423 protein-coding genes, 9 pseudogenes, 1 riboswitch and 1 other annotated feature (2 of these 434 running past the window's edge) are annotated in these 461,373 nt (G+C 39.6%); of the genes and pseudogenes, 314 read left to right on the plus strand and 118 right to left on the minus strand.

Annotated features, from left to right (window positions below; all coding sequences use genetic code 11):
* The 15 genes from LC455_RS05175 to LC455_RS05245 all read left to right on the plus strand — a co-directional run.
* Positions 1-1,791, plus strand: partial view of a sensor histidine kinase gene (locus LC455_RS05175; protein ID WP_223588789.1) — the 3' portion only. It extends 12 nt beyond the left edge of the window; the window shows 1,791 of its 1,803 coding nt (coding positions 13-1,803); the start codon falls outside the window, past its left edge; its stop codon occupies positions 1,789-1,791.
* On the plus strand, positions 1,778-3,334 hold the full coding sequence (locus LC455_RS05180; RefSeq protein ID WP_223588791.1) for a response regulator: 1,557 nt from the start codon (positions 1,778-1,780) through the stop codon (positions 3,332-3,334). The genes LC455_RS05175 and LC455_RS05180 overlap by 14 nt, the downstream gene beginning before the upstream one ends.
* 225 nt (positions 3,335-3,559) lie before the next feature.
* Positions 3,560-4,207 carry a bifunctional 4-hydroxy-2-oxoglutarate aldolase/2-dehydro-3-deoxy-phosphogluconate aldolase gene (locus tag LC455_RS05185; RefSeq protein ID WP_223588792.1) on the plus strand — a complete coding sequence of 216 codons (648 nt, stop codon included), beginning with the start codon at positions 3,560-3,562 and terminating at the stop codon, positions 4,205-4,207.
* 3 nt (positions 4,208-4,210) lie between these two features.
* Complete coding sequence (locus LC455_RS05190; RefSeq protein WP_223588794.1) at positions 4,211-5,224, plus strand: sugar kinase; 1,014 nt, start codon at positions 4,211-4,213, stop codon at positions 5,222-5,224.
* 24 nt (positions 5,225-5,248) lie between these two features.
* Positions 5,249-6,079, plus strand: coding sequence for a 5-dehydro-4-deoxy-D-glucuronate isomerase (gene kduI, locus LC455_RS05195; protein WP_223588795.1), 831 nt, complete (start codon positions 5,249-5,251; stop codon positions 6,077-6,079).
* Positions 6,080-6,120: 41 nt separating this feature from the next.
* Positions 6,121-6,897 carry a 2-dehydro-3-deoxy-D-gluconate 5-dehydrogenase KduD gene (kduD, locus tag LC455_RS05200; RefSeq protein WP_223589816.1) on the plus strand — a complete coding sequence of 259 codons (777 nt, stop codon included), beginning with the start codon at positions 6,121-6,123 and terminating at the stop codon, positions 6,895-6,897.
* Between the two features lie 260 nt (positions 6,898-7,157).
* A complete protein-coding gene (locus LC455_RS05205) occupies positions 7,158-8,000 on the plus strand; it encodes a sugar phosphate isomerase/epimerase family protein (protein WP_223588797.1) in 843 nt (280 codons plus the stop codon).
* A gap of 25 nt (positions 8,001-8,025) precedes the next feature.
* Entirely contained in the window at positions 8,026-9,426 is a 1,401-nt protein-coding gene (uxaC, locus tag LC455_RS05210; protein WP_223588798.1) for a glucuronate isomerase, read from the plus strand.
* Between the two features lie 26 nt (positions 9,427-9,452).
* Entirely contained in the window at positions 9,453-10,922 is a 1,470-nt protein-coding gene (locus tag LC455_RS05215) for a tagaturonate reductase (protein ID WP_223588800.1), read from the plus strand.
* A 14-nt stretch (positions 10,923-10,936) separates the two neighbouring features.
* Positions 10,937-12,424 (plus strand): UxaA family hydrolase, encoded by a 1,488-nt coding sequence (locus tag LC455_RS05220; protein ID WP_223588802.1) that lies wholly within the window; start codon positions 10,937-10,939, stop codon positions 12,422-12,424.
* Positions 12,425-12,497: 73 nt separating this feature from the next.
* Complete coding sequence (locus LC455_RS05225) at positions 12,498-12,656, plus strand: hypothetical protein (RefSeq protein WP_223588803.1); 159 nt, start codon at positions 12,498-12,500, stop codon at positions 12,654-12,656.
* 273 nt (positions 12,657-12,929) lie between these two features.
* Positions 12,930-13,694, plus strand: coding sequence for an SDR family NAD(P)-dependent oxidoreductase (locus LC455_RS05230; RefSeq protein ID WP_223588805.1), 765 nt, complete (start codon positions 12,930-12,932; stop codon positions 13,692-13,694).
* A gap of 24 nt (positions 13,695-13,718) precedes the next feature.
* Positions 13,719-14,024 (plus strand): ArsR/SmtB family transcription factor, encoded by a 306-nt coding sequence (locus LC455_RS05235; RefSeq protein WP_223588807.1) that lies wholly within the window; start codon positions 13,719-13,721, stop codon positions 14,022-14,024.
* Positions 14,025-14,074: 50 nt separating this feature from the next.
* Entirely contained in the window at positions 14,075-14,641 is a 567-nt protein-coding gene (locus LC455_RS05240; RefSeq protein ID WP_223588810.1) for an MOSC domain-containing protein, read from the plus strand.
* 132 nt (positions 14,642-14,773) lie between these two features.
* Positions 14,774-16,207, plus strand: a complete 1,434-nt coding sequence (locus tag LC455_RS05245) for an alkaline phosphatase PhoX (RefSeq protein ID WP_223588812.1) — start codon at positions 14,774-14,776, stop codon at positions 16,205-16,207.
* 144 nt (positions 16,208-16,351) lie between these two features.
* On the opposite strand, the gene tatC is transcribed toward LC455_RS05245, so the two are convergent.
* The 4 genes from tatC to LC455_RS05265 form a co-directional block, all read right to left on the minus strand.
* A complete protein-coding gene (gene tatC / locus LC455_RS05250; protein WP_223588813.1) occupies positions 16,352-17,074 on the minus strand; it encodes a twin-arginine translocase subunit TatC in 723 nt (240 codons plus the stop codon).
* A 61-nt stretch (positions 17,075-17,135) separates the two neighbouring features.
* Positions 17,136-17,333, minus strand: coding sequence for a twin-arginine translocase TatA/TatE family subunit (gene tatA, locus LC455_RS05255; RefSeq protein ID WP_223588815.1), 198 nt, complete (start codon positions 17,331-17,333; stop codon positions 17,136-17,138).
* 121 nt (positions 17,334-17,454) lie between these two features.
* The gene (locus LC455_RS05260; RefSeq protein ID WP_223588817.1) at positions 17,455-18,318 is read right to left on the minus strand and encodes an RNA polymerase sigma-70 factor; all 864 of its coding nucleotides are present in this window, start codon (positions 18,316-18,318) and stop codon (positions 17,455-17,457) included.
* Positions 18,284-19,603, minus strand: a complete 1,320-nt coding sequence (locus LC455_RS05265) for a phytoene desaturase family protein (RefSeq protein ID WP_223588819.1) — start codon at positions 19,601-19,603, stop codon at positions 18,284-18,286. Before LC455_RS05265 ends, LC455_RS05260 begins: the two co-directional genes overlap by 35 nt.
* Before the next feature lie 143 nt (positions 19,604-19,746).
* On the opposite strand from LC455_RS05265, the gene LC455_RS05270 reads away from it, so the two are divergent.
* On the plus strand, positions 19,747-20,541 hold the full coding sequence (locus LC455_RS05270) for a carbon-nitrogen hydrolase family protein (protein WP_223588821.1): 795 nt from the start codon (positions 19,747-19,749) through the stop codon (positions 20,539-20,541).
* Positions 20,542-20,858: 317 nt separating this feature from the next.
* Here LC455_RS05270 and LC455_RS05275 read toward each other — a convergent pair whose 3' ends face one another.
* Positions 20,859-21,752 (minus strand): PhzF family phenazine biosynthesis isomerase, encoded by an 894-nt coding sequence (locus LC455_RS05275; protein WP_223588823.1) that lies wholly within the window; start codon positions 21,750-21,752, stop codon positions 20,859-20,861.
* 171 nt (positions 21,753-21,923) lie between these two features.
* Here LC455_RS05275 and fabF point away from each other — a divergent pair, with 171 nt between their 5' ends.
* Positions 21,924-23,165: a beta-ketoacyl-ACP synthase II gene (gene fabF, locus LC455_RS05280; RefSeq protein WP_223588824.1), complete on the plus strand. Its 1,242-nt coding sequence runs from the start codon at positions 21,924-21,926 to the stop codon at positions 23,163-23,165.
* Positions 23,166-23,396: 231 nt separating this feature from the next.
* Here the strand turns inward: fabF and LC455_RS05285 are convergent, their stop codons facing one another.
* The 3 genes from LC455_RS05285 to LC455_RS05295 form a co-directional block, all read right to left on the minus strand.
* Entirely contained in the window at positions 23,397-23,996 is a 600-nt protein-coding gene (locus tag LC455_RS05285; protein ID WP_223588826.1) for a pyridoxamine 5'-phosphate oxidase family protein, read from the minus strand.
* 796 nt (positions 23,997-24,792) lie between these two features.
* Positions 24,793-25,749, minus strand: coding sequence for a TRM11 family SAM-dependent methyltransferase (locus LC455_RS05290; protein ID WP_223588828.1), 957 nt, complete (start codon positions 25,747-25,749; stop codon positions 24,793-24,795).
* A 607-nt stretch (positions 25,750-26,356) separates the two neighbouring features.
* Entirely contained in the window at positions 26,357-26,680 is a 324-nt protein-coding gene (locus tag LC455_RS05295) for a thioredoxin family protein (RefSeq protein ID WP_223588829.1), read from the minus strand.
* Between the two features lie 119 nt (positions 26,681-26,799).
* On the opposite strand from LC455_RS05295, the gene LC455_RS05300 reads away from it, so the two are divergent.
* From LC455_RS05300 to LC455_RS05350, 11 genes are all read left to right on the plus strand, one after another.
* On the plus strand, positions 26,800-27,717 hold the full coding sequence (locus LC455_RS05300) for a LysR family transcriptional regulator (protein ID WP_223588831.1): 918 nt from the start codon (positions 26,800-26,802) through the stop codon (positions 27,715-27,717).
* A 252-nt stretch (positions 27,718-27,969) separates the two neighbouring features.
* A complete protein-coding gene (locus tag LC455_RS05305) occupies positions 27,970-29,073 on the plus strand; it encodes an amidohydrolase/deacetylase family metallohydrolase (protein ID WP_223588833.1) in 1,104 nt (367 codons plus the stop codon).
* Positions 29,051-30,160 (plus strand): DgaE family pyridoxal phosphate-dependent ammonia lyase, encoded by a 1,110-nt coding sequence (locus tag LC455_RS05310; RefSeq protein ID WP_223588835.1) that lies wholly within the window; start codon positions 29,051-29,053, stop codon positions 30,158-30,160. The genes LC455_RS05305 and LC455_RS05310 overlap by 23 nt, the downstream gene beginning before the upstream one ends.
* Positions 30,157-30,912, plus strand: a complete 756-nt coding sequence (dagF, locus tag LC455_RS05315; RefSeq protein WP_223588838.1) for a 2-dehydro-3-deoxy-phosphogluconate aldolase — start codon at positions 30,157-30,159, stop codon at positions 30,910-30,912. Before LC455_RS05310 ends, dagF begins: the two co-directional genes overlap by 4 nt.
* Positions 30,905-31,918, plus strand: a complete 1,014-nt coding sequence (locus LC455_RS05320; protein WP_223588840.1) for a sugar kinase — start codon at positions 30,905-30,907, stop codon at positions 31,916-31,918. The genes dagF and LC455_RS05320 overlap by 8 nt, the downstream gene beginning before the upstream one ends.
* A 16-nt stretch (positions 31,919-31,934) precedes the next feature.
* Positions 31,935-32,657 carry a GntR family transcriptional regulator gene (locus LC455_RS05325; RefSeq protein WP_223588841.1) on the plus strand — a complete coding sequence of 241 codons (723 nt, stop codon included), beginning with the start codon at positions 31,935-31,937 and terminating at the stop codon, positions 32,655-32,657.
* 50 nt (positions 32,658-32,707) lie between these two features.
* The gene (locus tag LC455_RS05330) at positions 32,708-34,033 is read left to right on the plus strand and encodes a GntT/GntP/DsdX family permease (protein WP_223588843.1); all 1,326 of its coding nucleotides are present in this window, start codon (positions 32,708-32,710) and stop codon (positions 34,031-34,033) included.
* Positions 34,034-34,196: 163 nt separating this feature from the next.
* Positions 34,197-34,425, plus strand: a binding site (T-box leader).
* A 52-nt stretch (positions 34,426-34,477) separates the two neighbouring features.
* Complete coding sequence (locus tag LC455_RS05335) at positions 34,478-35,806, plus strand: amino acid permease (RefSeq protein WP_223589818.1); 1,329 nt, start codon at positions 34,478-34,480, stop codon at positions 35,804-35,806.
* A 166-nt stretch (positions 35,807-35,972) separates the two neighbouring features.
* Entirely contained in the window at positions 35,973-36,617 is a 645-nt protein-coding gene (locus LC455_RS05340; protein WP_223588845.1) for a hypothetical protein, read from the plus strand.
* A complete protein-coding gene (locus tag LC455_RS05345; RefSeq protein ID WP_223588846.1) occupies positions 36,617-38,320 on the plus strand; it encodes a GMC family oxidoreductase N-terminal domain-containing protein in 1,704 nt (567 codons plus the stop codon). Before LC455_RS05340 ends, LC455_RS05345 begins: the two co-directional genes overlap by 1 nt.
* Positions 38,321-38,386: 66 nt before the next feature.
* Positions 38,387-38,914: a DUF3231 family protein gene (locus LC455_RS05350; RefSeq protein WP_223588848.1), complete on the plus strand. Its 528-nt coding sequence runs from the start codon at positions 38,387-38,389 to the stop codon at positions 38,912-38,914.
* 169 nt (positions 38,915-39,083) lie between these two features.
* On the opposite strand, the gene LC455_RS05355 is transcribed toward LC455_RS05350, so the two are convergent.
* Positions 39,084-39,626, minus strand: a complete 543-nt coding sequence (locus tag LC455_RS05355) for a chromate transporter (protein ID WP_223588850.1) — start codon at positions 39,624-39,626, stop codon at positions 39,084-39,086.
* Between the two features lie 16 nt (positions 39,627-39,642).
* The gene (locus LC455_RS05360; RefSeq protein ID WP_223588852.1) at positions 39,643-40,269 is read right to left on the minus strand and encodes a chromate transporter; all 627 of its coding nucleotides are present in this window, start codon (positions 40,267-40,269) and stop codon (positions 39,643-39,645) included.
* A 220-nt stretch (positions 40,270-40,489) separates the two neighbouring features.
* Here LC455_RS05360 and LC455_RS05365 point away from each other — a divergent pair, with 220 nt between their 5' ends.
* Complete coding sequence (locus tag LC455_RS05365) at positions 40,490-41,398, plus strand: LysR family transcriptional regulator (protein ID WP_223588853.1); 909 nt, start codon at positions 40,490-40,492, stop codon at positions 41,396-41,398.
* Between the two features lie 161 nt (positions 41,399-41,559).
* On the opposite strand, the gene LC455_RS05370 is transcribed toward LC455_RS05365, so the two are convergent.
* Positions 41,560-42,456: a PhzF family phenazine biosynthesis protein gene (locus tag LC455_RS05370; RefSeq protein WP_223588855.1), complete on the minus strand. Its 897-nt coding sequence runs from the start codon at positions 42,454-42,456 to the stop codon at positions 41,560-41,562.
* Between the two features lie 175 nt (positions 42,457-42,631).
* On the opposite strand from LC455_RS05370, the gene LC455_RS05375 reads away from it, so the two are divergent.
* Positions 42,632-43,495: a LysR family transcriptional regulator gene (locus tag LC455_RS05375; protein WP_223588857.1), complete on the plus strand. Its 864-nt coding sequence runs from the start codon at positions 42,632-42,634 to the stop codon at positions 43,493-43,495.
* Positions 43,496-43,594: 99 nt separating this feature from the next.
* On the opposite strand, the gene LC455_RS05380 is transcribed toward LC455_RS05375, so the two are convergent.
* The 4 genes from LC455_RS05380 to LC455_RS05395 form a co-directional block, all read right to left on the minus strand.
* Positions 43,595-43,735, minus strand: a complete 141-nt coding sequence (locus LC455_RS05380) for a hypothetical protein (RefSeq protein ID WP_223588858.1) — start codon at positions 43,733-43,735, stop codon at positions 43,595-43,597.
* A gap of 151 nt (positions 43,736-43,886) precedes the next feature.
* Positions 43,887-44,138 carry a DUF2535 family protein gene (locus LC455_RS05385; protein WP_223588859.1) on the minus strand — a complete coding sequence of 84 codons (252 nt, stop codon included), beginning with the start codon at positions 44,136-44,138 and terminating at the stop codon, positions 43,887-43,889.
* Positions 44,139-44,271: 133 nt separating this feature from the next.
* Positions 44,272-45,399, minus strand: a complete 1,128-nt coding sequence (gene nspC, locus LC455_RS05390) for a carboxynorspermidine decarboxylase (RefSeq protein WP_223588861.1) — start codon at positions 45,397-45,399, stop codon at positions 44,272-44,274.
* Position 45,400: 1 nt separating this feature from the next.
* Complete coding sequence (locus LC455_RS05395) at positions 45,401-46,645, minus strand: saccharopine dehydrogenase family protein (protein ID WP_223588863.1); 1,245 nt, start codon at positions 46,643-46,645, stop codon at positions 45,401-45,403.
* Positions 46,646-47,308: 663 nt separating this feature from the next.
* Between LC455_RS05395 and LC455_RS05400 the strand changes: the two genes are divergently transcribed.
* Positions 47,309-48,952, plus strand: a complete 1,644-nt coding sequence (locus LC455_RS05400) for an Ig domain protein group 2 domain protein (RefSeq protein ID WP_223588865.1) — start codon at positions 47,309-47,311, stop codon at positions 48,950-48,952.
* A 60-nt stretch (positions 48,953-49,012) separates the two neighbouring features.
* Here LC455_RS05400 and LC455_RS05405 read toward each other — a convergent pair whose 3' ends face one another.
* Together LC455_RS05405 and LC455_RS05410 are read right to left on the minus strand one after the other, a co-directional pair.
* Positions 49,013-50,422, minus strand: a complete 1,410-nt coding sequence (locus tag LC455_RS05405; RefSeq protein ID WP_223588866.1) for an FMN-binding glutamate synthase family protein — start codon at positions 50,420-50,422, stop codon at positions 49,013-49,015.
* 58 nt (positions 50,423-50,480) lie between these two features.
* Entirely contained in the window at positions 50,481-51,893 is a 1,413-nt protein-coding gene (locus LC455_RS05410; RefSeq protein WP_223588868.1) for an FMN-binding glutamate synthase family protein, read from the minus strand.
* Between the two features lie 170 nt (positions 51,894-52,063).
* On the opposite strand from LC455_RS05410, the gene LC455_RS05415 reads away from it, so the two are divergent.
* Together LC455_RS05415 and LC455_RS05420 are read left to right on the plus strand one after the other, a co-directional pair.
* Entirely contained in the window at positions 52,064-52,813 is a 750-nt protein-coding gene (locus LC455_RS05415) for a YqjF family protein (protein WP_223588869.1), read from the plus strand.
* 67 nt (positions 52,814-52,880) lie between these two features.
* Positions 52,881-53,393 carry a hypothetical protein gene (locus LC455_RS05420; RefSeq protein ID WP_223588871.1) on the plus strand — a complete coding sequence of 171 codons (513 nt, stop codon included), beginning with the start codon at positions 52,881-52,883 and terminating at the stop codon, positions 53,391-53,393.
* A gap of 114 nt (positions 53,394-53,507) precedes the next feature.
* Here the strand turns inward: LC455_RS05420 and LC455_RS05425 are convergent, their stop codons facing one another.
* Positions 53,508-55,982, minus strand: coding sequence for an Ig-like domain-containing protein (locus LC455_RS05425; protein ID WP_223588872.1), 2,475 nt, complete (start codon positions 55,980-55,982; stop codon positions 53,508-53,510).
* A gap of 400 nt (positions 55,983-56,382) precedes the next feature.
* Between LC455_RS05425 and LC455_RS05430 the strand changes: the two genes are divergently transcribed.
* Positions 56,383-56,943: a hypothetical protein gene (locus LC455_RS05430; protein ID WP_223588874.1), complete on the plus strand. Its 561-nt coding sequence runs from the start codon at positions 56,383-56,385 to the stop codon at positions 56,941-56,943.
* Between the two features lie 101 nt (positions 56,944-57,044).
* On the opposite strand, the gene LC455_RS05435 is transcribed toward LC455_RS05430, so the two are convergent.
* The gene (locus LC455_RS05435) at positions 57,045-60,404 is read right to left on the minus strand and encodes a polysaccharide deacetylase family protein (RefSeq protein WP_440446383.1); all 3,360 of its coding nucleotides are present in this window, start codon (positions 60,402-60,404) and stop codon (positions 57,045-57,047) included.
* 645 nt (positions 60,405-61,049) lie between these two features.
* Here LC455_RS05435 and glsA point away from each other — a divergent pair.
* Positions 61,050-61,976 (plus strand): glutaminase A, encoded by a 927-nt coding sequence (gene glsA, locus LC455_RS05440; RefSeq protein ID WP_223588878.1) that lies wholly within the window; start codon positions 61,050-61,052, stop codon positions 61,974-61,976.
* A 101-nt stretch (positions 61,977-62,077) separates the two neighbouring features.
* Here glsA and LC455_RS05445 read toward each other — a convergent pair whose 3' ends face one another.
* Together LC455_RS05445 and LC455_RS05450 are read right to left on the minus strand one after the other, a co-directional pair.
* On the minus strand, positions 62,078-62,983 hold the full coding sequence (locus LC455_RS05445) for a DNA-3-methyladenine glycosylase family protein (RefSeq protein ID WP_223588879.1): 906 nt from the start codon (positions 62,981-62,983) through the stop codon (positions 62,078-62,080).
* Between the two features lie 2 nt (positions 62,984-62,985).
* Positions 62,986-63,549: a bifunctional transcriptional activator/DNA repair enzyme AdaA gene (locus tag LC455_RS05450; RefSeq protein ID WP_223588881.1), complete on the minus strand. Its 564-nt coding sequence runs from the start codon at positions 63,547-63,549 to the stop codon at positions 62,986-62,988.
* 301 nt (positions 63,550-63,850) lie between these two features.
* A riboswitch (glycine riboswitch) is annotated at positions 63,851-63,931 on the plus strand.
* A gap of 163 nt (positions 63,932-64,094) precedes the next feature.
* Here LC455_RS05450 and LC455_RS05455 point away from each other — a divergent pair.
* The 16 genes and pseudogenes from LC455_RS05455 (at position 64,095) to LC455_RS05530 (ending at position 82,037) form a co-directional block, all read left to right on the plus strand.
* Positions 64,095-65,459 carry an amino acid permease gene (locus LC455_RS05455; protein WP_223588883.1) on the plus strand — a complete coding sequence of 455 codons (1,365 nt, stop codon included), beginning with the start codon at positions 64,095-64,097 and terminating at the stop codon, positions 65,457-65,459.
* Between the two features lie 152 nt (positions 65,460-65,611).
* Complete coding sequence (locus LC455_RS05460) at positions 65,612-66,073, plus strand: NUDIX hydrolase (RefSeq protein WP_223588885.1); 462 nt, start codon at positions 65,612-65,614, stop codon at positions 66,071-66,073.
* Positions 66,074-66,144: 71 nt separating this feature from the next.
* Positions 66,145-67,527 carry a M14 family zinc carboxypeptidase gene (locus tag LC455_RS05465; protein ID WP_223588887.1) on the plus strand — a complete coding sequence of 461 codons (1,383 nt, stop codon included), beginning with the start codon at positions 66,145-66,147 and terminating at the stop codon, positions 67,525-67,527.
* A gap of 26 nt (positions 67,528-67,553) precedes the next feature.
* On the plus strand, positions 67,554-68,195 hold the full coding sequence (locus LC455_RS05470) for a pyridoxamine 5'-phosphate oxidase family protein (RefSeq protein ID WP_223588889.1): 642 nt from the start codon (positions 67,554-67,556) through the stop codon (positions 68,193-68,195).
* A gap of 255 nt (positions 68,196-68,450) precedes the next feature.
* Positions 68,451-69,365, plus strand: a complete 915-nt coding sequence (locus LC455_RS05475; RefSeq protein WP_317851407.1) for a proline dehydrogenase — start codon at positions 68,451-68,453, stop codon at positions 69,363-69,365.
* A gap of 28 nt (positions 69,366-69,393) precedes the next feature.
* Positions 69,394-70,962 carry an L-glutamate gamma-semialdehyde dehydrogenase gene (gene pruA / locus LC455_RS05480; RefSeq protein ID WP_223588891.1) on the plus strand — a complete coding sequence of 523 codons (1,569 nt, stop codon included), beginning with the start codon at positions 69,394-69,396 and terminating at the stop codon, positions 70,960-70,962.
* Positions 70,963-71,068: 106 nt separating this feature from the next.
* Positions 71,069-72,532 (plus strand): sodium/proline symporter PutP, encoded by a 1,464-nt coding sequence (gene putP / locus LC455_RS05485; RefSeq protein ID WP_223588892.1) that lies wholly within the window; start codon positions 71,069-71,071, stop codon positions 72,530-72,532.
* A 324-nt stretch (positions 72,533-72,856) separates the two neighbouring features.
* Entirely contained in the window at positions 72,857-74,551 is a 1,695-nt protein-coding gene (locus LC455_RS05490; RefSeq protein ID WP_223588894.1) for a sigma-54 interaction domain-containing protein, read from the plus strand.
* 516 nt (positions 74,552-75,067) lie between these two features.
* Positions 75,068-75,940: an AraC family transcriptional regulator gene (locus tag LC455_RS05495; RefSeq protein WP_223588895.1), complete on the plus strand. Its 873-nt coding sequence runs from the start codon at positions 75,068-75,070 to the stop codon at positions 75,938-75,940.
* A 143-nt stretch (positions 75,941-76,083) separates the two neighbouring features.
* Complete coding sequence (locus tag LC455_RS05500) at positions 76,084-77,583, plus strand: alpha-glucosidase/alpha-galactosidase (RefSeq protein ID WP_223588897.1); 1,500 nt, start codon at positions 76,084-76,086, stop codon at positions 77,581-77,583.
* 128 nt (positions 77,584-77,711) lie between these two features.
* Entirely contained in the window at positions 77,712-78,773 is a 1,062-nt protein-coding gene (locus tag LC455_RS05505; protein WP_223588898.1) for a Gfo/Idh/MocA family protein, read from the plus strand.
* A gap of 99 nt (positions 78,774-78,872) precedes the next feature.
* Positions 78,873-79,646: a phytanoyl-CoA dioxygenase family protein gene (locus tag LC455_RS05510; RefSeq protein WP_223588900.1), complete on the plus strand. Its 774-nt coding sequence runs from the start codon at positions 78,873-78,875 to the stop codon at positions 79,644-79,646.
* Positions 79,647-79,840: 194 nt separating this feature from the next.
* A pseudogene (locus LC455_RS05515) lies at positions 79,841-80,006 on the plus strand (amino acid permease); the annotation flags it as partial.
* A 92-nt stretch (positions 80,007-80,098) separates the two neighbouring features.
* Positions 80,099-80,365 (plus strand): hypothetical protein, encoded by a 267-nt coding sequence (locus LC455_RS05520; RefSeq protein ID WP_223589875.1) that lies wholly within the window; start codon positions 80,099-80,101, stop codon positions 80,363-80,365.
* A 290-nt stretch (positions 80,366-80,655) separates the two neighbouring features.
* Positions 80,656-80,712 (plus strand): annotated as a pseudogene (locus LC455_RS31305) (hypothetical protein); the annotation flags it as partial.
* Positions 80,713-80,945: 233 nt separating this feature from the next.
* On the plus strand, positions 80,946-82,037 hold the full coding sequence (locus LC455_RS05530; RefSeq protein WP_223588902.1) for a low temperature requirement protein A: 1,092 nt from the start codon (positions 80,946-80,948) through the stop codon (positions 82,035-82,037).
* Between the two features lie 406 nt (positions 82,038-82,443).
* Here LC455_RS05530 and LC455_RS05535 read toward each other — a convergent pair whose 3' ends face one another.
* Positions 82,444-84,441, minus strand: coding sequence for a S9 family peptidase (locus tag LC455_RS05535; RefSeq protein WP_223588904.1), 1,998 nt, complete (start codon positions 84,439-84,441; stop codon positions 82,444-82,446).
* 257 nt (positions 84,442-84,698) lie between these two features.
* Between LC455_RS05535 and LC455_RS05540 the strand changes: the two genes are divergently transcribed.
* Positions 84,699-85,334 (plus strand): DUF2306 domain-containing protein, encoded by a 636-nt coding sequence (locus LC455_RS05540; RefSeq protein ID WP_223588906.1) that lies wholly within the window; start codon positions 84,699-84,701, stop codon positions 85,332-85,334.
* Positions 85,335-85,412: 78 nt separating this feature from the next.
* Here LC455_RS05540 and LC455_RS05545 read toward each other — a convergent pair whose 3' ends face one another.
* Positions 85,413-86,954, minus strand: a complete 1,542-nt coding sequence (locus tag LC455_RS05545) for a class I adenylate-forming enzyme family protein (protein WP_223588908.1) — start codon at positions 86,952-86,954, stop codon at positions 85,413-85,415.
* Positions 86,955-87,153: 199 nt separating this feature from the next.
* Between LC455_RS05545 and hprK the strand changes: the two genes are divergently transcribed.
* Together hprK and LC455_RS31310 are read left to right on the plus strand one after the other, a co-directional pair.
* A complete protein-coding gene (gene hprK / locus LC455_RS05550) occupies positions 87,154-88,089 on the plus strand; it encodes an HPr(Ser) kinase/phosphatase (RefSeq protein WP_223588909.1) in 936 nt (311 codons plus the stop codon).
* A gap of 240 nt (positions 88,090-88,329) precedes the next feature.
* Positions 88,330-88,461: a hypothetical protein gene (locus LC455_RS31310; RefSeq protein ID WP_263297691.1), complete on the plus strand. Its 132-nt coding sequence runs from the start codon at positions 88,330-88,332 to the stop codon at positions 88,459-88,461.
* A gap of 531 nt (positions 88,462-88,992) precedes the next feature.
* Here the strand turns inward: LC455_RS31310 and LC455_RS05555 are convergent.
* On the minus strand, positions 88,993-89,814 hold the full coding sequence (locus LC455_RS05555; protein WP_223588911.1) for a helix-turn-helix domain-containing protein: 822 nt from the start codon (positions 89,812-89,814) through the stop codon (positions 88,993-88,995).
* Between the two features lie 276 nt (positions 89,815-90,090).
* On the opposite strand from LC455_RS05555, the gene LC455_RS05560 reads away from it, so the two are divergent.
* The 3 genes from LC455_RS05560 to LC455_RS05570 are packed head-to-tail and all read left to right on the plus strand — an operon-like array spanning position 90,091 to position 93,140.
* Entirely contained in the window at positions 90,091-91,251 is a 1,161-nt protein-coding gene (locus LC455_RS05560) for a Gfo/Idh/MocA family protein (RefSeq protein ID WP_223588912.1), read from the plus strand.
* A 23-nt stretch (positions 91,252-91,274) separates the two neighbouring features.
* Positions 91,275-92,012 (plus strand): ThuA domain-containing protein, encoded by a 738-nt coding sequence (locus LC455_RS05565; protein WP_223588913.1) that lies wholly within the window; start codon positions 91,275-91,277, stop codon positions 92,010-92,012.
* A gap of 36 nt (positions 92,013-92,048) precedes the next feature.
* Complete coding sequence (locus LC455_RS05570; protein WP_223588914.1) at positions 92,049-93,140, plus strand: Gfo/Idh/MocA family protein; 1,092 nt, start codon at positions 92,049-92,051, stop codon at positions 93,138-93,140.
* 612 nt (positions 93,141-93,752) lie between these two features.
* Here LC455_RS05570 and LC455_RS05575 read toward each other — a convergent pair.
* Positions 93,753-94,208 carry a CBS domain-containing protein gene (locus LC455_RS05575; RefSeq protein ID WP_223588916.1) on the minus strand — a complete coding sequence of 152 codons (456 nt, stop codon included), beginning with the start codon at positions 94,206-94,208 and terminating at the stop codon, positions 93,753-93,755.
* A gap of 140 nt (positions 94,209-94,348) precedes the next feature.
* A complete protein-coding gene (locus LC455_RS05580; protein WP_223588918.1) occupies positions 94,349-94,969 on the minus strand; it encodes a TetR/AcrR family transcriptional regulator in 621 nt (206 codons plus the stop codon).
* 270 nt (positions 94,970-95,239) lie between these two features.
* Between LC455_RS05580 and LC455_RS05585 the strand changes: the two genes are divergently transcribed.
* The 7 genes from LC455_RS05585 (at position 95,240) to LC455_RS05615 (ending at position 104,086) form a co-directional block, all read left to right on the plus strand.
* Entirely contained in the window at positions 95,240-95,893 is a 654-nt protein-coding gene (locus LC455_RS05585; protein ID WP_223588920.1) for an HlyD family secretion protein, read from the plus strand.
* 8 nt (positions 95,894-95,901) lie between these two features.
* Positions 95,902-97,758: a DHA2 family efflux MFS transporter permease subunit gene (locus LC455_RS05590; RefSeq protein ID WP_223588921.1), complete on the plus strand. Its 1,857-nt coding sequence runs from the start codon at positions 95,902-95,904 to the stop codon at positions 97,756-97,758.
* Positions 97,759-97,837: 79 nt separating this feature from the next.
* On the plus strand, positions 97,838-98,236 hold the full coding sequence (locus tag LC455_RS05595; RefSeq protein ID WP_223588923.1) for a DoxX family protein: 399 nt from the start codon (positions 97,838-97,840) through the stop codon (positions 98,234-98,236).
* Positions 98,237-98,571: 335 nt separating this feature from the next.
* Positions 98,572-99,480, plus strand: coding sequence for a LysR family transcriptional regulator (locus LC455_RS05600; RefSeq protein WP_223588925.1), 909 nt, complete (start codon positions 98,572-98,574; stop codon positions 99,478-99,480).
* A 209-nt stretch (positions 99,481-99,689) separates the two neighbouring features.
* On the plus strand, positions 99,690-100,883 hold the full coding sequence (locus LC455_RS05605; RefSeq protein WP_223588927.1) for a M20 family metallopeptidase: 1,194 nt from the start codon (positions 99,690-99,692) through the stop codon (positions 100,881-100,883).
* Positions 100,884-100,934: 51 nt separating this feature from the next.
* Complete coding sequence (locus LC455_RS05610; protein ID WP_223588929.1) at positions 100,935-102,365, plus strand: YfcC family protein; 1,431 nt, start codon at positions 100,935-100,937, stop codon at positions 102,363-102,365.
* A 17-nt stretch (positions 102,366-102,382) separates the two neighbouring features.
* Positions 102,383-104,086, plus strand: coding sequence for a M28 family peptidase (locus tag LC455_RS05615; protein ID WP_223588931.1), 1,704 nt, complete (start codon positions 102,383-102,385; stop codon positions 104,084-104,086).
* Between the two features lie 189 nt (positions 104,087-104,275).
* Here LC455_RS05615 and LC455_RS05620 read toward each other — a convergent pair whose 3' ends face one another.
* The 3 genes from LC455_RS05620 to LC455_RS05630 all read right to left on the minus strand — a co-directional run bounded on the left by LC455_RS05620 (position 104,276) and on the right by LC455_RS05630 (position 108,983).
* Positions 104,276-105,805 (minus strand): APC family permease, encoded by a 1,530-nt coding sequence (locus tag LC455_RS05620; protein WP_223588933.1) that lies wholly within the window; start codon positions 105,803-105,805, stop codon positions 104,276-104,278.
* 668 nt (positions 105,806-106,473) lie between these two features.
* Positions 106,474-107,376 carry a DMT family transporter gene (locus LC455_RS05625; RefSeq protein ID WP_223588935.1) on the minus strand — a complete coding sequence of 301 codons (903 nt, stop codon included), beginning with the start codon at positions 107,374-107,376 and terminating at the stop codon, positions 106,474-106,476.
* Between the two features lie 227 nt (positions 107,377-107,603).
* Positions 107,604-108,983 carry a M28 family peptidase gene (locus LC455_RS05630; protein WP_223588936.1) on the minus strand — a complete coding sequence of 460 codons (1,380 nt, stop codon included), beginning with the start codon at positions 108,981-108,983 and terminating at the stop codon, positions 107,604-107,606.
* Positions 108,984-109,137: 154 nt separating this feature from the next.
* On the opposite strand from LC455_RS05630, the gene LC455_RS05635 reads away from it, so the two are divergent.
* The 8 genes from LC455_RS05635 to LC455_RS05670 all read left to right on the plus strand — a co-directional run bounded on the left by LC455_RS05635 (position 109,138) and on the right by LC455_RS05670 (position 118,281).
* Entirely contained in the window at positions 109,138-109,374 is a 237-nt protein-coding gene (locus LC455_RS05635) for a hypothetical protein (RefSeq protein ID WP_223588938.1), read from the plus strand.
* Between the two features lie 222 nt (positions 109,375-109,596).
* Positions 109,597-110,697 carry a glycerophosphodiester phosphodiesterase family protein gene (locus tag LC455_RS05640; protein ID WP_223588939.1) on the plus strand — a complete coding sequence of 367 codons (1,101 nt, stop codon included), beginning with the start codon at positions 109,597-109,599 and terminating at the stop codon, positions 110,695-110,697.
* 725 nt (positions 110,698-111,422) lie between these two features.
* On the plus strand, positions 111,423-111,950 hold the full coding sequence (locus tag LC455_RS05645) for a hypothetical protein (RefSeq protein ID WP_223588940.1): 528 nt from the start codon (positions 111,423-111,425) through the stop codon (positions 111,948-111,950).
* Between the two features lie 509 nt (positions 111,951-112,459).
* On the plus strand, positions 112,460-113,239 hold the full coding sequence (locus LC455_RS05650) for a DeoR/GlpR family DNA-binding transcription regulator (RefSeq protein ID WP_223588942.1): 780 nt from the start codon (positions 112,460-112,462) through the stop codon (positions 113,237-113,239).
* A gap of 392 nt (positions 113,240-113,631) precedes the next feature.
* Positions 113,632-114,600, plus strand: coding sequence for an ABC transporter substrate-binding protein (locus tag LC455_RS05655; protein ID WP_223588943.1), 969 nt, complete (start codon positions 113,632-113,634; stop codon positions 114,598-114,600).
* Between the two features lie 104 nt (positions 114,601-114,704).
* A complete protein-coding gene (locus LC455_RS05660; protein ID WP_223588944.1) occupies positions 114,705-116,264 on the plus strand; it encodes a sugar ABC transporter ATP-binding protein in 1,560 nt (519 codons plus the stop codon).
* Entirely contained in the window at positions 116,264-117,241 is a 978-nt protein-coding gene (locus LC455_RS05665; RefSeq protein WP_223588946.1) for an ABC transporter permease, read from the plus strand. Before LC455_RS05660 ends, LC455_RS05665 begins: the two co-directional genes overlap by 1 nt.
* Before the next feature lie 77 nt (positions 117,242-117,318).
* Positions 117,319-118,281: a carbohydrate kinase family protein gene (locus LC455_RS05670; RefSeq protein WP_223588947.1), complete on the plus strand. Its 963-nt coding sequence runs from the start codon at positions 117,319-117,321 to the stop codon at positions 118,279-118,281.
* Between the two features lie 447 nt (positions 118,282-118,728).
* On the opposite strand, the gene LC455_RS05675 is transcribed toward LC455_RS05670, so the two are convergent.
* The gene (locus LC455_RS05675; protein ID WP_223588948.1) at positions 118,729-119,142 is read right to left on the minus strand and encodes a PD-(D/E)XK nuclease family protein; all 414 of its coding nucleotides are present in this window, start codon (positions 119,140-119,142) and stop codon (positions 118,729-118,731) included.
* Between the two features lie 529 nt (positions 119,143-119,671).
* On the opposite strand from LC455_RS05675, the gene LC455_RS05680 reads away from it, so the two are divergent.
* Complete coding sequence (locus LC455_RS05680; protein WP_223588950.1) at positions 119,672-120,661, plus strand: DnaD domain protein; 990 nt, start codon at positions 119,672-119,674, stop codon at positions 120,659-120,661.
* Positions 120,662-120,959: 298 nt separating this feature from the next.
* The gene (locus LC455_RS05685) at positions 120,960-122,270 is read left to right on the plus strand and encodes a M14 family zinc carboxypeptidase (protein WP_223588951.1); all 1,311 of its coding nucleotides are present in this window, start codon (positions 120,960-120,962) and stop codon (positions 122,268-122,270) included.
* Positions 122,271-122,645: 375 nt separating this feature from the next.
* On the opposite strand, the gene LC455_RS05690 is transcribed toward LC455_RS05685, so the two are convergent.
* Entirely contained in the window at positions 122,646-124,199 is a 1,554-nt protein-coding gene (locus LC455_RS05690; RefSeq protein WP_223588952.1) for an ABC-F family ATP-binding cassette domain-containing protein, read from the minus strand.
* 616 nt (positions 124,200-124,815) lie between these two features.
* On the opposite strand from LC455_RS05690, the gene LC455_RS05695 reads away from it, so the two are divergent.
* From LC455_RS05695 to LC455_RS05720, 6 genes are all read left to right on the plus strand, one after another.
* Positions 124,816-126,150, plus strand: coding sequence for an ABC transporter substrate-binding protein (locus tag LC455_RS05695; RefSeq protein ID WP_223588953.1), 1,335 nt, complete (start codon positions 124,816-124,818; stop codon positions 126,148-126,150).
* A 90-nt stretch (positions 126,151-126,240) separates the two neighbouring features.
* Complete coding sequence (locus LC455_RS05700; protein ID WP_223588955.1) at positions 126,241-127,131, plus strand: carbohydrate ABC transporter permease; 891 nt, start codon at positions 126,241-126,243, stop codon at positions 127,129-127,131.
* A gap of 18 nt (positions 127,132-127,149) precedes the next feature.
* Positions 127,150-128,037, plus strand: coding sequence for a carbohydrate ABC transporter permease (locus LC455_RS05705; protein WP_223588956.1), 888 nt, complete (start codon positions 127,150-127,152; stop codon positions 128,035-128,037).
* A gap of 19 nt (positions 128,038-128,056) precedes the next feature.
* On the plus strand, positions 128,057-129,400 hold the full coding sequence (locus LC455_RS05710; protein ID WP_223588958.1) for a NosD domain-containing protein: 1,344 nt from the start codon (positions 128,057-128,059) through the stop codon (positions 129,398-129,400).
* 153 nt (positions 129,401-129,553) lie between these two features.
* Positions 129,554-131,302, plus strand: coding sequence for a sensor histidine kinase (locus tag LC455_RS05715; RefSeq protein ID WP_223588959.1), 1,749 nt, complete (start codon positions 129,554-129,556; stop codon positions 131,300-131,302).
* 13 nt (positions 131,303-131,315) lie between these two features.
* On the plus strand, positions 131,316-132,860 hold the full coding sequence (locus LC455_RS05720) for a response regulator (RefSeq protein WP_223588960.1): 1,545 nt from the start codon (positions 131,316-131,318) through the stop codon (positions 132,858-132,860).
* A 344-nt stretch (positions 132,861-133,204) separates the two neighbouring features.
* On the opposite strand, the gene LC455_RS31655 is transcribed toward LC455_RS05720, so the two are convergent.
* Entirely contained in the window at positions 133,205-134,584 is a 1,380-nt protein-coding gene (locus LC455_RS31655; protein WP_317851408.1) for a M28 family peptidase, read from the minus strand.
* A 636-nt stretch (positions 134,585-135,220) separates the two neighbouring features.
* On the opposite strand from LC455_RS31655, the gene LC455_RS05735 reads away from it, so the two are divergent.
* From LC455_RS05735 to LC455_RS05755, 5 genes are all read left to right on the plus strand, one after another.
* The gene (locus LC455_RS05735; protein ID WP_223588961.1) at positions 135,221-136,525 is read left to right on the plus strand and encodes a hypothetical protein; all 1,305 of its coding nucleotides are present in this window, start codon (positions 135,221-135,223) and stop codon (positions 136,523-136,525) included.
* Entirely contained in the window at positions 136,488-137,720 is a 1,233-nt protein-coding gene (locus LC455_RS05740; RefSeq protein WP_223588963.1) for an SIR2 family protein, read from the plus strand. Before LC455_RS05735 ends, LC455_RS05740 begins: the two co-directional genes overlap by 38 nt.
* Before the next feature lie 238 nt (positions 137,721-137,958).
* Entirely contained in the window at positions 137,959-138,606 is a 648-nt protein-coding gene (locus LC455_RS05745; RefSeq protein WP_223588964.1) for a hypothetical protein, read from the plus strand.
* Positions 138,607-138,743: 137 nt separating this feature from the next.
* A complete protein-coding gene (locus LC455_RS05750; RefSeq protein ID WP_223588966.1) occupies positions 138,744-139,604 on the plus strand; it encodes a lipase family protein in 861 nt (286 codons plus the stop codon).
* Positions 139,605-139,859: 255 nt separating this feature from the next.
* Positions 139,860-143,012, plus strand: a complete 3,153-nt coding sequence (locus LC455_RS05755; protein WP_223588967.1) for a DUF3427 domain-containing protein — start codon at positions 139,860-139,862, stop codon at positions 143,010-143,012.
* A 52-nt stretch (positions 143,013-143,064) separates the two neighbouring features.
* Here LC455_RS05755 and LC455_RS05760 read toward each other — a convergent pair whose 3' ends face one another.
* Entirely contained in the window at positions 143,065-143,463 is a 399-nt protein-coding gene (locus tag LC455_RS05760) for a (deoxy)nucleoside triphosphate pyrophosphohydrolase (protein ID WP_223588968.1), read from the minus strand.
* Between the two features lie 222 nt (positions 143,464-143,685).
* Here LC455_RS05760 and LC455_RS05765 point away from each other — a divergent pair, with 222 nt between their 5' ends.
* Positions 143,686-144,240, plus strand: coding sequence for a hypothetical protein (locus LC455_RS05765; protein ID WP_223588970.1), 555 nt, complete (start codon positions 143,686-143,688; stop codon positions 144,238-144,240).
* Positions 144,241-144,345: 105 nt separating this feature from the next.
* Here the strand turns inward: LC455_RS05765 and lspA are convergent, their stop codons facing one another.
* Complete coding sequence (lspA, locus tag LC455_RS05770) at positions 144,346-144,783, minus strand: signal peptidase II (RefSeq protein ID WP_223588971.1); 438 nt, start codon at positions 144,781-144,783, stop codon at positions 144,346-144,348.
* A 105-nt stretch (positions 144,784-144,888) separates the two neighbouring features.
* On the minus strand, positions 144,889-145,497 hold the full coding sequence (locus LC455_RS05775) for a TetR/AcrR family transcriptional regulator (RefSeq protein WP_223588972.1): 609 nt from the start codon (positions 145,495-145,497) through the stop codon (positions 144,889-144,891).
* Positions 145,498-145,692: 195 nt separating this feature from the next.
* Between LC455_RS05775 and LC455_RS05780 the strand changes: the two genes are divergently transcribed.
* The 3 genes from LC455_RS05780 (at position 145,693) to LC455_RS05790 (ending at position 148,093) form a co-directional block, all read left to right on the plus strand.
* Positions 145,693-146,430: an SDR family NAD(P)-dependent oxidoreductase gene (locus LC455_RS05780; RefSeq protein WP_223588974.1), complete on the plus strand. Its 738-nt coding sequence runs from the start codon at positions 145,693-145,695 to the stop codon at positions 146,428-146,430.
* Positions 146,431-146,563: 133 nt separating this feature from the next.
* A complete protein-coding gene (locus tag LC455_RS05785; RefSeq protein WP_223588975.1) occupies positions 146,564-147,349 on the plus strand; it encodes an SDR family oxidoreductase in 786 nt (261 codons plus the stop codon).
* Between the two features lie 297 nt (positions 147,350-147,646).
* The gene (locus LC455_RS05790) at positions 147,647-148,093 is read left to right on the plus strand and encodes a carboxymuconolactone decarboxylase family protein (RefSeq protein WP_223588977.1); all 447 of its coding nucleotides are present in this window, start codon (positions 147,647-147,649) and stop codon (positions 148,091-148,093) included.
* 183 nt (positions 148,094-148,276) lie between these two features.
* Here LC455_RS05790 and LC455_RS05795 read toward each other — a convergent pair whose 3' ends face one another.
* From LC455_RS05795 to LC455_RS05820, 6 genes are all read right to left on the minus strand, one after another.
* Positions 148,277-148,780, minus strand: coding sequence for an RrF2 family transcriptional regulator (locus LC455_RS05795; RefSeq protein ID WP_223589823.1), 504 nt, complete (start codon positions 148,778-148,780; stop codon positions 148,277-148,279).
* Between the two features lie 401 nt (positions 148,781-149,181).
* Positions 149,182-150,180: an NADP-dependent oxidoreductase gene (locus LC455_RS05800; protein ID WP_223588978.1), complete on the minus strand. Its 999-nt coding sequence runs from the start codon at positions 150,178-150,180 to the stop codon at positions 149,182-149,184.
* A gap of 41 nt (positions 150,181-150,221) precedes the next feature.
* Positions 150,222-150,557: an ArsR/SmtB family transcription factor gene (locus LC455_RS05805; protein ID WP_223588980.1), complete on the minus strand. Its 336-nt coding sequence runs from the start codon at positions 150,555-150,557 to the stop codon at positions 150,222-150,224.
* A 356-nt stretch (positions 150,558-150,913) separates the two neighbouring features.
* Positions 150,914-152,275, minus strand: coding sequence for an MFS transporter (locus tag LC455_RS05810; protein WP_223588981.1), 1,362 nt, complete (start codon positions 152,273-152,275; stop codon positions 150,914-150,916).
* 35 nt (positions 152,276-152,310) lie between these two features.
* Positions 152,311-153,840 carry an FGGY-family carbohydrate kinase gene (locus LC455_RS05815; RefSeq protein WP_223588982.1) on the minus strand — a complete coding sequence of 510 codons (1,530 nt, stop codon included), beginning with the start codon at positions 153,838-153,840 and terminating at the stop codon, positions 152,311-152,313.
* Between the two features lie 30 nt (positions 153,841-153,870).
* On the minus strand, positions 153,871-154,647 hold the full coding sequence (locus tag LC455_RS05820) for an SDR family oxidoreductase (protein ID WP_223588983.1): 777 nt from the start codon (positions 154,645-154,647) through the stop codon (positions 153,871-153,873).
* Positions 154,648-154,867: 220 nt separating this feature from the next.
* On the opposite strand from LC455_RS05820, the gene LC455_RS05825 reads away from it, so the two are divergent.
* From LC455_RS05825 to LC455_RS05885, 13 genes and pseudogenes are all read left to right on the plus strand, one after another.
* A complete protein-coding gene (locus LC455_RS05825) occupies positions 154,868-155,992 on the plus strand; it encodes an ROK family transcriptional regulator (protein ID WP_223588985.1) in 1,125 nt (374 codons plus the stop codon).
* A 105-nt stretch (positions 155,993-156,097) separates the two neighbouring features.
* The gene (locus tag LC455_RS05830) at positions 156,098-156,337 is read left to right on the plus strand and encodes a hypothetical protein (RefSeq protein WP_223588986.1); all 240 of its coding nucleotides are present in this window, start codon (positions 156,098-156,100) and stop codon (positions 156,335-156,337) included.
* Positions 156,338-156,548: 211 nt separating this feature from the next.
* Positions 156,549-159,224 (plus strand): phosphoenolpyruvate synthase, encoded by a 2,676-nt coding sequence (locus tag LC455_RS05835; protein ID WP_223588987.1) that lies wholly within the window; start codon positions 156,549-156,551, stop codon positions 159,222-159,224.
* Between the two features lie 265 nt (positions 159,225-159,489).
* Positions 159,490-160,497 (plus strand): ketoacyl-ACP synthase III, encoded by a 1,008-nt coding sequence (locus tag LC455_RS05840; RefSeq protein WP_223588989.1) that lies wholly within the window; start codon positions 159,490-159,492, stop codon positions 160,495-160,497.
* 442 nt (positions 160,498-160,939) lie between these two features.
* A complete protein-coding gene (locus LC455_RS05845) occupies positions 160,940-162,940 on the plus strand; it encodes an IucA/IucC family protein (RefSeq protein WP_223588990.1) in 2,001 nt (666 codons plus the stop codon).
* Positions 162,937-165,054, plus strand: coding sequence for an IucA/IucC family protein (locus tag LC455_RS05850; protein WP_223588991.1), 2,118 nt, complete (start codon positions 162,937-162,939; stop codon positions 165,052-165,054). Before LC455_RS05845 ends, LC455_RS05850 begins: the two co-directional genes overlap by 4 nt.
* A gap of 5 nt (positions 165,055-165,059) precedes the next feature.
* A complete protein-coding gene (locus tag LC455_RS05855) occupies positions 165,060-166,283 on the plus strand; it encodes an MFS transporter (protein ID WP_223588993.1) in 1,224 nt (407 codons plus the stop codon).
* A gap of 23 nt (positions 166,284-166,306) precedes the next feature.
* Positions 166,307-167,551 carry a type III PLP-dependent enzyme gene (locus LC455_RS05860; protein WP_223588994.1) on the plus strand — a complete coding sequence of 415 codons (1,245 nt, stop codon included), beginning with the start codon at positions 166,307-166,309 and terminating at the stop codon, positions 167,549-167,551.
* Positions 167,552-167,909: 358 nt separating this feature from the next.
* Positions 167,910-168,803 (plus strand): hypothetical protein, encoded by an 894-nt coding sequence (locus LC455_RS05865; protein WP_223588996.1) that lies wholly within the window; start codon positions 167,910-167,912, stop codon positions 168,801-168,803.
* Positions 168,804-168,841: 38 nt separating this feature from the next.
* A complete protein-coding gene (locus LC455_RS05870) occupies positions 168,842-169,873 on the plus strand; it encodes a hypothetical protein (RefSeq protein ID WP_223588998.1) in 1,032 nt (343 codons plus the stop codon).
* A 69-nt stretch (positions 169,874-169,942) separates the two neighbouring features.
* Positions 169,943-170,266: pseudogene (locus LC455_RS05875) on the plus strand (aminopeptidase); the annotation flags it as partial.
* Positions 170,267-170,468: 202 nt separating this feature from the next.
* Positions 170,469-171,143, plus strand: coding sequence for a response regulator transcription factor (locus LC455_RS05880; RefSeq protein WP_223588999.1), 675 nt, complete (start codon positions 170,469-170,471; stop codon positions 171,141-171,143).
* Entirely contained in the window at positions 171,140-172,132 is a 993-nt protein-coding gene (locus LC455_RS05885) for a sensor histidine kinase (RefSeq protein WP_223589001.1), read from the plus strand. The genes LC455_RS05880 and LC455_RS05885 overlap by 4 nt, the downstream gene beginning before the upstream one ends.
* Positions 172,133-172,702: 570 nt before the next feature.
* Here the strand turns inward: LC455_RS05885 and LC455_RS05890 are convergent.
* The 3 genes from LC455_RS05890 to LC455_RS05900 all read right to left on the minus strand — a co-directional run bounded on the left by LC455_RS05890 (position 172,703) and on the right by LC455_RS05900 (position 179,988).
* Positions 172,703-176,869 carry a S8 family serine peptidase gene (locus LC455_RS05890; protein WP_223589003.1) on the minus strand — a complete coding sequence of 1,389 codons (4,167 nt, stop codon included), beginning with the start codon at positions 176,867-176,869 and terminating at the stop codon, positions 172,703-172,705.
* 417 nt (positions 176,870-177,286) lie between these two features.
* Complete coding sequence (locus LC455_RS05895; protein ID WP_223589005.1) at positions 177,287-179,245, minus strand: FtsX-like permease family protein; 1,959 nt, start codon at positions 179,243-179,245, stop codon at positions 177,287-177,289.
* Positions 179,242-179,988, minus strand: a complete 747-nt coding sequence (locus LC455_RS05900) for an ABC transporter ATP-binding protein (RefSeq protein ID WP_223589007.1) — start codon at positions 179,986-179,988, stop codon at positions 179,242-179,244. The genes LC455_RS05895 and LC455_RS05900 overlap by 4 nt, the downstream gene beginning before the upstream one ends.
* A 230-nt stretch (positions 179,989-180,218) precedes the next feature.
* Between LC455_RS05900 and LC455_RS05905 the strand changes: the two genes are divergently transcribed.
* The 3 genes from LC455_RS05905 to LC455_RS05915 all read left to right on the plus strand — a co-directional run bounded on the left by LC455_RS05905 (position 180,219) and on the right by LC455_RS05915 (position 183,166).
* Complete coding sequence (locus tag LC455_RS05905; protein ID WP_223589008.1) at positions 180,219-180,788, plus strand: sigma-70 family RNA polymerase sigma factor; 570 nt, start codon at positions 180,219-180,221, stop codon at positions 180,786-180,788.
* Positions 180,778-181,857, plus strand: a complete 1,080-nt coding sequence (locus LC455_RS05910; RefSeq protein ID WP_223589010.1) for a DUF4030 domain-containing protein — start codon at positions 180,778-180,780, stop codon at positions 181,855-181,857. Before LC455_RS05905 ends, LC455_RS05910 begins: the two co-directional genes overlap by 11 nt.
* Before the next feature lie 76 nt (positions 181,858-181,933).
* Positions 181,934-183,166 carry an aminopeptidase gene (locus LC455_RS05915; protein WP_223589012.1) on the plus strand — a complete coding sequence of 411 codons (1,233 nt, stop codon included), beginning with the start codon at positions 181,934-181,936 and terminating at the stop codon, positions 183,164-183,166.
* Between the two features lie 75 nt (positions 183,167-183,241).
* On the opposite strand, the gene LC455_RS05920 is transcribed toward LC455_RS05915, so the two are convergent.
* A complete protein-coding gene (locus tag LC455_RS05920) occupies positions 183,242-184,057 on the minus strand; it encodes a murein transglycosylase (protein ID WP_223589014.1) in 816 nt (271 codons plus the stop codon).
* 350 nt (positions 184,058-184,407) lie between these two features.
* Between LC455_RS05920 and LC455_RS05925 the strand changes: the two genes are divergently transcribed.
* Positions 184,408-185,253 carry a metallophosphoesterase gene (locus LC455_RS05925; RefSeq protein WP_223589015.1) on the plus strand — a complete coding sequence of 282 codons (846 nt, stop codon included), beginning with the start codon at positions 184,408-184,410 and terminating at the stop codon, positions 185,251-185,253.
* 85 nt (positions 185,254-185,338) lie between these two features.
* On the opposite strand, the gene LC455_RS05930 is transcribed toward LC455_RS05925, so the two are convergent.
* Entirely contained in the window at positions 185,339-185,896 is a 558-nt protein-coding gene (locus LC455_RS05930; protein WP_223589017.1) for a YkoP family protein, read from the minus strand.
* A 387-nt stretch (positions 185,897-186,283) separates the two neighbouring features.
* Here LC455_RS05930 and LC455_RS05935 point away from each other — a divergent pair, with 387 nt between their 5' ends.
* Entirely contained in the window at positions 186,284-186,580 is a 297-nt protein-coding gene (locus LC455_RS05935) for a hypothetical protein (protein WP_263297692.1), read from the plus strand.
* A 97-nt stretch (positions 186,581-186,677) separates the two neighbouring features.
* Here LC455_RS05935 and LC455_RS05940 read toward each other — a convergent pair whose 3' ends face one another.
* Positions 186,678-187,688, minus strand: coding sequence for a DUF3231 family protein (locus tag LC455_RS05940; protein ID WP_223589019.1), 1,011 nt, complete (start codon positions 187,686-187,688; stop codon positions 186,678-186,680).
* Between the two features lie 174 nt (positions 187,689-187,862).
* Between LC455_RS05940 and LC455_RS31660 the strand changes: the two genes are divergently transcribed.
* From LC455_RS31660 to LC455_RS05980, 8 genes and pseudogenes are all read left to right on the plus strand, one after another.
* Entirely contained in the window at positions 187,863-188,462 is a 600-nt protein-coding gene (locus LC455_RS31660; protein WP_317851409.1) for an excalibur calcium-binding domain-containing protein, read from the plus strand.
* Positions 188,463-188,868: 406 nt separating this feature from the next.
* A pseudogene (locus tag LC455_RS05950) lies at positions 188,869-189,069 on the plus strand (Lrp/AsnC family transcriptional regulator); the annotation flags it as partial.
* 233 nt (positions 189,070-189,302) lie between these two features.
* Positions 189,303-189,653, plus strand: a complete 351-nt coding sequence (locus LC455_RS05955; protein WP_263297712.1) for a hypothetical protein — start codon at positions 189,303-189,305, stop codon at positions 189,651-189,653.
* A 174-nt stretch (positions 189,654-189,827) separates the two neighbouring features.
* Positions 189,828-191,789, plus strand: coding sequence for a putative thiazole-containing bacteriocin maturation protein (locus LC455_RS05960; RefSeq protein WP_223589022.1), 1,962 nt, complete (start codon positions 189,828-189,830; stop codon positions 191,787-191,789).
* Positions 191,786-193,738, plus strand: a complete 1,953-nt coding sequence (locus tag LC455_RS05965) for a TOMM precursor leader peptide-binding protein (RefSeq protein WP_223589024.1) — start codon at positions 191,786-191,788, stop codon at positions 193,736-193,738. The genes LC455_RS05960 and LC455_RS05965 overlap by 4 nt, the downstream gene beginning before the upstream one ends.
* A gap of 198 nt (positions 193,739-193,936) precedes the next feature.
* The gene (locus LC455_RS05970) at positions 193,937-194,359 is read left to right on the plus strand and encodes a DUF1801 domain-containing protein (RefSeq protein ID WP_223589026.1); all 423 of its coding nucleotides are present in this window, start codon (positions 193,937-193,939) and stop codon (positions 194,357-194,359) included.
* A 50-nt stretch (positions 194,360-194,409) separates the two neighbouring features.
* Positions 194,410-194,604 carry a YwbE family protein gene (locus LC455_RS05975; protein WP_223589028.1) on the plus strand — a complete coding sequence of 65 codons (195 nt, stop codon included), beginning with the start codon at positions 194,410-194,412 and terminating at the stop codon, positions 194,602-194,604.
* 33 nt (positions 194,605-194,637) lie between these two features.
* Positions 194,638-195,297 (plus strand): DUF429 domain-containing protein, encoded by a 660-nt coding sequence (locus LC455_RS05980; protein WP_223589030.1) that lies wholly within the window; start codon positions 194,638-194,640, stop codon positions 195,295-195,297.
* Positions 195,298-195,421: 124 nt separating this feature from the next.
* On the opposite strand, the gene LC455_RS05985 is transcribed toward LC455_RS05980, so the two are convergent.
* From LC455_RS05985 to LC455_RS05995, 3 genes are all read right to left on the minus strand, one after another.
* Entirely contained in the window at positions 195,422-195,934 is a 513-nt protein-coding gene (locus LC455_RS05985; protein WP_223589032.1) for a DoxX family protein, read from the minus strand.
* A 199-nt stretch (positions 195,935-196,133) separates the two neighbouring features.
* Positions 196,134-196,277: a hypothetical protein gene (locus tag LC455_RS05990; protein WP_223589034.1), complete on the minus strand. Its 144-nt coding sequence runs from the start codon at positions 196,275-196,277 to the stop codon at positions 196,134-196,136.
* A 229-nt stretch (positions 196,278-196,506) separates the two neighbouring features.
* Positions 196,507-198,117: a bifunctional metallophosphatase/5'-nucleotidase gene (locus LC455_RS05995; RefSeq protein WP_223589825.1), complete on the minus strand. Its 1,611-nt coding sequence runs from the start codon at positions 198,115-198,117 to the stop codon at positions 196,507-196,509.
* 229 nt (positions 198,118-198,346) lie between these two features.
* On the opposite strand from LC455_RS05995, the gene LC455_RS06000 reads away from it, so the two are divergent.
* The 3 genes from LC455_RS06000 (at position 198,347) to LC455_RS06005 (ending at position 200,619) form a co-directional block, all read left to right on the plus strand.
* Positions 198,347-199,123, plus strand: a complete 777-nt coding sequence (locus LC455_RS06000) for a class I SAM-dependent methyltransferase (protein ID WP_223589036.1) — start codon at positions 198,347-198,349, stop codon at positions 199,121-199,123.
* 79 nt (positions 199,124-199,202) lie between these two features.
* Positions 199,203-199,328 carry a hypothetical protein gene (locus LC455_RS31320; protein WP_263297693.1) on the plus strand — a complete coding sequence of 42 codons (126 nt, stop codon included), beginning with the start codon at positions 199,203-199,205 and terminating at the stop codon, positions 199,326-199,328.
* Between the two features lie 115 nt (positions 199,329-199,443).
* Positions 199,444-200,619 carry a GNAT family N-acetyltransferase gene (locus LC455_RS06005; RefSeq protein WP_223589037.1) on the plus strand — a complete coding sequence of 392 codons (1,176 nt, stop codon included), beginning with the start codon at positions 199,444-199,446 and terminating at the stop codon, positions 200,617-200,619.
* Positions 200,620-200,695: 76 nt separating this feature from the next.
* On the opposite strand, the gene LC455_RS06010 is transcribed toward LC455_RS06005, so the two are convergent.
* Both LC455_RS06010 and LC455_RS06015 read right to left on the minus strand, forming a co-directional pair.
* The gene (locus LC455_RS06010) at positions 200,696-201,685 is read right to left on the minus strand and encodes a glycoside hydrolase family 43 protein (protein WP_223589039.1); all 990 of its coding nucleotides are present in this window, start codon (positions 201,683-201,685) and stop codon (positions 200,696-200,698) included.
* 398 nt (positions 201,686-202,083) lie between these two features.
* Positions 202,084-203,235, minus strand: a complete 1,152-nt coding sequence (locus tag LC455_RS06015) for an ROK family protein (protein WP_223589827.1) — start codon at positions 203,233-203,235, stop codon at positions 202,084-202,086.
* A 140-nt stretch (positions 203,236-203,375) separates the two neighbouring features.
* Between LC455_RS06015 and LC455_RS06020 the strand changes: the two genes are divergently transcribed.
* The 9 genes from LC455_RS06020 to LC455_RS06060 all read left to right on the plus strand — a co-directional run bounded on the left by LC455_RS06020 (position 203,376) and on the right by LC455_RS06060 (position 214,500).
* Positions 203,376-204,368, plus strand: coding sequence for a Gfo/Idh/MocA family protein (locus LC455_RS06020; RefSeq protein ID WP_317851410.1), 993 nt, complete (start codon positions 203,376-203,378; stop codon positions 204,366-204,368).
* 41 nt (positions 204,369-204,409) lie between these two features.
* Complete coding sequence (locus LC455_RS06025; RefSeq protein WP_223589043.1) at positions 204,410-206,560, plus strand: glycoside hydrolase family 52 protein; 2,151 nt, start codon at positions 204,410-204,412, stop codon at positions 206,558-206,560.
* A gap of 200 nt (positions 206,561-206,760) precedes the next feature.
* On the plus strand, positions 206,761-208,092 hold the full coding sequence (xylA, locus tag LC455_RS06030) for a xylose isomerase (RefSeq protein WP_223589044.1): 1,332 nt from the start codon (positions 206,761-206,763) through the stop codon (positions 208,090-208,092).
* 67 nt (positions 208,093-208,159) lie between these two features.
* Positions 208,160-209,659 carry a xylulokinase gene (xylB, locus tag LC455_RS06035; protein ID WP_223589046.1) on the plus strand — a complete coding sequence of 500 codons (1,500 nt, stop codon included), beginning with the start codon at positions 208,160-208,162 and terminating at the stop codon, positions 209,657-209,659.
* Between the two features lie 85 nt (positions 209,660-209,744).
* Positions 209,745-211,115 (plus strand): MATE family efflux transporter, encoded by a 1,371-nt coding sequence (locus tag LC455_RS06040; RefSeq protein ID WP_223589047.1) that lies wholly within the window; start codon positions 209,745-209,747, stop codon positions 211,113-211,115.
* A gap of 34 nt (positions 211,116-211,149) precedes the next feature.
* Entirely contained in the window at positions 211,150-211,806 is a 657-nt protein-coding gene (locus LC455_RS06045) for an SGNH/GDSL hydrolase family protein (protein WP_223589049.1), read from the plus strand.
* Positions 211,807-211,833: 27 nt separating this feature from the next.
* On the plus strand, positions 211,834-212,874 hold the full coding sequence (locus LC455_RS06050) for an aldose epimerase family protein (protein WP_223589050.1): 1,041 nt from the start codon (positions 211,834-211,836) through the stop codon (positions 212,872-212,874).
* Positions 212,875-212,890: 16 nt separating this feature from the next.
* The gene (locus LC455_RS06055; protein ID WP_223589052.1) at positions 212,891-213,874 is read left to right on the plus strand and encodes an aldo/keto reductase; all 984 of its coding nucleotides are present in this window, start codon (positions 212,891-212,893) and stop codon (positions 213,872-213,874) included.
* A gap of 20 nt (positions 213,875-213,894) precedes the next feature.
* Positions 213,895-214,500, plus strand: coding sequence for a polysaccharide deacetylase family protein (locus LC455_RS06060; protein WP_223589053.1), 606 nt, complete (start codon positions 213,895-213,897; stop codon positions 214,498-214,500).
* Between the two features lie 18 nt (positions 214,501-214,518).
* On the opposite strand, the gene LC455_RS06065 is transcribed toward LC455_RS06060, so the two are convergent.
* Entirely contained in the window at positions 214,519-215,151 is a 633-nt protein-coding gene (locus LC455_RS06065) for a YesL family protein (protein ID WP_223589055.1), read from the minus strand.
* A gap of 183 nt (positions 215,152-215,334) precedes the next feature.
* Here LC455_RS06065 and LC455_RS06070 point away from each other — a divergent pair, with 183 nt between their 5' ends.
* From LC455_RS06070 to LC455_RS06115, 10 genes are all read left to right on the plus strand, one after another.
* A complete protein-coding gene (locus LC455_RS06070) occupies positions 215,335-217,086 on the plus strand; it encodes a sensor histidine kinase (RefSeq protein WP_223589057.1) in 1,752 nt (583 codons plus the stop codon).
* Positions 217,086-217,871 (plus strand): response regulator transcription factor, encoded by a 786-nt coding sequence (locus LC455_RS06075; protein ID WP_223589059.1) that lies wholly within the window; start codon positions 217,086-217,088, stop codon positions 217,869-217,871. The genes LC455_RS06070 and LC455_RS06075 overlap by 1 nt, the downstream gene beginning before the upstream one ends.
* 130 nt (positions 217,872-218,001) lie before the next feature.
* Positions 218,002-219,300, plus strand: coding sequence for an extracellular solute-binding protein (locus LC455_RS06080; protein WP_223589829.1), 1,299 nt, complete (start codon positions 218,002-218,004; stop codon positions 219,298-219,300).
* 81 nt (positions 219,301-219,381) lie between these two features.
* Complete coding sequence (locus LC455_RS06085; protein WP_223589061.1) at positions 219,382-220,257, plus strand: carbohydrate ABC transporter permease; 876 nt, start codon at positions 219,382-219,384, stop codon at positions 220,255-220,257.
* A gap of 18 nt (positions 220,258-220,275) precedes the next feature.
* Positions 220,276-221,172 (plus strand): carbohydrate ABC transporter permease, encoded by an 897-nt coding sequence (locus LC455_RS06090; protein WP_223589063.1) that lies wholly within the window; start codon positions 220,276-220,278, stop codon positions 221,170-221,172.
* 186 nt (positions 221,173-221,358) lie between these two features.
* Positions 221,359-222,942, plus strand: a complete 1,584-nt coding sequence (locus tag LC455_RS06095; protein ID WP_223589065.1) for a response regulator transcription factor — start codon at positions 221,359-221,361, stop codon at positions 222,940-222,942.
* 2 nt (positions 222,943-222,944) lie between these two features.
* The gene (locus LC455_RS06100; RefSeq protein ID WP_223589067.1) at positions 222,945-224,699 is read left to right on the plus strand and encodes a sensor histidine kinase; all 1,755 of its coding nucleotides are present in this window, start codon (positions 222,945-222,947) and stop codon (positions 224,697-224,699) included.
* A gap of 20 nt (positions 224,700-224,719) precedes the next feature.
* The gene (locus tag LC455_RS06105) at positions 224,720-226,381 is read left to right on the plus strand and encodes an ABC transporter substrate-binding protein (RefSeq protein WP_223589069.1); all 1,662 of its coding nucleotides are present in this window, start codon (positions 224,720-224,722) and stop codon (positions 226,379-226,381) included.
* A 347-nt stretch (positions 226,382-226,728) separates the two neighbouring features.
* Entirely contained in the window at positions 226,729-227,490 is a 762-nt protein-coding gene (locus tag LC455_RS06110) for a polysaccharide deacetylase family protein (RefSeq protein ID WP_223589071.1), read from the plus strand.
* Between the two features lie 76 nt (positions 227,491-227,566).
* Positions 227,567-228,817, plus strand: coding sequence for an endo-1,4-beta-xylanase (locus tag LC455_RS06115; RefSeq protein WP_223589073.1), 1,251 nt, complete (start codon positions 227,567-227,569; stop codon positions 228,815-228,817).
* 323 nt (positions 228,818-229,140) lie between these two features.
* On the opposite strand, the gene LC455_RS06120 is transcribed toward LC455_RS06115, so the two are convergent.
* Positions 229,141-229,296, minus strand: coding sequence for a hypothetical protein (locus LC455_RS06120; RefSeq protein WP_223589074.1), 156 nt, complete (start codon positions 229,294-229,296; stop codon positions 229,141-229,143).
* 158 nt (positions 229,297-229,454) lie between these two features.
* On the opposite strand from LC455_RS06120, the gene LC455_RS06125 reads away from it, so the two are divergent.
* On the plus strand, positions 229,455-230,717 hold the full coding sequence (locus tag LC455_RS06125) for an MFS transporter (protein WP_223589076.1): 1,263 nt from the start codon (positions 229,455-229,457) through the stop codon (positions 230,715-230,717).
* Positions 230,718-230,759: 42 nt separating this feature from the next.
* Here LC455_RS06125 and LC455_RS06130 read toward each other — a convergent pair whose 3' ends face one another.
* Complete coding sequence (locus tag LC455_RS06130; protein ID WP_223589078.1) at positions 230,760-231,332, minus strand: cysteine hydrolase family protein; 573 nt, start codon at positions 231,330-231,332, stop codon at positions 230,760-230,762.
* A 117-nt stretch (positions 231,333-231,449) separates the two neighbouring features.
* Here LC455_RS06130 and LC455_RS06135 point away from each other — a divergent pair, with 117 nt between their 5' ends.
* Positions 231,450-231,896, plus strand: a complete 447-nt coding sequence (locus LC455_RS06135; protein WP_223589080.1) for an Lrp/AsnC family transcriptional regulator — start codon at positions 231,450-231,452, stop codon at positions 231,894-231,896.
* 450 nt (positions 231,897-232,346) lie between these two features.
* On the opposite strand, the gene LC455_RS06140 is transcribed toward LC455_RS06135, so the two are convergent.
* Complete coding sequence (locus LC455_RS06140; protein WP_223589082.1) at positions 232,347-233,795, minus strand: L,D-transpeptidase family protein; 1,449 nt, start codon at positions 233,793-233,795, stop codon at positions 232,347-232,349.
* Positions 233,796-234,055: 260 nt separating this feature from the next.
* A complete protein-coding gene (locus LC455_RS06145) occupies positions 234,056-235,279 on the minus strand; it encodes an MFS transporter (protein WP_223589084.1) in 1,224 nt (407 codons plus the stop codon).
* 571 nt (positions 235,280-235,850) lie between these two features.
* Here LC455_RS06145 and LC455_RS06150 point away from each other — a divergent pair.
* A pseudogene (locus tag LC455_RS06150) lies at positions 235,851-237,224 on the plus strand (MFS transporter).
* Positions 237,225-237,385: 161 nt separating this feature from the next.
* Here LC455_RS06150 and LC455_RS06155 read toward each other — a convergent pair.
* Entirely contained in the window at positions 237,386-237,844 is a 459-nt protein-coding gene (locus LC455_RS06155; protein ID WP_223589086.1) for a DUF3574 domain-containing protein, read from the minus strand.
* A 138-nt stretch (positions 237,845-237,982) separates the two neighbouring features.
* Positions 237,983-238,894, minus strand: coding sequence for an EamA family transporter (locus tag LC455_RS06160; protein WP_223589088.1), 912 nt, complete (start codon positions 238,892-238,894; stop codon positions 237,983-237,985).
* Between the two features lie 424 nt (positions 238,895-239,318).
* Here LC455_RS06160 and LC455_RS06165 point away from each other — a divergent pair, with 424 nt between their 5' ends.
* From LC455_RS06165 to LC455_RS06195, 7 genes are all read left to right on the plus strand, one after another.
* Positions 239,319-240,425 carry an ABC transporter substrate-binding protein gene (locus tag LC455_RS06165; RefSeq protein ID WP_223589090.1) on the plus strand — a complete coding sequence of 369 codons (1,107 nt, stop codon included), beginning with the start codon at positions 239,319-239,321 and terminating at the stop codon, positions 240,423-240,425.
* Positions 240,415-241,248, plus strand: a complete 834-nt coding sequence (locus LC455_RS06170; RefSeq protein ID WP_223589092.1) for an alkaline phosphatase family protein — start codon at positions 240,415-240,417, stop codon at positions 241,246-241,248. Before LC455_RS06165 ends, LC455_RS06170 begins: the two co-directional genes overlap by 11 nt.
* Before the next feature lie 94 nt (positions 241,249-241,342).
* Positions 241,343-242,197, plus strand: a complete 855-nt coding sequence (locus LC455_RS06175) for an ABC transporter permease (protein WP_223589094.1) — start codon at positions 241,343-241,345, stop codon at positions 242,195-242,197.
* Positions 242,194-243,069, plus strand: a complete 876-nt coding sequence (locus LC455_RS06180; protein WP_223589096.1) for an ABC transporter permease — start codon at positions 242,194-242,196, stop codon at positions 243,067-243,069. The genes LC455_RS06175 and LC455_RS06180 overlap by 4 nt, the downstream gene beginning before the upstream one ends.
* Positions 243,066-244,079 carry an ABC transporter ATP-binding protein gene (locus LC455_RS06185; RefSeq protein WP_223589098.1) on the plus strand — a complete coding sequence of 338 codons (1,014 nt, stop codon included), beginning with the start codon at positions 243,066-243,068 and terminating at the stop codon, positions 244,077-244,079. Before LC455_RS06180 ends, LC455_RS06185 begins: the two co-directional genes overlap by 4 nt.
* A gap of 27 nt (positions 244,080-244,106) precedes the next feature.
* Positions 244,107-244,889, plus strand: a complete 783-nt coding sequence (locus LC455_RS06190) for a DeoR/GlpR family DNA-binding transcription regulator (RefSeq protein WP_223589100.1) — start codon at positions 244,107-244,109, stop codon at positions 244,887-244,889.
* Positions 244,890-244,978: 89 nt separating this feature from the next.
* Positions 244,979-245,851: a Cof-type HAD-IIB family hydrolase gene (locus LC455_RS06195; protein ID WP_223589101.1), complete on the plus strand. Its 873-nt coding sequence runs from the start codon at positions 244,979-244,981 to the stop codon at positions 245,849-245,851.
* A gap of 306 nt (positions 245,852-246,157) precedes the next feature.
* Here LC455_RS06195 and LC455_RS06200 read toward each other — a convergent pair whose 3' ends face one another.
* Positions 246,158-246,841 carry a helix-turn-helix transcriptional regulator gene (locus tag LC455_RS06200; protein WP_223589103.1) on the minus strand — a complete coding sequence of 228 codons (684 nt, stop codon included), beginning with the start codon at positions 246,839-246,841 and terminating at the stop codon, positions 246,158-246,160.
* A gap of 155 nt (positions 246,842-246,996) precedes the next feature.
* Here LC455_RS06200 and LC455_RS06205 point away from each other — a divergent pair, with 155 nt between their 5' ends.
* From LC455_RS06205 to LC455_RS06225, 5 genes are all read left to right on the plus strand, one after another.
* Entirely contained in the window at positions 246,997-247,380 is a 384-nt protein-coding gene (locus tag LC455_RS06205) for a RidA family protein (RefSeq protein WP_223589104.1), read from the plus strand.
* 172 nt (positions 247,381-247,552) lie between these two features.
* Positions 247,553-248,851, plus strand: a complete 1,299-nt coding sequence (locus LC455_RS06210; protein ID WP_223589106.1) for an MFS transporter — start codon at positions 247,553-247,555, stop codon at positions 248,849-248,851.
* A 42-nt stretch (positions 248,852-248,893) separates the two neighbouring features.
* Entirely contained in the window at positions 248,894-249,844 is a 951-nt protein-coding gene (locus tag LC455_RS06215) for a sugar phosphate isomerase/epimerase family protein (protein ID WP_223589108.1), read from the plus strand.
* Between the two features lie 204 nt (positions 249,845-250,048).
* Positions 250,049-250,327, plus strand: coding sequence for an autorepressor SdpR family transcription factor (locus tag LC455_RS06220; RefSeq protein WP_223589110.1), 279 nt, complete (start codon positions 250,049-250,051; stop codon positions 250,325-250,327).
* A complete protein-coding gene (locus tag LC455_RS06225) occupies positions 250,324-250,950 on the plus strand; it encodes an SdpI family protein (protein WP_223589112.1) in 627 nt (208 codons plus the stop codon). Before LC455_RS06220 ends, LC455_RS06225 begins: the two co-directional genes overlap by 4 nt.
* Before the next feature lie 53 nt (positions 250,951-251,003).
* On the opposite strand, the gene LC455_RS06230 is transcribed toward LC455_RS06225, so the two are convergent.
* From LC455_RS06230 to LC455_RS06245, 4 genes are all read right to left on the minus strand, one after another.
* On the minus strand, positions 251,004-251,891 hold the full coding sequence (locus tag LC455_RS06230) for a DMT family transporter (RefSeq protein ID WP_223589113.1): 888 nt from the start codon (positions 251,889-251,891) through the stop codon (positions 251,004-251,006).
* 111 nt (positions 251,892-252,002) lie between these two features.
* Positions 252,003-253,007 (minus strand): peptidoglycan recognition protein family protein, encoded by a 1,005-nt coding sequence (locus LC455_RS06235; RefSeq protein ID WP_223589115.1) that lies wholly within the window; start codon positions 253,005-253,007, stop codon positions 252,003-252,005.
* A 146-nt stretch (positions 253,008-253,153) separates the two neighbouring features.
* Positions 253,154-254,365, minus strand: coding sequence for a CynX/NimT family MFS transporter (locus LC455_RS06240; protein ID WP_223589116.1), 1,212 nt, complete (start codon positions 254,363-254,365; stop codon positions 253,154-253,156).
* Between the two features lie 114 nt (positions 254,366-254,479).
* Positions 254,480-254,824, minus strand: coding sequence for a YggT family protein (locus tag LC455_RS06245; protein ID WP_223589118.1), 345 nt, complete (start codon positions 254,822-254,824; stop codon positions 254,480-254,482).
* A gap of 258 nt (positions 254,825-255,082) precedes the next feature.
* On the opposite strand from LC455_RS06245, the gene nirB reads away from it, so the two are divergent.
* The 3 genes from nirB to LC455_RS06260 all read left to right on the plus strand — a co-directional run bounded on the left by nirB (position 255,083) and on the right by LC455_RS06260 (position 258,853).
* The gene (gene nirB, locus LC455_RS06250) at positions 255,083-257,491 is read left to right on the plus strand and encodes a nitrite reductase large subunit NirB (protein WP_223589120.1); all 2,409 of its coding nucleotides are present in this window, start codon (positions 255,083-255,085) and stop codon (positions 257,489-257,491) included.
* Between the two features lie 23 nt (positions 257,492-257,514).
* Entirely contained in the window at positions 257,515-257,835 is a 321-nt protein-coding gene (gene nirD, locus LC455_RS06255; protein ID WP_223589121.1) for a nitrite reductase small subunit NirD, read from the plus strand.
* Between the two features lie 169 nt (positions 257,836-258,004).
* On the plus strand, positions 258,005-258,853 hold the full coding sequence (locus tag LC455_RS06260) for a formate/nitrite transporter family protein (RefSeq protein WP_223589123.1): 849 nt from the start codon (positions 258,005-258,007) through the stop codon (positions 258,851-258,853).
* 37 nt (positions 258,854-258,890) lie between these two features.
* On the opposite strand, the gene LC455_RS06265 is transcribed toward LC455_RS06260, so the two are convergent.
* Both LC455_RS06265 and LC455_RS06270 read right to left on the minus strand, forming a co-directional pair.
* A complete protein-coding gene (locus tag LC455_RS06265; RefSeq protein ID WP_223589125.1) occupies positions 258,891-259,502 on the minus strand; it encodes an HAD-IA family hydrolase in 612 nt (203 codons plus the stop codon).
* A 67-nt stretch (positions 259,503-259,569) separates the two neighbouring features.
* The gene (locus tag LC455_RS06270) at positions 259,570-259,983 is read right to left on the minus strand and encodes a hypothetical protein (RefSeq protein ID WP_223589127.1); all 414 of its coding nucleotides are present in this window, start codon (positions 259,981-259,983) and stop codon (positions 259,570-259,572) included.
* 355 nt (positions 259,984-260,338) lie between these two features.
* Here LC455_RS06270 and deoD point away from each other — a divergent pair, with 355 nt between their 5' ends.
* Positions 260,339-261,058 (plus strand): purine-nucleoside phosphorylase, encoded by a 720-nt coding sequence (gene deoD / locus LC455_RS06275; protein ID WP_223589129.1) that lies wholly within the window; start codon positions 260,339-260,341, stop codon positions 261,056-261,058.
* 26 nt (positions 261,059-261,084) lie between these two features.
* Here the strand turns inward: deoD and LC455_RS06280 are convergent, their stop codons facing one another.
* Complete coding sequence (locus LC455_RS06280; RefSeq protein ID WP_223589131.1) at positions 261,085-261,573, minus strand: M15 family metallopeptidase; 489 nt, start codon at positions 261,571-261,573, stop codon at positions 261,085-261,087.
* 545 nt (positions 261,574-262,118) lie between these two features.
* A complete protein-coding gene (locus tag LC455_RS06285; RefSeq protein ID WP_223589133.1) occupies positions 262,119-263,351 on the minus strand; it encodes a helix-turn-helix domain-containing protein in 1,233 nt (410 codons plus the stop codon).
* A gap of 124 nt (positions 263,352-263,475) precedes the next feature.
* Here LC455_RS06285 and LC455_RS06290 point away from each other — a divergent pair, with 124 nt between their 5' ends.
* The 4 genes from LC455_RS06290 (at position 263,476) to LC455_RS06310 (ending at position 268,873) form a co-directional block, all read left to right on the plus strand.
* Complete coding sequence (locus tag LC455_RS06290; RefSeq protein ID WP_317851411.1) at positions 263,476-264,774, plus strand: MFS transporter; 1,299 nt, start codon at positions 263,476-263,478, stop codon at positions 264,772-264,774.
* Positions 264,775-264,922: 148 nt separating this feature from the next.
* Positions 264,923-265,975 carry a hypothetical protein gene (locus LC455_RS06295; RefSeq protein ID WP_223589135.1) on the plus strand — a complete coding sequence of 351 codons (1,053 nt, stop codon included), beginning with the start codon at positions 264,923-264,925 and terminating at the stop codon, positions 265,973-265,975.
* Positions 265,972-267,513 (plus strand): LuxR C-terminal-related transcriptional regulator, encoded by a 1,542-nt coding sequence (locus LC455_RS31665; RefSeq protein WP_317851412.1) that lies wholly within the window; start codon positions 265,972-265,974, stop codon positions 267,511-267,513. Before LC455_RS06295 ends, LC455_RS31665 begins: the two co-directional genes overlap by 4 nt.
* A 127-nt stretch (positions 267,514-267,640) precedes the next feature.
* On the plus strand, positions 267,641-268,873 hold the full coding sequence (locus tag LC455_RS06310; RefSeq protein ID WP_223589136.1) for an NAD(P)/FAD-dependent oxidoreductase: 1,233 nt from the start codon (positions 267,641-267,643) through the stop codon (positions 268,871-268,873).
* A 72-nt stretch (positions 268,874-268,945) separates the two neighbouring features.
* Here LC455_RS06310 and guaC read toward each other — a convergent pair whose 3' ends face one another.
* Positions 268,946-269,935, minus strand: a complete 990-nt coding sequence (guaC, locus tag LC455_RS06315) for a GMP reductase (protein WP_223589137.1) — start codon at positions 269,933-269,935, stop codon at positions 268,946-268,948.
* Between the two features lie 118 nt (positions 269,936-270,053).
* Between guaC and LC455_RS06320 the strand changes: the two genes are divergently transcribed.
* From LC455_RS06320 to LC455_RS06350, 7 genes are all read left to right on the plus strand, one after another.
* Positions 270,054-271,940 (plus strand): bifunctional 2',3'-cyclic-nucleotide 2'-phosphodiesterase/3'-nucleotidase, encoded by a 1,887-nt coding sequence (locus LC455_RS06320; RefSeq protein ID WP_223589139.1) that lies wholly within the window; start codon positions 270,054-270,056, stop codon positions 271,938-271,940.
* 103 nt (positions 271,941-272,043) lie between these two features.
* Positions 272,044-272,517: a hypothetical protein gene (locus LC455_RS06325; protein WP_223589140.1), complete on the plus strand. Its 474-nt coding sequence runs from the start codon at positions 272,044-272,046 to the stop codon at positions 272,515-272,517.
* Complete coding sequence (locus LC455_RS06330) at positions 272,514-273,017, plus strand: hypothetical protein (RefSeq protein ID WP_223589142.1); 504 nt, start codon at positions 272,514-272,516, stop codon at positions 273,015-273,017. Before LC455_RS06325 ends, LC455_RS06330 begins: the two co-directional genes overlap by 4 nt.
* A 281-nt stretch (positions 273,018-273,298) precedes the next feature.
* Positions 273,299-274,840, plus strand: coding sequence for a spore germination protein (locus LC455_RS06335; RefSeq protein ID WP_223589143.1), 1,542 nt, complete (start codon positions 273,299-273,301; stop codon positions 274,838-274,840).
* An 8-nt stretch (positions 274,841-274,848) separates the two neighbouring features.
* Positions 274,849-275,958, plus strand: coding sequence for a GerAB/ArcD/ProY family transporter (locus LC455_RS06340; RefSeq protein ID WP_223589145.1), 1,110 nt, complete (start codon positions 274,849-274,851; stop codon positions 275,956-275,958).
* Positions 275,933-277,165, plus strand: a complete 1,233-nt coding sequence (locus LC455_RS06345; protein ID WP_223589146.1) for a Ger(x)C family spore germination protein — start codon at positions 275,933-275,935, stop codon at positions 277,163-277,165. The genes LC455_RS06340 and LC455_RS06345 overlap by 26 nt, the downstream gene beginning before the upstream one ends.
* A 14-nt stretch (positions 277,166-277,179) precedes the next feature.
* The gene (locus LC455_RS06350) at positions 277,180-277,335 is read left to right on the plus strand and encodes a hypothetical protein (protein WP_223589148.1); all 156 of its coding nucleotides are present in this window, start codon (positions 277,180-277,182) and stop codon (positions 277,333-277,335) included.
* Between the two features lie 45 nt (positions 277,336-277,380).
* Here LC455_RS06350 and LC455_RS06355 read toward each other — a convergent pair whose 3' ends face one another.
* Positions 277,381-277,761, minus strand: coding sequence for a VOC family protein (locus LC455_RS06355; protein WP_223589150.1), 381 nt, complete (start codon positions 277,759-277,761; stop codon positions 277,381-277,383).
* A 479-nt stretch (positions 277,762-278,240) separates the two neighbouring features.
* Between LC455_RS06355 and LC455_RS06360 the strand changes: the two genes are divergently transcribed.
* Together LC455_RS06360 and LC455_RS06365 are read left to right on the plus strand one after the other, a co-directional pair.
* Positions 278,241-278,444, plus strand: a complete 204-nt coding sequence (locus LC455_RS06360) for a 2-phosphosulfolactate phosphatase (protein ID WP_223589152.1) — start codon at positions 278,241-278,243, stop codon at positions 278,442-278,444.
* Positions 278,431-279,054, plus strand: coding sequence for an FMN-binding negative transcriptional regulator (locus LC455_RS06365; protein WP_223589154.1), 624 nt, complete (start codon positions 278,431-278,433; stop codon positions 279,052-279,054). The genes LC455_RS06360 and LC455_RS06365 overlap by 14 nt, the downstream gene beginning before the upstream one ends.
* 2 nt (positions 279,055-279,056) lie before the next feature.
* Here the strand turns inward: LC455_RS06365 and LC455_RS06370 are convergent, their stop codons facing one another.
* From LC455_RS06370 to LC455_RS06380, 3 genes are all read right to left on the minus strand, one after another.
* On the minus strand, positions 279,057-279,713 hold the full coding sequence (locus LC455_RS06370; RefSeq protein ID WP_223589155.1) for a FusB/FusC family EF-G-binding protein: 657 nt from the start codon (positions 279,711-279,713) through the stop codon (positions 279,057-279,059).
* A 100-nt stretch (positions 279,714-279,813) separates the two neighbouring features.
* Positions 279,814-280,086: a CD3324 family protein gene (locus LC455_RS06375; RefSeq protein WP_223589157.1), complete on the minus strand. Its 273-nt coding sequence runs from the start codon at positions 280,084-280,086 to the stop codon at positions 279,814-279,816.
* 245 nt (positions 280,087-280,331) lie between these two features.
* Positions 280,332-281,432, minus strand: coding sequence for a CdaR family transcriptional regulator (locus LC455_RS06380; RefSeq protein ID WP_223589158.1), 1,101 nt, complete (start codon positions 281,430-281,432; stop codon positions 280,332-280,334).
* Positions 281,433-281,584: 152 nt separating this feature from the next.
* On the opposite strand from LC455_RS06380, the gene LC455_RS06385 reads away from it, so the two are divergent.
* The 12 genes from LC455_RS06385 to LC455_RS06440 all read left to right on the plus strand — a co-directional run bounded on the left by LC455_RS06385 (position 281,585) and on the right by LC455_RS06440 (position 293,823).
* Positions 281,585-282,724 (plus strand): glycerate kinase, encoded by a 1,140-nt coding sequence (locus LC455_RS06385; RefSeq protein ID WP_223589160.1) that lies wholly within the window; start codon positions 281,585-281,587, stop codon positions 282,722-282,724.
* Positions 282,725-282,890: 166 nt separating this feature from the next.
* Entirely contained in the window at positions 282,891-284,750 is a 1,860-nt protein-coding gene (locus tag LC455_RS06390; RefSeq protein WP_223589162.1) for a XylR N-terminal domain-containing protein, read from the plus strand.
* Between the two features lie 244 nt (positions 284,751-284,994).
* Positions 284,995-286,179 carry an acyl-CoA dehydrogenase family protein gene (locus tag LC455_RS06395; RefSeq protein WP_223589164.1) on the plus strand — a complete coding sequence of 395 codons (1,185 nt, stop codon included), beginning with the start codon at positions 284,995-284,997 and terminating at the stop codon, positions 286,177-286,179.
* A gap of 25 nt (positions 286,180-286,204) precedes the next feature.
* Positions 286,205-286,684, plus strand: a complete 480-nt coding sequence (locus LC455_RS06400) for a flavin reductase family protein (protein WP_223589165.1) — start codon at positions 286,205-286,207, stop codon at positions 286,682-286,684.
* Between the two features lie 21 nt (positions 286,685-286,705).
* The gene (locus LC455_RS06405) at positions 286,706-287,518 is read left to right on the plus strand and encodes an FAD synthetase family protein (protein WP_223589167.1); all 813 of its coding nucleotides are present in this window, start codon (positions 286,706-286,708) and stop codon (positions 287,516-287,518) included.
* A 23-nt stretch (positions 287,519-287,541) separates the two neighbouring features.
* Positions 287,542-288,522: a hypothetical protein gene (locus LC455_RS06410; protein WP_223589169.1), complete on the plus strand. Its 981-nt coding sequence runs from the start codon at positions 287,542-287,544 to the stop codon at positions 288,520-288,522.
* A gap of 15 nt (positions 288,523-288,537) precedes the next feature.
* On the plus strand, positions 288,538-289,425 hold the full coding sequence (locus LC455_RS06415; RefSeq protein ID WP_223589171.1) for an alpha/beta fold hydrolase: 888 nt from the start codon (positions 288,538-288,540) through the stop codon (positions 289,423-289,425).
* A gap of 146 nt (positions 289,426-289,571) precedes the next feature.
* Positions 289,572-290,363, plus strand: a complete 792-nt coding sequence (locus LC455_RS06420; RefSeq protein WP_223589173.1) for a 2-keto-4-pentenoate hydratase — start codon at positions 289,572-289,574, stop codon at positions 290,361-290,363.
* Positions 290,364-290,376: 13 nt separating this feature from the next.
* Entirely contained in the window at positions 290,377-291,687 is a 1,311-nt protein-coding gene (locus tag LC455_RS06425) for an MFS transporter (protein ID WP_223589175.1), read from the plus strand.
* Between the two features lie 116 nt (positions 291,688-291,803).
* A complete protein-coding gene (locus LC455_RS06430) occupies positions 291,804-292,244 on the plus strand; it encodes a hypothetical protein (protein WP_223589177.1) in 441 nt (146 codons plus the stop codon).
* 106 nt (positions 292,245-292,350) lie between these two features.
* Entirely contained in the window at positions 292,351-293,220 is an 870-nt protein-coding gene (locus tag LC455_RS06435) for an NAD-dependent epimerase/dehydratase family protein (RefSeq protein ID WP_223589178.1), read from the plus strand.
* Positions 293,221-293,232: 12 nt separating this feature from the next.
* Positions 293,233-293,823, plus strand: a complete 591-nt coding sequence (locus LC455_RS06440; protein ID WP_223589180.1) for a VanZ family protein — start codon at positions 293,233-293,235, stop codon at positions 293,821-293,823.
* A 57-nt stretch (positions 293,824-293,880) separates the two neighbouring features.
* On the opposite strand, the gene LC455_RS06445 is transcribed toward LC455_RS06440, so the two are convergent.
* The gene (locus tag LC455_RS06445) at positions 293,881-293,967 is read right to left on the minus strand and encodes a YjcZ family sporulation protein (protein WP_223589833.1); all 87 of its coding nucleotides are present in this window, start codon (positions 293,965-293,967) and stop codon (positions 293,881-293,883) included.
* A gap of 105 nt (positions 293,968-294,072) precedes the next feature.
* Between LC455_RS06445 and LC455_RS06450 the strand changes: the two genes are divergently transcribed.
* Complete coding sequence (locus LC455_RS06450) at positions 294,073-294,915, plus strand: alpha/beta hydrolase (RefSeq protein ID WP_223589181.1); 843 nt, start codon at positions 294,073-294,075, stop codon at positions 294,913-294,915.
* 104 nt (positions 294,916-295,019) lie between these two features.
* Here the strand turns inward: LC455_RS06450 and LC455_RS06455 are convergent, their stop codons facing one another.
* The 3 genes from LC455_RS06455 to LC455_RS06465 form a co-directional block, all read right to left on the minus strand.
* The gene (locus tag LC455_RS06455) at positions 295,020-296,147 is read right to left on the minus strand and encodes an acetyl-CoA C-acyltransferase (RefSeq protein ID WP_223589834.1); all 1,128 of its coding nucleotides are present in this window, start codon (positions 296,145-296,147) and stop codon (positions 295,020-295,022) included.
* Entirely contained in the window at positions 296,143-297,615 is a 1,473-nt protein-coding gene (locus LC455_RS06460) for an AMP-binding protein (protein WP_223589183.1), read from the minus strand. The genes LC455_RS06455 and LC455_RS06460 overlap by 5 nt, the downstream gene beginning before the upstream one ends.
* A 288-nt stretch (positions 297,616-297,903) precedes the next feature.
* Complete coding sequence (locus tag LC455_RS06465; RefSeq protein WP_223589184.1) at positions 297,904-298,467, minus strand: biotin transporter BioY; 564 nt, start codon at positions 298,465-298,467, stop codon at positions 297,904-297,906.
* 177 nt (positions 298,468-298,644) lie between these two features.
* On the opposite strand from LC455_RS06465, the gene bioB reads away from it, so the two are divergent.
* Positions 298,645-299,664 (plus strand): biotin synthase BioB, encoded by a 1,020-nt coding sequence (gene bioB / locus LC455_RS06470; protein ID WP_223589186.1) that lies wholly within the window; start codon positions 298,645-298,647, stop codon positions 299,662-299,664.
* A 33-nt stretch (positions 299,665-299,697) separates the two neighbouring features.
* Here bioB and LC455_RS06475 read toward each other — a convergent pair whose 3' ends face one another.
* Positions 299,698-300,984 carry an NCS2 family permease gene (locus LC455_RS06475; protein WP_223589188.1) on the minus strand — a complete coding sequence of 429 codons (1,287 nt, stop codon included), beginning with the start codon at positions 300,982-300,984 and terminating at the stop codon, positions 299,698-299,700.
* Between the two features lie 340 nt (positions 300,985-301,324).
* Here LC455_RS06475 and LC455_RS06480 point away from each other — a divergent pair, with 340 nt between their 5' ends.
* Positions 301,325-302,572, plus strand: coding sequence for a cation:dicarboxylate symporter family transporter (locus LC455_RS06480; protein WP_223589190.1), 1,248 nt, complete (start codon positions 301,325-301,327; stop codon positions 302,570-302,572).
* Between the two features lie 117 nt (positions 302,573-302,689).
* The gene (locus LC455_RS06485; RefSeq protein ID WP_223589192.1) at positions 302,690-303,682 is read left to right on the plus strand and encodes a DUF3231 family protein; all 993 of its coding nucleotides are present in this window, start codon (positions 302,690-302,692) and stop codon (positions 303,680-303,682) included.
* A gap of 29 nt (positions 303,683-303,711) precedes the next feature.
* On the opposite strand, the gene LC455_RS06490 is transcribed toward LC455_RS06485, so the two are convergent.
* A complete protein-coding gene (locus tag LC455_RS06490; protein ID WP_223589193.1) occupies positions 303,712-303,978 on the minus strand; it encodes a sensor histidine kinase in 267 nt (88 codons plus the stop codon).
* A 508-nt stretch (positions 303,979-304,486) separates the two neighbouring features.
* Here LC455_RS06490 and LC455_RS06495 point away from each other — a divergent pair.
* Positions 304,487-305,188 carry a CAP domain-containing protein gene (locus LC455_RS06495; protein WP_223589195.1) on the plus strand — a complete coding sequence of 234 codons (702 nt, stop codon included), beginning with the start codon at positions 304,487-304,489 and terminating at the stop codon, positions 305,186-305,188.
* 24 nt (positions 305,189-305,212) lie between these two features.
* Here the strand turns inward: LC455_RS06495 and LC455_RS06500 are convergent, their stop codons facing one another.
* The gene (locus LC455_RS06500; protein ID WP_223589197.1) at positions 305,213-306,031 is read right to left on the minus strand and encodes a GDSL-type esterase/lipase family protein; all 819 of its coding nucleotides are present in this window, start codon (positions 306,029-306,031) and stop codon (positions 305,213-305,215) included.
* A gap of 129 nt (positions 306,032-306,160) precedes the next feature.
* Between LC455_RS06500 and LC455_RS06505 the strand changes: the two genes are divergently transcribed.
* From LC455_RS06505 to LC455_RS06515, 3 genes are all read left to right on the plus strand, one after another.
* Positions 306,161-306,463, plus strand: coding sequence for an antibiotic biosynthesis monooxygenase family protein (locus tag LC455_RS06505; RefSeq protein ID WP_223589199.1), 303 nt, complete (start codon positions 306,161-306,163; stop codon positions 306,461-306,463).
* Positions 306,464-306,599: 136 nt separating this feature from the next.
* Positions 306,600-307,199: an alpha/beta family hydrolase gene (locus LC455_RS06510; RefSeq protein ID WP_223589201.1), complete on the plus strand. Its 600-nt coding sequence runs from the start codon at positions 306,600-306,602 to the stop codon at positions 307,197-307,199.
* A 24-nt stretch (positions 307,200-307,223) separates the two neighbouring features.
* Positions 307,224-308,006, plus strand: a complete 783-nt coding sequence (locus LC455_RS06515) for an AAA family ATPase (RefSeq protein WP_223589203.1) — start codon at positions 307,224-307,226, stop codon at positions 308,004-308,006.
* Positions 308,007-308,067: 61 nt separating this feature from the next.
* Here the strand turns inward: LC455_RS06515 and LC455_RS06520 are convergent, their stop codons facing one another.
* The 4 genes from LC455_RS06520 to LC455_RS31325 all read right to left on the minus strand — a co-directional run bounded on the left by LC455_RS06520 (position 308,068) and on the right by LC455_RS31325 (position 309,535).
* Entirely contained in the window at positions 308,068-308,391 is a 324-nt protein-coding gene (locus LC455_RS06520) for a BC1872 family protein (RefSeq protein ID WP_223589205.1), read from the minus strand.
* A 157-nt stretch (positions 308,392-308,548) separates the two neighbouring features.
* On the minus strand, positions 308,549-308,944 hold the full coding sequence (locus LC455_RS06525; protein WP_223589207.1) for a secondary thiamine-phosphate synthase enzyme YjbQ: 396 nt from the start codon (positions 308,942-308,944) through the stop codon (positions 308,549-308,551).
* Between the two features lies 1 nt (position 308,945).
* Complete coding sequence (locus LC455_RS06530; RefSeq protein WP_223589208.1) at positions 308,946-309,287, minus strand: DUF3889 domain-containing protein; 342 nt, start codon at positions 309,285-309,287, stop codon at positions 308,946-308,948.
* Positions 309,288-309,400: 113 nt separating this feature from the next.
* On the minus strand, positions 309,401-309,535 hold the full coding sequence (locus LC455_RS31325) for a hypothetical protein (RefSeq protein ID WP_263297695.1): 135 nt from the start codon (positions 309,533-309,535) through the stop codon (positions 309,401-309,403).
* A gap of 126 nt (positions 309,536-309,661) precedes the next feature.
* Here LC455_RS31325 and LC455_RS06535 point away from each other — a divergent pair, with 126 nt between their 5' ends.
* The 31 genes from LC455_RS06535 to LC455_RS06685 all read left to right on the plus strand — a co-directional run bounded on the left by LC455_RS06535 (position 309,662) and on the right by LC455_RS06685 (position 336,698).
* Positions 309,662-310,042 (plus strand): MazG nucleotide pyrophosphohydrolase domain-containing protein, encoded by a 381-nt coding sequence (locus LC455_RS06535; protein ID WP_223589210.1) that lies wholly within the window; start codon positions 309,662-309,664, stop codon positions 310,040-310,042.
* A gap of 56 nt (positions 310,043-310,098) precedes the next feature.
* Positions 310,099-310,326 carry a hypothetical protein gene (locus tag LC455_RS06540; protein WP_223589211.1) on the plus strand — a complete coding sequence of 76 codons (228 nt, stop codon included), beginning with the start codon at positions 310,099-310,101 and terminating at the stop codon, positions 310,324-310,326.
* A 240-nt stretch (positions 310,327-310,566) separates the two neighbouring features.
* Positions 310,567-310,935: a Gp49 family protein gene (locus LC455_RS06545; RefSeq protein ID WP_223589212.1), complete on the plus strand. Its 369-nt coding sequence runs from the start codon at positions 310,567-310,569 to the stop codon at positions 310,933-310,935.
* A 66-nt stretch (positions 310,936-311,001) separates the two neighbouring features.
* Positions 311,002-311,541, plus strand: a complete 540-nt coding sequence (locus tag LC455_RS06550; protein WP_223589214.1) for a GNAT family N-acetyltransferase — start codon at positions 311,002-311,004, stop codon at positions 311,539-311,541.
* Positions 311,542-311,650: 109 nt separating this feature from the next.
* Positions 311,651-312,184: a sigma-70 family RNA polymerase sigma factor gene (locus LC455_RS06555; RefSeq protein ID WP_223589215.1), complete on the plus strand. Its 534-nt coding sequence runs from the start codon at positions 311,651-311,653 to the stop codon at positions 312,182-312,184.
* A 3-nt stretch (positions 312,185-312,187) separates the two neighbouring features.
* A complete protein-coding gene (locus tag LC455_RS06560) occupies positions 312,188-312,598 on the plus strand; it encodes a PadR family transcriptional regulator (protein ID WP_223589217.1) in 411 nt (136 codons plus the stop codon).
* A gap of 7 nt (positions 312,599-312,605) precedes the next feature.
* Positions 312,606-313,883: an FtsW/RodA/SpoVE family cell cycle protein gene (locus LC455_RS06565; RefSeq protein ID WP_223589218.1), complete on the plus strand. Its 1,278-nt coding sequence runs from the start codon at positions 312,606-312,608 to the stop codon at positions 313,881-313,883.
* 176 nt (positions 313,884-314,059) lie between these two features.
* Positions 314,060-314,860, plus strand: coding sequence for an alpha/beta fold hydrolase (locus LC455_RS06570; protein ID WP_223589220.1), 801 nt, complete (start codon positions 314,060-314,062; stop codon positions 314,858-314,860).
* 77 nt (positions 314,861-314,937) lie between these two features.
* Positions 314,938-315,729 (plus strand): IclR family transcriptional regulator, encoded by a 792-nt coding sequence (locus tag LC455_RS06575; RefSeq protein ID WP_223589221.1) that lies wholly within the window; start codon positions 314,938-314,940, stop codon positions 315,727-315,729.
* A gap of 296 nt (positions 315,730-316,025) precedes the next feature.
* Positions 316,026-317,303 (plus strand): MFS transporter, encoded by a 1,278-nt coding sequence (locus LC455_RS06580; protein WP_223589223.1) that lies wholly within the window; start codon positions 316,026-316,028, stop codon positions 317,301-317,303.
* 156 nt (positions 317,304-317,459) lie between these two features.
* On the plus strand, positions 317,460-317,996 hold the full coding sequence (locus LC455_RS06585) for a cupin domain-containing protein (RefSeq protein ID WP_223589224.1): 537 nt from the start codon (positions 317,460-317,462) through the stop codon (positions 317,994-317,996).
* Between the two features lie 128 nt (positions 317,997-318,124).
* Positions 318,125-319,039 (plus strand): VOC family protein, encoded by a 915-nt coding sequence (locus LC455_RS06590; RefSeq protein WP_223589226.1) that lies wholly within the window; start codon positions 318,125-318,127, stop codon positions 319,037-319,039.
* A 15-nt stretch (positions 319,040-319,054) separates the two neighbouring features.
* Complete coding sequence (locus tag LC455_RS06595) at positions 319,055-319,846, plus strand: SDR family oxidoreductase (RefSeq protein ID WP_223589227.1); 792 nt, start codon at positions 319,055-319,057, stop codon at positions 319,844-319,846.
* Positions 319,847-319,871: 25 nt separating this feature from the next.
* Positions 319,872-321,560, plus strand: a complete 1,689-nt coding sequence (locus LC455_RS06600; protein ID WP_440446384.1) for a thiamine pyrophosphate-binding protein — start codon at positions 319,872-319,874, stop codon at positions 321,558-321,560.
* A 6-nt stretch (positions 321,561-321,566) separates the two neighbouring features.
* Positions 321,567-323,018, plus strand: coding sequence for an aldehyde dehydrogenase family protein (locus tag LC455_RS06605; protein WP_223589230.1), 1,452 nt, complete (start codon positions 321,567-321,569; stop codon positions 323,016-323,018).
* Between the two features lie 14 nt (positions 323,019-323,032).
* On the plus strand, positions 323,033-323,818 hold the full coding sequence (nadX, locus tag LC455_RS06610) for an aspartate dehydrogenase (protein ID WP_223589232.1): 786 nt from the start codon (positions 323,033-323,035) through the stop codon (positions 323,816-323,818).
* A 126-nt stretch (positions 323,819-323,944) separates the two neighbouring features.
* A complete protein-coding gene (locus LC455_RS06615; protein ID WP_223589233.1) occupies positions 323,945-325,249 on the plus strand; it encodes an aromatic ring-hydroxylating oxygenase subunit alpha in 1,305 nt (434 codons plus the stop codon).
* Between the two features lie 49 nt (positions 325,250-325,298).
* Positions 325,299-325,808 carry an aromatic-ring-hydroxylating dioxygenase subunit beta gene (locus tag LC455_RS06620; protein WP_223589235.1) on the plus strand — a complete coding sequence of 170 codons (510 nt, stop codon included), beginning with the start codon at positions 325,299-325,301 and terminating at the stop codon, positions 325,806-325,808.
* A gap of 363 nt (positions 325,809-326,171) precedes the next feature.
* Positions 326,172-326,957 carry an SDR family NAD(P)-dependent oxidoreductase gene (locus LC455_RS06625; RefSeq protein WP_223589237.1) on the plus strand — a complete coding sequence of 262 codons (786 nt, stop codon included), beginning with the start codon at positions 326,172-326,174 and terminating at the stop codon, positions 326,955-326,957.
* 59 nt (positions 326,958-327,016) lie between these two features.
* Complete coding sequence (locus LC455_RS06630; protein WP_223589238.1) at positions 327,017-327,979, plus strand: VOC family protein; 963 nt, start codon at positions 327,017-327,019, stop codon at positions 327,977-327,979.
* A 190-nt stretch (positions 327,980-328,169) separates the two neighbouring features.
* The gene (locus LC455_RS06635) at positions 328,170-328,304 is read left to right on the plus strand and encodes a YjcZ family sporulation protein (RefSeq protein ID WP_263297696.1); all 135 of its coding nucleotides are present in this window, start codon (positions 328,170-328,172) and stop codon (positions 328,302-328,304) included.
* A 307-nt stretch (positions 328,305-328,611) separates the two neighbouring features.
* Positions 328,612-329,595, plus strand: coding sequence for a glutathione S-transferase family protein (locus LC455_RS06640; RefSeq protein ID WP_223589240.1), 984 nt, complete (start codon positions 328,612-328,614; stop codon positions 329,593-329,595).
* A 15-nt stretch (positions 329,596-329,610) separates the two neighbouring features.
* Complete coding sequence (locus LC455_RS06645) at positions 329,611-330,141, plus strand: GNAT family N-acetyltransferase (protein WP_223589241.1); 531 nt, start codon at positions 329,611-329,613, stop codon at positions 330,139-330,141.
* Positions 330,142-330,400: 259 nt separating this feature from the next.
* Positions 330,401-330,568 (plus strand): YezD family protein, encoded by a 168-nt coding sequence (locus LC455_RS06650; protein WP_223589243.1) that lies wholly within the window; start codon positions 330,401-330,403, stop codon positions 330,566-330,568.
* A gap of 171 nt (positions 330,569-330,739) precedes the next feature.
* Positions 330,740-331,813, plus strand: a complete 1,074-nt coding sequence (locus LC455_RS06655; protein ID WP_223589245.1) for a sulfate ABC transporter substrate-binding protein — start codon at positions 330,740-330,742, stop codon at positions 331,811-331,813.
* Positions 331,814-331,994: 181 nt separating this feature from the next.
* Positions 331,995-332,816, plus strand: coding sequence for a sulfate ABC transporter permease subunit CysT (gene cysT / locus LC455_RS06660; RefSeq protein ID WP_223589246.1), 822 nt, complete (start codon positions 331,995-331,997; stop codon positions 332,814-332,816).
* A 262-nt stretch (positions 332,817-333,078) separates the two neighbouring features.
* Entirely contained in the window at positions 333,079-333,951 is an 873-nt protein-coding gene (gene cysW / locus LC455_RS06665) for a sulfate ABC transporter permease subunit CysW (protein WP_223589248.1), read from the plus strand.
* A 1-nt stretch (position 333,952) separates the two neighbouring features.
* The gene (locus LC455_RS06670) at positions 333,953-335,026 is read left to right on the plus strand and encodes a sulfate/molybdate ABC transporter ATP-binding protein (protein WP_223589250.1); all 1,074 of its coding nucleotides are present in this window, start codon (positions 333,953-333,955) and stop codon (positions 335,024-335,026) included.
* Positions 335,027-335,102: 76 nt separating this feature from the next.
* Positions 335,103-335,663 (plus strand): HD domain-containing protein, encoded by a 561-nt coding sequence (locus tag LC455_RS06675; RefSeq protein WP_223589251.1) that lies wholly within the window; start codon positions 335,103-335,105, stop codon positions 335,661-335,663.
* Complete coding sequence (locus LC455_RS06680) at positions 335,654-336,157, plus strand: GNAT family N-acetyltransferase (RefSeq protein ID WP_223589253.1); 504 nt, start codon at positions 335,654-335,656, stop codon at positions 336,155-336,157. The genes LC455_RS06675 and LC455_RS06680 overlap by 10 nt, the downstream gene beginning before the upstream one ends.
* A gap of 85 nt (positions 336,158-336,242) precedes the next feature.
* Positions 336,243-336,698, plus strand: a complete 456-nt coding sequence (locus LC455_RS06685; protein WP_223589255.1) for a DUF2269 family protein — start codon at positions 336,243-336,245, stop codon at positions 336,696-336,698.
* Between the two features lie 17 nt (positions 336,699-336,715).
* On the opposite strand, the gene LC455_RS06690 is transcribed toward LC455_RS06685, so the two are convergent.
* Positions 336,716-337,513 carry an alpha/beta hydrolase gene (locus LC455_RS06690; RefSeq protein WP_223589256.1) on the minus strand — a complete coding sequence of 266 codons (798 nt, stop codon included), beginning with the start codon at positions 337,511-337,513 and terminating at the stop codon, positions 336,716-336,718.
* Between the two features lie 114 nt (positions 337,514-337,627).
* Here LC455_RS06690 and LC455_RS06695 point away from each other — a divergent pair, with 114 nt between their 5' ends.
* Positions 337,628-338,017, plus strand: a complete 390-nt coding sequence (locus LC455_RS06695) for a VOC family protein (RefSeq protein WP_223589258.1) — start codon at positions 337,628-337,630, stop codon at positions 338,015-338,017.
* 51 nt (positions 338,018-338,068) lie between these two features.
* Here the strand turns inward: LC455_RS06695 and LC455_RS06700 are convergent, their stop codons facing one another.
* Complete coding sequence (locus LC455_RS06700) at positions 338,069-338,584, minus strand: YbaK/EbsC family protein (protein WP_223589260.1); 516 nt, start codon at positions 338,582-338,584, stop codon at positions 338,069-338,071.
* A 130-nt stretch (positions 338,585-338,714) separates the two neighbouring features.
* Here LC455_RS06700 and LC455_RS06705 point away from each other — a divergent pair, with 130 nt between their 5' ends.
* The 3 genes from LC455_RS06705 to LC455_RS06715 all read left to right on the plus strand — a co-directional run bounded on the left by LC455_RS06705 (position 338,715) and on the right by LC455_RS06715 (position 341,609).
* Positions 338,715-339,464 carry an SAM-dependent methyltransferase gene (locus LC455_RS06705; protein ID WP_223589261.1) on the plus strand — a complete coding sequence of 250 codons (750 nt, stop codon included), beginning with the start codon at positions 338,715-338,717 and terminating at the stop codon, positions 339,462-339,464.
* Positions 339,465-339,664: 200 nt separating this feature from the next.
* On the plus strand, positions 339,665-340,087 hold the full coding sequence (locus LC455_RS06710) for a Gp49 family protein (RefSeq protein ID WP_223589262.1): 423 nt from the start codon (positions 339,665-339,667) through the stop codon (positions 340,085-340,087).
* Positions 340,088-340,361: 274 nt separating this feature from the next.
* A complete protein-coding gene (locus LC455_RS06715) occupies positions 340,362-341,609 on the plus strand; it encodes an MFS transporter (protein WP_223589264.1) in 1,248 nt (415 codons plus the stop codon).
* Between the two features lie 49 nt (positions 341,610-341,658).
* Here LC455_RS06715 and LC455_RS06720 read toward each other — a convergent pair whose 3' ends face one another.
* Together LC455_RS06720 and LC455_RS06725 are read right to left on the minus strand one after the other, a co-directional pair.
* Complete coding sequence (locus tag LC455_RS06720) at positions 341,659-342,183, minus strand: DinB family protein (RefSeq protein WP_223589266.1); 525 nt, start codon at positions 342,181-342,183, stop codon at positions 341,659-341,661.
* A 95-nt stretch (positions 342,184-342,278) separates the two neighbouring features.
* Positions 342,279-343,796: an ATP-binding protein gene (locus tag LC455_RS06725; protein ID WP_223589267.1), complete on the minus strand. Its 1,518-nt coding sequence runs from the start codon at positions 343,794-343,796 to the stop codon at positions 342,279-342,281.
* Between the two features lie 150 nt (positions 343,797-343,946).
* Here LC455_RS06725 and LC455_RS06730 point away from each other — a divergent pair, with 150 nt between their 5' ends.
* The 6 genes from LC455_RS06730 (at position 343,947) to LC455_RS06755 (ending at position 347,858) form a co-directional block, all read left to right on the plus strand.
* Complete coding sequence (locus LC455_RS06730; RefSeq protein WP_223589269.1) at positions 343,947-344,246, plus strand: phospholipase; 300 nt, start codon at positions 343,947-343,949, stop codon at positions 344,244-344,246.
* A 194-nt stretch (positions 344,247-344,440) separates the two neighbouring features.
* Positions 344,441-344,941, plus strand: a complete 501-nt coding sequence (locus LC455_RS06735; RefSeq protein WP_223589270.1) for a GNAT family N-acetyltransferase — start codon at positions 344,441-344,443, stop codon at positions 344,939-344,941.
* A gap of 16 nt (positions 344,942-344,957) precedes the next feature.
* A complete protein-coding gene (locus LC455_RS06740; protein WP_223589272.1) occupies positions 344,958-345,188 on the plus strand; it encodes a hypothetical protein in 231 nt (76 codons plus the stop codon).
* Positions 345,189-345,206: 18 nt separating this feature from the next.
* Positions 345,207-345,968 carry an SDR family oxidoreductase gene (locus LC455_RS06745; RefSeq protein ID WP_223589274.1) on the plus strand — a complete coding sequence of 254 codons (762 nt, stop codon included), beginning with the start codon at positions 345,207-345,209 and terminating at the stop codon, positions 345,966-345,968.
* Between the two features lie 230 nt (positions 345,969-346,198).
* Complete coding sequence (locus LC455_RS06750; RefSeq protein ID WP_223589276.1) at positions 346,199-347,182, plus strand: quinone oxidoreductase family protein; 984 nt, start codon at positions 346,199-346,201, stop codon at positions 347,180-347,182.
* Positions 347,183-347,447: 265 nt separating this feature from the next.
* Positions 347,448-347,858: a VWA-like domain-containing protein gene (locus LC455_RS06755; RefSeq protein ID WP_223589278.1), complete on the plus strand. Its 411-nt coding sequence runs from the start codon at positions 347,448-347,450 to the stop codon at positions 347,856-347,858.
* A 37-nt stretch (positions 347,859-347,895) separates the two neighbouring features.
* Here the strand turns inward: LC455_RS06755 and LC455_RS06760 are convergent, their stop codons facing one another.
* Complete coding sequence (locus LC455_RS06760) at positions 347,896-348,075, minus strand: hypothetical protein (RefSeq protein WP_223589280.1); 180 nt, start codon at positions 348,073-348,075, stop codon at positions 347,896-347,898.
* A gap of 168 nt (positions 348,076-348,243) precedes the next feature.
* Here LC455_RS06760 and LC455_RS06765 point away from each other — a divergent pair, with 168 nt between their 5' ends.
* The 3 genes from LC455_RS06765 to LC455_RS06775 are packed head-to-tail and all read left to right on the plus strand — an operon-like array spanning position 348,244 to position 349,362.
* On the plus strand, positions 348,244-348,759 hold the full coding sequence (locus LC455_RS06765; RefSeq protein ID WP_223589282.1) for a GrpB family protein: 516 nt from the start codon (positions 348,244-348,246) through the stop codon (positions 348,757-348,759).
* Between the two features lie 5 nt (positions 348,760-348,764).
* The gene (locus tag LC455_RS06770) at positions 348,765-349,022 is read left to right on the plus strand and encodes a hypothetical protein (RefSeq protein WP_223589284.1); all 258 of its coding nucleotides are present in this window, start codon (positions 348,765-348,767) and stop codon (positions 349,020-349,022) included.
* Positions 348,997-349,362: a DUF2085 domain-containing protein gene (locus LC455_RS06775; protein WP_223589286.1), complete on the plus strand. Its 366-nt coding sequence runs from the start codon at positions 348,997-348,999 to the stop codon at positions 349,360-349,362. Before LC455_RS06770 ends, LC455_RS06775 begins: the two co-directional genes overlap by 26 nt.
* A 50-nt stretch (positions 349,363-349,412) precedes the next feature.
* Here the strand turns inward: LC455_RS06775 and kynB are convergent, their stop codons facing one another.
* Genes kynB through LC455_RS06790 form a run of 3 tightly spaced genes read right to left on the minus strand, consistent with a single transcriptional unit; the run spans position 349,413 to position 352,372 of the window.
* A complete protein-coding gene (gene kynB / locus LC455_RS06780) occupies positions 349,413-350,039 on the minus strand; it encodes an arylformamidase (protein WP_223589288.1) in 627 nt (208 codons plus the stop codon).
* Positions 350,040-350,081: 42 nt separating this feature from the next.
* Positions 350,082-350,939 carry a tryptophan 2,3-dioxygenase gene (gene kynA / locus LC455_RS06785; protein ID WP_223589290.1) on the minus strand — a complete coding sequence of 286 codons (858 nt, stop codon included), beginning with the start codon at positions 350,937-350,939 and terminating at the stop codon, positions 350,082-350,084.
* A 26-nt stretch (positions 350,940-350,965) separates the two neighbouring features.
* Positions 350,966-352,372 (minus strand): amino acid permease, encoded by a 1,407-nt coding sequence (locus LC455_RS06790; RefSeq protein WP_223589292.1) that lies wholly within the window; start codon positions 352,370-352,372, stop codon positions 350,966-350,968.
* 334 nt (positions 352,373-352,706) lie between these two features.
* Here LC455_RS06790 and LC455_RS06795 point away from each other — a divergent pair, with 334 nt between their 5' ends.
* Both LC455_RS06795 and LC455_RS06800 read left to right on the plus strand, forming a co-directional pair.
* Positions 352,707-353,321 carry a TetR/AcrR family transcriptional regulator gene (locus tag LC455_RS06795; protein WP_223589294.1) on the plus strand — a complete coding sequence of 205 codons (615 nt, stop codon included), beginning with the start codon at positions 352,707-352,709 and terminating at the stop codon, positions 353,319-353,321.
* Between the two features lie 20 nt (positions 353,322-353,341).
* Positions 353,342-353,953, plus strand: coding sequence for a Crp/Fnr family transcriptional regulator (locus LC455_RS06800; protein WP_223589295.1), 612 nt, complete (start codon positions 353,342-353,344; stop codon positions 353,951-353,953).
* Between the two features lie 7 nt (positions 353,954-353,960).
* Here the strand turns inward: LC455_RS06800 and LC455_RS06805 are convergent, their stop codons facing one another.
* Positions 353,961-354,584 (minus strand): Crp/Fnr family transcriptional regulator, encoded by a 624-nt coding sequence (locus LC455_RS06805; RefSeq protein ID WP_223589298.1) that lies wholly within the window; start codon positions 354,582-354,584, stop codon positions 353,961-353,963.
* 220 nt (positions 354,585-354,804) lie between these two features.
* Between LC455_RS06805 and LC455_RS06810 the strand changes: the two genes are divergently transcribed.
* The 9 genes from LC455_RS06810 (at position 354,805) to LC455_RS06850 (ending at position 364,687) form a co-directional block, all read left to right on the plus strand.
* On the plus strand, positions 354,805-356,286 hold the full coding sequence (locus LC455_RS06810) for a 4-hydroxyphenylacetate 3-hydroxylase family protein (RefSeq protein WP_223589300.1): 1,482 nt from the start codon (positions 354,805-354,807) through the stop codon (positions 356,284-356,286).
* Positions 356,283-356,840 carry an NADPH-dependent FMN reductase gene (locus tag LC455_RS06815; protein ID WP_223589302.1) on the plus strand — a complete coding sequence of 186 codons (558 nt, stop codon included), beginning with the start codon at positions 356,283-356,285 and terminating at the stop codon, positions 356,838-356,840. Before LC455_RS06810 ends, LC455_RS06815 begins: the two co-directional genes overlap by 4 nt.
* Positions 356,841-356,855: 15 nt before the next feature.
* Complete coding sequence (locus LC455_RS06820) at positions 356,856-357,398, plus strand: 3-hydroxyanthranilate 3,4-dioxygenase (RefSeq protein WP_223589304.1); 543 nt, start codon at positions 356,856-356,858, stop codon at positions 357,396-357,398.
* Positions 357,383-358,393: an amidohydrolase family protein gene (locus tag LC455_RS06825; protein WP_223589306.1), complete on the plus strand. Its 1,011-nt coding sequence runs from the start codon at positions 357,383-357,385 to the stop codon at positions 358,391-358,393. The genes LC455_RS06820 and LC455_RS06825 overlap by 16 nt, the downstream gene beginning before the upstream one ends.
* A gap of 4 nt (positions 358,394-358,397) precedes the next feature.
* The gene (locus tag LC455_RS06830) at positions 358,398-358,856 is read left to right on the plus strand and encodes a RidA family protein (protein ID WP_223589838.1); all 459 of its coding nucleotides are present in this window, start codon (positions 358,398-358,400) and stop codon (positions 358,854-358,856) included.
* A gap of 15 nt (positions 358,857-358,871) precedes the next feature.
* Positions 358,872-360,332 (plus strand): aldehyde dehydrogenase, encoded by a 1,461-nt coding sequence (locus tag LC455_RS06835; RefSeq protein ID WP_223589307.1) that lies wholly within the window; start codon positions 358,872-358,874, stop codon positions 360,330-360,332.
* A 61-nt stretch (positions 360,333-360,393) separates the two neighbouring features.
* The gene (locus LC455_RS06840) at positions 360,394-361,173 is read left to right on the plus strand and encodes a 2-keto-4-pentenoate hydratase (RefSeq protein ID WP_223589309.1); all 780 of its coding nucleotides are present in this window, start codon (positions 360,394-360,396) and stop codon (positions 361,171-361,173) included.
* A 655-nt stretch (positions 361,174-361,828) separates the two neighbouring features.
* Positions 361,829-362,617 (plus strand): 2-keto-4-pentenoate hydratase, encoded by a 789-nt coding sequence (locus tag LC455_RS06845; RefSeq protein ID WP_223589310.1) that lies wholly within the window; start codon positions 361,829-361,831, stop codon positions 362,615-362,617.
* Between the two features lie 417 nt (positions 362,618-363,034).
* Entirely contained in the window at positions 363,035-364,687 is a 1,653-nt protein-coding gene (locus tag LC455_RS06850) for a M4 family metallopeptidase (protein WP_223589312.1), read from the plus strand.
* Between the two features lie 48 nt (positions 364,688-364,735).
* Here LC455_RS06850 and LC455_RS32060 read toward each other — a convergent pair.
* A pseudogene (locus LC455_RS32060) lies at positions 364,736-364,837 on the minus strand (DUF3231 family protein); the annotation flags it as partial.
* Positions 364,838-365,226: 389 nt separating this feature from the next.
* Between LC455_RS32060 and LC455_RS06855 the strand changes: the two are divergent.
* The 4 genes and pseudogenes from LC455_RS06855 (at position 365,227) to LC455_RS06870 (ending at position 367,474) form a co-directional block, all read left to right on the plus strand.
* Entirely contained in the window at positions 365,227-365,613 is a 387-nt protein-coding gene (locus LC455_RS06855) for a sporulation protein (protein ID WP_223589313.1), read from the plus strand.
* Positions 365,614-365,732: 119 nt separating this feature from the next.
* Positions 365,733-366,242, plus strand: coding sequence for a GNAT family N-acetyltransferase (locus LC455_RS06860; RefSeq protein ID WP_223589839.1), 510 nt, complete (start codon positions 365,733-365,735; stop codon positions 366,240-366,242).
* Positions 366,243-366,331: 89 nt separating this feature from the next.
* Positions 366,332-366,970 (plus strand): annotated as a pseudogene (locus LC455_RS06865) (HAD family hydrolase); the annotation flags it as partial.
* Positions 366,971-367,036: 66 nt separating this feature from the next.
* A complete protein-coding gene (locus tag LC455_RS06870) occupies positions 367,037-367,474 on the plus strand; it encodes a GNAT family N-acetyltransferase (protein ID WP_223589841.1) in 438 nt (145 codons plus the stop codon).
* A 65-nt stretch (positions 367,475-367,539) separates the two neighbouring features.
* Here LC455_RS06870 and LC455_RS06875 read toward each other — a convergent pair whose 3' ends face one another.
* The 4 genes from LC455_RS06875 to LC455_RS06890 all read right to left on the minus strand — a co-directional run bounded on the left by LC455_RS06875 (position 367,540) and on the right by LC455_RS06890 (position 369,962).
* On the minus strand, positions 367,540-368,196 hold the full coding sequence (locus LC455_RS06875; RefSeq protein WP_223589314.1) for a hypothetical protein: 657 nt from the start codon (positions 368,194-368,196) through the stop codon (positions 367,540-367,542).
* 113 nt (positions 368,197-368,309) lie between these two features.
* Positions 368,310-368,780: a DMT family transporter gene (locus LC455_RS06880; RefSeq protein ID WP_223589316.1), complete on the minus strand. Its 471-nt coding sequence runs from the start codon at positions 368,778-368,780 to the stop codon at positions 368,310-368,312.
* 42 nt (positions 368,781-368,822) lie between these two features.
* Positions 368,823-369,518 (minus strand): Crp/Fnr family transcriptional regulator, encoded by a 696-nt coding sequence (locus LC455_RS06885; RefSeq protein WP_223589317.1) that lies wholly within the window; start codon positions 369,516-369,518, stop codon positions 368,823-368,825.
* An 18-nt stretch (positions 369,519-369,536) separates the two neighbouring features.
* Positions 369,537-369,962, minus strand: coding sequence for a DMT family transporter (locus LC455_RS06890; RefSeq protein ID WP_223589318.1), 426 nt, complete (start codon positions 369,960-369,962; stop codon positions 369,537-369,539).
* A 174-nt stretch (positions 369,963-370,136) separates the two neighbouring features.
* Between LC455_RS06890 and LC455_RS06895 the strand changes: the two genes are divergently transcribed.
* From LC455_RS06895 to LC455_RS06900, 3 genes are all read left to right on the plus strand, one after another.
* Positions 370,137-370,397, plus strand: a complete 261-nt coding sequence (locus LC455_RS06895) for a hypothetical protein (protein WP_223589320.1) — start codon at positions 370,137-370,139, stop codon at positions 370,395-370,397.
* A 194-nt stretch (positions 370,398-370,591) separates the two neighbouring features.
* Positions 370,592-370,723, plus strand: coding sequence for a hypothetical protein (locus tag LC455_RS31330; protein WP_263297697.1), 132 nt, complete (start codon positions 370,592-370,594; stop codon positions 370,721-370,723).
* A 210-nt stretch (positions 370,724-370,933) separates the two neighbouring features.
* A complete protein-coding gene (locus LC455_RS06900; RefSeq protein WP_223589321.1) occupies positions 370,934-371,260 on the plus strand; it encodes a hypothetical protein in 327 nt (108 codons plus the stop codon).
* Between the two features lie 90 nt (positions 371,261-371,350).
* Here LC455_RS06900 and LC455_RS06905 read toward each other — a convergent pair whose 3' ends face one another.
* Both LC455_RS06905 and LC455_RS06910 read right to left on the minus strand, forming a co-directional pair.
* The gene (locus LC455_RS06905) at positions 371,351-371,536 is read right to left on the minus strand and encodes a hypothetical protein (RefSeq protein ID WP_223589323.1); all 186 of its coding nucleotides are present in this window, start codon (positions 371,534-371,536) and stop codon (positions 371,351-371,353) included.
* A gap of 127 nt (positions 371,537-371,663) precedes the next feature.
* On the minus strand, positions 371,664-371,981 hold the full coding sequence (locus LC455_RS06910; RefSeq protein ID WP_223589324.1) for a hypothetical protein: 318 nt from the start codon (positions 371,979-371,981) through the stop codon (positions 371,664-371,666).
* A 322-nt stretch (positions 371,982-372,303) separates the two neighbouring features.
* Between LC455_RS06910 and LC455_RS06915 the strand changes: the two genes are divergently transcribed.
* From LC455_RS06915 to LC455_RS06935, 5 genes are all read left to right on the plus strand, one after another.
* Positions 372,304-372,846 (plus strand): GNAT family N-acetyltransferase, encoded by a 543-nt coding sequence (locus LC455_RS06915; protein WP_223589326.1) that lies wholly within the window; start codon positions 372,304-372,306, stop codon positions 372,844-372,846.
* A 175-nt stretch (positions 372,847-373,021) separates the two neighbouring features.
* A complete protein-coding gene (locus LC455_RS06920) occupies positions 373,022-373,456 on the plus strand; it encodes an SRPBCC family protein (RefSeq protein WP_223589328.1) in 435 nt (144 codons plus the stop codon).
* Positions 373,457-373,567: 111 nt separating this feature from the next.
* Entirely contained in the window at positions 373,568-374,389 is an 822-nt protein-coding gene (locus LC455_RS06925; RefSeq protein ID WP_223589330.1) for a pentapeptide repeat-containing protein, read from the plus strand.
* A gap of 109 nt (positions 374,390-374,498) precedes the next feature.
* Positions 374,499-374,699 carry a hypothetical protein gene (locus LC455_RS06930; protein WP_223589332.1) on the plus strand — a complete coding sequence of 67 codons (201 nt, stop codon included), beginning with the start codon at positions 374,499-374,501 and terminating at the stop codon, positions 374,697-374,699.
* Between the two features lie 168 nt (positions 374,700-374,867).
* Positions 374,868-375,092, plus strand: a complete 225-nt coding sequence (locus tag LC455_RS06935) for a hypothetical protein (protein ID WP_223589333.1) — start codon at positions 374,868-374,870, stop codon at positions 375,090-375,092.
* Positions 375,093-375,146: 54 nt separating this feature from the next.
* On the opposite strand, the gene LC455_RS06940 is transcribed toward LC455_RS06935, so the two are convergent.
* Positions 375,147-375,656: a DoxX family protein gene (locus tag LC455_RS06940; protein WP_223589335.1), complete on the minus strand. Its 510-nt coding sequence runs from the start codon at positions 375,654-375,656 to the stop codon at positions 375,147-375,149.
* Between the two features lie 190 nt (positions 375,657-375,846).
* Here LC455_RS06940 and LC455_RS06945 point away from each other — a divergent pair, with 190 nt between their 5' ends.
* The 3 genes from LC455_RS06945 to LC455_RS06955 are packed head-to-tail and all read left to right on the plus strand — an operon-like array spanning position 375,847 to position 378,213.
* On the plus strand, positions 375,847-376,803 hold the full coding sequence (locus LC455_RS06945; protein ID WP_223589336.1) for a heme-dependent oxidative N-demethylase family protein: 957 nt from the start codon (positions 375,847-375,849) through the stop codon (positions 376,801-376,803).
* Complete coding sequence (locus LC455_RS06950) at positions 376,803-377,246, plus strand: dimethylamine monooxygenase subunit DmmA family protein (protein WP_223589338.1); 444 nt, start codon at positions 376,803-376,805, stop codon at positions 377,244-377,246. The genes LC455_RS06945 and LC455_RS06950 overlap by 1 nt, the downstream gene beginning before the upstream one ends.
* 13 nt (positions 377,247-377,259) lie before the next feature.
* The gene (locus tag LC455_RS06955) at positions 377,260-378,213 is read left to right on the plus strand and encodes a PDR/VanB family oxidoreductase (protein WP_223589339.1); all 954 of its coding nucleotides are present in this window, start codon (positions 377,260-377,262) and stop codon (positions 378,211-378,213) included.
* A gap of 48 nt (positions 378,214-378,261) precedes the next feature.
* Here the strand turns inward: LC455_RS06955 and LC455_RS06960 are convergent, their stop codons facing one another.
* Genes LC455_RS06960 through LC455_RS06970 form a run of 3 tightly spaced genes read right to left on the minus strand, consistent with a single transcriptional unit; the run spans position 378,262 to position 379,445 of the window.
* Entirely contained in the window at positions 378,262-378,651 is a 390-nt protein-coding gene (locus LC455_RS06960; protein ID WP_223589340.1) for an SRPBCC family protein, read from the minus strand.
* A 31-nt stretch (positions 378,652-378,682) separates the two neighbouring features.
* A complete protein-coding gene (locus LC455_RS06965) occupies positions 378,683-379,138 on the minus strand; it encodes an SRPBCC family protein (protein ID WP_223589342.1) in 456 nt (151 codons plus the stop codon).
* The gene (locus tag LC455_RS06970; RefSeq protein WP_223589343.1) at positions 379,119-379,445 is read right to left on the minus strand and encodes an ArsR/SmtB family transcription factor; all 327 of its coding nucleotides are present in this window, start codon (positions 379,443-379,445) and stop codon (positions 379,119-379,121) included. Before LC455_RS06970 ends, LC455_RS06965 begins: the two co-directional genes overlap by 20 nt.
* Positions 379,446-379,625: 180 nt before the next feature.
* On the opposite strand from LC455_RS06970, the gene LC455_RS06975 reads away from it, so the two are divergent.
* The 3 genes from LC455_RS06975 (at position 379,626) to LC455_RS06985 (ending at position 381,617) form a co-directional block, all read left to right on the plus strand.
* Positions 379,626-380,333, plus strand: a complete 708-nt coding sequence (locus tag LC455_RS06975; RefSeq protein WP_223589344.1) for an MBL fold metallo-hydrolase — start codon at positions 379,626-379,628, stop codon at positions 380,331-380,333.
* 13 nt (positions 380,334-380,346) lie between these two features.
* Positions 380,347-380,913, plus strand: a complete 567-nt coding sequence (locus LC455_RS06980; RefSeq protein ID WP_223589346.1) for a TetR/AcrR family transcriptional regulator — start codon at positions 380,347-380,349, stop codon at positions 380,911-380,913.
* A gap of 95 nt (positions 380,914-381,008) precedes the next feature.
* Positions 381,009-381,617: an exonuclease domain-containing protein gene (locus tag LC455_RS06985; protein ID WP_440446381.1), complete on the plus strand. Its 609-nt coding sequence runs from the start codon at positions 381,009-381,011 to the stop codon at positions 381,615-381,617.
* A gap of 275 nt (positions 381,618-381,892) precedes the next feature.
* Here LC455_RS06985 and LC455_RS06990 read toward each other — a convergent pair whose 3' ends face one another.
* Positions 381,893-382,984 (minus strand): citrate synthase/methylcitrate synthase, encoded by a 1,092-nt coding sequence (locus LC455_RS06990; RefSeq protein WP_223589348.1) that lies wholly within the window; start codon positions 382,982-382,984, stop codon positions 381,893-381,895.
* 108 nt (positions 382,985-383,092) lie between these two features.
* Here LC455_RS06990 and LC455_RS06995 point away from each other — a divergent pair, with 108 nt between their 5' ends.
* Positions 383,093-383,971 (plus strand): LysR family transcriptional regulator, encoded by an 879-nt coding sequence (locus tag LC455_RS06995; RefSeq protein ID WP_223589350.1) that lies wholly within the window; start codon positions 383,093-383,095, stop codon positions 383,969-383,971.
* 46 nt (positions 383,972-384,017) lie between these two features.
* Here LC455_RS06995 and LC455_RS07000 read toward each other — a convergent pair whose 3' ends face one another.
* Positions 384,018-384,446: a VOC family protein gene (locus LC455_RS07000; RefSeq protein ID WP_223589351.1), complete on the minus strand. Its 429-nt coding sequence runs from the start codon at positions 384,444-384,446 to the stop codon at positions 384,018-384,020.
* Positions 384,447-384,669: 223 nt separating this feature from the next.
* A complete protein-coding gene (locus tag LC455_RS07005) occupies positions 384,670-385,191 on the minus strand; it encodes a DinB family protein (protein WP_223589352.1) in 522 nt (173 codons plus the stop codon).
* Between the two features lie 114 nt (positions 385,192-385,305).
* Here LC455_RS07005 and LC455_RS07010 point away from each other — a divergent pair, with 114 nt between their 5' ends.
* The 4 genes from LC455_RS07010 to LC455_RS07025 all read left to right on the plus strand — a co-directional run bounded on the left by LC455_RS07010 (position 385,306) and on the right by LC455_RS07025 (position 388,710).
* Complete coding sequence (locus LC455_RS07010; RefSeq protein WP_223589354.1) at positions 385,306-386,073, plus strand: GNAT family N-acetyltransferase; 768 nt, start codon at positions 385,306-385,308, stop codon at positions 386,071-386,073.
* Positions 386,074-386,234: 161 nt separating this feature from the next.
* A complete protein-coding gene (locus LC455_RS07015) occupies positions 386,235-386,723 on the plus strand; it encodes a hypothetical protein (protein WP_223589355.1) in 489 nt (162 codons plus the stop codon).
* A gap of 112 nt (positions 386,724-386,835) precedes the next feature.
* Entirely contained in the window at positions 386,836-387,063 is a 228-nt protein-coding gene (locus tag LC455_RS07020; RefSeq protein ID WP_223589357.1) for a hypothetical protein, read from the plus strand.
* Positions 387,064-387,273: 210 nt separating this feature from the next.
* On the plus strand, positions 387,274-388,710 hold the full coding sequence (locus LC455_RS07025) for a glycoside hydrolase family 1 protein (RefSeq protein WP_223589358.1): 1,437 nt from the start codon (positions 387,274-387,276) through the stop codon (positions 388,708-388,710).
* 57 nt (positions 388,711-388,767) lie between these two features.
* Here the strand turns inward: LC455_RS07025 and LC455_RS07030 are convergent, their stop codons facing one another.
* Together LC455_RS07030 and LC455_RS07035 are read right to left on the minus strand one after the other, a co-directional pair.
* Positions 388,768-389,082 (minus strand): DMT family transporter, encoded by a 315-nt coding sequence (locus LC455_RS07030; RefSeq protein WP_223589359.1) that lies wholly within the window; start codon positions 389,080-389,082, stop codon positions 388,768-388,770.
* Position 389,083: 1 nt separating this feature from the next.
* Entirely contained in the window at positions 389,084-389,464 is a 381-nt protein-coding gene (locus tag LC455_RS07035; protein WP_223589361.1) for a DMT family transporter, read from the minus strand.
* 146 nt (positions 389,465-389,610) lie between these two features.
* On the opposite strand from LC455_RS07035, the gene LC455_RS07040 reads away from it, so the two are divergent.
* The 6 genes from LC455_RS07040 to LC455_RS07065 all read left to right on the plus strand — a co-directional run bounded on the left by LC455_RS07040 (position 389,611) and on the right by LC455_RS07065 (position 395,563).
* Positions 389,611-390,012: a globin domain-containing protein gene (locus tag LC455_RS07040; protein ID WP_440446382.1), complete on the plus strand. Its 402-nt coding sequence runs from the start codon at positions 389,611-389,613 to the stop codon at positions 390,010-390,012.
* A 388-nt stretch (positions 390,013-390,400) separates the two neighbouring features.
* Complete coding sequence (locus tag LC455_RS07045; protein WP_223589363.1) at positions 390,401-391,837, plus strand: GntP family permease; 1,437 nt, start codon at positions 390,401-390,403, stop codon at positions 391,835-391,837.
* Positions 391,838-391,905: 68 nt separating this feature from the next.
* Complete coding sequence (locus tag LC455_RS07050; protein WP_223589365.1) at positions 391,906-392,607, plus strand: CoA transferase subunit A; 702 nt, start codon at positions 391,906-391,908, stop codon at positions 392,605-392,607.
* Positions 392,608-392,622: 15 nt separating this feature from the next.
* A complete protein-coding gene (locus LC455_RS07055) occupies positions 392,623-393,276 on the plus strand; it encodes a 3-oxoacid CoA-transferase subunit B (protein ID WP_223589366.1) in 654 nt (217 codons plus the stop codon).
* An 18-nt stretch (positions 393,277-393,294) separates the two neighbouring features.
* On the plus strand, positions 393,295-394,080 hold the full coding sequence (locus LC455_RS07060) for a 3-hydroxybutyrate dehydrogenase (RefSeq protein ID WP_223589367.1): 786 nt from the start codon (positions 393,295-393,297) through the stop codon (positions 394,078-394,080).
* 97 nt (positions 394,081-394,177) lie between these two features.
* Entirely contained in the window at positions 394,178-395,563 is a 1,386-nt protein-coding gene (locus tag LC455_RS07065) for a sigma-54 interaction domain-containing protein (RefSeq protein ID WP_223589369.1), read from the plus strand.
* A 43-nt stretch (positions 395,564-395,606) separates the two neighbouring features.
* Here LC455_RS07065 and LC455_RS07070 read toward each other — a convergent pair whose 3' ends face one another.
* From LC455_RS07070 to LC455_RS07080, 3 genes are all read right to left on the minus strand, one after another.
* Positions 395,607-396,905 (minus strand): ABC transporter substrate-binding protein, encoded by a 1,299-nt coding sequence (locus LC455_RS07070; RefSeq protein WP_223589370.1) that lies wholly within the window; start codon positions 396,903-396,905, stop codon positions 395,607-395,609.
* A gap of 132 nt (positions 396,906-397,037) precedes the next feature.
* Positions 397,038-397,865 carry a carbohydrate ABC transporter permease gene (locus LC455_RS07075; protein ID WP_223589372.1) on the minus strand — a complete coding sequence of 276 codons (828 nt, stop codon included), beginning with the start codon at positions 397,863-397,865 and terminating at the stop codon, positions 397,038-397,040.
* Positions 397,865-398,833 (minus strand): carbohydrate ABC transporter permease, encoded by a 969-nt coding sequence (locus LC455_RS07080; RefSeq protein WP_223589373.1) that lies wholly within the window; start codon positions 398,831-398,833, stop codon positions 397,865-397,867. Before LC455_RS07080 ends, LC455_RS07075 begins: the two co-directional genes overlap by 1 nt.
* Positions 398,834-399,037: 204 nt before the next feature.
* On the opposite strand from LC455_RS07080, the gene LC455_RS07085 reads away from it, so the two are divergent.
* The 17 genes from LC455_RS07085 to LC455_RS07165 all read left to right on the plus strand — a co-directional run bounded on the left by LC455_RS07085 (position 399,038) and on the right by LC455_RS07165 (position 426,790).
* Positions 399,038-400,858: a sensor histidine kinase gene (locus LC455_RS07085; RefSeq protein WP_223589374.1), complete on the plus strand. Its 1,821-nt coding sequence runs from the start codon at positions 399,038-399,040 to the stop codon at positions 400,856-400,858.
* Positions 400,855-402,435 (plus strand): response regulator transcription factor, encoded by a 1,581-nt coding sequence (locus LC455_RS07090; RefSeq protein WP_223589376.1) that lies wholly within the window; start codon positions 400,855-400,857, stop codon positions 402,433-402,435. The genes LC455_RS07085 and LC455_RS07090 overlap by 4 nt, the downstream gene beginning before the upstream one ends.
* Positions 402,436-402,541: 106 nt before the next feature.
* Positions 402,542-403,234 (plus strand): hypothetical protein, encoded by a 693-nt coding sequence (locus LC455_RS07095; protein ID WP_223589377.1) that lies wholly within the window; start codon positions 402,542-402,544, stop codon positions 403,232-403,234.
* A 284-nt stretch (positions 403,235-403,518) separates the two neighbouring features.
* On the plus strand, positions 403,519-404,493 hold the full coding sequence (locus tag LC455_RS07100) for a LacI family DNA-binding transcriptional regulator (RefSeq protein ID WP_317851421.1): 975 nt from the start codon (positions 403,519-403,521) through the stop codon (positions 404,491-404,493).
* 239 nt (positions 404,494-404,732) lie between these two features.
* On the plus strand, positions 404,733-405,689 hold the full coding sequence (locus LC455_RS07105) for an ABC transporter permease (RefSeq protein ID WP_223589380.1): 957 nt from the start codon (positions 404,733-404,735) through the stop codon (positions 405,687-405,689).
* Positions 405,690-405,707: 18 nt separating this feature from the next.
* On the plus strand, positions 405,708-406,622 hold the full coding sequence (locus LC455_RS07110) for a carbohydrate ABC transporter permease (RefSeq protein WP_223589382.1): 915 nt from the start codon (positions 405,708-405,710) through the stop codon (positions 406,620-406,622).
* A 91-nt stretch (positions 406,623-406,713) separates the two neighbouring features.
* Positions 406,714-408,306, plus strand: coding sequence for an ABC transporter substrate-binding protein (locus tag LC455_RS07115; protein ID WP_223589843.1), 1,593 nt, complete (start codon positions 406,714-406,716; stop codon positions 408,304-408,306).
* Positions 408,307-408,564: 258 nt separating this feature from the next.
* Positions 408,565-409,542 (plus strand): PfkB family carbohydrate kinase, encoded by a 978-nt coding sequence (locus LC455_RS07120; RefSeq protein ID WP_223589383.1) that lies wholly within the window; start codon positions 408,565-408,567, stop codon positions 409,540-409,542.
* The gene (locus LC455_RS07125; RefSeq protein ID WP_317851413.1) at positions 409,543-411,036 is read left to right on the plus strand and encodes a glycoside hydrolase family 32 protein; all 1,494 of its coding nucleotides are present in this window, start codon (positions 409,543-409,545) and stop codon (positions 411,034-411,036) included.
* Between the two features lie 32 nt (positions 411,037-411,068).
* On the plus strand, positions 411,069-411,677 hold the full coding sequence (locus tag LC455_RS07130) for a YesL family protein (protein WP_223589385.1): 609 nt from the start codon (positions 411,069-411,071) through the stop codon (positions 411,675-411,677).
* Between the two features lie 118 nt (positions 411,678-411,795).
* Positions 411,796-417,141 (plus strand): GH32 C-terminal domain-containing protein, encoded by a 5,346-nt coding sequence (locus tag LC455_RS07135; RefSeq protein ID WP_223589386.1) that lies wholly within the window; start codon positions 411,796-411,798, stop codon positions 417,139-417,141.
* Positions 417,142-417,409: 268 nt separating this feature from the next.
* Positions 417,410-419,806, plus strand: coding sequence for a GH32 C-terminal domain-containing protein (locus LC455_RS07140; protein ID WP_223589388.1), 2,397 nt, complete (start codon positions 417,410-417,412; stop codon positions 419,804-419,806).
* 335 nt (positions 419,807-420,141) lie between these two features.
* Positions 420,142-421,473 (plus strand): glycoside hydrolase family 68 protein, encoded by a 1,332-nt coding sequence (locus LC455_RS07145; protein ID WP_223589390.1) that lies wholly within the window; start codon positions 420,142-420,144, stop codon positions 421,471-421,473.
* A gap of 26 nt (positions 421,474-421,499) precedes the next feature.
* Complete coding sequence (locus tag LC455_RS07150) at positions 421,500-422,840, plus strand: glycoside hydrolase family 68 protein (protein ID WP_223589392.1); 1,341 nt, start codon at positions 421,500-421,502, stop codon at positions 422,838-422,840.
* Between the two features lie 165 nt (positions 422,841-423,005).
* Complete coding sequence (locus LC455_RS07155) at positions 423,006-424,352, plus strand: glycoside hydrolase family 68 protein (RefSeq protein ID WP_223589394.1); 1,347 nt, start codon at positions 423,006-423,008, stop codon at positions 424,350-424,352.
* A gap of 129 nt (positions 424,353-424,481) precedes the next feature.
* The gene (locus tag LC455_RS07160) at positions 424,482-425,888 is read left to right on the plus strand and encodes a sucrose-specific PTS transporter subunit IIBC (RefSeq protein ID WP_223589396.1); all 1,407 of its coding nucleotides are present in this window, start codon (positions 424,482-424,484) and stop codon (positions 425,886-425,888) included.
* A gap of 41 nt (positions 425,889-425,929) precedes the next feature.
* Entirely contained in the window at positions 425,930-426,790 is an 861-nt protein-coding gene (locus tag LC455_RS07165; protein ID WP_223589398.1) for a PRD domain-containing protein, read from the plus strand.
* Positions 426,791-426,868: 78 nt separating this feature from the next.
* On the opposite strand, the gene LC455_RS07170 is transcribed toward LC455_RS07165, so the two are convergent.
* The gene (locus tag LC455_RS07170) at positions 426,869-431,293 is read right to left on the minus strand and encodes a pullulanase X25 domain-containing protein (RefSeq protein ID WP_223589400.1); all 4,425 of its coding nucleotides are present in this window, start codon (positions 431,291-431,293) and stop codon (positions 426,869-426,871) included.
* 354 nt (positions 431,294-431,647) lie between these two features.
* Between LC455_RS07170 and LC455_RS07175 the strand changes: the two genes are divergently transcribed.
* The gene (locus LC455_RS07175; protein WP_223589402.1) at positions 431,648-432,685 is read left to right on the plus strand and encodes a LacI family DNA-binding transcriptional regulator; all 1,038 of its coding nucleotides are present in this window, start codon (positions 431,648-431,650) and stop codon (positions 432,683-432,685) included.
* Between the two features lie 139 nt (positions 432,686-432,824).
* Here LC455_RS07175 and LC455_RS07180 read toward each other — a convergent pair whose 3' ends face one another.
* Complete coding sequence (locus LC455_RS07180; RefSeq protein WP_223589404.1) at positions 432,825-433,598, minus strand: helix-turn-helix domain-containing protein; 774 nt, start codon at positions 433,596-433,598, stop codon at positions 432,825-432,827.
* 124 nt (positions 433,599-433,722) lie between these two features.
* Here LC455_RS07180 and LC455_RS07185 point away from each other — a divergent pair, with 124 nt between their 5' ends.
* The 10 genes from LC455_RS07185 (at position 433,723) to LC455_RS07230 (ending at position 445,421) form a co-directional block, all read left to right on the plus strand.
* On the plus strand, positions 433,723-434,484 hold the full coding sequence (locus LC455_RS07185; RefSeq protein ID WP_223589406.1) for a sugar phosphate isomerase/epimerase family protein: 762 nt from the start codon (positions 433,723-433,725) through the stop codon (positions 434,482-434,484).
* 99 nt (positions 434,485-434,583) lie between these two features.
* A complete protein-coding gene (locus LC455_RS07190) occupies positions 434,584-435,309 on the plus strand; it encodes a ThuA domain-containing protein (RefSeq protein WP_223589408.1) in 726 nt (241 codons plus the stop codon).
* 2 nt (positions 435,310-435,311) lie between these two features.
* Complete coding sequence (locus tag LC455_RS07195) at positions 435,312-436,346, plus strand: Gfo/Idh/MocA family protein (RefSeq protein ID WP_223589409.1); 1,035 nt, start codon at positions 435,312-435,314, stop codon at positions 436,344-436,346.
* Positions 436,343-437,362 (plus strand): Gfo/Idh/MocA family protein, encoded by a 1,020-nt coding sequence (locus LC455_RS07200; protein WP_223589411.1) that lies wholly within the window; start codon positions 436,343-436,345, stop codon positions 437,360-437,362. The genes LC455_RS07195 and LC455_RS07200 overlap by 4 nt, the downstream gene beginning before the upstream one ends.
* The gene (locus LC455_RS07205; RefSeq protein ID WP_223589413.1) at positions 437,359-438,327 is read left to right on the plus strand and encodes a sugar phosphate isomerase/epimerase family protein; all 969 of its coding nucleotides are present in this window, start codon (positions 437,359-437,361) and stop codon (positions 438,325-438,327) included. The genes LC455_RS07200 and LC455_RS07205 overlap by 4 nt, the downstream gene beginning before the upstream one ends.
* A gap of 196 nt (positions 438,328-438,523) precedes the next feature.
* On the plus strand, positions 438,524-440,194 hold the full coding sequence (locus LC455_RS07210) for a glycoside hydrolase family 13 protein (RefSeq protein WP_223589415.1): 1,671 nt from the start codon (positions 438,524-438,526) through the stop codon (positions 440,192-440,194).
* 86 nt (positions 440,195-440,280) lie between these two features.
* Positions 440,281-441,267 carry a LacI family DNA-binding transcriptional regulator gene (locus LC455_RS07215; protein WP_223589417.1) on the plus strand — a complete coding sequence of 329 codons (987 nt, stop codon included), beginning with the start codon at positions 440,281-440,283 and terminating at the stop codon, positions 441,265-441,267.
* A 162-nt stretch (positions 441,268-441,429) separates the two neighbouring features.
* Positions 441,430-442,878, plus strand: a complete 1,449-nt coding sequence (locus LC455_RS07220) for a sucrose-specific PTS transporter subunit IIBC (RefSeq protein ID WP_223589419.1) — start codon at positions 441,430-441,432, stop codon at positions 442,876-442,878.
* Positions 442,879-442,945: 67 nt separating this feature from the next.
* Complete coding sequence (locus tag LC455_RS07225) at positions 442,946-444,418, plus strand: glycoside hydrolase family 32 protein (RefSeq protein ID WP_223589421.1); 1,473 nt, start codon at positions 442,946-442,948, stop codon at positions 444,416-444,418.
* 25 nt (positions 444,419-444,443) lie between these two features.
* On the plus strand, positions 444,444-445,421 hold the full coding sequence (locus LC455_RS07230; RefSeq protein WP_223589423.1) for a carbohydrate kinase family protein: 978 nt from the start codon (positions 444,444-444,446) through the stop codon (positions 445,419-445,421).
* A 41-nt stretch (positions 445,422-445,462) separates the two neighbouring features.
* On the opposite strand, the gene LC455_RS07235 is transcribed toward LC455_RS07230, so the two are convergent.
* Positions 445,463-445,981: a DoxX family protein gene (locus tag LC455_RS07235; RefSeq protein ID WP_223589424.1), complete on the minus strand. Its 519-nt coding sequence runs from the start codon at positions 445,979-445,981 to the stop codon at positions 445,463-445,465.
* 296 nt (positions 445,982-446,277) lie between these two features.
* Here LC455_RS07235 and LC455_RS07240 point away from each other — a divergent pair, with 296 nt between their 5' ends.
* The 3 genes and pseudogenes from LC455_RS07240 to LC455_RS31875 all read left to right on the plus strand — a co-directional run.
* Positions 446,278-446,568 carry a hypothetical protein gene (locus LC455_RS07240; RefSeq protein ID WP_223589426.1) on the plus strand — a complete coding sequence of 97 codons (291 nt, stop codon included), beginning with the start codon at positions 446,278-446,280 and terminating at the stop codon, positions 446,566-446,568.
* A 20-nt stretch (positions 446,569-446,588) separates the two neighbouring features.
* Positions 446,589-447,149 (plus strand): annotated as a pseudogene (locus LC455_RS31870) (PAS domain-containing protein); the annotation flags it as partial.
* Positions 447,145-448,512, plus strand: a pseudogene (locus LC455_RS31875) (diguanylate cyclase domain-containing protein); the annotation flags it as partial. The pseudogenes LC455_RS31870 and LC455_RS31875, both read left to right, overlap by 5 nt.
* Before the next feature lie 87 nt (positions 448,513-448,599).
* Here LC455_RS31875 and ade read toward each other — a convergent pair.
* The 3 genes from ade to liaG form a co-directional block, all read right to left on the minus strand.
* A complete protein-coding gene (gene ade / locus LC455_RS07255) occupies positions 448,600-450,348 on the minus strand; it encodes an adenine deaminase (RefSeq protein WP_223589427.1) in 1,749 nt (582 codons plus the stop codon).
* Positions 450,349-450,501: 153 nt separating this feature from the next.
* Positions 450,502-450,891: a hypothetical protein gene (locus LC455_RS07260; RefSeq protein WP_223589428.1), complete on the minus strand. Its 390-nt coding sequence runs from the start codon at positions 450,889-450,891 to the stop codon at positions 450,502-450,504.
* Positions 450,892-451,024: 133 nt separating this feature from the next.
* On the minus strand, positions 451,025-451,891 hold the full coding sequence (gene liaG / locus LC455_RS07265) for a LiaG family protein (RefSeq protein WP_223589430.1): 867 nt from the start codon (positions 451,889-451,891) through the stop codon (positions 451,025-451,027).
* A gap of 185 nt (positions 451,892-452,076) precedes the next feature.
* Between liaG and LC455_RS07270 the strand changes: the two genes are divergently transcribed.
* The 10 genes from LC455_RS07270 to LC455_RS07315 all read left to right on the plus strand — a co-directional run.
* A complete protein-coding gene (locus tag LC455_RS07270; RefSeq protein ID WP_223589847.1) occupies positions 452,077-452,433 on the plus strand; it encodes a rhodanese-like domain-containing protein in 357 nt (118 codons plus the stop codon).
* 16 nt (positions 452,434-452,449) lie between these two features.
* Entirely contained in the window at positions 452,450-453,418 is a 969-nt protein-coding gene (locus LC455_RS07275; protein ID WP_223589432.1) for a bile acid:sodium symporter family protein, read from the plus strand.
* A gap of 378 nt (positions 453,419-453,796) precedes the next feature.
* On the plus strand, positions 453,797-454,336 hold the full coding sequence (gene uraD / locus LC455_RS07280; protein ID WP_223589434.1) for a 2-oxo-4-hydroxy-4-carboxy-5-ureidoimidazoline decarboxylase: 540 nt from the start codon (positions 453,797-453,799) through the stop codon (positions 454,334-454,336).
* Positions 454,337-454,349: 13 nt separating this feature from the next.
* Positions 454,350-455,303 (plus strand): factor-independent urate hydroxylase, encoded by a 954-nt coding sequence (pucL, locus tag LC455_RS07285; RefSeq protein WP_223589436.1) that lies wholly within the window; start codon positions 454,350-454,352, stop codon positions 455,301-455,303.
* Complete coding sequence (uraH, locus tag LC455_RS07290) at positions 455,300-455,659, plus strand: hydroxyisourate hydrolase (protein ID WP_223589438.1); 360 nt, start codon at positions 455,300-455,302, stop codon at positions 455,657-455,659. Before pucL ends, uraH begins: the two co-directional genes overlap by 4 nt.
* 10 nt (positions 455,660-455,669) lie before the next feature.
* Positions 455,670-457,013, plus strand: coding sequence for an allantoinase AllB (allB, locus tag LC455_RS07295; protein WP_223589440.1), 1,344 nt, complete (start codon positions 455,670-455,672; stop codon positions 457,011-457,013).
* Positions 457,014-457,029: 16 nt separating this feature from the next.
* Positions 457,030-458,259 (plus strand): allantoate deiminase, encoded by a 1,230-nt coding sequence (gene allC / locus LC455_RS07300; RefSeq protein ID WP_223589442.1) that lies wholly within the window; start codon positions 457,030-457,032, stop codon positions 458,257-458,259.
* 16 nt (positions 458,260-458,275) lie between these two features.
* Positions 458,276-459,532 carry an ArgE/DapE family deacylase gene (locus LC455_RS07305; protein ID WP_223589444.1) on the plus strand — a complete coding sequence of 419 codons (1,257 nt, stop codon included), beginning with the start codon at positions 458,276-458,278 and terminating at the stop codon, positions 459,530-459,532.
* A 118-nt stretch (positions 459,533-459,650) separates the two neighbouring features.
* Positions 459,651-460,586 (plus strand): dipeptidase, encoded by a 936-nt coding sequence (locus LC455_RS07310; RefSeq protein ID WP_223589446.1) that lies wholly within the window; start codon positions 459,651-459,653, stop codon positions 460,584-460,586.
* Positions 460,583-461,373, plus strand: partial view of a DmpA family aminopeptidase gene (locus tag LC455_RS07315; protein ID WP_223589448.1) — the 5' portion only. It continues 238 nt past the right edge of the window; the window shows 791 of its 1,029 coding nt (coding positions 1-791); the start codon lies at positions 460,583-460,585; its stop codon lies beyond the right edge, outside the window. Before LC455_RS07310 ends, LC455_RS07315 begins: the two co-directional genes overlap by 4 nt.

Here is a 461,373-nt window from a genome sequence, read left to right on the forward strand (position 1 = left end):
ATAAATAACTTTATTCGCAAATATTTTTTCTATTCCTTTAAGTCGACCATAATGACTCTCTATTTACCTATCATTGTTATTTTTATTTTCATTACTGGATGGGTGTCTACTCAGCTGGCAACGGCTCAAATTGAAGAGAATGCCTATAAAAATGTAAATGATACGATTTTCCAGACAAAGAATTACCTCGATAATATGCTATCAGATGTGTTTCAGCAATTCGTCTCTTTATCGAATGATCCAAGGATTCTATCATTAGTAGATAAGGAGAAATCAGAGATAAAGCCAGAGTCGTATGTAGAGATTGATAATAATCTGAAGTTTATTTATTCAAGATACAATGTAATCCTTGACTCCGTTCTAGTGAATCTTAATCAAAATGATTTTTTACTTTATCATAGCAGCTATAATTCCAATCCAACGATAAATTATAATGACTATTTTGCCAATTTTAACGGAAACAAGGAAGGCTTTTATTGGAGAAATATTCATTATGATCAGGAATTTAATCAAAATAATCGAGTCCTGTCGATTTTTAGATTACTGGAAAAGCAGCATTCACCAGCAAAAGGGATTGTATTATTTAATTTACGAGCAGAATTTTTTGAGCAAGTATTGAATAAATCATTAATCGGAGATAATGGATATCTGACTTTGATTAGTCCTGATGGAATCTATGAATCTAAAACAGTAAAAAAGGATTACAAATTGGATCCATCCACTCTTCACTCTTTACAACATTTACAAAAGGAAAAGGGTAAATTCTCTTATGAAAATGCTGCTGGAGAAGATATGATTGTGATTTACGATACATTAAGTGCGAATAACTGGAAAATAGCCGCTGTTATTCCTCAAGATGAAATTTTAAAAAAAGTGAATTACATTAAAGACTTTACGATTTTATTAATTGTATTGATGATCATGGGTGCCACATTTCTCACCAACATTGTTGGAAAATATATTTCGAAGCCTTTTAATAAAATGGCCAAACAAATGGGAATGATTGATAAACAACATCTCGATTTTGAGTTTGAAATGTCTGGCCCGGAAGAAATGAAGATTCTTCATACAGGATTTAAAGAGTTAATTGTTCGGATCAATACCTTATTGGAACAGATTCGGTTAGAACAAGAAGAGAAACGACAATTAGAATTTGCGATTATGCACGCCCAAATTAATCCACATTTTCTCTATAACACGATGTATTCGATTAAAGGATTGTGTGATATGGGGCTGAATAAGGATGCAAGCCAAATGATAACTGCCCTTTCGAGTTTTTTTCGAATTGGAATTAGCAAAGGGAAGGAAATCATTTCTATTCGCGAAGAAATGGAACATATTCAGCATTATCTGTTTATTCAGGAAATGCGCTACGGGGACGATTTTTCCTATGAAATAGCTGTGGATGAAGATATTTTATCCTATAATATTATTAAACTTTCTTTACAGCCGCTGATTGAAAATGCGATCTATCACGGGGTGAAGCGAAAACGGGGATTGGGTAAAATTACCATAAAGGGATATCAGAGGGAGGATACGATCCATTTAGAGGTGATCGATAATGGTAATGGGATTGAATCGGATAAATTACAAGAAATTTTGCAAGAAATAGAAGCCTCTTACCAAGAGAAGAAGAAATACCTTGGTATTGGCTTAAAAAGTGTTAATGAACGGATTAAAATTCACTTCGGAAACAATTTTGGTCTTACGATTGCAAGTGAACCTGGCAGTGGAACTGTAGTTAGCATTACGATTCCCAAAACAAAAGGGGAGATTAATGAGCATGCATAAAGTGATCGTTGTAGAAGATGATAGAATTATTCGCAGGGGCATATGTCAGTCCATTCCTTGGGAAGAACATGGTTTTGTGATTGCAGGCGAAGCAGGAGACGGTGAAATCGCACTGGAATTAATTGAAAAGGAACAGCCGCAGGTGGTCGTTTCCGATATCAATATGCCGTTCATGAGTGGTTTAGAAATGGCGAAACACATTAAAGAGAAAAGTCCAGATACGAGAATTATTTTTCTGACAGGATATGAAGATTTTAAATATGCGCAAGAAGCGATCAAATTAAAAGCGTATGACTATCTCTTAAAGCCAGTGGATTCAGAATATTTGCTTAAAAAGGCAAAGGAAGCTGCTGCTGATTGGGAAAAGGAGACCGTAGTCGAAAAAAGAATGATAGAATCATTACCGTTGCTTCAACAGCAATTTTTTCAAAGGTTGACCAAAGAGGATGAATCCCGGATTGATGTAGAGAAGGAACTATTCGAGCTGGGGGTCCAAATGGATGGGCCGTTTTTCGCAGTTATTCTTGTTAAGCATACGTCGATGTGGGATATGGACATTCATCTTTTACAAAAAAAGCTGAATTCAACGGTTTTTAATGAAATGAACAGTAGGGTGATGAAGGCAGATACAGATGAATTAGCCGTCCTGCTTTCCCTTGAAAACGAAAATGATGCAAGAAAGGGGCAGTTGGCTCAAGAATTGTTCCATATACTCAGTCATCAAACAGAGGAGACCATTACCATTACGTTTGGCAGGACATATCCTAATATGTTCGAAGTGGGAAAATCCTTTCTAGAAGCCAGGCTGGCTATGGATATGAGGCATATTATGGGAACCGGCCGAGTGTTTTCTCTAGATGAAACCGTTTCTACATGTGAACAAAAAGAAGATTACGTCAAAGAATTAGAATGGAAATTAGAAAATCAAATAAAATTAGGACTGCCTGATAAAGCTGATGACGTACTGAGCGAGTTAGGTAAAGCGATTGTCGAGAGAAAAACAGTTCCATTATCTGATTTAAAGGTTCTTGCGTTAAAATTTAGTACAATGCTCTTTTTTGAAATTGAAAAATGGAAAAAGGAAGATACCAATAGCTTTAACGCATCCGATATTTATAAGGATATTATGGAATTGCGGACGCTGACGGAAATGACCGAGATTCTGCATGGACTAATCGAGCAATGGTGGAATGCGATGTTTAAAAAGAAGGAAAAGAATTATTTAAGCCATGTCGACCAGGCGATCGAGTATATGAAGAACCATTTCCATGATAGTAGTTTAACCCTTCAAAAGGTAGCCGAGATCATTCATGTCAGCACCCCTTATTTAAGTAACCTCTTTAAATTGGAGAAAGGGTTTAATTTTGGAGATTACTTGTTGGAATTACGAATGAAGAAGGCGATGGAACTATTAGGCGGTGGAAATATAAAAACCTATGAAGTTTGTGAAAAAGTAGGCTATAGCAACCCTCAATATTTTGGTATTTGTTTCAAAAAGTATACAAGCTTTACACCGGCTGAGTTTAAGAAAAAGTTTAAATAGGCTGGAGCAATAGGATAAATAGACATCCGAATGGAATCCACCTTGATAAGGAGGATTCCATCCGGATGTTTTTTTATTGTTGAAATTTTTAAGATAATCGTTTGAGATTTTAAGGACTTTGCCTAGATGAATTGTAACCCCTTTCATTGCTTTATATAATCAACGTGTGAGTTGTTGTTAATCATGTAAATTTCCGAATCAGACACAATAGTGGGAGTGGAATTTATGAATAAATATACTATTTTATCAAAAATTACGGATTGCGGTGTAGTCGCGGTTGTTCGAGCAGACTCCTCCGAAGAGGCCGTAAAAATCTCAGAAGCCTGTGTGAGCGGAGGGATATCCGGGATTGAAGTGACCTTTACAGTTAAAGGTGCCGATGATGTGATTAAAGAGTTAGCGTCTGTTTATCAAAATAATTCGGATGTCGTCATTGGGGCGGGCACCGTTCTTGATGCTGCCACTGCAAGGATTGCCATTTTAGCTGGGGCACAGTTCATTGTCAGTCCATGTTTTGATGCAGATACAGCTAAATTATGTAATCTCTATCAAATTCCCTATATGCCTGGCTGTATGACGATCACAGAAATAAAGCACGCACTGGAATTTGGTTGTGACATTGTGAAGCTCTTCCCTGGAAGTGCCTATGGACCGGACTTTATCAAGGCAGTTAAAGGACCGCTTCCGCAGGCAAATATTATGCCTACAGGCGGCGTGGACTTAGAGAATGTAGGTCAATGGATTAAAAATGGCTGTGCAGCTGTAGGCGTAGGCGGTAACTTATCTGCCCCAGCCAAAACAGGCCATTTTGAAAAAATTACGGAATACGCAAGAGAATACGTAAAAAAAGTCCAGATTGCTAGAGAGGCGTAAACGATGAAAAAGATTATTACTCTAGGGGAAATCATGCTTAGGTTCTCTACGAATATTGGGGAGAGGCTCTTTAAAGCAGATCAGGTTCAGATGCACTATGGCGGAGCCGAAGCAAATGTGGCCGTTTCATTAGCTCGTTTCGGACATCATGTTCAATTTGTCAGTAAGGTGCCAGAAAACATGCTCGGAATGGCTGTCGACAGACATTTGCAGGCAAATGGAGTCCAAACTGATTTTTTACTAAAGGGTGGAGAAAGGCTGGGAACCTATTATGTAGAGTCAGGGGTCGGCCCTAGAAGTGCCCAAGTAACCTATGACCGGAAATACTCTAGTTTTTCACAATTAACGATAGAAGAAATCGACTTTGATGAAATTTTTCAAGATGCTTCCCTTTTTCATGTTACCGGGATTACTGCTGCCCTTTCTCCAAGTTTGCGAGAGCTTGTTTTACACTCCTTGAAAAAAGCAAAGGAACATGGAGTTACCACAAGCTTTGATTTTAACTATCGCGCTAAATTATGGAGACAGGAAGAAGCTTCAGACACAATCAAGACATTCCTTCCATACGTGGATGGCTGCTTTTGCGGAGAACTCGATGCGATTTATTTATTAGGAATTGAAAAAGCGGCGCCAGCATTAGAAGGCAGAGCCAAGCTCAAATATTATTATCAAAAAATAAAACAATTGTACCCAAACATCCGATTTATGAGCTCTACTTTCCGTCAGGTCATTTCAGCCTCGACTAATACACTTCAAGGGAATTATTATCTCGATGGAGAGTTATACCAGTCAAAGGTTCATCAAATCGATCATATTGTAGAGCGGATTGGCGGCGGTGATGCCTTTGCTGCTGGAATCCTATATGGGATCGTTGAGGGAATGGCTCCCGAGGAGCTAGTAGAATTTGCCGCGGCTGCATCGGTATTGAAGCATACCGTACATGGAGACTGCAATATCTTCTCACCGAATGAGATAAAAGAATTTGCCAGCAATAAACCAGGGAAAATTGTTCGCTAACTATATTGAAGGAGGGATTCCAATATGGAAACTCGTTACGCAAATCACCCAGAAGAGATCAAACGTTACAATACAGACGAATTAAGGAAGCATTTCCTTGTGGAAACACTTTTTGAACCAGGGAAGGTTCATCTAACTTATACACACGTGGACCGGATGATTTTTGGCGGGGTCACTCCTGCAGAAAAGGAATTGACGATTAAGCTTGATAAGCAGCTCGGTGTCAACTATTTCCTAGAGCGCCGTGAATTAGGAATCATTAATATTGGCGGTGACGGTTCCGTTATTCTTGATGGAGTCGAATATGAAATGCAGCGCCGTGATGGTCTTTATGTAGGCAAAGGCACAGAGGAAGTTCTGTTCCGTTCAAAGGATGCCAATAATCCTGCGAAGTTTTATATCAATTCTACTCCTGCTCATCATAAGTATCCAACCGTCAAAATCGATATCAACAAAATTAAGCCGCTTGAGGCTGGTGAGCCAGGCACATTGAATGAAAGAAAAATCTATCAGTATGTTCATCCTAATGTTTGTGAAAGCTGCCAGCTGCAAATGGGACTAACGATGTTGTCACCAGGAAGTGTCTGGAACACGATGCCATGCCATACCCATGAGCGCCGGATGGAAGTGTACTTGTACTTTGATATGGAACCTGAAACTCGTGTTTTTCATTTCATGGGACAACCGAATGAAACAAGACATCTAGTTATTAAAAACGAGCAGGCTGCCATTTCTCCAAGCTGGTCCATCCATACAGGAACAGCCACCAGCAATTACACATTCATTTGGGGAATGTGCGGCGAAAATATTACCTATGATGATATGGATCATGTAAAAATGGAAGATTTGAGATAGAACGTAATAGATTAACAGATTAGGAGGTATAACGGATGACCATCCAATTAAATAATTTCTCACTAGACTTTTTCTCCCTGACCGGTAAGGTTGCGATGGTTACGGGAGGTAATACAGGATTAGGCCAAGGCTATGCCGTGGCACTTGCCAAGGCCGGTGCTGACCTATTTATAGTGACTCATGGGAACAATTGGGATGAAACCAGAGGGCTAATCGAGCAAGAAGGGCGTCGCGTTGAGTTTTTCCAAGCGGATTTATCGAATCGCGAAATCTTAAAAGATGTGGCAGCCGCATGTGTTAGTGCTTATGGAAGAATTGATATATTAGTAAACAATGCCGGCACCATTCGCCGTGCACCGTTGCTTGAGTATACACCAGAAGATTGGGATGCTGTAATGGAGCTCAACTTAAACTCTCTATATTTCTTAAGTCAAGAAGTAGCCAAAGTCATGGTGGAACAGAAGAGCGGCAAGATTATTAATGTTGCCTCCATGCTTTCTTTCCAAGGTGGAAAATTCGTACCGCCATATACTGCAAGCAAGCACGGGGTTGCAGGGGTAACCAAAGCATTTGCAAATGAATTAGCACAATATGGCGTTCAAATCAATGCGATTGCACCTGGATATGTGGAGACAGCCAATACAGCTCCAATTCTAGAAGATCAAGTCCGTAAAGCGGAAATCACCTCACGAATTCCGGCTGGACGCTGGGCAACTCCTGCCGATTTAATGGGCGTGGTGGTGTTCTTAGCGAGCAGAGCATCTGACTATATGAACGGACATATTTTAGCAGTTGACGGCGGTTGGCTGGCTAGATAATTAAAAAAAAGCCGTATCACATCATGAAGTGATACGGCTTTTACCAAAATGGCTATGTTAAAGGGCATTGTTGATTTTTAACACTGTTGATTGGAGCGGAAGGCGCGAAGACTCCTGCGGGAGTACGGGGCAGGGGAGACCCCGGAGGCGCCACCAAAGCTCCGAGGAGGCTTCCCGGCACGCCCGCGGAAAGCGAAGCGCCTGGAGAGTAAATCAACAATTTAGTTTAACAAAGCTACCAAAATAAACGGGGGATCAATATGGTTGTAAATTTAGGAATCCGGGCCCATGATTTTGAAAACCTTTCCATAGAGGAGATAGCAAATGAGGCAGCAGCAAAAGGATTAACCTCTGTTCAGCTAGCACTGAGCAAAACCTTAAAAAATACTAATACGGGATTAGGAAGTTTAAGTCCTGGTTTTGCTCATACGATTAGATCTGTTTTTCATAAACGAGATATTCAAATTGCCGTACTAGGCTGCTATATCAACATGATCCATCCTGACCAAACGGAAAGAAGAAAAGAATTGGAACGTTTCAAAGAGCATCTTCGCTTTGCGAGGGATTTCGGCTGCAGCATTGTCGGAACGGAGACAGGAAATGTTCAGGCCGAAATATCGTATACAGAGGAAAACTTTAAGGAACGGCCGTTTCATGAAGTAGCCGAAAGTGTCAAAGAACTAGTTTACGAGGCTGAACGATTTGGGGTGATTGTGGGGATCGAAGGAGGAATCAATCACCCGATTCATACCCCTGGCCGGATGAAACGATTACTTGATGCTGTTCCTTCTAATAATCTTCAAGTTATCTATGACCCGGCCAACTTTATCTCACTCGATAATTATCAAAATCAGGAAGCAGTTATGAAAGAAGCGTTTGAACTGTTTGGAGACAGGATGGTGATTCTGCATGCAAAGGATTTTATCATCGAGAATCAGCAGGTCAAAATCGTCCCAGTGGGTCATGGTATGTTAAATTATGACGCGTTATTCAAATTATTAAAAAACAAGAAGCCCTATATGACAATGTTAATGGAAAGTACGAAGGAACCATTTATTGATGGAAGCATTGCCTACTTAAGGGAAAAATACGAAAAAGCCTAATTTTAAAGAAAGACGGGGTGCCATCATGCGAAACTTCATGGGTGAGAATTTTTTATTAAATAATGAAACATCGGTTCGTTTGTATCATGAATATGCAAAGGATATGCCAATCATTGACTATCATTGCCATTTAAGTCCAAAGGAAATCTATGAAAATAAGAAATTCAAAAACATTACGGATATCTGGTTATACGGCGATCACTATAAATGGCGGTTAATGAGAAGTAATGGAATCGAAGAAGAGTACATTACCGGAAGTGCCAGTGATTATGATAAGTTCCTGGCTTGGGCAAAAACGGTTCCCATGACGATTGGGAATCCTTTGTTTAATTGGACCCATTTAGAACTGCAGCGATTCTTTGGGATTGATCAGCTGTTAAACGAAGAAAGCGCCCCAGTTATTTGGGAGAAAGTGAATGCCTTACTAAATAGTGAAGGCTTTGGGGCAAGAGAGTTTATTAAAAAGTCTAATGTCCAGGTAGTTTGCACAACGGATGACCCTGTTGACAGCCTCGAATATCACAAACTACTAAAAGAAGAAAACGATTTTGATGTAAAGGTACTTCCTAGCTTTCGTCCAGATAAGGGGCTCGAAATTAATCGGGCTGGCTATCTAGATTGGGTGAAGAAGCTTGAAGAGGTGTCCGGTATTGAAATCGATTCGTATGACCGCTTTTTACAGGCACTTGAAGCAAGAGTCCGGTTTTTCCACTCTGTTGGGGGAAGAGTGTCGGATCATGCCATTGATGTCATGATGTATGCCGATTCAACCAAGGAAGAAGCAGAAAAGATTTTTAAAGATGCTTTAGATGGTAAGAACATCTCTATTGAAGCTGAAAAGAAATATAAAGCGAATACCTTAACCTTCCTTGGAAAGCTGTACTCCGAGTTAGGATGGGCCATGCAGTTTCATATTAATGCCTTAAGAAATAATAATGCCCGGATGTATGAGCAATTGGGACCTGATACAGGATATGATTCGATCAATGACCAAGAAATTGCCAAGCCGTTGGTCCAGTTACTAAATGCGATGGAGCAGGAAAACGCCCTGCCGAAAACCATTATTTATTCGTTAAACCCAAATGATAATGCTGTTATTGCTGCGATAATCGGCAGCTTCCAAGGAGGAGGCATTCCTGGAAAAATCCAATTTGGGACCGCTTGGTGGTTTAATGATAATAAGTCCGGAATGCTTGATCAAATGCAAACCTTAGCCAATGTTGGTCTTTTCAGCAGGTTTATCGGGATGCTGACAGATTCACGAAGCTTTCTATCGTATACAAGACATGAATATTTTAGAAGATTATACTGCTATCTCATTGGTGAATGGGTAGAAAATGGTGAAGTACCGAATAATACGGAGTATTTGGGTGAAATCGTCCAAGGAATCGCCTACAACAATGCAAAAGAGTATTTTCAATTTTAATTGCCCGATTGTCGGGGAGGTGCGCAATGGAACAATTAAATAAAGGCTTAGTCAAAGATTTGCAAACATATCCGGAAAAAGTTCTGCAATTTGGCGAGGGTAATTTCCTCAGGGCATTTGTAGATTGGCAAATTGATGTCATGAATAAGAAAAATCTTTTTAACGGCAGTGTTGTGGTAGTACAGCCGCGCGGCCAGGAAAAGGTCGAAAAGCTTAATCAACAGGATGGCCTCTATACCCTCTATTTACAAGGGCTGAAGGAAGGAAAAGCGGTTAAGGAGCATTCCATCATCACCAGTATTAGCAGAGGTATCAATCTGTTTAATCAGTATGATCAATATCTTGAACTGGCTTCGAATCCGGAAATCCGGTTTATTTTTTCCAATACGACAGAAGCAGGCATTGCCTTTAATGTAAATGATCGGTTAGAAGACCGGCCGCAAAAGAGCTTTCCGGGAAAATTAACAGCATTTTTATATCAACGATACAATGCATTTCAAGGGAATAGAGAAAAAGGCTTTATCATCATCCCATGTGAATTGATTGATCACGGTGGTGAAAAATTAAAGCAAATCATCTTGAAATATGCAGAACAATGGAATCTTGGTGAAGAGTTCATTCAGTGGATTCATGATGCGAATACCTTCTGCTCGAGCCTTGTCGATCGGATTGTCCCAGGCTACCCGCGGGATACGATTGAAGAAATCACAGAAGAGCTGGGCTATCAAGATGATCTAGTGGCAGTGGGTGAACAATACCATCTTTGGGTCATTGAAGGACCGCAATGGATTCGCGAGGAATTTCCAGCCCATCTAGCAGGGCTAAATACCTTAGTTGTCGATGACCTTACCCCTTATCGGACGAGAAAAGTCCGGATTTTAAATGGTGTCCATACAGCGATGACACCCGTTTCCTACTTATATGGAATTGATACGGTTGCAGAAGCAGTTGGCCATGAAGTGGTCGGGCAATTTGTAAAAGAACTTTTATATGACGAAATTATTCCAGTCTTGGACCAGCCAAGCGATGAATTACATGCCTTTGCAGATGCGGTATTAGATCGATTCAAGAATCCATTTATCCAACATTTCGTATTAAGCATTTCACTTAATTCAATGTCTAAATTTAAGACACGAGATTTACCAACATTACTAGACTATTATCATCAAAAACAGGAACTGCCGAGAAATCTCGTTTTCTCTTTTGCTGCAATTCTTTCCTTCTATAAAGGAAAGAGAGGAGAGGAATCAATTGCACTATCAGACGACCAGGATGTATTGGAATTATTCCAGGAGCAATGGGGCCAATATAATGGCAGCTTTGAAAGTCTCAGGGCTATCGCTCGGAGTGTGTTAGGGTACGAAAAAGTGTGGGAGCAGGATTTAAATCAAGTGCCTGGATTAACGGCTGCGATTGCCAATGACCTTTACGAGATTGAATCATTGGGAATGAAAAAGGCGGTAGAATCCCTTATAGGTCAAAAGACAGCCAAATAGTGGGGGGGAAGCAAATGTTGGATATCATTCAGATCCATGATATAGACAATGTGGTTGTGGCATTAAAGGATTTAGCTGCCGGTCAAACATTTACTGTGGATGAAGTCATCATTGAACTGAAGGACGATGTACCAAGGGGACATAAAATAGCGATTAAAGATATTGCTGCCGATGAACATGTGGTGAAGTATGGCTATCCGATTGGGCATGCCGTTAAAGCAATTACTGTGGGGGAACATGTTCATACCCATAATACAAAAACGAACTTAGATGGGATTCGGGAGTATCAATATAATCAAAAGCTTAATACGGTCCAATATGAAAAGGAGAACCTAACATTCCAGGGATTCAGAAGGAGTAATGGCGATGTTGGGATAAGAAATGAACTTTGGATTGTTCCAACGGTAGGCTGTGTCAATGGCGTGGCCGAAAGAATGATTAAGCTGTTTGAAAAAGAAGTGGGTGATATAAGCCCTTTTGAAAATGTTCTGGTCTTGAAACATAATTATGGCTGCTCCCAATTAGGGGATGACCATGACAATACGAAGAAAATCCTAAGAGATGCCGTACTGCACCCGAATGCCGGCGCTGTTCTGGTTCTTGGACTTGGCTGTGAAAACAATAATTTATATGAATTTAAAGAAAGCCTGGGAGAATACGATGAAACCCGAGTGAAGTTTCTCGTTTCCCAGGAAGTGACCGATGAAATTGAAGCGGGCGTTGCGTTACTAAAGGAAATCTATGAAAATGCGAAGGGAGATAAGCGAGAGACCGTCCCGCTATCAGAATTAAAGGTTGGCCTGAAATGCGGTGGTTCTGATGGATTTTCAGGGATCACGGCCAATCCGCTTTTAGGAAGATTCTCGGATTTCTTGGTTGCCCAAGGTGGAACAACGGTGTTGACAGAGGTCCCTGAAATGTTCGGTGCCGAAACGATTCTAATGGAGCGGGCGGCTGACAAGGAAGTCTTTGAAAAAACAGTGGACCTAATTAATGAATTCAAAGAATACTTTATTGAAAATAAACAGCCGGTCTATGAAAATCCTTCACCTGGGAATAAAGCAGGTGGTATTACTACTTTGGAGGATAAATCTCTCGGCTGCACTCAAAAAGCAGGTACATCGATTGTAACCGACGTCCTTAAATATGGTGAAAGATTAACACAAAAAGGTCTAAACCTGTTAAGCGCTCCTGGGAATGATCTTGTTGCTTCTTCTGCCTTAGCGGCTGCAGGCTGTCAATTAGTTCTATTTACGACCGGCCGCGGCACACCGTTTGGAGCCTTTGTGCCAACGATGAAGATTTCAACCAATACACCCATTTACGAAGCCAAACCGCATTGGATTGACTTTAATGCCGGAGTGCTATTTGAGAAGGAGTCAGATGTGGTGTTACGTAAGTTTATTCAATACATCATTTCAGTGGCTAGCGGTGAATGGGTAAATAACGAAAAAAATGATTTTCGAGAGATTGCTATTTTTAAAACCGGAGTAACGTTGTAGCTAGTATTTTTATTTGAGAAATGCTGGTACCCTACAAATATTCATGAACAAACAGGGTGTCGTTTAGGCGTTCATGAAGACAAAGCACAGGCAGGGAAAGCGAAATCTGTCCTCATGGAGCTTTCATGAGGACAAAACACAGGCAGGGGAGGCGAAACCTGTCTCATGGAGCGTTCATGAGGACAAAACACAGGCAGGGGAAGCGAAACCTGTCCTCATGGAGCGTTCATGAAGACAAAACACAGGCAGGAGAAGCAAAAATCTGTCCTCATGGGGCGTTCATGAAGACAAAACCCAGGCTGGAAAAGCAAAACCTGTCCTCATAAATCGGATATTAATAGACTGGGTGCCAAAATAAGTCAAGGCACCCAGTTTTGTATGCCAAAATCAAAATCCTGTACGATAACAGTCGATAAATATTATTGACGCTTGGTGTATTTTTAATTATTATATGTTTAAACACTTAAACATATGAACATTTAAAAATATTGGAGGACCATATACGATGAAGAAGACTGCATTAATTACAGGAGCAACAAGCGGTTTAGGATATGAATTTGTTAAACTGTTTGCCAACGATGGCTACAATTTAGTTCTAGTGGCTAGAGACGAAGAGAAACTAAAAGAAATCAAACAATCCTATTCCCAATTAGAAGTAACCGTTATCCCGAAGGACTTGAGTGTCATTGGGGCATCAAAAGAAGTATTTACAGAAATCGAAAATCGTGGAATCGACATAGATGTTCTCGTTAATAATGCTGGTTTCGGGTTAATGGGTACATTTGATGAACTGGATATCCAAAAACAGCTAAATATGATTCAATTAAATATAACCGCACTAACGGAATTAACCTATTACTGTCTGCAAAAAATGAAACAAAGGAATGTTGGCAGAATCTTAAATGTAGCAAGTACTGCGGCATTTCAGCCTGGCCCGCAAATGGCAGTTTACTATGCAACCAAAGCCTATGTGCTTTCATTTTCTGAAGCACTGGTAGAAGAGCTATCTGGCAGTTCGGTTACCGTGACAACCCTCTGCCCTGGACCAACGAAAACCAATTTTGGAGCGGTGGCCAATGTTGAGGGCACCAAAATGTTCAGTCGCGCGATGGCATCTGATCAGGTGGCAAAGAGCGGATATAAAGCATTGATGAGCGGGAAGCGCGTGGTGGTTACGGGAGGATTCAATAAGGCTGGTGCAGTTGGAGCTAAATTTATGCCAAGAAGTCTAGCCGCTAAAGTTGCCAAGTATGTTGCAGAGGAAAAGTAAAGATATTTGGAGGAATTTCTTAATATGGCACAGCAAGCTATTGATGTTTTCAGGTCATGTATCCCATTATTTAACGCCTTAAGCGATCCGGCAAGACAGGACATTATCCTAATGCTTGCAGAACAGGAGCCGTTAAGTGTAAACGAAATTGCTGAGCAATCGAACCTCTCACGCCCGGCCATTTCCCATCATTTAAAAATCATGCGCGACAATCACCTTGTTAAACTAGAACAGAAAGGGACACAGCGCTATTATTCGCTTTCTTTAGATCAAAGTGTCCAACAATTGAAGCAGCTCATTGAAATCGTTGAGAGTGAGTGTATTCTTTAGCTCTCTCCGGTATTCAACCTAATACATAAACGGAAAGGTGAGATTTACTTTTGGAAAAAGTTTGGGCAAACGTAAATGCCATATTAATAGCAGATGAACCAGAGACATTTGTTACCAGAAGGATTAAAGAAGTGAATCTAGAATTCGGCGGAATTCGCGGGGATCGGCATTTTGGCGTAACGAGCAAGGCGGATTCGAGACAGCCGATGTATCCAAGAGGGACAGAGATTCTGAACCGCCGCCAATTAACGATTGTGTCAGAAGAAGAATTAGACAGGATTGCAGAAGAATTAAAGGTCGAATCGGTGCTGCCGGAGTGGCTGGGGGCTAATCTTTTTATAAAAGGATTTCCGGATCTAACGAAACTAACGATGGGCTCGCGCATCCTATTTCCAAGTGGTGCAGGACTAATTTGTATGGGAGAAAATATGCCTTGTACTTTGCCTGGTGATGAAATCCAAAAGCATTACGAAGACCACGAGAAGTTGTCCTTCCGTTTTGTACGCGCAGGCTATAAGCGTCGGGGAATCGTTTGTGCAGTAGAAAGGCCCGGAAAAATTTATGAAAATGATGAAGTTCAGATTTTGATTAATGATTTTACCAATCCGATGCAATAAATTGATTCAGAGTATTTTTACATTTCTTTAACCTTATTTACCTAATCCATACAGTATTTCCATTAATGCTTAATGTTTTCCAGTTAAACTAGCAATAGATTGAAAACCATTAATGAGGAGGAATATTACTTTATGGAAAATCAAAACGGCATGAATCGACGCGATTTCTTAAAAGCGGGAGGTATGAGCACACTTGCACTTACACTTGGAACAACAGGGGTCTTAACACTCGGTTCAAAAGCATTTGCGGATACTGCTAGTAATCCAACCAGCGGCTTTGGCGGATATGGTCCACTAGTTCCTGATCCAAATGGAATTCTCGATCTTCCAAAAGGGTTCCATTACAAAATTATCTCCGAAGAGGGCGGTCAACTGACAAACGGCGGAAAAATCCCAGGTGCCTTTGATGGAATGGCTGCGTTTGAAGGTCCTAATAATACGACGATTCTTGTTCGAAATCATGAATTGAGTCCAGGTGCCGCAAATCCAGTAGTCGGAACCAAGCCTTTTGATGCGGCTGCAGCAGGGGGTACAACGGCTTTGGTTGTAGCTCCAAATCGTGAAGTTATCAAAGAATATGTAACCTCTTCAGGTACAATCCGAAATTGTGCTGGCGGGGCTACACCATGGGGGACCTGGCTGACTTGTGAAGAAACACGTTCCGAAACACACGGTTATGTATTCGAAGTGGATCCGACAATGCCGGAGAACGAAATGTCCAGAACCCCTATCAAGGACATGGGACGCTTTTCACACGAAGCATGTGCCATCGACCCGGCGACAGGATATGTATACCTGACTGAGGATGCATCTCCAAGTTATTTCTACCGTTTTATCCCGAATGACACCAGCCAAAAACCAGGTGCTCTGCAAAAAGGCGGCAAGCTTTATGCGGCAGCGATTGAAGAAGTAACGGACCCATCAGCAAGCACATTTAAAACTGGACAAACGTTTAAGATTGTTTGGAAGGAACTAAATCCTCATTTATGCCGCGAGGATGCCGCTGCACAAAACTGCATAAAGTTTAAAAAGCTAGAAGGAGCGTTCTTCCAAGCGGGTGTGTTCTGGTTTGATGACAGTTCTGCAGGCGCAAAAAATCTTGGACGCATTTACCGCTACATTCCTGCTACCAATACCTTGGAGCTTTTTTATGAGGCTACTGATGCTAAAGACATGGAATCGCCGGATAATATTGCCATGACTCCTTGGGGCGATCTTTGGTTCGTAGAAGATGGAGCAGGAGACGATCGCCTTATGGGGATTACTCCTGAAGGCAAAATCTATCCTTTTGCCCACAATCGTCTAAATGCATCGGAAATGACAGGCCCTACCTTCTCGCCTGACGGAAACACACTTTTTGTCAATATTCAAAGCCCGGGCAAAACCTTTGCCATCTGGGGTCCATTCCAGCGCCATAACGCTGCACGTGCTAGGGAAATGTCCTACGCTGCTCCTTCAAAGCAATTTGCACCACAAGTTTCAGACAAGGTAGCTGCTTTTGCTGAGCGTAACGGGATGTCCATTCTTGAAGCGGCTGCATTTGAGCGCCACGGACTTAAGATTTAATCATTATATGAATCTATTAAAAGATGTAAACCCGTACCGTACCGGGTTTACATCTTTTTTCTTTTTCACTTATGTTTTAAAATCGATTACAATTGTTTCTAAAAAAAGAAGTCTTAGCACAGGAGCTAAGACTTCTTTCTTCATTTAGACAGCCAGACTCGTTTCTTGCTTTCGCCGATAAACCACTTTGGATAATAGAACGCTGCACTCATATAGGAAGATCAGCGGAATGACTACCAAAATGTCAGATAGAAAATCTGGAGGAGTGATGAAGATTGCGATTAAAACTAGTATAAAGTAGGCGTATTTTCGAATCTTTTGCAATCGATAAGGGTTCAAAACTCCGACGCTGGTCAAGAACATGATAACCACCGGAAGTTCAAACAAAAAACCAAATGGGAGCGTCATATTAATTAAAAATTTAAAGTACTTTTCCGTTGTAAAAAAGGTCATAAACATGTCCTCTGACATGGAGAGGAGGAAGTGAAATACCATTGGAAAAATGACAAAATATCCGAAGCAAACTCCCGTAAAAAATAGAAGGAATAGGGCTGGAATATAAGCCAGCGTTATTTTACGTTCCTTTTCTTTCAATGCCGGCCGGACAAATAGCCAAGTTTGATAGGCGGCCATTGGAATCGTTCCAGCAATGGCAGCGACACTTGAAAGGATCATATAGACCCACAAAATATCACTCGGTCCTAAAATGGCAAGCTTTACTTCCAGGTCCTTCACTAGCCAATGATAAAGGTCTTGTGCATAGATAAAGGAAACGATGAAGAGCAGGATAAAGGTTCCTAATACGAAAATGAGACGTTTGCGCAGTTCTTCAAAATGACCAATAAGGTCCATATCGTGGGTTTTCATTGGGCCTCCTTATAAAAAAGAAGATGCAAGCCTCTTACATCCTCTTAAAAAATGATATGTTTTAAATGGCTTTTTCCTCTTTTTTGGGCTGTGTTTTTGCCGGCTCTTCATCAGAAACTAAATCTCTTGTAGATTTTTTGAATTCCTTTAATGTTGAGCCAACGGCTTTTCCTAATTCCGGCAGTTTGGAAGGGCCGAAAATGATTAAGGCAATTACTAGAATAAGAATCAATCCCGGAATCCCAATATTTTGAAGCATGTAAAATTCCTCCTCATATATGGCTTTTTTTTCTTTTCCTTAACTATGATTATAGGTAACTACCTTCACTATGTTAATTAAGGGAATGTAAAGAATTGTTAAAAAACTATTAACTTATTTTTTAGCGAATAGGTAATTTCTCAGGATTCATTGTGATATAGATTTCATTTATTTTTTCATTAGAAATATAAAAACTAAGGATACTTTGAATCTTATTATTCATGTATGTCACGATTGCTGGTTGGCGATTGATATTTTTAACTTCAAAATAAGTGTCTTCAGGGGCCTTTTTTATGACACCGTATAATAAGGCAAGAACGTTGGATACAGATACTACTGGACGTACAGCAGCCGTGACTTTTCCTCCGCCGTCTGAAAATAGTGTGACGTTATCCGAAAGTAGTTCTAATAAGACAGCTGTATTTTGGATTTGAAACGCTGCTATAAAGCGATTAATGATTGACTTATTCCTTTCATAGCTTAAGCTTTCACCTTCCACATGTAAGACCTTTTGCTTAGCCCTGCTAAAAATTTTCCTGCAGTTTTCTTCTTTCTTTTCAACGATGTTAGCAATCTCAGAGTATGAGAAATTAAATGCTTCTCTTAAAAGGAGAACTGCTCGTTCATCTGGTGCCAAATGCTCCATCATTCGTAAATAGGCAATACTCAATCCTTCTTTTTGGATAATAATTTCAGATGGATCAAAGGCATGTAATTTCTCTAGTAATAATGGCTCTGGATTCCAAGGTCCCACATACTGCTCTCGTCTGGATCTGGCAGACTTTAATACATCAAGACAGCGGTTCGTTAACATTTTGCAGAGATACGCTTTCTTATTCGTAATGTTCTCCTCACTGATTTGATAAGCTTTTAGAAAAGTATCATGGACAATATCTTCTGCTTCCGCTACTGAACCTAACATCCGATACCCTAATGAAAAGAGTAATGGTTTATAATGTTGGTAATCTTCGTTCGATATTTGCACTATTTCTCCTCATTTCTTTTAAAATAATTTCTTCAGCTGCTTGTTTTCCACTGCTGACAGCTCCGTCTGCCAAAATGGAGTCGGGAGAAGCCCAGTCACCAGCTATATATAATCCCGGAATAGCTGTTTTAGAACGCTGCAGCTTGAGCTCATCTCCTATTTGCGGTAAGCGTTGGTTCACCGTAATGTTAGGGATAAAGCGACTTGAAATCACATATTGCTGCCACCCCGGCTGCAGCTTATCTAAAAATTGTTCCAGCTCGTCTTTAATACTTGTTCCATCAATTTGATCATCTGGGTGTAAATATTTAAATACATGAAGAACGGCACTCTTATTATCATCAGAGAGACGTGCATAATTTGAATGGACTGAATAATAAAGGGGATCAGTGATGCCCATGGCGAACAATTGCTTTGGGTTAGGAAGCTGTGTTAGAGCAACATCTAACGTTGCCCCTCTTATTGGGGTAATTTGAGCCAAAAAATTATTTTGATCGAGATTAAGATTTTCAACTAACATTTCGTGAAGTTCATGAGGGCCAGAGGTACAAATTACATACTTTCCGAGAATTTCTTTATCATTAGATAGAACTAATTTAAATTGGTTTTGTGGGGCGGGGGCTATTTGTTTAACACGAGTATGTGATTGAATTTGAACACCTGAGAGGATGGCTTTATTGTGAAGCTGATCAATGATTGTCTGCCAGCCGCCATCTAGATAAAGTACGCCTCCCATCGCATTTTTCATATTCGACACCATCACTTTTGCGCTCACCATTTCAGGAGCATGACAATAGGTTGCTAGTCTTCCAAGTGAATAAAGTAGTGATTTAACTATTTTAGAGCGGGCTGTTTGCTGAACCCATTGTTGGAAGGTTTGCTCTGCCAATTTTTTCGGATTTGCACTCATTAATTTCAACAAAACCGAGACCCATTCCATCCGTTCTTTCCTATTTAAAAGATTTGTTGTAAACAGTTCTAAAGGAGAAAATGGAGCAGCATACTCGATATTGTTTTCAATTAAAATGCCGCCTAATATGGGTGGTTTGCCATTCAGATTTATCTTTAATTCTTCGAGAATAGACTTGGCTTTTCCTTTTTTATAAAGGGCATGCGGGCCCAGATTTAAAAACTGTTGATTTATCCTGTTCGTTTTAGCCCTCCCGCCAGTATTTTTTCCTTTTTCTAATATTAATATAGATAAATTGGTTTTAGCTAAATAATTAGCGGCTACATACCCAGCTAATCCGCCGCCAACAATGACAATATCCCATTTTTGAGTCATAAGATAACCTCCTAAAGTAATTTCATTACTCAAGACGACTAAGGGGGTATGGATGTGACAGGGATTTAATAATAAAAAGTTCGTCAGACCATGCCAAAATATATTAAAATAAATGAAAATGTGAAATTTAGGAGGTACCAGCCTTGAAAGTAGCTATTGCACAATTATCTACGAGCGTTGATAAAGCCTCTAATTTAGAGAAGGCGATCCAATACATTGCGAAGGCAAAAGGGATGGGCGCAGATTTAGTGGTTTTACCGGAATTTTATATGGTACTGGCAACTCCGAAGACTGGCGTGCTGCCGGCTGAAGCAGCGGAACCATTGGATGGCCCTTTTGTTTCCGCTCTTAAAGAGGCCGCCCGCAAAAACGAGATATATGTTGTTTGTGGAATGTATGAATCGAAAGCGGGTGATGACGGTCGAGCCTATAATACAACTGTATTTATTGATCGTTCAGGGCAACTCTTACATTCCTATCGAAAGACACATTTATATGATGCTTTCAGCTTTAAAGAGTCTGATACCATTATCCCTGGTGAAAATAAATATAAAGTTGTAGAAACAGAGTTTGGAAAAATTGGTTTAATGGTCTGCTACGAATTGAGGTTTCCAGAAATCGCAAGACAATTTGCGCTTCAGGAGGCGGATGTACTGCTTGTTCCGGCAGGATGGATGGCGGGTCCTATGAAAGAGGATCACTGGCAGACGCTTATTCGCGCAAGAGCGATTGAAAACACGATGTTCGTCCTTGGAGCGGATCTAGTTGGTCCTGAGTTTGCCGGCCGGAGTCTGGTCGTGGACCCGATGGGGGTTGTTATTGCAAGCGGAGGAGAGGAAGAAACCCTTATTCTCGCCGATTTGGACTTAGAGCGGATTCAACGTGTCCGAGAAAAGCTGCCTAGTGTAAAACACAGAAAGCCGGAGTTTTACCAGTGATAGGCAACATCTGAAATTTGTCTGAAATACGTGGAACAGGAAAACTGTTTTTTGGAGCGTCCATGAGGACAAAAAAGTATGGTGGAAACACAGAACCTGTCCTCATGGAGCGTTTATGAGGACAAAAAATCCGGGTAGAGACATAGAACCTGTCCTCATGAAGTGTTCATGAGGACAAAAAATCCGGGTGGAGACATAGAACCTGTCCTCATGGAGTGTTCATGAGGACAAAAAATCAGTTGGAAACAAGGAAACTGTCTACATGAGGGGCCCATAAAGAAAAGTATCCATAAGAAAAAACGTAAAAGTATCCCAATCTATAAGACCACTTCAAATTCTTTAACGAATACGGCACTTCCAGTAATTTCAATATCAAATTGATCTTTATTTTTCGTAATATGCACCATTACCCGGCCATCCTTTTCCATTTCCTGCCCCTGTTCTACTAAGAGATTTAACGTTTTTTCAAAATGGCTGTTTATGTAAGAGGCAAAATAAGCTCCCATCACTCCTGAAGCAGTGCCAGTTACAGGGTCCTCGATTGTTCCGGAATATGGGGAGGAAAAGTGCCGGGCGTGCATATGGGCATTATCATCATACGTTTCTAAGCAAAAGGGATGAAGAGATGCTTTGGGCCGTTCCTTTAAAAGGGAAGGAAATAACTCATTATTCGGTTTCATTTTTTTAAAAGTCTCAAGTTTTTTTATTGGAAGCAATAAAGTCCAGATACCCGTACTGCCATATAGGATGGGCAAAGTGTCATCAATATCCTCTTTAACCAGCCCAATAGAGTCAGCTAAAGCTTCTACTGATCCTGTAAATTCCGCAAATTGTGGTGAAGCCTGCTTCATTGTAATCAGAATGTCAGCATCTGAAAGGGCACCAATCTTTATAGGCAAAATACCTGCAAGTGTCTCGATAGTTAAGGTATCTTTTTGCTTTAGTAATCCCTTCTTTTTTAAAGCATAGATGGCCGCCATTGTCCCATGGCCGCAAAGGTTCATCTCATGGCCGGGTGTAAAATAACGGATTCTAAGATCAGCTGCATCCGAATTCATGATAAAAGCTGTTTCATTAAAGCCTGCTTTAAAGGCTATTTCTTGCATTTCGTTATCTGTCAGCTTGTCACCGTTTAAAACTACTCCCGCTGGATTCCCTTTATTGGGCTCTGTACTAAAGGCATCATAATGATAAACTGTCACTGATTTCATGTTTCATTTCCCCCTATTCCATTAGTTAACCAAACACTATCGAACTATTAGATTTTTTGTCAACAAATTTAATACATAATGTCTGTCAAAACTAATCAATTTGTCCAACAACCATAAATTAGGTAAAATATAGAGACTATACTTCGAATAATTAGTGGGAGAGAGCATTAAATGAATAAAAGAGTAGTGATTACAGGTGTTGGAGCAGTCACTCCTTTGGGGAATGATGCTCATTCAACATGGGAAAAGATTAAAAGTGGTGTGTCAGGTATTGGTCCTGCCACTATATTTGATGTGGAAAAAGTAGATATCAAAATTGCGGCGGAAGTAAAAGACTTTGCACCAGAAGAGTTTATGGATAAAAAGGAAGCAAGAAGAATGGGCAGATATAGCCAATTCGCTGTTGCCGCAAGTAAAATGGCTGTAAAGGATGCAGGCATTCAAATCGGTGTCGATGTTCAACCTGAACGGGTCGGAGTTTGGATTGGATCAGGAATCGGCGGTTTAGGTGAGTTCGAGGAACAGCATCAAAAATTTATTGAAAAAGGTCAAAGAAGGGTCAACCCGTTTACGATCCCGATGTTTATCCCGGACATGGCAGCAGGACAAGTATCTATTGAACTTGGAGCAAAAGGAATCAACAATTGTTCCGTTACGGCCTGTGCGTCCGGAGCGAATTCCATCGGGGATGCATTCCGCGTTATTCAAAAAGGGGATCTGGACATGATGATTGCCGGCGGTACAGAAGCAACGATTACAGCAATGACCGTCGCAGGATTTTCGAACATGACGGCTCTTTCAAAAAATCCAGACCCGAAAACTGCCAGCCGGCCATTTGATAAGAATCGTGATGGATTTGTCATTGGAGAAGGTGCTGGTATTGTCATTCTGGAAGAATTAGAACATGCTCTAGCCCGTGGAGCGACCATCTATGGTGAATTAATAGGCTATGGGGCTACAGGTGATGCCCATCATATTACAACACCCGCACCAGACGGAGCAGGTGCCCAGCGAGCAATGCAATTAGCATTAGATGATGCGGACATTTCCCCTGAACAAGTTGACTACATCAATGCACATGGGACGTCCACTTATTATAATGATTTGTATGAAACAGTAGCGATAAAAGAAGTTTTTAAAGAACATGCTTATACGCTATCTGTAAGCTCCACGAAGTCGATGACAGGCCATTTATTGGGCGCAACAGGTGCTCTTGAGGCTATTTTTTCACTTTTAGCTATCAAGGAAGGGATTATTCCCCCTACCATCAACTATGAAACACCTGATGAAGAGCTGGATTTAGATTATGTTCCCAACATGGCAAAGAAGAAGGATGTTCAAGTGGTTCTATCAAACTCATTAGGTTTTGGCGGTCATAATGCCACATTGATTTTTAGAAAGTTTACCGAATAACATTTGCCAGCACATAAGATATGAGGAAAGTATAAAAGAGGGTTCTTTTTATAACAGGTTCCGTTTCCTATCGCAAAAACCCGAAAATGTAACCAAATTTGCACATTTGTATCTGATTTTGTAATTGAAAATAAAATGGCTCAGTTCACTACTGAGCTATTTTTAATATCCATTTTTGATAGCTTGTAGAACTAACAAAGCCTTTAGTTTAAGTGCATTTCTTCACAAGTTTTACTGTTTCATACTTTGTTTTGTCTTGAAGAAATCCCCACCCTTTTGTTTTTCATCATCAGTTCCCCAATTTATTTTTTTGTTCATTTGTTGTAGTCTTGGGATATGTTTTGAACAGTGAATATACGCTTCATCAACTTTTACCATAACCCAACGTTCAGGTTTGTTTCCTTCTTTTTCTTCAATATCATTTATTATCTCTTCAGGAATATTAAATGAGCTTAATTGGTTATTTTCTATAATCCCTACCTTACCATTAACATGTAACCCTATGTTATTCTCAAAAAAATCAATAAACATTAGTCCTATATGGGGATTTTCTATGATGTTACCTAAACTTGCCATAACACCATTCCCTTTATATTCGGGATATATTATTGTTTTATCATCAATAACACGTACAAAACCTGGTGAGCCAGCCCTAAAAGAGGAGTCACAGTTTCCATTAGAATCAGCCGTTGCTATGAACATCATACCTTGTTTCGATATAAACTTTGTCATCTTAATGTTTAGGTAGTTAAGCATTTGATTTTCATAAAAAGAGGATGCTCTCTTGGTTGTTCCATATTGTTCTTGAAGTAAATGTTCTCCTCTTGACATCGTCCAACATCCTTTTTAATAATTTGTCTATTATTTTAACACATAGTTTAACGAAATTTAGATATTGTTAAATTTCAAAGTATTGTGCTTATTGAAGTAATCTGCTTGGTTAGCGTAAGTACAATTTTTTACAAACTTTATTCCATCTTAAGATAAAAATCCAATTAGTTTAGACTTAATATCAAACATCTCTTTTTAAGACGATTTGTATATCAAAGTGCGGGTAAAATTGTAAGGGTACAATAGCTGTTGACCCTTACAAAATGGGGGGGCATTTTTCCATACGAATTTTAGCGTAATTTTAGTACAAATCGCTTTACGCCAATAAAAAATGAGTGCCAAATTCATATACAATTTGGCACTCATTTTAAGTTGCATTTTCAATGTTTGGGATAGGTATCGGAACCCGTTAGTCTTTTTAGATACCTTTTTTTTTTGTGATTTTTAAGTGTTTAATTTTTACATGCATCGACTTTTTCCACCTATAAAAAAACTAATTAAACGTTTGATTAAATAGCCATGGCAACCTATAAATAAAGGTTTTCAACATTATAATGAAACAAAACTTTGTCGACATAGTAATGTTTCTCTTCTATTAAATTAAAAAAATAAGTCGATAAAAGGATTTTCTTCGGTAATTATTCGCCATTCGACAAGTACCGCCAGCATTCCTTACTAATCAAATGTTTAATTAGAAACTGAAAAAATCCTTTTATCAAAAGGATTTTTCCCGGGAAATGGAGAAAAGAATGTCGAAATCCGTATCGACAAAATTATTAGTTTTCTTTTGTCCTAATCAGTTACATACAATTACTTCTCGAATAAATGATTGTTTTTTAACAAAAGCTCGATCCTTTATCGTAAAACCTGCTGTTAAAAGAATTTCATCGATCGGTTCGACAGTAACCACTACTACTTTGTTTGAAAACCTCCGGGCACTTTGGAGCATTTCCAGCTGTTCTTCTGGGTTTATCACGGAACACAAATTATATGGCAGATCAATAATCGCTACATCGTAATGATCATTGATGTCACGAATATCGGCTCGATTGATTTCTGCACTAAGTCCAAAGTGTGCCAAGTTTTCTCGTGCTCCAGGGAGAATCAGTGGATTTCGGTCGCTTCCGACAATATCAATTCCCATTGAGCGTGCTTCCACAAGGACGGTCCCAATTCCGCAGCAAGGATCGATGGCCGTAACTCCGATTGGATTGGGGATGGCGATATTTACGACCGCTCTGGCAACACGTGTACTTAGAGCAGTAGAGTAATCATTTGGTTTCTGTTGATGTCGAAACCATACGGACTCACTTTTCACATACTCTCCGAATATCCATCTACCGTTAATATTCATGATGCCAAGCAATTGATCGGGATTACGAAGGTCTGCTGTCCCATTTATGTGTAATCCAATCTCTCTCTCAATGGCCCGTCGTTTCTCGAAGCTTTCTTGTTCACTTTTTACTTGACCATTGTTTTTCACATATGTAACTTTAAACGTTGCTCCTCTTAGTTGAAAAGATCCAACCTGCTTCAATAGGTCCTCAAGGTTTTCTGCTTCATACATCGCCGTAATTCTTTCCTTAATAAAAGGGCTGCGACTTGGATCTATTTTTACGGAGCTTTCTAAGACGTTAGAGTCTGAATCCTGACTGAATAATGAGCGCATTTCTAACGCACATAGAGATCGTTCATCCTCATAGTGCGCGTATGTATAAATATAGGTCGTGCCTTTTTGTGGAGTGATATCCAATACGTTATCATCCTTTAATCTTTTTATTTTATCTTCGACTCAAATGTTAACTGAAAAACACTATTTCATTATATCAAGAAAATAAGTTGTTACGTAAATGGTGTTTCCGGTGATTTCTGATCATCTTAATGCATGTCCGGTTGTAAATTAAGAGAGGTTTCTAATGCCCATCCGGCAATAAAAAGGGAGAAGAAGGGAATTAAGAGAGGTTTCTAATGCCCGTCCGGTTGTAAAAGTGGAGTAGAGGGGAATTAGGATAGGTTTCTAATGCCCATCCTGTCTCAAAAGTGGAGGAGAGGGGAATTAGGATAGGTTTCTAATGCCCGTCCGGCAATAAAAAGGGAGAAGAAGGGAATTAAGAGAGGTTTCTAATGCCCGTCCGGTTGTAAAAGTGAAGGAGAGGGGAATAGGAGAGGTTTCTAATGCCCGTCCCTCCTCAAAAGTGGAGGAGAGGGGAATTAGGAGAGGTTTCTAATGCCCGTCCCGTCTCAAAAGTGGAGGAGAAGGGCGTTAGGAGAGTGTTCAAATGCCCGCCCTACCGAAAAAACGATAGTGACGGGCATTTAAAAAAAATTTTCTTGGTCTTAACCATCTTATTCAGAAGCACTCATGACTCTATTAATCCATAATCCTTTAAGGTCTCAACAAGCGTATCTTTAGGTCGAAAACCCGTTATTCTCCCCACAAGCTCGCCATCTTGAAAAAGCAATAAGGTTGGTAATCCCAATACCTGAAACTCGCTGATAAACTCGGGATTTTCATCCGCATTCACTTTGACAATTTTCAAATCAAAATCTAGATCGATTTCCTCCAAAACGGCTCCGATCAATCTGCATGGCGGACACCACGGGGCCCAGCAATCAACTAGCACAGACTTGCTTGTTTGAATTTCCTTCAGAATGTCCTGTCCCTCAGCCTGTAAAATACTCATGAACTTCATCACCTTTCTTATCGTTTGATTGTAGTATATGACGGGTTGTGGTATAAGTAAAATTAATACTTTCAATATTAAGTATTAGTAAAAACTAATACATCTTAAAGAGGTGCCACATGACCTTATTTCAATTAGAGGTTTTCTTAAAGGTAGTCGAAACGAAAAGTTTTACAAAAGCTGGCGAGCAAATCGGTCTGTCGCAATCGGCTGTCAGTCAAGCCGTAGCAGCGTTGGAATCAGAGCTGAACATCAAATTATTGAACCGGCACAGGAACGGAGTCAGCTTAACAAAAGTAGGCGAACGTATCACGAGCCTGATCAGGGATTTAATTACGATTAAAACAAAAATTATCAATGAAGCAACCGGAATCACAGAACTTGAAACAGGGACGATTAGAATCGGGAGTATTTCAGGCATGTCCGCTAAACTATTGCCAGGGATGATTAGCTCTTTTAAAAAACGGTTTCCCGGTGTAGAAGTTGTTTTATATGAAGGGAGTTATGAAGAAGTAAAAAATTGGCTTAAATTATCAGCCGTAGATGTTGGCGTGGTCACAGAAGAGAAGAGTGAATTCGAATTTATTCCTTTGCTGCAGGATAAGATGGTGGTTTTTGTACCGGAAAACCACCCGTTGAGTCACCAATCCTATATTGAGGTAAAGGCTATCGCTGGTGAACCCTTCATCATGCCAAAAGAATGCAGTCATATCATTCGAGACATTTTTAAAGAACAAGGGTTATCTCCTAATACTCATTTCGAAGTAAGTGACATCGCCACAATCATGGCTATGGTTCAAGTAGGGGTTGGAAATACAATTCTTCCGGAGTTGGCCATTCCTTCAACCCTATCCAAAGTCACTGCTTCCTATTTAAATCCGCAAGTGTATCAAAACTTAGGGCTTGAGGTGCGTTCAACAGAATATACGAACCCAGCCATAACTGCGTTTATTCATGAAGCACAAGAATTCACCAAGAATTTGTCATTAAAATTGTTTAATAGCTATCATTCTGTGATTTTAAAAAAAGGAAAATAATGGTTAGGAATTGCGAATATAAAATGCCCCAAAATTAACTTTTTGGGGCATTTTTGTGCTTGCATTGTTTTTTTCGAGAAGTAATAAATTAGAAAAGATCCTTAAAGAGTTACAATATAATCTACAAACATTATAACGTTATATTGACCAAAGTAAAAATACGTGGTAACCTAATCGTGTAAGAAAAAAAGAGGTAGATGAAACCGAATACAAGTACCCATTTTATTAGGTTTACCGAAAAGGATGAGGGAAATGCAAGAATGTTACGTATTACAAAATGTAAAACTAGTTGATGGCAATTCTGTTGACATCATCGTAGAAAATAAAAAAATCCAAAATATTGTTCCAGCGGGAACTGGAAGCAGCGGGAATGTTATTGACTTTAAGCATAAAGTAATAGTTTCCAGCGGCTGGATTGATATGCATGTCCATGCCTTTCCAGAGTTTGATCCGTATGGTGATGATGTTGATGAGATTGGCTATAAAACAGGAGTAACAACAATTGTGGATGCTGGAAGCACCGGCGCTGATCAGTTGCCTGAACTAATTAACAGCTGTAAAAAGTCGAAGACGAATGTTTTTGCCTTTTTAAATATTTCACGAATTGGCCTAAAGCGAATCGATGAACTATCCAACCTTACTTGGCTGGATGAAGAGGCGCTAAAAAAGGCGATAGCAGAACACAAAGAATTTATTGTTGGACTAAAAGCGAGGATTAGTAAAAGTGTCGTCGGTCCAAATGGAGTGGAACCATTAAAAGTGGCCAGGAAGTTTTCAAAGGACACTGGGCTGCCGCTGATGGTTCATATTGGTTCCGGACCACCGGATATTAATGAAGTCCTCGATTTGCTTGAAAAAAAGGACATTATCACCCATTTCTTAAATGGGAAGGCTAACAATTTATTCGATAAAGCGGGAAAACCTCTTCCGAAATTGCTGGATGCAATTAAACGAGGAGTACATTTAGATGTTGGCCATGGGAATGCCAGCTTCTCTTTCAAAACGGCAGAGCAGGCGAAAGCGCATGATATTCACTTCGATACCATCAGCACGGATATCTATCGCAAAAATCGCTTGCACGGTCCTGTGTATAATATGGCCAGTGTACTTACTAAATTTTTGTATCTCGGCTATCCCTTAAAAGAGGTCATTGATGCCGTTACGGTTAAGGCAGCAGAGTGGTTAAACAAGCCTGAACTTGGAAGAATTTCTCCGGGAGGTCTAGCAAACCTCACACTGTTTTCAATAGAGGATTCCGAAACAAAGCTAATGGATTCTGAAGGAGAAGAACGTACGGCGGAACAGAAAATTGTCGTAAAAGGAGTGGTCATCAATGGAGAATACATTGAATGCTAAATATGGCTTAAAGAGGGTTATCAATGCAAGCGGCCGGATGAGTATTTTAGGTGTTTCAGCTCCAACAGATACCGTAATGGAAGCCATGAAAATAGGCGGGCAGAATTATGTTGAAATCGCTGATTTAGTCGATAAAGCAGGACAGCATATCGCTGGGCTCCTTCATTCGGAGGCAGCCGTTGTCGTGAACTCGGCATCGAGTGGAATCGCTCTTTCGGTTGCGGCAATCGTGACAGAAGGAAATCGAAGAAGAAGTGAAAGGCTTCACCAAGAAACAATTCAAAAAAATGAGATCATCATGCTGAAGGGCCATAACGTTCAATACGGTGCTCCAGTGGAAACGATGGTTTTCCTCGGCAGCGGAAAATTAGTGGAAGTCGGTTATGCCAATGAGGGCAAAGCGGAGCACATTGCGGATGCCATTACGGAAAATACGGCAGCAATTCTTTACGTCAAATCCCACCACACTGTTCAAAAAAATATGATTTCGGTGGAAGAAGCATGGGAAGTGGCGCAAGCGAACAATGTCCCATTGATTGTCGATGCAGCTGCAGAGGAAGATGTAAAGAAATATGTTCAAGTTTCTGATTTAGCGATTTACAGCGGCTCGAAAGCCATTGAAGGTCCGACGTCTGGAATCGTGGCCGGAAAACAAAAATATATCGATTGGGTAAAGGTCCAACTGCACTGCATCGGACGAAGCATGAAGGTCGGCAAAGAAACAACCTTTGGTTTATTGCAGGCATTGGATGAGTATTTTGTTAAAACCGACAATAGCGAAAAGGAAAAAGCCAGCCTGGAAGTTCTTAAATCACTTGAATCCATTGACGGTGTAAGAGTAACAATTGTACAGGACGAAGCCGGCCGTGCCATTTTCAGAGCTCGCATTCAAATCGATCCGGCTGTGACGAAAACTACGGCGAAGGAAGTAAATGACAAACTAAGAAATGGTGAAATTGCAATTTATACCCGTGATTACGGAATTCGCCAAGGCTTTTTCGATCTTGATCCACGACCATTACAGGGTGACGACATTTACGTAATTGAAGCGCAATTAAGAGCGATTTTAGGAGGAAGCAAACAATGACAAACATTGAAAAACGTTTTTATCAGAACCGTGTCGCCTTAAATGTTCTAGCGAATAGCATTGAAAATGCTGTTGAAGTTTTTGAAGCGGCGGAAGGGCATGTACTAGTTGGGGTGCTTTCCAAGGATTACCCTACTGTAGAGGCTGCCGTTACAGCAATGAAGGAATACGGTTTAGTGATTGATGAAGCCGTATCAATTGGCCTTGGCGCTGGGGATAATAAACAAGCGGCAGTCGTAGCGGAAATCGCCAAATACTATCCGGGAAGCCATATCAATCAGGTGTTTCCTGCGGTTGGTGCAACTCGTGCCAATTTAGGAGAGAAAGATAGCTGGATTAACTCTTTAGTATCTCCAACAGGAAAAGTAGGGTATGTAAATATTTCTACCGGTCCTGTAAGTGCGGCAGCAGATGAAACGGCGATTGTTCCCATCAAAGCGGCAATTGCGTTAGTCCGGGATATGGGTGGACAAGCCTTGAAATACTTCCCAATGAAAGGCTTAAAGCATGAGGAAGAGTTCCGTGCCGTTGCGAAGGCCTGTGGTGAAGAAGGGTTTGCGTTAGAGCCGACTGGCGGAATTGATTTAGATAATTTTGAGACCATTTTAGATATTGCCTTGGAAGCAAAAGTGCCTAAAATTATCCCTCACGTTTATTCTTCTATTATCAATAAAGAAACTGGAAAAACAAATCCGGAAGATGTGAGGACCTTATTAGCGATTACCAAAAAATTGGTTGAAAAGCATGCCTAAACAAATTGTTGCTTTCGGGGAAGTCATGATGCGTTTGCAGGTGCCAGGATACGAATTGCTGACTCAGGCTAACACATTACAATACTCTTTTTCAGGCACGGGAGTAAACGTTGCTTCTGCGATGACCAAGCTAGGCTATGATGGTTATCTTGTAACCAAATTGCCAGAAAACCCATTAGGTGAGGCAGCCATTTCCTTCTTACAGCGATTGGGAATCAATCGGAGATTCATCTCCAGAGGTGGAAAATATCTGGGCTTATATTTTTTAGAAAATGGTTTTGGACAGCGGGCAAGCAGGGTTACTTATACGAATCGACTAGAAAGCAGCTTTAATACCGCTCACATTTCGGATTATGATCTCGATTTGATTGCAGAACAGGCAGATATCATTCACTTTTGCGGTATTACGCTTGCCATGACCGATGGTGTCCGTGATAGTATGAAAGTGCTGGCTAAAAAGGTAAAAGAAAAAGGCGGATTGGTTTGTTTCGACTGTAATTACCGCCCTTCCTTATGGGAGGGGGGTTACGGTGAAGCGAAACCCCATTATGAAGACATGCTTGCTTTGGCTGATATCGTTATGATGAACGAGAAAGATGCGATGTATATTTTAGGAATGGAGACAGCGGAAAACTCTAGGGAGGAACAGCTGAAGGACCTCATTCCTAAGGTGGCAAATCGATTTGATATTCAAACAATTACGGGAACACACAGAGGGATTAATCCTGATAATACCCATTCTTTACGGGGATATTTGTATAAAGATGGGCAGTTACACTTCTCAGAAAAGATTTCTTTTTCCGTATATGATCGAATTGGAGCCGGAGATGCGTATACAAGCGGGATTCTACATGGCGAGCTGGCTGGATTTTCACCAGAGAAAACAGTCCAATTTGCAGCAGCAGCAGGAATGCTTGCCTGCACCATCGTTGGCGATACCCCGATGTCGACGGAGGCAGAGATCCTATCCGCCATGGCCGGAACCATTGATGATATAAAGAGATGAAGGAGCGAATTAGGGAATGAATGTGAATCGAAAAAAAGGACCTATGTACTTACAAATAAAAGAAATATTGAAGGATCGTATTTTACATGGTGTTTATGCGATTCACACGAACATTCCCTCTGAGCCTCAATTAGAAGAAGAATTTAATGTGAGCAAAATTACGATACGCAATGCCATTAAAGAATTAGTTCAAGAGGGATATCTGGAGAAGAAAAGCGGTAAAGGAACAAAGGTTATCGCGAATGTTTCGACTGCCAAACTTTCAAAAGGGAAGCGCTTTACAGAATTATTAGTAGAAGAAGGCCACCACATCACTAAAAAAGTGTTAAGTATTAAGAGGCTTGTATTGTCTCCGGAATCCGAACTTTATTCTTTATTTGGGGAACATTGTATTCAAATTGAACGACTCTACTTATTGGACAACGAGCCCTATATTCATTTCACTCATTACATCCTATTGGACTTGACTGAGGAAGAAGTAGAAGATGTCCGTATCGGATCGTTGTACCGTTTTTTAGAAGAGCAAAATATTCGACTGGAATCATTCCGCGATGAGTTTGCGGTTTCGATTGCACCAAGTCACGTTAATGATAAATTGCATTTGGCAAAAGATACAGCAGTTTTAAAAAGGATTCGTCGTTCCAGTGATGATGAAGGAAATGTATTGGAGTATAGCGAGGGTTACTATAATACAGGTAAGCAAAATTATATTGTTACTTATAATGATTCCATTCAGTGACCAGCTTTTTTGAAAATAATGTAAGCGATTACCTAGGGAGTGTGAAAAAGATGAGTTTATATTTAATAGGTATTACGTTAGTAGCCATTGTGATTGTTATTTTAGGAGTATCATGGTGGAAATGGCATGCATTCATCAGTTTAACAGTTGCCGGCTTATTCCTAGCGATTTTTTCTGGCGTGCCAATGGACAAAATTGTCACAGCCTATGAAACGGGAGTGGGCGCAGTCCTTGGACATTTGATTGGAATTTTAGCGCTGGGAACGATTTTAGGTAAAATGATGTCCGACTCAGGTGCGGGCATGCAAGTAGCTGATTTCTTTATCAAAAAATTCGGTGTGAAATACCTGCCATGGGCGATGCTTCTATCTGGCTTTATTATTGGGATTCCTGTCTTTTTTGAGGTTGGTCTAGTAATCTTGCTGCCTTTAGTTATTTCGATTCGCAAATCTACGAAACAAAACATTTTGTTAATTGGTATCCCGGTGCTTGCCGGATTGTCGATTGTTCATGGATTAGTTCCTCCGCATCCGGGTGCGATGACGGCCATTGGCATTTATAATGCAAATCTAGGACATGTACTGCTTTATTCCTTAATTATTGCTTTTCCTACGGCCGTTATTGCCGGACCTTTATTTGCAAAATTTATTCATAAACGAGTTACTCCTGAGGGGGAACCAGAGTTAATTCGTGTGGCGACTAAGTCAAGCGGATTGCCAAGTACAGGGATTTCGTTTTTCATTATCTTGCTGCCTGTTTTATTAATGTTGTTAACTGTTATTGCTCCCTATCTTTCACTGCCAGGTGCAATTGAAAAATTCCTGGTGTTTATTGGAAGTCCAGTTATTGCCCTTCTAATCTCATGTTTTGCAGCGTATTACTTCTTGGGCTACCGCCAGGGCATGGACAAGATGTTACTTAAAAAATTAACGGAAGAGTGTTTGCTGCCATTAGCATCTATCATTCTCATTATTGGAGCAGGTGGTGCCTTCAAGCAAATTTTAATTGAAAGCGGTGTCGGAAATGCTATTGCAGCAATGTCCGAGCAATTGTCTTTGTCACCGATTGTCCTTGCCTTCTTAGTTGCGGGATTAATCCGTGTCGCCACTGGTTCAGCAACTGTTGCATTAACAACAGCGGCCGGCATTGTTTCTCCAGTAGTGGCGCATATGTCAGGTGTTAACCTGGAATTATTAGTTATTGCTACCGGTGCAGGTTCATTAATGCTTTCCCATGTAAATGATGCCGGTTTCTGGCTGGTAAAAGAATATATGGGATTGACGGTTAAAGAAACATTCAAGACCTGGACGGTCATGGAAACGCTCCTTTCTTTTGTCGCCTTTATTCTGGTTTTAATCTTAGATGTGTTTGTTTAAGCATCATATTATTGATTACTGAATTTAAGAGGCACCCAAACTTAATGTTGGGTGCCTCTTTTCATAAATATTTCTAAAATCATTGACAGAATATTAATACAGCCTCTATAATACAAAGCATGCTTACTGTAGAGCGTAAATTCTTCATATGAATTGAAAAATAATTTGAGCAATGAAGGGAATATAAGTAATGCTTATCTCACTGTTTTAGAGAGCTGATGGAAGGTGAAAATCAGTACAAAGATAAGGATGAATTTCGGTCCCGGAGCATTTTTTTCGAAGTAAAGGGCGACCTTTATGAAGGGAAAGACGGTCAAACATGATCGTTAACAAAGTCGAGAGGCAGACTGAGTCTGCAACTAGGGTGGTACCGCGATATAATCGTCCCTACTGATACAATCAGTAGGGGCTTTTTTATGGAAAAAAATAAAGGAGCAAATCATGATGAAATTACAAAAAAGTTTATTGCCTCGTCATATACGTTTGATGGCACTCGGGGGAGCTATCGGAACAGGTATCTTTAAAGGGACAGCTGAAACAGTATCAATAGCGGGGCCCGCCGTCATTTTTTCTTATCTGTTTGCAGGTTTATTGCTTCTTGTTGTGATGGGGGCAATCGCGGAGATGGCCATAGCTTATCCTGGACTAAATATGAAAGGTTTTATTCATAAAGCATTTGGAACGAACGTGTCTTTTGTGATCGGGTGGCTGTACTGTTTTATGTGGTTAGTTGTATGTGTCATTGAAGTGATTGCAGCGGGGAGCTTTCTGCAGTATTGGTTCCCTTCTTTGTCTTTATGGTCCTTAAGCTTTATTAGTGCTCTTTTCATAGTGGCTATTAATCTAATGAATGTAAAGCGTTACGGAGAGATTGAATTTTGGTTTGCCGGTATCAAAATTACCATGATTGTTTTGTTCGTTGTTTTAGGCGCTGGTATTTTGTTAGGTTTTATCCCGAGCAGTGAAACTGACTATATGCAAAATTATGTACAGCATAAAGGATTTTTCCCGCATGGGTGGTCAGGAGTGTTTTCCGCACTGCTAATCGTCATTTTTTCATATGGCGGTACCGAACTTATCGGATTGACATTAACCGAAACGAAAGATGCAGAGAAGATATTGCCAAAAGTGATTAAAGGAGTAATATGGAGAATCGTGATATTCTATACGCTCCCAATCCTTATCATTTGCGGATTAATTCCTTGGGATGAAATCGGCAGTCAAGCAAGCCCGTTTGTGCAAGTGTTATCCGCTGTCGGCTTTGGTGGATCAGCTCACATTATGAACTTCGTCCTTATTACAGCAGTTTTGTCTGCTGCAAACTCAGGGATTTATGGCTGTACACGAATGCTGTATTCATTAGCTGCAGAAGGGGAAGCACCGAAACAGTTTTCATTTGTTTCTAAAAACGGTGTTCCATTATATAGTGTTATCTTTAGCGCTATTATTCTTATTGGAGGGACATTTGTTGCGTACTTTTCACCTGACCGTGTTTTTGGGTATTTGATGGCCATTCCGGGGTTTACGGTATCATTGGTGTGGATCAGCATATGTTTAGCACAACTGAAGCTTCGGAAAACTTATACAAAGCTGCCGCATTTTAAAGTATGGGGCTTTCCATATGTAACCTCATTTACTGCATTAGCGTTAAGTATAAGTTGTGTGGTATTTGCTTTCGGCGAGCAGAATCGAGTGAGTATTTTTGTTTGTTTAGGTATTCTGTTTATCTTAATGCTATGTTCTGTATTTAGAGACAAAAAGCAGAATAGTTAAAGATAGGTAAAAATGCGGCTGGTGGTTGATCCCCAGCCGCTTATTTTCTGTCAAATTTCATTACCTTCAAGGTTAACAAATGAGTAAATTTTCTTACTTCCTAACATAGAAAAACAAACCCCAAAATATGATTAGGATGTGCAAAGGTATTTAAATCATTTGGGGGGTGCTAAAAATAACGAGAGCAAGCAATAGGCATACCAGGTCTACTTTTCAGGCACTTGTTCAAGCTATTATTCCAGCAGCTCCAAAATCAAATGTGGACATTTTAATGGCGGGTGCTTTGGAATTTAATGTTTATGAGTATGTCATTTGGATATTGGATCATTCGATTGCCTATCCAATAAAAAAACAGTTGAATTTAGTGAATGGCTCCATGTCTAAATCGACGGCTGAATTGCTGGACAAAGGGGCTGAACAATTAATCCTGACAGGGCAAATTCAGTATCCCCTTAATCAATATGCATTTCCTGGAGGCGGTCACTTCACAATGTTATCTCCAATTGACCGGTTAAGAGCTATTACTTTAATAGAGCAGCTTGAAATAAATCTTGACGCCTTGAATCTTCCCTATAAAAATAACCCAGGACTTATTCGGAATATGATGGATGTTCTTAATCAACTTACCCAGAATGGTCATTATTCTGAATGGCCGGCATATGAAACCACACGTTTGTTTTCACCTGAATATAGAAGAGTAGAATACTTTCCGCCTGGATGGATCCAGACCCAATATCCAGGTACATCAAAAGCGTATCGTGATTTTCGTGGATTCTTAACAATCATGCCTCATAAGAAGGTGAAAGACTAATGGAGAATCAAGACGTGATTGTTATAGGAGCAGGCGGTGGAGGGGCCGTTATCGCGAAGGAACTGGGGAGTATGGGAATAAAGGTTTTGGTTCTTGAAGCAGGCCCTTGGTACGGAAACAAAAAATGGCCCAATCCTAATCAAAAGCCCGGAGCTTCATTCAGTTCGTCACCACAAGATTTGGATGTATTTCTCCATAAAAGATTACTTAATAAGTTTGAAACGAACATGAATGATTTGGTCTCCGGCAGATTTCGATGGGGACCGGCGGACCGCAGCCGTCCCCAATGGTTTCGGAACATCAAGCAAAAGGGGTTGATTTGGCAATGCGCCGGTGTTGGTGGAACAACACAAGTGTATACGGCTAATTGCCCCCGAGCTTATCCTGAGGCAATTGATCAAGTGTGGCCTATTTCCTATCGAGAACTGCTTCCCTATTATGAAAAGGTTGAAGCTGAATTGCCGGTGAACTTTGCCGCGACGACAGCCAAGGAAGAATTATTTTATTATGGAGCAAAGAAAGCAGGATGGCCGATGGTTCAAACACTGGATGTCACAAAACCGGGATACCGGCCGCAGCCAAATGCAATTTTGCCTCCTAATGAAAACATCATGAACCCCTATATCTCCGATGAACAACTATCCTGGATGGAAGGGTGCACGCTTTCGGGGCATTGCATCAACGGATGCCCTCATGGCCCATCTGTCGATAAAATTGCCAAACGCTCTACCAATGTCAGCTATGTACCGCTAGCTTTACAAACCGGAAATGTCAGAATAAGGCCCAATACCTTTGCCTTAAAAATACTTACAGAAAAGAGCGGTGCCAAAAATATGCAGGCCATTGGGGTCATGATTAGGGATACATGGACTGGCCAAGAGGAAGAGCTAAGAGCAGAAACAATTATTATGTCTGCAGGAAGCATTGAAAGTCCACGGCTGTGGTTAAATTCAGGGCTCCCTGAAAATCCATGGGTAGGAAAAGGCCTGGTTAACCATTATATGGACTGGGTCACCGGGTTATTTGATGAAAAAGATCTGCTTCATATATTAGGAAATTCAGAAATTAATCCCTTTGTTGGGAATACTTGCGGGGCAAGGCTTGATATTCCCGGACTTGGGGCATTACAGACGGTTGGGATGAGCCCCGGATTAACCGCATCCTTTTATGGGGTGAGTGAATCTGGCTATTCTTTCTTAAACCAGCCTGGTGTGAACGACCCATGGGATGTAAAGGGGCGTCTGTTCGGGTATGAATTAAAGGAAGTGATGGATGCCTATCGGAAAACATTAAGTATTTTAGTCTGTACCGACGATGAAGTAGACCAACGTAACGGGGTTAGGCTGGATCCATTTTTGAGTGATGAACATGGACCTGTCCCTGATATAGTTTATAAACCCGTCAAAAACTCCTGTAAAAAGCGGAACGAGCTCGTGAAAATCGCTGTTAACTTGCTGCGAAAAGCGAGAGCCAAGAAAGTCATTTGGTCTGATTGGCCGGCAGGAATGATGATTCATATCGAGAGTACGATGCGTATGGGCTTTGTCGTGGATGAGAATTGTGAATCCATTCAAGTAGGACGGTTATATATCGCTGACAACAGCGTCCATTATAATGGCCTTGGCGGCGTAAATCCAACCCTTACTACACAGGCACTAGCTGTGCGTACAGCTGAAAAGTTATATAAAAAGTATTTCAATTAGCATGCTTTTAGCTATAAATGGTAAAAATACCACCATAAATCTAAAGTTGGGTGGGTTATTTCAAACATGAAAGTATTTGACCTTATTCATGATGTGTTTCAACCATTTATGGATGGCGATAAAAGACCTTTAAATGTAATGGAGGTTTCTAACCTATGGTTTTTTCTTTTAGGTACGGTAACGACCATGCGGAATGAAGAAATCGGTTACAACATTGCCCAAGATCCGGAATTAAAACAACTATTGAAGGACATAAGGGAAACCGTTCATGTCCCGATCAGGGACGAACTTAAAGAGTTCCTCACAAATGAAGGCATACCTTTACCTGCATCCACCCCTGTAAAGCCGGTCGGTGACTATCGGGATATACCAGAGGGAGCCAAATTAAATGATGAGGAACTGGCTAATTTAATGTCCTATAATCTCGCGATGGGGGTCAATTATGCTGCCAAAGGAATGACCGAATCAATCCGGGCAGATATCGGATTACTTTTTTCAAAAATCATTATGAGAAAAACGGCTGCAAGTTTAAGGGTGAAACAATATTTAGACCGGCATGAATGGCTTCGCATCCCGCCTTATTACAAATCATAGAAGTAGCGGACAGCGTGCTCCAATTGTCTGATAGGCAGCCGCAATTATCGGATAACATTCTCTAATCGTCAAAATTGCAGTTAAGAAACACCTCTACCAGACTTAGGAGGGGTGTTTTCTTTTTGAAAAGAGATATTAGAGTATAATATACTGCTTAGCTTTTTATATATTAACTATAGAGGGCCACACCCACTAATCCTGAAAGGATAATGACATAAAGAGGATGCCAACGGTATTTAATTAAAACAAATAAGGATAGTCCAAAAATGACCAGCAGACTTACCATACGATATGAGATATTGAAAGTAAGCAAGTCATTTGATAGTGCAAAACTTATAGAGGCATAAATGACTAAACTAGTAACAATAGGCTTTAATCCGTAGAACATGGATTGAACATATTGATTATCATGCATCCTTTTAAAAAATGAAGCGATTAGAATAACCAATATAATTGAGGGAATTAAAATAGCAATAGCCGATATGATGGCACCAGCTATTCCGGATGTTGAATACCCAACTAAAATGGCGCTATTGGTTGCAATTGGACCAGGTGACATCCCTGAAATGGCAATTAAATTGGTAAATTGTTCTGCCGGAATCCATCCGAAGCGGGTGACTTCCGAGCTTATAATCGGAATCATTGCATATCCCCCGCCGAAAGAAACTAAACCGATCCAAAAAAATGTTTTAAACAGCTGCCACAAAACCATTTAGTTCTCCCCCCATTTATATTCCGTCTCCGATAAAATAATCATTGCTGGTATAGGCTGTAACTTTTTCCTTGTCTTTTCCTTTCGTTATTTTATAGCCAAGTTTTCTTTTAATAAAAATTGAAATCGTTCCAGATAAAGCTCCAAGGAAAATGGCTAAGACTGGATGAATGAAGAATAATGCCGGCACGCCAATAAGCATGATAAAAAACGTCGTTTTATCAACAATGGATGTTTTGATCGTTTTAATAGCTGCATAAACAATGATGGCTAAAATAGTCGCTCTGATTGAAACAAAAGCAGCTTCAATCTTCGGATTATCATGAATGAATAGATAAGAAATTCCCAGAGTTAATACAATTAAAAAGGTAGGCAGCGAAACACCGATCATAGCTGCAATTGCCCCTTTGACTCCGCCTACTTTATGTCCGATAAAGGATGCTGAATTGATGGCGACTGCTCCTGGAACAGATTGTGCTAAGGCAAACAAATCAGTGACGTCTTCGCTATCTATCCATTTTTTCTTTTCTACTATTTCCCGCTCTATTAATGGAATCATCGCAAAACCACCGCCAAATGTAGCGGGGCCAATTTTAAAAAAGGTCCAAAAAAGTTGGAACAGCTTGACCCATTCTTCTTTCATATCTATCCTTCTCCCTTAGTACGATCTTTTTATATTAAAATAATATTTTATAGAATCTATCATACATCTATTATGTTATCAGATACGTCAAGGGGAATAAATTGCAACAAAATTATAGGGTATAATAAATTGTTATACCCCAGTAATAGCATCTGATTTTTACACTTTATGTGTTACCATAATTTATATTGACCCCCAAATACTAGGAGGAGAATGTTTCGTGAACATAGAAAGTTTGAAAATGTTTTGTTTGGTAGTGGATGAAGGAAGCATCAGTCAAGCCGCCAGATTAAGTTATGTCACACAGCCAGCTGTAACGAGACAAATCCACCAACTGGAAAATTATTATGGGACATTGTTATTCGACCGAACGGAAGGGAAGATGAGGGTTACAGAGGCCGGAAAACTGCTCTATCCATTTGCCAAATCGATCGTGAACGATTTTTATCGTTCCAGTGAAGTGATTAAACAGTCAACAGGAGAGCAAAATACCACCCTCCATGTTGGGGCTTCCTTTACCATCGGGGAATACTTATTACCCAGCCTGCTAGGGCGTTTCAAGAAGGAAATGCCTGAAATAAAAGTGACCTTGACGATTAAAAATACTCCTGGCATTTTAGAGGATTTAACCAATGATGTCATTGACTTGGCCATGGTGGAGGGAATCGTGGACAACGGTAATCTGACGGTCGAGAAATATGCCGTTGACGAGCTTATTCTCGTTTGTTCGCCTGACCATACATGGGGAGAGCAAATTGACATCGAAGAAATGGCAAATGAAAGGGTTATCTGGCGTGAATCCATATCTGGTACGCGTTTGATTGTAGAAAATATGCTAAGGGAAAAGGGAATTTTGGATAAAATCGAAAGTTATATGGAGTTAGGGAGTACCCAAGCGATAAAAAGCGCTGTAGAGGCTGGCCTTGGGATAAGCATCTTGCCGCGTTTAACGGTTGCCAAAGAATTGGAACAAGGGACATTACGAGAAGTGGTTATCATCGGAGTAAAGATTATGAGGGATTTATGGCTGGTTAAAAAACAACACCGCTTCAACAAATTGGGCGTTTCTAAATTTTTGGATTTTATCCATCAAAAAGAAAGCCAGAGGGACGGTTCTCATGGATTTTGATGTGAAGACCGGACGCAGGTTGTCGTTACGGCACTTCCCAACGATATGGTATAGTAATAATAGAGGAGACAGTCACTTTTTTTAAGACTCAATTGTGAGGGTCTCCTCAGAATTAGAATATGGGTGAATAAGTTGTATCTAAAGTTTAGATAGGATCCATATTAAATGTTGATTTTCCCTTCAATTGTTATGACCGCTGATCCAGCCACCTTAATCACTGGTTCATTTTTTTTCGAACCAATCGTTACATATAATATACCCGGCCTGCCGATGGCATGCCCCTGACCTATTTTAAGCTGATGAGGTTCCTTATTCGAAAGAATTCCTTCTAAAACCAAATATCCGGCTAAAGCACCGTTGGCCGCACCAGTTACAGGGTCCTCATCTATTCCAATGCCAGGAGCGAAATCCCTCGTATAAATATCAAACTCTCCATTTGTATCAAAGGTAAATAAATGTGTGGTTGAAATATGATGCTCCCGATTCATGCTGCCTAACTTTTTAAGTTGCGGCTCTGCTAAATCAATAGCTCTACGTGTTTTAACGGGAACCAGGAGATGCCGGTTTCCAGTATAACCTAGTTTAATTGGATACCTTTCATCTAAATCAGTAGATTGAATCCCAACCAGTTGGGCGAGGGTATCTTTATTAATTTCAATTTCTTCGACCTTTGGAGTGACTTGGGTCATAGAAACACTCATCAATTGATTGTTTTCTTTTATCCATGTTACAGGAATCAACCCTACGTTGGTTTCAAAAACAATCTGATCGGCTTTGTTTAACCAATTGTATTTGGTTGCAAGTAACCATGAAAGACCTATTGTTGCATGGCCGCAAAAATTAATTTCCTCAAGCGGTGTAAAATATTTTACTTTAAAATCAGCATTAGGATGGGAAGAAGGCAATAAAAATGCTGACTCTGGAAGATTTAATTCATTTGCAATTTTTTGCATTTCCTCCTCAGTTAAGGCCTCTGCATTGGGAATAACCCCAGCGGGATTTCCGCCAAACGATACATTCGTAAAAGCATCAATATGATATACCGGAATTTGTTTCATGATTCTCCTCCTCGAATATGATTTGTTCTACTTTAATCATATGCACTACTTATGTATAAGTAAAATGAATATTATGAATTGAATACATGAGAAATTCTCATGCAAATCTATCTTGAAGATCAATCAGTGCCCATTAGTTCAACAAAATTTTGTATTTTTAGAGGAGGGACCTCCAATGACACTTTTTCAATATGAAGTTTTTGTGAAAGTTGTAGACACAGGTAATTTTACTAAGGCAGGTGACATTTTAGGACTCACTCAATCTGGTGTCAGTCATAATATCTCGGCTTTGGAGTCAGAGCTGGGGATTATTCTTTTAAATAGAGGAAGAAATGGAGTTTCATTGACGGATGCAGGAATGCGGATTATAGAACATATGAGAAATATTCTTTCACAGTCGGAACAAATTAAACAAAAGACGGCCGCGATTCTTGGTATAGAAATGGGTAAAATCAAAATAGGAAGTTTTCCAAGCGCTTCAGCAAAATTATTGCCTGGCATCATCTCTTATTTCAAAAACAGGTATGAAGGAATTGATTTGGAACTTGTTGAGGGAAGTTATGACGAAATTACTGCATGGGTAGAAAATGGAGTGATTGACATTGGCTTTGTTTCGCTGCCAGTTAAAGGGGTGGAGACGATTCCTCTTTTAAAAGATAAATTGGTTGTGCTATTACCAAGCGGTCACACTTTGCATGAATATAAGACCATAACAATAGAACAGCTATCCGATGAACCCTTTATTATGCCTAAGGCAGGCTGTGAGGTGTTGATCAAGGAGAGGTTTCAATCCCATGGATTAAAGCCTAATATTGTATTTGAGGTAGAGGATAATCAAACCATTATTTCAATGGTCCAAGAAGGACTTGGACTAACGGTGATTCCGGAGTTAACATTACCCAATTGGTTTATGCATGTTTCTACTGTTGAACTTGTGCCTGAAACCTTTCGTAATATCGGATTAGCTGTAAAGTCTATGAAGGATTGTACACCTGCTGTTAAAGAATTCATCAAAGTCTCGCAAAAGTTTGTGAAATGAGAGAAAAATTGTACGGTTTTATTTGGGAGGATGAACTGGAAAAAAGCAAAAAGTGGATGTTTAAAGGGATGCCTAAAAAATAAGGAGCATCCCTATTTCTTAAGTAGTTTTATTATAAGTTTCCTGCGATTGTTCTGATTTACTTTCCGTAATGACGCGGTCAATATCAAGATAGGGTTTGCCCCGTACAGCTTCATTCGAAACAATATTCACGGTATTTTTCCGATGATCTTTCATCATCACTACCTCCAAAGGAAAATTTCAATACATGCTGATAGTTTTCTCTAACTAATGATCTTTCATTACCGTTTTTCAGAAAATAACTCATCTTATTGCCTGATAGGAAATGGAAAAAGAAAAATCCAGCAAGGACCGCTGGATATAATGAATATTAAGCGTTATTTTTAAACTCATGAAGGCTGAATAACTTTTTGAAATCAGGCCATCTCATTTTTGGCTTCAAGTAATCACGGAAGGAATAACAGCTTTTTTCTTGAGGATTCTTATTAAGGGATAAAATAAAGGATTCCAGGCGAACTTCCATCATGAAAAAATAGGGATTATTTTTATCCACAACAGGGATATCAACGATTTTAATCTTTTGTCCAGTTGAATTTTTGAATTCGAGGCTCTTAAATAACAAAATATCATCTTCTTTTTACCAGTTTTATATATTATAGCGCATTAGAAGACTAAAGCGTCAAAATATTGTTAAAATTCTATGGACAAAATTTTATAAAAAAACCAGATTCTATAACTAGAATCTGGTTTTACACTTAAGCAAGTCTTACCTTAAAATCTTGATAGCCAAACTCGCGAACAACCTTACAATCGCCATCTTTATCTTGTACCGCAATCGCTGGTAATGGCATGCCGTTAAACGTGGTGTTTTTCACCATGGAGTAAATCGCCATATCTCCAAAAACCAATCTGTCGCCGCTCTTTAATGGCTGGTCAAACGAATAATCGCCGATCACATCGCCTGTAAGACAGGTTTGGCCGCCAAGGCGATAAGTAAATGGCTTCTCTCCTGCTTCCCCTGATCCAAATAAAGGAGGACGATAAGGCATTTCCAGCACATCCGGCATATGACAGGTTGCGGAGGTGTCAAGAATGGCAATATCGATTCCGTTTTTATGGAGATCAAGTACAGAAGTGATTAGATATCCTGCATTGAGAGCAATGGCTTCTCCTGGCTCAAGATAAACTTCTAATCCGTATTTATCCTGCATTCTCTTAATGCATGCTTCAAGTCTCGGGATATCATAATCTTCCCTCGTAATATGGTGGCCGCCGCCAAAGTTGATCCATTCCATTTGCGTAAGCCATTGGCCAAACTTTTCTTCCACTGCATTTAGAGTCGTCTCTAAATCGTCAGAATTTTGCTGGCAAAGAGTGTGGAAATGCAGTCCTGAAACACCATCAAGTAATTCTGGACGAAAATCTTCCTGTTTTACACCAAATCTGGAACCTGGTGAACATGGGTCATAGATTTCATGGCCAACTTGTGTTGAACACTCAGGATTGATGCGCAAGCCCACTTTCCTGCCAGCTTGAAGAGCTTTATCTTTAAATTTTTCCAACTGTGAGAAGGAATTAAAGATAATATGATCGCAAATCGAGATGATTTCATCGATTTCATCTTCACGGTAGGCAGGGGCAAAGACATGATTTTCTTTGCCCATTTCCTCGTATCCCAAACGTGCCTCAAACAGGCCGCTTGCTGTTGTACCGCTCAAATATTCTCCAATGAGGGGATACATGGTTGTCATAGAAAATGCTTTTTGTGCCAAAACAATCTTAGCTCCTGTACGCTGCATTACGCCATTCAGGATTTTTAGATTTTTTTCTATAAGACCTTCATCAACTACATAACAAGGCGTTGGTAATTCTTCAAACCGCATCTTATCGAACTAGCTCCAGCTCTTTTTCTTCTGCTTCTTCTGGCAATGCATCCACAAGTACAGGATTAAAGTCTTCTACCCATGGAAGACCCCATTTATTTAACTCTTCCATGAATGGATCTGGATCAAACTCTTCAATATTGAATACGCCTGGCTTATTCCATTTGCCAGTCATGATCATCGCTGCACCAATCATCGCAGGTACGCCTGTTGTATAGGAAATAGCTTGAGAGCCAACTTCTCTATAGCACTCTTGGTGGTCACAAACGTTGTATACATAATAGGTTTTATCTTTTCCATCCTTTTTCCCTTTGAAGATACAGCCGATATTTGTTTTTCCGACTGTACGTGGTCCAAGGGAAGCTGGATCTGGTAATACTGCCTTCAAGAACTGAAGTGGAATGATTTGTTTTCCTTCAAATTCGATTGGCTCGATAGAAGTCATTCCAACGTTTTCAAGGGCCTTAAGGTGTGTAATATAGCTTTGGCCAAATGTCATGAAGAAACGGATACGCTTAAGTCCAGGAATGTTTTGTGCAAGGGATTCAAGCTCTTCATGGTAAAGCAAGTACATATCTTTTTCGCCCACTTCAGCGAAGTCATAAACTCGTTTGATTTCCATTGGCTCAGTTTCAATCCATTCACCGTTTTCCCAATAACGTCCGTTAGCAGAAACTTCACGGATATTGATTTCCGGGTTGAAATTCGTAGCGAACGGATAGCCGTGGTCGCCGCCATTACAGTCAAGAATGTCGATATATTCAATTTCATCAAAATAATGTTTTAGCGCGTAAGCAGAGAATACACCTGTTACACCTGGGTCGAAACCGCTGCCTAAAAGAGCTGTAATGCCAGCTTTTTCAAAGCGCTCACGGTATTCCCACTGCCATTTGTATTCGAATTTTGCTGTATCTTCTGGCTCATAGTTAGCCGTATCCATGTAGTGAGTCTTTGTTGCAAGACAAGCATCCATGATAGTTAAGTCTTGGTATGGTAATGCTAAGTTCATAACGATATCTGGTTTTACTTCATTAATTAATGCGATTAACTCATCCACGTTATCTGCATCAACTTGTGCAGTTGTAATTTTAGTTTTGCCGCCGTCAAGTTTCGCTTTTAATTCATCACATTTTGATTTTGTACGGCTTGCAATACAAATCTCTTCAAATACCTCACTGTTTTGAACACATTTATGAATAGCTACTGATGCCACGCCGCCGGCGCCAATAATAAGTGCTTTTCCCATTCTCCTATCTCCTAACTTAATAGATTTTGATTTTGCAACAACAACAAAAAAAGCAAGTGAAAAACGCATACCTGCGCACAACACTTGCTTTAGATATAATCAATATTAATACCATGACAAAAAGTCATAGAAATCCGTCTATCACAAAAGTCCTAGGACCATTGGGCAGAAAGCATTTTAATATTCAAAATATATCTTAATAGGATCAGAGTCTATATAGCAAATAATTACTTTTACCACTCTTATTGACCGTTTCACAAGTTGTGTGCATATGCACTGGTTGTAAAGTAACCAACTTATAAAATTTGAGCTTTTAACTCAATCAATAAGGCAACCAAAGTTGCCAATCGGCATTTGACCCGGCTGTCCGTATGGCCTTGACTTCCAAAAGGAGGTGGTCAAAATTATCTGCTTGGAAAGACTCAAGATTTTGAATATCAGCTTTCCAATTTCATGCTATTACATATTATCACATTTAAAAATAATAGCAATACTAAATACTAAAAAAAATATCAATAAATGTCGAACTATTTTATTTGAATAGCATTTTTATCTGGGTTAAAAGAGATATATTGGGAAAATTTCTAATTTTATCAATTGTTAACATTCCACTAACATTAGTGTGTTATTTTAGGGAGGAATCCACAAAAGGGAGTGAAAAGAATGAGACGTCAAAAGGTTTCAGCTTTTTCGTTTGTGCTACTGCTTTTGTTTTCATCTTTCTTTTTTATGACAGCGTGTGTTTCAGCTGAAAATGCCCTCGATCCTGCGCCACAGCTTCAGCCAGTGGGGACTGAAAATGGCAAGATGGTTTTGTTTGATAATACTCATGGACAAACAGCGGGAGCAGCGGATTGGGTTTTGGACGGGGGATTCTCTGATTTTGCGAATGCCTTAGCCAACAAAGGCTATTATGCCAAAGAGCTGCGAAAAAGCACCCCCATTACCTATCAAGATTTACAAGGCTACGATGTGTTCGTTATCGGGGAAGCTAATATCCCTTACAAAACTACTGAACAGGCCGCCATGATTCAATATGTACAAAACGGCGGCAGTATCTTTTTTATTGGCGATCATTATAATGCGGATCGCAACAAAAACCGCTGGGATGCATCTGAGGTTTTTAACGGTTATCGCAGGGGAGCTTTTTCCAATCCAGCAAAAGGAATGGGAACAGAGGAAGCTGCTTCTGCAGCCATGCAAGGTGTAACAGGATCTGACTGGCTGTCAGCCAACTTCGGCATCCGATTCCGCTACAATGCGATTGGAGATGTAACGGCTAATGATATTGTGGCTCCGAGTCAGGCTTTTGGTATTACCTCAGGCGTTTCGACAGTTGCTATGCATGCCGGTTCAACATTAGCGGTAACCGACCCCAACAAAGCAAAGGGTATTGTTTATCTTCCACCAACCTCAACAGCCTGGGGCAGCGCCGTTGACCAAGGTGTATATAATGGGGGAGGGAGAGCAGAGGGACCATATGCAGCGGTCTCCAAGCTTGGATTAGGAAAAGCGGCGTTTATTGGCGACTCCTCGCCAGTAGAAGATGCGACTCCAAAATATTTGCGAGAGGAAACAGGAGCAAAGAAAACTACGTACGATGGATTTAAAGAACAGAACGATGGTACTTTGCTGGTGAATATCATTGATTGGCTATCAAAGCAGGAAAGCTATACAGCCTTATCACAGGTTAGCGGATTACAGCTGGATCAGCCAACCGCCTTGCTATCAATGGAAAACCCGCAAACATCGACTGAACCGGTGGCAGAACCATGGGCTGCACCTGCAACAGGGTATAAATGGTATGATCCATCTACTTTCAAATCTGGGTCATATGGCTATGGCTCCAGTGGATCCGGTGGAACTGGAACGACAACATTGAATGAAAAGTTTGAGTCCGGAATCAAAACCGCCTATACTGCAGGCAATGTGACGCTTGCGAGTGGATCTTGGTATTTTGATAACGCCCTCATGGGTAATTTATCTACTGATAAGAAAACAGGTTCACAGTCAGCGCGTGTCCGTGCATCTGGATCCATCAAGATGAATTTCGATGTGAGCGGGGCAAAAAGCATTCAAATTTCCCATGCCAATTTCGGTACCGACAGCGGAGCGAATTGGCAGCTGCAAATGTCCACGAATGGCGGCTCGACATGGACAAACGTTGGAAGTACAAATACTAGTACATCCACTTTAACTGTTAAAACCTTTACCCTTACTCAAACAGCACCTGTCCGATTCCGATTAGTCGTTTCAGGGACTTCGGGGATGAGGATTAATTTTGATGATATAGTGATTAGTAATTAATTAATAGAGGATGCCTCATTAGGGGAGAACTATACATTGTTCTCTCCTGAAGATGGACCCTTACACTTGTTTGTCTTCCCATGGTTCAAAGGAAAACGGAATTCCAATCATTTTAGCGGTCAATTCATCATAGGACACTAAATCCTTTCTTGACAACTCTTTTAAAGATCGTTTTCCCATTGCTCTTAACGCCATTTTTATTTCTTCAGTACTTGCTGTTAAGAATTTTTCCGCTGCTTTTACCCCTTCTTCAACCTTAAATTGATCCTTGAACTTCCCGTCATACCAAATAGCCTGAGTAGGCGGTTCAAATGGAAGTGCATTCAACACTTGATCATGTGAAAGAGCAAACAACATGGAAGAGCCTAAATAGACAGCGTCAGCTCCGAGGGCAAGCACTTTTAAAAAATGACCGGGGACCAAAAGCCCTCCTGAAACGATTAAACTAATCTTTCCCTTCATCTTTCTTTTTTCTAGATGATTAGCAGCTCTAACTACCGCATGCAATGTCGGTATCCCAAAGTCATCAAATAAAATAGGCGGTGCCCCGTGCATGGCAGCCTGTCCACCATCAATGGCAATAAAATCAACCCCCATAAAGAGTAAATGATCAATATCTTCTTCAATTTTTCCGCCTGCACCAATTTTGACACCGATTGGAACACCACCTGATATGACGCGAAGTTCCTCCAGAAGCAGCTTTAAATCTACTAGTGTTTGATTTTCACAAAAATGTTCATAAATGATCGCTTCCTCATTTTCCTTAAGCCCCATCACTTCACGGGCACGACCTGTTAAACTTTGCGGGGGGATTTTTTTGCCCATTCCCGCTAAGGCGCCCTGACCTAATTTAATTTCAATCATGTCAGCACGTTTAATCACATTTTCGTCCTTTGCCCATTCTGTTTTTGAAAACTGTAAAATATACTTTCCGGCGGCGTTTAATTCGTCAGGCAGTATTCCACCTTCCCCAGAGTTTATTGCAGTTCCTGTTTTTTGGGCTGCTTCTGCCAATGAAAGTCTTGCTTGTTCACTAAGTGCAATCCCAAATCCCATTGCACTAATTATAAGTGGAATTTTTATTTCCATTGGTTTTTTTGCATTTGGCCCAATGGTAACGACAACATCTACCTCTTCTTCACCATCAACTGGAAATGGAGAAGTTTGTGCGGGGATAAAAGTAATGGGATCTAAATGCGGCCATTTTTTTGAAGAGCCTCCAAGCGGGCGAAAAAGAACTGCTCCTGTTTCAGCACGCAAGCTATTTTCTAGCATATTTTGAATGCCCATATGCCGAAGTCCAGGCATCAATTCGATAATATTTTCTTGATAACTGTCAGTTAAAATGATTTTCCCAGCCTTTTTCACTATTAGTTTCATAATCCAACGCCAACCAACGAGCATGAATATAAGCACGACAAATAGAAAGGACATCATTGCAAAAGTCAAATAAAATATTATGTTTGCCATAGTCAGTTTTCTCCATTATTACAGAAAATGAGAAAAGTCGATTCAAAGTGATGAAGAATTATGTCTCCATTTGTTTGTTTTCCCAAGGTTCAAACGAAAACGGAATTCCGGTCATTTTGGCGGTCAATTCATCATAAGAAACGAGATCTTTCTTTGATAACTCTTTTAAAGAGCGTTTTCCCATTGCCCTTAATGCCATTTTTATTTCTTCCGTACTTGCTGTTAAGAATTTCTCCGCTGATTTTACCCCATCTTCAATCTTAAATTGATCCTTGTATTTCCCTTGATTCCATACAACTTGTGTAGGAGGTTCAAACGGCATAGCATTCAATGATTGAGGATGCGAGACGGCAAATAACATAGCGGAACCTACATATACTGCATCGGCTCCGAGGGCGAGCACTTTTAAAAAATGCCCAGGTACTAGAAGGCCTCCACAGGCAATTAAACTTATTTTACCCTTCATGTTTCTCTTTTCTAGATGATTGACAGCTCTGACAATCGCATGCAGAGTTGGGATTCCAATATCGTCAGATAAAATCGGCGGGGCACCAAGTGTGGCTGCTTGACCTCCATCAATGGCAATAAAATCAACACCCATATAAATTAAATGATCAATATCTTCTTCAATTTTTCCGCCAGCTCCCATTTTTACTCCAATGGGAACACCACCTGTCAGGCTCCGCAGCTCATCAACTAGTTCTTTCAAATCATCCAGCGTTTGATCTTCAAAAAAATTATCATAAATTACGGCATCCTCATTTTCCTTAAGCCCCATCACTTCACGGGCACGACCTGTTAAATTTTTAGGAGAAATTTTCCCACCGGTCCCGAATAATGCGCCTTGTCCTAACTTAACTTCTATCATATCTGCCCGCTTAAATAATTCTTCTTCCTTTGCCCATTCTGTTTTGGAGAACTGCAAAATATACTTTCCGGCTGCATTTAGTTCCTCAGGTAAGACTCCCCCTTCACCAGAATTAATGGCGGTTCCTGCATTATTAGCTGCTTCTGCTAAAGAGAGTCTCACTTCTTCACTAAGGGCGATCCCGTAGGCCATCCCGCTGATCATTAACGGGATTTTTATTTTCATTGGTTTTTTTGCATTTGGCCCAATGGTTACCTGCACATCGACATCTTCTTCTCCGTCTATAGGAAAGGGTGTTGTTTGGGCAGGGATAAAAGTAATCGGATCTAAATGCGGCCATTTTTTTGAAGACCCCAACGGGCGGTGGAGAACGTCGCCTGTTTCAGCACGTAAGCTATTTTCAAGCATATTTTGAATGCCCATATGCCGGAGTCCCGGCATCAACTCCATTACATTTTCTTGATAACTGTCTGTTAAAATAATTTTTCCCATTTGCTTCACCATACGTTTCATTAACCAACGCCACCCAAAAAGCATGAAAACAAAGAATAAAAATATAAATGTTACCATTGCAAAAGCCAAATAATAAAAAATGTTCAACATATTTATAGCTCCATATTCAGCATATTCTCAATAAGATAGTCCACCACTCTTATTATATCCAAAAACAGGAAAATCATATAAAAAATAGTTGAGCTTTTTAGTATTCCTAATCGTATGAAATTGTTATTTTTCACCAAACTATGAACATATAAAAACAGGGGGATCTTTTCATGCATATAATGAATGACATTGTTCATCGTCCTTGGCCATTACCTTCAAAGTATTGGATTATGCGACAAACATGGAAAAATCTATTGTTTTTGCATTGGCCTATTCCGCTTGAAAAATTACGGTCTTATATTCCTTCCTCTTTACAAATTGACACTTATAATGGCTCCGCCTGGTTAGGCATAATTTTATTCGTGTTAGAGGGAATCTATCCTCGGGGAATTTCGTCTGTGTCCGTAACCCCTAAATTTCCTGAGATCAATGTAAGAACTTATGTTAAATGTGATGGCAAACCCGGTATTTATTTTTTGTCTATTGATGTTCGGAACTGGGCTTCCTTAAATATTGCAAAGAGATGGTATCGTTTACCCTATCATCCGGCGCAGATTTCTTTTCGAAAAGAAGGACAAACCTTTCATTGCCAGAGTGTCCGTAAGGGAAATGCGAATACTGATATCTTATTTAAAGGCAAATATGCTCCCATATCCGAGATTTATTTTCCAAAAGAAGGAACCCTGGATCATTGGCTCACTGAGCGATATTGTCTCTATAGTTCAAATAACGGAGTCAACATCTATTGCGGTGAAATACACCATCAGCCTTGGCCGTTACAAAAAGCGGAGATAGAAATAGAAAGGAATACCCTTTTTACACCTTTTCATTTTGACCTTTCTGAAGTAAAACCGATTGCTCATTTCTCTGCTGGTGTGGATTCGTTAATCTGGAATATTAAGAAAAGACGGATTAAGTAAAATAAACATAATATTTGTTTCTTTATAGAATAATGAAAAAGACTATATCAATTGAAGGAGTATCGAAATGGGTAAAAATAAGAATAATATAAAAATTGCCTTTTCATTAGCAACATTAATTCTTCCTTGGCTAACTGTCCCTTTTATGGGGAAACGAAGTTTTTTTAGGTTTTTGCCTGTAGCAAGTTTTGTCAATTTGATCATAAGTGTATTTAGTCTGTTCTGTTATCGGAAAAAATGGTGGGTAACTAAAAATCCTCTATCACCAGGACCAATAGATTTTACATATATATTAGGGCCTTACTTTGTTGCAACGCTTTGGATATTTAAATTAACATTTGGGAATTTCCCAAAATACTTAATTACTAATATGGTATTGGATCTTATTAACGCTTTTCCTTTTCCTTACATTGGGAATAAGGTTGGAATTGTCAAATTTATTAAGATGAAAAACTCAACCTGGTATTTTATATGTGTATTCTTGGCCATTATTATCTATGGATTTCAGTACGTTGTGGAAAAATCAATTAAGATAGCAGATAGTGTTAAAAACTCAGAGTTATCAAGTAATAAAAATTAAGATGAGGTTTAAAGAGATATTTTAAATTCAATTAAAAATCTTTGGGAACAAGGCGGGCTTTTTGGTCTTCAAAGAAAAACTCCCTTGGTCTTAGATTCCCAAGGGAGTAGGGGGTTATCTTAGCGCCCCGTTGCTATTAAAAAAGTATCTTTTTCCTGAGATTGTCATCCAGCCGGTTGCCATCGCCCCGTTGCTCTTTAAGTAATACCATGTAGTTCCGCTTTTTAACCATCCTACATACATTGCCCCATTGGAGTTGAGATAGTACCAGGTTGTGCCGAGTTTCAGCCAGCCTGTTTGCATTGCGCCGCTTTTGCTTAGGTAGTACCAGTATGCACCGCTCTTCACCCAGCCGGTTTGCATGATGCTACTGGTATTTGAGAAGTACCAAGTAGCGCCGACCTTATACCAGCCTGTTTTCAGCACAGAGGTCACAGGATCATAATAGTACCAATTCCCACCCTTAAACACCCAGCCAGTTGGTTTTGTGATTACTTTAATGGTTGCAGCTTCACTGGTATTTCCAGCCTTGTCGGTTGCCGTAATGCTTAACTCGGTGCCTGCTGCCTGAACAGGTATTGTGACCATAAACTTACCATCCGATCCTGCTGTGGCTGTTCCAATAACTGTACTAATAACGGTGCCAATAACAGTGCCGATTTTAGACTTTACATCAACCCTCGAGCCAACTTCCGCTTGACCAGTAACTGATGTTGCCTTATCGGTTACTTCATTAACTACAGGCCTCAAAGGGGCTGTTACGTCTATTACTATTACAGTTGTTGCTGTACTTACGTTTCCATTCTGGTCTGTGGCGATAACTGTTAATTCAGTGCCTGACGCCTGAACAGGAATCGTGACCGTAAACTTCCCGTCCGCTCCTGCAGTGGCAGTGCCAATAACGCTGCCATTGTTCGTCTTTACATCTACCTTCGAACCTGCTTCAGTTTGCCCCATGACAGAAGTTGCCTTATCGGTTACTTCATTGACCACAGGCTTTGCTGGGGCAGTTGTGTCTTTTACAACAACAGTTGCAGCAGTGCTAGTATTACCAGCTTTGTCGGTTGCGGTGACGCTTAATTCAGTGCCTGACACCTGAGCAGGGATTGTGACTGAAAACTTACTGTCTACTCCGGTTGTGGCAGTGCCAATAGCGGTGCCATTTTTAGCTTTTACATCGACCGTCGAACCCGCTTCCGCTTGACCTGTGACAGAAGTTGTCTGATCGGTTACTTCATTTACTATTGGAACGGCAGGTGGTGTTGTATCGATCACCGTCAACTGAACGGCCTGACTTACATTTCCAAAAGTATCTTTTGCCGTAATAGCAAGGGTGGTTCCTGCAGATTGGATAGGAATTGCGACACTAAAGGAGCCATTTTGTGCGGCTGCGCCAGTGCCAAGAACAACATTACCAGCTCTGACTTCCACCGTCGAACCGGCTTCAGCTGTTCCTGTCACAGCTGTCGCTTTATCAGTAACGGCATTGACCACTGGGGAGACCGGCGGTATGGTATCTCTCACCGTTACTTTTGTTGCTCGACTTACATTGCCGGTTGAACCTGTTGCCGTAACCAATAGGGTGGTTCCTGCAGGTTGGACTGGAATGGTTACACTGAAGGAACCATTATCAGCTGCTGTTGCCGTTCCAAGGACGGTTGCTCCAGATTTCACTTCTACGGTTGTGCCAGCTTCTGCTGTTCCGGTTACGGAAGTCGCTTGATCGGTCACATCATTGACCACTGGGGGGGCAATTTCCACACCTGCAATGGTGGCTTGCTTGCCCATTACACTAAAAAAGTCCGTTTGCGCACAGTCCGGACCACAAGAACCTGTTCCGATTCCTGGACCATTAATACGGAAAAAGTTTTGATTATTAATACCGCCAATAATCTTATGATCGACATTTGGATCCCCAATGTATCCTGCTGGTGCGCCAGTATCCCATTGTAAAAATGTTCCTATTCTGCTTTTCAACACTTCGTTGAATCCACCATTAAGGCCAATATCTTCGGTAAACTTTAATGATCCGGTTCCATCAGCTCTTAATATATCGATGCCATATGGGTGGGTAAACGTATATGTTTGATTTGGGCTCAAGCCGTCCGCTTTAAAACGGACTCTGCCGAATACGATTTGTTCTCCATCAATGGCCGGGCCATTGGCAAAAGCCGCTTCAAGAGCAAAGGTCCCGTCAGCACTGCCCCCATTTGGAAGGTTAATCGTAGAGCTGGCTAATTGATAAAAGGCCTCTTCGGGGAAATTTCCGGCTTTTAACGAAACGGGTTTTGATGGATCGGGTATGTCGCCTGAAACGATTGCACAAAATGGATCATTTGCATCTAAACAAAGTTGTAACCGTGTGCCTTGTGAATCTTCATACCAAACCGGATATCCATTATCCTCGTGGATTGGACCAAGCTGGGCCAATCTTGGGAAATCCATTGGGACCGTTTCTGCATTAGCCGCAGGAATGCCTCCGCTAAGTAAAGTAACGAGGGATAAGCTCACAAGAAACAAACGCTTCATTCTTGATTTTTTTTTCGTTTCATCTAATTTTCTTGAATGAACAGTCTTCTTAAATTGCATCTCTTGGCAGGCCCTCCTTTGAGTATGTAGGTTCAGCATTTTTTTATGAACCTAATAATCTGACACTCTCTTTTTTTCACAATCTCCTTTCTTGTTTAAAATGTGTATTCAAAAATATAGGACATATTACTCAAAGTTTTTCTAAAAAAATCCTTTTATATAGGCATTAATGGGTGTTGGGGTTATTGAGATAAAATATGTAAAAGCAAAAATATTACTGTTTGGAAATGTATTTTATATCTAATAAAAATAACGTTGAATATTTAGAAGTGGTTTTATCATCTTGGCAAAAATTTGTTGAATGAATGTAAAATATGGAGTTTTATTACTACCCCCTAATACATTTTGGCTTGTTCGTATTCTTTAAATATGATTATACAAAGAACATGAGGGGAATAACATGAGCAAACTAACCAAGGGAGCCCTTGCCATGGTGTTAGCGGGAGCTGTTACGTTTTCTGTCACCAACGCCTTGATAGTCGATAAATCTTCTAAAAAATTAATTGATAAAAATGCTTTGCCGATATCCAGGGAAAAAACGGCGGATGTCATCAATCAAATAGAAAAAACGTTGAAAGATGAAACGCCAACACCAATTGCGAAAAACGAGCAACCCTTAATATCTCAAACTGTTGCTTCTGTCCAAGCGGATTCAAAAAGTAAAAACAACAGTGTTATGGCCGTAGCAGCCGTTCAACAGAATACGAAAAGCTCCACCAAGAGAACAACAACAAATGCTGCTAATACGAATGCGAGCACAACCACAACGGCTTCATCAACGACACCGGTGACAAGTACAAAAGAACCTTCGACAACGACTGCACCTACAAAGACAGGAACTAATACAACAACAAGTACAACTTCAACAACAACCAACCGTGGACAACAAGTTTCTCAAGCTGCACAAGAAAAGGCTGAGAACCGTCGGGATGAAAAAGGAAACAACGGAAAGAAAATGTAATTTATCAAACAGGGGTCACCTAAAGCAGGTGATCCTTTTTCGTTATGAATCCAAATAAAAAAGGTCTTCCCCAAATGGGAAAGACCTTTGCGAGGGTTCCACTATGCAGATTCGTTCACCTTTACACTAGAGGTTTCCTGAGTGACATTACCTTTTCGTTTGAGTTTGTTCCATCCAACGGTAATTCCTTTTATGGCTGAGAAGATGGATTTGATCACAACATAAGTCATAAGCTGTTTGTACAAGATTCGCTGCAGAAACAATGAACCTAGTGGTTTAGGACTCTCTTTCTCCAATCGAAACGCATAAAGAGAAGTAATGAAATCCAGCAAGTAAAAAAGAATAAATCCAATGGCTGCTATTCCAGGGTGTGTGCTAAATAGCGCGATAATGAACAGTATATCTGCAATAGGCGATATGGTCTGATAAATATATTGGAAAAGCCACATGTTTGGCAGGCCGATAAATCCTAATGATTTATGTTTTTTATTAAATAATGCATCGCGGTGCTTCCATAAGCATTGTAACGTCCCATAAACCCATCGGTAACGCTGTTTTGCCAAACTTTTAATATCTTCTGGTACTTCTGTATAGGCGTATGCCTTTTCTTCAAATTCAATCTTTTTCCCATTGCGTAAAAGTGTAAGCGTGATATCAGTATCCTCTGCCAAGGTATCCTCTTTATAGTATCCTGCTTCTTCTACATCCGTCTTTCTCCAGGCACCAATGGCACCTGGTACAACTGTAATGCAATTAAGCGCAGCAAAAGCCCTTCTCTCTAGGTTAAAGCCTGTCACATATTCGATATGCTGCCAGTTTGTGAGGAGGTTCCCCTTATTGCCGACCTTTACATTTCCGGAAACAGCCGCAACATTTTCATCTTTAAAATGGTTAATAAGCAATGATATAGCATTTTCAGCGATAAGTGTATCAGCGTCAAGGGCAACCACGATTTCTCCTTTTGCTTCTTTAAAGCCAAGATTTACGGCGGACGATTTTCCCCCATTGGTTTTTTTAATTAATCTGACTTGATGATGGTTTGCATACGTTTCTTGAACCACAGAAGAAGTATCATCTTTTGATCCATCGTCAACAATCAGCACCTCAAAAGCAGGGTAATCGCTGGATAAAATCGAATCAACGGTTTTGCAAATGACTTTTTCTTCGTTATAGGCAGCAATCACGACACTGACAAAAGGTCTAAAGCTAGGATCAATCTGAGTTTCTTTATACCGTTTTACCTGTAATCTCGAAAGGAATACGAAGAAAATCAGGCGTAGGATTCCTAAAAGGATAGCCGAATAGAACAGAAAGTTTAATCCTAGTTGCCAGCCTTGAATGACCATAAATACGGCCTTATTATAGATCAAATAAGGGTTGCTCTGTTCAGCAGGAGGCATAATCTGGCTATTGCTTTTTCCAATAAGATCAGCAACGGTAGTAAATGTATAACCGCGTTTTTTTAGTTCTTTAATAATAATAGGCAATGCCTTTACAGTGTTGGATCGGTCACCGCCAGAATCATGAAGCAAAATCACATTTCCTTTTGGCAGCTGATCCAATACCCGTTTCACGATTTCCTGGCTTGAAAGTCTTTGCCAATCGTCAGTATCAATGGACTCACCAACCATGGTATACCCCATTTCCTGTGCCCGTAATATAGGTATTAGTTCGCTCCGGGAGTCTGGTTCAGCATCGGCCGTATACGGCGGGCGGAAAAGAGTCATCGAATGACCGGTAATTTCTTGAAATAATCGCTGAGTCAAATTTAACTCTGTTCTCATTCGAAATGGTGTAATGGATTCAACATTTGGATGGGAAAAGGTATGGTTGCCAATTTCATGTCCTTCTTTATAAACCCTTTTTACCAGTTCTGGATGCTTTAAAGCATTCTCTCCAATCATGAAAAAGGTCCCTTTTATATGATGCTTTTCTAAAATATCCAATATTTGAGGTGTATAGACTGGATCAGGACCGTCATCAAAGGTAAGGACGATTTCCTTACCTTTAGGTTTGCCATATCGCGCCACCTCAGAAGGTTTTGGGAATTTATTATAGGTTTCGGTAAGAATCATCCCTTGCGAATCCAATTGAATGGTTCTTTTCCCTTTTTCTGATTGAGAATTAACTTTCAATATTTCCCCAGCACCGGGATGGTGAACCGTTTCAGAGATGGCCAGGGTTTTAAGGGCATTTGATGGATTTTGTATCTCCTTTGGTTTATTCATGTAATTCCAGATCGAAGGATCTTCCGAACCGAGACGCCAAATTGCAACTCCGCTTGAGCCGCTATCTTTCGCCAGCTTCATTTGATTATAAAATGTAGCAGCATCCAAAAACCAAACGATATGGTTTTTTCCGTTTTCTTTATACCGTAAATATGGGTTGCCAGCTTGCTGATTCCAATGGATTTGCAGGTTTGTTCCCATTCCTAAATCCATAATATCTCCGAACTTCATCGTTTTCGCCGGCTGTTTGGAGTTTTCTTCCCAGTCGTAACCGTAACTTCCTAGACCCGTGATCAGTTTTTCAGAAGGAATAGGGAGTTGGTTTAAGTTCTCTTTTACCCAATCAGATGGGGCCACAGGCCCAGGTTTACTCATAGAGTTGTGTTGGTCATATAGCATGACAATCATGCGGTCAACGCTAGCTGCTAAAGAAGTATAGTTAAAACTAGTATTCTTCGGCGGGACATCCATTGTAACTATGAGATCATGTTGATGAAAGCTTTTAGAAACTTTACCAATAAAACGAGTGAAATAATCTTTGTCATTTGGATTGATTTCTTCAAAGTCGATATTAATACCGTCAAAGCCATTTGTTCTTACATAAGCCAACAAGTTTTTAATAAAAAGATCCTCAGCGCCGGGAGTCGTAAATAACCGATGCAGTGTATCGCCATCCCATTTGTTATTAATAAAATTATGAACTAATGGAAGAATCTTTATATTATGTGCTTTTGCTTCTGAAACAATTGAGCTGTCCGTGCTGGTTTTAAGGGTGAGACTTGGTGTAAGCTGCAGCCATTCCGGCACTAATGTTGTAATAGATTTACTATTTTTTTTGAAAGAAGTTTTGCTGTTTTCGTCCCAATTGACGTAAAAACCATAGACTTCTTGTTTTTGGTACGATGGTCCGATATTTTTTTGAACAAGAGGGGCAGGATTTGTTTTTTGTACCTGTGAAGCCAGCTCTTTTTCACTGAAACTCGTATTAATCGGCTCGATCCCGCTCTTGGCTGAGCTATTCGTCAATTGCAGTTCAGGAAATTCCGGGTTAGTAGCCAGGCTCTTAACAAAGATTGAGGATACTAGAACAATTAAAATAATAAAGCCTGCACTCATTCGTTTAATAATGGACCAGCGTCTTTTTGAAGGATCAAGAAAAACATGATCTTGATTTTGCTCCCTTTTCTTCAGCCCTAAATTGTAAAACCAGTGGAAGAAAAAATAGCAGACCAGGCCAATCAAACCTCCAAATGCACCTGATGCAATGCTTGGTGAAACTTGTAATTTAGTCTTTAAGGAAGATAATAACCAGTAATCTTGCAACTTGCTTAAATCCAGGGCTGGTAAATCACGAATGTTAGGTGTGAAAATGGTAATCAACGTTCCAAGGAATAAGGCGATGATATTAAGACGGAACAATAGGGAAAAAGCAAGTAATAATGGAATTTTTATATGATCTAAAGGTAAAGGTAAAAAGGCCAGAAAAAAACCGAGTGTACTCGCAACCGCTCCGGCATTTCCGGTGACAGGTGCAAACAATGATCTTACAACCCACCTAAATACTAGATTCACTTAGACTCCTCCTTATAGGTGTAGTGTTAAAAAAATGTATTATATATTAATAGATTGACCGGATACCTTGTAACGAATTTACTGCCGGAAGTTTGACAAGTGTCAAACAGAAAGTTTTTCGACAAAAAAATGATTAACAACAAAAACTTAGGGAGTCAACTAAGGATTTTGGGGGTAGGCGGTAAAAGTTCTAATAATATTTAAATGGTAATTGAGGATATTTTTTGTTTTTACTTGTATCTCTAACCATAATACCTAGTGAATGGACACCTTATCATTCGCCCATACTACTATGGGTGATGAATAATGCCGTGTCAAAAAAACGACGAATTACAACGATTTGTGGAAGAAGCAAGAAGATATACTAAAGATGGCAAGGTTGCAGACTATATTCCCGAGCTGGGTAAAGCAAATCCTGGTGATTTATCAATTGCGATTAGTTATCCGGACGGAAGATGTATCTCAGCGGGAGATATTGATAAAAAGATAACGCTGCAAAGTATCTCAAAGGTTATAAGTTTAGCTCTTGTTTTAATGGAGAGAGGCAATCGCTATGTATTTGAACGAGTTGGGATGGAACCGACTGGAGACCCGTTTAATTCGATTGCCAAGTTGGAAACAATGCCGGCCAAACCGTTAAACCCAATGATTAACGCGGGGGCACTTGTTGTGACCCATATGTTAAAAGGGGATTCAGTGGAGGAGCGGTTCAATCGGTTATTAGGCTTTATCCGGGAATTGGCCGGCGACTCTTCTATTGGTTACTGTGAAAATGTAGCCCGTTCCGAATTTGAATCGGCTGATTTAAACCGGGCGTTATGCTATTTTCTGAAGCAGCATAACCTCATTACGGAGGATGTAGAAACCTTAATGGATTTGTACACTAAACAGTGTGCTGTTGAAATGAATTGTTTGAATTTAGCGAGGATCGGTATGATTTTTGCAATGGATGGTGTTGATCCTCTTAATGGGAAACGGATAATGCCTGATGATGTAGCAAGAATTTGCAAAACCTTCATGGTTACGTGCGGAATGTATAATGCATCAGGCGAATTCGCGATCAAAATAGGAATTCCGGCTAAAAGTGGTGTATCAGGCGGAATCATGGGGGCTGTTCCTGGTAAATTTGGAATTGGCATTTTCGGTCCTGCCTTGGATAAGAAAGGGAACAGTGTGGCCGGACTTAAACTCTTGGAGCTTTTATCAAAAAAATATCGTCTGAGTATGTTTTAAAGTAATCCCATCTGGATGCCAGATGGGAGTAAATTATTCGTAATAAAACTAAGGTAATGGTTAGCATTTAGATGAAAAAATGACGCCTTAAAAGTTGTATCTTATTCATATAACGACCTCCAAAGATAAAAGGTTGCATACGCTTGCCAGCCATCCCAATTTTCAGCGAATTCTTGTATTTCTTCTATGGCAGGCTTTCTCTCAGAACTTAATAGATTTTTTAATGCATTATGGAGGCCGGCATCTCCGATTGGAAAGGAAGTGTTGTAGTGTAAACATTTCATCATCACATAATCAGCAGTCCATGGTCCTATCCCTCTAAACTCGGTTAATGTTTTTTTAACTTGTTGATAATCCTGATTCAGCAATATTTCTTTCGATAGGTCCCCGTTGTCCATAGATTTAGCAATGCCAATAATATACTCCGCCTTCCTTCCAGTAAATTGAAGTTTCTTTAAATCCTCAACATCAATGGAAGCAATTTTTTCAAATGAAGGAAATAACCAAAAGGTATTCCCATTAAACGTGAGACTTTCTCCAAATCGCTCAACAAAACGTTTTTTTAACGTATAAGCAAATGTTAGATTGATTTGTTGGCCTATTATAGCCCAAATTAGCGATTCAAATAAATCTGGAATACCTATAATCCGCAGTCCGTAGTATTTATTGGAGATTTTACTTAAAATACGATCCTTGGCGGCCATTTCATAAAATCCTGCCAAATCTTGATCTAAATCAAGCCATTCCCAAATGTATTCAGCAGCTTGTTTTCGAGATTCTTCAGAAGGTGTACTTATGGGGAATTCAACGATGATGGAACGATTATTATATCCAACTTTAAACAAAATGAAGGTTTCATTTACTTTAATCAGCTTATATACAGATCCAGCCTTAATTTGATGGAGCACTTCTAGGCTGGATCTGCTTAAAAATACTAAGCACTCGTTAAAATTGAATTCCTCGGGAGGGTAGATTTCAACGTAGGTCCCAAAATCATTCCAGTTCATTTTTAATGCCCCTTACTATTTTTTCTATATTCACTAGGTGAACAATTTTTTAAATTGCGAAATGCCTTGTAAAAATTAGAAGGACTTTGGAAACCAACCTCATAGCATATCTCCAGATTAGTTAGGTCGGTACATGTAAGAAGATGCAGGGATTTGTCAATCCGTATTTTTTCTAAATAGGTGCGTGGAGTTTCCAGTGTTTCTTGCTTAAATATCCGTTCAAGATAATAGGGACTTAGACCGACATTATCCGCTATATCCTTTAATACGAGATTTTGTTTATAATGATTGATTAAAAATGTAATAACATCTTTCACAAGTCCCGTATGAGGTGAATGTTCCACTTCAGGCTGGCATCTTTTGCATGGGCGAAACCCCGCCTTTTCAACTTCCTTAATATCGTGGTAAAACTCAACATTTATTTTTTTGGGTTTTCTAGATCTGCAGGATGGGCGGCAGTAGATTTTTGTTGTTTTCACGGCTGTAAAAAATAACCCATCATATTTTCGATCACAGGCGATAATTTTTTCCCACATTTCTTCAAATGAAAGATTGATTTTACTCATAATCTTATCCTTTCCTTTTCTAGCCTAGTCCTAATATAAATGAGATGTATCCTTAAACCTCATTTTATCAAGGTTGGTAAATTGATTTCGTCCTGATTCTTGCTCTTATGGTCTAAGAGAAATGGGCATTACAAAGTATAAGCCTGGAAACCAAAATTTAGATGATAATATAATATAAATTTTAGTTGTTGACACAATGTAAGAATACTATTAAAATTAAAAATTATTCAACAATAGTTAAACTCAATCAGAAAAATTAATAATTTAGCAAGCTATGATTGCTATGGATCACACTATAGCAGGAGCAGCTTCTGGAGAGACCGCAGGAATACCGCGGCGCCGAAGGGTTCACAATCTCAGGCAAAAGGACAGAAGAGTACTGAATATTTATTTGTTATACTGACAACCGTTAGTGTAACAAATAATATTTGTTATTCTTAGACCTAAGAGATTGGAGGACCTCCAGTCTCTTTTTTTATGGAGTTTACTATTTTGTTCAACGTTTCACATGAAACATTTTTCATCAATTTGAGAGGGAGATTGAAATGGAACAAAAAGAACTAAAGCGGAATTTAGAGAATCGTCACGTGCAGCTAATCGCCATTGGCGGCACCATAGGAACTGGATTATTCCTGGGGTCCGGTAAAGCGATACAGCTGGCAGGGCCATCCATCATACTAGCTTATTTAATCGTCGGAATCGCCTGTTTTTTTGTGATGAGGGCGCTGGGGGAACTTCTGCTGTCCAAAGCGGGCTATCAATCTTTTACTGACATTGCCGAAGACTACCTCGGCCCGCGGGCAGCGTTTGTCACCGGATGGACCTATTGGTTTTGCTGGATTATGACGGCTATGGCCGATGTAATTGCCGTTGGTGTTTATGTTCGATATTGGTTTGATATCCCGCAGTGGATACCAGCGATCGTCTGCTTAATCATATTATTAGGATTAAATCTATTAACGGTGAAGCTTTTTGGAGAATTGGAGTTTTGGTTTGCGTTAATAAAGGTCATAACTATTGTCGCCTTAATCGGTATTGGGGTCGTTCTGCTGGTAATGGGATTCAAGACAGAGGCTGGAACGGTTTCGGTTTCAAATCTTTGGAACCATGGCGGGATTTTCCCGAATGGGGTTTCAGGTTTCCTGCTTTCCTTCCAAATGGTTGTGTTTGCCTTTGTCGGTGTGGAATTAGTGGGAGTATCTGCAGCGGAAACTTCCAATCCGAAAAAAAATATTCCGTCTGCGATTAACAAAATTCCGTTACGAATTCTATTTTTCTACGTTGGAGCCTTGATTGTCCTATTATGCGTTAATCCGTGGACCGAACTAAATGCAGCCGAAAGTCCGTTTGTTAAAACCTTTAGCTTGGTCGGGATTCCGATTGCTGCCGGTATTATTAACTTTGTCGTCTTAACTTCCGCCGCATCTGCTTGTAACAGCGGAATGTTTTCCACAAGCCGGATTTTGTTTAATTTAAGCAAAAAGAATCAGGGGCCAGCTAACTTTGCCAAGTTGAATAAAAACCATGTACCAAGTAATGCGTTATTTATCTCAACGCTTGTTTTAACGGGGGGAGCTCTTCTAAGCAAACTTGTTCCGGAACAAGCTTTTGGGATTGTAACAACCATCAGCGCCATTTGTTTTATTTGGGTATGGGGTGTCATTCTCATTTGTCATGTAAAGTATAAGAAAACACGTCCTGACTTACAGAAAAAATCAACCTTTAAAGCACCGTTTACACCATTTATGAACTACGCTGTTCTAACATTGTTTGCGGCGATTCTCATTATTATGTTGTTTGCGCAATCTACACGCACGGCCTTATTGTTGACACCAGTATGGTTTATTCTATTATTTGCTTTGTATTCATATAGAAAGAGAAAAGAAAAAAATCTAAGGTTATCGGCATAGAAATCTAAAATCAAAAAGACCAAGGGGACGGTTCTAGTGGCACAAAGTTTTAAAAAAGCCATGAGAACCGTCCCCTTGGTTTTCCTAGTTTCAAGATTTTGATTTTTCTGTAATAATTAGGAGGAGAATTAATTGACAAGAGGAGACTCTCAATGGGCTATATTGAGGATTTACGTAAAATAATTGGAACCAGGCCGCTCATTTTAGTAGGCGCAGTCGTGGCAGCAATAGATAAGGAAGGGAAAATATTACTGCAGAAAAGACCTGAAGGGATTTGGGCGCTTCCCGGAGGACTATTAGAATTAGGAGAATCAGCGGAAGATGCAGGAAGACGGGAAGTCTTTGAGGAAACAGGTGTTGAAATCGGCCAACTAGAGTTAGCTGCTGTATTTTCAGGAAAGCAATATTTCAGAAAACTGCCAAATGGAGATGAATTCTACCCTGTCACAATTGCCTATATTTCAAATGATGTGAAAAACAGTACAATCAAAATTGACGGGAAAGAAACGATAGATGCCGGATTTTTTCCTGTTCAGGAATTACCGGCACATACAAGTCCCTTAGTGAAAGAGATCATTAAACACTATATTGAAAAGCCGAAGGGACGGTTCTGATGGCCCTTGTAGGTAGTTGCTACCAAAAAAACCGTCCCTATGGTCTACAAACATCGAAAGGAAACTATGTCATGAATTTTGAATCTGTTGTTGCTAACGTTCCGGATTACAAAGCTTTTCTGACTGTTGATGAGATGGATGACAGCTGCAGGAAACTTGCAAATGAGTTTCCTGACATTGTTTCCGTTTTTGAGGCTGGAAAATCTCGAAAGGGACATTCGATTTTATGTATGAAAATTGGGAATGGACTAAAGAATGCTTTATGCTTTGCCTGTCCTCACCCGAATGAACCGATTGGAGCCATGACACTTGAGTATTTTTCTCGTGCTTTGGCTGAGAATGACGATTTACGGGAAGAATTAGGCTTTACATGGTACATGATTAAATGTATAGATCCCGATGGTGTCCGTTTAAATGAAAACTGGTTCAATGGGCCGTTTAATGTATATACCTACACGAGAAATTATTATCGGCCAATTGGCTATGAACAGGTAGAATGGACATTTCCGATTGATTACAAAGAGCTGCATTTTCACAACCCGCTTCCTGAAACACAAGCTTTAATGACATTAATAAAAGAAATCAGACCAGAGTTTATGTATTCGCTCCATAATGCCGGGTTTGGGGGGGCTTATTGGTACTTAACGCATGATCTTCCAGAGCTGTATGAAGGTTTGAGAGATTCAGCTATAAAACAAGGCATCCCCTTGAATTTAGGTGAGCCGGAGGAACCTTTCATAACGAAATTTTCTTCAGCTATCTTTAAAAATATGACAATTGCTGAAGCTTATGATTTCATTGAAAAGTTTAGCGGCAATAAGCCAAATATAAAAAATGGCACTTCAAGTTCAGACTATGCATCGGGGGTAACAGACTGTGTAACTCTTCTTACCGAGCTGCCTTATTTCTTTGATCCTCGGATTGAGGATCTGAGTGAGGGGGAAATCACCCGGAAAGATGCCATTTTACAGAATGTAAAACAATCACAAGCTCATTTTGATCTCCTGGATCAGATTCTGGCCGAAGTACGTCCATATATTAGTGATGAGAATCCATTTGTAAAATTGGTAGAAGAAGTGATTCAGTATGTTAAAGAAGGCAGTGAAGCCAAAATCAAGTGGGCTGATAGTAATCCTGAATTTGAAAAAATGGCTTCCAGGGCAGAGATTTTTGATAATTTACAAGTTGCGAAGTTTTACAATGGCTTGTACTTAGGTTTAACCGTTCGGACTTGTGAATATGAAATCGAACGGCTCAAACGGGAAAAGAATAGTGATCAGATCGCATTGGGCCCATTCATGGAAACCTGCAAGAAAGGGAAGCAGTTATTAAAAGGATATTGCGGAAATCTTGAAAGTGAGCTTGATTATCTCGCGATTCCGATTCAAAAGCTTGTACGTATTCAATTAGAGAGTGGACTAATAGTTGCTAATTACATTCGTAAAAATCGATGAAATTAACACTAAGGGAGAGTGCAGTGATGCCGGGACCTAATCTTACATGTACTGATAAAATTAAAACAGAGGATGAGTTACGTTCGCTTATTGGGGAACCTAGTGAACTAGTTAGAAAAAAGGTAATTTCCCATTTAGACGATCATTGTAAGGATTTTATTTCCCGTTCACCTTTTCTCGTCATCTCCACCTCGGATGCTTCAGGATATTGTGATGTTTCTCCTCGTGGAGACATGCCAGGTTTTGTACTTGTACTGGATGAAAAACATATCATTATTCCAGAAAGGCCAGGAAATAAAAAAATCGATACTATGCGGAATATTTTATCCAATCCAAAGGCTGGCCTTCTTTTTCTGATTCCTGGATTGGGAGAAACATTACGAGTGAATGGAAAAGCATCTTTGGTGAAAGATGACATCCTCCTTGACAGAATGGCCCATCGTGGAAAGAAACCCTTGGTCGGGATCTGCATTGAAGTGGAAGAATGCTTTATTCATTGTGCAAAAGCAATGAAACGATCAGGCATTTGGGAACCAGAAACATGGAGTGATAAGGATTCATTGCCAAACGCAGCAAAAATCCTATTAGATCATACAAAACTTCCCGACATGACCGAAAAAGATTTGGACAAACTACTCCAGGAAGATTATTTGACCGAACTCTACTAAGCAGTGTAAAACCACTAGAACCGTCCCTATGGTCCCATCTGGCTGACAGATGGGATTTTTTTCTGTTATCTGACAACTACCTTTACAATTTTGTTAAAAATCAGTTGGGGAAGAAGTATGTTCGACTTAACAAGTTAACAAATGTGTTTAAATTTAAAAAATATATAGACACTTTTGTTCAGAATATTATAAAATTGCTTACAGATATAAATTAATAAACAATGATGTTCATTCTATTAAGGAGGTTTGAAGACTTTGGAATTATTAATGAGAAATATGTTTCAATCGCTTGGGAAGAATACCTCAGCTAACAAACTAGCAAAGAAATACGGTCTGCGTTTCGGCGCAGGGCGATTTGTAGCGGGGGAATCCATCAAAACAGCCATTGAAGCTGTGACAAAGTTGAATCGTGATGGAAAAGTGGTTACCTTAGACCACCTTGGGGAGTTTGTTTATACAGAAGAAGAAGCACAGGAATCAGCAGCCATGTGTATACAAACCCTCGATGCTATCGCCGAATCGGGGGTCAAGTCTAATCTGTCCCTTAAAATGACATCACTTGGCCTTGATATCAGCAGAGAACTATGTATGAAAAATATGCGTAAAATTCTGGATCGCGCTAAGCTCCATCAAAATTTTGTCAGAATTGATATGGAGGACTATGATCACTGCCAGGTATCATTGGATATTTACAAGGAACTTCGGAAGGAATATGACAATGTAGGCCTCGTTATTCAGGCTTATCTTTATAGAACGGAACAAGATATTGCTGACTTAAATCTATTAAAAGCCAACCTCCGTCTTGTAAAAGGGGCATACAAAGAGTCCCCAAATGTTGCCTTTCCGGAGAAAAAAGATGTAGATGAAAATTTTAAAAAGATCATTAAGCAGCATCTGTTAAACGGAAACTATACAGCCATAGCAACCCATGATGAATCGATGATTGAATATACAAAATCGCTAGTACGTGAACACCAAATCCCAAATGAGCAATTTGAGTTCCAAATGTTATACGGAATTTGTGAGGATATTCAAGCAAAACTAGTAAAAGAAGGATATAAGGTCCGCGTTTATGTCCCTTACGGTGTAGACTGGTTTGGTTATTTTATGAGACGGCTGGCAGAAAGACCGGCCAATGTATGGTTTGTTCTAAAAAATCTATTAAAATAGCAATTTCACATAAAAAGGAGCGATGATGATGATCACGGCAACAAAACAAACACCATTTAAAAATGAACCTTTTACGAATTTTTCGCTTGAAGAAAATAAGCAAGCGATGTTTGCAGCTCTTGGAAAAGTGAAAAAGGAGCTGGGCAGGAAATATCCGATTGTAATCGGCAAGGAAAAGCTATTCACCGAGGAACAAACCATTTCGATTAATCCAGGAAATGTCGATGAAGTAATTGGGTCTGTCAGCAAAGGTAACAAAGAATTAGCGGAAAAAGCGATGCAGACAGCGTTGAAAACGTTTGAAACCTGGAAAAAGGTTGCTCCGGCTGAACGTGCAGAATATCTTTTCAAAGCAGCAGATTTAATGAGACAGCGCAAGCACGAGTTCTCTTCCTACCTTATCTATGAATCAGGGAAAAACTGGGCTGAAGCGGATGCTGATACGGCAGAGGCAATCGACTTTTTGGAGTTTTATGCGCGAGAAATGATTCGCCTTAGCGAGACAAGCATTCATCAGCCGCTTACCAAAATTGATGGGGAAGACAATCAAATATCCTATATCCCTCTTGGTGTAGGGATTGTGATTTCACCGTTTAATTTCCCACTGGCGATCATGGCGGGGACAACTGTAGCAGCAATCGTTTCAGGAAATACCGTTATTTTGAAACCAGCGGATGCCACTCCTGTGATTGCAGCCAAGTTTGTCGAACTAATGGAAGAGGTAGGTCTGCCTTCAGGTGTACTTAGCTTCATGCCTGGGGATGGAATCGAAGTTGGTGAGTATTTGGTAGAACATCCAAAAACCCGGTTTATCTCTTTTACAGGCTCACGTGCGGTAGGGTGCCGCATTTATGAAAGAGCAGCAAAGGTTCAGTCTGGACAATTGTGGTTAAAGCGTGTTATCGCTGAAATGGGCGGTAAGGACGGGGTAGTTGTCGATGAAACAGCTGACTTGGATGCAGCAGCAGCAGCTATTGTCGCTTCAGCTTTTGGCTTCCAAGGACAAAAATGTTCCGCGGGCTCAAGAGCGATTATCGTTGCATCTGTTTATGATGAAGTGGTTGAAAAAGTAACAGAGCTAACGAAAAACTTAACGGTTGGTCTTCCAGAAGAGAACCATGCGATTGGACCGGTTATTGACCAACGATCAGTGGATAAAATCATGAGCTATATTGAAATTGGCAAAAAAGAAGGCAGATTGCTTACTGGCGGCTCCAGAGCAAATGGCAACGGCTTCTATATTGAACCGACCATCTTTGCAGATGTAGAACCAAAAGCACGGATCATGCAGGAAGAAATCTTTGGCCCTGTCCTTGCTCTTGCGAAAGCAGCTGACTGGCAGGAAGCCATTGAAATCTATAATGATACAGACTATGGATTGACAGGTGCTTACCATTCCCAGAATGAGGAACGCATTCAGTATGCCCTTGAAAACATGTATTGCGGAAACCTTTATATTAATAAAAAATGTACAGGTGCATTAGTTGGAGCACATCCGTTTGGCGGATTCAACATGTCAGGCACTGATTCCAAAGCCGGCGGATACGATTACCTTTTATTGTTTACTCAAGCAAAACTGAAATCTAGAAAACTTTAATAACATAATAGGCTGGGGAATTCTCTCTAAAGGGGAGGGGATCCCCGGGTTTTTAAATTATTATTGAAAGCGCTTTTGAAATCAATTAAAAGAACGGGGATGAGGTATGAATACACAGATTCTTATTTCTATCGGTATATATATGGTGGGTATGCTGTTCATTGGTTATTTTGCGTACAAGCGAACGTCTAATCTAACCGATTATATGCTGGGCGGAAGAGGGCTTGGGCCAGCGGTCACAGCACTTAGTGCAGGGGCATCGGATATGAGCGGGTGGCTGCTCATGGGTCTTCCAGGTGCGATGTTTTCCCAAGGGTTAAGTGCTTCATGGATTGCCATTGGTTTAACAATCGGAGCCTATTTCAACTGGCTTTATGTAGCACCGCGGTTAAGAACGTATACAGAAAATGCCAACAATTCGATGACCATTCCGGCATTCCTGGAGAACCGTTTTGGTGATGGTTCTTCTATGCTGCGATTGACCTCTGGACTCGTTATCATTGTCTTTTTTACTTTCTATGTATCCTCGGGAATGGTTTCAGGCGGGGTTCTGTTTGAAACAACCTTTCATATGCCTTACCAGGCAGGACTTTGGATTATTGCCGCTGTTGTCATTGCCTATACCTTATTTGGCGGATTTTTAGCGGTCAGCTGGACGGATTTTGTACAAGGTTTAATTATGGTAACCGCCCTTATTTTAGTCCCAGTTGTGACAATCATGGAAGTAGGCGGATTTGGTCCTGCATTTCAGGAAATAAAGGGGATTGATCCTAAGTTATTTGACATTTTTAAAGGGACTACCGTGTTAGGAATTGTTTCCTTAATGGCCTGGGGCCTGGGGTACTTTGGCCAGCCGCATATCGTTGTCCGCTTTATGGCGATTTCCTCAGTAAAAGAAATAAAGAAAGCAAGACGCATTGGGATGGGCTGGATGATTTTTTCTGTCGGCGGTGCGATGTTTACTGGATTCATCGGCTTGGCCTTTTATTCTAAACAGGGTCTCACGCTATCTGACCCTGAAACTGTCTTTATTGAACTAAGCAGAATTTTATTTCATCCATTGATTACTGGATTTTTACTGGCCGCATTATTAGCGGCGGTGATGAGTACTATTTCTTCACAACTCCTTGTGACAGCAAGCTCACTGACGGAAGATGTCTATAAGACTTTCTTCCGCCGTTCTGCAAGTGATAAAGAATTAATGTTTATTAGCAGACTTTCGGTGCTTGTCGTTGCCGTCATTTCCGTTGTCCTTGCCTTTAATAAAAATGGAACCATTTTATCACTGGTCGGATACGCTTGGGCTGGCTTTGGAGCCGCTTTTGGACCTGTCATTCTGCTGAGCCTTTATTGGAAACGGATGAATAGATGGGGCGCTCTTGCCGGCATGATCGGAGGCGCCGTAACGGTTATCATTTGGGCCAATGTACCGGTATTGAAAAATAGTTTATACGAAATCATTCCAGGATTCGTGGTAGGTCTGGCCGCCATCTGGATTGTCAGCCTAATGACTCCTGCACCAAGTGAGCAATTACAAAAAGAATTTGACCAATATAAACAATCGGCCTAACATTTTAGTCCCGGTGAAACTTAAAAAGCTGATACCCGTATAAACATATGGGTTCAGCTTTTTTAATCTTTTTATTAATTTGGATATGTTAAAGGGCATTGTTGATTTTTAACACTGATGATTGGAGCGGAAGGCGCGAAAGCGCCAAGGAGGCTTCCCGGCACGCCCGCGGAAAGCGAAGCGCCTGGAGCGTAAATCAACAACTAAGTTTAACAGAGGCATTAATTTTGAAGTTCATTTATCATAATATCGTATAATATAGGGTAGGTAGAATAGCCTTTAATTATATGTTACAGTGATAAAAAAGCTAGAAAGGATTTTAGTATGTACAAAAGTGTACAATTTACACTGGATTACTCCTTTACAATTGTAAATAATCATACACCATTACTAGAAATAAAAAAGAGGCTTCACGAGTACAATTTTGTAATTGTGGCGGGTGAAATATACTTTATCATCAATAACTATGAAAACAGTCTGATGGTCTTAGGCAGCGACTCCATGCCCATTATTGATTGGCTCGAACATCTCAACTGGCTCCCATCCACTGTGCTTCCTGACATCACTGAAGTCGATACTGCAGTGGATTGGCGCAGACCCGTTCTTGTTAAAAATGAAAAGGAAATTATCGGTGTTGTTTCAGCGGAAAAGCGAATTGAAAAGCTGGAAGAGGAAAACCGCCAAATTTCGGCTTATTTTCAAACCTTAGCCGAGACGATCAATGACTCCGTTACAGCGGTTGATCAAACGGGAAATGTCGTCTACTGGAATCTAACAGCGGAAGAAACCTACAAGATTAAAAAAGAGTACATCCTCGGAAAGAAAATAGGAGAGCACTTTAGTGATGAATCGATTGTCCTGCACCGGATTCTAAATGAAGGACGTCCGGTCAGGGGGCAATATCATCGGCCTAATAATGATACACACGTTCTAATTAATGCTTCACCTATCATGATCGATAATAAGATCATCGGCGGCATCGCGACTGAACATAATATCACGAATATAATCCGGCTTAACGAAGAATTGGATTCTAACTCATCGTTGTTTGTTCAAAAGTCCAATCCTTTTTCAACGATGGTAAGTGGGAGCCTTAAATTTCAGGAAGCCTTGAAGATTGCGCAAAAAGTTGCCCATGCGGATATCCCGATTCATTTAATGGGGGAACCCGGTGCTGGAAAAGAAATGCTGGCTCAAGCGATTCATTATGGCGGCTCAAAAGCCGAAGGTCCATTTCTCACTCTAAACTGTTCGGTTATCCCTCCTGCATTATTAGAAATCGAACTTTTTGGTTTTCAAAAGGAAAACTTTACAGCGGAACAGCAAACATTACAAATCGGCCGGATTGAGCAAGCTTTAGACGGTACATTATACATAGAAGATATTGATAAGATGCCGCTTCCGATTCAAGGTAAATTATTAAATTATTTGGTCGATCATAGTTTTTACCGGGTAGGCGGGGGGAAGAAAATTACCTCGCCAACAAGAATCATTACTTCCACTTCAGAATCGATGGAGGTTCTCCTGAAACAAGGGAATTTTAACGAGCAGCTTTATTTTCATTTATCCGTCATTACCATAGATATCCCGCCACTTAGAACAAGAAAAGAGGATATCGTTTCCCTTGCCCAGAATTACATTCAGGAATTCAGCTCTAAGTATAAAAAGCAGGTACCAGAGATCTCTTCTGAGACAATGAAACAATTAGTGAACTATGACTGGCCCGGAAATATCCGTGAACTAAGAAACACGATTGAACGTATGGTTCTCCTAAATGAAAAACCGATTATTACCGAAGAACATTTACCTGAAAATATCAAAAGTAGGGTGATTGTAAAACAAACCAACATTGAAAATGGGGAAATTGAGCAACAAGAACCTGTTTTAAAAAATACGGAAGCCTTAGAAATTGAGGAGGCATTAAGAAAAACATACGGCAATAAAAGTGCAGCAGCCAGTCTTTTAGGCATTTCAAGAGGGACTCTATATAACAAAATAAAAGAATATGGATTAAATTAAATGTGGAAATACACCAACTTTGGTGTATTTTTTCTTGAAAGATAAGAAAGTATAAATTTAGTTTTAACATTAGGAGGCCTATTACATCTATAGTTTTTCCGTCCGAAGAACTGGCGTAAACTTTTACTTGCCACTTTAACGGCAAAAACCTTTACCCTCAGCCAAACGCTCCTGTCCGATTCTGATTTGTTTTCAGGAACATCGGGCATGGGAATCAATTTTTGATGATATTATCATAAGTAATTAATAAAGTCACTTCTATTAAAACAGCTAAGTCAAAATAAAATATAAAAGGGGTTAGTCCATTGGCTAGCCCCTTTTATCCGTTTAGGAAAAGTATTATCGGAATGAAATTGAAAAAATTAAATTGAGAAAAAAGGTTTTTGTAAAGTCAATATTGAAAGATAGGAAGTTGAAAGACCATTGGACAAAAGAACCTGTCCCACTGTCCATCAATAGTATGAATAAATACTTAAGATTTTAAGAAGAAAGATTTACAGGTATGGGGGAAAATGCGTGGATCAATACAGTCTCTATAATAGTGAATTACTGCATGATAAATATTATCCCAAGGTTATATCGTATTATTTTAAACAATGGAAGGGTTTTGAAATGCCGTTTCATTCTCATAATGAAATCGAAATTATGTATGTGATTGAGGGGAAATGTGTTGTCGAAACCGCTGCTGAAACAGTACCCATGAAAAAAGGAGATTTAATTTTACTTGACTCAAACATTCCGCATCGTTTGGTTGTAAATCATGAGAATCCTTGTAGAATGTTAAATTTAGAATTTATCTTTACAAACAAAGAGGATGAGGGATTTCCCCCATTTTTCCATGAAATTGTGAGAACCAATGTTATGTTTTCTGAATTCCTTTCAAAAGGGTATCCGTATATTATGTTAAAAGATTCAAGCGATATTTACCATATCCTAAAGAGTCTTGTACTTGAGTTAGACGAGAGAAGTTCAGAGAATAAGGTGATGATTCAACTCCTATTTTCTCAACTATTAATTAAAATTGGCAGATTAGCGATTGAATATGAAAATCGGAATTCTTATCAAGTAAATGTATATATCAAACAAATCCTATCTTACCTTCACCAGAATTATGACTGTGAAATTCAGGTGAAAGATATTGCGAACGTTGTCAATCTACATCCTGTTTACCTACAGCGTATTTTTAAGGCAGAAATGGGATATTCGGTGATGGAATACTTAACTTCATTGCGAATCAAAAAAGCTAAAATGCTGCTTGCTCAAACAGAAATACCCATAATTGAGATATCTGAATACGTTGGTATAAACAGCCGTCAGTACTTTAGTACACTCTTTAAAAAGCACACCGGTAAGACTCCGGTTGATTATCGAAATACGCTTAACAAATAATTTTCAATGAAGAAAAGATTATAGAAAGTTAGTATTTTAAACACCGATATATGGAAGAGGTTACAAAATTGAAAACGTTTTTTTTTGTTGATTGGTAAGATAAAGATAGTAATTTACCATTTTCAGCAAAGGGGAGTTACTCATTGACCTTTAAAATCGCATTTATTGGGGCTGGCAGTATTGGATTTACAAGAGGGTTATTAAGGGATATTCTGTCTGTCCCAGAATTCCGTAACATTAAGGTAGCATTTACGGATATTAACCCAAAAAACTTGGATATGGTTACAAAGTTATGTCAACGAGATATTGATGAAAACAACTTGAATATAAAAATTCAATCGACAGTCAATCGACGGGAAGCACTTAAAGATTCAAAATATATATTTTCGGTTGTACGAGTCGGTGGGTTAGAGGCATTTCAATATGATATCGACATTCCATTAAAATATGGGATTGACCAATGTGTAGGAGATACACTTTGTGCGGGCGGGATCATGTACGGGCAGCGTGGAATAGCTGAAATGCTTGATATCTGTAAAGATATTCGTGAAGTTGCAAACCCAGAATGCATGCTGCTCAATTATGCTAATCCGATGGCAATGATTACATGGGCTTGTAATAAATATGGTGGTGTTAAGACGATTGGGCTTTGTCATGGTGTGCAAGGGGGACATCGACAAATTGCTAAGGTGCTTGGTCTGGAGAAACATGAAGTAGATATTATCTGTGCGGGTATCAACCATCAAACATGGTATATCCAAGTAAAGCACAATGGTAAAGATATGGCAGACAAGCTTCTCCATGCATTTGAAAATCACCCGGAATTTAGTAAAACGGAAAAAGTCCGTATTGATATGCTAAGACGTTTTGGCTATTACAGCACTGAATCAAATGGTCATTTAAGTGAATATGTGCCATGGTACCGAAAACGTCAAGAAGAAATTAACGATTGGATTGATCTTGGAAGCTGGATAAATGGTGAGACTGGCGGATATTTAAGAGTTTGTACGGAAGGCAGGAATTGGTTTGAGACGGATTTTCCGAACTGGATGAAGGAACCTGTTTGCGAATATAAAGAGGAAAACCGTGGCGAGGAGCACGGTTCCTATATTCTTGAAGCCCTGGAAACAGGAAGAGTATACCGCGGCCACTTTAATGTCGTTAACAATGGGATTATTTCAAATCTTCCAGATGACTCGATTATCGAGGCGTCTGGATATGTTGATCGAAATGGAATTAGTATGCCTCTTGTAGGAGATCTGCCACTGGGCTGTGCGGCGGTTTGTAATGCAAGTATCTCTGTTCAACACCTTGCAGTGGAAGCTGCAGTTCATGGAGACGATTATCTCTTACGTCAAGCCATGATGATGGATCCATTAGTAGGAGCAGTCTGTAATCCGAAAGAAATTTGGCAGCTTGTAGATGAGATGCTAGTGGCACAGGGACAATGGTTACCACAATATCAGGATTCAATCGTAAAGGCGAAAAAGCGACTAGAATCCGGAAAATTAATTCCAGCTAAGAACAATAAAGGTGCAGCCCGTCTCAAAGTCAAAACTGTAGAAGAAATGGCTAAAAACCGAGAAGCAGCAAATAAGAATGCTGGTGAATCTGACAAAGCGAAGGAACATCTTCAGCAGTGAATATATTAAATAAAACGGGGATTGGTGACGTTTCATCCGAATTCCTATAACTGATAGTTCAAGTCTACAAAATCCCACAAAAAGACAACTAAATCCAAAACGAAGAGTTTTTAGGGGAGGAATATAAAATGGAAAAAGTATTGCGAGTTGGAATTATCGGTGCAGGTGGAATTGCTAGAGGAGCGCATATCCCAAACTATTTGAAATGTGGGGATAAAGTCCAAATTGTAGCAGTGTCAGATGTCGTTATAGAAAAAGCAGAAGAGTTAGCAAAAGACTTCAACATACCTTATGCATTTTCAAGTTACGAAGACATGTTAGAAGAAGTCGAAATAGATGCAGTCAGCATTTGTACGCCAAATAAATTTCATTATCCGGCAACGATCGCTGCGCTAAAAGCAGGATGCCATGTTCTTTGCGAAAAACCGCCTGCGATGGCTGTTGAAGAGGCGGAAGAAATGGCGGCCCTTGCTGAAAAAATAGGGAAAATGTTAACGTATGGCTTCCACTTCCGTCATTCTCCACATGTAGATACATTAAAGCGGTTCATTGATGCTGGTGAATTAGGAAACATATACGCGGCTCAAGTAACGGCAATGCGTCGACGAGGTATTCCTGGATGGGGAGTATTTACAAACAAAGAACTTCAAGGCGGTGGACCGCTTATCGATATCGGTGTTCACATGCTGGACACAGCATTATATCTTATGGGATACCCTGAACCTGACACTGTCCTTGGCGTTACTTATCAAGAAATTGGTAACCGTAAAGGGGTTGGTTTACTAGGGACTTGGGATTGGGACAACTTCTCTGTAGAAGATATGGCACGGGGGATGATAACATTCAAAAACGGCGCTTCTATCCTTTTAGAAACAGCATTTGCTGCAAACGTTGAAAAGCATGATGAAATGAATGTGAAATTAATGGGTGACCAAGGTGGAGCTAGTGTTTTTCCACTCAAAATCTATCAAGAAAAGCATGAAACATTAATTGATATAACACCTTCACACTTGCCTAAGGAAGACTTTCATGAAATAGAACTAGGAAGATTCGTAGACTCTTGTTTGAATGGATCTGAACCAATTAGCACTCCACAACAGGGTGTATATCTACAACAAATTATTAACGGATTATATGAATCCGCTGAAAAAGGTGAAGCTATTAAAATTATCCAAAAATCACTCGTTTAAAATTTATTCGAATTAAAAGAATAGTGATTCTACCCTTTTTAATATTATGTCTGTGAATACATTATAAAAAATATTATGAAATAAGGAAGATGGGAAACGATGATCCAAAAAAATGATGTAGAATTTTACAAAGAAGAAGGGTATTTATTAGTTAAAGGCGTGTTTAATATGGAAGAAGTCGAAGCGATGCGAAAAGGCATAGACAGCATCATTCGACGGGCTGCTGAAGCAAAAAAGGATGAGAATGCTGCATGGGATGGTGATTATTTACCAAAAGAACAACTAAGAAGGCTTGTTCTGAAGGGATTTCATAACGTTCATTATCATGACTCTGTCTTCTTAAATGCCCTAGCTCATGCGAATATGGTTTCCATATTACAACAATTAATAGGGCCAAATGTACAACTGCATCATTCAAAAATGCTAGTGAAGCCGCCTGAAAAGGGTGCTGCATTTCCGATGCATCAAGATTACCCTTATTTTCCTCATGAAAAACACAGCATGTTGGCAGCAAGTGTTCATTTAGACGAAAGTAATGAAGAAAACGGATGTCTGCGAGTCATCCCTAAGTCACACAAACTAGGAGCTCTTTCTCATGTTGGGAGACACTATTTGAATCACCAGGAATATCCTATTTCTAGTGGAACTTCTTGTCCAGCTGAACCTGGAGATGTATTATTTTTCAATTATTTAACTATTCACGGTTCTGATGTAAACAAGAGTGATCGAAATCGAAGAAATGTTTTATTTCAATATCGTAATGCATCTGATTTCCCTGTAGAAGATACACATTTTGATTGGGGAATGGGATTAATGGTTAGTGGTGAAAATCCTCATTTTGATAAGGTTACACCAAAGTATACGATCGGTTAACGCCAGAAGAAACTTCCATCAGTATTTATTATCATGGATCATGACAGTCTTGTAAGAGTGCAGCAGTACATTAATTTTTTCGACGTCGATCTTATTGGCGTCTTTTTTAGTTGAGCTGACTTCAAAATGATTGTCTTTTTTTTTCGTTGTTGACACAATGCAAGATACTATTAATTAACAATAGTTAAACTTGAGCATTTACAGACATTGCCGAAGACTATCTCGGACCTCAGGCAGCGTATGTCACCGGATGGAGCAATTGGTCTTGTTGGATTATGACGGCGATGGCCGATGTTATTGCAAGTTGGTGTATATGTTCGATATTGGTTTGATATCCCGCAGTGGATACCTGCCATTGTAATAAAAAGGACTTTGATGCGCATGAGTTTTCCTGATAATGATAAAAAACGGTTCCCTCTATATTATCTACATAAAAGAAGGAGTGATGACAATTGTATCATAATGTCTTTCAACCATTTTTATATAAAAATCTTATCGCCACTATTGAAAATAAGGCTGAATTAGATAAACACGTAAAGATTCTTTCTCAATTAGATCGATTAAGTGGTGAGCCAGAAGCGGAAAAAGCTGTAGACTATATAATAGATGAATTAAATCGATATGATGTAACCCATCACCGATATCAATTTGATGGATATTTCAGTGATCCAATTTTTGGAGAAGTCATCGTAAACACAAAAAATAGTTTTTACAATTAAGGCAAAAACAAGATCCTTTAGTTTTCACTGTCCGGAAGGGATGGAAGCTGAAGTCGTTTATGATGAATATAGTGACAAACGTAAACAAATTATAACTCCTGATAATAAACGTAAAAATTTCAAATGTATGAGTGTCTGCCGCCACCCAAATTCTGTCTAGTTCTTCGACATTATACGGGACGTGACAATGCACTTTACTTAGGAACCCATTTTAGAAAATAAGGAAGACTTAGAGATTGAGGAAGCATTAAGAAAAACAATATGGAAATAAAAGTGCAGCAGCAAGTCTTTTAGGTATTTTAAGAGGGACATTATATAACAAAATAAAAGAATATGGATTAAATTAAATGTGGAAATAAATGAGCTATGATATATTGAAGCAATAGTGCCTGTTCTTAAGGGAACAGGCATTAGTTTTAAAAAGTAAATTCTCTAGCAGGGACACTAATCAATTCTTCGATTTGCTATTTTTGGTGGGATTAGCTGTCCTAAGTAGGAACAGAACTAAAAAATATCCTCTTTCATTTTCTACATATTTCTATCATATAATAATCTATTAGGGGATAGGAAGGAGCACAGAATGGAAGAAAAGAAAGTTACATGGTTAGAGCTTTTTTATGATTTGTTATTTGTGGCGGCGGTTGCGGTTGCAACCCATGTTTTACTTCATGTTGAAGATGGGTATATCCATTCAGAATATATATTTAAGTTTGTGTTAATTTTTATTCCGATCTGGTGGGCTTGGGTAGGGCAAACCTTGTTTGTAAACCGGTTCGGACAAGATTTATTTCATCAACGACTATTTTTGATACTACAAATGTTTTTTGTCCTAATTATGACATCGAGCTTATCAGTTGATTTTGATCAATATTATCTTTCTTTTCTAATTGGTTATATTGGCTTAAGAGCAGTGACAGCGATCCAATATCTTGTTGTCCAGCGTAAAGAAGAGGGATTTCGAAAAAAAGCAGCACGATATTTAGGAAGGTATTTTTGGATCGGAATCATCATATCATTGTTCTCCGTCTTTTTTGATTCTTGGCTTCGTTATGCCGTGTTATATGCAGGTATTATTATCGATATGATGGTTCCAATATTTGGACGAAAATATTTAGTAAAGGTGCCAACCAATACAGCGCACTTATTAGAGCGATTTGGTCTATTTACCATTATTCTCTTTGGTGAAGCTCTTGTCAGCACGCTTGCGGTAATTCAGCCTAAACAAGGAAATTGGTATTCAATAGGCTTTTCGGCCATTTCATTTATCCTAATCATATCAATGTGGTGGCAGTATTTCGATAATGTGGAGAAGAAAGTAGACAAGTCGATACAAACGATCGGCCAAACCATTATTTACGGTCACCTGTTTATTTTAATGTCTTTAAGCATGATTGCAGCATCTATCAGACTATTGTTTTTACATGAAGTTCATTATTCATTTATCCTGTATTTCGTCTTTTGTTCTGTATTGATCTATTTCCTGTCAACTTCTATTGTTTTCCACCAATATAGACATGCGCACCACAGATTGAAAATTTATCATTTAGGGCTATTTTTGGTGATTTTAGCTGTCTTTATTATTATTAATTTAATAGTAGTAGTACCATATATTGTGGTAATAGGGGAATTAACCCTGTTTTTTGTCATCTATGCGAAATTAACTACGACTTGAATAAAGTCCCAAAGGATATAAAGGTGAATGTGAACGTACCTGTTTTGTTGGTTCTCCAAATGAGATCTGACGTTTTTCTAATTATTATCCAGTGAGTGTCGTTATTTTTAAAAATTATGTAGTAAGTTTCTGAAAATATGTTGTAAGTGGCCAAAAATATGTAGTAAATTTTATCAGATCTGACGTTTTTTCAATTATTATCCAGTAAATGTCGTTAACCTCAAAAATTATGTAGTAAGTGTCTGAAAATATGTCATAAGTGACCCAAAATATGTAGTAATCGGCCTAAAATATGTAGTAAATTTCTGAAGATCCGTTGACGCTCCAATAATATCCAGTGAATGTTGTTATTTCGAAGAAATAGACAAATCCCATCTGGTTCACAGATGGGATTTATTAAATAATCTTATTTCAGTCGATCATCAAACCAGCCAATTAAATGCTTTAGCCGCTCTAAACGGTGCTTCGGTTTGCCAGAACGGGAAAGGTCATGGTTTTCTTCAGGGAAGCGGACTAGCTTGGTTTCCACTCCCAACCGCTTAAGGGCAACATACCATTGTTCTGCTTGCTCCATTGGGCAACGTAAATCCTGTTCACTGTGCAGGATTAATATCGGTGTTTTCACATTACGGGCATGGTGAAGAGGGGAAAGTTTTAATAACTTCTCGGCATCATCCCATAAATCAGCATGTCCGTGCTGCCATTCCGTGAAGAAAAATCCAATATCACTTGTTCCGTAGAAGCTATGCCAATTACAAATACTGCGCTGCGTAACGGCCGCTTTGAAACGGTCTGTACGAGTGACAATGACGTTGGTCATATACCCGCCGTAACTGCCTCCCGTAACAAATAACTGGTTGTGATTGATAAAGGTAAAGTTTTCTAATGCATAATCGACACCAGCCATAATATCCTCATAATCCATTCCGCCGTAATCACCGATAACGGCATTCACGAAGTCATGACCGTAGCCATGGCTTCCTCTAGGATTCGTATAAAGCACAACATAGCCTTTTGATGCCATTACCTGCATCTCGTGGTGAAATCCATTTCCATATGCCGTTGCCGGTCCGCCGTGAATTTCAAGGATCATTGGGTATTTTTTGCCTTCCTCAAACCCAAAAGGTTTTAAGATCCAACCTTCAATATCCCAACCATCTGTGCTCTTGTAATGGAATTTTTCAGGAGTACTTAAATGAACCTGGTTATATAGCTCTTGATTCCAATCCGTTAACTTATGAATGTTACTCACATTTTTTAAATCTTGAATAACTAAATCTCCTGTGGAATAAGGAGTTGCGAAAACAAGGACTGCTTGATTGTCACTTATAATATCATAAGAAGTAACGGTTGCTATGGAAGGGGATAGAGCAGCTGAAACCTCCCCATTCAGCGTTACCTTAAATAACTGACAATCGCCGCCAACTGTGGCAGTAAAGTAAATGTTAGAGCTAGTGGAGTCCCATATTAATCGAAACTCCGCTGTGTCATACTTCGCATCAACACCTACAAGGTTTCCGATTGTGTAGTCAAAGCCCTCTGTTAAATTGGTTAATTTACCTGTTTCCAAGGATAATAGGAGGACATTTGTATTGCCTTGACTTCGTTCACCACGTGTATGACCAGCAATGGCCAGCCATTTACCATTTGGGGAGATCGAAGGGGCACTTATATATCCATTTCCTTGATAAACAAGAGTCTCTTTCTTAACATCCAGATCGTATTTCCAAATAGCCGGGAGGTAACCCCACTCTGTATCTTCGGCCTTTGTTCCAACATAGAATAAGTTTTTTCCATCTGGAGTGTAACGAGGCTGTGAAAAATCATGCTCTCCCTCTGTAACTTTTGTATAAGACTTTGTCTCCATGTCAAATAGGTAAACATGCTTGCGGTCGTTGTTATATATCCCAACTCCGTCTCCTTTATAACGAAGTCTTGTAATCACCTTCACATCACTTTTTTCATTGTTTTTATCTTCGTCCTTATCAGAGGTATGCTTTAATTCGCCGTTAATGGTAAGCGCAAGCTGCTTTCCGTCTGGTGACCAAACAAATTCACCAATTCCTTGCTTTACGTTCGTTAATTGAACCGCTTCACCACCATTAGTATGTAAAAGCCAGACTTGATTTTTTCCGGTGCGGTTTGAACGGAAGGCAAGCATGCTTCCATCTGGTGACCATTGTGGAGATGTATCTTTTACTAAGCTATCCTTTGAATAATGAGAAGTAAACTGTCTGCCTTCATCTTTTAAATCGGTTACATAAATATAAGAATAATAGCCATCTTTTTCTTTATCTACATGAGTCAGGACATATGCAGCCTTGTCTTTGTTAGGTGAAACCTGAGGATCCCCGACAAACTTCAATTCACATAAATCTTCAGCGGTAATCGGACGTTTTGCCATGTTAAATTCCCCCCAAAATGTACTTTCTTAAGTCTATCTTAACATTTCGATAGTCGAAGTAAATGAATATTTTGAATCCAAAGGGACGGTTCCACTGGTTTTCAAAAGCTGCTGAACCTTCCAAGTGTTTCATTGTCCTCTAGCCAGGCAGAGGAATTTATATAAATTTAAGAATTTCATTATTTCTTGTTAAGAATAAGGAAGTATCGTAATAGAAAGGAAAATTGAAGTTGTTTAAGAGAGGGAGAGATAGATAAATGAATTCTAAAAAAATGTGGTGGATTTTGGTGATTGTATCTCTTGGAGTGATGATTCCTTTTGTTGCCCCTTATTTTTCATTAAATCCTGAAAATAGCCGCATCGCGATAAAATCATCATCGATCCACTATCCAGTTCTAGTAGGCCATATCGTATTTGCATGTTTCGCTATCCTATCAGGCTTTATACAATTTATCAAACGTATTCGCCTGCACAAACCGAAAATTCATCGGTATTTGGGCTGGATTTACGCTGGCAGTGTTTTTATCAGTGGATTGCTTGCATTGGTGTTGGTTTTCTATGCTGAAAATTTCACAAAAGCGGTTGCATTCCTTGTTTTATCATTGCTTTGGCTATATACGTGCTGGAAAGGAATCCGTGCCGCAGTCAGAAAAGAAATGAATGAACATCGCCGTTGGATGATACGCAGTTTTGGTGTTACCTTAGTGGCAGTAAGTGCACGCTTATTAGTACCGGTTTTACTATTGACTTACTATATACTAAACGGATTTTCACTGCCGGCGGGAAGAGAGAAGATGGTCGAAGAAGTGTTAAACGTTAATATCTGGGTTGGACTCATACTTAATTTCATGATTATTGAGTGGAGGATTTTTAACCGAGGTAAATCAAAATAATTGATAGGATCAAACCTAACTTAAATCGAAATAAAGACTTTGGGCACGGACCCAAAGTCTTTAAGATTATGAAGATATTTAAATTTTTATTTGCTGCTGGTCCCAAAATTTAGAACGCAGTTCTACTTTTAGTATTTTTCCAGAAGGATTGCGCGGAAGCTCGTTCATAAAGTCCACCGACTTCGGTTTTTTGTAGCTTGCCAATTTTCCATCGCAGAAGTCGATAACGTCCTGTTCGGTTAAAGCCACGCCTTCCCGCGGAACCACGATTGCTTTTACTGATTCACCCCAAACAGGATCAGGAACGCCGATTACAGCCACATCAAGGATGCCGGGATGGGAATAAAGAACCTCTTCAATTTCCCTCGGATAGATATTTACACCACCGCTTATGAGCATATCCTTTTTACGATCAACGATGTAATAGTAACCTTCCTCATCCCTTAATGCCATATCTCCAACCGTAAAATAGCCGTTCCAGAAGGAGGCTTCATTCGCATCCGGATTATTATAGTATCCATCCAACAGATAAGGAGCTTTAATATATAACTCACCGACCCCGCCGTTTGCAACGGGATGCTTATTTTTATCTAAAATTAAGCATTCAACCAACGGGAAAGGCTGGCCGACACACCGATCTTTTCTACGGATATCCTTCGGCTTAATGTTAAGCGTAATCGCGCTTTCAGTTGATCCATAGAATTCATGTAGATCCAGATCATTAAAAAATTCGAGTACATCCAATTTCGTTTGAGTCGGAAGAGGGGACCCTGCAGAAATTAACACCCTCATCGAACTTGCATCATACTTGGATTTCGTTTCATTGTTAAGATTCACTAGGAAGTTAATCATAGTAGGTGCCATAAACGTATTCGTGGCTTTGTACTTTTCAACGTCAGTAAGGAATTGCTCAGGGCTGAAGGATTCCTCGATGACAAGAGTACCGCCGACAATCAGCTGCATCATCAAGAAAATCCAAGGTGCAGCGTGATAGATCGGTCCAGCCACGATATGGACATCAGATTCATCAATTTTGTATTCATAAGCGGCTGTCATGCCGGTAAGCATGCGGGAGCGATGAGAAATTACCACGCCCTTCGGTTTACCAGTCGTACCGGATGTGTACCCGAGATAAAGGGTGTCCTTTTCATCTACGTGGATTTCTGGTTCTTCAGCGGCCCCTCTTGCTAAAAAGGATTCATATTCTATTAAACTGTTAGTGGTAGTGCCATCGACCACCACTACGGTATCCAATTGAGGCAAGTTAGTGAGAAGCTTTTCAATTTCTCCAGTATATTCAGCTGTTGTGATGAAGCCGCGGCTGTCAGAATTTAAGACGATATATTCAATCTCAGAACCTACTAAACGGAAATTAATTGGAACAATAATGACACCAATCTTGGCTAATCCTAGGATAATTTCCACATAGGCAGCGTGGTTTTTCATCATAACGGAAACCTTATCGCCTTTCTTATAGCCAAGAGATAAGAAAGCGTTTGCAATTTTGTTCGCACGTTTATTTAGCTCACCGTATGTCCATTGTTTATCTTTAAAAATAACGGCAGGTTTATTGCTGTACTTGTCCGCATTTTGCTTCATAATTGATCCAAATGTAAGCATCTTGAGCACATCCTCTCTAATGTGAAAAATCTGAATCTTCTTATATTTATTATTGTACAATATCTTCCAAGTTGATGCAAGGCAACAGTACTCCTGCTTCAGACGCAAAAGTACCGCCATTCTCTTTTAAAATGGATGACGATTCCAATAAACTTAAGTATAATTCATTATAAAAAGTTGAGAGGACGGTGAGTAAAGAGTGAAGAAAATAACCGTTGAAGACCTGATACAAAAGTTTTCATTGAAGGTAGTGGCCGGTGAAAATCAACTTCAGAAAATGATTACGCAATCACGCGTGCACCGTCCAGGACTGGAATTTGTCGGGCATTTTGATTTTTTTCCAACTGAACGAGTTCAAATTTTAGGGAAAAAGGAAATCACCTATTTACACAAATTAAGCCATGCAGAACGTAAATTTAGAATCGGAAATATCGTCCAATATCAACCGCCATGTTTTATCGTTACGGCTGGTGAAGAAGGGCTTACCTATTTAAAGCATCATTGTAACGAACAGGGGATTCCTCTTTTACTAACTAATCAGCCTGAGACCACTTCAGAATTTATCATTAAATTGGATGCCTATTTGATAAAGGCATTGGCACCGGAAATGACGGAGCATGGAGTTTGTATGAATGTATCCGGCATTGGAATTCTTATTCGCGGCAGTTCGGGGGTAGGGAAGAGCGAAACCGCGCATACCTTAATTCGCCGAGGCCACCGGCTGGTTGCGGATGATATGGTTGTCCTAAAGAAGCTGAGTCCGCAAACCATACTCGGGACTCATGATGGAAAAAACAAAGAATTCTTGGCACTAAGAAGTATTGGATTGTTGAATGTGGTTCGCTTATACGGCCGGAAGGCTTTTCAAGATGAAACACGAATTGCGCTAGATATTCATTTGAAGAAATGGGAAAAAGATGCCTTGTATAATGATTTGGAACAGGAATTTCACTATACCGACTATATGGGGGTTAAAATTCCTTCCATTGAAATCCAGCTTCAGCCTGGACGTGATGTTGCGGGGCTCATTGAGGCAGCCGCAAATAACTGGTATTTGAAGCAGCAAGGCTACAGCGCAGCAGAGGAGTTCATGAGCAGGATTGAAGCTGATATTACGAATTCGGGTATGAATTAAGTTTATATCTTTTATAAGATAAAGCTACAGTCAAATAAGACCAATCCGATTGCCTTTATCATTTGATAATTTAAAGGATGAGAACGAATTGGAAGTAAAGCATAAAACGACCTATATATACACTTACACTTATTATGAGAATGAACAATCACTGTATGCTTTGGAATGGTTTTACCTCACCTGTCAACGAAGGATTTGAGAACCGGCGCTCTATTGAGAGGGAAATCGGATTACATATCAATGGAAATAGCAGATATTCATCATCCTAAGCGACTGTTTGGGGTCATGAATGTAAATGGAAGATGGGTCTTTGGTGACTATGTTAAAGGTGAGTCTATTTGGTTTCGAAATCAACAAAAAACCAATCGATGAAATTCTTATAAATGCAGGTTTTATCATAATTGATAGAGCTGTTTTTAAGAAACGTTCTTTTTCCCGAGAAGTGATTGTTTGTAAGTAGTTTCATTGGTAGATATTGATTGGCATGCATTATATAAGCTGAGAAAGATAGACGCCTTCACACAAAAAAGGATATAAAATTACCGAAACATCAAAAAACGCCTTCAAAATTCATTTTTGAAGGCGTTTTTTGATGTTTTATGCTTAAAATTCCCTCAAAATGAAAAATGGTAGTTCGCTTTACCTCGCCGATCTCGATATTGTTGAAGGACGAAAGACGAGAGCTTTCACATTAAACCTGCGTAAGGGACAAGGAAGAATGGCGTCAAATTATATTCACATTCATGAAAACGATATGGCACAGATCCATTCGAGAATATGAAGATATAGAAGTAAGTCAAGAATTGCTAGATCAAATATTAGATGCGGGCATTCGTGCCCTCATTTATATGCTTGTAGTTCAAAAACATTATATAACGTTCACATAGATCACCAGGGCTGTTCTCATGAATACGGAGTATCTAGTTGATTATGGACAGGGTGGAGATCAAGATACAACAAAGGTATCTTTTCTCGATATTCTTTTGGTGTACATAATGTTTTCTTTACAAAGTTGCGATTGAAGGATCGAATGTTTTCAAAACCACAGAGATAAGCAATTTCAGTTATATTTTTTTCCGTAGTTCTTAGCAGATGACAAGCATAGCTAATCCTAGTTCCATTTAAAAAATCTGAAAAAGACGTTTTAACACTAGCATTAAAATATTTCGATAAATAATTATAGCTATAACCTAATGTAACGGCGATACTATTTAAAGAAATAGCTTCCGTAAAGTGATCCTGTATATAGGTTAGCATGGTGTGGAGCAACTGTGAGTCTTTTTTTTCCGCTTTAATTAAGGTAGTTTGTGACATTAGCTCAGATAGTAATAAATAGAGGCTTGCTTTTTGTTCTAGTAGATTTAAGTTATCTTTAAAGAGTGTTCTAGAAATAAGTGTTTTTGCCTCCAAGGATAGGTTGAAAATAGGTTTTTCCAGGGAACTAGTTTCTATCATCCTTTGAAATGTCGGAATATAATCTGGTGAAAAGATACATATTTTAGCCCTGGATTGAGATTTTGTAACGATCGAATGAATTTCATTCGGTAATATTAATAAGTATTGTCCAGTATGTAAATGAAAACATCTTTGTTCAATCATTACTTCCAATTCCCCATCAACGACAAATATTAATTCAAAACAACGATGGAGGTGGCTTGGAAAATTTAAATTGATGACATCATAGTTTGAAATTAGATCAAAATGGTGTGGTTCATATATTAACATTTTTAGATTGATCCTCTCGAAAAGGATAAATTTTGTCTAGGATTATATAAGTTTTATCTTGTTGTGTCAAACGAAAAAATGATAAGTTTACCAATATAAGATACAAAGAATGTGGTCTCATTTCTCTTGGTTATGGAATCTAATTCTCAGATATAAACTTGGGACTCCCTTTTGTATCCGATCATCATGTTTCTGATGATTAGAATACCAGGGTCTTGTTTTTAAATCTATATCAATCCTATTCTTAACACAATCATATAAAAAAAGGGGATCACTATGGAAAAACTCAGAATTGGTATGGTGGGTTATAAATTTATGGGTAAGGCACACAGTCATGCCTACCGGGATCTTCCGCTATTTTTCCCGAAGACGGTTCATCCTGAAATGAAGGTAATTTGCGGCCGTGTTGAAAACGGTGTGGCTGCTGCCGCCAAGCAATTCGGATGGGAGGAGTATACTACCGACTGGAAGAGTCTCTTAGAAAGAGATGATATTGATTTAATCGATATCAATGCACCGAGTGATGTACATAAAGACATAGCGATTGCTGCTGCGCAGGCTGGAAAGCATGTTTTTTGCGAAAAGCCGTTAGCGATTACATTGAAGGATTCTAGAGAAATGCTTGAAGCTGTTGAGACCGCTGGAGTCAAACATATGGTTGGATTTAACTATCGCTTTGCGCCTGCTGTAATGCTGGCTAAACAACTGCTAGATGAAGGCAAGTTAGGTGAAATCTATCATTTCCGCGCCTGGTTTTTACAAGATTGGCTCGTGGATCCAAACTTCCCTCTAGCATGGAGACTTCAGAAAGAAATTGCAGGTTCAGGTTCTCACGGAGACCTTGGGGCTCATCTGATCGATTTGGCTCACTACCTTATTGGCGATATTACCGAAGTTATTGGCATGAACGAAACGTTTATAAAAGAACGGCCCATTCCTTCTCAGATGACCGGCTTATCAGCAAAAGGCAGCAATCGTGATGAAAAAGGCGAAGTAACGGTGGATGACGCTACCCTTTTCATGGCTCGTTTTTCTAACGGGGCATTAGGAAGCTTTGAAGCGACACGTTTTGCTGCAGGACATCGCTGTACGAATTCTTTTGAAATCAACGGAAGTAAAGGCAGTGTCATCTTCGACTTTGAACGTATGAATGAGCTGCAGGTTTATTTCACGGATGACAGGGAGGATGTACAAGGCTTCCGCCGCGTACTAGCAACTGACCCTGCTCACGCTTTTGCGCAAAACTGGTGGCCTCCAGGACATACGATCGGCTATGAGCATACGTTTATTCACGAAGTGGTTGAACTTATGGAGTCTTTCCGTGAGAATCGTCAGCCTGTTCCAAACTTCCTTGATGGCGTAAAGTGTCAAGAAGTTTTGGAAGCGGTTGATTTATCAATTGAGAAACGCCAATGGATCCGAATTTCTGACGTCTAAAACTATAAAGGAGTGCTTTTTCCATGAAAAAAAGTGCATTGATCGTTTGGGGTGGATGGGACGGCCATCAGCCTGAGCAGGTAGCAGAAATTTTTAAAGGAATCCTTGAGGAAGAAAATTTCCAAGTAGAGGTATCAAATTCACTTGACTCTTATGCAGACAAGGAAAAGCTAAAATCATTGGATTTAATCATTCCCCACTGGACAATGGGTGAAATTGAAAAAAAGTATGTCTTAAATATTTCTGAAGCAGTAGCAGCTGGTGTTGGTTTAGCTGGCTGTCACGGTGGAATGTGTGACTCTTTCCGGAACAATGTAGACTGGCAATTTATGACTGGCGGTAATTGGGTTGCCCATCCTGGAAATAATGGTGTGGAATACATGGTCAACATCAAGCATTCCTCAAGTCCGCTATTACAGGGTCTTTCTGATTTTAAAGTTGTTAGTGAGCAATACTATCTTCATTACGATCCGGCCGTTGAAATATTAGCTACCACCCGCTTTCCAATTGCTGACGGCCCCCATGCTGCTAATAAAACCGTTGATATGCCTGTAGTTTGGACCAAACGATGGGGTCTTGGAAATGTGTTTTATAATTCATTAGGCCATCAGTCGAACATCGTTGCCATGCCTGAAGTTTCGCTTATTATGCGCCGTGGATTTTTATGGGCCTCTGAAGGAAAGAAAAGGGCCGTTGAATTGGATGTAGATACTATTAATGGAAATATACGTGCCTATACTGGCATGGGAGACAGCCAATAAGAAAGACTTTAAAATACTAGACTAGGAGGAACCGTTATGAAAAAACTAAAAATCGGCATCATCGGCTGCGGAAATATTAGTTCCATTTACTTGGAAAATTGTCAGAAGTTCCCCCACCTCGAGCTTGCTGCCTGCGCGGACTTAGATATACAGAGGGCCCAATCTCAAGCTGAGACATTCGGTGTTCCTAAAGCATGTTCCGTAGATGAGCTGCTTTCAGACCCGGAGATTAAACTTATTATCAATCTAACGATTCCAAAGGCACATGCGGCTGTCTGCATCCAGGCACTCGAAGCAGGAAAACATGTTTATACCGAAAAACCACTGGCAGTTACACGAGAAGACGGAAAACAAATTTTAGAAACAGCGAAGAAACGGAACCTCCTTGTTGGCAGTGCACCTGACACTTTCTTGGGTGCTGGTATTCAAACTGCTATCCATTTGATTGAACAAGGTGAAATTGGTGTGCCTATTGGGGCATCTGCCTTCATGATTTGCCGTGGGCACGAACATTGGCATCCAGACCCTGCCTTCTATTATGAAATTGGGGGCGGACCCATGTTTGATATGGGACCTTATTACTTAACAGCCTTGGTGGCCCTACTAGGACCAATTAAACGAATTTCTGGTTTCACGAGTATTAGTTATCCTGAAAGAACCATTCTTAGTAAGCCAAAAGCAGGTACAAGAATAGAAGTATTAACCCCTACCCACATTTCAGGTGTAATAGACTTTGCATCAGGGGTAATCGGAAGCATTACAACAAGCTTTGATGCTTTTGGCGGTACATCACTGCCTCCTATTGAAATTAATGGAAGTGAAGGTACTCTACTTGTTCCAGATCCGAATACGTTCGGTGGTCCTGTCCAGATAAGAAAACGTGACGAAAATGAATTTAAGGATGTTCCTCTTTCATACGGATACGCCCAAAACAGCAGAGGACTTGGTGTTGCTGATATGGCTAAAGCTATACTCGAGGGTGGGAATTTTCGAGCAAATGGCGAATTAGCGTATCATGTTTTAGAAGCGATGCAGGGCTTCCATGACTCATCAGATAACGGTAGACACTATATAATGGAAAGTACATGCGTGCGCCCTGAATCAGTGACTTTTGAATTACACAAGTAAATTTGATTTATATGGGATATCAGAATCCATAATAATCATGATAAAAAAATTACATGGGCTTCCCTATTACTGGAAGACGGAGTAACCAGCATAGCATATTTCAGCGATCCTGACCTTAGTCACCTGCAAACAGTGACTGTCACTGTTCGCAAGGTAGATGTTGATTTTATAACTTTTGTTGATTGGATCGAAGCGACGAAGCGTCATGAGGACAAAATCAGCGATGAATCTATGAAAGCTGTCCCCATGAAAGTGTTGATAGCAAAGTGCCCTTGAGCGGAAATTAAGACTCCAATTTAACACAGCTTAAACAAAAAAGTGCTAAATAAAAAATTCAGCACTTTTTCTTAGTTTCTAAAAAGAAAAACAAATGTTAAAATGAACCGTCCCATTGCCTTTTTCAGGATTTTCCTCTAGATTCTCTGCATAATACGGCTTGACTCTGGAGAAGATGCACCAGATTTTTTATCAAAGTAAATAGCTAATCCAGCCAATATAATACAGGCGTAAATATATACCCAAATCATATTGCCACCTCCATAAGGAAAAAACACATCTTAAATTAATTTTAAGATAAATATCCAATTTGTAGTTTTTCTTCATATAGAGATTTTAAAGAAAAGTTCTAAAGGAATGTCTAATGACATCGCCTCGGCTAATGATTCCAACTAATACTCCATTCCGCTCAACGGGAAGTTTTTTTATTTGTTTATTCCCTAAAATAGAAGCGATCGTTTCTATTTCTTCATCCCAGGACACGTTATAAACCTTTCTTTTGGCTATGCTCATTACATTTAATTCAAGGAGCTTTCGTACTTTTTGCTCAAAATCTTCATAATCCCCTTTGATAATAGAAACGGAATGAAGGGGATCAACGATGCGATACTGATGCTTACCGATATACCGCATGATATCCCCATCACTAATATAGCCCGCCATTTCGTTTCTTTCGTTGACGATCGGTAGACCACTGATACGATTTTCAATAAATTTTTCGATAACATAACGAACCGTGTCAGTTTCCTTTACTTTTATCACCGGACTGATCATTATCTCGTAGGCTTGCATAATTCTCCACCCTATTGCTTTCATTTAATCCAAAAGATCTAAGGGACTGATCTTGTTCATTTTGCCCTGTTATGCATTAGAAAATTTTCTATGAATTTTTCTCTAAATTTAACACTACGTATTGTTCATTTATCCCAAGTTTATTTAGGTTCTTTATAAAACCCTTTTTTTAGTAATTCAATCTCCAACGAAAAGGTTTTCATAACATCATTAATCTGTAGATCCTTCGCGAAAGCATGGATTAGATTTTGAAACGACACAGCCATCATCATTTTAAAGATGTGGTAAATTTCTTCCTCATTCGTTACGTTTAAATTTTCGGAGCTTATATTGGTGATAATTTCAAAAAATCTGCTTTTTCTTTTTTCCTCATACATATTCTGGGTAAATGCTTTTTCGACTTTATAATTCATGTTTAAAAAGGCATTTTTAAAATATTGTCGATTTTCTGGTTCTTCAAACATAATGAGAATGCCTTTAAACCAATCAACTATGGTTGCAAATATATCTCCATTGTTCATTTTCATGATGGAAATCAGCCGCTCGAAATTCCGTTGGGAATGCTCATGCAGTAAAAAGTAGAATAGGTCTTCTAAACCGTCAAAATATTGATAAAAGCTTCCCCTGGGGATACCGGCATCCTTGATAATATTCGAAATCGACGCTTCATATAAAGGAACCCTAGAAAACTCCTTCTTAGCAGCATCTATTAAAGATCTTTGTTTTTCTTTTGATAAATTAAAAAAGGTTTGCTTAGGCATCTATTAACTCCTTTTATCATATGATAAGGTGTCATAAAATATTTATATTCATGATAATTTACCTATATGAATATGTCAATGTTCCATGTGACGATGTGTCATATTATTTATTGACGCTTAAGGATTCACTCTTTATAATTTATTCCTGAAAGTGCTGTGCCCTATACATGGGCAAAAGAAGGGAGACCGTGATAGGCGGACAAAAAAATGAAATGGAGATCACTAAACCGGATTCTTTAAACTATTCATCCATTTAAGGAGGAAAAATGAATGAGCACTAAAAAATTGCTATTATTGAACATAATTATTCTGCTTATATTAGTGGGTGGTGGTGTTGGAGGATATGCCTACTATAATGGAGCAGTAAATTATTTATCGACGGATAATGCCCAAATAGCAGGACAACAAGTAACGATTGCGGCTCCGGCTAATGGAAAATTGACTGATTGGAAAGGCAATCTCGGTGATCATTTTTCAAAGGATTCTAAAGTTGGGACCATCACAACAACAGATGAAAATGGAAAACCGATAGACATGAACGTGACGATGCCAACTGATGGAACAATTGTTCAAAGTAGTGGAGTCCAAAATTCATTTGTGGCTGCAGGAACACCATTAGCGAAAGAATATGATTTTAATAACCTTTGGGTTACAGCAAATATTGAGGAAACCAAAATTGATGAAGTGACAATCGGGCAGGATGTCGATATCTATGTGGATGCTTTTCCAAATAACACGTTAAAAGGAAAAGTACAGCAAATCGGTTTAGCGACGGCTGGAACATTTTCTCTGTTACCAAGTTCGAATAATACAGGGAACTACACCAAGGTGACTCAAGTAATCCCGGTAAAAGTTTCTATTGATGATAATAAAGGTGTAGCCATCGTTCCCGGTATGAACGTAACAGTACGGATTCATAAGTAGGTGATAGCATGTTAATTTATATCACTGTTTATGTTGTCATAGGCCTTTTGCTGCTGCTTTTAATAAATTTTACTATCATCAATAAAAAGAAGTCGCGTAGAGCACAAACAGAAAAGATGAATGAAGAGGTAATTGAGAAGGCTGCTTTCCCTGAGACTAATGATGAGGAGATTAAGCAAAATATATCTCAGATTGAAAACAAGGACATAAAGGCTGGAGAGATTACCTCGCAGGAAGTGCTGAAAGATTCTGAAGAAATAGAAGCAGAATTGGAATCTGCTCAGGAGGATGTTCAGCCGAAAGAAACCATGAAAAAGCAGAAAGAACCATCTGCTTCCGATGCTGAAAAGGAATCAGGAAACGGAAAAATTCTTGTGGCTTTAATGCTTGGTGCGTTTGTTGCCATACTGAATCAAACCTTACTGAATGTGGCGATTCCGCATATTATGAATGATTTGGGGATTTCAGCCAATACCGTACAATGGCTCTCCACCGGATATATGTTAGTAAACGGAATTGCGATTCCTATAACGGCCTTTTTAATAGAGAAGTTTGGAACAAGAAAACTGTTCATTAGCGCCATCTTTTTATTTACATTGGGTTCGGTAGTTTGTTCAGTGTCAGCAAACTTTAGTATGCTCATGATTGGAAGGGTCATTCAGGCTTGCGGTGCAGGTATTATTATGCCCCTTTTAATGACTGTATTTTTTGCAATATTCCCTCCGGAAAAACGCGGCAAGGCTATGGGGATTATGGGGATTGTCATGATATTTGCTCCTGCGATCGGTCCAACATTATCCGGGTGGCTCATTGGCCATTTTTCATGGCGGTTATTGTTTGATATTGTTATCCCAATCGGTGTACTTGATTTAATTCTTAGCTTCATGTGGATGAAGGACGTTACTAAAGTAACAAATCCTAAATTTGATTTCTCAGGATTTTTATTTTCAACCCTAGGTTTTGGGTTCTTGTTATACGGATTCAGTGAAGCGGGTAATGATGGCTGGTCCAGCAAAACAGTGGTTATCTCCTTAATCATAGGAATAATTTCTTTAATCTGTTTTGTTTGGCGCGAACTGACGGCAGAAAAGCCAATGCTTAATTTACGGGTCTTTAAATATGATATTTTCGCCTTAACAACCATTATCAGTATGATTGTTAACATGGCTATGTTTGGCGCTATGATCTTACTTCCGATTTATTTGCAAAACATTCGAGGGTATACAGCATTACAATCAGGTCTGTTGATGCTTCCAGGTGCCATCGTGATGGGCATAATGTCCCCTATCTCAGGAGCTCTTTTTGATAAAATCGGGGCAAGATGGCTAGCCGTTACTGGATTAGCGATTACTGTACTTACCACATGGGGATTTACCAGTCTGAGTATGACAACCAGTTATGGCCATATTCTGTTTTTATACGTGATGCGGATGTTTGGAATGTCTTTTATCATGATGACGGTCATGACAGAAGGATTGAATCAGTTACCACGCCATCTTGGTGCACATGGGACGGCTGCCTCCAATACAGCCAGGCAGGTAGCAGGAAGTATAGGGACTGCCTTCCTAGTTACAGTCATGACGACAAGACAAGGGTTCCATTATAGTGGGTATGGGGATGCAATCTCAAGTTCCAATTCTTTTATAGCCAGCAGTTTATCCCAGCTTGCTCAAGGTCTGTCAGCTTTCACGAACCTGCCGGTTTCAACAGGAAAAGAGCTTTCCACCTATTTAATTTACGGTCAAACCATGCAGCAAGCTACGATTGAAGGGATTAATGATGCCTTTATTGTTGCAACCGGAATCGCATTTGTAGCATTAGTTCTATCGTTCTTTATCAAACGGTCCCGGGTAAATCAACAGTAAAAAGTAGTAAGTTAAATGGGATATTTAGTTGTCCGGCTTTAATAATGTTGGGCTATCGTCTTTGAAAGAAGGGGTAGGAATGATTAGTTTAGGGCTCTTGATTATTCGATTGGCTGTCGGAATGACGTTCGTGGGTCATGGATGCCAAAAATTATTCGGCTGGTTTGGCGGTCCAGGTGTAGTCAAATTTGGTGAATATTTAGGGTCGATTGGTATCAGGACAGGCGGTAAGACATGGGCGATTTTAGCAGGATTATTCGAATTGGCTGGCGGACTGCTGTTTTCAGCGGGACTGTTCACCTGGCTAGGTGCAATCCTTATCATTATCGTTATGATTGATGCCATCTTCACCGTCCATGGCAAGAATGGCTTTTGGCTGACTGAAGGCGGATATGAATATAACTTTATTTTGATCGCTGTAGTCCTCGGGGTGGCGCTCATTGGACCGGGTGATTACGTATTAATGTATAAGCCATAAATGGCGTGCCACCTAGTGGTGCCTAAAAAATTCGATTTCTTTGGAAATCGAATTTTTTTGCATTGTTATACTCCAAATAACACACTTCAAAGTAGTTGGTAAAAATAGTTTACTATTTCTATATCGATTCAAAGTTTTTCGGGTCAGTCCCTAAAGCCTAATTGCTAGTGCCTGTCACCACCCGTGCTTTGTCGGATTCTTCGACATTATTCGAGAAGTGACAGGCACTATTTTTAAATTTCGAGAGAATATGGCACCACCTTGGTATCTAGTCAATATCGTCCTGCTATGTTTAAATAGAAGGGAATGTTAATGGAGGCAGGTGGTATAACCAAATGGATGAGAAGGATTGTTTGCTGTTGCAGTATTTACAAAAGGATCAAAATTTAACAAATGCAGCGGAGAGACTATTTATGACACAGCCAGCCTTAACGTATCGTATACGGCAAATTGAAAAGGAATTCCAGGTTGAGATCTTTTCTAAGAGCGGAAAGAATATAAAAATGACCCCTGCCGGTGAACATTTGGCTGAATATGCAAAAAGAATTCTGATCGATTTACGAAGGACCAAAGAATATCTAATGAATATGGGAAGTGAACTGACCGGCAGTTTAAAAATTGGGGTTAATAGTCACTTTGGATTGTATAATCTTCCATCCATTTTGAAGGATTATATGAATATGTTTCCGAAAGTTCAAATGAATGTAGATACAGGGTTCAGTACAGAAATTATGGATTTACTTTTGGATGGACAGATTGATATTGCCATCGTGAGAGGGGACTATAATTGGTCTGGTCAAAAATATCTCCTTAGCGAAGAAAATGTATGTATTATAGCCAATCAGCACATGGATTTAGAGGAACTGCCCCACATGCCGATGATAAACAGAAAAGAGCCAAAAGTTCTTCAAAAATATAAGACCAGTCCTTATAATCCATACGACCAAAGTATTGAATATTGGTGGAATGAAAGGTTTATAGAACCGCCTTTGATTACTATGCAAGTAGATAGCTACGAGACTTGCAGGGAGATGGTGAAAAAGGGACTTGGGTATTCCATCATACCGAGTGTCTTTTTAAAAGATAGTGACAAATTACGTCATTATAATTTAATTTTTAAAAATGGACAGGAAATAAAAAGAAGAACATGGATGTATTACAGAGAAGCATCGATGAGTTTGGCAACGGTATCAGAGTTTGTTTATTATATAAAAAAAATATCCGAACAGGAACTATTGAACTAAAAGAGAACACGTGATAGGTGATTCTCTTTTTTGTTTGAAAAAAAGCTTAATTAGAGTAAGTGCTAATAAATATTTAGTTCGTTGTATGTAAAATCTATAAAATTTTTTTATAAGGATCTAAAAAAAGCTTAATTTTACTTATTATTCGACTGAAAGTAGAATAGCAATAAGTTCAAGATTATTCTGAATATTTAAGGGGATGTATAATTGTGCAAGTCGAAATAGTCCAACAGAAAAAGGCACTTCTGGATGCTGTTGATTCCATGGATGCCGAATTACGCGAATTAGCATTAAAAATTCACCGGAATCCCGAGGTTAGCTTTCATGAGCATAAAGCCATGAACTGGTTGACAGAGCCATTAGAAAATGCTGGATTTACCGTTGAAAAAGGGATTGCCAATCTGGAAACCTCCTTCAGGGCAACATGGGAAGGGGAACATGGAGGTCCAACTATTGCTCTGATTGCTGAATATGATGCATTGGCGGGATTGGGGCATGGATGCGGCCACAATATCATCGGAACGTCTGCGGTAGGGGCAGCATTAGCGTTGAAGGATGCCATTCCAAATTTAAAGGGGAAAATCGTTGTTTTGGGTACTCCAGCAGAAGAAGTAGGCGGGGGAAAAATCTTAATGGTTGAAGAGGGAATTTTCAATCACGTTGATGTGGCGATGATATGTCATCCGCATAAGAGTACTATGGTTTTACGTGGGGGATTGGCCTGCGTGGACGCTGCCTTTAAATATTACGGAAAGGCTACACACGCTGCTGCCAGCCCAGAAAAAGGCATCAGTGCATTGGATGCAGTCATCAATACCTTTGTTGCTGTCAACTCCTTACGTCAGTTTTTCAATGACGATGTCAGAATTCATGGCATTATAACAAAGGGCGGTGAAGCTACGAATGTAGTACCAGCCTACTGTGAAGCTGAATTTTTATTAAGAGCAGAGACAGTCGAACAATTGGAGATTGTTCGTGAAAAGGTGTATAGAGCGGCACGATCTTCGGCAGAAGCCGTCGGTGCAAAAATAGAAATAGAGGAGGGCTTGGTTTACGCCGAACGAAACAACAACAAAGCGCTCGCCTTTTTATTTAAAGATAATTTGGAACTTTTGGGTGAAGAAGTATGCGAGCCTCCAAAAAAGGGCGGTATTGGTTCTTCTGATATTGGAAATGTTGGACAGATGACCGCTACCATTCATCCTTACATCAAAATTACGGATACAGCGAATACTCATACTCCTGAATTTGTAGAGGCAGCCTGTTCTGAAAAAGGGATGGCAGGTTTAAATAAAGCGGCAAAGGCGTTAGCGATGACGACTTATGATGTGTGTACAAATGACGGTTACCTTCAAGCCATTCGCAGTGAATTTGAAGAGTGGAAAAGAAATAAACAACAATAAGAGTTTGAAAAAGATTGGTTTTTCCAAATAAACGGTAAAGGGTGAAAGAAAGTGAAATTAAATAAAACAGCCCCATATGTAACAGTTGAAAAGCCTATGTCAAAATTTTTAAAAATGCCACACACCTATGTCATCATTTTAAGTATGGTGTTAATTGCAGCTCTACTCACATATTTACTGCCAGCAGGTGAATTTGATCGAGTGGAAAACAAGAGCACTGGAAATACCGTTGTAGTTCAGGATTCCTATCATCAGGTAGATCAAAATCCTGTCAGTCTTATTGCTATTCCTTTAGCGATTGTCAATGGGCTGGTTGACGCAGCTGATACGGTCTTTTTTATCTTTATTGTCGGTGGTGTCTTCCAAATCATTAATTCTACTGGAACAATCGAAGCTGTGGCAGCAAGGGTTGGAAAGACCTTTATGAACCGCGGCCTTCTCATCATTCCGATTTTCTTATCCATCTTTTCAGTCGGTGGGTTTACTATCGGGATGTCAGCAGAGGTTATGGCGTTTGTGCCGATCGGAATTGCCATTGCGAGAGCGTTAGGTTATGATGCCATGACTGGAACGGCCATGGTGATGCTCGGTGCTGCAGTTGGTTTTACGGCAGGATTACTTAATCCATTTAACGTTGGTATCGCACAATCAATCGCTGAAATTCCTATGTTTTCAGGGATGTGGTTACGTGCCATTATCTTAGTAGTTCTATTAGTTGTCACGAGTCTTTATATTATTCGTTATGCGAAAAAGATAAAAAAAGATCCAGCCAAAAGTATAGTCTTCGATCTTGAAAAAGAAGAAGGACACGAGACTGTTAGTATGATTTCCTTGCCGTCCATGAAGGTGACTCATTATTTAACGATTATCACCGTGTTAGCCGGGTTTGGTCTATTAATTTGGGGGGTATCAGAAAAAGGCTGGTGGATGCAGGAACTGGCTGCCTTTTTCCTCGCTTTAGGAATTATTGTTGGTTTCTTATCAAAATATGGTCCTAGTAAAATTGCAAGTGAATTTGTAGCGGGAGCGAAAGCCATTACATTTGGTGCCTTCATTGTAGGATTAGCAAAAGGGATAGTGGTCGTGTTAGAGCAAGGACATGTCATTGATTCCGTTGTCAATGGGCTTGCGTTGATGGTTGACCATTTGCCAGGTTTTGTTCAAGTACTGGGTATGTACTTTTTCCAAACCATTATGAATGTCTTTATTACTTCGGGAACGGGACTCGCCGCAACGACTATGCCAATAATGGTTCCATTATCTGATTTGATAGATGTCACCAGACAAACGGCTGTTCTCGCATATCAGCTCGGGGACGGACTATCCAATTGTGTCCTGCCTACCTCAGCAATGTTAATGGGAAGCTTGGCCGTTTCTAAGATAAAATATCAAGAATGGGTAAAGTTTTTCTGGCCTTTATTGTTAATGTGGGTTGTCATCGGTGCTTTTTTTGTCATCGTGGCAGATATTATTCATTATTAATAGAAGGATGAGTGCCATTGAATACTCAATCTACTAAATATTCAAAGTTACTAGATTTGATTGATAAAAATCTTTTATATCAGCATGTGAAGACTCTTTCCCAATGGGCACGGTTAACCGGGGAAGAAGGGGCGGAAAAAGCAGTTGATTATATTGTAGAAACATTGCAAAGGCATCATATTCAACATAACCGTAACCAATTCGATGGGTATTTCAGTGACCCCGTCGATGGGCAAGTGTCCGTAATCGCGCCTAATCACCTGGATATTCGTGCAAAAACAAGATCGTTTGGATATCATCTTCCACAAGGGATCAAGGGGAATGTCATATACGACTGCGATAGTGAAAAGAATCGAAGTGTCAGTGGACCAGCAGATCGTTTCGAAAATATGAAAGATAAAATTGTTGTCAGCTGGAACTACTATGAGGATTATGTGAAAAAAATTGAAAGTGCTGGAGCTATAGGCCTTATTCATATTTGGCCATCTAAAGAAGAGGCTATCCATGAAGAAACCGTTGGGACTGTTTGGGGCACTCCGACCATTGAAAACATCGATCAACTCACGAAAATTCCTGTTGTTGGAATTAACTATTATGATGGAATGAAGCTGCTCGAACTTACGCGGAAAGATTCCGTTATGGTTGTTTTGAAAACTGAGGTTAAAAATGGAATCAAACGTGTCAGTCTTCCGGTTGCTGATATACCAGGTGAAATGGACGAGTACATCCTCATTTCCGGTCATTATGATTCCTGGCATAAAGGGGCAACAGATAATGCGACTGCAAACGCTCTCATGCTGGAATTGGCACGGATATTTTCTAACAAGCCACGTAAACGAGGGATCAAAATTGCCTGGTGGCCTGGACATTCAAATGGCCGGTATGCAGGATCTGCTTGGTATTGTGATCAATTTTGGCAAGAAATCAATGAGCGATGCGTGGCTCATATTAATATTGACTTCCCAGGTACAAAGGGAAATGTACATGTGGTTCCAAGATCTACATCTCTTGAGAATGCCCAGTTTCTAAAGGATATTATCGCTGCCTATACAGAAAAAGAGCCATCTCGTTTTGATTATCTTCCTCGAGGGGCGGACCAATCCTTTTGGGGGACGAATATTCCTATCCATCTTATGCTTAAATATGAACCCATCGAAAAGGAAAAGATTTATCAGACCCCTGGCGGCAACTGGTGGTGGCACACAGAAGACGACCTGTTGGATAAGGTGGATTTTGATTTGTTGTTTAGAGACACAGGGATACATTTGGGGCTTGTTGATAAGTTAGCGAATGTAAATATCCTGCCGATCAACCTCATTGATTTTATTTCAGACAGCAGAAAGATTATGAATGAACTGGACAAAAGTTCAGATGAGGCCTTCGATTTTACCATTGTTTATCAGGCTTTTGAGGAATTAACAGAGGTAACCCGAGAGCTGTCAGGAAAAGAAGTTCTGGATGTCGATAGGTACAATAAACTATTGAAAAAGATTGGCGGAACATTAAATAGGCTTAAATTTTCCTATTCAAGTAAATATGGTTACGATAATACCTTTCCGTTTCAACCGTACCCTGGCTTAGCAAAGGTGAAAGACAAGAATCGCAGCAATACACCGCCTGATGAATTTCTTTTCACATTAACCTTTTTCGTTAGACAACGAAATCGGGTAGTAAATGAGATAAAGGAAATCATTAAGGAAATGAAGAGGTACTTAGACTAGTCCAAGGGGACGGTTCTGGTGGTCTTTAAACCATGAGAACCGTCCCTGTGGTCTTTTTAAGCTGCATCTATTATTGCAATTACTTAATAGCATAAGTGCCTGTTACTTCCCGTATTCTATCGAATTCTTCGACATTTTTCGGGACGTGACAGGCACTGCAACTCGCTCTAATATGAGTTTGTAACAAACCTACATTGGCCTGTCATTGTTTTGATGGGAGATATATTTTTTGGGTATCGCATCATTATACGGCATTTCGCTATGTCCGTGGCTGCGATGAATCATCATATACAGTAAACCGGCAGCGACAACTACGATTCCCGAAACGAGAACGATATAGTTATCATACCAAGCTGCATCTGGCGTTCTTGGCCAGCACATGTTGATCATGGCAATTATTCCATAGACAAGAGCACCAATATTGATAGGCAGTCCCCACTTGCCCAATTGGTACTTGCCACTTGGCTTCCATCCTTTTAGTCTAGCTCGAAGTGCAGCAAGGACTACCATTTGGAATCCAATATAAATTCCAAGCGACGCAAAACTGATGATCTTTGTGAGCGCGTCTGTAGACACTTTTGAGCCTAGAACAATAATAGCTGGAACAATAGCTGCGAGTAGCAGCGAATAAGGTGGAATGTGACGAGCAGGTGAAAACTTTTTTAAGTATCGGCTTCCTACAATCATGTCATCACGCCCATAAGAATAGGCAAGTCTGCTGGCTGCTGCCTGTAAACTTATTGCACATGAAAGGAATGAAATCAATACAATACCCATTACGATCTTTGCACCAACATTACCAAATGCATTCGTTAATATTGTGTCAACTGGCGTAACGTCTTTACCAGCGATAACTGCCGGAATATCAGCAATGGAAAGTACTAAAGCAAGGCTAACAAAAACTGCGGCAGCACCACCAATGTAAATCGTCCTGCGCATTGCCTTTGGGATCAGAGCACCTGGATTGGGTACTTCTTCCGCAACATCACCACAAGCTTCGAACCCAAAATATAGAAAAATTCCGATTAATCCAGCTCCAGCAAATGCATAAAAGTAGCTATGGCCGCCTTGGGCACCAAAAGAATCAAAGAGCACATCAAGACCGTGATGTCTTTGAGTAAAAAGCAGCCAAAAACCAACTGCAAGCGCGCCAATAATCTCAGCCGTAAAACCAATTACTGCTGCAGCTGCGAGAACCTTTGTGCCCAGGAAATTGATGATTGTCGATAGTGTAAGAATGACTATGGCACAAAGAATGATGGAGTCCACTGAAACTTCGAAACCCAAAACCTCTGCCAGAAAAGGTCCAGCTCCATATACAACACTGGCAATCGTAACAAACAAAGCTATTAAGTAAACCCAGCCAGTCATCCACGCATACTTTCGCCCCCATAATCTACGGGCCCAAGGATAAACTCCTCCTGCAACAGGGAATTGTGCAACAATCTCACTAAAGACAAGTGCGACTAGTAATTGTCCGAGACCACAGATGATAAGACACCAAATCATGGGCGGGCCGCCTTGAGCAAGTGCGTATGCAAATAATGTGTACACACCTACTACAGGAGAAAGGTAGGTGAACCCAAGCGAAAAGTTTGCCCATGGACTCATGTCGCGACGAAATTCTGATTCATATCCAAGCGATGCCAGATGGGCAGCATCACTATCATGAAGTTCTGATGCAGATGTGTCCATTTTTTTGTTAGGATGTTCTTGCATGTTTTTAAGCCCCCTTAAAATAGAAAATAGTTACATTCTCTTACATGCAAATATCGTGCCGGTATATAGAATAATAGGAATATTCAGAAAAAATAAAAGGAAACTTCACTAGTAATCTTCCGTTTTGAAATTTTGCTTTGTAGTAACTATAGGATGGGGAGATAGGGGAATAGATGCTTTTTATTCTTTTCTGCATAAGTTATTCATAACTTCATAAGAACCGGCTCTTTTTTTAATTGGAATTCTAGGAAATGAGTATTTAAATAAAAGGAAATAGAAAAAATAAAAATCTACAAAGATATGAAAAGGGCTGGAATCGCTACATAGACGTTCCTAGGCTCAAGAAATGACAGAGCGATTAGGATTAAAAAATCTTGCTCAAGTCTATACCATTGCCAAGTATACAAAGGAATCTCACCTCGAATTTTCACAAACAGTGCTGAAATACTTGGAGAAGCAGAATTTTATGGTTAATGAGTGATTCCAACCGTAATAAAAGGACCGGCGACAAAAATCTTATTGTCTACTTCGTATGGAAATTGATGAATTACCTTCTGTTGCCTTTTCATAAAATGTACAAAAAAAGATAGATAGAGCATTTATTCTGCTCATCTATCCTTTTTAGTACTGACATTAAAATGTGACCCATTAAAACGACTTATTAAATATTAAACTCCCATTTTCCCATGAATAACAACCTGGTCAGCAGCCTGCTTTTGCTTCTTGTTTACAAGATAGATACTGGCCACGATCAGAACAATTCCTAAGAATAGTAGTTTGGTAAAGGGTTCATTTAATAATACAGTCCCGATGATAACTGCGAGCATTGGAACTAAGAATGTAAATGTTGCCACAACACTGGCATCTCCTGTTTTCACAAGTATAACGTAGAGAATCCATGATAACGCAATCCCTAGAATCGTGCCAAAGGAAAGACCCCATATAAACGTATCATTCCAAACAATACTGGACCAATTCTCAGACGAAAGTCCGGCTATCATCAAAACACATCCCCCAATTAAACACTGGAATGCTACCATCCAAAGAGAATCAACCGAGTGAGAATTTTTTTTGGTGTAAACTGTACCTAATGCCCAGGATAGAGCGGATAATATGCCGAGAATAATACCGAAAATGGAAACATGGCCGGAAAATCCTTCTGCGCTTACCGAAATGACTCCAAGAAATCCTAAAATAAGTCCCAATACTTTAGGAAGGGTCATTGATTCACCTAACCATAGCCATGCAAGCAGACCTACTAAAATAGGTTGAAAATAGACAATGACTGAGAATAAGCCAGATGGTACTAATTTAAGCCCCACAGTCTGCAGCCCATAGAATAAAGCAATATTTAAAGTGCCGGTTACGACATATATTTTCCAATTCTTTCGCCATTGAATGCGGGTACGTGTTTTCCAAATGACCGCACCTAGGATCACGCCGCCAAACAGACACCTCATCCCGGCAAAAAGTAAAGGAGGTGTATACACTAATGCAACTTTATAAATTGGCCAAGAAACACTCCAAATCATAATTAAGCATGCCATCATTAAAAACCATTTTAATTTCATCAGCTCTCTCCTCCCTCAGTTTAATTTTTGAACTAATTGCTGGCTCATAGACCTTAGATTATTGAGCCTAACATCTATTTTTCTATAAAAAACTAACTTAAATAGAATACGCCCCTATGTAAAAAATTTCAATTAAGAAATCTTGGATAAAAATCTGGAAGGTGTTTTACGCCCATAGAAAAAACGCTTGAATCTTTTTTTGATTCAAGCGTTTTTCTACTTTTTTATTAATCTACTGGACGGTTTTCAAATTCGTAGTTTACTGTTGCAGGAGCCACATGTGATCGATCAAGAGCTGGTGTATCCGGGCGAACAATTTGATAGGCTGATGCTCCAACGATTGAGGCAGCTTGTTGCAGCTTTTCCTTGCTGATATGTTCAATCGTATCTGTTGGCTGGTGATACTGAGGTTCAACAGGTGAATGAATAAATAGAGCAGAAGGAATGCCCACATCATGGAATGGCTGATGGTCACTTCTTCCTAATTGGCCATACGGCAGCGCCACATCAAACATTCTAGATCCGGATGCCGCTCCTAAGTCCGTTACAAGATTCTTTTTACCGTCAATTGTATACATGATCAGTCCACCTAATGGATGATCTTCTCCTGCTTCTGCCCCGCCAATCATATCCATTTGGAAGTGGGCAACCATGCGGTCTATATCACTTTGTGGAAGTTGTGAAACGTAGAAAGACGAGCCCACCATCCCTCTTTCTTCAGAACCGAATGTAAGGAAGCGGACTTCGGTATCAATCGGAGTATTCACAAAAATTCTTGCAAGCTCCAATACCGCTGAAACTCCGGAAGCATCATCATTTGCACCAGGTCCAAGATGAACAGAGTCATGGTGTGCACCAATCGTTACAATTTGGCCTGTGTCCTTGTTCTTGTTTGGCTTTAATTTAGCTTCAACAACATAAGAAGTTTTCTCGATTTTTTGGATATCGACATCTAGTGTGGCTTTTACAGAGCCGTTCTTTAATCTTTCCACTAGATTTAGGCCTTGTGCTTGTGAAATAGCTACAGCAGGAACTTCTCCATTTGCTTTTCCAAAGTTATTACCATTAGCATTGCTGTTATACATGAGTACTCCAACTGCACCTTTAGCAACTACATTTTGCACTTTTTCAACAAATGTTATATCTCCCCGCTCAACCAAGGCAATTTTACCTGCTACATCATCGGGAACCGTGCCAGCTAATGCTTTTCCAACATTAACGAGCTCAGCCGTTACATTCCCGCTTGCACTGCCGCTAAAGGCATGGCCATTTAAATTAACTCCGTCAACTTCAGCTACTTCACGGTTTGTCTTATAATCATAGATTGGGAACGGTATTCTTTTAGTTTCGAGTCCTAGGCTCTTAAACTGGCCTTCTATGTACTCAACCCCACGAACCTCTCCCTCGGTACCCGCTTCCCTAGGCACTGCCGAAAGATACTTAATCGTATTGTACATATTGTCTACGTTGATTTTTTTGATAACCTTGTTGTCAAAAGCTGTGTCTGATTGTGCATTTTGGGCACCATTTGCCTGAGCATACACCACCCCTGATGATAAAATCATGCTTGCAGCTAGGACCGTGATAATCGATTTACGACGAAACATGAAACTCCCCCTTTGAAAAAGTGATACTCTATCATTATTCCAATTTTGGTAAATATAGTAAATAGGGACAAAATCCTAGAGGTTCCCTTAAAATCCCTAAATGGCATTGATCCTCCATGTGGACCCAGGTAATCAAGAGTCTATTAAGGGGAAAATGATTCAAAAAGAAATTCAAGAACTCTTACATTTTGAAATCAAAGAAATGAGAAGTTTTGCATTAAAAAAACATGAGGTTTTTATTCCATTTGAAGTTATTGACACTAAAGAAAAAATAGAACTATTAAAAGATTTTGTTCGAAAGCAGTATATGATTTTATTAAGTCGATCAATAGAAGCAGGCAGAGTCATGGATGAAGAAAGTTTTGTGGCTAGGAAAAAAAGCAACAGGTAGCATAGGACTAGCTCTACACCGATGCCTTATCCACGGCGAAGATATTTTGAAGTTTGACTTCCTGCTAAAAACCTTATTGCTAGATTCATATAACTATTCAAGTCAAAAGAACTGTGATAATTTTCTTATTTTTCTTTACTATATCTTTTCATATACATCATCAGGGATTTACATAATCCTACTATACTTATAGAGTAATAAATTTTATAAGGGGATGAGAATATGAAAAAGAAAAAGTTTGTTCTTGCAACGATGGCCGCCCTTATGGTGTGTACAGGTGCAGGCCAATTATCAGCACAATCAGCCTCGGCTGCTGAGAATAAGTTCTTGTCAGAAGATTTGAAGAGCTTCGGTCCGAAAGGGTTTGATCTTGAGGCGCACCGTGGTGGAATCGGCCTTACAAGTGAGTCCACAATCGCGTCGTTTTCTCGAGCCCTCGAAGTTGGTGTAAGCACACTTGAGATGGACGTGCAGATCACTAAGGATCACCAAGCCGTTATCACACATGACCGTAAGATTTCGGGCGATAAGTGCCTGGATACAAGCCCAGCATTCCCTGGTGACACTGAATATCCCTACGTCGGCAAATATATTAAGGACCTCACACTGGCCCAAGTGCGTACACTGGATTGTGGCTCTCTAAAGCTGTCACAATTCCCAGGCCAGAACTTGAGCCCCGGCGCAAGGATGCCAATGCTAAGCGAGATTTTTGACCTAGTTAAGCGTTATCACGCGAACAAGGTGTGGATGAACATCGAGACGAAGGTAGAGGCCGGCGCACCAGAACAGACTGCTCCACGTGAAGAATTCGTGCAGATTGTTGCCCGAGAGGTTCGCGAAGCCGGAATGATCAACCGGGTGTCCATTCAAAGCTTCGACTGGGGATCGCTCATGCGCATGCACGAGGTCGAGCCGCACTTGCCCCTCGTCGCACTGACCAACGGCCCGCAGTTCCTGCAGCCTGGGCAAGCTGGAGCATCTCCTTGGTTGGGTGGCATTGATATCGACGACTTCGGAGGTGACCTTGTGGCGGCAGCTCACTCTTTTGGTGCAGACGCCATCTCACCTGTACATGGTTTCCCACAGAATGGTAAAGTCACCGATGCAGACTATCAGCCATACGTAACGAAGGACATGGTGCAGGAAGCGCACAAGAATGGTATGAAGGTGATACCGTGGACAATCGACGACGAGCCGACCATGGAAAAACTTATGGATGACGGCGTTGACGGAATCATCACCGACTACCCGGACCGACTGCGTGCAGTTATGGAGCAGCGAGGACTAGAGCTGCCAAAGAGCTACGCAGCTCCTAAGAAGTAAGAAACTAGATAAGTGACATTCAAACACAAATAATTTAACATTCCTTTGACTGACAAAATTTTTGCCTGCCAACTATGTAATATTCCAGTTGAATATGATCCATGCACTATTTATATATTGATTTTGAAGCCAAAAGGACAGGTGGAAAAACTACTATTTTCTTTGAAATTTCAAATTGATTCAACCAAATTTTCGAGGAAGACGACTATATATCTTTTATCTTTGTAGTAGTCTCTGTAGTAATCTCTGGTATTGTCTGGTCAAATTGACCACATGTTAGCTAGCCAGATTGACCAGTACAATTGGCCAGATTGACCGGTACAGTTGGTCAGAATGCCAAGCAAAGTTGGTTAGTTTGAATTAATAAAAATATGTTGTTAATACAGTTTTTTATCGATTCTATACCTTTTTGTTCACGAAATTGTTAAAAAATATTTAGTAATATTTTGTGAAATACAAACTAGAAAAAGAAAAATAGTTGGGAAAGTGTAAAAAATGCCCTGAATTCAAAAGTTCCGGGCATTTTTTGCTTTGACGTTTTTGATGAGTGTTAATAACACTAATATTAATGTATTATTAAATTAGCTGGCGAACGGTGACAGACACTGCTCGCCAGCTAATTTTTATTGATAACCTTTGTTCCGCATATTAAATCATGCAATCCCCTTTTTGGAAACTCAACATTTCTCGAGGAATCGAAACAAGAAGATAGATACCATAGTACCATGAGAAGAGAAATGACCAAGCTCAATTCAGACATTACTTCACTTACCTTTTATCCTCAGTTATCTTCAGCAGATCCAAAGGTACAACAGCTTTTGAATATTAAATCTTTCACCTTAAAAAGCACACGGTTCAATTTAGGCTTGCAGGTAAATGATGTTACTCAAAAAGGTGGAAAATTGGTAATAGATTATCAACTTACAGGGCTTCCGAAGAACCTGAGTAAAGGTAAACTTGAAACAATTAATCATAATTTGGAATACCTTTTCTGGTTGGTTGATAAGGAATATTTAACCAAGATTGACCCAGAAAATCCATGGCCTCCTAAAAACCACGGTATTCCCTTTAATAAAGTAAAAATGATTGATAAGGCATCAGCACACTTCCAATCTACTTTTGACTTATACGGAGAAGAAAGGATTGAGAATTTTAAGCTGGAAAATACAATGTTGCTATTTGATTTTTCAAGCTTTGTTCCAACTAAGGAATTAAAACCATTTACTGTTGAACTTCCAGTCGAGAATGAATAAACCCGCCAGCATCTCGTGTGTTGTCAATTACAGTCCACACACGTTGAGTGCGTCTCGGCTATGATTTTAAAAGAAGAAGCAGGAACAACGAAAGGGGGTTTCCTGCTTCTATTCAATTTTGGGACCACAAACTAGGAGTTACTCCCTAAATGGAGAAACTCCTTTTTCCCATTTAGTTTTATTTTAGAATTTATACTTCAATTTTTCTTTTTCAAAACTACTACTTTCATTTCTCTCAAATCAATACCATTCGAAGCACTTACTTGTGTTTACTTCTAAGTTTTACTTAGTTAGAGTGTTCCCCTAATAAATAATAAATATAGTCTAACTTATTCTAATCTTCGAAAAGCAATAGTTTTTTGTTTTAATTTATTAATTTTAAATTTTTAAATTATTCTAAAATTAATATTGTAAATTGGTAAAATAGCACATATAATCAAAAATGAGCATAAACAATCAAATTCATTCAAAAGTGAGCTAAAACGGTCAAGATTTGCATTTCAAATGAAATGGAGGGAAACGATTCTGTGTACGGTATAGAAAGAAAGTCGGCCATATTAGAGTTACTAAACAAGAATTCTAGAGTAGATGTACAAGAATTAAGTCAACACTTCGACTTGTCCGAATCAACAATACGTAGGGACTTAAAGGAACTAGAGGAAGCACAATTGTTAAAAAGAACGCATGGTGGGGCTGTCTGGTTCAAAAGTGTGACCTTCGAACCAACTTACATTGAGAAAGAAGTGCAGTTTCAAAAAGAGAAAAGGGCTATTGCAAAGGAAGCGGCTAAACTTATTGAGAACGGGGAAAGTATCTTGCTCGATTCGGGTACGACAACTTATTATCTTGCTCAAGAACTAAGAAACTTTTCGAGCTTACAGGTGGTTACCAATTCAATATTATGTGCCAACGAATTAAAGGATATATCTGGAATTGAAGTCTTATTATGTGGTGGTTCTCTGCGTTCAGAAACACTAGCGTTGGTAGGTCCTTTGGCTGAATCCAGCTTTAATCAAATTTGTGTAGACAAATCGTTTATTGCTACGAATGGCGTTGATGTAGAAAATGGCTTAACCACCCCAAATTTAATTGAGGCATCAACAAAAAAGAAGATGATTGATTGTGCGGAAAAGGTTATTCTCATTACCGATCATACCAAAATAGGTCAAGTAAGCTTTGCGAAGTTTGCGGATATTCATGAGATAAATTATTTAATAACCGATAGTGCTGCACAAAAGACCGTACTTAACCGCATTGAGGAATCAGGAATTTCTGTTCGCGTAGTCTGACTTTTCCCCCATAGGTAAGGATCTAATATAAAGATAAAAGCAAAAAACGAAGGCGTTTAAATGAAAACGTTTTAAAAAGTATCCACATCATTTTTAGGAGGTGATGCTTATTGAGTTGTGAAAATAATAGAAGAGATTCTAATCGTTTTAATTAACTTGTTCTTTGAGGGAGAAAAATGAAAGAATCACACAAAAAAAGGTTACGATTCAGGGCAACCACGACCAAATGGAAAAAAGCCCAAAATCATAACCCTGCTTGAGTATATCTAAAATTAATACTAATTTTAGCACTCATTTTTATACTACGGTATTACAGATTTTTTTACAAGGATAGTGTTTTGCTAGAAGTATCTATTACTTTACAAAACTATATTTAGGAGGAATTACAAACCATGAAAAACTTTAAAATTTTTAACATAGTATTATTAATTTTAACTTTATGCTTTTTAGGTGCCTGCAGCAATAATGAAAGCGCTTCTAATACAGGTAAAACAAATGACAAGTCTAAAACTGAAAAAAAGCTAAAGATTGGTTTAACAGTTCCAAATTTAAGTAATCCATTCTTTGTAGCGATGTCTAAAGGGGCTAAAGAAGTTGCTTCTAAGTATAATGCTGAAGTAACGACTGTAAGTGCGGATCAAGATCTTGCTAAACAAACTGCACAAATTGAAGACTTTATTACAAAAAAAGTTGATTTAATATTATTAAGCCCATTTGATTCTGCTGGTATTGCCGGTGCAGTTAGTGAAGCAAAAGCAGCAGGTATTCCGGTTGTTGCTCTTGATGGATATGCAGAAGGTGGCATTGACTCAGTGGTTATGTCTGATAATGTTCAAGCAGGTAAATTAGCTGCGGAGTACCTGGTAAAACAACTTAATGGAAAAGGTAATATTGTCATTATTGATGGACCTCCTGTTTCAGCAGTGACAGACCGAATTAAAGGTTTTAACGAAGTAATTAAAAAATATCCAGATATCAAGGTTGTTGCTAAACAAAATGGTGAGGGTAATCGTGAAAAGGCTCTTACCGTAATGGAAGGTACACTAACAGCAAACAAAAAAATCGATGCAGTATTTACAATAAATGATGAAGAGGCTGTTGGAGTACAAATTGCTCAAAAACAAGCTAGTAGACAAAATGAATTCTTTGTCGTAAGTGTTGACGGTGCGCCTTCTGCAGTTGATGCGCTGAAAAAAGGCGGAAGCTTTGCTGGTACTTCAGCACAATTCCCGAATCAAATGGTTATTGATGGCGTTGCCTTAGCATTAAAAATCATTGATGGAAAGAAAGTTGATTCAAAAGTTCTTATTCCAACTAAATTTATCACTAAGGATAATGTTGATTCATATAGTGGCTGGTAATTAATTTTCCCTCTAGTGAAGGTAAGATATGGTGCTCTATCAGGAGCACTATATTTATATCCTATTAAAATATGACTTAAAAAGAGACTAAGGGAGTGGCACTAATGTCGGTTTTTCAGGTTCAAGAACATATAAATTGCCGTCTACCAGAGAGTCAGTTACCCATCCTTAGGATGAAGGCGGTTACGAAGAAGTTTTCCGGTGTCAAGGTGTTGCAAAACGTTAATATTGAACTCTATAAAGGGGAAGTTCATGCCTTGATGGGGGAGAATGGCGCAGGAAAATCTACTTTAATGAAGATTATGGCTGGAGTGTATCAGCCTGATGGAGGAACGATTGAATATAAAAATCAAAAAGTACATTGGAATAATCCAATGGAGGCAAGAAATAAAGGGATCAGTGTTATTCACCAAGAAATAAGCCTTTCACCAAATTTGTCCATTGGTGAGAATATTATGATGGGGGCATCATTTAAGAAAAATAGGCTGGGCTTAATAAAATGGAATGATATTTATGAAAATGCTGCCCGAGTTTTAAAATCAATAGGATCTTCCTTGGATCCTCGTGCGGATGTTTCTACCTTAAGTGTGGCCCAACAACAAATGGTAGAAATTGCTCGAGCTCTATCAATTAACTCTGAGATTTTAATAATGGATGAACCGACGGCATCTCTGACAGATAAAGAAATAGACAAGCTTTTTGGCATCATTGAAGAATTAAGAAGAAAAGGCGTAGCTATTGTTTATATCTCTCATCGAATGGATGAGATTTTTAAAATTTCAAATCGCTTTACAGTTCTTAGAGATGGTCATTGGGTTACAAGTGGCCCAATTGCGGATACAAATCCTGAGAATCTAGTAAAACTTATGGTAGGAAGAGAGTTAAATGAGCTATTTGTAAGAGAAAGAATCGAAAGAATTGTTAGGGCTGAACAAAAACCAGTCCTTGAGTTAAAAAATGTCTCTGATAAGAAGTTTGTAAAGGGGATATCGCTGAAAATCTACCCTGGAGAAATAGTGGGATTAGCAGGCCTTGTCGGTGCAGGACGGACTGAGCTGGTAAGAACAATCTTTGGACTATCCGAACTGTCAGAGGGTCAAATAATTGTGGATGGCCAGCAGGTTCATATAAAAAGTCCTATTGACGCAATAAAGCTTGGCATTGCTCATGTTCCTGAAAGCAGGAAGGAACAGGGGTTATTACCGAATTTATCCGTAAAAGAAAATATACTAATGGCACAATTGCCAACCTATCGAAAATTTAAACTATTGCAGAATAAGCAAATGAATCGTGATGCAGATCGATACATTAAAGAACTTGGAGTAAGAACGGCATCAAAGGAACAAAATGTTATGGGCCTTAGCGGAGGAAATCAACAAAAGGTTGTTATTGCTAAATGGTTATCAATTGGTCCTAAAATACTGCTGCTTGACGAACCGACCCGTGGTGTAGACATAGGTGCAAAGACTGAGATTCATAAAATCATAAGTAAATTAGCAGAACAAGGGCTTGCTGTATTGATGATTTCTTCTGAATTACCAGAAATATTAGGAGTTAGTGATCGGATTTTAGTGATTCATGAGGGTAAACTGAGAGCTGAACTATCTCGTGATGAAGCAACACAAGAAAAAATTATGTACTATGCTACAGGGGAGGTTAAATAATGAATACAAACTTACAAATGTCAAGTCCATCCGTAGTTTCATTCAAGGAACGGTCTAAACAGATTTTTAATCAGCTGGGCATGGTAATAATTCTTGCCTTATTAATCATAGTTATGATTATTTTTGCACCGAATTTCACAGACTCAAGTAATATCTTAAACGTACTAAAGCAGAGTTCAATTACTGCCATTCTGGCAGCTGGGATGACTGTAGTTATATTAACAGGAGGAATTGATTTATCGGTAGGCTCAACCCTTGCATTGAGCGGTGTTATATCTGTATTACTATCAAATGCCGGAGCTCCCCCAGTTATCGCTATGTTAGTAGGAGTTGCTGTAGGATATGTTGCTGGGGCTATTAATGGATTTTTAACAGCTGTAACTAAGTTGCCTGCCTTTATCGTGACGCTTGGAAGTATGACCTACCTGAGGGGGTTGGCTTATGTTATAACCGGCGGATATCCTGTAGTTTTGGCATCAAAGCAGTTCAAGTTCATTGGAGCAGGTGAAATTCTGGGGATTCCTACTCCTATTTATGTGATGGCAATTGTTTATATCATCATGTTAATCGTTTTAAAGTATACGATGTTCGGGCGACATGTTTATGCTATTGGCGGTAATGAAGAAGCAGCACATCTTACAGGGATTAAAGTTAATCGCACCCTGATTAATGTATATTCCATCAGTGGCTTATTCGCCGGTGTTAGTGGCGTTGTGATGGCAGGACGTTTGTTCTCAGGGCAGCCCATGGTAGGAATAGCATTTGAGCTAGATGCGATAGCAGCTGTCGTACTAGGTGGTACTAGTTTTGTAGGGGGACGTGGCCGTATACAAGGAACTATCACTGGGGTTTTGATTGTGGCTGTGTTAACGAATGGAATGACTTTGCTTAATGTGGATTATTACTGGCAACAAGTTGTAAAAGGGATCGTTATTGTTATTGCCGTGCTTCTTGATAGATTACGAAGCAAAACTTAAATTAGTTCCATTTCAAATAAAAAGCCAGAAGAGTATTCTGCTGGCTTAATAAATTCCAGAATTTAGGAGAGGTTCAAATGTATGATGTAACAGCTCTCGGAGAGTTATTAATTGATTTAACTCCTTATAACTCCTCTCAGCCTGGCAAAGTTGTCTTTGAAAGAAATCCTGGTGGTGCCCCGGCCAATGTATTAGCGGGCTTAACCAAATTAGGCAAGAAGACTTGTTTCATTGGTAAGGTAGGAGATGATCAATTTGGACATTATTTAAAGCAAGTTTTATTAGATACAAACATATGCTGCGAAGGATTATCCTTTACCCAAAAAGCAAATACTACGCTGGCATTTGTTCATTTAGATGAATATGGTGACCGCTCATTCAGCTTTTATCGAAATCCCGGTGCGGATACCAAGTTAACAGAGGATGACATTAATGAAAATATCGTAGCTCAAACCAAAGTTTTTCATTTTGGATCTCTTTCCCTCACTAATGAACCAGCTGCCACTACCACTCTAAAGACAGTCCAATTAGCAAAAGAACTAGGGAAAGTTGTTTCCTATGATCCTAATTTAAGGGCTTTGCTTTGGAAGAATCTAGAGCATGCAAAGAAAATGATTAAAGAGGGATTGAAATATGCAAACATCGTAAAGCTTTCGCAGGAAGAGTTGGAATTCATTACTGGAAAGGCAGATTTAGAAAAAGGAACAAGACAACTCGTTGAACAGTATAACACAGAACTTATATTTGTCACTTTAGGAGTAGAAGGCTGTTTTTATCGAAAAGGGGAGAACGTAGGGAAATTTAAATCCTTCAAAGTGAATCCAGTTGATACAACAGGTGCGGGAGATGGCTTCTTTAGTGGCGTTTTATATAAATATTTAGAAAAAAATAAACCTATTGCTGATTTAAACATGGATGATATGGAAGAAATTATTATATTTGGAAATGCGGTTGGAGCAATTGTCACAACAAGGAAAGGTGCAATATTAAGCATGCCTTGCATGGAAGAAGTTAAGAAACTAATGGTTAATCAAAATTAGTAACTATTTTACATGCTGCCTTTTATCCAACTTTTTGATTGTTTTTGTCGGTGCAAAAACTATTCTGAATTACAGGAAAGATATGAAGTCGAAACATTAACAGATGCTTCAAAATAAATAATTTTTATCCGTATGAGAATTTATTTGCTGTTACGGAAAAACTATAGCTAAGATAGTCCATCTAGAGAAAGAGCTGGTAAACCCACCAACATCTATTTGTATTGCCAATTACTTTCCACACATGTTGAATGCGTAAACATTATATGGAGCTTAAAACTGTGGCGGACAGTGCCTATCACTGTTCGCCATGTAAAGAATGGCAGTTTATTTTTGCAAAAAAAGCCATAGGCTGTTAAGAATACGCTTCGTATTTGCCATCTTCTCGGAAAACCACTCAACCATTCGTTCTTTTTGGTTTTCTGTGGTAAGGAAATACAGCAGTGAAGTTTAAACTCGTTGCCAGCGGAACTGATAGAACGAACATGCCGTCACTGTCTTAGGATTATAATTTTTTGTACAATACCGCAAATATGTCTTTTGGCCTCTCTCTCTGTCTAGTCGGTCTAAAACAGCGACATAACGTTCCAACTGTCGTTGTCCTTCACCACTTGCTACTTTGTTTTCCAGAAAGCAGATAGTGGAGTCATTTTCAAAAACAAGGTCGATAAAAAAGACTTGGGAATCGACTGTGAAATCAACTCCATCAATTAATAAAACCTCATTTACAAAACGGTCGAGCAGCTGTTGATCCGTCTGTAAAACCCCCGCTAACAGCTCTGTCACAAAATCCTCCAAGGGTGTCTTCCCGGAGTTGTTTTGTATTTTAAAAAGTTGAAGCAGTCTTTCAAAAATATCGGCCATACAGTTGTTATCCCCTCTGGATTTGACAAAAATCTACTTGTTTTTATCTTATACGATAAGAAGTTGGAGGGAATACATAAATTTTACATTGTTATAGTTTTATAAATTATTTTATGAGAAATTAAAATAAGTGCCTTTCACCACCTTGTTTTGTTGAATACTTCGACTTTACTCGGGGAGTGATAGGCACTTAACTTAAGAAAGATAAAAGCCTTCACACAAAAAAGGGTATAAAATAACCGAAATTGCAAAAAACGCCTTCAAAAATCATTTTTTGAAGGCGTTTTTTGATGTTTGGATCAAAAAATGCGCTCAAAAATGAAAAAAGGAAGTTCGCTTTTCCTCGCCAACCTCGATATCGTAGAAGTGACGAAGGCGGGGGCATTCACATAAAGCCCTGGTAAAGGAAACGGTGATGAAAGTGTGTCATAAAGAATCACTTTTTAAATGGAAAACATATGACCCTTTTCTTCATTTATTTCTATATCAAGTATGAAGGAATTTTATAAGAAGAAGGCAGTGGTTGAAGATGGCAAAGTTTAGAATGGTACGTACTGATTTTTGGAAGAATCCGATTGTATTAGAAGAAATGACCCCGGAGGACAAATTTTTTTATCTTTATCTTCTTACGAATCCACTTACGACTCAAACTGGCATCTATAAAATTACGAAAAAACAAATGGCTTTTGATTTGGGCTATTCGATTGAGAGTGTTCATTCATTAATGGAGCGATTCATCGTGCATCACAAGTTGATACGGTACAATCCTGATACGAGAGAACTGGCAATGAAAAACTGGTGGAAGGATAACCAGGTTAAAGGGGGGAAACCGGTGATGGACTGTATTTTTTCCGAGCTAAAGGATGTAGAGGATCTTTCACTTATTCAATATGTTTCGGAGTCCATTCAAAATCAGGAAATTCGCAGCCTATTTGAATCATTTTGTGAACATGAAGAGATGATCTTCAGCAAGGAAGTTAACGACCAAAATGAAAATAATACATATCAAGATACTGAATGTGGGGAGCATGACGATACGTTGACGCTTCGTTATACGATAGTGGGACAAAAAGAACAAGAACATAAAAATAAAAAAATAAATAAAAAACAACAACAAGAAGCTTTTAATCCAAATATAGAGGAAAATCCAGACATCAAGAACCCATTTCAGAATGATCAAAAAGATGTGAAAAAAATTGTAGAGTTTTGGGATAACAATGGATTTGGTTTTTCGAACGTGAATGCCAAACAGCAGCTGTTATCTTGGTTAGAGGGTTCTAGCTTTTTACAGCCGAAAGATGTGATTTTAAAAGCGATGAATATTGCATGTGCCAATAACAAGAGAAGGCTGAGCTATGTGGTGGGGATTTTGAAAAACTGGGTAAATGATTCCTTACTTACCGTAGAAGAAATTGATTCCTTTTATGAAAGACAAAATTACGCACCAAACTATAGGAAATCAACCGAATCGTTTCCTGCCGGAAGAGATATTCCAGGTATTATGCTCCCTCTAAAATGAGGATAAAGAGGTATTTTAAAATTGCCAAACGGGAAAACGTACTGGTAATAGGTACAAGCTCGTATTCGGTTTTAACGCTTCTTTAACAGGAACAATATACCAACATATCCTTCTTTTGCTAGTAATTTATTCCTTGATTATAAAAACCTAGTACCCCCAAAAGACTTAATTTTCCAAAAATACATACTGTTCTGTTTTGTTTTTTGAATCTATCATTTAAAATTTAATTCGGGACCCAAAATAAAAAATACATATATTTTAATAGTTAATGGGGACCAACAAACATAGGAGGGGTTTTATGAAAAAGAAGTTTTTAAAAGTCATCTTACCAACAGCGCTGGCTCTGTCTGCAAGTGTATCTACAGCAGCCTTCGCAAATCCGCAATCAATACCGAATGGACCGTACATCGAAGACAACCAAAATATTTCATTATCAAGCTTTATGTCAAACAAGGAATTAGCTGAGAAGCTTCAAAACCTTGAAGCTTCCTCCAAGGGGAAGATGAAGCTTGAAATCGCCGGCTATTCCAACCTTTCGCCTGATGGCTATCGAACAGAAGCGGACAAGGGAGAACCGATCTGGGTAGCAAAATTCGGCGATAATGATCCAAACAAAAAGCGTATCCTGATTACTGCTCAGATTCACGGAAATGAGCAAATTGGTGCACAAGCAGCCATCGATATCATTCAAAAGCTCTCCTCTAATGGGAAGGAAGTCGAAGAAATTTTAAAGAATGTATCCATCTGGATTATGCCTAGGATTAACCCAGAAGGGGCAGATAATCAATACGAGGATACGTGGTATCCGACTCGGTATACTCATCAGACTTGGCTGCCGGAAAACATTGGCCTGCCAAAAGACACAAAGGCACCATGGTACTACAATGCCGACGGCAGCGAAAGAGCCCAGAATAACGACGGCCGTGTAGTTTACGGTATCCCTGGTTACGACCAGAACAGGGATTATAATCCGAATCTGGATTTTAGAGTAGAGAATCAAAATCATGATGAGGTTGCCGCTTTCTTAAATTCGAAATCAACAAATAACAGTAGATATGGCGGCTTTTTTGTCACAGCAGAAGCACGTACAGTAACAAGTGTATTCCAAGATTTTAAACCGGATGTATATGTGGATCTTCATCACCGCGGTTTCAATACTGTCTCCGATGAAGATGATCGATCCGTACCTGTTCAGTTTGCAGCAGTAGTCGCTGATCCATATACAGATCCATTTACCGGCAAACAGTTTGAAGTGGATGAAGATGTCCTGAAGCTTGGTAAACAAGTTAATGCTCTATCTGCGCTAACACTGCAAAAAGGGGAATCCCATTTTGGTGCTGTTCAAAAATACCCTGATGTGAACCTGCCGGGTACCGCTCTTGGTGCATTCGCACTAAATGATACTGCCATCATGTTGATTGAATTGAAAGGCCAAAGCCAAACACTGGGACAAAAGCAGGCAGGTATGCTGAAGGAAACCGTCACTCAACCGCTTTTCGCTGTCTTTAAAGGACTCGCCGATGGTTCTATTAACGACGTCGATACAAAAGTTTATGATGATATTCCAGAATCCTCAAACTCAATCAGCGACCCAACCACAAGAGATTAAGAAGCAAGGAAGAAGGTCTTATCCCTTCTTTTCTCGGTTTTTTCTTCCTTCCATTCCCGGAAGACTTTATTTTAACTAACGAAAAAATGAGGAAAAAAAGGCGGAAAAACGGTTGTTTTTGATTCGGAAATTGCTCGGAATTGGGGTTCGGTCGGAAATCTTTATTTTAACTGGAACGGTGGAATGCGGGTTTGAGGGGTAGATTTTCGGAAGGGTTTATTTTGGTTATACAGAAATAGATAGAGCTCATTCTAACTTTAGTTTGGATAAGCTTTTTTAAGAAATCTAAAAGTTATTTTTATTAAAAATTTTGGATGGCTAATAAAAAGGAGTACCCAATGACAAGAATCCAGTTGGGTACCCCTTAATCTTTATTTAAAACACTTTCGTAGTCCAATCCTCACAATTCCAAATGTCGGTCGCAATTTCACGATAGAAATCTGGTTCGTGGGATACCATCAAGATACTTCCGCGATATGCCTTTAAAGCACGCTTCAATTCTTCTTTTGCGTCAACATCCAAGTGATTGGTAGGTTCGTCTAGTATTAATAAATTCGTTTCTGTATTAAGAATTTTACACAAGCGAACTTTGGCTTTTTCTCCACCAGAAAGGACTTCGACTTTACTTTCAATATGTTTCGTCGTTAATCCACATTTTGCAAGAGCGGCACGGACCTCAGCCTGATTCATGCTTGGGAACTCGCTCCAAATCTCTTCAATACAAGTGTTGTAGTTGGCCTGTTTCACTTCCTGCTCGAAGTAACCGATGTGTTGATACTCACCACGTTCCACTTTACCCGAAATTGGATCAATCAACCCAAGAATACTTTTTAAAAGAGTTGACTTACCAATACCGTTTGCACCCACGAATGCAATTTTTTGTCCGCGTTCCATTTTCAAATTCAGAGGGCGAGAAAGTGGTTCATTGTAACCAATAACAAGATCTTCAGTCTCGAAAATCCAACGGCTAGATGAACGAGCTTCTTTGAATTTAAACTCTGGTTTTGGCTTCTCTTTCCCCAATTCAATAATTTCCATTTTATCGAGCTTCTTCTGACGAGACATCGCCATGTTACGAGTTGCAACACTTGCCTTGTTACGCGCAACGAAATCCTTCAAATCAGCAATTTCTTGTTGTTGACGTTTGTAAGCAGACTCTAGCTGCTGCTTCTTCATTTCATATATTTTTAAGAAGTTATCATAGTCACCAACATAGCGATTCAACTCTTGGTTTTCCATGTGATAGATCAAGTTAACAACAGTGTTCAAGAATGGAATATCATGTGAAATCAAAATAAATGCATTCTCATATTCCTGTAAATAACGCTTCAGCCATTCGATATGCTGTTCATCCAAATAGTTCGTAGGCTCGTCTAGTAAAAGGATTTCAGGCTTTTCTAGCAACAGCTTAGCTAGCAAAACTTTCGTACGTTGCCCACCGCTAAGGTCATCTACATCTCGATCGAGTCCAACATCGTCTAGTCCTAGACCACGAGCAACTTCCTCAACTTTTGAATTAATCTGATAGAAATCATTACTATCTAAAGTTTCTTGTAGCTCTCCCACTTCTGCAAGTAAGGCATCGATATCAGCGCCTTCATCACCCATTTTTGCATAAAGTTCATTGATCTCTGCTTCAGTATCAAAAAGATATTGAAAAGCAGTACTTAAAGCTTCACGCATCGTTGTACCTTTTTGAAGGACAGCATGCTGATCTAAATAACCAACTCGAACTTTCCGTGACCATTCAACTTTCCCTTCGTCGGGTTGCAACTTCCCAGTAACAATATTCATGAAAGTAGACTTACCCTCACCATTTGCCCCAACTAGTCCAACGTGTTCACCTTTTAAAAGTCGAAAAGACACATCATTAAAAATCGCACGATCACCGAAACCGTGACTTAAATTTTTTACATTTAATACGCTCATTTTTTAACCCCTTATCTAATGTCACATGTGGATATCTTACTAGATTTTGACTGTATTTTCTATCTTGAAGTTATTTGTTGTGAAAAATATAATTTGATTTTTGGGCTAAATTGAAAGGGAAGTCTGCCTCATTTTAATAAATGAGATTATTGAATTAAATTTATTTGGCGTATAAAATTTATTTTTTTATTTCTAAAATCATTATAATTTATTTCATTGATACCACCTACTGGAAATTTTTTATAGGTTATTGGATGTATATCGATTGATTTATTTTCAATTGGAAACGCCTGTCACCTCATCGAAAAAAGTGGAACAAGCTTCTAATTATTCTGGAATGTTTGTTATTGAAAAAGTTCTAAATATATATAACCTTTTCTAAAAAAGTTAGAATTTTATAAAAACATATTAATCATTACAATAAATGTGTAAAGAGGATTTACAAAAACGTTAGGGGGGCAAAAGGAAATAAAAGTTAATCATTTTTATTTCGAAATGTAACCGTTATCAAGTTTTTGAAAAAGAATAGAAACAATGGAGGAGAATGATCAATGAATGTATAACAGTCTAATAGCCCATTAGATCATTTATTTAATAATTAAGGAGGCTTGTTGCGGTGAAGAAAAAAGGGATCCTATCAATTGTTTCATTATTATTAGTATCATCACTCTTTTTATCGGGTTGTTCGGGAGAAAAAACAGGAAGTTCCGAAGCAAAAGGTGATAACAAAACGATTACGGTTCTTGTTGAAGGGGGAAGCCCGGCCTTTAAGGTAGCAAAAGAAACCGCTGCGGAATTTAAAGAGGAAACTGGCTATACAGTTAAAATTGAATCCGTTCCCTATACCGGAGTCTATGACAAACTTAAGGCTGAGGTAGCTTCACAGGCAGGAGCATTCGATGTTGCAACCATCGATATACTTTGGTTTCCTGCTCTAGCTGGCGGACTTTTACCGTTAGAAGATCTCATGACAGATGACATTAAAAATGATTTATTCCCAGGATTAGTAGAAGGCGGAAGTTATCAGAATAAGGTTTATGGAATGCCGGTATGGACGAACGCCAAAAATTTAATCTACCGTAAAGATCTTTTCGAAGATGAAAAGAACAAAGCTGATTTCCAAGCAAAGTATGGATATGAGCTGCATCCGCCAACAACATGGGATGAATATAGGGATGTTGCCAAGTTTTTTACTAAAGATACCGATAATGATGGAAAAGTGGATATGTACGGAACAACGGTCTTTGGTGCGAACAATGGAGATGCGGTAGCCAGCTGGCTTGATCATGCAGCCCAAGCAGGTGCGAAACCATTGGTAGTTGGTGATAAAGGCAAAGTTCTTGTTAATACGAAACCGTATGTTGATGCTTTACAATTCTTAGTTGATCTTTTGAAAAAGGATCAATCGGTTCCATCAGGTGCACTTGAAATGGCATCTGCTGAAACTTCTGAGCTATTTTGGAATGGAAAATCTGCGATGATGCTTGCATGGGGTCACTTTTATGTCCCTTCAAATGATCCTAAACAATCAAAGGTAGCAGGAAAAGTTGGAAGTGCTCCAATGATTGGCGGCGAAGCAGGAATAGGTGCTGTCCCAGGCCCATGGTATCAGGTTATTCCTAGTTCTTCCAAAAAACAGAAGATCGCCAAGGAGTACCTCAAATTTATTTATGAAAAGAATGAACTATTTATGAAATCATTGGGTGTAGCGGCGAGAAAATCTGTATTTGAAAGTTATAGCACGAAGCAGGGCTATGAACATTTGAAACCGCTTATGACGACATTAAGCGGACCACAAACACAAAATCGACCTGCTATTAAGGAATGGCAAGAAATTGAAAGTGAAGCACTCATTCCAGCCGTGCAATATGCACTTTCCGGTGAAAAAACACCTCAAGAGGCACTTGATTGGGCAGCAGATGTAATCAAAGATTTATTACCGCCGCAGTAAAATAATAGGTTTAAATAGAACCTTTTCATTGGACTATTTTTCAATGAAAAGGTTCAAAAAATAACATTTTGATAGAAAGGAGCGGTTTTCTTGAGACTGAAAAATGGGGCATTATCGACGATCTTTTTCTTTCCTGCAGGGATCTTTATGTTGGTATTTCTGGTCTATCCAATTTTTCTTTTAATTAGAGACAGTTTTTATAAGATTGATATCATTAATCCTTCATTACGTGAATTTGTCGGTTTTGCAAACTATACAAACTCTTTGACTTCCGAACGTTTTTTAAAAGCCCTTTGGAACACAGTGGTATATATAGGAGTAGCGGTGGGTTTCGAGTTTATCTTAGGGCTTATCCTTGCTTTGCTTCTCAGCAATGCTTTTAAAGGAAGCCAATTTATTCGGACTCTATTGTTAAGCCCGCTTATGCTGGCACCTTTAGTTACAGGGATAATTTGGAAGTTTATGCTTAACGATCAATTCGGCATTATCAACTGGGGGCTTTATAAACTTGGAATCCTTTCTGACCCGCATCAAATACTCTGGTTATCAGACTCACGTTTTGCACTCTATTCTACGATTATTGCAGACATCTGGTTAACAACGCCTTTCATTATGCTCGTTCTATTAGCAGGTATTAAGGGAATTCCTATTAGTTTATATGAATCTGCTGATATGGATGGGGCCAATAAATGGCATAAGTTCCGTTACATTACTTTTCCTTCTCTTATCCCAGTCGCCACCGTAGCCTTATTAATTCGTATTATTGATGCTGCAAGAACATTTGATATTGTGTGGGTGCTAACGCAAGGAGGGCCAGGTTTTTCTTCCGAGCTGCTAAGTACCTATATGTATAAGACATTGACCCGATATGGAGAAGTGGGGCAGTCAAGTGCCATGGCCGTCATTTTTATCATCATTTTATTAGTCCTAAGTTCTTTCTTCATTACAAAAATGTGGTCACCTAGGAGAAGACATTCATAAGGAGAGGTGAAATAGATCATGGCCCACACGCCAACAAAAGAAACGAATGTTGAAAAACCAGTTTGGCTTCCTAGTTTTCATTTTAAACATAAAATATGGACGCTGATTGTATTGGTGGTCACCTGTTTACTGGCTTTATTATTCCTAGGTCCGTATCTCTATCTACTATTAACATCATTGAAACCATCCGCCGAGGCAGTGACAGCACCACCGACTTTATGGCCCTCGAAATTTTCAATAGAAAATTATAGGAAAATGTTCGAATACTTGCCTATCGGAAAGTATTTTTTTAATAGCTTAATTACGGCCGGTGCCAGCACCATTTTAAGCGTGTTCTTTGGTGCGATGGCTGCTTATGGAATTTCTAGGTTTTCTTCCATAACAGGAAGTTACTTTTTGTTATTTACGTTAGTAATCAGAATGGTACCAATGATTAGTATTGCGATTCCGATGTATATGATTGTAAAAAGTATGGGCTTGATTGATACCCATTTTGCCTTAATCTTGGTGTATACCAGCTTAAATGTCCCATTTGCCATTTGGTTAATGATAGGTTTTTTTGACTCGGTTCCAAAGGAATTTGATGAAGCGGCAAGGGTGGATGGATGCAGCTGGATCGGGTCCTTTATCAGAATTATTCTTCCAGTGTCACTTCCGGGTCTGGCAACGACTGCTATCTTTACTTTTATGTTAGCTTGGAATGATTTTTTGTTCTCGTTACTCATGACCAGTACGAATGCCAAAACGGCGACAGTAGGAATCTCAGAATTTTTAACTGCTTATAATCTTGATTTAGGGCCAATGACAGCCGCGGCCATCTCATTTAGTCTGCCTGTTATGATATTTTCCTTTTTCGTACAGCGTTATATTGTAAGTGGCATGACTTTAGGAGCAGTAAAAGAATAATTGAGAGGAGAATTTATTTATGGCTAGTAAAAATTATTACGACGTAACAGAGTGGCCTGTCGGTAATCCATATGAGGATATTGGTGAGGTAATCAATAGCATTATAGCAGATATTAAAAGCAGGCAAACGGACACTGATGTGAATAAAGGCGGAAAGCCGGGTGCGGTTATCTATATTCCACCGGGAGATTATCATCTTGGCAGTCAGGTAGTTATAGACATCAGTTATCTTAAAATTATGGGTTCTGGACACGGGTTTACATCCTCGAGTATTCGTTTTAATACTTCTAAGAATGAATGGGCGGATTTGCATGAATTGTGGCCGGGAGGAAGTCGCATACTCGTAGATATTCCCCTAGAAGTAAATGACGAGGAATATAAAGGAGCTGCATTTTATGTTGAACGAAGTGGAAATCCCCGAATAAGTTCGGTAGAGTTTTCTGACTTTTGTATTGATGGTTTGCATTTTATTGAAGATGGTTCAGGAGAAACAAATCCGGAAAACACATACACTAACGGGAAAACGGGTATTTATGTTGCAAGTGCTTGTGACTCATTTCGGATTACAGGCATGGGGTTTGTGTATTTAGAGCATGGAATTACTATTTATCATGCAGATGCACTGACTATACATGATAATTTCATAGCTGAATGTGGTAACTGTATAGAACTGCGAGGTTGGGGACAGGCTTCAAAAATAACCGATAACCTGATAGGAGCCGGTTTTAAAGGATACTCCATTTACGCTCAAAATTTTGGTGGACTTTTGATTACAGCGAATAATGTTTTTCCACGAGGTGCGAGCAGTATCTATTTTGATGGTGTGACACGTTCTAGTATCACAAATAATAGACTTCATTCATTTTATCCAGGAATGGTGGTTTTCAGGGAAAATTGTTCGGAAAACTTGGTTTCTTCCAATCACTTTTTACGTGACCATGAACCTTGGACTCCTTTTCTAGGAAAAGACAATGGTTTAGATGATTTGTATGGTCTCCTCTATATCAGTGGCCATAATAATTCTGTAATGGCTAATCACTTTTCTGAAGTAATTAATACTCAGAACATCAAGCCGGCAGGTGCAACACCTGTAATCATACGTATTGTTTCAGGTAATGGAAATTATATTTCTAATAATCATGTTGTTGCCACGGAGGTTCATGCCAAGACAAGTGATTCTTGTTTCTCTGCGCAAGTAGACGCTTTGTTGGCTACCGAAGCATCAGAGCCGCTTACCGTAGCAACAGTATTGGTAGAAAAAGAATCGCTTCAAAATACGATTCTTGATTCGGGAAGTGATGTACAGGTTGTTATGGACAAAACTGTAAATGCATTCAGAGCCACTCCAACGCCAGGAGGATAAATAATTTATTCAACGTTTGAAGCAGCAAAGGAATTTGGGATAAAAGTGTTGAAATCAGCCAAAAAAGAAACAGTGATAGCGTATAATGTTGAAAAAGAGGAATTTACATTGATAGAAGAAACATGGACAAAAATTATAAACTGGAGAAACATAATGGCTAAACTAATGAGACTCATCGAATCTCCAATTAAGCGGAAGATTATCTTATTAGCACTGTTTTCAGCCCTAATCCCTTTACTCGTTATTGGTCCTTTAACGTTCATTTATTTTAGTAAAGTTATAGAAAATAAAGTGTCTACCACGATTGATAACTTTTTAACGATTGTCGATTGGAATATTAATGCTTTTGCAAGCAGTGTAGAGAATTTATCGAATGACATCTTTCTTTCAAATGAAATACAGTCTTATTTAACCTATAAAAAAACAGATGCAAAGTTATACAGATTAGAAACGTCATCTCTAGAAAACTTGAATAATATTACAGTAGTAAATAACCCCTATATCAATGCGATTTACGTTGGGAATGAAAACCACGGCTTTTTGAAAGTTAACCGCGGGGAACGGAATTTGAAAAATGACATCTATCAAGCGGTAAAAAAGTCCAATATCTATCCGCGGTTACTCCATAGTCAGTGGCAGGGTGAATGGCTAAATGGCAGTAATTTAGAACTTGTGAAAGATAATAATCAATCTTTACTTTATGGAAGAAATATTCGAGATCTTGGAACGAAGGAACAAAATGGGATTGTCCTGATCGAACTGGAGCGATCTTATTTTGAAAATATGTTTAAGAATAGTAATCCACCAGGCGATATTTTAATATTGGATGATGATAAAATTCTGTTTTCAAGCAGCAATCGTTTCTCTTCCTCTCAGATAGCCGAAATCATTCAAGGTCGTAAGAAAAGCGGAACAAGTAAAAAAGTGATCAATGGAACACGATATTTCTTAAATGTTCATACCAACAAGAAAACAAATTGGGATGTCGTCAGTATAATCCCCTATGAAAATATCGTTCGCGAGGTTAACCAGCTTCGATGGGTAACAATTTCACTATTAGTCATTGCGTTAATCATCTCGTTAATTTTTGCTTTATTTATAACGAGGAGAATAACAAACCAGTTAAGTTTGCTGCGCATGGTAACAGAAAAAATGGAAAAACGTGAGAAAATAGTGGGTATTGATTTTAATAATGAGGATGAACTTGGAGAGATTGGAAAACAGATTGTTCACCTTTATAATTGGAATAATGATTTAACAAAAAGGTTATATAAATCACAGATCAAGGAAAAGGAAGCAGAACTATTAGCCTTGCAAAGCCACATTAATCCGCATTTTTTATATAATACGTTGAACACCGTTTATTGGATGGCAGAGAAGGCAAAAGCGAAACAAATAGCAAAAATTGCGATTAACTTGTCAAAAATCTTTAAACTTACCTTAAATGATGGAAATCATATTACCTCTGTTAAGAATGAAATAGAACAAGTTAAAAGTTATCTGGATATCCAAAATATTCGTTTTGACCATAAAATCCACTACTCATTTACGATTGAACCTGAAATCATGGAAGAAAGTATCATTAAATTGCTGTTACAGCCAATTGTAGAAAACGCTGTTTACCATGGGCTGGAACAGCAGGAAAGCGGTACTATTACGATTGAAGGCACAAAGGTCGAGAAAGGTTTACTTTTCATTATTCGTGATACAGGAAAGGGATTTGACATGAATGCAGTAGATATGAACAAAAACGGCTATGCTTTAAAAAATATTAATGAACGATTGAAGATTTATTATGGAAAAGAATATGGATTAAAGATTGAAAGTGAAATAGGAAAGGGAACTACTGTTTATCTTAAGGTTGGCCTAAAGAATGACGAAATCATCCATGACAATTTTTAAGGAGTTTTCTATTATGTATAAACTTTTAATTGTTGATGATGAAAAAATTGTAATTGAAGGCTTAAACTCAGCAGTAAACTGGCAGGAGCATCAGATTGAAATGGTAGGATCTGCTTCAGATGGAGAAGAAGCACTTAAAGAAATCATGAATAAAAAGCCTGACATTGTGTTAGTAGATATAAGAATGCCTAAATTAAATGGATTGGATTTAATTCAAGAAACAAAGGCTCTTAATCTTGATACTGTTTTTATCATTATAAGCGGTTATTCAAAGTTTGATTACGCCAAAAGGGCTATTAAACTCGAGGCAATCGACTATCTAGTTAAACCTATTGAAGTAGAAGAAATTGTTCATTCTATTAAAAATGCCATTTTAAAACTAGAAAAAATAAAAAATGAAAAACAAGCAACTGAGCGGATTAATGAATATCAAATGGCTTTAGAAGAAAAGCGTGTCCTTGATTACATTTTAGGCCAAAGATTTGATGTGCCGGAAAAGGACAAACAGCTACAAGGTTTTTCTTTTTTTAACATCGGATTGAAGGGGTTTGACTGGGATGATTCAAATGCCACTGAAAAAATTCAAGCTTCCTTAGAGTGTTTAAAAAGCCTATTGGAAAACAGGAAGATACAGAACTTTGTCTATGCGATTGATAGTGAAATCGTCATTATGATTTCAAACGCTGGTTCAGAGCTTGGGAATGACTTGGTTCAGGATCTTGTGTCATTGGTCTTACATGATATGAACATAAGACCGATAGTTGGAGTAAGTAATATCTATGTAACTATTTCGGACATAAAGAAGGCCTATCGTGAAGCAAAAGAAGCGTTGAAAAATGGTATTTTTTCAAACCAGTTAATAACCTATTATAAAGAATTAGAAACATTCAATCATTCCTTTGGTAATCGTATTATTGAAAAAATTGATACATTTTTTAATGGAAAAGGCCCAGACCTTCTTAGCAACATGAATCTTTTCATGGACAAAGTTTTTCTCGATTGCCAAAAGAGCAGCCTCCCCCCAGATAAAACAAAATACGTCTGTTTTAAAATCGTTAATCATTTCTTGGAATATATCGAAAGTGAATATGAAATAAATAAAAGCGGCGGCGAACGATATTTAGTTTACCAAGAATTAAATCAACTGCAGTCTTTTGAAGAAATCAGAGTTTGGCTAGAACAATTTATTGGGCAATCCACTGCTAATTTAAATAATAATCACGTGTCATATAATGAAAAATTAATCATCGATTTAAAAAGTTTCATTAATGCTAATTATAAAGAACCAATTGTTTTAGATGATTTAGGCAAGCTATTCCATAAGAACCCTGCCTACCTTTGTAACTTGTTTTCTAAGGCAGTTGGCAGCACCATCTTTGAATATATTACAAATGTCAGATTAAATAATGCCAAAAAACTGTTAAGAACCACCAATTTAAAGGTATCCGAGATTTGTAAACAGGTAGGCTACGAAAATCAAAAATACTTTAATCAAGTATTCAAGAAAAATATCGGAACAACCCCAGGTCTCTATCGTTCACAGCACATACTAAAGTAAATGTTGGAAAAGGCAAGTTTAAATTTGGGGGGAACAACTATATATAATCTTTGTTGTAATATCTGGTAGTAATCTCTGGTATTGCTTTGGTTAAATTGACCACATGTTAGCAGGTCAGATTGACCGGTACAGTTGGTCAGGTTGGCTGATTAAGTCGGTCAGGTTGAACTTTGATGAATGTAAACCATATTTATTCACAAAACTTTTAAAATTAGTTAGTAATTTTTTGTGAACATCTGGATACACAGGCAGATAAGGGCTGACTGAGATTGGTGCTTGTGTTTACGCCCATAGAAAAAACGCTTCAATCTTTTTTTGATTCAAGCGTTTTTTCTATTTTTTTATTAATCTACTGGGCGATCTTCAAAATCGTAGTTTACTGTTGCAGGAGCCACATGTGCTCGATCAAGAGCTGGTGTATCCGGGCGGGAAATTTGATAGGCTGATGCTCCAACGATGGATGCAGCTTGATGCAGCTTTTCCTTGCTGATATGTTCAATCGTATCTGTTGGCTGGTGATACTGAGGTTCAACTGGTGAATGAATAAATAGAGCGGAAGGAATGCCCACATCATGGAATGGCTGATGGTCACTTCTTCCTAATTGCCCATACGGGAGCGCCACATCATACATTCTAGATCCGGATGCTGCTCCTAAGTCCGTCACAAGATTCTTCTTACCGTCAATTGTATACATGATCAATCCACCTAATGGATGACCTTCTCCTGCTTCTGCCCCGCCAATCATATCCATTTGGAAGTGGGCAACCATGCGGTCTATATCACTTTGTGGAAGTTGAGATACATAAAAGGATGAGCCCACCATCCCTCTTTCTTCAGAACCGAATGTAAGGAAGCGGACTTCGGTATCAATCGGAGTATTCACAAAAATTCTTGCTAGCTCCAATACAGCGGAGACTCCTGAAGCATCGTCATTTGCACCAGGCCCAAGATGAACAGAGTCATGGTGTGCACCAATCGTGACAATCTGGCCTGTGTCCTTGTTCTTGTTTGGCTTTAATTTAGCCTCAACTACATAAGAAGTTTTCTCTATTTTTTGGATATCGACATCTAAGGTGGCTGTAACAGGACCGTTCTTTAATTTATCAACTAATTCCTTCCCTTGTGCTTGGGTAATAGCCACGGCGGGAATTTCCCCATTGGCTTGGCCAAAGTTATTGCCATTAGCAGTGTTGTTATACATGAGTACCCCAGCTGCTCCTTTAGAAAATACATTCTGCACTTTTTCAACGAACGTTATATCTCCCCGCTCAACCAAGGCAATTTTACCTGCTACATCATCGGGAACCGTGCCAGCTAATGCTTTTCCAACATTAACGAGCTCTGCCGTTACAATTCCGCTTGCACTGCCGCTAAAGGCATGACCTTTTAAATCAACTCCGTCAACTTCAGCCATTTCACGGTTTGTCTTATAATCATAGATTGGGAACGGTATTCTTTTAGTTTTGAGTCCTAAGCTCTTAAACTGGCTTTCTATGTACTCAACCCCACGAACTTCTCCCTCAGTACCCGCTTCCCTAGGCACTGCCGATAGATACTTAATCGTATTGTACATATTCTCTACGTTAATTTTTTTGATAACCTTGTTGTCAAAAGCTGTGTCTGATTGTGCATGTGGGGCACCATTTGTCTGAGCATACACCACCCCTGATGATAAAATCAGGCTTGCTGCTAGAACCGTGATAATCGATTTACGACGAAACATGAAACTCTCCCTTTGAAAAAGTGATACTCTACTATTATTCTAATTTTGGGAATTATAGTAAATGGGGATAAAATCCTAGAAGTTCCCTTAAAATTGGCTAATGGCAAATACTTCGAATCCATTCATTATTTTGCAGGTGCTACCATATTTATCTATATTAGTATGATAATTAATAGTATCTCAATTTTAAAATTTCAATTATTTCCATTTTAAAAAGATAGATTACTATATTAATTCTCCCGACTACTTTCAAATCCGCATAAAAAGGACAGTCCTTGCAAAAGCCCTATTAAATTTCATTTTTCTTAAAAAAGACAAAAGATTCCCCTGAAAAATTACAGTTTGGTTGAATAACCGGTGACCTACATGATTTATTCCTATTTGGTGATCAAAAGGGAAAAACATGAATTGGTAGAAACTGATTGTGAAATACCGCCTTCACAAAAAAAAGGGGATAAAATAATCGAAATTGCAAAAAACTTCCTCAAAATTGAAAAAAGGAAGTTTAGTTTTACCACGATGTAATCCTCATTTAGACATTATTTAACATATTTAGATAAATAATAATCTCTTATAATTCCAATATTTATCATTAATTGATAAAATTATAAACAGCGAATATAAGGGGAAAAATTTATGGATAATCAAACTTACCAATTTCTAGGTAGATTTTTTTTAAAGTATATAGATACTGATTCGTTTAAAAATAAAGTTAATAATGAACTTAATTATAATCCTGCAGAATTCAGTGTCGAAAAAGCTTATGAGGATATATCTGGGAACGCTATTAGTGATAAGCTTAAGCTCGATAAGATTCTCTTTGAAAATATTTTGTATAGTGACTTAAAAAATGTATTTATAGAGAATTTTGATTTTAATCCTAATCTTGATGCTACCGTTTTTAGAAGTAGAATGGAATCATTTATTGAACGTGTCAACTTTGGAAAGTTATCTAATAACCTAGAAAGATACATGAGTCCGAATGGGTTCTTACTAATGGAAAGTATATCAACTTCTAAGTTAGGCACATTCTTTCTTGCTGGCTTTGATTATGTAACAAATGAAGATGGTAAAGTAAAATCAATCCGTATGTTATTTGCTAATGTTGTTCCTCTAACAAGTTCCCCTAATGTAGGATATTTTCTAGCTGGTCTTGATATTGATTTAGAAAATAAAGTAGGTCTAGTTTTGCTTAAGAATATATCTAATGATATAGACGATGAGGTTGGGGAAGAAGAGGAAACCAAATGGGAAAAATCAATCATAAAATTTTTTAACAAGGTTAGAAGCTTAGTATATCCAATGTTGGGCGTAAGAACTTCCATTAGTTATAAAAATGATAGAAAAGCAATGTTTAAAATGTGTAAAGAGTTAGAGGCAGATTTACTTGAAGAGTCTAGAGATGAAATGTCCCGAAGACTTGGAGATGATGAAGGTGATATACCAACTTCTGTGGATACATTACTTTTAAAATTGCTCCCAAGTTCAGTAGTACCTGATAGAGAGCAACGTGATAAGTTAATTAAGAGGTTTCAAGCGCTACTTCTAGGAACATACATAAATACTGTTACGGATGATGATGGTTTAATAGAAATTGCTAAAGAAAGAGGTTTGGTAGGGTTTGCCACAAATATTTCTTTTAGATCTGGTAACGCATCTAAAGGAGCTACAGGTACCTCAATAAAGGATAAACCTATTGCGGGTGAAATAATGTTCCATAGCTTATATACCGACTTCAACGAGTCCTTAGAGCTCCCACAATGGTCTGTCTCTTGGTTCGAGGATTACGAACAAACAAACCCTACAGATATAGAAGTTATACCTACAACAATTAGGTCAACCAAGAACTACCTTTTACTAACTTTTAAAAATAGAAACTATTTAAGTAAGGGATTGATAAAACATGTCGTTAATTACATTCTTAGATACCGCAACCAATGAACTTAATATAACAGAATACAGAGTTTTAGAGAAGGTTATTAATATTATTCATCAAACTGGTGAAAGATTTAACGAAAATAAATTTAAAGAAGTTATTAAAGGCGATTTGGATTTATTTATTATTAATGAACTAATAAAACACGAGATATTAATAAAAAGTCTACTCTGTGAATGTACAACAAATGATATTAGTGCTTTTATTGGTCACGAGGATAAGTTCTGTCCAACCTGTAGTAAGTCTGTATTAGATAACAATCACGAAATAATAGATTATTATGCAATAAAGGAAAAATCAAAGATAGAAAGTTTATTAAACGAATTATCATTAAAGGAGTATGTTATCGGTTTTACAATGGGTAATCTTACTGATTTAATTAAGAGAAAGGAGTCTATAGTACCTTTTATTGGGTCTGGGGTTTCTATTCCATTAGATTTACCTTCTTGGGGCTCAATGATAAGAGACCTTAAAGATAATATGGAAGAAATGTTTCAACCTGCCTTTTTAAGATATATTGACACAGGAAATTATTTAAAGGCTCTTACATACCTCAAAGAGAATTCGCTCCTAGATACAAACCAAATTAAAGAAAAAATTTATGAGGAATTTGAGAAAACACCAAAAGACATTTTGTACAGAGAGGATAGCAACTATCCGGATTTATATAAATTAAAACCACCATTCTATATAACAACAAACTATGATAATTTTCTAACTGATTATATAAGCAAGGTAGAAAAAAATGTAACTGTACCTTACACCTGGAAAGATATTATTAATACACAAAATTTAATATCAGAAAATAAAAAAAGAGTGTTTCATATTCATGGTCATATTCAAAAACAAGATACAATGATTGTAACGGATGAAGACTATATTGAGTTGTATGATCAGACAAATCTTAAGGATAAGTTATTAGGAATTATGGGGTCAAATCATTTATTATTTATTGGATTTTCTTTTAACGATGAATTCTTTAAAAGGTTGTATATTGATATAATATCTTCTATTAAAGGTATTCATTACATTATTCTTCCAAATATATCACTAGAAAATGCCAAAAAAATTAGTGCTGAAGCTCCAGGATTAAGAATTATCGGAATAAATGTACAAAAAGATGAAAAAGGTAAATATATTGTGCAGGACTATGTAAGAGGTGTAAGAACTATTATCAATACATTAATAATTCAAGAATAATAATAAAGGAAAAAATTAGAAAGATAGGAACAAAAAAAATCAAGAAATGGGTGGTAAATAATCCTTATGGAAAGGGATCTTTCCCCTCCTAGAATACATTTAAAATTGTAATAGATTTAAAGTAAACTTCCTAGCACTAAGCTCACTTTTTAAGGGTGGGCTATTTTTATGATACTTATACCAAAATATTACAAGATTTGATAAAGTTTAAATAAAAGCTTTTAAGAAGGAGAATTAAATGAAACCAACGGATTGGGTTGCATTAATTGCTGCAGGTGTTGCTCTTATAGGATCTTTACTTACATATTTAGGAACAAGGCAATCTACTAGGGCATCTAAGGAAAGTTCTAAACTTTCAAATGAAGTTTCAATGAAGCTTGGGAATATGACGGCAGAAATACAAGGTAAACAAAGATTAATTGACACAGTAAGCACTCAACGGGTCGAATGGATAAACAAAGTAAGGGAAAACTTTAGTGAGTTTAGTAAAGTAGCATACAATCTCGCTTTAGTGAGGTCAAAAGAAGAAAAGATTCAAGAAGAATTACAATACGATTTATATTATTTAATTAATCATATCGAGTTATCTCTAAATCCTACAGAAACGATTACCAAAAAATTTGTTGAAAAAAAGAATAATCTCTCAACCTATTTACTTAATGACAGGGAACCCTTTTCCTGGGTTTTGTACAGTGAGTTCATGAATGAACTTCATTATATAGAACAAGTTATTTTAAAGTCTGAATGGAAAAGACTTAAAGAAGAAACAAAGAGTGGAAGTGAGGTCGATGATATGGAGATAATACATAAACAAACCGCCCTGAAAATTGATCCTGAAAAATTTAATTCAATTTTAAAACAAGATTTTGAAAATCAAGCTATTTAAAAACCTGAGAGCCAATGTTTTGTGCAAAATCCCTCTTTTGAACTCGGGATTTAAAAAATAATTAAGTTTAGGAGGATAACAATCTGATTTCGACATTTGAGGAAAGACTTTTAAGTGAAATAGTTTATTGTAACGAATTGGCAGAGGAACTAAGGAATCTTAGAACAGAACCTCTTACAAAATACAATAAAACTTTTAAATGGTTAATAAAAAGAGTTAAGAAGAAAAGAAGAACAGAATTAGAAAGAATTTTATCGGAATGGTACTGCATTGGGTCTGTTTTTGAAGTTTATAAAAAATATCCTGATGTTCCAAACGTTAAGCTAGATGCATTTGTTTTTAAAAGAAAACTAAATGCTAAAAATGTTTATTTACTTTCATTTAGAGGTACAAATCCTCTTTCGCCAAGGCAGTTTTATTATGATATGAAAGAAAATCTGGATTTAAATATAAAGCAAAAAAGAGATGATACACAATTTGGACAAGCTGTAACTGCAATAATAGCATTCGTAGAATTAATTATTAAGGAAAATGAAAAGTATCATTATCAATTTGCACGTAATCCATCTGAAACCTTATACTATATCACAGGCCATTCAAAAGGAGGTGGCCTTGCTCATGCGGGTTATATTTATTTATTAGAAAATAATAAAAAACATAGTATATTAACTGAATTTGGTCCACTTTCGGAATTAAATATTTATTCGCAAATAAAGACGAGTACGTTTTGTCCAACTCCTTTAATAGGGATAGAACGTTGGACCCAAAGGACAAAAGAGTGGAATTGCACAATAAATAACATTGACGGAGATAGAGTAATTAAATTATTAACTTGGGCAAGAAAAATTAAGTTGAAACTTTTAAAGCAAACAAATGACTTGTCTGAAGACTATCTTAGTCAATATCTAAATACTCCTCAAATTCTAAAGAAAAAAGGATTACTAAGTTTTTTTAGCCTAAAACACGATTTGAAGACATTTGATGATTACTTTAATTAAGAAGCAATGAATTATTTTACAGGCATTTTCTCCTTTTAGATTCTAACCAAAGGATGTTTTACTCACCAGCACCCCATGTGTTGCCACATACACTCTGGACATGTGGAGTGCTTAAACCTTATATTGAGTTGAAACTGTAGAAGAAATATCTATAGTTTTTTTTATAGGAAAATTTATTATATAAAGGATTTCTAATAAATCAAGAAGAAAATGTTAGATCATAATATTAAAATGGAAAATACAAGGGGTACTAAAATGCTCAAACAAGGAATCTACGAAGAAATCATAAACCAAAAACTAAAAGATGATCTTACAGGGTTAGACCTCAATACATATGACATCGGCAAAGAACGCATAGACGTTGAGGAGGCAAGAAAACTATTATCCTCCTACATATCCATAGTCACCAGAAAAGCTCTTAAATTTGTCCGTGACAATGAAAGCGACGACCAACAGGCTCTTATAAATCAAATCCGTACATGTAATGAAATCATCTCCATTTTAAGTGAGCGGCTGGACGAAGAGGAGTTTCGTCAATTACGAATTGAAGAGGATGGTGAGGTTCTCACTTCTATCTATTCTCGGATAAATTCCATTCGTAGTATTCACAAGGGCCAAGTAACCCGACCTGTGACGCCTCTTTCCCAGAGTTCCCTCTTTACCGGCTCCAATTATGAACCCAATATGCTGGGAGAGTTGAAAAAGGAAATCGTTACATCCGATTCGATTGATATGCTTGTCTCATTTATTAAATGGAGTGGCCTGCGCTGTATTATTGAGGAATTGAAGACATTTACAGATAATCCGAACAACAAGCTAAGAGTAATCACGACTTCATATATGGAAGCAACTGATTATAAAGCAATTCAGGAGCTTAGCCAGCTGCCTAATACAGAGATTAAAATTTCTTATGATGTGGATCGAACCAGGCTTCATGCCAAGGCCTATCTTTTCAAAAGGGAGACAGGTTTTAGCACGGCCTATATAGGCTCGTCAAATCTATCAAATCCAGCATTAACTTCTGGCTTAGAATGGAACATCAAGGTCACGGAAAAGGATTCATTTGATATCGTAAAGAAATTTGAAGCGACGTTTGAGAGCTATTGGAATGATAATGAGTTCAAGACGTTCCACTATGATAGTGAACAAGACCAAATGCTTTTAAAACATTCTTTATCCAAAAGTAAAACCCACGGGAAAAACGAGCGGCAATTCCTTTTTGATATCCAGCCTTATTTTTATCAAAAAGAGATTCTTGAAAAGCTTCAGGTGGAGCGAGAAGTTTTTGGACATATGAATAACCTTCTTGTTGCCGCGACTGGTGTTGGTAAGACCGTCATTTCAGCGTTTGACTATAAACGTTTTAAGAATAAAAATAAACCTGCCAAGCTATTATTTGTCGCGCATCGTGAAGAAATCCTAAAGCAAAGTCTGGAAACCTTCCGAGCGATTTTGAAGGATCCGAATTTTGGGGATATGTTGGTTGGAAGTTATCAGCCAGAGTCACTTGACCATTTATTCGTAAGTATCCAGAGCTTTAATAGTAAAAAGCTCCATGAAATTACGACCTCTGATTTTTATGATTTTATCATCGTGGATGAATTCCACCATGCAGCGGCCGATTCTTATCAAAAGCTATTGAGCCATTATCAGCCCAAAATTCTTCTAGGTCTTACGGCGACTCCTGAGAGGATGGACGGAAAAGATATTCTTAATTATTTTGATGGTAAGATTTCTGCGGAAATGCGCTTAACGGAAGCGATCAATCGAAAGCTCTTAAGTCCGTTTCAGTATTTTTGTGTCAGTGATACCATCGATTTATCCAAATTGAAGTGGAATCGTAGAGGTTATGAAATCAGAGAATTAGAAAATGTCTATACCTCGAATGATCATCGGAGCAGCCAAATTATCAAAGCGATCTATAAATACGTAACAGATATCGATCAGGTCAAAGGGCTAGGGTTCTGTGTATCCATTAAACATGCGAAATATATGGCTGATTTTTTTAATAAAGGCGGAGTACCTTCTGTTGCTCTTTATGGAAATGTTGATATTAAAACGAGAAGAGAAGCTCAATACCAGTTAGTTCAAGGTGAAATCAAGTTTATTTTTGTTGTGGACCTATATAACGAAGGAATCGATATACCTCAAGCAAACACGATTTTATTTTTACGACCAACAGAAAGTTTGACGATCTTTTTACAGCAGTTGGGACGGGGATTGCGTTTAGCTGAAGGAAAAGAGTGTTTAACTGTTCTTGATTTCGTTGGACAAGCCCATAAAAACTATAATTTTGAAGAAAAGTTCCGTGCGTTAATTGGAAAGACCAAATATTCCGTCCAGCACTATATAGAGAATGGCTTCTTTAATCTCCCTAAAGGCTGCTTTGTTCAATTGGAAAAGCAAGCGAAAGAATATATTTTACGAAATATCAAATCCAGTGCCAATACACGTGGAAATCTTGTTGCCAAGATGAAATATTTTGAACAGGATACCGGCATGCAGTTAACCTTATCCAAATTTTTAAACCATTATCACTTTTCCATTTATGACTTTTATGGAAAAAATGGTGACAGAAGCTTTAGTCGGATGATGGTGGAGGCTGGAGTTGCATTAAACTTTGAGTTTGACCATGAAAAAGTATTGACCAAGCGATTACCTAACTTGTTTCATATTAACTCCAGGAAGCACCTTCAATATTTTACAGATTATATTGACGAGCGAACTGTTCGTAATGAGGAAGAGCAATTAATGCTGGGGGTTTTCTATTATTCTTTTTATAATGCTCACCCGGCAAGTGAAGGATTTTCATCACTTGAAGAGGGAGTTGCAAAAGTTTTAGAGCAACCTGAATTTAAAGAAGAAATCAGGGAGATTCTCCAGTTTCTTTATCAGTCTTTAGAAACGTTGGAGATTGAAAATGATTTTGATTTCGTATGTCCATTAGGAGTTCATTGTAACTATAATACCTCTCAAGTTCTAGCGGCTTTAGGTTATTATAATGAAACTAGTAGTCCTGCTTTCCGTGAAGGGGTAAAGCATTTCGAGGATAAAAATCTAGATATCTTTTTTATCACCTTAAATAAGTCGGAAAAAGATTTTTCTCCTTCAACCTTATATGATGATTATGCGATAAATGACCGGCTCTTTCACTGGCAAACTCAAAGTCGTGTCGCTGAAGGAAGCAAAATTGCGGAGCGCTATATTCATCATAAAAAGCGAAATCATCAAATCGCTCTTTTTGTTAGGGAGTATAAGAAGGAAAATGGTTATACTTCTCCATTTGTGTTCCTCGGAACAGCGGATCATGTTAGCCATTCTGGCAGCAAGCCAATGAACTTTATTTGGAGTTTGAAGGAGGAAATGCCTTCTTACTTGGTACCAAGAGCGAATAAGAATATTTTATAAACCGATGAACCTTGTTGTACTCAGCAGGGTTCCTTTTTCCTTAAAAGACAGCTCATTTTTCGTTTATTAATTGCTCAACAGCTGGAACATCCGCCGGAGCCCATTTGAGTGAATCTAAGTTTTCTCGTTTTAACCAGATTAACTTTGAATGCTCAATTGGCGTCGGTGTTCCTTTAACTACTCTACATTTGATTGAGATCAAATTAATAATAAATGTGTCATACTCATGGGTGTTGTCATTAAAAACCTCTTTAAATGTTTCTACCTTACAATCCAGTTCTTCATCAATTTCTCTTTCAAGTGCAGAGAAAATATCTTCCTTTGCCTCTACTTTACCTCCAGGAAACTCCCACATATTTGGAATCGACATTTTGGGTGATCTAAGAGCACACAGAATTTCTTGTTGTTCATTTTCAATAATGGCAGCAACAACTTTTACAAGCTTTTTCAAGTTAACCCTCCTATACATTTCACTAGCCATTATAATACCACTTTTGGCGGATAGATGCTGCATTGGTTTATTTAACTGATGCTGTTCAAAAATTAGAATGCATTTTTTTAGTTCTTATTTTTTAGGAAGTTTAGAACGATTTCGGATTGTTAATGTAACTCGATGGAATTAATCTAAATGAATATCCCAAATTTGGGCAGTTTAATAATGGAGGGCATGTTAATGATCGTATATCATGGTTCTATAAAGAAATTTAACCATTTTAATAAAGAAACGGTTGTTCAAAAATTAAATAATGATATCGACACGATTGGATTTTGGTTTACTTCGGATATCGCTTCGGCGAAACCTTTTGCTGTTGGAACTGAGACCGTTATTCAAAAATCAGAGACGGAATTTTGGGAGGACGGAACCCCTAAAGTGGAGCAAGTTGAAAAGCCGGTCAGAGGATTTATTTACAAAGTATTTATGGATGAACCAAATCTTAAGGAATACCAATCAGATTCTGAGGATTCCTATGATTTGTTTATGAGGGAACGCGATCAATACTGTGATTATTTCAAATCCAGTAAAAGGAACCCCACCTGGAGGGACAATGCTGCCCTGTTAAATAAAGAAGAGGCCAATTCGGCGTTTCGAAAAAATCTTATGAAACAGAGATACGAAGGATTAGTTATACGAAACACTAAGCTGCATAACAGTGTTACCGACTTTTATTGCATTTTTTCGAAAAACTCTCTTCACATTGCCGATGTGATATCAGTAGATGTTTTTTAATATTCCGATAATCAGCATTGTAGAAGAAAGATATGTATAGGATCAAATGATAAATAGAGACGGAAAACAAGGGATTATATTGGCCAAACATTTTAGGAGGAGAATCTAGTGCTTATTTTTAAACCATCTAACGACCACATAAATAATAAGGAGTAACCCCCCAATCTCGATAGCATGGTCAGCCAAGTTAAGAATTCCGCCAGAGCGGATGATAAAATCTGTCACCTGCCCAAACAAAAGTCGATCGATACCATTTCCAATTGCTCCTCCAACTAGGAATCCAAAACTACAATCAATGAGAGCACCCTTCATTTCTCCGGTTCTGCGAAAATATAAAACACCTATCACGAAAAACACAGCCACAACTCCGAAGAGCCGAGCATAGCCTTGAAATAAACTTCCTGCCATTCCGCTATTTTCGATATGTGTGAATTGTATTCCCCACAATGTAAATGTTTCATTGATATCAATGTAGGCCCGAATTAGATATTTAGAAAGCTGATCCATCACAATAACGAGGATTGCAATTACATAAAATAGCATAGAATAGTCCTTCTCTCTTGCAGAATAACCTGCATCCTAATCATCATTATAATTGGAAGCTTTTTTCTATACTAATATGAAGCTTCGCCTTTTTACGCGTAAAGCTTATTTGTTATGTCCAATAAATTGAAACGAGTAAATATGTGTTTTCGTTAGTTCAATGACTTCTTGGATAAACTTTTCTGGGGTTTCTTTGAAACCATTTCGGATCCAATGCTGAAGGAGTCCATAAAATCCATAGGCTGTATAACGTTTAAAATAATCCATATTAACGGGGATATTGTTGATGGTTTCGAACATAAATTGTTCTTTATAGATTTTTAGGATTGTTTGAGGGAACCGCGTATGTAATCCTGGTAACGTATCATCGTAGTTTATCAATGTAAAAAAACTCTGGTTTTTATAGATGTATGAAACGATATTAAAAGATGGTGCATTTAGCTTAGCTGTATTAACCCTTTGACCAGGTACATAGGCTGTGCCTACTGAAGCTTCTAACCCCTGAAGCATGGAAACAAGTAAATCCTCCGCTAATTCCATTTTATCTGTGTAATGGATATAAAAGGTACTGCGATTGTAAGCGGCATAATCGACGATGTCTTTTACAGTAACGGAATGGTACCCCTTTTCTTTTATGAGTTCAGTCAATGCTTGCCTTAAATGCGCTTTTGTCCGGTTTTGTCGTTGAGACTTTGTATTTTGTTCATTATTCATGAAAAAACCTTCCTCAATATAGACAGATTTAGCGTAAGTGTCTAACTAGTAGACACTTAATGATATCTTAATGATTGTTAGTTGTGAACAAAATAGTACAATTAAATTGTGAACAATAAAGCACAGATAATAGATTTATCTATTATTTTTCTCTAGACTGTGCTAAAGAATTCTTGAATAAGAGGAGGATTTAGGATGGGAAAATTACAAGACAAAGTAGCTGTGATTACTGGTGGAGCATCTGGTATTGGGGCAGCGACAGCACGTTTATTTGTTTCAGAAGGGGCCAAAGTGGTTCTTGTTGATTTAAATGAGGAAAAAGGGAAAGCATTTGAGGCAGAGTTGAAAGCGCTTAATGCCGAAGCTCTTTTTATAAAAGCAAATATTACGAGTGAAGAAGAAGTCGCAAATATCTTTAAACAAACCGTTGAAACGTTCGGCAAAGTGGATGTGGTCTTCAACAATGCGGGGATTGGCCGTGTTCATCCTTCACATGAGTTAGAGTACTCAGAATGGCGCAACACCGTAAATGTTGACTTAGATGGCGTCTTTTTAGTAGCACGTGAATCTATCCGTGAAATGCTAAAAACAGGCGGCGGTACGATTGTTAATACGGCATCTATGTACGGCTGGGTTGGATCACCAGGTTCAGCAGCCTATAACGCGGCAAAAGGCGGCGTGGTTAACTTAACACGTTCCCTTGCACTTGAATATGCGGAACAAAATATTCGTATTAACGCATTATGCCCTGGTTTTATTGACACACCAATTATTCCGGAAGAAAGCAAGCAAGCTTTAGCTGCAGTCACACCAATGAAACGTCTTGGTAAAGCAGAAGAAATGGCAAAAGCAGTGTTATTCATGGCTTCTGATGATTCTTCATTCATGACCGGCAATAGTTTGATTGTGGATGGCGGTTATACAGCGCAATAATAAATCATGGGAACTAAGTAAAAATGATGACATTTCACCAGAATATATCTTTAATATGAGATATTTTAATTTAAAATAATTCAAAAAAATACGCTTTAGACCTTGAAACAAAAACAAAGGGAGGAAATTTCCAATGAGTAATCGTTTTGATGGAAAAGTGGTATTAATTACAGGTGCAGGTTCTGGTTTAGGTCAAGCCTCTGCCTTACAAGTGGCAAAAGAAGGAGCGAAACTTTCACTTGTTGATTTAAACGCTGCTTCATTAGAAGAAACGAAAAGCAAAGTACTGGTAGTGGCACCAAACGCAGAAGTGCTGCTGATCACTGCGAATGTGGCTGATGAACAAGCAGTTGAACACTATGTTAATGAAACGGTTGAGAAATTTGGGAAAATCGATGGTTTCTTTAACAACGCAGGGATCGAGGGAAAACAAAACCTAACAGAGGATTTTGGCATTGATGAATTTCAAAAAGTCGTCAGCGTCAATTTAAATGGTGTGTTTTATGGAATGAAACACGTATTGAAAGTTATGAGAGAACAAGGATTTGGTTCTATTGTTAATACTGCTTCTGTTGGTGGTATTCGCGGGGTTGGTAACCAATCTGGTTATGCAGCTAGTAAGCACGGCGTGGTCGGCTTAACAAGAAACTCCGGAATTGAATACGGTCAATACGGAATCAGCATCAAAGCCATTGCACCAGGAGCAATCATGACACCTATGGTCGAAGGTTCATTAAAACAAATTGATCCAGATAACTGGGAAGAGGTAGGAAAACAATTTGTTCAGCCAAACCCAATGAAACGTTTCGGTAAACCAGAAGAAGTGGGCTATTTGGTGGCATTCCTACTATCTGATCAAGCCAACTTCATCAACGCAACTGTTATTCCAATTGATGGTGGACAATCTTATAAATATTAAGAGGTGTGGAGAGAGTTCTCTTTTTCACCTAAGCTAACCGTAAATTCCTCCACTGAGTAAATATACACAACAATGAAGCACGGGAATTGTCCCGTGCTCATTTTATAACTCGATGAACCTTGTTGAATAAAGCAAGGTTCTTTTTTATTAGCAGTCTACATATCTTAGGCTTAGTTTTTAAAGTTTTATTCTAAGGACACCCATAATCCCGGTTTGACAAAAGCAAATGAAAGGTGTATATTATGGATATGGTTAATCGACGATTAACTTTATCCATAATGTTAAGGGGGAATGGAAATGGAACAACGTATTAATTATTATGATATTGCACCTGAAGCATTTAAAATAATGATGGAAATGGAGAAGTACACTAAAACTAGTGGAATAGACCGTAAACTTCGTGAACTAGTTAAAATCCGTGCTTCTCAAATTAATGGCTGTGCTTTTTGTATTAATATGCATACCGCTGACGCTCGAAAAATGGGTGAAACGGAACAGCGTTTATACTGCGTTAGCGCATGGGAAGATTGTGACTTCTACACGGACGCTGAAAAAGCAGCATTAGAATTAACTGAACATGTGACGTTAATTCCAACTAAGCGAGTACCTGATGAGCTTTATAATCGAGTACGTGTTCACTTTAGTGAAAAGGAATATGTAGATCTTATTATTTTGATCAATCAAATTAATAGTTGGAATCGACTCTCGATTTCAATGGGAAATTTCGCAACTGCGGCAAAATAGGAATGTTACTGGGCGCTATCCTTGTAAAGGGATTAGCGCTTGATTTGTCTAATAGGGATTATCAAAAGAAAAGGGAAATTGGTTTTAGGAGGGATGAAATGAATCGAGATAGAATCTTTGTTTTGGACCTGAAGTACTTAACACCCCTTAACTTGCAGGATAGAGGGGTAAGGGGTGTCTTGATTAACTGTTGCTCTTCTCAAAATATGCACGTGTATCTTGACGCATTTGTTTCGGTAAAACTTGATCAAGCTCTTCATTCAGCCATGTAAGGGTCTTTTTACGTAAAAAATTGCGCATATTTTCTTCTGCCTCAAGCATAACTAGATTAATGGTGCAAGAGGAGGTTTCTGAGCAGCAGTTTGAGTTTTGGTTATCTCGAACCAGAAGGCCGTTATCTTTTATGTTTTTGCATTGAAAAATGGGCTTTTTCCCTTCAATTGCTTCAACTACATCCCAAAAAGAAATTTCTTCTGGGGACCTTGCTAATCTATAGCCGCCCTTAACTCCAGGTACTGAATTTACGATACCTGCTTTGGCTAATTTGGCAAAAATTTTTGAGAGATATGTCTCTGAAATGCCTTGAAAGGCAGAAAGATCCTTTATTCCTATGCTTGAATCTGGAGGAATATCGATTAAATAAACAAGGCAATGCAGGCCATATTCAACTCCAATACTATACTGCATGCAAACACCTGCTTCCAATTTGAATATTTTTATATTAGGTATATTTAATTTTTTTGTCAAACTTGCTAATTTGTCTTCTGTGGCACTATTAACAGACTCTTTTGAGTAGAGATAAATATGAAATTTTGGTATTAATGTTGATTTACAGAAGTTATGATTAAAATCATGTATATAAAGCCTTATTTAAAAATAAAAACTTATTAAATTAAAGGGCCCGTTCGTTGAAGATCATTTGTAGCCTTAGAATAAAGATTGATCGTAAAGCTACCTTTACCCCATATTTAACATCAATACAAAAGACTCCATTTTGAAAAAAGATTGATTAAAAGGGAATGACTTTTATAGAATCATTAAAAAGAAAAAATGGAAAGTTAGGATATATTTTTTGCTTCGTTTAACAACTATCTGATTTTTAATATTATTTTCCCTTTCGCCCTTCCTGTCTCCGCATATTCCATCGCTTTTTGAGCATCTTCAAAAGGAAAAACTCTATCAATTATAGGTTTGATTTTACCAGTCTCAATAAAGTTTGCAATTATACGTAATTGTTCTCCACTTTGCTTCATAAACAAAAACGTATATTGAACATTATGCTTTTTTTCAAGCACAGTAAGTTTATGACTTGCTGCTGAAAACAACAACGTTTTAAAAAATCCGGAACCATATTCTTTACCAAAACGAGCATTCGGTAATCCCGAAACGGAAACCATTTTTCCTCCTCTTTTTATCACTTCGAATGATTTTTCGAGTATCTCGCCCCCAAGGGTATCAAATACGGCATCATAGTTTTTCAGTATCTCTTCAAATTTTTCTGTCTTGTAATTTATTATTTCATCTGCACCAAGAGATTTTACTAAATTCGCACCAGCAACACTTGCAGTCGTTGCAACAGTGGCACCCATTAATTTGGCCAGTTGAATAGCAAAGGTACCGACACCTCCAGCCCCAGCGTGAATTAAAATCCTTTGGCCCTTTTGTAATTGCAAAATGTCTGTTAGGGCTTGATAGGAGGTTAACCCAACCAGCGGGATCGATGCTGCTTCTTCAAAGCTCAAATTTTTAGGTTTTAGTGCGATGTCATCTTCATGAATTGCGATATATTCAGCAAAAGTACCGATTTTACTTTTACGTGGACGTGCATATATTTCATCCCCAACTTTAAAACGAGTCACTTTTGCGCCAACCTTTGCCACGACACCAGAAAAGTCATTTCCAAGGATAAGAGGCATTTTATATTTAACTAACAATTTCACTTTCCCATCGCGGATCTTAAAATCAACAGGATTAATACTAGCTGCATGAATTTCTGCGAGTACTTCATATTCTCCAATTTCAGGCGTGGGCATTTCTGCCAAACGCATTGGGACTTTTCCATACCGATCAATAACCATTGCTCTCATTGGCTATACCTCCAAAAAATGTATGTTTTTCTTCTATCATTTCAATAAAAGTTCTGCATGAACTTTTCAATATCCAACACAAGGTTTTTTAATAAACCTAATTCTGTACGTACATTAATATAATAAAAGTTTTTTGTCCCTTCTTTACGCATTAAAATAATACCGGCATCTCGTAAAACCTTAAGATGATGGGACACCGCAGGTCGAGAAAGATGTGTTTGTTCTGTGATTTCACCCACACGTAATCCTGTTTGACAATCCGTCCCCATTAGAACTAACAAGATCGATTGACGTGTTTCATCACCAATTGCCAATAGTACTTTTTGACAATTAATAAAATCCTCTTTGATCATATTTAGTTGGTCCTGTTTATTCATTCAGTAAAATACCTCCAACAATCAGTTTAATGGTTTAAGTTGATGAACCATATAACTGAATACAACAATATACTAATGTTAGGTTAGGTGCAATATTGAGAAAGAAAATCGAGACGAATACATCTTAGAGGGGAGGCATCATTAACTATTAATGTTCAGCAACATAAAAAAAGGGGACTATGCTCTAAGAATTCAAGCCACTGTAGTATTCCACTTGATCCGTTAAAAAGAATAAACACTAGATAAGTAAACTTTAAATAAAATAGCAATATAATAGTGCTTCTTTCTTGCAGAATGCACCGTCACTGTTCGTAACATAAGAAAAGAGCCTCTCTATTTAGAAAGGCTCTAATTTATTAGAGGTTTACGACATTTTGGCTTTCAACCTTTTGGTTTACCAAGGCACGTCGCCGTTCGAGTTCTACATCCATTTCCGCCCGTTTATCATCAAGTTTATAGAACCATATCGTAATTCCAATCAGTAAACAAATGGCGAGTGGCACCCAGATAAAACTGATTTCAATATAGGATAAAGCTTTGGCGGTTTGTGTGGTATTGGGAACATAGCCGCCCATTTTCAAAATGACTCCAACAAGTGCACTCCCAAGGCCCAAGCTTACTTTTACAAAAAAACCTTGAAGGGCTGCAATCATCCCAGCAATACTTCTGTTGTTTTTGTACTCTGAATAATCAATATCATCCGGCTGAATCGCAAAGGTGGTGCCGAAGATGCCATAAATCCCTAGCCCGGTAATCGTCAAACCGGCAATCAGTAAAACAGGTGATGACTTTCCGAAATAAATCACTAAATCTCCAATAATATAAATGGCCGTACTTAAAAGCAATACATTTTTCTTCGGCATTTTCTTTTGAAGCCAAGGTAAAAGCAGCAGCATTGGCAGACCAGAGAGAATACCGAATAATCCTACAAACGTCAGCCAATCCGTACGTCCTAGATTATACGTGAAATAGTAAATCACGGTTGTATTTCGAATCACAAAAAGACCGAAATAGAGAAAGTTCAAGATAAAGAAAATAGCAGCAGGGCCAGTCAATCCTTTAAAATCCTTTTTAAAAGAGGATTTCCCAGGCTGAACGGTTGGAGGAACCACCTCTTTTGTATTCATAAAGGTAAACACAAACACGAACACCGCAGCGATGCCATAAACGGTCATTGTAATCAAATAACCTTTTTGGTTATCCCCTTGCCCAAAGAAATTGACCATCGGCGTCGTAATTGACATAACTAAAGCGGTTCCAATTAACGAACAAATCATTCTTGTCGAAACTAACCAGTTCCGCTCATGGTTATCTGAAGTTAACCTCGGTACAATCGTATTTAATGGGATATTAACCACTGTATAAGCAATGTTCAACAAGCAATAAGTGGTATAAGCCCAGAGAATCTTTCCAGACATACTGAAATCTGGAACAATAAAGGTCATGATGGTAAAAACAGCAAACGGAATCGCTCCGATAAGGAAGTAGGGTCTTCCTTGTCCCCATCTAGTACGAGTCCGATCGACCAATAATCCCATACCCGTATCGGCAAAAGCATCAATGATTTTGGTTACTAACATTAAGGTACCAGCAACAGTTGCAGTGATTCCAAAGACATCGGTATAAAAAAACAACAAATAAGACGCCATTGTACTAAATACGAGGTTGCAGGCGAAGTCGCCAGCACCGTATCCAATTCTTTTTTTCCATCTGTTCATCTGCATCACCTATCCTTTATTTCGCGTATCTCAAATTATCTTGCAGAAAGTCTTGTCAGCGTTTTCATATCAGACTTTAAATTATGATAGATAGATTTATAAACTTGGTAATAGTCATTATATTTCCGATGATTCTCTTTAATAGGCATGATCTTCTGGTCTAGGACCTGCCATTTCTTAACATCTTCATAAGAGAGAAGACCTGTGCCAATTCCCGCCAGCATGACATCTCCCATATTCGCTTCTACATCATGAATCGGACAGACAACTGGATAGCCCGTGACATCCGCAAAGATTTGTCTCCACAATTTTGACTTGGTGACTCCACCTGCAAGCAGGATATATTCTCCGAGATCTTCTCCGGTCGCTTCGATTGAATCCCGTAAAGAGAACGCAACCGCTTCCAGAAAGGCACGATAAATATGGGCTTTTGTATGTGCCAAGGAAAGTCCCACGATTGTACCTTTTGCATCAGAATCCCAAATTGGACTTCTTTCTCCCATAAAGTAAGGAAGGACAATCAACCCTTCACTTCCAACTGGAATTTCTGCAGCCTTTTCATTTAATACATCATAGGCATTTTTTCCGCCCGCTTTTTCTGCTTCCAATTCATATTGACACATCGTTTGTCGGAACCATTTCACGATCGCTCCAGCTGTCGCTCCACCAGCAAAATAATAGGAAAGTCTTTTGGCATCAAATAAATAGGGCCAAACAATCAAATCTTTTCCTTTTACTGGTTTATCAGAAATGAACGCTGCGCACATAGAAGTTCCAATGGCCGCTGCATAAATACCAGATTCAAAAACACCGAGGCCGATATTAGCAGCACCACAGTCAATGCCACTGGCGATCACTGGCATTCCTTCAGAAAGCCCCAACTCCGCTGCGGCCTCTTTTGTTAATCCACCCACAATATCGGTTGATTCAACGATATTTTCTGGCATCATCGAAAGAGGAATTCCCATCGCATCCATCATTTCTCTTGACCAGGTTCTGCTATTCATATCAAAAATTCCGCCGATATTTCCTGCAGAAGAATAATCAATGGCAATTTCTCCAGTCAGCTTATAAATGACATAATCATTTGGCGGGAGAAAGAGCTTGGTCCTATTCCAGTTTTCCGGTTCATGATTTTTCATCCATAACATTTTGGTAAAACCATAATAAGGGTCGGCTCCATTATGAGTAATGTCGAGAAGTTTTTCTTCTCCAATCGTATCGATTACCCATTTTGTTTCTGCTTCTGCTCTTCGATCCATCCAAATCATGCACGGCCTAACCGGTTCCATCTTTTCATCCAATGGAATTCCTGAACCCCCATATAGACCGCTAATGGCAATACCCTGAATGTTCTCCGCTCGAATTCCTGATTTTTGTACCGTGTTTCTAATAGATGTTTTTGCTGCATCAAGCCATACATCTGGCCACTGCTCTGCCCATAAAGGCTTTGGGGTCAACACATCGTATTCTTGTAAATCTTGAGCAATCAGATTGCCTTCTGTATCCATTAAGATGGTTTTGGTGCCGGATGTTCCGATATCTGTACCAAGTAAGTACTTCATAGCTAGTCCTCCTAAGAATCTTTTAGTCTATTAAATACAAGTAAATGCACCATCGATGACAAAGTCAGATCCTGTAGTAAAGCTGCTAGTGTCTCCTGCAAGATAGACACAAATGGACTGTAGTTCTTCCGGTCGGCCCATTCGGTGAAGTGGTGCCATTTCATTCCACTGTTGAATCAATGGCTGTAAGCTCGGAGAATTTAATGTAAGTTCGGTTCCAATATATCCAGGACTAATAGAATTTACGCGGACATTTCTTGCTGCCCATTCCACCGCAAGGGATTTTGTCAATTGGATTACCCCGGCTTTTGAGGCATTGTAGGAACATTGCGGTTGTGGCACATTCACGATATGTCCAGACATCGATGCAGTATTAATAATGGAACCGCCGCCTTGTTTTAACATGACTTTACCTGCGGCCTGTGCTGTTAGAAAAACGCCTGAAAGATTAATATCAATCACTTTCTTCCACTGTTCATACGTCATTTCCTCTGCAGGAACATTCATACAGATTCCAGCATTACAGAAGGCCACATCTAAACGGCCGAAAACATCCAGTACTTTTTCAATCATGGCATTTACATCTTCTGGGTTTGTAACATCTGCCTTGATGGCAATGGATTGAATCCCATTATTTTCTTCTAGTTCTTTTGCTGTTTTTCTTGCTTCCTCGATATCCAGATCAACAATGGCTACATCTGCTCCTGCTTCAGCAAAAGCGGTGGCAACACTTTTACCAATTCCCCTTGCACCGCCAGTAACAAAAATTTTCTTTCCGTCTAGTCTCATTTTCTCAATAATACCCATGTTTTTTCCCTCATCCCTTTTTATAAAAATAGTTTTATAAAATCATTTTACAAAATGTATTTACATAATAAAACGTTTTCTTATAGTTGTCAACAAGGACAAAATATAAGAATGGGAGCCACTCCCAGACAAAGTTGTGATTGTGCGATTTTATGTGATATATTTAAAAAGAATTTAAATAAGGTTTTTTATAAAATTATTTTGTAAAATGAGGTATTTCATGGACAATGGCATCACATTTAAAGATATAAAAAGAGGAAATTACTCCTCGATTTATCATCTCATTTATCAAAATCAGAAACTTTCTAAACAAGAAATCGCGAATCAACTAAATTTGAGTTTACCGACTGTGACCCAGAATCTTGTTCGCTTGGAAAAAGAAAAATTGATTGAGAAGAGTGGACAGTTTGAATCTTCGGTTGGCAGACGTGCCACAGCTTATGCAATTTGTCCGCAGGCTCGTATCAGCATTGGAGTGGAAATTCAGAAAAAGACCGTACAAATTTTAGCCATTGATTTGCGTGGCCATGCTTTTCAGCAAAAGAGACTTCCGATGGATTATTCCAATGTGGAAAGCTATTATAAGGAGTTAAGCTATGCTGTACAGTCTTTCATCTCATCTCTTAATGTGGAAGAGGATCAAATTCTCGGGATTGGTTTTGCCGTACAAGGATTAACATCAAATGACGGAAAAAAAATAACTTACGGAAAAATATTAATCCCAACAGGATTAGAGATTGAGGTTTTTTCACAATTTCTCCATTATCCTTGTATGTTTTTACATGATGCAAAGTGTGCGGCAACAACTGAGTTGTGGGTAAGCAATGATATTGGAGATGCTGTTTATCTCTCGATTGGTCCCCACCTTGGGGGAGCCATTATTATAAATGATCAAATATATATGGGAAAACAAGGACATAGCGGAACGATTGAGCATATGACGATTAATCCTGACGGGCCTTCCTGTTACTGCGGAAAAAAAGGATGCATGGAAACGTATAGTTCTATTAATGCGCTTCTGGAAGAAGATGAATCATTAGATTTTTTCTTCCAACAGGTTCGTACGGGTATCCCTTCTTATACGAAGAGGTGGAATTCCTTTTTAGATCAATTGGCATTTTCAATGAACAATATCCATCTTGTCCTTAACAGAGAATTTATACTTGGTGGACATCTATCTCCGTATTTAAAAGAAGAAGATATTGACGTTCTTCATGAAAAAATTAATGAAAAATCTGCATTTCCAAGTAATGAATCTTTTATTCATATAAGCCGTTCATCTGTAAATGGGGTACCTGTAGGAGCTGCTATCCCATTTATTCAATCCTTTTTGAATTCGATTTAATGATCACAGCTGTACGGTTGAAGCATTTGATGATTTTCATCAAAAGAAATTTCCTATAATTAAAACTTGAAGCCTTTTTTGCTGAACAAGCAAAGGAGGCTTTTTATGGCTTTATTCAAGGCGGAGGCTCCGGTTTTAATCACAATTGGCGGGGAGATTGGTTATTTAAAACTAATTTACGACTGGAATGGGCATCGATATGAAGCAATAACGGTTAATTTTAAACGATCCATTCCACCTCTTTATCAGGAATGCTCAATAAGGAAATGCTTTCATATTTGGTTCCAAGGGCAAATAAGAATATTTTATAAACCGATGAACCTTGTTGAGTTAAATCGAGTATGATCGCCACCCCTTAAAATTTCCACAATAATAAACATGACATTTATATGTGTTGAGTAATGGACATGTTTGAACTTATTGATTATTGAATTCGCTTTCAAAAAGAATATAATGAACGTTGTTATCATTAATCAACGTTCTGTTAATAAATTTGAAATTTCTTACTAAGGTTTCATCAATAGCTGGTTACTTTTCTTTATAAAGGGGGCGCGAGATGGTACAGTATGTGCTTAACTTTAATGAGATTGATAAAACAAGTCTCACTTACGTTGGGGGTAAGGGAGCGAATCTAGGTGAAATGAGCAAGGCAGGGTTTCCGGTCCCTAAAGGATTTTGTGTGACAACCGCTGCTTATCGCTCTTTTATTGAAACAAGCAGCGAAATGCATGAACTCTTTGAACTCCTTGATCAGCTAGATCCCGGCCAGCTGGACCGCCTTCAGGAATTGGGCAAACGGATTCGCGATCATCTTGAGTCATTAAGTATGCCAGATGATATTCGAGCTTCCATATTACATGCCTGGAACGAGGCAGGAACGGAAACTTCCTATGCTATTCGATCCAGTGCTACAGCTGAAGATTTGCCGACAGCCTCCTTTGCAGGCCAACAAGATACGTATTTGAATATCATAGGACAGGAGCAGCTGCTCCAAGCGATCCAAAAGTGCTGGGCCTCCTTATTTACAGATCGGGCCATTTCTTATCGGATCAAGAATCATTACGATCATCGTGATGTCTTTCTTTCGGTCGTGGTACAACAAATGGTTTTTCCCGAGGTATCTGGAATTATGTTTACGGCGGATCCTGTGACAGGACATCGAAAAACCATCTCCATCGATGCGAGTTTTGGACTTGGAGAAGCACTTGTCTCCGGACTGGTTTCGGCTGACCTCTATCAAGTTCGCTCAGGAAAAATTGTAAAAAAGCAGGTTTCTGACAAAAAAATAGCGATTTGTCCACTACCAGAGGGCGGCACAATCACCCAAGATATACCGCTGGATAAACAAAAGGAACAGGCTCTTTCTGATGAAAAAATAGTGGAGCTGGCAAAATTAGGAGAGCAAATCGAACATCATTATAACTCGGAACAGGATATTGAGTGGGGATTGGCAGATGGCGAACTGTTTATTCTGCAAAGCCGCCCGATTACCTCTTTGTATCCGATTCCTTCTCATCAACATGACGCAAAATTGCATTTCTTCATTTCCTTTGGGCATCAGCAGATGATGACCGAAGCAATGAAGCCGTTAGCGCTTTCCATTTGGCGTACGTTATTCCCATTTGGAAAAGGGAGGAGTACCGCCGCTGAAAGTGAAGCAATGCTGCCAGCTGGCGGCCGATTGTTTTTAGATTTAACTAAACTGTTATATTGGAAACCCGCTCGAAAAATAATGCCTGTGGCACTAAGCAATATTGACGAATTAATCAGCAATGCCTGTATCCAATTTATGGAGCGTGAACAATTTCAAAAGCAAGCCGTACCTGATAGGAAGGTTAGCCAAAAAGCACGGAAATTTGTCAAACTGGTTTTGACGAATGTCATCAAGAACCTTCTCTTTAGGGATCCTTTTCACTCTGTTCAGCAGTGTGATAAATATATGAACAGCCTGGTACAGAAAAGCAAAGCAGAAATCTCACAAGTCTCAGGTGCCAAGAGAATCAAATGGATTCAAGAGCGTTCAGGGAATTTGCTGTGGACTCTTTTTAAGGACCTCTTCCACTACCCCATCTCCGGAATTGTGACATTCAAGTTAATCCAACATTCCTCTAAACGTTGGTTGGGAGATGATCAGCAAGTTCATCTCCTTAATAAATCTTTAGATGGGAATGTTACTAGTGAAATGGGTCTTGCCCTAGGGGATTTGGCGGATACTGCCAGAAAGTATCCCGAGGTGGTCGAATATTTAAAGCACGCGGAAAACGATTCCTTCTACCAAGGATTTGGCGGGCTCAGGGGCGGAGACATTTTCCGTGAACAATTCGAACGTTTTATCAGCCTCTATGGAATGCGTTGTCCCGGGGAAATCGACATCACGAAACCGCGCTGGCGAGAGGCCCCAACGATGCTTGCATCATCGATTATCAGTCATGTTCAAAATATGAATTCGGGGGAACACCGGGAGAAGTTTAACCAAGGAAAAATTGAAGCGGAACAGGCTGCTCAGTCTTTGCTTAAAAGAGTACGAATGACGAGTGGCGGGTTGATTAAAGAAAGATGGATGTCTCGTTTGATTACTGTTTTCCGAGGAAGAATGGGCATTCGTGAACATCCTAAATTTATCATGGTGCAGCATTTGGATCTATATAAAAAGGCTATATTGGAAGAAGCGGACCTGATGAAGGACAAGGGGATTCTAAATCATTCAGCCGATGTGTTTTACCTCACTTTAGATGAGATCAGGATGATATTGGAAGAACGTTTTACAGAAGATGTGCAGGGGTTAATCGAGCATCGGAAAAAGGATTATGAACGATCTCAAAAGCTGGCCCCTCCTCGTGCAATGACGAGTGAAGGGGAGATCATTACAGGCAGAAGGGGCGATTTTAAAGCACCGGCTGGGGCTTTTGCAGGTACGCCCGTTTCCCCGGGTGTTGTCGAAGGTTATGCGAAAGTGGTATTAAGTCCGGAAAAAGCGGATTTACAGCCAGGGGAGATCTTAATTGCACCTTTCACAGACCCAGGCTGGACGACTCTGTTTCATTCCTCAAAGGCTCTAGTAATGGAAGTAGGGGGGCTGATGACCCATGGTGCGGTAGTGGCGCGAGAGTATGGAATTCCAGCTGTTGCAGGTGTGGACGGGGCGACACGGAAAATTAAAAACGGCCAGCGTATTCGTGTGAATGGAACGGAAGGATACGTGCAAATTCTGGGCGAAGACCAAAATGAGTAGAACACACCCTGCCGCCGCTAAATGCTGACGGATACAGTGCAATTCTTTAACTCCCCGTGAATCGGAGTAAAGTGCTTCCAAAAAGTCCGATTGGCGACACTTGTTATTACGTGTGACTTAAAAGATCATCTGAGTGCTTTACTTCTTTAAGGGGTAAAGCATTCTTTTTATTCATTAAAAAGGTATTAAATTGATTTTTCAAAATATATATGGTTATAATTAGTACCAGGTAATAGTACTAACCAATAAAAGTGGGGTGGAACGTTTGATCGGAGCAAGAATAACAGCTATAGGGACATATGTTCCCGAAAAGAAATTAACAAATTTTGAGCTTGAGCAAATGGTCGAAACAAATAATGAGTGGATTATTCAACGAACAGGGATTCATGAACGGAGAATCACTCGGCCTGATGAATTCACCAGTGATTTATGTGTGTCAGCTGTAAAAGATTTAATGCAAAGATATAACAAAAACGTTGAAGATGTAGATATGATTATTGTGGCAACAAGCACACCTGATTTTCCATTTCCATCCGTCTCAAGTATCATTCAGGACAGATTAAATATATCTCAAACAGGTGCAATAGATTTAAGTGCGGCCTGTGCAGGATTTGTTTATGCGCTGCATACAGCACACAATTATATTGCATCTGGACTCCACAGAAAGATACTCGTTATTGGGGCGGATACATTATCAAAAATTACGGATTATACCGATAGAAGCACATGTATTTTATTTGGTGACGGTGCTGGTGCGGTGTTGGTTGAAAGGGACGAACAATCAAAAAGTTTCATTGGGTTTCATCTGGGAAGTGACGGAAGAGGTGCACAGCATGTATATCGTCCGGGGTTATCAAAAAAGGTCAATGGGATTGAGTTAATTGATACCCAATATCTTGTCCAAAATGGCAGAGAAGTTTTTCGATGGGTTGTAAGGAACGTTCCTGATAGTGTTAGACAGATTTTAGCAAAGACCCAAATGAGTTTAGATCAAGTGGATTGGTTTATACCACATAGTGCTAACTTAAGGTTGATTGAGCCGATTTGCGGAAAATTAGAATACCCAATGGATAAAACTCTTTATAGCCTGGTCAACTTTGGAAATACTTCTGCTGCTACGATTCCTTTAGCACTTGACCTTGGAATCCGTGAGGGTAAAGTCAAAAATGGGGATCGAGTTCTTATGTATGGTTTTGGGTCGGGTTTGGTTCATGCTGGACAACTTTTAGAAATAGATCTTGATGAATTAATTAATGCTCCAACACCGTTATAATATAAATTCTTGTGTGCTTTAACACAATAAGGAATAGAAGTAAAAGCTGAGATTCAACATAAGCAAGAAGGCAGCATTAGAAAATCGCAGGCAAGTATACATGCAGTGAAACAGCCAAAATGCATGCTGCCCCAAACTCTGCCATTTTTTCAAAAGCCTCTTCGGCGGATTCGAATGGAACTGATGCTGCCAGTGAAGGAGTATATACTTGTATTTTTGAGAGTGTGTATCACTGCAAAATCGCATTTTAATAAAAGGCATGGACGCTAGTAAATTAGGCTCCATGCCTTTTTTCTATTGCTTAGGAAACATTTTTTAGGTCTAAAGTCATTTGACGATGATAATCATTTTCAATTAAGATAAAACTCAAGTTAACTAACTGATAATAATTATCATTATCGATTAAAAAGCATGTTCTCGAGATGGAAAGGGGAAAAACCAAGTGAACACAATTTATCCAAAAAGTATGAGTACAATACATAATCAGGTTTTTGACGAAGAAGAAGCCAAAACCTTAGCCTACATTAGCCGTGAAGATACTGAATTGGCAGAGTCCTATTTGCTGAATCTTCAGGCAGGAAGAAGAGGTATTTTTCAACGTTTATTTCAGGCTCTGGTACGAGAAAAAATATTCCAAGAAGAGAGAATTTCATGGTCGAAAAAGTCAGTCACAAGAATTTGCATTGAGCTTCCCAGCAGAAAAACACTCCAGGCTGTCGTGAAGAAGCGGCATTCACTTGGAAGATTTGATTTAGAGGGGGATTTGTTTTTATTTGATCGTGAGTCTTTTATTATCCTGACACATCCTGTTGAACTTCTCGATTTGTTATTGAATGAAGGACTGTTAAACGAAGTAACAGAAAAGCAGTTTAGCCGATTCAAAATGGAAATTCAAAATGGAGTGGCTAATTTAGCCTTGGCCTTAGCAGGTGCTTCCCGAAGAAAACTGGAGTTAGTTAAAGCTGCCAGCCTAAAAAACATACATACCTCTTTACAATGGGTGGCCAAACAGAGTAAGGAGGATCGGAGCTTTAGTCCGCTTGCATTCTATGAACAATGGGTTGTTGAAGGGCATCCCCTGCATCCGGGAGCCAAGACAAAGTTTGGTCTTGATGTGGGAGATGTAATCCAGTATTCACCTGAATGGGGGGCTTCTCCAAAGGCAGCTCTTGTGGCGGTGGCAAAAGACTATTGCCAAACGACATCAGTCGATGTCCGGACTGTGACAACTTGTTTGTTCCAGGAGTATGAAGAGTTAAAATCGACGGTTGAAATGATATTGCAAAATCAGGAGTTAAATCCTGAGCAATTCGAGTTGATTCCCGTTCATCCATGGCAGTTTGATCATACTTTATACACTATGTACAAAAAGGAGATTGAGCAAAAAAGGATCGTTCCTATTTCGAACTTCCGCATTCCTACACAGTCTTTGGTTTCTTTTCGATCATTAGCCCCCATTCAAAATCGTGGGGATAAAAAGCATCATATTAAAACGGCTGTGAATGTGCAAACAACCAGTGCTGTTCGTACTGTTTCACCTAATTCCGTGGAAAATGGGCCCGTTCTTTCGAAAATACTGACCACAATTCAAGAAAAAGAGAATCATTTTGCGAGAAGTTTTATCGTCCTTCAAGAACGGGCAGGTATTTACTTTCAACCATCCAATCAAGACTTGTCGGAAGAGGAGCGTTGGACCCTTCAAGCCAACTTAGCATCGATTTTACGGGAGAATCCTGAGAACCTTGTCAACCATGAAGAGGAAATCCCTATGGCTGCTGCAGCACTTCTGGCAGAGTCACCTATTAGCGGGAAGCCTATTGCTGTTGAGCTGATAGAGAAACTAGCCCTCCATTATCAATTATCTAATCTGGCAGAGGCGGCGTCTTTATTTATCGAAAAGTATGCGCAAATATCGTTACCGGGTTTTTTAACTTTAATGGTTCGGTATGGAATTAGTTTAGAGGGTCATATGCAAAACAGTGTTTCTATTTTTCGTAATGGTGAGCCGGTACGGATTCTTTTAAGAGATTTCGGTGGTGTTCGTATTTTACCGGAAAGATTAGAAAAGCAAGGTTTTTATGCAGCGTTTTATCCGGGTTCATCCATCGTAACAGAAGAAGTTGAACAAATCCGCAATATAATCTCGTATTCTGTCATGCAAAACCATTTTGCTGAATTGATCTCCTGTATTGTTCGTACCTTAGGATTCGAAGAGGAGCAGCTCTGGAAGCGGGTTGCCTCAGTATGCAGAGCTGTTTTTGAAGAATTGAAGAAAGATCCGTCTATTGCAGACCAGGCTGCAGCAGATGAGCATGCTCTTTTTCAACCTATGATTAATTTGAAGGCTCTAACGACGATGAGACTGCGAGGGGATATTACAGCCTATTCGTTTATGAAAGTCCCCAATCCTTTGATGGAATGGAAAGGAGAGATTCAGGGATGAGTTCAATCACAGCTGAACGTCTTGATACCGATTGTTTAATGAAGGCCTATAGGAATGTTAGACAGGGAAATGTACTTCCAGATGAATTGAAAATCCTTACTTTTTTGCAAAAAGCTTATCCCAATATGGTCCCTTCCTATGCGGGATCTCTTGCAAGAGGACGGAAAGGGATATTGCGCCGGCTGGCAGAATCGATGCTCCGGGAAGACATCATGGGACTTTCTTCGGCTTCCTATGATCTGTACAGTATCGGCTCAATTCATACGTTAAATGTTCCGGCCATTAATAAATTTTGGCAAAGCATTATTAAGGCACTTCACACCAACGGGGTTGAAGATGGCAAAGTCTATAAATTATATCCTCTGCTTGAGGGGGAATGTCTTGTTATTCCGGTAAGCCGAACATATGCCTTTAATCGGGTAGAAGTAGATGGGCAGATTCTGCATATTTCGAAAGGTAGTATTAGGGCAATCGAACATGCTGTAGAATGGCTTCAGCTGCTGCGCAGTAAACAGGGTGACAGCGGGCAAAGTGACTGGGGGAAGCTGGCTGAAGAATTAATAAACGGAAGTGCGAATCTAGCTCTTGCCTATGCCTATTGGGAGCAGAAGAAAAAAGAATTGAAGCAAAAAGCAAATGTACACGGAATTACAACTGCCATTGATTGGGTGTTATTTCAAAAGAGTGGTGATCACACCTTTGACTCAAGTTTGTTTTTTGAACAATTATCGGTCGAAGGGCATAACCTTCACCCTGGTACTAAAACCAAAATCGGGATGGATCCGGAAGATGTGTTTCGTTATGCACCTGAATTTGATGGTGTCGCTGAAATTCAGTTTGTCGCCATTCATAAGGATTTTGCCGAGTGGAGTGTTATGAACGAAAACGATGAGAATGCGAATGTCTTTCTTTTTAAAGAGTATCCAGAATTACGAAAGGCTGCTGAACAGGAATTTATCGGGCAAGGACTAAGTGTGAATGATTATGTATTAGTTCCGGTGCATCCTTGGCAGCTGGAACAAGCTATACCAGAGATTTACGAACAGGAAATGAAGGAACAGATCATCGTTCCTATATGTGGGATAAGGGTTCCATTTGGTGCAACATCATCATTTAGAACCCTCGTACCTATTACAAATGGAAAGGAGACGAAGCATGCTATTAAAGTAGCTGTCAACAGCCAGATGACATCAACAATCCGCTCGATCTCTCCTAATACCACTAACAATGCAGCTGTTTTTACACGACTTATAACTGCCATTATGAAGCAGGAACAAGACCTGGCAGAAACGTTTATACCTGTTTGTGAATGCGCGGGATTTAATTTCAAATGCAAAGAAACTAATGGGTGTAAAGACGAGCATCAAAAACTGAAAAGCCGAAATCTATCTGTGGTATTCCGTGAGAATGTAGATAAATTTACAGCGATGGATGAAGTCGCCATTGTCTGCAGTTCGCTGTTTGCCGAATCACCGATTACAGAAAAGTCCATTATTGTAGAGTTGATTGAAAAATATAAGGAGGAAATAAAAGAGCCAAACCTTCGAAAGGCCGCGTTACAATTTTTCTCAGAGTATGCTTCTATCGTGCTTCCGGGCTATCTTACGCTTATGGTGAAGTATGGAATAGGCTTAGAAGGTCACTTGCAAAATAGTATAATGGTATTTAAAAAGGGGCGTCCAGTTCGAATGCTGTTCCGGGATTGGGGAGGAGCAAGAATTTACCGGGACAGACTTCAGAAACATCCGTATCAAGTAGAATTTTATCCGGGTTCTGTAACGGTCACAGATAGCCTAAAAGAAATGCACAACAAGGTATTCTATACTGTATTTCAGAATCAATGCGGTGAATTCATTGTCCAATTATGCAAGCATTTTGGGCTTGGAGAAGGTGAATTATGGCAGGAGATTCATCGGATTTGCCAGGAAGTTTTTGAACAACTAGAATTTCTGCCTCCATATACAGAAAACGCGCGCATTGATAGGGAAGCCTTGTACCAGTCAGAAGTAGATCACAAGGCCCTGACGAAAATGCGCTTGGAACCTGAAGGGAAAGATTATTCCTTTGCAGTCGTCCCCAATCCTCTATATCAATTCAAACGGAGGGAAGGTTAAGAAATATGGCACACATAGAAGCTGAGCATCAGGAGGTGCCGCGCTTTGCTCTTCGCTCGAGATCATTTACGATTTTCATGTCCGGAAGCTTGGTTTCACGGGTAGGGGATTGGATGGATTTAGTCGCCCTAAACTGGGCGGTATTACAATTTACCGACTCTCCCCTTTATCTGGGATTGGTGAATGCTTGCCGTTTGGTCCCCACATTTATACTAAGTGTTCCGGCAGGCGTTTTGGCTGATCGGTTTGATCGGCGAAGATTATTAATATGGATTCAAATCGTCATGATGATGTTAACGTTTTGTCTTGGCTATCTCGTTGAGACAAAACAGTCCTTTTGGTTTTTTGTGTTGATCGTAACAATAAGGTCTATGCTTGCAGCGATGGATCCACCTGTTCGGAATGCGTTAGTCTCAGATCTTGTCGCTCCAAGCTTAATGACTAGTGCAATCGCGATTAATACCACCGTTATCCACCTGTCTCGTATAGTAGGACCGGCGATTGCAGGCGCACTGCTTGCCGTCACTGAAATGGAAAATTTATTTTTTATCAATGCATGGGCGACGTTAGGTGTTCTATTTTCTTTGCTGATAATTCATTCTCATTCTTTTCCGGACTCTACTAAAAAAGACAAAGAGAAGAGAACTCTCCGCGAGGCAGCAGAGTATATTAAAAGTCAGCCATCAGTACAATCTTTGCTCATTTTGGCAATTGTCCCGATGATATTTGGATTTCCATATACAACGATGATGCCGTTATTGGCCAGAGATTTATTACAGCTTGGGCCTGAAGGGTTTGGGATGCTTCTATCTATTTCGTCTATCGGTGCATTAGTGGGAACTTGCTGGCTTTCGCTTGGGAAGGATATAAAAAGTGCAGGAAAATGGCTGATTTATTCGATTTTGGGATTTGGAGTCTCTTTGCTTTTATTCATAGGATCTAAAAACATGTTTATGGCAGGGGCAGCTATGTTCCTTGTTGGATTAACAAGTCAGACTTACCGGACGATGAGCCGAATTACATTACAAATGAATGTTCCTAATCAATTGAGGGGAAGGATTTTGAGCATTGCTTTAATGGATAGAGGGTTTATTCCTCTAGGAGCGATACTCATAGGGGCAATTGCCTCATGGTCAGGTACTTTATTGGCAGGCTTCGTGATGGGGGCAGGCTGTATTGGAATAACCTTGCTGATCGCAGCAAGCAGACGGCAAATCTGGAAATTATAATGTGATATAGGAGTGAATAAATAATGATGGAAATGATCGTTCAGACCCTCAAGAAGGATCGGGAGAAGCCTTTTTGTGCCTATCTATATGATTTATCAAAACTTCGTCACCATGTGAATGGATTAATGACAACTCTTCCTCGGTCCTGCCGCTTATTCTATGCCATAAAAGCGAACTCTGATTCGACTCTATTAAAAACTTTAGCTCCCATTGTTCATGGGTTTGAAGTAGCTTCACTAGGAGAGATTGAGAAAGTTCGGGCTATAGATGAACAAATCCCGATCTTGTTCGGCGGTCCTGGAAAAACACATGAAGAGATTGAAGGGGCTATTAAACATAACGTCTCCTTACTTCATATTGAAAGCATCAAGGAATTAGAGTTGGTCAATTACATAGCCGGTCAAAATGAAACAATCGTAAATATTTTACTTCGAGTCAATCTGCATCATGCCGTTCCGAACGCACAGCTTAAAATGGCAGGTGTACCGACACAATTTGGAATAGACGAAGTAGAAATACCCTATGCAATCGCCTTGGCTAAAGGTTTGCCAAATGTAACGCTCCTCGGCTTTCATTTTCATGCAATGTCCAATAATGGGAACTCCCAAACCCATGCAGACTTCGTGGATCATTGTTTGGAAAGGGCAAATACGTGGGGGAGAGAGTGGAATCTTGACATTTCCTATGTAAACGTAGGAGGTGGTATCGGGATTGATTACCAGAATATTGAAAATGAATTTGATTGGATCGACTTAACAAAGCGGTTGGAAAAAGTAATAGATAAGCATAAGCATTCCAATTGGCAGGTACTGTTTGAATGTGGCCGTTATATTACTTCCTCGTGCGGCTATTATGCAGCGGAGGTATTGGATATCAAACAAAATCATGGTCAATATTTTTGTGTAGTTCGCGGGGGAAGCCATCATTTTAGACTACCGGCAGCTTGGAAACATAGTCATCCTTTCACCATCGTACCAATAGAGAAATGGTCCTATCCTTTCAAACGACCTGAAGTAAATGGAGCAGTGGTTACAGTAGCTGGGGAGTTGTGTACTCCAAATGACGTACTTGCCAGAGATGTTCAAGTTGGAAGTGTACGTGCCGGGGATATTATTCTTTTCAGTTATACGGGAGCATATGGGTGGGCTATTTCTCATCACGATTTTCTCAGTCATCCCCATCCGGAGCATTTTTACATAGAATCTAACTCTAGTAGTTCTGATGTAAAAATAGAAGAGCAAAGTGATCAATTCCATATATTCTCTTAAGGATCTATTAAATGCTCATATAAAGAGCCTGTAAAAATAGAAGAATGAAAGATTAATCTCAATCCGAATAAAGGACTGGCTTGTTAGCACTAAACTAGACCATCCATCTATATTAATAATTTTTCTAGTCGATTCTTAAACTTGGAATCGGCTTTTTTGATTTTGCTAAACAAACAGTGTCTTACTTGGTAGTAAATCCCCTTTGTTCAAGGAAATTTGACTCATCCATTATCGATCCAGCTTAGGTTAAAAGAACCTTTGTTTATAAAATGAACGAAAAACCGACAAAAATTCAAAAATAATGTCGAATGGTGTCCATGGAAGTTACGATGCTCTACTCTTGAAAGGAGGTGACATAATGCACATCCGGAATTTCATTCTAATGGGTGTATTTTTGGGGGCAGCTGCTTTCTTGCCAAACCATGCATTTGCAGAGAAAAATGGAGCCGCTGGTCAACCAGAACCTCAAAATCCTGCAGTGCATACTCCCGTTTTAGAGAAAAACGAAGAGCCATTGGTTACGGAAAAAGCAATGCCCGTTACACCTGAAAACGTACATAAAAATCAAGGCGAAGTGGTTCAAAATCCAGGGACGAATCCTAGAACCAAGCAAACCTCAACAAACCCTGTTCCGAAGTCACCAAACAAGACGAATAAGGGAATTGAAAAGGCAGCTCTTTCTTCACAAAAAAACATAAAGTCTGCCGAATCTGCAGAACCGGCTGCAAAAGAGAAAGCTGCTAGACAAACAGGACCTTCAAAGCCCAATGCTGTAACGAACAAGCCGCCGGAGGACCCTAAGTCACTCACCTCAAATCAAACAGGTTTTGAGGAGGAAAATAACAGCCGGCCTTCTGGTTTAGATGCTAAGTCAGAACCTTATCCAAAAGATACTGAACCCTCCGTATCAATTAAGACAAATAGTTCTCTGACCTTGCCGCAGAAACCGTTAAAAGATGAGGAAAACAAGACTCCAGCTAACAATAGGCAGTATCTTGGGGACATTGAGATCCTGAGCAACCCTCCACCACGAACGCCATCTGCTGGAGGGCAATCAAATGAGCAGTTCAGTCCGGGTACAGGCACGACAAGCTTTATTGCAAGCCGGCTTGACTGGGATGAATATTTTGGTTTGAACCTTGGCCAGCTCTATACTTCCCGCCAGGCTAAGTACTGTCATCAATGGATCAATGCGCCGCCTTTACCACCGCCAAAAGCAGCTCCTTTTTTCACAACGTTTACTGTTAATTAAGCCACAGGTAACGATAATTAAAGGAGCATAATTGGAAAATGAAACATTACCTTAACGCTATTAAACTTGCAAAATCTTTCGTATTAACTGGAGTATTGTCTTTTGGACTTTTGGCAGGAGGCCATTTTACTGCAGCGGCTGGACTTGATAAAGGAAAAGTGGAGCCAGTTAAAACTGTTCAAACAAGCAGTTCTCAAAATGGACAAGCCATCGGAAAAGCATCTTCTGCCGTTTCAACAAAGACTGAGGTTCCTGCGCAGCCTACAGTAGAAGCAGAATCGGAGATCCAACATAAGCAAGAAGGCAATATTGGAAAATCGCAGGCAAGTGTACATGCCAGTGAAACAGCAAAAATGCATGCTGCCCCAAACTCTGCGATTTTTTCAAAAGCCCCATCTGCAGATTCGAATGGAACTGAAGCTGTACAAGGATATCTATTCGGATCGGATTCTGCTTCATCAGCGAATCCTGAAGGGGAAGATTTTTATCTAGGGAAGTTAGGTTATGGCAGCACTGTGCAATTTGATGCAAGCACGGGCAGCGGCATCTATTTCAGTAGTGCTAGAGCACAGAATGCCAGCTATGTTTACGGTTATTGGTTTTTATCCGGTATGCAAAAGGCGCCAATAGGAACCTCTGTAAGTGAGTGGGGAGTGCAGCAGGCAAAATTGGCACTACAAACCTATGAAGCTATGAAGAGTGTATATGGTTCGAAAGTCAGACCTGTTATCTTTATTGATGTAGAATCAGCTTTAACCGGTATGAATGACTATGACTATGCAAATAATCAAACGATTTATAATGCATTTGTTAATTATCTCAATCAATATGGACAAGGTGTAAAACCTGGTACTTATTCATCTCCAGGCAACTGGGATCGTACGATGGGTGACTTTTCGCCAAGCACTCCTGGGGCTTATTGGGTTGCACATTACCCGGGTGACATCCCTGCAGATTTGACAACGGGCAATTCTGATTGGCTCAATTTCCCTGGAACAAACGAAAAGGCGGAAATTTGGCAGTACTATGGCGGATACGATGACTATAATGTAGCTTGGAAACTACCATAACAAAAACTTAAATGGAAGTTTGTAAGTTTGGAGTTTAATAGTTTTTTTATTGGAATAATATGCTAAAACATAGTGAGCGACTGTGAGGGCAGCAGGTATCTTGGCGAAATAGCTCTCGTTCCGCATCAGTCGCCAAATTCACAAACAAGCACGATTTTTTATAACACGCTTTTCGACGAGAATGCGTCAAATCACTTAGCAATTGGCGAAGGATTTCCGTTTTGTTTAGACGAAGGAAAAACAATGTCTAAAGAAGAACTTGCGGAAATCGGTTTGAATGAAAGTATGACACACGTAGATTTTATGATTGGCTCGCATGAAATGGATATAGATGGGATTCTTCCTGACGGAAGCATCGAACCCATTTTCCGAAATGGGAACTGGGCATCTTAAAAATTTGTAACCTTGCTGATTAAATCGGCAAGGTTTTTGCTTTCTTAAAAACCTTTAAGTCCACTTCAACTTTATAAAAATAAGAACCCTTGGGCCGTAACGGAAGGAATTAAAGTTGCATAGGAATCCATGTCTCGATTACGAGGAAAAAGATTGTGCTAAAATAACCGTAGGACCATTTTTACAGTGATGAGGGATTTTCATGTATAGAATATTGATGATTGAGGACGATGAAAAAATCAGACGGATTGTCGCTGATACGTTGAAAAAGTGGCAGTATGATGTGGTGGAAGTGACCCAATTTGACCAAGTGCTATCGGAATTTGAGCAGACGGATCCGCACCTCGTTCTATTAGATATTAATCTTCCGGTTTTTGATGGATACTACTGGTGCCAGCAAATCCGCGCTATGTCCAAGGTGCCGATTATTTTCCTATCATCCAGAAATCAGAATATGGATATCATTATGGCGATTAATATGGGCGGAGATGATTTTATCCAGAAGCCCTTTGATTTGGATATCCTTGTCGCGAAAATAAGTGCGCTCATCCGTCGGAAATATACCTATCAGGAAGATGAGAACAACGGATTCATCCATCGGGGGTTGAAACTAAATATCACCAATTCAACCATTGAATTTAAAGGGAAAAGCGTAGAGTTAAGCCGAAATGAATTCATCCTTTTACAATTGATGATGCGCAATATCGGAAAAATTGTTTCACGCGAGGAATTAATGCAGGCCCTTTGGAATGAAGACCAGTTCGTGGATGATAACACACTGACTGTAAATGTAAACCGGATGCGCAGAAAAGTCGGAGCTCTTGGACTGGAGGAGTTTATTGTTACTCGGAAGGGAATGGGGTATTTGATCGAATGACCTTCCTCCGCTTTCTTACCTATGAAAAGCCTTATATTTATCTATATCTAACTAGTTTCTTGATTTCCGCCGCGGTATTTTTTACTGATAGCAATGGGCACTTATCATGGGGGACATTCTTCTATGCCTTTGCTTTATCTTCGATGGTGGTAATTGGCTTTTTAGTATTCCGTTATCAGCAAAACGTACGGGTCATCCGCCAGATGGAAAGTGAAGAGTATGACAGTTTGTCGCTCGAAGGAGATTTCGCTAAAGCACACATCGAAGAGTTAAAAAAGCAGCATATCCGTGAAATGAATCAGATTCAAGACAGACAGAAGGAGCATTATGATTTTGTGGTCTCCTGGTTTCATGAGATCAAAACACCCATATCGGTTCTTCGCTTATTACAGCAAACCGATATGGACGCGGGCAGTTTAAGAGAAGAGATCACTAAGATTGAAAATTACGTCGATCATGCTCTCTATTATGCCAAACTCGATAGCTTTAATCAGGATTACGATATTCAAAATTGTGACATCATCCACATTTCGAAAGAGATCATTCGATCCCATTCGAAAACCTTTTTCTCCAAAAAAATCAGGATTACCATTCAGTCCGAGTCACTCGAAGTTCAAAGTGACCCAAAATGGCTGCAGTTTATCGTGAATCAGCTAGTAACCAATAGTTTAAAATATACGGAACCTCGTGGAGAGATCACCATTTCAGCTCTCGAAAAGCCAAAAGAAAAACAGCTGCTGATACGGGATTCCGGGATTGGCATCAGCCCAAAAGACCTGCCGCGGATTTTTAATCGAGGTTTTACCGGAGAAACGGGACGTACGTATTCGAAGTCGACCGGAATGGGTTTATACTTAGCCCAGCAGTTATGTAACAAATTAGGACATTACATAAGTTGTACGTCAAAGGTGGGGGAGTTTACCCAATTTATCATTCACTTCCCGCTGGATAGCGATCCGTATTTAATCCTAAAAAAACACAATGAGTAAAATAATAACGGGTTTACTTGGTTTTTTTGAAAATAAGAAGTCTTATCCTTAATTGAGTAACTAGTGATATTTAAAATAAGCGGAGAATTTCCGGTTAGAGTGCAGAATAGAACTCGGTTCGGGGGATATAAGCGGAGATTTTCCGATTAAGCAAAGCAAAATTACTCATTTTCACGTTTTTCGAGTCAATAGCCGGAATCCTTCCGTCTATTTAAGCTATTTTCAGTGCTATTTCCTAATTAAGAGAAATTTCTCCGCTTATTTATTAGCATCTAATGAACTTGTACAACTTACGGGTGGTTTCGTGAAAAAAGAAAAATAAAAAAAGGCTTAGTGATATTTGCAACTCTAAGCCTTTTTGACTGTGAAATATACTGTGAATTTTATGTGATTTGTTATTTGATTTGGTCTGTACCTCACAAGTGAACCCTTTAGTAAAATAACCCAAGGGTTCCGTTCTTGGCAGCTTTCTTAAAGAGAAGATTTAACCAAAAAAACTGCACCTCAAATTGTTAGAGTGTGTCTAACAATTCGGGTGCAGTTCAAGTCTAATGGTTTTGACCGTTATTCTTATGACTGGATGTAATCATCCAGTGTTTTCCCTTTGTACTGGGAAACCGGTTTATTTTTTGTTGGTATGTCTGGATTCACCATCATGTAATTCATCTCGACAAAGAATAGATCTTTTTCGTCGACAACACCGTCATAGTTGATGTCCGTGTCGCGGTCGTTTGTTCCTAGCTTACTGTTGATGTAGACCGCATCCATGATGTCAATGATATTGTCATGGTTCACGTCTCCTGCTCTCAGCATCGAGTAGTAGAAATACTTGTCTTTTCCAACTGGCACACCATCGAAACTATCGACCATCTCTTCTGCTTTCATATGACGTTCGAAATGACCTGGAATTTTGATCACGATGTCATAGGACTGGTCAAGAAGCGGTAAATTGGAAACGATGAATCTCGCTGCACTGTTGACCGTTGCATCGTAACGTTTTCCGTCTTTAGCACCCACGAGATACACTTCTGCCCCTATTTTAGAATAGTCGCGTTTTGGATCAAGCCAGATTTGATTGCTTGGAATAAATCCATCCGGTAAGAATCCACCCTCTAAAACGGAATAGGTCGGGAGGATGTTTATGTTTTGACCGAATTTGTTATTCAAGGTCATTTGCGGCAACCCTAATAGATTTGCTTTTGCTGTTTGGATATTCAAAGTTTGCACCCATTTTGTATAAACAGGCTGCTGTTCCTTCACTTTAAAGGTAAGTGTCGCTACCGGAATACTTTCATTGATCCCAGCCGTTGGATTATTTCCAGTTAACGCAGGCAATACTCGTATCCAGTTGTTCGACGTGTCGCTTGGGATGTTCTGAGTGGTTATCGTCGCAGTTAATCCCTTTTCCGTCGCTGCATTCGTAAATTCCGTTGTCAACTCTGCTCCTACGTAATCCATAAGTTGTTTTGGATACGTAAGGGTGAAATCGCCACCCATGAAATTTTTCAAATTATGGGCACTTAACGTGATTTTTACAGTATCTCCGTATTTTGCGTTTGTCAGATTACTCGTTAGTTTCGCGTAAGGAACGCCTTTTTTCACCAAGGTGAACGTTGAGTCCGGCTGACCTTGCACGCCGTTCGTTGCGATATCCTGGGCGACAAGGGTGAAACTTGAGAATTCTTTACCTGCTTGAATGGTTCTGGTGTATTCAAAATTTCCTTTGCTGTCCACGACAAGCGGGACGTTGCCAAAAGGGTTTACTGCCCCTGTTACTTTCACTGTATTCGCAGATTGATCCACCTTGTCACCGTATTGATTTAAGAGGTCAACCGTTCCATCGGTGATGTTCCCACTAATTTTTAATCCTGTATCATCCACTTCGTAGACACCGCCAGGCGTGTTCATTTTTAACGTTGGAAGTGTGTTTTCAATCACGATTGGCTTTGACTTTTTAAAAACTTTTCCTTCCTCGTTGGTTCCGACGATTTCTATTTCATACCGTCCAGGTGCGGCTAAGCTTTTCGTGAAATGAACGGGTTGGTCCGGATTTCCGGTAAACGCGTTGTAAAGCCCGTTAAATCCACCATCTAAACCGAAAGTCATGCCTTCATTGAAACCGCCCGTTGCCGTTCCAAGCATCCCTAGCTCTTCGCCAGTGTCGGCATTTTTAAGGAGGATGTCCACAGTCTGCATGCGGCTGTCCAATGAAAAGCCAATCTGGGTAGAACCAGAAATGGCAAACGGTAAATCTCTTCTGGTGTTAAACGCTTTTGTGGATAAAAGAACCTCGTGAATCCCTTCCACCAGTTTGTTTAAGCCAAATGGAATTTGATACGTTTCATTCGCATCACTCTTGTTTGTGATCGTAATATACCCTTCATATAGACCGAGTTCTGCTGTTGTCGGAACGTTTAGCGTTGCTTTGATGTTCGCCTTATCGTTAGTTTCCACTATGACCTCGGATGGTACAGAAAGTGTCACTCCATTTTTTGCCGCATCATTCGAGTATCCTGCGATTTGTTGAAAATTCACCTTTACCTCAAACGATTTGGAAACATCTGAATGGTTTTCTAATGTAATCGATTTTTTCTTCATGACATCCTTATCAGTAGTCACAATTGGCCCAAAACTCATATCGCCGGAGTGCTCCTTAATCGTGATTGTATCACCCATTTCGTCTAAACTTGGCACTTCGTCTTTCACGCTTATAGATGTCGTCGAATGAACCGCTTCATAGATATCCAATCTTCCGGCCCCTTGTTCAAACACGCTGTAAGAACCGTTTAAGCGATCGGCTGTGTTCATTAACGCAAGTTTTACTTGTTCTGGCGTATAATCCGGATGAGTTTGTAAAAGTAAAGCTGCTGCTCCCGCTACATGCGGTGCTGCCATACTGGTTCCATCAAAACGGGCATAGGCGTGTTCATAGTCGTCTTTATGGGCGGCTCCATTATCGTAAGCAGGTACGGATGAAAGCACGGCCACCCCTGGCGCTGTAATTTCTGGTTTAATATCATAATATCTTCTTGCTGGTCCTCTTGAACTGAAGTCTGCGAGTTTATCGCCACCCATACTGATGCTGCCAAACGAATTCAAGGTAAGATTTGCCGTGCCAGCACCCGCGCGAACGAGATTTAAAATCGCATTACCTTGCTCACTCGTCACATTAAAGGTCGGAAGATATTCAAAACTCATTCCTAAATAGTACGGGATATAATCTTCACCCGGAATATTGTTGAAGATAATCGCAGCTTTTGCGCCTGCGTTTTTCGCGTTCACAATTTTGTCGTGAAGCGAATAATCTCCGCGCTCGATCAACACAATTTTATCCTTCACATTTCGTCCGCTGTAGCTAGACACCGCCCCTTTACCAACATACAGAACTTGGTAAGAAGTCCCTGTAAGAGCATTTAAAGGGTTGTAATCAAGGGCGAGCATTCTCATATTTTCTAGATTAGCACTTTGACCAGCTGCTGACGCCACTCCGTTACTTGTTTCAATCCCAAGAGGGGATGTGCTTGCTCCCACGGTAATGCCAAGAGCTGAAGACGCAGGGCTGCCAATTGTCCAATGGTTTGATCCTGCATTTCCAGCTGCCAACACACAAACCGTTCCGGCTAAGGTGGCATTGTTGATCGCAACCGCAAGGGGATCAAGAGGGTTCGCAATCGGCGCTCCTAATGATAAATTGATGACATTCATTCCGTCTTCTAGGGCTTTATCGATACCTGCTAAAATTGCTTCGTCATTTCCGGTTCCATACGGTCCTAATACCTTATAGCCATGAAGCTCCACTTCTGGCGCAACGCCTGTTACCGATAAAGAAGAGTGGTTTTTTCCAGTTCCTGCGATTGTCCCTGAAACGTGGGTACCGTGTGCGGTATAATAGGGTTCACCAGATGTTGGGTTGAATTCAGGTTTTCCAGAATTTTTCCAATCATCATAGGTGGTTTCCATCGGATCATTATCGTTGTTGACAAAGTCATATCCACCTTTATACACATCCTTTAAGTCAGGGTGAGTATAATCGATTCCAGTATCTATGACTCCGACCTTGATTCCTTTACCCGTTACACCTTCTTCATGAAGCTTCTCGGCGCCGATTTGTTCCATATCCGTTAATTTCACGTGGTCGGTATCGGTTGTAGTTGAAGTCATTTCGCCGTATTGTTCGACGGACGGTTCAGCGGTGACGGTCTTGTTTTCATACACCGCTTTTACGGTATCAAGTGTCATGAGCTCCTTCACCTGATTCGCAGGCAAAGTGACGGCGGCACCGTTAAAGGCATGTTTATATTCGCGTTTGATTTCGGCAGAATCCTTTAGCTTTCCATTACCCTTTAGTTGGTTTTTAAAGGAGATATGGGATTGTTCCACTAATTGATTGGAATCATCAAGATTTGCCTTTAACCCATTGGCTTCATTCTTTTTGAAATCGACAACAGCCGGATCCTGTTTAAATTGGACAATCACCGTTAGGGGAGTGTCTTCATTTAAATTTACATCAGAAGAAAATTGAAGGCCTTTGGCGCCGATTTCTTCAATCCCGCCGATTTTGTTCCGGTCGGCGCTCGAGATATTTTTCAAGTAGCTGTCGATATCTTTGATGCCGGCACCGGTATCACCTGCTGCATAGGAAGTTTGTCCAGGGATGAGACAAGTGGCTACTAAACTTGTCGTTAAAACCCCTGCAGATAAAACCTTTAAGACCTTATTTTTTGTGGCTTTTTTCATCGTACCTCTCCTTTGTTTTCGACTTCCATTTTCATTTTACTTTTTATTGAAACCACAGCGGTTTGGGGGATTATGCCCTTATAATTGTGTCGAATGGTTGAGGTTCCGCCGACAAATTTTTTACCCCATTTGCAGAAATCAAGTTTTCATGAGAAAAGCAGGGTCGAATCTTGTTAAAAAATCATCAAATAATTGGGGGAATTGCGAGTGTAACTGAATATTATGAATTTTTTTTAAAATAAAAATAAGCCTAAAGTCCTGTTGTATAACTATTCCTCTCGCGTGAAGGAGACATTTTTTCGGCGGATGTCCACTGACCAATGAAAAACGAGTATAAAAAAAGGAAGCCGAAGGGGCTTCCAACATGACGTTGATTTACTTTAGTAAACTTTCATGTAAATGTTAACTCTATAACACTCAAGGAGAATATTTTTCGTTGACAATTTTGTAGTAAATCGATGTTGAGGATACGTAAAAGATGATATATGTTAACACATACAATCCCATCACAGAAAAAATGATCGTCGTTAAGGAAGGTAAATCTTTTATGATTAGAATGACTGTATAATATAAAAGATACCAGCTGTGTACCAATCCCAGTATGAGGGGCGGTAAAAAGACGAACAGCAATTGTTTGCGAATAATCTTTTTTATTTCTTTGTCGCCAACACCAATTTTTCGCAAAATGGCGTAGTGTTCCCGCTCTTCTGTCGCTTCGCGCAGCTGTTTAAAGTAAATGACACTACCTAAAGCAAACAAGGCAATGACTGCAAAAAACGCAACGGAGAACAATATTAACGAGGACGACTCAACATTAGTGGAATACTGATCTGCATAGGCTGAATAATACGCTCCTTCTTTTTTCTCAACGATATCGTATATTTTTCGCGATACATCGTTGGACGTTTTCGGATCTTCGATTTGATAAAATTCATAGGAAGAAAGAGTACGATCTGCTTTTAAGTTAGCAAAAGCTTCATCTGAAATCACGAGTACAGAAGGTTGAGGAGAGGTATCTCCCCTAGGATTCGTTGGAATGCTTAACAATGGATATCGTATTTTTTCCACTACACGAAATGTATGCTCCCCTAAAACCGTAATGGTTGGCACGGGACTTTTATATTTAGTTGATTCATCCAATCCTCTTGTTAAAACAATTGCTTCTTCCCCTGTTACATTTACTTTTTTACCAACTCCACGTAAATCAACAATCGTATTTAATTGCGACTCAGGGAAAAGGTAAAACTCCTCTGTGTAATATTCCGGATAGTTAAAAAATGTTTTTCTATTTGTGATTTTTTCTGTTTTAATTCCCGTAATGGTCTCATGCCTAATAATTGGATGCGATTCATTCATTATTTGTTCAATTTGTTTTTGTGTTTTATCATCTTGCGTCGAAAAAGCAAAATGATTTGGAAATTCTTTTTTTACAACGTCAGCTTTCACGGCGTAGTCGACAGCAATAAATCCAACTCCAAAAATGACAACAGCACTAATCAGTGAATTAAACGTAAAGTTTATCGTATTTCCTCGAATCGAAAAACGAAGGGAGGAAATCCATAACATTTTGTTACCATGAAGGTAATGTTTGCTTTGACTCATTTTTTGTAAAATCCAACCGGAAAACTGGCGGAAAAATAAATACGTACCAACAATCAATGCCACTGTTGTGGCTATTAATGTTGCATTAAAATGCTCTTTCCAAATGTCTTTGTCTCCTGAAAGAGTCATCGTGTAATAGGACACTAAAATCAAGATGATCGACAATATCGCTAAGACAAATGAAAACTTAAAGGGTTTCTCCATTTTTTCTTTTGCATGAAACAATTCAACTAACTGCACACGACGGACGTTAAAATAACTTTGAATCGTAATAATGCCGATTAATAAAGCGAATAACAGAATCGTTGAGGCGATGGCTTCAAGCGGAAAAGCAAAAGAAATGTTGTCTTTGTAGTGCATTAAGTTCATTAATACCATGCCGAAAAATTTTGATAGCAATCCACCGATTAATATTCCGCTGGATACAGAAATGGCGCTCAAGAATAAGGTTTCAAAAAAGACCATCGCGGCAACTTGCCGTTCTTTCATGCCGTAAAGTAAATACATGCCAAATTCTTTTTTTCGCTGCTTCATGAAGAATGAGTTGGCGTACAAAATAAAAAACACAATCAAGAAAAAGACGATCATCGAGGCAATGAAAATAACTGTTTTGTAGTTTTCTTTATTTTGAATAGCGGCGACTACGTCCTCATTAAACATTAAACCGGAAAAAGTAAAGTAAATGACAACCCCGACAAGCATGGAAATGAAATAGATGGTATACAAACGGAAATTCCGCTTCATATTCCTCCATGATAAATCGATCAAACTCATCGTCGGTCGCCTCCTATGGCGCTTTGAATCGTCAGGATTCGGTCAAAGAATTCTTTTTCCGATTGATCTCCCTTAAACATTTCATTGACGATTTTCCCGTCACGCAAGAAAATCACGCGCTCACAGTAGCTTGCTGCATACGGATCGTGGGTAATCATCAGAATCGTGGTCTTGAATGTTTGATTGAGTAATTGAATTTGCTCGAGCAGCTGGGTAGCAGACCTTGAATCCAGTGCACCCGTCGGTTCATCGGCAAACACAATCGCTGGGTTGGTAATGATCGCCCGGGCTGCGGCTGTGCGCTGCTTCTGGCCGCCGGAAATTTCAGACGGATACTGCTGGAGGATCTCTTCAATATTTAACGCCTCTACGATTTTCCCTAATCGCTGCTCCATTTCATAGACTGGTGTTTTTTGTAACGCGAGCGGCAGCAGGATATTTTCCTTCACTGTTAATGTATCCAGTAAGTTGTAATCCTGAAAAATAAATCCCATTCGTTTTTGGCGGAATTCTCGTAAGGCTTTCTTTTTCAAATCTAACAGCGATTGTCCCTCGATCCACACATCCCCGCCGTTAAAGGAATCAATCGTTGAGAGAGTATTCATTAAGGTTGTTTTCCCAGAGCCGGATGGCCCCATAATCGCGGTGAATTCCCCTTGTTTAATGGTCAAATCAATATTTTTTAAGACTTGTGTTTTTCCGTAAGCTTTCGATAAGTTCTTTGTTTGAATAATCGTTGACATGGCTTCGCCCTCCTTCACCACCTTACTATACCGACTAATCTGCCCCCTAACCATCGATACAACAACATCTAAAGTGACATTTTTGTCATGTTGAAGGGCCATGTGCCCTGGGGTCGGCTCCTGCGGTCTAAACTAACTTGCTCAAAAACGTCCCTTTGGCTAACGAAATTTTTTGAAACCAATGTTTGGATAGCTGCGTCTAAGAAATGGAAAGCAAGGGGGGGGCTTGAATGCTTGTGAACAAAATAGAGAGCCATTCTTCATCATATCAAAGTAATCAGCTATCAAAAGAAGAACAGCTTCAGCAGTTAATGGAAGAGTATGGAGATATGGTAATGAGACTGGCATATACTTACTTGAAGCAAAGAGAAGTAGCTGAGGATATTTCACAGGAAGTGTTTATCAGCTGTTATAAAAACCTGGAAACCTTTCAAAATAATTCAACCTACAAAACGTGGCTTTACCGAATTACTGTAAACAAGTGTAAGGATTATTTTCGAAGTTGGTCCTATAAAAATATTCGTTATCAAGATTTGTTTCGTTCCGTTTTTAAAAGTGGAGATAAATCTGTTGAATCAAATGTTGTCGATAAAGAAAATCAAGAAATGATATTTGAACAAGTTTTGTCACTTCCGATCAAGTTTAGAGAAGTGATCATTCTTCATTATTATGAAGAACTATCCATCAATGAAATTTCCATCCTATTAGAAATTAACTCCAATACAGTGAAAACAAGACTGCATCGTGGCCGGCATTTATTGGGAAGCTTTTTGAAGGAGTGGCAAACCTATGAATCATAAATGGAAGTATCCAAGCAAGCATTCTGAATTAAAACAACTTCGTTTTGAAGAAAAACATATGGAATATGTATTGAATTCAGTAACAGAAATCCAAAGCAATAACTCAGCAAATGTAAAAAATAGAACTGTCTTTAAAAGATTCGGATATTCAACCATAGCAGCGGCCGCTATGTTTATTCTTATTGTAGGTTCTTCGTACTTTTCATTGGACATGGCAAAGGTGGCAGCAAAAATCCCTTATTTTAGCTTATTTATCAAGCAGGAAGAATATAAATATGCTCTTCATGAAGTAATCGTTGATGTTATCAATAGAAATCATTATAAAGTGGTTGATGTAGAAGTCTCTATTCCGAAAAGGAAAATTACTGTTTCACTGCTTGGATCTAAAAAGGAAGTAAATTCTATCAAAGACGAAGTAATCACAAAAATGAACAGGGAATTAGTGGCGAAGAATTTCGGGAAATACATGATTGATATTATAAAAGGAGAATTAAAAGATCAAGGTCGAGAGCTCACCCCAGAAGAACAAAAATATATGAACGATAGTATGGAACTTGAAAAAAAGGTGACCGATTTACTTAATAAAAATAACTACAAGCCGGCGTTTCCAATCGAAGTCCGCATTAATAGTATCGAGAATTTCATCTATGTTGCTTTGCCTAATACCGAAAGTAAACAACGGGTTTCCGAATTAAAGGAGATGCTAAAATCGGTTACCAAGGAATATGGGGAATTTAGAATGAGAATTACGAGCATCGACATGAAAGCACGAGAACAAGAATTAAGATGGGGAAGTAGTCAGATAATAGGTATTATTGGGAGTGGATTGATGTCAGATAAATCTTTTAAAGTGACTGGTTTTTCGTACTCATTCCATCCATACCCATTAGAAATGAAAATAAAGACATCTGTTAAATCGACAGATCCGGAGGCAAAAGAGCTTGCGAATGAAATCATGAATGAAATTAACGAATTCATTCAAACCCATGAACTTACAAAAGATGTGCGTAATGATGAGTACAAGGTAATGATCTATGGCAAGGATAAGAAAATAGTAGACATAGATTAATATTCTAAATAATATGTATGTTCAATGACGTTAGTAATTAGTAAAATTATCTATACAATACAAAGGGGGAAATGATTTGAAAACTTTCCAAGAAAAATTAGAGAAATATGCTGCTCTGGCCGTTGAAATCGGAGCAAATGTTCAAAAGGGGCAGATTTTATTTATATCAGCCTCTATTGAAAGTTATGAGTTTGTTAAATTACTAACAAAAAGAGCTTATGAAATCGGTGCAAGCGAAGTCATTTATGAATGGAATGATGACGCTTTAACCCGAATGAAATATGAATTAGCAGCCGATGAAGTTTTTAAAGATTTCCCAACCTACCGTGTCATGCAGCGTGAAGAGCTAGCTGAAAAGAATGCTGCCTTTATCTTGATTGATTCAAGAAATCCAGATCTATTAAATGGAATTGACTCAGAGAGAATCTCGAATTTTAATAAAGCATCAGGTACAGCACTTACCAAGTTTCGAACCTATATGTTAAGTGATAAAATTGCCTGGACGATTGTCGCTTATCCTAATCAGGCTTGGGCCGATAAAGTGTTCCCGAATATTGATAAAACGGAACGAATCAATGCGCTTTGGGATGCTATTTTTTCTGCAACGAGAATCGACCATGAGGATACAATTGGTGCATGGAAAGAACATATAGCAGTTCTAGATAGTAAAGCGAATTATTTAAATGGACGAAAATACAAATCACTACATTACCGTGCCCCAGGAACCGATTTAACCGTGGAACTGCCAGAAAAACATAAATGGGTGAGTGCAGGAAATCATAATGAAAAAGGGACACTTTTCATAGCGAATATGCCTACAGAAGAAGTGTTCACTTCTCCTAATAAATACGGGGTAAACGGCATTGTTACCAGTACAAAACCGTTAAGTTACGCAGGAAAACTGATTGAGAACTTTACCTTAACATTTAAAGAAGGTAAAATCGTAGATTTCACCTGTGAAAACGGGTATGACACACTTAAACAATTAATTGAAACAGATAATGGCAGCAGGTATCTTGGGGAAATAGCTCTCGTTCCGCATCAGTCGCCAATTTCAAACTCAAACACCATTTTTTATAACACCCTTTTCGACGAAAATGCTTCCAATCACTTAGCAATTGGCGAAGGATTTCCGTTTTGTTTAGAAGAAGGAAAAACGATGTCTAAGGAAGAACTTGCGAAAATCGGGTTGAATGAAAGTATGACACACGTAGATTTTATGATTGGTTCGCATGAAATGGATATAGATGGGGTCCTTCCAGACGGAAGTATCGAACCCGTTTTCCGAAATGGGAACTGGGCATTTTAATTCCCCCTTTTTTGAAACGAGATGAAATGTTCTAGGACAATAATGGCCTCTGTCAACTTTGTGTGGCAGAGGCCATTAATTCATAGCTTTAGCCCCTCGTAAGTATTGCTTTAAGTCACCAGAGGATTTTATATCTTCCAGCTTCTTTTTAGACACCTCATCACTAGAATCATAGGAAAAATGAAAGAGATAGTCTCTACTTTTAAGGTGTTTGTTTAAAAAAGCCTGGTAATTAAGCTTTTTGTCTTTGTCAGATATTTCTTGTTCAAGTTTTTCGTCAAAGTAATTAATCTCAATGCTGAAAAACTTCAATTCCTGGGCCATCAAGTACTGGATCAATTTGTAAACCTTATCTAACTGATGGTCCATTTCATTGGTAGAGTTAAGCGTAACATTGGCAAAGATAATGTTTCCAATCCCTTTATGCTCTTGTTCATAAATTTCTTGATAGGTGTTAGAGATGTTGTATTTAGTATAAGTTTCATCCGGAAATGAGACATTTACCATATATGAGTAATTTTCAAGGGAGTCATACAGCCCTTTATATACTAAACCAAATTGTTTGTTCAGCTCAGCACGCCATTTCATGTCTAAGTAATCATCGGACATTGGCTCCATATCTTCAGTAACTGAAATACGAACAGTTAGGTTGGGGTTTTTCTTAGGGTGAGAATCAATCCGGTAAGTACCCACATCATCGCCCAGTGGTTTTGAAAAGCTTGATTCATCAATAACAAAGTCTTCGTTGTATTTTTCCTCGAGATGCTTTTCTGCAGCTTTTTCAGCTTTAGAACTAATTAGTGGGAAATAAATATAGTCAAACAAAACTACACCAAATATGAATAAAAAGATAACTGGAATAATTAGTAAGACACCAAGTGCTTTTGGCATTTCTACATCTCCTAAAAGATAGGTATTTTTATATAATACAAGACGTATAGAAACAACTAAATGTTTCAATGATGGTAAAAAGATACTGCATTTTGATGGCATAAACCGAGCATTACCGTTTAGAGAGCTCTAACAAGAAAAAATCAAAATTTTAGGAGGAAAACAAGAAATTAAAAGGACAATTGAAAGTAGCTTACGCAGATGTATATAAAAGATCAAGCTCCTAACTTTGATGGCTTTTCTTATTAAAGTAACGTGGAAAGGTAAAAAGACCCTTGGATTTTGTCCCATGAATTACCGAAAGAATATTTTCTTTTTTCATGTATAATCGTATTGGAGGTGAGTTGTAATTGATATTGTTAGTAATCCCAGTTTTATGTATTGTATTTGTGTATGTAATAAATCGGGCTTATAGGAACACAAAGGATATCGTGATCAACAAAATTCAGGTAAATCCAACTGCTGACCATGGTCCCGTTTTAAACATTTTGCAGCTTTCCGACATGCATCTTGAAAACATCTCAATTTCCCCGGATCAGCTTTACGAGAAGTTGAAAAACGAAAGCATTGATTTAATCGCACTTACTGGGGATTTCCTCGACCGAAAACGTACAATCCCTAAGCTTATTCCATATTTAAAGGCTTTAAATAAATTAAATGCTAAACATGGTATATATGCAGTTTTAGGTAATCATGATTATGTTCTGCGCGGAAAGAACCTGCAGAAGTTAAAAGAAACACTTGAACAGCATGGCTGTAACGTTATGCAAAATGAAAACAAAGTCATTCATGTAAAGGGACATCCTGTAAATATTATTGGCGTTGATGATTTCAGTACAGGACGCAGTGATTTGGCTGCTTCTTATGTAGGCTTAGAACATGGATCCAATTTGGTATTAACCCATGACCCGAATCTTGTTCTTGATATGAAAAACTATTACTTTGATTACTTGTTGGCTGGTCATTTTCACGGCGGGCAAATCTGTTATCCTAAAGCGTATCACCTTGTAAAAATGGGGAAACTTGTGAGAATGAACATGATAAAAGGGCTTCATGTGCAAGATGGAAAGACGTTTTATATTAGTGAGGGACTAGGGCAAACAGGAGTGAATATCCGTATTGGAAGCCGTCCTGAAATTACGTTGCACCAATTATCAATAGCATCAGCTAAAAATGAATCATTAGCTGCAATATAAGAAAAGGGCTGTTATTGTATGATCAACAGCCCTTCTTTTTGTACTTTAGAGTTCCTAATGGAAAGTGGAAACTACCTGCCTGTTTTTACGTTTTATGCATACTGGATAGTTTATCCTTTGACATAAATAAATAACTCGATGCAGGTAGCTTTCCTATTTTTTTAAAGGCTGGTTTTGTTGTGGACAGAAACATGATTGGTAAATGGGATATCCACTTAAACCATTTATAAACAGGATGAGAAATAGCAATAACTTCAAATCCCAGACGTTCGCAGCCTCTGTTTAAGGAAGTAATTCCAATAATGCCCCGTATTTCATTGGAATACTCATGATCTCGAATATACCTTTCAATCGCCGGTAATGATCGTTGGACGCGTTGATAAATGAGTCTTGCTTTTTTGATTTCACTATGTACATGCTTCAGTTCATTCAATAATCTTACATTATGTAAGTGGATTTTGACTAACATATCATTTTTTTTTATTTGAGTGCCATCTGAAAGCATCACATCTCTTCCTTTATAGCGAGTAAGCCGTACCCTGAAAATATTATCCGCTTCTTTGGTCGGAAGATACATTAGTCGGGTGCAACTGAAGTATAAAGGATCTAGTATGTTCCATATTGATAATAAGTAGCCTTTCATGCTTCTACTTCCTTTTAGAACTTTTACCATAGTTTGAAACGGGTTGGAAGATTTATTTCTGGTAAATTCATCTTACACTGAGTGTGAAAATAGATCTGGTAGAAGCTATCCATATTTTATATATAACTTATTCACCGAAGAAGCATTGTAAAGAAAAGTTAACAACAACCTCATACATATTATTACTAAATTCTTTTAAGAATCCATGTGAATCATTTTAGAAAGTAGGTTATTTTTCCTATAAACTAATACCTGATATTACCTAATCATAAAATATCTTTAGTTTCAAAACTAAGCAAAATGTTGCCAACATAATTGCTTCTTTAAAAGTAAAAATTAATTCGGAAAGTGAATTGCTTTCTAATTCTTTGACAGGGTGTGTATTATTTGAATAACTGGATACCTGTGCTTTTGAATATAGGAACAAGTAAACCTTTTTTAAATATATTTAGGAGAAGAAGAAACAATAGAGGAATGATGTGGGGGTCTTTATTAGGTCTGGGAGTCAGTGCAGCTGTATTTGGATTAAGCAGAAACCGAATCATAAACAAAAAAATGATGGGGCCGCTTCAAAATTTAATGAATAAATCTCCCATAGGAACCAATCAAAGACCTAATTTTGTAGGATTAACAGATTTTGCTAAGGAATTTGTTCCCAATAAAAATCCACTCAATAACAAATAGCTTTATAAAAATGCCCACTTCAAGGTGGGCATTTTCCGTGTCAACGGATCATTTTAGTTGAACAAAAGTCCATTTCGTACTTCTCTTAACATTGCATTCACTGCTTATTAGCTAACTGATCCCGATCTGGTGCTTGTGGTGGCTGCTCTAGCCAGCCATTATCAATCATTATATTGGCTCCATCTTCTGCATATTGTACAATTTCCACCATTAATCGAGAATAAAGCGCTCCTAAATCGCGTCTTGGACTTGTTCCAAGACTAGCCCCATAATGGGTGATTCCTATCGAAGTTAACGCTGTTACATGGTACATCATCAACTTATCGGAAAATGGGGCAACCGTAGAATCTGTTGCTTCAGCATCCCACTTACTAGCTGGAGAAAGGTGATCCTCACTTAATACCGAACCGAAAATTTCAATATGTTTGGCTGAAATGTCTCTTCCTCTCACCATAAAGTTACGAACCTCTTGAGACCTCGCTACTTGACTAAATCCTGTGACCAGTGCTTCTCCTAATATATTTCGTATCATACTAAAATAGATATTTGCTATTTCAATTGCATTAAGAGGTCTACGCTTACCAAACCAACCTGTTAAATAACTTTGTTTTTGAACATATTGAACTCGTTTTGGTTTTGGAATATGCGGAGATCTCGTATGGTTTCCCTTCGATAACAATACTTGTAATGCTTGGTTAAATAGTTGTATGTATTCAGTTAGACAGTTGGTGAAATATTGACTTTGGTCTAATCGAGAAGAATTAGCTAGAGCGATCCCATATGATTCAATTCCGATTTTTCCCATATTGTGAATGTATGTCAGATAGAACGTATCCGTAAATAAAGGAGGGGCTTGTAAATTTAGATCCTCATTTTCATTAAATCCGTCCGGTATTGGAATTTGTTCTTCGTTAAACATAGCAGTTAATTGTTGAAGGTGGGATTGTGATAACTGTAACGCAAATTCTAAAACGTTCCGTATTTCTGTATCTTGAACGGTGGCTAAAGCATATTTAATGAAACAAATGATCATAGTATCATTTTGGTAAGCCGACCAAAGATTTGCCATTTCTGCAGATGTTAAATCAACATGATGTTCTGTTTGCATCGAAATTCCTCCAACTTTTTATGCTAGCAATAATTTCTCCAATATCAAATTTAATATGTATAATTGGCTGACTAATTTCGAGAAAACTAGCTTATGTTGAAGAGATTGTGAAGGATTATCATATGGGGAATTTGAATTTGTTGGAATTAAGATAAAAAGGATTACAGCTTTAGTTTGGAATCCTTTTTAAATTATATAAATTTATTCGCTTTTCAAAGTATTTTAGTAGATAATAGTATTGGTATTTCTACAAATATTTACAAAAAGGGGATAATTATGAAGAAATTAACCTACTTATTTATGGCGTTTTTATTAGTTTTCCTTGCAGCTTGTTCATCAAATGAATCAACTAGCAAAGAGGAAAATGCTGAAACAAAAAAAGAAGAGAAAAAGAAAGAAGAAGCGGAAACTAAAGCGAAGGCAGAAGCTGAAGCCAAAGCGAAAGAAGAAGCTGAGGCTAAAGCAAAGGCAGAAGCTGAAGTCAAAGCGAAAGAAGAAGCTGAGGCTAAAGCAAAGGCAGAAGCTGAAGCTAAAGCGAAAGAAGAAACTGAGGCTAAAGTAAAGGCAGAAGCTGAAGCCAAAGCGAAAGAAGAAGCTGAGGCTAAAGCACAAGCGGAGGCTTCAGCAAGTTCGACTACTTCTAGTGGAGGGTCAGAGTTCTTTGCCAATTGTACTGATTTAAGAAAGGTATATTCAAATGGCGTACCAGCTGATCATCCAGCGTATCAATCTAAAATGGACAGAGATAAAGATAATTATGCTTGTGAGAATTAGTAGACTTATGAGGTAATTTATTTGTTTTAATCGGCCCCTCTCAAATAAATGAGAAGGGCTTATTTTCTGTAAGGATATAACTTCTTCAACTATCGGAGCAGAATAGTTTAATAACTGCACAGTTACTGCCCCCACCAACATTGGTAGGGGTTTTTGTGTGTACTAATATCTCATTTTAGAGTGAAGTAGAGGGATTGCGTGACTGGGAGAGTGTTATGTAAATAGGGGGCTATATGATGCTTTCACACGGTTTTTCTATCACAATTTAAAACACGCTGAAAAGGTAATTACAAGTTAAGTGAAGTTGAATTTTATTCTCTGTTTTGCTATTTAAATAAAAATAAATAATACGTTATTATGCAAGTAATACAAAACATAATTTCGACGGTTAATTGGAGGTTGCGAAATGGCGATTGTTCTTGACGATTATGACAAGGCAATATTAAGGGAATTGCAGGAAGATGCTTCAATTTCAAATTTAAATTTATCAAAAAAAATTGGGCTTTCCCCATCAGCTTGCCTTGCTAGAACAAAAAACCTAGTAGAAACAGGCATTATTAAAAAGTTTACAACTATTGTTGATGAGAATTACCTAGGGATATCTGTTGGATTACCCATGGCCTGAAGTCAATGAAAATAGGCTTATGAATCAGTTACAATACCCATCCCAATTACATAATTTGTTGAAGAGAAGACTTTAGGTATTGGTGGATATATCTGTAAGCCTATTGATTTCTTGTCATGATGTCTCTGTCCCTTTTTCATGTGGCCGGCAAGTCATGCCGATTTTATATACTATACGGAGGTATGAAAATGAATCCTTGGCAAAACGAACTCCAAATGTTGAATGTTGGTGATTTCCAGGCGAGCGAAGCTGTTCCTTTTGACTTAAACCAGTACTATATTGATCAGGCACGTCAATTCGGTGGCCTTGGCGGTGTCGGTGGTGTCGGTGGTGTCGGTGGTATCGGCGGTATCGGTGGTATCGGCGGTTTTCACCGCTGTTCTAGCTGCTTTAGTTGTTCTAGCTGCTTTAGTTGTTCAAGCTGCTTTAGCTGTTCAAGCTGCTTTAGCTGTTCAAGCTGCTTTAACTGTTTTAGTTGTTTCAGATGCTCTAGTTGTTTTCATCATTGCGGAGGTCATCGCTGTGGAGGCTGTAGCCGATGCGGCGGACACCGTTGCGGCGGTTAAAAGCTCTAGTTTTGGAATAATACAGTGGTCCCTCCATGTAAAGAGAACGCCCCTGCATGAGTTTTTGCAGGGGCGTTCTGTATTAGAAAGACATATGGGACAAATGGAGATACATAGGATGATAGTGATGAATTGATGCAGATTTGAGGATCATTGCAGCTAAGGAGGAACGATATGACAAGTTTGAACCCTTCTATGCGTCTTAAGGTAAAAAGGGACACTTTTTTTCTCCCTGATACTAACAATGGGGTGTATTTTCGGAACAACATAAGCTCGTTCCGTATGGAAGGCAGCTCGATTAATCAGTGGGTTGAAAAGCTGATTCCGATGTTCAACGGAGAGTACACGCTGGAGAATTTAACAGACGGATTACCGAGCCAATACAGGGAACGGGTGTATGAAATTGCGGAAGTGCTGTATCGAAATGGGTTTGTCAGCGATGTAAGCAAAGACCATCCTCATCAATTGGAGGATCACTTGATTAAAAAGTATGGTCCTCAAATTGAATTTGTGAACAGCTTTGTCGATTCGGGGGCATATCGTTTTCAATCCTATCGGCAGGCCAAAGTGCTGGCAGTTGGATCGGGTCCTTTTTTTAGTTCGTTAGTTGCATCGTTGCTGGAATCGGGTTTGCCCAAGTTCAAACTCCTAATCACGGACAAGATACCGACCAATAGACGGCGGATAATGGAACTAGCAGAGCATGCTCGTAAAACAGATCATGAGGTGGAAGTGGAAGAAATTTCATTTGAGGAGAATGGGGTTAGATTTTGGAGGGAAATCATCCAATCATTTGATGCCGTTTTGTATGTGTCAGAGGAAGGCGATCTGGAGGAACTGCGACTTCTTCATTCGGTTTGCCTGGAAGAGAAGAAGATTTTTCTCCCTTCTATTTGCTTACAAAAGATCGGGATAGCGGGGCCGCTAATACATCCAAACTCTGACGTGTGCTGGGATTCTGCGTGGAGGCGATTGCACCATTCTGTGCTTATGAAAGACAGGCAAATAGCCGGATTCTCTTCCAAAGGGGGAGCGATGTTGGCAAATGTAATTGTATTTGAATTGTTTAAAGAGATTACTGGAGTGACCAAATCAAAACAGAATAATGATTTCTTCCTGCTTGATTTGGATACGATGGAAGGAAAATGGCATTCGTTCCTTCCGCATCCACTCGTGACTGGACGGATATCCGCTAAATGGGTGGAGGATACCGAGATACTGGCCGAACATGGCTTGAGAAAAGGTGAGCCAAGTGAATTGCTTCTTTACTTCCACCAGTTAACATCAAAGGAAACAGGAATTTTTCATATTTGGGAAGAGGGGGATTTAAAGCAGCTTCCGTTAGCTCAATGCCGCGTCCTAGCCGTTAATCCGTTGTCGGAGGGCCCTGCTGGATTACTGCAAGAGATAGTCTGTACAGGTCTGACACACGAGGAAGCAAGAACAGAGGCAGGGCTTGCTGGGATTGAGTCATATGTGTCTCAAATGGTCGATCTAATTGTTCCAACATTAGCATGTCATTCAGCTGGTAATAGTTTGATAGAATCACAAGAATTCGTCGGCATTGGTGCAGGGGAAACCGTTGCGGAAAGTGTATCTCGCGGGTTGCAAAAGTGTTTGGAGGATGAACTGAGCAAGCAGCATCTTAGTAAAGAGAATTCTGTCGCACAAGTGCAGGTTAGGAAAATGGAAGATGAAAAGTGCAAGTTTTATTTGCAGTCATTGACTACCTTGCAGGGAGCGCCGATGATCGGATTAGGCAAGGAAATTTTGGGTTTCCCTGTGGTATGGGTTGGAACGAATGAAGGATGGTATCGCAGTGTTGACTTGAATATAACGCTGGCTTTACGGAAGGCGTTACAAAACGCTGTTTTTGGAATTCAAAACCAATCATCATTCAGCCCGGAACTGCCACTGAAGCTTAGGTCAGTCCATCTCGAGGACAAGGAGCCGCAGAATATTGATATCCCTGCCAATAATGAAAGGATTGAAGCTCATACTCTAAAGTCTGCATTAGAAGTGTTGGAACAAAACGATAAGCGGCTTTTGGTCTTTGAACTAGAGCTTGAGCCTTTTATAAAAGAGAAATTGGCAGGAGTGTTTGGTGTATTGCTTAAAGGGGAGGAATCCAGATGAACCCAGTCGTATTGGTTGTCGGAGAAGGGGTGGTGGCGGACCGTGTTTGCGAAGAATTATTCACCCATTACCATGTAGTACGCCAAACCCAATTTGGGGCATTTTTACCGAAAAAAATGGATTTAGCTCTGGTATTGCAGGATGCCTGGAATCCCTCTGACCATCAAAAGGCAGAAGAGGTTTTTAGGCAAACCCGCACTCCGTGGATGCGAGGGTTCGTTTCATTTGGAGAGGGTATAGTCGGGCCGCTTGTTCAACCGGGGGAACCGGGGTGCTCTCATTGTTCGGATATACGGCGTTACATGGCAATGGCAGGACGCGATCGGAAAGAGATGCGGGAGTTGCATGGGAGGCTGAAGGAGGACGGCGGAATTCAGCAGGATGCTTGGGCATCTCATTCAGGGCTTTTGCAGCTGGCACATTTCATTGGGGCGGAAGTAGACCGAATTTTGCAAGGTAATGATGCCCGCTCGGAAGGACAGATAGGTTTAATCAATTTGAAAACCTTAATGAGTTCATGGCACACCTTTCTGCCTGTCCCATCGTGTCCGGTTTGCAGTGGTGTACGCGACGATTCGGAGGAGGCTGCCCGCATTTCATTGCAGCCAAGTCCGAAGGTCAGCGCTGACAGTTACCGCAGCCGATCGTTGGAGGAGCTGAAGAAGGTCCTGGTTAAAGACTATTTGGATCATCGAACCGGTTTGTTAAATGAAAAAATGGTTTATCTCGTACCGCCATTTGCCGATGTCAGTGTCAATCTGCCTTTGCTGCAGGGGGATGAGGGAACTGCAGGCAGAACCAATTCGTTTGAAGTAAGTGAGTTAACCGCCATTTTGGAAGGACTAGAGCGGTACTGCGGACTGGAACCCCGCGGGAAACGGACTGTAGTCTACGATAGTTTCATGAATTTGAAAAATAAAGCACTCGATCCTATCAAAGTAGGTGTGCACGCAAAGGAACAATATGAGCGGAGTGGATTTCCATTCCAAGCTTTTAATCCTGAACGACCAATGAATTGGGTTTGGGGTTATTCATTTTTGGTAGAGCGTCCCATTCTTGTACCCGAATTGCTTGCTTATTACAGTTTGGGATGTGGGCAACAAGGATTTGTCTATGAAACTTCAAACGGATGCGCGTTAGGCGGAAGCATGGAGGAGGCCATTTTCTACGGAATTATGGAAGTTGTGGAGCGTGATTCATTCCTGATGACCTGGTATGCGCAGTTGCCCCTGCCTCGTCTTGACCCAACTTCCTCAGACGACCAAGAATTACAGTTGATGATCGATCGCATGCGGGCCGTTGCGGGATATGATCTGTATTTATATAACTCGACAATGGAGCATGGAATTCCAAGTATTTGTGCGATTGCAAAAAACAGAAAGCAAAAGGGATTGAATCTCATCTGTGCAGCTGGAGCACATCTCGACCCGGTGCGTGCGGTTAAAAGTGCAGTTCATGAGCTGGCCGGCATGATGCTGACTCTTGATGAGAAATTTGAGGCGAACCGAGAGGAATATTTAAGAATGATACAGGATGCATCCCTGGTGCAACAAATGGATGATCATGGCATGCTCTACGGTTTGCCGCAGGCAGAGGAGCGTTTTAAGTTTTTACTGGATGATAATCGCTCGTTGCGGACATTTGCTGATGAGTTCAACTGGAAGTCGAATCATACGGACCTTACAGAAGATCTGAAGGATATTCTTCAAGTTTTTCGCCGATTGGAACTTGATGTGATTGTGGTAGACCAGACGACACCGGAATTGATACGGAACGGATTGTATTGCGTAAAAGTGCTGATTCCGGGGATGTTGCCGATGACTTTCGGACATCACCTTACCCGCGTAACGGGTCTGGAGCGGGTGCTGAAGGTCCCAGAGGAACTCGGATATTCGGAACAACCTCTGACAGTTGATCAGCTCAATCCACATCCGCACCCGTTTCCATAAGGGGTGGCTAGGCTATCCAGCTCCCCATCGGTTCTTACCGAAATCGCCCTTGGTTGAAGGGGAGTTTGAATCGTTAGCTGTTAAAAACCTTGCTGATTAACCCAGCAAGGTTTTTGCTATAATGGGAGAGAGAATAATTGGAAAAATTAATTATACAATAAGGCTGGCTGAATACCGTTATAAGGAGAGATAGATATAATGTATGAACTAAAAACAAAAGAAACGGAAAACAGTGTTATTGAGTTTATTGAGAAAGTTGATAGCCTTAAGAAACGGGAAGACGCGTATAAACTTTTAGATATTTTTACGGAAACCACCGGTTATCCAGCAAAGATGTGGGGACCAAGTATTATCGGATTTGGTTCGTATCATTACAAATATGAATCCGGCCACGAAGGCGATGCACCGCTAGTTGGCTTTTCTCCTCGAAAAGCAAAAATCAGTTTGTATTTTGCACCGGGTGATACAAAGCGAGAGGAACTGTTAAAGGACTTCGGGAAATATACGACAGGAAAAGCGTGTGTGTATATCAATAAAGTTGCGGATATTAATGTGAATGTTCTAAAAGAGTTAATTAACCAATCTGTATTGTTTTTGAAGAAAACCTATCCGAATCAATAAAGGGGAACAGGGCCAGCTGCTGTTCCCAAATCTGAAAGGAGATAATTGAAATGTCAGGCACGATACGAGAAAATATTAAACCCGGAATCAAAGTACGGGTTGTACAAAAACAAGACCAGCGTACCGGGAAATTAACAGAAGGTGTGGTCGCAAAATTACTAACCAAATCTGCCACACATCCGCACGGTATTAAGGTTATGCTGGAGAGCGGTATTGTTGGCAGAGTGAAGGAAATAGTGAATTAATCGGTAATAGCAGTAGAAAGAGAAGGCTATTTTATGAGAGTAATCGGTATTGATTTGTCCGGACCAAGCAATCATAGGGATACGGTTCTTTCCGTATTTGAAACACAAGGGAGCTATTTAAAATTTGTTAAATGGATTAGTCCTGTAAGCGATCAGGGAATCTTGAATGAGATTTTAGAGCAAAGTCAATTAGATGAAGTCGTTGTAGGCATTGATGCCCCATTATCCTATGAGGATGGGGGAGGGGACCGGCAAGGTGACCGTGAACTTAGAAAGTTTATTACAGCATTAGGGATGAAGCCGGGATCCATCATGACGCCCACAATGACCAGGATGGTGTATTTAACTTTAAGAGGAATCAGGCTTAGTAGGGAAATTGAAAGTCTTAAAACACCCTATCCTATTTCAATTGTGGAAGTGCATCCTGGTGCCGTTATGGGATCAAGAATTTCTCCAGATGAATTGGGGTATGTATTGAGCTACAAACAAAATTTATCAGCAAGAATGTTTATTTGGAACTGGCTCGGACAGCAAAACTTAACAGAACTCCCAATATTAATAGAAGAACAAAGCCATTCTATCGATGCTTGCGCAGCTGCATTGGGTGCATGGCAGTGGAAGGACCCTTCATTAGAACCAAAATGGCTTTTTCCTGCAAATCCTCCACTCCATCCCTATGACCTTTGTTGTTGATTTCCCTATTAATGCCGATATAAAAAAATGATGACCTTGCTGCCATGCAGCAAGGTATCTTTAATATAAAAGTGGCTATTTAGATGTGAAATCCCCTTTCGAATGATGAAAGGGGCCATTTTCATTATGCACTTTGGGAAATTTGTTTATTCCCTGATTTCTTATATATCAATCTTCCAAGGTAAGGTGTAAGCCAACGATCCAATCCAAGTTTTCCTGCATTCATTCCTGCTGCAAGAATAATCAATCCTAATAAAACCATCTGTGGATTTGTACTTGTTGTTCCTGATAACATATATGCAAAGTTCATTGTAAGCCCCATAAGCAGGGAAAGTGATGTGAAAATGCCTAAAATTAATCCGAGTCCTACTAAAAATTCTCCCCAAGGAACCATTACATTAAAAAGATCAACGTATGGGATGGCAACCTCTTTTAGGAAATTGCCCCACCAGGGCTGCACAGCTGGGTGTTCACCAGACATATTTTTAACTGCTCCAAACAAAAAGCCGCTAGCATCAAAATTTCCACTAGAGATTTTCCCCCAGCCAGCATTTAACCACTGCCAGCCAAGATAGAGTCGAAGTACAGTAAGGATTAAGGATACATAACGGTTTTCCTTTAAAAATTGAATAAACATAATCATACCTCCTTAGTTAATTGATAACAATTATCATTGATACCGATTATCATTATCATTTAATGCTCTAGGATTATCAATGAGGAATAGGCACCAAAATTAATTTCCAGTTGTAGATAAATATTCCTAAATTAGTAGTTAGCTATAATGCAAACAAGACGGCAGGGCCGCCTCGTTCTTTAATTATTGTTGATATTCCTTATTGACCAGAGGTACCGTCGTCACTTTGTGACCCATCATCAGTTTGGGACCCATCATCGGTTTGTTGGTTGTTCGGGTCATCCGTTTTTGAACTAGTGTTTGAGCATGCAGTAGCAGCTCCAAGTAACAACAATGCTGACATCAGAGCAAATAACCACTTTTTGAAAGATTTCATTTTTATTCCTCCTTGAATGCTTGCATTTGGTATTACAGTCTTATAATACAAGTTTTAAAATAAAAAAGAATGGTATTTTCCATTTCTTAACATAACTTAACCGTTACATTAAACAACTGAAATATTCATTATTTAAAATTTACAGATTATTAATGAAATTCACATCTCTTAAATCAGCGTCTATAACGATCAATTCTTATCGATTTTTTTGAATACGTCCTTCAATTATGGGAGTGAGCGGAACTGGAAACTGTAGCATGTATTTTTTTAAAACATCAACATCTATAGGACCAACAGTTCTATGCGTCCCTTCAAGGAAAACCTTGAAGTTGTCACCGCCCCCGGCAAGATAGTCATTTACCGTAACGGTGTATGTTGCTTTCGGATCAATCAATGTTCCTTTAGTAGTGAAAATATCAACCACTTTGTTGCCAACAGGTTTCGTGTCGTCCCAGGTATATTTCAACCCGGAAATTTGCAGCATTCTCAATTTAGCGGGCTGCCATTGCTGATTTAATAGAAGGCGGATTTGATCGCCTGTCAGCGACATTTTAACAAGTTTCCGTTTAAAAGGCAGGATGGTTAATAGTTCCTCATAGGTGATATTTCCGCCATGAAGGTCAGCCCGAATTCCACCGGGGTTAATAAACGCGAAATCTGAATGCATCTCTTTCCTCATAGAATCAGCAATGAGATTCCCCAACGCGGATTCTCCATTTTTATTTCGACTGCTAGTAATGTCATTAGCTGCTTTGCCAACGACCTCATCAACGAAGGAAGAAACTTCGGCCTCATACTTTTCTACCATTTTCTTGATTTCGTCATCCGGTTTAATGGGATCCTGATAGACCATCACAATTTCCGCTTTTTTGCTCACAATCTCTTTTGTAATGGGATCAATCTCTAAGGAAACATCGGAGAAAGCCGTTCCATTAGAATAGGCTTGAACAAGCAGCTTTCCATCGACTACTGTATTAAGATACGTATGGCTGTGTCCGGCAAACATCACATCAACTTCCTTGTCTACCTTTTTGGCCATTTCAACGATTTCGCCGGCAGGGGGACTGTCGGGACGAGCCTGCCTGCCCTCATTATGAGCCAATACAACGATCGCTTTTACACCCTGTTTTTTTAACTGTGACACCGCTTTATTAATGGCGGTTACTTCATCGACGAATTTAATGTCTTTTATTCCATCAGGATTAACCATCGATGGTGTATCGTCTAAGACAACGCCAATAAATCCGATTGGTATGTCATTTACTTTGAAAATTTTATAGGGAGGAAGGAGTGGTTTACCTGTTTTGTTGTTAATAACATTGGCACATATATAGGGGAATTGAGTACCTTCAAAATATCCAGTATTGGGGTGGAATCCTCCTTGGATCAAGCGCATCATTTCTTTCACACCTTGGTCAAATTCGTGATTTCCCAAGGTTCCAACATTGAACCCTATTTTGTTTAACACTTTGATCGTTGGTTCATCCTGCAGGAGCGAGGATAAGGGGGCACTCGCCCCAACCATGTCACCGGCATGAACCAAAAAAGTGTTCTTATTCTTCGCTTTCCTTTCCTTCAAATAAGCAGCGAGATAATCCACTCGGCCGACATTTTTTCCATTGAATTTTCGGGTGATGTTTAGCTGTCCGTGAAAGTCGTTTACGCCGAGTAAATGCAATTGAATGAAACGCTCCTTATTATTCGCGTTGCTTAAGGGGACGCCTTTTTTGTCCGGAATCCCAGAGGCCATAACAATGCCCGCCGTCAAAGAAGATGTAAGAACAAAAGCAAGAACTGCTTTGCTCATGGCGTTCCTATTCAATGATCCTTTCACTCTTTCCCTCGCCTCCCAATCCTCTAGTTGTTACAACTAAAGCATAAGGAAGGAATGTTAAGTTCGAATAACATTTTTGTCAATTTTCAGTTAATTTAAATTGCGGTTAATTAAATAATGGCTCCTGAAAATGATTTGTTTTAAATACTTGCACCGTGGTAAAATTTAACTGTTTAGAATTGAATCAAGGAGGGGAGTTAAAATGGGAATTGATTTTCATAGTAAAAAAAATCGCGTTACATATACAACCAGAACGGCTGATTACACCTGGATCGAAGCCATAAAAGACCTGGTGCCTATCGAAAAAATTTTTAAAGCGGTAGATATAGGCTGTGGCGGAGGAATTTATTCTATGGCACTATCAGACATGGGTGTCGATATGGTTACGGGTGTCGATTTTTCCGAACCTATTCTTGAAGGAGCAAGAGAAAACTGTAACGAATATAAAAACATATCCTTTAAGCATGGGAGTGCATTTGCATCTGGTTTAGAGAGTAATAGTTTTGATTTGCTGCTAGAAAGAGCATTAATTCATCATTTTAATGATTTACCAGCCTGTTTCAATGAAGCATATAGAATTCTTAGGGAAGATGGATTCTATATTGTTCAAGACCGTACCCCCGAGGATTGTTTAATAGAAGGAAGTAATAACCATATTAGAGGATATTTCTTTGAACTTTTTCCACAATTAATTGAAACGGAAACGAAGCGCCGACACGATTCTCAAACTGTTGTCTCAGCTCTTAAGGGAGCAGGATTTAAAGATATTCAAGAGATAACATTATGGGAAACAAGAAAAGTGTATGAAACGAAAGGTCAATTACTTCAAGATTTGAGTGATAGAACAGGTAGAAGTATTCTACATGAATTAGATGATAACGAATTAAAAGTATTAATTAATCACATCGATGAGTCACTTCAATCCGAGACGAATATCGTAGAAAAAGATAGATGGACCATTTGGAAGGCCGTGAAATAAGCTCCAATAAGAATGATTAATAATATGTTCATTGCAAGTGAAAAATATGAATCCATATAAATTAAAGCAGGTGATCACAATGAAAGATGAAGAGAGAGATTTGCTGGCTGAAGCCCTTGAAAGGTATGAAAGTTTGGAAGCACAGGCAGTTGATGGGATCACAATCGCACAAATGGAAGATTTACTAAAGCAATGTTTTGAATGAGCTTGGGATAAGATCCTAGGCTTTTTATTTGTTGGTTGTGTTAAAGGATAAAACTGGAATGTAAACGTTTTATATGCGATAATTTCAGTTGATGAAAAAGGGGGGGGTGGTCTAAATGTTAGTAAGAGAAGTGACTGAAGCTGAATTCTTAGATTCAATGAAACTATCAATGTATGCCTTTCAATATAAGGTTCCGGAATCTGAACTGACCGCGAGAAAAGAAGCAGTAAAAAACCATAAAATTTTAGGAATATGGGATGAAAACATTCTAGCAGCCAAATTGCACATTATCCCGCTAAACATTTACATGAACGATGCCGAATGGAAAATGGGCGGCATCGCCGGGGTCGCCACGTATCCTGAATATCGACGAAACGGGTATGTCAAGGCACTCATGATTGATTCCTTGAAACAAATGCGCGATAACGATCAGATTGTATCGCTTCTGCACCCATTTGATATCTCTTTTTATCGGAAATACGGATGGGAAATATTAAGTGAAAAGAAAAAAATCACGATTGAAAAAATTGATCTAAAGTTTCTAGAACCGCAGGAAGGTTTTATTAGGAGATATTCCAAAGAGACCCATTACGAAGAAATAGAACAAGTTTACGAGCAATTTTCTTCCCGATATACAGGCATGTTAAAACGTGAGACAAATTGGTGGAAACAAAATGTATATGATGAAGATTCGCAGCTTGCTGGCTACTACAATTCCGCGAGTGAGATTAAGGGCTATATTTTGTACCATGTGAAGGATAAAAAAATGGATATCGAAGAGCTGGTTGCCCTTGACCACGAAGCAAGGATCGGGCTTTGGAATTTTATCTGCCAGCATGACTCCATGGTGGAAACTGTAACAATAAATCTTGCAAGTCACGATCCTTTTCCTTATTTTCTAAAACAGCCAAGAGTAAAAACAGACTTGTATCCATATTTTATGGCAAGAGTTGTAGATGCAGAGGAATGTTTACGGAGATTTTCGTTTAATAGTGAAGATGAGCCCTTATTCCTTCATCTTGAAGATTCACATGCACCTTGGAATAATGGAAGCTATTTACTTGGAAATGGCGAAATCAAGGTATTTAAAGAAAAAGCCGGAAGTCAATGTGTACACCCTCCTAAAAAAGGGATTCAATTGAATATCAATTCCCTTTCGGCGATTCTATTTGGCTACAAACGGCCGATGGAGCTTTTTGAAATGGGATTCTTAACTGGAGCTAAGTCAGAGATTGAACTATTCGAAAAAAAGGTTCCAGTGAAGAAATCAGCGTTTTTTGATTTCTTTTAAATTTGAAACCCTCGAGCACCATTCGTACTCATCCAATAAAAAAAGCTGGCCTCAATCAATGAAGCCAGCTTTCTTGCTATTTATCAGTCCCATAAGGGTCTATTGTTTGAATCGTTCCGTCTTCGTTATATTTTAATTCAGTGTATTTCACAGAGCGTTTATGGTCGACGCCATCGGATAACGAGCAATCGTGATAAAACAGATACCACTTATCCTTGAATTGGACAATTGAATGATGGGTGGTCCAGCCGATTACAGGTGTCAGAATGGTCCCTTTGAACACAAACGGGCCCTGTGGATTTTCACTTACCGCATAAACAATTTTATGAGTGGTACCCGTAGAATAGGAGAGATAGTAAAGACCGTTGTATTTATGAACCCATGGGCCTTCGAAATATCTCCTGTCTTCGTCACCTGCAAGAATCGGGTTGCCTTCTTTATCAATAATGGAGATTTCCAGCGGTTCGCCTTTAAACGTCAGCATATCGTCGTTTAATTCAGCTACTCTTGGTCCTATTGCTGGTTCTGTTGGAGCTGGTCCTTCAGCATCAGGACTAAATGTACTTGTCTGCCACTTTTCCAGCTGCCCACCCCATAGGCCGCCAAAATAAACAAATGCTCTTTCATCGTCATCCACTAACACAGCGGGGTCAATACTGAAGCTGCCCGGTATATAATTTTCCTCTGGTGTAAAAGGTCCAGCTGGATTAGGGCTTGTCGCAACGCCAATTCTGAAAATGCCATCTTTATCTCTTGCTGGGAAATATAAATAATACGTGTTATTTTTATATGCCGCATCGGGTGCCCAAAGCTGTTTGCTTGCCCAAGGAACATCCCTTAAGTGAAGCGCTTCCCCATGGTCTACACATGGTCCGTTGGCATCATCCATCGATAAAACATGGTAATCTTCCATCGCATATTGGTCTCCATTATCATTTGAAGGCCCGTCATGATCGAGGTCATGAGAAGGATAAATATAAAGCTTTCCTTCAAAGACATGTGCAGAAGGATCGGCAGTAAAGATGTGTGTAACTATAGGTTCATTAGGTTTGGAATTTTTTACCATAATATCCACTCCATCAAATAGAATCGGTACTTATAAAATTATTATAACTGAAGTAAGTTAACTTTGTATATCCATTGAACTAACTTTTTTTGTTGGATAATTTTTAGGGAGAGCGTTCATGAGGACAAAAAAGCCAAAAGGAGGGAAAAGTTGTCCTCATAGAGGATTCATGAGAACAAGAAAAGCCAAAAAGAAGGAAAAGTTGTCCTCATATAGTGTTCATGAAGACAAAAAAAGCCAAAAGGAGACAGAAGCTGTCTTCATAGAGACTTCATGAGGACAAAAAAAGCCAAAAGGAAGCAGAAGTTGTCCGTATAGATCTTTTCAAAAAAAGACATAGAAATACAGCAATAGTAAAAAAACAGCCCCGCCTTCCTTAAAAGGCGGGGCCAGACGATTTAGGAAGTTCTTGCTTCTTCTTTGATAAAGTTCTCAACAACAAAAGCAGATACACCCAATACAGTAGAATATTTTCCAAGCTTGGAAAAGTCTAATTGCAATTCCTTTTGATGATGCGAGAGGGTGTGATTTTCAATAATCGTTCGGATAGGCTGCTCCATCCATTCTTTTGCCATGGCTAATCGGTTTCCGATGATCACCTGGTCCGGGTTAAACGTATTAATAATGTTATTAATACCAAACCCGAGGTACTGGCCGATTTCTCCAAATAGATGCTTAGCTGCTTCATCACCATTTTCAGCCCGCTTAATCAATGCCTCAAGTGAATCCGTGTTTTTGCCAGCCAACTCTAACAGTGCATTTTCAGATGCATATGCCTCCCAGCAACCTCTGCTGCCGCAATTACACAGCTTACCGTTGATATCAATGATCATATGTCCCATTTCGCCGGAAAAACCATTTCTCCCTTGATATAACACTTTGTTTAAGATAATCCCCACACCGATTCCAATTCCAGCACTAATATAAATAATGTTCTGGTAGTCTTGACCTGCCCCAAACTGTTGCTCGCCAACTGCCCCTGCATTAGCTTCGTTTTCAATCATGACAGGGACACGGAATTCATTCTCAAGATCGGTTTTTAACTGAACATTTTTCCATCCTAAGTTTGGAGCCAGAAGGACAGCCCCCTCTTTGTTAACAATCCCGGGCACACCTACTCCAATCCCGACAATACCATATCTGCTGGCCGGCATCTCATCGATGAGCAATTGAATCATATTTTTAACAATACTCATGACTTCTGAATAGACAGTTTGTTCAAGAGGTTGATTTTTCTCAATCAGAATATTGCCTTTTAAATCCGTCAAAACACTTAGAACATAATTAACTCCAATATCAATCCCAATTGCAAACCCGGCGACTTTATTGAAATGAAGGATAACAGGGCGACGGCCGCCGCTTGATTCACCTGGTCCTGATTCATAGATAAGTTCTTCCTCTAATAGTTCATTTACTAAAGAAGAAACGGTTGCCTTATGCAAGCCGGATACTTGGGCAATGTCTGCTCTTGAAATCGGTTCTTTTTCGATAATTAATTGCAATACGAGTGCTTTATTATTTTTTTTAACAATCTGTTGATTCCAGGTCATCGTTTCCACAATAAAACTCCTTATTCGGTAGTAAATATATTTTAACACAATCTTAGTTTACTGGATATACAAACGTGGATTCTGATGTTATAATCAACTTAGTTTAACGGATGTACAAAGATAGGTGAGGAGGGAGATTGTTGAGAAGGATTCGATGGGGAGTCATTAGCACAGCAGATATTGCTAAAACAAAAGTAATTCCAGCGATTTTAGATTCAGACTTTGCTGAAGTAGCGGCGATTGCCAGCAGGGGTGACAAAGCGAAGGATATTGCGGAGAGATTCTCAATCCCGAAATTTTATGCTTCCTATCATAAGCTGCTTATCGATCAAGAAATTGAAGCCGTTTACATCCCGCTCCCCAATCATTTGCATAAACAGTGGGTGATCGAAGCTGCCAAACAAGGGAAGCACGTCCTTGTTGAAAAACCAGCTGCCTTAACTGCTGAAGAAACACAAGAGATGGTGGATTGCTGCCGTGAGAACAATGTGATATTCATGGAAGCTTTTATGCATCAATTTCATCCTCAACATCATAGAGTTCGAGAAATAGTAACATCGGGTGAGATTGGCGAAATCAAATTCATGCGCGCATGTTTTTCTTATTTCTTAAAAGATGAGCTAACCAATATCCGATTGAAAAAGGAAATGGGCGGCGGCAGTATTTATGATATCGGCTGTTACTGTATCCATGCGATCCGTAACATCATGGAATCTGAACCTGTCAGAGTTGAAGTGTTCGCGGAACTTGATCCGCGAACTGGAATCGACCGATCGGCGATTGTCTATATGAAACTGGAAAATGGAATAAACACTGTGTTTGATTGCAGTTTTGATATGTCTTTTAGACAGGAATATGAAATTGTTGGAACAAAGGGCAGAATTACTGTTCCAGCTGCCTACAGACCAGATGTGGCAGACAATGCAGGACTCGTTCTAATTGAATCAGAGCATGGGAAACGTTCTGAAATGATTAGCGCTGATCAATACAAAATGCAAATTGACCATTTTTCACAGGCTGTTATAGAAGGTTACGAGCCTTCTTATTCAGCAGAAAATACACTTCAAAATATGAGGGTTATTGATGCATGCTACAAATCGATTGAAAGTCGAGCTGCAGTGACGTTGGTTTAATAGTTAATGAAAATATAATTTTCGGAGAGCAGGTGAAGAAATTGGTTAAGAATATGTTTTTCAATGCACATCATTCACCAATTGGGGCATTTTCAAGTTTCACACTAGGATTTTATGGTAACGGGGGTGGTTTGGATTTAGAGCTTGGCCGTTCACCACGGAAAAATGTCTACATTGGAGTGGAATCTATTGAACAAGAAGGCATTTACAATGCCTTGCCGTTCTTTGAAGTGGCTGATGATGAAAGCAAGCGCTATGATATCGAAAATATGGATCCAAACCCAGATAAACCGAAGATTATCCTGCCATTCAATAAGGAGCAAATAAAACGTGATTTTCAATTAGGAACAGACTCATGGAATGCCGGCGATTTAACTTTTACAATTTATTCTCAAGTTCAATCTGTACCGGACCCTTCATCGGCGGCAGACGAGGAATTAAAGAAGGCATTAATACCTGCTGTTTGGGCTGAGCTTACGATTGATAACACAAAAGGAGCCAGAAGCCGCCGGGCTTTCTTTGGATACCAAGGAAGTGACCCGTACAGTTCTATGCGCCGTTTAGATGATACATGTGATGGAATCGCTGGTATTGGCCAGGGGCGTTTAACCGCGATTACCTCGAATGATCCTGATGTGAAATCTGCCTTGCACTTTAGTTTGGAAAATATTTTAACGACTCCATTGGAAGAGAATTGGACATTCGGTCTTGGACCCCTTGGTGCACTTGTGATGGATGTTCCAGCCGGCCAAACTCGGACTTATCATTTTGCGATTTGTTTCCACCGAGGCGGATATGTAACGGCTGGCTTGGATGCTTCCTATTTTTACACCAGATATTTCCGCAATATCGAATCGGTGGCAGCTTATGCATTAGAAAACTTTGATGAATTTACCAGTCGTGCTAAACAAGCGAATAGTATAGTAGATAACCCGAACCTATCAGAAGACCAAAAGTTTATGATGATTCATTCGATTCGAAGCTATTATGGCTCTACACAGCTATTGGATGCAGAAGGCGAACCTTTCTGGGTCGTAAATGAAGGCGAATACCGGATGATGAACACCTTTGATCTAACGGTTGACCAAATTTTCTTCGAATTAAAAATGAATCCATGGACTGTGAAAAATGAGCTGGATATGTTTGTAAGCCGTTTTAGCTATGAAGATAAGGTGCGTTTTCCAGGGGATGAAAAAGAATATCCAGGCGGAATCAGTTTTACGCATGATATGGGAGTAGCCAATACTGTTTCTAGGCCGCACTATTCTTCTTACGAACTGTACGGTTTAGATGGATGTTTCTCTCACATGACTTATGAACAGTTAGTAAACTGGGTACTTTGCGCATCCGTCTATGTGGAACAAACAGGAGATCATCAATGGTTAAAGGCTAATTTAGATGTTTTCGTCCGCTGCTTTGAAAGTATGCTAAACCGTGATCATCCTGAAGCAGATATGCGGGATGGAATTATGGGACTCGATTCGACACGTGTCATGGGCGGAGCGGAAATCACCACCTATGATAGTTTAGATGTTTCGCTTGGACAGGCAAGAAATAATATTTATCTGGCGGGCAAGACATGGGCATCGTATGTGGCATTAGAGAAGCTTTTCAAAGACAACGGTCTGGACGGACTTTCAAAAGAGGCTGGCGTTCAAGCGGAAAAATGTGCAGCAACGATTGTCACACATGTAACTCCTGGCGGATATATTCCGGCTGTTATCAAAGAAGGAAATGATTCGAAAATTATCCCTGCAATAGAAGGGCTGATTTTCCCATATTATACAAATACTCAGGAAGCATTAGATCCTAATGGCCGATTTGGAGCCTATATTCAGGCACTAAAAACGCACCTGGAAACAGTTTTAACAGAGGGTGTCTGCTTGTTCGAAGACGGGGGATGGAAGATTTCCTCTACCAGCAATAACTCCTGGTTAAGTAAAGTTTACCTATCTCAGTTTATTGCTCGTGAGATCCTGGGCTGGGAGTGGGATATAAAAGGAGCAAAGGCAGATGCAGCCCATGTTGCCTGGCTGACACACCCAACCTTATCGGTTTGGAGCTGGAGCGATCAAATTATCTCTGGTGAAATTGCCGGAAGTAAGTATTATCCTCGAGGAGTCACCAGCATCTTATGGCTTGAAGAAAGTAAAAGATCCGCACCTTTAAGTAAGGTTGAACAGCAGGCTTAATAAAGAATATAGGCTGTCTGAGCTTAAACAGGCAGCCCTTAAAAATAATTTTAGATAAACTTAGTTTATTGAATAGACAAACAAAGTTTATAGTGCTATAATTTGATTAAACAAGGGGATACAGATTAATAGATTTACGACCCTTTTGTAAGCAGTTACAAGTTAATTTGAAACCACAAACTACTAGGAGGCATACCCCCATGGCATATTTCGAAACGGTAAACAAAATTCAATTTGAAGGCGCTTCATCAAAAAATCCATTGGCATTCAAATACTATAACCCTGAAGAAAAAATTAACGGCAAAACAATGGAAGAAATCCTTCGTTTCTCCGTAGCATACTGGCATACATTTACTGCTGACGGAACAGATCCATTTGGGGTAGGTACAGCCATCCGTCCATGGGATCGTTTTACAGGATTAGACCTGGCAAAGGCACGTGTAGAAGCGGCATTTGAACTTTTTGAAAAATTAAATGTACCTTTCTTCGCATTCCACGATGTGGATATTGCTCCAGAAGGAAGCACGTTAAAAGAATCGAACGAAAACCAAGATGTTATTGTGGCAATGATTAAAGAATACATGAAAACAAGCAAAACAAAATTGCTTTGGAACACAGCGAACATGTTCACCAATCCTAGATATGTTCATGGTGCTGCGACTTCTCCAAACGCAGACGTGTTTGCTTGCTCAGCGGCCAAGGTGAAAAAAGGCTTAGAGGTAGCAAAAGAACTTGGTGCGGAAAACTATGTATTCTGGGGCGGCCGCGAAGGCTATGAAACTCTTCTTAACACAGATATGAAGCTTGAACAAGACAACTTGGCACGCTTCTTCCATATGGCAGTTGACTATGCTAAAGAAATTGGCTTAAATGTTCCATTCTTAATTGAGCCAAAACCAAAAGAGCCTACAAAGCACCAATATGATTTTGATGTGGCTACTGGACTCGCATTCTTACAAAAATATGATCTAACCGATTACTTCAAGTTTAATATCGAAGCCAACCACGCGACACTTGCTGGTCATACTTTTGAGCACGAGCTTAGAACGGCACGTATTAACGGTATGCTTGGATCTGTTGATGCAAACCAAGGGGATACATTGCTTGGCTGGGATACAGATGAATTCCCAACAGACCTATATACAAATACTCTAGCCATGTATGAAATTCTGAAAAATGGCGGATTAGGCAGCGGCGGCTTAAACTTCGATGCTAAAGTGAGAAGAGGTTCGTTCGAGCCGGAAGATCTATTCTACTCACACATTGCAGGAATGGATGCATTTGCTGTCGGCCTGAAAGTGGCAAACAAATTAATTGAAGATAAAGTATTGGATAGCTTTATCGAGGAACGCTACAGCAGCTTTACAAAAGGTATCGGTTTAGAAATTGTGGAAGGCAGAACAAACTTCCGTGAGCTAGAAGCTTATGCCCTTCAATTAACAGAAATTAAGAATATTTCAGGCAGAACAGAACGCCTTAAGGCTACAATCAACCAATATTTATTAGAAACTCTTTCAAGTGTAACCGTTTAATTATAATGATGAAAAAAGTGCTGGCGGCCTATTACACCAGCACTTTTTTTAGAAAAGGATGATAAGGATGAAATACGTTATTGGTGTTGACCTCGGAACGAGTGCGGTAAAAATCTTACTCGTCAATCAGAATGGTGAAGTGTGCAAAGAAGTATCAAAAACCTATCCCCTTATTATTGAAAAATCAGGCTACAGCGAACAAAATCCGGAGGAATGGGTCGAAAAAACCACCGCAGGATTAGCTGAACTAATCGAGCAATTCGATGGAGATGTAAACGATATCGAGGGCATCAGCTTCTCCGGGCAAATGCATGGCCTTGTCCTTTTAGACCAGGATCATCAGGTGCTGCGAAACGCGATTTTGTGGAATGACACGAGAACAACGAAACAATGTCAAGAAATCTACGAGGTGGTTGGCAAGCAGCGTTTATTGGAGGTGACCAAAAACCCGGCCTTAGAGGGTTTTACACTGCCAAAAATTCTTTGGGTAAAAGAAGAAGAGCCTGAAATTTTTGAACGGGCGCAGGTCTTTATGCTTCCAAAGGATTATCTCCGTTACCGTTTGACCGGAAATATCCACATGGAATATTCGGATGCAGCAGGAACCTTGCTGTTAAATGTAGCAAAATGTGAGTGGAGCAGTGAGATTTTAGAACAATTTGGTCTTTCCGCTGAAATCTGTCCTCCATTAGTGGAATCTCACACCTTTGTTGGGAACATTACAGCTGAATTTGCCGGAGTAACTGGATTATCGGAAACTACCAAGGTATTTGCTGGCGGGGCGGACAATGCCTGTGGCGCCATTGGTTCCGGGATTCTTTTTGAAGGCAAAACGTTATGCAGCATCGGCACCTCAGGAGTTGTTCTTTCCTATGAAGAAAGAAATGACTTGGATTTTGAAGGGAAGGTTCACTACTTTAATCACAGTGAAGAAAATGCTTACTATACAATGGGAGTAACTCTGGCGGCAGGTTACAGTCTAAGCTGGTTTAAAGATACATTCGCCAGCGCTGAAGCCTTTAATCAGTTTTTAGAAGGTGTTGATGATGTACCGGCAGGAAGCAATGGATTACTATTCACTCCTTATTTAGTCGGGGAGAGAACTCCACATGCGGATTCAAATATTCGCGCAAGCTTTATTGGTATTGATGCAGCCCATGAGCGGAAGCATTTTGCCCGGTCTGTACTCGAGGGAATCACCTTCTCCTTAAATGAATCAATTGAGATCTTTAGAAACAGCGGTAAGACCATTGATTCGATTATTTCGATCGGCGGCGGCGCCAAAAACGAAACATGGCTGCAAATGCAGGCAGATATCTTTAATGCAAAAATTGAAAAGCTTACAAGTGAACAAGGACCTGGAATGGGTGCTGCCATGTTAGCGGCATATGGCTGCGGCTGGTTTCCATCCTTAAAGGAATGTGCGCAAGTATTTATTCAAACCGCCAAAACCTATGAGCCTATTCCGGAAAATGTGGAAACTTACAAGAAACTATTTTCCATCTATCAACAAGTTTATTCACAAACAAAGGAACTAAATGAACAATTACGAGCATTTAGAAAGTAACAAATGAAGCCACTCAAGCTGCTCCAGCTTGGGGGCTTTGTGTTTATCAACTAAACTTTTCGGGTTAAGAAGAGGATAATTACAAATGAATAGATCACAAAAAATCATCTCCCCACAATTAAGCTTATTTACGATTACTTGGCCCATTTTCGTCGAATTATTTCTGCAAGTAATCATGGGCAGCTCCGATACGATTATGCTTTCGCATATTTCTGATGATGCTGTCGCAGCTGTGGGTGTGGCAACTCAACTCATATTTTTATGTATTCTAATCTTTAACTTTTTCTCGAGTGGTACTGTCGTTGTTCTTTCGCAATACTTAGGTGCAGGCTTGAAAAATGATGCCAGGACGGTCACAGCTATCTCCATTTCTCTAAACCTTGTTATGGGCATAGTGATTAGTTTATTAATGGTTATTTTTAAATCAGAAATGTTAATGTTATTTCATCTTCCGAAACACATTGCTGAACTTGGGGAACAATATCTGACCATTGTGGGAGGAACAGTATTTATCCAAGCAGTATTAATAACTGTTTCAGCCATCTTAAGGGCAAATGGTTACACCAGGGATGCGATGATGGTTTCGATTTTAATGAATGTAATCCATTTAGCTGGAAATGCACTCTTCATTTATGGATTGCTGGGGATCCCGAAAATGGGTGTGATTGGAGTTTCGATTTCAACTGCTATCAGCAGGACGATAGCATTGGTCATTATTATGAAGTTAATGTATGCACGAATCCCGATTAAGCCTAAATTGAAAGAATATGTATCGATTGATTCTTTTCAAATTAAAAAGATATTGAAAATTGGAATTCCTGCTGCAGGAGAACAAATTTGTTACAATCTCAGCCAGCTGGCCATCACTGCCATCATTGCTATTTTGGGGGCTGCATCATTAACAACCCGCGTTTATACGCAGAACATTATGTCCTATATTCTTGTGTTTGGTCTGGCCGTGGGCCAAGGGACGCAAATCCTAATTGGCTACAAGGCAGGGGCCAGGGATTTTGATGGTGCCTATCGTCAATTATTGAAAAGCTTGAAGTACAGTCTATTTATGACGGTGGGAATAGCTATATTCATTGCTTTTCTTAGGGAAACACTGATGAGTTTTTTCACATACGATCAAGAAATTGTTATCTTGGGGAGTAAATTATTATTATTGTGTCTTATCCTTGAGCCGGGCAGAACATTTAATTTGGTGGTGATAAATGCATTGCGTGCGACCGGGGATGCCAACATTTCGCTGGTAATGGGTGTTCTATCAATGTGGGGAATAAGCGTTTCATTAGCTTATTATCTAGGGATCCACCTTGGATATGGATTGCCCGGGATATGGATCGCCTTTATTGCAGATGAATGGTTTAGAGGAATTACCATGTATTTTAGGTGGAGAAGCAGGGCCTGGGAAAAGAAAGTATTGATTCAAAACCAGGTTACCACTTCGACCTAAGACATAGCTTCATGAAAAAAGGAGGGAAGCGTTTTTGAAACTTGAACAAGGTAAAAAACTATTATTTATTGGCGACTCCGTGACAGAAAGTGAGCGTGTAAAGCCGGAAGGGGAAGGATTGTTTGGTGCCCTCGGCAAGGGCTATGTTTCCTTTGTTGATGGGCTTTTGCAAGCCGTTTACCCAGAACTGGGAATCCGCGTGGTGAATAAGGGGATCAGTGGCAACACCGTTCGTGATTTGAAAAGTCGATGGCAGGAGGATGTAATCAGTCAAAAGCCAGACTGGTTATCCATTATGATCGGCATTAACGATGTATGGCGTCAGTATGATACACCGTTTATTAAAGACTGGCATGTGTACCTTGATGAATATGAGGATACGCTTCGGAATCTTGTAATGGAGACCAAGCCGTTTGTAAAAGAAATGGTTTTAATGACTCCATTTTATTTGGAAAGCAATCAGTTGGATTCCATGCGCCAGTCAATGGATCAATATGGTCAGGCTGTCAAAAGAATTGCAGAGGAAACAAATTGTATATTCGTTGATACGCAAGCTGCCTTTAATGTGGTTTTAAAGGACCTCTATGCTGCAACAATTGCTTGGGATCGTGTCCATCCTTCCACTGCTGGACATATGGTCCTTGCCCGGGCATTTCTGAAAGAAATTGGCTTTGATTGGAACCGCGGCTAATCTACTTGAAATGGAGGGAAGATCAAATTGAAAGTTATTCATGAGAGTTTTGGTCAAATTGATCACCAGACGGTCTTATCATTTACATTGGTTAATGATAACGGAGTAGAAGTTACAGCGATCAATTATGGCTGTATCATAACGAAAATCGTAGTTCCTGATAAAAACGGAAATTACGAAAATGTTGTCCTTGGACATGATTCACTGAACGATTATTTAAAGGATCCCTATTTTCTCGGTGCAGTCGTTGGCAGAGTGGGCGGTCGAATTAAAGGCGGATCTTTTAAACTGGATGGCCAAAGTTACACTTTGGCGAAAAATGACGGTAATAACCATTTGCATGGCGGGATAAAAGGACTTGATAAGGTTGTTTGGGATGCGGAAGTCATGGAAGAAGGAGTGCGTTTTTCCTATTTCAGTCCCGATGGCGATGAAGGGTACCCTGGGAATCTGCATATACAGGTTACCTATACACTAAATAACAATAATGAATTCACAATTCACTATGCGTCCCAAACTGACAAAAAGACGCTTTTAACCGTCACAAACCATGCTTATTTCAACCTTAGCGGCGACCTGAAAAGGGATATCGTGAATCACACCCTGACAATTAAGAGTGATCAATTTTTAGAACTCGATCAGGAGTTTATTCCAACAGGCATTTTTGTGGACGTTAAAAATACGCCGTTTGATTTTACAAGTGAAAGAATAATAGAAACAGGTATTGCATCTGACCATCCACAAAACGTATTAGTAGGGAATGGTTACGATCACCCGTTTCTATTAAAGACAAATCATGATAACGAAATTGTTTTGAAGGATCCTGACAGCGGACGTGTCCTGACGATTGAAACAGATGAGGCCGGGGTTGTCGTATATTCGGGTAATTCCTTAAAAACAGAAGGAGAATTCCGGGGAACGCCATCTGGAAAACACCTTGGTATTTGCTTGGAGACTCAGGGGATGCCTGAAGCGATCCATCATCCTTATTTTCCATCAATCATTTTAGACAAAGATCAGCAGTATTCATCTAAAACAGTTTATAAGTTTGGAATTGAAAAGAAATAAAAAAGGAGTTTTGAAAATGAATTATCGTGAGCTAGGCAATACAGGAATCATGATTAGTGAAGTCAGTTTTGGAACATGGGCAATCGGTGGTTCATGGGGCAGGACGAGTGACGCAGAAGCACTAAAATCCTTGGAATATGCCATTGAACAGGGTGTAAACTTTTTTGATACAGCAGATGTGTATGGGGATGGACATAGCGAAGAGTTATTGGCAAAAGCTACAAAGGGCAAGGAAGATCAAATCTATATTGCAACCAAATTCTGCCGGCAGGGTGATATATTTGATCCGAAAAATTACAGCTATGAACAAGTATCCGCATATTGTGAAGCCAGTCTGCGCCGCTTAAACAGAGAAGCGATTGACTTGTACCAAATACACTGCCCTGCCACTGAAATTTTGAAGGATGGCAGTGTATTTGAGGTACTAGATCGTTTGCAGACAGAAGGGAAAATCCGTCACTACGGAGTCAGCGTCGAAACCGTGGAAGAGGGCTTAATTTGTTTGAAGTATCCGAATGTAAAAAGCCTGCAGATTATCTTTAATATGTTCCGTCAAAAGCCATTAGAAACATTAATCCCTGAGGCGTATCAAAAAGGGACAGGCCTGCTCGTTCGATTGCCGCTTGCCAGCGGGCTGCTGACAGGTAAATTTACTGCAGAACATGTTTTTGAAGCAGAAGACCACCGACGTTTTAATGAAAATGGAGAGGCATTTAATGTCGGGGAAACGTTTGCCGGTTTGGGATTCCGAAAAGGTGTAGAATTGGCAGACCAGTTAAAATGGATTGCCGAGGGCCGGAAATCGATGGCAGGTGCCGCACTGCGTTGGATTTTGGATCAAAAAGAAATTACTTGTATTATTCCTGGTTTTAAAAATGTCAAACAGGTTGAGGATAATCTTTCAGCCCTTGATACAAAACCATTCTCAGAGGAAGAAAAGCAATCCGTACATCGATTCTATGAGGAAAATGTAAAGGGTTTTATTAGGGGTCCTTATTAATTTGAGAGGGAGCATTCCAAATGATTAATGAAGTTCCTGCATCGCAGAAGGTTATTGCGATTACGTTTGACGACGGGCCCAATCCTATTTATACACCACAAGTATTAGAGATTTTTTCAGAAGCCGGCGGAAAAGCCACTTTCTTTATGATTGGCGAGCAAATGAGCAAGTATCCTGAATTGGTAAAAAAAGTGGCAGAACAAGGACATGAAATTGGAAATCATACTTATTCACACCTAAGGCTGTCTCAATTAACACAGGAAGAATGTTCAGAGGAAATTGAACGTAATGAGAGTCTGGTAGAGGAATTGGCTGGACGAAAGCCCGTCGTCTTTCGTCCACCTTACTTTGATTATAATCATGTAACACTCTCAGTGCTCGAGCAAAAGGGTTATCCCATGATTGGAGCTCTTAATCTAGAAGCGCATGACTGGGAACAGCCCGGGGTCGATCATATCCTTGCCGTATCAAGAGATTGTGTCAGTAACGGGAGTATTTTGCTTTTCCATGATGGCTACGGGGACCGTTCACAATCAATAAAAGCGGTCCGTATTCTCGTATCTGAATTATCATCCCAAGGCTATCAATTTGTTACCGTAAGTAGTCTATTAAATGGACAAATTTAAAGCAAAAGGGAGCCCATATTAAATGGATTGTGCTCCCTTTTGCTTCTTTTCTATTTTTTGAAAGGATAGATAGCAGCAAGCCATAATAATCCCTGCTGTTATGCTACCTCCATAGAAAAATAATAGTCCCGGTATTACTTTTACCACAAAGAATACAGCGATGATCCCAAGCAACATAACAATATTATTTATCGGATTGATCAGCATAATGAAAAGAGCATTTTTAAATAGTTGAATAATCGTCACATTGTAATGGACGTATACCGGAAAAATATACAAAAGGCACATAATGATTGCAAAGATAATTAAGTATAAAGGGATGTGAGTTAATTGAAGTAAATGGCTGGCATCGATTTTCATGTAGTACAAATCAGTAAAAATAAGACCTGCGAATAAAGCCAAAATAATCCCTAATCCATTGCTTCTAAGAAACTCTTTTTTATAGGCAGTCCTGAAGGTTTGAAACACGGGAATATCACTTTGTCCCATCATCCATTTACGCAGGACCGTAAACATGGCCACTGTTGCAGGGGATAATCCGAAGAGTACTAACCCAAGTAAAGAAAAGCCAATCCACAAAAAATTGAGATAGGCAAACTTGGTAATCCACTCGGTAAGGGAGTAAAGACCTCTCATTGATAGTTTATTCATAAAAACCTCCCTTTCATTTATAACGCTTACATTTGTCGTTGTATTCAATTATAGACCATTGAAACATAATTGAACATTGGTTAGAATTGCTAATATTTCGATACTGAAATAATGTACACGATTTCACTAAAATACGTTATATTTGAGAAAATACTATTCTTGAATAAAAAAGGGTGAAAAATAATGTTTTCACTGTTGCATAAATGGAACACATTACGAAATCAAATACTTGTCGTATTTTTAGTAGTCATGGCAATTGTATTATTAATTGTCGGTGTATTAACTTTTAATAGAGTGTCCGCTTTACTTAAACATAATGCAGAAAAACAAATTAATCAAACTGCCGTTGAGGCAAATGGAAGATTAGAATCTTTATATAAACAAATTAGTACGGCATCTAAACTAGTTATGACTAATGATAATATTCAAAAAACTTTGACAAAGGGTTATGAAGGAAAAGGGATTACTTTTACTGAGCGGCAGCAATTGGAATCTACTGTGAACACCATTCAGGCGAATACGGATGGGATCTTTTCCTTTGAGCTTTATACAAATAAATTAACTCGGCTCATGCCATTGGATGATACCAATTTAATCAGCAGAATTGATGGCAGGTGGATTCAAGAAGCTAATGAAGCGAATGGCCGACTGGTTTGGATTGGAGATGACCCGAGTAATTCAGATAATATATTAGCACTAAGACGTGTGAATTTAATGGGTCATGACTATGCGAATGGCGGTTATCTCCTCATTAGTGTCTATCGAAGTTATTTACAATTTGCCAACCAAGATGAAACCACGATTCCCAACCAGTATTCCATTCTTTTAGACAGAGATTCTAAGCCGATTCTATCCAACTACGAAAAAACTATCGAGCCTATCATAACAAATGATTCACTTACTCTTACATTGGACAAGCAGGATTATATGGTAACGAAACAGACCTCGAATGAAACCGGCTGGACTTTGATTATTCTAACCCCAATAAAAGCTTTAACCGAAGGAATTAGTGTACTGAAGGCTGGAATTATTATATCAGGTATTATTGGATTTATTATCTTTTTTTTCAGTTCACTATTCCTATCGACTTTTATTACCAGACCTATAATCAAATTGACGGAAACGATGCAGCAGGCCAGCACAGGCTCTTTAACGATGAACCCGAGTGTGACAACGGTAAATGAGATCAAAGAATTAAATAGTACTTATAATCAGCTGGTTAAAGAAACCAATCATCTGATTAAAATGGTGTATCAAAAAGAAATTACCCGAAGCAGAAGTGAATTAAAAGCATTGCAGGCTCAAATTAATCCTCATTTTCTCTTTAATACTTTGGACGCTCTTAAGTGGACGCTTGAGGATAAGGATGAGGATGAGCTGGCTGAGTTTGTCGTTGCCATGTCTGAATTATTCCGTTATACCATAACTAAACAAACAGATGGAGACTGGGTCACAATTAAAGATGAAATTCACCATATCGATAATTATATGGAAATTATGAAAATGCGTTTTGGTGATCAATTAAAATGGAAGCTTAATATGCCGTCCGAATGGGAACAGGTAAAAATTCCAAAATTGCTGATTCAGCCCTTAGTTGAAAATGCTGTCCTGCATGGGGCAGGCAATACGGCAAAGCCTTGCACCATTTGCGTTACTATTCAGCCTGCAGTGGATCCCGAGTACCTTAACATCCTTGTAGAAGATGATGGACCGGGAATCAATCAAGAAAAGTTGGAATCTATTAAACAAGCGATGCAATCAGGTGGCGTAATGTCAATAAAAAAAGGCAGTGGAATGGCGATTTCCAATGTGCATAAACGCTTGGAATTATACTATCAAGATCGTTTTAAAAGTGGACTTGCCATTACTAGTGAAGTAAATAGGGGGACAACCGTTTCTTTTGTAATACCTGTGAGGGGAGTGGAAGGACTTTGATGAGCCCAAAGACTATTTTAGTTGTAGATGATGAACCAAGAACGCGCCAAGGTTTGAAAAAATCATTGGTTACATGGGCTGAAGGAAACTATCAGATCTTTACGGCTTCTAATGGAGAAGAGGCTATTGAATTTATGCAGAAACAGAAGGTCCATATTCTTATCACAGACATCCGGATGCCGGAGATAACGGGCCTGGAATTACTAAAAATGGCAAAAGCACAAAACATCTATCCCGTCATCATTGTTATTTCTGCCTACTCTGAGTTTGAATATGCCCAGGAAGCCCTCCGTTTAGGTGTGATTAACTATTTATTAAAGCCAATCAGCAAAAAGGCTTTAATTGAGGCTGTGGAAGGTGCTGTTCAAGCCGTTGAAAAACAGGAGCGGGCCGGCATGATAGAAAAAGTGGTAGACCAGAAGCTCATGGATGTTAATGCCCAAAACCCTTCTAATCGTGTACCGATAAGAGAAGCAATCGATTATATCAACAAAAATATCAAGAATGAACTGACTCAGAAAGAAGTGGCCGATCATGTTCATTTAAACCCAAGTTATCTAAGCGTCTTATTTAAGGAACATGTCAAGCTCACGTTCAGTGAATATGTAACGAGAAGGAGAATTCAACGTGCGAAGGAATTATTGATCTCTACTAACCTCCCGATCAACGACATCGCTGAAGAATCGGGGTATAAAACGGCTAAATATTTTATTAAGATATTCAAAGAATTAGAGGGTCTGACACCAAGTGCATATCGGAAAACCAACAATGAAAGGGCTTTCTAAAAATAGTAGTATTTTTCCTAATCGCCGTGACCTATTTTTCAGAACAATCTGACTGTATTCTATAAATGTAAGGAAAATCAAAGAAAAGGTCATAGGGGGAATTACATTGTTTAAAAAGAAAACGGTTGCAATGATCATGTCTGTAATCATGCTTGTCTCTCTAGCACTTGCAGGTTGTTCTTCCTCAAGTTCGACTGAGGAAAAAAGCGCAGATGGTAAAAAGGTCATCAAATTCATGCATTTATGGCCTGAAGGCAGTTCCAATGCCCAATTCTCCATCGTTAAAGATATCATTGGAGAATATGAAAAAGAACATAAAGATATCAAAATTGAAACTGAAATTCTAAATCCTGACCAATACAGAGAAAAGCTTAAAGTTTTAGCTTCTTCCAATGAACTTCCTGATATCGGTATGACTTGGTCAGATGGATTCATTAAGCCATACGTCGAAGGCGGAATGTTAGCGCCATTAGATGATGTCGTTGATAAAAATCCAGATCTTAAGGATGCGTTTATTCCTGGTGTAAAAGAATCATATGCTGTTGATGGAAAAACATATGGTCTGCCGCTGGAGTTAAACATTTCATACGTTTTCTATAACAAGGAAATCTTCAAGAAGTACAATCTTGAAGTACCAAAAACTTTTGAAGAGTATAAAAAAGTGGTCAAAACATTAGCTGATAACGGAGTAGTTCCTGCCACTGTAGGAGCGAAAGATGGATGGCCGGCATCATTCTGGTTTATGTATCTTGCAGACCGTATCGGCGGCCCTACTATTCTAACAGATGTTATCCATGGAAAAGCTAAAATGGATGACCCGGCTATTCTTAAAGCAGCTCAAGAAGTACAAAACCTTGTAGATATGGGCGGCTTCGTAAAGGGGGCCAGCGCTTTATCTAACGATGATGCAAAAGGTTACTTTATGAATGAAAAGGCAGCAATGTTCCTAACAGCTACTTGGGAATTGCCAAACTATACAACAAGCCCTGATGTTAAACAAGAATTTAAAGATAAAATCGGCTATTTCAAGTTCCCAACTTATGAAGGTGGTAAGGGTACCGATATCAACAGTTATGTTGGCGGTCCTGGTGTAGGTTTATTCGTTGCAAAGGATTCTAAGGTTCAAAAAGAAGCAAAAGATTTCGTTGGCTACCTAGTGAAGAGATGGGGAGAAAAATCTGTAACAGATGCTGGTGTTATCCCTGCTACGAAAGTTGATACATCTAAATTAGATCTTGCTCCAATGTACATTGATATCTTAAAAGATTTGAGTGAAGCATCAAACGTTACAACCTATTTTGATACTCAATCAAGCCCAGCTGTATCAGAATTACACCACGATTTAGTAACAGCTCTATTCGGAAAACAAATTACGCCGAAGGATTTTGTTAAGCAGCAAGCGGATGAACTTGCTAAAGAGCAAAAATAATCAAGCGTAATGAAGTCACTTTAAGTCGTAGAGGGCATATTGAAATATGCCCTCTATCTATTTAGGAAGGGAGTATAGAAAATGAAAAATGTAATGTCTAACAAATTCGTCATCACCCTTTACGTACTTCCTGCGTTAATTCTTATTCTTCTCTTAATATATATCCCTATCGTCTTAACTGGTTATTATGGATTAATGGACTGGAACGGCATCGGCAAGATGAAGTTTATCGGTTTAGATAACTATATCGAGTTAGTCAAGGATAAATTATTTTGGCAGAGTACATGGCATTCCCTGCTACTTGGTCTTTTTTCAACGGTCAGTTTGGTAGGATATTTAATTTTATCGCTGATCCTGGCAAGTAAAATCAAAGGTGCCAACTTTTTACGAAAAATTTATTTAATTCCAATGCTATTATCCTCAGTGGCTATTGGACAGCTTTGGGCGAAGATTTTCGACCCTACAAACGGCATGATTAATAGATTGTTAATCATATTTGGGGTGGATAATCCTCCTGTCTGGTTAGCCGATTCTAAGATTGCGCTATATGCCCTCTTTTTTCCAATCGTTTGGCAATACGCGGGTTTTTATATCATTATTTTCTACGCAGCCTTAAAGAATGTACCGGAAGAACTGATTGAAGCGGCGAAAATTGATGGTGCTACTTCCATTCAAATTGCCTATAAAATAAAGCTTCCTCTCATTGCCGGTGTCATCAAAGTTATGGTTATTCTAGCGATTGTCGGCTCATTAAAGTATTTTGACTTGATTTTTGTCTTAACTGGCGGGGGACCTAACCATGCGAGTGAGGTAATGGCCTCTTATATGTATTCCGAAGCTTTTAGTAAGTATAACTTCGGATATGGAAGTGCGATCGGATTCGGATTATTGATCATCTGTCTTGTGATGACTTGGCTGATTCAAAAATTACTATCTTCTAAAGAAGTTGAATTTTAACAAAGGGGAGTGAAAAAGATGAGTAAAGCAGCAGTTGAAACAAATATCAATACGACCTTGTCGGCTCCTTATAAAACTAGTAAATCGCTCGGAAATAGAATCGGATACGGTGTACTTTACGTTATTCTAGGGATTATTGCGATTATTCAAATTTACCCGTTAGTTTGGTTACTTCTGTTTTCCTTAAAAACCAATCAAGAGGTTTTTGGCATGTCGCCGTTCTCGCTGCCACAGAATCCACAGTGGGGCAACTATGCAAAGGCATGGTCAGCCGGCCATATTGATGTTTACTTTTTTAATAGTGTATTGTACACCGTTATAGCCGTTGTTCTGACTGTAATTCTTGCAAGCTTTGTAACGTTTGCCATCACTAGAATGCATTGGAAATTGAGCGGGCTGGTCCTTGGTTTGTTTATGGCGGGGTATATGATTCCCCTTCATTCAACCTTAATTCCATTATTCAATTTCTTTAAATCGGCACATCTCATTGATAATCCAGTTTCTGTGATTTTATCTTATGTGGCATTTAACTTGCCAATTACGATTATGATACTAGCAGGATTTTATAAAACACTCCCACGGGAAATTGAAGAGGCAGCTGTTATGGATGGATGTTCCATCCACAGGATCTTCTTCCAAATCACATTGCCAATGACTATTCCTGTACTTTCAACAACCGTTATCATTAACATGATTTATAACTGGAATGAATTCGTTTTTGTCAATACTTTCCTAAGTTCCGACAAATGGAAGACCATTACCGTTGGTGTCAACAACTTTGTTGGACAGTACTTAACAGATTGGGGCGCGATTGGGGCAACCCTAATGATCAGTATTATTCCTGTATTAATTGCTTACTTCATTTTGAGCGATCGAATTGTAGAAGGAATAGCAGCAGGATCTGTAAAAGGATAAGAAGGAAGGGCTGACTCTTTTTACGAGTCGGCCATTTTTATTAGTGTAATTTGAATGCCTTAAAAGGAAGAATAAAGAAGCCCTCTCAAGCAATTCGTTTAAGGGGGCTTCAGAATTATTGGGAACTATTATTCTTAGATATGGAAAGCCCTTTTCACTAGTTCATTTAAAAGGAGTGGAATGGATATGCACAAAGCAGTAATAGTTGACGACGAAATTTTTTTTCGACAAGGCTTAAAAAGTTTAATTGATTGGAAAAGCTGTGGATTTGATGTTGTAGCTGATGCTTCAAATGGAGAGGATGCACTCGCAATAATACATAAAATAAAACCAGATTTGGTAGTTACAGATATTCGAATGCCTGTTTTAGACGGATTAGAGCTAATCAAACAATTAAAGCAAAAAGAGGGGCACCATCCTAAATTTATCATTATTAGCGGCCACAGTGATTTTAAATACGCTCAACAAGCTGTTCGTTATGGAGTCCATGATTTTATCCTAAAGCCCATAGATCAAGAGGAAGTAGAGGGGACCCTAAAATCGCTTTCCAAATCCGTAACTGAACAGAAGATAATGTTTGAAAAAGATAAAGAACTGAAGAAAGCTATTATATTGGATAATTTAATATTTGGAATGGTAGATGAGAGGGAGGTTAATGAATTATCCTCTGATTTATCCTTGGAAGATGTATCCGAATATTACTATATGGTGGTTGAGGTGAATGGTTTGCCGCTGCTTCCCGGTGACGCTGAATGTCAACTTAAAGAAAAATTAACCAATATTATCCGTGATATCCAAGACACTAGGATTGGGGTACTAATTCAAGATTTGGGCCAAGGAAGTTATGGAGTTATTATTCCTGCTACATATCTAAAGCGATTCCAAATGCAAATTGCCCAATTTGCCCACTGGACATATGGATTACTTACAAAGTGTATGAATCAAAAGATTACCTTTTTTATTGGTTCTGCCGTTCCTAAATTACATTTAATAAGAAACTCTTACGAAACAGCTCAAGAAATACGTCAATATAAATATACACAAGAGGAACAAAATATTTTCTTATATCATGAATTCGAAAAAAATAGATTAATCACTTATACCGAGCTTGAGGATTCGTATTACCATTTACTAATGGAACATGTTGAAGAAAATACAACCATTTCCATTATGGAAACAATTGATAAAATATTCCTTCAGTTTTCATGGAGAAGAATGGCAAAGGCGGCTGTCCTTGCATCCATCACTCGATGCGTACACTCAATCTTAAAGATTATTAAAAATATGGATGGGGATGAGTCACAACTGAAAACTTTTCAGAATATGCTCTATCTGCAAAATTATAATGTAACCCTACAGCAATTAAGGAAACTGTTTCTTGAATATGTGTTAGAGAGTAAAGAATACATTGTCATTTTGCGAAAACAATCTGCAAATGGTGAGGCAAATAAGATTAAACAATTCGTAGATTTACATTATCGTGAAAATATTAGTTTAAAAACAATTGCTGCTAAGTTTTATATGAATCCTGTCTATTTAGGACAGTTATTTAAGAAAGCCTATGGAATTTATTTTAAAGACTATTTATTACAAGTAAGAATTAGTGAAGCAAAAAAGCTGCTGCGTCAAACGGAAATGAAGATTTATGAAATAGCTGAAAGTGTTGGGTTTAATAACACCGATTATTTTGTGACTATTTTTGGCAGGCTTGAAAAAATAACACCCACTGAATATCGTCATAAACTTCATGAGAATAGAAAAGTGAGATAAATATGAAAAGAGCCAAATTTAATTTTCATAACGTGCGCTTAAGTAATAAGTTACTAATTATGTATATTCTCTCTGTTTTCATTCCAATCGTCTTAACGAATATAATTTTTTATTCAGTTACCATCAACAATGTAAAAAAACAGCAAATACACGACTCGGAGCTGGCGCTGAGACAAATTAGAAATGATTTTGGCAAGATTATCGACGATGCCGTCGGGATATCGTCTTCCCTCTATACTAATGCAAAAATTAATCTTTTCCTCGAGAAGGACTATTTAACAGATGTTGATTACGTGGAGAATTATGATATGTATCTACGAACATTTAATCAATCAAGTCCAATTAATCCATCTATTAATTCTATCCGATTTTATACGGATAACTCCACGGTGATTTATTCAGGAGGGGTTTATCCATTAACAAATGATATAAAGAAATCAAATTGGTACAAGCATGACATGGAAAGGAGTGCTGCATCTCCCATTGTTTTACATTCACCGATTGATAACCAAACATCAACGTTTAGTCTTATGAGAAGACTTGATTATTTTAATTTTAATAACAAACAAAAAGTCGTTAAAATCGAATTAAATCCTTCAACTATTGAAAGTATCTTCCATAATGTTACGTTCAAAGGGAATGTTTACCTTCTGAATGCCGAGGATGAAATTGCTTATACCACTCAGGAGGATTTAGCATGGAGAAAGAAATTCATCCATTTTAGCAGTGTATCGAAAACAAATCGGACTGTTATTCTTAAATCGCCTGCCTTGAATCAAGCATTCCTGCGAAACTGGAAAGTGGTCGGAACGATATCGGAAAAAACGATGTTAAATACCGTTTATAAATCAGGGCAATTTATTATTTATCTTGCCATTATCAATATATTAATCCCTTCGATCATCATTATTTTAATTAATCGATCTTTTTTAAATAGACTGCATCGAATCTTAAGACATGTAAAGAAATTAGGTGATCAAAACTTTGAAAGGATTCCTGATCCTGAATATACAGACGAAATTGGACAATTGTCTAGTGAATTTAATCGAATGACAAAAAAAATAAAAGAGCTTATTCATGATGTATTTCTAGCTAATATTCAAAAACAGGATTTGGAAATAAAACGAAATCGTGCCCAGCTTAGTGCACTGCAAAGTCAAATTAACCCCCACTTTTTATTTAACGCACTTGAGACGATCCGAATGAGAAGTTTGATGAAGGACGAACAAGAAACAGCCAAAATTATTCATAATATGGCAAAAATTTTCCGTAATTCTCTTACGTGGGGGAAAGACTTTGTAACCGTACGTGATGAGATTAATCTCATTATGAGTTTTCTTGAAATACAAAAATATAGATTCGGGGATAAGCTAAGTTACGAAATTCATGTGGATGAAGCTGCAGAGAATTGTTTGATTCCTAACATGGCCATATTACCATTTATCGAAAATGCCAGTATCCACGGTATAGAACCGTTGAAGGAAGATGGAGAAATCAAAGTTACGATTACTCTAGAAAAGGATTTATTATGTTTCTGTATAGAAGATAATGGAACCGGAATGACGCAAGTGAAGAAGGAGGAATTGTTGGCTTCTTTAGAAATGGATGAAGAAATCGGCGAAAATGTAGGGATTAAAAATGTCTATTATCGATTGAGGCTTTATTACCGCAATCAATTTCAGTTTACTTTCCAAAGTGAGAAACAGAAAGGTACAGTGGTTATGATTCAATTACCATATAACCTAGTGCTTTCATAAATAAAACAGGGGGTTGAATAATGCTTAAGAAAGTTTTGTCTGTAGTATTATGGCTTGTACTTTTGATTTCCATTGTCGGGTGTACAAAAGACCAAAGCGCCAGCAGCAAACCAAACAAGTCAGGCAGCAAGGATTTGTCCCCAGTAACCTTTACTTATTTTAATGCAGGCACCCCAGGTAAAAACATGAACACTAATGAAACAACCATTGGTAAAAAATTAGAAGAACAAACAGGTGTTAATTTCAAGGTTGAATATCTTGTAGGTGATTTAAATACTAAAATTGGGACAATGATCGCCAGTGGAAAATATCCGGACATACTATCACCCGATGCTGGAATTGATAAAGTTTTGGATGCCGGCGGGTTGATTGATCTTACTGACTTAATCGAGAAGCATGCTCCGAATCTAAAAAAATTGTATGGTCCATATCTTAATAGAATGAAAGATAATGATGGAAAAATCTATTTCATTCCATTTAACGCACCACAAAGTTTTGTAGCAGATCCAAATATTACACAAGGTGCCTTTTGGATCCAACGTGGCATTCTAAAAGAAGCCGGTTATCCAAAAATCAAGACGCTTGATGAATACTTCAATCTGATTGAACAGTATCAACTAAAGCATCCAAAGGTGGATGGGGCATCAACGATTGGTTTTACAGCTCTAACATATGACTGGCGTTTCTATGCTCTCTCAAACGTACCTAACCATTTAGCCGGCTATCCAAATGATGGGGAAGTAATGGTTGATATGGAAACACATAAAACTTCCGTATATGCTGACAAAGATGAAACAATGCGTTACCTGCAAAAATTAAATGAATTGAATAGCAAAGGCCTTTTTGATAAAGAGGCATTTGTGGCAAACTATGATGAATACTTAGCTAAAATTTCATCCGGACGCGTGTTAGGATTCTTCGATTATGGCTGGGAAGTTCAACAGGCATTGGATAATTTAAAAGCAGCAGGAAATGACGACAAGCGTTACATGCCGCTGCCAATTACGTTTGATGGTCAAAAAGATCAATATATTGATCCGATGACGTTTATCAATAACCGTGGAATTGGTATTACTGTTAGTGCCAAAGACCCTGTGCGTATAATTAAATATTTTGATAATCTTGCCAAAGAGGAAAATCAAAAGTTAGCATTTTGGGGCATTAAAGATGAAACATATAGTGTGAATGACAAAGGAAGATTCTATCAAACTCCCGAACAAGCTGCTAGGACAGCAGATCAAAAATATCGTGAAGATTCTGGATTAAAAATGTTTGAATATTACTGGCCGCATGGAGACGGACTATATAGTGATGGAAATGCTTGGAATCCATCAAAACAGCCGGAAGTTGCTACAATGTCTTATACAGATGGCGACAAAGCGATTCTAAAAGCTTATGGTGCAACAGTATTCTCTGACTTGTTTGCAAAACCTGATGACCGTCCATGGTATCCAACCTGGAGTGCAAGCATTGAACAAGGTTCCGCGCCTCAAATTTACGGAACAAAAAAGACCGAATTAATTAAGAAATACTTTCCCAAATTAGTCTTATCTTCACCTTCAAAATTCGACTCAGTTTGGAAGGAATATACAAAAGAATTTAAATCCTTGGATACAAAGTCATTCGAAAAATTCATGGATAAAGTCGTCGAGGACCGCATTAAGGAAGCAGATAACAAGTAAATAAACAAGGCGACTAATAGAAGGCTGATATGCCAATTGGCTATATCGGTCTTCTTTTTTACATTTAACTATATTAGAAAGAGACGCATCTTTAGTAATTTAAGTAAAACATATAGTTTGTTGGGTATATAAACAATGTATGGGTTGATAGAATGAATGTTGTAAAGTAATCCTGCAGTTAATTTTGATTCAAATTTGAAAGCCCTTTCTTCACTTATCTGCTGGAAATAATGAAATAGGAGGTGTCATTAGAGGGCTAGGTTCATTATCAGAAGTGGATATGTTTTATTATCAAAATTTTTTTTGAATGGACATTTGAAACAAGTTTTTTGAGAGGATGATATAGTATGAAAAAAATATTCAGTCTCCTTCTTGTATTCCTACTGATGATAGTTTCTAGTAAAAGCCATATAACATTGGCATCAGCTGAAAATTCAACAGCTGTAAAGATTCCGGTTATGTTATATCATGTCGTTGAACCAAATCCAGATCCGAACAATCCATATCAATATCCTCTTGCAGAATTTGAAAAAGAAATGGCCTACCTTAAGGAGAATGGCTATCGGACATTAACGATGAAGCAATATTTTAACATCCTCGATAAAAAAGCTGCAATGCCTGAAAAACCAATTTTACTAACATTTGATGATAATTCAAGTGACTTTTACCAATATATTTTCCCTATCCTGCAAAAATACGGTATGAAGGCTACTGAATTTACGGTTTCAAACTGGGTAAATGGAAGCTGGAATATGACGGCTAGCCAGATGCTGACAATCATGGAAAATGGAGTTGATATCCAAAATCATTCCGTAACACACACTTTCCTAGCTAACTTAGGCAGAGAGCAACAATATGCAGAAATCAATAATGCGACAATAGCATTAAAAGAGTTAACAGGAAGGACAACAAATGTATTTGCCTATCCTTATGGTAATTATAATGCCGATACCATCTCTGTCCTGAAAGAATTAGGATTTAAAGGAGCCTTCAAAGTAGGAGGAGGCATAAGTACCGACCAGAGTGATCGATATCAAATACCTCGAATCATGATGCTTCAGAACCATACTTTGGACGACTTTATTAGAATGGTTACAATTGGGGACTAGAAGCTAGGAGTTTATTAGTTTGTCAGATTTTGAATAACCTTTTCAAAAATATATTTCTTAAAAAGGAGATAGAAACATGCTAAAAGTCTTACGTAAACCCGTTATTTCAGGATTAGCCTTAGCTTTATTATTACCTGTAGGAATGTCAAGCGTATCCGCATCTGATACAGCATCATATGCAAAAAAACCAACGATTAGTGGATTAGAAGCACCACAGCTCGACCAAAGATATAAAGATTCTTTCACTATTGGTGCAGCGGTTGAGCCTTCGATGTTACAAGGAAAAGATGCGCAAATGTTAAAGCGCCATTTTAATAGCATCGTTGCTGAGAATGCCATGAAGCCAGCCAGCTTGCAGCCAGTCGAAGGTCAATTTAACTGGGGGCCTGCTGACCAAATCATCAATTTTGCCAAAGAAAATGGCATGGACGTACGCGGCCATAACCTTGTATGGCATAGCCAGGTACCAGATTGGTTCTTCCAAGATAAAGATGGAAATCCAATGGTCGTTTGGCAGGGAGGAAAGCAAGTGGTTGCCGATCCAGCAAATCTTGAAGCAAACAAAAAGCTTTTACTACAACGCTTACGTACGCATATTCAAGCAGTCGTTTCTCGCTATAAGAATGATGTAAAATCTTGGGACGTTGTGAATGAAGTCATCGATGAATGGGGTGGAAACCCTAATGGTTATCGACAATCTCCATGGTATCTAATTACTGGTCTAGACTATATTAAAGTCGCTTTTACAACGGCTCGAGAATATGCTGCTCCAGATGCCAAGCTTTATATTAATGATTACAATACAGAAGTAGAACCAAAAAGAACCTACCTTTACAACCTAGTTAAGAGCTTGAAGGAGCAGGGTATTCCAATCGATGGGGTTGGTCATCAGTCTCACATCCAGATTGGATGGCCTTCTGAAGCAGATATTGAAAAGACGATTAATATGTTTGCGGATCTTGGGTTAGATAACCAAATTACCGAGCTTGATGTAAGTATGTATGGCTGGCCGGTCTATTCGTATCCTACCTATGCTGCCATTCCAGAACTCAAATTCATGAATCAAGCGGACCGTTATGATCGTTTGTTCAAGTTATATGAGAAATTGGGCGATAAAATTAGTAACGTAACATTCTGGGGCATTGCCGATAACCATACTTGGCTGAATGACCGTGCAGATGTTTGGTATGATGCAAACGGAAACCTTGTTTTTGATAGCAGCACCACTGCTACAAAGTCACCAGAAAAAGGAAAAGACGCACCATTTGTTTTTGATCCTGATTACAATGTAAAACCAGCTTATTGGGCAATTATCGACCATAAATAGGATAAAAAAATCAGCTCTGAGGTTTTGGAGCTGATTTTTTAATAGTTGTGGATTGGAAGCCCTATTGAGGACATTTCTGCTGATTTTTAAACTAGATTTGTCCCCAAGGAGCCTTATTAAGGACATTTCTATTGATTTTTAAACTAGATTTGTCCCCAAGAAGCCCTATTGAGGACATTTCTATTGATTTTTAAACTAGATTTGTCCCCAAGAAGCCCTATTAAGGACATTTCTGTTGATTTTTAAACTAGTTTTGTCCCCAAGATCTTATTAATGCAAGAAAAGGAATTGTTCATATGACAATTCCTTTTCTTAATATCTATTCATGGTCCATAAGAGTTGTGGTTTTCTGGTGGATATTCTTTTATTTTCCCTCTAAGCTGCAATTCATCTGGTGGAGTCGACCCAGATCTTTTATCAAAATAAATGGCAATTCCTCCTAAAATAAAGACAGGCATCAGTATATATAACCAAATCATTATAACACCTCCAAAAGCTTATTATAAATATTATATTATAAAATTAACTTTTTTTTACAATTTTTCAAAAAACGAAACTGCATGTTGGCAGAAAATTTATTTCTATCGTTACAGGAAAATCATATATATAGAGTAAAAGTTAACAGGAGTAAAGAACATTGGACAAACAAAATAGCCGATTTAGATGGGTTGTATTTGCTTCGGTATTGTTCACTTATTTGTTAATGTCGAGCCAACGGACCGCTCCGGGATTGATTACAGATCAAGTGATGAGGGATTTTCATGTAACAGCTTCAACGATTGGGATACTGACAAGTATGCAATTTTTCGTGTACACTGGTTTGCAAATTCCGATGGGTGTTTTGGCTGATCGTTTTGGTCCCAATTTTTTTCTCATAGCAGGTGCAACACTTACAGGCATAGGCACAATCATTTATAGTTTGGGTACGGATGAATTTGTCCTGTTTTTTGCCAGAATATTGACGGGGGCTGGTGATGCGACCATCTGGGTCAATATGGTGTTAATAATGAGCCAGTGGTTTAATGCAAAGGAGTTTGTTCGATTAATTGGTCTCGCTGGAATGACAGGAAGCCTTGGTTTCCTTTTGGCGACAGTCCCTTTCTCCGAATGGATTGATTTGCTTGGTTGGAGGGCGGCCTTTTTTTCAGCGGGACTATTATTATGTTTTTGTGGCATTCTCCTTTATTTTGTCCTGTTAAAAAAAACAAACGAATTAGCATTTGTAAAAAATAAAATACAACATGAAAAAACGTTCGATTTATTACAAAGAATATTTTCGAATCGGCAGGCCTGGGCTTTATTTCTTTGTCACTTTGGGGTTGTCGGTGCGTATGTTGGATTTATCAGTTCCTGGGCAGTGCCCTATGGGATGGATGTGTATGGAATGACCCGTTCCGGTGCGAGTCAGCTCATTATGATTGGTCTTATCGGGGCTCTTATAGGAGCCCCTCTAACCAGCTGGATATCAAGTCGGTTAGAGACTACTAAACTTCCCTATGTCATTGTTCATATCTTTATGTTATTAAGTTGGTCTACCTTTCTATTATTTAGAGGGAATCCGCCCCTTTTCGTTCTCAGTGTGCTGTTCTTTATCATTGGCTATGGATATGGGGCAAGTGCGTTAACGTTTGCTGCCGTTCGTCAATCTTTTCCGATCATAGAATCTGGCATTGTCTCTGGGGTTGCGAATACCGGTGGTTTTCTAAGTGCTGTACTGCTGCCAAGCATCTTTGGAAATGTATTGGATCATTTTCAGTCTGCCTCCGGCAGTATTAGTGAGGGATACTACTTCGGTTTCATCACCCCTGTAATCTTCTCCATGATTGGCTTGATTGGAGTGATTTCTATTAAGGAAAAGCGTCAGGATGCAGAACATAAAACCAATATCCATTTATCTTAATTAAAAAGGGAGATCGTTTTTAATAACAATCTCCCTTTAATATTAGTTGTTTTTCAGAATCGTGTTAGCTTCCTGCTGCAGGAAATCCTCGGTTGAAACGACATGGGCATAAATTCCGTTAAGTGCACTGATAAACGCATAATGAACCTGATCAGCCGGTACTTTCTTTTCTTGATAAGATAAGTCCCTTGTAGTGCATGCATCTTCAATAAGCGTAACTTCAAAACCTAGATCCCTTGCAGCTCTGACGGTGGCATCGATGCACATATGCGTCATCATACCGCAAATCACTAGCTTAGTGACTCCATTTTCTCTTAATTTGTTTTCTAATTCTGTCTTGAAAAAGCTGTTGGGTCTATGTTTTACGATAATACTTTCATGCTGTAACGGTAAAACAGCTTCATTTATTTTGGCCCCATCTGTGTCTGAAAGAAAGAAGGTTGCTCCTTCTTGAATTGAGATATGCTGAATATGAAAAATAGGATGATTCTTCTGTCTGAACCAATCAAGGATTTTACCTGCATTAACAGCTGCTTTTCCAGGATTGCTTAATTCCATTTTTCCATTTGGAAAGTAATCATTTTGAATATCAACTAAGATTAAAGCTGTTCTCATTTTTTTCCACCCCATCAAAAATTGATTATAATATTATCATAGATAATCTCTTGATTTTAATCGATACTTTGATGAAACACTTTTAGCTAAAATAATTTCATGGTGAAAGGAATTTATATGGAACTTGATCAAATTGATTTTCAAATCCTCCGGTTATTAAACGAAAATTCACGTATTCAATGGAAAGACTTAGGGGAAAAAATTCATATGACTGGACAGGCAGTAGGGAATCGTATTAGAAAACTTGAAGAAAGTGGAGTCATTAAGGCCTACTCTCTCATAGTCGATGAAATGAAATTAGGGCTTATGTTTACCGCGTTTGTCATCATTCATATGAAAACAGCCAATCATGATTTGTTTATCCGTTTTATTAAGGAGCGAAATGAGGTAGTTGAAGCTCACCGAATATCAGGGAAAGGATGTTACCATTTAAAAGTAATCGTTAAATCCCAAGATCAATTGAATCTGTTTCTTAATAAACTTCTCGAGCATGGGAACTACAGTTTAAATCTATCCATTCAAGAGATTAAACAGCAGAATCCGTTGACAGCTACAATACAATGATACAAAAAGAGTTAATACATGATCCTATGTATTAACTCTTTTTTATTTCTAGTTGTCATGGCTGGCTCCAAAAAAGTGTAGAAGCTAAGGGAAGTATTACTGCCCATAAGAGTACAAGGAAATTTCCAAGTATCCCGACTATTTTTAAAGATTTTTTCTTACTAAAAAAACCTGTAATCAGACCAATAAGCGGAAGAATCAATCCTATGAAAATTATGATTGAATTTGAGAATAAATCTTCATTAAAAAACCAGGCTGAGTAACCTAAAAAGGATATTGCAAATGAAACAACTGAAATGAAACCCAACTTTTTCATATCCATCCCTTTTCGTTGTTTATATTTTATCATAAAAATTAACAATTTTGTTGTAATTTTACACTATTCTTTCGACCTTTGAGTGATAGTTATAAAAAAAACAGGAAATCATTAACGATTTCCTGTTTTATATTTTAGTAGATGACTACCGGCTCGTATGTACTGAGATTCTCATACACGGTTTTCATAGCATTTACCGGTGTGTTGACACAGCCATGCGATCCTGCTGTTAGATAGGCATTGCTTGCCCAGTTTGACCGAAAGCCGGCGTCGTGGAATCCCTGTCCGTCATTGGTAAAAGGAGCCCAATAATTAACTTGTACTTGATAACTCGGTTTTCCTCCAAGTTCTCTGCCCGTTAGTGTGGCAGGTGTCCGTTTATAGAGAATATACCATACTCCTTTTGATGTATCATTACCAGTACTGTGTTTGCCGGTAACAACATTTGTTGTGATGGCTAATTTCCCATTTTTGTAAATCCAAATACGCTGCTCAGCAATGGATACTTCTGCATACGTATCGCCTATGCCATTATTCGTTAACGTGTCAAAACCGTAGCCTTCACCTTTCCAGCCATGACCGATGATATTGGAAGCCGTAACAGTTTTCTCTGCTTTTTCAAATGCGGCCTGAACCAATGCGGCTTCTTTGTCCACATCCAATGCCCAGCCATAACCTTGCCCTTTTACCGAAATGACTTTACCTGAATGGGTCTTAAAGGAGAAATTTTTATTCAATGTGGATTGAGTACTATTAATTTCGGCAATTTTCTTGTTAATATCGCTTGGGTCAATGGTCACCTTCATGTCCTTTGACACAGAGGCAGTTTTAATTAGTTCGCTGGCTTTTAACGTATGAACTTTATCTTGCACCTTATAATCGACCGTCTGGGCAAGGAGTCCTTGAAGCTTTTTCTGTTCATTTTTGATAACCTGACTGTCCTCTTTGATTGGCTGTATGTATACAGGTTGAAGACGGATTTCACTCGTATATTTATGCTCATCATAGGCCTTTAAAAGGCCGGCAACATCATACTGCTCCCCGCTGCTGCTTTTGGAGACAACGATTTTACCTTGTTCCAAATGAACCTCTGCATCTTTCGGAGCTTTTAAGGTCTTATTCAAAGAAATAAGTTTTTCTTCCACTTGTTTTTTCATTGTTTCGCTGCGGTACTGATCCAAAGTGCCTGGCATTAATGAAAAACTCTTTGCTTTTGAAGAAGGAAAAAAGCTCTGCTGGTCTTTTAATAATTTTTTGACTTCAGAAAGATCTGAACTCGTAAATTTCATTTCTGTATCGTTTCCATCTAAAATTTGCTGTTGTCCAACATAGACTACGTTTTTTAATACGGAAGTTTTTAATTTTTTAAGGGCCTGCTCAGCCGTTAGTCCCCCGACCTTTGTGCCATTAATCTTGACATTGGCGTTAAAGTGTTTTGCCTGATAATAGCCGATTGCCGCTATTATGATTGCAATAATAATGATGATACCTGTTATAATAAACTTCCAGTTGGCAAAACTTTTCTTTGAGTTGCTCCGACGTTTACCCAATTCTTCTACTGATTGATTTAATGCACTTTCCAAAAAAATTCCCTCCCGAAACGGTGATCCAGCTCCCTGCCCACCGTTTTAAAACTTTAGGTCTTACATCCAAAGAATATTACAATTATATTACTCTATTATTACATGATAAATACTATTCTACTAGAAATTTGAGTCGAACTTTGTCACTATTTGTACACTTGGAAAAATTTATTTAAAGAATGCTAACTAAATCAAAAAAAACCCCTTTTAGTTGTGGCTATAAAAGGGGGAATAAATGCGAGTTAAATTTGAATTTCTATTTAAACTGAGGACATATCCTTTTGTGATATGCGCCTCTTCCGATAGGCTTTTGTAGATATAGCTGCAAGGAGGAATATGGCAATGAGAATATAAGCAGCACCGCCAATCAACCCTAAAGAACGCGGTAAAAGATAATGCAGCGCAAATCCAGCTAAAAACATGGAAATACCCAATATCGTGTTTCCGATTGTTGCCAACAGTCCAAACATCGTTCCATGATGCTCCTCAGGAATCTCTTTCATTAGTACGGTATCAAAACAGGCATTCCCAATGCCAGACATAAAGGCCACACCACAAAACAAGAGAAACGCAAAAACAACGAAATGGGTCCAACTCAATAAAAATAGAAACGTTCCTTCAAGCATTAAACAGAGTAAGCCAGTGACTAAAAAATTTTTTCGTAACCGATTCGCCACTGAGTAGCTTAACGCCAGACCAATCCCCAATGCCCCATAGAACAGCCCTACACCGACATCTCCCAGGTGATACTCATTAACAGCGTACACGCTGATAAGAACGTTATCGATTCCATTCATGAAAGCAATTAATACTTCGCAGATTAATAGGATTTGAACGGGAACCGACATGCTGATGACTTTCTTAAACACAAACCAAAGCGATTCTTTTTCGAGAAGCTTCCCTTCCATATCCTGTTTATGTTCTGGAAACGCAATGGTCGAGACGATCGCTGCTGCGCCTAAAAAGGAGACCGCATTGAACCAAAAGGTAATATGGGGACCAAAAATAAAGGCCACGATTCCTCCAGAAAAAGCGCCGCCTATTAATACAATGCCAATTAAGACTTGTTCCAAACTGTTCACTTTCATGAGCTGCTCTTTTTTTACGAGCAGCGGTATGGCTGATTTTCTTGCAGGGGCATAAATGGCTTCTCCCACGGCTAAAAGAAAGGAGCTTACATAAACAATCCAGAGATCTTCTTTACTGTCCACGAATAAGAAGGTTAAGGCAAAGACAATCCGAATTAGGTCGGTTGTGACCAATATCATTTTTCTTGGAAAGCGGTCAGCAAACCTACCGCCAATTGGTCCGAAAATGACAAACGGTATCAGCCGGATGGCCAGTGTGATTCCCACAGCAAAGCCTGATCCTGTTAATTGCAACAGCATTGCTAATACGGCAACTGAACTAAAGCGGTCCCCGATTCCGTTTACGACTCCGGCGAGAAATAGTTTTCTATATTGTTTTTCTTGCCTTATTAACATTCCATCACCTTCTTTAATATTTATCTAATTTCACATTTGTCTAATTAATTAAGTAAAAAAATACGGTACACCTGGAAACCAGGAAACTAATTTAATGAGTATCTAATTAGATGATAATTGAATTGGTTCTGGTAATCAAGTATTTTATAAAGATTTAAGTGCAATTTTTAAGATCGCGGTCACTGAGGAGGAGCCAGAGTGCCTGCTATGTACAATTTCTGAAGTCAGCGGTCACTGTGAAGAAGCCAGAGTACCTGTCGGATACAATTTCTGGTGTCAGCGGTCACTGAGGAGGAGCCAGAGTGACCGTGGAGTACAATTCCTGGTGTCAGCGGTCACTGTGGAGGAGTCAGAGTGCCCGCAATATACAATTTCTGAAGTCAGCGGTCACTGTGAAGGAGGTAGAGTGCCCGCCGGATACAATTTCTGAAGTCAGCGGTCACTGTGAAGGAGTCAGAGTGTCGGTCGGATACAATTTCTGGTGTCAGCGGTCACTGTGGAGGAGCCAGAGTGCCCGCCGAATACAATTTCGGAAGACGGCAGTCACTGTGAAGGAATCAGAGTACCCGCCGTGCACAAATCCTGGTGGCAGGGGTCATTGTGGAGAAAACAAAGCGAATCGCACAGTTGCTTTAAGTCAGATTTCTTAACTAGCAGAGCCGAAAGTAGTATAATATTTCGTGTTCCTAAAGTATTATTACAGCTATTTTCAAAAGGGCGTGAAATATATTTGCTTCAGTTAAATAAATCTATTCTTCGTCAGCCATCTTTTGCAAAATTTTGGTTTTCGCGCATTTTGGCCTCGACATCCTTTCAGATGCTCTCCGTGGCAATCGGATGGCAAATGTATGATTTGACTCATGACGCTTTTAGTCTCGGTTTGGTGGGGCTGGCCCAGTTTATCCCGATGGTTCTGCTCACATTAGTTGTCGGGCAAGTGGCAGACCGCTTTGATCGTAGAAAAATCGTTTTTTGGTGTTTGCTCATTGAAGGCATGATGGCCGGTCTTCTGCTATATGGAAATCATGCAGGCTGGCTGGGGCGTGAATAGATTTTGCTGGCAGCTGCAATCATCGGAGCTTGCCGTGCCTTCGAGGGGCCGTCTTCATCAGCCCTATTGCCACAGTTGGTACATAAAAAGATTCTCCCACAGGCTATATCTTTAAGTACAACGGCTGGACAAACTGCTCAAATCCTGGGTCCGTCCCTTGGCGGTGTGCTTTTTTCGTTAGGACCCGCATCCGTGTATAGTACGGCAACGGCAGCATTGCTTGCTGCTGCCATACTAACCTATTTAATTACCGGCCAAGAGCAAGCGGTCCGAAGGGCGGAATCGGTATCAATGAGCTCCATCTTATCGGGATTGATATTTGTCTATCGTAATCCTGTCATCCTTGGAACGATATCGTTGGATCTTTTCGCAGTCTTGCTTGGCGGAGAGACAGCCCTTTTGCCAATATTCGCGCAGGATATTCTTCATACTGGTGCTTGGGGATTGGGATTAATGCGGACTGCACCAGCGGTTGGCGCACTAATCGTGTCAATTATTTTAGGCTATTTTCCCTTAAAGAAAGCCTATGGCCTAACATTGTTTGGGGCTCTCGCCATTTTTGGATTGTCTACCATGCTTTTCGCTATTTCAACAAATCTAATTGTATCGTTGGTTGCCTTATTTTTTATCGGTGGATCAGACGTAATCAGCGTTGTCATTAGGTCCTCACTCGTGCAGCTGCAAACTCCAGATGAGATGCGTGGCCGGGTGAATGCGGTGAACGCTCTCTTTATAGGTACTTCCAATCAACTTGGCGAGTTTGAATCGGGAACACTGGCTGGATTTTTTGGAGCGGTTCCGGCTGCATTCATTGGTGGACTTGGAACGGTTCTTGTTGCCGGTCTGTGGATGTATTTATTTCCTTCCATTAGAAAGCTCCGTTCTCTCTCATAAAGTGTAAGGAAGTTATTGCTAAACAAAAGGGTCGGACTTCTACGATCAAATTGTAGAAGTCCGACCCTATTTTTATCAACCCCGCGCAAATTTTCACGCGGGACTTTATAAACTTTTGGAGCATCCTCTCTTTTTGTTCTTTGCCATAAAAGGTATAGCCGTTACTCGATAAAATACATTTTCCCATTCACTTCAAGAGATACGGATGATTGTTTCATCTCTTCCTTAAGAGATTTAGCGTAGGCAACCACTTCATTTATTTTTTCCTTATTCAAATCTTCTGCGAAGCTATAGACGATGGTTACTTTTTCTTTCACTAACTGATCATTATCCGAGAGCCAAGCTCCTGTCCCATCGATCGATGTTGCCCCTCCAAACATTTTTGAGAATTTCTCTAGTGATTTATTAACATATGGAGTGTTATCAATGGGTTGATCTACATTATATGTAGATGGTACGTAGATTTTCACAACGTCTTTAAGGTAGAATTGTCCCTTTAAAGCAGAAGTTTGCCTTACTTCAGGTGCTTTTGGCTGTTGTGCAGCATACACTGCATTCCCTAAAAAAGTAACTAACACAAATGGGATGATCCAATAAAAAAATTTTTTTCCTTTCAACATTAGGCCTCCTTTTTTATTAAAATTTAACTAACAATACCCAGGTGACTATCATTCTATTACTTTATACATTAATCAACGTGTTTTATAAAGGGTAATTTTTCCTTATTTCCCAAATTTTATATAATATTTTCATTTGTATTAAGAAACAGATTCCTTTTCCAAAGAATGTGACTTTATTTTCGCTTTTGATAGATTAACATTCCCCGCTGCAATTCCGCCTAATATCAAAACAACTCCGAGCCATTGGGATATGCTTACATGTTCTGCCAAGAAAAGCGTCGATAGAATGACAGCAATCGGAAGCTCCGAGGCTGTCAAAATGGTGCCAAGTCCAGGCTCGATATACCTCATGCCAATTGAAAATAACAGCGGAGGCAGGGCGACCCCTAATAAGCCAAGAAATAATCCATACGGCGCGATCCCAATCAAAACAGGTAAATGGAATAACTCCGTTGGCTGAAACATAATGAAAACTGTAATCAGCCCGCCAGTGGAAAAAATGGCGCTTTTCTGCACCGGGGGTAGATCTTTTTCCACCGTGCCACTTAGAAAAATAAACGAAGTATAGGATACAGCGGAAAGTAGTCCCCAAACTGCCCCCTGCCATGTGATCACCCGGTTGTCTTCTACGAGAACGCCAGCCGCAAGAATAGAGCCAAGAATGAGAATACCGATTGAACCTATTTTTCCAATGGTCGGTATTTTTTTATAAAAAAACCATTCAAAAAATGTGCCAATCCAGACAAATTGAAATAAAAAAATGATGGCAAGCGAAGCATGAAGGGTTTGCAGTGAGTGATAATAAAATACACCCGTCAAACCGAGTGGTATGCCTGATAAAAGGAGTTTACCTATTTTACCTAGTGTCAATTTCTTTCTTTTCGAAAAAAGTGCAACTGTCCAAATCAGTAAAGTACCTAGAAAGTATTGACTCCCCGTCACCACTTCCACCGTAAAACCTGCGGCATATGCAAGCTTTACGAAAGTGGATAATGCTCCGTAACAGCATCCACCCAATAAAACAATAAATGCGTATTGCCAAGTTTTCATTTTCAGTTCCCCTTTCAATCTATTAAAAACTGTGATGGATCAATTAATAGGCTTTGTGATCCTCTGGCACTTTTCTAAACAAAAAAGCCACACAGCCTATAGAAGCTGTGTGGCGAAAATAGAGATTCCTCTAGAAAAATCCACAAACAAATAGATTTTAGTATTCAAACTACTTTTATTACTTTAAACCAAATAAATAATGAATGTCAACGTTCTTGTTGGAGCCTATTCTGCAAAAAGAAGGATACTATGGATTTTTTCTAAAAAAGAACGAGTCATTAATAATATCCATTGCTTTCTTTAACATTGACTTTACAATTTTTTAATGTTGGATTAATGTGGAGTTAACAATGTGGATTTATGATTAAACCGTAATAAACAGTAAACAACATTATAAATTCCACATTGAGGAGAGATACTTTTTATGAATGGAAAGAAGTGGTACAAGTCGATTCAAGCTGTGATGTTAGGAATAAGTTTACTAGGATTAGCCGCATGTGCAGATACAAAGGAACCGGCTGCATCAAGTATTAAGGATCCGAACTCGTTAACCCTGAAAGAAATCGAGACAAACGCCAAAAAAGAGGGCGAAGTGAATAGTACCGGTATGCCTGATTCATGGGCAAACTGGGGGGAAACGTGGAATGAAGTGACGAAAAAATATACGTTGAAACATAATGATACAGATTTATCGAGTGCAGAAGAGATTGCCAAAATGGAATCGGAAAAAGAAAATGCCACCGCTGATATCGGGGATGTAGGAATGTCCTTTGGTCCAGTTGCTGAACAAAAGAAATTAACATTGCCCTATAAAACTTCTTATTGGGATGAAGTTCCTGACTGGGCAAAAGATGACAACGGAGACTGGGTGGTCGGCTACCAAGGAACGATTGCCTTCTTAACCAATAAAGAATTAGTGAAAAACCCGCCAAAATCATGGGATGACATCCTAAAAGGAAATTACAAAGTAACCGTTGGAGATGTTCAGCGTGGGACACAAAACCAAATGGCCGTTCTTGCTGCGGCTATCGCTTACGGGGGAGATGAAAAACATCTTCAACCAGGAATTGCCTTTTTTAAGAAACTTGCAAAGCAAGGACGTCTTAGCTTAACGGATGCGAAGCCGGCTAACATCGAAAAAGGGGAAGTAGAAGTGGCTCTTGTTTGGGATTTCAATGCCCTTGGTTATGCAGAACAAATCAATCGTGACCAATTCGAAGTTACCATTCCGAAAGAAGGTTCAGTCGTAAGCGGCTATACCACCATTATTAACAAATATGCGAAGCATCCTTATGCCGCAATGGCCGCTAGAGAATATATCTTAAGTGACGAGGGACAAATTAACCTGGCTAAAGGATATGCCCGTCCTATCCGTGATAACGTGAAGCTCCCGAAAGAAGTAGCGGATAAAATGATTCCGAAAGAAGAGTACAAGAATGCCAAACCAATTAAGGATTTCAAAGCTTGGGAAGAAACGGCTAAAACCCTTCCGCAGCTTTGGCAGGAAGAGGTGTTAGTCAATGTCAAATAAAGTAATCGCGATTGTTGTAGATGGAATGAGATACGATAAAGCATATGAGGCTTTGGGATATATTCAGCATCTGGTAGAAACCAATCGGGCAGCACTTTTCAAGGTTCGATCAGAGCTGCCTAGTCTTTCCCGTCCATTATATGAAGTGTTACTTACTGGTACACCCGCATCGATGAACGGCATTACGTCCAATCAAGCTGTGCAGCTTTCCGCCGAGAAAAGTCTCTTTCATCTGACGAAGGAGAACGGGTTAAGGAACGGAGCAGTAGCCTATTACTGGGTAAGTGAACTGTATAATCGTGCTCCATTTGTGTTTGTTGAAGACCGCGAGCAAGAGGATTCAACTAAGCCTATTCAATACGGGAAATTTTATTGGGACGATGATTATCCAGACAGCCATGTGTTGATGGATGCGGAAGCATTGCGCCGAAAGCATGACCCACACTTTTTATATATTCATCCGCTTGGTGTTGACGTAAAAGGGGAAGCGTTCGGTTCGGAATCGAAAGAATACCGTGAACAAATCTTAAAGATGGGAAGCTTGCTCGCACAGCTTTTGCCAATTTGGATGAAGGAAGGCTACCATATTTTAATTACATCTGATCATGGCATGAGTGAATATGGAAATCACGGCGGTATAACGGATGGTGAGCGTGATGTACCACTCTTTATCATCAGTCCAAAAGTGGAAAATGTTGTCCACAGTGAGGTTGTCCCACAATTGGCTTTTGCCCCGCTCGTTTGTGAACTGTTAGAGATCGAAAAGTCCGATAAAATGATCAACTATTCATTGCCAGGATGTAAGGGGAAAGTAACCGTTTAAATTTTCATAAAAAAGACTGCCGGGAATTGGTTTTACGAATGTATGCTTAAAACCAATTCCCCTATTGTAAGCGAAAATAGAGGAGAGAGAAGCCTTGAGAAAAATAAAAAAACAAAAATTTTACTTATTAGCTCTCTTACTGCCATTTCTTTTGTTTGTGATTGGGTTTGAAATCGGCCCATTAGTGGCCATGCTGAAAGATAGTTTTCATGCAGACGATGGAATTCGAGTCACGATTGGGCAATATGTAATGATTTTTAAGAGTAAATTTTACTTGCAAGCTATCCAGAACAGCCTTGTCATTTCATTGGTTTCAGCTGTCATTTCTGTGATCATCGCGGTTATTGCCGCTTATTCGTTTACAAAGTTTTCAAAAAAAATCCAAAATCGCTTGCTGATGATTGCCAATATGACTTCCAATTTTGAAGGAATACCACTTTCCTTTTCCTTTATTATTTTACTTGGAAACAACGGATTGTTTACGCTGCTTTTTTCAAAGATGGGTTTAGATGTGTTTACAGGCTTTAATTTATATTCTTGGACAGGTCTCATTCTTGTTTATATTTATTTTCAAATTCCGCTGGCTGTTATGCTGATTTATCCATCGTATCAAGGAATTAAACAGCAATGGAAAGAAGCTTCTTCTTTATTGGGTGGAACCAAATTATCTTTTTGGCTCCACATCGGGATTCCAGTTTTGCTTCCAAGCATTGCTGGTACCTTCAGTATTTTGTTTGCTAATGCAATGGGCGCTTATGCGACTGCCTATGCACTGGTCGGAAGCAACTATAATTTATTATCACTGCAAATTGCCTCTTTAGTTTCGAGTGACGTGACCTTAAAGCCGCAGCTAGGCAGTGCGATGGGCGTTCTTCTAGCTTCGACCATGATCGGGGCGATGTGGTTCAATAATCGAATGATGCGCCGGATTAGGAGGGATTTGCGATGAAAACTTCACTGAGCTTTCATAAAGTAATCATTGGTTTGCTCGTGATTTATTTATTAATCCCGCTGGCAGGAACATTTTTATTCTCGATCGCCGGTAAATGGGATCACACCATTCTGCCTGAGAGTTTAACGATGAAATGGTATATCGAATTATTTCAAGATGAACGGTTTTATGGTGCACTGCAGCATACGTTGTTTTTAATTGTTGTAACGGTTGGTCTTAGTGTGGTGATTATGCTTCCAACGATTTTTATCATTACCGTCTATTTCAGCAAATGGGAAGGATGGCTCCAAGCAGCCGCAATGCTTCCTTATGGAATACCTCCGATTGTTGGAGCTATAGGCTTGATTAAGATCTATTCAGATGGACCGCTTCAAATTACCGGAACACCATGGATTTTGGTTGGTGCTTATTTCATCACGATTTTACCATTTATGTATCAAGGTATTCGTAACAGCCTTCGGACGGTGAATGCGGTGCAGCTTGTCGATGCAGCTGAATTACTGGGAGCTACCAAATTTCAGGCGTTTCGCACTGTCGTGTTTCCTAACATTATCTCTGGTATTTTGGTATCTACCTTATTATCTGTCGCGCTGTTATTTAGTGAGTTTGCTTTTGCCAATTTGCTTGTCGGGGGCCGATTTGAAACGATTCAAATTTATCTGGCTGACAAATTAAACAGCAGCGGTCACTTAACAAGTGCCATTGTGATTACGTATTATTCGATCATTTTACTATTAACGGGAACTGTATTAAAACTTACGTTTAAAAAAGAAAAAGTTCCTAGTTTTTCTTCTAAAAAAAGATCTCTTTTATTTTTAATGAAACCATACCGTCAAAAAAATACAGCCGTAGAAGGTGAAAATTCATGAGTTATGTAACGATTGATCAAGTGACTAAGGGTTATCATCACCAAGTAGTGTTAGAAAATATTTCGTTGACCTTAAAAAAGGGAGAATTTGCGACCCTTCTTGGACAAAGCGGGTGCGGAAAAAGTACCTTATTACGATCGATTGCAGGACTTGAAGACGTGGATTCAGGAACCATCTTCATCGATGGGAAGGATATCACTCATGTATCTCCGCGTCAGCGTGAAGTAGGTATGGTGTTTCAGGCCTATGCACTGTTCCCGAATATGAATGTTTTTGATAATATCGCCTACGGTCTTAAAATGAAGAAGGCAAAAAATATTAAAACAAGTGTAACCAAGATGATCGAACTCGTCGATTTAGCCGGAAAAGAACAATCTTATCCACATCAATTATCTGGCGGTCAACAACAAAGGGTAGCTCTTGCCCGCGCCCTTGTCATGGAACCAAAAGTACTGCTTTTGGATGAGCCGCTAAGTGCATTAGATGCGAAAATTAGAAAAACCTTGCAAAAAGAATTAAGAAGAATCCAGAAAGAATTAGAGATCACCACGATTTTTGTCACTCATGATCAAGAAGAAGCAATGACGATGTCGGATCGGATTTTTGTTATGAATAAAGGAAAAATTGTTCAATCCGGTTCTCCAGTGGAAATTTATACTTCTCCAGTCAATACCTTTGTGGCGAAATTTATTGGAAATTACAATGTTTTGAGTATGGAAGTTTTCCACAAACTTGTTCACAGTACAGAGTTAAACGGGAAGGAAATCGCCATTCGTCCAGAAGTTTTGCAAATCGTTTCTGCTAATGAAGATCACTTAGGTTTACATGATAACTGGGGAATTAAAGGGCTTGTTAAAGATGTTTCGATGACAGGGAATGTCCTAAGATATGAAGTAGAAACAGAAGGGTCCGCTTTCCTAGTGGACAATCTTCATCACAAAGGAAAAATGTTTGGACAAGGGGCTCAGGTTCGGATTGTTGTACCAAAAAAAGAATGCATTATTTTATAGTCTATCAATGAATCCGGAGGAAGTAATATGACCGTTTTGCCAGAAGAACGAAAAAATGAAATTTTAAAAGAATTGAATAGTGTGGGAAAAGTTAAAGTCGTGGACTTAGTGGAGCAGTATCAGGTCTCAGAGGAAACAATTCGTCGTGACTTAATGTTATTAGAGGAAAAAGGTCTTTTAAAGAGAGTTTACGGCGGAGCGATTAAATCGGTTTTTCCATTTGAAGAGCCTCCGTTCTCACATCGTACAACAGTGAACCAGGAAGCGAAAGAGAAGATTGGAAATAAAGCAGTAGAACTCATTTCTAACGGCGATGTCATTGCCATTGATGTAGGGACCACCATGCTTGAATTTGCGAAATGTATTCAGGATAAGAAAGATATTATCATTATCACCAATTCTCTTCCTGTTTCATCTGTATTGACCGAATCTCTCAATCAAAATAAGTTTACAGGCCAAATTTTATTATTAGGCGGGCTATTGGATCCGAAGCAGCAGTCGATTAGTGGCAGTCTTACGGAACAAACGTTACAACAATTTAATATTAATAAAGCATTTATTTCCGCTGGCGGTGTTTCAATACAAAACGGGGTAAGTAATTATCATTTGCAGGAAACAATGGTTTCACGCAAGATGGTCGAGGTATCAAAGCAAGTGATCCTGCTAACCGATTCTTCTAAAATCGATGTTGATACTTTTTGTAAAGTTTGTCCTCTCGAAAATGTCGATGTGTTCGTTTGTGAGCAATCATTGCCGCAAGAATGGAAGAATCATTCGGAATTAGCGAAACTAAATTGGATTCAGGCATAGTGATCAAGAACAGGAAAATAGAGTGACGAAAAATAGGGGTCTCATTTTTTTATTAGATTTTAAGAAATGGGAAAAGGAGTTTTCAAAATATGAGCTTCATTGCGATCGATTTGGATGGGACATTATTAAACGGTCAGAATGAAATTAGTGAAGAAAATAGAAAGGCGATTCAATATGCTCAAGAACAAGGTTTTGAAGTGGTCATTTCAACAGGGCGGGCACATTTTGATGCTCAGACCATTTGTAATAAAGCCGGGATTTCTCCCTATATCATTGGGACAAATGGTGCAACGATTCATTCGAAAGACGGAAAGATGCTTTCCTCTATTCCGATATCGAAAGAGTGTGTCGGATCGATTCTAAAGTGGCTGGATGAACGGGATTTTTATTATGAAGTGTTTACTGACAAAGCGATTTATTCACTTAAGAAGAAGAGAGAACATTTTTATCACGAGATTCAACACTTGAAAATCGCGAGTTTGGATAGCAATCAGAAAAAGATAGCGGCGGAAGCTGAAAGACAGTTTGATCAGTTTGGCTATGTTCTTGTTGAAAACTATCCTGACATCCTAAAACAGGAGGAAGAAGTTTTTAATATTGTAGTCTGTTCGTTTGATCAAAAGAAACTAGCGGAAGGCTGGAACCGATTCGATATGGTAGATGAGTTGATGGTTGTTTCTTCGGGTGATCATAACATTGAAATTACGAATAAAAGTGCTTCAAAAGGAAATGCCCTTGAAAAAATGGCTCTCTTGATGAATGGATCCTTAGAAAAATCTATGGCTATCGGGGACAGCAACAATGATTTATCCATGTTCCGAAAAGTTGGATACAGTGTAGCGATGGAAAATGCGAAGGATGACATAAAAGCGGTTTGTACAACAACAACCCTTAAAAATTATGACAATGGGGTGGCTCACGCGATTTATCGATTTACGGAGAACTTCGCTCTTCAAAAATAAGTGTCATCTGTTCAAGGAGAGAACAATATGGCATGGATTTATATTTTAATAGCAGGATTTTTGGAAATTGGCTGGTTGATGGATTTCTTTAGAAAAAAGAAACCAGTGGTGCCAATCATTGAACGAAAATTGTTGAAGATTTAAGATTAATAGATAGGTAAAGAAAAAACACCCTTTGCTGTCACAGTAAAAGGGTGGTTCTCTAATGTTTCCATCATTATTCTATGAAACATAAACACGGTAAGTGAATCTCTCAGTATATCCTTTTTATTTTAAAAATTGGGTAAAAGATGAGGGACAAAACCATTATTTTATTTTATGTAAATATCTATAGATAGTCGCTTCTGATACATCTAGATATTTTGCAACCTCACTTACCCCGCCTTTTAATAAAAAGGCTCCCTTTTCATTGAGTTTTTTTACCACATCTATTTTTTCTTGTGGAGACATCCGCTCTGCCGGGACGTCATACTCAGATAAAACCCCTTTAATAAGAGAGGAGAGAAGATCTTCTATATTTTCTTCGAAATTTTCATAAAGATTCGGATCATGAACCGGCTTTATTTGCTCGACAGAATCATTTTTGGGATTTTCAATCATAATGACTTGATCTAAAATGTTGCGCGCCTTAATAAAGTCGGTGATATCAACATTAACACAAATCATTCCAATAATTTGGTTACTTTCATCTTTAATAAAATAGCTGGAAGAACGAAGTGTATTAATCGTTTTTGAACTGCTTTTATAATTGCAGATATAATCCCGATCTTTATAGCTTTTTTCTTTTATTATTTTCAAAGCAAGATCCGTAATAGGACTATTTATCTTTCTTCCGCTAATTTGTCCATTCACAATTTCAATAATGGAATGATCAGGGTTCGTTACATCATGTAATACAACCTCGCAATTTTCTCCCATTATTTCAGCAATAAAATGCACCATGGGAATATACTGTTTCAGTTTTTCGGTATTTGTCAGCATTACCATCATCCATCCAACCTTTTTTCCATATCAATTTTAGTTTAACAAAGATTTAATAAAATTCAATAAGATAAATTTCTGAATTTTTAGTTGATGTGATAAAAAATATACATTATAATAATAAAAAATCATCATAATAATTTTTTATCACAGGAGGTTTTACAATGCTCAATTCGATTTCAACCAAAAATGCTCCAAGAGCAATTGGTCCGTATTCTCAGGCAGTAAAAATCGGGGAATTCCTTTTTATATCTGGGCAACTACCGATTAACCCAGTCACAAATGAAATGCCGGAAACCATTACAGAACAAGCAAAACAATCATTGGAAAATGTAAAAGCAATTTTAGAAGAGGCTGGAAGCGATCTACATCATGTAGTGAAAACAACTGTCTTTTTAGACGATATGAATGCTTTTACACAAGTGAATGAAGTATATCAATCGTATTTTAGTGGAAACTATCCTGCTAGAAGTGCAATAGAGGTTGCACGCCTGCCAAAGGATGCTTCAGTGGAAATCGAAGTAATTGCCTGTTTATCAAATAATTAGGAGGTTTTTTATTAATCTATAAAAATAACAATCAATTAGGTTAACTGTCGTTTTAGTTAAGGCTTCTGCATCGATGTCACAAGGGGGTGAGAGAGTTTTAATTAACCATTTGTGTAAGCCTTTTCATCCTATATTTTCTACTTGAAATATCTATTTTAGGAGGGACATGACATTGACGAATCAAAATAATAACATGAAAAAATGGTTTACGCTTGCCGTATTAATACTTGGCGGGGGAACGGTTTTTAAGCTTCCCTGGTTAAAAGATGCCTTTTATGTCCCTATGATGGATTATTTCCATTTAACCCACACACAGATGGGTTTCACGTTATCTGTTTATGCATTTATCCAGACCTTCGGTTACCTTATCTCGATGTATGTAGCCGATCGATTTTCTAAGAAAAAATTGATGCCAGTTGCTTTAATTGGAATTGGAGCAACAGGATTCTACTTAACCACATTTCCAAGTTATTATGAAATATTAGTAATTTGGGGGCTTTTCGCTTTATTTGCTGAAATTGCTTTTTGGCCGGTCTTAATCAAATCCGTAAGATTATTAGGAGACTCAGATGAGCAAGGAAGAATGTTTGGATTCTTAGAGGCGGGAAGAGGAGTCATAGATACGGTTATTGCATTTGCTGCTCTCGGAATTTTTAAATGGCTCGGAGAAGGGGCAGCCGGTTTAAGAGGTGCAATTCTCTTCTTTTCGATCACCATGATTGTAATTGCTATTATTTTATATTTCCTTCTTGAAGATGATGTCATTTCAGCTGTAGATGAGCAAGGTCAAAAAGTAAACAAAAATAAGGCAGCATTAGAAGGTGCATTAAAGGCAGTAAAAATGCCAGAAATATGGGTTGTCGCTTTTACTATTTTTTCAGTGTATTCCGTTTATATTGGCTTAACCTACTTTATTCCATTTTTAAAAGACATTTATGGAATACCTGTCGCTTTAGTTGGAGCATATGGAATTATCAATCAATATGGTTTGAAAATGTTAGGCGGACCTATAGGGGGATTCCTTGCAGATAAAAAGTTTAAATCTCCTTCAAAATATTTGCGGGTAGCTTTTGCTGCATCGATCATAGGAATGATTATTTTTATTCTCTTGCCTCATCAACATCTGAATGTATATTTTGGCGTAATTTTTACACTAGCTTTCGGTGCTATTATCTTTACACAAAGAGCGGTCTTCTTTGCTCCAATTGAAGAAGTTGGCATTCCGAGAGAAATAAGTGGTGCAGCAGTTTCTATAGCTTGTTTAGTAGGATATGCACCTTCTATGTTTGCCTTCACGCTATATGGAAGCATGTTGGATCGTTCGCCTGGTATGGAAGGATATAGACATGTCTTCTTGACCATGATTGCATTCGCTGCTTTAGGTTTTCTGATTAGCAGCTATTTAGTTAAAGTCGTAAATAAGAAAAAAGCACTCCAGCAAGATTCGGAGAGCAACCAAATCAAAGCGTAATTTTTTCATTAATAGATAAATTGACGTAAGGGTGGATAAAAAATGAAAATTGGATTAGAGACAGAAAGCTTTCACTTACAGTTTATAACTGGTCGAATGGATATCTTCGGTTTTATCAGAAAAACAGCCGAATTGGGATTAGATGGAGTCATGATCAATATCGTCCCATGGCCGGGGTTACCAGGAAGAGGCACCTTAGAGTCGTTTGAGCCTGAGTATTTAGATAGGGTAAGAAATGAAATTCAAAAGTATGGATTTTTCGCTGAAATTGATACAAATGGAACGGAACCGGCACATTTAAAAGAGGTCATACAGGCAGCCCATAGAATAGGAGCGGATGTGATACGCACGTATGCATGCATGGGCGAGTATGATCAGGAAAGATTGAAAAAAGCACCCGGGGATATCAAACAAATTGTTCCTTTTCTGGAAAAATACAGAATCAAACTTGCTGTGGAAAATCATGAGGAAGAATTAACAGATGAAGTTATTGAAATTATTAAGGAAGTCAACAGCCCTTGGGTTGGCGCGCATTGTGATGTTGGCAACGGAATGATGGCATGGGAGGACCCTGTTGAAGCCGTTGGAAAACTAGCACCTTATGCTTTTACAACTCATTTTAAAGATCATATTATCGTTCATGATGGCGAGAATTACAGAGTATGCGGCGTACCTGTAGGGACAGGAAATATCGATACGGAAGAATGTTTTAAAATCTTGGTTGAGAAATCTACTCTAACTAGGATCAATGTTGAAATGTGTTTCCCATATGCCATTCATTTTAAACGCGAGCTTGGTGCAGGAGGAGTCTTTGCAGTAGGTGAAGGAGCATTTAAGGTTGAGCAGCCTCCTTATGATTTAAATGTTATTAAACCATTGGATTACTATTATCCTCCAGAAGAACTTTTAGACCAAATGATTGAAGATCAAGAAAAAGGTACAGAGCAATCGGTTAAGTATACACTTGCTTTGCGTGATAAATATTGCCGTTGAACTTAAGGGAAAAAAGAGAAAAATAAAAATTGTCGTAAAACAGAAAGGTCGGACTCTTACTCCGGCCTTTTTGTATATATAAATTTAGAAATTTATCTAAATATCTAAAAGGATTAATTGACTAATTTTAAAAATTGCCATATTATACATTTAGATAATTTTCTAAATACCTAAAAGTAAGATGCAAAGGAAAAGGGTGTTGACATGAATGAAGCTTTTAAGGCGTTGTCCGATCCAAGCAGGAGGAAAATTCTCCATTTATTGAAAAAGAAGGACTTATCCGCAGGAGAAATTGCTGACCATTTTAATATGACAAAGCCAAGCATTTCACACCATTTGAATTTATTAAAGCAAGCGAACTTGGTGGACTCAGAAAAAAAGGGACAGCAAATTATTTATAGCCTAAATACGAGTGTGTTTGAAGATGTAATTACCTGGTTTATGGATTTTTTAAAGAAGGATGAAGGGGAAGATATAAAATGAAAAGAAACTGGTTTGGCCTGTTTTTACTTATAATCATCATCATCGGAACCTGTATTTCCTATCCGTATTTACCTGAACAAATTGCGGTCCATTGGAATTATAAAGGTGTCCCAAATAGCTTTGCGGATAAATCTTTCGGAGCCTTTCTTCTGCCTGGGATTATGTTAGTCTTATATGTTTTTAGAATACTATTGCCTAAAATCGACCCAAAGAAACAAAATTATCAACGATTTGAAGGGACCTATAAATGGATTATGAATGGAATTCTATTGTTCCTGTTTTTACTTCAAATTGTACAAATTACGAGTGCAATGGGGATTATTAATCCCGCAATGGTCGTTCCTGAATTAATTGGATTATTATTTATCTTTATTGGCAACTTAAGTCCAAAATTCAAACCGAATTACTTTGTTGGAATTCGCACACCATGGACTTTAGCGAGCGAAGATGTATGGAAGAAGACCCATAGATTTGGCGGAAAGGTATTTGTTATACTAGGATTATTGATGTTATTGGTTCCAGTTATTCCAACGGCAATCCAAGCTTACTATGTAATCACTGTAATAGTGGTTAGCTTAGGCCTTATTATATTTTCTTCTTACTATTTTTTTATCAAAAATTAACGTCTAGGAACGAAATCTATATTTTTAAATAAAAGGCCAGGCTTCTACTACGATTATGTTGTAGAAGTCCGGCCCTTTTTTTCGATTTTTAACTCACTTAAAAAAGTGGCACCAAGAACAAGGATGCCGCCGAGCAGTTGAATCAACGTCATGCTTTCGTGCAAGAAAATGGCAGCGATGAGGACGGCAGAAATCGGATCGATATAGCTAAGGACTGCAATCGTTTGTCCCTTTAATTCTTGAAGCGATGTGAAATATAAAAAATAAGCCAGCCCAGTATGGATAATACCAATTATTAATATGAAAATGACCGAAGTAGAATTGATACCTGTAAAATCCAAATGACTTTGCCATACTACATAGGGAAGCAGCACCAACGCGCCTGCCATTAATTGAACTAATGTAATTTCAAAGCCTGATAAGTTTTTAATAAATTTGTTCATTAATATCACACTAGCATAAAAGGCTGCCGCTAACAGGCCATATAAAATACCAACTACGTTATTCTCCGAACCGCTTGAATTTCCGGAACCAGGATTTACTATTAAAAATAGTCCGATCATAGCCATAATAATGCAAATAACCTTCGTGCTTGTCAGTTTTTCTTTCAAAACCCAAGGTGCTAAAATCATTACAAAAATCGGAGCAAAATAATAGCTAATCGTGGCATTGGATATAGTCGTATACCGATAAGACTGAAAAAGAAAAATCCAATTAAGGCCAATGGCAGTACCTGATACCAAGAGCAGAATGGCATTTTGTTTTAACGCTTGAAAGGATGGCTTATGTTTAACGATGAAACTTACAATTAGCAAGAATAAACTGCCGATGATCCCCCTTAAAAAAGCAATTTCACTGGAAGACAGGTCTATCTTTTTAACAAATACCCCGATGCTTCCGAAAATGAGCATCGTCATGATGAGTCTCAGTTTTCCGTTCAAGTTAATCCCCCCTAATTCTTAATCCAAACATAAAATGAATGAATTCTCAACAAAAAAATACTATTAAACGAAAAGAAGGTGACCACCATTTTTGGGCCACCTTCTACATGTTTAATGCAAGGATGCTAAAATTTCCTGCATTTTTTGTGTCACTAACGGATAGAAATTATTTTTTGCACTGGCAGTGGAATTACCGCCGAAAAATCCAGTACCTGGGCATGTTTTAATGGCATGGCCTGCAGTGTTATCTAATACTCTTTCTCCCGAATTCACATCCCACCAATGATGATAGGTGATACTGTCTACGGTAGGAGTTAACCCGTATTTTATCATAAGCAGGGCAGTGATGGTAACAATTGTTTCCCTTTGTTCCGCTGTCATTTTTTCCGCATCAAAGTTCCCAACATTTTCGATGGCTAACGCATCAGCCTCAATGGCATGCATGGCCTCTTTATTGAGTAACCCAAATGAACCTTCAGGAGCGATGTTAAATGGACGGCCAACGACAACTCTGCCGTCTGGGAAGGTAGTTAATTGCTGACTGATCATGCTCCATTTCATCCCATTTACATGATAATCCTCCATACCCTTCATCAGGGCAAAATGGTTGGAGCCATTGAATTGCTGGTATGATGGCTGATAAGTATGATGCTGTTGGACTTTTCCAACCCTTCTCGTAAACTTTTGGTTGAAGATCCAATCTTTAAATTCCTCCCTGGTCATAAGAATGAATTTTCCATCCATGGACAGTTTTTTAGGAGGAATTTTTAATTTTTGCCCTACATAAATAACATCGGATGAAAGGCCGTTTGCAGTTACGATTAAAGAAACTGTAGAATTAAAGGCTTGTGACAGCTTCCAAAGATTATCCCCTGGAGCAACCTCGTACATGATGGGAACCCTTAACTTCTGGCCAACTAAAAGTAAATCTGATTGTAATCCGTTGATTAGTTTTAAGTCTCCAACAGAAGTCCCATAGGTATTGGCGACCTTCCATAAATTATCCCCAGATTTCACCTCATACGTGTTACGCGGGTTATTTGCTGCATGAGCAGGGGATAAATGCATTTGCATTCCTAAAATTAGAGTAAATAGAATCACAAATTGTTTTTTCATTTATGAATTCCTTTCATAATGATTTCACAAAACAACTCTTTTTATGTTTTGTAAATCAAGACATTTGAATTCATTTAGTTGTGCGGATGGGTCAAATTTTTACATTCAATCAAAAAAAGCGAACAGTGACTAGCGCTGTTCGCCTTTTAAATATACCGATCACGGCCTGATATCATCCCAAATAGCATCACGACTACAGAGACTAAAAGGAGGGTGATAAGTGGAATGGTCCACATATGGGTCTTATCATATAGAAAACCAATGAACATTGGGCCAACCGCCGCAAGGATATAACCGGTTGATTGTGCCATACCTGATAATTCAGCAGCCTGTGCGGCATTCCTCGCACGGAGTCCAATATAGCTTAGAGCTAATGGAAAGGTTCCCCCTAATCCTATCCCAATTAAAATAATACTGATAATGGCAATAGGATAGGAAGAGCTAAGCAGTAATCCGCCATACCCAGCAAAGGAGCAAATGTTTAACAGTAAGGCAATCCATGATTGTGAGCGAAACCGACCTGCAATAACAGGGATGAAGAAACTAGCAGGTAAACCGACTAATTGGGAAAACGAAAGCATCCATCCTGCCGTGTTGCTACTCATTCCGCGGCTTTGCAGGATTTCAGGCAGCCAAGAAATGGTGACATAAAATAAAAAGGATTGAAATCCCATAAAAATCGCGATTTGCCAGGCAAGCGGCGAGCGCCAGACTTCATTAGAATTGGAGCTGACTTTTTTGATGGAATTTTGACTTCTTTGATTGGATTTCACAAGAAGTGCCCACACCATGATCGCAATTATAGCGGGGATTCCCCATACTACTAAGGCTCCCTGCCAGCCAAGATTCAAGCCGTCCGCTAAAGGAACACTTAACCCTGATGCTAATGATGCCACAAATCCCATAGAGGTTGAATATACACTTGTCATTAAACCGAACTTCTGAGGGAATTTATCCTTTACGACGGCTGGCAAAAGAACATTTCCAATCGCAATACCCATTCCTGCCAAAAGGGTCCCGGTAAAAAGAAAAAACGTGACGGGAATAGATCGGATACCTATTCCGATTAACAGTGAGCACAAGCCGATCAGCATTGTCATTTCATTTGAAAACCGACTGGCTAATTTTGGAACGATCGGTGACATGGCGGCAAAAACAAGTAATGGCAGACTCATAAGTAAGCCGGCACTCCAGTGGGCCAGTCCCACATCAGCCTGAATTTTTCCTACCAACGGTCCTACCGAGGTAATGGCAGGTCGCAAATTAAAAGCTACAAGGACAATCCCAGCTACAAGTAAAAATATATAGGTCGAATTCGATTCAGATTTGGTATGAGCAATTGACTTTCGTAATTCCACAAATAGAACTCCCTTTCTTACAAGCAAACTTTCTTAAGTATATCACAACTAATAAAGAAAGAGGTAAAGGGCGAACAGTTCCCAACTGTTCGCCCTTGCGAATTTATATTCTTTTTAAACACCAATAACATTTAAGGATTGACGGAGACCTTCAAGCGCAAACATTCTTATAAATCTGAAGGCGAATAAGGCAATAATTGGTGAAAAATCAATGGGGCCTAAAGGGGGAATAAACCTCCTGAATAAGCCTAAATAAGGATCAACTACCCTAGAAATCCAACCTCCAATTTTTGATGAATGAAATTGAGGAAACCAAGAGCCAAAAATCGAAATCAAGATCAACCAATAATAAGCCTCAAAAACATATTGTACAAATAGAAAAATGTTAGAGCCCAATGTATATCTTCCATTCTCTTTTAATTTTTTAAAAACGGACAAACCCTTGTCCAGATGATACATATACGATTAAGATCCAAAAAGGTTTCAAAATTATTATGTAGAAAAGAGCAAATATTATCAACTCTTAATTATTAAAAAAATCCACTTCAATTGTATGCGTTACCAATGCAGTCAGGATAAAGCTGGTCAGCACTTTAAGCGATTAAAGCGATAAAATTTGTATGTCAGATTAACTTACACATTCGTGTTAATGGACTTTCTAACGTGTTATAAAATATTCAAACAATTTATTTTCTAACACGGAGGGGGTAGAAACGCATGAAGAAACAAAAGCTTGTACTTGTCGGGAATGGAATGGCCGGGGTGAGAGCAATAGAAGAAGTGCTGAAAATTAACCGGGAAAAGTTTGAAATAACGATTTTTGGTCAGGAGCCGTATCCGAATTATAATCGAATACAACTTTCCACGGTCCTGCAAGGAGGTACCTCTGTTCGCGATATAACCTTGAATGAATGGAAGTGGTATGAGGACCACAATATCCGTTTATATCTGGGTGAATCGGTTACAGCGATTGATACGGAAAACCAAATGGTTTATACAGATAAAGGGAGAATAGAGTCCTATGACAAACTGATTTTGGCAACAGGCTCAAACCCCTTCATGCTGCCGCTGCCGGGAGCAGATAAGGAAGGAGTTACCGCCTTTCGGAACATTAAAGACTGTGAAAAAATGATTGAATATTCGAAAAAACATAAGAAAGCGGCGGTTATTGGCGGGGGCTTGCTGGGCCTTGAAGCTGCACGCGGGTTATTGAACCTTGGGATGGAAGTGGAGGTCATCCATATTCATCACTACTTAATGGAACGTCAATTGGATCAGACAGCAGGAAAACTATTGCAAACAGAATTAGAAAAACAGGGGATGAGATTCCTTTTACAAAAAAACACAGCAGAAATTTTAGGAAAAAAACAGGTAACAGGTCTTCGCTTTAAGGACGGCACCAAAATTCAAACGGACTTAGTGGTAATGGCGGTTGGGATTAAGCCCAATGTTTCTTTAGCAATAGAAGCTGGGATTCCCGTTGACCGTGGAATTATTGTCAATGACTACCTGGAAACGGATGTCCCAAATATATACGCGGTTGGGGAATGTGCGGAACATCGCGGCATTGCCTATGGTTTAGTTGCCCCGTTATATCAGCAAGGGCAAGTGTTAGCCAAAATACTTTGCAGTATCGAGGATGAAGGTTACAAGGGGTCTGTCCTTTCTACACAGCTGAAAGTATCGGGCGTCGATGTTTTCTCCGCTGGGAAAATAAATGAGGACGAACATACAAAAGCCTTCAAAGTGTACGATGATTACCGCGGTGTTTATAAAAAAGTCCTAATCGAAGACGGAAAGATATCTGGGGCTGTTTTGTTCGGTGACACAAAGGACGGGAATCGTCTATTAAGCCTCATTAATAAAGGATCAGCCATTGAGGAATATTTAGAGACGGACTTAAGTAACGGAAATGAGCAAAGTGTCGTCGCCGCAATGGCTGATGGAGAACTCATTTGCGGCTGTAATGGTGTCACAAAAGGAGCCATCGTGGAAGCTATCCGAACGAAAGGCTTGACAACAGTAGACCAAGTAAAGGGCTGTACAAATGCTTCCCGTTCGTGCGGTGGATGTAAATCACTGGTAGCGGACCTTTTACAATGTACCCTTGGTGATCAATATCAGGCAGACCAAAAGGAAGCCATCTGCGGATGTACCGATCTATCTAGAGATGAGATTTTGCAGGAAATCCGTGAAAAGGGTTTGACTCATATTCGTGAGGTTATGAATGTGCTTGATTGGAGAACGGATGGCTGCTCGAAATGTAAGCCAGCTTTAAATTATTACTTAGGAATGATTTACCCATTAAGTTACAAGGATGAGAAAGAAGCCCGCTATGTGAATGAAAGGATGCATGCTAATATTCAAAAGGATGGCACTTACTCGGTCGTACCGCGAATGTATGGAGGAGTGACGACCGCAGATGATCTAAGAAAAATTGCCGATGTTGCGGATAAATACAAGGTAGGGCTGATTAAGGTTACAGGGGGCCAGCGCATTGACTTACTTGGTGTGAGAAAAGAAGACTTACCGAAGATGTGGGCTGATCTGGATATGCCCTCCGGTTCTGCCTATGCCAAAGGACTTCGAACCGTTAAAACCTGCGTTGGTGAAAACTTCTGCCGCTTTGGTACACAAGATTCCATTGGAATGGGGATTCGTCTGGAAAAGAAATTTGAAGGACTAAATACCCCGCACAAGGTCAAAATGGCCGTTTCCGCTTGTCCGCGTAACTGTGCAGAAAGTGGAATTAAAGATGTGGGTGTTGTTGGTGTCGATGGGGCTTGGGAAATGTATGTAGGCGGAAATGGCGGGACGCATCTCCGTTCAGCGGATCTTTTATTTAAATTTAAAACGGAGGATGAGCTTGAAGAAATGATTGGAGCGTTCCTCCAATATTACCGGGAAACGGCCCATTATTTAGAAAGAACCTCAGGATGGGTCGAGCGTTTAGGGCTTGATCATATTCGGGAAGTACTTTCCAATCCAAATACAGTAAAAGAATTAATGACGCGAATGGAAGAAGCATTGTCGGTTGTTCAAGAACCTTGGAAAAAAGCCATCCAGGACAAAACGCTGTTAAAAGACCTCTATGAATCTTTAAAACTCCCGGTGGAAACGAAATAACGGATTATTGGAGGGGAAAGAAAATGGAAAAAACATTACGTCCCATATTGGTCGGGAAAGCGGAAGATTTACCGCAAAAGCTTGGAAAAACCGTTACGATTGGCCGAAAAGAAATTGCTGTTTTTAAATTGGAAAATGGAAAAATTCATGCTATTGAGAATCGTTGTCCTCACAAAGGCGGAGTTCTGGCGGAAGGAATCGTTAGCGGGGAATTTGTTTACTGTCCCTTGCATGATTGGAAAATCAGCGTAATGGACGGAAGAGTGCAAGCACCAGATGTGGGCTGTGTTCAATCCTATCCAGTCGAAATCAGAGATGGTCAAGTATTTATTTTTCTAAACTGAATGGCTTTGTTAAAGTTCATTCTTGATTTTGAAACTCTGTTGATTGGAGCGGAAGGCGCGAGACTCCTGCGGGAGGCTCCCCGGACCGCCAGCGGAAAGCGAAGCGCCTGGAGCGCAAATCAACAGCCAAGTATAACACAGCCAAGCGAATAAAAAGGAGAGTGAAAGAATGTCATTACTAAGTCCAAATCAAGTAGTAGAAAACATGATTCAGGCAGGGGAAGCGAAAGCCAAACTGCCGGTAAAGGATTTATTGATTCGCGGGGCGTTGGCAGGAGCGTTTCTTGGGTTTGGAACGACTTTAGCCTATTCGGCAGAATTGCAAACTGGAATGGGGGTCGCAGGAGCGATTCTTTTTCCGGCTGCCTTTGTCCTCATCATCCTGCTTGGGTTGGAATTAGTAACGGGCAGTTTTGCGCTGATTCCGGTTGCCGTCATGGACAAACGGGTGTCCGTTCGCCAAATGATTAATAATTGGTTTTGGGTTATTGTTGGTCATATAATTGGAGGAGTTTTTTATGCGTGGCTGTTTACGATTGCCACCACACAGTTTGGACATGTGACCAATAATGCTGTTGCAGCGAAAATTATCGCCGTATCACAGGCCAAAACAGTTGGCTATAAAAATCTTGGGGTTGATGGATTCATTGTTGTGTTTGTTAAAGCGATGTTATGTAATTGGATGGTGACATTGGGAGCGGTAATGGCGATGACTACCAAGTCGGTCATTGGCAAAATTACAGCAATGTGGCTCCCGATTTTAATCTTTTTTGCCCAAGGCTTTGAGCATGCAGTTGTGAACATGTTTGTCATTCCAGCGGGGATGATGCTTGGTGCAAATGTTTCCTTCATAGATTGGTGGGTCTGGAATCAAATTCCAGTAATAGCGGGGAATTTGGTTAGCGGGTTTTTATTTACTGGCGCAGCCTTATATTATACACACAGGAAAGCCGAGACCAAAAAGGTGCTGGATATGGCTAAGAAGGCGGCCCCCCTTACAAGTCCGCAGCAAGGTTAATAGAAAACTTCAACAAAAAGCCCCTTGTTAAAAAAAATTAAAGGGGCTTTTTATGGAAATGGGTAAGGACCTCAGAAATAAAATCGGCATAGTTATCGATATGAAAATCTGCTTCTATATTACGATTCTGAAAGGCAACGGTTTTGATATTTAAATGCCGGGCTGGAATTAAATCTAAGTCGCGGTCGCCGACTACCAAATCAATATGGTGGCTCTTTAGAACATACTCATAGGAAGAATGATGAGGCTTTCTAGTGAATCCTTGTTCTTCAACGGATACGATCTCCTTAAAGTATTTGGCTAAATCGTATCTTTCAAGGAGATAGATAGTAGATTCTTTATCGCGATGAGTCACAATAATATTGTTATCAACGGCTGATAATACATCCACTAAGTGTTCAAATGGAACACTGTGTGTTTTCGAGTAATAGTTATGGAGCTTTTGGTATTCTGCTCTAAGCTCTAAAGAAATTCCATAGTGTTTAAAAGCTGTTAAGGAATCTTTTTTTAACCATTTCAGCACTTCAGTGCGGTCTAGGTCTTGCTGGCTTAATTTAATAAATCCTTCGACAAGGGCTGGATAAGTATCAAAAAGAGTCCCGTCGAAATCCCACAAAATATTAATATGAATCCCTCTCTTCAAGTTCATTACTACTCCACAATCGAAGAAATGTTCCCAATATGTATCATTGGGAACATTTCGATGATTATATTGTTTACTTACCAATACTTGATGTCTCTTTTTCTTTCATAGGGTTAAACTGAAATTTTTTAAGATTTGACATCCACTCGTAGTAGTGAATTTCACACAGGCCACGAAGAAAATGGTAATTATAACAATCTTCAACCCCGCATAATTTAATTTCCTTGGGTGTGTGTGGATAGCCTATTTTTTTGTAAATGTAGTTATGATGTTCGCAGTAACCATTGGCAAAGTAGGGTTTGGAACAATCTATTGCCAAACAATGGTCAACCGAGCGAGCCTCTACCCTGATGGTATCTGTATTCCCTCTTCTTCTCATTCGAACGTAATGCTTATTACATAGCTGCCGAGCTTTAATGGGTTCACAGCATCCTTCTACAGTACACAGACCTTTCGTAGAAAACCGCTTTTTTTCAAGTGTCTCCAATTGTCCTCACCCCCCTAACTAAATTGTTTTAAAAAATGGAATACCTTGAAGTATTTGGTATAACCAGTTTTAATTGAAAAAACCTCTCCTAAACGAAAGAAGAGGATTCTTACTCTTCAGGACACGAGAAGAGTAATTGGCTGAAATGGTTATTCTAGTAATAGCACCTAAATTTAGGTCTATTCTTTATGTTGTGAGATATATGGTGAAGTTTATACAATATTTGTATTATTTAAAATAATAATACAAATACTACAATTTGTATACCCACTTAAAAATTTTCACAATATATAGATTTGTAAGCGTTTCTAAATCCAGAGTTTTACAGAAGGTCATGAAAAGGAGCGAAACAAAGATGAACACAGCTAATCATAAAGAAACCCCGCATATTAAACCAAATGGAGTTGAAATTGCGGAAACCATCCTTTTGCCTGGTGATCCACTAAGAGCAAAATTTATTGCCGAAACCTATTTAGATGACGCGGTTCAATTCAATTCCGTCCGTAATATGCTAGGATTTACCGGAACGTATAAAGGAAAGAAAGTATCCGTCATGGGAACAGGTATGGGCATGCCGAGTATGAGTCTTTATTCTTGGGAGCTGATTCATATTTTTGGCGTGAAAAATTTAATCCGGATTGGGACATGCGGTGCTATCCAAGACTCTATGAATTTGTATGATATCGTTTTTGCCATGGGGGCTTCTACGGACTCCCGGTATGTTCATCAATACAATCTTCCAGGAGAATACTCCAATATTGCCTCATTTGCCTTATTGGAAAAAGCGAAAAGGTCAGCTGACCAAAAAGGGTTTCCAGTTCATGTCGGAAATGTACTTTCTAGCGATATTTTTTATAATGCCGATGAAACCGCATTGGAAAAATGGCGGAAGATGGGGATTTTGTGTGTGGAAATGGAGACGGCCGGTCTTTATATGAATGCGGCCTATGCCGGAGTTAATGCGCTCACAATTTTAACGGTAAGTGATCATATTATTCGCCATGAACAAACGACACCAGAAGAAAGACAAGTAGCTTTTACAAATATGATGGAGATTGCTTTGGAACTGGCGTAGCCATTATAAAAGGCGAACAGTGACTGTCACTGTTCGCCATCTGCTGTCAAAGATGAGTTTGGTGGTCTTTCTCCATTCTGTAAATCAGCAATTGTCAAGCCAAAATCCATTTCTAAATGGGGATAATCTTTAAATTTTGCCCAATCGCCTCCCCATTGGAATCCTAAGGATTTAGCCATTTTAACCACCTCGGTCCAATCCGCGACACCATTTTTATTTCCATCATAATTCATGTCCCAAATGACATCACCTGCAGAAGTCTTTAGCGCAAAATCGATGGCAAGCCCGAAATTGTGGTAGGACTCTCCGCCTTTTGCATACGTTACAATATTTCCTTCAGAAGTACGGCCTTTTTCATAGAGTCGATCCTGGTCTGCTGCACTTCGGAATCCATCCGTGATCACGAGCACAATTCCTCTTTTGGCAGCCTGTTGGATTAATTGATTGCTTCGTTCTTTCACAATCGGATGGAGATCAGTTGGTAAAGGCGTTGTCTGCTTGTTATTCGATCCCATAAAAGGAATTGATTCCTTATGAAACACAATGACGTATAGGATAGTGAATATGATGAGTAATAATGTGAATGATAAACTTCCTATCCGCTTCAATTCTTTAGATTCCTTTCGTAAAAAAATTAGTACACTTTCTAAGACGAATAACATAACGTGGTTGTTTCATTTTTTTTATTGTTTTGATAATAAGAACAAAAATGGCCGCCTCTGGTCATTAAGAAAGGTCCTAATGCCCATCAACAAGAAAAGAGGCGGTCTGCGGTAATTAGGAGAGGCTCCTAATGCCCGTTCGCGAGAAAAAAGGGTGCCCACGGTAATTAGGAGAGGCTCCTAATGCCCATTCGCGAGAAAAAAGGGTGCTCGCGGTAATTAGGAGAGGCTCCTAATGCCCGTTCGCGAGAAAAAAGGGTGCTCGCGGTAATTAGGAGAGGCTCCTAATGCCCGTTCGCGAGAAAAAAAGGTGCTCGCGGTAATTAGGAGAGGCTCCTAATGCCCATCAGCAAGTAAAAATGCCGCTAGCGGTAATTAAGTGGAGCTCCTTATATCCTTTAGCATGAATTTTTCCCGGACTCCTGAATAATTCTATACGTTTCATTAGCAAAATCCTTATACTTCGAATCCGGGAGCGGCCGATAATTTTCGACTGCTTCCACAGAAATTTGAAGGGCTTTGTCTCTGTTCCCAAGTTCGTGATAACAAAGAGATTTGAACACATCGGCAATGTATAGTAACGACAAATCAAACGGATGATGAACCCATTCCGGTATTTTCTTTTCAAGGAATGGAATAGCTTCGTCATATCGTTTTAGTCCATAATAAGCTTTTCCTTTTTCAAGGAAAAATAAGTCTTCAAAGTTATCTGCTAATTTCGGACTGGATAAATATTGATCAATCATAACTAAGGCCTCTTCATAAGCCTTCTGTTCAGAAATGAGCGACATAACCGTGAAAACATCATAAAAGACAAGTGAAAAGGTATCATCAGCAAATTCACCATATTGCTTTAACTTCAACGTAAAATGTCGTTTTTTCTCCTCATCGCGGGTCATCTCACCATGTGCTGCAGCAAGCCTGTACAAATCATCAATCCGATAAAAAATTCTGTGCTCTTTTGAAAAATCAATGGCGTTTTCCATTACACATGTGGCAGAATCAGAATCCCCGACTGCAAAATGCAAAATCGCTTCATTGTAGTCCAAGTCCACACGGGTCATCGGGTCGATGTAAGCATGGTTTGCTTCAAGTTCAGCCCGTTCAGACAACAATATGGATAACGACTCAGAATAATCGTGCTCTAAGAATTTTACCATGGCACGGAAGATGCCAATATTAGCCCTTTTTGCAGTTAGCATCATCTCATCGTACATGATGGCAGCACGGTCGGAAAGCTCCCGCCAGCCTTCTTTTTTTTCATAGTAAAGACAGCGGCTATAGATATCCAATAATCGGGCAGACTCATATCCATTTGTGAGGTTCTCTAAATAGGGTTCGATGAGGGATGCAATCTGTCGATACCTCTCAGGTGATTTATCAAGTTTCACATTGTAGGACTTCTCCGCTTTTTCTAACACATCTCTTAATTCCTGAGAACTTACCTCTTCTAAAAGTTCAGTGACTTCTACACCTAGACGTTTTGCGATATAGGCTAAACTTTCCATTGAAGGCTTTGCTTTATTATTTTCGATTAAACTGAGCATCCCTTTTGTGAGCTCTTCGCCAGCAAGCGCTTCAAGCGTCATCTTTTTCCTTTTTCTAATTTCCCGAATTCGTTCTCCTAACATTTCAATAAGCACTTCCTTAGGCAAAATAATCAATTAGTTTAATTATATTAAACTTTTTCTTGAAATGGAAGTGGCTGCTATGTTATGATTTGTTTAATTAAATTAAACTTTTGGGGTGGGGTTGATGATGGAGGACCGTTTAAAGCTGAAAAAAGCCACGTATCATCTCTGGACATTCACAATAAGCAAGCTAATTTCTTCCTTTGGAGCGCAAATTTATTCCTTTGCCGTCAGTTTTTATATTTTACAACTAACAGGATCGGCGACCAGTTTTGCTGCCAATCTAATCTGCAATATTTTGCCGCGGACACTGGCAGCGCCCTTTGCTGGGTATATGACGGATAAGTTTTCACGAAAAAAGATAGCGATTGCAGCACAAATTGCCACGACCTTGGCCATAGCCGGGCTGCTCACCGTAACAGTAACATCGGGTCTATCCTTAATCGCTGTTTATACAACTTCTTGTATTTTGTCATTGACCTCGATGTTTTCGGGAGTGGCGTTTACCTCATCGATAACTGGGCTCGTTGACAAGGACCGAATTCAAAAAGCGATGTCTTTGAATCAAATGTCGATTTCCTTTGCCGCGATTGCCAGTCCGGCTGTAGGAGGATTTCTTTATGGTGCTGTATCCATGCTAGTTTTCCTTATTACCTATATGAGCGCATCTAGTATAGCTATTTTGTTGGAATCGACCATGAATTTTACCTTGTTTGCCAACAGAAAAGATGAAGTAAAGGGGGAATCGAAGGAATCGATGTGGCAGAGCATGAAGGCTGGAATTCATTATTTGAAACAGCATTCGTTAATCGTCACCATCATCTGGATGGCACTGTTAATTAATTTCCTCTTTGGTGCCTACGAGGTCGGCTATTCCTTTATCCTTATTGAAAAATTGAAAATGGCTTCCCGCAATTTTGGCTTTACCCAAGGGGCATTTGCGATCGGAATGCTAGTATTGTCCGTTTATTTTTCCGTAAGAAAAGAAGTTAAATTTCCGTTTCGTTTAGCCAAACGAGCCTTCATCGGGATGGGAATCATCATGGGTGGTGCGGCAGTGCCTATCCTCATTCCAATGTCTGGTATTACAGTATTTGTTTATTATTTAGTCATCATGTTCACTTTAGGAACTATGATGATCATAGTTAATACTCCTATTCAGGTAATGCTGCAAAAGCAGATTGAAGATGATTTTAAAGGGCGTGTGTTTTCCATAGTGGAAACAATGGCAATGGCACTAATGCCGTTAGGAATGGTGTTGTACGGCTTTTTGTATGATATTTTCCCTGCTCAATGGATACTTCTTCTCTCGGCTTGCCTGTTTCTCGTCGTGATTCTGATTCTTGCAAGGCCGTCTGTGGTAAGAAGAGCACATCCGGAGCTTAACGAGGTTAGTATCGTTAGTAGTGAAGTCGTTTCGTGAAAATTGAACCTAAAAAATAAGCTGCTTTTAAAAATCAAGCTGCCATCTTGGCGGCTTGTTCCTACTGCTTAAAAAGGGAGGAATATGCAGTGGAATTGAAGAATTCAATAATATTAGTGGAAATTCCAACGAAAGTGAGGGATGTAAGTTGAATAATCATTTATTATCTGTGGATAATGGAGAACCCTTTCCTAATCGGAATTTTCTGTTGACCACTAAATTTCACCTGCCATATCCTCCTGTCCATCATGTAATAAGAGATCGACTTTATAAAACGTTCGATCAAACATTGCACTGTAAACTCACGTTGGTGACTGCGCCTCCTGGTTATGGGAAATCCACGATTGTAAGTGAGTGGGTCCGCCATCAATCCATCAGTGCTTGCTGGGTATCCCTTGATGAAGGTGACAATGATGTACTGCGTTTTTGGATGTACCTGTTTGCTTCATTAGTAAATGTCGATCCAAGAATGAAAGGAATATATGAAGCTATATTACAGCCATCGTTAATGCTTTCCCCAGAACAAATGGTGACTAATTTAATCAATATGCTGATGGAAATCCCGGAGCAGCTCGTTATCATTTTTGATGACTACCATCAAATAGAAAACTCGGTAGTCCATCAATCAGTATCACTTCTATTACAATACCTGCCTAACAACATACATATTTGTTTAATAAGCCGAAATGAACCTCCTTTTCCAATTGGGGCATTACGGGCTAAGGGTCAAATAAACGATATCAGCATACTAGAACTGAAGTTTACCAAGGAGGAAATCTCTTCATACTGGCGCGAACAAACAGGCCTGCAGCCAACTGAATCCATTCTGCAGCTTTTAGCAGATCTTACTGAAGGCTGGATAGCAGGACTACAACTGGCAGGTCTTTCTGAACGTTCCGGTCAGATGGGTACCCTAAGCCAATTTAACGGAAGCCATCGATATATCGTTGAATACTTAATGGAGGAAGTTTTTCAGCGCCTGCCGGATGACTTGAAATTATTTTTGATGAAAACATCCATTCTTCATCGGATGAATAGTCAATTATGTGATATGGTGACAGATCGCACTGATTCAAGAGAAATATTAATGAAAATTGAGCAATCGAACTTATTTCTCATCCCGTTAGATAGCCAGCTTTATTGGTATCGATATCATCATCTTTTTGCTGATTTTCTTACAGCCCATTTAAAAAAGAAATGACAGATGAATACAAATCCCTTCATGAAAAGGCCTGCCAATGGTTCATCAAACATGGACATAAGGAAGAAGCTATTCAATATGCCTTAACGGCTGAAAATTATGAGCTGGCTACTAACCTAATCTTGAGCATTGTCTCGAACTTACTGAGAAGAAGGGAAGTCACCACTCTGCAAAAGTGGCTGCATCAATTACCCTCATCCTTTATCGAACGGCCTGACATCTTAATTGTCTTAACCTGGGCAGAGATGTTAGCAGGGAAATATGAAAATGTTAATCTCTTTCTTGGAAAAATAAATTCCGCCTTACAAAGGGAACCACAACAGGAAAGGACCATTCGGCTAAAAGAAGAAGTAGGGGTGTTAGAAAACTTTAATGCCTTACTTATGGGAGATTACGAGCTTGCAATAAAGCTGTTGATGAAATTAGCAGAACGGCAAACCATGCCGGACGTGAAAATTTGGCTTGATTATGGAATCGAGCTAAATCCAGGAGAATTGCCTTTTATTCGCGGCTTTTATGGGATGAATGGAAGACTGAATCAGACATATCAGTTCCATCAGTTTTACGATGTCTTTATTGAAAAGAACCATTACCATGAAAGCGCCTATGCTGCTTACCAGCGTGCGGCGTTTAGTGAAATTCATTATCAAAAGAATCATGATCATTTAGCCCTTAAACATGCAGAAACGGCTATCAGGCTGGCAAAGTCTTTTCGCTTGGTTGGAGCATATATACCGGCAATTATTATTAAAGCAAAGATAAACCAGAACGAAGCCATTGAGATTCTTCATTTAGCGAAAGAATATTTAACCCAATTAAACCTGCAATCCAGTTACTGGAGTCAGCTTTTATCAGCACAAATCATTCAATTTGAGCTTGCTCGCGGTGAGATGAAAAAGGTTGATAAATGGGTAGAGTCATGCCGTTTTCAGGAATTGGCAGAGATCCCTCCGAACAGAGAGTTTGAGATTCTGGTCTATATTTTATTATTGATGAAAGAAAAGAAGTATGGGCAAGCGGAGCATTGGGCGCTGCGTCTCTTAAATCAGGCCGAAAAAAGCGGAAGAATTATGACCAGACTTGAGACGCACTTATATCTAGCAGAGGTATTCCGGCGCGTAGACAATTCATTTGAAAGCATTAACCAATTAACTCAAGCACTGAAACTTGGTGAAGAGCATGGTTACCTAAGGATTTTTTCTGATGTAAGTTTTGATTCAAAACCACTGTTTAAACAATATCTTCAAGTAAAAAATAAACGCAGCCAACTCGATATAATGACAGTCGTCTCGAAAGAATATCTAGCTTCCGTTCTTCAAGTAGTTGGTGTATACGATAAATACGATGAGTCTAAAGTCCATGCACTTACAACAAGAGAACTAGAGGTTCTTCAATTGTTGTCCAAGGGCTTATCGAATAAAGAAATCGCCGCTAAGCTCGTCTTATCCGAGGGGACCGTGAAAATTCACCTCAACCGAATATACAGCAAGCTCGGGGCAAAAGGGAGAGTCGAAGCGATTCAAAAAATGAATAAATGAATGACTAGATTCACAGACCTTTAAAAAAATATAACCCCCTCTATAACCTTTGTTAGATTCATATCAACCATTGCTTTGTTACGATGGGGATATCTTTAGCAAAGGCTGTAATAGGGGGAAGTCAAAAATGGAAAATCAATATGATGTCATTATAGTGGGAGGCAGAGTTGCCGGCTCAGCGGCTGCTTACGAACTATCACAAAAGGGATTTAAGGTCCTGCTCTTGGAGCGAAGTCAGTTTCCAAGTGATATTCTTTCTACGCATAACTTTTTTAATAATTCGCTGCTTATGTTAAAAGAAATAGGGGTCCTTGGAAAGCTCTTGGCAACTGGGACACCGACATACAAACGGGCATTCATTCAATTTGACCATGAAGTAATTGATGGGGAATTTCCGGAGGTAGAGGGTGAAACCAACTGTTTATGTATCCGTCGAACGTATTTGGATCAAATCTTATTTGATCATGCTGCCAGCCAGGAAAATGTCACTGCCCTACAAAGGATGCGTGTAAAAGATATCCTTGAAGAGGAGGGAGTCGTCACAGGAGTCCGAGCCATTGATGATAACGGAAAAACCTATCAATTCAAAGCAAAATTGGTTATCGGGGCAGACGGCAGAAATTCGGCGATTCGGAAAAAGGTAAACAGTAAAAAGTGGAAATCGATTCCTACTGATTTCGCCTCTTATGTTGGTTATGTGAAAGACTTTACCCAAAATGGTGAACGATGCGCAGAATTTTATAAAATGAGGGATAAACTTATTATCGCATTTCCAACAAGTGATGAGCAGCATGTCATCGGAATCATGTTTCCGCTTGAAGACAAGGAATGGGTGGAGCGGTTTAAAAGTAACCCAGAAGAAGCCTTTCGTTCCCTTGTGAATGTAGGTTTTGCGAATACAGACTTTCGTAGACGATTAGAGGCTGCCTCTTTTGTTGGGCAAGTCAAAGGTTTATTAGGTTATGACAATGACTGGTACAATGGAATGGGCAAAGGCTGGGCCTTAGTCGGTGATGCTCTTTCCTTTAAGGACCCAGCCGTTGGCCAAGGAATGCATGATGCCCTTTATGGAGCAAGAATCATGGCAGAAATCTTAAGTCATCATGAGGACTGGTCCAAGAACTGGGAGCAAATGGCGGAACAGTATAACCAAAAAATGATTGAAAAAATGATGGCGAGATTTGAAATGGCCTGCCAATTCACTAAAAACGTTCCTTTCACAGAGGAACAGCACATGGTCAATCATTTAATCGGGATGAACCCTGGCTTAACCCAAACCTTCCTTGGATTGTATAACTATGCTAATGAACCAAAGGATTTGGAAAGTAAAATTCAGAGCCTCGTTAAGAGTCTTAAGTAAATGTCAGTATTTAGTTAATAGAGACTGACTCCAAAAAGACAAAAAAGCTTGAGGACAATGCCTCAGGCTTTTTTAATAGACCCTATCCCCGTTAAAGATGGAATTTTTCACGATGACATAATCGACATGCCGGATAGCTTCTAACTTGTTGCCACCTGCATAAGAAATAGACGATTGAAGATCTTGTTCCATTTCTTTCAGCGTATCAGCTAAGTAACCTTTGTGTTCTACTAAAATCCTTTTGCCCTCCACATTTTTTCTTTCCCCTTTTTGAAATTCCGAGGCGGAACCAAAGTATTCCTTATACAGCTTTCCATCTTTTTTGTCCTCTATGGTTTGACCTGGAGATTCTTCATGTCCGGCAAATAATGAACCAATCATCACCATTGCTGCCCCAAATCGAATGGATTTGGCGATATCACCATGGGTGCGAATACCTCCATCCGCAATAATCGGTTTAGTTGCAGCCTTTGCACACCAGCGAAGAGCGGCCAATTGCCAGCCCCCCGTTCCAAATCCAGTTTTAATCTTCGTAATACACACCTTTCCCGGGCCAATCCCTACCTTTGTCGCATCCGCCCCAGCATTCTCCAATTCTCTTACTGCTTCTGGAGTTCCGACATTTCCTGCAATTACAAAACAAGAAGGCAGGAGGGATTTAATATGCTGAATCATCTTAATTACAGCATTGGAGTGGCCGTGTGCAATATCAATGGTAATGAATTCGGGGGTGAGCTGTTCGGCTGCTAATTGTTGGATAAAATGATACTCACCTTCCTTGACACCGACACTAATAGATGCATATAATCCGCTTGAATTCATCTCTTTAATAAAATCAATCCTTTTCTCCGGCTCAAACCGATGCATGATATAGAAGTACCCATTTTCCGCTAAGTATTTGGCTATTTTTTCGTCTATAATTGTCTGCATATTTGCTGGAACGACCGGCAACTTAAAGGTATGGCCGCCTAACGACACGGTCGTATCACACTCAGAACGACTATTCACTACACTTTTTGCCGGTATTAATTGAATATCTTCATAATCAAATACATTTTCCATAGCTGTCCTCCATCAAACCCAAATAGAAAATAAATATTGGTCTCTAACAAAGATAGGTTTTTCGGATTCGATGGGACTTATACATGTTTGGTTGGTTGCGTTTTAAAAAAGAACTTGAATGGGGGACACGAATATAACTATTGCCAAAAGTACATTTCCATTACGCTTGCTTGGAACGACCGATTTGCATGTTTTTTTAGCAAACTATGATTATTATCAGACAAAACTGGACGATAAGGTTGGGTTGGTGAAAACTGCGACCCTCATCAAACAAGCACGAAATGAAGTGAAAAATTCGATGTTGTTTGATAATGGCGACATGCTCCAAGGAAATCCTTTAGGGGACTATATGGCAAAACTAAACGGATTAAAGAATGGCGCGGTTCATCCTGCCTGCCGTTCTTTTAATCTTTTGGGCTACGATGCCGCCACGGTTGGCAACCATGAATTTAATTATGGGTTGGATTTTTTAACTGAAGCGTTGAAGGATGCAAAAATGACTGTTGTGAATGCCAATGTGTTTCAGGCAGGAACGGATGAGCCCTTTTTTGAACCATATGTTATTTTGAATAAAACGATTAAGGATGATTGGGGGAAAAAGCAAACCATTCAAGTAGGGGTGATTGGCTTTGTGACCCCGCAAATTATGGAATGGGATAAGGCCAATCTCGAGGGGAAAGTTGAGACGAAATCGATTGTTGAATCCGCTAAAAAGTATGTTCCAATCATGAAAAAAAAGGGGGCTGATGTCATTGTCGCCCTTGCCCATACAGGGATAAGCGACGAGCCTTATCGGCCTGGAATGGAGAATGCCGCTTACTATTTAACGGAAATAAAGGAAATTGATGCGATCTTTACTGGCCATCAGCATAACATCTTTCCTGGCCCTAATTATAAGGGTTTGCAAAATACGAATCTTGAAAAAGGGACCATCAATGGGAAACCAGTTGTCATGGCGGGTGCGTTCGGCAGCCATTTAGGAATCATTGATCTTCAATTGCAGAAGCAGCACGGCAAATGGATGGTCGTTGAAAGTAAAGCAGCTTTAAGACCGATTGCAGATGCTTCGGGTAAATCCATTGTGGAAACAGACGAGGAATTAATGAAAGCCTTTTTGCCAGAGCATGAGGCAACAATAAAATATGTAAATCAACCAGTTGGAGAAACTAGCTCTTCCATTTTTAGCTATTTTGCGCTTGTACAGGATGATCCTTCAGTTCAAATTGTAAATATTGCGCAAGCAGAATATCTATCAGAAAAATTAAAAGACCCTGACTATAGTAAGTTTGCGGGTATTCCTGTTCTTTCAGCTGCAGCGCCATTTAAAGCAGGCGGGCGCAACGGTCCTGAATATTATACTGATGTTCCGGCGGGAACCTTGGCCATCAAAAATGTCGCGGATTTGTATTTGTATCCGAATACTCTTCAGGCAAAGTTAATAAATGGAGCACAGCTCAAAGATTGGCTAGAAATGAGTGCTGGGCAATTCAATCAATTAAAACCATCAATTGCCGGAGAACAGCCTTTAATTAATCCTGACTTTCCAACGTTCAATTTTGATGTAATTGATGGAGTTCAGTACCAAATTGATGTGACCAAGCCGGCAAAGTATGATTCGGACGGTAAAGTCATCAATGCAGGCTCAAATAGAATCGTTAATCTAACTTTTCAGGGTAAGCCAGTAGCAAGTGATCAGCAGTTTATTGTTGCGACCAATAACTACCGTGCTGCAAGCACCACTTTCCCTGGTGTTAATCAAGGTGAGATTGTTTTTAAGTCCCCTGAGGAGAATCGTCAAATTATCATGAACTATATTCAGGAGCATAAAACCATTAATCCATCAGCAGACCAAAACTGGTCATTCATTAAATTTCAAGGCATAGCGGTACCAGTATTTAATTCTTCACCCAATGCACAAAAATACCTTAGTCAGTACCCGAATATAAAAATGATAGGATTATCAGCAGGAGGATTTGCAACATATTCAATTGATTTAATGGAATAGATATAAAAAGCAGAATGAAATCCATTCTGCTTTTTTTAATAGGTGATTAAGTATGAATATCTACCTTGTAGATAAACTAATTATAAAAATCAGGGAGGTATTTATGGGGTTTGTCATTTTTTTCTTTCTATCATGGCTAATTATTCTCATTTTTTCCTTTATGCAGAAAAAACTATTGCTTATAGAAAACACGTTTGTTTTTTTAATCATCCTTATTGCTAGTATAAATTTTTCGTGGATTGTAATCGATGAATTCCAGCTGATCATTCGAACTAAGGAAGGATTTGGCTATACAGGATACTTATTAAACCGCAGTGTTATCATCCCATTTCTAATTCTAATCCAATTCAATTTGTTGGCAGCGGGTCAAACCCTTATGAAGAAAGGGATTATTGTGATTTGCTCCGTTATTTTATTTATTATTTTTAGCTTCCTCTCTAATCTATTGAACATTACGGATTATAAGAATTGGCATTATGGATATGACATTGTTTACTTTATTTTCCTTGACCTGCTTGCGATTATTGCCTACCGCATATTTAAACGAGTTTCTCGGAATGAGGTGGGGTATTCATGATATTGTGGGAGAGCTTTGATAAAAATGAGATATATATCTTAATTATGATGTTGATTGTATATATGGCTTTTTTTCTTTTCCCTAAAAGATTACCCCGCTCTATTACCATTTTATTTTTAGTGTGGGGATTCGCCAGCTCCACTTTGTTTGACTTCACGATTGGCGGCGGGCTGCTGGATTTCTACAAGGTCAATGACTCTAATAAATATGACCTTGCCGATCTTCTTACTTATTTTTTGTTTGCTCCCTTCAGTTATTTTTTCGTGTATTTTTATGAACGATTTAAAATAAACAAAAAAACGTTTATCTTTTATGTGCTTGGCTGGAGTCTGGTCGGGTTAGTGATGGAAAAAGTGTCTACTCTAATGGGAGTTACGCGTTATCAGCATGGTTACAGTATGAAGTATTCATTCGTTGTATTCTTAGTGGTCCAAACAACCACAGCCCTGTATTATGAATTAATTAAAAAAGCATGGAAAAAGCTTAGGATTTCATCCTAAGCTTTTTTGTGAATTCCTCTCAAATTTTATTGTTTAGGTTAATGTTTAAAGAAGCTTTTGTCTACTGAGCATTTTAATACAAGTACCGGCTCCTCCTTCGCCTAATACCATGATAGCCACGCATGCTATCCCCGCTATATATACTATATCGCTGGATTGTTAATAAAATATGAATGGCCTGTTAAATAAAGATGAAAACAAAATTACAATTTAGTGCATGAACATGATACATAAAGGTACCTTATGTTGGAAAACTATTTAAAAATTGGGGGTGGTTCTGGATGAAAATAAAGAGCTTAAAGTCACTTATCAAAAACGGCAACGAAGAACCACAATTCCCTGAACTGTCCAATGTGCAAGACATTGAGTTAAAAAAGCAGGATATTAGCAGCCAATATGATCAAAATATAGCGATATTTAAATCGATTTTTAGTTTCCCTAAAAATACGGACATTAAGGTTCGCGAGTTTACAATCCGTTCCCTAAATCGCCGTGCCTTTATTATTTTCATTAGTACAATGGTAGACATAAAAAATGTTCAGGAAAGCATTCTTGAAAAGCTGATTGAAAATCAGCACCCTTCTGGAAAGATTCAAGATATCGTTTCGTACCCAATGGAAAAGACTGCATCAAACATAGGGGAAATTACAGAATTTATTTGTGCTGGTGTCACTGCGCTCTTCGTAGATGGCGATCAGAAGTGTTATATATTTGAAACAACGAAAACACGCGGCCGCAGTATTGAGAAGACGGATAATGAGATTATTCTAAAAGGAGCAAAAGAATCTTTTAACGAAAAAGTGGTCGATAATATTGCCTTACTCCGTAAAAAGATAAAAAATGAAAATCTGATTGTAGAAGCGAAAATTATTACAAAACGTTCAAAAAACGATGTGTTTCTTGTCTATGAAAAAGATCTAGTGAATGATGAACTCCTTAAAAAGATAAAAGAACGGTTAGACTCCATCGATTCTGATAAGATTCTCGATTTGAGTATATTAGAACAACATCTAGAAGAACGGCCAAGATCTTTATTTCCAACCATATTATATACCGAGCGTCCAGACCGGGCTGCATCATTCATTGAAGAAGGTCACATCATTTTGTTAATGTCCAATTCACCCAGTTGTCTGATCATGCCAGCAACCTTTTGGTCGTTAATTCATTCACCGGAAGATCATTACCTTCGGGCGCCGTATGGAAATTTTATTAGGATTTTGCGGTTTGTTGCTTTATTTGTCGCCGCTTTTACCTCTCCTCTTTATGTTGCCATAACAAATTATCATGTAGGGATGATCCCTCCCGATTTATTAATGGCGATTGCGGGAACAAGAGAGCGGGTTCCTTTTCCCTCAATTATTGAAATATTAATGATGGAAATAGCATTTGAACTTATACGAGAAGCGGGATTACGAGTACCATCCCCAATCGGCCCTACCATCGGGATTGTCGGCGCTTTAATTTTAGGACAAGCTGCAGTGCAGGCGAATATCATAAGTCCGATTGTTATCATCGTCATCGCTCTCAGCGGATTAAGCTCATTTATTATTAGTGATATTAGCATGAATTTCGCGATACGATTAGCCCGCTTCTTGTTTATCTTTACGGCAGGATTTCTAGGCATTTATGGTGCCACTGCTTTTTTTATGGCCTCCCTATTTTATTTAGTATCATTAAAATCATTTGGGATTCCTTACTTTGCACCGATGACGCCCCATTCCATTTCGTCAAAGGACTTAATCGTCCGTCATGTTCCATTTAAAGAAAGGTTTCGTCCAGGATATTTAAAACCAAAGGATATGGTAAGACAAAGAAAGGGATAAAAAATTATATGAGTCAGCAGTCTGGAAAACTAGGTATTCGAGAATATGTGTCGATCGCTATTTTAATGGTGGGGATGAAACCTACCGGAGATTTACCAACTGCTCTGTTCAATATGGTACAAAGCGCTGGATGGATGATTCCAATCATTGCAGCTGGAATATTTATAATTCCGCTGTTTTTATTAGTAAAAACAATGATGCTGTATCAAAATCAGAACCTATTTTCCGTTATTCAAAAATTACTAGGTAAATATATAGGTTCGATTGTCTGTCTTTTTATTTTTATTCTCAGCTCTTCGATTATTTCAATCGATTCACGGACGTATACAAACATTATTAGGACGTTTTATTTCACGACAACTCCTAACCTAATTATTTATTCTATTTTAATGCTTGTATGCGCATATGGGGCAAAAAAAGGAATTCAGCATATTGGTTCTGCTGCTTATCTGGTCGTATTCTATGCCGTATTGTCCTTGATTATTGCGTTAATATTAAGTTTTCAAGATAGTAATATTCAAGGAATATTTCCCTTTTGGGGTCCAGGAAAATTAGAGATATTAAAGAGCACCTCAAAAAGTCTGTATATATTTCTTGATTTTTTTCTGTTTGCCATGTTAATTCCTAATTTCCAATCAACCAAAGATTTTCGAAAGGGCACTTGGGTTGCTTATATATGCGTCTGTATACAAATATCTGCTGCAGTACTTGTTTTCATCAGCCTGTTTGATACATCTTTAGGTGGAATTGGCTATCCGTTCCACACAGAAATCCGTTATATTTCCCTTGGGAGTTATCTCCCAAATGTTGAAATCATCTTTTTCGTCATTTGGATTATGGGGGCATTTATTCGTTTCACAGCATTTTTGTACATTAATGCACAAATGTTTTGCCATATTTTTAAAATTAAAGACTATGAATACTTAATTCCCGCACTTACTATGCTTTATTTATTGATGGGAAGCATTCCTGAAACCCCTCTTGATGTTGGTTTGGTAATTAAACCTATTATTACAAACGTAGTGGGCCCATCCTTTACGTTGATTTCCATTATTTTATGGCTGACCGCATGGTTAAAAGGAGAATTTAAACATGCCAACAAAAAGGACATTGTATAATGCATTCTGGCTTTTAGCCATTGTTTGCTTATTAACAGGCTGCTGGGATCGAGAAGAATTAGAAGATAAAGCCTATGTAATCGGACTCGGTCTTGACCGTTCTAAACATGAAGGGAAAATCATTGTTACGATGCTGCTTGCCAATCCTGAAGTAGGCAGTATGCAGGGCGGCGGGGGGTCAACAGAAAAACCACGGGAAATTATCTCATTTAATGCAAATGATTTTATTGCAGCGAAAGGGACGGCTAATGCCATTATCTCTCGTAATATTAGTTATGACCTATTAAAAATCATTGTTGTTTCAGAGGACTTTGCTAAAGACAAAGACTTTATTTCGACGATTTCCGATGTATTAAAAGATAAGGAAATTCGCCTGAATAGTTACTTAGCAGTTTCGAAAGAAAAGGCAAAGGCGTATTTTAAAAAAAACCATCCAAAAATGGAAACAAGACCACATAAATATTTTCAATATATGATCGACCATGGGGTTGATAATGGACTCATTCCAGATTCCACTCTCTTTCGATTTTTCACAGCGTATGAAAGAGGAACCGAACTCTTTTTGGCGATGAACACATCCGCTGAAGTGGGGAAGAATCCTAATGTGAAAGGTGAAGATGAATACATAGCAGGCCAGGTCGATGCTACTGGCGAGCTTGATGATACACAATTTATTGGGTCAGCAGTCTTTAAGAAGGGTGTTATGATTGGCAAGCTGACAGGGCAAGAAACACGGATTGTCAATATTTTGGATGATACAACAAACATCAAAGATATATTGGTAGATATTCCTGACCCTTTTTCAGATAAAAAGAAACAATTTGCCGCTCGAATCATGAAAACAGAAGACAATAAAGTAAAAATGAATTTAAAGGGATCGAAACCCCAAATTTTTATTACGATACCGGTAAAAATTGAAATTATGTCCAATCCGTCAATGGTTGACTACACAAAGAAAAAAAACCAGCGAATTCTCAAAAAACAGATTGCCAAACATATCAAAAAGGTAGATGAAGACCTGTTTAAAAAAGCTCAGACCCAACTAAAAGGGGTGCCATTTCCATTAGCTTTATATGCCAGAAAATACTTTGGAACGATTCCAGAATATAAAAAGTTTAATTGGAATAAATCGTTTCTTAATGCAGAGATAAAGGTGAATTCAGACATCGAAATTGTTGATTTCGGAAAAACCACAAAAAAACATTAAGGCGGGCGATTCGGTTGAATACAGTCATCATCATCGCTTTGTTGATTATTGCATTGTATACATTTGGTTTTGGCATGACCTTATGGAAGGAAAAACAAAAAATGGGGGCCGTTGCTGTCTTTTTTCTTACACTGTCCCTTATTGTCCTTCCATTTTTTTCGATCTTTTAAACGTGAAAGAAAAGCAGAATGACATGATGATTCTGCTTTTCTTTTTTATTTTCCAATGGTTCCTCCGAACGCTATACAATAGTTGTCTGGATCGACAAGGGCGAACTCTTTCCAGGGCCCTGATCCAGGGTCAATCCAAGGCTCGACGACTATCTTGGCACCTTTGTATTTAAACTCCTCATAAAGTTCATCAAGGGATGTCCAATTTTCTACGTAACAGTAGATATCAGGAGCTGGCTCCCTGTTGGGATTAACGTCCTCAGGCGATTTTGCTTGAAGCAGCTTCACACCCAATCCAGTGAATCCATCTCGAATCGCCCACCAGTCGGTAACCACACACCCGAGTATGTCCCTGTAAAAGGCCTTTGATTTTTCTAAATCTGAAACTAGCAATACTTTTAATGAACTGTGGATTTGCTTATTCATTGTATTCCTTCCTTTTGCTGGGATTATTGCATTTATGATAGCATTTTTACCAATTTGATGAGGACAATTTTCGCTTTACTTTCCAGATTTTTGTTCTCATGAAAACCCCATGAGGACAGTTTTAGGAATATGAAGCGGATTCTTGTCCTCATAGAAGCCCTATGAGGACAGCTTTAGGAATGTGAAGCGGATTCTTGTCCTCATGAAAGCCCCATGAGGACAGTTTTAGGAATATGAAGCGGATTCTTGTCCTCATAGAAGCCCTATGAGGACAGTTTTAGGAATATGAAGCGGATTCTTGTCCTCATGAAAGCCTCATGAGGACAGCTTTAGGAATGTGAAGCGGATTCTTGTCCTCATGAAAGCCTCATGAGGACAGTTTTAGGAATATGAAGCGGATTCCTGTCCTCTTGAAAACCCAATGAGGACAGTTTTCGCTTTTCCAATCTAAAATTAGTCTTCATAGAATAATAGAAAGTATGTTGCAAAGACAGGAAATCGCTTTAGCAAAATCGAATACAAAATATGATGCTTGTGGTAGCGGCCGGGAATTGCGCGGCCGGGGCTTTGAAGACGATGTCATCCATTGCAGCCGCCTCAATGCCTATCAAACGGTGCCAATCCTTAATAATGATCATTTTATAGATTTCAAAGAATGGGGCGAAATAAATGTATATACCTAAACACTTCAAAATCGAAGATGAAGAAACAATCTATGACTTTATTGAAAAAAACAGCTTTGCAACCCTGATCTCCCAGCATAATGAGGAGCCTTATGCCACGCACCTGCCGTTAATTTTAGACAAAGAAAAGAAGCAATTATACGGTCATTTTGCCCGTCCAAATGGTCAGTGGAAGGATATTGAAAATCAAAAGATTCTAGTTATCTTTCAAGGTCCGCACTGCTATATTTCACCGTCCTGGTACGAATCTAATCAAGCTGTTCCAACCTGGAATTATGTTGCCATTCATGTTTATGGCCAAATGGAATTAGTAGAAGATAGCCAGGAACTTCTTGACTCGCTAGCAGATATGGTTACTAAATATGAAAAGCCAGATAGTTCCTATCAATTAAAGGATGTAGATGCTAATTTTATTGAGGGAATGAGCAAGGGAATCGTAGGATTTAAGATTAAGATTGATAGAATAGAGGGCAAAGCGAAATTAAGTCAAAATCATTCTGTTGACCGTCAAGCATTAGTTATTCAGCAATTAGAAAACACTTCAGATCAGCAAAATCAACAAATTGCTGACCTTATGAAGAATAATCTGGAAAAAAGGACCTTGCTATAGCTTTAGCAAGGTTCCCCTAATGATTCTTTAAAAAAAGTCGTCAAATAGTCCACGTTGGTTATTTTTCCGTTGCATTCAGAACTATCAAAGCAGATGTAGTTTCCAATCGCTTTATAGTAATCTGGATTTTTGGCCTTTTTGGCTTTTGTTACGGTTGATATAAAGGCGACCGGACCAAAACGATTACAGAACGAACAAACATTATCCTTGCTTAATAAGGTATATTTGCACTCAATTCCTATCATCTTCTCATTTAGCTCATAAATAATATACTTTTTGTTCGTACTGATGTCCGTCCAGCTTAAGTAGGTTATTTGTTCACGATTGAGTTTCGCTAACTCAGGTACTTTTATTTTTTTGGCTTTTGGAAACATCTTTTTAATTTGCTGTTCAGTCAGCTGAGGAAACGGGAGCAGATATTGAGATAACTCTTGAATGTATTGGTCATACTCAAAATCCGTTTTCTTTTTTGATAGGTCCAGCATTTCTGTTTGTTCTTGTGTTATATAAGGAAAAAGTTCCATGATCTTAGCGTTCGCCAGTTCTTTTACAGCACGAATGACGGTAGGATCAGAATTCTTTTTATAGCTGTCCTTGATTAAAGCCACTTGCTTTTTTATAAAATTAAATTGTTCGTTTTTAATAAATTTTCCAATCATCGAAGTCCACCTCACTACGGTTATTTTAAAAGAATTCGACAATCATGAATATGGAGAAGATGTTTTAGAATCAATCTATACATAAAAAAGCACTGAACCATCAGTGCTTTTTACGTGAGTAGACAATTTTCTTAATTGTTTCTATAGAAAGGAAGTGCTCTTCGGCTAATTGATCAATACTATGCCCGCTTTTAAATGCCCGCTTAATCGAAGCATTTCGGTCATCAATTAACTTTCTTCCTCCGGAACAGCTGCCCCATTTTCGGTAAGCTGTTTCTTGTTTGGGAATATAGAGGGTTTCCCCTTGTACATATTTTTGAATTTCCACAATGAGATGTTCAGGTAAAATATTGCTTGCATTTACATATTTCATGGATAGCCAGCCCCTTATTTTAAAAATTGAAAGAAAATAAGGTGCAAAGCCACATATTAGAAATATTACTTACCTGGGCGATTTTTTAGATTAAATTCCGCCCCATGCAAAGTATCGCCTTTCCAATACTAGGCTTTGCATGAGTCGCTGGAGTACCAGGCAATCGAGATTGATTCCCCATGAAAAGAACACCCCCACCATTCGCATGATTTAATGACCTTATTATAATAATATTTATGCAGAAATCATATAGTATCTTTTTTTTCCAACTGCCAAAGCCAAACGGCAAGCTGCAAAGCAACCGCATCATTTAGCTTTTGAGGATCCAAACCTGTGAGCTCCCTGATTTTTTTTAATCTATAAATAAGGGAGTTACGGTGGATGTACATGGTTTTGGCACATTCTCCGATATTTTGATTGCATTTGAAAAAGTGGTCTAATGTTTCGATGAGTTTATCAGAAAGTTTTCCTAGGATTCGATTTTGGTATTGCCTTTTAGCCCGTTCATCCAGACCATCTAAAAGAGCTTTCGTTTCAATTTCCGTAAAGGAAATAAGCTCCTGCTCTATGTTGCCAAACTGGAGAGCCTTTAATGCCTCAAGATAGGAATGACGGACTTGTGTTTCACCCATTACAGTGGAGCCCAGGCCGATTCGAACGGCGATATTTTTAGCCCGTAATTGATTTAATACGTTTATTAATTTTTGTTTTACCGTTGCTTCTAGTTGGTTTATAAAAAGCAGAAAAATTCGATTCACATTTAAAAAGCCGGCAAGGGCATGCTTCTCATTAAAAATTCCCTCAAGCAATTGCAGAAATTCACTTCTTTTTAAGGGATTTTGAGCTGTTTCGATAACAGCAACCTGAAAAGGAGGGACGATTTTTATATCTATCAAATTCAATCTTTGCTTGATTGATTCCTCTTGAATATAATCTTTAAGTAACTCTTCAAAAACCTGCTCCTTTAGCCTCTGCTTCCATTCGAGCTGTTCCGCGATGAAGGATTGCTGAATCATCATCTCCGTAATCATTTTCACCAGTTCGCCAAACTCCATAATTTCCTCTGGGACACCCGTGATGCCGATGACGCCAATAATGCGCTCCTGGAATTTGATCGGCAGATTGATTCCTGGCAGCGAACCTTCCCAATGCCTTTGATTATTTTGGTCTATAATTAATGGTTTTCCTGTCTTCAACACTTCCATTGCTCCGAAGTGGAGTTGATACAGGCGGTTTTGATCTCCTGAAGCGATGATCATGCCCTTATCGTTCATAATATTGATATTCCGATTGAGCCGAATCATTGTTTGCTCAACAATATTTGATGCCATCTCCTGAGTTAACATTTGAAATCATCCTTTGATAGAATCTTTATTCATTATACACAAAAAACAATATAAAAAGATTGTTATTTTTGGTTGCTGTAAACGATGAAGAAAAGGTGTTTGAGGATTATAATAAATTTAAGTTGATAATGTTGAGGGAAGGTGAAGCTAACGTGAAAATCGTCATTGCGCCTGATTCATTTAAAGGGTCATTAACCGCACCGGAGGCAGCACGGGCCATTGAAAAAGGCATAAAAAAAGCATTGCCGAAAGCAGACACCGTTTTAGTTCCAGTTGCAGATGGAGGAGAAGGCACAGCAGATAGTTTAGTGGCAGCGACCAATGGACGGATGGTTGAGGTTGTGGTGAAAGGGCCATTGCTGGATCCGGTTCAGGCATCATATGGAATTCTTGGGGACCAGGAAACATGTGTCATTGAGATGGCAACTGCATCTGGATTAAATCTCATCATTCCTGAAAGACGAAATCCGATGCTGACGACCACTTTTGGGACAGGAGAATTAATCAAAAAAGCATTAGACGACGGCTGCCGTAATTTTATTTTAGCTATCGGCGGAAGCGCTACTAACGATGGCGGGATTGGCATGCTTCAGGCCCTGGGCATGAAGCTTTTAGATGCAGAGGGAAATCCGATTGGCTTTGGGGCTGATGAGCTTTCGGGAATAGCTGTGATTGATGATAGCGAATTTGATTCACGAATTTCAGAAGCATCCTTTTTAATTGCGACAGATGTTCAAAATCCGTTAATCGGGCAAAATGGGGCGTCGCATGTGTTTGGTCCCCAGAAGGGAGCGACCCCTGAAATGGTTGAAATCCTTGACCAAAATTTAGCACACTGGGCCGATTTGATTGAAGCTAAAACGGGTATACACCTGCATGACAGGCCCGGTGCCGGTGCGGCAGGTGGTATAGGTGGAGCTTTCCAAGCATTTTTTCCGGCTGCTACCAAAAGAGGAATCGATCTTGTTATCGAATACACGAATCTGGCTGAAAAGCTAAATGGAGCTATGTGTGTGTTTACGGGCGAAGGCCAAACCGATTTTCAAACGGCTTCCGGAAAAACACCGATGGGAGTGGCAGAGGAAGCTAAGAAACGGGGGATTCCCGTCTTTGTTCTGGCGGGTTCTATTGGAAAAGGTATTGAACAGCTTTACCAACATGGAATCCATAGTGTGCACAGCATCATTAACGCCCCGATGCCGCTTGAAGATGCGATGAATCGCGGTGCTGAATTACTAGAGCAAGCGGCGGAACAGGTTATGCGCACAGTTTTGGCTGGGTGTGTTAAATAATTTTTTTTCAAGACAGAGAGATCAAAAATGGTTCTCTGTCTTTTTTTGTTAGTTTGGGATACTATTAATATTTCATCTTATATATGTTACCATTTTAATAGATAACGCTTTTCATAATACCTAATAATGATTGCGCTTCCACTTGATGATAACAGGGGGTGTCAGTATGAGAATTCAACTTTCTGAAGAAAGTCATAGTCATGAACTGACTGTGGATGACCGAAAAATTATCACTGCCTCGTCCGCATTAGGAATCCTTAGGCAGCAGTTAGTTAAGAACATTGGAATTGAGAGAATCAAGGGCTTCCTGTTTCATTTTGGCTGGGAGATGGGTGAGAAAGATGCCAAAGAAGCTATGCAAACCGAAACATCATTGAAGGCCTTAATCAAATATGGCCCCATCCTGCATATCGAGAATGGCCATATTAGGGGGAGCCAGCATGATTGCACCTTTGAACTGGATGATCAGGGTAAAATAAAATCATTCTTTTCAACCGGAACTTGGGTTGATTCCTATGAGGCAGAAGAGCATATTAAACAATTAGGAATCTCAAAGACCCATGTCTGCCATACACTCGTTGGCTATGCCAGTGGCTTTATGTCAACCGTATTTGAGGAAAGACTGCTGGCGAAAGAAGTAACCTGTGTAGGAAAAGGTGATTCCGAGTGCCGCTGGATCATTAAGCGGCAAATAGAATGGGAAGCGGATAATGAAGAGGACCTTCATTATTACAATGAAACTCCGATCGTAAAAGAACTGGAATATACCTATGACCAGTTGTTGGAGCAGAAAACAGTGGTTACAAGACTGGCTAATTTTCAGCAAAAATTAACGGAAGCGATTATCAATGGCAGTAATTTGCAAACCATTGTTGATAAAGTATTCGGCATGGTCCAAATTCCGATTATTATTGAAGGAACCGACCTTCAAACCATTGCCTGCTCGGGAGTATCTGAAGAAAGATATCTTGAACTAAAAGCGGATTTGGAGCAATATTTAGAAGAACATGCCCCAAAGGAAAAGGCGTCCAAGTTTCGTAAAAAAACAATCAAAACCGATGCCCAAGAACGTCTTATTACTCCAATTCTTGTCCAAAAGGAAGTATTAGGCCATTGTTCGTTTATTTTTGAAAACACACAAAGAGAGCAGCATAAGGAAGATTACCTGCTTCTCGACCGTTTGGCCAATGCCGCTTCCCTGGTTCTCTTAAATGAAAAGACAAAATTTGAGTCATTTGAAAGAATGAAAGGGAACTTCTTAGAACAAATCATAGATGGCAAGCTGTCGGAAAGTGAAATCATCAAAAGAGGAAAATATACGGGGCTTGACCTGGGACAGCCTTTTTATTTTGCTGTGATGGAATATAAGAAAAGTCAAAGTTCAATAGAGGAAGAATTCCTTTTCCAAGAACAAATATTTGAAACGACGTTTCGCTATTTTAATAATAAAAAACATAATTTATTAATTGGGCAGCGGGATGGAAATATTCTATTTTTTATCACGAAAGAAACCGTGAAAAATAGCACGATTGAAAGGGTAATGAAAGAATTTCATGGCAATTTGATGAAAAAATACCCTAAAGGTGATTTCAAATTTGGAATTAGCAATGTTGGTGAGGATATTAAAAAGGTTTCAAAACATTATGAAGAAGCTACCATGGCTTTGAGGCTTGCAAATAGGAAAAAAGTGGTGCCATTCCGATCGTTAGGAATTGTGGGCGTGCTGCTTAATTCCCAAAATATCAGCGGCATAAGATTGCTAGCAGAACAAGAGCTTGGTCCTTTATATAATACAAAGGATTTAAAAACAATCGAACTTCTTAAAACATTATACAATTTCTTGTTAAATGGCGGGAAGCTGGAACAAACCATGAATGATCTCGCCTTGTCTATGAGCGGTTTGCGGCACCGGATTAATAAGATCGAAAGTATGCTTGAGAAAGATCTGCGCGACCCGGATGAAGCTCACCAGCTATTACTGATACTGAAATCGTTAATCGCTTTAGGGGAATTTGATATTGAATAGAATCCGATTTTTAGACCAACCGGTTATCAACTGGCTGGTCTATTTTTTATCCAATTGAACAAAAAATGTCTATTAATTGAAAAATCATGAACAGTTTTTGTTCTAGTCTGAAAATTGTAAATTCACTACACTGTTGATATAGGAATTAAACAACATAAACACGTGGGAAATGTAGTTAATGTAAGCGGTGCCAAGATAATTTGATTCCCAACAAAAATGAACAGCAATCGAAAGAGGTGTAATTATGGGAAACTATGCAGTACAAGAAAAAGATGTAACCGTTGAAGAGTTATTGGCTGGTGCTGAAAAAGTTGGAATATTGGCTGAGCAAGAAGCACAAGAAGCAGAAAAAAATGCGACCATTTCTGAAAATGTCGTAAACCTTATCAAGGAAACGCAAATTTCGAGGATCATGCTTCCAAAAAAATATGGCGGACCACAGGTAGATTTGAAAACGTTTGCTAAGATTGTCCGAAAGGTTGCGAATTATAATATTTCAGCTGCCTGGCTGACGTACCTTTATCCCCTGCACAATATGCTGCCATCTTTTCTTCCGGAAAAAGGGGCAGATGAAATTATTAATCAGGGCGGTTTAATCTGCGATATATTTGCAGCCCTAGGAAAAGCAGAGAAAGATGGCGACGGTTACCGGATCAGCGGCAAGTGGAGTTTTGTAAGCGGCGTCAATTTCAGTGACTGGGTTGGCGTTGGCGTCATGATCCAATTCCCAGATAATCCAAAACCTGTTTACTGTTTGCCGATGCTGAAGGTTTCAGAGGTTGAAGTGGTAAACAATTGGGATACATTTGGACTCAGAGGTTCTGGAAGTAATCAAGTAATTGCTGATAATGTTTATGTTCCAATGGAGCGAATTTTGCGTTTGGATGAAGCGGAACTGACAAGAAGACCTCCAGTAGAAGATTATGACAAGGATTATCCATTTTATCATGTACCATTCTTCCCTTCTTTTTATTTTGGCTTTGCTGCCATGGCACTTGGCGGTGCAGAGCGAATTCTTACGGAATTTAAAGTGCTTACCGAAAAGCGCGTTCGCTTAATGGATGGTGTAAGGGAAAGCGAATCACCTCGCAGCCAGCGGGTTTTAGCAGAAATGACTACGGAATTTCATGCTGCGGAAGCTTTAATCGATAAATATATCAATCTGCTAGAAAACTATGAAAAAGATGGCTGTGTGACGCAGCCGGGAGAATTCTTTGCCATTCGGACAAAAGCCATCAAGATTTGTGTGGATATCGCTGTCAGAGCTCTATTAACGCTTGGCGGCGGCGCTCTGTATAAAGGCGGACCAATGGAATTGTTCTTACGGGATATTATGGCGGTTGCTACGCATAAGACTTCTTTGTACGAAGATTCTGTTGCTGCTTACGGAAAAGAATTATTTGGATTTGATTCAGGAGTAAGAGGTTAAGTTCATAATTTAGGAGGTAAAAAGAATGGATGATCGTCAATTTCGTCAAGCAATGGGGAAATTTGCAACAGGCGTAACTGTTATTGCAACAGAGGTGGAGGGGGAAATCCACGGGATGACAGTGAATGCTTTCATGTCTGTGTCGCTTGATCCAAAACTAGTCGTTATTTCAATCGGTGAAAAAGCAAAGATCCTGAACAAGATAAAAGAAAGCAAAATTTTCACCGTCAATATTTTAGCAGCCGACCAGCAGGAGCATTCAATGATTTTTGCCGGCCAATTGAAGGAACATCGTGAAGTAGCATTTGAACGGTTGGATGGCAAGCCGGTTATACCTGGATCTGTTGCCCAAGTGGCCTGTGAAGTCTCAGCTGAACATGTCGAAGGAGATCATACCTTATTCATTGGCAAAGTAACCGACATTCATCTTTTAGATGTAGAACCGCTGATTTTTTACAGTGGAATGTATCGCTCATTAGAAAAACTAGAAACAGTTACAAACTAAAGGACATGAAAGGAGACTGTAATGAAAACCATTTACTTGAACCGGGAAAGTTTGGCTGACTGGCAGAAAAAGGCGACGCCAAATGTCATGGCGCTTGGGTGTTTTGACGGTCTCCATTATGGCCATTGTACTGTCATCAAAACAGCGTTGCACAAAGCGAGAGAAAACCAGGTTCCATTAGCTGTCATGAGTTTCTTTCCTCATCCGAAAACAGTGATATCGAACGGTAAAAAACAAATTCAATACTTAATGCCGCTTACGGAAAAAGAGGATCGGCTCCAGGAATTGGGCGTCGATACCTTTTATATTGTGGAATTTGATAAACCGTTTGCTGCTCTATCACCAGAGCAGTTTGTTGCCAAATATTTGGTTGATTTCGGTGTAGTCCATGCGGTTGCGGGTTTTGATTTTTCCTATGGCTGCCGTGGAGCCGGACATATGGACCGGCTTCAGGAAGATTCCGGCGGACGCATTGAAGTCACAAAAGTAGCAAAGGTAGAGTGCCGCGGGGAGAAAATCAGTTCCACCTGCATTCGGGAACGGCTCTTAACGGGGAATGTAGAGGAGATGCCTGATTTTCTTGGCCGGCCTTATGAAGTGAAATGTGATTGGGACGGGATTTTACTTAAGCTTCATCCCTACTATACTGTTCCTGTACAAGGACGCTATTTTGTAACACTGAAAAATGAGCACAGTTCTATCACAACCGAAATAATCGTCACAGATGGGTCTTCCCTTCATTGTGAAAAAGAGATTCCCTTATTTTTAAAGGGCAGCCTTTCCGTTGTGTGGCACCGCCGTATGCGGGAAGAGGAGAAACGATTAATCTCGTAAATTTATGAAAGGAAGTGGAAAAAATGGCTGAAATTATTGCAGGTGTAGCGATGTCGCACAGCCCCATGATCATGACCAATGAAGCGGGCGCCGGTGAAAAAGGAAGGCGTTTTATTCAAACAGCAGCAGAAATGAAGAAGTGGCTGAAAAACGTTGGTGCAGATGTGATTGTATTGGTTTCCGATGACCATTTTAATAGTTATTTCTACGACCATATGCCGTCCTTTACGATTGGCATTGGCGAATGTGAAGGCTGGGGAGACTGGCAGCTGCCGAAATACAAAATTCCTGTACAGCAAGAACTAGCAAAACATATTCTCCATACGAGTTTAGAGAAAAATGTTGATTTTGCCTTCACATTAAAAATGAAGGTGGACCATGGTCATACACAAGGAGTCTATTTTTTAAATCCTGATCTTGGAATCCCGGTTGTTCCTATTGCCGTGAATACCTCTGCACCGCCGCTGCCGACTATGGACCGCTGTTTCCAGCTGGGAGAAGTTATCCGTGGTGCGATCGAATCATGGGATTCTGATAAAAAGGTTGCGATTGTTGCTTCGGGCGGATTATCTCATTGGGTGCCGATTCCAAAGATAGAGAGTGAAAAACCAGAAGATCAATTTTTGATTAATGTTTTAAAGAATGGCCGCCAGGAAATTGACCAGCTGGATGAATATTTAAAATTACGGGAAACCAATGTAACCCGAATTAAATCAGGTCCAGTTAATGAGCAAATTGACCGAGAGTTTTTACGCTTAGTGACTGAGAAAGATTATTCCGGTTTACGAAGCTGGAGTGCTGCATTTATTGAAGAGCATCTAGGAAATGGCGGGCAGGAAATCCGCAACTGGCTGGTCCTGCTAGGGGTGCTGCAAGGGTTTGAAGCGGACGTGGCCTGTTATGAGCCGATTCCGGAATGGGTGACAGGCATGGCGATTGTTCAGTTCTCGCAGCCAGTAAATCAAAAGTCTAGTAAATCATCAGAATATGAAGTGAGTATTTAATAAGGAGCGATTGGAATGACAATTTGGACAGATTTAGCGGATGTTGAATATAAACTCTATTATTTAGATGCCAATGGAATCAAAACAAGAGTAATGGAAGCGGGCACTGGTGAACCTCTGATTTTACTTCATGGCACTGGGGGACATATCGAGGCTTATGCTAGAAATATGAAGGGTCTGAGTGAACATTTTCGCGTTATCAACATTGATATGGTAGGACATGGCTTCACCGATAAACCAGATCGTCAGTATGGAATTGACTATTATAGTGATCACTTATTATGGGTGATTCAGGCACTGGATTTAAAGCAAGTCTATCTGTCTGGTGAATCATTAGGAGGCTGGGTGGCCGCCTGGTTTGCGGCTGAGCATCCGGAATATGTAAAAGCGATGGTCCTGAATACTCCTGGGAATGTGAACAACAAGCCTGAAGTGATGCAAAGATTAAAAGATTCGACTTTAAAAGCTGTTCTTGAAGCAAACTATGAAAATGTAAAAACTAGGCTTGAGTGGTTAATGTATGACAAGAGCCAAGTTACCGAAGAATTAATCGACACCCGCTATAAAATTTATACCCAGCCGTCTTACCAAAAAGCGGTACACCATATCGTCTGCTTGCAGGATATCGAAGTACGAAAGCAATACAGCTGGGACCCATCATGGTGCGGCAAAATCAATGTTCCTACTTTATTGGCTTGGACAGACCATGATCCGACTTCAACCGTTGAGGAAGCTAAACCAATTCAAGACATGATTCCAAATAGCGAATTAGTTGTCATCAAAGATGCCGGGCACTGGCCGCAATGGGAAAAACCAGAAGAGTTTAACCGCATTTTAACAGACTTTCTTTTAAAGAATCAGGCGAACAATAAGGAAGAAGCAAATCTTGTAACGAATAAATAAGGCTGACCAACTTTGTTCTGACAACCAAACTGCAAATCTCGCAGTTAATGAAAAAGCACTATTTAATTGATTCAATTGGCTTGTATAATCACTGAATCTTTGAATAGTGCTCTTTTTGTACATTTTTATAGAGAGAGGTTTTTTCAATGACTAACCATGTAGCATCTCGAGTAGACCAGGCATATAAGCATTTGCTTCTAGCAGAAGCGGAGAAGCAAATGGTCACGCCGCTTACGGATTTGTATCCGGATATGACTGTTGAGGAGGCATATTATGTTCAAATCAAATCAATAGATCAGAAAGTCCGGGCTGGACAGCAGATCGTCGGTAAAAAAATTGGTCTAACTTCCTTTGCGATGCAGAAGCTGTTAGGCGTAGACCAGCCGGATTATGGACATTTATTGGATCGGATGGATGTGGCGAATAATGGCATTATTTCACTAAATGAGCTTTTTCAGCCAAAAGTAGAAGCGGAAATTGCTTTCGTCCTTCGAAAAGATTTGCAAGGTCCATCCGTCACACTGGAGGACGTGTTAGAGGCGACAGACTATTTTGTACCTGCCTTAGAAATAGTCGACAGCCGCATTGTAGACTGGAGAATTAAATTGCAGGACACGATTGCGGACAATGCTTCCTGTGGTCTCTATGTTTTAGGGGATGAAAAGTTTTCGATGACAGATTTGGATTTAACCCAAATCGAAATGAAACTTTTTCGAAATGGAGAGTTGATGAATACAGGCTATGGCTCTGACGTATTAGGGCATCCGGCCGCTTGTGTCGCCTGGCTGGCGAATAAATTATCAGAGTATAATGTCATTTTGAAGGCCGGCGAAGTTATTTTATCCGGAGCATTATCAGCAGCTATTGCGGCTGAAAAAGGAGATCGGTTCACTGCCGGTTTTACCGGTTTAGGAAAAGTGGAAGTTACATTTAAATAAAGGGGGTCCTTATATGGATCAAAAGAAAACCAATAGTGCGAAAATCTCGAAAAAAGCGTGGGTCATTATTTTACTTTTATTCTTATTGACGGTCATCAGTAATGCCGATAAGGCGATTATCGGCTTTGCGTCTGTTCCAATTATGAAGGAATTAGGACTGAATCCGGAGCAATGGGGCGTTGTCGGCAGTGGATTCTTTTTACTTTATTCTCTTTCCGCTGTTCTCGTAGGAGCACTTGCCGATAAGATTGGAACCCGAAAAGTAATCGCCGGGATGGCAGCTATTTGGGCCCTTGTTCAGTTTTCCACTGTATTTGTTTCAAGCTTTACATATTTATTGATTACGAGGATCATTTTAGGGGCAGGGGAAGGACCTTCCTATTCATTAGCGATGACGGCGGCATCTAAATGGCTGCCAAAGGAAAAACTCGGTATCGGTTTAACCTTGGTATCAATCGGCGGCCCTCTTGGTGTAGCGATTTCCGCTCCGATCTTAATGCACCTTATTTTAAACTATGGATGGCGCTCTGCCTTTATTGCAACGGGAATTGTCGGTGCAATCTGGATTGTCATGTGGTTATGGCTGGCAAAAGAGAAAGCGGTTCAGCCTGTAGCAGCATCTGACTCCAAAGGTGATGCTGTAGTGACAAAAGTCATTCTTGAGTCAAAATTTACTTCCGTATTGTTCTCGAAAAATTTTATTCTCATTGCTTTATGTGGTTTTGCTACTTATTGGTCATTCACGATTGGACTAAACTGGCTGCCGAACTACCTTCAGAATGTTCGAAAATTAAGTCCGGAAACATTAAAGATTGTTGTTTCTTTACCTTGGATCATGATTACTATTTCGCAGATTGTTTTTTCTTCGGTTTCGGACCGGCTTTTTCATAAAACGAAAAGTGTGGTCAAGGGGCGGGTATTTGTTTTAGGGCCAGTTATGCTGGCAGGTGCAGTTTGCTACACTTTAGGAACCTTTGCAAGCTCGAACATTATGGCGATTGTGTTACTATCTTTGGGATTAACCTTTGGATGTATTACCTTAGTGCTTGGACCAGCCATTTTGGTGGAGTTAGTTTCCAAAAAGCATCAAGGTAAAATTCAAGGTTGGTTTATGGCGTTGACTTCCTTAGGCGGGATTGTTGGACCATATGTAACAGGTTATCTTGTTCAACATTCATCCAATCCAGCGGCAGGATTCCACCATTCCTTCCAGGTTTGTGGTTTGATTCTTCTTGTGTTCGGCGGGCTGGTTTGGCTTGCTGTAAGGCCAAAGAAATCTGAAAATGCCTCACAAGGATTGATGACAGAAAAATTATCAAGTTAAGCATTTCCATTTGAGAACCTTGATTTCGAATCAAGGTTCTTTTTCGTTTATTTGAAATCGTATAGGGAAATATAATTGAGTGTTAAAGATTTTATTTTTTGAGGCAGGGAGAAAATATGTTTTCATTACGAGGGGATGCACATAAAGTTTTTCTTCGCTTGAAAAAAATAATGGATCATGGACATGCTGTCAAAGACATGAAGGAACTTATTGAAATAGAAGAAATTCAAAAGCTATACAGGGCGCTTGACAGCAGTGCATTAAAATTAATTTTTTACCGCATGACAAAAGAAAAGAACGGTTCCGGTTTTATTCCTATCCTTGTTTCAGCGGTACCATGGTTAATGCTTTTATTTTCAAAGCAATTATCGGAATTTCTTTTTCATGATGGCAGTTTGCTATGGCTTGTCTTCAGTTTCCTTTATATTTTTGCCGTGGCTGCCAGTGTCATTCTTCATTTTCGTGAAAAAGCATGGGCCGCCTTTCATATGGAAATCATTAAGGACATATTAAATGAAAGAAAAGAACAAGAAAGTTTGGGACATTCGTCAGTGTAATGTCTCTTTTTGATTTTCGATTCCTATTGTAAATCCTGCTATAATTAAGGCATGAAAACGCTTAAAAGGGCTATCGCTGAAAAAAATAAGCAGGGGGAGATTTTTGGTGAAATCTGCGTTAATTCTTGGGGGAACACAGTTTGTTGGGAAAAGATTAGTCCAATTATTGTTAGATGAAGGAATTGAGGTAACCATTGCGACAAGGGGAAAGACACCCGATTCCTTTGGTGATCAAGTATCAAGGTTGAAAATTAGCCGAGAGGATGCCGGTTCTTTACATAAAGCCTTCCAAGGAAAGAAATGGGATGTTGTCTTTGATCAAACATGCTATTCTTCCCAGGAGGCTTCCGATACGTTGCAAGCATTATCTGGGAAAATTCGAAAATACATATTTACATCCAGCCAGGCAGTCTATGATTTTGGGACCAAGCATAAGGAAGAAAACTTTAATCCCCTAGAGTTTAACCCATTGTTAAAAACTAGAGGCGAGTATATCGGTTATGTAGGTTACCAAGAAGCAAAGCGGGCAGCCGAAGCCGTTCTTTTTCAAAATGCAGAAGTTCCCGTTACAGCCGTCCGCTTTCCGATTATTATCGGAAAAGATGATTATACCAATCGTTTAAAATTCCATGTGGACCATGTCAAAGAGGGGAAAGCGATGTTCATCGAGAATCCAGATTTGCGCTATAGTTTTATAGATTCAGAAGAAGCGGCAACGTTTTTATTCAGTATGGCAAAGTCTGATTTTCATGGAGGCATAAACCCTGGATCTAGCGAGGACATAAGTTTAAAAGAATTGGTAACGTTAATTGAAGACCTGACTTCAACAGAGGCAATTTTACAAAAGGATGGAGATCCATCACCATACAATTTGCCTGGTTCATGGTCTGTCGATACTAGTTTTGCCCGTTCACTAGGGCATAACTTTATATCATTGGATCAATTATTAAACCGATTAATCCATTACTATGAATAGGGTTATCCAGTTATGAAAAACCGGTTGCTATGGTTATCGTTAGGAATATCTCAGATTCTCTTTTTGGTTTTATTGCCGGTTTGGTTAAAACTCTTGGCCTATCTTCACCCTGTTGTTTTAGTGGTTGTATGGGCCTGCGTGACAATGCTGGTGTTTTTCTTGGTTTATTTAATAGGAAAAGGGACAATAACAGTACCTAGTCTTCTTATCAAGTCTGTCATGTGTATGTATAGCTTGGGCTTATTCATATTGTTATTCTTCCGGCCCTCGAATCAAGAGTATAAACAAATTAACTTGATGCCTTTTAGAACAATCCTAGGATTTTTTTCAGGAGATGCACATTTCCTAGTTGCCTTCTACAATATTACCGCGAATATATTGTTATTCGTTCCTTATGGTGTTGCGGCGTACTTACTAAACAAACGTCCTTCGAAGGTGAAATTGATTTCCTTTCCTATTCTTTCTATTTCGCTGATTGAAGCGGCGCAGTACTTTACAAAACGCGGAAGTATGGATATTGACGATTTTATTTTAAATGTGCTCGGGGTGGGGATTGGCTATTTGCTGCATCCAATTATTCAAAAAGTTGTGGTTGTAAAATAAAAGAAGCGTGGCATTCACGCTTCCTGTTGCTTACATGTACGAATCTTTTTTATTAGATTAGTACATGAATGATGCACCCACAATAATTAAAAGGATGAAAAGCACAACGATTAAGGCAAAGTTTGAGCGATGTCCGTCTGACATATGGAATCTACCTCCTTTTTCACAAGGTAGTACATCATATGCCGAACTACGTGGTTTGTAATGGACAGGCATGGATTTTTTTATAAAAAAGGAGAGACTCAATCGATGAAAGAAGGGACTTTTAATGGCCATAATGGAGTGGAGCTTCATTATCGGGTTTTGAAACCGAAGACGATCCCAAAAGCAGCCATGATTTTAGTACATGGGCATGGTGACCATAGTGGGGGCTTGGAAAACATAAGTACTAGATTGGTGGAAAATGATTATATTGTTTATGCCTATGATCAGCGCGGCCATGGAAAAAGTTCGGGTAAGAGGGGCTTTATTCGGATCTGGGAGGAATACAAAGTTGATTTAGATAAGTTTCGCAGGATGGTAGTTTCCAAGTTTCCCAATCTGCCATTGTTTATTCTTGGTCATAGCTTAGGCGGGGTTGTAACACTTGATTATGTATTAGATCATGGTACCAATCTTGCAGGGGTTATTGCTATTGCCCCGGCGATTTCCTACGAAGCGACTAGATCGGAAAGGCTGCTGATATCTCTAATGGGTAAGCTTAAACCGGATTTTAGTATTGTAAAACCTGGGGATATTAATAGGTTAACTCGAGACCCGGATATGATTGACAAACTTAATTCTGACGTATTGCGACATGATACGGTAACACCTGGACTGGGACGAGGGTTAATGCTGACAGTAGAGCGTTTAACAAAAGAAGCAAGCTCTATAAATCTGCCTTTTCTGCTGCAGTTTGGGTTAGAAGATGAAATAACTCCCCCCGATAAGCTGAAACAATTCTTTGAGTCTGTCGCTTCCCAGAACAAACAGAAATTAGAATATCCAGCCATGCGGCACCGTCCGTTTGATGACGAAGGACGGGAACAGTTTTTGGAAGACCTTATTGGTTGGCTGGAAAGGCAAACTGGGGAGGAACATGTTGTGCTTTAAACAACTTTCATTTACCGTGGGAGAGCGTATTTTGACATTAGGGTAAATGAATAGGCGTTTCATTGCCCGAGGGAGTACTTTTTACTTCATCCCGGGCAATGAACCTACCAATCATCATTTGTATTGTCTTCTAAACCTTTTTCCCTAACCGTTTCAAATAACACAGCAACACCTATTCCGCCGCCGCTTCCGATCGCAGCGAGAACATATTTTACTCCATGTCTTCTTTGGACTTCATAGAAAAGCCGAGTGACCAAAATAGCACCAGAGGCGCCGTAGGGGTGGCCGACCGTTAACGCACCGCCGCCCAGATTCAATTTTTCATAGGGAATGGAGAGTTCTTGTGAACAAGCAACCATTTTTGAGGCAAAAGCTTCATTGATTTCAAACAAATCAATGTCTTCGACAGTGAGCCCATTTCTATTTAATAATGTTTGGATTGCTGGTATGGGTGCTGCCCCTGGATAAAAGGGATGGACCCCGGCAACCTGACTGTCAACAAAGCGAAGCACGGGTATGAAGCCGCGAGCACGAGCGGTTTCCTCCTCCATTACCACCACTGCAGCAGCCCCGTCATTAATTCCACAGCTGTTGCCCGCTGTAACGGTACCATTCTCAAAAATCGGTTTGGCTCTTCTAAGCAAAGCTTCCATGTTCCTCTTTTTAAAAAACTCTTCATCATTGCTCCATTGTTCAACGGGGACGATTTCCTCCGCAAAAATTCCTTTCTCAAACGCTTCCCAGCTGCGTTCAAAGCTTAGAAAGGCATATTCATCCTGGAGTTCTTTCGATATTCCATATTTTTTGGCGACCATTTCCGCCGCCTCGAGCATGTCAGGATCCCCAATGCTGTCAGGAGAGAAGCGGGCCCGTTTTTCAAAGTGGGAGGTACTGGAGCTTTCAACACCACCAGCGATATAGCACGATCCTGCACCGCCTTGAATGAAATAACAGGCTAGCCGGATGGCCTCAAGACCAGCACTGCATTGCCGGTCCAGCATCAAACCTGGGATTGAAAGAGGAAGACCTGCTGCCAGCGCGGATAACCGGCCGATATTTCCTCCAGGCCCCGTAACATTGCCTAATATCACGTCATCAACGTTTTCACCAAGTCCGTCAGCTAAATGGCTGAGGATGGGAGCTGTCAATTCCTGTGGTTCTAGGCAATGCAGCATTCCATTTTTTTTTCCAACCGGTGTTCGTTTTGCACGGACAATGACTGCTCGTTTAATGGCTCGTCACCTCGTTTTCGATTAATTCCTTCACTTCCGGGCGGGAAATTTTTCCGCTGGTTGTATGCGGCATTTCCTCGATGAAAAACCATTTCCGCGGGATTTTATAGGATGATAAATGCTGCTTGCATAATTTTTTTAAGTCCATAATCGTTGCGTTACCTTTTACGACAGCGGCGGCAATTTGTCCCCAATATGAGTCTTGGATGCCGATGACGGCTACTTCTTCGACAGAAGGATGCAAACCAATTACCTTTTCAATTTCTTCTGGAAAAATATTAATCGCTCCGTATAAAATCATATTTTTTTCACGGCCCGAGATGTAAAGGTAGCCGTCTTCATCTAGATAACCCATATCATCAACCGTAATCCAGCCGTTTTCGTCGTGGATCGGACGAATGCGTTGATGACCGGAAGTCCCCTCCGTTTGGAGATACCCAATGAAAAGCATGTTACTTTTTACAAAAATTTTCCCGGGTTCGTTTGGTTTAGCTTCCTCCATGTTCGAACGGCGAATTTGGATTTGGACATTATGACAGGGCTTGCCGACGGAGCCAGGCTTTCTATCATTATCGTTTAATACGGTAACAAAGCTTAATTCGCTGGCTCCATAAAATTCGTACATGGAGAGGGACGGGAACATCTGCCGGATTCGCTGCTTGGAATTCTCCTCCCATTTTGCACCAGAGGAGAGGAATTTAATGTGTTTTTCAATGCGAGATCCATCTTTTAAAAAGGCTGCGACCATGGTTGGTACGACATAGACAGCTGTAATAGGCAGCGATTCCATTAATGCTAAGGAATTACTCGAAGAAAATTTTTCGAGTAGATAGACTGTTCCTCCTATAAATAAGGTGCTAATGGCGCCATAGAGGAAATGGGAATGAATCAATGCCCCAGGCACGATTACATGATCATGTTCATTGAGCTGAAAATCATATCGGCTGCAATCGAAGCTTGCTACCCATGAGTCATGAGCACGAATAAAGGCTTTCGGATTCCCGGTTGTCCCAGATGTAAATCCCATATAAAACGGGGTCTTTCCGTCTATCTCTATGGCTCTGCTTGAGGCAGCGTTATTGACTTCTGAAAGGACATCCTCCCATATTAGGCTGTTTACAGGGAGATGCTGGACTTTTGAAAAAAACTCACCTGTTGTGATAAGGATGGATGGCTGGGCCAATGTTAGCCGATGTTGCAGCTCGGTTTCGGTCCATTTCAAATCAAAGAGAACGGAAGTCCAGCCGGCGGTGGCTGCCCCAGCAAATAGCTGTAGGAAGGGGATTCCGTTTGGTAGTAAGATTCCTATTGTTCGATGTTCAAGATTAAGAGAATCCAGCCAGTTTGCCGTTTTGCACACCATCTTGTGCCAGGTGTGATAGTTTATTTGTTTATTGTTAGTTTGAATAGCGATTTTTTCAGGGGAAGATTGAGCATGGTTTATGTATGTTTCCGTTATGGATGTCATATTTATCACCTCTTTTTACATACTAACACAAGTTTAGGTAAAGTTATTATCGGATAGGAGAGCCAATCAGCGGATAAGCGGAGCCAATTGGCGGATAGCATGCTCTAATTAGTGGATAACGTAATCCAATCAGCGAAAAGCAAATCAATTGGCGGATAGCGTGCTTCAATCAGCGGATAACATGCTCTAATTAGCGGATAACGTAATCCAATCAGCGGATAAGCAGCGCCAATCAGCGGATAACAACACTCAATCAGCGGATAACCATAACCAAAAAAAGAAGACACATTAAAGTGTCTCTACATTTTTGTGCAAGTTGCGTTTTATAGCAGGAGATTTTACCAGTCTATAAACTAAATAAGAAGCAAGTATTGCTTTTAAGATATCTCCAGGAATATAGGCCATGCTTGTTAAGATGGCTTTCTCAATCGGAATATCCATTACAAAAGCTTGAACAGGGATACCGATGAGGTAAAGCAGGAAAATTCCCACTGTTAAATTGACAAGTAAAATATTTCGTAATTTCAATTTGCTAAATCGCTTGATTAGATAGCCCACGCAAAAAGCAGCTAAAGGATAAGCGAAAAGGTAACCGGCACTTGGCCCGACAAATACAGCAATTCCTCCGCGGCCTCCCGATAATAGTGGTGCCCCAGCCGCAACAACCAATAAAAAGACGGTCATACTTAAGGCGCCGAGTCTTGGCCCTAAAACACCGCCGGCCAGCAAAACACCTAAGGTTTGGATCGTAATCGGTACCGGTGTAAACGAAAGCATGATTGGTGGAATAAACCCCAATACTCCCATAAATGCCGCAAGCAGAGCAACGTATGTAATATCTAAAATTTTCATAATCCATCCCCACTTTTTTATTTGTATATTACTGATTTTAAAACTATCAATAAATTTATGTCAACTACTTTTTAAATTGGTTAACAAATAATACTTGATTAGAAGATTAAATGTTTTATAATTTTATATGTAAACCAAAGAATAAAAAAGGTTAACAAATAAATATGAGGTGATCAAGTGGAGTGGCTAAAGCTGGCACAGAGAGTAATCGAAGGGTATTCATTAACGAAAGAAGAAGCTAAGGAGATTTTGGCGGTCAATGATGACGAAGTCTTGGCACTTGTCCATGCTGCCTTTGAGATTCGCAGACATTTTTATGGAAAAAAAGTAAAACTGAATTTGATTATTAATGCAAAGAGCGGACTCTGCCCAGAGGACTGCGGCTACTGTTCCCAATCGATTAAAGCAAAAACAGAGATTGACCGCTACACGTTAATCAGCAAACAAACTATAGTCGAAGGAGCAAAAGAAGCGAAAAAGAACAAAATCGGTACATACTGTATTGTCATGAGCGGCAGAAGACCCACCAACAATGAAGTCGATACAGTGATAACTGCTGTCGAACAAATCAAACAAGAGGTAGAGCAAATTAAAATTTGTGCCTGTTTGGGGCTTGTGACTGAAGACCAGGCGGTAAAGCTGAAAGCGGCAGGTGTCGACCGCTTTAATCACAACATCAATACTAGTGCTAATCATCATGCTAATATTACGACTACTCACGATTATGATGATCGAATCCATACGATTGAAAACTTGAAAAAAGCAGGGATTTCACCATGCTCCGGTGTAATTTGCGGAATGGGTGAAACGGATGATGATATTGTAGAAATGGCATTTGCACTCAAGGAGCTTGATGCAGATTCCATCCCGGTTAATTTCCTGCATCCGATAAAAGGAACAAAGTTAGAGAATTTAGATGATTTAACGCCAATGCGCTGCCTGAAAATCCTGGCACTCTTCCGATTTGTGAATCCATCTAAAGAAATTCGGATTTCTGGGGGACGGGAATACAATTTACGCTCCTTACAGAACTTGGGGCTGTTTATTGCGAACTCCATCTTCGTCGGTGATTATTTGACAACCGATGGCCAAGCCGCTAAAGAAGATTACCAGCTCATCGAAGACCTTGGATTCGTAATTGAAGAAAATCCATTTGAAACCGAAAGCCAACACTATGCAATACAAGCACAAAAATAGCAAAAGGAGCCAAATGGCTCCTTTGTGCGCTTATTAAACTGTGTGCAGCAGGAAATTGGTCAAAAACAGCATCGAAATAATATAAATCGAGAGAGAAAGCTGCTTTTGTTTGTTTGTAAAAAGCTTAACCAGCGGGTAAGCGATAAATCCAAACGCAATTCCATCGACGATACTGTAGGTTAACGGAATCATGATAATAACAAGAAATGCCGGGAACGCTTCGGTAAAGTCTGTAAAATCGATATTTACGATATTGGTCAGCATCAATCCTCCAATGATGATGAGGATTGGTGCGATTGCCGAACTTGGTACGAGTTTGATAAAAGGCATGAAGAAAAGTGATGATAAAATGAGTAAACCTGTTACAACAGAGGTTAACCCCGTTCTTCCGCCAGCCGTGATTCCCGCCGCTGTTTCCACCGTCGAAACAGATGGACTTGTGCCTAATAATCCACAAACAATTGTAGAAATTGAAATGGCTTTAAGTGATTTCTCATTTTTTTCCGGTGCTTCCAGCATTCCGTTCACCTGCGAATGAAGCAGTCCGATATTTTCAAAAACGAGAACTAAAACCAGTGAAAAGGCAGCCGTCCAAAACGGAATGGTGGCCATGTTTCCAAAGTCTGCGCTTAATAAAACATTTTTATAGTCTGCGAAGGAAATAAAGCTGGTATCCATTTTTGAAAAATGAACGATACCAAAAAAGTAGGAAATGATAGTCCCTAGAATAATACTGATTAAGAAATTCCCCGGTACTTTTTTCAAAAATAAAAATAACGTGATAATTAGATTAATGATTGATGCCAGAACCATCGGGGCAGATAAATTCCCCATAGCTACGAAGTTAGTGGGATTCCCCACAATAATTCCGCTTTTTTGCAAGCCAATAAAGGCGATGAATAGGCCAATTCCCACTGAAATCGATTCTTTTAAGGACGAAGGTATCGCCTTAGACAAAATCACTGATAATTTTGTAAAGGCTACAATCACAAAGAGGATTCCAGATACGACAACGGCTCCTAACGCTTCCATATAATTCAGCCCCATCGAACCTACGATGGTATAGGTGAATAAGGCATTAATGCCCATTCCAGGTACGATGATTAATGGTGCATTTGCCATAAAGGCAACTAGTAAACAGCCAATCAGCGAAGAAAGTACGGTTGCGATAATCCCAGCTTCAATCGGTATTCCGGCATCCTGAAGGATATTTCCATTCACGGCTATAATGTAGACAATGGAAAAAAACGATGTTAACCCTGCTATAACCTCCTTTTTCAAATTTGTTTTGTTCTGCTTAAGTTTGAAAACTCCTCTCATATTTTAATCACACACTTTCGTGTTGCCCTCTCCCACCCGCATTAAGTAAATAATATTTATATTTTACTTATGCCGGGAAATATTATAACACAGAAAATGGTTGTAACAAGATATGAGAAAACGGCAAAATTTTCAATTGGCAAACATATCTCTTCCTCAATAATGTATTTCATGTTATTCTAAAAAAATGATTTTAAAAAATCAAATGATTATTAAGTAAGCGTTATCCTCGGTAAATATAGTTATTTTGAATATCGACTCGGGGAAGATATCTCTACATATTAATTTTTATATAGTAAAAAATAACTAACAATTTAGTTGTTGAAGAGGAGGAATTGTATTGAAGAGAATTAGTTTAGCGTGGCAAATATTCATTGGTCTGGCACTTGGTATTATTGTCGGAGCCATTTTTTATGGAAATGAGAATGTAGTTACTTGGCTGCAGCCTATCGGAACGATATTTATTCGATTAATTAAAATGATTGTTGTGCCGATTGTGGTTTCCAGTCTAATCGTTGGGGTTGCCGGCGCGGGTGATATGAAATCGCTGGGGAAGCTTGGAGGTAAGACCCTTCTTTATTTCGAAATCATTACGACAATTGCTATTTTTGTGGGCCTTCTTGCGGCTAATGTGTTCCAGCCTGGGTCTGGGGTTGACCGCTCCCACTTAACGAAAACTGATATTAATACTTATGTTCAAACTGCGGAACAAACAGAGTCACATTCGATGGCTGATACCTTTATCAATATTGTACCGACCAATATTATCCAATCATTAGCAAATGGAGATATGCTTGCGATCATTTTCTTTTCCGTCATGTTCGGAATCGGTATAGCGGCTATTGGGGAAAAAGGGGAGCCTATCCTCAAGTTCTTTAGAGGAACAGCTGATGCGATGTTCTATGTCACGAATCAAATCATGAAACTGGCTCCACTTGGTGTTTTTGCCTTAATTGGTGTTACCGTTTCAAAGTTTGGAATTACTTCATTGATTCCATTAGGTAAATTAGTACTCGTCGTTTATGGAGCTATGATTTTCTTTATTTTAGTTGTTCTTGGTTTAGTAGCAAAAATTGCTGGTTACAGTATATTTAAACTAATTCGTTACTTAAAAGACGAACTTATTCTGGGGTACTCTACAGCAAGTTCTGAAACCGTTCTCCCAAGAATCATGGAAAAAATGGAGAGAATCGGATGTCCAAAAGGAATTACCTCATTTGTCATTCCTACGGGATATTCTTTTAATCTTGACGGGTCAACGTTATATCAAGCGATAGCGGCGTTGTTCATTGCGCAAATGTATGGTATTCATATGAGTATAGGTCACCAAATTACATTAGTACTTGTATTAATGTTAACTTCAAAAGGAATTGCCGGAGTTCCTGGTGTATCATTTGTCGTCCTCCTTGCCACCCTGGGAAGTGTTGGAATCCCAGTTGAAGGACTAGCGTTTATTGCGGGAATTGACCGGATTTTGGATATGGCACGTACCTGCGTTAATATTGTTGGAAACTCCCTTGCTGCCATTGTCATTACCAAATGGGAAGGCCATAAACTTAATGATGATAAAATAGAGAATGTAGCCTAATATCATGTAAAGACACTTCCGCAGCAAGCGGGAGTGTTTTTTTATTAACGCTTAATTTTTCCACTAATAAAAATGCCTTACATAGGGAAATTTATTCAAAAAAGGGGAGATGAATGAATGAGTACCAATCGCCATCCGCGTCTAACAGCCTCTGAGCTCGCAACCTTATGGAATACTTATATGGCTGACACGATGGGCAAATGCATGCTCCTCCACTTTAAAAATACCGTCGAAGATAAAAAAACGGAAAAAATTATCGACTTAGGTTTGAAAATCGCAGAAAATCACCTTGAATCACTCACTGAATTATTTCAAAAAGAGCAAATTGCTATTCCTCAAGGCTTTGGCGAAAACGATATACATAAAAATGCCCCAAGATTGTTTTCCGATGAATTTTACTTGAGGTATCTAGAGCATATGGGCCGAACCGGTTTGAACACCTATTCATTAGCGAAAGCCATTGCTGCCAGAAAGGACATTCGTGAATTGTATAAGCTTTGGTACAGCCAAACAGAAACCATGTATGATTTAGCTGTTGATTTATCTCTAGAATATGGTTTTTATGTAAGGTCGCCCTATTTGGATTATCCCGATGAGGTTTTATTCGTGGAGGACAATGATTTTTTAGGACAATTTTTGGGCAAGCAACGACCCTTGTTAGCAATTGAAATTGCCCATTTAGGGACCAATATCGAAGTTTGCCATGTAGGCCAAACCGTTTTATTGGGATTTAGCCAAGTGGCTAAGTCACAAGAAATAAGGACCTTTCTGCAACGGGGATCAAAGATTGGGAAAAAACAGATCAAAACCTTTTTCGAGATTTTACAAGACAGCAATACTTCCTATCCTTCTACGTGGGATTCCTTAATCACCGGATCGATTGAACCGCCATTTTCCGATAAATTAATGCTGTTTCAAGCTAATCTTTTAAGTGCGATTGCCATTGCTGATTTTGGGACCGCTATTGGCGGAAGTGTTAGAAAAGACATTGGGTTAGAATATGCTAAATTAATCGCTGAATTAGCGAGTTATGCAGAAGATGGAGCCAAAATGATATTAAAGAAAGGTGGCTGGAAAAGCCGCCTCAAGTCCACGATCGAGATAAATTAATTAACCGTTCGGATTAAATGAAAAGGTCGCTAGTCCATAACGACCATTTCATTTGAGTATACAATCGGCATACAAATTGTCACAGCCGTTCCCTCTCCAAGTTTACTTTCAATTTGCAGCCCATATTCCTCACCAAAGTGAAGACGAATCCGATCATGGACATTTTTAATGCCAATATTTTTGCCGCCTATCGTATGTTCTTCCTCCAGAAGACGTTTTTGGAGAGTTGATAGAGTTTGTTCATCCATGCCTGAGCCATTATCGATTACTTTAGGAAGAAAAGGTATCCGTTGCAAAGAAGATTGCTCGTAAATATCTTTAAAGTTGCTCTACGTGCTCTAAATGGAGATGGAGCAGGGGTTTTGGTCACGAAGCAGGGTTCTAGGTGACTGAAAAGATGAAAAAGTAGTAGTTCCAGTTACGTAGCAGGGTTTTACGTGACCGAAAAGTGGAAAAGTAAATGCTCCGGTCACGTAGCCGGGTTCTAGGTGACCGAAAAGGCGGAAAAGAGGAGGCTCCGGTCATATAGCCGTGTTCTAACAAATCAATACAGTCACCCTGCTGTAAGCATAGATATTTTTCTGAAATGTTTGTCATAAACGGCCGCCATATTAAAAGCTGTCAACCCTCATTTTTATTATAATTTCTGGAAACTTTTCAAATAATTTATAGAGTTAATATTTTAAAAAGCTTAAAAATAGTTTGTGAAGAACCCCTGTAAAATTCTCCCTAAAATATTACAAAAATCGCATGTTATGATGAGTTTGCTAATGAACGGCAATTTTCATAACAGGAGGATTTATCATGTTTAAGAAAAAAGCGATTCTTACAGTGGCTGCAGCGGCGGCATTAGCTTTAGCAATTCCAGTACTAAATAAGGCACACGCAGCCTCAAATACCGCAACAACACAAGAGGCGGTACATGTTTTTCAAGGCTACAATATGAACGAGATTAATAGCATAATAGAAAAATATTTTGCCAGCTTTGGAATCACATTAACTCAAAAACAGCAGGTTCAGGCACCAAGCAATCAAACGGTGCAAACTCAGCAGTCTACCCCGACTCCGGCACCGAAACCAGTACAGCAGCAGACAACACCAACAACTACAACTCAAACAACCAGCACCTTAAGTGCATATGAACAAAAAGTCGTTGATCTTACTAACCAAGAACGGGCAAAAAACGGTTTGCCTGCGCTTAAGGTTGATTTGACGCTTAGCAAAATGGCCCATGAAAAATCACGCGATATGTCTGCTAATGGTTATTTCAGCCATACGAGCCCGACATATGGTTCTCCATTTGATATGATGAAAAAATACGGTATTACCTACCGTTATGCAGGTGAAAACATTGCTATGGGGCAACGGACTCCAGAAGAAGTTGTGAATGCCTGGATGAATAGTGAAGGACACCGAAAAAATATTTTAAGTCCAAACTACAATTATATTGGTGTAGGTTACGTTTCACAGGGGAACTACTGGACACAAGAATTCATAGGGAAATAAAAAAACAGCCAATGGCTGTTTTTTTTATACTGGTAATTTCCGATATTGGTGTTTAAACTGATCGATCATAAGCTCCGATATGGCCGTATAACCAGCCGAATTCGGGTGAACTCCATCAGGTGATAAATTTTGCAGCTTTTCCCCGTTAATAGCCTGTGTCGTCTCCACCACTATGGATGATGAATATTGACTAGCTACCTGATAAATTTGCAGATTCCATTTTGGAAGCAATTTGTCCGCCAAAGAATACATATCGTTTTCAGGAGACAACGGATTATACAATTCTAAAAAGACGATTGTAGCGTCAGGATTCAGCATGTGAATTCTATCAGCAATGCCAGACAAATTTTTTGAAAAGGAAGTTTGTAATTGATTAAACGATTGGAAGACGTTTTGGAAGTTTTGCCCTTTTGCCATCCTAAGAACGTCATTTCCCCCCACATTAATCGTCACAATGTTAGCCTTTTTGATTTCTTCATCAAATCGGCCTTCTTGAACAAGTGCAACTAATTCCCCGCTTGTAATTCCATTTATACCTTCATTTTGAAAGACAATTGGTTTATGAATTTGCTTTTCCAGCTTGCTAGAGAATTTCGAAACAAGATTTTCATTCTCCCCAGCTCCCACTCCGCGAATGATAGAATCACCTAGCGCAAGATGATCTATTTGAGAAGCGTTAGAATCCCGAAAATAATCTAAATAAGAAACACTGGTATTATCTTTGCTAGCTTCAACGGTTTGCTTTTTCATTTTATGAATTTGATATTGCGGGTAATAAAGCCATGCCCCGACCCCAACACCAATAAAAAGTACAAATATCAAAAGGTATTTGATTATTTTCAAAAAAATCACTCCTTGAATATACCATTATATCAAGAATCACTTTAAAAATACCTAGTTGTTGGTTTCCAATTAAGGGTCTGCGTATGATAGACTTAGATTACCAAAATTTATCATATCCAGGGGGAGAAAATGATATTAGAAGCGGCTATGCTACAGGTTAAACAGGGGATGGAACAAGAATTTGAAGAAGCTTTTCGAAAGGCCTCAACCATTATTTCATCGATGAAGGGCTACCAGTCTCACGAATTACAGCGCTGCATCGAAACAGACGGAAAATACCTGCTGTTGGTAAAGTGGGAAACTTTAGAGGATCATACGGTTGGATTCAGGCAATCAGAGGAATATCAGGAATGGAAAAAGCTTTTGCACCACTTTTATGACCCATTTCCAACGGTTGAACATTTTGAAAAAGTAAATCTAAAGGGGAACTGACAGTGGGCATTCTATTAAAATCCATTTTTGTTGGTTTTCGGACCAAATGAATAAGAGGTGAATGGCATGTATCAAATTAGTGCAAACCAAGTGGTGAGAAACGAACATTCAACCATTCCCTATACATGGATTCGGTATGAACAACCAAGTAAAAACATTTGTATCATGCTTCCAGGGCTTGGATATTTCAACTGACAGACCGATATTTTATTATGCAACAAGTATGTGTTTAAACAATCACGTGGATGTTCTCCATATCAATTATACCTTTGCAAAAAATGAACACTTTAAAAAGCTCGAAGAAGCAGAACAAAAGCAATGGATGTATAAAGATGTTAAAGCTGTTATCGAAGAAGTTCTGAGGAACACCCACTATGAACAATCGTTTCTGTTGAGTAAATCCATCGGGACGGTTCCGATGGCAATGGAATGGACACAGAAAAATCTCTTTCCCAATGCGTTGGGAATCTGGTTAACACCTTTGCTAAAAGTGGATACTGTGTACCAGGCCATAATGAAAACGGAACGTCCGTCTCTTTGTGTTATTGGGGATGATGATCATCACTATTTCGAGGAGAAAATTGCTTCTTTGAAAAATAACGGGCTTGTGAACACCGTGGTGATTCCAAAAGCTGACCATAGTTTAGAAATCCAGGGAGATATCACTGCCACGATTAATGCGGCAAATGTAGTGATCGATTGCATCCAAGAATTTATTATCAGAAATAAAATCTAGTAACGAGTAGAATCGGAGGTCTTAATGGTGCATCTAAAATCAGTTTTTTTAACAAGTGAAATTGAAGAAGATGAGTACCCATTTAATCTTCCTCTTATAAAAAAATTTACAGAACTACACTTTATCAAGCCAATAACAATTCTTGTCGGGGATAATGGATCAGGGAAATCGACCTTGCTCGAAGCTATCGCAGCGAATTTTGGCAGCATTTTAATCGGCGGCGAAAACATTGACTCCGATCCCACACTTGCTCCTGCGAGAGAGCTTGGGCAAAAATTGAAGTTAACCTGGAGTGTCAAAACTAAAAAGGGCTTCTTTTTCAGGGCCAATGATTTTATCAATTTCACGCATAGATTAGCAACGATAAAAGAAGAATCCCAACAAACTCTAAAAGAGATTAAAGCGAAAGATCCTTTTAGTCTGGAAGTACTGCCTTATGCCCATACATTGTACGATTTACAGCATTTTTACGGTGAAGGGCTTGAGGTCCGGTCGCATGGGGAGAGTTTTTTAGATTTGTTTCAAGCGCGCTTTCAACCGAATGGATTATATATTTTGGATGAACCGGAAGCGCCGTTATCACCGCTAAAACAGCTCACGTTAATTTCGATGATCAATGATATGGTGAAGGAAGACGCCCAGTTCATTATCGCCACCCATTCTCCAATACTAATGGCCCTTCCAAATGCAGAAATATACGCGATCGAGGATGGAGTTCTCCAGCAGATTAATTATGAGGATGTCGAGCATGTCCGGCTCACGAAAGATTTTTTAAATAATCCTGAGAGATTTTTAAGATATCTTTAAACAAGAAAAAAAGAACTTGGAGATTCCAGGTTCTTTTTCATTTATGATTTTGAATTTGGTTTTAGCACAGTTGTTGCCATAATCTTGCGCTGTCAACTGATGAGTGTTTTTCAATGATGGAGTAGGCAGCATTTGTAATGGCTTGTGATAACGTGGCGCCAGTTGCCTTGACGTCATTAAAGCTGACCTCTGAATGACCATTTGTTGTATAGGTGTATCCAAACATCCTTAGCTTTTCCACGATGAGCATGGCATGATCAAGGTTATGTTCTGGTTGAAATTCAGAATCATGAATGAATAAATTCTTTTCATAGTCATACCATCGGTCCCATCTATTTAACTTCCAACCTAGTATTCTCCGAGCTATTGAGTCTGTTTTATTCATTTCCTTATCCCCCATATCATGTTTGATTATTATATAACAGGTTTAATTTGTTGATTATATTATATAACAGACAGTGGGAATCGACTACTAATTTATCGTGTTTTTTAGAAAATTTTTCTATTGTAGAATTTGGAGGATTAGTACGAATGAGTTTATTTTAGAAAACTTTCACATAAAAAGTCCGTTTTCGCGGGCCGTCAAACTCACAGAAATAAATTCCTTGCCATGTCCCCAACAGCAAACTGCCATCTGTTACAATGACATGCTGCGATGACCCTACAGTACTGGCTTTCATATGCGCAGCGGTATTGCCTTCCATATGGCGATCGAGTTCATGATTCCAGGGATACACTTCGTCGAAGCGGCGAATCATATCGCTTTTCACATCGGGATCAGCGTTTTCATTAATCGTTATTCCAGCAGTTGTATGAGGGCAATAAACAACGACGACACCTTCTTGGGTGCCCATTTCCTTAATAAAATCCTGAACTTGCTGTGTAACTTCAATCATTTGATCACGTTGGTTAGTTTTTAATGCGAATTTCTTGAGCATTTTATTTTGATGACTCCCTGAATGTTATTTTAATAACTTTCTGTGTTTGATTATTAAATTCAATATCAATGAATACACCGAATTCCCTTTTATTATCCTTTAACCATAATTTGAATTTTTCTGTTGAGGTCTTTGTGCCGGTAACTCTGCCAATATGAAGATAATCAACGATATTTGCTTTTGGATACCGCTCATGGGTTTTTTCCATTGCCATAATGCCCCATTTTGCATATGGTGGAATGGGTTTATGTTGTGCCGCAGCTCTATTGGAAGAAATGAGCGGGTTCACACTTTCGGAGAAAAGGGCCGTTAATACAATTAAACTAATTAGAACCTTTTTCATAAAAATCCCCTCTTTTTTTTGCTTTTATTATGGCTTTTAACACAAAAGGTTATGTAAATATGGGTTATTATACCGTGGCCGCGGTGAAACAAAATAAAGGGAAGATGCCGGTATTAAAGGCGGTCATCTTCCCATGCTCTGTTATAATCCTTGATATTATCATCTTGATTTACAGTCTGGCCTGCCTGACTTTGATTCCTTTTGTGATTCGTTTGACTTGAATTTTGCAGCTTATCTTCCTTTTTCATAGCCATCAGCCTCCTTCCTATAACCTTTCCAAGTTTAATGTAAATATGTATTCAAGGGATTTGAAAAACTAAACCATCGTCTGATTAAATAAAGTTAAGGATGAAATCAGAAGGGGTGATTTTTGGATGAAAGATATTCAAACTTTCTCAAAACAGTACCAAAAAGAAATGGGATGGGAAATTAGCGAGGAGAACTTTGAAAAAAGCAGGGCTTCTCTTCTAAATAATTACATGCTTTTGACAACGGAGGTTGCAGAAGTAGCGGAAGAGCTCAGGAAGGCATTTAACATGACTGCTTCATACGTCAAAGAAGGATTACCGGAAGAAAAGGCTTTTGAACTGGCAAAGGAACAGATTAAAGAAGATTTAGGGAAAGAGTTGGCCGACTGCCTAGCTTATATGCTCAAGTTTTACAATTTTTTCGGAATCGATGCTGAGGAAAGTTTTTATGCTAAGATGGAAGAAGTCAGGAACCGCAAGAATAAGGATATTGTCAAAACCAAGTGAATAATCAATCATATAAGGCTAACCCTATATTCATAAAAGATAAAAGGAGACTACTCGTGAAGCCTTATGAAATAACCAATATGATCATTGATGATGATTTTTACAATGAGGAATTTGTCACTGCGGAAATTACATATGAGAATCAGGTTTACAGCATTACCTTTAAAAAAGAAGATCTTGAACTCGTTAATGCCTGGGTTTTTAAGGAGGGTACCTCGCTGCCGGCCAATTTATCAGAACAAATGATTGAATCAATAAGAGAAGATGTAAAAAATAAAATCTAGTCATATGGCTAGATTTTATTTTTTGCAGGGGGAGAGTATCTTTGAAGTTGTTAAAAGTGAGGAATTCATCATTACTATTTTAAAATTTAAATTAGAAAACATTAAAATAAGATTAAATTTGGTGTACCTTCCCATGTTGGAAGGTATTTTTTTAATGAAATTGAAATATATAAAAGAACACAGCAGGCTAGCTAAAATGTTTTTTTCTTTGAAAAAATTATTTAAGGGGAGAGCGAAATTATGTTCATAGATAGTATTTGCCCAAAATGTGGAGAGATCAATCACGTAGAGCATAATGGCGAAAATATTCTATTTGTAACCTGTAAGAATCACCACATTTATGATCATATCGTAATCCCTTATTCCCGGACGCATTCGATTAAGGACGATAAGCTCGAAAAATTAGAAGAAATGATCGTCGAGAAAAAGTTTCACCGGATGAGCGATAAATCAACCATCTGTCTGCTTATTTTTAATAATGGCTATGAGATAGAGGGACGCTCGACAGTTCGTGATGTAAAAGATTTCCGTGCTGTGGTTGGTAAAGATAAAGCCTATGAACAGGCGCTAAAAAAAGCAATGGTAGCCCTGGGAGCGTTTTTAGTATAATACATTGTATGAACTGCGATACTTCGATAGGGGGTATCGCAGTTTTTAGAAGGAAAGGAAGATATTATGCTTATCGGTCAGAATATTTACATAAGACCTTTTTCAACAGAGGATGCGGAAAATCTATTAGGATTGCTTCTAGAAAACCGTAGTTTCTTTGAGAAATTTTCAATGGAACGTAATGAGGAGTTTTATACATTAGATTCTCAGATTAGAAGAATTAAGCAATATGAAGAAGATCGTCATAACGATCTAGCCTATAATTTTGGCATTTTTAAAAATGACGGAAAATTAATCGGCACCATTAATCTTTTTCAAGTTTGGCGATTCTCTCTCCAAAGTGCCTTTATCGGTTATTTTTTAGATAAAAAGCAAAATGGCAAAGGCTATACGACAGAAGCTGTGCAGCTTTTGGTCGATTATGCATTCAATGAATTAAAATTGCACAGAATTGAAGCAGGAGTAATGCCACATAATATTGGATCCATTCGTGTGCTGGAGAAATCCGGCTTTCACAAAGAGGGCATTGCCATCAAAAATGTAAAGATAAACGGAAGATGGGAAGACCATCAGGTATTAGCAATTATTGATCCAAATGATAAGTAAATGAGTTAAAACGTTGGGTGAGTACCTAACGTTTTTTAATTTATTAATTCAATTTAAAAACTTCTTTAGGGAGTATATCGTCTATAGTTTAAGAGGGAGGGACGGATCCGTGGAAGAATTAACTGTGGAAATGTTAGATACAGAAGATAAGGAAGCACTTATCGATGAAATTATGAACAGATATGGCCAGGAGGTCCTGAAGCTTGTTTTTTCCTACGTGAATAATCGAGCCATTGCAGAGGACTTGACTCAAGATATATTTGTTAAGTGTTATCAAAGTCTTCATACATATAGCGGTAAAGCGAAACTAAGAACATGGTTATGGCGGATTGCCATTAATCATAGCAAGGACTTTCTGAAAAGCTGGTACAACAAGAATGTTGTTATCACAGAAGAAGAACCGATAAACAATACGACACAAAAAGAATTGGTCGAGCAAACCATAATCCAAAAAGAAGAGGATGATCAACTGATTGCGGCCATCATGAAGCTGCCAGTCAAATATAGGGAAGCCATTTATCTTTATTATTATGAGGAACTGCCAATCAAAGAAATCGCCCAGTTAACCGAAATCGGTGATAACACCGTGAAAACCAGGCTCAGACGTGCAAAGGAACTACTGAAGGTACAATTGGAGGGTTGAAAGATGGAAAATCGATTGAGAAATTTAAAAAAAGCGATGGATCGGAAGACGTTTTCTGAGTTGAACTTCTCCGAAGAGCATCGAAAAAACATTCTAGAAAAAATCAAACGACAAGATGAAAGTGAAGAAACGATCCTTTTAGCAGTCTTGCAGCTACTTGCTCAGGATAGAACAGGTTTTGAATTAACGAAGCTTCTTAGGGGAAGGGGCATTCAAAAGATCGAAGAAAATGAAGGTTTTCTATATACGCTTTTGCATCGACTGGAACAGACCGGCTATTTACAATCAAGCTGGAGCGTTGAAACTGAAGCTAAATATTATCAGCTAACGGATAAAGGGAGAAAAGCGCTAAGGAAGGCTGAAAAGAAGCAGTCAAAGAAACAGTTTGTTTTAAAAGAACTATTAGAGTGGTGAGGCCAAAGTGAAGAATATTAAACATATCTTTTTAAATGAAGTCACCGACCAAATCAAGTCCAAGGAAGCTAAGAAATTTGTTGCCGAGGAATTAGGGTATCATTTGAAGGAAACAAAGAAAATCTGGATTGAGAAGGGACTTCCAGAATCAGAAGCCGAAATAAAAGCGGTTGAGCAGATGGGAAGCCCGGTCAAATTAGGACAGCAGCTGAACAAGCTCCATCGGCCGAAGGTTGACTGGCTGCTAGTAATCCTGTTCGTTACCACTCTGGGTCTCGGATTTTTGCCATTGTTCTCACTTGGTTATATGAATGAAGGGCATTTTTCAACCTTTAAGATTATCATTGCCCTAATCAGCGGTACGGCTGCTCTAGGAATCATGCTGATTGATTATCGGAAGTGGAAAAAGCATGTTTGGGTATTTTACGCCATCGGTATGCTGATTCTTTTGCTGTTAAGGTTTTTTTCAAATACGACGGTCAATGGACTGCTGCTTTTAAGAATTCCACCTATCACAATTGAAAGCCTCATGGCTGTGCCTTTTTTCTTTATTGCCTGGGCTTCGTTTTTGAGTAACACAAGATTGAAGGTTTGGCAGTTTGGAATTCTGTTACTCATTCCTGTGTCTTTCTTCTTGGCTCTTCCAAGTGTTTCAAATACCTATATTTATACCGTCATGGTTTTTGTGATGCTTTGGTGGAGCACATTTAGTCGGAAAACGGTTTTATTCATCTGGGCGTTTGCGTTCAGTTCCCTTTTACTTCTAGGCGTCATATCTTGGAATACTCTTAAGGATTATCAGCTAGTCAGGTTCCTTGCCTTTTTAAATCCTGAAAAATATTATGATGGTGCAGGTTATTTATTATTGAGTGCTAAGGACCTGCTGTCAAAAGCAGGCTGGTTCGGAAACCATTTGGACAAACAAGTTTTTATTCCCGAGGCACATACCAATTTTGTTTTTGTAAGCTTTACCTACTATTACGGCTGGCTTTTCTCCATTGCCCTGGTTGTAATCTTATCCTTATTTGTTGCAAGAATCATTGTGGTTATGAACAAAATCAATGATCCTTTTGGCAAATTGCTTCTGATTGGGGCGGTTGCTCTTTATGGCGTTCAGCTGGGGACTAATGTCGGAATGTCATTGGGCGTTGTTCCTTTGATTTCTATGTCCTTGCCATTCATAAGCTATGGATTAATGCCCACGCTGCTAAATGCGATCTTAATTGGTGTGGTGTTAAGTGTGTATCGCAGAAAGGATATTACATTGAATCAAGGCATTGTATAAAATCGTATTTCATGATTAATAAAAGGGCGTGCACAGGTGCATGCCTTATTTATTTGTGTGAAGCTTTTATGGAAAGTTAGTTAACTTTCTAAAAATTCTGTTGACTTATCTTGTAATTGTTTTAATATGTAAAATATAAAACAATGTTTTGCTTATAAAACACAAGGAGGGAGAATATGGCTTTTTTACAAGTAGGAGATTTACAAATTCATTATGAAATCGAAGGCGAGGGGGACCCGTTAATTATTTTACATGGAATGGGAAACAATTCTCAATCGTGGAAAAAACAATTAAGGGGCTTATCGGAGCATTACACGGTGATTGCGTGGGATGCCCCCGGTTATGGAAAGAGCTCTGATCCAAAAGAGGAATTAAGGGAATTTAGGCAATTTGCTGATGTTTTGAAAGGATTTATCGAAAATTTAAACTATGAATCTGTTACGCTGCTGGGACATTCTATGGGCTCTGCCATTGCCCTTGATTTTTGTTACCGCTTTCCTAAAATGGTGGATGCTTTAATTATTTCTGATGCGACAAGAGGGGCAGCTGCCTTGAGTGAAGAAGAGAATGACCGGAAATTAAAAAATCGATTAAATAACATTGAATCAATGGAACCGAAAGAGCTTGCGGCACTAAGAGTAAAGGAACTTCTTTCCCCAAACCCAGACCCAGAAATTAAGAAAGAAGCAGAAAGAATCTATTCGCAAATCAGGCCAATGGGATTCCGCTCTGTTGCGTATTCCCTATTTCATTTGAATCAAATGGATATTCTAGCTTCTATCTCTGCTCCAACTCTAGTTATTTGCGGTGAATTAGATATCGTAACACCAATAAGTGAGTCCCAGATTTTTCACGAGTCCATAAAGGATTCAAAATTTGTTACCATCCCTGGGACTGGTCATTTATGTTATCAAGAAGATCCCAATCGTTTTAATTCAATCGTCCTGAATTTCCTAAATTCAGTCGTGACCCAATAAAAGTTCCCCGAGGCTTTGCTTAATATTTGGTAAAATTGTAGAATAGTAATTAATAACAATGAGATGGTGAAACGCTTATGGCAAAAGAAGAAAAGGAACGTTATAATGCCAATGCTTTGGTGAGGGGATTGGAAATTTTAAAGCTATTTAGTGAGGAGCGCCCCACTTTATCCTTGGTTGAAATTGCGAAAGAACTGGATGTCAGCAGGACGGTACCGTTCCGATTATTGTATACGCTCCAAACACTTGGATATCTGTATCAGGATGAGCATACTAAGCGGTATAGTCTAACTCCAAAGGTGTTGGAATTAGGATTTGCCTATTTAAGTACATTAAAGCTCCCTGAAATTGCTCAGCCCTATTTAGAAAAATTGAGGGATGAAACTGGGGCATCTTGTCATTTATCAATCTTGGATGGTCATGAAGTTGTTTATGTTGGGAGCGCACCTGTGAGAGGTGTTTCGGCCGTGAATGTGAATATAGGGCTGAGACTGCCCGCACATGCGATTGCTAATGGAAAAGTGCAGCTTGCCTTTCAGCCTCAAGACCGATTAAACCAAATATTATTTGGCTCTAATTTACAACCATATACGGAAAGAACGCAAACTGATTTCATGGAATTTCAACAGGAATTAGCAACGATTCGGAAAGAGGGATTTGCGATTACTAAGGGTGAATTTCACCATGGAATTCAATCGGTAGCTGCTCCTATATTTGAACGCACAGGTCAAGTCATGGCTGCAATCAATGTCGTAGCAACCGAGAAAACATTCAATAGTGAATTTATTGAAAAAATTGCGTTGCCAAAAGTGCTTGAAGTCTCCGAACAACTATCAGGCTTTATGGGTTACCACGCCAAAATAAACTAAAAGGCTTGCGAAATTTCGCAAGCCTTTTTATTATCCAAGTTCAATTTAACGTTTTGTATATAAAACAATTTTTAAATTGTAAAACAAAATTCACATTTTGTGTTGACACAATTTTCTCAAAATTTTAAAATAAACTTAGTAGGAAACCGTGTTTTGTATATAAAACATAGAGCTTTACTACGAATAATAAATAAGGAGGAATAATCGTCCGTTTAGGTCCGCTGAAATGCTGTATACTAATAATAAAATTTTTGAAAGCGTGTTCATGAATATTCAAAACTAAAGGGGGCTATTTGATGCTAAAAGGTAACAAAAGGTGGATTTATATTGCTTTACCAATCTTCTTCTTTTGGTTTTTTGGACAAATTGATAAATTAGGTATTTCTATTATCCAGACGGATCAAGGCTTCTTAAATGATCTAGGAATAACTGGTGCAGATAAGAATGCCAAAATTGGAATGATTACTTTTGTCTTTACCATTTCTTATGCTTTATCCAATATTTTTTGGGGCTTTATTATCGACAAGCTTGGAGCAAGAAAGACAGGTATCCTGGGTCTGACTGCTTGGGCGATTACTATGGTTATTGGAGGGTTATCTACTTCGTATGAGATGTTTATCGTGAGCCGTATCATCCTTGGTATCGGTGAAGGGATGATGATCCCGATTTGCGGAAAGTTTATCTCTAACTGGTTCCATCAGCGTGAACTCGGCAGAGCGCAATCTTCCTGGCTGGCAGGAAACTATTTAGGACCTGCTTGCGGAGCGATTATTTTGACACTCGTGATTGCTACCTTCCATTGGCAGGCTGCTTTTTTCATTTTAGCAGCGTTTAATGTTTTGATTGTACTTCCAATGTTTATTTTCCTTACTCGTGATACTCCTGAAGAACATCCACGACTAGATAAAGAAGAATTAGCTTATATTCGCCAATCAGATTCCAAGGAATCAACGAAAAAACAAAATTTTGTGCAGGATTTCCGTTATTGGATTGTCTGGTTTGGCATGTTAGTGGCATCATTTTTATTTTTCGGTATTAGTATTTGGCTCCCTACTTATTTAGTCGGCGCGAAAGGGTTCACAAGAGAAGCAATGACAGGAATCACCTCTTTATCTTGGCTTTTTGCTTTAGGATTCGTCTTAATTTGTGGCTACTTATCGGATAAAACAAGGCGTCCAGGTTTACTTGCGACTATTCTGTTTCTTTTGACGACGTTATTTTTAACAGCGGCAATTCTTTCTCCACAACCTGTTATGGCAGGAGTATGTATGGGGTTAGCAATGGGAGCACAGGGCGGTGTATTCCATTTAAGTAATTTATTTATTGTTAAATTCTCTACTCCTGAAACAGCGGGACGTGCTGCTGGTTTGATGGGCTTTACCAACATTCTTGGCGGGTTTTCAAGCTATATCATGGGATGGATGGTTGATATTTCTGGAGGGGATTTCGGACCTTCGATCGTCATGTTGATTATCGCAGCTTCGCTTGGATTCATTGCCTATCTGTTTACCTTAAAGAAAGAAGCTTCAGAGCTTAAGCTTGAAAATGTACCACCTAATCGCATAACCGTTTAAATACGTTTAAAACGTTACGTATATAAAACATAGTTTTAAAAATATAATTTTCTCAATATTTTTAATTGACAATTATAATATTGGGATTTATTATTGGTTTATAAAGAAAACATTGTTTTATATATAAAACATATCAAACAAAAGGAGTGCTGGAAAATGTCTGAAGAAAAATTTTCAGTAGAAGCATTTGAGAAAAAATATGTAGCGAGACTAAAGGATCGCAGTCTTGATTGGAACGTCTTAAAGTTCCAGGAAGAAATCGACCCAAAATATAAGAGAGCACAAATGCGCTATATCGGCCGCGGTGCAACCGCTAACAATGACAGCAATGTGATCGCTGCAGAACACTTTACGTTAAGCACCATGGTATTGCCTGCGGGCTGCGAAGGTCCGCTTCATTTACATGATGATGTAGAAGAAGTGTTCTTTATCTTAAAAGGAAGTGTAACCGCTCTTATTCAGGAAGAAGGCAAAGAGGAAGTTCATGAAATCGTTTTAAACGAAAGAGACTGCATCAGCTCACCTCCTGGCGTTTACCGCGGAATCCGCAACGACAGCGATGAAGAGGCTCTCATGCTTGTTATGCTTGGAGCCGTGAAGCCGAACCTTCCTACTTATCCGAAGGGAAGCGCATTAGAAGAGCTTCGCATCCAGCGTGCAAAAGAAAGAGAAGCAATTATTAACGGAAAATAAGATTAGGCAGGGTTTCCATACTCAAACTCCCTGATTACCTAGGAATTTCTTCGTTGACAGGGATGGTCCACTTACCTTATAGGCGGGATCATCCCTGTTGACTTTCAAAAGACTTTGGAGGTGGCGAGATGTTAGGCATTACACATTTACGGCATATCAGCTTAATCACTCCGGTGCTGAATGAACAGGCTGATTTTTATGAAAAAATCTGGGGATTGGATAAAGTATCTCAGGATGATCACTCGGTTTACTTCCGCGGGGCAGGTCCTGAAAATCATATATTAAGTCTCCAAGCCGGTGAAAAAAGCGGCTTGCACCATATCGCATTTGGCATGGTTGATAAAAATGCAGTCGACCGGGCAGCGGAAATTCTGACTTCAAAGGGTGTCAAAATTGTTTCCGAACCGGGCTACCTGGATGAAGAAGGAAGAGGCTACGGTCTGCGCTTTGTTGATCCGGAAAATCGCTGCATCGAATTATCGGCCTATGTGGAAATGCATACGACGATTTGGAATAAGAAAAACGTCGACCCGGTTAAATTGAACCATGTGGTGATGAATACGAAAGATCTCGACATGATTGTCGATTTTTATACAAATGTCCTTGGGTTTAAAGTAACCGACTGGAGCGAGCATCAAATGGCGTTCCTGAGATGCAACCGAAAGCACCACTCGATTGCTTTTAATCAGGACCAGCATGCTTCTGTTAACCATATCGCTTATGAAGTGGACACAGTCGATGAGGTGATGAGAGGAATCGCCAATGTAAGAAAAGCAGGCTATCAAGAAATTTGGGGCCCTGGGCGCCATGGTCCCGGGAATAATGTTTTCTGCTACTTCCAGGATCCAGCGAAGTTTGTCATGGAGTATACGTGTTATTTGGAAACAGTTGAAGATGAGGCCGAATGGGTAGCGCGTGTTTGGAAACGGGTGCCACATCTGATGGATCAATGGGGAATTGCCGGACCTCCTAAACCGGAAACACGGGCAGCGATGGCTGGACAGCCGGATCTAGGCTGGGTCAAAGCAAAAGAATTGGTGTAAAGGAGGGGTGCCACGATGGATTTAGGATTAAAGGATAAAGTAGCTGTCATAATGGGAGGAACCTCTGGAGTCGGATTAAAAACAGCGGAAATGTTCCTTCAGGAGGGGGCTAAAGTAGCGGTCTGCGGCAGAAACCTCGAGCGGAAGGAAAAAGCCTATGATTATCTTCTGCAAATTGGCTCCATAGATTCCATTTATGCGGCAACATGCGATGTAACGAGTAAAGAGGATGTCAACGAGTTCATCAACGGGACAGCAGCCCATTTTGGCGGGATTGATATCCTTGTGAATGCAGCAGGACAAAGTGTCATGGGGTACTTTTTTGATGTGACGGATGAACAATGGGAGCAGCAAATTCAATTGAAATACTTTGCCATCATTTACGCGGTGAAGGCGGTTCATCCTTATTTGGTCGAGCGGGGCGGCGGCAGAATCATTAATATCAATGCTACCTTAGCCAAAGAACCGGAAAGACATATGATTGCTACAGCAGCTACAAGAGCAGGTCTACTAAATTTAAGTAAGACCCTTTCCCAAGAGCTTGCTTCCGATAATATTTTAGTTAACTCGGTTAGCTTAGGTTTGATACGTACCGATCAATGGGAGCGGCGCCGATTGAAAAATGCTCCTGAAATAAAAGCGGAAGATTATTATGGAGACCTCGCGAAAAAGAGAAATATTCCGCTGGGAAGAGTAGGGGAAGCAGAGGAAGTAGCCAGTGTGATTTTATTTTTAGCCTCAGAGAAGGCAAGTTATGTATCGGGTTCCACGATTGAAACAGCTGGAGCGCTGGGGAAAGCGCTTTAATTTTCGAAAAAGGCAGGAATAGATGATGAGTGAACAAAAGCAAATGGAATTTACAACAGCAGATGCAGTAGTAAAGGAACTTGTTCGTGCCGGCGTGGAAGTAGCTTTCGGCATTGTCAGTATCCACAACATGCCAATCTATGATGCGATCCTTCGCGAAGGGAGCATTCATTTAGTCTGTTCCCGCGGTGAGAGCGGCGCGGCCAATATGGCGGACGGCTATGCTAGAGCGACAGGGAAATTAGGTGTAGTGATTACAAGTACGGGAACGGGATCAGGGAATGCCGCAGGTTCTTTAATTGAAGCATGGGCAGCAGGGGTACCGGTTCTTCATCTAACCGGTGAGGTGGCTTCATCTTATCTAGGAACTGGCAGGGGATATATCCATGAATGTAAGGACCAGTTGTCGATGATGGAAGGGTGCAGTAAAAAAGCGGTCCGTTTAAGAAGGCCTGAGCAGGCAGCGGCTGTTGTCAGGCAAGCGATTCAGGACACCTTTGCCTATCCGGCAGGACCTGTAACGCTTGAAATCCCCATTGATTTTCAATCTGCTATTATCCCAAATTATCCGATTGATGAAATCAGAACAATGGCTCCATCTAATCAAACCCTTCCATATTTGCCTGAAGAGGCATTAACGAAAATCTCCCAAGCCCGCCGTCCGGTTATTTGGGCAGGAGGAGGAGTGATTACATCCGGTGCATCAAAAGAAGTTCAAGAGCTGGCAGAAAAGATTGGAGCGGCTGTCATCACAAGCCAGTCTGGAAAAGGAAGTATTCCAGAAGACCATCCTCAGTGTATCGGTCACTTTGCCGCATATGAATTAACGAAAGACCTGTTGAAAAAGGCCGACTTGTTGATCAGTATAGGTGTTCGATTTAGAGGGAATGAAACCTCCAATTGGAAAGTCACTGTTCCAAAAGAACACATCGCCATTGATGCCGACTGGCTGGCAATCAATCGAAACTATGAAGCAAGCTATGGGCTATTAGGGGATGCCAAACAAATTTTACAAGGGTTAAATGAAGAATTATCTAATACATCTATTGTTCCGGATTCTGCTTATCTTGATGAAGTACAGTCCGTTCGGGAAGAATTGCGTACCCAGTTAAGAGCCACACTTGGGCCATATGAACAAATCCTAGATGGCATGCGAAAAGTACTGCCGCAAAACACGATTTTAGTCCGCGATGTCACCGTTCAAGCGAATGTTTGGGGCAGCCGCCTTTTTGAAATCTATGAACCTAGGACATCAATTCACGCATCTGGAGGCGGAATTGGTCAAGGGCTGCCAACTGCGATTGGTGCGCAAATGGGCTTCAAGGATCGCCCGGTTGTCCTGATGGCAGGTGATGGCGGGTTTATGGTTAATGTCGGCGAAATGGCAACCGCCGCTCAAGAAAAACTGCCATTAATTATTGTCCTGTTTGATGATGCAGGTTACGGGGTGCTTCGAAATATACAAAGTGCTGCTTATGGACGTCAAGTGGCTGTTGATCTGATGAGCCCTGACTTTGTGCTGTTAAGTCAATCAATGGGATTTGAAGCATCACGAATTGGATCACCAACAGAGTTTGTTACAGAGCTCGAGAAGGCAGTAGAAAGTAAGAAGCCAACCATGATTGTGGTCGACATGGAAGCGGTTGGACCAATGGCGAAACCATTTGGAGGTCCTCCGGGCGCTGCAGATGCTTTCAAGCCAAAGAAGTTATAAGGAGGAATGACAGTGATCTCAACATATCCATCTGTTTCTGGTAAATACCTGATCGGCGGAAAATGGATTCAAGCGGAAAAAACAACAAATGTCATCAATCCAGCCAATACGAGTGAAGTGGTCGGCGAAGTGGCTTTATGTTCAAAGGAGGACGTAGACCAGGCGGTGGCCACAGCAGCTAAAGCCTATGAAAGCTGGTCGCAAAGTAAAATTGATGACCGGGCAAACCGGATGCAGCTGGCAGCTGAGGAGATTCGTGCCATCATTGAAGAGAATGTTAGTTTGCTAGTCCGCGAGAATGGTAAGGTCTTAATTGAAGCGAAAAAGGATTTACTCCGATGTGTCGATATTATGAAGCAAGGGGCAGAGGAATTACTAGAATGGTGGCAGCCTGAAAGCCTGCCTGGGAATCAAAAGGTGCAAATCCGCAAGCGTCCGCGGGGTGTTGCCGCGATCATCTCGCCTTGGAATTCACCGATGATTCTGACCTTTAAGCGGGTCATTCCGGCTGTTCTGACTGGAAATACGGTCGTTGTGAAGCCGGCAACCAGCTGTCCATTAACAATCATGACATTTTTAAAAGTCGTCGCTTCCTATTTTCCAGATGGGGTCATCAATGTTGTGTCAGGCTCTGGAAGTGTGATTGGAGATGCGCTTTGTTCGGATCCAAGGGTTCGCACGATTGCATTCGTTGGAAGCACGGAAACGGGGAAGGAAATTATGCGCGCCGCCAGCGGCACCGTAAAGAAACTGTACATGGAGCTTGGTGGGAACGATGCTGCAATTCTTCTTCCGGATGTAAATTTGGATGATGAAGCAATCAAGCGTCTGCGTTTTGGAGTTCTTCGTGCGGCAGGGCAGGTGTGTTCAGCGATTAAAAGGATTTATGTGCACGAATCTAGATATGAGGAAGCGGTTGAAAAATTAAAGAAAGAATTCAGCCGTATTCGGGTTGGAAATGGGATTCAGCCTGATGTGGAAATGGGGCCATTAAATAATAAGTCCCAATACGACTATGTTAACGGCCTGATCAAACGAGCAGCTGAATCAGGAGCTAACGTCATAGCAGGAGGCATTCAGCTGGATCCGGAATCATGGGAACAAGGTTATTTTATTATGCCGACTATCATTACCGGTGTAGAGCAAACAAGTGAAATCGTTCGGGCGGAACAATTCGGCCCTGTTATCCCAATCCTCCCGTTTTCCAATATCGATGAAGTCGTGAAGCTTGCCAATGACAGTGAGTTTGGTTTACGGGCGTCTGTTTGGACAGAAGATGAAGCGCTTGGCGTGAAATTGGCGGACCGCTTGGAAGCTGGTGCCGTATTCCATAATAACCATACCGTGTTCCAAGACCTTCATCTTGATTTTCCTGGTCTCAAAGAAAGCGGGCTTTCCCGTGAAACCAGACATTGCGGGCTGGAATATTTCGCAGATTCTTATGGTTTGGCCAACTAAAAGGAGGAAACCAGATGAAAATAGGGTTAATTGGCGGAGGAAATATTGGTAAGTTTCTTCTCCAAAGCATCAATATCGATGGTCTCCTTCCGGGAAGTAAAATTGTTGGCCTTTACACAAGGAACCAACAAACCGCCGTACAGCTTGCCGCGCAGTTTGGGACAGAAAGTTTTGCAGGTCCTGTATCCTTGATTCAGTCAACTGACATTGACCTTGTGATTGAAGCGGCGACGATTCAAGTGGTGAAGGATTATGCAGCGGACATTCTTTCAAGCGGAAAAGACTTAGTGCTTAGCAGTGTCGGCGCGTTAGCCGATGTGGATTTTTATCGGCAGCTCGAAGAAATTTGCCAAAAAAACTGCACAAAAATATATTTGCCATCAGGGGCGATTGGCGGATTGGATATCCTGAAGGCAGCTAAATCCATTGGCGAGCTGGAATCGGTTTCGATTGTAACAAGGAAGCCACCGGCGGCCCTGCCAGGTGCTCCTGCTGACTGCGAACAAGTGATGTTCGAGGGCTCAGCTCATGAGGCGATTGAATTGTTTCCGAAAAATATTAATGTATCAATCATTTTGTCCTTAGCGGGCTTGGGTACGGATAAAACGGTAGTTAAAATTATATCGGATCCAGCAGTTCGGAAAAACAGCCACTCGATTGAGGCCGCTGGGTCGTTCGGAAAATTATCTCTGGTTGTCGAGAATGATCCAATGCCGAATAATCCAAGAACAAGCTACCTCGCTGCCCTTAGTGTCTTGTCAGTTTTGAAAAATAAAGATGCGGTGGTCAAGGTCGGATAAGTGCTAGAATGAAAATGGGAATGTTCATTTATAATAAGGAAGAAAACAGGGGAAACCCGAAGATTTTTGAAATCATTCTCCTGTAAAAATAAGATACAAGAATTTAGTACTTAGGGGGAATAGGCTATGATGAAAACAAACATAAATCTTGAAGAAATGTCTCAGCAAGATGCGATTGAATACTTAAAAGAATCCGTTCAGCCAGAAATGGGCGCAATTCCTGCCTCACTTCTAGGTGACCCAAAGATTTATGACATTGAGCATAAAAAAGTATTTTTAAAAACATGGTTGTTTATCGGACATGAATCTGAAATTCCAAACAAAAATGATTTCATTACAAGGGACCTTGCTGGTTATTCGGTGATTATTTCCAGAGGTTCAGATGGCGAAATTCGCGGCCTATATAATATGTGTACCCACCGCGGTATGAAGCTTTGCCGGGCCGATGCAGGAAATAAATCTTCGTTTACCTGCCCATATCATGGCTTTAATTTTAAAAACAATGGAGATTGTATTGGGGTACCGCTGCAAAAGGATATTTATGGCGGGGATTTCGATAAATCTGGATTAGGGCTTCATAAAATTAAAATCGAATCCTATAAAGGTCTTTTGTTCGGCACATGGAATGATCAGGCCGAACCTTTAGAAGACTTTTTGGGTGAATTTAAATGGTATCTCGATATTTTAGCAGGCCGGGCCGAAATGGAGGTCGTGGGGCCGCCCCAACGATTCGTTATTCATTCGAACTGGAAAATAGGTGCAGATAATTTTGTCGGCGACTCTTATCATACGATGGTTACTCATGGTTCCATTGTTAAATTGGGAATGGTCCCAAGTGCCACCTATTCCAAAAAAGGCTATCAAATCCATACAACCAATGGGCATGGCTTAAATCTCGGCACTCCGAATCCTGATTTTGCTTTTCCGGAGGAACTAAAAGAAGAATACAAGTCTAATTTAACAGATGAACAGTATGATGTTTTGTGCAATCTAAAAAATATGATTGGCAATATTTTTCCGAATCTATCTTTCTTAATTTCCCATACAAAAGTCAAAGGCCAGTTGATTTCGAACACTTCTGTTCGTCTATGGAGACCGATAAGTGTCGACAAGATGGAGGTCATTACTTGGTTGTTAGTGGAGAAGAACGCTTCAAGCGATTGGAAAAGACGTTCCCGTGAGTCGTTTATTTTAACATTCAGTCCTTCAGGAATTTTTGAACAGGATGACACAGAGGTATTTACGGATATTACCGCTGCCGCGTCTGGTACGATGCCATTGGTTAAACAGCTGACTTTTAACTATACGATGGGCTTACATCGCAAGCCTGTAGAGGGTTTCATTGGGCCGGGGGTTGTTTATGATGATAAATTCACAGAGGCCAATCAAAGAAACTTTTATCGCTACTGGCTTGATCTAATGACTTCTTAAGGTATTTTTGAAGTAAGCGAAGATAAAAAAAGTATAAGGAGGAGTCATGATGAGTTTAGAGAAGATGCTGGCAACCTATGAATTTGAACAATGGTTATATTTAGAAGCGAAACTGTTGGATGATATTGATTTTGATGGATGGTTCAGCATGCTGCACCCTGATATTTCTTATTCCATGCCGGTCAGGGTCAACAAGGAAGGGATCGAACGCCCTGATTATTCTTTAGATATGTTTGCTTTTTATGACGACATTGAATTATTGAAAATACGCGTTGATCGATTAAAAACGGATTACGCTTGGGCTGAAATCCCGCCATCAAGGACACGAAGGTCTGTCAATAATGTCCGCCTTCTTGAGTATGTACCAAATGATAAAGCTGTTGTAAACAGTTATTTGACCATCTATCGGAGCCGGAGCACCGATATCCACCACGATTTAATTTCAGGGGAACGTCAGGATGAATTTACATTCGTAGACGGGGAATGGAAGCTGTCCAAGCGCGTCTTCATCGTCGACCAAACGACTTTAAATACAAGAAATCTGGCTATTTTTGTTTAATCGTCAAAGTGATTTGTCGTGATTCTTGGATAAAAAGACGATTACTCTCGCATAAACGGAGTTAACTCTCGGATAAGCGGCAATTACTCTCGAAAGCAAAACTTACTCTCGGATAGAAGTCAATTACTCTCGGATAGGCGGAGTTAACTCTCGGATAAGCAGCATTTACTCTCGAAGACAAAACTTACTCTCGGATAGATGTCAATTACTCTCGGATAAGCGGGGGTAACTCTCGAATAAACTGTATTTACTCTCGAAAACAAAACTTACTCTCGGATAAACGGTATACTCTCGGATAAGCAGTATGTACTCTCGGATACCAAACTCTAAAATTAGCAGTTTTAAATAGAAAGGAGCGCCCTGATGGATCAGCTTAGCGGAAAATCAATTTATTTGACTGGAGGTGCCTCCGGTATTGGAAAGGCAGTCACCGAGGCATTTGTAAAGGAGGGCGCAACCGTCACCATCCTCGATAAATCGGCCGCTGGATTACATGAACTTAAACAACAATTGGGTGACAAGGTTCAATGTATCGAAGGCGATGTGACGGTCTATGAGGATCATGTTAGGGCAGTCCAGAGAGCGGTTGAAACTTACGGTAAATTGGATGTTTTTGTGGCCAATGCCGGCGTATTCGACGGCTTTGCCAAGTTTGAAAATGTTACACCAGATGCCATGTCGGATGCATATGATCTGTTGATGGATATCAACGTAAAGGGTTATTTTAACGGAGCAAAAGCCAGTGTAGAAGAGCTGAAGAAAACGTCCGGGAATATGATTTTCACCGTTTCCGGCGCAGGCTTCTATCCCGATGGCGGCGGGGTTTGGTACACCGCAAGCAAGCATGCTCAAATTGGATTAATGCGCCAATTGGCGTTTGAATTAGCGCCAGAAATACGTGTGAATGCGGTGGCGCCAGGAGGAACGTTAACGGCACTGCATGTCATTCCGCCTTTACAGCCCTTTGTCAAAATAGTCGATAACGAAACAAAAGAGAAAAGCATTAAAAAGCGGAATCCGCTGCAAATTGCGATGAAATCTGAAGATCATGTTGGCGCCTATATCCTGCTTGCATCTGATCAGGCACGCGCTATTACGGGTGAAGTGATTTCAAGTGATGGAGGACTGGCTGTTCGCGGTCTGGGATAGGGGGGTGGTTGCCACCGCCCAATTTTTTTGAAAAAAATGCATAAACGAGGTGAATCGACTTGACCGATTCCTTAATGGAAAAAAAGCCGCTGGCTGGCAATAACGTCATTAATCAAATCGCTTTTGTGGTTCGTGATATTGAGCAGGCATCAGAAGCCTTTTCTAAACTTCTTGGCATCCCGAAGCCCAATTGGTTCTTAACCGGAGACCGTGAAGTGTCAAAAGTGGTCTTTCGCGGCCAGCCAACGGATTCCCGCAGTAAACTGGTATTCGTCAACACTCCCACGGTGCAAATTGAATTGATTGAACCGAACCAAGAGCCAGGCACCATGCGCGAGTTTTTGGATACAGTTGGAGAAGGCATTCATCATATCGCTTTTGAGGTTAATTCTATTGAAGAGAGATTGCCAGTTTTTGAGGAAAACGGATATCCACTCCTGCAGAGCGGAGAATTTACGTCGAGTGATGGCAGATACGTGTATGTTGATACGTTAAACGATTATAAAACACTCGTGGAATTGCTCGAAAGTGCGGAACCAAGGGACACCACACCACCTGCCGATGTCTTAACTCCATTATTAGGAACCAATAAAGTCGAGCAGCTTGCGCTTGTTGTAAAAGATTTGGATGCAGCTGCCGAAGCGTACTGCAGATTATTGGGTGTGGAAAAACCATCTATTATTCACTCAGGTCCAAGCGAACTGACTCAGGTTGTTTTTGAAGGGCAGCCAACCGATGCAAAGTCGAGATATTTGTTTATTAACACGCCTTTACTTCAGCTGGAATTAATTGAGCCAGGTGATTCTCCAAGCACGTGGAAAAAGCATCTCGAAACTCAAGGAGAAGGTGTCCACCATATTTCATTCGTCGTACATGATATGGATGAAAAAGTGAAATTGCTAGAGAATCTTGGCTATCCAGTTATCCAAAGAGGGAATTTTTGGAACGGAAAAGGCAGATACGCATATATGGATACGACCGCTACATACAAAGTAATCATCGAATTACTTGAAAGATACTAATCGCGGGAAAAGATTCGAAATATTATTAAGAAGTCCCAGATACGGGGCCATTTTGTTTTGAAGAAAAGTAAACTTTGCCGAACAAAAATGGGTACTGTATTTTTCCATAAAATTTCTAGGTAAAGAGCCCTTCCCAATCTTAGTTTCTTTACATAAATTGTAGGGAATAAGTCTAAGGGAGGTCTATATTATGTTCGGTTATGGTGGATTTGGCGGTTGTTGCGGCGGCTATGGCTACGGCGGTTTCGGTTACGGTGGCGGCTTTGCTTTAATCGTTGTATTGTTTATTTTGTTAATCATCGTAGGAGCAGTTATCTGTTTCTAAGAAAACAATACTTTCAACAAAAAAAGCCTGTTAGGGCTTTTTTTGTTGAAAAATTTTTTTCAGTCTCAGCACTTGTCTATTCACATTTCTATCTTGTACATAAGATATTATTACACCAAAGCCAAATCTAAATAAAATTTTTACCTCCAAAGAACGTTTGCTTACCCCAAGCAGACGTTTCTTGTGTTTTTATAGAAGTCATTTATACATGGGAGTCTGAATATTAAATATGGTCAGTAAAATTAATTGACTAATAAAACTTAAAAATACTAAAATGGATAAAATCGCTAAAGAAGGTGTTTTTCTTATGTCAAAAGGAATAAAAGAAATCAGCTCGGATGGTTCTTTTAATCGCCAGAAAAATAGATTTACAACACCGTTTGGAACTAAAGAAGGGGAGCTGCCTGTTGAGGCGGGAAGATATCGGCTATTATGGTCGGCTGTCTGTCCGTGGGCGCACCGCTCGGTAATCGTTCGCAGCATCCTAGGCTTAGAAGATGCCATCAGTCTAGGAACCGCCAGCCCCATACGACCGAAACTCCCTTATGTGGACTGGGAATTTTCACTTGATGATGGCGGAGTAGACCCAGTTCTCGGAATCCGATTCATGAGTGAAATTTATCAAAAAACTGCTCCTGATTATACTGGCCGCCCAACAGTTCCTGTGATAGTGGATGTGAAGGAACAAAAAGTAGTAAACAATGATTATTTTAAACTGACAAATTACCTGGAAACCGTGTGGGCCCCATTACATAAAGAAAATGCTCCCGATTTGTATCCAGAATACTTGCGCGGGGAGATCAATGCCTTAAATGATATCATTTTCCATGATGTCAATAATGGTGTTTATAAATGCGGTTTTGCCCAGTCTCAAGAAGCCTATGAAGCGGCGTATGATACTCTATTTGCCAGATTAGATGAATTGGAAGAGCGTCTCTCAACACGCCGCTTCTTATTTGGTGATTATATTACCGATTCAGATGTCCGGCTGTATGCCACATTAATCCGTTTCGATGCTGCCTATTACGCAGCTTTCAAGACAAATCGGAATCGGATTGTTGATTTTACCAATCTATGGGGCTATTTGCGTGATCTCTATCAAACACCAGGATTTGGAGATACCACAGATTTTCATGCTATTAAAGTACACTACCATTTATCTAACCATATCGCGAGCGATGATCAAAAAAGCTTTCATATATTGCCGAAGGGTCCGGACTTATCAGGTTTGCATTCGCAGCATAATCGTGAAGTGTTAAGTAATAAAACGGAAAAGTTTTTAATCCATTGAGGGGCGGACATAAAAATGATCATACGTAATGCTAAAGATGAGGAAATGCCGTATATTCGGGAGCAGCGAGTTATTTCCTACGAAGAACATGCGAAAAAAATTCCCGATGGGCATTGGCAGGCATTGAAGCGAGGCATTTTATCAGAAAGTGATAATAATCCAGATGTCGAGCGGATTGTAGCAGTTGCAGATGGATCCATACTGGGGAGTGTCGTTTTGTTTCCGGCCAAAACGGATGCCTATGACGGATATGTGGAAAAACTGGATTATCCCGAAATTCGTATGCTTGCGGTTTCCCCACAAGCAAGAGGCAAAGGGATAGCAACAGCTTTGATTCATGAATGCATTGGTCGGTCGAAGGCAAAGGCACATAAAGCAATCGGGCTTCATACGGGAGAATTTATGGAAGATGCGATGAGATTGTATGAGCGCATTGGCTTTGAACGGGTGCCCCAATTGGACTTTGTGCCTGCTGATGATGGGATCGTCGTAAAGGCATTTCGGTTATTTTTTAAAGAAAAAGAGATTTCTCAAAAACACACTTGACAGGTCGGAAAAGTCAGAATAAAATGGTAATAATTTAAAGGTTTGCCAGATAATTTAATATTAAGCTGATTGGATAACCAAAGGCTTATACTCAATTGCTGAGTGTAGGCTTTTTTTATTCAAAAGGGGGAGTGGATGATCATGATTTATCCAATTAGTAAGGGGAGTCCTCATTGTTGTCCGTTTAAGGGGTATTTTTTATTCGGACAAAACCAAGTAAACTTATATGAAATTAGGAGTTTAATAGGAGAGTGATAAAATGGCAATAGTCGATCAAGCAAAAGCAAATTTTATTTTATCAACGTTAAAAAATATGGAGTATGGTTCTGTAATCATAACCGTTCATGACGGTAATATCACACAAATTGATAAGACAGAAAAAACGCGCTTTGCCTCTAAAAGTGCGCGCGTAAAAGACCAAAAGTGACCACACTATGTAAACCGTACGCTTACAAACAAAGTTGCCGATCAGTCGTACTGAAGGCTGCTTATTTTTAGACAATGCTAATGGAGCTTGCTGCCTGATAAAGGCAATCACTCTTTATGCATTGAGCTAAAATAGGCAGCCTTTTTTAATTAGAATAAAGGGGGATTAACTATGTTATTAAGTCGAAAAATTGCTTATAAATTATCATTCTTTCTTATGCTTATTGCTCTTGCTCTTGCGGGATGCAGCAGCAATGAGGCGGGCAGTCAGCCTGCCAAGAAAACGGAGGCTGCGGCTAAAAAGAAAGAGCCGATTGAATTATTAAATGTTTCTTATGACCCAACTCGAGAGCTTTACGAAGAGGTTAATGCGGAATTCGCGAAGGAATGGGAGAAGAAAACCGGTCAGCGAGTGACGATTCAACAGTCCCATGGCGGTTCAGGCAAACAGGGGCGCGCAGTCATCGACGGTCTTGAAGCCGATGTTGTCACGCTAGCCTTAGCTTATGATATCGATGAAATTGCTAACACAGCCGGCTTATTATCGAAGGATTGGCAAAAGAAGCTGGACGATAATTCTACACCTTACACGTCTACGATTGTTTTTCTTGTTAGAAAAGGAAATCCAAAGGGGATTAAGGATTGGGATGATCTAACGAAAAAAGGCGTTTCCGTCATTACACCGAACCCGAAGACTTCAGGTGGGGCGAGATGGAATTACTTAGCGGCCTGGGCTTATGCACAGGAAAAATTCGGCGGCGATGAAACAAAGACCAAAAACTTCATAAGCCAATTATATAAAAATGTTGAAGTGCTGGATTCCGGCGCACGCGGGGCAACGACGACATTTGTTGAGCGCGGTATTGGTGACGTTTTAATAGCTTGGGAGAATGAGGCCTTCTTGACACTAAATGAGTTAGGCAAGGACAAGTTTGAGATAGTGGTTCCTTCTCTAAGCATACTCGCAGAACCGCCTGTTGCCGTGGTCGATAAAGTGGTAGATAAAAAGGGAACAAGAAAAGCGGCAGAGGCTTATTTGAAATTCTTATACACTGATAAAGGACAGGAGATTGTTGCCAAAAATTATTATCGCCCGCGCAATCAAGACATTCTGGCCAAGTATGCGGATGTTTTTCCAAAAATTAATCTTGTAACGATTGATGACTATTTTGGCGGCTGGAAAAAAGCACAGGAAAAGCACTTTAATGATGGCGGAACGTTTGATCAAATTTACCAACCGAAATAATTTTGGGGTCGAAAGTAAGAGTTTATAGAAAAATGAGCCCGTTAATTTCCCCTAACAGGGAGAAAAGAGCTAGAAGGGGAAGTGAAAATGTGTTTCATTTCCCTAAAAAAGGAAAAAAGTGCTTAAAGGGTAAATGAAGTGGTTCATTTACAAAAAGTTTAATGCGGAAGGGGTCAACCTCATGTTTCGTTCTTTAAAAAGGAATCATGTCCTTCCCGGATTTGGTCTTTCTCTGGGATTTACAATGTTTTACATTAGTTTTCTCGTCATTCTGCCATTATCGATGATATTTATTAATTCTGCTGCTGCCCCGTGGTCGAAAATTTGGCAGACAATATCGGAACCAAGGGTTGTGGCTTCCTATCAGCTTAGTATTGGTGCCTCCTTACTGGCAGCGGTCATCAATGTTGTATTCGGTGTGTTAATCGCCTGGGTGTTAGTTCGCTATCGCTTTCCGGGGGGACGAATCATTGATGGGCTGGTTGATTTGCCCTTCGCCTTGCCGACGGCGATCGCAGGAATAGCCTTAACGACGTTGTACACGGAAAATGGCTGGATTGGGCAATTTTTAGGATTTAAAGTGGCGTTCACACCACTAGGAATTACCATTGCCTTAACCTTTATCGGGTTACCCTTTGTTGTTCGCACCGTACAGCCTGTTTTGCAAAACTTGGACAAAGAAATTGAAGAGGCCTCCGCAAGTTTGGGAGCGAACCGATTGCAAACATTTGTGAAAGTTATTTTTCCTGAGCTGCTGCCGGCAGCACTCACAGGCTTCGCTTTAGCCTTTGCTCGGGCCTTGGGCGAGTACGGTTCTGTAGTTTTTATTGCTGGGAATATGCCGATGCGTACAGAAATTACCCCGCTGTTAATCATGACGAAACTGGAACAATATGATTACGCGGGAGCTACGGCTATCGCAGCTGTAATGCTTATTTTTTCTTTTATATTGTTATTTGTTATTAATTTATTGCAGTGGTGGACGAATCGGAAGTTTATATAGCGAATTTCGATATGAAAGAATTCTACGTGACCGAAAAGGTTTTGAAGGAAGGCAAAGGGTAACGTAGAAAGAGTCTACGTGACCGAAAAGAGTTAGAAACAAGGAAAAGGGTAACGTAGAAAGATTCTACGTGACCGAAAAAAGTTAGAAACAAGGAAAAGCGTAACGTAGGAAGAGGCTACGTGACCAAAAAGGTTAAAAACAAAGAAAAAGGTAACGTATAGCAAACAATAATCAAAAAAATTTGGCAAGGAGGGTTGCCATGGCCGGGCATGTTTCTTTACAATATTCAACCGCTCCACAACAAAACCAAACCAAAATCCAAGATTCAGAACCACGCTGGGTGCGCTGGTTCCTAATCGCAATCTCCTTAGCATTTATATGTTTGTTTTTGCTGCTGCCGCTTGCAGCGATTTCTATAAAAGCATTCGAAAAGGGGATAGCTGTTTTTCTAAATGCGATAAGCGACCCTGACGCCTTAGCTGCTATTAAGCTAACTGCTACAATAGCCATCATTACCGTTCCACTGAATGCCATCTTTGGTGTTACGGCTGCCTGGGTCGTGACCAAATTCCAGTTCAAAGGTAAAAGTCTTCTCATTACAATTATAGACCTGCCGTTTGCCATCTCCCCCGTCATCGCTGGTCTGGTATTTGTTTTATTATTCAGTGCACACGGTCTGTTTGGACAGTGGCTGCTTGACCATAATATCAAAATCATTTTTGCAGTACCGGGGATTGTACTTGCGACTCTATTGGTGACACTGCCTTTTGTCGCCAGGGAACTGATACCATTGATGCAGACGCAAGGAACAACCGATGAGGAAGCTTCCATGACACTGGGTGCCAGCGGCTGGAAGACGTTTTGGCTGGTGACATTACCGAATATCAAATGGGGGCTTTTATATGGCATTATTTTGAGCACAGCCCGAGCAATAGGAGAATTCGGCGCCGTTTCGGTCGTTTCGGGCCATATTCGCGGAGTGACCAATACGATGCCGCTTCATATTGAAATTTTATACAATGAATATCAATTTTCCGCAGCTTTCGCAGTCGCATCATTAATGTCGTTATTCGCCATCTTTACCTTAATCATAAAAAATGTAATTGAATGGAAAGCGAAAGGAGCTTCCTAAAATGAGCATCCAAATTCAAAATATCTCAAAATCATTCGGCACCTATACAGCCCTTGAAAAAATAAATATTGATATTCAAACGGGAGAACTCGTTGCTCTTCTTGGCCCGTCAGGTTCGGGAAAAACTTCCTTGCTAAGGATTATTGCTGGTTTAGAAGCGGCAAATCAGGGAAGCATTCTTTTCGGGGATGAAGATATGACCCACATCCATACGAAGGAGCGTAAAGTCGGCTTTGTTTTCCAGCATTATGCCTTGTTCCGTCATATGACCGTTTTTGATAATATTGCCTATGGGTTGAAGGTGCGCCCTAGAAAAATAAGACCTTCCAAACAAGAAATTAAAGACAAGGTCTATGAATTACTGAAACTAGTAAAGCTCGAGGCTTATGCCGACCGCTATCCATCCAATTTGTCTGGCGGGCAGCGGCAGCGGGTCGCCCTTGCAAGAGCCTTGGCTGTTGAACCTAAGGTCCTTTTATTAGATGAACCATTTGGTGCCCTGGATGCGAAGGTTCGGAAAGATCTTCGCAGATGGCTTCGAAAGCTGCATAATGATTACCAGATTACTAGTATTTTTGTGACGCATGATCAAGAGGAGGCACTTGATGTTGCGGACCGGATTGTCGTTATGAATGAAGGGAAAATTGAGCAGATTGGCACGCCTGAAGAAGTCTATGAAAATCCAAATAGTCCATTTGTTTATCACTTCTTAGGTAATGTCAATTTATTTAAGGGGCGTTTGCATAATGGGAAACTGCACCAAGGGAATTTTCAGGTTGACGCACCGCCTGAATTTGCAAAATCGATGAATACGGATGCAGTTGGCTATGTCCGGCCCTATGATATCAGCATTGAACGGGAACAAAGCCTTGATTCAGTTGCTGCAAAAATCAGCTATATCCATTTGGTTGGAGCAGTGGTTCAGCTTGAACTTATCCGAAATGATAATGGTGATTTTTTAGAAGCGGAATTAACAAAAGAACACTTTCGAAGCCTCAATCTAAAAACTGGGGAAGAAGTGTACGTAAAACCAAAACAGTTGAAGGTTTTTATACCAGAGGATTTTTCCATTTAAAAACAAGCAGATTGCTGCTTGTTTTTTCTATTTCTCCACTTTGCGATGTAAAATAAATATAAGGGAGGTCATTCAAATGGACGTAATTGATAAAGCACTTCAAGTTGCTTGTAAAGCACACCAAAACCAATTCAGGAAAAATACCGATATTCCTTATATCGCTCACCCTGCTTCAGTCGGGATGCTGGTATTGAAGGCGGGGTACAGTGAAGACGTCGTCGCAGCGGCGATCCTGCATGATACAGTGGAAGATACGGAACTTACATTAGAAGATATTGAGCGGGAGTTTGGGACAAAAATTGCTGAAGTTGTGGCAGGATGCTCCGAACCAGATAAATCACTTCCTTGGAAAGATAGGAAGGAGCATACGATAGAATTTTTAAAGACCGCTTCCGAAAGTATTCGTGCGGTAGCTTGTGCCGATAAACTCCACAATATTCGCTCCATTTTAAACGATTATGAACAGGTTGGCGAAGAAGTATGGGAGAGATTTAATGCCGGGAAGGATCAACAAAAGTGGTATTATACGAAAATTGTAGAAAGCCTAGGCAGCCAATCCAACTTTACGTTGTTAGAAGAATTAAAAATAGAAGTAGACAGATTGTTTAGTACAAAGGGGGAACCCACATGGAAATAAGACTATTAGCCGCAGCTGATGCCGAAAAGTATTGGAGTTTAAGGCTAGAGGCCTTAAAACAAAATCCAGAGGCCTTTTTAACTAGCTATGAAGATGCGATAAAAAGAGAAAATCCGATTGAGCAGACAGCCCGAAATTTCAGCGCACCAGGGAACTACACGTTTGGAGCGTTTGAAAATGGGGAGCTGGTTGGAGTTGTCACATTACTGCAAGAACAGGCGGAAAAAATCAAGCACCGGGCCAATATCTATGCTATGTATGTAACACCGTCAAAACGCGGCACTGGCGTCGGCGAGGCACTGATGACCGAGGCTATAAAGAAAGCAAAATCAGTCGAAGCAATTGAAAAAATAAACTTATCTGTTATTGCCAGTAATGAAAAGGCCAAAAAGCTCTATACAAAACTAGGATTTAAAGAGTATGGATATGAGGAAAAGGCCATGAAAATAAATGGGGTATATTATGCAGACGAGCATATGGTTCTGCATTTATAAATCATGAATATGTAACAAAGTCGATTCATGAGGAGAGAAAATATGTGTTAAAATGTCTTTGTAGAGATTGGAGGTCGTCTTAAAAATGATTACTTTCTACAAAGTCATTGTCTTTATTCATATTTTTTCGGCTATTATCGGAATGGGGCCGGGTTTTATCCTAACAACCGTTGTTAAAACCGGAAATACAATGACCGAATTGCGCCATTCCTATAAAATTAGACACAAGTTACATATATATGTGATGATCGGCGGTACGCTTTTGCTTGTGACAGGTTTAATTATGGGCTTCCTTAATCCAAGCCTGTTCCGGATGGGGTGGTATATCATCAGTCTTATTCTCTTTTTGATTGCGCTTGCGTCTGGTCCGATCCTCCTATCACCAAGGTCCAAGCCTGTGAAGGCTCTATTAGAATCTCATAAGGGTGATGAAATTCCTGAGGAATATTGGCCCTTAGCCAAAGAGCTTTTCCGGTATGAATACGTGGCAAATGTAATTTTTATCATTATCATTATCCTTATGATATGGAAACCATTTTAATCAAAAAGGTATGGCGATTAATCCGCCATACCTTTTTTGTTGAGGTCTGAAAATAAATAGGTAAGCATTGATGGGATTCTTTTTCTAAAAAATTCATAACGGTGTTCTGCGCCTTCTATAAGTTCAAAGTGAAGGTTCTCCACTTTGTCCTTCAAAATTTCATATACACCGCTAGTAAGACCCAAGAACAACTGGTTCATTTCCTCATCCTCGCCTACTTCCTTTGTGCCAAAGTCCATGTAAAATTTCTCGATAGCGTAGAGGTCGGAGTTCTTTAATAGTTTCTCGATTTCTTCCTGGTTACGGTAAAAACCTGGGGAAATAGCAGCGATTCTTTTAAAAATATGAGGATACTTGCAGGCAGCATATGTAGAAATATGACCTCCAAGCGATATGCCTGCCATCGAAGTATGGCCCGTAACCGTTCTGTATTTCTTATCGATGAGCGGTTTCAATTCATGAACGATGAAGTCCAGATATTCTTCGCCTCTCCCGCCTGAAGGACTGAGATAACCTAAAACTTTCTTACTGATTTCACCGTTTACCCACGGGCAATATTCATTTACCCGCTCCTCGCCCTCAGGGTTCAAGTCAATTGCAACGACAATAATATCAAGACCAGTCTGTTCCAAGTGGTCCTTCATTCCTAACGATATCCCTCGGATAGCCCCTTCGTCTTCAAAAACATTTTGTCCATCGTGCATATACAATACAGGATAGCGTCTTTCATAGTCGTTATAACTTTCCGGCAGATAGACTCTTATCCTTCTTTCTTGTTGAAAGGAGGACATATAAACAGGGAAATTTTCCAGCACAATCGTTCACCTCTATTTGTCTAGTATTCTAAATTTACCATAATTTTTTAAGGTTTTTACAAAATTTTTCCTATCATCTAAAATAAGGATAATAACCTTTTAGGAGATGGTTTCTTGATTAAATATAAATGCCTTCATCACCTCAGTCTTTCGGTGACAGATTTAGAACGAGCAAAAGCTTTTTACGGAAAGATTCTATGTTTGAAAGAAATCGAGCGCCCTGCATTTGATTTTCCAGGTGCTTGGTATGAAATAGAGGGGAAGCAGCTTCACCTAATCGTGGATCCGTCCTCACAGACGATTCGACAGGATCAAAGCCTATCAAGCAGAGAGGGACACTTCGCGCTAAGGGTAGAAAACTATCTTGAAACGAGAAATTGGTTGAGAAAAAATGAGATTGAGATTCTAGAAAAGCCCAATAGCATAAGTGGATTCGCACAAATCTTCTGCGCGGACCCGGATGGAAATTTAATCGAATTAAATGTAGATCAAAAGGAATTGTAATACAGAAAAAAACAAGCAGTTGTTTCATCTATTAACTGCTTGTTTTTTCAGCTAAGCCTCATGATTTAAAGTAACTTTTTCCTTCAATTCTTCTTCTTCCCAGCCCTTGCAAACATCAACCCAATCCTTAGCAAATGAATATTGAAACAATTCATCATTCGTCAACTCGATTGCGGAGTTGGAGCTCCCGCATGCTGGGAATAGGGTTTCAAACCTTTTCATGGAGACATCTAAGTAAACATCGAGCTCATTTTTTAGGCTAAACGGACAAACTCCGCCGATAGCATGTCCGGTTTGATCGAGGACCTCATCGGGAGTAAGCATGCGCGCTTTGAAGCCGAAGGTTTGGCGAAATTTTTTGTTATCGATTTTGGCATCTCCGGCCGCCACGACCAAAATGGCTTGATCGTCTTCTCCTCGAAAGGACAAAGTTTTCGCAATTCGGGCAGGAATCACACCAATTGCTTCGGCTGCCAGTTCTACAGTAGCACTTGAGGTTTCAAACTCCATCATATCTTGTTCACGATTCCATTGTTTTAAATGGGCTTTTACACTTTCAAATGACAACGTATTTCATCCTTTCTCTATGTTGTTATGGAAAATCATAACACATATTTTAAAAAGAAGGAAAAAGCTGGCTTATAATATGGGAGATGTAGTATTAAAATAGAATTATTGAAAAAAGGGGGTTAGGAAATTGGACAGAAACAAATTTTCAGCGATTGCCCATCGGGATCATGCCTTTTACAACCCGATCAGTGAAGAAAAGATTATGAAAATGATTGATATGGCCTCGCTTAAACCGCAGGATAAGGTAATTGATATTGGTGCTGGCCGCTGTGAGCTGCTGATTCGACTGGTGGAAAACTACCAGGTATCAGGAACGGCTGTTGAGTTGTATGCAGGGGCCATTGAGGAGGCAAATCGGCGGGCAGGCACCAGAATTCCCGAGGGAAGCATTGAATTTATTGTAGATGATGCTGGTGCTGCAGTCGAAAAATGTGAAGCCGGGAGCTATGATTTAGGAATTTGTATCGGATCGACACATGCTTTAGGCGGGCTGGAGTCTACTTTGGAGGCTATGAAGGGTATCATACGGAAAAATGGGTTCATTTTAATAGGGGAAGGCTACTGGAAGCAGACTCCGAGTGCAGAGTATTTGGCGGCACTTGGGGGAGCGGAGGAGTCTGAGCTCAGAAGCCATGCAGAGAATGTGAAAGCTGGTGAGGAATTAGGATTAATTCCGTTATGGTCGTATGTGGCCAGCGAAGAGGATTGGGATGAATATGAATGGCTCTATTCCATGTCGGTTGAGAATTATTGTCTGGAGAATCCGGAAGACCCAGACCATGATGCAATGCTGGAGCGAATTCGTGCCTGGCGCCACACTTATTTAACTTGGGGCAGGGATACGTTGGGATTTGGATTGTATCTGTTTAGAAACTGATACATTGTCGTGATTTCATAATGGGCATTAAGAGAGGTTTATAATCCCAGTTTTTTCTACTGCAATCACAATTAACTTTTAACTTCTGACCCCTTTGGAACCTTTCACTGCCGCTCTCTTTTTATTTCAAAATTCACAGCTTGACTAGGCCCCGAATAAACTATAAAAAAGCGGGTTTATGCATAATGGAGGGGAACAACTTGAAGGTTTTTCAAGTAAAGGGTATACCAGAGAATAAAGTTGAGCTATTGGAAATGACACCAGATGGAAAAGTGAAGGTTCGAAATTTAATCAGTAACGATATCATTGAAACCACGCAGCAAGCTTTTGATATGGCATTTGAGCCATCAGAGTATTCCTTCTTTGCGGTAAAGGACCAACAAATTACCCAGAAAGCAACAAAGTCGGAAATTGATGCGATGATTGAAAAGTCACAAATTGAAATAATCCAGCTCTTTGGAAAGTGCACCGTCGTAGCTGTTCAGCTGCCAAATGGTTTTGTTTTGACGGAATCCTGTGTTTCAGCGAATAAAGAATTAAATAAACAGTATTGTTTAGAATGTATTAAAAACAAAATTGTAGAAATGGAAGCTTACAAATTTAAAAGCTTAACAACTGAATAATACCCATTTCCAAAAACTACAATATTTCTCTTGATTCTTTGAATAGAATCAAGTACTATAAAACATACGATATAACGAAAGGGTGACCATAAAGCCAATGATCTACTAAACCTATTTTTAGAAAAAAATTTCGTATAAAACGGATATATTTTTCTGGATAGGTTTAGTGCGGGCTTTTATAGGCAATAGGGGAGTACAAGTAATGAACGGTGTACTCTGCCCCGTTGCCTCAAAGTGCCTCCTATCCAGATTGATGGATAAGGAGGTTTTTTTTATGACGGAACCAACAAACCAGGGACTTTCAATGGGGGCATTATTCCGTAATCAAGTCATTCGCACCATTTTGCTTTCGACATTATTTTTACAAATTGGTATATGGGTACGAAACTATTCGATTTTATTATTTGTAATTGAGCAGACAAATGAAGACCCGGTGGCGGTCTCGCTTATTTCAGTTGCCGAGTTCGCGCCAATCTTTCTTTTTTCCTTTATTGGGGGTACTTTCGCTGACAGGTGGCGCCCAAAACGAACGATGGTTTGGTGTGATTTGCTCAGCGCCGTTTCTATTTTTGTAGTATTATTAACACTCGTCCTCGGAAGCTGGAAAGCGATTTTCTTTGCAACACTGGTTTCCTCAATTCTTTCACAGTTTTCCCAGCCTTCGGGAATGAAGCTATTCAAGCTTCATGTGAGGGAAGAAATGATTCAGATGGGGATGTCCATGTATCAGACGCTGTTTGCGGTTTTTATGATTCTAGGACCAATTATTGGAACGTTCGTTTACCAACATTACGGCATTAACGCAGCGATTGCGATCATGGGTGTTGCTTTTATTTTATCTGCTTTGATTTTGATGTTGCTGCCTCCAGACCGTGAAATTGAGGAAAATAAAGAAAAAACCACTCTCGTCGAGGAAATGAAGGCAGGGTTCCGTTATGTGTTGAACAGCAAAGCACTTACGTTACTTGGAGGCTGCTTTGCGGCAGCCGGCTTGGCGCTGGGACTGACACAGCCGCTCGCTGTTTTCCTCATTACTGAAAAACTAGGTTTGCCAAAAGAACAGCTGCAATGGCTGATGGCTGCATTCGGCGCAGGTATGATTTTAGGAGGAGGACTCACAATGGGGCTCGCCAAGAAAACGCCTCCGCAAATTCTGCTTGCAATTGGAATGACCGTAAGTGCCCTTGGATTTTTTGTGATGGGCCTATCGGAGCAGCTTTGGATCACGCTGACGGCACAATTCATTAGCGGTTTGTTTATGCCATGTATTCACATTGGTATAAATACAATGATTTTGAAAAATACCGATGAAGCCTTTATTGGACGTGTCAACGGTATATTGAATCCCATGTTTATGGGGACAATGGTCATCACCATGACTGCGAGCGGCTGGTTGAAAAAGAGCTTATCTCTTGTCGCGATGTATGAAGGTTCGGCCTTACTCTTTTTCGTTGGTGTTTTATTCCTCGTGCCACTGTTCAAAGGCTCTTCGGCTTTAATGAAAAAAGGGGAAGAAGTTTAATGAATATAAAAGCAGCTATGCACTTTGCATAGCTGCTCCTTTTTTGAGTTTAATCCTTAAGGTGCTCCAAATAGCTCAATAGTTGAAAAATTTGTCCTCGGTGATGGGCTTCATGTTCAATAAGATGATATACAACCCACTCTGGGGTTACATCGTAGTTTGGCAAAACTCTTGGCTTTTTCCAATCCTCCATGTCCATTGTCCGGAAATGAGAAAGGAAGATTTCACGAATGGAATCCATGCGGTTGAAGTGAGCTTCAATGGTTTCACCATGAAAATGTGCTAATTCTCCGGAAGAATTCCGGTGTTCTAACGGAAACATAGCTTGTACTTCAGACGGCCATCCTGAACAAAGGACTTCTTCATATAACCAATCTGCTTCAATCAGCGCAATATGGTAAAGCAGGCTTCCAATTGAATGTCTTCCTTCTAGCCTTCTATCAATCAAATCCTGACTCAGTCCAGCTAATCGTTCTTTAATCGTGCGCCGGACATCTTCTAAGGACCAGAGCCAACGGCCAATTTCTGGTTCATAGCCAGTTAATGGCATCATCAAAAAAGACTTTCTTTTCATCCTATCACTCTCCCATCGTTCAATATTATTCTCTTGAAAAAATTGTATTCCTCCTATTTGTGAGAAGGAATATTAAAAAAATCGCAGGGAGATTCCTACGATTTTTTTTCAAATGAAAGAGGAAGGGTAATTTCTACCTCTGTTCCTTCATTTGGCATGCTTTTGATTGAAATATCCCCGTCATAGGATTCGATTATCCGTTTGCATACGGTTAAACCTAATCCCGAGCCATCTTTCTTCAGCGTGTAAAAAGGATTAAAGGCCTGCGAAATTTGATCCTTCTGCATTCCTACCCCGTTATCCGCTACGGTTATTTTACAATTGTCGGCTTCTTTTTCTAGTTGAATGGTAAGTTTGCCGCCGCTGGGCATCGCATGGATGGAGTTTTTCGTTAGATTGAGTATAACCTGTTTTAAATGATCTTTTACGCAGGAAACAGGCAGATCTTCTTCAGCGTATTGGATGTTCAATTCCACATTCATAAAATTGGTCTCGGAATGAATAATCGGGAAGATTTCTGCGATAATGTCATTGGCATTGTAGGTTTTAAGTGTATAAGCAGTCGGCTTGCCGAGCACCAGTAATTCACTTACGATTGCATTAATCCGGTCAATTTCCGTTTGAATGACATTGAAATATCTTTGTGCCTTTTCATCCCCATTTTCCTCACTTAAGAGCTTCACTAATCCCTTAATGCCAGTAAGTGGATTTCTAATTTCATGGGCCGTACTCGCAGCGAGATTGCTGATTAATTCCAGCTTTTGAATCTCCGTCTGTGCTTTTTCCTTTTTCAATCTTTGATGTAAAAGGACATATTTTGCCAATAAAAATAAGATGTTCGTAATGATTAAGATCACGGCTAGGCTAATAAAAAAGTTCTTCCAAAAAATGAGTTCATTATCAAAAGCGACGAATGCAGAAATGGTCCATGGTACCTGTGAAACATTCATGCTGGATTTAACCGAATCTTTCTTAGGGATGAAACCAGCCTTTATTAATTGTTTTCCGTTTCCATCATAGACGATAATCATTTCATCCTTTAATAGATTCTGAATTGCTGTCTCTATTTCATCGATTCGTAAGCTGGCAACAAGAACACCTTGAATTTCTCCATGATTCACAATTGGGGTGGCGATTGAAATGATATACCTTCCGGTTACACGGCCAAAATGTGGCTCTGATATACTGGTTTTCTCTGATTGAATCGCTTCCTGAAAATAAGTTCGGTCACTTACGTTAACGGGAGAATTGATTTTGTTCGTGCTAATTAACAGGTCACCGTTTGTACTTGCCCAGTAGAATCCTGAAAAACGCGGATCTTTACCCATCGTTTCCCTCAGTATTTTTTCTACCCCATTAAGGTTATTATTTTGGACCTTGATCGAGGTAGCCAGCATTTCTAGTCTTCCTACCGTTTCACCTAGAAAGTTCTCAATCGTCATGGCATGAAAATTGGCATACTCCTGAGCTTTCTCTTTATATTCTCCTTCCGTAACACTTACCTGATGCTGTCCCATATAAGAACTAATCGCCAAGGAAGGAATTAACGTTAGCAGAATATATATGAGCCATTTATTTTTAAAAAGTAAAGTAAAAAACCGAAGGAAAGACAAAAGGATCTACTCCTCAAATATGTATATACTATTATTTTTTTATTATATAACTTTCTGCTAGCACTTGTCTTGAAACTGGGACTTAGCCAATTCATTTTTATCAGACAAGCATATTTTAATATAAAGTAACTGATATGGAGGTGATAAGTTTTGCAAAACAGAAGCCGAAGTGGTCTTTTTTCCTTCTGCATTTTTCCCGGATATCGTTGGTGCGGACCCGGCTGCAGCGGTCCAGGCGACCCGATTAATGATGTGGATGCCTGCTGCCAAAAACATGACCAATGTCTAAATAAAGGAATATCACCTTGTCAATGTGATAAAGAATTCATGGAATGCCTTCATAATAAAAGAAATAGAGAAACTGATAAAGGCCGAAAAGCAGCGCTAATGTATGATTTTATGAAAGTGAGATCGGCGTTTACTTGCGGGCAGAGGAAAAGGTTTTTATGATTTTCCTAATTGTGGAAGGGTGGCAGGATAGCTGAGCCTATCTGTTGAATATAATTACTTTGAAGGAACCATTTTGTTAGTGTTCCCGAATTTCCTATTCTTCGTATGGCTTGGATATATTGTGAGTAATCAGTAACTGCGATACGTCTTATGTATCGTTTTTTCTTGTTTATATATTTACAGGGGGAATTCGAATGTTTATTAGAGAAGCGCGACCAGAAGACGCGGAAAATTTACTAAAATTAATAAAGCAAGTGGAAGCTGAGTCAGATTTTATGTTGATGGACGCTGGAGAAAGAAAAACTTCCCCAGAACAACAGCGTAAACGTTTGGAACAAATGAGGAGCGAAAATAATTCTGCCATACTAGTGGCAGAACAAGAAGATGGAAAGCTTGCAGGATATTTAATCGCCATTGGCGGTTCTGTGAAAAGAAATAGACATACTGCCTATCTGGTAATTGGTGTATTAAAAAAATATCGGGGACGCGGCATAGGTACAAAATTATTTCAACGAGTAGAAGAGTGGGCACTCACTCATAAAATCTCCCGTTTGGAACTTACAGTAGTCACGGAAAACCTTGCAGGTGTGACCCTCTATAAGAAAAGGGGATTTGAGATAGAGGGGACAAAAAGAAATTCGCTTTTCATCCATGGTAAATACTTTGATGAGTATTATATGTCTAGAATATTATAGGGGCGGGGGATGGAAAATGGAAAAAACACACGAAACACAATCTAGTGAAGCATATAAAGAGATTGATGATAATAAATTGTATACACCAATCGAGGATTTGCAAAAGATAACTGCTGGAGGTGTTTACAAAAGAAACAGCCTTAAATTAAAATCCTTGCCTAAAGGGATTCGCTACATAGGGTATTTCATTATGGGGTTTTGTATCCTTACTTTTGTAATAGCCATAGTTCTAAAAGTATTTAATTAAGATGAAAAGAGGGAGATTATGAATTTAGCAGGCAATACAATATTAATTACAGGCGGTGCCTCCGGAATCGGCTTAGCTTTTGCAGAACGTTTTATCAAAGCGGGAAGCAAGGTCATTGTTTGCGGGAGAAGGGAAGAAAAGTTAAAGGAAGCAAAAGAAAAATTCCCTGACATTGAGACTCGTGTATGTGATGTAACGAATGAATCAGAGCGGTTGGCGTTATTTGAATGGGCAACAAGTCATTATCCTGAATTGAATGTCTTTGTGAATAATGCAGGAATTCAGCAGCGCTTCAATATTCTTAAGGCGAACCCGAAAGAGGATTGGAACTACTACAATAATGAAATAACCGCGAACATGGAAGCGCCCATTCATCTTGCAATGCTATTTGCGCCGTTTCTTTCTAAAAAAGAAAATGGAACCATTATTAACGTAACTTCTGGGCTTGCCTTCACACCAATGGCGATTGCCCCGATTTATTCGGCAACGAAGGCCGCACTCCATTCCTTTACAGTAAGTTTAAGATTGCAGCTTTCGGATACTTCGATTAAAGTGATTGAAGTGGCTCCTCCTGCGGTAAATACGGATTTAGGAGGTGTGGGCTTACATACATTCGGTGCCGATTTGAATGAATTCGCAGAGGCCATTTTTAAAGGGCTGAAGGAAGGTAAACTTGAAATTGGTTTTGCCAGATCGGAGAAAGCATTGCGGATGTCGAGAGATGAAATTGATGAAGCAGTAATCGGAATTTATGAGAATACGAAGAACTCAATTAAATAGAGGCTGAAAAAATGGGTTCACATATAAAATGTGCAGCCTTTTTTGCATTTTTAGGACGAGCTATCGTTTTATTTGCGAATTTTTCTAGTTTATTTGCTAAAATGCAGTTTTATTTGCGAATCCAATTTTCCATCATCTTAGTATGGTAAGTTGATCCAGAAGAAGGAATTCTCTCTGCAAAAATGGAATATGTAGACAACAGAAACTTGATTGAACGGGGGGATTTCAAAATGAAAGCAGTAATTGTAACTGAGTTTGGCAACACTGATGTGATGAAATACACCGATGTAGAAGTGCCGAAATTCGGTCCTAAACAGGTTTTAATTCAAGTAGTAAAAACGAGTGTTAACTTTGCCGATATAAAGTCACGGTACGGGAAAAAGGGTGGAACCTTTCCGTTTATTCCTGGCATTGATGCTGCAGGTGTGATAGAGGCAGTTGGTAAAGACGTTCAGCATTTAAAAGTTGGACAGCGTGTGATTACCTTTCCGGCCAATGGTTCCTATGCAGAGTATATTGTAGCTGATGAAAATTTGACCTTTGCTATACCTGAAAGTATCGGATTTGATGTAGCTGCTGCAAGTCCAATCGTTTCTTTTCTTTCCTATATTTTGCTCGCAGATCTAGCAAAATTAGAACAAGGAGAAACAGTTCTCATCCATGCCGCTGCAGGAGGGGTAGGGACGACTGCCATTCAATTAGCGAAAATTTTAGGGGCAGGAAAAGTAATTGGGACGGTTGGAAGGGAATCTAAAATAAATGTGGCGCAAGAGGCTGGTGCTGATTATGTCGTCAACTATGAAAAGGAAGATTTCGCTCAAAGGGTAAATGAACTAACTGGTGGGCATGGGGCAAATGTTATTATAGATTCTGTTGCAGGGAAAATAACTGAAAAAAGTTTAGTTTGCCTTGCACCATATGGACGTTTAGTTCAGATAGGTAATTCCAGCGGGGAAACTGGGAATATTAAAACAAGCGATCTGCATGCTAGCTGCAGATCTGCTCTAGGGTTCAGCTTAGGTACGACAAGAAAATTACGCCCCCAGTTACTGCAGCCCGTTGCTGAGAAGATATTTCCACTCTTAGCCGATGGCAGCTTAAAAATAAATATTGGTCACCATTTCCCATTGGCAGAAGCTGCAAAGGCACATGATTTAGTTGAAAATCGAATGAGTACGGGTAAAGTCTTGCTGGATGTCGGGGAAATGAAATAATCGTAATTTTCGATTCGCCGATTAATTTACAGATTCGCCGATAAACTCTAAATATTCACCGATAAATTCGGGGTGGCTGGTTTCTTTATAAAAGAAGGAGTAAAGAAAAACGTTTAAGGCTATTTTACCTATTTAAGAATAGATTGTTCATTTTTATTTTTTTGATTCAATACAAGTACTGCTACCGCAATTATCCAATCATAAGCCCTTCCTTTTTAGCCGAAAATAATATGGCTCGCTCATTCAAACAAAGGGGGAAATGGCGTTGAAATGGCATAAAACAATACTTTCAATGATTCAGCAGCGTCAAGACAAGAAGGTTGCTTTAGCCGTGGATACTTCCACCAACGAAGCACCAGCCATCCTTATTAATAACATAGTGAAACTGTTTGAACAGCTAAAGCCAGATACGATATTGGTTCAAGCGGATTTTAAAATTCGAAGCATTACTCCCGTAAAAAGTGATACGATCAAATATCATACACATGGGAAATCTTCTTATACATTAGTGCTTGAGTGGGCAAAAGAAGAGAATGTAGATACATTGTTTTATATTACGGACGTTACCGGATTTTTTTCTGAAGAGATGGAGAAGGTCGATTTTGAATTATTTTGGCTGGTACCTAGTGCATTTTTACCACGAGTGCCATTCGGTAAAGCAATTAAAGTGGCATAAAAAGAAAATCCCTCACAATTTTGTGAGGGATTAATATTTAATGTCTTATGTAAAAAATAACAAGAGAAATCAGGCCGGCACCAACCACAGCTAATAGTAATTGAATCGGCTTTGATAATTTATATCCTTTTTCAATTATATACTCCTTTGCTTTTTCCTCTATTGTTATAATGGCAACAATCCCAATAAACCCCAATGCTATATAAAACCAGGTCATGTAAAAACACCATCCCTAGGACTAATGTTACTTATTAGACGAATATACTGCCCATTTTGTTTCCAAATTTTGTGCTTTTTTTAAAAAGTAAGTAAAAAATACCCACTTATAAAAACAGCACTTATAATGAGATAGAGAGGTGAAAATAGAGTCCTTGGAGGGAATTAAATGAAAGTGAGACTTTCCGAATTTAATGAAAGCTGGGCGATTATGTTCCAAGAGGAGACACAATTTCTTAAAACCATTTTTGAGGATGAAATAATCTGCTTCGAGCATTTTGGCAGCACGTCTGTTCAGGGCTTAAAGGCTAAGCCGGTAATCGACATGATGTGTATCGTAAAAGACATTGTAAAGGTGGATTCATACAACGACAAAATGAGTGAACTTGGATATGATGTTGCGGGAGAATGGGGCATTCCAGGCAGAAGATTATTTCGAAAGGGCGGGGATACCAGAACTCATCATATTCATTTTTATCAATTCGATAATACTCAGATTGAGCGTCATTTAATTTTTCGGGATTATCTTCGAACCCATTCAGAGGAAGCAGAAAGATACAGCCGCTTTAAGGAAAAGTTAGCTGAGCAATATGAAAATACGAGTGAATACAGCCCAGCCAAAAAATCATTTGTGAAGGAAATGGAACAGCATGCTCTTGCTTGGTATGCACAAAGCAAAGGGTGATTTCGATGTTTTTTCTATTATTAACCATGATGATCATCGCTTTTGTCGTTGGAACCGTACTAATTATAAAAACTAAATTAGCATTTGGTTTCATTGCTATAGGTGTTGGGATAGTGCTGTTACTTTTTATCCTGATTTATTATGGAAAAAATAAATACCGCAAAAAGAATTGGGACTGTATCTCTTACATTGATTGTATTCCTGATTGCGATCCTGATTGTGATGGGAGGCCAGACTGTGATTGCGGGCCGGATTGTCATTAATATAGAGAGAATATTAAGGGTTGTTCCATGTCATCGGATGAAGTCCAGGAGTCTAACGATAAAAGGATATACACTTCCATTATGCGCGAGGTGTACGGGAATTCTATTGGGATATTTCTTTTTTCCATTATTCATGATACTCAGTTTACATGTGCCGTTATGGCTAGGACTTGTAATAAATATCCCAATGGTCGTGGATGGCTGGACGCAAAAAAAGAAATATCGATTGAGTAATAATCCGTTGAGATTCTCAACTGGGTTAATGAGTGGTTTAGGGCAAAGCATCATAATTGTTAGTGTGAGTGAATCCATTATTAGGGCATTACTTCTTATTGGGTAAGTGCAAAATAAAAAAAGACGTATGCTAAGCACACGTCTTTTTCGTCTATACTAATCCATTTTTCGCAAAACCGCACGGACTGGACTTCCATCCGCCTCTACTAAGGGAAGGGGAAGAGCAGCCAATTCATAATCCCCAGGCGCGACTTCGTCTAGTACAAGTCCTTCCAAAATGTGAATGTTATGACGGGTAAGCTCATGGTGGGCAGACAGTTCCTTGCTGTCGATTTGATCCACAGACGGCAAATCAAGGCCAATCAGACGAACTCCAAGCTCTGAAAGATAAGTAGCCAATTCGGGTTCAATCGGGGGAATCGACTCAGGAAAAACACTTCGATCCTTCCAGGCATCCGTACGAATTAATAAACGTGTTACCCCTTTAAGATTCATACCGGCAAGGTCCTTTACACCAATGCTGGTCGTTTCCTGTAAATGAATGACCCGTGCCTCGCCCATATATAACTCAAGGTCCAAATCGATTACTTTTTTTCCGTCGTTATCAAAATGGAATGGAGCATCAATATGGGTACCGGTATGAGCACTCATCGTAATCTGTCCTACATTGACAGAACCACTTTCTTCTTTACTCCAACTGACTTTGTAGTTGAAGGGCGTATCACCTGGCCAGACAACGATATTGTTGTCAAGGCGCTGCGAAACATCGATCCATTTACTCATTCTTACAGCCTCCAACACTTCAGATTCAACATCTTCATTATCTTACAACTTAGTTCGAAGACTCAATAGCTCCGGGAAGAATTGCTGATCGAGAACTCGTTTTAAATACGTAACACCAGAAGAGCCGCCCGTACCCATTTTATGGCCGATAATTCTTTCGACGGTTGTCATATGATTAAAACGCCATAATTGCTGCTGATTACCAATGTCGACCAGCTTCTCAGCCAGTTCATACAAATCCCAATATTGATCAGTATTACGGTATACATGGAGCCATGCTTCTTCCACGCTGGCATTTGGTTCATAGTTTTGCGACCAGTCGCGGTTTAAGGCTTTTTCATCTACCGTTAAACCATGCGCCACAAGCGCTGAAATCGCCGCATCATAAATACTTGGTGCATGAAGTGATTCTACTAGACGGGCATATAACTCCGGCTGATGCTGATAGACTGCAAGTGTATGGGCATTTTTGTTTCCAAGCGCAAATTCAATCAAACGGTTTTGATAGGATTGGAATCCAGAGGAATGTCCCAATTTATCCCGAAATTGCATATATTCAGCCGGTGTCAAAGTGGATAGGACACTCCATGATTGAATCAACTGCTGCTGTATTCTGGAAACACGTGACAGCATTTTAAAAGAAGGTTCCAAGTCATTACGTTTGATACATTCAATCGCCGCATTCATCTCATGTAGAATAAGCTTCATCCATAATTCGCTTGTTTGATGGATAATAATAAACAGCATTTCATCGTGATGATCAGAAAGCCGATGCTGGCTTGATAAAATTTGCTCAAGGTGAAGATAATCACCGTAAGACATTTCTTTTTTAAAATCTAATTGAATTTCCTTTTCGAGATTCGATGTCTTGTGTTCTTGTAGATTATCCAAGTTGCTCATAACATTTTCCCTCACATTCCATTAATCTATTTAATTTGTTCTTCCAAAGAATCCTGCTGTGATAGATTATTCATGTTTCTTTTATGAAAAAAGAAATATGCCACACATAAAAAGACTAACCAAGGTATTCCAAACTGCAGTAAAATTTTGAAATCGGTAAACCATGTGGTAATCATTAAACTTACAAGAAGTACTGCCCCTAAAATGGTCAAATAAGGGAAGCCCATCATTTTTACCGGAAGCTTTCGCCCGCCTGATTTTTCCCACATTCTTCTGAAAAATAAATGAGAAACAAAGACCATTAACCAAGTAAATAAGGCACCGAACATCGAAATCCCCATCATGAAGGCATAGGAGGTGCCAGGGAATAACGCGCTTACCACTGCTGCGACAATAATTCCAAGAGTGGAAACGGCCAGCGCTGTTGACGGAACACCTTTTTTGTTTAATTTGCCTAAGAACGCAGGTGCAAAATTACTGCGGGATAAGGAAAACACCATCCGTGTTGATGCATATAACTGGCTGTTCATGGCGGATAATGCAGCCGTTAAAATAATAAAATTCATAATTCCAGAGGCTCCAGGGATATTCAAAATTTCCATTACTTTAACAAACGGACTTTTATCGACTCCTGCTGCTTTCCAAGGAACAATCATTAACATGATCGCGAGTGTTAATACATAGAAGGTAGACAAACGGAAAACTGTTGCTTTTAATGCTTTAGGAACAGCAACATCGGGATCCTTTGCTTCCCCTGCCGTAACTGCAATCAATTCAGTCCCTAAGAAGCTAAAAAGGGAAATAAAGATGGCAATCCATACTCCATTCCAGCCAAACGGGAGAAACCCTCCGTCATTGACAAAATTCTCTGCACCCATTTTTGGATGATCAGATGTTCCAAATAAAACATAGGCTCCAAGAATGATAAATCCGACAATAGCACTAATTTTAATCATCGAGAACCAATACTCAAAGGTTGCAAAGGTATTGACGCTTGTAGCGTTTACGTAAATTAACACAGCTCCAAATAGTAATATCCAGACCATTCCTGGCACTGTCGGGAACCAGTATTTCATATAAACAGCGATGGCACTTACTTCTACCCCAACAGCCAGTACATTCGCAATCCAATACGAGTAGCGCACAAGAAAGCCTGCCATCGGATGGATATATTTTTCTGAAATAACGCCGAAGGATCCTGAAGCCGGGTGTGCAACCGTCATTTCAGACAAACATCCCATAAGAAGAAGGACAATAAAGGCACCAATAGCATAGCTGATTAAAACACCTGGTCCTGCTGTTTGAATAGCGAGCCCGCTGCCGAGGAAGAGCCCCGTTCCGATGGCGCAGCCCATCGCAATCATCGTGAGCTGGCCTGTTTTTAATTCCCTCTTTAAACCTTTTTCTGGTCCATTTGTATTCATATTCGTCATACTTTCCCACCTTCCCTTATTTTTATCTTCAATTTTAAATCATATTGCTTTTAATAATAATGAACTTTGAAAAAATTAATAGAGTATTTCTCCCCTTTGAAACCGCTTACAAACCATTTTCGACAAAGGGTGCTATTAGGGAAAAAATCTAACTTGATAAGAACCCTCCTTTTTCCATAATTCAAAGTGAATCATACCAAGGAAAATGACACGATGTCAATAATATATTTCAGAAAATTATAAATGTTAAAACGTGACAAATTCTTTTTTTAGTAAAAACTTTTAATTTTAGATGAATCCTTATATGCTGTAAATAGAAACAGGAGGAATTGGAATGACAGATGAAAAAGTTATAGATAAACGGCATTTGCGTTCAATCAAAACACGGGAAAAGTTATTAGAAGCAGCTAAAGAGGTATTTCTTGAAGAGGGCTTTCATAAGGCAACCATTTCTCAAATGATCAAAAAGGCCAATATTGGGTACGGAACAGCATATGTTCATTTTGAAGGGAAGGAAGACATATTAATTGTTTTAATGGAGAATGTCATGGAGAAGTTCTATGAAATTGCTGAGGTTTCCTTTTTGCCAAAAACCAAAAAGGAAGCTATGGAGATTATCCTAGAGCAAGCCACTGCTTTTTTGAAAATGGCAGAAACAGAACGCAACTTGATGCAGGTATTCGAGCAGGCGATTGGCATTTCGACCGCCATCTCAAACAAATGGAAGGCGATTCGAGAAAAGTTTATTCAGCGAATTTCAGAGGATATTGCTTATGCTCAAGAAAACGGGCTGGCCAGACCCGAGTTAAATCATAAGCTCGCAGCCAGAGGATGGTTTTTCACAAATGAAATGTATCTATGGGAAATTGTCCGGAACGAACATCTCGATACTGTAGAGGAAGTTGCGAAAACAATCACGGCTATTTATACTAGGGGACTTTATCTTTAAAAAGGTGAAAGGGTGATAAAATGCAGGAGCTTCGCTATAAGTGGGAACCATTTTTAAAGTATGGCCAGCGGTTTGAGGTAGAAAAAAATAAGGTCATCTATCGCCAAGGGCACAGTGGAAAAGGATTTTATTATCTCAGCATCGGCGAAATAAATATCACCCTTCTGTCGGAAAAAGGGAATGAACGGATCATAAATGTTGTTCCGCCAGGAATGCTGTTTGGAGAACATGGTGTCCACCAGGAACCTTATTTGACAAGTGCTACCGCAGCCTACCCCTCAGTTATCTATTTCTTTTCTGATGAGGCAGCAGCAGCTATTTACGCTGAACATCCGGAGGCCTCTGTAATTTACACCGAGTCTTTAATCTACAAATTTAGAACTTTAGCAGAAATCCTTTCGCTCATCGAAAGTCCGGTGGAACAACAAATGGCTTATTATTTGTTAAAACTGTCAGAGGAAAATGGCAGCGCTTCCATGAATCAAACTTCTTTTGCAAAGTACATTGGTACGTCCCGTATTACCCTCAATAGGGTGATTCAAAAGTGGAAGCAGGAAAACTATATCACCCTTCATAATCGTCAAATTGTGATTAAAGATATGGAAAAAATAAAAGCGCTTGCAAACCAATGATAGAATTCTAGTTAACCAGGTTTCTTAAGAAATCTGGTTTTTTTATATAGTATTTTCGTTTCATAATCTCGATGATGCCATCCTCTTGCCATTGTTTTAACACTTTGTATACTGTGATTCTTGTTAATCCTGTGCAACCGGCAATGTCCTGCTGTGAAATAGGGATCTCGTAATTTTTAAATTCATAGCAAATATTGTGCAAAAGAAGGGCGATTTTTTGTTCAGATGTTAGCGTATCCAAATTAATGCGATCTAATAAAATTTTCATTTTGTGAATTACCGTACGCGAAAAAAGTGGAACTAGCTTAGGGTGCTCTTTAAGGAGTGCTTTAAATGTTTCACAAGGAAAATGATAAACGACGGAATCCTTTACGGCGATGGCGCTTGTAAAATGCTGCCTTTGATCCAGCGACTGGACGCCTATGAGCTGATTCGGAATCACAATGTTTAAGATTCGCTCCTTGCCTGATGCATTTACACTGACAATCCTCACTAAACCCTTCTTAAGAAAATAAAACCCATCCCCACAGGTCCCTTGGCTGTAGATGGCTTCCTTTCTCTTAAAGAACTGCCTCGTTCCAAACTGTAAATAGCTGTCCCAATCAAAAACATGTTCATATAGTGTGGCCATAGCGTTACCTCCAAAAATATTTTTGGATGCCCTACTCAGATGTCTTCTGTTTTTCACTTTTATCATAGTTGAAATCAAAGGGATTATCCATTGATTAGATTCATTATTTAGATAATTAAAAATATAAAATCAAAAAATATGTTAAATAGGCTACACTTTCATTTTGTGGAAGCGGTTACAATTTGGTTGTAAATTTCCGTAAATCAAGGAGGCCCAAACGATGGGAATTAGAACAGGTAATCAATATATTGAATCCGTAAAATCCAGAAAACCTGATGTGTGGCTGCATGGCAAAAAAGTGACCAATTTATTTGATGAACCGGTTTTTAAACAGCCAATTCTGGAAATTGCCAAATTATATGACCTGCAGCATAACCCGGAGTACCAAGATAGAATTACCCATATATGCGAAGAAACTGGCGAGAGAGTAAACAACGCTTTTTTAGTGCCAAAAAGCTATGAAGATTTAATGAAACGCAGAGAAGTTTTTGAAGTATTTGCCAAGGCAACCTTTGGGCTAATGGGCAGAACACCGGACTTTTTAAATGTTGTTGTGACGTCGATGTACTATAATTCTTGGTTTTTTGAAAAATATAATCAAAATTGGGCTGAAAACATCCGCAATTATTATAAATATCTTCGTGATCATGACTTGTTTTTAACCCATGCGATTATCAATCCGCAAAATGACAGAAGTAAGACCTCACACGAACAAAAGGATACTTATACCCACCTGGGAGCAGTAAAGGAAACTCCGGATGGTTTAGTCGTAAGAGGAGCCAAAATGCTGGCTACGCTTGCTCCGATTACAGATGAAGTCATCATTTACTCGTTCCCTGGCTTTAAACCTGGTGATGAAAAGTATGCTCTTGCCTTTGCGATTCCAATTGAAACACCGGGGTTAAAAATTATTTGCCGGGAACCGATGCAGGATGGAACTCGTTCCCTCTTCGATCATCCATTAGCGTCAAGATTTGAGGAAATGGATGCCCTGCTGGTTTTTGAAGATGTTGTCGTTCCTTGGGACCGAGTCTTCCTCTATAACAATGTAGAAGCAGCGAATAAGCTGTACCCAATGACTGGAGCAGGCCAGCAGCCGGCACACCAGTCCGGTGTTAGAGGACTGGTAAAGCTGCAATTTGCCACCGAAGTAGCTATGAAGCTAGCGGATTCCATTGGAGTCGATGTCTATTTAAATGTTCAAAATGACCTCGGCGAATTAATCCAATCGCTTGAATCCATCAGAGCGTTATTACGGGTTGCTGAAGTGGAATATACGATGACAGAACACGGTGAAGCAATGCCAAGTTATATTCCGCTTGAAACCATTAGAGGACTGCTGCCGACGATGTACCCAAGGGCCATTGAAGTGATGCAGATTATCGGGGCTGGAGGGCTGTTAATGTCCCCAACTGGCGCCGATTTTGCAAGTGAGCCATTAAAGGATGCGATGGAAAATTATTATGTGGGAAGAGAAGGAGTGTCTTCCATAGACCGTGTAAGTCTGTTCAAGCTTGCATGGGATTTATGCGGGGAAGCGTTTGGTCAGCGTCTGCTTCAATACGAGCGCTATTATACAGGAGATCCGATCCGTAAACGGGCGATTTTTTACAATAATTATAAGCGTACGCATTCGCCTGATATGGTAGAGGAGGCATTGCAGGTAAGTGTATTAAATAAGGGATTGGAGAGCCAAGTATGAAATTATTAGGTATTTCAGGGACGATTATTGGGGCAAAAACAGGAATTCTCGTCAGAAGAGTATTAGAAGAAGTGAAACAGAAGCACCCGGAAATCGAAGTGGAGTATTTAGATCTGATGGACTACGAGGTTCAATTTTGCGATGGACGAAATCCTTCCGCCTATTCCGAGGATACAAAGACGGTTATTCAAAAGGTTTCTTCCGCTGATTTTTATATTTTTGGAACACCGATTTTTCAAGGCTCCATTCCTGGACCGTTAAAAAACTTGTTTGACTTAATCCATCCAAATGATTTCCGAAACAAAGTGATGGGATTTGTGGCAAATGGCGGAACCTACCAGCATTATCTGGTCATTGAAAATCAATTAAAACCGATTGCTGGTTACTTCCGTGCTTTTGTCGCACCAGGATATGTTTATGCGAACAATGAGCATTTTAACCAGAAAAATGAAATTGTTGACCCTGATTTGCTACGGAGGATTTCCGAATTGGCAGAAGAAGTGGTCCATATGCAAAAAGCCCTTAAAGGAAATTTAGAAATCGTAAGAGGATAGAAGGGAGAAGAGGATATGACAAAAACTCAGTTTTTACCTATTAATCTAATGAAATTTATTGAAGAGAATAAGGATCAGCTTCAACCTCCTGTTAATAATAAAGTGATTTGGAAGGATGCGGAATTGATGGTGATGCTTCTTGGCGGACCAAACAAAAGACGTGATTTCCATGTTGATCCTTCGGAAGAAATCTTCTATCAAATTAAAGGCAGCTGCTACGTGGAAGTCATCAATCAGGAAGGAAAACGTGAGGTTGTTGAAGTAAAAGAGGGGGAAATGTTCCATCTCCATGCCAATGTGCCCCATTCACCGCACCGAGTGGCAGATACGATTGGTCTTGTCATTGAACGAAACCGTGCACAAGGAGAACTGGAAGATTTCGTCTGGTTCTGTGATGAGTGCGACCATGAAATGCATCGAGTAAAGATTCAATTAACCAATATCGAAGTGCAAGTTAAAGAAGCCATTGCCGGTTTTAACGGCAGCCGTGAGTTAAGAACATGCATGAATTGCGGCCATGTAATGCCGGAAGAAGCGAGTGAATGGAAATGCGAGTAGACTTTCATACGCATATTATTCCTGAGAATTGGTCTGAGCTGACTCAGCATTTTACGGGAGAAAGATGGCCGAAGCTTGAACGGACCTGTACCTGCGGCGCCAATATTATGGTCGCTGGTAAGGTATTTCGGGAAGTCACCGATCAAGTTTGGAGTCCGGAGAAGCGGATTTATGATATGGAGCGGGAATCGGTTGATATCCAAGTGCTTTCACCGATTCCAGTAACGTTCTCCTATTGGGCACCTGCCGAAGAAGCGGAAAGATTAGCACGGATTCAAAATGATTTCATTGCTGAAACTGTCAATCAGTATCCAACTCGATTTATTGGATTAGGGGCTGTGCCACTGCAAAATGTGGATATCGCCATTCGTGAAATGGATCGCTGCATCCACGAATTAGGGTTAAAGGGCATTGAAATTGGTACTAATGTAAACGGTGTTAATTTGGATGATCCATCTTTCATCGAGTTTTTCGAGATGGCGGAAAAATGGGAGGTACCCCTCTTTATTCATCCTTGGGAAACGTTAGGAAAAGAGCGGATGCCGCGTCATAATTTGATGTACACAGTGGGAATGCCGAGCGAAACAGCTCTTGCGGGTGCAAGTCTTATTTTAGGAGGGGTCATCGATAAATTCCCTAAGCTAAAAATTTGCTTCGCGCACGGCGGAGGATCCCTTCCATACCTTTTGCCAAGACTTGATCAAGGCTGGAAGGTCTGGCCGCATTTACGATTGCTAGACAAACCGCCAAGCTATTATGCGAAAAACTTTTACTTTGATTCTTTAGTCAATGATCCTATTAATCTCCGATATTTAATTGAAAATTTCGGTCATGAAAAAATTATCATGGGCTCTGATTACCCATTCCTGTTAAGAGAAGTGCCGCCTGGAAAAGTGATTGATGAAACGCTGGGACTTACACAAGAACAAACAGAAGCCATGCTCGGAAAAAATGCGCTGCGATTCTTAAATATTCCTGTAAAGGCTGGAGTGTGACATGATGGAAAATCAAATTCTTACACCTGAAGATAAATTAGCAGAACTTGGGCTGACCTTGCCGCCGCTTCGCCCTGCCTCAGGGAATTATGTGAGCTGCGTCCGTACCGGAAATCTTATTTTTACATCAGGTCAGGGGACGAATGAGTTCCGCGGCCAATTAGGGAAGGATGTCACCGTTGAAGTTGGCTATGATGCCGCAAGACAATGTATGTTAAATCTCCTAAGTGTTATTAAAAATGAACTTGGTGAATTAAGCAAAGTGAAGCGGATTGTGAAAATATTAGGTTTTGTCAACAGCACACCTGATTTTGTCGATCAGCCGAAAGTGATGAATGGTTCTTCCGATTTACTTGTTCAGGTATTTGGCGAAAGAGGCAGACATGCCAGATCGGCTGTTGGAATGGCCCAGCTTCCACACAATAATGCAGTGGAAGTTGAAATGATCGTAGAAGTAGAGTAGCAGGAGGGGATAGGGATGAACTTAACCCAGCAACAAGTAATCAAGGATGCAAAACTCTTCATTAATGGAGAATATAGAGATGCTTTCTCAGGTGAAACCTTTGATACCATCGATCCTTCCACGAATCAAAAGCTTGCTTCGGTTGCCAAGGCAAATGAAGAAGATGCTAAATATGCCATTGAAGTGGCACAGCGGACATTTGAAAGCGGCATATGGAGCGAAATGCCTGTCGCGGAACGGTCGAAGATTTTGTGTAAAATGTCTGACTTGGTCATGGAGAGAGTCGATGAATTAGCACTTGTGGAAACACTAGATGTTGGAAAACCCATTAAAGAGAGCCGGGGCTTTGATATTCCAAGGGCAGCTGCCAATCTCCGTTTTTTCGCGGAAATGGCCAATTATATTCATCATGAACACTATGATCAAGCAAAATATATGTCATATTCCAAGTATGCACCTGCAGGCGTAACCAGCTTAATTATTCCGTGGAATCTTCCGTTTATGCAAATGACATGGAAGGCATCAGCTGCATTGGCAGCGGGGAACACGGTTGTGGTGAAGCCGGCATCTTATACACCGCTAAGTGCCGTCATGCTTGGAGAAATTGCTAATGAAGCAGGGTTGCCGCCTGGTGTATTGAATATTATTACTGGGCCTGGCGGAACAGCCGGGACAACGATGACCAACCACCCATCGGTCCGCCGCATTTCCTTTGTAGGAGACAGTACAACTGGCCGGACGGTAATGCAAAATGCCGCTTCCCAATTAATTCCGGTTTCATTGGAGCTTGGCGGTAAATCTGCGAACATAGTGTTTGAAGATGCCGATTTGGATGAAGCAGTAGCGGGATCCATCGAAGCCATTTTTCGAAATCAGGGTGAAATTTGCTTAGCCGGCTCTAGGCTTTTGGTGCAAGAGAGTGTTTACGATCTATTCCTGGATAAATTTTTAAAGGCTGTTCGAAAAATTAAAGTAGGAAATCCGCTGGATGAAACGACCGATATGGGGGCGTTAGTATCAAAAGGTCACTTGGATTCTGTTGATCAATATGTTCAAATCGGGCTTTCTGAAGGAGCTAAGCTGGCAATCGGCGGAAAAAGAATGCTAGAATTAGGCGAAGGAAATTTCTACGAGCCAACGGTTCTTTATGATGTAGATAACAAAATGAGAGTGGCACAAGAGGAGATATTTGGCCCTGTCCTTGTTATCATTCCATTTAAAACAGAGGAAGATGCCATTCGAATTGCCAATGATTCCATCTATGGGCTTGCTGGTGTCGTTTGGACCAATGACCTTCGCCGGGCCCACCGTGTTGCGGCTAAAGTCAATTCTGGTTTGCTTTGGATTAATTGCTGGTATTATCGCGATTTACGAACACCATTTGGCGGGGCAAAAGCGAGCGGCATTGGTCGTGAAGGCGGCCGTCATAGCTTTGAATTTTATACAGAAGCAAAAACAATTACATTGAAGCTTTAGGGAAGAATCGAAGAGTGCTTTTATGGCACTCTTTATGAGTTCATATAGAAAGAGTGAGTGTATGAATCAGGTAATGGACAAAATTGTGGAAAGTCTTTTAGAAGCGGAGCGCACGAAGAATGCTATCGCTCCTCTTACTGTGGAGTATCCTGAATTAAAGGTAGAGGATGCCTATAAGATCCAACTTGAGGTCATGGCTAAAAAAGTGATTCAGGGCAGTAAGGTCATTGGGAAAAAGGTTGGTTTGACCAGCGTGGCGATGCAGCAAATGCTGGGAGTAGACGAACCAGATTATGGTCATTTGTTGGAAGAAATGAAGGTGGAAGACGGCGGCATCGTTAAGGTTGAGGGCTTGATTAGTCCAAAAGTGGAAGCAGAGATTGGGTTCATTCTTGGTGAGGACTTAGAAGGACCGAATGTCACATTTTTGGATGTCCTTATGGCCACAAAGTACGTGGTGCCAACACTAGAGATTATTGATAGTAGGATAGAGGATTGGAAGATTCAATTAGTCGATACGGTTGCCGATAACGGTTCTTCCGCAATGGTTGTAGCAGGTAATCAATTAACTCCGATTGACGGAATTGATTTGCGAACTGTTGGAATGGTAATTTTTCAAAATGGGGAAATGGCTGAGACCGGTTCTGGTGCTGCGGTTCTTGGACATCCAGCTCAAGCTGTCGCCTGGCTGGCGAATAAACTTCATGAATTTGGTATTACGCTTAAAGCCGGCGAATTAATCCTTCCGGGTGCACTAACGAAGGCCTTGCCTGTTCGGGCGGGCGATCAATTCTCCGCACATTTCGGTTCACTTGGATCAGTTTCGGTTACTTTTGAGTAGATTTTGATAGTTAGCTTTATACTTTTGCAAGGTTACGTGACCGAAAAGGTTCAAGAACCAAGAAAAGAGTTACGTAGGAAGAGTCTACGTGACCGAAAAGGTTCAGGAACTAAGAAAAGGGTAACGTAGGAAGAGTCTAGGTGACCGAAAAGGTTCAGGAACCAAAAAGGGTAACGTAGGAAGATTCTAGGTGAACGAAAAGGTCAGGAACCAAGAAAAGGGAAACGTAGGTAGAGTCTACGTGACCGAAAATGTTCAGGAACCAAGAAAAGGGAAACGTAGGAAGAGTCTACGTGACCGAAAATGTTCAGGAACCAAGAAAAGAGTAACGTAGGAAGAGTCTACGTGACCGAAAAGGTTCAGGAACCAAGAAAAGGGAAACGTAGGAAGAGTCTACGTGACCGAAAAGGTTCAGGAACCAAGAAAAGGGAAACGTAGGAAGAGTCTACGTGACCGAAAATGTTCAGGAACCAAGAAAAGGGAAACGTAGGAAGAGTCTAGGTGACCGAAAATGTTCAGGAACCAAGAAAAGGGAAACGTAGGACGAGTCTACGTGACCGAAAAGGCCTTATTACAGCGGAGGGGGTCACGTAAAAATTTTTACGCGCCAAACTTTTCATAATTGGTGAAAGGCCGCAAATTGGAGGTATAGATAATGACGTTAACCAGCGGTGTTGACTTAGAAATTGTAGATTATTTGTATTCGGCAGAAAAAGAGCGTCGGGAGGTTGTCAAGGTTACGGATCAATACCCGGAATTAACCATCGATGAGGCTTATCTAATCCAAGAAAAACTCATCCAAAGAAGAGAAAAGGATGGGGCACGCCGAATTGGGTTAAAGCTCGGACTTACCAGTAAGGCAAAGCAAGAAATGATGGGGGTACATGAAGCAATCTATGGTTATTTGACCGATGATATGCTTGCCCTTGAATGGGAACCGCTTGATTACAATAAATTCATCCATCCAAAAGCAGAACCTGAAATCGCCTTTATGATTGCAGAGGACCTGCAAGGAACCAATATTACAGCAGAGGACGTGCTGCGGGTTACCAAATATGTGGCGCCTGCTATCGAAATCATTGACAGCCGTTACTTAAATTTTAAGTTTACCCTGCCAGATGTGGTTGCTGACAATTGTTCCTCATCAAGCTTTTTTATTGGGAGCAAGTGGATGTCGCCGAGAGTCTTAAATTTGGCTGATATCGGAATGGTAATGTCAAAGAACGGGCAGGTTTCCCAGACCAGCTCAAGCGCAGCTGTGCTCGGACATCCCGCCACGTCAGTAGCCTGGGCAGTTAATAAGCTTGGTGAAGCAGGAAAAGGAATTAAAAAAGGGGATATCATCCTAAGCGGAGCCATCTCCGAAGCGATTTCTTTTGAACCAAAAGATTCCATTCTTGTACAATTTGCTGAATTAGGCAGTGTGTCTTTTTCGTGCAAGTAATCTAAGTCAGGATCAGGTGCCTGGCTTTTTTATGTAAATGAATAGCTGAAATGGGTTTGGCGAGTAAACGGAGAAAAACTGCGAGTAAATCGAATTTTTTTGAGTAAATTGAAATTTTAGCGAGTATGGTTCAATTTTCGGCGAGTAAATCAATCCAAAGTACCGATCCCAATTCCAAGTAGGGCTTTTTTAAAGTTAAAATCATTTTTTAAATTCATTTTTCTATCAAAATCACTAATCCATTAATATTTCCCAAGGCTATTATGAAACTAGCCTTGGGTTTTTTAATAGATTTGACAAAATTCTGGCAGTGATAGTCACTAGTAGAAATCACTTTTTTCCCAATAATGCAGATAGATTTACCATGCTATTATTAAATTCCAAACAAATTTTTTTATCTATTAGGAGGATGGAAGAATGAAAAAGAGAACGTCACTGGTACTAGCATTGGGACTAACTGTTGGGGCAGTATTGCCGATCACTGCTGCGGCACAAACACAAAGCGCGGTTCCGTACAATGTTATGGTCAAAAAGGATGCAGCGCAATTTGGTAAGGAAGCAAAGGTGAACTGGAAAAAGGGGCAAACAGTTCCATCTTTCGTACATGGAAAACTATCAACAAAGGCACTGACTGATAAAGCGGAGGTCAAGCAATTTTTAAAAGAAAATAAAGAGCTCTACCAATTAGATGCTGATAAAGATTTGACCTTACTAGATGTCCAAAAGGACGAGCTTGGCACCACTCACTATAATTTTGTTCAATCTGTCCAGGGCATTCCTGTTGATGGCGCAAAATTCAAGGTTCATACCGATAAAAATGGCATCGTAACGGCTGTAAATGGCGACGTCTTCCCAGAAGCTTCCTCCTATTTTAAAGGCGCCCTTAAAGCACAACTATCCAAGGCTGACGCACTTGATAAGGCATGGAAATCTATTAATCTAACAAAGAAGGATACATTAACCAATGCCGAAGTAGATCCTACCGGTAAAAAGGTAGAAGATACGGCTGAAAAGGCAGAATTAGTTGTTTATAAAAAAGCCAATGATTTTTACTTGGCCTACAAAACCAACCTTCAATTCATCCAGCCATATGGGGCAAACTGGGTGGTTTATGTTGATGCCATCAATGGCAATATTCTAGATTCCTATAATGCTGTAGCAGATGGGGCAACCACTGGTTCTGGCTATGGTGTATTAGGAGACTATAAGACGTTTAATACTTATTTTTCAAACAGTACTTATTATTTGTATGATGTAACAAAACCGATGACCGGGGTTATTGAAACAAGAACAGCACAAAATCGCACCCTTTTACCGGGCAATTATTCTGTAGACCCTGACAATCAATTCAATGCCGTTTCTCAAGGGGCGGATGTTGATGCTAACTACTATGCTGGTAAAGTCTATGACTACTATAAAAATACATTTAACCGTAATAGTTTTGATAATAATGGAGCAACGATTCGTTCTTCCGTTCACTACAGCAGAAGTTATAACAATGCCTTCTGGAATGGCCAGCAAATGGTTTATGGCGATGGAGACGGGGTAACGTTTAGACCGCTGTCAGGCGCTCTTGATGTTGTAGCCCACGAATTAACCCATGCGGTAACGGAAAGAACTGCTGGCTTAGAATATCAATACCAGTCAGGAGCATTGAATGAATCAATTTCCGATACATTCGGCGTATTCCTTGATAAGGGTGATTATTTAATGGGTGAGGATGTTTATACACCGCAAAAATCCGGGGATGCATTAAGAAGTTTGTCTAATCCACCTCTTTATGGACAGCCGGATCATATGAATAACTATGTGAATACTACTTCAGATAACGGTGGTGTTCACACAAACAGCGGTATTCCAAACAAAGCTGCCTATTTAACGATTAACAGCCTTGGAACATCTGTTGCAGAAAAAATTTATTATCGTGCTTTAACGGTTTATCTAGCTCCACAAAGCGATTTTAGCGATGCTCGTGCTGCCCTGCTTGCGGCCGCTGCTGACCTTTACGGAACTGGAAGCACGCAATATAATGCAGTTGCCAATGCTTGGTCACAGGTAGGGGTTTACTAAAAAAATAAGTCAGCCATCACATTTGTGGTGGCTGACTTATTTTCACGGCTAATCCCGTGGTTTTCCTGGTGGAAAGTAGTAGGGCGGTACTTTTATCCATCCTCTTTTCCTCATTAGCTCCTTTAATGAAGAACCAAATTTCATCTTGTCAAATTAAGCCCCCATTAATTTCTTATTATTTTTCCAAATATGGAAAACAAAATACACCAAAAAAATAGATTGGTGCTTAGCACCAATCCAAAATGGGAAGTTTTTAGGAAATGAGTTCAAGAACCTATTTCCTAATTAAGTTACCTTTATATTAAAAGAAACTTGTGTAGAAATTAGGGGGAACTTGTGTGGAAGTTGTGAAGATGGATTCGACCTTTTAGTTAAGATGGCCGATCTCCCCGTTGGCTAGCCTCCCTTGCTTAAAAAATCGTGAAAACGCCACAACGAATCAACTCGAAATAATTGAAAAGCGGATGGATGAAAAAAATGTGGAAGCATATAATGAAATGTTTCATCCGATAATGAAATCATTCAGGAGGATATTAAAATTGATACTTAGAAGATATTTGTCGCTTGTTGGCATCGGTTCGGCGGAGATTGATCTTATCCTACAAAAAGACACGTTTAAAGCAGGCGATTCTGTTGGCGGTTATTTCTTAATTAAGGGCGGCACAATCGAGCAGCAAATTAAACAAATAGATTGTGATTTGGTCTTAATGGATCAGGCAAACGGAATAGAAAAGGTGATTGATAGCACAACAATTATGCTATCAGCTTGGATTGACTCTGAAGCATCGAATAAAGTGGATTTTACCTTCAAACTTCCTGAATCGGTCCCGGCATCATCGAGAGATATTTCTTACCGTTTTACAACTAAGCTCACTTTTGATGAAGGGGTAGAAAGCTTCGATCAGGATATTATCAAAATTAAATAATCATTTTAACAAAGGCTGTTGATGAACGAAATCAACAGCATTTTTGATGATAGTGTGCCAGGCAAAGAAATAAATTTATTAAAATAATAGATAATTGTTAAAGGAGCATTAAAGTGATAATGGATATAACTCTTGCAAAAAAAGAAGACTTACCATATATTGAAGAATTGTTTGAGTCATGTAAATTAGACCTGCTAAAAAAGGAAATTTTCCAATGGGATGACCAATATCCGAACAAGGAATATTTTGAATGGGTCATTAAGGAAAAAGAAATGTATGTCCATCGTCAGGATAACCAAGTGTTGGGAGCAATTGTCTTAAATGAATGGCAGCATCCTGAATGGGAAAAGGTTAAATGGGGCGAGAACAGAGGAAAAATCATGGTCATTCATGCATTCTGTGTTCACCCCCATGTTCAGGGTGGGGGATACGGAAGCAAAATACTTGAGTTTGCTGAATATCTTGCACAAGAGCAAGGCTATACAGGGATCCGCCTTGATGCCTTCTCTGGGAATCCTAGTGCCCTAAAATTCTATGAAACTAGAGGGTATAATAAGAAGGGGGAAATCTTTATTTCTACCAAACCCCTAGGGCATGAAACGTATTTTTGTTATGAAAAGTTATTATAAAAAGATGAGGGGTCGTCTGATTTATGCTTTCGGCTTCTTTAATGTAAACCTTTTTTCATTCAAATGCGTCTAACATTAATGAGGTGATAATAGTGAAAGCAATTATTTTTGATTTTGATGGTTTAATTGTTGATACAGAAACCATTTGGTTTGAGAGTTATAAAGAAGTTTTAAACGGCCACGGCTTGGAGTTGACCCTGGAACGATTCTCCAAAATTATTGGAACGAAGGCTACGGAATTTTTTTCTTACATACAACAAAAGCTTCAGGTTGATTCTAGTGTGATAGAAGCTAATGCCCATGAACTCTTTCATATAAAGATGGGTGAACCGGCTCCAAGAGAAGGAGTCGAGGATTACTTAAAAGAAGCAAAAGAATTAGGTCTCAAAATTGGGTTAGCTTCAAGTTCGAGCCGGAAATGGGTGGAAGGATTTTTAACCAAACTTAACATTATCCAGTATTTTGATGTAATTAAAACACGTGATGATGTTTCAAAAGTAAAGCCAAATCCTGAATTATATTTGAAAGCTCTGGAAGCACTGGGTGTACTGCCCTCCGAAGCGATTGCATTTGAAGATTCTTTGAATGGACTGAGAGCAGCGAGGGCCGCTGGTCTCCAATGTGTGATTGTTCCGAATCCCGTTACTGCTCATTTAGATTTTCAAGACTATTGTCTAAGATTATCTTCCATGGGTGAAAAGGAATTGAAGCAAGTTATACAAGCAATTTCTGATAAATCGAACGTCTATAATATTAGAATAGGCACACCAGCAGACGAGGATTTTTTATGGGAAATGTTATACCAAGCGATTTTCATTCCTGATGGAGAGCCTCGACCTTCTAGGGACATCTTAAAAGAACCCAACGTTCAACAATCTTTAAAAGGCTGGGGGAGAAAAGGCGATACAGCCTTAATCGCAATAGACGCCTCTAATAATCCAATTGGGGCAGTTTGGGTTCGATTATTTGATGAGAATAATAGTACATATGGATACATCGATAGCCAAACTCCGCTGCTAGGCATGGCACTGCTTCCGGAATATAGAGGTAAGGGAATAGGTACAGCTCTGCTTGGGGAAATGCTAAGAATAACGAAAGAGGCTGGTTTTGGTGCAGTTTCATTAAGCGTTGATCCCAATAATCCTGCTTTAAAGCTCTACAATCGCTTAGGGTTTAAAAAGATCGGTGTTGATGGAACATCCTGGAATATGATAGTGGAATTTAATGAATAAAAAACTAAAGTTATTATGAACCATAAATATAAGAGCCTGAAGGTTTCAGGCTCTTGCATCTTTCTTCACAATTTTCTGCTATGTTTCCCCGACTTGATGATAATATTTACTTCCGCTGCTTCCCCACCTTCAATGTGATTGTCTATCATTGAGACACCAATATTCGTCTCAATCTTCACTCGTCTGCGCTCTTTCCCACCCAACTTGACCTTATAAGGGGCGCTGTTATTCATAAGAGATAAAATTCGAACATCATCTTCAAATGCATATTGTTCATAAAATTCGATGGTGAATTGGACTTCGTTTTTGCTGTAATTTTCAAAAGGTAGTTCACACTCACCATGCAATATTGTTTTATTGGTCATTTCAAAGCGGCAACTACTTTCATTCCGGTCATAGGAAATCGCATAAATCCCTGATGATACAGTTCTTTGAAATAATTCAACAAAGTAATGTGGTGTTAATACGGAGAGTAATATGGCGAGAAAAATAAACCTGCCTTGATTTTTTTTCAATGATTTTTCAAGAAAAAATAAACCTGCAATAAATAAAGAAAAAGCAGTAATTCCTACAATTGATATTCCATTAACCGTGGTGATTGACATATTAAATATCGACATCGTCTCACCAAACGTTTTTTCGTGAGGGAAAGGAAAATTTATTACCATAGAAGCAATAAGTAGAAGAAGAGCAAGTAATAAAAACTTCTTGTTTTTGACCAATTTGACTCCCCATTTCGGACTCTGACTATTTAATTTCCAATATAGTATTATCTTAACATTGCAGATTTTTAAATTGGGTATATTTTGAAAATAATAAAAAAGAGGCTGCCAAATTATGAAGTCATTTTAGCTGCCCCTTCTTTTATATTAGCCCCACCCAATTTAAATACAAGAATACCACTAACAATAACCAGAACACCGATCAGTTGCTTGAAAGTAAATGGGACCTGAGTAAGACCAAGTAAGCCTAAGGAATCTCCTAATAGGGCAAACCCGAGCTGCGATGTCATAACGATTGAAATCGTATACGTTGGACCAAGCAGCCTCATCCCCTGCACAATACTAGTTACCACTCCCACCCCGATTAAACCGCTGAACCAATACCAGGTCTTCATATTTTGGAGGTCAAATAGTTGTTTTCCTTCGAAGATGAGACCAATCGACAGCGATGCCAGGAATCCTAATCCTAAAACTAAAGTTGTGGTTGCCCATGATCCGGCACGTTCATTTACTTTACTGTTAAAAATATTTTGCAAGCTGACCAAAGAACCCGCAATAATTGAAAATAGTAGTCCAAGAATCATTTTCTCAACTCCTTAATTATTAAAATCTTCCTAGCGAAAAGTCTATTCGTAAATATTATCGCCTGCAAGAGCCCGTAATCCTTCTCTGTCCTTAACAAGAATGAAACCGTTACTTCGTTCAATTAAACCTTCTGTGCAAAACTGACCGATGACCCGATTGAGATGCCGGTAACTGGTTCCAATAAAGTTCGCGGCATCCTTTATACTGATACGCAGCTGCTCTTTATTCAAAGAATCGGATTCATTAAAAGAGACAGATAATAAATAACTGGCGAACCGCACTTCCACTGGATACAATAAATTGAAGCTCATAGAATTGGTTTTAAGGTGAAATTTTTGAGTAATGATATCTAGTAAAAATTGCAGAAGAGGGGCATGATTTCTTCCGTATTTTCTTAACCATTGATACTGAACTCCGATCATATGAACAGATGATACGGCCTCAACGGTATTAATAATGTTAATATCCTGCACGTATTCAATATCCCCAATCACCTCAAGAGGTGTCTTAAATGAAAGAATAAGGGTTCTTCCTTCTGCTGAAGTGGTATAAACTTTAATTTTCCCTTTAACAAGTACGTACAAATACTGGGAAGCCTCCCCTTGGGAACAAATGAATTCCCCTTGTTCAAAAGAGTATAGCGACAAATGAGGTAATATTTGTTCATTAAATATCGATTCGATTTGATGAGCAGACAAATATGATTTCACTTGTTTAAAATCATTGATTTCCTTCATTTTCCGGACTCACCTCAGTTAAAATCTTAAAATCACTACACCTGCGATCATCAGGCCAATGCCGATAAATTGTGGCAGCTTTATCTTCTGCTTAACTGTGCCAAACCATCCGTTACTGTCAATGATATAGGTCAGCACCAGCTGCGCAATCAGGAGGGCGGATATCGTAAGAGTAACTCCTATTCTTTGAATCGCCGTCACATTACTGAAGATAACAATGGCAGCAAATGCCCCGCCAGCCAAATATAAAGGTTTCACTTGCTTAAATCTTTTCCATTTTCGGTCCCGAACGAATATTAGAATCACCAAGGCCATGATAAATCCAGTTAACTGGGTAATAGTCGCCGCCTGCCATGTACCAATATCCTGGCTAATTCTAGTATTGGCCACCCCTTGGAGGGTAATAAAGGCTCCGCCTAAGAAGGCAAATAATATCCCTTTCATATTTTCCTCACCTCGACTTGTTTCTTACTTTATTAAAAGACAGATGCATTTTCTTGGAAAGGACATATGTCCTGAATTGTTAAAATAAATTTTGGACAAGGTTAGGCAATTTGCCTTTACGCATTAAGGACATCCTCCATACATTAAAGTATGTTCAAATAAGGAGGAATCTTGATGCAATTAAATTATGAGCAAGCACAGCATCTAGAGGGTAAAATGATTCAGTTTAAAAATAATCAAGGCGAATGGTCAGTAGGAAAAGTTGTAAAGGTAAGGAAAGATGGTCTTGAGATTGAGGAATTAAGTTCTTCCAGTTCGAATGATGGATACGGATTTGGCTTTTTTGGTCCAAGAGCGTTCTTTAGACCGCGGTTTTTTAGACCACCTGTTTTCTTCCCGTTTGTTGGATTTGGTTTCTCTCCATTCTTTTTTTAATAGATATCGCTTAATACAAAAGACACGAAAAAGAGCATTGGACATATCCAATGCTCTTATTATTTTACATAAAAATATTAATAAAGGGATTAGAAGTGGATATTAAAAAATTATAATTTCCAGTAAAAAGCACCTGACAAATGAAATCGCTTACATTAAAATGAAAGTAACAAATAGGAGAGGGGATACAAACTATGGAACTATTATTTGAACAATGTGAGCATAACCAATCAGAAGAAACTTGTGATGAGTGTACCCCAAAAATAGAAACAGAAGAGAATTACGATATCTCCGAATATGATTATCATAAAAGATTGTGGTTTTAATATTTTAAGAGCGTGCTATTTGTTAAAGCTAAGAATTGCAATTGAAAAAAAGTGATGAAAATCTTATTAAATAACCCTTTAAAATGATAAAAAGCCCTTACTAGAAGGGCTTTTTTTATTGGCACTAACAAATGAAAAATACTTATTAAAGTAATCGATTTTTTTTTTATGGTAATACTAAAATGCATATATATGGCAAGGAGTGAAACGATGCCACGAAAAGCTGCACCTTCAATCAACGAGGATACGGACTTAGAAACAAATGATTTATTGCCAGAAAAAGAAAAAGACCAAGACGAAATCGCTAACCTTAATCGTATGTTAGCAGCTACATTGAATTACTTGTCAGACGATGAAGTGGAAGAGATAGATATCGAATACCTCTTGGATCATACAGAAGGCCTGAGAGAATGGTGGGATCGATATCGAGAGAGCAATAGAAAAGGGATTGAAGAGGAAATAAAAAAGTCCCTCGGTGAACTCACCTTAAAAGAACTAGAAATGATCCGCGAACAGATAAAAGAAAAACAGGATTGAATTTTCATCTCTTCACTTGCTGTGAAGGGATGTTTTTTGTTGAAACAAGATGAGAAAAGCACCCATAGGAGTGCTTTTCACCTAACCTATTTACTTATTGAACATGCCTTTGACTCCTTTATAAATTAAAACGAGTGAGAAGACGATTACAGTTAATATGCCAATGATATCTGTAACAGGTGAAACGCTTTCAAGAAATGAATCAGCTAAAGGAACTCTAATAAGTGCAAACCCCGATAAAATAGCAGCAAGGAACAAGAAAATCCGATTATCCATTGGTTCTCCTCCTTCCTATTTGATTGATAAATTATATGTCTTTAAAGTTACAAATATGTCAATTTTGTGATAAAGGAAAATAAAAAAATAACACCCTTTCTGGGGTGTTACGTCAAATCGATTGAAATTATCTTTCGATTTCATTATGCTGAAAACCACTCTGGGTATCAAATACTTCATACCATTTGTATTTTGGGGATTTGAACCACTCGTAATGCGGCAAATAAACCAAATAGCCCAAATTGCCTTCAGCATCAAAGAGTGATTTGAATATCTTGACAGCCCCAAATCCAAACGTTCTATCTAAATACCCTTCGATTCCTTCTCTGACGATATTTTTTTTATCTTCTTCATCTTTCTTATGTAACTCCATCAGCCCATCAATAAAAATACCCAACAAGACCAAAGTAATTGAAATTAAAACAAAAACCAGCAAATTTAACAAAAAACCAGCCCCTTCTCATTTGATTGACTCACCTCAATTGTACATGCGCTAGTTATTAAATAGTGTGATGGAAACCACACATCCCGTTTAATATCTGACAATTTTGTGGCGAAAAAGGCTTAATAAGGATTGATAAAATAAAGTTAATATATTGCTTTTTTATGGTAATAGATATGGAAGACGATTATTATGAAGAGGACAGCAAGGGCAAAAAAGGGAAATTGGATATTTAATGATGCAAGAGGTTTAATATGAGTTGATGCGTCAACTTTTTTTTCATTATCCTTTCTGGAAAGGAAAAGGAGTTTGGAGTGGTTCTGTGGTGCTAAATGTTGAAATAAGAAGGCCAAGAATTGAGGAAATGAATGAATTAAATCAATTTTTTAGAAAGGTAATTACGGACACGTTTACAAAAGAAGGTATAGGGGAAAAGCTGGATGATATTGAAAATGAGATTGAGATAAAGAAAAAATACTTGGCAAGTGATTTTGAAAGTCATGGCGCGGAACGATATTTTTTGATAGCCATAAATGCGGACCGAATTATCGGTACGATTGAATATGGTCCAGCAAGCGATTTAATATGCAATAGCACAAACAATGATTATAACGGGCTTATGGAAGTAGGTACTGTATTTGTCCACCCTGACTACCAAAGGATGGGAATAGGGAACAGGTTATTGAAAGCAATGTATTTTGCATTGCAAGATGCAGGTAAGAAAGAGTTTTGTTTAGACAGTGGATATAAAAGCGCGCAAACAATCTGGAAAAAGAAATTTGGGAATCCTGAATACTTGTTAAAGGATTATTGGGACGAAGGATATGATCATATGATTTGGAAAATCAGCGTCAGCGATTGGATTTAAGGTTATGAAGGATTGATTACTGAAGATACAAACGAGGTGCAAACCTGCACCACAATTTAAAAAAATATTATTTCCAGGGTTTGAATCCTACTTATCGACGGTAAAATGAAATATATTGACGAAATCACAGACCCTTGGCACAAATTAAATTATTGAAAGAGAGTCGATCCAGTAAATGAACAACGTTACAAAAATGAAAATAGTAACACCTGCTAATGAAGTATTTGAAGCATTCGTTGATCCAGCAAAAATCGGAAACTTTTGGTTTTCATCAAGTTCTGAAAGATGGGAAGCAGGCAAAACAATCACATTAAGATATGATGAATACAATGCAGAAGTGGATATAGAAGTTAAAGAAGTAGTTGCAAATAAGAAAATCGTGTTCCAGTGGGGTGCCAATGGAGAAGGACATACCGTAACCATGTTGCTGGAAGAACAAAATGATTCAAGTACGATTATTGAAATAACAGAAGAAGGCTTTAATGAAAATGATAGCGATATTATCAATCAAATCATTGATAATAAAGAAGGCTGGGTTTATATGCTTACCTGTTTAAAGGGATATTTGGAATTAGGTACCAATAATTTAAGAGCTGGGTTAGTTAAATAACATTTGTAAGAGAGCCGTTTGGCTCGTTTTTTTATGGGAAATTGATAATTGAATTTTTATCCTGCTGTTATTAGAGTAGAGATATTACAATTTTTAGAGGAAGTGTAAGTATTGTCAACTCAAGTAATAAATAAGTTAAAAGCCGACTGTGAAAATTGTTTTGGCTTGTGTTGTGTGGCTTTGCCTTATGCGAAGTCCGCCGATTTTGCTTTCGATAAGGAAGGAGGTACCCCTTGTCGGAATTTGCAATCCGATTATCGCTGCGGTATTCATAAAAATCTTAGAAATAAAGGGTTTCGAGGCTGTGCAGTCTATGAATGCTTTGGTGCTGGCCAAAAGGTATCACAAATCACCTATGATGGGAACGATTGGCGTGAACACCCAGAACTGGCCAAAGAAATGTTTGAGGTCTTTCCTATTATGCAGCAGCTCCATGAAATGCTTTGCTATTTAAATGAGGCACATGGTTTGGAGGATGCAAAGCCTATATATGAAGAATTACAAAATGCTTTAGAAAAAACAGAATCTCTCACTAATTTGAATCCAAAATCTATCCTAGAACTTGATATACCAGGTCATAGAGCCGTCGTTAATGATTTACTTCTCCGCACAAGTGAACTTGTACGATCAAAGGTTTTTCAAAAGCGGAACAAAAAAATAAGTAAGGGAAGAGACTTTTTAGGTGCAAAGTTAAAAGGTGCAGACCTTAGAGGTTCAAACTTGAGAGGAGCCTTGCTCATTGCAGCTGACCTCAGGGAAGCCGACATGAGAGTAGTCGATTTTATCGGTACAGACCTAAGAGACGCAGATTTAAGCGGTGCTAATTTAACTGGAAGTTTCTTTTTAACACAAGCACAAGTTAACTCGGCTAAGGGCGATATTCATACGAAATTACCTGATTCATTAAGGATTCCTGAACATTGGGTTAAATAGTCTTAGGAATTCACGGATTACCTCTTACAAAATTGTCCCCATTGTAACAAAAGTTCAGTAAATTAATGTATAATAATGGAAAAATTTTACAAAATTGGAGGGCTTTTTGATGATGGACAATGGCAATATATTTGGTCTTTTTGCAATCATTCCTATTTTACTTTATTTAGTAATTTTGGTTTTTAGTATATACTTTGTTGTCAGAACAATAAAGTTTATGAATGAAAAAACAAAGTTGGATCAGGAGAGAAATGAGAAACTAGATTTATTAATAAAAGTCCTTGGTAATAATGATAGAAATGTTGATTAATTGAATTTTAATTTTCAGGGGAGCAGCAGCTGCTGCTCCCCTTTTTATTCAATTTTATGGTTTTGATTCATTAGAAAATGAAATATAATAAGAGTAAAGATGTTCAAAAAACTGTCAAAAATACAAGGTAATATTGTTGATATAGAATAAATTTAGGAGGGGAATTCAATGATAAGGGCGGCAATTGCAGGTGTGGTCGGGTTTATTCTTATTTTTGTAGAGTCCTTAATTATAATGAAGCTAAAAGGGTATGAAACAATAGAATTTGGAGGCCTAACACCTTTTATTAATGTCTGGGCCATGAATTTTTTTGTTGTCTTTGCCATCCTCACACAAGTTACAAATTGGTTCGATAATAGAGCAGATCTGGAAAAAAGTGAAGATAGTTATTAATAAAAAGCGCCTATGTCACGGATAGAAAGCCGATTGCATAGGCGCTTTTTTGAACTAAGCATTATGTTTTACTGCTCGATTACCTTTGAATGCTGCTCTGCGAATAAATGGAATTACCCAGCGGTCAAGACCAATGCGGCCTGCGTTAAAGCCAGAGAATAAGATAATTGCACCGATGAATAAGTCAGTAGGAATATGAGATACAGTACCGGCTAAGAAGAACGCGAAGTTCATCACTAGACCAAAGAACATTGCTGCAGTAGTTAAGCATCCAAGAATAAGTCCAAGCCCTACTAGAAATTCTCCAACAGGTACGAGGGTATTGAAAATATCTACGTTTGGTAAAGCGAAGTGCTTTAAGAAGTCGACGTACCAGCCGTAAACGATACTGCCATCAGGACCTTTTACTGGATTCGCAATTACTCCTTTTAAAAATCCAGAAGCATCAAACCCGCCTGCTAATTTGTGATATCCAGCTGTGATCCAAGAATATCCGATATATAAGCGAAGAACTGTTAAAATACCAGCGGCAACTTTGTTTTCTCTTAACCAATTGACTAACATTTGAAAAACTCCTTTTGATAAATAAGTTTTATATATTGATTACACTGTAAATATATCACTTTTATTTTGAATTGAGAGTAATTTGTTCACTTATTCACAAATCCGTAAAAAGAATTTGAACAATTTTTTAACATCGTCAATTGATTTTATTAAAATAAAAGTAAAGAATTTTCAGTAAAGTAGGGATGTTATGCACCAGGCTGATGATTTAGAAACATTTCCGTATCCATTTAAGGGAGAAGTATATCGTTACTCTAATAACTCTGTCCCGTTGGATTGTCCAAGCGCAATCGAAATTACTCCGAGTTACATAAATGAAATGAATCTTAAGCGGGTGCTTCTCAACCAGCATCCTGAACGATGTTATCAGTCACTGTCTCATACACTTCGTGGACAATGGGAAATCCTTGAGATGATCATGGGGCATTTAACAAGCTATTATCCAGATCAATTTTCGCTTGATAAACACAACGATAAATGGACGTTTCATAATAGAATTTTACAAGAAAAGCAGTATTTTATTTTTGGGGATGAATCTACATTACCATGTGAGCCGCTTGATTTTATTGGAAGGCATGTGCAAGAGGACCTGATTTTCATGATGCAGCGAGATGGGGATTTATTTTTAGATGCCGGTCAATTATGCTTCCCCGCTAATTGGTCGCTGGCCTTTGATTTAGGGATGAGCTTTCGAGAAATTCATCATCCGATTCCTGGCTTTAAGCAGGAAGGATTGGATGAGCGAATCCTTCAGTTTTTGTTGCAGTTAGAAGCGGGAAATCCATGGTGGCGGAAAAACTGGTCGTTGATGGCCGGGAATCGTCTCGATACATCACTAGAAACCTTTGATGTATGGGGGAAAGGCCGTAAAGGGGTAACATTGAACAACGCTGGAGAATGCGTACATTTACGAGTGGAGGTACAGAAACTATTCCGTTTGCCACGATCAGGAGGAATCCTGTTTACCATTCATACTCATCTAATTTCATTAGAAAAATTAGCTTCAAAAACGGAATGGGCTGAGCAATTTTACCATATTCTCTGTGAGCTTCCAGATAATATAGTGGATTATAAAGGCCTTTCTCTCTTCAAGAATCAAGTAATCGAATACTTGAAGGGAAGGCTCGAAAGCAGAGGAGTTTTATAATGCAGAAAGCTTTGTTTGTTTCTGGAAAAAGAAAATATTTATTTTGTGCGGATCAAAACGGGATGGAGATTTTACAACCAGTTATCGATTTGGCAGTAGCAGAGAATGCACCCTATGAGATCTACAGCGAAGAACAACCGCTTATTGAATGGTTGAAAAAGCAGAAGATGGGGTGCTACCTTTACGTTGCAGCAGAATGGGCTAAGCTGGTTTCTCTGAAAAAGCTCACTGAAGAGGTGGGTTTTTCAGAGGAAGAAGCACGGTACATTGGTTATGGTAAGCGATGGGTGAAGGTGTTTTGCTGCCGGTGTCATGGGATTACGGAGGTAATTTTGCAGGAAAAGCAAGAAATCGCCTGCAGTGAATGTGATTTGCTGCTTGAGGTTTCCGATCATTATTCTACACTGAAAAATGCCTATCTTGGATACGTGGCAAAACTTTAGAGGGGTGGATTGAATGGATCAGGAAAAAACAATACCTGTACTGGTGAAAGAAATTCATCGGGAAACCCTGAATGTAAAAAGTTTTATATTGGCTCATGTCGATGGGGAGGAACTGCCGGCATTTAGCGGCGGGTCTCATATTTCTACCTATATTGAAGGAAGCTTTGGATTACTCGAGAGGCATTATTCTTTAACGAGTCATCCTGATAATCGGATGTACTACCAAATTGCCATTCATCTTAGTGACACGTCAGCTGGCGGTTCTTCCTATTGGCATCAAAAGGTAAAAGTCGGGGACAGGCTGCATATTAGTTATCCCAAAAATCATTTTCCTTTGAGCTTCAAGGCAAAGCATCATGTTTTTTATGCAGCAGGAATTGGTATTACTCCCTTTTTATCAATGATGGCTGAATTAGGGGATTCCTTGGAACTGCATTACGCGGCAAAATCAAAGGAGCTTTGTGCATTCTATGACTTTTTGCAGCAAAATTACCCGCGGCAATGTAAGTTTTATTTTTCACAGGGAGTGGGGACAGAGCGACTTAGTGTTGATTCTCTTCTGGAACATAAGATTGGAACCCATGTATATTTTTGCGGACCAGAGGCCTTTATATCTAGTTTTACGGAGTTTGCTCTTCAAAATGGTTACCCACGTTCGAATGTTCACTACGAGCGCTTTACACCGCCGCGGCCTAAAAAGGCTAATTGTTTTCAGGTTCAAGTTTCAAACGGGATGACTGTAAAGGTTTTAAAGGAAAAGTCTCTGTTGGATGCGCTGCTTGAGGCGGGAATCAAGACTCCTTATTCCTGCCGAGTCGGCCGATGCGGGACGTGCGTGCTGAAGGTGATTGAAGGTGAAGTTGACCACTACGATTCCTTTTTAGGTGAAAAACAAAGAAATGCCCAAAATGTGATTTTATCATGTGTTTCTCGAGCAAAATCAGAGGAATTGGTGATTGAAATTTAATAAAAAAATCACATTATTTCCCCGTCGAAATAATGTGATTTTTTAAATCTATCCTAAATATTTTTCAATTGGACTCCAATAATTCGCTCCCCAGCCTGCTGCAAGATGCTCGCCTTCCGCTTCTGGGAAACCGACATGGTCAAAAAACAACTTAGTCTTTGATCCTTGCTCTGTAAGTTCGAATTTAGCGATTGAATATAAACCTTCTGGCCAGTTCTTTACTCGCCAAGCTTGAACGACACGAACACCCGGAACAAGTTCAATGTTTCTTCCTAAAATCATCCCGCCGAAACAAGAGAACGTACCGCCAGCCTCTGCGTTAATATCAGTTGGTGCTCCACCTGTAACTTCACTGAACTGTTTAGAATCAGTCAAAATTTCATAAATTCGTTCAGGACTTGCATTAAATTCCACTTCTTGATGAATGGTATTTATCATTATTAAATTCCTCCAATTTTATTCTTTTAAATTAATGCATAGCCAGTTCGGTCCATGGGTCAACGCCAGGGTCTCTGCCTTCTGCAATTTCCTTTATGCGCGGCATGTAGTGAGACCAGCCTTGCTGATGGGATGGGATTTCTGAGGCCGGCAGGTCGTAATGCGTTAAGACTAAGTTCGTCCCATTCTCCTTCGGAGTTAAACGGAATTCCACTTTACTTGAGCCTGGGGGAACAATCTTTGACTTTTCCCAGCCCCAGGACATGACGATTTTTTCATAAGGGACAATTTCCACATATTCTCCCATGGCAATATCGCTGCCATTGACATCTATCCGATACTTTCCGCCAATCTTTGGCTCAAGAAGGATTTGTCTGCCCATCCAGCGGACCATTTTATCAGCATCGGTAAAGAACGAAAATATGGTCTCCGGACGTGCTTCAATAAAGATTTCTTTTACGATTGTATCACTGTTTGTTTGTGTCATTTTTTTTCCTTTCTTCCTCTTCGGCAGCTTCTTTCAGGCGAAGTAAACTATCATCCCAAAAACGGTCAATGTATTGCTTTAATTCAGCAAAACCATCCCTTCTGATCCCATAGTACCGTTTTGTTCCATCTCTCCGGACGACTACAAGGCCGGATTGTTCTAGAACTTTGAGATGCTGTGAAACTGCGGGAGCTGATATTTCAAAATGTGAGGCTATCGCGCTGGAGGTAAGCTCTCCATCACGAACGAGATAAAGAATATCTCTGCGTCTAGGTTCTGCTAATGCATGAAGGACTTTTTCAATCATGATGTTATTTTAGTCTATACTTAATTAAGTGTCAACTTAATTAGTGATTTTTTCATATTAGTATCATTTGGAAAATACTTAATATATATAAATCAATTTTTTTCCAAAAACCACTTGATAAAACTAATATCATTAGTTAAAATAAAACTAACGATATTAGTTTAAGGGAGATGGGTTATAATGAGAATGATTAAAAAGGGATATTTATATCAAGTGACGTTTATGGCCAGAGTGTTTCCAGTGAACTGCTACTTGGTAGAGGAAGAGGACGGCTTGACTTTGGTTGATGCAGCGCTTGGCTTTTGTGCAAAGGGGATTTTGCAGGCAGCTGAAAGAATTGGAAAACCGATTACGAAAATCGTGTTGACCCATGCTCATGAGGACCATGTAGGGGCGTTAGATTTAATAAAAGAAACCCTCCCAGAAGTACCTGTTTATATTTCAGTACGAGATAACAGATTAATGAGCGGCGACCGTTCTCTCGATCCGCATGAAGACCAAACCCCGATTAAAGGCGGCGTTCCGAAAAAGCTCAAAACAAGAGCCACTATTGTTTTGAATGAGGGCGACCAAGTCGGATCTTTGACGGCAATTGCCTCACCAGGTCATACACCAGGTTCTATGTCCTTTGTAGACAACCGTACTAAAGCGTTAATTGCTGGTGATGCTTTTCAAACCAGGGGAGGAATTGCTGTAGCAGGGGATATAAAGCCATGGTTTCCGTTTCCGGCATTTGGAACATGGAGTAAAAAGACAGCTCTATTGAGTGCGAAGAAATTAGTAGGGGCTGAACCAAGTTTACTTGCCGTAGGCCACGGAGAAATGGTGGAGAACCCTGTTGGGATCATGGAACAAGCAATAATAAATTTTGAGCAGAAATTGAAGTAAAGGAGCATTTTTGATGTCACCCAGACCTAAAATTGGACTCGAATTAACGTATATTCTAGAAGCAGCAGGGGAACTCGCGAATCAATCCGGTATGCAGGAAGTAACTTTGGCGAACCTGGCAAAAAAACTCAATATCCGCCCGCCATCATTGTACAATCACTTTGATGGCCTGGGTGGTTTACGTAAGAATCTAGCTATTTATGGAATCGAAAAACTTTACAAAGAATTAGCCAATGCCGACATTGGGGTGTCAGGCACCGATGCGGTCCTTGCTTTAAGTAAGGCTTATGTCCATTTTGCCAGGCAGCATCCTGGAATATATGAAGCTACTTTAATGGCACCAGATCCGGAAGACATGGAGGTCCAGCAAGCTGGGGCGAAAATTGTTGAGCTGACAGTAAGGGTCTTACAGGCATTTGAGCTGAAAGGAGACCAGGCTTTACATGCCGTAAGAGGACTTCGTAGTATATTACATGGATTTTCGTCTTTAGAGCAAAAGGGCGGTTTTAAAATGGCGTTAGATTTGGATGAGAGCTTGTTTTTGGTAATTAGGGCATTTTTAAAAGGGATGACTGCCTAAGTATGAGGAAAATTCATAAAGGGACTTTTTGGAGATAGGATAGCAGTAGAAGCTCTGATATAATGGGAGAAACATGATATTAAGGAATGATCAAATTGCTGAAACAAGAGAAATTTGGTTTGATACTAGACGTTGAGACAACTGGTTTAGGGCCAACAACTGATGAAGTAATTGAACTTGCATTAAAACTCTTTTCATATCGGATGGATACCGGTGAGATCATCGAAATTATTGAGGAGGACTCCTTTTTAAGAGAGCCTCTTAAGAATACAGCCCTGAGAAATTATGACCGTGCCTATAGAGTCCATGGAATTCCTTACGAGATGGTCAAGGGGAAGAGCTTCCATGATGGAAAAATCAAAACCTACTTCCATCGCGCTGATTCTGTTTTTGCTCACAACGCTTCCTTCGACCGCAGCTTTCTATTCCACATGTATCCGGAAGTCAATGATTTGAAGTGGTATTGCACGATGAGAAATGTCCCTTGGAAAAGCTACGGTTTCCCAAATGGCAAACTTCTGACTCTTTTAGAAGCACATGAAATCACAAACTATCAGACACATAGAGCAATGGACGATATTACATATCTAATGGAGCTGCTTAAGAAATCCAGTCCAAATGGGAATCTCTATTTGCAAGAAGTGCTTGATTCTGGTCCGATGAGAAAATACCAGCCTGCATCTTCGCGTACTAAAATGGGATGAAAGCTTGTAATGTAAACTCCGCATGAGGTGTTTCATGAAGACAAAAATCACTGTAGAAAAGTAAAAATTGTCCTCATAGAGCGTTCATGAGGACAAAAACTAGTGTAAAAAAGCGAGAACTGTCCTCATGGAGCGTTCATGAGGACAAAAAACCGGTATGAAAAGGGAAAACTGTCCTCATAGAGTCTGGTGTCCGTGTAGCATGGACAAAAAAGTTGATTTGTCCACGGGCGGTGCCTGACACCACACTTGACACCAAACTGACCCACACCACTCTATTTCAATACACCAATATACTTCGATTGCGGCCGAAAGATGGTATTGTTTTCTGCTTGTTCCAGGATGTGGGCGGTCCAGCCGACCATGCGGCTTGCGGTAAAGGTTGGGGTGAATAATTCAGGTTCCATTTCTATTGCTTTCATAATGGCAGCCGCATAGAACTCTACGTTTGTGTACAGAGCGCGGCCGGGTTTCAGATCCTCCAGTACTTTTATGGCAATCTCTTCAACTTCCATCGCTAAATCAAGCCACTCATCCTCACCAACTAGTTCCAGTAGTTTTGTCTTTAAAGCAATGGCTCTTGGATCACGAGTTTTATAGACTCTATGGCCAAACCCCATCAGTTTTTCCCCGTTCATAACTTTTTCTCTAATGACCTTTTCAGCATTTCCAGCAAGGGCAATTTCATTAAGCAGATCAATTACTCCTGATGGCGCCCCGCCATGTAGCGGTCCTTTCATTGTACCGATGGCAGATGTAACCCCAGACACGATATCTGATTCAGTAGATACCGTAACCCTGGCTGAAAAGGTAGATGCATTCATCCCATGCTCAAGTGTCAGGATCATATACGTTTCAAGTGCCTCCACATGTGCCTCAAGTGGAACCTCTCCCGTAAGCATATAAAGGTAATTTGAAACATGATCTAAATCATCCCGAGGCTGCGCAAACAGTCGCCCTTCTATTTGGCTTTTCCGATAGGCAATAATGGTGGGTACGAGGGAACCTAGCCGAATCGCCTGTGAAATAGTCGCCATTTCCCCGTATTCGGGATTACCTCCTTCTGCAGAAATAACCGTTCGAATAACACTCATCATATCCATCCTAGGCGGGAGCAAATCAATAATTTTTATCATATAATCCGGCAGCTCACGATTACGTTTCAACTCGTCTTTCAACCCCTGTAATTGGCCCGCATCCGGCAAATAACCGTACCAGAGAAGATAAGCAACCTCTTCAAAAGAATAGCTTTTTGTTAGTTCTCTGATTTCATATCCCCGATAAATTAATCGACCGTTTTCTCCGTCCACATGACCGATCAGTGTTTCTGCAGCGACAATTCCTTTTAACCCCTTTTGAACATTCATTAAATTCGCCCCTTTCCTTATTTAGTATTATTTTATAGAATTATCTTGATTAAGAGTATTAAATATTATTAAACTAATTGATTAATAAAATTAATTAGAGGTGAAGAAATGGAATTTGACTGGCTTAACACCTTTATAACAGCTGCCGAGTGCGGGAACTTTCGAAGAGCATCAGAAATCCTGTATATCTCACAGCCCTCCGTAACGGTTCATATTAAGCAACTGGAAAAAGAGCTAGGGATACTTTTGTTTAATCGGGAGGGCAAAAAGATAAAGCTGACGGAAGCGGGGAGGAGGTATTTGGTTCACGCTAAGCGATTGCTAGAGGTTTATCAAGGCGGACTGCAGGATTTACACTCTTTTACCCAGGGGTATACATCTCAATTAACACTGGCCATTTCACCGCTGATTGCAGATACCATCCTGCCATATGTTTTAAAAAGCTATACGAAGCAGCATCCTGAAGTAGAGATTACAGTGAAAATAATAGAATCTACAGAAATCGAACAAGCAGTGTTAAATGAAGAAGTTGACCTGGGCTTGTCATGTCTTAATAGCACAAAACATGATTTAATTTGTGAATTATTATATAAAGATAGAGTCATATTTGTTGCCCCACACGACGGCAGGGATGCTGAAACAGCCCCACCCCTAGATGAGGAAGAGGTTTTATCATCGAATTATTTATTAACCCATAATCATCCCGGCTATTGGGAAAGTCTATCAAGAGAAATAAAAAGTAAATATCCCCATGTTCGAATGATGAAAGTGTCTCAGGTCCATATTACGAAACGGTTTATCATTGAGGGATTGGGAGTATCTTTCCTGCCGACATCAACGGTAAGAAGGGAGCTATTAGAGGGGAGTCTGCTGGAAGTGGATTGCCATACCATCCATTTGCCTGAAGCAAACACATATGCCATCATGAAGTACGAGCATTCTAAACAAAAAGAATTTCTTAAATTCATCTCAAACTACCGTCTATAATAGAAAAAACGGCCCTGTCCTTCAATGGAGGACAGGGCCGTAATAATTATTGATGTTGGCCTTCAGTGAAAATTTGGAAGTTTACGCCAAACTTATCTGTTACGCTGCCATATGCAGGGCTAAAGAAAGTTTCTTGAAGTGGCATGCCCACTTGACCGCCATCTTCTAATGCATTAAAAAATCTGCGGGATTTCTCTGCGTCGTTTGTAGAAATACAGATGGTTACTTGATTTCCGCTTTGATGAGGTTGGCCAGGGAAGGTATCAGACAACATGAGCTCGCTTTCGCCAATTTTGATTGTTGCGTGACTTACACGATCCTTTGCTTCAGCTGGAAGTGGAAATTCAGGATTTTCCGGCATCTCTCCGAAAGATTGACTAAATAGAACTTGTGCATCTAATGCATTTTGGTAAAACTGGATTGCTTCTTTTGCATTTCCGTCCATTACTAAATAAGGAATCAATTTTACTGTCATATAAATCTCTCCTTGGCCTATATGTATTTTTTTATTACTATGCACGATAACATAGTGATTAGGCAGCCTGATTAACAGCAGGCCCACATCTCATTATTACCGATATTTCAATTATAAAACAAGGAACATTTGTTCGTAAATATATTTTTGGCTAAAAAGGAAAATTTTTTTAAAAGAGAGCATGTGCGTAATAAATTTCGCACATGCTCAAATATTTAACCCATTAAAAAGCGGCTATGTATTTATCATTAATAATTTTTCGATGGTGGATTTCGTGTCCGGCAATGATGAAGGCGACAGCCCGGGCAGTGACCTCTGTGTTATTAGCGAATCCTATATTGGCCCACGCCTCATTCGGCATATTTTCAATCAGGGTGATTGTTGCTTTTCTTGTTGCAATAAAGTCATCAAGGATATTTTTAACAGGCAGTCTGTTGATTTGCGAACCTGCAACATAATCATTTTCGTCAAAGCCAGCTAAAGCTGTTTGATCCCCGCGGCCAATTCGCAGCAAACGATAGCTCATGATTCTTTCCGTATCTGTCATATGACCGAGAACTTCTTTAATACTCCATTTTCCAGGGGCATAGCGAAATTCTGCATCCACTTCCGAGATATTCTCAAAAAGTTCCGTAACCTTCACAAGATTTTCTTTTAAAAGTGTCAATAGGTCCACTTCAGGAACTGAATTTACATAAGGCACATAATACTCAGGAAACTCACTTGCATTTGGACGTTGAAGCATTATCATCTCTCCCCTCGATTTTTCACAATTACATCTCAATCCTACCATAATTTTCATGCAAATTAAATTAATGGAATCAGTGTTAAGATATGCATTAAAATAATAAAAAAGAGAATGGTGCGGATTAAATTGCTTGATATCACGAAAATAGAGCAAATGGCAAGTGATTCATTTAAAGTCTTAAATGGATTACCCCAATATATTACCTTGGAACAAAAGGAAAAAGCTAAAATTACTGATACAGACATAAAATCGTTAATCGAGGCATGTGAGGATTATCATTTAGAACGACTGGGAGTTATTCTAGACAGCGCCGCAAGCAGGTTTGATTACCTATCAAATTTGCTCTTAATTCATGGGTTCGAGCATTTTTCATCTAAGGTTGAAGTCTATAAAGAGTTAGTAAACTTACCAACATACGAAACTACTTTTCAATGGCAGTCCTTAGAGGAGCCTGATCTATCGGAAAAACAATTTATACGATACTGGGAACATTGTATGATTGGCTCTGACAATAAATCATCGTCGTTATCTATGGATCAGCATTTAATGTCTGTAAAGAGCGAATTAGGAGCTAGATGGCGAAAATCCTGCCGTGTATTTTCTCAAGAAAAAACGCCAATTGGAATTTCTATTCCACACATAGAACCTCGAACAGAGGATGAAGGCAGGCTTTTCTACTTTGGAATATTACCGGAAGCTAGAGGGAAAGGCCTAAGTGCATCCTTGCATCTACAATCGTTATGCCACTTAAAGGAAATGGGTGCCACCCACTATATAGGAAGCACCCATTTGGAAAATAAAAAAATGCAAAGAGTATTTGAAAAAAATGGCTGCAGAATTACGGCCTATACGGAATCTTTTTACAAGTATTTCCGATAAACATAGAAGGATACCGGTTCAAAGGTATCCTTTAGTTTTGGTCTGAATTATTCCATTTTTCAAAAAATAAACAGAAATTCAGAAAGGCTATTTTCTCAAAAAACGATAAATAATATACTTCCAATTTGTGCATATTAAAAAGAAAAAAGGAATGGCCTTAGATGAAACATAATAAGATGTTGCTGCTCATTTTGATGATATTACCATGGCTGTCCGTGCCCTTTTTAGGGAAGCGGACAATTAAACGCTTTTTTCCAGGTGCACTATTCATGGGGGCATGGATAACGGTTGAAAGTATTTTAGCTAAAAAAAGAGTCTGGTGGCGGTTCACCGATAAACTGATTCCAGGTGTAATGGGAGAAATTCCTTTTATTGTTGGACCCTTCTTTGTGGGTTCATTATGGATTTTCAAATTGACCTTTGGTAACTTTTTTCGATATTTAATAGTGAATCTAATAACTGATGTCCTATTTACATTTTTAGGGATGCATTTTTTACGCAGACTGGGAATAGTATCGCTCGTTCGAATGAAGCATTACCAAATGAGCCTTTTATTTATGGCAAAATCAGTATTAATGTACATATTCCAAGGCTCAATTGAAAAATTACGAAATAAACCTAGAGCGCTTCTGCAAAGGATATTTTCATAAATAAAAACACCACAAGTTAACGTGGTGTTTTATTTTTTCAGGAGATTCTCATCCATAATCAACCGTGCATACGATAAATAGACAAATAGATAATGTAACAGGGGGGAGAAAGTTGAGTTTCTTCTTGGTGGGAATTGTTTATTGGCTATTGATCGGCGCATCCATTCTGCTGTTTATTTGGGGGATTTTGAAAAAATCCTGGAAAGCCTTTTTGTGGAGCGGAATTGCCCTTTTATTACCAAGCATTGCCATGTTTGCAGGCGATGCAGAGGGATTGTTTAGATGGATAGGAGTCCTTTCTTTAATTTTGTTCGGATTAGCCTACTGGACGAAAAAATAAATTGCTTGCTTTTTTAAAAGAAGCTAATATTTTATTAATTTTTCTTTCATAAATAGGATTGCTACTGTTCATTCAGGCAAAACCTAAGACTAATGCACTTATGATTAGTTTTAGGTTTTTTTTATTAAACTCTTCCTAAAAAGATGATTAAACCTGCGGTTAAGGGGGGATAGTTCCCCCTGCATATACAATTTTTTTGAGGTGAAAGAAATGGAAAATAAAAAATTCCCTGAAGGATTCTTATGGGGCGGTGCTACGGCTGCCAATCAAGTGGAGGGTGGGTTTTATGAAGGGAACAAAGGAATGAATATTGCCGATGTTCTCCCCGGTGGGAAAGAGCGACTAAAAATCTTATTGTCACCTGGTTTTGATTTTAAAATTGATAGAGAAAGGTACAGCTACCCGAACCATGAAGCTATTGATTTTTATCACCGTTATAAAGATGATATAGCGTTGTTCGCAGAGATGGGCTTTAAAGTATATCGTATGTCTATTGCGTGGACAAGGATTTTCCCGAATGGAGATGAATTAACTCCAAACGAAGATGGTCTTGCTTTTTATGATCGTGTCTTTGATGAATTGCATAAACATGGAATTGAACCAGTTGTGACAATTTCCCATTATGAAATGCCGGTAAACCTTGTAACAGAATATGACGGCTGGAGGAATCGTCAGGTTGTGACCTTCTTTGAAAGGTATGTACACGCAATTTTCAATCGTTATAGAGGTAAAGTGAAATATTGGATGACCTTTAATGAAATAAACAGCGGTTTGCACTTCCCTATAATGGGACTTGGTTTTGCTATACACAACGAGGAAGACAAATATCAACCTACTTTCCAAGCTTACCATCATCAGTTCGTCGCAAGCAGTATTGCCGTAAAGATGTGTCATGAAATAATGCCGAATGCTAAAATCGGCTGTATGATTTTGTACGCACCAGTTTATCCTTACGATTGCAATCCTGAAAATGTGATGTATGCTCTTAAAAAGAACCAGCTGCATAATTATTTTTGTGCAGATGTCCAGGTCCGGGGGGAGTATCCTGCTTTTATCAAGCGCTATTTTAAGGAGCATAATATTGAGTTAGAAATTCAAGATGGGGATTTGGAGTTAATTAAGCAAGGAACTGTTGATTATATTGGCTTCAGCTACTATATGTCAGTAACAGAGAAAAAGGAAAAAACTAAAGAAGAAGCAGCACAGGGAAATATTCTATCCGGGGTAAAAAATCGTTTTCTAAAAGCGAGTGACTGGGGATGGGAAATTGACCCGATTGGTTTGCGTATTTCATTAAACGAATTATATGTCAGATATCAAGTACCACTTTTTGTTGTAGAAAATGGACTAGGTGCGTATGACAATGTTGAGGAAGATGGAACAATTAACGACGACTATCGCATTGAGTATATGCGTGACCACATCAAGGCAATGAGAGAAGCAGTTGAAGATGGTGTCAAACTGATGGGGTATACATGTTGGGGATGTATTGACTTAGTAAGTATGTCAACAGGAGAGTTCTCAAAGCGTTATGGTCTCATCTATGTGGATAAACATGATGATGGCAGCGGTACATTAGAACGCAGCAAGAAAAAGTCCTTCTTTTGGTATAAAGACGTTATTGCTTCAAATGGAGAACAATTATAAATTTGAAAAAAACCTGCCTATACGGTATTCCGTAAATGGCAGGCTCTTTTTAATTGTTTAAGAAAGTGCTCTTAACCCTATGACACCAATGATAATCATCATAACACTTATTACACGTCCCAAGCTTTTGGATTCTCCAAAAAGAAGCATGTTCACAGCAACAGCTCCGGCCGTACCAATCCCTATCCATACTGCATAGGCGATACTTACCTGTAAATAGTAGAAAGATGCATATAAGAAACCAAAGGATGCCCCAAAGCCCCCTATATAGAGGATTCCATTACGAACGGTTTTCTGTTGACTATATAATTTTAGCCCGGCCGCACCGATAATCTCGCTTGCTCCCGCAAGAATAACGAATAACCAGCCCATATCAGGCTGCTCCCTTTAAAGCTTCTTTTTCCTGTTGATTATCTGCAAGATTTAAGCCAATCACGCCCAGAATAATAATAACAACAAAAAGAAATTTCGCACCGCTAAAGCTTTGACCAAAAAGGAAGACATCCATTAATACCGTACCAATGGTTCCTACTCCTGAAAAAATAGCATAAACAGTGCCAGTCGGGAGGCTTTCGCATGCTTTGGGAAGAAAGTGAAAGTCGGTTAAAATAATTCCAATAATGATTGCCCACTGCCACCAGGTATCAGCAACATTGAAGCCGTATACCCACATTAATTCAAACAAACAAGTTAAAGCTACATATACCCATGCTTTATTCAATAAAACCCACCTCTTAAGGACTCTCTTCTTCATGTTAATTTATTTTGAGGTTAAACCTATTTTAGAATACCATATCTAGCTAAAAAATAATTTCAAACTGGGATAAAGCGTGATTTACATCACAAAAGACGATTATTTTTACGATTATAATAATGGAAATAAGGAATACATTAAAGAGGATGGTGAAGGAATTGGAATACGCATTTAAAACACTTTATAGTGAGATTGGCGGACAAGAAACAATCGATAAGCTTGTCGATGCATTTTATCCACGAGTGTATGCTGATCCGGAATTAAGACCGTTATTTGAAGGGGATATGGAAGAAATCAAGCGTAAGCAGCGGATGTTCCTGCCGCAATTCTTAGGAGGACCGGCTCTTTACAGCCAGGAATTTGGCCCGCCGGCGATGAGAGAACGGCATTTGCCATTCGAGGTGACACCTAGAAGGGCACAATGCTGGCTCCGCTGTATGAGGGAAGCCTTTGAGGAAATTGGTCTTGATCAAAACCCAGCAGGATTAGCATTTTATGACCGCTTAACACAAGTAGCCGGAATTATGGTGAATAGTCCGGATAAATGAAACATGTTCAGATTAACTGGGCATGTTTTTTTATGGAAGGGGAGTGAATAGAAATTGTAGAATGTAGGTTGGACTTTGTAGAGTGTTCTTTGAAATTTGTAGAATACACCATCAATTTGTAGAAAACCCCATTATATTTGTAGAATCCGCCCTCTCGATATTCCGCAAAAACGGAATTTTCCCGATTTCCGGAATCCGCAACCTAACTTTTTTCCGAAAAAACGGAAATCCGCCATCCACGATATTACCAAAAAGCTTAATTTTCAAATTATTATAAAAATGGCACAGAACTTGCAATTAAATACTAGTGCAAGGGGAATTTTCGTTAAGGAGGATTGAAATTTTTTGTAACCGCTTTCTGTGAAAAAATTGAACAAGGGGGATTTTCATGGATTTAATCGTAATACTCTTAGCCTTAGGCCTATTAATGTTTGTTGCCTACAGAGGTTTTTCTGTAATCTTATTTGCACCTATCTGCGCACTTTTTGCGGTTTTGTTAACCGAGCCAAGCTATGTATTGCCTTTCTTTTCAAGTGTTTTCATGGAAAAGATGGTCGGCTTTATTAAAAACTATTTTCCTGTCTTTTTATTAGGGGCTATTTTTGGAAAGGTAGTTGAAATGTCAGGACTGGCAGAGTCCATCGCCAAAACAATCGTGAAGCTGCTAGGTGCGAAACGAGCCATCTTAACGATTGTGTTATTAGGAGCAATTTTAACCTATAGCGGTGTAAGTTTGTTCGTTGTCGTCTTTGCTGTTTTCCCGTTTGCTGCCCATCTTTTTAGGAAAGCGAATATTCCAAAAAGGTTAATCCCAGGAACAATTGCATTAGGTGCCTTTACCTTTACGATGGATGCCTTGCCGGGTACGCCGCAAATTCAAAACGTTATTCCGATTAATTTCTTTAAAACGGATATTTATGCTGCACCATTGTTAGGGATCATTGGCGGAGTATTCGTCTTGGTACTTGGACTATTATACTTAGAATCCAGAAGGAAAAAGGCCGAAAAAGCTGGAGAGGGCTATTTCGGATTTGGTACTGAAACGGCATCCGCTGCTGAAAACCTCGCTAAAAAGGAAGAACCTGCAGCCAACTTCTCAACGGAACAGTCAACAGCAAGACAAATTTTAGCGTTTGTTCCGCTTATTCTTGTAGGAGTTATGAACAAAGTTTTTGTAACAAATATACCGAAATGGTATCCAAACGGATTTGATTTTTCCCAGATTGGTTTAAAAGCTTTTGGTGTTGTAGATGTCGGGGCGGTAGCAGCGATTTGGGCCGTTGAAATGGCATTAGTGGTTGGAATTATTTCTACTATTCTATTTGACTGGAAGCGAGTCACGCAAAACTTTAAAGAGGGACTGAACACAAGTATCGGCGGTTCCTTGCTTGCTACGATGAATACGGGTGCTGAATATGGCTTCGGCGGCGTCATTGCGGCATTGCCAGGGTTTACAGCCATTAGTGACGGGATTTCGAATACCTTTACAAACCCGCTCGTAAATGGTGCTGTCACTACCTCCACACTAGCTGGGATTACCGGATCTGCTTCAGGAGGAATGGGAATCGCCTTAAGTGCGATGGCTGAAAAATATAATCAAGCAATCGCAGCTGCTAACATTCCACCTGAGGTTATGCACCGGGTTATTTCGATGGCATCAGGCGGTATGGATACCCTTCCGCATAACGGGGCGGTTATTACATTACTTGCTGTAACGGGACTTACCCATCGTCAATCCTATCGTGATATCTTTGCTGTTACGATTATCAAAACACTGGCAGTATTCTTTATCATTGCCGTCTATTCATTAACAGGTATTGTCTAATCAAAAAGCTTTCGAAATAAGCAGCCGCTTGTTTCGTAAGTTTAAATCTATAAAAGGGGGATAACGGAATGAGTAAGGGAAAAGTAATTAATTCATTTGAAAAAGCTATCGATGATATTCATGACGGAGCCACCATCATTGTAGGCGGGTTCGGTCTTTGCGGGATACCGGAAAAGGCAATTTTAGCTTTAAGAGATAAAGGTGTTAAGGACCTGACCATAGTGAGCAATAACTGTGGTGTCGATGATTGGGGCCTCGGCCTATTACTTGCCAATAAGCAAATTAAAAAAATGATTTCTTCCTATGTAGGGGAAAACAAGATTTTCGAACGTCAATTTTTAAGTGGGGAATTAGAGGTGGAGCTTGTGCCCCAAGGTACACTCGCTGAACGTATCCGTGCAGGCGGTGCCGGCATCCCTGGGTTTTATACGGCTACAGGAGTCGGAACACCTATTGCTGATGGAAAGGAACTTAAAGACTTTGACGGCAAAACCTATCTTCTTGAAAAAGCGATTGTTGGTGACTTTGCACTAGTGAAGGCTTGGAAAGGGGATCGGTTAGGGAATTTAGTGTACGACAAAACGGCAAGAAATTTTAACCCGCTCGCTGCAATGGCTGGAAAGGTGACCATTGCAGAGGTAGAAGAAATCGTCGGCGCTGGTGAACTCAATCCAGACCATATTCATACACCGAGCATTTATGTCCAACGTGTACTGGCAGGGGAATTATACGAAAAGAGAATTGAAAGAAGGACGGTTATTCAAGCATAGAGAGGAGAATCTTTAATGGACGTTCGCCATAAAATTATTAAACGGGCAGTGCAGGAAATTGAGGATGGCATGAATGTTAATTTAGGGATTGGGATGCCGACACTGCTGGCCAATGAAATCCCTCCGGAATACAGTGTTTTACTGCAATCAGAAAATGGCTTATTAGGTATAGGTCCTTATCCGGACGAAGAACATGTCGATCCAGATTTAATCAACGCAGGAAAAGAAACAGTAACTGCTGTACAGGGTGCTTCTTACTTTGATAGTGCTGAATCCTTTGCGATGATCCGCGGCGGCCATATTGATTTAGCCATTCTTGGCGGCATGGAGGTATCAGAAAAAGGGGATCTCGCCAACTGGATGATACCAGGGAAAATGATAAAAGGCATGGGCGGAGCCATGGATCTTGTCAATGGAGCGAAGCGGGTAGTTGTGATTATGGAACATGTAAATAAATATGGTGAATCAAAAATAAAGAAGGAATGTACACTTCCTTTGACTGGTCAAAAGGTTGTCCATCGCCTTATTACCGATTTAGCCATATTTGATTTCAATGAAGACGGAATGGTGTTAACGGAATTGCAGGAAGGAACCACCATAAAAGAAGTGCAGGAAAAAACGGAAGCCGGTTTTAGTGTAAGCCCGCAGCTTATGTCAAACCAACAATAAACAGGGAGAGTGCACGAAATGGGGAAGCTATTAGAAGGAAAAACCGCCTTTATAACCGGTTCTGCAAGCGGCATTGGGCTAGAAATTGCAAATGCTTTTGCAGAAGAAGGAGCAAGAGTGGTAATTTCAGATTTGAATAAGGAATTATGTCATAAAGTAGCAGATGAGTTGAACAATCAAGGATATAATGCCCTATCTGCACCCTGTGATGTAACGGATGAAGAGGCCTATAAAAATAGTATCGATAAAGCCTATCAATCTTTTGGAAGTATCGATATTTTAATCAATAATGCGGGGCTTCAATACGTTTCACCTATTGAAGAATTCCCGACAGAAAAGTTTAAGCTGTTGGTGGATGTAATGCTGACAGCACCGTTTATCGGCATCAAGAATGTTTTACCGCTCATGAAGAAACAGGGATATGGAAGAATCATCAATATGGCGTCCATAAACGGTCTGATTGGTTTTGCTGGTAAGGCAGCCTATAACAGTGCGAAACACGGAGTGATCGGCTTAACAAAAGTGGCAGCATTAGAAGGCGCTGAGCATGGGATAACCGTCAATGCCCTTTGTCCTGGCTATGTCGATACACCGCTTGTTCAAAACCAGCTGCAAGACCTGGCGAAAACAAGAAATGTCCCATTTGAGAGAGTCATAGAAGAAGTCATTTACCCGTTGGTCCCGCAAAAAAGGCTATTATCCGTTTCGGAAATTGCCGACTATGCTGTCTTTTTAGCAAGTGAAAAAGCAAGGGGAGTTACCGGTCAAGCCGTGGTACTTGATGGAGGATATACTGTTCAATAGAAGAACCTATACCGGGTTCTTTTCTTATTTTTTGAAAGTTTCTGGCAAGTCCTTTTGCTATAATAGAATTAACACTATCAAAAAGGTGAGAATGTGAATGAAGGTAGGAATTGAGCAAATTCCCCATAACTGGCTTGAGGAAGTTATTAATCTTGCAGCAGAACGAATTGTTATTGTGGATAGTCAGGGGATTATCAAATATATAAATGCCGCCTATTGTGAATTTATTGGAACTACCGTAGAAAATGCGATTGGAAAGCATGTTAATGAAGTAATTGAAAATACCCGTATGCATATCGTCGCGAAAACAGGACAGGCTGAATTGGCGGCTGTACAGCGGATTAATGGAAGTGAAATGATTGCGAACCGTTTCCCGCTTGTCGTCGAAGGGGAATTAGTCGGGGCGCTTGGAACGGTGATGTTTCGCAACCCCGAAGAATGGCGGCAATATCAATCGAAAATCCAATCACTTGTTGAAGAACTGAAATATTATAAAAATCGATTCGAAAAAGAAAGTAAATATAACTTTGCAGATTTAATAGGAAACAGTCCAGCATTTTTAGCTTCAAAAAAACTAGCTGAAAGAATATCCAGTAGTCATTCATCCGTTTTATTACTGGGAGAATCAGGTACAGGCAAGGAATTGTTTGCGCATGCCATACATAATGGCAGCAACCGCTCTGCCTTTCCATTTGTTCCAATAAATTGTGCTTCGATTCCAGAGCACCTTTTAGAATCTGAATTATTCGGATATGAAGAAGGGGCATTTACTGGGGCCAAAAAAGGAGGCAAAAAGGGACAATTTCAAGCAGCCCACCATGGGACGATTTTTCTTGATGAAATCGGTGATATGCCTCTTTCGATGCAAAGTAAGCTCCTTCGCGTATTACAAGAAAAAGAAGTCCAGCGAATAGGCGGACAAAAATCCATTCCGGTTGATGTCCGGGTGATTGCCGCTACCCATAGAGATTTAGACAAAATGGTACAAGAAGGAACATTTCGGCAGGATTTATATTATCGTTTAAATGTAATAAAAATCGAAATTCCACCGCTGAAAAAGCGAACAGAAGATATCCCATTCATTTCTAAAAGCTTGTTAACAAAGCTTGGAAAGAGATTCCACCGGCAAAGCACAGTGCTGTCTTCAGATGTAATCGATAGATTGCAAAAGCATAAGTGGCCTGGTAATATCCGTGAGTTGGAGAATGTCTTGGAGCGGGCCATCAATGTTTTGGATGGAGAAACCATTGAGATACACCATCTGCCGCTTTATCTCCGCGACCTTGAAGTGGATCACTATATCCAGCCACAACAAAAGTCCGATATTTCGGTAAAGCCATTGAAGGAAACATTGGCGTTAGTTGAAAAACAAGCGATTCTCCATGCCCTAGCAGTTACAGACGGTAATAAGCTAGAGGCAGCAAAGCTTTTAGAAATAGGCAAAACAAGCTTTTATGAAAAATGCAAATTGTACGGAATTTAGAAAAGGCTCCTCACTCGAAGTGAAGAGCCTTTTTTCTTTATAATTATTTTTTCAATTTAGCCCATGTTGCATCTAAAGCTTTCATAGCTTCTTCTTTAGACTTTTGGCCGCCCACATATGCTTGAAGGGTTGCACCGAATTCTTGTCCTGCACCATCAGGATATTTCATGAATTGCCAAGAGTAAGTCTTGCCGTCTTTAGAATATTTCTGAATATCTGCGCCTAGAGGCCCAATATCTTCTGCTTTTGCTTCAATTGTTTTAAAGGCAGGGATATATTTGAATTCTTTAACTAATGCCGATTTACCTTCTTCAGAAGAAACCATCCAATTTAAGAAATCTTTTGCTGCTTTCTTGTCAGCATTAGGTGCTTTGTTATAAACAACCCAGTTAGTTGGCACGTCAGCCATTAGCTTATCTGCTTGAGCAGCATCATCTGTAAGAGCAAGAGGAATGAAACCAACTTCCATGCCAGGGTTTAATTTATCAAGCATTGGCTGAATCCAGTTACCTTGTTGGATCATGGCTGTTTCGCCGTTAGCAAATTGGGTAACTTCTGTATTGTAGTCTGTTGTTAATGGATTCTTGTTACCGTATTTCACTGTTAAGTCAATAAGCTTGAAGTAGTCTTCAAAGTATTTGTTGCCTTCAATTTTAGATTTACCTTCGTTTAACCCAGGAATGAAGTTTTCATTATCAGCTTGCTCGTAAGCAAAAGGAACGTTCAGTCCATGGTTCGCTAAAACCCACCACTCTGCATAGCCGACAGAGAAAGGAGTGATGCCTGCAGCTTTAAGCTTCTTAGAAGCAGCTTCCAGTTCTGAATAAGTTTTTGGAAGTTCTGTAATTCCTGCCTTTTCAAATAGCTTTTTGTTATAGGCAAATCCATAACCTTCCATGTTAACAGGCTGGCCGTAAATTTTTCCGTCGATCGTCATTGGTTTTAATGCATCTGGATAGGCATCTTTCACCCATGGCTGATCAGATAAATCTTCGAATTTATCTTTCCATGTCTGTGCTTCTTGATAACCGCCGTTTCCGAAAATATCGGGTGCTTTGTTAGAGGCGAACTTTGCTTTTAGAGCTGCCGCACCATCAGCGCCGCCTCCTACTGATTCAATATTAAACGTTACATTTGGATGCTCTTTTGTATACTTATCTGTTAACGCTTTCAATTGATCGGCGATTTCAACCTTACCGTTAAAGATATCAACAACGACTTTTCCATCCTTGCTGCCGCTGTCTTTTTTCGTTCCGGATGCACTGTCAGAGTTGCCGCATGCCCCTAAAAGAAGTGATGCTGATAAAATTCCCGCTGCAATTGAATATTTTTTGAAAGCCATTTGGTTTCCCTCCGAAAAATAAATTTTATTTTTATAAATCTCTACTGTCTGAGATTCAGACAGCAGAGGTTGTTCCCATCTGAAAATATTGTCTAGCTTCAGCGCCTGGTCAAGGCGCTGAAGCTTTTCCAATTATTTGATAGAACCGCTAGTAATGCCCTTGATAATGTGTTTTTGCATTGAAAAGAAGAAAATTAACAAAGGTATGATACCAAGAACTAGTGCTGCCAGCGCTAAATCCCATTGCTTTGTGTACTGGCCGAAGAAGAAGAAGGTTGCTAATGGAATCGTTCTTAAACCAGGATCCTGAAGAACCAGGGATGGTAATAGATAGTCATTCCATATCCATAGGCTGTTTAGGATGATAATCGTTACCGTAATCGGTTTCAATAATGGGAAAACAATTCTCCAGAACACGCCAAACCTAGAACAGCCGTCGATAATCGCTGCTTCTTCAAGTTCAACTGGAATTCCTTTAATAAATCCGTGGTATAAGAAGATTGTCATCCCAGAGCCAAAACCTAAGTACATGATAACAAGTCCCCAGATGGTATTCAGCATGCCAAGGTTACCAGCTGTTTTGATGAGCGGAATCATAATCGATTGAAACGGAATGATCATCGCTGCAACAAAGGTCATGAAAATCACATTGCTTATTTTCTTTTTTGTCCGCACCAGCATATAGGCTGCCATCGAACAAAAGACTACTAGAACGACATTACTTACAACCGTAATAAATAAAGAGTTTGTAAATACCCTTAGATAGTCCAATTTTTCAAAGGCATTCACATAGTTATCGAACATGAACACTTTAGGTAAAGCCGATGTATTACTTAAAATCTCCGCAAACGGTTTTAAGGAGTTTGAAATCAAATAATAGAATGGAATTAAGAAGACAAGGCCAAGCAAGATGGCGAAAATTTCGCCGATAAACGTCTTTCCTGTATACTTGTTTCCCATTATGATTCAACCTCCCTCTTTTTCGAAATGGTTACTTGAAGGATCGTAATCGCTGCAACAACGATGAAGAAAATTAATGCTTTTGCTTCCCCAATTCCATAGCGGTTATTGACGAAGGCCTCTGTATAAATGTTTAATGCTAACATTTCGGTTGATTTGAACGGACCGCCGTTAGTTAAGGAAAGGTTCGCGTCAAAAATCTTAAACGATGAAGCAGTGGTTAAAAATAAACAGATCGTAACCGCTGGTGCTACAAGCGGCATTGTGATATGGCGTAGAATCTGCCATCTATTTGCTCCGTCAATTTTCGCCGCTTCGATTAATTCCTGGGGAACGTTTTGCAAGGCAGCTATATAGATAATCATGATATAACCCGCACCCTGCCACACACTAACGATAACAATTCCCCAAAATGCCGTATTAGCATCCCCTAACCATGCTAACTCGAAAAAAGGAATCCCCGTCAACTGTCCGAGAGAAGCAAACCCTTTTACAAAAATAAATTGCCAAATGAATCCAAGTAAAAGACCGCCAACCATATTTGGCATAAAGAAAACGGTTCGCAAGATGTTTCTCGTTTTTAACACTTGAGTGACTAGAAGTGCTAACCCAAATCCAATAATATTCGTTAAAATAATCGCCACAACTGTATATTTGGTGGTCAGCAGGAAGGATTGTTGGAATTGTTTGTCCTCTGTAAATAAGTATTTAAAATTATCTAATCCAACCCATTTTATATCTCCTGTAATCCCATTCCAGTCAGTAAAGGCATAATAAATACCTGTGAAGAAAGGGATTAAGACAATAATGGCAAAAGCTAAAAAGGCTGGTCCAACAAATAATGCATATAACCCTGCATCCTTAAGCTTTTTCTTATTTCTTAATGAAACTGATTCCGAAACTTTCGTGTTTGCCTGACTTTTAAAGGCTGAGCCCTTAACGTTTTCTAACTTACTTTCGTTATTCACTGACTGCACCTCCTATAACTTCATTTTAGAGATTCCATAAAATTATGAAACGGCTTACATTGACCATTAGGGTGGAAAATATTGAACACTCAAAAAATAAGATGAAAATTCCACTATAAAAGATTAAATAGAAGTATGCTAAAATGAGAGCAAATATTTTCACTGGAGTCTTAATGAAGCGATCCGCGGTAGGGGGAATAGAAAATGCAATGGAGTATCCGTAAAAAACTTATTGTCACTTTAATGGCTGTCATTATTCTCCCATTCGGAATCGCAAATGCCTTTACATACAATCAAACAACGAAAGCACTCAATGAACGTTTTGTTTCCACTAATCATGACCTTATTGTAAAAGGAGAGCAAGAACTATCTACATATTTAGAAGATGTGGCGCAAATGTCAACAGTTCTTTATCGCTACACTCCTTTTATGAATGTAATGAGAGATGGGATCTCACGAAACTTAACCTATAATCAGGAAGAAGTACGCAGAGCTTTAGCGTATTTATTTAATTCAAGGCCTGAAATTGAACAAATGCATCTTTATATTGATAAGGAAAAAGATTCTTATACGAACTATCACTCTACAATAAGCGGCCGGGGTACTTACGAACAGATCTTTTCTCATCCTTATTATGCCCGGTTAAATCGGTCGGGCAGTTTTTCGGTTATTGAGCCGCCGCATGAAATTTATAGTTATAACAATATATCCGTTATTCCTAATTCCCAAAAAGTGGATGTATTAAGCTTTCATAACATCATCCGGGATGTCCCATCGGACAAGTTTTTAGGCTTTTTGTCGATTGATATTAACCTTTCAAAAATTGGTGATATTGCCGGCAGATTATATACGGAAGGTATAGAAGACCTTTATATCATGAATGAAAATGGAGTGATTATTTACTCCTCAAATAAAGCTGAAATTGGAAAGGAAAATAAAGAAAAGTGGTTTCAGCAAGTGAAAAAGAAACCCAAGACGGGTAAAAGTCTTGAATGGAAGGATAAACAATTCTCCGGGGTAATCGTTTATGAGAATTTCTCTAACTCCTTTAAGAATTGGTATATCGTTAAACGAATTCCTTATGATGTACTTTATCAAAGTGCCAGACAAACGGCACTTACTAATATTTTGATTGCTTTTATCACGCTTTTTATTGTTTTAATGGCTACATTATTCATTTCCTTTAGGCTTACGGCTCCGATTAAAGTTTTAATTGCCAATATGAAAAAAGTAGAGAACGGTGAATTTGAGGCTGACTTTGAATCACTTGGAAACGATGAAATTGGGATGCTTGGCAGGCACTTCAAATTAATGATTTCCAAAATCAATGAATTGATCGAACGGGAATATAAATTGGAAATTGAAAATAAATCCTCCCAGCTAAGAGTCCTTCAATCACAAATCAATCCGCATTTTTTGTATAATGCGTTTCAGTCTATTGGCACGTTAGCACTAAAATTGAAAGCAGTACCGGTGTATTCCCTGCTGACTTCATTGTCCACTATCATGAGGTACAGTATGAATATGAAGGAGGATATTGTGCCGCTGTCTTCCGAAATAAAGCATGTGAATTCCTATCTATTGTTGCAAAAACAACGCTTTGAGGAGCAACTGGAGTTTTCCTTGAATATCCAAAAGGAAGTAGAAGAAATACGTGTTCCAAAAATGATCTTGCAGCCCATTGTGGAAAACTGTTTTAAACATGGTTTTGATCAACAGGTGGAGAAAGCCATCATTTTTATCGAGGTCTTCCTTCAGAAAGACGATCTGGTTTGCATTAGTGTAAAAGATAATGGAATCGGAGTATCGGAAGAGCAGTTACAAAATATTTATGAGGAATTGTTCCAAGGAGTTTCAAAGGAAGAGAAAAATAGAGAATCGATTGGCTTGAAAAATATTTATGATCGCTTGCAGATTTATTATAGTAATCAAGCAACTATGACTGTAAAAAGCGGAAATGAAGGCGGTTTTACCGTTACTATAAAGATTCCAAATGAAATACCAAATGAGGTGGATCAGTCATGAAGGTTTTAATCGTCGATGATGAAAAACATGTCCGGGATGGAATTAAGCTGCTGGGAGAATGGGAGAAGAATGGCATTAAGGAAACTTTTGAGGCGGGGAATGGAGAAGAAGCGATACAGCTCATCAAGAAGATTAAGCCGGAGATTATTTTTTCCGATATGAAAATGCCGAAAATGGACGGTACCCAGCTCTTGGAATGGATTAAAGATAATCAGCCAAACAGCAAAACAATCGTTGTTACTGGATACGATGACTACCACTATATGCGAAAAGCTCTTCATTTCGGCAGTGTTGACTATCTATTAAAGCCAATTGATCCAGAAATCCTAAATCAGACTCTGGAGAAGGCTGTAATGGAATGGAAGAAGGAAGAAGCAGATCGAAAGAAAAAAGAGAGCAGCTCTCAATTAATCAATCAAATGAAGCCCGTTTATCGGGATCGTAAGCTGACTCAGTTTTTGAATGGCGACAATATGAAAGAAGATGATTATCAAGAATTTGGATTTCATCTTTCGCAAAATTATTTAGTTGCTCTTGTTAAAATTAATGGAAAAACAATCGAGACATTTCAGGGGGACAGAGATTTAACCTATTTTACGATTCTGAATGTGATTAATGAAATTTTGCTGGAAAATGATTGTGGAATCGGGTTCCGTTATTTATCTAATAAGGGCGAAATTGTCATTATCTTTTGGAAAAAATTTCAGTATATCGACGAACTTCTAGCCCAAATATATCATTCGCTCAGAAATGCCCTAAACGTCTCTTGCCCAATCGCGATTGGAAAGCCTGTTCAAAAAAGCACTAAAATGCTTGATTCCTATCAACATGCGAAGCAGGTTTTATTAAATAGCAATATTTTAGAGAGAAACGAAAAACGGGTTTACCGCGAGGATGTCTTGCAAATCGATGCTCTCCGTAATCTAATGGCTTATTCTTCTAGTGTCGACCTTGCTGTACAAGCTGGTGAAATCGAGGCATTTCATGAAGTCATTAGGCAAATAGAAAGCGATTATACAGAGAACGGATATTTATCGTTAAGCCAGTTACTGCAGTTTGAAAATGAATATTTAGTCATTAGCCGAAAATGGTTTAAGACATATAACCTTTTATTTAAAGCATCTGAAAATATTGAGAAACGCGTCGGTTCATTTTTTGACGAACACGGTGCTTTTCAGTTGGAAGAGTACAAACAACGAAAAAAGCGAGAGATTTCCAACTTTTTGAAAAAGGTGAAGAGGAGTACGCAGCAGAAAAATAGTAACATTATTTATGATATCGAGAAATATTTGCAGGCCAATTTCGACCAGGACGTGAAGCTCCAAGAGATTTCCGACCATTTTTATATAAGCCGAGAATATATCTCAAGGAAATTCAAACAGGAATTTAATGTTAATATTTCCGATTATATTGTAAGAATTCGGATGGAAAGAGCAAAAGCGTTATTGAAAAATCGCCAGCTGAAAATTTACGAAATTGCGGGTATGATTGGCTATCAGGATGACAAATATTTTCGCAAGGTGTTCAAAAAGGTTGAGGGTGTTACACCAAATGAATATCGGGAAAGTTTCACTTGAGCAGAGTCTGGATTTTAGGCTGTTGCTCTTTTTTATTGTTACTTTTTCTTAAAAAGGGGAAAAATAGGGTATTGCTTTTAAACGGAATAGAGGGGGCAATAACTTAATGAGGAAAATAAATCCAGGTTTCATCAATTCTTATATTAAATATGGAAATTTAAAGATACCAAAAAGTATTCAATGTGAGTGCCCAGAATGCCGGAAAACAACAGAATTTTTGCTGAATGCAAACTACCAAAGCAGTAAAAACGGCATAGTTACGGAGTGCAGTTGTCCGCAATGTAAACAATCTGCCGTATTCATCATTATGACTAGGGAAAGCCAGGCTGAACAAGGCGAACATGCCGATACATATATTTATGACATCCAAGCATCAAGACATCCCATTAATCAAATAGAAAATCTGCCTAATATACCAATGGATCTTATCAGAGCCTACCGTTCAGCTTTAAATGTCCATCAATCCAGGGAAAATTCGGCCACTGCAGTTATGTCAAAGAGAGTGATTGAAAGTATTCTTAAACATTTTCTCGGTGAAAAAAGTAAAGGCCAGCCTTTGTCCCAACAGCTTGAGGTCCTGCCTAACCATGTAAACTTAGCAAAGCCTATTCAATCACTCAGCCATTTATTGGCGGCTGAAGGCTCGTTACATCAGATGCTTGAATTAGAAAGGGATATGGATTATGAAACGACCTCGCTACTAATGGATTTATTAGAAAGCTTAATTGAGTATCTTTTTGTCCTGCCAGGGAAAATTGAGGTCACACATAATAAAATAGCAAAGAATATCCACCATTAAAGTATAAAAAACCTCTTGTTCATGAGAAACGAGTGGGTTGTTTATTAACCAAAACGGTAAGTTTGAGTCAGAAGGATATATTGATAGAAAGAAGCGCGCTGTCTTCCTGAAAATTTTTTATGAAAAAAGACAAGAATGAACGAAAAATAATTTAAAAAATTATTACATTTTTTCTATAAAAAAACGTTGAAACGTTTCCAAGAGGGTGCTATTATAGGTGTACGGAAACATTGAAACGTTTCCAAAATGTAGATGAAATCGCTTTATTACTGGAGGTAGTGGTAGTGCCAAGCATAAAAGACGTTGCAGAATTGGCAGGAGTGGGGGTTGGCACTGTTTCACGGGTCATTAACAATCATCCAACTGTAAAGCCCGAAACTCGGGAGAAAGTAAATGCAGCAATCAAGCAATTAAATTATGTGCCAAATGAAGTGGCAAGAAACTTCAAAATGCAAAAATCAACAATGGTTGCGCTATTGCTACCAAGTGTATGGCATCCATTTTTCTCGGAGCTTGCCTATTATATCGAAGATGAGCTCGATCGGGAAGGGTATAAATTGATGCTTTGCAATAGTGGGGGAAGACCTGACAAAGAGCTTTATTATTTAGATATGCTGAATCAGAATAAAGTAGCAGGCATTATTGGGATTACTTACAATGACATCGAAGACAGTGTGAGCACGGATATTCCGATTATTAGCATTGACCGCCATTTTGGCAAAAAAATCACATGCGTCACCTCGGATAACTACACTGGAGGACGCATTGCATTACAAGAGCTTGTGAAAGCAGGGACTAAAAAAGCAGCCTATCTTGCAACCTATAGTGATGCTTATAGTGAGGTTGAACTTCGAAGAAAAGGGTTTATTGATGAAGCAGAGACTATAGGAATCAAATATGTGATTTATGAGGAGATTGATAACCTTTTTAATGAAGAAAAATACTTCGAAAACTTCTTCGAATTAAAAGAACATCAGGATGTGGACGGGATATTCGCCAATACCGATCTGCTTGCCGCCAAATATATTGATCGCGCTAAGCAATATGGATTGCGGGTTCCAGAGGATGTAAAAGTAATTGGTTATGATGGAATTCAGGATAATAAGCTGTTTCATCCGATTCTATCAACGATACGGCAGCCTGTCGAGGAAATGGCAAGAATGTCTGTTCAACTTCTCTTAAAAAAAATTGAAGGTGAACCACTGGAGCAACAGATTTACAGACTGCCTGTCATGTACAGAGAAGGGGAAACGACTTAGCAGGGTCAAATTTTTTTAGGTCATCATTGGAAACGTTTTTTTGAATCTCCGTGATGTAAGATTGTGAGAAATGACTCAGTTAAGTCCCATTTTTTAAGTTCAAATGGAAACGTTTCAATAACAACAATTGATTATGCCAAATCCGCTATCTAGAAAAAACTACTTGGCAAAATAAATTTTTTTAGCTTGAAATGGAAACGTTTCAATAATATAACTTAATCTGAAAGCGAGGCAAAGATATGGAAGTGGCAAGGAAGGCAAGTCCGGTATTTGATTCATCTATCCAAGTGAAAAAAGGACCAAGGCTAAAAAAAATCTTGAGTAATTATCAGCTCTACTTATTTCTTTTACCCGCGTTAATTTATTTTATTGTATTTCATTATGTCCCGATGTATGGCGTATTAATTGCTTTTAAAGATTTTGTGGCCACAAAAGGGATTATGGGAAGTCCGTGGGTCGGATTTAAACATTTTGAGCGGTTTTTCGAATCCTATCAATTTTGGACTCTTATTAAAAACACACTTGGTCTTAGCGTTATTCAATTAATCGTTGGTTTTCCGCTTCCGATTTTTCTGGCACTCATGTTAAACCAAATTAGAAGTGAAAAATACAAACGTTTTGTTCAAACAGTAGTTTATGCTCCGCATTTTATTTCAGTGGTTGTCCTAGCCGGGATGATTTATGTGTTCTTCTCAAACAATGGGCTTATCAATAACTTAATTCTGCTATTTGGCGGCGATCCGATTTCGTTTATGGCAAAACCAGACTGGTTTAAACCATTATATATCGCTTCAAGCGTATGGCAAGAAACGGGCTGGGCTGCGATTATTTATTTGGCCGCACTTGCAGGTGTCAGCCCTGAGCTGCATGAAGCTGCCGTAATGGATGGAGCAAATAAATGGCAGCGGATTTTACATGTTGATATACCGGCGATTATGCCAACAGCTGTTATCTTGTTAATTTTATCGGTTGGTAACATTATGAACATTGGTTTTGAGAAAGCTTACCTGCTGCAAACACCAATGAACCAGCCGGCTGCTGAGATTATCCCAACCTATGTTTATAAGCTGGGGTTGCAGCAGGCGCAATATAGTTTTGCTGCTGCAGTAGGTTTGTTCAATTCAGTGATTAATTTAATTTTATTAGTGGCAGTCAATAAGTTCGCGAAAAAATTATCCGGTACTGGATTATGGTAACTGGGAGGTGCGGTAAAAATGAGTTTAATAGCCTTAAAGAATAAGAAGATTACAAGAAGATCAAAGGAAGATAAAGTTTTCGATATCATTAACTTTTTTCTGGTCGCCATCATCTTGCTGTTGGTGGTCTATCCATTGTACTTTATCGTGATTGCCTCCTTCAGTGATCCAAACATGATTTACGAAGGAAAGGTATGGCTGCTGCCAAAAGAACTGACACTTGAGGGATATGAAAGAATCTTCAGGGACAGCAAGATCTGGCTGGGCTATAAGAACTCTATCATCTATACGGTAGTTGGAACGATTGTCAATGTATCTTTTACCTTAATGGCTGCCTATGCCCTGTCTCGAAAAGATTTGTATGGAAGAAATGTCATCATGTTCTTATTCCTCATGACGATGTTTTTCTCAGGCGGTTTAATCCCTACATACCTGGTTGTTAAGAATCTGGGTTTACTTAACACGATGTGGGCACTCATTTTGCCAAAAGCTGTAGCCGTCTGGAACGTGATCGTGGCAAAAACGTTTTTTGAGTCCTCTATTCCGGGTGAGTTATTGGAAGCTGCCAAAATAGATGGATGTTCCGATGCAAAATTTTTCTGGAAAATTGTACTGCCGCTTTCAAAACCAATTGTCGCTGTCATGGTGTTATTCTATGCCGTTGGACATTGGAACTCCTATTTTGATGCTTTGATCTATTTAAATAATGAAAACTTATATCCGCTGCAATTAATTTTACGAAATATTTTAATTCAAAATCAGGCATCCTCGATGATGATTAGTGATCTGGACTCATTGGCCGCGAAACAAAGAGTGTCTGAGTTAATTAAATACGGTGTGATTATTGTTGCTTCCATCCCGCTTTTAATCGTTTACCCATTTGTTCAGAAGTACTTTGTAAAAGGGGTTATGATTGGCGGAATTAAAGGTTAATAGAAAGGCAATCCATTCATTTATCTAATAGGGGGAATAAGAAATGTTGAAATCAATCAAGAAGAATGTTCAGAAAAACAAGAAAAAAAGCATGGCGTATGTCTTGGTTTTAGGATTAAGTGCGTCATTAGCTTTAACTGGCTGTTCAGACAGCGATTCTGCAAGTTCCGAGAAAAAAGCAGACACCGCCTTTCATAAAACGGGGCTGCCTATAGTGGACAAACAAGTTACATTAAACATTGTTTCGCCAAAAGCGGCTCTCGCACCTGACTATTCAAAAATGGTAATTTTTGACCGGCTTCAAAAAGCAACAAACGTGAAAATTAAATGGAACAATATCCCTGGTGATGGATACCAAGAAAAGAAAAACTTAATGCTGGCAAGCGGCGATCTGCCAGATGCGTTCTACTCGTCAGGCTTTTCAGATCATGACCTTGTCCAATATGGCCAGAACGGCACGATTATCCCTTTAGAGGATTTGATCGATAAATATGCCCCTAATTTAAAGAAACTTTTTGAAGAGAGACCAGAGTTGAAAAAGGTTGTAACAGCTCCGGATGGACATATTTATTCCCTGCCTCGTGCAGAGGAAATGGATCTTATCGGCATGCCAAATATAATGTTTATTAATAAAACATGGTTAGATAAACTGGGCCTGAAAATGCCGACTACGTTAGAAGAATACCATGATGTGTTAAAAGCATTTGTGGAAAAAGATGCGAACGGAAACGGCAAGAAAGACGAAATCGGACTGACTTTCTGGTATAACGGCTGGTGCGGGAATGAAGGAGATTTAATTGGTTTATTCGGTATGCCGGATGCTCCATTTGAAGCAGATCACCGGATTGTACGGGACGGTAAAGTTCTTTATGCAGCGGTTCAGCCGGAGTTTAAGGAAGCAATCAAGTATTATAACAGCTGGGTGAAAGAAGGGTTAATTGACCCTGAGGTTGTCACACAAAAAACGGAGCAGCTGTTTGCAAAAGGGAAAACACAGGATCCAACACTAGGTTCTTTCATTTGGTGGGAGAATACAGAAGTAGTTGGGGCGGATCGGGTGAAAGATTACGTCGTATTACCTCCATTAAAAGGGAAAGATGGCAAGATTGTGATTGGGCGTTCCAACTATTCTGAGTATGGAAGAGATGCCTTTGTGATTACCTCAGCAAACAAAGATCCTGAGATAACGATGCGCTGGGTTGACCAATTATATGAGCCAAAAATGTCGGCACAAATTAACTGGGGCCCTATTGGTGAAATTTATAAGGAAGATGCCAATGGCATGTTAGTCAATAAGGAGCTTCCTGCAGGCGTGGCAATGGGTGAATTGCGTCAAAAGGTTGCCCCAGGCGGTCCATTTGTTGTCTTAAAAGAGGACTTTGGCAAAGTGGTAGACATGGAGCCAAGGGCTAAGGAAAGATTGCAAATTCTTGATCAGTATTACAGACCATATATGGTGAAAGAAAGTTACCCATCCATCTTCTTTAGTCCTAAAGAACTCGACGTGATTAACACCATTGAGCCGGAAATCAAAGAATTCGTGAAACAAAAAGAAGCAGAGTGGCTGGTTGAAGGCGGAATTGATAAAGAATGGGATGCATATGTGAAGCAATTGAATGATATGGGGCTAGATAAACTAATGAAAGTTTATCAAAAAGGATTAGATCGTTATAACAAACAATGATCCCAAATATAAAGCCAGACATTCTTTGTCGTCTGGCTTTTCTTTTAAAAAAGGCTCTTTACTAAAAGATTGTTGTTTTTTTGATTCGCCGATAAAATTGAAAATTCGCCGATAAACTTACGAAAAACGCCGATATTTTAAATAAATCATCAAAAGAGTGTAATTTTACACTGAAATTAATTACTTATGAGTTTAAACGTAGTTAAAAACAACCATTTTTACGAAAACAGCCTAAAAATAAGAAGTAGGATGATGTACATGTTTGATGTCACAGCTTTAGGAGAAGTATTAATAGATTTTACCCCTTCCGGCCATTCGCAAAAGGGTCATGTATTATTTGAAACAAACCCTGGCGGAGCACCAGCCAATGTCCTTGTGGCACTCTCCAGATTAAATATGAAAACGGCGTTTATAGGAAAAGTGGGGCGTGATCAATTTGGTCATATGCTCAAGGGTGTTTTAGAAGAACAAAAGATTAATACTAGCAATCTTTTATTCTCGGAAACTGTCAATACCACACTGGCTTTTGTTCATTTAGATGAAAAAGGAGATCGTTCCTTTAGTTTTTACCGAAATCCAGGAGCCGATATCATGCTGGAGAAAGCTGAAATCCATGAAGATTCAATCAAACAGTCCCGTATCTTTCATTTCGGTTCCTTGTCCTTAACAAATGAGCCTGCGGCCACAGCCACTTTTACCGCATTGGAATATGCCAAAAAACATAAGGTCACAATTTCCTATGATCCTAATTTGCGAATTCCTTTATGGCGGTCACTTGATGAAGCAAAGCGGCAGATTTTAAAGGGATTTGAATATGCGGACATCGTGAAAATTTCAGAGGAAGAGTTGGAATTTTTAACAGGTTATCGTGATGTGTTAAAAGGAACGGAAGTTTTACAGAAACAATTTGGTACAGCTATTATTTTTGTGACCCTAGGACCAGAAGGCTGTTTTTACCGAAGCCAAACTGCTTATGGCAGTAAAGAAGGGTATCAAGTAAACGTTGTCGATACAACGGGAGCAGGGGATGCATTTGTTGGTGGAGTGCTATATCAAATCCTTGAAATGAATAAATCTCTAGATTGTTTAACCGCAGCAGATTTTGAAAAAATAGTCACTTTCGGTAATGCAACAGGTGCACTGACAACAGAAGGAAAAGGTGGAATTCCAAGTATCCCAACAAAGGATCAGGTTGAAGAATTTTTAAAAAGAATTCCTGTGAAAGGAAGAATGTGAATGAGTAACGTCTTAGAAAAACAACAGTATTACACAGAAAAATACCGTCCGCAGTTTCACTTCACTCCAGAAAGAAACTGGATGAATGACCCGAATGGGATGGTGTATTATAACGGAGAATATCATTTGTTTTATCAATACCATCCCAATGGAACCACATGGGGCCCGATGCATTGGGGACATGCGGTAAGTAAAGATCTTGTTCACTGGGAGCATTTCCCGATCGGTTTGGCTCCCGATAAGCATGGTGCCATTTTTTCGGGAAGTGCAGTCGTGGATTGGAATGATACTAGCGGTTTCTTTGAAGGGGGATCAGGGTTGGTGGCAATTTTCACCCATGCGGATACATACCCTGATTCGGATCGTCCGCGACAAAGGCAAAGCCTTGCCTATAGCAAAGATAATGGGCGTACATGGGAAAAATATCAGGGGAACCCTGTTCTTCAAGAAGAAAGCATTACAGATTTTCGTGATCCAAAAGTGTTCTGGCATCGTGAAACCAATCAATGGGTCATGGTTTTAGCCGCTGGCCAAACGATTAGAGTCTATACTTCCAAAAATTTAATAGCTTGGGAGTTTGCCAGTGAGTTTGGAGAAGGACACGGCTCACACATAGGAGTTTGGGAGTGTCCCGACCTGTTTGAATTACCGGTTGATGGTGATTCCAATCAGAAAAAATGGGTGCTATTTGTCAGCATCGGTAATGATCCAAACTATATAGAAGGATCAAGAACACAATATTTTATTGGCGATTTTGATGGGAAAACATTTTTTAATCATCAAGACCCAGAATTGACCCTTTGGATTGACCACGGCCGCGATAATTATGCGGGAGTGAGCTGGTCGGATGTTCCAGCCGAGGACGGGAGAAGGATCTATATTGGCTGGATGAGTAACTGGCGCTATGCCAATATTACGCCTACAAAAGAATGGCGGAGTGCAATGACAATTCCGAGAGTACTTGGATTAAAGAAAACCGAAGAAGGGATTCGTCTCGTACAAAACCCGATTGATGAATTACAAAGTCTTCGTCATGAAAAGATAGTAATAGAAAACGAAATAGTTGCACCGGGGAAAAATCTTTTAGCCAATGTAAAAAGTAACACATTCGAAATCATTGCCGAGTTTGAAGTTGGTTCAGCAGCGGAATTTGGATTCAAGGTTTGTAAGGGAGCCCATGAAGAAACGATTGTTGGATATGACTTAGTAAAGCAAACACTATTTGTAGACCGAACAAATTCGGGAGAGGCTGCTTTCCATGAGGACTTCGCCGGAAAACATGAGAGCCATCTGCTGCCAGCGAATAATAAAGTAACCTTACATGTTTTAGTGGATCAGTCGTCTATAGAATTGTTCGGGAACGATGGAGTCACGGTCATTACAGACTTAATCTTTCCAAATCAAGATAGTAAGCAAATCGAACTTTATGCAAAAAATGGAGAAGTTAAGTTGAATTCGTTAGAGCTTTACACATTAAAAACTGTATGGAGATAAAGCAGTAAATAGGTAACAGGGGGAATGACAGGATGAACATTTTAAACAATCGATTATATTCTGCATTGAATACGATCGTGGATTTATTTCTGCTAAATTTGCTATGGGTGTTGACAATGCTCCCCCTTGTTACCTTTTTTCCAGCAACAGCCGCTTTGTTTGGTGTTGTCCGCAGACGAATTTTACATAAGGAAACAGGAGGTATTTTTAAATCATTTTTTCAAATATTTAAGGAAAATATCAAACAGAGTTTCGTTATCTCTATTATTTGGTCGGCACTGGCACTTTTCTTATTTTTTGATTATAGGATAATCGATCCAAGCCATTCTGTTGGCCAGCTGATTTTGTATATCATCCTAGTCATTGTCATTTTGTTGTTTAGTTCAATCTCCATTTATCTTTTTCCGATTATGGTGCATTTCGAACTAAGCTGGAAGCACGTGATTCGAAATGCCTTTCTCTTTTCCCTCATGAATCCGGTACTAACCATTCTTTTATTGATTATTGTTGGGTCGAGTACTGCTCTGTTCTATTTTTATCCAGCTACGATTTTCATCATCGGCAGTTATGCAGCCTATGCGGTTTACTATTTATGCCAAATTTGGTTTAACCAGTTGCTAACCTTGAAGGGAACGAACTAAGTTTACCATACGGGTGCTTTTAAAAAATACTTAGGAGCACCCATTTTTTTGAACTGGTTTGTAAGCGCATTCTATTACTTGGATATTAGAGATAAATAAATGTTGGAGGGGAACAGGGTTGAAGCAAAAGTTAGAAAATCGGGGAATATCGATTATCGTTATTATTTCCTTAATGATTTCGATGTTTATGCCAACTGTTTCTAGTAAAGCGGAAACTGTTGGAGGAGAAAATGAACCTTTTCGATCTAAATTTCACTTTTCTCCGGAAAAAAACTGGATGAATGATCCAAACGGCATGGTTTATTACGATGGGGAGTACCACCTGTTTTATCAACATAATCCCACAGACACAAAGTGGGGACCGATGTATTGGGGACATGCCGTAAGTAAAGACCTGGTCAATTGGGAACAGTTGCCGATTAGTCTTTATCCGGATGAAACAGGTTTTATTTGGTCCGGAAGTGCCGTTATCGACTGGAACAATACGACTGGATTTGGAAAAGACTCCAAACCGCCAATGGTTGCTGTCTTTACCCAGGAAAAAGGGGGCCATCAAGTTCAAAGTTTGGCGTACAGCAACGATAAGGGCCGTACCTGGACAAAGTATGAAGGCAATCCGATTATCCCGATGCCTGAAGGGGTTGATGTATTTCGGGACCCGAAGGTATTTTGGCATGAGGAAACAAACAAGTGGATAATGACGATTTCAGCCGGTGACCGGGTGTATTTTTATAACTCGCCAGATTTAAAAACCTGGACAAAAGTCAGTGAATTTGGCAATAGTGACGGCTCTCATGCGGGAACATGGGAATGCCCGGATTTATTTGCCCTTCCGGTTGATGGGGATTCAACCAAGAAAAAGTGGGTATTGGCTGTCAGTATCAGTGAAGGTGCTACTGCCGGAGGTTCGGGGATGCAATATTTTGTCGGCGATTTTGACGGAAAGACGTTCACCAATGCCAATGATCCTGGTAAAGTTCTCTGGGCCGATTATGGTGCCGATTTTTATGCAGCTGTTACCTGGAGTAATGTTCCTGAGGACCGCCGATTATGGCTTGGTTGGATGAACAATTGGAAATATGGGCAGGACATTCCTGCATCCTCATACAGAGGAACGATGTCCATTCCGCGGGAACTTGCCTTGGCTACGGTCGATGGGGAAGGGATTCGCCTAATCCAAAAACCTGTGAGGGAGTTAGAAAGTCTTAGGGGTACACCACAAATTATCGAAAATAAAGTGATAACTCCGGGAGAAAATCTGCTTTCGAATGTAACGGGAGATGCCTTTGAGATTATCGCTGAATTTGATTTGAATTCAGCGACGGCGACCGAGTTTGGTTTGAAAGTTCGAAAAGGGGAAAGCGGGCAGACAAAGATTGGTTATGATATGAGCAATAAAAAATTGTTTGTTGACCGTTCCAATGCTGGTGAATCAGGTTTCAGTGGACAGTTTGCCGCAAAACATGAAGCACCGTTATCAGCCATTAATCAAACTATTAAACTCCATCTGATTGTGGACCGGGCATCTGTTGAAGTATTTGGCAATGATGGCCAAACAGTGATGACAGATCAAATCTTCCCCGATCCTAATAATCAATCACTTGAACTTTATACTACCGGAGGGGAAGTATCACTAAAATCATTAAAGGTATATGATTTGACCCACGCTTCTTTTGTTTCTACCATAGACCAAATCGCCGTTGATCGAGAAAGTCTTCCAAATGAGATCGAAAACCCTGATTTTGAGACTGGCAATCTATCAGGATGGACAGAAGTGGGTTCAGCTTTTGATCGTCCGGTATCCAATGTTACTAGTTTTTGGGGCGGGCCATTTCAACAGCATGGAAGCTACCATGTTTGGGGGTTTTCCGGCGCAAGCAATGAGGCAAACTCTGATTTCCGTACTGGTATCATGAAATCAACGGCATTCAAACTTGGCGGGAATGGAAAGATTGATTTTCTTGTCGGTGGTGGCCAGGATATTACGAAACTATATGTTGCCTTGGTTCGGGCCTCAGATGGAAAAGAGCTTTTTAAAGCAACCGGATCCAATACGGAAGCCTATCGAAGAGTCAGTTGGGATGCACCGGAATATATCGGAGAAGCCTTGTATATTAAAGTTGTCGACTATCACTCAGGCGGATTTGGACACATCAATGTCGATGATTTTCATGTTTTGAATCATGACCCGATGATATCCGATGATATTCAAAATCCGGATTTCGAGACAGGTGATTTAACAGGCTGGGCGACTGTGGAAGGGGATGCCTTCAGTAATCAGGATGTTACCGCTGATCAAGATTGGGGCTGGGGTGGACCGTTTAATCACCATAACCAATACCATTTATGGGGAGCCAAAGACGGAGGAGACGGACAAACCGGAACTTTAAAATCATCAACCTTTACCCTGTCTGGAAATGGTGAAATTAATTTCCTTATCGGAGGCGGTAATGACATCAACAATTTATATGTTGCCCTAGTTAGAGCTTCAGATGATAAAGAACTCATCAAAGCGACAAATACCAATTGGAAGGATAGTGAAGCCTATACCCGGGTCAAGTGGGATGCAGCCAATTATCTGGGGGAAAAAGTCTACATCAAAGTGGTCGACCATGCAACCGGTGGCTGGGGCCATATTAACGTAGACGACTTCCATGTAAAAAATGCCGGGATCATTGCAAGCTGGCCATTGGATGAAGGCAGCGGAACCAAAACAAAAGACAGTGCCAGAGGAATCGACGACCCTATTTCCTATGTGTTTACAAATGCTTTATACAAGCCATCAACTGATCCTTTATGGAGAGACGGGATTCGAAACAAAGCATTGCTGTTCGATGGATATTCTACATGGATTACTAGACCTGCTGATCAGGTTATCAAGCCAACAGATGCACTCACGATCGAAGCATGGGTGGCACCAAGATCGTATGAGTGGGGCGATCTCGGCCAATTGTCCGCAATCGTCAATCAACACAATAAGGCAGCCAGTGAAGGCTATATCCTGGGAATGGGGCGGCACGGGAAGTGGTCGTTTCAGGCAAGTATTAATGGCGAATGGAAGGAAGTCTGGGCGGCCGAAAACAAACCGCTTGAAAAAAATAAATGGTCATATATTGTCGCCACCTTTGATAAGGCAGAGCAAAAAATGAAGCTTTATTTAAATGGCGAATTGGTGGGAGAGACAGTCACACCAAAAGGGACTATCACTCCATCTACAAATGATTTATTAATCGGAAAACATAACAACGCAGCTTTGGTTAATGGTGCCTTTACTGCCAATATGTTTAATGGAATGATTGACGAATTAAAAATGCATAACCTATCTCTGTCAGGAGAAAAAATTAAAGAGAATTATGATTCCTATTTAAATAGTTTTGAAAATCATAAACCTCCAGTACCTGATTTGGCACCGGACCGCAGCAGGTATGATGGCGACCGGTACCGTCCGCAATATCATTTTATTGCACCGGAGCATTGGATGAACGAGCCGCATGCGCCGTTCTACTATAATGGGAAATATCATCTATTCTATCAGAATAATCCTCAGGGTCCATATTGGCATCAAATTCATTGGGGGCATTCTGTGAGTGAGGACATGGTTCATTGGAAGGATGTTCCAATCGCACTTGCACCTGATGGAAATTCGATTGCCCCGGATGGTGTCTGGTCGGGAGGATCAACTGTTGATAAGGATGGGAATCCGGTGTTATTTTTTACAGCCGGGGATGACAAAAAGGTTCCCAACCAAATGACGGGTCTTGCTACAAGCAAAGATCTCGGGGACCCGGATTTAAAGGAATGGACCATGTATGAAAAACCTGTTACGGTTCAAGCGCCAAACCTGCCAGCAAAGGAAGGTGAAGTATGGTACGGTCAATTCCGCGATCCGTATGTATGGAAAGATGGAGATACATGGTACCAGCTTGTTGGTTCTGGAATTAAAGGCGTCGGGGGGACAGCACTGCTTTATACCTCCAAGAACCTGAAAGATTGGGAATACAAAAAGCCGCTGATCGTGGGCAATTATCAGAAGAACCCGAAAACAGGCCAGGTTTGGGAGCTGCCAGTCTTCCTTCCATTAGGAAAAGATGCAAATGGAAATGAAAAATATGTCTTCTTTTTCAACCCTTGGTTTGATGGGTACAGTCCTCACAATGTGAAATATGTATGGTATTGGATTGGAACATGGGACAAGGAAAAATTGGAGTTTGTTCCTGATCACATAGAACCAAAACAATTTGATTACGGCGAACACTTTACCGGACCAAGCGGGATGGTTGATGGAAAAGGGCGTTCCATTCTCTTTAGCATTGCCCAGGACCGACGGACCGAGCAGCAGCATCACGATGCCGGCTGGGCTCACAATGCCGGGCTGCCGCTTGAGCTTTCATTAAACTCGGAAGGCGGACTAGGGATAAAACCAATATCTGAATTAAATTCTTTACGGAAGAAGGAACTTGTTTCGATCAAGAATGAAAAAACAGATAAAGCCAATGAATTATTAAAGAATGTTAAAGGAGACATGTTAGAAATTGAGCTTGAAATTAATCCAAAGTCTGCGGAACAAGTCGGTCTAAAGTTGAGAAAATCAGCAAATGGAAAGGAAGAAACATTACTATTCTATGATGTTGAAAATCAATCACTAAACATTGATCGAAACAAATCAAGCCTCGATCCGGATATCCAAAAAGGTGTACAGGGCGGAGAACTCAAGATTGGAAAAGACAATCTCAAGCTTCATATTTACCTGGATCGGTCGATGATTGAAGCCTATGCAAATGGAGAAAAAAGCATCACATCACGTGTTTATCCAACGCTTTCCGATGCATTGGGCCTAGAATTATGGAGCAATGGCGGCAATGCGAAAGTGGTATCGATGAAGGTATGGGAAATGGGGTCTGCGTATGGGGAAACGGTTCCAGCCTATTGGCATGAATCTAATGGCGGTGGAGCCCCTGTGCCTGAAAGTACAGAATTGCCCAACCATGATTTCCAAACAGGCGATTTGACAGGATGGACTGTCGTAGAAGGAAATGCTTTTAGTAATGAACACGTTACTAAGGCGGACGATTGGGGATGGGGAGGTCCATTTAACCAGGCCTCAGACCGAATGGACCCGGATCGATACCATTTATGGGGCTTTAATGGGGAAAAAGGCGGAGATTCCCTGACAGGCGTCTTAAAATCTGCGAACTTTGTTTTAGGCGGCAACGGAAAAATCGATTTCCTTATCGGCGGCGGAGCAAATATCGACAGGCTTTATATTGCACTGGTACGGGCTTCAGACGGCAAGGAGTTAATGAAGGAAACGGGCGGCAACTGGGAAGCCTATCGAAGGGCCTACTGGGATGCTTCGGATTATATAGGCGAAGAGTTATACATCAAAGTTGTAGACTATGAAACGGGCGGTTGGGGACATATAAATATTGATGATGTGAATGTACCTGTGGCCATAAATAAGTAAATCGAATCTTGATAGATAAGATCAAATAACCTAGAATAATCATGTGAAATTCAACATATGCAGGATTGTGACTGGTTAGCAGGCAAGACCTTAAATGTGTTAAGGACAGATTGTACCTTTGTGTACCTATCCTTGCCCATTTTAGGTCTTTTTTTTGGCTTTTTTCGTAAGCAGATTTGTTTTCAATAAAGTTTACACCCTTAAAAGTGTAAAAGTGCACTTTATCAGCGAATTCAAAAATACCAATACTAGATAAGGAGTTTTTAAGATGAAAAACAAGAAGACTATTTGGCTGGGGATATTTGTTTTGGCATTATGCTTCCTGACAATTACAGGAGTTTTAATCAAAAAACAGGTGAAAACCAGATTAGAAACAACCAATCTCAATCAAAAGAAGGACCAACCATTAGAACTAGTGCTTAGCAATGATGCTTTCCATCAGTGGGGATTTGATGAAGGGTCGGGAAACGCCACTCGTGATCATGCTCAATCCAGGTCGTCTGTTATTCATTATGCAGTAAAATCAGGACCGGAATGGAAAAACGGCATTCACGGTAAAGCATTATTATTTGACGGCTATTCCAATTGGCTTGAAATTGCCTCGGAAAAGGTTCATATCCCAACTGGATCTTTTTCAATTGAAGCATGGGTGGCCCCGAGAGCTTATGAATGGGGAGACAATGGACAGCCCTCCGTGATCATCAATCAACAGGATAAAGGAAATAACCAAGGATTTATGCTCGGATTGGGGCGGCATGGATATCTCACGTTTCAGCTTGCCTTAAACGGCAAATGGCATGAAATTTGGTCCCCAGAAAGGAAAATTATGCCGAAAGATCAATGGTCTTACGTCGTTGCGCAATTTGATAAAGAAACAAATAGAATCTCACTTTATTTAAACGGTGAACTTGTTCAAGAAAAAGCAGTCCCTCCTAATAGTAAGTTTACACCAGCAAACCATCTGCCGTTGCTAGTTGGAAAACATAATCAGGCGGCCGCTGTGTCAGATGTGTTCCAGGCTAATATGTTTAATGGACTAATGGACAATGTTTCACTATACAATAAAGCATTTAGTCATAAAACGATTAAACATCTCTACGAAGAATCCTTTAACAGCTGGAACCATAAACGGCCGATACCGGATACGTCATTCGATCGAACGGTTTATAAAGGAGACCGCTACCGCCCGAATTATCATTTTACTGCTCCCCAGCATTGGATGAATGAACCGCATGCACCAATTTATTATAACGGGAAATACCATTTATTTTATCAGTTTAATCCGGCTGGTCCTTTCTGGCATCAGATTCATTGGGGACATGCCACAAGTACCGACATGATTCATTGGGAAGATCGGCCCATTGCGTTAAGTCCAACAGAGGGAACAGCAGCCAGGGATGGCGTGTGGTCCGGGAGTGCAACCTATGACAAAAATGGGGTTCCAGTATTATTTTACACAGCAGGGAACGATGAAATGAGGCCGAATCAAATGACAGGCATGGCAAGGCCGGCAGATGCCAATGACGTTAACTTAAATTATTGGAACATGAATCCTAATCCTGTAACAGTACAAGAGGAAAATATTGATACACCAAAAGGAAAGGTGTTATTTGGTCAATTTCGCGATCCATATGTATGGAAAGAGGGAGACAAATGGTACCAGCTTGTTGGTTCGGGAATAAAAGAGGCAGGCGGGACCGCTTTACTCTATACCTCAGAAGACCTTGAACACTGGAAGTATGAAAAACCTTTGATGATTGGGGATAAAGTGAAATACCCGCGTACGGGAGATGTATGGGAATTGCCATTTTTAGTACCGATTAAAAACAAGGAAACGGGTGAACAAAAATATGTTTTCATGATTAGTCCTTATTTTATGTCCCCCAGCCCTGATGCTGCCCGTAATACGTTTTATTGGATTGGGACATGGGACCAAGAAAGGCTGGAATTTATTCCTGACCACGAGGAGCCTAAACTGTTTGATTATGGTGAACATTTTACCGGTGCACAAGGTTTTATAGATGGGAAAGGCCAAACCATCGTTACAAGCATTTTACAGGATAGGCGTTCGGAAAGGGACAAATATCAATCGGGGTGGGCACACGGAGCCGGTCTTCCGCTCGAAATCTATTTGAATGAAAAGCAAGAGCTTGGAATTCGCCCGGTTGAAGAGGTTCAGTCACTTCGAAGAGAGGAACTGGCATCGGTTGAAAATGCCACAATTGAGGAAGCAAATAACCAGCTTCGAAATATCCAAAGCGATCAATTGGAAATCGAGTTGGAATTCGATGTTTCCAATACGAAAGCCACTGGGATAGAACTATTAAAAGAATCAAATGGGCAGGAGGAAACGACTATTTTTTACGATAATGAACGGAAAACCATTCAAATTGACCGTCAGCGCTCAAGTTTAAATCCTGAAATTGAAAAGGGAATTCAAGGCGGGGAGCTAAACCTTGAAGACAATATCTTAAGGGTAGACCTATTTGTTGATAAATCGATTGTGGAAGCATACTTCAATAATGAAAAAAGCATTTCTTCCCGCGTCTTTCCAACACTAGATCAATCAAAAGGACTCGAAGTATTTGGAGTCGATGGAAAGCCGTGTGTCCGCTCCATGAGGGTATGGAGTATGGATACGGCCATCGAAGGAGAGGAGGATTAGTCCGGCTATTTTATTCGTTGAAATGAGTTTTAAATCAGTTTATATGAAAATGTAACTAGTAAATCCTGATGAAATTAAGAGTATATTATCCTATTGTAGGAAATTGTCGAACAGCATATAATGTTCCCTGTAAACAAAATTATGCGGGATTGTGACTGGTAAAGCAGGCAAGACCTAAAGTGTATGAAGGGCGAAGTGTACCTTTTTTGGTAGACATGTCCTTGTACATTTTAGGTCTTTTTTTGTTCTCTTAAAAAGGATTTCAACTAATTTGAGGAGTCAAAAAATTCGAAACAGACACAATATAACCGCGAAAAATGGAGGATGAAGGGGAAATGGAAAGGAAAGCTCGAAACAAATCGAAATTGAAAAAGCTGGTTTTGACAGCTGTTGTTGCTGCCAATTGCCTGGCGGTAACACCTGCATTTGCAGCGGAATTAAGTTCAGACTACACATCGATCTGGTCTCGTCAGCAAGCAGAAAAAGTAAGTCCTACTGATAAAACAACAGCGCCGAAAATTGATCTTGATTTTGATCTTGTAGCACCTGATCAATGGGTATGGGATACATGGCCGCTGCAAAACAGAGATGGATCCATGGCAATTGTAAATGGTTACCGAGTAGCATTTGCATTGGTGGCACCACGTTCATTAGGATGGGGTGAGCGTCATACGGAGGCAAGAATTGGAATGTTCTACTCCAAAAACGGCAAGGATTGGACGTACGCAGGAATCCCTTACGACTATAATAAAGCCCTTGGTCATATGCAATGGGCCGGTACAGCGATGTTGGATGAAAACGGTAAAGTTCATTTGTTCTATACGGCAACCGGCGAGAAAGAAAATTGGGATAACAATGGTTGGGATAAAAGAGCCGTACAACGTATTGCGAAAACAACCTTTGATATTCATACGGATAAAAACGGAGTTCATCTGACAAACGAAGGAAAACATCAAGTCATTCTAGAAGCAGATGGAAAATATTATGAAACTCTTGCACAAGCAAATAGTCCGATCATTACGGCATTCCGTGATCCATTCTTCTTCCAGGATCCAAATACTGGCAAAGAGTATATTATCTTCGAAGGACAAGCGGGAAGCGATCGAGACTTTATCAAACCGGAAAATATCGGTGATGAGGAATACCGCAAAACCCATTCCGTTCCTGCAGGAGCCGAATTGTATAACGGTAATATCGGGATCGCAGAAGTACTTGACAAGGACGTAACCAAATTAAAGCTTCTCCCTCCATTACTTGAGTCGGTTGGAACCAACCATCAGATGGAACGCCCGCACGTGGTCGTAAATGGAGACGATTACTATCTATTTACCATCAGCCATACCTTTACGTATGCTCCTGGACTGACTGGTCCTGATGGTGTCTATGGATTTGTTGGCAAAGGACTGTTCGGCAGCCATAAACCAATGAACGAAAGCGGACTTGTAATTGCAAATCCAAAGGAAAACCCTTATCAAGCTTATTCTTGGATGGTCCTTCCAGACCAGCAGGTAATCAGCTTCATTAACGAGCCGAAGGATGAGAACGGAAATGTGAAATTTGGCGGTACATTCGCCCCTACTCTAAAATTGAAGCTGAATGGAGATACTTCTGAAGTTGTAAAAGAAGGTAAAGCCGGCGAAATTAAACCATTCGGGGCAAATCGATAATCATAACTGGAAAAGGAGAAAGCAAGATGACCCTTATAAGTAGGAAAGCCGTATCTGCCATCGTGTTAGCAGCAAGTGTTTTTGCCTCAAGTTTTTCCGGACTTACTGTAAAAGCGGAAGAAGCGGGGCAAACGACAAATTGGACACGGGAACAGGTGTCAAAAATCGAACTGAATCAAGATAATACCTTGCCTTATACGGATATAAGCAAGCTGGATAAATTGGCACCAGGTTATCACATTTGGGACACATGGCCACTGTTGGACCGCGATGGAAATATCGCTTCCGTAAAAGGCTGGAAAGTGATTTTTGCCCTATCGGCTCCAAGTAATGTGCTGCCTGGAAAGGTGCATGACATTGCAACCATCCGCTATTTTTACTCGAAAAATGGCAAGGATTGGACACTTGGCGGGACACTTTTTCCAGAAGGAGCTTCATTGGGTTCTCGTGAATGGGCTGGATCCGCAATGGTGGATAATGGAAAAATTCACGCATTCTATACAGCAACCGGGCATAGAGGAGAAGAGCGGTTGACATTTGAGCAGCGCATTGCAGAGGCAACCGGAGATATAATTGCTGATAGCAATGGAGTTCATTTTGAAAATTGGGGTAAACACAAAATTATTTTAGAGCCGGATGGCAAATATTATGAGACGAAGGAACAAGCTCAGCAAGGTGAAGGCGGCGGCTACGCTTTCCGTGATCCGATGTGGTTCAAAGACCCGAAAACGAATAAGGAATATATTTTGTTTGAAGGGAATTCAGGCGGCGCTGTAGGAAATCGCACATTTAAACAAGAGTATGCAGGAAGCTCCGAATATACCAGCAAGCACCCGGTACCGGCAGGAGCTGTTCATGCGAATGGGAACATTGGTATCGCAGAAGTAGTGAATGGTGATCCTACCAATCTTAAAATGCTGCCTCCTCTCCTGGAAGCAAATTATGTAAACGAAGAATTGGAACGCCCGCATATTGTGGTAAAGGACAAAAAATATTATCTATTTACGGACAGCCATATCAATAAATATGCTGAAGGGCTGCAGGGACCTGAAGGTATGTATGGATTTGTTTCCGATACCTTGATCGGCAGTTATCAGCCGCTAAATGAAAGTGGTCTGGTTTTAGCCAATCCTCCTGGAAATCCGTACCAAGCGTATTCATGGCTTGTCCTTCCTAATTTGAATGTGGTCGGGTTTTCTCATTTTGGCGATTTGGGCAACATGTCCATTGGTGATGTTGGAAACCAATCACCAGAATTCCAATTTAGCCATTTTGGAGGCACATTGGCGCCGACAATCCAGCTATCCATCAAAGGCGATACAACAAAAATCGCAAAAGAGTTATCACCTGGCTGGATCAAACAATAAGGAAATCATTTGACCGGTTCCCGCGCTCCAATCGCTCACTAAGAGACCATATAAGCGTGAGTGGAACCGGTTCCTGAACTTTAATCGGTCACTTAATAATTATGGTTCATCAACAAAGTTTTTAACAAAGCCAAAAGTAAGAAGACATTTGGGGGAACACTTCTCATGAACCGGAACAAAGCTAAAAAAAGCAAATCTATCATAGCAGCTATTATCGGACTTTATATTATCTTCATATCCATTGTTGGTCCAACCGTTTCAGCCCAAGAAAATACAGATACATTCAACTGGACCAGAGAAAATGTTAGCAAATTAACAATTAATGATCAAAATACAGCTCCGACATTTAATAAAGATGAACTAGTTAAACTTTCATCAGACTATTATATTTGGGATGCATGGCCATTGCAGGATTTGAACGGTCATCCAGCTGTAGTAAATGGTTTTAAAATAATTTTCGCCCTCTCGGTACCGAAGGATGTCCTTCCGGGAAAACGTCATGATCTAGCTCAAATTCAATATTTCTATTCAAAAGACGGAAAGAGCTGGGAGTCAGGGGGACCCGTTTTTAAAGCTGGTGAAGCATTGGGGTCCAGGCAATGGGCTGGCTGTTCCATCGTTAATAAAGATGGGCGATTGCAAATCTTCTACACAGCCACAGGACAAAAAAATGAAAGTCAGCTAAGCTATGATCAACGTCTGGCAACTGCAACGGCGGATATTCGTACAACCAACACCGGTGTGACGTTTAAGAATTGGTCCAAACATCAAATAATTCTTGAAGCTGATGGCAAATACTATCAAACAGAGGAACAGACAGGAAATAAAGAATCTTCCTATGCGTTTCGCGATCCGTATTTTTTCCAGGATCCAAAGACCGGGGAAGAATATCTTTTATTTGAAGCAAACACTGCTGGAAAGCTTGAAGACCGTCCATATAAAAATGAATATATTGGTTCCGAAGAATTTCGCCTGAATCATGCAATCCCAGAAGGTTCAAAAGCTTTTAATGGCAGCATTGGTATTGCCAAAGCAACCAATAAGGATTTATCCAAATTTGAATTGCTGCCGCCTCTATTAGAAGCAAATTATGTCAATGACGAACTGGAGCGGCCAAGTGTAATCGTAAAAGGAAACAGCTACTATCTTTTTACGAAAACACACACGGAGAAATTTGCTCCTGGGCTTGACGCTCCGGAAGGATTATATGGATTTACTTCAGACTCTCTCATTGGAGGCTATCATCCGTTAAATAATAGCGGACTGGTTATTGCTAATCCAACGGATAATCCGTATCAGGCATATTCCTGGATGGTCATGCCGAATGGCACTGTTATTAGTTTTGTGAATTATGTTAATGTGGACGGTAAAGATATGTATGAAGTTGGCGAGCAGTCTCCGGAGTATCAAATGGAGCATTTCGGCGGTATGCTGGCACCGTCTTTAAAAATATCGATCACACGTGATGAAACCAAGGTTCTTCATGAAAAGCAGCAAGGGGTTTTTAAATAAGATACAGTTGTGGCGTTCAGTTTTCTGCTGAACGCCACTGTGTATTATGAAAATAATTGTCATTATTTACCTGAAGAGCAATCTGCTGCATGATGTGAAACAGACTAATTCAGAAATTCAAGGTGGAAGATGAACATTCAAGAGGAACAGAAAGAAGCAAAAGATTTTGCACAAGAATTATTACCGCTATTAGGCGGAAAGGAAAATATTATTAATTTCACTCATTGCACGACTCGATTGCGTTTTGAACTTTTAGATGAGAGCAAGGTAAATAAAGTTGGAATAGATAAACTGAACAGTGTACATGGAACTTTTTCCCGAATGGGACTTTTCCAAATTATTTTAGGTCCCGGGATTGTTAATAAAGTATACAGGGCCTTACTTGAAACAAAATTGACACCTGTTTCCGGCATATCTCCTGCAGAACCGCCAAAGGTGAAAATGAATCCTTTTATTCGATTTGCGAGGACCTTGTCCAATATTTTTGTTCCAATTATTCCGGCTATTGTTGCAAGTGGTTTATTAATGGGACTGATAGGAATGATCAAGGTGTTTCAGTGGGCACCACCCGAAACCTCATTAATGCGAATGCTCGATATCTTTTCAAGTGCGGCATTTATTATTTTACCGATATTAATTGGTTTTAGTGCAGCAAAGGAATTTGGCGGCAATCCCATTTTGGGGGCAGTGATAGGCGGAATTTTAACTCATCCTTCGCTATTAAATCCTGTCAAGCTTGGATATAAAGTACCGGAATATATGGAGGTTCTCGGGGTTGATATTCCTTTAATAGGCTATCAGGGAACGGTGATACCGATCTTGCTTTCCGTCTTTATTATGAGTAAGCTCGAAATGCGCTTGAGGAAAATGGTACCAAGTTCATTGGATTTATTTTTAATCCCATTTCTAGTCATTATTTCGATTGGTTTTATTTCACTTTTAATTATTGGTCCGATCTCATTATTCATCGGTGATATGATGACCAATACGTTTGAGCTAATTTATAAATATGGAGGGGGTATAGCCGGGTTTTTATTTGGCGGCTTATATTCTCTTATTGTGGTAACCGGGCTGCATCATACTTTACATGCAGTTGAAATGGAATTGCTTGCAAATCCAAAGATAGGTGTTAACTTTTTATTGCCAATTTGGTCCATGGCCAATATGGCCCAAGGAGCAGCGGGGTTAGCCGTATTTTTTAAAACAAAGAATGAGAGACTGAAAAAAATTGCTATCCCATCAGCTTGTTCAGCTTTTTTAGGCATTATTGAACCGGTAATGTTTGGGATGAATATCAGACTGTTCAGACCATTTTTAGGTGCAGCCATAGGCGGCGCTTTTGGAGGGGCGTATGTGGTTCTTACTCATGTGGTGGCAAACTCTTATGGCTTAACAGGAATTCCCATGATCGCTATTGTGGCCCCAATAGGGATTTCGAATTTAATGCATTACCTTATTGGTCTTGGAATCTCTGTCGCAGCTGCGTTCATAGCCACTTTCATTCTTTGGGTGAAGGAAGAAACTGAGTCGTCTTGATTTTACAGCTATTGTAAGAGCAAAAGAGGGAAGGTGAAGAAATGAGAATTAAAAAAATCCTAAATAATAGTGCGGTTGTAGTGAAAGACATCGACGGAGAAAAGATCGTGATGGGCGAAGGAATAGGATTCCAGAAACGAAAGAATGATCCTGTAAATCAAGCTAAAATTGATAAAGTGTTTGTTATGAGGGATGCAAATGAGCATAAAAAATTCGAAGAAATACTTCAATTATTGCCAGAAGAACATATACAACTAGCAGAAGAGATCATCACTTATGCAGAAAGGGAATTGGGCGTTACGGTAAATGAGCATATCCACGTCGCTTTTTCCGATCACCTATCGTTTGCCATTGAGCGATTAACAAATGGCATTGCGATTAAAAATGCCCTGCTTGAGCAAATCAAAATTCTTTATGTAAAGGAATTTCAAATCGGACTTTGGGCAAAGGAGTTAATAAAAGAGAAACTCGGAGTAGACATTCCTGAAGATGAAGTAGGCAATATTGCGATGCATATCCATACGGCAAGAATGAATCGAGGGGATATGCAGGAAACGATAGACATTACTGCAACGATTCAGGAAATTACGAGAATCATTGAAAGTTGTTTAAATATCAATATTGTGGAAGATACGATGTCCTATGAACGATTAATTACCCATTTGCGCTTTTCGCTTAAAAGTCTATTAGCACATGAGACCAACCATGATTATGATCCAAAAATGGCTGAGATGATCCAGGAAAATTTTAAAGTAGCATTTGCTTGTGCACAAGAGGTTGGCCATTTTTTAGAGGGGAAATACAATATAAAATATCCAGATGCAGAGTTAATGTATATTTCCATGCATATTCAAAGATTCTATAATCGAGCTTTATCCGGAAACAACATATGTGAAAGCTGATGTCAATACCAAGTCGCTTTTCTTAACTTTCGGCAAAAAAGGTCTGCCATGATCCCGGCAGACCTTTTCGATGACCACTTACTTGGTCTCGCTTATCGTTTTTGTTAGGACATCGATGACATAGTTCTTTGTATTCTTACTAATAGAACCGCCGTCCTCTTTAAAGATGGTGGACTTTGTGGAGTCAGTTGGTTCGATATGAACAGGTACTTGTGTCTGTCCTGCTTGAAGGGTAAAGGATTGAGTGAAATTCATATCATTTCCGACTGTCACTTTTTCTCCATTGATGGTGAAGTCAGAACCCTTAATCGCATTCCCATTGACGGTCATAGTCATACCATTCACATCAATTTGACTGACTGCCAGCGGCATATCAATCCAGCGTAAAATCGTATCCTGTACCACCATTTTGTTGTTGCCTTGGTTCGTGACCACAATTTTCATATCGGTTCCTGGGGCACCATAGCCGTAGTTACTGATATCGTCATCCGAATGATCAGATGGCGTATGATCTGTCAAACCTTCATGATCCCAGCTATTGTCCCTCGTATATTTATACGTAAGCTCTGTTCCTTCCTCAAGCTCCACTGTGTATTCCCAATCAGGCGTCACAGCCCCATTCCGGCTCATAGACCAAGCACTAGTGTTCCACCCATTTAAGCTGCCTGGTATATTGATTTGAGCTGACAATGGAGTGTAATCCGGTGCATGCACCTTAAAGGTTACTTGTACCATAACAATTTCCGGTGTTACACTTACTGTGTTTGAATCCACATAGTTTCCAGCCTGATCATAAACACGAACTTGGTATTTATAAGTGGTACCATTTGCTACCTGATAATCACGGAAGGAAGTGGTATTGCCGTCCAATGTTGAAAGAATTTGGCTGTCACGGTAAATGACCGTTTTAAAGGGCTGATCCGGCTGAATGAGTTTCCAGTTCAAGTTGACCTGACCGGATTCCTTGATCGGAGTGTCCAAAGTAACATCATCAGCAGGCGGGGCAGTATCAGATGTGCTGTGTGAAAAGGTTACTTTACCAGTAACTGAGTAAACCCATGTATTTCCTAAATCCGGCGTAAAGGCCATTCGGTATTCATATGTTCCCGCCTCATACGCTGTAAAGCTTCCCTGAAACTCATTTGCCTGGTCTCCCTGAGCCTGTCCATTATACAGGGCTTGGTAAGATGTCCAAGCGGTTTGGCCATTCATTCTTACTTGAAGCTCGGCCATAATTCCTTCTGCTGCACCAGTTTCAGTCGCACCTGCCAGGTAAAAAGCGGCTTTAACATTGGAGGCCTGCGCCAGATTCAATTCCCCGTTGTCTAAAGTAGTCAGTTCCGTAATACTAGCTTTTGCAGCATCGTAATGAGGCACAAGGCCGGATGAGGCAGCTGGTACAGATTCATTCCCACTTTCATTCACGGCCGTCACAGTAAAATAGTAGGTACGACCATTATTTAAATCGGAAATGTTCACAGATGTACCTTCTGTTTCCTTCACTTTTGTCCATAATCCACCTGAAACAGTAGACTGATAGACATTGTATTTTATACCTGTTCCTGTCCAGCTTAAAGTAACTTCCTTAGAACCAGCTGTACCGGTAACTTCTTTAACAGGCTGCGGTTGTTTAACTTCATTAACTGTTATTAACATTCTTCCCGATTCTGCAGGAACTGTTAATGACAGCTTGCCATCTTTCGTTGTCGTCACATATTTACGATCCAATTGATCCATAAAACGAAGACCATTCGCGAGCAGCTCTTTTGTATCGATATCAACTGTTTGTGTGGTTTTCCCTCTGTTGATAATGACAAGGCCGGATTTTGATTCTTTTGTCCGGACATAGGCTAATACGTCGCCATTTGCATAAATGTGGTGTAGATCCCCATAGGCAAATAGGTCGGCATTTTCCTTGCGGATTTGACCAATCTTTTGATAGTGTGCAATAAGGTCTTTGTTTTCGTTCCCCCATGGATAGGTGCGTCGGTCATCTGGGTCTTTGGATCCTGTTTGACCCGCTTCATCTCCGTAATAAATGGTCGGGGCTCCAGGGTAACCCATTTGCAGGATAGAAGCCAGCTTCAATCGCTTCACACCTTCATCGTATTTGTAGTTCGGATCTTGTTCCGCTCTGAAATACGTATCCGTTCCATTACCTAACAGGAAGATTGCCCGAGCTGTATCATGGGATCCCATCAGGTTCATAAGGGCATAAAAAGCTTCCTTTGGATAGTCCTCCTGGATAGCGAGAAGGGTGTTTTGTGCATAAGCGGCATTACCGTTCTTTAGGTAATCCAAAATGGCTCCGCGGAAACGATAGTTCATGACTGAGTCATATTGATCCCCTAAGAAGTACTTTGATGCATCATCCCAAATTTCACCTAGAATAAGTGGCTCTTCTTCTTTTTGAAGTGTTTTTCCGGCTCCTATCATAGTCTTGGACTTCATTTGCTTGCGGAATTCCTGCCAGAAGGAACTGTCTACTTCATTAGCTACATCCAGGCGCCAGCCAGATGAACCTCGATCAATCCATGTTTTTCCTACTGAGTCCTTGTCATAAAAAATATAATTTGCCAATGCTGTGTTGTTAAGCTCACTTGGGTGATCAACCTTTGTGCCCTCAACTGATTTGAACACAGGCAGACTATCGTAGCCCCACCAGCCTTCATATTTATAGTGCTCACCTGTCGAAACACCGTTGACTTTTTCATTTGGAACTTTAACATTTTCAATATGGAACCAGTTTTCAAAGCCGTAGGGGCTAAAGGTTTGTCCTTCAGCAATAAGTTGCTGTTTGGCCTTATCCTTTGCTGCAGTTTCAGACAATTTTTTGTTATGCATTAAATCGTAAATACGAGACCAGTATTCGTAGGCACCCACTGTTTTATATTTGTGGTAGCGGTCAAAATAGATGGAATCATCAGCCACATGATTAAATACCCCGTCCAAAATCAGGTGCATGTTCCGTTTAGATAATTCCTTGACGAAATCCTTGAATTCTTTTTCCGAGCCAAACATCGGATCCACCTGTTTATAGTCTGCTGCATCATATTTATGGTTGGACGGTGCAAGTGCAATGGGGTTTAAATATAGTGTATTGACGCCAAGTGATTGAAGGTAATCAAGCTTCGCCTTAATACCAGCAATGTCGCCGCCAAAGAAGTCGTTTGTAAATTCCCCGTCCCCTGTGTAGGAGCCAGTATCTTGTTCATATGGATTATCAGGCAAGGATGACCAGGAGTCGGGATGTTCGATTGGCTGGCTGCCTCGGGCTCCAATCTGATCCTTTACATGGTCATTTGCTTTGTTGCCGTTATAAAAACGATCCGGATATATTTGATAAACAACAGCTTCCTTCATCCAATCCGGTGTTTGATAGCCCGGGTCGAAAACGGTCAATTGGAAGAGTCCTGCATTTTTATCCTCCGCTTTACCGGTATGCCCTTCCTGTGTGTCTTCTCCGTATTCCACTGTTGTATCCTGATCCCCGACAATGAATTTATAGCCGTGAACTCCTTTGTCAGACGGTGTAAAGGTAGCTTCCCAGAACTCAATGGCACCTTTGTCTTTTGTGTCTGACCAGCCTGCATTCTTCATTGAAAGAACCTTTGTTGTGCCTGTATTATAATTTTTCACATATAGGCTGGCTCTGGTCAGGTCACCCTTTTTAGCCGATACCCGTAATGTGACCGGCTGTCCTGCAGGAATCGCTCCAAACGGTGAACGGTAAACTTGGTCCCAGGAATCATGATAAAGAGCATTTTTATCAATCAAGCCATCAGCTCCAGTCGGTTTATAATCTGTAGAAACTTCATTTGTTTGGTTGTTATAGAAAAATGTGATTGTCTCATCAGAAAGTACATTCAGCTTTACATTGGACGCAGGATATGACTCTGTCCAGTCCTTACCCAATACAACCTTGTATTCGTAGTTTCCTTTTGGGACCTTTGCAGTAAAGGAATAGACGTTGTTAAAATGGGTGTCCTCCATCAACGCTGTTGAATCTGATGGGCTCCATGCAGGCCCTGCCTGAATGGCAGGTTGAATGGTTCCCGCTAGACGTGGCTGTTTGTCTCCTGGCAAGGGTGTATAGTGGGTACTATCGGTAATGGCGTGGGTGTTGTCATTGTAGTAAAAGGTGACTTCTTTTTGTGTGGTCAGAGCCAGTTTTATGTTAGGCCCACCAGGCTCTCCACCATCTCCGTAATTTTCGGACCAGCTTCCTCCAAGGGCTATTTTGTATTCATAATCACCAGCAGGCAATGTGCCAGAATAAGAATACAACCCATTTCCCTGGTAGGTCATTTGTGTTTTAGCGGAAGCGGGATCCCAATCTCCTGAACTTCCTAACTCTGTCTGCAGGCTGCCAACAAGTACAACTTGCTTTGGTGCTGTTTCTGCAGCTTTTGCTGTTTGACTTATTGCAAGTCCAGAAAACAATTGAAGAATTAGCCCCACTGCGGTTACAAGGGACAGAAGTGCTTTGCGCTTTCTTTTCATGTAAAATCTCCTTCCTATTATTCTATTAATTTAGAAATCGTTGGCATAATATTGCACAAAAAAAACCATATGTAAGAGGCTTAAGGGACAAGTTGTTTGTGCAAACGTTTGCGCAAACGATTTCAAAATTTATTATATCTATTTCTTAATACAAATCAATAGGGAATCGGTATTAAAATCGAAATTTTCTGAAATATTTTTTCGGAAATTTTGATTTACCCTTTACCAGAAGGAATTATCTCTTCAATAATTCAGAATTGAAGTGTCTTTATTTTTAGCTGTATAAATGATTGTCTACACTTTATAATAAAGATAGTTTGTGCAACCGTTTTCTTAATGGAGAGGAGGGAAGAAATGTCCGTTACTATTAAGGATGTGGCAAAGCTTGCAGAGGTCGCTCCATCCACTGTTTCAAGAGTAATTGCCAATAATTCAAGAATTAGTGAAGAAACGAAACGTAAGGTTAAAAAGGCAATGAAACAGCTAGGGTATCATCCTAACCAAAATGCCAGAAGTCTTGCAAGTCAGTCAACACAAACAATAGGTCTTGTCTTGCCAAGCTCTGGTGATGTGGTGTTTCAGAATCCTTTTTTTTCAATGGTGTTACAGGGAATCAGTGAAGGATCCCATAAAAATAAATATGCCATGCATTTGACGTCTGGAAAATCAGACGCGGAAATATTTGAGGCAGTTGTCCGCATGGTTCAAGGAAAACGAGTAGATGGCATTATTCTTCTTAATTCCAAGGTGGAGGATAAAGTCATCTCGTACTTAAGAGAAATGGTATTTCCTTTTGTCGTTATTGGAAAACCTTTTAAGGATGCGGAAGAAATCACACATGTTGATAATGATAATGTACGAGCAATGAGAGAAACTACTGAATACTTAATAGACTATGGGCATCGAAAAATCGCTTTTATTGGAGGAAGTCTAGAACTAATGGTCACTGTTGACCGTTTGGATGGGTATAAGCAGGCTTTAAATAACGCAAACATTCCCATTAAAAATGAATATATCCTTCATGGGGAATTCCTGCGCGAGGGCGGTCAAGAAGCGGTGAGTGAGTTAATGGCACTTGAACAACGCCCAACTGCGCTTGTAGTTGTTGACGACCTAATGGCACTAGGCGTCCTAAGCACGTTAGATGAACTGGGGGTCAAGGTTCCGGAAGAGATTTCTGTTGTTAGCTTTAATAACGTCCTCTTATCAGAAATGTCAAAACCACCCTTAACATCAATGGATATTAATATTTTTGATCTTGGATATCAAGCAACAAGGAGTTTAATTGAAATAATTGAAAATAGGACAGAACCAACCAAGCGCATAGTCATTCCTCATAAATTGGTTGAACGTCAATCATGCAGCTACCAAGTTTTACCATCAGATGAATAAAATGCAGATGGTTTCGAGAATCTTTAAAAGATTCCACGCTAAACCGTCTGCTTTTCATATAAAAATTATTTGTTTAAAAATTATGTTTTCAACTATAAATCGTTAATCAAAGGTTATTTAGGCATCTTAATAAGAAATATTATCCTTTACGTCTGTACGCACCGGGAGCGATCCCGTATTTCTTTTTAAATACCTTATGAAAATAAGGATAGCTGCCAAAACCGCAATCTAAAGCAATCTGCTCAAGTGAGATGGAAGTGTATTTCATTCGCTCCATTGCAGCAAAAAGCCGGATTTCCTGAGCGTATTCCATCATCGTTTTCCCAACGCTACTTTTAAAGAGATGGACCGACCGTGAGACACTAAGACCGGCATACTGCGCTACATCCTCGATTTTAAAGGTGGTTGTGGCATGCTCTTCGATGTATCGCATCATCCGTGTTACCGTGTACGGATGACTAAAGGATTGATCCGTTTCGTTAACAGCCCGTTCCAAAGATAAACACAGTGCTCGCAGTAAATAGTTGGCGAGTTCCTCGTTTTGGATTGATGCTGGTCGCCGTTTTTCGATCATGATATGGCGCCATAAAGACAACACCCTTTCATCCAGGTCAATTCGGGATACAGCTGGCTTTTCAGATCGGCTCCACCATTCGTCCACCCAGGCCCCTTCACACACTAAGTGATAGTCCCCGCTATTCTGCCCCGCTTTGACAAGCAGTTCATAATGATCTCCGGGTTTTATTAACATCAGGTCCCCTTTTTCTATTTTCATATTTTTTCCCTTAACGACTACCTCACAGTGTCCTTCTGTTTGAAGTCGGAAAAGATACGACGGATAACCTGATTTATGTTGTGAGTGATAACCATTAATATGATACGAATAACCGCAAAAATATATATTTGTCATCATAAGCCCCTTCAGTCTAATAAAATAGCAAAATAGTATATGTTTTAATTATATCATCTATGTTTATTTGCAGACACACCCGATAAGATGTAATCAAATAAGTAAGGTTTAAAAATGGGAGGTAAGGATGAAAAACATTCCAATAGCTGTACAACTGTATACATTAAGAGAAGAATGCGAAAAGGATTTTGCAGGCACTTTAAAAAAAGTGGCAGCGTTAGGCTTTCATGGTGTTGAATTTGCCGGATATGGCGGATTGACCGCAAAAGATGTAAGAGCATTAATAGATGACCTTGGTCTTCGCGCAGCAGCCAGCCATGTGCCGCTTGAACAATTGGAAAACAATCTGTATCAAGTCATTGAAGATCAAAAAATCCTAGGCAGCAACTATCTAGTCTGCCCTTACTTAATGCCAGAACGACGCAGCAAGGAAGATTACCAAAATCTCATATCGTTATTAAATCATGCTGGTGAAACATGCCGCCGCGAAGATATCGCTCTTTGCTATCATAATCATGATTTTGAACTAGAGCGCTTGTCCAATGGCAGAACGTACCTTGAAGCAATATTTGATAAAACTAACTCTCATAATCTGAAGGCAGAACTAGATGTGTATTGGTTGACCAAAGCAGACGAAAAGCCAATTGAGTGGATGGAGCGTTACAAAAATCGAGTACCCCTCATTCATTTAAAAGACATGACAACAGATGGAGAGCAATTTTTTGCAGAGCTTGGAACAGGCGGGGTTGATATCGAAGCTATTCTTCAAAAAGGGGAAGAAGCAGGTGTTAAGTGGTGGGTGGTTGAGCAAGATGTAAGCCGCCGGACGCCATTTGAGAGTATTAAAATCAGCATGAATTACTTAAAATCGTTTTACAAATCTTTCTAGTTCAATATATTCCACCCCAAAAGTCAATGTAAGCCGTTTCATTAAATCTCATATTCTATAAAATTGTAGGTAAAGTGAAAATAAAAGGAGATTTAGTTCATGTTGAAAGTAACAATATGGAATGAAAACCGTCACGAGAAAAAAAATCCGGTTGTAAGGGATATCTACCCAAAAGGCATCCACGGGACAATCGCTGAATTTCTTAAGACGGAAGGATTCGACACAAGAACAGCTACCCTTGATGAGCCGGAACATGGCTTAACAGATGAAATACTAGCAGACACGGATGTATTAGTTTGGTGGGGACATCTCGCTCATGGTGAAGTAAAGGATGAAATTGTGCAAAAGGTCCAGCAGCGAGTTCTTGATGGCATGGGGCTGATTGTTCTTCACTCAGGCCATTTTTCAAAAATCTTTAAGACATTAATGGGAACAAGCTGTGATTTGAAGTGGCGCGAAGCAGATGAAAAAGAACGATTATGGGTTGTAAGCCCTGCTCATCCGATTACAGAGGGAATCTCTGAATATATTGAATTGGATAAAGAAGAAATGTACGGGGAGCACTTTGATATCCCGCAGCCAGATGAGCTTATTTTTACAAGCTGGTTTGAAGGCGGGGAAGTGTTCCGCAGCGGTTGTACATTCAAGCGCGGAAATGGAAAAGTGTTTTATTTCCGGCCGGGTCATGAAACGTATCCGACCTATCATAACCCACAAATTCAGCGTGTCATCACCAATGCTGTAAAATGGGCGAAGCCCCTTAAACGTGAACGCCCGGTTTACGGAAATGCAAAACCACTTGAAGTTATTGGAGGCGTGAAATAACAATGGAAACATTAAGAGTCGGAGTAATTGGTTGCGGAAGCATTGCCCAGCATCGTCATATTCCTGAATATATAGCTAATAAAAACGTGGAGCTTGCAGCTGTTTGTGATCGTAATGAGGAACGTGCAAAGGCTGTGGCAGAAAAATACGGCGTCGTTGCATATACAAATTATGAAGAGTTACTGAAGAGCGGCAGTGTAGACGCGGTCAGTGTCTGTACCCCTAATTATCTTCATGCTCCGATTTCGATTGCAGCATTAAATGCCGGTATACATGTGCTTTGTGAAAAACCGATGGCTACATCTCGAAAGGAAGCGGAAGACATGATTGCTGCTGCGGAAGCGAGCGGCAAAAAGCTGATGATTGCACATAATCAACGATTCGTGCCGTCTCACCGAAAAGCCCGCCAGTTAATTGAGAGCGGAGAAATCGGTAAAATTTACAGTTTCCGTACGGCATTTGGGCATGGCGGCCCTGAAGGCTGGAGTGTAGAAGGCAAAGAAGGATGGTTTTTCCAAAAAGAAAAAGCATTCGTTGGAGCGATGGGTGACTTAGGCGTTCATAAGACCGATTTATTAAGGTTCTTATTAGGCGAAGAAATAGCGGAAGTGGGTTCGTTCGTAGAAACGAGTGCTAAAGATTTCGCGGATGTTGATGATAATGCCGTGTGCGTGTTAAAAACAGAAAGCGGCATCATTGGTACTCTCGCGGCTAGCTGGGCGTATGTCAGTAAGGAGGATAATTCTACGATTATCTATGGAGAAAAAGCAATTCTTCGATTAGAGGACGATCCAACCCATTCGCTCGTTGTACAATATGCGAACGGTGAAGTGGTCAAATATGAGCTTGGAAAAATTCAGTCGAATGATGAAGGCGGCCAAAATAACTCCCATGTAATTGAAAAATTTGTAGAATCAATCATTCAAGACATAGAGCCGCCGGTACCGGGTACAGAAGGCATGAAATCTTTAGCTGTTATTTTAGCAGCACTCGAGTCAAACGAAACAAAACAAATTGTTAGAGTGATAGAGCGATGAACAAGCTGCGCATTGGAATAATCGGGGTTGGCGGGATTGCCCAAGGCCGCCATATCCCGGCTTTTTTACAATTGGCTGATATTTGTGAAATTACAGCCGTAAGCGATGTAAATAGGGAACGGGCACGCGAAATCGCGGAAAAATACAATATCCCTAACGCGTATGAGGATTATCGTCAGCTATTTTCCGAGGTCGATGCAGTTTGTATTTGTACGCCGAATAAATTTCATGCTGAGATTACCATTGCTGCCTTTGATGCCGGGGTTCATGTTCTATGTGAGAAGCCGATGGCGTTGAATGCAGACGAGTGCGAGGCTATGATTGCTGCATCTCAAAAAGCAGGAAAAGTCCTGGCGATTGCTTATCATTACCGTTTCATGAAGGAAGCCCAGGCAGCCAAAAAAGCAATGAGCGAAGTGGGGACTCCACTGGTGGCGAGAGTCCAAGCTTTAAGACGCCGTAAAGTACCGGGCTGGGGCGTTTTTATTAATAAAGAACTGCAAGGCGGCGGCAGCCTTATCGATTTCGGCTGCCATCTTCTTGATTTAGCGCTATGGCTCATGGGAAATCCGACGGAAACGGCAGTGTCAGGGACCGCGTATAACGCTTTAAGTAAGAAGCCCAATCAGGTGAACCAATGGGGGACATATGATCATGAAACGTTTAATGTCGATGATCATGTGACCGCCTATTTGAAATTTGATAATGGAGCGTCGCTGTTATTTGAAACCTCTTGGGCAGCAAATATAAAGGACGACCTTGCGAATGTCAGCATTTCAGGTGTGGACGGAGGTCTGAACGTTTTCCCGTTTGAGCTTTACACTACAAAAAATGGAATGCTGTTAAACAGTGAAGCTTCTTGGCTTCCGGGCGAAGAAGATCCAGGTGTTCCGCAGGCGAAAAATTTTATCGATGCCTGCCTTGGTTTGGATGAGCTGATCGTAAAGCCTGAAGAGGCGCTTCAAGTGTCTCGGATTATTGATCGAATTTATGAGAGTGGAGGTAATTCCATATGAAACTAGGAGTTTTTACTGTCCTATTTGCTGATAAATCCTTTGAAGAGATGTTAGATACCGTCAAAGAAGAAGGTCTTCAAGCGGTTGAAATTGGAACCGGCTGTTATCCAGGGAATAACCATTGTGATTTAGATAAATTATTAGAAAGTGAAGAAGCACGCAGGGAGTACCTTCAGATGGTTGAAGATCGTGGTCTTGTTATAAGTGCTTTCAGCTGCCATGGTAATCCGATTTCTCCTGAAAAGGAATTTGCTGCGACTTCGCATGAAACACTATTAAAAACGATTAAACTAGCTTCCTTATTGGGTGTGCCAGTTGTAAACTGTTTTTCCGGTACGGCAGGCGATCATGAAGGTGCTAAATACCCAAATTGGCCTGTTACGCCTTGGCCAAATGAAAATGGCTCTGTTTTAAAGTGGCAGTGGGAAGAAAAGCTGATTCCGTACTGGAAGGAAGTCGGTGCGTTCGCCAAGGAACATAATGTAAAAATTGGCCTAGAACTACACGGAGGATTTTTAGTTCATACACCATATACGTTATTGAAATTGCGAGCTGAAACCTGCGATGCAATTGGCGCCAATTTAGACCCAAGCCACTTGTGGTGGCAAGGAATCGACCCGGTTGCAGCAATTAAAATATTAGCGAAAGAAGGGGCCATTCACCATTTCCATGCGAAAGACACATACATTGATCAGGATAATGTGAATATGTATGGATTAACGGATATGCAGCCCTACGGGGAAGTGCGCACCCGAGCTTGGACGTTCCGTTCTGTCGGCTGCGGTCATAGTTTAAAAGATTGGTCTGACATGATGAGCGCGCTTCGTACTTATGGTTATGATTATGTGGTCAGCATCGAACACGAAGACCCGATCATGTCCATCGATGAGGGCTTTAAGCGTGCAGTAAATAATTTAAAGACAGTTTTAATTGAGGAACCTGTTTCTAATATGTGGTGGGTGTAGAAGGATTTTTGCGATTCGCCGATAAATTGGCTAAATTCGCCTATATAATGGAAAATTCGCTGATATAACCGCAGATTCGCCGATAAACCATTAAAATTCGCCGATAAAATTTTTCTCACTAATGTTAGGAAGCTTTTTAAAAGAAAACTAGTATCATTTTTTAAAAAGCTTACTTTTTAAAAAAAAGAGGTGCCAAATGAACAAAAAATGGTGGAAAGAAGCCGTTGCCTATCAAGTTTATCCCCGCAGCTTCATGGATAGCAATGGCGACGGAATTGGAGACCTAAAAGGTGTTACTTCAAAATTAGACTATCTCAAAGAATTAGGAATTGACGTCATTTGGCTGTCACCGATGTACAAATCCCCAAACGATGATAATGGCTACGATATATCGGATTACCAGGACATCATGGATGAATTCGGAACGATGTCCGACTTTGACGAGCTTTTACAAGGCGTTCACCAGCGGGGAATGAAGTTAATATTAGATTTGGTCATCAATCATACTAGCGACGAGCATCCATGGTTTATTGAATCCCGCTCATCAAAAGACAACCCAAAGCGTGATTGGTATATTTGGCGGGACGGCAAGGATGGTAAAGAACCAAACAACTGGGAATCGATTTTTAGCGGCCCCGCTTGGAAATATGATGAAGAAACCGATCAATATTTTATGCACATTTTCTCAACGCGACAGCCCGATTTAAACTGGGAGAACCCAGACGTAAGAAAGGCACTCCATAACATGGTGAATTGGTGGCTGGATAAAGGGATCGACGGTTTCCGTGTAGATGCAATCTCTCATATTAAAAAGGAACCGGGATTCCCGGATATGCCGAACCCAGAAAACTTAGATTATGTATCATGCTTTCCATACATGATGAATGTGGACGGAATCGATGATTTCCTCACCGAACTCGCTGAGAAAACAATAAAAAACTATGACGTTATGACAGTTGGAGAAGCCAACGGTGTCGGACTTGATGATGCAGACAAGTGGGTTGGTGAAGAAAACGGCTATTTTAATATGATTTTTCAATTTGAATTTCTAGACCTGTGGGATAAAGATGCAGACGGTTCCATCGACGTTCGTAAATTGAAAAAGGTGTTAACGAAATGGCAAAAAGGCCTGGAGGGCAGAGGCTGGAATGCCTTGTTTATCGAAAACCATGACCAGCCGCGCCGTGTATCAAGCTGGGGAAATGACCAAGAATATTGGAAAGAAAGTACGAAAATGCTAGGGGCCCTCTATTTCCTAATGAAGGGGACACCGTTTATTTATCAGGGCCAGGAGATTGGCATGACCAATGTCCAGTTCCCTTCCATTGAAGATTATAATGATGTTGGCATGATTAATTATTACAAGATTGAAACCGCAAAAGGCCGCTCTCATGATGAGGTCATGAAGGTGATTTGGGAAAAAGGCCGCGACAATTCCCGTACCCCGATGCAATGGAGTTCTGGCAGCATGGGAGGATTTACAACTGGTGAAAAAACATGGCTTGGCGTGAATCCAAATTACAAGGAAATTAATGTTGCGGCACAATTAGAAGACCCTGACTCCATTCTTTCTTTTTATAAAAAGTTGGTCCGCTTAAGAAAAGAAAATCCGTTATTTGTTTACGGCACCTATGAATTATTGCTGGCTAACCATCCGAAACTGTTTGTCTATACACGTCAATTAGGAAGCCGGAAGGCGATTGTCATTAATAATTTTAGTAAAAAAGAAACCAGGTTCAAATTACCTTCTAATGTTTCCTTTTCTGCTTCTGAACTCGTCTTAAATAATTATGATGTGATGGGAGAGAAATTACGGAAAGAATTCACATTAAAGCCTTATGAAACAAGAGTATACTTATTAAAATAAAAAATGAGCCATATCGGTTCATTTTTTTTTATATAATAGATATTTGTGTATACTATAACTAAAACAGCAAATAATGAGGAGATTCAATGACTAAAACCATTGCCGATATAGCCAAAATTGCTGGTGTTGCCAAGAGCACGGTTTCCCGCTATTTAAACGGGGGCTCTGTCAGTGACACGACCAAAAAGAAAATTGAACTGGTCATTAATGAAACTGGCTATATACCGAACACTTTTGCTCAAAGTTTAAAAGCGAAAAAAACAAATATTATTGGAACAATCGTCCCGCGACTTGACTCATACGCGGCTTCCAATACGTTGATTGGTATCGATGAACATTTAAGGGAACAAGGCTTTCAAATGTTAATCGCAAACACTAATCAAGATTTAGAAAGAGAGATTGAAAGTATTTATAGTTTCGAGCGGCAGAAGATTGCTGGGATTATTCTGCTTGCCACCGTAATTACTGAAGCCCATTTGGAGGCGTTTGCCAGTGTTCAAATTCCTGTGATTCTAGTAGGACAGCAAGATGAACATACCTACAGTCTTATTCATGATGATTTTTCCGCCGGCTACGATTTGGCCACCTATATTTTAAATAAAGGTCATCGAAAAATAGCCTATTTGGGAGTAACGGAAGCAGATATTTCCGTCGGGGTGAAACGTAAAACAGGGTTCACAGCTGCGATTGAGAATCATCCAGAATGTGAAGTTCATTATTATGAGTCGGGCTTTAAAATTAAGGATGCAATGAGAGTAGCTTTAAAAATATTAAGTGAATGCAAGCCGACGATCTTGTTTTGTTCGACAGACAATATTGCGCTTGGTGCGTTAAAAGCAGCTTACTTAAAAGGATTAAAAGTCCCGGAAGACCTTTCTATTGTGGGGTTCGGTGGTTATGAAATCACCGAAGTCATACACCCGGCATTAACAACCGCCAAGTTTTATTATAAAGAAGCGGGGCAATTGGCGGCACAAAATATTGTCAGGCTGGTAAACGGGGAACAAGTGGAAAAATTGACTATATCAAAATACGAAATTATTGAACGAGAAAGCGTTGACAAACTAAATTAAACTGAACTATAATTCTCTTAAGAAACCGGTTCCAATCACTCGTTTTTCTTTTTAAGGTTAAATGGAACCGGTTCCTAAATGATGTTAGTGGAAATCATTTATTTTTTTAAGTAAATTTGGAACCGGTTCCTAAAGGAACCTATAAAAAAGGAGGAGATCGGAATGGATTTCAAAAAAGAAGCAAGTGAGATTCTTGAGGCGCTCGGCGGAAAAGAGAATGTATCAGCAGCAGCGCACTGTGCCACCCGTTTAAGATTAGTGCTGCATGATGAAGGGGCAGTCGATCAAGTCAAACTGGACAAAATGGAAATCGTAAAAGGAACTTTTTCAACTGGCGGTCAGTATCAAATTATAATTGGGGCTGGAACAGTAAATAAAGTCTATAAAGAATTTGCTGATTTAACAGGCCTGACGGAAATGTCGACAAAAGAAGTAAAAGAGGCGGGAGCGAAAAAATTAAATGTGCTTCAGCAATTTGTTAAAATGCTCTCTGATATTTTTGTTCCAATTATCCCGGCTATTGTTGCTGGTGGTCTCTTAATGGGACTTAACAATGTTCTGACTGCTTCGGATTTATTTATTGACGGAAAATCCTTGATTCAAGCCTATCCGCAAATGGCGGATTTAGCTGCACTCATCAATACGTTCGCCAACGCAGCCTTCGTTTTCCTCCCAGTTTTAATCGGTTTCTCAGCCACCCAGCGTTTTGGCGGAAATCCTTATCTTGGTGCGGCATTGGGGATGCTGATGGTTCACCCGGATTTATTAAATGGATGGGGATATGGTGCTGCGTTAGCAGAAGGGAAAATCCCTGTTTGGAAGATCTTTGGGTTTGAAATCCAAAAGGTAGGTTATCAGGGAACGGTACTTCCTGTCTTAGCTGCTTCTTATATTTTAGCCAAAACAGAAACCTTCCTAAGAAAGCGTGTACCTTCCGCATTAGATAATTTAATTACACCGCTATTGGCGACTTTTATTACAGGGGTATTAACCTTTACACTAGTCGGACCAGTGATGCGGTCCGCAGGTAATTTCCTGACAGATGGATTAGTTTGGATGTACGATACAACAGGTTTCATTGGCGGAGCCCTTTTCGGACTAGTATATGCACCGATTGTTATAACCGGTATGCACCACAGTTTTATTGCCGTTGAAACACAATTGTTGGCTGATTTAGCCAAAACGGGAGGGTCATTCATTTTCCCGATTGCCGCGATGTCAAACGTAGCACAGGGAGCTGCAACTATTGCCGTTCTGCTTATGACGAAAGACAGCAAAATTAAAGGAGTAGCATCTGCTGCCGGTATTTCCGCATTATTGGGGATTACCGAGCCTGCGATGTTTGGTGTGAATCTAAAACTTAGGTATCCGTTTGTTGGAGCGATAGCCGGTTCTGCTGCCGGTTCTGCGTTTATTTCATTATTTAAAGTCAAAGCCATTGCCCTTGGTGCAGCTGGTCTTCCAGGAGTAATCTCGATAAAACCTGGTAACATCACATTTTATATTTTAGGAATGGCCATTTCCTTTACGATTGCTTTTTTAACAACAATGGTACTGGCAAAGAGAAATGCTTCGAAACAAGCCAAGGAAACTTCAAAGGCTGCGGCATAATAAAATGAAGCAAAGGATGGAGGATCGAATGATTCTCCTCTCTTTGTTGTAAAGTGAGGTTGCATCAATGAAATGGACAAAAGAACAGAGATATAAACGATTAGATGAAGCCGGGGAAGAGGAAATACTAGAACTTTCAAAAAGGGTTAATGAATGTCCCTGGCGCCAGAAATTCCATATCCAGCCTGTTACGGGACTATTAAATGACCCTAACGGTTTTTCCTTTTATGAAGGGGAATATCATTTGTTTTATCAGTGGTTTCCATTTGGACCAATACATGGCTTAAAATATTGGTATCATACTAAATCCAAGGATCTTGTTCATTGGGAAAACGTCGGAATTGCCATTGAACCACATGATTATTTTGACAGCCACGGAGCTTACTCCGGAAGTGCAATTGAGTATAACGGAAAGCTTTATTTAATGTACACCGGAAATACCCGTGATGAAAAATGGCACAGGAACCCGTATCAATGTATCGCCATCATGGATTCAAGCCGACGAATTACAAAAATGAAAAAGCCGGTAATTTCTAATATACCAACCGGGTATACTGAACATTTTCGTGATCCAAAGGTATGGAAAGCTGGGGACAGCTTTTACGCGATTATAGGTGCGCAGCGCTCTGATGAGACGGGATGTGTATTGCTCTATAGCTCGCCAAATATGATGGACTGGAAATTTGAAGGGGAAATCAATACAGACTTGCGGCAATTCGGCTACATGTGGGAATGTCCCGATTATTTTGAACTGAACCAAAAAGGGATTCTAATTTTCTCCCCGCAAGGCATATCTCAAAAGGGAGATGAGTTTCAAAATATTTATCAGTCCGGCTATATGATTGGCGATAAGCTGGATGTTGCGGAAAGAAACTTTGTACATGGCAGCTTCACTGAACTGGACCGCGGATTTGATTTTTATGCCCCACAAACGATGCTTGATCCGAAAGGCCGAAGAATTTTGTCAGGATGGATGGGGCTTCCGGAAATTGATTATCCGACTGATCAATTTGGCTGGGCCCATTGTTTGACACTTCCGAGAGAAATCACAATAAAAGAGAATAAATTAGTTCAAACACCTGTCAGCGAGCTAAAAAAACTTAGAGGTGAAGAAATAACAGTTGAAACCATCATTACTCAGGACAGTGCTCTGATTGATGGGTTTCATGGAGAAACATATGAGTTAATTGCCGAATTTACCGAAACTGATGCTGATGAGTTTGGAATTGAGCTTCGGGTTGGAGTACAAGAAAAAACAATCATTAAATATGAAAAAACAAAGAAAAAAATGGTTTTGGATCGTACCTTTTCAGGACAGAGATTTGCTGAAAAATTTGGTACGATAAGAAAGTGTCATTTAGAAGCTGAGAAAATAAAATTTCATATTTTTGTTGATGTCTCTTCTGTGGAGATCTTTATTAACGACGGCGAAGAAGTGTTTACGGCTCGAATTTTTCCGAAAAAGGAAAGTACGGGAATTCGTTTTTTTGCCAAGGAAGGACAGGCTAAGTTAAGTGCTGTGAAATGGGCAATAGCTTAGGCAGTTTGAAAAAGAGGTGTATAGGTTGGGGAAATTATTGGCAATTGGCGAGGTATTAATCGATTTTGTCCCGCTCCAAAAAGGGGTCGATCTCAAGGATGTCATTTCGTTTGAACGCGCCCCTGGAGGAGCACCGGCAAATGTGGCGGCAGCAGTGGCAAAATACGGAGAACGGTCAACGATGATTACAAAACTGGGAATGGATGCATTCGGTGATTTTCTGATTAAACAGCTGCATGAGGAAGGTGTTGAAACGGATAAAATTTTCCGTACGAAGGAAGCCAATACAGGTCTTGCCTTTGTGTCATTAAAGAATAATGGGGAACGGGATTTTTCATTTTATCGGAACCCATCAGCCGATCTATTATTAAAGGAAGAAGAAATTAATCCTTCCTGGTTTAGTGCGGGGGACATCCTTCATTTTTGTTCTGTGGACCTGGTTGAAAGTCCGATGAAACTAGCGCATAAAAAGGCCATCCAGGCAGTAGTGGACAATCATGGAATTGTCAGCTTTGATCCTAATGTAAGACTGCCACTATGGGAAAATCCGGAAGAATGTCAAAAAGCGATCCGTGAATTTCTGCCGCTTGCCCATATCGTGAAAATTTCAGATGAGGAACTTGAATTTATTACGGGAAAAACGGATATCGATGAGGCTGTTCAATCCTTATTCACTGGCAATGTAAAGGCGGTTGTTTATACTAAAGGACCTTTAGGCGCTGATCTTTATGTAAATGGCAATAAGTATGAATCAAGTGGTTACCCTGTTGAAGTTCAGGATACAACTGGGGCGGGAGATGCTTTTATTGGAGGATTTCTTTATAAGCTTTTGGAAATGAAGGCGGAACTAGACAGCTTGGAGGATCTATTACAGAAAAACAACAAGGAAATTCTTTCCTTTTCTAATGGAAGCGGAGCATTAACCACAACTGGCAAAGGAGCCATCTCATCCCTGCCAGCAAAAGAAAAAGTATTGGAATTGATTGATTTAAGAGTTCATTAAAAAGAAAGAGACGACTCAATCGAATCGTCTCTTTCTTTATGTTATTTACTAACTGCCTTAGTATTTTCAATACCAGTGCCTTTTTTGCTCATTTTTCTGATGAAAGGAACAACCCAACGGTCTAAACCGATTCTACCTGCGTTATAACCCGCAGTTAAGATAATAAAGCCAAGGAAAATATCTCTAGGGTTATGAGATACAGTACCTGCTAGGAAGAAAGAGAAGTTCATTACTAAGCCAAAGAACATAGCAGCAGTTGTTAAGCATCCTAAGATTAAACCTAAACCGATTAATGTTTCGCCCCAAGGCACTAATACGTTAAACACATCAACGTTTGGAAGTGCAATGTGTTTTAAAAAGTCAACATACCAGCCAAAGACAACTGCTCCCTCCGGACCTTTTACCGGGTTAGCGATTGCTCCTTTTAAAAATCCAGAAGCGTCAAATCCGCCAGTTAATTTATGAAACCCTGCTGTGAACCAAGAGTATCCAAGGTATAAACGTAAGACTGTTATAATGACCGCCGAAATCTTGTTTTCTCTTAAAAATTTGTTAAACATAAATGATTCCGCCTTTCAATATTTGTTTGTTCTTTATAGTTACACTATATTCCTTTTTAATATAAAAAACATGACAATGGGGATAAGTTCACAGTTTGTTTGAAATGATTTGACAGAAGATTGAACAACTGGAAAAAACATTATTTTGTATCCAGTAGATGGTCCTTGGTTTGATGTTGAAAAGGTGCAAAAAGAGTGTAATCGCTTTCATTTTTTGTCGAATAAGCAATTGTTATGTCAAAAGATTTTTGATATTTTAATGATAATAGTAATTTAATAATTTAAGGGAGGTAAGCATGAGAGAGAAGATTACGAAATATAAACCTGATTGGATATTGATATTTTTCTCTGTTACTGTTACAGAAATACTGGGTTTGTTTGCAACCTTCCTTTTCCCGTCCCTTATGCTGATAAAATTTGCAACTATAATATTACTTTTAGGAATTTTTCCTTTTGTCATTGGTTCTTTAAAAACAATGAAGAACAATGAAAAAGAACTGAGGCAAAGTAAACAAAAGTTGAGAAATATTTTTGATACGCTAGATGTAGCGATTTGGTCACATGATTTAAAATCGATACACTTTTAATTACTCCGGGTATTGAAAAATTGTACGGGTATTCCTATACCGATTTCTATAAAGATCTAAACCTTTGGAAAAAAGTAATCTACCCAGATGATTTACATGTTTTATCAGAAAGAGAAAAAAAGGTTGCGGCAGGTGAGACCGTTACTAGTGAATATAGGATTATCCGTCCTGACGGTGAAGTACGCTGGATCCAGGATAGGGGTTTTCCAACATTAGATAGTAAAGGGAAATTTGTCGATTTTAATAGTGTATTATTTGATATTACAGACCGAAAAGAAAGTGAAGACAGATACCGTAGTTTAGTAGAAATGTCACCTGACATTATTGCAGTAGTCAGCCGATTTAAAATCGAATACATTAACGAAGCAGGATGGAAGCTATTTGGCGCCAGCAATCCTGGTGAATTGATTGGTAAATCGCCATTGAAGTTTGTCCCTCCAAACATCATCGAAAGGTTTTCCAAAAAGTCAGGAAACATTGATAATCGAGAACAAGAGAGAGTTAGACTTGAATTTCAAGTAAAACGGCTCGATGGCGAGACGATTGATGTTGAAATGGCATCAACTCCAATTCTCTATGAAGGCCGGTTTGCGGTACAGGTTGTGGGCAGGGATATCACCGAACGAAAGAAAGCAGAAAAGACCATTAAGACGATGGCCTATTTTGATACACTTACGGGACTGCCGAATCGAAATCGGTTTAGACATCAGTTGAATAAAGTCTTGAAGCGGCAAGGGGAAAAAATGCTGGCGGTATTGTTCCTTGATTTAGACCGCTTTAAAATCATAAATGATACAAAAGGACATACGATTGGAGATATTATTCTTCAAAAGGTCGCGGGCAAATTGGAGATGGCCGTTGAAAGCGAAGGTTTTGTTTCAAGGCAGGGCGGCGATGAGTTTATTATTTTGCTGGAGGATCGACAGGGAGAAAGCCTCAGAGATAGCAGGGCGGATTCTGAATGAATTTTCCCATCCATTAGAGGTAAATAACCAAGAATTTTTTGTTACGCCTAGTATCGTCATCAGCATTTATCCTGATGACGGAACTGATGAGGAAACACTCATAAAAAATGCTGATACCGCCATGTACAAAGCTAAAGAGCGTGGAAAGAATAACTTTCAATTTTATTCCTCTCAATTGAACGGGATCTCAATTCGGAAAATGGAGCTTGAGAATGGATTGCGGAAAGCACTGGAGCAAGATCAATTACAGCTTTTTTATCAGCCTCAGCTGTCCTTGACGACAGGAGAGATTGTTGGAATCGAAGCATTGCTCCGCTGGCACCATCCTGAACATGGGTTTATTTCGCCAGCTGAATTTATTCCTTTGGCAGAGGAAACAGGATTAATTGTCTCGATTGGTAAATGGGTGCTAAAAGAAGCGTGTAGCCAAAGGAAAATGTGGGAGATGGCTGGGCTGCACGATTTTCCAATTGCGGTGAATGTCTCCGTAAGGCAGTTTGAAGATGATCATCTCATTGAATTTATTTCAGCCTTATTAGATGACATTGGGCTGAAAGCCAGCCAGCTGGAGCTTGAAATTACAGAAAGTATTATGCAAAACCTGAAGAATTCAACGATTATATTAAATCAGTTGAAAGAACTTGGAGTTTTGTTATCCATTGATGATTTTGGAACAGGTTATTCTTCGCTGAGTTATTTAAAGCATCTTCCAATTGATAAAATCAAGATTGATAAATCCTTTGTTGATGATATTCTTTATCATTCCAATCAAGGTATGATGGTTAAAACGATTATTGATATGGGCTTAAACTTGAACTTTACCGTTATTGCCGAAGGAATAGAAAAAGAAGAGCAGGTATCTTTTTTAAAGAATAATGCCTGTGATATTGGCCAGGGATATCTGTTCAGTAAGCCTTTACCTGCAGATCAACTCGGGCAGTTTCTTTTCCGAAAGGATGAAAAAAGTGGCATCCCAATTTAAATGGGATACCACTTTTTTTTAATTAGGCTGTATTAAAATTGTCTGTTGATTTCCGCTCCAGGCGCTTCGCGCCTTCCACTCCAATCAACAACGTTTAAATGCTTCTATGCTAATATGCTGAAATTTAGATACTTGAAATAATCCCCCGTCAGTCAACTTTAATTCTGGAATCACTGGAAGAGCGAGGAAGGATAAGGTTAGAAATGGATTAAAGTGATGGTGCGCTCCTATTTCTTTTAAGGCTTGATTGGTGCTGAATAATCCTGAGTTTACTTCTTGGTAGGAACTTTCCGACATCAAGCCGGCAATTGGCAGCTTTAGCTTGGATAGTACCTGACCCTCTTTAATGACGACAAGTCCACCCTGCATTTCCTTAATTACTTGAGCGGCTAGGAGCATATCCTGATCGTTAGTTCCAGCAATGATAAGATTGTGGGAATCATGGGCAATGGTCGTGGCTATCGCTCCTGTTTTTAACCCCAAGCCCTTCACAATTCCAAGCCCAATGTTCTTGGTCATATGGTGCCTTTCAATCACAGCGAGCTTTAAGTGGTCATTCTTTTTCGATGATTGAAAATGGCCTTCATCGTCTAGATGGACTTCCTCAATTTGATGCTTAGTAATCAAGCTATTTGGGATAATTTCAATAATATTTGCCTTTCTCGTTTTTAAGGGTATTTGGAAATGATCTTCTGTTAATTCCTGAAAGTTGACGGTGCACTTAAGTAATTCTGGGGCAATATGATTTTTTGTTTCTGGAAAATTAATCAGCTTACCATCTCTAACAACACCTATACCACTTTTAAAAACCTGAGTGATTTTGACGCTATCGAGGTCGTCCATGATTAAAAAATCTGCTTTATACCCGGGGGCGATGGCGCCTCTTTCTTCAAGATGAAAGCATTCTGCTGCATTGATAGTTGCCATTTGGATAGCTGTAATGGGGCCGATTCCTGATGAAATTGCAAGCTTGACGTTATGATCAATACTTCCTTCATTCAATAGATCGTCTAAATGCTTATCATCGGTGACAAATAAGCAGCGGCGGGAGTTATGGCTGTTTACGGCGCCAATCAGCTGCCTGAGATCCTTGGCAACCGTCCCTTCCCGAATCATCAAATACATTCCTTTTCTTAACCGTTCTTTCGCTTCTTCTAGCGTGGTGCATTCATGGTCAGTGCGGATGCCTGATGCCATATAGACATTCAAGTCCTTTGGGGTTAGTCCTGCAGCATGGCCATCAATTTTTTTTCCATTATTTTTCGTTTCTATTAATTTATCCATCATGGAAATTTCTGCGTTAAGGACAGCGGGGTAATTCATTACCTCTGCCAAGCCTAGGACTCTAGGATGCTGATAAAATGGTTTGAGGTCTTCCATTAGAAGCATCGCACCGGCATGTTCAAAATTCGTTGCCGGAACGCAGGATGGCAGCATTATGAAAAAATCAAACGGGAGCGCTTCTGTAGAGTCTAGTATGTATTGAATACCGTCCACTCCCGAGACATTGGCGATTTCATGCGGGTCTGCAATTACAGTCGTTACGCCATGAAGGAGAAGTACTTTGGCAAATTCCTTTGGAGTTAACATAGAGGACTCGATATGAACATGCCCATCAATAAACGAGGGGCAGACATAACTGCCATTTGCATCGATAGTCGTAATTCCTGTATAATCACCGATTCCAGCAAAATAACCGTCCACGATGGCAATGTCCCCATACATGATTTCCCCGTTAAAAACATCGACGATTTTTCCATTTTTTATGACCATATCTGCAGGCTTTCTTCCTGATGCGACTGCAATTCTTTTGGTTAACTGATTTTTATCCATAGGGCAACATCCTTTTTTATAAAATGGATAACAATGAGTAATTATTGATCTTAGTTTATCATACGTGGGTAATACAAGTGAAAGACTTCAAAAAAACCTGCCAGCCTGATGAAATTATTATTGCTTGCAGGTTTTTTATAAGAATGTATTTAATCATTGTCCCCATTTCATCGCCACGGTTAAGGTGCAGCAGCTAGCAGGCTGGTTTTGGCTGGTTCGGGTAGTTAGAATAAAGTTTATTCCAGATGGCGTATAATTGGCAGCTACCGGGACCTTCAGTCCAATTGATTTTATTAAACGATCGACCTCAACTTTTTTTCCTTGCTGCGCAGCACTCATCATTTTTTGGGCAAAACCCGCGTCGCCTAAACGATCTAATAAAATACTTCCTTGTTCCATTAATAGACGAAACGAATGAACAGATTGTGAAAATATTTTTATATCCACTGGAGGATAGCTTCGAGGTAATTGAGGGTACATGGCATATACCGGGTAAACAGGCATTGGCGGATAAATCTGGAAGTGAAAAGGGTTATGGTACATCGTAACTCTCCTTCCCTTGATAAAAACAAAAGGCAATATACGGTATGTATTTTAGGTGACATTGGTTCCTGATGAATTAAAATGAATGAAAAAACGATTGGGATTCTTTGATCTCAATCGTTTATTTTTTACATCAACGAATATGAATACTGCCGCTTGAGACATCAAGGTCGATTTTATATTTCCCAGACCCATGTGTTCCTTTGATACTTTTATTGTTGAGATCCTTCGAAGTTAATGGAAGGTCACAGGAGATATTTCCGCTGCTTACATCCCCGTTAAGTGTGAAATCAGCGTTATTTGGTAAATCGAGGCCCACTTCCCCTGAGCTAAGGTCGAGTTTAATCGAATCGACTAATTTATCGATTTGAATATTCAGCTCCCCAGAGGCTACATCCGCCTCGACCGCACCTGTATAATGGGTAATGTCGAGATTACCAGAGGATATATTAAAGGAGCCTGTTTTCGTTTTAAGATAATCGATATCCACATTTCCGGATGAAACATCTTGCTTAAATTTGTTCACACTCAGATTCTTGAGATTCATGTTCCCGGAACCAATATCAACGGTTAACTCATTCAATTTCATTGGTTTGCTTTTTGCGGATCCGGAAAAATTTACATTGCCGGAGCCTAAATCAATTTGCATGTTTTGGTTATAGTCTTCAGGAATGTAGATTTTCAGCTTCTTTTTTTCTGAAAATGGCCCCCAGTTGAACCAATCAAACCACTTGCTTTTAAGCGAAACTTCTACATCGTCTCCATTCTCACGAATATTTAACTTTTGTTTTCCAGTATACACAGCTTTTAAATCATCCCGGTCCTCTGGAATAATGATCGTACTTACGCTCGACACATCTACCTTAATCACCTTGGTATCTGCTGAAACAGCCGCATTACCATCTTGTTTACTCGCACTTAAAGCGTTGAATTGCCAAGAATGATTAAAGATAATATATAAACCGGTAATGACGACTAATAGAAACAAAATTCTTTTCATTTTTTTCCATCCCCTTTTTTTTACATCTTCTATACCTATGATAAGAAATCCTTTGTTTTCTCCCAATGTACCGGAGAATTATTTTCTTCTAAGACCTGAGACGGAAAAGGGGGTGGCTTGATTTTTTTCGATTCACGAAAGACCTGCATCCAATTTTTTAAAATTATGGTATCCTTTTAGTGGAGGTGTTTTTGTTGACGATAAAAAAAATATCGCCCAAAGAGCTGCATGAAAGATTAAAGGATAATGAAAAGGTCCTTTTGCTGGATGTACGGGCGGAAGAGAAATATAACGAATTTCATATAGAGGATCCACAAATTCAAAGTGTTAATATTCCTAAAACGAGTATTTTTGCTCTAGAAGAAACACCAGAGAATTCTCATTTATCCTTACCAAAAGACCAGGAGATTGTTGTCACTTGTACAACCGGTAACTCAGCCGCAAAATGTGCGAATATTTTAGACGGCCGCGATCACAGGGTAATTGTTTTAGAGGGCGGGTTAACGGCATGGAAGGAATATAAGAAATCTCTAAACGACTGATATGGAGAGTTTTTAAATGCTGCAGAAATTAAATAAACAACTAGAAAAGATAATGCCATTCATTACTCCGACGGGCGTTGTGACTGGAGTATTGCTTAGTACTTATTTGAAGGATTTTTCCTTCTTGATTCCTTGGATTTTTGCTTTTATGACGTTTGCCGGTAGTTTAAGCTCCAACTTTAAATCGCTAAAAGATGTTATCACCCATCCATTTCCGATTTTTATAGCCATGCTTGCTCTTCATGTATTGATGCCAATATGGGCATGGGGAGTCGGTCATATCGCCTTCCGGGGTGATGTTTACACAATTACCGGCCTTATTCTAGGAATGGTAATCCCAACAGGTGTAACAAGCTTCATCTGGGTTTCAATATACAAAGGAAACATTCCGCTCGTTTTATCGATTATATTAATAGATACATTGTTATCGCCGATTTTAGTTCCGTACTCCTTGTCCCTATTTGTAAGTCAGAAAATTGATATGGATTTCATTAGTATCATGAAGGGGCTATTCGGAATGATCGTTCTTCCCTCCTTAATTGGAATGTTTTTAAACCAGATGACAAAAGGGAAAATACAGGATCAATTGGGCTCCAAACTCGCTCCTTTTTCGAAACTCGCGATTGGAATTGTCGTGATGCTAAATGGGGCTGTTGTTGCGCCGTATTTGAAACATATTAATTTAAAACTTATCAGTATTATTTTGGTCGTCTTTTTTATCGCCCTATCTGGATATCTGTTATCCTTTTTGATTGGGCGCTTGCTGAAGCAGGACCGCGATACGGTTATTGCATTGACCTTCACAGGAGGGATGAGAAACATCAGCGCCGGGGCTGTGATCGCTGTCTCCTTTTTTCCGGCCGCAGTTGCGGTGCCTGTTGTCGTTGGCATGCTTTTTCAACAAATACTGGCTTCCCTAAATGGACATTTTCTTGACCACTTTTATCAAGAAAAAGCGGAAAAGCAGGAATCAGTTGCTTTATAAAAGGCTGTGTTAAAGGTTATTGTTGATTTTGACACTCTGTTGATTGGAGTGGAAGGCGCGAAGACTCCTCGAAAATGCTATCGCATTTCCTTCGTGCGTGGGCGGATTCGAGGAGGCAATTCAATGTCCTGCGGGAGTACAGGTCTGGGGAGACCCCACAGGCGCAAAAGCGCCGAGGAGGCTCTCCGGCACGCCCGCGAACCGCTCGCGCCTGGAACGGAAATCAACAGAAAAGTTTAAAACAGCCTTATAAAAAAATAGAGAAATCCCCTTACAAATTTTGTGAGGGGATTTCTCTATTTTTATCTTGAGGAAAATCAAACATAACCAACCCATCTTTCTACTATATATTAATTAAACCATCTTTCGGGTCGTAGAATGACGATTGCAAGTTTAACAGAAAAGGAGGTTACCGCTATCGGAAATCTAACGATTGAAAAGATAAATCAAATGAACAAGGATGTTTTCGTGGAAACTTTAGGCTGGATATTTGAGCATTCACCCTGGGTGGCGCAGGGAGCCTGGGAGAGGCAGCCGTTTCAATCACGTAATCATCTCTTCCAAACGATGCTGACGATTGTGCAAAATGCCGAGAAATCCTTGCAATTGACTCTTCTCCGTGCCCATCCTGATTTGGGAACAAAGTTAAAAATGTCGGATGTATCCCAAAAAGAGCAGACGCGAGTTGGATTAGATAAACTATCAAAGGATGAATATGAAGAGTTTGCTGCACTTAACCAGAGATATGTAACGAAATTTGGTTTTCCTTTTATCATGGCAGTGAAGGGGCAAAACAAAGATACCATTCTTTCTGCCATGAAAGAACGGGTGGATTATAGCTTTGAGGCAGAATGTGTTACTGCATTGAATGAGGTGTATAAAATCGCAGGGTTCCGCTTGAACGATTTGATTGAATAAGGGGATGAGATAGATGCAGAGAACGATGTGTTATGGAAAAGAAGCTGTTTGGGTTTATCGGACATACGCTAAACCGCTTACTGAGATTCGGTCGATTCCAGAATCATCCTTTACAGGACGAGAGAATATTCTTTTTGGCATGAATGTGAAAGTTGCAGTAGAAGGGGATGCTTTTCTTTCTTCTTTTAAAGATGGCGATAACACATTAGTTGTCGCAACAGATTCCATGAAGAATTTTATTCTCAAGCATGCAGGGGATTATGACGGAGCAACGCAGGAGGGTTTCTTGGAATTTGTCGCCCATCGTTTTCTTGAAAAATATCCGCAAATGACAGGTATCAAGATTTCGGGTGAGCAAATTTCTTTTGATGAACTTCCTGTCCCAACAAAGGGTGGATTTAAGCCTAGTCCTTTAGTATTTCGCTATTCCTTGAATGAACAGGCCTGTGCGCGAGTTGAAGTGGAACGCTGCGAAAACGGAATCACCACAACAGATCATTGGAGCAGTTTGAAGGGTCTGAAGCTGATTAAGGTGAGAGGCAGCTCCTTTTTTGGCTATGTGAAGGATGAATATACGACACTGCCAGAATCCTTTGACCGTCCGCTCTTTATCTTTTTGAATATCGACTGGCGTTACAACGATATGAATGCTGCCCGGGGACTTACTCCAGAAGGATATGTTGCGGCTGAGCAAATAAGAGATATTGCCCATACGATATTTCACGAGGAAAATTCACCTTCTATCCAAAATCTTATCTATCGTATTGGCAAGAGAATACTGCAGCGTTTCCCACAATTAGTGGAAGTCCGTTTTGAATCCAATAATCGGACATGGGAAACGATCTTAGACGAAATTCCAGCATCGGAAGAAGGAAAAGTATTTACGGAGCCCCGCCCGCCGTTTGGCTTTCAACGCTTTTCGATGACAAGAGCTGATTTGGTAAATGCTGAGGGGCAAGAGGAATGACCGGTAAGCTGACAACCCATGTACTTGATATAAGCATTGGAAAGCCTGCTTATGGTGTCCAGGTGGAATTATGGGCAGCTGGTTCGGATAGCTCATTTGAATGCTTAAAAATCAGCAGCACGAACGAGGATGGCAGGTTAAAACAGCCGCTCCTAGAGGGTGGGTCTATGAAAAAAGGAATCTATGAAATTCGGTTCCATGTAGGAGATTATTTTCGAAATCGCGGTGCTTCAATTGGTGATCCTTCGTTTTTGGATTGTGTTCCTATTCGCTTTGGTATTTCTGATCCTGCATCCCACTATCATGTGCCATTGTTGATATCACCAGGTGGTTACAGCACCTATAGAGGGAGTTAGGGAGGTTTATATGACGAAAGAGCTATGGGTGAAAAATGGCCTTGTTTTTACTGAGGAAGGCTTCCGTGAGGTAAATATCAAAATCATGGATGGAAAAATTGACTCCCTAGAAAAAGCTGAACCAATTGGAGATTGTATTGATGCGGGCGGGTGTCTGGTTGTTCCTGGTTTTATTGATGCACATGTCCACTTTAATGATCCAGGAAGGACCGATTGGGAAGGAATAGAAACGGGCAGCCGAGCTGCTGCTATGGGCGGAACGACCACCATTTTTGATATGCCGCTTAATTGTTCACCGTCAATCACAAGCTTGCAGAATTTGCACGAAAAGAAAGAGTACTTAAGGGAACTTTCACATGTTGACTATGCTCTTTGGGGGGGAATGACCGAGACTAACCTCGATAAACGGTCAGAACTAGCGCAAATGAGCAAGGGAATTATCGCTTGGAAGGCGTTTATGAGTGAGAGCGGGATTGACGATTTTCAGTTCGTATCACCGAATGGATTAACAAAAGCCATGCAGGCGGCAAAGGAGCAAAGTAAAGTTCTCGCCCTCCATGCCGAATGGGATGAGGAGATTACTAGACTTACTGCGTTTTATCAATATCGTGCCGGGATGGATGAAAGGAGAGCCTTTCTCGCAAGCAGGCCAATAGCTGCAGAAGAAAAGGCTGTTAGCTTTTGTTTAGAACTGGCAGCAAAATACGGAACAGCTATTCACATTGTTCACATCAGTTCAGCCAAAGTAGCATTTCTGATTGAGCAAGCGAAGAAGAGTGGTGTGAACGTAACGGTTGAAACATGTCCGCACTACCTTATTTTTAATGAAGAAGATTTCATAGAAAGAGGTGCAATCCTTAAATGTGCACCGCCTTTAAGGCCTCGGGAAGAGGTGGAGGGTTTATGGGACTGTATTAAGAATGGCATAATCGATACGATTGGTTCCGATCATTCGCCTTGTCTAGCTTCCATGAAATCAGCCTCTTCCATCTGGGAGGCGTGGGGCGGAATCCAAGGGGTTCAATTTACTTGGCTTGCTTTAATGGATGAGGCTCTGAAACGAAAGATTGACCTGAAACATATTTTGCCCTTAGGTACCTCTAATGTCGCCGAAAGGTTTGGAATCGCAGCTAGAAAAGGGAGAATTCATCCGGGATTGGATGCAGATTTAGTGTTGATTCGTCTGGATGAAACCACGATTGCGGATAAAAAATCCTTTGGGTTTCGGAATCCTTTTTCTCCTTACGAAAACAGGGAATTTCCCCTCAAAATTAAGAAAACGATTTTACGCGGCAAGGTAATTTATGATGATCAAAAAGGAGTCACAAAAGAAAAATTTGGACTATGCCTCTAACTAAGGGAGAGTTGTCATGAGTCATGTTCCCGCAAATCTAGCAGATGCAATCGAATGGCTAAGTTCATTTGGAGCAGTTTCGGAAGGCGGGGTTACCCGTCTCCTTTACTCCAAGGCTTGGAAAGAGGCTCAACAGACGCTAAAAGAATGGATGGATGAGCTCGGATTTCAAACGTATTATGATTCGATTGGAAACTTGTTTGGAAGATTGTCATGTGGAAATTCAATGAGCCCGACCATACTCGTTGGTTCCCATGTTGATTCGGTTACATTAGGAGGTAAATATGACGGAGCTTATGGAATCCTGGCGGGAATCCTTGCATTAAGCTATCTTAAACAGCAATTTGGAGAGCCAAAGGTGAATCTTGAAATCGTCTCATTATGTGAAGAGGAAGGGAGCCGCTTCCCGATAGCCTGCTTTGGCTCCGGCATGATGACGGGGGTCTATACCTTTCAAGATATTGAAGGTTTAAAAGATTCTGAGGGCACAAGCTTTGAGTCAGCAATGAAGGAAGCGGGCTTTGGGTTTGCCAATTCAGATTATCTGAGACGAAATGATATCGATAGATTTGTTGAATTACATATTGAACAAGGACCAACTCTAGAAAAGCTTCAAAAATCTATCGGTATCGTTCAAACCATTGTCGGGCAAAAGCGGTTTATGATTACGGTAAACGGGGAATCCAACCATGCCGGTACGACATTAATGAAATGGCGGAAAGATCCGCTGCGCGGTGCGGCAGCCATGATTGATGACCTATATAACTTGGCTGAAGGATTCGATGAGAATCTGGTCACAACAGTGGGGCAGCTTTTGGTGGAACCGAATGTATCAAATGTGATACCGAATCAGGTGGTTTTTACAGTGGATGCCAGACATCCAACGGAAGAGGTTTTGAACTCCTTTTGCGAGCGATTTTCAAGCCGTTTTATGGAAATTGCGAAGCAGAAGGGACTGCATATAGAGATAGATAGATGGCATGAGGTTCAGCCAGTGCAAATGGATGTTAAGTTAAATGAAATGATTCAGGACATATGCACGAATCGTAATATTGGCTATCATGTGATGCATAGTGGAGCAGGGCACGATGCTCAACTATTTGCGAGAATTTGCCCAACTACCATACTGTTCGTCCCAAGTAAGGGGGGAATTAGTCATTCCCCGCTAGAATATACCTCGAACAATGAACTAGAAACAGGTCTTGATGTATTAATCGAATTATTACATCAGTTAGCTTATAAGTAGTAAGGAGAGTGCTATTATGAATAAAGACAAAGAAAGAATTGTAAAGTGGGTTGAAGAGCAAGAAGATGAACTGGTTCATTTTTTAGAAAAATTAGTGCAGACTCCTTCGGATAATCCTATTGGAGACTGTTATCCAATTGCTTCTCTCCTCCATCAGCAGTTATACGAACTTGGATTTGACGATGTCTCTTTGTTAAAGGTAGACGATGATGAGGTAAAGGCGAACGGGATGATTAGTTTGGCCAATGTCGTTGCCAAATCCGGATTTGGCATTGGGAATGGTACTAATATTGTATTAAATGCACATGGTGATGTGGTGCCGCCAGGATTAGGCTGGAGTGTTGATCCGTATGGAGCAGAGATTATTGAGGGGAAAATGTATGGTCGGGGAGTGGCTGTTTCTAAATCTGATATTGCTGCTTATACGTTCGCAGTCCAAGCCTTAAAACAGGCTGGAGTCCATCAACCATTAACCGGGCAAGTCGACTTGGCGTTTACATTTGATGAAGAAACAGGTGGAGAAATAGGGCCTAAATGGCTGTTGGAACGAGCGGTTATCAAGCCTGATTTAGCGATTGCCGCTGGGTTTACCTATTCTGCTGTAAATGCCCACAATGGCTGCTTACATTTTGAAATCAAGACAACAGGAAAATCCGCCCATGCTGCCCTTCCTCATACAGGTATTGATGCCATCGAAGCAACCTCACAAATCTTGAACGCTTTATACGAATATCGTAAGACACTCACAGTGAAAAAATCCTCTGTACCGGGTATTGATCATCCAACATTGGTTGTGGGACTCATAACAGGGGGGATTAACACCAATGTGGTGCCTGATGAGTGCAAGATTAGGATTGACCGAAGGCTGATACCGGGAGAGGACGCAGTACAGGCAGAAGGTGAGCTTTGTGAAATTGTGAATCAAGCAGTTGCGCATATCGAAGGTTTAAAAGTAGAAATACGGAAAATCCTTCATGCTGAAAGCTTCGGGCCGGTTTCGGAAGATTCTCCATTAATCGAAGCCTTGAATGCGAATTGGAATTTGCTGATGAAGGGAAAAGGGCAATTATCTATCAACGGGGTTCCGATTTATGCTGACGCCCGCCATTTTTATACGAAGGGCATCCCTACCATTATGTTTGGTGTCGGCCCAAAATTGTTAGAAGAAGCCAATGGACACCGCGCAGACGAAAATATTCGTTTAGAAGATTTGCTTGATGCCACTAAAATTATTGCTTGTACGCTATATGATTTAATGTCGGTATCTTCTTAACGGGAATTAAACAAAAATAGTAGTTCATGTAAGCCAGTGCCTATTTTTAAGGATGCTGGCTTATTATTTTTCTTTTTTCAATGTGGTAAAATTCTTAATAAAAAGGAGCTTTCCAAATATGAACATAATTGACCTGCATTGCGATGCCTTATTGAAACTCCAAGAGGGCCAAGGTACATTTCGTTTTGAGGATGCACCTGAATTAGAAACAAACAAAACCCGGTTACAAAAAGGAAAAATAAAGGTTCAATGCTTTGCAATCTTTATCGACCCTGATATCCCATCTGATCAGAAATTCCAAGTAGCACTGGAACAAATCGATTATTTTTATCAGGAAGTTCTGGGGAAAAACCCTGATATGATACATATTAAAGATTGGTCTGATTTTGATAGTTTAAAAATTGGCCAGATTGGGGCGATGCTAACACTTGAGGGCGTCGATGCGATTGGCAATGATTTAATGAAGCTCCGTATTCTTTATCAGCTTGGTGTTCGTTCGGTGGGTTTGACTTGGAATAATGCCAATCTTGCTGCAGATGGTGCTGGTGAACCGCGCGGCGGCGGATTGACATTGTTAGGAAAAGATATTGTTGATTTAAATAATGAGCATCAGGTACTCACAGATGTATCCCATTTAAGTGATAGAGCTTTTTGGGATGTGATGGAAATCGCCCAATACCCGATTGCGAGCCATTCCAATTCGAGGACGCTTTGCAATCATCTCCGTAATCTTACAGACGAACAGGCTGAGGCAATGTTCCATAAAGGCGGTTTGATTCACGTCGTTTACAATCCACCATTTATAAAAGAAAGTGGTGAAGCAACCATCGCGGATCTGATTAACCATATCGATTATTTCTGTTCATTGGGCGGAGTAAAGCAAATTGGGTTAGGTTCGGACTTTGACGGGATCACGACCTTTATCACTAATTTAGAGGATGCCTCTAAAACTCAAAATCTCATAAATGAATTGTTAAAGCATTACAAAGAGGAAGAAGTAAGGGGATTTGCTTTTCAAAACTTTCTTGACCATAGACCGGGGTTCTCAAAATGAAGGTAAGGGAAAAGGGAATCACCATTGGTAAGTTGCCCTCAGGGGTAAAAAACTGTATCACGGATGTAGAGGGTGTAATGGTTGGCCATGTAACAATGGACTTCCCTTTGGATTCGGCTGGTGACGAATATGCATGTACTGGAGTAACAGCCATACTGCCTCACAAAGGCAATCTGTTTAAAGAAAAAGTGACAGCTGCGAGCTATGTCATTAACGGATTCGGAAAAACAACAGGCCTTGTGCAGGTAAATGAATTGGGCGTCCTTGAATCGCCGATCATGTTGACGAATACCTTTGCAGTTCCTGCCGTGACTCAAGGAACACTCGAGTATATGCTTGCTGGGAATCCGGAAATCGGCGACACCACTGGGACGATCAATATTGTAGTGGGAGAATGTAATGACAGCTATTTAAATTCGATTCGCTTGTTTCCTGTAAAACCTGAACATGCCATCGATGCCATCCAGAACGCATCTGAACACCGAGCTGAGGAAGGCGCGGTTGGTGCCGGCAAAGGAATGATTTGCTTTGGCTACAAAGGCGGGATTGGCTCTTCTTCTAGAATGGTTGAGGAGTATACAATTGGCTGCCTTGTCCTTACTAATTTTGGGAAAAAGGAAGAACTTTTGAGGTTTCGAAATTCTGAAAGGTCTGCATTGTCAGAGACCTCCGATGGTTCGATCATCATCGTGCTGGCAACAGACGCACCATTAAGTGACCGGCAATTACAGCGTATTGCAAAAAGATGCGGAATTGGCCTAGGTCGAACGGGCAGTCATTTTAGCCA

This window comes from Neobacillus bataviensis, from assembly GCF_019969725.1.

What these genes read in the sequence shown, in the direction of transcription:
- LC455_RS05180 (WP_223588791.1), top strand. Translation starts at nt 1,778, where the DNA reads ATGAGCATGCATAAAGTGATCGTTGTAGAAGATGATAGAATTATTCGC.
- LC455_RS05185 (WP_223588792.1), top strand. Translation starts at nt 3,560, where the DNA reads ATGAATAAATATACTATTTTATCAAAAATTACGGATTGCGGTGTAGTC.
- LC455_RS05190 (WP_223588794.1), top strand. Translation starts at nt 4,211, where the DNA reads ATGAAAAAGATTATTACTCTAGGGGAAATCATGCTTAGGTTCTCTACG.
- kduI (WP_223588795.1), top strand. Translation starts at nt 5,249, where the DNA reads ATGGAAACTCGTTACGCAAATCACCCAGAAGAGATCAAACGTTACAAT.
- LC455_RS05205 (WP_223588797.1), top strand. Translation starts at nt 7,158, where the DNA reads ATGGTTGTAAATTTAGGAATCCGGGCCCATGATTTTGAAAACCTTTCC.
- uxaC (WP_223588798.1), top strand. Translation starts at nt 8,026, where the DNA reads ATGCGAAACTTCATGGGTGAGAATTTTTTATTAAATAATGAAACATCG.
- LC455_RS05215 (WP_223588800.1), top strand. Translation starts at nt 9,453, where the DNA reads ATGGAACAATTAAATAAAGGCTTAGTCAAAGATTTGCAAACATATCCG.
- LC455_RS05220 (WP_223588802.1), top strand. Translation starts at nt 10,937, where the DNA reads ATGTTGGATATCATTCAGATCCATGATATAGACAATGTGGTTGTGGCA.
- LC455_RS05225 (WP_223588803.1), top strand. Translation starts at nt 12,498, where the DNA reads ATGAAGACAAAGCACAGGCAGGGAAAGCGAAATCTGTCCTCATGGAGC.
- LC455_RS05230 (WP_223588805.1), top strand. Translation starts at nt 12,930, where the DNA reads ATGAAGAAGACTGCATTAATTACAGGAGCAACAAGCGGTTTAGGATAT.
- LC455_RS05235 (WP_223588807.1), top strand. Translation starts at nt 13,719, where the DNA reads ATGGCACAGCAAGCTATTGATGTTTTCAGGTCATGTATCCCATTATTT.
- LC455_RS05245 (WP_223588812.1), top strand. Translation starts at nt 14,774, where the DNA reads ATGGAAAATCAAAACGGCATGAATCGACGCGATTTCTTAAAAGCGGGA.
- tatC (WP_223588813.1), bottom strand. Translation starts at nt 17,074, where the DNA reads ATGAAAACCCACGATATGGACCTTATTGGTCATTTTGAAGAACTGCGC.
- tatA (WP_223588815.1), bottom strand. Translation starts at nt 17,333, where the DNA reads ATGCTTCAAAATATTGGGATTCCGGGATTGATTCTTATTCTAGTAATT.
- LC455_RS05265 (WP_223588819.1), bottom strand. Translation starts at nt 19,603, where the DNA reads ATGACTCAAAAATGGGATATTGTCATTGTTGGCGGCGGATTAGCTGGG.
- LC455_RS05275 (WP_223588823.1), bottom strand. Translation starts at nt 21,752, where the DNA reads ATGAAATCAGTGACAGTTTATCATTATGATGCCTTTAGTACAGAGCCC.
- fabF (WP_223588824.1), top strand. Translation starts at nt 21,924, where the DNA reads ATGAATAAAAGAGTAGTGATTACAGGTGTTGGAGCAGTCACTCCTTTG.
- LC455_RS05285 (WP_223588826.1), bottom strand. Translation starts at nt 23,996, where the DNA reads ATGTCAAGAGGAGAACATTTACTTCAAGAACAATATGGAACAACCAAG.
- LC455_RS05295 (WP_223588829.1), bottom strand. Translation starts at nt 26,680, where the DNA reads ATGAGTATTTTACAGGCTGAGGGACAGGACATTCTGAAGGAAATTCAA.
- LC455_RS05300 (WP_223588831.1), top strand. Translation starts at nt 26,800, where the DNA reads ATGACCTTATTTCAATTAGAGGTTTTCTTAAAGGTAGTCGAAACGAAA.
- LC455_RS05305 (WP_223588833.1), top strand. Translation starts at nt 27,970, where the DNA reads ATGCAAGAATGTTACGTATTACAAAATGTAAAACTAGTTGATGGCAAT.
- LC455_RS05310 (WP_223588835.1), top strand. Translation starts at nt 29,051, where the DNA reads ATGGAGAATACATTGAATGCTAAATATGGCTTAAAGAGGGTTATCAAT.
- dagF (WP_223588838.1), top strand. Translation starts at nt 30,157, where the DNA reads ATGACAAACATTGAAAAACGTTTTTATCAGAACCGTGTCGCCTTAAAT.
- LC455_RS05320 (WP_223588840.1), top strand. Translation starts at nt 30,905, where the DNA reads ATGCCTAAACAAATTGTTGCTTTCGGGGAAGTCATGATGCGTTTGCAG.
- LC455_RS05325 (WP_223588841.1), top strand. Translation starts at nt 31,935, where the DNA reads ATGAATGTGAATCGAAAAAAAGGACCTATGTACTTACAAATAAAAGAA.
- LC455_RS05330 (WP_223588843.1), top strand. Translation starts at nt 32,708, where the DNA reads ATGAGTTTATATTTAATAGGTATTACGTTAGTAGCCATTGTGATTGTT.
- LC455_RS05335 (WP_223589818.1), top strand. Translation starts at nt 34,478, where the DNA reads ATGAAATTACAAAAAAGTTTATTGCCTCGTCATATACGTTTGATGGCA.
- LC455_RS05345 (WP_223588846.1), top strand. Translation starts at nt 36,617, where the DNA reads ATGGAGAATCAAGACGTGATTGTTATAGGAGCAGGCGGTGGAGGGGCC.
- LC455_RS05350 (WP_223588848.1), top strand. Translation starts at nt 38,387, where the DNA reads ATGAAAGTATTTGACCTTATTCATGATGTGTTTCAACCATTTATGGAT.
- LC455_RS05355 (WP_223588850.1), bottom strand. Translation starts at nt 39,626, where the DNA reads ATGGTTTTGTGGCAGCTGTTTAAAACATTTTTTTGGATCGGTTTAGTT.
- LC455_RS05360 (WP_223588852.1), bottom strand. Translation starts at nt 40,269, where the DNA reads ATGAAAGAAGAATGGGTCAAGCTGTTCCAACTTTTTTGGACCTTTTTT.
- LC455_RS05370 (WP_223588855.1), bottom strand. Translation starts at nt 42,456, where the DNA reads ATGAAACAAATTCCGGTATATCATATTGATGCTTTTACGAATGTATCG.
- LC455_RS05375 (WP_223588857.1), top strand. Translation starts at nt 42,632, where the DNA reads ATGACACTTTTTCAATATGAAGTTTTTGTGAAAGTTGTAGACACAGGT.
- LC455_RS05380 (WP_223588858.1), bottom strand. Translation starts at nt 43,735, where the DNA reads ATGATGAAAGATCATCGGAAAAATACCGTGAATATTGTTTCGAATGAA.
- nspC (WP_223588861.1), bottom strand. Translation starts at nt 45,399, where the DNA reads ATGCGGTTTGAAGAATTACCAACGCCTTGTTATGTAGTTGATGAAGGT.
- LC455_RS05395 (WP_223588863.1), bottom strand. Translation starts at nt 46,645, where the DNA reads ATGGGAAAAGCACTTATTATTGGCGCCGGCGGCGTGGCATCAGTAGCT.
- LC455_RS05400 (WP_223588865.1), top strand. Translation starts at nt 47,309, where the DNA reads ATGAGACGTCAAAAGGTTTCAGCTTTTTCGTTTGTGCTACTGCTTTTG.
- LC455_RS05405 (WP_223588866.1), bottom strand. Translation starts at nt 50,422, where the DNA reads ATGGCAAACATAATATTTTATTTGACTTTTGCAATGATGTCCTTTCTA.
- LC455_RS05410 (WP_223588868.1), bottom strand. Translation starts at nt 51,893, where the DNA reads ATGTTGAACATTTTTTATTATTTGGCTTTTGCAATGGTAACATTTATA.
- LC455_RS05415 (WP_223588869.1), top strand. Translation starts at nt 52,064, where the DNA reads ATGCATATAATGAATGACATTGTTCATCGTCCTTGGCCATTACCTTCA.
- LC455_RS05420 (WP_223588871.1), top strand. Translation starts at nt 52,881, where the DNA reads ATGGGTAAAAATAAGAATAATATAAAAATTGCCTTTTCATTAGCAACA.
- LC455_RS05425 (WP_223588872.1), bottom strand. Translation starts at nt 55,982, where the DNA reads ATGCAATTTAAGAAGACTGTTCATTCAAGAAAATTAGATGAAACGAAA.
- LC455_RS05430 (WP_223588874.1), top strand. Translation starts at nt 56,383, where the DNA reads ATGAGCAAACTAACCAAGGGAGCCCTTGCCATGGTGTTAGCGGGAGCT.
- glsA (WP_223588878.1), top strand. Translation starts at nt 61,050, where the DNA reads ATGCCGTGTCAAAAAAACGACGAATTACAACGATTTGTGGAAGAAGCA.
- LC455_RS05445 (WP_223588879.1), bottom strand. Translation starts at nt 62,983, where the DNA reads ATGAACTGGAATGATTTTGGGACCTACGTTGAAATCTACCCTCCCGAG.
- LC455_RS05450 (WP_223588881.1), bottom strand. Translation starts at nt 63,549, where the DNA reads ATGAGTAAAATCAATCTTTCATTTGAAGAAATGTGGGAAAAAATTATC.
- LC455_RS05455 (WP_223588883.1), top strand. Translation starts at nt 64,095, where the DNA reads ATGGAACAAAAAGAACTAAAGCGGAATTTAGAGAATCGTCACGTGCAG.
- LC455_RS05460 (WP_223588885.1), top strand. Translation starts at nt 65,612, where the DNA reads ATGGGCTATATTGAGGATTTACGTAAAATAATTGGAACCAGGCCGCTC.
- LC455_RS05465 (WP_223588887.1), top strand. Translation starts at nt 66,145, where the DNA reads ATGAATTTTGAATCTGTTGTTGCTAACGTTCCGGATTACAAAGCTTTT.
- LC455_RS05470 (WP_223588889.1), top strand. Translation starts at nt 67,554, where the DNA reads ATGCCGGGACCTAATCTTACATGTACTGATAAAATTAAAACAGAGGAT.
- pruA (WP_223588891.1), top strand. Translation starts at nt 69,394, where the DNA reads ATGATCACGGCAACAAAACAAACACCATTTAAAAATGAACCTTTTACG.
- putP (WP_223588892.1), top strand. Translation starts at nt 71,069, where the DNA reads ATGAATACACAGATTCTTATTTCTATCGGTATATATATGGTGGGTATG.
- LC455_RS05490 (WP_223588894.1), top strand. Translation starts at nt 72,857, where the DNA reads ATGTACAAAAGTGTACAATTTACACTGGATTACTCCTTTACAATTGTA.
- LC455_RS05505 (WP_223588898.1), top strand. Translation starts at nt 77,712, where the DNA reads ATGGAAAAAGTATTGCGAGTTGGAATTATCGGTGCAGGTGGAATTGCT.
- LC455_RS05510 (WP_223588900.1), top strand. Translation starts at nt 78,873, where the DNA reads ATGATCCAAAAAAATGATGTAGAATTTTACAAAGAAGAAGGGTATTTA.
- LC455_RS05530 (WP_223588902.1), top strand. Translation starts at nt 80,946, where the DNA reads ATGGAAGAAAAGAAAGTTACATGGTTAGAGCTTTTTTATGATTTGTTA.
- LC455_RS05535 (WP_223588904.1), bottom strand. Translation starts at nt 84,441, where the DNA reads ATGGCAAAACGTCCGATTACCGCTGAAGATTTATGTGAATTGAAGTTT.
- LC455_RS05540 (WP_223588906.1), top strand. Translation starts at nt 84,699, where the DNA reads ATGAATTCTAAAAAAATGTGGTGGATTTTGGTGATTGTATCTCTTGGA.
- LC455_RS05545 (WP_223588908.1), bottom strand. Translation starts at nt 86,954, where the DNA reads ATGCTTACATTTGGATCAATTATGAAGCAAAATGCGGACAAGTACAGC.
- LC455_RS31310 (WP_263297691.1), top strand. Translation starts at nt 88,330, where the DNA reads ATGGAAATAGCAGATATTCATCATCCTAAGCGACTGTTTGGGGTCATG.
- LC455_RS05555 (WP_223588911.1), bottom strand. Translation starts at nt 89,814, where the DNA reads ATGTTAATATATGAACCACACCATTTTGATCTAATTTCAAACTATGAT.
- LC455_RS05560 (WP_223588912.1), top strand. Translation starts at nt 90,091, where the DNA reads ATGGAAAAACTCAGAATTGGTATGGTGGGTTATAAATTTATGGGTAAG.
- LC455_RS05565 (WP_223588913.1), top strand. Translation starts at nt 91,275, where the DNA reads ATGAAAAAAAGTGCATTGATCGTTTGGGGTGGATGGGACGGCCATCAG.
- LC455_RS05570 (WP_223588914.1), top strand. Translation starts at nt 92,049, where the DNA reads ATGAAAAAACTAAAAATCGGCATCATCGGCTGCGGAAATATTAGTTCC.
- LC455_RS05575 (WP_223588916.1), bottom strand. Translation starts at nt 94,208, where the DNA reads ATGCAAGCCTACGAGATAATGATCAGTCCGGTGATAAAAGTAAAGGAA.
- LC455_RS05580 (WP_223588918.1), bottom strand. Translation starts at nt 94,969, where the DNA reads ATGCCTAAGCAAACCTTTTTTAATTTATCAAAAGAAAAACAAAGATCT.
- LC455_RS05585 (WP_223588920.1), top strand. Translation starts at nt 95,240, where the DNA reads ATGAGCACTAAAAAATTGCTATTATTGAACATAATTATTCTGCTTATA.
- LC455_RS05590 (WP_223588921.1), top strand. Translation starts at nt 95,902, where the DNA reads ATGTTAATTTATATCACTGTTTATGTTGTCATAGGCCTTTTGCTGCTG.
- LC455_RS05595 (WP_223588923.1), top strand. Translation starts at nt 97,838, where the DNA reads ATGATTAGTTTAGGGCTCTTGATTATTCGATTGGCTGTCGGAATGACG.
- LC455_RS05600 (WP_223588925.1), top strand. Translation starts at nt 98,572, where the DNA reads ATGGATGAGAAGGATTGTTTGCTGTTGCAGTATTTACAAAAGGATCAA.
- LC455_RS05620 (WP_223588933.1), bottom strand. Translation starts at nt 105,805, where the DNA reads ATGCAAGAACATCCTAACAAAAAAATGGACACATCTGCATCAGAACTT.
- LC455_RS05625 (WP_223588935.1), bottom strand. Translation starts at nt 107,376, where the DNA reads ATGAAATTAAAATGGTTTTTAATGATGGCATGCTTAATTATGATTTGG.
- LC455_RS05630 (WP_223588936.1), bottom strand. Translation starts at nt 108,983, where the DNA reads ATGTTTCGTCGTAAATCGATTATCACGGTCCTAGCTGCAAGCATGATT.
- LC455_RS05635 (WP_223588938.1), top strand. Translation starts at nt 109,138, where the DNA reads ATGATTCAAAAAGAAATTCAAGAACTCTTACATTTTGAAATCAAAGAA.
- LC455_RS05640 (WP_223588939.1), top strand. Translation starts at nt 109,597, where the DNA reads ATGAAAAAGAAAAAGTTTGTTCTTGCAACGATGGCCGCCCTTATGGTG.
- LC455_RS05645 (WP_223588940.1), top strand. Translation starts at nt 111,423, where the DNA reads ATGAGAAGAGAAATGACCAAGCTCAATTCAGACATTACTTCACTTACC.
- LC455_RS05650 (WP_223588942.1), top strand. Translation starts at nt 112,460, where the DNA reads ATGGAGGGAAACGATTCTGTGTACGGTATAGAAAGAAAGTCGGCCATA.
- LC455_RS05655 (WP_223588943.1), top strand. Translation starts at nt 113,632, where the DNA reads ATGAAAAACTTTAAAATTTTTAACATAGTATTATTAATTTTAACTTTA.
- LC455_RS05660 (WP_223588944.1), top strand. Translation starts at nt 114,705, where the DNA reads ATGTCGGTTTTTCAGGTTCAAGAACATATAAATTGCCGTCTACCAGAG.
- LC455_RS05665 (WP_223588946.1), top strand. Translation starts at nt 116,264, where the DNA reads ATGAATACAAACTTACAAATGTCAAGTCCATCCGTAGTTTCATTCAAG.
- LC455_RS05670 (WP_223588947.1), top strand. Translation starts at nt 117,319, where the DNA reads ATGTATGATGTAACAGCTCTCGGAGAGTTATTAATTGATTTAACTCCT.
- LC455_RS05675 (WP_223588948.1), bottom strand. Translation starts at nt 119,142, where the DNA reads ATGGCCGATATTTTTGAAAGACTGCTTCAACTTTTTAAAATACAAAAC.
- LC455_RS05680 (WP_223588950.1), top strand. Translation starts at nt 119,672, where the DNA reads ATGGCAAAGTTTAGAATGGTACGTACTGATTTTTGGAAGAATCCGATT.
- LC455_RS05685 (WP_223588951.1), top strand. Translation starts at nt 120,960, where the DNA reads ATGAAAAAGAAGTTTTTAAAAGTCATCTTACCAACAGCGCTGGCTCTG.
- LC455_RS05690 (WP_223588952.1), bottom strand. Translation starts at nt 124,199, where the DNA reads ATGAGCGTATTAAATGTAAAAAATTTAAGTCACGGTTTCGGTGATCGT.
- LC455_RS05705 (WP_223588956.1), top strand. Translation starts at nt 127,150, where the DNA reads ATGGCCCACACGCCAACAAAAGAAACGAATGTTGAAAAACCAGTTTGG.
- LC455_RS05710 (WP_223588958.1), top strand. Translation starts at nt 128,057, where the DNA reads ATGGCTAGTAAAAATTATTACGACGTAACAGAGTGGCCTGTCGGTAAT.
- LC455_RS05715 (WP_223588959.1), top strand. Translation starts at nt 129,554, where the DNA reads ATGGCTAAACTAATGAGACTCATCGAATCTCCAATTAAGCGGAAGATT.
- LC455_RS05720 (WP_223588960.1), top strand. Translation starts at nt 131,316, where the DNA reads ATGTATAAACTTTTAATTGTTGATGATGAAAAAATTGTAATTGAAGGC.
- LC455_RS31655 (WP_317851408.1), bottom strand. Translation starts at nt 134,584, where the DNA reads ATGTTTCGTCGTAAATCGATTATCACGGTTCTAGCAGCAAGCCTGATT.
- LC455_RS05735 (WP_223588961.1), top strand. Translation starts at nt 135,221, where the DNA reads ATGGATAATCAAACTTACCAATTTCTAGGTAGATTTTTTTTAAAGTAT.
- LC455_RS05740 (WP_223588963.1), top strand. Translation starts at nt 136,488, where the DNA reads ATGTCGTTAATTACATTCTTAGATACCGCAACCAATGAACTTAATATA.
- LC455_RS05745 (WP_223588964.1), top strand. Translation starts at nt 137,959, where the DNA reads ATGAAACCAACGGATTGGGTTGCATTAATTGCTGCAGGTGTTGCTCTT.
- LC455_RS05755 (WP_223588967.1), top strand. Translation starts at nt 139,860, where the DNA reads ATGCTCAAACAAGGAATCTACGAAGAAATCATAAACCAAAAACTAAAA.
- LC455_RS05765 (WP_223588970.1), top strand. Translation starts at nt 143,686, where the DNA reads ATGATCGTATATCATGGTTCTATAAAGAAATTTAACCATTTTAATAAA.
- lspA (WP_223588971.1), bottom strand. Translation starts at nt 144,783, where the DNA reads ATGCTATTTTATGTAATTGCAATCCTCGTTATTGTGATGGATCAGCTT.
- LC455_RS05775 (WP_223588972.1), bottom strand. Translation starts at nt 145,497, where the DNA reads ATGAATAATGAACAAAATACAAAGTCTCAACGACAAAACCGGACAAAA.
- LC455_RS05780 (WP_223588974.1), top strand. Translation starts at nt 145,693, where the DNA reads ATGGGAAAATTACAAGACAAAGTAGCTGTGATTACTGGTGGAGCATCT.
- LC455_RS05785 (WP_223588975.1), top strand. Translation starts at nt 146,564, where the DNA reads ATGAGTAATCGTTTTGATGGAAAAGTGGTATTAATTACAGGTGCAGGT.
- LC455_RS05790 (WP_223588977.1), top strand. Translation starts at nt 147,647, where the DNA reads ATGGAACAACGTATTAATTATTATGATATTGCACCTGAAGCATTTAAA.
- LC455_RS05795 (WP_223589823.1), bottom strand. Translation starts at nt 148,780, where the DNA reads ATGCAGTATAGTATTGGAGTTGAATATGGCCTGCATTGCCTTGTTTAT.
- LC455_RS05800 (WP_223588978.1), bottom strand. Translation starts at nt 150,180, where the DNA reads ATGAGAGCAATGGTTATTGATCGGTATGGAAAAGTCCCAATGCGTTTG.
- LC455_RS05805 (WP_223588980.1), bottom strand. Translation starts at nt 150,557, where the DNA reads ATGAATAAACAGGACCAACTAAATATGATCAAAGAGGATTTTATTAAT.
- LC455_RS05810 (WP_223588981.1), bottom strand. Translation starts at nt 152,275, where the DNA reads ATGAACAGATGGAAAAAAAGAATTGGATACGGTGCTGGCGACTTCGCC.
- LC455_RS05815 (WP_223588982.1), bottom strand. Translation starts at nt 153,840, where the DNA reads ATGAAGTACTTACTTGGTACAGATATCGGAACATCCGGCACCAAAACC.
- LC455_RS05820 (WP_223588983.1), bottom strand. Translation starts at nt 154,647, where the DNA reads ATGGGTATTATTGAGAAAATGAGACTAGACGGAAAGAAAATTTTTGTT.
- LC455_RS05825 (WP_223588985.1), top strand. Translation starts at nt 154,868, where the DNA reads ATGGACAATGGCATCACATTTAAAGATATAAAAAGAGGAAATTACTCC.
- LC455_RS05830 (WP_223588986.1), top strand. Translation starts at nt 156,098, where the DNA reads ATGGCTTTATTCAAGGCGGAGGCTCCGGTTTTAATCACAATTGGCGGG.
- LC455_RS05835 (WP_223588987.1), top strand. Translation starts at nt 156,549, where the DNA reads ATGGTACAGTATGTGCTTAACTTTAATGAGATTGATAAAACAAGTCTC.
- LC455_RS05850 (WP_223588991.1), top strand. Translation starts at nt 162,937, where the DNA reads ATGAGTTCAATCACAGCTGAACGTCTTGATACCGATTGTTTAATGAAG.
- LC455_RS05855 (WP_223588993.1), top strand. Translation starts at nt 165,060, where the DNA reads ATGGCACACATAGAAGCTGAGCATCAGGAGGTGCCGCGCTTTGCTCTT.
- LC455_RS05860 (WP_223588994.1), top strand. Translation starts at nt 166,307, where the DNA reads ATGATGGAAATGATCGTTCAGACCCTCAAGAAGGATCGGGAGAAGCCT.
- LC455_RS05865 (WP_223588996.1), top strand. Translation starts at nt 167,910, where the DNA reads ATGCACATCCGGAATTTCATTCTAATGGGTGTATTTTTGGGGGCAGCT.
- LC455_RS05870 (WP_223588998.1), top strand. Translation starts at nt 168,842, where the DNA reads ATGAAACATTACCTTAACGCTATTAAACTTGCAAAATCTTTCGTATTA.
- LC455_RS05880 (WP_223588999.1), top strand. Translation starts at nt 170,469, where the DNA reads ATGTATAGAATATTGATGATTGAGGACGATGAAAAAATCAGACGGATT.
- LC455_RS05885 (WP_223589001.1), top strand. Translation starts at nt 171,140, where the DNA reads ATGACCTTCCTCCGCTTTCTTACCTATGAAAAGCCTTATATTTATCTA.
- LC455_RS05890 (WP_223589003.1), bottom strand. Translation starts at nt 176,869, where the DNA reads ATGAAAAAAGCCACAAAAAATAAGGTCTTAAAGGTTTTATCTGCAGGG.
- LC455_RS05895 (WP_223589005.1), bottom strand. Translation starts at nt 179,245, where the DNA reads ATGAGTTTGATCGATTTATCATGGAGGAATATGAAGCGGAATTTCCGT.
- LC455_RS05900 (WP_223589007.1), bottom strand. Translation starts at nt 179,988, where the DNA reads ATGTCAACGATTATTCAAACAAAGAACTTATCGAAAGCTTACGGAAAA.
- LC455_RS05905 (WP_223589008.1), top strand. Translation starts at nt 180,219, where the DNA reads ATGCTTGTGAACAAAATAGAGAGCCATTCTTCATCATATCAAAGTAAT.
- LC455_RS05910 (WP_223589010.1), top strand. Translation starts at nt 180,778, where the DNA reads ATGAATCATAAATGGAAGTATCCAAGCAAGCATTCTGAATTAAAACAA.
- LC455_RS05920 (WP_223589014.1), bottom strand. Translation starts at nt 184,057, where the DNA reads ATGCCAAAAGCACTTGGTGTCTTACTAATTATTCCAGTTATCTTTTTA.
- LC455_RS05930 (WP_223589017.1), bottom strand. Translation starts at nt 185,896, where the DNA reads ATGAAAGGCTACTTATTATCAATATGGAACATACTAGATCCTTTATAC.
- LC455_RS05940 (WP_223589019.1), bottom strand. Translation starts at nt 187,688, where the DNA reads ATGCAAACAGAACATCATGTTGATTTAACATCTGCAGAAATGGCAAAT.
- LC455_RS05955 (WP_263297712.1), top strand. Translation starts at nt 189,303, where the DNA reads ATGTTGAATGTTGGTGATTTCCAGGCGAGCGAAGCTGTTCCTTTTGAC.
- LC455_RS05960 (WP_223589022.1), top strand. Translation starts at nt 189,828, where the DNA reads ATGACAAGTTTGAACCCTTCTATGCGTCTTAAGGTAAAAAGGGACACT.
- LC455_RS05965 (WP_223589024.1), top strand. Translation starts at nt 191,786, where the DNA reads ATGAACCCAGTCGTATTGGTTGTCGGAGAAGGGGTGGTGGCGGACCGT.
- LC455_RS05970 (WP_223589026.1), top strand. Translation starts at nt 193,937, where the DNA reads ATGTATGAACTAAAAACAAAAGAAACGGAAAACAGTGTTATTGAGTTT.
- LC455_RS05975 (WP_223589028.1), top strand. Translation starts at nt 194,410, where the DNA reads ATGTCAGGCACGATACGAGAAAATATTAAACCCGGAATCAAAGTACGG.
- LC455_RS05980 (WP_223589030.1), top strand. Translation starts at nt 194,638, where the DNA reads ATGAGAGTAATCGGTATTGATTTGTCCGGACCAAGCAATCATAGGGAT.
- LC455_RS05985 (WP_223589032.1), bottom strand. Translation starts at nt 195,934, where the DNA reads ATGTTTATTCAATTTTTAAAGGAAAACCGTTATGTATCCTTAATCCTT.
- LC455_RS05990 (WP_223589034.1), bottom strand. Translation starts at nt 196,277, where the DNA reads ATGTCAGCATTGTTGTTACTTGGAGCTGCTACTGCATGCTCAAACACT.
- LC455_RS05995 (WP_223589825.1), bottom strand. Translation starts at nt 198,117, where the DNA reads ATGAGCAAAGCAGTTCTTGCTTTTGTTCTTACATCTTCTTTGACGGCG.
- LC455_RS06000 (WP_223589036.1), top strand. Translation starts at nt 198,347, where the DNA reads ATGGGAATTGATTTTCATAGTAAAAAAAATCGCGTTACATATACAACC.
- LC455_RS31320 (WP_263297693.1), top strand. Translation starts at nt 199,203, where the DNA reads ATGAAAGATGAAGAGAGAGATTTGCTGGCTGAAGCCCTTGAAAGGTAT.
- LC455_RS06005 (WP_223589037.1), top strand. Translation starts at nt 199,444, where the DNA reads ATGTTAGTAAGAGAAGTGACTGAAGCTGAATTCTTAGATTCAATGAAA.
- LC455_RS06010 (WP_223589039.1), bottom strand. Translation starts at nt 201,685, where the DNA reads ATGGTAAAAAATTCCAAACCTAATGAACCTATAGTTACACACATCTTT.
- LC455_RS06015 (WP_223589827.1), bottom strand. Translation starts at nt 203,235, where the DNA reads ATGACCTGGAATCAACAGATTGTTAAAAAAAATAATAAAGCACTCGTA.
- xylA (WP_223589044.1), top strand. Translation starts at nt 206,761, where the DNA reads ATGGCATATTTCGAAACGGTAAACAAAATTCAATTTGAAGGCGCTTCA.
- xylB (WP_223589046.1), top strand. Translation starts at nt 208,160, where the DNA reads ATGAAATACGTTATTGGTGTTGACCTCGGAACGAGTGCGGTAAAAATC.
- LC455_RS06040 (WP_223589047.1), top strand. Translation starts at nt 209,745, where the DNA reads ATGAATAGATCACAAAAAATCATCTCCCCACAATTAAGCTTATTTACG.
- LC455_RS06055 (WP_223589052.1), top strand. Translation starts at nt 212,891, where the DNA reads ATGAATTATCGTGAGCTAGGCAATACAGGAATCATGATTAGTGAAGTC.
- LC455_RS06060 (WP_223589053.1), top strand. Translation starts at nt 213,895, where the DNA reads ATGATTAATGAAGTTCCTGCATCGCAGAAGGTTATTGCGATTACGTTT.
- LC455_RS06065 (WP_223589055.1), bottom strand. Translation starts at nt 215,151, where the DNA reads ATGAATAAACTATCAATGAGAGGTCTTTACTCCCTTACCGAGTGGATT.
- LC455_RS06070 (WP_223589057.1), top strand. Translation starts at nt 215,335, where the DNA reads ATGTTTTCACTGTTGCATAAATGGAACACATTACGAAATCAAATACTT.
- LC455_RS06075 (WP_223589059.1), top strand. Translation starts at nt 217,086, where the DNA reads ATGAGCCCAAAGACTATTTTAGTTGTAGATGATGAACCAAGAACGCGC.
- LC455_RS06080 (WP_223589829.1), top strand. Translation starts at nt 218,002, where the DNA reads ATGATCATGTCTGTAATCATGCTTGTCTCTCTAGCACTTGCAGGTTGT.
- LC455_RS06085 (WP_223589061.1), top strand. Translation starts at nt 219,382, where the DNA reads ATGAAAAATGTAATGTCTAACAAATTCGTCATCACCCTTTACGTACTT.
- LC455_RS06090 (WP_223589063.1), top strand. Translation starts at nt 220,276, where the DNA reads ATGAGTAAAGCAGCAGTTGAAACAAATATCAATACGACCTTGTCGGCT.
- LC455_RS06095 (WP_223589065.1), top strand. Translation starts at nt 221,359, where the DNA reads ATGCACAAAGCAGTAATAGTTGACGACGAAATTTTTTTTCGACAAGGC.
- LC455_RS06100 (WP_223589067.1), top strand. Translation starts at nt 222,945, where the DNA reads ATGAAAAGAGCCAAATTTAATTTTCATAACGTGCGCTTAAGTAATAAG.
- LC455_RS06105 (WP_223589069.1), top strand. Translation starts at nt 224,720, where the DNA reads ATGCTTAAGAAAGTTTTGTCTGTAGTATTATGGCTTGTACTTTTGATT.
- LC455_RS06110 (WP_223589071.1), top strand. Translation starts at nt 226,729, where the DNA reads ATGAAAAAAATATTCAGTCTCCTTCTTGTATTCCTACTGATGATAGTT.
- LC455_RS06115 (WP_223589073.1), top strand. Translation starts at nt 227,567, where the DNA reads ATGCTAAAAGTCTTACGTAAACCCGTTATTTCAGGATTAGCCTTAGCT.
- LC455_RS06120 (WP_223589074.1), bottom strand. Translation starts at nt 229,296, where the DNA reads ATGATTTGGTTATATATACTGATGCCTGTCTTTATTTTAGGAGGAATT.
- LC455_RS06130 (WP_223589078.1), bottom strand. Translation starts at nt 231,332, where the DNA reads ATGAGAACAGCTTTAATCTTAGTTGATATTCAAAATGATTACTTTCCA.
- LC455_RS06135 (WP_223589080.1), top strand. Translation starts at nt 231,450, where the DNA reads ATGGAACTTGATCAAATTGATTTTCAAATCCTCCGGTTATTAAACGAA.
- LC455_RS06145 (WP_223589084.1), bottom strand. Translation starts at nt 235,279, where the DNA reads ATGTTAATAAGGCAAGAAAAACAATATAGAAAACTATTTCTCGCCGGA.
- LC455_RS06155 (WP_223589086.1), bottom strand. Translation starts at nt 237,844, where the DNA reads ATGTTGAAAGGAAAAAAATTTTTTTATTGGATCATCCCATTTGTGTTA.
- LC455_RS06160 (WP_223589088.1), bottom strand. Translation starts at nt 238,894, where the DNA reads ATGAAAACTTGGCAATACGCATTTATTGTTTTATTGGGTGGATGCTGT.
- LC455_RS06165 (WP_223589090.1), top strand. Translation starts at nt 239,319, where the DNA reads ATGAATGGAAAGAAGTGGTACAAGTCGATTCAAGCTGTGATGTTAGGA.
- LC455_RS06170 (WP_223589092.1), top strand. Translation starts at nt 240,415, where the DNA reads ATGTCAAATAAAGTAATCGCGATTGTTGTAGATGGAATGAGATACGAT.
- LC455_RS06180 (WP_223589096.1), top strand. Translation starts at nt 242,194, where the DNA reads ATGAAAACTTCACTGAGCTTTCATAAAGTAATCATTGGTTTGCTCGTG.
- LC455_RS06185 (WP_223589098.1), top strand. Translation starts at nt 243,066, where the DNA reads ATGAGTTATGTAACGATTGATCAAGTGACTAAGGGTTATCATCACCAA.
- LC455_RS06190 (WP_223589100.1), top strand. Translation starts at nt 244,107, where the DNA reads ATGACCGTTTTGCCAGAAGAACGAAAAAATGAAATTTTAAAAGAATTG.
- LC455_RS06195 (WP_223589101.1), top strand. Translation starts at nt 244,979, where the DNA reads ATGAGCTTCATTGCGATCGATTTGGATGGGACATTATTAAACGGTCAG.
- LC455_RS06200 (WP_223589103.1), bottom strand. Translation starts at nt 246,841, where the DNA reads ATGATGGTAATGCTGACAAATACCGAAAAACTGAAACAGTATATTCCC.
- LC455_RS06205 (WP_223589104.1), top strand. Translation starts at nt 246,997, where the DNA reads ATGCTCAATTCGATTTCAACCAAAAATGCTCCAAGAGCAATTGGTCCG.
- LC455_RS06215 (WP_223589108.1), top strand. Translation starts at nt 248,894, where the DNA reads ATGAAAATTGGATTAGAGACAGAAAGCTTTCACTTACAGTTTATAACT.
- LC455_RS06220 (WP_223589110.1), top strand. Translation starts at nt 250,049, where the DNA reads ATGAATGAAGCTTTTAAGGCGTTGTCCGATCCAAGCAGGAGGAAAATT.
- LC455_RS06225 (WP_223589112.1), top strand. Translation starts at nt 250,324, where the DNA reads ATGAAAAGAAACTGGTTTGGCCTGTTTTTACTTATAATCATCATCATC.
- LC455_RS06235 (WP_223589115.1), bottom strand. Translation starts at nt 253,007, where the DNA reads ATGAAAAAACAATTTGTGATTCTATTTACTCTAATTTTAGGAATGCAA.
- LC455_RS06245 (WP_223589118.1), bottom strand. Translation starts at nt 254,824, where the DNA reads ATGTATCATCTGGACAAGGGTTTGTCCGTTTTTAAAAAATTAAAAGAG.
- nirB (WP_223589120.1), top strand. Translation starts at nt 255,083, where the DNA reads ATGAAGAAACAAAAGCTTGTACTTGTCGGGAATGGAATGGCCGGGGTG.
- nirD (WP_223589121.1), top strand. Translation starts at nt 257,515, where the DNA reads ATGGAAAAAACATTACGTCCCATATTGGTCGGGAAAGCGGAAGATTTA.
- LC455_RS06260 (WP_223589123.1), top strand. Translation starts at nt 258,005, where the DNA reads ATGTCATTACTAAGTCCAAATCAAGTAGTAGAAAACATGATTCAGGCA.
- LC455_RS06265 (WP_223589125.1), bottom strand. Translation starts at nt 259,502, where the DNA reads ATGAACTTGAAGAGAGGGATTCATATTAATATTTTGTGGGATTTCGAC.
- deoD (WP_223589129.1), top strand. Translation starts at nt 260,339, where the DNA reads ATGAACACAGCTAATCATAAAGAAACCCCGCATATTAAACCAAATGGA.
- LC455_RS06280 (WP_223589131.1), bottom strand. Translation starts at nt 261,573, where the DNA reads ATGGGATCGAATAACAAGCAGACAACGCCTTTACCAACTGATCTCCAT.
- LC455_RS06285 (WP_223589133.1), bottom strand. Translation starts at nt 263,351, where the DNA reads ATGTTAGGAGAACGAATTCGGGAAATTAGAAAAAGGAAAAAGATGACG.
- LC455_RS06290 (WP_317851411.1), top strand. Translation starts at nt 263,476, where the DNA reads ATGATGGAGGACCGTTTAAAGCTGAAAAAAGCCACGTATCATCTCTGG.
- LC455_RS31665 (WP_317851412.1), top strand. Translation starts at nt 265,972, where the DNA reads ATGACAGATGAATACAAATCCCTTCATGAAAAGGCCTGCCAATGGTTC.
- LC455_RS06310 (WP_223589136.1), top strand. Translation starts at nt 267,641, where the DNA reads ATGGAAAATCAATATGATGTCATTATAGTGGGAGGCAGAGTTGCCGGC.
- guaC (WP_223589137.1), bottom strand. Translation starts at nt 269,935, where the DNA reads ATGGAAAATGTATTTGATTATGAAGATATTCAATTAATACCGGCAAAA.
- LC455_RS06320 (WP_223589139.1), top strand. Translation starts at nt 270,054, where the DNA reads ATGGGGGACACGAATATAACTATTGCCAAAAGTACATTTCCATTACGC.
- LC455_RS06325 (WP_223589140.1), top strand. Translation starts at nt 272,044, where the DNA reads ATGGGGTTTGTCATTTTTTTCTTTCTATCATGGCTAATTATTCTCATT.
- LC455_RS06330 (WP_223589142.1), top strand. Translation starts at nt 272,514, where the DNA reads ATGATATTGTGGGAGAGCTTTGATAAAAATGAGATATATATCTTAATT.
- LC455_RS06335 (WP_223589143.1), top strand. Translation starts at nt 273,299, where the DNA reads ATGAAAATAAAGAGCTTAAAGTCACTTATCAAAAACGGCAACGAAGAA.
- LC455_RS06340 (WP_223589145.1), top strand. Translation starts at nt 274,849, where the DNA reads ATGAGTCAGCAGTCTGGAAAACTAGGTATTCGAGAATATGTGTCGATC.
- LC455_RS06345 (WP_223589146.1), top strand. Translation starts at nt 275,933, where the DNA reads ATGCCAACAAAAAGGACATTGTATAATGCATTCTGGCTTTTAGCCATT.
- LC455_RS06355 (WP_223589150.1), bottom strand. Translation starts at nt 277,761, where the DNA reads ATGAATAAGCAAATCCACAGTTCATTAAAAGTATTGCTAGTTTCAGAT.
- LC455_RS06360 (WP_223589152.1), top strand. Translation starts at nt 278,241, where the DNA reads ATGTTGCAAAGACAGGAAATCGCTTTAGCAAAATCGAATACAAAATAT.
- LC455_RS06365 (WP_223589154.1), top strand. Translation starts at nt 278,431, where the DNA reads ATGTATATACCTAAACACTTCAAAATCGAAGATGAAGAAACAATCTAT.
- LC455_RS06370 (WP_223589155.1), bottom strand. Translation starts at nt 279,713, where the DNA reads ATGATTGGAAAATTTATTAAAAACGAACAATTTAATTTTATAAAAAAG.
- LC455_RS06375 (WP_223589157.1), bottom strand. Translation starts at nt 280,086, where the DNA reads ATGAAATATGTAAATGCAAGCAATATTTTACCTGAACATCTCATTGTG.
- LC455_RS06380 (WP_223589158.1), bottom strand. Translation starts at nt 281,432, where the DNA reads ATGTTAACTCAGGAGATGGCATCAAATATTGTTGAGCAAACAATGATT.
- LC455_RS06390 (WP_223589162.1), top strand. Translation starts at nt 282,891, where the DNA reads ATGAGAATTCAACTTTCTGAAGAAAGTCATAGTCATGAACTGACTGTG.
- LC455_RS06395 (WP_223589164.1), top strand. Translation starts at nt 284,995, where the DNA reads ATGGGAAACTATGCAGTACAAGAAAAAGATGTAACCGTTGAAGAGTTA.
- LC455_RS06400 (WP_223589165.1), top strand. Translation starts at nt 286,205, where the DNA reads ATGGATGATCGTCAATTTCGTCAAGCAATGGGGAAATTTGCAACAGGC.
- LC455_RS06405 (WP_223589167.1), top strand. Translation starts at nt 286,706, where the DNA reads ATGAAAACCATTTACTTGAACCGGGAAAGTTTGGCTGACTGGCAGAAA.
- LC455_RS06410 (WP_223589169.1), top strand. Translation starts at nt 287,542, where the DNA reads ATGGCTGAAATTATTGCAGGTGTAGCGATGTCGCACAGCCCCATGATC.
- LC455_RS06415 (WP_223589171.1), top strand. Translation starts at nt 288,538, where the DNA reads ATGACAATTTGGACAGATTTAGCGGATGTTGAATATAAACTCTATTAT.
- LC455_RS06420 (WP_223589173.1), top strand. Translation starts at nt 289,572, where the DNA reads ATGACTAACCATGTAGCATCTCGAGTAGACCAGGCATATAAGCATTTG.
- LC455_RS06425 (WP_223589175.1), top strand. Translation starts at nt 290,377, where the DNA reads ATGGATCAAAAGAAAACCAATAGTGCGAAAATCTCGAAAAAAGCGTGG.
- LC455_RS06430 (WP_223589177.1), top strand. Translation starts at nt 291,804, where the DNA reads ATGTTTTCATTACGAGGGGATGCACATAAAGTTTTTCTTCGCTTGAAA.
- LC455_RS06440 (WP_223589180.1), top strand. Translation starts at nt 293,233, where the DNA reads ATGAAAAACCGGTTGCTATGGTTATCGTTAGGAATATCTCAGATTCTC.
- LC455_RS06445 (WP_223589833.1), bottom strand. Translation starts at nt 293,967, where the DNA reads ATGTCAGACGGACATCGCTCAAACTTTGCCTTAATCGTTGTGCTTTTC.
- LC455_RS06450 (WP_223589181.1), top strand. Translation starts at nt 294,073, where the DNA reads ATGAAAGAAGGGACTTTTAATGGCCATAATGGAGTGGAGCTTCATTAT.
- LC455_RS06460 (WP_223589183.1), bottom strand. Translation starts at nt 297,615, where the DNA reads ATGACATCCATAACGGAAACATACATAAACCATGCTCAATCTTCCCCT.
- LC455_RS06465 (WP_223589184.1), bottom strand. Translation starts at nt 298,467, where the DNA reads ATGAAAATTTTAGATATTACATACGTTGCTCTGCTTGCGGCATTTATG.
- LC455_RS06475 (WP_223589188.1), bottom strand. Translation starts at nt 300,984, where the DNA reads ATGAGAGGAGTTTTCAAACTTAAGCAGAACAAAACAAATTTGAAAAAG.
- LC455_RS06485 (WP_223589192.1), top strand. Translation starts at nt 302,690, where the DNA reads ATGAGTACCAATCGCCATCCGCGTCTAACAGCCTCTGAGCTCGCAACC.
- LC455_RS06495 (WP_223589195.1), top strand. Translation starts at nt 304,487, where the DNA reads ATGTTTAAGAAAAAAGCGATTCTTACAGTGGCTGCAGCGGCGGCATTA.
- LC455_RS06505 (WP_223589199.1), top strand. Translation starts at nt 306,161, where the DNA reads ATGATATTAGAAGCGGCTATGCTACAGGTTAAACAGGGGATGGAACAA.
- LC455_RS06510 (WP_223589201.1), top strand. Translation starts at nt 306,600, where the DNA reads ATGAACAACCAAGTAAAAACATTTGTATCATGCTTCCAGGGCTTGGAT.
- LC455_RS06515 (WP_223589203.1), top strand. Translation starts at nt 307,224, where the DNA reads ATGGTGCATCTAAAATCAGTTTTTTTAACAAGTGAAATTGAAGAAGAT.
- LC455_RS06520 (WP_223589205.1), bottom strand. Translation starts at nt 308,391, where the DNA reads ATGAATAAAACAGACTCAATAGCTCGGAGAATACTAGGTTGGAAGTTA.
- LC455_RS06525 (WP_223589207.1), bottom strand. Translation starts at nt 308,944, where the DNA reads ATGCTCAAGAAATTCGCATTAAAAACTAACCAACGTGATCAAATGATT.
- LC455_RS06530 (WP_223589208.1), bottom strand. Translation starts at nt 309,287, where the DNA reads ATGAAAAAGGTTCTAATTAGTTTAATTGTATTAACGGCCCTTTTCTCC.
- LC455_RS31325 (WP_263297695.1), bottom strand. Translation starts at nt 309,535, where the DNA reads ATGAAAAAGGAAGATAAGCTGCAAAATTCAAGTCAAACGAATCACAAA.
- LC455_RS06535 (WP_223589210.1), top strand. Translation starts at nt 309,662, where the DNA reads ATGAAAGATATTCAAACTTTCTCAAAACAGTACCAAAAAGAAATGGGA.
- LC455_RS06545 (WP_223589212.1), top strand. Translation starts at nt 310,567, where the DNA reads ATGTTCATAGATAGTATTTGCCCAAAATGTGGAGAGATCAATCACGTA.
- LC455_RS06550 (WP_223589214.1), top strand. Translation starts at nt 311,002, where the DNA reads ATGCTTATCGGTCAGAATATTTACATAAGACCTTTTTCAACAGAGGAT.
- LC455_RS06560 (WP_223589217.1), top strand. Translation starts at nt 312,188, where the DNA reads ATGGAAAATCGATTGAGAAATTTAAAAAAAGCGATGGATCGGAAGACG.
- LC455_RS06570 (WP_223589220.1), top strand. Translation starts at nt 314,060, where the DNA reads ATGGCTTTTTTACAAGTAGGAGATTTACAAATTCATTATGAAATCGAA.
- LC455_RS06575 (WP_223589221.1), top strand. Translation starts at nt 314,938, where the DNA reads ATGGCAAAAGAAGAAAAGGAACGTTATAATGCCAATGCTTTGGTGAGG.
- LC455_RS06580 (WP_223589223.1), top strand. Translation starts at nt 316,026, where the DNA reads ATGCTAAAAGGTAACAAAAGGTGGATTTATATTGCTTTACCAATCTTC.
- LC455_RS06585 (WP_223589224.1), top strand. Translation starts at nt 317,460, where the DNA reads ATGTCTGAAGAAAAATTTTCAGTAGAAGCATTTGAGAAAAAATATGTA.
- LC455_RS06590 (WP_223589226.1), top strand. Translation starts at nt 318,125, where the DNA reads ATGTTAGGCATTACACATTTACGGCATATCAGCTTAATCACTCCGGTG.
- LC455_RS06595 (WP_223589227.1), top strand. Translation starts at nt 319,055, where the DNA reads ATGGATTTAGGATTAAAGGATAAAGTAGCTGTCATAATGGGAGGAACC.
- LC455_RS06600 (WP_440446384.1), top strand. Translation starts at nt 319,872, where the DNA reads ATGAGTGAACAAAAGCAAATGGAATTTACAACAGCAGATGCAGTAGTA.
- LC455_RS06605 (WP_223589230.1), top strand. Translation starts at nt 321,567, where the DNA reads ATGACAGTGATCTCAACATATCCATCTGTTTCTGGTAAATACCTGATC.
- nadX (WP_223589232.1), top strand. Translation starts at nt 323,033, where the DNA reads ATGAAAATAGGGTTAATTGGCGGAGGAAATATTGGTAAGTTTCTTCTC.
- LC455_RS06615 (WP_223589233.1), top strand. Translation starts at nt 323,945, where the DNA reads ATGATGAAAACAAACATAAATCTTGAAGAAATGTCTCAGCAAGATGCG.
- LC455_RS06620 (WP_223589235.1), top strand. Translation starts at nt 325,299, where the DNA reads ATGAGTTTAGAGAAGATGCTGGCAACCTATGAATTTGAACAATGGTTA.
- LC455_RS06625 (WP_223589237.1), top strand. Translation starts at nt 326,172, where the DNA reads ATGGATCAGCTTAGCGGAAAATCAATTTATTTGACTGGAGGTGCCTCC.
- LC455_RS06635 (WP_263297696.1), top strand. Translation starts at nt 328,170, where the DNA reads ATGTTCGGTTATGGTGGATTTGGCGGTTGTTGCGGCGGCTATGGCTAC.
- LC455_RS06640 (WP_223589240.1), top strand. Translation starts at nt 328,612, where the DNA reads ATGTCAAAAGGAATAAAAGAAATCAGCTCGGATGGTTCTTTTAATCGC.
- LC455_RS06645 (WP_223589241.1), top strand. Translation starts at nt 329,611, where the DNA reads ATGATCATACGTAATGCTAAAGATGAGGAAATGCCGTATATTCGGGAG.
- LC455_RS06650 (WP_223589243.1), top strand. Translation starts at nt 330,401, where the DNA reads ATGGCAATAGTCGATCAAGCAAAAGCAAATTTTATTTTATCAACGTTA.
- LC455_RS06655 (WP_223589245.1), top strand. Translation starts at nt 330,740, where the DNA reads ATGTTATTAAGTCGAAAAATTGCTTATAAATTATCATTCTTTCTTATG.
- cysT (WP_223589246.1), top strand. Translation starts at nt 331,995, where the DNA reads ATGTTTCGTTCTTTAAAAAGGAATCATGTCCTTCCCGGATTTGGTCTT.
- cysW (WP_223589248.1), top strand. Translation starts at nt 333,079, where the DNA reads ATGGCCGGGCATGTTTCTTTACAATATTCAACCGCTCCACAACAAAAC.
- LC455_RS06670 (WP_223589250.1), top strand. Translation starts at nt 333,953, where the DNA reads ATGAGCATCCAAATTCAAAATATCTCAAAATCATTCGGCACCTATACA.
- LC455_RS06675 (WP_223589251.1), top strand. Translation starts at nt 335,103, where the DNA reads ATGGACGTAATTGATAAAGCACTTCAAGTTGCTTGTAAAGCACACCAA.
- LC455_RS06680 (WP_223589253.1), top strand. Translation starts at nt 335,654, where the DNA reads ATGGAAATAAGACTATTAGCCGCAGCTGATGCCGAAAAGTATTGGAGT.
- LC455_RS06685 (WP_223589255.1), top strand. Translation starts at nt 336,243, where the DNA reads ATGATTACTTTCTACAAAGTCATTGTCTTTATTCATATTTTTTCGGCT.
- LC455_RS06715 (WP_223589264.1), top strand. Translation starts at nt 340,362, where the DNA reads ATGACGGAACCAACAAACCAGGGACTTTCAATGGGGGCATTATTCCGT.
- LC455_RS06720 (WP_223589266.1), bottom strand. Translation starts at nt 342,183, where the DNA reads ATGAAAAGAAAGTCTTTTTTGATGATGCCATTAACTGGCTATGAACCA.
- LC455_RS06735 (WP_223589270.1), top strand. Translation starts at nt 344,441, where the DNA reads ATGTTTATTAGAGAAGCGCGACCAGAAGACGCGGAAAATTTACTAAAA.
- LC455_RS06740 (WP_223589272.1), top strand. Translation starts at nt 344,958, where the DNA reads ATGGAAAAAACACACGAAACACAATCTAGTGAAGCATATAAAGAGATT.
- LC455_RS06745 (WP_223589274.1), top strand. Translation starts at nt 345,207, where the DNA reads ATGAATTTAGCAGGCAATACAATATTAATTACAGGCGGTGCCTCCGGA.
- LC455_RS06750 (WP_223589276.1), top strand. Translation starts at nt 346,199, where the DNA reads ATGAAAGCAGTAATTGTAACTGAGTTTGGCAACACTGATGTGATGAAA.
- LC455_RS06760 (WP_223589280.1), bottom strand. Translation starts at nt 348,075, where the DNA reads ATGACCTGGTTTTATATAGCATTGGGGTTTATTGGGATTGTTGCCATT.
- LC455_RS06765 (WP_223589282.1), top strand. Translation starts at nt 348,244, where the DNA reads ATGAAAGTGAGACTTTCCGAATTTAATGAAAGCTGGGCGATTATGTTC.
- LC455_RS06770 (WP_223589284.1), top strand. Translation starts at nt 348,765, where the DNA reads ATGTTTTTTCTATTATTAACCATGATGATCATCGCTTTTGTCGTTGGA.
- kynB (WP_223589288.1), bottom strand. Translation starts at nt 350,039, where the DNA reads ATGAGTAAATGGATCGATGTTTCGCAGCGCCTTGACAACAATATCGTT.
- kynA (WP_223589290.1), bottom strand. Translation starts at nt 350,939, where the DNA reads ATGAGCAACTTGGATAATCTACAAGAACACAAGACATCGAATCTCGAA.
- LC455_RS06790 (WP_223589292.1), bottom strand. Translation starts at nt 352,372, where the DNA reads ATGACGAATATGAATACAAATGGACCAGAAAAAGGTTTAAAGAGGGAA.
- LC455_RS06795 (WP_223589294.1), top strand. Translation starts at nt 352,707, where the DNA reads ATGACAGATGAAAAAGTTATAGATAAACGGCATTTGCGTTCAATCAAA.
- LC455_RS06800 (WP_223589295.1), top strand. Translation starts at nt 353,342, where the DNA reads ATGCAGGAGCTTCGCTATAAGTGGGAACCATTTTTAAAGTATGGCCAG.
- LC455_RS06805 (WP_223589298.1), bottom strand. Translation starts at nt 354,584, where the DNA reads ATGGCCACACTATATGAACATGTTTTTGATTGGGACAGCTATTTACAG.
- LC455_RS06810 (WP_223589300.1), top strand. Translation starts at nt 354,805, where the DNA reads ATGGGAATTAGAACAGGTAATCAATATATTGAATCCGTAAAATCCAGA.
- LC455_RS06815 (WP_223589302.1), top strand. Translation starts at nt 356,283, where the DNA reads ATGAAATTATTAGGTATTTCAGGGACGATTATTGGGGCAAAAACAGGA.
- LC455_RS06820 (WP_223589304.1), top strand. Translation starts at nt 356,856, where the DNA reads ATGACAAAAACTCAGTTTTTACCTATTAATCTAATGAAATTTATTGAA.
- LC455_RS06825 (WP_223589306.1), top strand. Translation starts at nt 357,383, where the DNA reads ATGGAAATGCGAGTAGACTTTCATACGCATATTATTCCTGAGAATTGG.
- LC455_RS06830 (WP_223589838.1), top strand. Translation starts at nt 358,398, where the DNA reads ATGGAAAATCAAATTCTTACACCTGAAGATAAATTAGCAGAACTTGGG.
- LC455_RS06835 (WP_223589307.1), top strand. Translation starts at nt 358,872, where the DNA reads ATGAACTTAACCCAGCAACAAGTAATCAAGGATGCAAAACTCTTCATT.
- LC455_RS06840 (WP_223589309.1), top strand. Translation starts at nt 360,394, where the DNA reads ATGAATCAGGTAATGGACAAAATTGTGGAAAGTCTTTTAGAAGCGGAG.
- LC455_RS06845 (WP_223589310.1), top strand. Translation starts at nt 361,829, where the DNA reads ATGACGTTAACCAGCGGTGTTGACTTAGAAATTGTAGATTATTTGTAT.
- LC455_RS06850 (WP_223589312.1), top strand. Translation starts at nt 363,035, where the DNA reads ATGAAAAAGAGAACGTCACTGGTACTAGCATTGGGACTAACTGTTGGG.
- LC455_RS06860 (WP_223589839.1), top strand. Translation starts at nt 365,733, where the DNA reads ATGGATATAACTCTTGCAAAAAAAGAAGACTTACCATATATTGAAGAA.
- LC455_RS06870 (WP_223589841.1), top strand. Translation starts at nt 367,037, where the DNA reads ATGTTATACCAAGCGATTTTCATTCCTGATGGAGAGCCTCGACCTTCT.
- LC455_RS06880 (WP_223589316.1), bottom strand. Translation starts at nt 368,780, where the DNA reads ATGATTCTTGGACTACTATTTTCAATTATTGCGGGTTCTTTGGTCAGC.
- LC455_RS06885 (WP_223589317.1), bottom strand. Translation starts at nt 369,518, where the DNA reads ATGAAGGAAATCAATGATTTTAAACAAGTGAAATCATATTTGTCTGCT.
- LC455_RS06890 (WP_223589318.1), bottom strand. Translation starts at nt 369,962, where the DNA reads ATGAAAGGGATATTATTTGCCTTCTTAGGCGGAGCCTTTATTACCCTC.
- LC455_RS06895 (WP_223589320.1), top strand. Translation starts at nt 370,137, where the DNA reads ATGCAATTAAATTATGAGCAAGCACAGCATCTAGAGGGTAAAATGATT.
- LC455_RS31330 (WP_263297697.1), top strand. Translation starts at nt 370,592, where the DNA reads ATGGAACTATTATTTGAACAATGTGAGCATAACCAATCAGAAGAAACT.
- LC455_RS06900 (WP_223589321.1), top strand. Translation starts at nt 370,934, where the DNA reads ATGCCACGAAAAGCTGCACCTTCAATCAACGAGGATACGGACTTAGAA.
- LC455_RS06905 (WP_223589323.1), bottom strand. Translation starts at nt 371,536, where the DNA reads ATGGATAATCGGATTTTCTTGTTCCTTGCTGCTATTTTATCGGGGTTT.
- LC455_RS06920 (WP_223589328.1), top strand. Translation starts at nt 373,022, where the DNA reads ATGAACAACGTTACAAAAATGAAAATAGTAACACCTGCTAATGAAGTA.
- LC455_RS06930 (WP_223589332.1), top strand. Translation starts at nt 374,499, where the DNA reads ATGATGGACAATGGCAATATATTTGGTCTTTTTGCAATCATTCCTATT.
- LC455_RS06935 (WP_223589333.1), top strand. Translation starts at nt 374,868, where the DNA reads ATGATAAGGGCGGCAATTGCAGGTGTGGTCGGGTTTATTCTTATTTTT.
- LC455_RS06940 (WP_223589335.1), bottom strand. Translation starts at nt 375,656, where the DNA reads ATGTTAGTCAATTGGTTAAGAGAAAACAAAGTTGCCGCTGGTATTTTA.
- LC455_RS06945 (WP_223589336.1), top strand. Translation starts at nt 375,847, where the DNA reads ATGCACCAGGCTGATGATTTAGAAACATTTCCGTATCCATTTAAGGGA.
- LC455_RS06950 (WP_223589338.1), top strand. Translation starts at nt 376,803, where the DNA reads ATGCAGAAAGCTTTGTTTGTTTCTGGAAAAAGAAAATATTTATTTTGT.
- LC455_RS06955 (WP_223589339.1), top strand. Translation starts at nt 377,260, where the DNA reads ATGGATCAGGAAAAAACAATACCTGTACTGGTGAAAGAAATTCATCGG.
- LC455_RS06960 (WP_223589340.1), bottom strand. Translation starts at nt 378,651, where the DNA reads ATGATAAATACCATTCATCAAGAAGTGGAATTTAATGCAAGTCCTGAA.
- LC455_RS06965 (WP_223589342.1), bottom strand. Translation starts at nt 379,138, where the DNA reads ATGACACAAACAAACAGTGATACAATCGTAAAAGAAATCTTTATTGAA.
- LC455_RS06970 (WP_223589343.1), bottom strand. Translation starts at nt 379,445, where the DNA reads ATGATTGAAAAAGTCCTTCATGCATTAGCAGAACCTAGACGCAGAGAT.
- LC455_RS06975 (WP_223589344.1), top strand. Translation starts at nt 379,626, where the DNA reads ATGAGAATGATTAAAAAGGGATATTTATATCAAGTGACGTTTATGGCC.
- LC455_RS06980 (WP_223589346.1), top strand. Translation starts at nt 380,347, where the DNA reads ATGTCACCCAGACCTAAAATTGGACTCGAATTAACGTATATTCTAGAA.
- LC455_RS06990 (WP_223589348.1), bottom strand. Translation starts at nt 382,984, where the DNA reads ATGAATGTTCAAAAGGGGTTAAAAGGAATTGTCGCTGCAGAAACACTG.
- LC455_RS06995 (WP_223589350.1), top strand. Translation starts at nt 383,093, where the DNA reads ATGGAATTTGACTGGCTTAACACCTTTATAACAGCTGCCGAGTGCGGG.
- LC455_RS07000 (WP_223589351.1), bottom strand. Translation starts at nt 384,446, where the DNA reads ATGACAGTAAAATTGATTCCTTATTTAGTAATGGACGGAAATGCAAAA.
- LC455_RS07005 (WP_223589352.1), bottom strand. Translation starts at nt 385,191, where the DNA reads ATGCTTCAACGTCCAAATGCAAGTGAGTTTCCTGAGTATTATGTGCCT.
- LC455_RS07010 (WP_223589354.1), top strand. Translation starts at nt 385,306, where the DNA reads ATGGTGCGGATTAAATTGCTTGATATCACGAAAATAGAGCAAATGGCA.
- LC455_RS07015 (WP_223589355.1), top strand. Translation starts at nt 386,235, where the DNA reads ATGAAACATAATAAGATGTTGCTGCTCATTTTGATGATATTACCATGG.
- LC455_RS07025 (WP_223589358.1), top strand. Translation starts at nt 387,274, where the DNA reads ATGGAAAATAAAAAATTCCCTGAAGGATTCTTATGGGGCGGTGCTACG.
- LC455_RS07030 (WP_223589359.1), bottom strand. Translation starts at nt 389,082, where the DNA reads ATGGGCTGGTTATTCGTTATTCTTGCGGGAGCAAGCGAGATTATCGGT.
- LC455_RS07035 (WP_223589361.1), bottom strand. Translation starts at nt 389,464, where the DNA reads ATGAAGAAGAGAGTCCTTAAGAGGTGGGTTTTATTGAATAAAGCATGG.
- LC455_RS07040 (WP_440446382.1), top strand. Translation starts at nt 389,611, where the DNA reads ATGGTGAAGGAATTGGAATACGCATTTAAAACACTTTATAGTGAGATT.
- LC455_RS07045 (WP_223589363.1), top strand. Translation starts at nt 390,401, where the DNA reads ATGGATTTAATCGTAATACTCTTAGCCTTAGGCCTATTAATGTTTGTT.
- LC455_RS07050 (WP_223589365.1), top strand. Translation starts at nt 391,906, where the DNA reads ATGAGTAAGGGAAAAGTAATTAATTCATTTGAAAAAGCTATCGATGAT.
- LC455_RS07055 (WP_223589366.1), top strand. Translation starts at nt 392,623, where the DNA reads ATGGACGTTCGCCATAAAATTATTAAACGGGCAGTGCAGGAAATTGAG.
- LC455_RS07060 (WP_223589367.1), top strand. Translation starts at nt 393,295, where the DNA reads ATGGGGAAGCTATTAGAAGGAAAAACCGCCTTTATAACCGGTTCTGCA.
- LC455_RS07065 (WP_223589369.1), top strand. Translation starts at nt 394,178, where the DNA reads ATGAAGGTAGGAATTGAGCAAATTCCCCATAACTGGCTTGAGGAAGTT.
- LC455_RS07070 (WP_223589370.1), bottom strand. Translation starts at nt 396,905, where the DNA reads ATGGCTTTCAAAAAATATTCAATTGCAGCGGGAATTTTATCAGCATCA.
- LC455_RS07075 (WP_223589372.1), bottom strand. Translation starts at nt 397,865, where the DNA reads ATGGGAAACAAGTATACAGGAAAGACGTTTATCGGCGAAATTTTCGCC.
- LC455_RS07085 (WP_223589374.1), top strand. Translation starts at nt 399,038, where the DNA reads ATGCAATGGAGTATCCGTAAAAAACTTATTGTCACTTTAATGGCTGTC.
- LC455_RS07090 (WP_223589376.1), top strand. Translation starts at nt 400,855, where the DNA reads ATGAAGGTTTTAATCGTCGATGATGAAAAACATGTCCGGGATGGAATT.
- LC455_RS07095 (WP_223589377.1), top strand. Translation starts at nt 402,542, where the DNA reads ATGAGGAAAATAAATCCAGGTTTCATCAATTCTTATATTAAATATGGA.
- LC455_RS07105 (WP_223589380.1), top strand. Translation starts at nt 404,733, where the DNA reads ATGGAAGTGGCAAGGAAGGCAAGTCCGGTATTTGATTCATCTATCCAA.
- LC455_RS07110 (WP_223589382.1), top strand. Translation starts at nt 405,708, where the DNA reads ATGAGTTTAATAGCCTTAAAGAATAAGAAGATTACAAGAAGATCAAAG.
- LC455_RS07115 (WP_223589843.1), top strand. Translation starts at nt 406,714, where the DNA reads ATGGCGTATGTCTTGGTTTTAGGATTAAGTGCGTCATTAGCTTTAACT.
- LC455_RS07120 (WP_223589383.1), top strand. Translation starts at nt 408,565, where the DNA reads ATGTTTGATGTCACAGCTTTAGGAGAAGTATTAATAGATTTTACCCCT.
- LC455_RS07125 (WP_317851413.1), top strand. Translation starts at nt 409,543, where the DNA reads ATGAGTAACGTCTTAGAAAAACAACAGTATTACACAGAAAAATACCGT.
- LC455_RS07130 (WP_223589385.1), top strand. Translation starts at nt 411,069, where the DNA reads ATGAACATTTTAAACAATCGATTATATTCTGCATTGAATACGATCGTG.
- LC455_RS07140 (WP_223589388.1), top strand. Translation starts at nt 417,410, where the DNA reads ATGAAAAACAAGAAGACTATTTGGCTGGGGATATTTGTTTTGGCATTA.
- LC455_RS07145 (WP_223589390.1), top strand. Translation starts at nt 420,142, where the DNA reads ATGGAAAGGAAAGCTCGAAACAAATCGAAATTGAAAAAGCTGGTTTTG.
- LC455_RS07150 (WP_223589392.1), top strand. Translation starts at nt 421,500, where the DNA reads ATGACCCTTATAAGTAGGAAAGCCGTATCTGCCATCGTGTTAGCAGCA.
- LC455_RS07155 (WP_223589394.1), top strand. Translation starts at nt 423,006, where the DNA reads ATGAACCGGAACAAAGCTAAAAAAAGCAAATCTATCATAGCAGCTATT.
- LC455_RS07160 (WP_223589396.1), top strand. Translation starts at nt 424,482, where the DNA reads ATGAACATTCAAGAGGAACAGAAAGAAGCAAAAGATTTTGCACAAGAA.
- LC455_RS07165 (WP_223589398.1), top strand. Translation starts at nt 425,930, where the DNA reads ATGAGAATTAAAAAAATCCTAAATAATAGTGCGGTTGTAGTGAAAGAC.
- LC455_RS07170 (WP_223589400.1), bottom strand. Translation starts at nt 431,293, where the DNA reads ATGAAAAGAAAGCGCAAAGCACTTCTGTCCCTTGTAACCGCAGTGGGG.
- LC455_RS07175 (WP_223589402.1), top strand. Translation starts at nt 431,648, where the DNA reads ATGTCCGTTACTATTAAGGATGTGGCAAAGCTTGCAGAGGTCGCTCCA.
- LC455_RS07180 (WP_223589404.1), bottom strand. Translation starts at nt 433,598, where the DNA reads ATGATGACAAATATATATTTTTGCGGTTATTCGTATCATATTAATGGT.
- LC455_RS07185 (WP_223589406.1), top strand. Translation starts at nt 433,723, where the DNA reads ATGAAAAACATTCCAATAGCTGTACAACTGTATACATTAAGAGAAGAA.
- LC455_RS07190 (WP_223589408.1), top strand. Translation starts at nt 434,584, where the DNA reads ATGTTGAAAGTAACAATATGGAATGAAAACCGTCACGAGAAAAAAAAT.
- LC455_RS07195 (WP_223589409.1), top strand. Translation starts at nt 435,312, where the DNA reads ATGGAAACATTAAGAGTCGGAGTAATTGGTTGCGGAAGCATTGCCCAG.
- LC455_RS07200 (WP_223589411.1), top strand. Translation starts at nt 436,343, where the DNA reads ATGAACAAGCTGCGCATTGGAATAATCGGGGTTGGCGGGATTGCCCAA.
- LC455_RS07205 (WP_223589413.1), top strand. Translation starts at nt 437,359, where the DNA reads ATGAAACTAGGAGTTTTTACTGTCCTATTTGCTGATAAATCCTTTGAA.
- LC455_RS07210 (WP_223589415.1), top strand. Translation starts at nt 438,524, where the DNA reads ATGAACAAAAAATGGTGGAAAGAAGCCGTTGCCTATCAAGTTTATCCC.
- LC455_RS07215 (WP_223589417.1), top strand. Translation starts at nt 440,281, where the DNA reads ATGACTAAAACCATTGCCGATATAGCCAAAATTGCTGGTGTTGCCAAG.
- LC455_RS07220 (WP_223589419.1), top strand. Translation starts at nt 441,430, where the DNA reads ATGGATTTCAAAAAAGAAGCAAGTGAGATTCTTGAGGCGCTCGGCGGA.
- LC455_RS07225 (WP_223589421.1), top strand. Translation starts at nt 442,946, where the DNA reads ATGAAATGGACAAAAGAACAGAGATATAAACGATTAGATGAAGCCGGG.
- LC455_RS07235 (WP_223589424.1), bottom strand. Translation starts at nt 445,981, where the DNA reads ATGTTTAACAAATTTTTAAGAGAAAACAAGATTTCGGCGGTCATTATA.
- LC455_RS07240 (WP_223589426.1), top strand. Translation starts at nt 446,278, where the DNA reads ATGAGAGAGAAGATTACGAAATATAAACCTGATTGGATATTGATATTT.
- ade (WP_223589427.1), bottom strand. Translation starts at nt 450,348, where the DNA reads ATGGATAAAAATCAGTTAACCAAAAGAATTGCAGTCGCATCAGGAAGA.
- LC455_RS07260 (WP_223589428.1), bottom strand. Translation starts at nt 450,891, where the DNA reads ATGTACCATAACCCTTTTCACTTCCAGATTTATCCGCCAATGCCTGTT.
- liaG (WP_223589430.1), bottom strand. Translation starts at nt 451,891, where the DNA reads ATGAAAAGAATTTTGTTTCTATTAGTCGTCATTACCGGTTTATATATT.
- LC455_RS07275 (WP_223589432.1), top strand. Translation starts at nt 452,450, where the DNA reads ATGCTGCAGAAATTAAATAAACAACTAGAAAAGATAATGCCATTCATT.
- uraD (WP_223589434.1), top strand. Translation starts at nt 453,797, where the DNA reads ATGACGATTGCAAGTTTAACAGAAAAGGAGGTTACCGCTATCGGAAAT.
- pucL (WP_223589436.1), top strand. Translation starts at nt 454,350, where the DNA reads ATGCAGAGAACGATGTGTTATGGAAAAGAAGCTGTTTGGGTTTATCGG.
- uraH (WP_223589438.1), top strand. Translation starts at nt 455,300, where the DNA reads ATGACCGGTAAGCTGACAACCCATGTACTTGATATAAGCATTGGAAAG.
- allB (WP_223589440.1), top strand. Translation starts at nt 455,670, where the DNA reads ATGACGAAAGAGCTATGGGTGAAAAATGGCCTTGTTTTTACTGAGGAA.
- allC (WP_223589442.1), top strand. Translation starts at nt 457,030, where the DNA reads ATGAGTCATGTTCCCGCAAATCTAGCAGATGCAATCGAATGGCTAAGT.
- LC455_RS07305 (WP_223589444.1), top strand. Translation starts at nt 458,276, where the DNA reads ATGAATAAAGACAAAGAAAGAATTGTAAAGTGGGTTGAAGAGCAAGAA.
- LC455_RS07310 (WP_223589446.1), top strand. Translation starts at nt 459,651, where the DNA reads ATGAACATAATTGACCTGCATTGCGATGCCTTATTGAAACTCCAAGAG.